This is a genomic window from Methanosarcina mangrovi (assembly GCF_052057765.1).
Classification (GTDB): domain Archaea; phylum Halobacteriota; class Methanosarcinia; order Methanosarcinales; family Methanosarcinaceae; genus Methanosarcina.
Genome location: NZ_CP195120.1, coordinates 2535076 through 2996448, shown reverse-complemented (window position 1 = coordinate 2996448; position 461373 = coordinate 2535076). Strand labels below are relative to the sequence as shown.

At 42.3% G+C, this 461373-nt stretch carries 388 protein-coding genes, 1 tRNA gene and 14 pseudogenes (2 of these 403 cut by a window edge); 207 read left to right on the top strand and 196 right to left on the bottom strand.

What is annotated here, in order from left to right:
• The 4 genes from ACSAZL_RS13295 to ACSAZL_RS13280 all read left to right on the top strand — a co-directional run.
• Positions 1–230 carry the 3' portion of a formylglycine-generating enzyme family protein gene (locus tag ACSAZL_RS13295; protein WP_440945127.1) on the top strand. 214 nt of this gene lie to the left of the window's left edge, so the window shows 230 of its 444 coding nt (coding positions 215–444); the start codon falls outside the window, past its left edge; it ends in the stop codon at positions 228–230.
• Positions 231–814: 584 nt separating this feature from the next.
• On the top strand, positions 815–2338 hold the full coding sequence (locus ACSAZL_RS13290) for a PAS domain-containing protein (protein ID WP_440945126.1): 1524 nt from the start codon (positions 815–817) through the stop codon (positions 2336–2338).
• Between the two features lie 126 nt (positions 2339–2464).
• Entirely contained in the window at positions 2465–3442 is a 978-nt protein-coding gene (locus ACSAZL_RS13285) for a hypothetical protein (RefSeq protein ID WP_440945125.1), read from the top strand.
• A 210-nt stretch (positions 3443–3652) separates the two neighbouring features.
• Positions 3653–4648 (top strand): IS701 family transposase, encoded by a 996-nt coding sequence (locus ACSAZL_RS13280; RefSeq protein WP_440945124.1) that lies wholly within the window; start codon positions 3653–3655, stop codon positions 4646–4648.
• Between the two features lie 206 nt (positions 4649–4854).
• Here ACSAZL_RS13280 and ACSAZL_RS13275 read toward each other — a convergent pair whose 3' ends face one another.
• On the bottom strand, positions 4855–6399 hold the full coding sequence (locus ACSAZL_RS13275; RefSeq protein ID WP_440945123.1) for an aminotransferase class V-fold PLP-dependent enzyme: 1545 nt from the start codon (positions 6397–6399) through the stop codon (positions 4855–4857).
• 240 nt (positions 6400–6639) lie between these two features.
• The gene (locus ACSAZL_RS13270) at positions 6640–8046 is read right to left on the bottom strand and encodes a glutamate decarboxylase (protein WP_440945122.1); all 1407 of its coding nucleotides are present in this window, start codon (positions 8044–8046) and stop codon (positions 6640–6642) included.
• Positions 8047–9249: 1203 nt separating this feature from the next.
• Between ACSAZL_RS13270 and ACSAZL_RS13265 the strand changes: the two genes are divergently transcribed.
• Both ACSAZL_RS13265 and ACSAZL_RS13260 read left to right on the top strand, forming a co-directional pair.
• Entirely contained in the window at positions 9250–9885 is a 636-nt protein-coding gene (locus ACSAZL_RS13265) for a DUF2284 domain-containing protein (protein ID WP_440945121.1), read from the top strand.
• Between the two features lie 60 nt (positions 9886–9945).
• Positions 9946–10278 (top strand): hypothetical protein, encoded by a 333-nt coding sequence (locus ACSAZL_RS13260; RefSeq protein WP_440945120.1) that lies wholly within the window; start codon positions 9946–9948, stop codon positions 10276–10278.
• A 937-nt stretch (positions 10279–11215) separates the two neighbouring features.
• Here the strand turns inward: ACSAZL_RS13260 and ACSAZL_RS13255 are convergent.
• Entirely contained in the window at positions 11216–12178 is a 963-nt protein-coding gene (locus ACSAZL_RS13255) for an MBL fold metallo-hydrolase (RefSeq protein WP_440945119.1), read from the bottom strand.
• 283 nt (positions 12179–12461) lie between these two features.
• Positions 12462–13757, bottom strand: a complete 1296-nt coding sequence (locus tag ACSAZL_RS13250) for a TIGR00341 family protein (protein WP_440945118.1) — start codon at positions 13755–13757, stop codon at positions 12462–12464.
• A 445-nt stretch (positions 13758–14202) separates the two neighbouring features.
• Here ACSAZL_RS13250 and ACSAZL_RS13245 point away from each other — a divergent pair, with 445 nt between their 5' ends.
• Both ACSAZL_RS13245 and ACSAZL_RS13240 read left to right on the top strand, forming a co-directional pair.
• Positions 14203–15537: a tetratricopeptide repeat protein gene (locus tag ACSAZL_RS13245; protein ID WP_440945117.1), complete on the top strand. Its 1335-nt coding sequence runs from the start codon at positions 14203–14205 to the stop codon at positions 15535–15537.
• Positions 15538–16050: 513 nt separating this feature from the next.
• Positions 16051–16308 (top strand): hypothetical protein, encoded by a 258-nt coding sequence (locus ACSAZL_RS13240; RefSeq protein ID WP_440945116.1) that lies wholly within the window; start codon positions 16051–16053, stop codon positions 16306–16308.
• A 273-nt stretch (positions 16309–16581) separates the two neighbouring features.
• On the opposite strand, the gene ACSAZL_RS13235 is transcribed toward ACSAZL_RS13240, so the two are convergent.
• From ACSAZL_RS13235 to ACSAZL_RS13215, 5 genes are all read right to left on the bottom strand, one after another.
• Positions 16582–17061 (bottom strand): hydrolase, encoded by a 480-nt coding sequence (locus tag ACSAZL_RS13235; RefSeq protein WP_440945115.1) that lies wholly within the window; start codon positions 17059–17061, stop codon positions 16582–16584.
• 187 nt (positions 17062–17248) lie between these two features.
• Positions 17249–17872 (bottom strand): class I SAM-dependent DNA methyltransferase, encoded by a 624-nt coding sequence (locus tag ACSAZL_RS13230; protein WP_440945114.1) that lies wholly within the window; start codon positions 17870–17872, stop codon positions 17249–17251.
• A gap of 277 nt (positions 17873–18149) precedes the next feature.
• Positions 18150–18806 (bottom strand): hypothetical protein, encoded by a 657-nt coding sequence (locus ACSAZL_RS13225; RefSeq protein ID WP_440945113.1) that lies wholly within the window; start codon positions 18804–18806, stop codon positions 18150–18152.
• Between the two features lie 110 nt (positions 18807–18916).
• Positions 18917–19567, bottom strand: a complete 651-nt coding sequence (locus tag ACSAZL_RS13220) for a hypothetical protein (RefSeq protein WP_440945112.1) — start codon at positions 19565–19567, stop codon at positions 18917–18919.
• 178 nt (positions 19568–19745) lie between these two features.
• Positions 19746–20312, bottom strand: coding sequence for a plasmid pRiA4b ORF-3 family protein (locus tag ACSAZL_RS13215; RefSeq protein WP_440945111.1), 567 nt, complete (start codon positions 20310–20312; stop codon positions 19746–19748).
• A 639-nt stretch (positions 20313–20951) separates the two neighbouring features.
• Between ACSAZL_RS13215 and ACSAZL_RS13210 the strand changes: the two genes are divergently transcribed.
• From ACSAZL_RS13210 to ACSAZL_RS13180, 7 genes are all read left to right on the top strand, one after another.
• Positions 20952–22529, top strand: coding sequence for an ABC transporter substrate-binding protein (locus ACSAZL_RS13210; protein WP_440945110.1), 1578 nt, complete (start codon positions 20952–20954; stop codon positions 22527–22529).
• A gap of 692 nt (positions 22530–23221) precedes the next feature.
• Complete coding sequence (locus tag ACSAZL_RS13205; RefSeq protein ID WP_440945109.1) at positions 23222–24883, top strand: ABC transporter substrate-binding protein; 1662 nt, start codon at positions 23222–23224, stop codon at positions 24881–24883.
• Positions 24884–25086: 203 nt separating this feature from the next.
• The gene (locus ACSAZL_RS13200; protein WP_440945108.1) at positions 25087–26697 is read left to right on the top strand and encodes an ABC transporter substrate-binding protein; all 1611 of its coding nucleotides are present in this window, start codon (positions 25087–25089) and stop codon (positions 26695–26697) included.
• Between the two features lie 213 nt (positions 26698–26910).
• Positions 26911–27903 (top strand): ABC transporter permease, encoded by a 993-nt coding sequence (locus tag ACSAZL_RS13195; protein WP_440945107.1) that lies wholly within the window; start codon positions 26911–26913, stop codon positions 27901–27903.
• Complete coding sequence (locus ACSAZL_RS13190) at positions 27900–28757, top strand: ABC transporter permease (protein WP_440945106.1); 858 nt, start codon at positions 27900–27902, stop codon at positions 28755–28757. Before ACSAZL_RS13195 ends, ACSAZL_RS13190 begins: the two co-directional genes overlap by 4 nt.
• A 109-nt stretch (positions 28758–28866) precedes the next feature.
• On the top strand, positions 28867–29844 hold the full coding sequence (locus ACSAZL_RS13185) for an oligopeptide/dipeptide ABC transporter ATP-binding protein (protein ID WP_440945105.1): 978 nt from the start codon (positions 28867–28869) through the stop codon (positions 29842–29844).
• The gene (locus ACSAZL_RS13180; protein WP_440945104.1) at positions 29834–30445 is read left to right on the top strand and encodes an ABC transporter ATP-binding protein; all 612 of its coding nucleotides are present in this window, start codon (positions 29834–29836) and stop codon (positions 30443–30445) included. Before ACSAZL_RS13185 ends, ACSAZL_RS13180 begins: the two co-directional genes overlap by 11 nt.
• 340 nt (positions 30446–30785) lie before the next feature.
• Here ACSAZL_RS13180 and ACSAZL_RS13175 read toward each other — a convergent pair whose 3' ends face one another.
• From ACSAZL_RS13175 to ACSAZL_RS13165, 3 genes are all read right to left on the bottom strand, one after another.
• Positions 30786–31331: a dTDP-4-dehydrorhamnose 3,5-epimerase family protein gene (locus ACSAZL_RS13175; RefSeq protein WP_440945103.1), complete on the bottom strand. Its 546-nt coding sequence runs from the start codon at positions 31329–31331 to the stop codon at positions 30786–30788.
• Positions 31332–31434: 103 nt separating this feature from the next.
• On the bottom strand, positions 31435–31596 hold the full coding sequence (locus ACSAZL_RS13170) for a hypothetical protein (protein WP_440945102.1): 162 nt from the start codon (positions 31594–31596) through the stop codon (positions 31435–31437).
• 1293 nt (positions 31597–32889) lie between these two features.
• Positions 32890–33510, bottom strand: a complete 621-nt coding sequence (locus tag ACSAZL_RS13165) for a DUF998 domain-containing protein (protein WP_440945101.1) — start codon at positions 33508–33510, stop codon at positions 32890–32892.
• 124 nt (positions 33511–33634) lie between these two features.
• Here ACSAZL_RS13165 and ACSAZL_RS13160 point away from each other — a divergent pair.
• Both ACSAZL_RS13160 and ACSAZL_RS13155 read left to right on the top strand, forming a co-directional pair.
• Positions 33635–33739, top strand: a pseudogene (locus ACSAZL_RS13160) (CxxC-x17-CxxC domain-containing protein); the annotation flags it as partial.
• 442 nt (positions 33740–34181) lie between these two features.
• A complete protein-coding gene (locus ACSAZL_RS13155; RefSeq protein WP_440945100.1) occupies positions 34182–34547 on the top strand; it encodes a DUF1428 domain-containing protein in 366 nt (121 codons plus the stop codon).
• Positions 34548–34562: 15 nt separating this feature from the next.
• On the opposite strand, the gene ACSAZL_RS13150 is transcribed toward ACSAZL_RS13155, so the two are convergent.
• The 3 genes from ACSAZL_RS13150 to ACSAZL_RS13140 form a co-directional block, all read right to left on the bottom strand.
• Complete coding sequence (locus ACSAZL_RS13150; RefSeq protein ID WP_440945099.1) at positions 34563–34793, bottom strand: hypothetical protein; 231 nt, start codon at positions 34791–34793, stop codon at positions 34563–34565.
• A gap of 678 nt (positions 34794–35471) precedes the next feature.
• Positions 35472–36092, bottom strand: a complete 621-nt coding sequence (locus ACSAZL_RS13145; RefSeq protein WP_440945098.1) for a class I SAM-dependent methyltransferase — start codon at positions 36090–36092, stop codon at positions 35472–35474.
• A 568-nt stretch (positions 36093–36660) separates the two neighbouring features.
• Positions 36661–37566: a DUF7847 domain-containing protein gene (locus tag ACSAZL_RS13140; protein WP_440945097.1), complete on the bottom strand. Its 906-nt coding sequence runs from the start codon at positions 37564–37566 to the stop codon at positions 36661–36663.
• Positions 37567–37780: 214 nt separating this feature from the next.
• Here ACSAZL_RS13140 and ACSAZL_RS13135 point away from each other — a divergent pair, with 214 nt between their 5' ends.
• Positions 37781–38371, top strand: a complete 591-nt coding sequence (locus tag ACSAZL_RS13135; protein WP_440945096.1) for a hypothetical protein — start codon at positions 37781–37783, stop codon at positions 38369–38371.
• Positions 38372–39307: 936 nt separating this feature from the next.
• Here the strand turns inward: ACSAZL_RS13135 and ACSAZL_RS13130 are convergent.
• Both ACSAZL_RS13130 and ACSAZL_RS13125 read right to left on the bottom strand, forming a co-directional pair.
• Complete coding sequence (locus tag ACSAZL_RS13130) at positions 39308–39985, bottom strand: molybdenum cofactor guanylyltransferase (protein WP_440945095.1); 678 nt, start codon at positions 39983–39985, stop codon at positions 39308–39310.
• A 59-nt stretch (positions 39986–40044) separates the two neighbouring features.
• The gene (locus ACSAZL_RS13125) at positions 40045–40881 is read right to left on the bottom strand and encodes a molybdopterin synthase (protein WP_440945094.1); all 837 of its coding nucleotides are present in this window, start codon (positions 40879–40881) and stop codon (positions 40045–40047) included.
• Positions 40882–41121: 240 nt separating this feature from the next.
• Between ACSAZL_RS13125 and radC the strand changes: the two genes are divergently transcribed.
• The 9 genes from radC to ACSAZL_RS13080 all read left to right on the top strand — a co-directional run bounded on the left by radC (position 41122) and on the right by ACSAZL_RS13080 (position 53025).
• Positions 41122–41811, top strand: a complete 690-nt coding sequence (gene radC, locus ACSAZL_RS13120) for a RadC family protein (protein WP_440945093.1) — start codon at positions 41122–41124, stop codon at positions 41809–41811.
• A 307-nt stretch (positions 41812–42118) separates the two neighbouring features.
• A complete protein-coding gene (locus ACSAZL_RS13115) occupies positions 42119–42697 on the top strand; it encodes a flavodoxin family protein (RefSeq protein WP_440945092.1) in 579 nt (192 codons plus the stop codon).
• A 209-nt stretch (positions 42698–42906) separates the two neighbouring features.
• Positions 42907–43950, top strand: a complete 1044-nt coding sequence (gene mmp11, locus ACSAZL_RS13110; protein WP_440945091.1) for a methanogenesis marker protein 11 — start codon at positions 42907–42909, stop codon at positions 43948–43950.
• A 95-nt stretch (positions 43951–44045) separates the two neighbouring features.
• Positions 44046–45695: a thiamine pyrophosphate-dependent enzyme gene (locus tag ACSAZL_RS13105; RefSeq protein ID WP_440945090.1), complete on the top strand. Its 1650-nt coding sequence runs from the start codon at positions 44046–44048 to the stop codon at positions 45693–45695.
• Positions 45696–45949: 254 nt separating this feature from the next.
• Positions 45950–46096 carry a hypothetical protein gene (locus ACSAZL_RS13100; RefSeq protein WP_440945089.1) on the top strand — a complete coding sequence of 49 codons (147 nt, stop codon included), beginning with the start codon at positions 45950–45952 and terminating at the stop codon, positions 46094–46096.
• Between the two features lie 775 nt (positions 46097–46871).
• Complete coding sequence (locus ACSAZL_RS13095) at positions 46872–49205, top strand: DUF3160 domain-containing protein (RefSeq protein ID WP_440945088.1); 2334 nt, start codon at positions 46872–46874, stop codon at positions 49203–49205.
• Positions 49206–49794: 589 nt separating this feature from the next.
• The gene (locus ACSAZL_RS13090) at positions 49795–52092 is read left to right on the top strand and encodes a DUF3160 domain-containing protein (protein ID WP_440945087.1); all 2298 of its coding nucleotides are present in this window, start codon (positions 49795–49797) and stop codon (positions 52090–52092) included.
• A 251-nt stretch (positions 52093–52343) separates the two neighbouring features.
• A complete protein-coding gene (locus tag ACSAZL_RS13085) occupies positions 52344–52496 on the top strand; it encodes a hypothetical protein (RefSeq protein ID WP_440945086.1) in 153 nt (50 codons plus the stop codon).
• Positions 52497–52539: 43 nt separating this feature from the next.
• Positions 52540–53025 (top strand): hypothetical protein, encoded by a 486-nt coding sequence (locus ACSAZL_RS13080; RefSeq protein ID WP_440945085.1) that lies wholly within the window; start codon positions 52540–52542, stop codon positions 53023–53025.
• A 533-nt stretch (positions 53026–53558) separates the two neighbouring features.
• Here the strand turns inward: ACSAZL_RS13080 and ACSAZL_RS13075 are convergent.
• The 8 genes from ACSAZL_RS13075 to ACSAZL_RS13040 form a co-directional block, all read right to left on the bottom strand.
• The gene (locus ACSAZL_RS13075) at positions 53559–53771 is read right to left on the bottom strand and encodes a hypothetical protein (RefSeq protein ID WP_440945084.1); all 213 of its coding nucleotides are present in this window, start codon (positions 53769–53771) and stop codon (positions 53559–53561) included.
• Between the two features lie 941 nt (positions 53772–54712).
• Positions 54713–55930, bottom strand: coding sequence for a homocitrate synthase family protein (locus ACSAZL_RS13070; RefSeq protein ID WP_440945083.1), 1218 nt, complete (start codon positions 55928–55930; stop codon positions 54713–54715).
• 402 nt (positions 55931–56332) lie between these two features.
• Positions 56333–57160, bottom strand: a complete 828-nt coding sequence (locus ACSAZL_RS13065; protein WP_440945082.1) for an NAD(+)/NADH kinase — start codon at positions 57158–57160, stop codon at positions 56333–56335.
• Position 57161: 1 nt separating this feature from the next.
• Entirely contained in the window at positions 57162–57965 is an 804-nt protein-coding gene (locus tag ACSAZL_RS13060; RefSeq protein ID WP_440945081.1) for a bifunctional fructose-bisphosphatase/inositol-phosphate phosphatase, read from the bottom strand.
• A gap of 149 nt (positions 57966–58114) precedes the next feature.
• Positions 58115–59122, bottom strand: a complete 1008-nt coding sequence (locus ACSAZL_RS13055; RefSeq protein WP_440945080.1) for a type II glyceraldehyde-3-phosphate dehydrogenase — start codon at positions 59120–59122, stop codon at positions 58115–58117.
• A gap of 558 nt (positions 59123–59680) precedes the next feature.
• Positions 59681–61702: a PAS domain S-box protein gene (locus ACSAZL_RS13050; RefSeq protein WP_440945079.1), complete on the bottom strand. Its 2022-nt coding sequence runs from the start codon at positions 61700–61702 to the stop codon at positions 59681–59683.
• Between the two features lie 438 nt (positions 61703–62140).
• Positions 62141–62329: a CooT family nickel-binding protein gene (locus ACSAZL_RS13045; RefSeq protein ID WP_440945078.1), complete on the bottom strand. Its 189-nt coding sequence runs from the start codon at positions 62327–62329 to the stop codon at positions 62141–62143.
• Between the two features lie 241 nt (positions 62330–62570).
• Positions 62571–63452 carry a damage-control phosphatase ARMT1 family protein gene (locus tag ACSAZL_RS13040; RefSeq protein ID WP_440945077.1) on the bottom strand — a complete coding sequence of 294 codons (882 nt, stop codon included), beginning with the start codon at positions 63450–63452 and terminating at the stop codon, positions 62571–62573.
• A gap of 298 nt (positions 63453–63750) precedes the next feature.
• Here ACSAZL_RS13040 and ACSAZL_RS13035 point away from each other — a divergent pair.
• From ACSAZL_RS13035 to ACSAZL_RS13025, 3 genes are all read left to right on the top strand, one after another.
• A protein-coding gene (locus ACSAZL_RS13035) for an IS630 family transposase (protein WP_440945076.1) occupies positions 63751–64762 on the top strand; the annotation gives its coding sequence in 2 pieces (ribosomal slippage) (positions 63751–64235 and positions 64234–64762; 1014 coding nt in all).
• A gap of 187 nt (positions 64763–64949) precedes the next feature.
• A complete protein-coding gene (locus ACSAZL_RS13030; protein WP_440945075.1) occupies positions 64950–66413 on the top strand; it encodes an alkaline phosphatase family protein in 1464 nt (487 codons plus the stop codon).
• A gap of 614 nt (positions 66414–67027) precedes the next feature.
• Positions 67028–68038, top strand: a complete 1011-nt coding sequence (locus ACSAZL_RS13025) for a cation diffusion facilitator family transporter (protein ID WP_440945074.1) — start codon at positions 67028–67030, stop codon at positions 68036–68038.
• A gap of 92 nt (positions 68039–68130) precedes the next feature.
• On the opposite strand, the gene ACSAZL_RS13020 is transcribed toward ACSAZL_RS13025, so the two are convergent.
• Positions 68131–68409, bottom strand: coding sequence for an acylphosphatase (locus ACSAZL_RS13020; protein WP_440945073.1), 279 nt, complete (start codon positions 68407–68409; stop codon positions 68131–68133).
• A 448-nt stretch (positions 68410–68857) separates the two neighbouring features.
• Between ACSAZL_RS13020 and ACSAZL_RS13015 the strand changes: the two genes are divergently transcribed.
• From ACSAZL_RS13015 to ACSAZL_RS13000, 4 genes are all read left to right on the top strand, one after another.
• Positions 68858–73192, top strand: a complete 4335-nt coding sequence (locus ACSAZL_RS13015) for a PAS domain S-box protein (protein ID WP_440945072.1) — start codon at positions 68858–68860, stop codon at positions 73190–73192.
• A 622-nt stretch (positions 73193–73814) separates the two neighbouring features.
• Entirely contained in the window at positions 73815–75572 is a 1758-nt protein-coding gene (locus ACSAZL_RS13010; protein WP_440945071.1) for a right-handed parallel beta-helix repeat-containing protein, read from the top strand.
• Positions 75573–75924: 352 nt separating this feature from the next.
• Entirely contained in the window at positions 75925–78921 is a 2997-nt protein-coding gene (locus ACSAZL_RS13005) for a PAS domain S-box protein (RefSeq protein WP_440945070.1), read from the top strand.
• Between the two features lie 271 nt (positions 78922–79192).
• Positions 79193–82135: a PAS domain S-box protein gene (locus tag ACSAZL_RS13000; RefSeq protein WP_440945069.1), complete on the top strand. Its 2943-nt coding sequence runs from the start codon at positions 79193–79195 to the stop codon at positions 82133–82135.
• Positions 82136–82245: 110 nt separating this feature from the next.
• Here ACSAZL_RS13000 and ACSAZL_RS12995 read toward each other — a convergent pair whose 3' ends face one another.
• The 3 genes from ACSAZL_RS12995 to ACSAZL_RS12985 form a co-directional block, all read right to left on the bottom strand.
• Complete coding sequence (locus ACSAZL_RS12995) at positions 82246–82761, bottom strand: hypothetical protein (RefSeq protein ID WP_440945068.1); 516 nt, start codon at positions 82759–82761, stop codon at positions 82246–82248.
• A gap of 226 nt (positions 82762–82987) precedes the next feature.
• Positions 82988–83608, bottom strand: coding sequence for a Fe-only nitrogenase accessory protein AnfO (anfO, locus tag ACSAZL_RS12990; RefSeq protein ID WP_440945067.1), 621 nt, complete (start codon positions 83606–83608; stop codon positions 82988–82990).
• A gap of 473 nt (positions 83609–84081) precedes the next feature.
• The gene (locus tag ACSAZL_RS12985; RefSeq protein ID WP_440945066.1) at positions 84082–84444 is read right to left on the bottom strand and encodes an MTH938/NDUFAF3 family protein; all 363 of its coding nucleotides are present in this window, start codon (positions 84442–84444) and stop codon (positions 84082–84084) included.
• A 403-nt stretch (positions 84445–84847) separates the two neighbouring features.
• Here ACSAZL_RS12985 and amrS (ACSAZL_RS12980) point away from each other — a divergent pair, with 403 nt between their 5' ends.
• The 4 genes from amrS (ACSAZL_RS12980) to ACSAZL_RS12965 all read left to right on the top strand — a co-directional run bounded on the left by amrS (ACSAZL_RS12980) (position 84848) and on the right by ACSAZL_RS12965 (position 89083).
• Complete coding sequence (gene amrS / locus ACSAZL_RS12980; protein WP_440945065.1) at positions 84848–85876, top strand: AmmeMemoRadiSam system radical SAM enzyme; 1029 nt, start codon at positions 84848–84850, stop codon at positions 85874–85876.
• Positions 85877–86819: 943 nt separating this feature from the next.
• Positions 86820–87584, top strand: a complete 765-nt coding sequence (locus ACSAZL_RS12975) for a nucleotide-binding protein (protein ID WP_440945064.1) — start codon at positions 86820–86822, stop codon at positions 87582–87584.
• A 230-nt stretch (positions 87585–87814) separates the two neighbouring features.
• Positions 87815–88594 carry an ABC transporter ATP-binding protein gene (locus ACSAZL_RS12970; RefSeq protein ID WP_440945063.1) on the top strand — a complete coding sequence of 260 codons (780 nt, stop codon included), beginning with the start codon at positions 87815–87817 and terminating at the stop codon, positions 88592–88594.
• A 303-nt stretch (positions 88595–88897) separates the two neighbouring features.
• The gene (locus ACSAZL_RS12965) at positions 88898–89083 is read left to right on the top strand and encodes a hypothetical protein (RefSeq protein WP_440945062.1); all 186 of its coding nucleotides are present in this window, start codon (positions 88898–88900) and stop codon (positions 89081–89083) included.
• Positions 89084–89719: 636 nt separating this feature from the next.
• Here ACSAZL_RS12965 and ACSAZL_RS12960 read toward each other — a convergent pair.
• The 7 genes from ACSAZL_RS12960 to ACSAZL_RS12930 form a co-directional block, all read right to left on the bottom strand.
• Entirely contained in the window at positions 89720–90478 is a 759-nt protein-coding gene (locus ACSAZL_RS12960) for a class I SAM-dependent methyltransferase (RefSeq protein WP_440945061.1), read from the bottom strand.
• A gap of 11 nt (positions 90479–90489) precedes the next feature.
• On the bottom strand, positions 90490–92106 hold the full coding sequence (locus ACSAZL_RS12955) for a nickel ABC transporter substrate-binding protein (protein WP_440945060.1): 1617 nt from the start codon (positions 92104–92106) through the stop codon (positions 90490–90492).
• Between the two features lie 26 nt (positions 92107–92132).
• Positions 92133–93098, bottom strand: a complete 966-nt coding sequence (locus ACSAZL_RS12950; protein WP_440945059.1) for an ABC transporter ATP-binding protein — start codon at positions 93096–93098, stop codon at positions 92133–92135.
• Positions 93099–93109: 11 nt separating this feature from the next.
• The gene (gene nikD, locus ACSAZL_RS12945) at positions 93110–93922 is read right to left on the bottom strand and encodes a nickel import ATP-binding protein NikD (protein WP_440945058.1); all 813 of its coding nucleotides are present in this window, start codon (positions 93920–93922) and stop codon (positions 93110–93112) included.
• The gene (gene nikC, locus ACSAZL_RS12940) at positions 93906–94775 is read right to left on the bottom strand and encodes a nickel ABC transporter permease subunit NikC (RefSeq protein ID WP_440945057.1); all 870 of its coding nucleotides are present in this window, start codon (positions 94773–94775) and stop codon (positions 93906–93908) included. Before nikC (ACSAZL_RS12940) ends, nikD begins: the two co-directional genes overlap by 17 nt.
• A 12-nt stretch (positions 94776–94787) precedes the next feature.
• Positions 94788–95717 carry a nickel ABC transporter permease gene (gene nikB / locus ACSAZL_RS12935; protein ID WP_440945056.1) on the bottom strand — a complete coding sequence of 310 codons (930 nt, stop codon included), beginning with the start codon at positions 95715–95717 and terminating at the stop codon, positions 94788–94790.
• A 266-nt stretch (positions 95718–95983) separates the two neighbouring features.
• Complete coding sequence (locus tag ACSAZL_RS12930) at positions 95984–96733, bottom strand: class I SAM-dependent methyltransferase (protein WP_440945055.1); 750 nt, start codon at positions 96731–96733, stop codon at positions 95984–95986.
• Positions 96734–98144: 1411 nt separating this feature from the next.
• Here ACSAZL_RS12930 and ACSAZL_RS12925 point away from each other — a divergent pair.
• From ACSAZL_RS12925 to ACSAZL_RS12900, 6 genes are all read left to right on the top strand, one after another.
• Positions 98145–99695 (top strand): ABC transporter substrate-binding protein, encoded by a 1551-nt coding sequence (locus ACSAZL_RS12925; RefSeq protein ID WP_440945054.1) that lies wholly within the window; start codon positions 98145–98147, stop codon positions 99693–99695.
• Positions 99696–99718: 23 nt separating this feature from the next.
• On the top strand, positions 99719–100660 hold the full coding sequence (gene nikB / locus ACSAZL_RS12920) for a nickel ABC transporter permease (protein WP_440945053.1): 942 nt from the start codon (positions 99719–99721) through the stop codon (positions 100658–100660).
• On the top strand, positions 100644–101543 hold the full coding sequence (gene nikC / locus ACSAZL_RS12915; protein WP_440945052.1) for a nickel ABC transporter permease subunit NikC: 900 nt from the start codon (positions 100644–100646) through the stop codon (positions 101541–101543). Before nikB (ACSAZL_RS12920) ends, nikC (ACSAZL_RS12915) begins: the two co-directional genes overlap by 17 nt.
• On the top strand, positions 101540–102571 hold the full coding sequence (locus ACSAZL_RS12910; RefSeq protein WP_440945051.1) for an ABC transporter ATP-binding protein: 1032 nt from the start codon (positions 101540–101542) through the stop codon (positions 102569–102571). The genes nikC (ACSAZL_RS12915) and ACSAZL_RS12910 overlap by 4 nt, the downstream gene beginning before the upstream one ends.
• Positions 102559–103260, top strand: coding sequence for an ATP-binding cassette domain-containing protein (locus tag ACSAZL_RS12905; RefSeq protein WP_440945050.1), 702 nt, complete (start codon positions 102559–102561; stop codon positions 103258–103260). The genes ACSAZL_RS12910 and ACSAZL_RS12905 overlap by 13 nt, the downstream gene beginning before the upstream one ends.
• A gap of 210 nt (positions 103261–103470) precedes the next feature.
• Positions 103471–104622 (top strand): methyltransferase, encoded by a 1152-nt coding sequence (locus ACSAZL_RS12900; RefSeq protein WP_440945049.1) that lies wholly within the window; start codon positions 103471–103473, stop codon positions 104620–104622.
• A gap of 267 nt (positions 104623–104889) precedes the next feature.
• Here the strand turns inward: ACSAZL_RS12900 and ACSAZL_RS12895 are convergent, their stop codons facing one another.
• The 13 genes from ACSAZL_RS12895 to ACSAZL_RS12835 form a co-directional block, all read right to left on the bottom strand.
• The gene (locus ACSAZL_RS12895) at positions 104890–105372 is read right to left on the bottom strand and encodes a metal-dependent transcriptional regulator (protein ID WP_440945048.1); all 483 of its coding nucleotides are present in this window, start codon (positions 105370–105372) and stop codon (positions 104890–104892) included.
• Positions 105373–107127: 1755 nt separating this feature from the next.
• A complete protein-coding gene (locus tag ACSAZL_RS12890) occupies positions 107128–107367 on the bottom strand; it encodes a hypothetical protein (RefSeq protein ID WP_440945047.1) in 240 nt (79 codons plus the stop codon).
• 30 nt (positions 107368–107397) lie between these two features.
• The gene (locus ACSAZL_RS12885) at positions 107398–111306 is read right to left on the bottom strand and encodes a sirohydrochlorin chelatase (RefSeq protein WP_440945046.1); all 3909 of its coding nucleotides are present in this window, start codon (positions 111304–111306) and stop codon (positions 107398–107400) included.
• A 1350-nt stretch (positions 111307–112656) separates the two neighbouring features.
• A complete protein-coding gene (locus ACSAZL_RS12880) occupies positions 112657–113550 on the bottom strand; it encodes a class I SAM-dependent methyltransferase (protein WP_440945045.1) in 894 nt (297 codons plus the stop codon).
• A gap of 96 nt (positions 113551–113646) precedes the next feature.
• A complete protein-coding gene (locus tag ACSAZL_RS12875; RefSeq protein WP_440945044.1) occupies positions 113647–113835 on the bottom strand; it encodes a hypothetical protein in 189 nt (62 codons plus the stop codon).
• Positions 113836–114481: 646 nt separating this feature from the next.
• The gene (locus ACSAZL_RS12870; protein WP_440945043.1) at positions 114482–116215 is read right to left on the bottom strand and encodes an ABC transporter ATP-binding protein; all 1734 of its coding nucleotides are present in this window, start codon (positions 116213–116215) and stop codon (positions 114482–114484) included.
• A 15-nt stretch (positions 116216–116230) separates the two neighbouring features.
• The gene (locus ACSAZL_RS12865; RefSeq protein WP_440945042.1) at positions 116231–118015 is read right to left on the bottom strand and encodes an ABC transporter ATP-binding protein; all 1785 of its coding nucleotides are present in this window, start codon (positions 118013–118015) and stop codon (positions 116231–116233) included.
• 458 nt (positions 118016–118473) lie between these two features.
• Positions 118474–118725: a hypothetical protein gene (locus tag ACSAZL_RS12860; protein ID WP_440945041.1), complete on the bottom strand. Its 252-nt coding sequence runs from the start codon at positions 118723–118725 to the stop codon at positions 118474–118476.
• A gap of 209 nt (positions 118726–118934) precedes the next feature.
• On the bottom strand, positions 118935–119243 hold the full coding sequence (locus ACSAZL_RS12855) for a FeoC-like transcriptional regulator (RefSeq protein ID WP_440945040.1): 309 nt from the start codon (positions 119241–119243) through the stop codon (positions 118935–118937).
• Positions 119243–119698 carry a hypothetical protein gene (locus tag ACSAZL_RS12850; RefSeq protein ID WP_440945039.1) on the bottom strand — a complete coding sequence of 152 codons (456 nt, stop codon included), beginning with the start codon at positions 119696–119698 and terminating at the stop codon, positions 119243–119245. The genes ACSAZL_RS12855 and ACSAZL_RS12850 overlap by 1 nt, the downstream gene beginning before the upstream one ends.
• A gap of 13 nt (positions 119699–119711) precedes the next feature.
• Complete coding sequence (gene feoB, locus ACSAZL_RS12845) at positions 119712–121709, bottom strand: ferrous iron transport protein B (RefSeq protein WP_440945038.1); 1998 nt, start codon at positions 121707–121709, stop codon at positions 119712–119714.
• Complete coding sequence (locus ACSAZL_RS12840; protein WP_440948848.1) at positions 121702–121944, bottom strand: FeoA family protein; 243 nt, start codon at positions 121942–121944, stop codon at positions 121702–121704. The genes feoB and ACSAZL_RS12840 overlap by 8 nt, the downstream gene beginning before the upstream one ends.
• 13 nt (positions 121945–121957) lie before the next feature.
• Complete coding sequence (locus ACSAZL_RS12835; RefSeq protein ID WP_440945037.1) at positions 121958–122206, bottom strand: FeoA family protein; 249 nt, start codon at positions 122204–122206, stop codon at positions 121958–121960.
• A 643-nt stretch (positions 122207–122849) separates the two neighbouring features.
• On the opposite strand from ACSAZL_RS12835, the gene ACSAZL_RS12830 reads away from it, so the two are divergent.
• On the top strand, positions 122850–126056 hold the full coding sequence (locus ACSAZL_RS12830; RefSeq protein WP_440945036.1) for a LytS/YhcK type 5TM receptor domain-containing protein: 3207 nt from the start codon (positions 122850–122852) through the stop codon (positions 126054–126056).
• A 115-nt stretch (positions 126057–126171) separates the two neighbouring features.
• Here ACSAZL_RS12830 and ACSAZL_RS12825 read toward each other — a convergent pair whose 3' ends face one another.
• Positions 126172–128295 (bottom strand): MASE3 domain-containing protein, encoded by a 2124-nt coding sequence (locus ACSAZL_RS12825; protein WP_440945035.1) that lies wholly within the window; start codon positions 128293–128295, stop codon positions 126172–126174.
• A 240-nt stretch (positions 128296–128535) separates the two neighbouring features.
• Between ACSAZL_RS12825 and amrS (ACSAZL_RS12820) the strand changes: the two genes are divergently transcribed.
• A complete protein-coding gene (amrS, locus tag ACSAZL_RS12820) occupies positions 128536–129582 on the top strand; it encodes an AmmeMemoRadiSam system radical SAM enzyme (RefSeq protein ID WP_440945034.1) in 1047 nt (348 codons plus the stop codon).
• 505 nt (positions 129583–130087) lie between these two features.
• Here the strand turns inward: amrS (ACSAZL_RS12820) and ACSAZL_RS12815 are convergent.
• From ACSAZL_RS12815 to tatC (ACSAZL_RS12800), 4 genes are all read right to left on the bottom strand, one after another.
• Positions 130088–130609, bottom strand: a complete 522-nt coding sequence (locus ACSAZL_RS12815) for a Nudix hydrolase (RefSeq protein WP_440945033.1) — start codon at positions 130607–130609, stop codon at positions 130088–130090.
• 128 nt (positions 130610–130737) lie between these two features.
• Positions 130738–131052 (bottom strand): twin-arginine translocase TatA/TatE family subunit, encoded by a 315-nt coding sequence (locus tag ACSAZL_RS12810; protein WP_440945032.1) that lies wholly within the window; start codon positions 131050–131052, stop codon positions 130738–130740.
• A 341-nt stretch (positions 131053–131393) separates the two neighbouring features.
• Positions 131394–131744: a Sec-independent protein translocase subunit TatA/TatB gene (locus ACSAZL_RS12805; protein WP_440945031.1), complete on the bottom strand. Its 351-nt coding sequence runs from the start codon at positions 131742–131744 to the stop codon at positions 131394–131396.
• A gap of 141 nt (positions 131745–131885) precedes the next feature.
• Positions 131886–132668 (bottom strand): twin-arginine translocase subunit TatC, encoded by a 783-nt coding sequence (gene tatC / locus ACSAZL_RS12800; protein WP_440945030.1) that lies wholly within the window; start codon positions 132666–132668, stop codon positions 131886–131888.
• Between the two features lie 355 nt (positions 132669–133023).
• Here tatC (ACSAZL_RS12800) and ACSAZL_RS12795 point away from each other — a divergent pair, with 355 nt between their 5' ends.
• The 7 genes from ACSAZL_RS12795 to ACSAZL_RS12765 all read left to right on the top strand — a co-directional run bounded on the left by ACSAZL_RS12795 (position 133024) and on the right by ACSAZL_RS12765 (position 146451).
• A complete protein-coding gene (locus ACSAZL_RS12795; protein WP_440945029.1) occupies positions 133024–133146 on the top strand; it encodes a hypothetical protein in 123 nt (40 codons plus the stop codon).
• A 47-nt stretch (positions 133147–133193) separates the two neighbouring features.
• Positions 133194–133973, top strand: coding sequence for a Sec-independent protein translocase TatC (gene tatC / locus ACSAZL_RS12790; RefSeq protein ID WP_440945028.1), 780 nt, complete (start codon positions 133194–133196; stop codon positions 133971–133973).
• A gap of 506 nt (positions 133974–134479) precedes the next feature.
• Entirely contained in the window at positions 134480–135361 is an 882-nt protein-coding gene (locus tag ACSAZL_RS12785; protein WP_440945027.1) for a DMT family transporter, read from the top strand.
• A 1298-nt stretch (positions 135362–136659) separates the two neighbouring features.
• Entirely contained in the window at positions 136660–142560 is a 5901-nt protein-coding gene (locus tag ACSAZL_RS12780; RefSeq protein ID WP_440945026.1) for a DUF3320 domain-containing protein, read from the top strand.
• A gap of 289 nt (positions 142561–142849) precedes the next feature.
• Complete coding sequence (locus tag ACSAZL_RS12775; RefSeq protein ID WP_440945025.1) at positions 142850–143824, top strand: DMT family transporter; 975 nt, start codon at positions 142850–142852, stop codon at positions 143822–143824.
• A gap of 82 nt (positions 143825–143906) precedes the next feature.
• On the top strand, positions 143907–144773 hold the full coding sequence (locus ACSAZL_RS12770) for an HNH endonuclease (protein WP_440945024.1): 867 nt from the start codon (positions 143907–143909) through the stop codon (positions 144771–144773).
• A gap of 1006 nt (positions 144774–145779) precedes the next feature.
• A complete protein-coding gene (locus ACSAZL_RS12765; protein ID WP_440945023.1) occupies positions 145780–146451 on the top strand; it encodes a tetratricopeptide repeat protein in 672 nt (223 codons plus the stop codon).
• On the opposite strand, the pseudogene ACSAZL_RS12760 reads toward ACSAZL_RS12765, so the two are convergent.
• The 3 genes and pseudogenes from ACSAZL_RS12760 to ACSAZL_RS12750 all read right to left on the bottom strand — a co-directional run.
• Positions 146436–146756 (bottom strand): annotated as a pseudogene (locus tag ACSAZL_RS12760) (transposase); the annotation flags it as partial. The gene ACSAZL_RS12765 and the pseudogene ACSAZL_RS12760 overlap by 16 nt on opposite strands.
• Positions 146757–146778: 22 nt before the next feature.
• A complete protein-coding gene (locus tag ACSAZL_RS12755) occupies positions 146779–147585 on the bottom strand; it encodes an IS5 family transposase (RefSeq protein ID WP_440945022.1) in 807 nt (268 codons plus the stop codon).
• A gap of 49 nt (positions 147586–147634) precedes the next feature.
• Positions 147635–148334 (bottom strand): annotated as a pseudogene (locus ACSAZL_RS12750) (IS630 family transposase); the annotation flags it as partial.
• A 226-nt stretch (positions 148335–148560) separates the two neighbouring features.
• Here ACSAZL_RS12750 and ACSAZL_RS12745 point away from each other — a divergent pair.
• Both ACSAZL_RS12745 and ACSAZL_RS12740 read left to right on the top strand, forming a co-directional pair.
• Positions 148561–148704 (top strand): annotated as a pseudogene (locus ACSAZL_RS12745) (tetratricopeptide repeat protein); the annotation flags it as partial.
• 12 nt (positions 148705–148716) lie between these two features.
• Positions 148717–148902: a tetratricopeptide repeat protein gene (locus ACSAZL_RS12740; protein WP_440945021.1), complete on the top strand. Its 186-nt coding sequence runs from the start codon at positions 148717–148719 to the stop codon at positions 148900–148902.
• A gap of 271 nt (positions 148903–149173) precedes the next feature.
• Here ACSAZL_RS12740 and ACSAZL_RS12735 read toward each other — a convergent pair whose 3' ends face one another.
• The 3 genes from ACSAZL_RS12735 to ACSAZL_RS12725 form a co-directional block, all read right to left on the bottom strand.
• Complete coding sequence (locus ACSAZL_RS12735) at positions 149174–149725, bottom strand: pyruvoyl-dependent arginine decarboxylase (protein ID WP_440945020.1); 552 nt, start codon at positions 149723–149725, stop codon at positions 149174–149176.
• Positions 149726–149924: 199 nt separating this feature from the next.
• Positions 149925–151976: a hydantoinase/oxoprolinase N-terminal domain-containing protein gene (locus ACSAZL_RS12730; protein WP_440945019.1), complete on the bottom strand. Its 2052-nt coding sequence runs from the start codon at positions 151974–151976 to the stop codon at positions 149925–149927.
• Between the two features lie 559 nt (positions 151977–152535).
• Positions 152536–154458 carry a hydantoinase/oxoprolinase N-terminal domain-containing protein gene (locus tag ACSAZL_RS12725; protein ID WP_440945018.1) on the bottom strand — a complete coding sequence of 641 codons (1923 nt, stop codon included), beginning with the start codon at positions 154456–154458 and terminating at the stop codon, positions 152536–152538.
• A 406-nt stretch (positions 154459–154864) separates the two neighbouring features.
• Here ACSAZL_RS12725 and ACSAZL_RS12720 point away from each other — a divergent pair, with 406 nt between their 5' ends.
• From ACSAZL_RS12720 to ACSAZL_RS12705, 4 genes are all read left to right on the top strand, one after another.
• Positions 154865–155053 carry a hypothetical protein gene (locus ACSAZL_RS12720; RefSeq protein ID WP_440945017.1) on the top strand — a complete coding sequence of 63 codons (189 nt, stop codon included), beginning with the start codon at positions 154865–154867 and terminating at the stop codon, positions 155051–155053.
• Positions 155050–155331, top strand: a complete 282-nt coding sequence (locus tag ACSAZL_RS12715) for a type II toxin-antitoxin system RelE family toxin (protein WP_440945016.1) — start codon at positions 155050–155052, stop codon at positions 155329–155331. The genes ACSAZL_RS12720 and ACSAZL_RS12715 overlap by 4 nt, the downstream gene beginning before the upstream one ends.
• Positions 155332–155821: 490 nt before the next feature.
• On the top strand, positions 155822–156067 hold the full coding sequence (locus ACSAZL_RS12710) for a hypothetical protein (RefSeq protein WP_440945015.1): 246 nt from the start codon (positions 155822–155824) through the stop codon (positions 156065–156067).
• A gap of 111 nt (positions 156068–156178) precedes the next feature.
• The gene (locus ACSAZL_RS12705; RefSeq protein WP_440945014.1) at positions 156179–156916 is read left to right on the top strand and encodes a M48 family metallopeptidase; all 738 of its coding nucleotides are present in this window, start codon (positions 156179–156181) and stop codon (positions 156914–156916) included.
• 727 nt (positions 156917–157643) lie between these two features.
• Here ACSAZL_RS12705 and ACSAZL_RS12700 read toward each other — a convergent pair.
• Together ACSAZL_RS12700 and ACSAZL_RS12695 are read right to left on the bottom strand one after the other, a co-directional pair.
• Positions 157644–158198: a hypothetical protein gene (locus ACSAZL_RS12700; protein WP_440945013.1), complete on the bottom strand. Its 555-nt coding sequence runs from the start codon at positions 158196–158198 to the stop codon at positions 157644–157646.
• Between the two features lie 562 nt (positions 158199–158760).
• Positions 158761–162102 carry a tetratricopeptide repeat protein gene (locus ACSAZL_RS12695; RefSeq protein ID WP_440945012.1) on the bottom strand — a complete coding sequence of 1114 codons (3342 nt, stop codon included), beginning with the start codon at positions 162100–162102 and terminating at the stop codon, positions 158761–158763.
• A gap of 627 nt (positions 162103–162729) precedes the next feature.
• Here ACSAZL_RS12695 and ACSAZL_RS12690 point away from each other — a divergent pair.
• Complete coding sequence (locus ACSAZL_RS12690; RefSeq protein ID WP_440945011.1) at positions 162730–163545, top strand: HD domain-containing protein; 816 nt, start codon at positions 162730–162732, stop codon at positions 163543–163545.
• A gap of 246 nt (positions 163546–163791) precedes the next feature.
• Here the strand turns inward: ACSAZL_RS12690 and ACSAZL_RS12685 are convergent, their stop codons facing one another.
• Positions 163792–164727, bottom strand: coding sequence for a Nif3-like dinuclear metal center hexameric protein (locus ACSAZL_RS12685; protein ID WP_440945010.1), 936 nt, complete (start codon positions 164725–164727; stop codon positions 163792–163794).
• Positions 164728–165279: 552 nt separating this feature from the next.
• On the opposite strand from ACSAZL_RS12685, the gene ACSAZL_RS12680 reads away from it, so the two are divergent.
• The 3 genes from ACSAZL_RS12680 (at position 165280) to engB (ending at position 168992) form a co-directional block, all read left to right on the top strand.
• Complete coding sequence (locus ACSAZL_RS12680) at positions 165280–166884, top strand: BatD family protein (RefSeq protein ID WP_440945009.1); 1605 nt, start codon at positions 165280–165282, stop codon at positions 166882–166884.
• Positions 166885–167377: 493 nt separating this feature from the next.
• Positions 167378–168376 carry a DHHA1 domain-containing protein gene (locus ACSAZL_RS12675; protein WP_440945008.1) on the top strand — a complete coding sequence of 333 codons (999 nt, stop codon included), beginning with the start codon at positions 167378–167380 and terminating at the stop codon, positions 168374–168376.
• Positions 168363–168992 carry a GTP-binding protein EngB gene (engB, locus tag ACSAZL_RS12670; RefSeq protein ID WP_440945007.1) on the top strand — a complete coding sequence of 210 codons (630 nt, stop codon included), beginning with the start codon at positions 168363–168365 and terminating at the stop codon, positions 168990–168992. Before ACSAZL_RS12675 ends, engB begins: the two co-directional genes overlap by 14 nt.
• A 38-nt stretch (positions 168993–169030) precedes the next feature.
• Here the strand turns inward: engB and ACSAZL_RS12665 are convergent, their stop codons facing one another.
• The 4 genes from ACSAZL_RS12665 to ACSAZL_RS12650 form a co-directional block, all read right to left on the bottom strand.
• On the bottom strand, positions 169031–170737 hold the full coding sequence (locus ACSAZL_RS12665) for an ATP-dependent DNA ligase (RefSeq protein ID WP_440945006.1): 1707 nt from the start codon (positions 170735–170737) through the stop codon (positions 169031–169033).
• A 68-nt stretch (positions 170738–170805) separates the two neighbouring features.
• Positions 170806–171804 carry a homoserine dehydrogenase gene (locus ACSAZL_RS12660; protein ID WP_440945005.1) on the bottom strand — a complete coding sequence of 333 codons (999 nt, stop codon included), beginning with the start codon at positions 171802–171804 and terminating at the stop codon, positions 170806–170808.
• 22 nt (positions 171805–171826) lie between these two features.
• Positions 171827–172330 (bottom strand): amino acid-binding protein, encoded by a 504-nt coding sequence (locus ACSAZL_RS12655; RefSeq protein WP_440945004.1) that lies wholly within the window; start codon positions 172328–172330, stop codon positions 171827–171829.
• A gap of 501 nt (positions 172331–172831) precedes the next feature.
• Positions 172832–173881, bottom strand: a complete 1050-nt coding sequence (locus ACSAZL_RS12650) for a helix-turn-helix transcriptional regulator (protein WP_440945003.1) — start codon at positions 173879–173881, stop codon at positions 172832–172834.
• A 263-nt stretch (positions 173882–174144) separates the two neighbouring features.
• Between ACSAZL_RS12650 and ACSAZL_RS12645 the strand changes: the two genes are divergently transcribed.
• Together ACSAZL_RS12645 and ACSAZL_RS12640 are read left to right on the top strand one after the other, a co-directional pair.
• Complete coding sequence (locus tag ACSAZL_RS12645) at positions 174145–175209, top strand: chromosome segregation ATPase (RefSeq protein ID WP_440945002.1); 1065 nt, start codon at positions 174145–174147, stop codon at positions 175207–175209.
• 131 nt (positions 175210–175340) lie between these two features.
• Entirely contained in the window at positions 175341–175589 is a 249-nt protein-coding gene (locus ACSAZL_RS12640; protein ID WP_440945001.1) for a hypothetical protein, read from the top strand.
• 86 nt (positions 175590–175675) lie between these two features.
• Here the strand turns inward: ACSAZL_RS12640 and ACSAZL_RS12635 are convergent.
• Positions 175676–175777 (bottom strand): annotated as a pseudogene (locus ACSAZL_RS12635) (hypothetical protein); the annotation flags it as partial.
• A 490-nt stretch (positions 175778–176267) separates the two neighbouring features.
• On the opposite strand from ACSAZL_RS12635, the gene ACSAZL_RS12630 reads away from it, so the two are divergent.
• Positions 176268–177413 carry a hypothetical protein gene (locus ACSAZL_RS12630; RefSeq protein WP_440945000.1) on the top strand — a complete coding sequence of 382 codons (1146 nt, stop codon included), beginning with the start codon at positions 176268–176270 and terminating at the stop codon, positions 177411–177413.
• Positions 177414–177425: 12 nt separating this feature from the next.
• Positions 177426–177683: a hypothetical protein gene (locus ACSAZL_RS12625; RefSeq protein WP_440944999.1), complete on the top strand. Its 258-nt coding sequence runs from the start codon at positions 177426–177428 to the stop codon at positions 177681–177683.
• 72 nt (positions 177684–177755) lie between these two features.
• On the opposite strand, the gene ACSAZL_RS12620 is transcribed toward ACSAZL_RS12625, so the two are convergent.
• The gene (locus ACSAZL_RS12620; protein WP_440944998.1) at positions 177756–178082 is read right to left on the bottom strand and encodes a phasin family protein; all 327 of its coding nucleotides are present in this window, start codon (positions 178080–178082) and stop codon (positions 177756–177758) included.
• 554 nt (positions 178083–178636) lie between these two features.
• The gene (locus tag ACSAZL_RS12615; protein WP_440944997.1) at positions 178637–180100 is read right to left on the bottom strand and encodes an insecticidal delta-endotoxin Cry8Ea1 family protein; all 1464 of its coding nucleotides are present in this window, start codon (positions 180098–180100) and stop codon (positions 178637–178639) included.
• A 550-nt stretch (positions 180101–180650) separates the two neighbouring features.
• On the opposite strand from ACSAZL_RS12615, the gene ACSAZL_RS12610 reads away from it, so the two are divergent.
• The 5 genes from ACSAZL_RS12610 (at position 180651) to ACSAZL_RS12590 (ending at position 185735) form a co-directional block, all read left to right on the top strand.
• Complete coding sequence (locus ACSAZL_RS12610) at positions 180651–181310, top strand: hypothetical protein (protein ID WP_440944996.1); 660 nt, start codon at positions 180651–180653, stop codon at positions 181308–181310.
• 311 nt (positions 181311–181621) lie between these two features.
• On the top strand, positions 181622–182140 hold the full coding sequence (locus ACSAZL_RS12605; RefSeq protein ID WP_440944995.1) for a YIP1 family protein: 519 nt from the start codon (positions 181622–181624) through the stop codon (positions 182138–182140).
• 760 nt (positions 182141–182900) lie between these two features.
• On the top strand, positions 182901–183731 hold the full coding sequence (locus ACSAZL_RS12600) for an AIM24 family protein (protein WP_440944994.1): 831 nt from the start codon (positions 182901–182903) through the stop codon (positions 183729–183731).
• A gap of 333 nt (positions 183732–184064) precedes the next feature.
• A complete protein-coding gene (locus tag ACSAZL_RS12595) occupies positions 184065–185351 on the top strand; it encodes a serpin family protein (RefSeq protein WP_440944993.1) in 1287 nt (428 codons plus the stop codon).
• Positions 185352–185378: 27 nt separating this feature from the next.
• A complete protein-coding gene (locus ACSAZL_RS12590) occupies positions 185379–185735 on the top strand; it encodes a hypothetical protein (RefSeq protein ID WP_440944992.1) in 357 nt (118 codons plus the stop codon).
• Between the two features lie 42 nt (positions 185736–185777).
• On the opposite strand, the gene ACSAZL_RS12585 is transcribed toward ACSAZL_RS12590, so the two are convergent.
• From ACSAZL_RS12585 to ACSAZL_RS12570, 4 genes are all read right to left on the bottom strand, one after another.
• Positions 185778–186107 carry a hypothetical protein gene (locus ACSAZL_RS12585; RefSeq protein WP_440944991.1) on the bottom strand — a complete coding sequence of 110 codons (330 nt, stop codon included), beginning with the start codon at positions 186105–186107 and terminating at the stop codon, positions 185778–185780.
• 78 nt (positions 186108–186185) lie between these two features.
• On the bottom strand, positions 186186–186524 hold the full coding sequence (locus ACSAZL_RS12580; protein WP_440944990.1) for a hypothetical protein: 339 nt from the start codon (positions 186522–186524) through the stop codon (positions 186186–186188).
• 286 nt (positions 186525–186810) lie between these two features.
• The gene (locus ACSAZL_RS12575; RefSeq protein WP_440944989.1) at positions 186811–187041 is read right to left on the bottom strand and encodes a hypothetical protein; all 231 of its coding nucleotides are present in this window, start codon (positions 187039–187041) and stop codon (positions 186811–186813) included.
• 195 nt (positions 187042–187236) lie between these two features.
• Positions 187237–187587, bottom strand: coding sequence for a hypothetical protein (locus ACSAZL_RS12570; RefSeq protein ID WP_440944988.1), 351 nt, complete (start codon positions 187585–187587; stop codon positions 187237–187239).
• Between the two features lie 144 nt (positions 187588–187731).
• On the opposite strand from ACSAZL_RS12570, the gene ACSAZL_RS12565 reads away from it, so the two are divergent.
• Positions 187732–188334 (top strand): 2'-5' RNA ligase family protein, encoded by a 603-nt coding sequence (locus ACSAZL_RS12565; protein WP_440944987.1) that lies wholly within the window; start codon positions 187732–187734, stop codon positions 188332–188334.
• Positions 188335–188546: 212 nt separating this feature from the next.
• Here ACSAZL_RS12565 and ACSAZL_RS12560 read toward each other — a convergent pair whose 3' ends face one another.
• Positions 188547–188906 (bottom strand): hypothetical protein, encoded by a 360-nt coding sequence (locus ACSAZL_RS12560; RefSeq protein WP_440944986.1) that lies wholly within the window; start codon positions 188904–188906, stop codon positions 188547–188549.
• Between the two features lie 434 nt (positions 188907–189340).
• Here ACSAZL_RS12560 and ACSAZL_RS12555 point away from each other — a divergent pair, with 434 nt between their 5' ends.
• The 10 genes from ACSAZL_RS12555 (at position 189341) to ACSAZL_RS12510 (ending at position 194968) form a co-directional block, all read left to right on the top strand.
• Positions 189341–189493, top strand: a complete 153-nt coding sequence (locus ACSAZL_RS12555) for a hypothetical protein (RefSeq protein WP_440944985.1) — start codon at positions 189341–189343, stop codon at positions 189491–189493.
• 507 nt (positions 189494–190000) lie between these two features.
• Complete coding sequence (locus ACSAZL_RS12550) at positions 190001–190246, top strand: hypothetical protein (RefSeq protein ID WP_440944984.1); 246 nt, start codon at positions 190001–190003, stop codon at positions 190244–190246.
• Between the two features lie 358 nt (positions 190247–190604).
• Positions 190605–190985 (top strand): hypothetical protein, encoded by a 381-nt coding sequence (locus ACSAZL_RS12545; RefSeq protein ID WP_440944983.1) that lies wholly within the window; start codon positions 190605–190607, stop codon positions 190983–190985.
• Positions 190986–191174: a hypothetical protein gene (locus tag ACSAZL_RS12540; protein WP_440944982.1), complete on the top strand. Its 189-nt coding sequence runs from the start codon at positions 190986–190988 to the stop codon at positions 191172–191174.
• Positions 191175–191337: 163 nt separating this feature from the next.
• Positions 191338–191829 carry a hypothetical protein gene (locus ACSAZL_RS12535; protein ID WP_440944981.1) on the top strand — a complete coding sequence of 164 codons (492 nt, stop codon included), beginning with the start codon at positions 191338–191340 and terminating at the stop codon, positions 191827–191829.
• Entirely contained in the window at positions 191826–192260 is a 435-nt protein-coding gene (locus ACSAZL_RS12530; RefSeq protein ID WP_440944980.1) for a DUF6011 domain-containing protein, read from the top strand. The genes ACSAZL_RS12535 and ACSAZL_RS12530 overlap by 4 nt, the downstream gene beginning before the upstream one ends.
• A 385-nt stretch (positions 192261–192645) precedes the next feature.
• Positions 192646–193647, top strand: coding sequence for a rolling circle replication-associated protein (locus ACSAZL_RS12525; protein ID WP_440944979.1), 1002 nt, complete (start codon positions 192646–192648; stop codon positions 193645–193647).
• Positions 193648–193651: 4 nt separating this feature from the next.
• Positions 193652–194563 carry a DNA cytosine methyltransferase gene (locus tag ACSAZL_RS12520; protein ID WP_440944978.1) on the top strand — a complete coding sequence of 304 codons (912 nt, stop codon included), beginning with the start codon at positions 193652–193654 and terminating at the stop codon, positions 194561–194563.
• Positions 194560–194769, top strand: coding sequence for a hypothetical protein (locus ACSAZL_RS12515; protein ID WP_440944977.1), 210 nt, complete (start codon positions 194560–194562; stop codon positions 194767–194769). The genes ACSAZL_RS12520 and ACSAZL_RS12515 overlap by 4 nt, the downstream gene beginning before the upstream one ends.
• A gap of 4 nt (positions 194770–194773) precedes the next feature.
• On the top strand, positions 194774–194968 hold the full coding sequence (locus ACSAZL_RS12510; RefSeq protein ID WP_440944976.1) for a hypothetical protein: 195 nt from the start codon (positions 194774–194776) through the stop codon (positions 194966–194968).
• 284 nt (positions 194969–195252) lie between these two features.
• On the opposite strand, the gene ACSAZL_RS12505 is transcribed toward ACSAZL_RS12510, so the two are convergent.
• Positions 195253–196050 (bottom strand): hypothetical protein, encoded by a 798-nt coding sequence (locus tag ACSAZL_RS12505; RefSeq protein ID WP_440944975.1) that lies wholly within the window; start codon positions 196048–196050, stop codon positions 195253–195255.
• A gap of 139 nt (positions 196051–196189) precedes the next feature.
• Between ACSAZL_RS12505 and ACSAZL_RS12500 the strand changes: the two genes are divergently transcribed.
• The 4 genes from ACSAZL_RS12500 to ACSAZL_RS12485 all read left to right on the top strand — a co-directional run bounded on the left by ACSAZL_RS12500 (position 196190) and on the right by ACSAZL_RS12485 (position 198053).
• Complete coding sequence (locus ACSAZL_RS12500; protein ID WP_440944974.1) at positions 196190–196468, top strand: hypothetical protein; 279 nt, start codon at positions 196190–196192, stop codon at positions 196466–196468.
• Positions 196469–196471: 3 nt separating this feature from the next.
• Entirely contained in the window at positions 196472–196924 is a 453-nt protein-coding gene (locus ACSAZL_RS12495) for a hypothetical protein (protein WP_440944973.1), read from the top strand.
• 154 nt (positions 196925–197078) lie between these two features.
• Complete coding sequence (locus ACSAZL_RS12490) at positions 197079–197294, top strand: hypothetical protein (RefSeq protein ID WP_440944972.1); 216 nt, start codon at positions 197079–197081, stop codon at positions 197292–197294.
• A gap of 132 nt (positions 197295–197426) precedes the next feature.
• Positions 197427–198053, top strand: coding sequence for a recombinase family protein (locus tag ACSAZL_RS12485; protein WP_440944971.1), 627 nt, complete (start codon positions 197427–197429; stop codon positions 198051–198053).
• A gap of 109 nt (positions 198054–198162) precedes the next feature.
• Here the strand turns inward: ACSAZL_RS12485 and ACSAZL_RS12480 are convergent, their stop codons facing one another.
• The gene (locus ACSAZL_RS12480; RefSeq protein WP_440944970.1) at positions 198163–198654 is read right to left on the bottom strand and encodes a hypothetical protein; all 492 of its coding nucleotides are present in this window, start codon (positions 198652–198654) and stop codon (positions 198163–198165) included.
• A gap of 418 nt (positions 198655–199072) precedes the next feature.
• Here ACSAZL_RS12480 and ACSAZL_RS12475 point away from each other — a divergent pair, with 418 nt between their 5' ends.
• The 10 genes from ACSAZL_RS12475 (at position 199073) to ACSAZL_RS12430 (ending at position 205895) form a co-directional block, all read left to right on the top strand.
• On the top strand, positions 199073–199381 hold the full coding sequence (locus ACSAZL_RS12475; RefSeq protein WP_440944969.1) for a hypothetical protein: 309 nt from the start codon (positions 199073–199075) through the stop codon (positions 199379–199381).
• Positions 199382–199392: 11 nt separating this feature from the next.
• Entirely contained in the window at positions 199393–199764 is a 372-nt protein-coding gene (locus ACSAZL_RS12470) for a hypothetical protein (RefSeq protein ID WP_440944968.1), read from the top strand.
• 16 nt (positions 199765–199780) lie between these two features.
• Positions 199781–201817 carry a hypothetical protein gene (locus ACSAZL_RS12465; RefSeq protein WP_440944967.1) on the top strand — a complete coding sequence of 679 codons (2037 nt, stop codon included), beginning with the start codon at positions 199781–199783 and terminating at the stop codon, positions 201815–201817.
• Positions 201817–202788 carry a hypothetical protein gene (locus ACSAZL_RS12460; RefSeq protein ID WP_440944966.1) on the top strand — a complete coding sequence of 324 codons (972 nt, stop codon included), beginning with the start codon at positions 201817–201819 and terminating at the stop codon, positions 202786–202788. Before ACSAZL_RS12465 ends, ACSAZL_RS12460 begins: the two co-directional genes overlap by 1 nt.
• Positions 202789–202801: 13 nt before the next feature.
• Positions 202802–203293: a hypothetical protein gene (locus ACSAZL_RS12455; RefSeq protein ID WP_440944965.1), complete on the top strand. Its 492-nt coding sequence runs from the start codon at positions 202802–202804 to the stop codon at positions 203291–203293.
• 10 nt (positions 203294–203303) lie between these two features.
• On the top strand, positions 203304–203483 hold the full coding sequence (locus ACSAZL_RS12450) for a hypothetical protein (RefSeq protein ID WP_440944964.1): 180 nt from the start codon (positions 203304–203306) through the stop codon (positions 203481–203483).
• 4 nt (positions 203484–203487) lie between these two features.
• A complete protein-coding gene (locus tag ACSAZL_RS12445; RefSeq protein WP_440944963.1) occupies positions 203488–203979 on the top strand; it encodes a hypothetical protein in 492 nt (163 codons plus the stop codon).
• A complete protein-coding gene (locus ACSAZL_RS12440; protein ID WP_440944962.1) occupies positions 203960–204379 on the top strand; it encodes a hypothetical protein in 420 nt (139 codons plus the stop codon). Before ACSAZL_RS12445 ends, ACSAZL_RS12440 begins: the two co-directional genes overlap by 20 nt.
• Positions 204380–204566: 187 nt before the next feature.
• Positions 204567–205574, top strand: a complete 1008-nt coding sequence (locus ACSAZL_RS12435; RefSeq protein ID WP_440944961.1) for a hypothetical protein — start codon at positions 204567–204569, stop codon at positions 205572–205574.
• Positions 205575–205634: 60 nt separating this feature from the next.
• A complete protein-coding gene (locus ACSAZL_RS12430) occupies positions 205635–205895 on the top strand; it encodes a hypothetical protein (protein ID WP_440944960.1) in 261 nt (86 codons plus the stop codon).
• A gap of 2 nt (positions 205896–205897) precedes the next feature.
• Here the strand turns inward: ACSAZL_RS12430 and ACSAZL_RS12425 are convergent, their stop codons facing one another.
• The gene (locus ACSAZL_RS12425; RefSeq protein ID WP_440944959.1) at positions 205898–207142 is read right to left on the bottom strand and encodes a tyrosine-type recombinase/integrase; all 1245 of its coding nucleotides are present in this window, start codon (positions 207140–207142) and stop codon (positions 205898–205900) included.
• Between the two features lie 193 nt (positions 207143–207335).
• Positions 207336–208583 (bottom strand): hypothetical protein, encoded by a 1248-nt coding sequence (locus ACSAZL_RS12420; RefSeq protein WP_440944958.1) that lies wholly within the window; start codon positions 208581–208583, stop codon positions 207336–207338.
• Positions 208584–208846: 263 nt separating this feature from the next.
• Between ACSAZL_RS12420 and ACSAZL_RS12415 the strand changes: the two genes are divergently transcribed.
• The 3 genes and pseudogenes from ACSAZL_RS12415 to ACSAZL_RS12405 all read left to right on the top strand — a co-directional run bounded on the left by ACSAZL_RS12415 (position 208847) and on the right by ACSAZL_RS12405 (position 211466).
• Positions 208847–209299 carry a serpin family protein gene (locus tag ACSAZL_RS12415; RefSeq protein ID WP_440944957.1) on the top strand — a complete coding sequence of 151 codons (453 nt, stop codon included), beginning with the start codon at positions 208847–208849 and terminating at the stop codon, positions 209297–209299.
• Positions 209296–210473: pseudogene (locus ACSAZL_RS12410) on the top strand (IS256 family transposase). Before ACSAZL_RS12415 ends, ACSAZL_RS12410 begins: the two are co-directional and overlap by 4 nt.
• A 63-nt stretch (positions 210474–210536) precedes the next feature.
• Positions 210537–211466: a serpin family protein gene (locus ACSAZL_RS12405; protein ID WP_440944956.1), complete on the top strand. Its 930-nt coding sequence runs from the start codon at positions 210537–210539 to the stop codon at positions 211464–211466.
• A gap of 99 nt (positions 211467–211565) precedes the next feature.
• Here the strand turns inward: ACSAZL_RS12405 and ACSAZL_RS12400 are convergent, their stop codons facing one another.
• A complete protein-coding gene (locus ACSAZL_RS12400) occupies positions 211566–212354 on the bottom strand; it encodes a helix-turn-helix transcriptional regulator (RefSeq protein ID WP_440944955.1) in 789 nt (262 codons plus the stop codon).
• A gap of 304 nt (positions 212355–212658) precedes the next feature.
• Between ACSAZL_RS12400 and ACSAZL_RS12395 the strand changes: the two genes are divergently transcribed.
• The 4 genes from ACSAZL_RS12395 to ACSAZL_RS12380 all read left to right on the top strand — a co-directional run bounded on the left by ACSAZL_RS12395 (position 212659) and on the right by ACSAZL_RS12380 (position 217921).
• Positions 212659–215724: a HEAT repeat domain-containing protein gene (locus tag ACSAZL_RS12395; RefSeq protein ID WP_440944954.1), complete on the top strand. Its 3066-nt coding sequence runs from the start codon at positions 212659–212661 to the stop codon at positions 215722–215724.
• A 75-nt stretch (positions 215725–215799) separates the two neighbouring features.
• Positions 215800–216117 (top strand): hypothetical protein, encoded by a 318-nt coding sequence (locus tag ACSAZL_RS12390; protein WP_440944953.1) that lies wholly within the window; start codon positions 215800–215802, stop codon positions 216115–216117.
• A gap of 178 nt (positions 216118–216295) precedes the next feature.
• The gene (locus ACSAZL_RS12385; RefSeq protein ID WP_440944952.1) at positions 216296–216481 is read left to right on the top strand and encodes a hypothetical protein; all 186 of its coding nucleotides are present in this window, start codon (positions 216296–216298) and stop codon (positions 216479–216481) included.
• 261 nt (positions 216482–216742) lie between these two features.
• Positions 216743–217921, top strand: a complete 1179-nt coding sequence (locus ACSAZL_RS12380) for an AI-2E family transporter (protein ID WP_440944951.1) — start codon at positions 216743–216745, stop codon at positions 217919–217921.
• Positions 217922–217980: 59 nt separating this feature from the next.
• Here the strand turns inward: ACSAZL_RS12380 and ACSAZL_RS12375 are convergent, their stop codons facing one another.
• Positions 217981–218118, bottom strand: coding sequence for a hypothetical protein (locus ACSAZL_RS12375; protein WP_440944950.1), 138 nt, complete (start codon positions 218116–218118; stop codon positions 217981–217983).
• 411 nt (positions 218119–218529) lie between these two features.
• On the opposite strand from ACSAZL_RS12375, the gene ACSAZL_RS12370 reads away from it, so the two are divergent.
• On the top strand, positions 218530–218925 hold the full coding sequence (locus tag ACSAZL_RS12370; protein WP_440944949.1) for a tetratricopeptide repeat protein: 396 nt from the start codon (positions 218530–218532) through the stop codon (positions 218923–218925).
• A 968-nt stretch (positions 218926–219893) separates the two neighbouring features.
• Positions 219894–220262 carry a hypothetical protein gene (locus ACSAZL_RS12365; RefSeq protein ID WP_440944948.1) on the top strand — a complete coding sequence of 123 codons (369 nt, stop codon included), beginning with the start codon at positions 219894–219896 and terminating at the stop codon, positions 220260–220262.
• A gap of 810 nt (positions 220263–221072) precedes the next feature.
• Here the strand turns inward: ACSAZL_RS12365 and ACSAZL_RS12360 are convergent.
• The 9 genes from ACSAZL_RS12360 to ACSAZL_RS12320 all read right to left on the bottom strand — a co-directional run bounded on the left by ACSAZL_RS12360 (position 221073) and on the right by ACSAZL_RS12320 (position 234359).
• A complete protein-coding gene (locus ACSAZL_RS12360; RefSeq protein ID WP_440944947.1) occupies positions 221073–223655 on the bottom strand; it encodes a VWA domain-containing protein in 2583 nt (860 codons plus the stop codon).
• Positions 223652–225538, bottom strand: a complete 1887-nt coding sequence (locus ACSAZL_RS12355) for a DUF7408 domain-containing protein (protein ID WP_440944946.1) — start codon at positions 225536–225538, stop codon at positions 223652–223654. The genes ACSAZL_RS12360 and ACSAZL_RS12355 overlap by 4 nt, the downstream gene beginning before the upstream one ends.
• Positions 225539–225546: 8 nt before the next feature.
• Positions 225547–226428, bottom strand: a complete 882-nt coding sequence (locus ACSAZL_RS12350) for a DUF58 domain-containing protein (RefSeq protein ID WP_440944945.1) — start codon at positions 226426–226428, stop codon at positions 225547–225549.
• Between the two features lie 38 nt (positions 226429–226466).
• Positions 226467–227468, bottom strand: coding sequence for an AAA family ATPase (locus tag ACSAZL_RS12345; RefSeq protein WP_440944944.1), 1002 nt, complete (start codon positions 227466–227468; stop codon positions 226467–226469).
• Between the two features lie 175 nt (positions 227469–227643).
• A complete protein-coding gene (locus tag ACSAZL_RS12340) occupies positions 227644–228399 on the bottom strand; it encodes a hypothetical protein (protein ID WP_440944943.1) in 756 nt (251 codons plus the stop codon).
• Between the two features lie 1046 nt (positions 228400–229445).
• Positions 229446–230186, bottom strand: coding sequence for an ABC transporter ATP-binding protein (locus ACSAZL_RS12335; protein WP_440944942.1), 741 nt, complete (start codon positions 230184–230186; stop codon positions 229446–229448).
• Positions 230187–230201: 15 nt separating this feature from the next.
• The gene (locus tag ACSAZL_RS12330) at positions 230202–231407 is read right to left on the bottom strand and encodes an ABC transporter permease (protein ID WP_440944941.1); all 1206 of its coding nucleotides are present in this window, start codon (positions 231405–231407) and stop codon (positions 230202–230204) included.
• A gap of 53 nt (positions 231408–231460) precedes the next feature.
• Positions 231461–232735, bottom strand: a complete 1275-nt coding sequence (locus tag ACSAZL_RS12325) for a COG1361 S-layer family protein (protein WP_440944940.1) — start codon at positions 232733–232735, stop codon at positions 231461–231463.
• A gap of 223 nt (positions 232736–232958) precedes the next feature.
• Positions 232959–234359, bottom strand: coding sequence for an alanine/glycine:cation symporter family protein (locus ACSAZL_RS12320; RefSeq protein WP_440944939.1), 1401 nt, complete (start codon positions 234357–234359; stop codon positions 232959–232961).
• Positions 234360–234623: 264 nt separating this feature from the next.
• Here ACSAZL_RS12320 and ACSAZL_RS12315 point away from each other — a divergent pair, with 264 nt between their 5' ends.
• Complete coding sequence (locus tag ACSAZL_RS12315; RefSeq protein ID WP_440944938.1) at positions 234624–235013, top strand: hypothetical protein; 390 nt, start codon at positions 234624–234626, stop codon at positions 235011–235013.
• Positions 235014–235424: 411 nt separating this feature from the next.
• Here ACSAZL_RS12315 and ACSAZL_RS12310 read toward each other — a convergent pair whose 3' ends face one another.
• A complete protein-coding gene (locus tag ACSAZL_RS12310) occupies positions 235425–235571 on the bottom strand; it encodes a hypothetical protein (protein WP_440948847.1) in 147 nt (48 codons plus the stop codon).
• A 284-nt stretch (positions 235572–235855) separates the two neighbouring features.
• Between ACSAZL_RS12310 and ACSAZL_RS12305 the strand changes: the two genes are divergently transcribed.
• Positions 235856–236074 (top strand): winged helix-turn-helix domain-containing protein, encoded by a 219-nt coding sequence (locus ACSAZL_RS12305; RefSeq protein WP_440944937.1) that lies wholly within the window; start codon positions 235856–235858, stop codon positions 236072–236074.
• A 534-nt stretch (positions 236075–236608) separates the two neighbouring features.
• A complete protein-coding gene (locus ACSAZL_RS12300; RefSeq protein ID WP_440944936.1) occupies positions 236609–237058 on the top strand; it encodes an ACT domain-containing protein in 450 nt (149 codons plus the stop codon).
• A 637-nt stretch (positions 237059–237695) separates the two neighbouring features.
• Here the strand turns inward: ACSAZL_RS12300 and ACSAZL_RS12295 are convergent.
• The 4 genes from ACSAZL_RS12295 to nikR form a co-directional block, all read right to left on the bottom strand.
• Entirely contained in the window at positions 237696–238952 is a 1257-nt protein-coding gene (locus ACSAZL_RS12295; RefSeq protein WP_440944935.1) for a calcium/sodium antiporter, read from the bottom strand.
• Between the two features lie 173 nt (positions 238953–239125).
• A complete protein-coding gene (locus tag ACSAZL_RS12290) occupies positions 239126–239638 on the bottom strand; it encodes a GNAT family N-acetyltransferase (protein ID WP_440948846.1) in 513 nt (170 codons plus the stop codon).
• Positions 239639–240252: 614 nt separating this feature from the next.
• Positions 240253–240822 (bottom strand): GNAT family N-acetyltransferase, encoded by a 570-nt coding sequence (locus tag ACSAZL_RS12285; RefSeq protein ID WP_440944934.1) that lies wholly within the window; start codon positions 240820–240822, stop codon positions 240253–240255.
• 190 nt (positions 240823–241012) lie between these two features.
• A complete protein-coding gene (gene nikR / locus ACSAZL_RS12280; RefSeq protein WP_440944933.1) occupies positions 241013–241435 on the bottom strand; it encodes a nickel-responsive transcriptional regulator NikR in 423 nt (140 codons plus the stop codon).
• Between the two features lie 759 nt (positions 241436–242194).
• On the opposite strand from nikR, the gene ACSAZL_RS12275 reads away from it, so the two are divergent.
• The 3 genes from ACSAZL_RS12275 (at position 242195) to ACSAZL_RS12265 (ending at position 243659) form a co-directional block, all read left to right on the top strand.
• Positions 242195–242992, top strand: coding sequence for an FKBP-type peptidyl-prolyl cis-trans isomerase (locus ACSAZL_RS12275; protein WP_440944932.1), 798 nt, complete (start codon positions 242195–242197; stop codon positions 242990–242992).
• A gap of 156 nt (positions 242993–243148) precedes the next feature.
• Positions 243149–243233: transfer RNA gene (locus ACSAZL_RS12270), tRNA-Ser, on the top strand.
• A 123-nt stretch (positions 243234–243356) separates the two neighbouring features.
• The gene (locus tag ACSAZL_RS12265) at positions 243357–243659 is read left to right on the top strand and encodes a hypothetical protein (RefSeq protein ID WP_440944931.1); all 303 of its coding nucleotides are present in this window, start codon (positions 243357–243359) and stop codon (positions 243657–243659) included.
• Positions 243660–243668: 9 nt separating this feature from the next.
• On the opposite strand, the gene ACSAZL_RS12260 is transcribed toward ACSAZL_RS12265, so the two are convergent.
• From ACSAZL_RS12260 to ACSAZL_RS12205, 12 genes are all read right to left on the bottom strand, one after another.
• Positions 243669–243914 (bottom strand): AN1-type zinc finger domain-containing protein, encoded by a 246-nt coding sequence (locus tag ACSAZL_RS12260; protein ID WP_440944930.1) that lies wholly within the window; start codon positions 243912–243914, stop codon positions 243669–243671.
• Between the two features lie 55 nt (positions 243915–243969).
• Entirely contained in the window at positions 243970–244911 is a 942-nt protein-coding gene (locus ACSAZL_RS12255) for a tyrosine-type recombinase/integrase (RefSeq protein WP_440944929.1), read from the bottom strand.
• Positions 244912–245386: 475 nt separating this feature from the next.
• Complete coding sequence (locus tag ACSAZL_RS12250) at positions 245387–245605, bottom strand: hypothetical protein (RefSeq protein WP_440944928.1); 219 nt, start codon at positions 245603–245605, stop codon at positions 245387–245389.
• A 164-nt stretch (positions 245606–245769) separates the two neighbouring features.
• On the bottom strand, positions 245770–246114 hold the full coding sequence (locus ACSAZL_RS12245) for a hypothetical protein (RefSeq protein WP_440944927.1): 345 nt from the start codon (positions 246112–246114) through the stop codon (positions 245770–245772).
• A gap of 46 nt (positions 246115–246160) precedes the next feature.
• The gene (locus ACSAZL_RS12240; RefSeq protein ID WP_440944926.1) at positions 246161–249418 is read right to left on the bottom strand and encodes a hypothetical protein; all 3258 of its coding nucleotides are present in this window, start codon (positions 249416–249418) and stop codon (positions 246161–246163) included.
• Positions 249419–249434: 16 nt separating this feature from the next.
• The gene (locus tag ACSAZL_RS12235; RefSeq protein WP_440944925.1) at positions 249435–249875 is read right to left on the bottom strand and encodes a hypothetical protein; all 441 of its coding nucleotides are present in this window, start codon (positions 249873–249875) and stop codon (positions 249435–249437) included.
• 101 nt (positions 249876–249976) lie between these two features.
• A complete protein-coding gene (locus tag ACSAZL_RS12230) occupies positions 249977–253219 on the bottom strand; it encodes a PKD domain-containing protein (protein ID WP_440944924.1) in 3243 nt (1080 codons plus the stop codon).
• A 95-nt stretch (positions 253220–253314) separates the two neighbouring features.
• Positions 253315–253605 carry a hypothetical protein gene (locus ACSAZL_RS12225; protein ID WP_440944923.1) on the bottom strand — a complete coding sequence of 97 codons (291 nt, stop codon included), beginning with the start codon at positions 253603–253605 and terminating at the stop codon, positions 253315–253317.
• Between the two features lie 9 nt (positions 253606–253614).
• On the bottom strand, positions 253615–254469 hold the full coding sequence (locus tag ACSAZL_RS12220; RefSeq protein ID WP_440944922.1) for a hypothetical protein: 855 nt from the start codon (positions 254467–254469) through the stop codon (positions 253615–253617).
• A 1-nt stretch (position 254470) separates the two neighbouring features.
• The gene (locus ACSAZL_RS12215) at positions 254471–254875 is read right to left on the bottom strand and encodes a hypothetical protein (RefSeq protein ID WP_440944921.1); all 405 of its coding nucleotides are present in this window, start codon (positions 254873–254875) and stop codon (positions 254471–254473) included.
• Between the two features lie 76 nt (positions 254876–254951).
• Entirely contained in the window at positions 254952–255299 is a 348-nt protein-coding gene (locus tag ACSAZL_RS12210; RefSeq protein ID WP_440944920.1) for a hypothetical protein, read from the bottom strand.
• A gap of 21 nt (positions 255300–255320) precedes the next feature.
• Positions 255321–255566 carry a hypothetical protein gene (locus ACSAZL_RS12205; RefSeq protein WP_440944919.1) on the bottom strand — a complete coding sequence of 82 codons (246 nt, stop codon included), beginning with the start codon at positions 255564–255566 and terminating at the stop codon, positions 255321–255323.
• A 349-nt stretch (positions 255567–255915) separates the two neighbouring features.
• Here ACSAZL_RS12205 and ACSAZL_RS12200 point away from each other — a divergent pair, with 349 nt between their 5' ends.
• The 4 genes from ACSAZL_RS12200 (at position 255916) to ACSAZL_RS12185 (ending at position 258256) form a co-directional block, all read left to right on the top strand.
• Positions 255916–256419 (top strand): hypothetical protein, encoded by a 504-nt coding sequence (locus ACSAZL_RS12200; RefSeq protein ID WP_440944918.1) that lies wholly within the window; start codon positions 255916–255918, stop codon positions 256417–256419.
• Positions 256420–257481 carry a hypothetical protein gene (locus ACSAZL_RS12195; protein WP_440944917.1) on the top strand — a complete coding sequence of 354 codons (1062 nt, stop codon included), beginning with the start codon at positions 256420–256422 and terminating at the stop codon, positions 257479–257481.
• A 193-nt stretch (positions 257482–257674) separates the two neighbouring features.
• Positions 257675–258112 carry a hypothetical protein gene (locus tag ACSAZL_RS12190; RefSeq protein WP_440944916.1) on the top strand — a complete coding sequence of 146 codons (438 nt, stop codon included), beginning with the start codon at positions 257675–257677 and terminating at the stop codon, positions 258110–258112.
• Between the two features lie 12 nt (positions 258113–258124).
• Positions 258125–258256 carry a hypothetical protein gene (locus ACSAZL_RS12185; RefSeq protein WP_440944915.1) on the top strand — a complete coding sequence of 44 codons (132 nt, stop codon included), beginning with the start codon at positions 258125–258127 and terminating at the stop codon, positions 258254–258256.
• Positions 258257–258592: 336 nt separating this feature from the next.
• Here the strand turns inward: ACSAZL_RS12185 and ACSAZL_RS12180 are convergent, their stop codons facing one another.
• Positions 258593–259060 carry a hypothetical protein gene (locus ACSAZL_RS12180; protein ID WP_440944914.1) on the bottom strand — a complete coding sequence of 156 codons (468 nt, stop codon included), beginning with the start codon at positions 259058–259060 and terminating at the stop codon, positions 258593–258595.
• 962 nt (positions 259061–260022) lie between these two features.
• Between ACSAZL_RS12180 and ACSAZL_RS12175 the strand changes: the two genes are divergently transcribed.
• A complete protein-coding gene (locus ACSAZL_RS12175) occupies positions 260023–260205 on the top strand; it encodes a hypothetical protein (protein ID WP_440944913.1) in 183 nt (60 codons plus the stop codon).
• Between the two features lie 38 nt (positions 260206–260243).
• Here the strand turns inward: ACSAZL_RS12175 and istB are convergent, their stop codons facing one another.
• Positions 260244–261017, bottom strand: a complete 774-nt coding sequence (istB, locus tag ACSAZL_RS12170) for an IS21-like element helper ATPase IstB (RefSeq protein ID WP_440944912.1) — start codon at positions 261015–261017, stop codon at positions 260244–260246.
• Positions 261014–262258 carry an IS21 family transposase gene (istA, locus tag ACSAZL_RS12165; RefSeq protein ID WP_440944911.1) on the bottom strand — a complete coding sequence of 415 codons (1245 nt, stop codon included), beginning with the start codon at positions 262256–262258 and terminating at the stop codon, positions 261014–261016. The genes istB and istA overlap by 4 nt, the downstream gene beginning before the upstream one ends.
• A 225-nt stretch (positions 262259–262483) precedes the next feature.
• On the opposite strand from istA, the gene ACSAZL_RS12160 reads away from it, so the two are divergent.
• From ACSAZL_RS12160 to ACSAZL_RS12110, 11 genes are all read left to right on the top strand, one after another.
• Entirely contained in the window at positions 262484–263170 is a 687-nt protein-coding gene (locus ACSAZL_RS12160; RefSeq protein WP_440944910.1) for an ABC transporter ATP-binding protein, read from the top strand.
• A gap of 48 nt (positions 263171–263218) precedes the next feature.
• A complete protein-coding gene (locus ACSAZL_RS12155) occupies positions 263219–264547 on the top strand; it encodes a COG1361 S-layer family protein (RefSeq protein WP_440944909.1) in 1329 nt (442 codons plus the stop codon).
• A 33-nt stretch (positions 264548–264580) separates the two neighbouring features.
• Positions 264581–265831, top strand: coding sequence for an ABC transporter permease (locus tag ACSAZL_RS12150; RefSeq protein WP_440944908.1), 1251 nt, complete (start codon positions 264581–264583; stop codon positions 265829–265831).
• 1166 nt (positions 265832–266997) lie between these two features.
• The gene (locus ACSAZL_RS12145; RefSeq protein ID WP_440944907.1) at positions 266998–267270 is read left to right on the top strand and encodes a winged helix-turn-helix domain-containing protein; all 273 of its coding nucleotides are present in this window, start codon (positions 266998–267000) and stop codon (positions 267268–267270) included.
• Positions 267271–267928: 658 nt separating this feature from the next.
• The gene (locus ACSAZL_RS12140) at positions 267929–268168 is read left to right on the top strand and encodes a DUF2683 family protein (protein WP_048184936.1); all 240 of its coding nucleotides are present in this window, start codon (positions 267929–267931) and stop codon (positions 268166–268168) included.
• A gap of 6 nt (positions 268169–268174) precedes the next feature.
• A complete protein-coding gene (locus ACSAZL_RS12135) occupies positions 268175–268435 on the top strand; it encodes a type II toxin-antitoxin system RelE family toxin (RefSeq protein ID WP_048184935.1) in 261 nt (86 codons plus the stop codon).
• Positions 268436–268635: 200 nt separating this feature from the next.
• Positions 268636–268839, top strand: a complete 204-nt coding sequence (locus tag ACSAZL_RS12130) for a hypothetical protein (protein ID WP_440944906.1) — start codon at positions 268636–268638, stop codon at positions 268837–268839.
• Positions 268840–269152: 313 nt separating this feature from the next.
• Positions 269153–269533, top strand: a complete 381-nt coding sequence (locus ACSAZL_RS12125) for a YnfA family protein (protein ID WP_440944905.1) — start codon at positions 269153–269155, stop codon at positions 269531–269533.
• A complete protein-coding gene (locus ACSAZL_RS12120) occupies positions 269530–269859 on the top strand; it encodes a YnfA family protein (RefSeq protein WP_440944904.1) in 330 nt (109 codons plus the stop codon). Before ACSAZL_RS12125 ends, ACSAZL_RS12120 begins: the two co-directional genes overlap by 4 nt.
• Before the next feature lie 202 nt (positions 269860–270061).
• Complete coding sequence (locus ACSAZL_RS12115; RefSeq protein WP_440944903.1) at positions 270062–270244, top strand: hypothetical protein; 183 nt, start codon at positions 270062–270064, stop codon at positions 270242–270244.
• On the top strand, positions 270189–270761 hold the full coding sequence (locus ACSAZL_RS12110) for a GNAT family N-acetyltransferase (RefSeq protein ID WP_440944902.1): 573 nt from the start codon (positions 270189–270191) through the stop codon (positions 270759–270761). Before ACSAZL_RS12115 ends, ACSAZL_RS12110 begins: the two co-directional genes overlap by 56 nt.
• Before the next feature lie 60 nt (positions 270762–270821).
• Here the strand turns inward: ACSAZL_RS12110 and ACSAZL_RS12105 are convergent, their stop codons facing one another.
• The gene (locus ACSAZL_RS12105; RefSeq protein ID WP_440944901.1) at positions 270822–271046 is read right to left on the bottom strand and encodes a hypothetical protein; all 225 of its coding nucleotides are present in this window, start codon (positions 271044–271046) and stop codon (positions 270822–270824) included.
• Between the two features lie 365 nt (positions 271047–271411).
• A complete protein-coding gene (locus ACSAZL_RS12100) occupies positions 271412–272113 on the bottom strand; it encodes a class I SAM-dependent methyltransferase (protein WP_440944900.1) in 702 nt (233 codons plus the stop codon).
• Positions 272114–274773: 2660 nt separating this feature from the next.
• On the opposite strand from ACSAZL_RS12100, the gene ACSAZL_RS12095 reads away from it, so the two are divergent.
• From ACSAZL_RS12095 to ACSAZL_RS12080, 4 genes are all read left to right on the top strand, one after another.
• A complete protein-coding gene (locus tag ACSAZL_RS12095) occupies positions 274774–275046 on the top strand; it encodes an antibiotic biosynthesis monooxygenase family protein (protein WP_440944899.1) in 273 nt (90 codons plus the stop codon).
• A 409-nt stretch (positions 275047–275455) separates the two neighbouring features.
• Positions 275456–275935, top strand: a complete 480-nt coding sequence (locus tag ACSAZL_RS12090; protein ID WP_440944898.1) for a hypothetical protein — start codon at positions 275456–275458, stop codon at positions 275933–275935.
• A 735-nt stretch (positions 275936–276670) separates the two neighbouring features.
• On the top strand, positions 276671–277300 hold the full coding sequence (locus tag ACSAZL_RS12085; RefSeq protein WP_440944897.1) for a CatA-like O-acetyltransferase: 630 nt from the start codon (positions 276671–276673) through the stop codon (positions 277298–277300).
• A 232-nt stretch (positions 277301–277532) separates the two neighbouring features.
• Positions 277533–278252 carry an alpha/beta hydrolase gene (locus ACSAZL_RS12080; RefSeq protein WP_440944896.1) on the top strand — a complete coding sequence of 240 codons (720 nt, stop codon included), beginning with the start codon at positions 277533–277535 and terminating at the stop codon, positions 278250–278252.
• A gap of 930 nt (positions 278253–279182) precedes the next feature.
• Here the strand turns inward: ACSAZL_RS12080 and ACSAZL_RS12075 are convergent.
• Positions 279183–280442, bottom strand: a complete 1260-nt coding sequence (locus ACSAZL_RS12075; RefSeq protein ID WP_440944895.1) for a sensor histidine kinase — start codon at positions 280440–280442, stop codon at positions 279183–279185.
• A 209-nt stretch (positions 280443–280651) separates the two neighbouring features.
• On the opposite strand from ACSAZL_RS12075, the gene ACSAZL_RS12070 reads away from it, so the two are divergent.
• From ACSAZL_RS12070 to ACSAZL_RS12060, 3 genes are all read left to right on the top strand, one after another.
• A complete protein-coding gene (locus ACSAZL_RS12070) occupies positions 280652–280993 on the top strand; it encodes a ribbon-helix-helix domain-containing protein (RefSeq protein ID WP_440944894.1) in 342 nt (113 codons plus the stop codon).
• Between the two features lie 218 nt (positions 280994–281211).
• On the top strand, positions 281212–281799 hold the full coding sequence (locus tag ACSAZL_RS12065) for a hypothetical protein (protein WP_440944893.1): 588 nt from the start codon (positions 281212–281214) through the stop codon (positions 281797–281799).
• 1445 nt (positions 281800–283244) lie between these two features.
• Positions 283245–283940 (top strand): 4Fe-4S binding protein, encoded by a 696-nt coding sequence (locus ACSAZL_RS12060; RefSeq protein ID WP_440944892.1) that lies wholly within the window; start codon positions 283245–283247, stop codon positions 283938–283940.
• 363 nt (positions 283941–284303) lie between these two features.
• Here the strand turns inward: ACSAZL_RS12060 and ACSAZL_RS12055 are convergent, their stop codons facing one another.
• Together ACSAZL_RS12055 and ACSAZL_RS12050 are read right to left on the bottom strand one after the other, a co-directional pair.
• On the bottom strand, positions 284304–284588 hold the full coding sequence (locus ACSAZL_RS12055; protein ID WP_440944891.1) for a ferritin family protein: 285 nt from the start codon (positions 284586–284588) through the stop codon (positions 284304–284306).
• Between the two features lie 152 nt (positions 284589–284740).
• Positions 284741–286006, bottom strand: a complete 1266-nt coding sequence (locus tag ACSAZL_RS12050; protein WP_440944890.1) for an acyltransferase family protein — start codon at positions 286004–286006, stop codon at positions 284741–284743.
• Positions 286007–286923: 917 nt separating this feature from the next.
• Here ACSAZL_RS12050 and ACSAZL_RS12045 point away from each other — a divergent pair.
• From ACSAZL_RS12045 to ACSAZL_RS12035, 3 genes are all read left to right on the top strand, one after another.
• The gene (locus tag ACSAZL_RS12045; protein WP_440948845.1) at positions 286924–288120 is read left to right on the top strand and encodes a peptidase U32 family protein; all 1197 of its coding nucleotides are present in this window, start codon (positions 286924–286926) and stop codon (positions 288118–288120) included.
• Between the two features lie 470 nt (positions 288121–288590).
• Positions 288591–289556 carry a methenyltetrahydromethanopterin cyclohydrolase gene (gene mch / locus ACSAZL_RS12040; RefSeq protein ID WP_440944889.1) on the top strand — a complete coding sequence of 322 codons (966 nt, stop codon included), beginning with the start codon at positions 288591–288593 and terminating at the stop codon, positions 289554–289556.
• 367 nt (positions 289557–289923) lie between these two features.
• Entirely contained in the window at positions 289924–290391 is a 468-nt protein-coding gene (locus ACSAZL_RS12035; RefSeq protein ID WP_440944888.1) for a DUF2124 family protein, read from the top strand.
• A gap of 122 nt (positions 290392–290513) precedes the next feature.
• Here ACSAZL_RS12035 and ACSAZL_RS12030 read toward each other — a convergent pair whose 3' ends face one another.
• Positions 290514–290822, bottom strand: coding sequence for a hypothetical protein (locus ACSAZL_RS12030; protein WP_440944887.1), 309 nt, complete (start codon positions 290820–290822; stop codon positions 290514–290516).
• 179 nt (positions 290823–291001) lie between these two features.
• Here ACSAZL_RS12030 and ACSAZL_RS12025 point away from each other — a divergent pair, with 179 nt between their 5' ends.
• Positions 291002–292159, top strand: a complete 1158-nt coding sequence (locus ACSAZL_RS12025) for an LL-diaminopimelate aminotransferase (RefSeq protein ID WP_440944886.1) — start codon at positions 291002–291004, stop codon at positions 292157–292159.
• A 240-nt stretch (positions 292160–292399) separates the two neighbouring features.
• Here ACSAZL_RS12025 and ACSAZL_RS12020 read toward each other — a convergent pair whose 3' ends face one another.
• The 4 genes from ACSAZL_RS12020 to ACSAZL_RS12005 form a co-directional block, all read right to left on the bottom strand.
• On the bottom strand, positions 292400–292684 hold the full coding sequence (locus ACSAZL_RS12020; protein ID WP_440944885.1) for a MoaD/ThiS family protein: 285 nt from the start codon (positions 292682–292684) through the stop codon (positions 292400–292402).
• Between the two features lie 68 nt (positions 292685–292752).
• Complete coding sequence (locus tag ACSAZL_RS12015; protein WP_440944884.1) at positions 292753–294576, bottom strand: aldehyde ferredoxin oxidoreductase family protein; 1824 nt, start codon at positions 294574–294576, stop codon at positions 292753–292755.
• 267 nt (positions 294577–294843) lie between these two features.
• Positions 294844–295605, bottom strand: coding sequence for a UPF0280 family protein (locus tag ACSAZL_RS12010; protein ID WP_440944883.1), 762 nt, complete (start codon positions 295603–295605; stop codon positions 294844–294846).
• Positions 295606–296034: 429 nt separating this feature from the next.
• On the bottom strand, positions 296035–296448 hold the full coding sequence (locus ACSAZL_RS12005) for a PAS domain-containing protein (protein ID WP_440944882.1): 414 nt from the start codon (positions 296446–296448) through the stop codon (positions 296035–296037).
• A gap of 333 nt (positions 296449–296781) precedes the next feature.
• Between ACSAZL_RS12005 and ACSAZL_RS12000 the strand changes: the two genes are divergently transcribed.
• Entirely contained in the window at positions 296782–297912 is a 1131-nt protein-coding gene (locus tag ACSAZL_RS12000) for a right-handed parallel beta-helix repeat-containing protein (RefSeq protein ID WP_440944881.1), read from the top strand.
• Positions 297913–298139: 227 nt separating this feature from the next.
• Here the strand turns inward: ACSAZL_RS12000 and ACSAZL_RS11995 are convergent, their stop codons facing one another.
• Positions 298140–304310: a NosD domain-containing protein gene (locus tag ACSAZL_RS11995; protein WP_440944880.1), complete on the bottom strand. Its 6171-nt coding sequence runs from the start codon at positions 304308–304310 to the stop codon at positions 298140–298142.
• A gap of 579 nt (positions 304311–304889) precedes the next feature.
• On the opposite strand from ACSAZL_RS11995, the gene ACSAZL_RS11990 reads away from it, so the two are divergent.
• Positions 304890–305207: a hypothetical protein gene (locus ACSAZL_RS11990; protein WP_440944879.1), complete on the top strand. Its 318-nt coding sequence runs from the start codon at positions 304890–304892 to the stop codon at positions 305205–305207.
• Positions 305208–305542: 335 nt separating this feature from the next.
• Here ACSAZL_RS11990 and ACSAZL_RS11985 read toward each other — a convergent pair whose 3' ends face one another.
• From ACSAZL_RS11985 to corA, 3 genes are all read right to left on the bottom strand, one after another.
• Entirely contained in the window at positions 305543–306475 is a 933-nt protein-coding gene (locus ACSAZL_RS11985; protein WP_440944878.1) for a mechanosensitive ion channel family protein, read from the bottom strand.
• On the bottom strand, positions 306463–307206 hold the full coding sequence (locus ACSAZL_RS11980; protein WP_440944877.1) for a DUF432 domain-containing protein: 744 nt from the start codon (positions 307204–307206) through the stop codon (positions 306463–306465). The genes ACSAZL_RS11985 and ACSAZL_RS11980 overlap by 13 nt, the downstream gene beginning before the upstream one ends.
• A gap of 809 nt (positions 307207–308015) precedes the next feature.
• The gene (corA, locus tag ACSAZL_RS11975) at positions 308016–309086 is read right to left on the bottom strand and encodes a magnesium/cobalt transporter CorA (protein WP_440944876.1); all 1071 of its coding nucleotides are present in this window, start codon (positions 309084–309086) and stop codon (positions 308016–308018) included.
• A gap of 291 nt (positions 309087–309377) precedes the next feature.
• Between corA and ACSAZL_RS11970 the strand changes: the two genes are divergently transcribed.
• The 3 genes from ACSAZL_RS11970 to ACSAZL_RS11960 all read left to right on the top strand — a co-directional run bounded on the left by ACSAZL_RS11970 (position 309378) and on the right by ACSAZL_RS11960 (position 314915).
• On the top strand, positions 309378–310298 hold the full coding sequence (locus tag ACSAZL_RS11970) for a mechanosensitive ion channel family protein (protein ID WP_440944875.1): 921 nt from the start codon (positions 309378–309380) through the stop codon (positions 310296–310298).
• 603 nt (positions 310299–310901) lie between these two features.
• Entirely contained in the window at positions 310902–313430 is a 2529-nt protein-coding gene (locus tag ACSAZL_RS11965) for a fasciclin domain-containing protein (protein WP_440944874.1), read from the top strand.
• A 330-nt stretch (positions 313431–313760) separates the two neighbouring features.
• A complete protein-coding gene (locus ACSAZL_RS11960) occupies positions 313761–314915 on the top strand; it encodes a mechanosensitive ion channel family protein (RefSeq protein WP_440944873.1) in 1155 nt (384 codons plus the stop codon).
• A gap of 157 nt (positions 314916–315072) precedes the next feature.
• Here the strand turns inward: ACSAZL_RS11960 and ACSAZL_RS11955 are convergent, their stop codons facing one another.
• Genes ACSAZL_RS11955 through iorA form a run of 3 tightly spaced genes read right to left on the bottom strand, consistent with a single transcriptional unit; the run spans position 315073 to position 318968 of the window.
• A complete protein-coding gene (locus ACSAZL_RS11955; RefSeq protein ID WP_440944872.1) occupies positions 315073–316380 on the bottom strand; it encodes a phenylacetate--CoA ligase family protein in 1308 nt (435 codons plus the stop codon).
• Positions 316381–316386: 6 nt separating this feature from the next.
• Positions 316387–317088, bottom strand: coding sequence for an indolepyruvate oxidoreductase subunit beta (locus ACSAZL_RS11950; RefSeq protein ID WP_440944871.1), 702 nt, complete (start codon positions 317086–317088; stop codon positions 316387–316389).
• The gene (iorA, locus tag ACSAZL_RS11945; protein ID WP_440944870.1) at positions 317085–318968 is read right to left on the bottom strand and encodes an indolepyruvate ferredoxin oxidoreductase subunit alpha; all 1884 of its coding nucleotides are present in this window, start codon (positions 318966–318968) and stop codon (positions 317085–317087) included. The genes ACSAZL_RS11950 and iorA overlap by 4 nt, the downstream gene beginning before the upstream one ends.
• A 946-nt stretch (positions 318969–319914) precedes the next feature.
• Here iorA and ACSAZL_RS11940 point away from each other — a divergent pair.
• Complete coding sequence (locus ACSAZL_RS11940; protein ID WP_440944869.1) at positions 319915–320448, top strand: YIP1 family protein; 534 nt, start codon at positions 319915–319917, stop codon at positions 320446–320448.
• Positions 320449–320553: 105 nt separating this feature from the next.
• Here ACSAZL_RS11940 and ACSAZL_RS11935 read toward each other — a convergent pair whose 3' ends face one another.
• The gene (locus tag ACSAZL_RS11935; RefSeq protein WP_440944868.1) at positions 320554–321771 is read right to left on the bottom strand and encodes a PKD domain-containing protein; all 1218 of its coding nucleotides are present in this window, start codon (positions 321769–321771) and stop codon (positions 320554–320556) included.
• Between the two features lie 530 nt (positions 321772–322301).
• On the opposite strand from ACSAZL_RS11935, the gene ACSAZL_RS11930 reads away from it, so the two are divergent.
• A complete protein-coding gene (locus ACSAZL_RS11930) occupies positions 322302–322424 on the top strand; it encodes a hypothetical protein (protein ID WP_440944867.1) in 123 nt (40 codons plus the stop codon).
• A gap of 179 nt (positions 322425–322603) precedes the next feature.
• Positions 322604–323128: a YIP1 family protein gene (locus tag ACSAZL_RS11925; protein ID WP_440944866.1), complete on the top strand. Its 525-nt coding sequence runs from the start codon at positions 322604–322606 to the stop codon at positions 323126–323128.
• A 5-nt stretch (positions 323129–323133) separates the two neighbouring features.
• On the opposite strand, the gene ACSAZL_RS11920 is transcribed toward ACSAZL_RS11925, so the two are convergent.
• The 3 genes from ACSAZL_RS11920 to ACSAZL_RS11910 form a co-directional block, all read right to left on the bottom strand.
• Positions 323134–323262: a hypothetical protein gene (locus tag ACSAZL_RS11920; protein WP_440944865.1), complete on the bottom strand. Its 129-nt coding sequence runs from the start codon at positions 323260–323262 to the stop codon at positions 323134–323136.
• Positions 323263–323836: 574 nt separating this feature from the next.
• Entirely contained in the window at positions 323837–324058 is a 222-nt protein-coding gene (locus tag ACSAZL_RS11915) for a hypothetical protein (protein WP_440944864.1), read from the bottom strand.
• 304 nt (positions 324059–324362) lie between these two features.
• On the bottom strand, positions 324363–325040 hold the full coding sequence (locus ACSAZL_RS11910) for a class I SAM-dependent methyltransferase (protein ID WP_440944863.1): 678 nt from the start codon (positions 325038–325040) through the stop codon (positions 324363–324365).
• A 245-nt stretch (positions 325041–325285) separates the two neighbouring features.
• Between ACSAZL_RS11910 and ACSAZL_RS11905 the strand changes: the two genes are divergently transcribed.
• Positions 325286–325534, top strand: coding sequence for a hypothetical protein (locus ACSAZL_RS11905; protein ID WP_440944862.1), 249 nt, complete (start codon positions 325286–325288; stop codon positions 325532–325534).
• A 347-nt stretch (positions 325535–325881) separates the two neighbouring features.
• Here ACSAZL_RS11905 and ACSAZL_RS11900 read toward each other — a convergent pair whose 3' ends face one another.
• The gene (locus ACSAZL_RS11900) at positions 325882–327153 is read right to left on the bottom strand and encodes an NAD(P)-dependent malic enzyme (RefSeq protein ID WP_440944861.1); all 1272 of its coding nucleotides are present in this window, start codon (positions 327151–327153) and stop codon (positions 325882–325884) included.
• A 403-nt stretch (positions 327154–327556) separates the two neighbouring features.
• Here ACSAZL_RS11900 and ACSAZL_RS11895 point away from each other — a divergent pair, with 403 nt between their 5' ends.
• Positions 327557–327952: a Mov34/MPN/PAD-1 family protein gene (locus ACSAZL_RS11895; RefSeq protein WP_440944860.1), complete on the top strand. Its 396-nt coding sequence runs from the start codon at positions 327557–327559 to the stop codon at positions 327950–327952.
• 561 nt (positions 327953–328513) lie between these two features.
• Positions 328514–328687 (top strand): hypothetical protein, encoded by a 174-nt coding sequence (locus ACSAZL_RS11890; protein ID WP_440944859.1) that lies wholly within the window; start codon positions 328514–328516, stop codon positions 328685–328687.
• A gap of 439 nt (positions 328688–329126) precedes the next feature.
• On the opposite strand, the gene ACSAZL_RS11885 is transcribed toward ACSAZL_RS11890, so the two are convergent.
• From ACSAZL_RS11885 to ACSAZL_RS11855, 7 genes are all read right to left on the bottom strand, one after another.
• Positions 329127–331211: a CHASE4 domain-containing protein gene (locus tag ACSAZL_RS11885; protein WP_440944858.1), complete on the bottom strand. Its 2085-nt coding sequence runs from the start codon at positions 331209–331211 to the stop codon at positions 329127–329129.
• A gap of 479 nt (positions 331212–331690) precedes the next feature.
• Entirely contained in the window at positions 331691–331936 is a 246-nt protein-coding gene (locus ACSAZL_RS11880; protein WP_440944857.1) for a KEOPS complex subunit Pcc1, read from the bottom strand.
• Positions 331937–332057: 121 nt separating this feature from the next.
• Positions 332058–332585, bottom strand: a complete 528-nt coding sequence (locus ACSAZL_RS11875; RefSeq protein ID WP_440944856.1) for an rRNA maturation protein — start codon at positions 332583–332585, stop codon at positions 332058–332060.
• Between the two features lie 1443 nt (positions 332586–334028).
• A complete protein-coding gene (locus ACSAZL_RS11870; RefSeq protein WP_440944855.1) occupies positions 334029–334928 on the bottom strand; it encodes a DUF1638 domain-containing protein in 900 nt (299 codons plus the stop codon).
• 42 nt (positions 334929–334970) lie between these two features.
• Positions 334971–335588 carry a DUF1638 domain-containing protein gene (locus ACSAZL_RS11865; protein ID WP_440944854.1) on the bottom strand — a complete coding sequence of 206 codons (618 nt, stop codon included), beginning with the start codon at positions 335586–335588 and terminating at the stop codon, positions 334971–334973.
• Between the two features lie 299 nt (positions 335589–335887).
• The gene (locus ACSAZL_RS11860; protein WP_440944853.1) at positions 335888–336466 is read right to left on the bottom strand and encodes a TetR/AcrR family transcriptional regulator; all 579 of its coding nucleotides are present in this window, start codon (positions 336464–336466) and stop codon (positions 335888–335890) included.
• Between the two features lie 103 nt (positions 336467–336569).
• Positions 336570–337586 (bottom strand): epoxyqueuosine reductase, encoded by a 1017-nt coding sequence (locus ACSAZL_RS11855; RefSeq protein ID WP_440944852.1) that lies wholly within the window; start codon positions 337584–337586, stop codon positions 336570–336572.
• Between the two features lie 347 nt (positions 337587–337933).
• Between ACSAZL_RS11855 and ACSAZL_RS11850 the strand changes: the two genes are divergently transcribed.
• From ACSAZL_RS11850 to ACSAZL_RS11835, 4 genes are all read left to right on the top strand, one after another.
• Complete coding sequence (locus ACSAZL_RS11850; protein ID WP_440944851.1) at positions 337934–338164, top strand: hypothetical protein; 231 nt, start codon at positions 337934–337936, stop codon at positions 338162–338164.
• Positions 338165–338488: 324 nt separating this feature from the next.
• Positions 338489–339187, top strand: a complete 699-nt coding sequence (locus tag ACSAZL_RS11845) for a flavodoxin family protein (RefSeq protein WP_440944850.1) — start codon at positions 338489–338491, stop codon at positions 339185–339187.
• A 506-nt stretch (positions 339188–339693) separates the two neighbouring features.
• Entirely contained in the window at positions 339694–340023 is a 330-nt protein-coding gene (locus ACSAZL_RS11840) for a nitroreductase family protein (protein WP_440944849.1), read from the top strand.
• A complete protein-coding gene (locus ACSAZL_RS11835) occupies positions 339932–340252 on the top strand; it encodes a nitroreductase family protein (RefSeq protein ID WP_440948844.1) in 321 nt (106 codons plus the stop codon). Before ACSAZL_RS11840 ends, ACSAZL_RS11835 begins: the two co-directional genes overlap by 92 nt.
• Positions 340253–340672: 420 nt before the next feature.
• Here ACSAZL_RS11835 and ACSAZL_RS11830 read toward each other — a convergent pair whose 3' ends face one another.
• The 7 genes from ACSAZL_RS11830 to psmA all read right to left on the bottom strand — a co-directional run bounded on the left by ACSAZL_RS11830 (position 340673) and on the right by psmA (position 345932).
• On the bottom strand, positions 340673–340810 hold the full coding sequence (locus ACSAZL_RS11830) for a DNA-directed RNA polymerase subunit P (RefSeq protein WP_011021777.1): 138 nt from the start codon (positions 340808–340810) through the stop codon (positions 340673–340675).
• Positions 340811–340839: 29 nt separating this feature from the next.
• Positions 340840–341124 (bottom strand): 50S ribosomal protein L37ae, encoded by a 285-nt coding sequence (locus tag ACSAZL_RS11825; protein ID WP_048140628.1) that lies wholly within the window; start codon positions 341122–341124, stop codon positions 340840–340842.
• A 149-nt stretch (positions 341125–341273) separates the two neighbouring features.
• Positions 341274–342074: an exosome complex protein Rrp42 gene (rrp42, locus tag ACSAZL_RS11820; RefSeq protein WP_440944848.1), complete on the bottom strand. Its 801-nt coding sequence runs from the start codon at positions 342072–342074 to the stop codon at positions 341274–341276.
• A complete protein-coding gene (rrp41, locus tag ACSAZL_RS11815; RefSeq protein WP_440944847.1) occupies positions 342058–343539 on the bottom strand; it encodes an exosome complex exonuclease Rrp41 in 1482 nt (493 codons plus the stop codon). Before rrp41 ends, rrp42 begins: the two co-directional genes overlap by 17 nt.
• 78 nt (positions 343540–343617) lie before the next feature.
• The gene (gene rrp4 / locus ACSAZL_RS11810) at positions 343618–344400 is read right to left on the bottom strand and encodes an exosome complex RNA-binding protein Rrp4 (protein ID WP_440944846.1); all 783 of its coding nucleotides are present in this window, start codon (positions 344398–344400) and stop codon (positions 343618–343620) included.
• An 11-nt stretch (positions 344401–344411) separates the two neighbouring features.
• On the bottom strand, positions 344412–345104 hold the full coding sequence (locus ACSAZL_RS11805; RefSeq protein ID WP_440944845.1) for a ribosome assembly factor SBDS: 693 nt from the start codon (positions 345102–345104) through the stop codon (positions 344412–344414).
• Between the two features lie 78 nt (positions 345105–345182).
• Positions 345183–345932 carry an archaeal proteasome endopeptidase complex subunit alpha gene (psmA, locus tag ACSAZL_RS11800; protein ID WP_440944844.1) on the bottom strand — a complete coding sequence of 250 codons (750 nt, stop codon included), beginning with the start codon at positions 345930–345932 and terminating at the stop codon, positions 345183–345185.
• Between the two features lie 955 nt (positions 345933–346887).
• Between psmA and ACSAZL_RS11795 the strand changes: the two genes are divergently transcribed.
• Positions 346888–347196, top strand: coding sequence for a hypothetical protein (locus ACSAZL_RS11795; RefSeq protein ID WP_440944843.1), 309 nt, complete (start codon positions 346888–346890; stop codon positions 347194–347196).
• Between the two features lie 332 nt (positions 347197–347528).
• Here ACSAZL_RS11795 and ACSAZL_RS11790 read toward each other — a convergent pair whose 3' ends face one another.
• From ACSAZL_RS11790 to ACSAZL_RS11775, 4 genes are read right to left on the bottom strand one after another with little or no spacing between them, the layout of a single operon-like run.
• Positions 347529–347921 (bottom strand): Rpp14/Pop5 family protein, encoded by a 393-nt coding sequence (locus ACSAZL_RS11790; RefSeq protein WP_440944842.1) that lies wholly within the window; start codon positions 347919–347921, stop codon positions 347529–347531.
• Entirely contained in the window at positions 347918–348637 is a 720-nt protein-coding gene (rnp3, locus tag ACSAZL_RS11785; protein ID WP_440944841.1) for a ribonuclease P protein component 3, read from the bottom strand. Before rnp3 ends, ACSAZL_RS11790 begins: the two co-directional genes overlap by 4 nt.
• Positions 348630–349055, bottom strand: coding sequence for an RNA-binding protein (locus ACSAZL_RS11780; protein ID WP_440948843.1), 426 nt, complete (start codon positions 349053–349055; stop codon positions 348630–348632). Before ACSAZL_RS11780 ends, rnp3 begins: the two co-directional genes overlap by 8 nt.
• Before the next feature lie 14 nt (positions 349056–349069).
• Positions 349070–349660, bottom strand: coding sequence for a 50S ribosomal protein L15e (locus tag ACSAZL_RS11775; RefSeq protein ID WP_440944840.1), 591 nt, complete (start codon positions 349658–349660; stop codon positions 349070–349072).
• A 409-nt stretch (positions 349661–350069) separates the two neighbouring features.
• Here ACSAZL_RS11775 and ACSAZL_RS11770 point away from each other — a divergent pair, with 409 nt between their 5' ends.
• A complete protein-coding gene (locus tag ACSAZL_RS11770) occupies positions 350070–350609 on the top strand; it encodes a hypothetical protein (protein ID WP_440944839.1) in 540 nt (179 codons plus the stop codon).
• Positions 350610–350701: 92 nt separating this feature from the next.
• Here ACSAZL_RS11770 and ACSAZL_RS11765 read toward each other — a convergent pair.
• Positions 350702–351576, bottom strand: a pseudogene (locus tag ACSAZL_RS11765) (RNA-guided endonuclease TnpB family protein); the annotation flags it as partial.
• A gap of 86 nt (positions 351577–351662) precedes the next feature.
• On the bottom strand, positions 351663–353819 hold the full coding sequence (locus ACSAZL_RS11760; RefSeq protein WP_440944838.1) for an MEDS domain-containing protein: 2157 nt from the start codon (positions 353817–353819) through the stop codon (positions 351663–351665).
• 481 nt (positions 353820–354300) lie between these two features.
• Between ACSAZL_RS11760 and ACSAZL_RS11755 the strand changes: the two genes are divergently transcribed.
• The 3 genes from ACSAZL_RS11755 (at position 354301) to ACSAZL_RS11745 (ending at position 358112) form a co-directional block, all read left to right on the top strand.
• A complete protein-coding gene (locus tag ACSAZL_RS11755) occupies positions 354301–355500 on the top strand; it encodes an acyltransferase family protein (RefSeq protein ID WP_440944837.1) in 1200 nt (399 codons plus the stop codon).
• Between the two features lie 231 nt (positions 355501–355731).
• Positions 355732–357531, top strand: coding sequence for a DUF2207 domain-containing protein (locus tag ACSAZL_RS11750; RefSeq protein ID WP_440944836.1), 1800 nt, complete (start codon positions 355732–355734; stop codon positions 357529–357531).
• Between the two features lie 62 nt (positions 357532–357593).
• Positions 357594–358112: a LemA family protein gene (locus ACSAZL_RS11745; RefSeq protein WP_440944835.1), complete on the top strand. Its 519-nt coding sequence runs from the start codon at positions 357594–357596 to the stop codon at positions 358110–358112.
• Between the two features lie 320 nt (positions 358113–358432).
• On the opposite strand, the gene ACSAZL_RS11740 is transcribed toward ACSAZL_RS11745, so the two are convergent.
• The 3 genes from ACSAZL_RS11740 to ACSAZL_RS11730 form a co-directional block, all read right to left on the bottom strand.
• Complete coding sequence (locus tag ACSAZL_RS11740) at positions 358433–359368, bottom strand: hypothetical protein (protein WP_440944834.1); 936 nt, start codon at positions 359366–359368, stop codon at positions 358433–358435.
• Positions 359369–359536: 168 nt separating this feature from the next.
• Entirely contained in the window at positions 359537–359719 is a 183-nt protein-coding gene (locus tag ACSAZL_RS11735; protein ID WP_440944833.1) for an antitoxin VapB family protein, read from the bottom strand.
• 81 nt (positions 359720–359800) lie between these two features.
• On the bottom strand, positions 359801–360976 hold the full coding sequence (locus ACSAZL_RS11730) for a multidrug effflux MFS transporter (protein WP_440944832.1): 1176 nt from the start codon (positions 360974–360976) through the stop codon (positions 359801–359803).
• A gap of 443 nt (positions 360977–361419) precedes the next feature.
• Here ACSAZL_RS11730 and ACSAZL_RS11725 point away from each other — a divergent pair, with 443 nt between their 5' ends.
• The 7 genes from ACSAZL_RS11725 to ACSAZL_RS11695 all read left to right on the top strand — a co-directional run bounded on the left by ACSAZL_RS11725 (position 361420) and on the right by ACSAZL_RS11695 (position 366511).
• Positions 361420–362199 carry an alpha/beta fold hydrolase gene (locus ACSAZL_RS11725; RefSeq protein WP_440944831.1) on the top strand — a complete coding sequence of 260 codons (780 nt, stop codon included), beginning with the start codon at positions 361420–361422 and terminating at the stop codon, positions 362197–362199.
• A gap of 376 nt (positions 362200–362575) precedes the next feature.
• On the top strand, positions 362576–363370 hold the full coding sequence (locus ACSAZL_RS11720) for an alpha/beta fold hydrolase (protein ID WP_440944830.1): 795 nt from the start codon (positions 362576–362578) through the stop codon (positions 363368–363370).
• 71 nt (positions 363371–363441) lie between these two features.
• Positions 363442–364077, top strand: coding sequence for a LysE family translocator (locus ACSAZL_RS11715; RefSeq protein ID WP_440944829.1), 636 nt, complete (start codon positions 363442–363444; stop codon positions 364075–364077).
• A 450-nt stretch (positions 364078–364527) separates the two neighbouring features.
• Complete coding sequence (locus ACSAZL_RS11710) at positions 364528–365043, top strand: PAS domain-containing protein (RefSeq protein WP_440944828.1); 516 nt, start codon at positions 364528–364530, stop codon at positions 365041–365043.
• Between the two features lie 62 nt (positions 365044–365105).
• On the top strand, positions 365106–365570 hold the full coding sequence (tnpA, locus tag ACSAZL_RS11705) for an IS200/IS605 family transposase (protein ID WP_440944827.1): 465 nt from the start codon (positions 365106–365108) through the stop codon (positions 365568–365570).
• Positions 365571–366149: 579 nt separating this feature from the next.
• Positions 366150–366332 (top strand): hypothetical protein, encoded by a 183-nt coding sequence (locus ACSAZL_RS11700; RefSeq protein ID WP_440944826.1) that lies wholly within the window; start codon positions 366150–366152, stop codon positions 366330–366332.
• The gene (locus ACSAZL_RS11695) at positions 366296–366511 is read left to right on the top strand and encodes a DUF488 family protein, N3 subclade (RefSeq protein ID WP_440944825.1); all 216 of its coding nucleotides are present in this window, start codon (positions 366296–366298) and stop codon (positions 366509–366511) included. The genes ACSAZL_RS11700 and ACSAZL_RS11695 overlap by 37 nt, the downstream gene beginning before the upstream one ends.
• A gap of 229 nt (positions 366512–366740) precedes the next feature.
• Here the strand turns inward: ACSAZL_RS11695 and ACSAZL_RS11690 are convergent, their stop codons facing one another.
• The 5 genes from ACSAZL_RS11690 to ACSAZL_RS11670 all read right to left on the bottom strand — a co-directional run bounded on the left by ACSAZL_RS11690 (position 366741) and on the right by ACSAZL_RS11670 (position 374483).
• On the bottom strand, positions 366741–369149 hold the full coding sequence (locus ACSAZL_RS11690) for a hypothetical protein (RefSeq protein ID WP_440944824.1): 2409 nt from the start codon (positions 369147–369149) through the stop codon (positions 366741–366743).
• Positions 369150–369383: 234 nt separating this feature from the next.
• A complete protein-coding gene (locus ACSAZL_RS11685; RefSeq protein ID WP_440944823.1) occupies positions 369384–369806 on the bottom strand; it encodes a hypothetical protein in 423 nt (140 codons plus the stop codon).
• Positions 369796–370257, bottom strand: a complete 462-nt coding sequence (locus ACSAZL_RS11680; protein ID WP_440944822.1) for a hypothetical protein — start codon at positions 370255–370257, stop codon at positions 369796–369798. The genes ACSAZL_RS11685 and ACSAZL_RS11680 overlap by 11 nt, the downstream gene beginning before the upstream one ends.
• A gap of 114 nt (positions 370258–370371) precedes the next feature.
• Positions 370372–371751 carry an AAA family ATPase gene (locus ACSAZL_RS11675; protein WP_440944821.1) on the bottom strand — a complete coding sequence of 460 codons (1380 nt, stop codon included), beginning with the start codon at positions 371749–371751 and terminating at the stop codon, positions 370372–370374.
• Positions 371745–374483, bottom strand: a complete 2739-nt coding sequence (locus ACSAZL_RS11670; protein WP_440944820.1) for a leucine-rich repeat domain-containing protein — start codon at positions 374481–374483, stop codon at positions 371745–371747. The genes ACSAZL_RS11675 and ACSAZL_RS11670 overlap by 7 nt, the downstream gene beginning before the upstream one ends.
• A gap of 202 nt (positions 374484–374685) precedes the next feature.
• On the opposite strand from ACSAZL_RS11670, the pseudogene ACSAZL_RS11665 reads away from it, so the two are divergent.
• A pseudogene (locus ACSAZL_RS11665) lies at positions 374686–374829 on the top strand (IS1634 family transposase); the annotation flags it as partial.
• Between the two features lie 252 nt (positions 374830–375081).
• On the opposite strand, the gene nifS reads toward ACSAZL_RS11665, so the two are convergent.
• The 3 genes and pseudogenes from nifS to ACSAZL_RS11650 all read right to left on the bottom strand — a co-directional run.
• Positions 375082–376239, bottom strand: coding sequence for a cysteine desulfurase NifS (gene nifS / locus ACSAZL_RS11660; RefSeq protein WP_440944819.1), 1158 nt, complete (start codon positions 376237–376239; stop codon positions 375082–375084).
• A gap of 298 nt (positions 376240–376537) precedes the next feature.
• Positions 376538–377314: pseudogene (gene tnpC, locus ACSAZL_RS11655) on the bottom strand (IS66 family transposase); the annotation flags it as partial.
• 42 nt (positions 377315–377356) lie between these two features.
• Positions 377357–378415: pseudogene (locus ACSAZL_RS11650) on the bottom strand (sigma factor-like helix-turn-helix DNA-binding protein); the annotation flags it as partial.
• A 139-nt stretch (positions 378416–378554) separates the two neighbouring features.
• Between ACSAZL_RS11650 and ACSAZL_RS11645 the strand changes: the two are divergent.
• A pseudogene (locus ACSAZL_RS11645) lies at positions 378555–379106 on the top strand (helix-turn-helix domain-containing protein); the annotation flags it as partial.
• Here ACSAZL_RS11645 and ACSAZL_RS11640 read toward each other — a convergent pair.
• Positions 379102–379574 (bottom strand): annotated as a pseudogene (locus ACSAZL_RS11640) (DUF6444 domain-containing protein); the annotation flags it as partial. The pseudogenes ACSAZL_RS11645 and ACSAZL_RS11640 overlap by 5 nt on opposite strands.
• A gap of 202 nt (positions 379575–379776) precedes the next feature.
• Entirely contained in the window at positions 379777–380955 is a 1179-nt protein-coding gene (locus ACSAZL_RS11635; RefSeq protein ID WP_440944818.1) for an AAA family ATPase, read from the bottom strand.
• A gap of 822 nt (positions 380956–381777) precedes the next feature.
• Here ACSAZL_RS11635 and ACSAZL_RS11630 point away from each other — a divergent pair.
• A complete protein-coding gene (locus tag ACSAZL_RS11630; RefSeq protein ID WP_440944817.1) occupies positions 381778–381987 on the top strand; it encodes a hypothetical protein in 210 nt (69 codons plus the stop codon).
• 202 nt (positions 381988–382189) lie between these two features.
• Here the strand turns inward: ACSAZL_RS11630 and ACSAZL_RS11625 are convergent, their stop codons facing one another.
• Complete coding sequence (locus ACSAZL_RS11625) at positions 382190–382513, bottom strand: DUF3303 domain-containing protein (RefSeq protein WP_440944816.1); 324 nt, start codon at positions 382511–382513, stop codon at positions 382190–382192.
• A gap of 428 nt (positions 382514–382941) precedes the next feature.
• Between ACSAZL_RS11625 and mntA the strand changes: the two genes are divergently transcribed.
• From mntA to ACSAZL_RS11565, 12 genes are all read left to right on the top strand, one after another.
• Positions 382942–383385 carry a type VII toxin-antitoxin system MntA family adenylyltransferase antitoxin gene (gene mntA, locus ACSAZL_RS11620; protein WP_440944815.1) on the top strand — a complete coding sequence of 148 codons (444 nt, stop codon included), beginning with the start codon at positions 382942–382944 and terminating at the stop codon, positions 383383–383385.
• On the top strand, positions 383382–383804 hold the full coding sequence (gene hepT, locus ACSAZL_RS11615) for a type VII toxin-antitoxin system HepT family RNase toxin (RefSeq protein WP_440944814.1): 423 nt from the start codon (positions 383382–383384) through the stop codon (positions 383802–383804). Before mntA ends, hepT begins: the two co-directional genes overlap by 4 nt.
• 895 nt (positions 383805–384699) lie before the next feature.
• Positions 384700–385314 (top strand): cohesin domain-containing protein, encoded by a 615-nt coding sequence (locus ACSAZL_RS11610; protein WP_440944813.1) that lies wholly within the window; start codon positions 384700–384702, stop codon positions 385312–385314.
• Positions 385315–385319: 5 nt separating this feature from the next.
• Positions 385320–386552: an ABC transporter substrate-binding protein gene (locus ACSAZL_RS11605; RefSeq protein ID WP_440944812.1), complete on the top strand. Its 1233-nt coding sequence runs from the start codon at positions 385320–385322 to the stop codon at positions 386550–386552.
• 6 nt (positions 386553–386558) lie between these two features.
• Positions 386559–387362: a DUF4198 domain-containing protein gene (locus tag ACSAZL_RS11600; protein ID WP_440944811.1), complete on the top strand. Its 804-nt coding sequence runs from the start codon at positions 386559–386561 to the stop codon at positions 387360–387362.
• Positions 387353–387979, top strand: a complete 627-nt coding sequence (locus ACSAZL_RS11595) for a class I SAM-dependent methyltransferase (RefSeq protein WP_440944810.1) — start codon at positions 387353–387355, stop codon at positions 387977–387979. The genes ACSAZL_RS11600 and ACSAZL_RS11595 overlap by 10 nt, the downstream gene beginning before the upstream one ends.
• A 22-nt stretch (positions 387980–388001) precedes the next feature.
• Positions 388002–388991 carry a hypothetical protein gene (locus ACSAZL_RS11590; RefSeq protein ID WP_440944809.1) on the top strand — a complete coding sequence of 330 codons (990 nt, stop codon included), beginning with the start codon at positions 388002–388004 and terminating at the stop codon, positions 388989–388991.
• A 330-nt stretch (positions 388992–389321) separates the two neighbouring features.
• On the top strand, positions 389322–390377 hold the full coding sequence (locus ACSAZL_RS11585) for a FecCD family ABC transporter permease (RefSeq protein ID WP_440944808.1): 1056 nt from the start codon (positions 389322–389324) through the stop codon (positions 390375–390377).
• Positions 390378–390508: 131 nt separating this feature from the next.
• Complete coding sequence (locus ACSAZL_RS11580) at positions 390509–390901, top strand: VOC family protein (RefSeq protein ID WP_440948842.1); 393 nt, start codon at positions 390509–390511, stop codon at positions 390899–390901.
• A 226-nt stretch (positions 390902–391127) separates the two neighbouring features.
• Positions 391128–391616 (top strand): carbohydrate kinase family protein, encoded by a 489-nt coding sequence (locus tag ACSAZL_RS11575; RefSeq protein WP_440944807.1) that lies wholly within the window; start codon positions 391128–391130, stop codon positions 391614–391616.
• A 373-nt stretch (positions 391617–391989) separates the two neighbouring features.
• Positions 391990–396651 (top strand): PAS domain-containing protein, encoded by a 4662-nt coding sequence (locus ACSAZL_RS11570; RefSeq protein WP_440944806.1) that lies wholly within the window; start codon positions 391990–391992, stop codon positions 396649–396651.
• 370 nt (positions 396652–397021) lie between these two features.
• Positions 397022–397414 carry a VOC family protein gene (locus tag ACSAZL_RS11565; RefSeq protein WP_440948841.1) on the top strand — a complete coding sequence of 131 codons (393 nt, stop codon included), beginning with the start codon at positions 397022–397024 and terminating at the stop codon, positions 397412–397414.
• A 57-nt stretch (positions 397415–397471) separates the two neighbouring features.
• Here the strand turns inward: ACSAZL_RS11565 and ACSAZL_RS11560 are convergent, their stop codons facing one another.
• On the bottom strand, positions 397472–398830 hold the full coding sequence (locus ACSAZL_RS11560; RefSeq protein ID WP_440944805.1) for an MATE family efflux transporter: 1359 nt from the start codon (positions 398828–398830) through the stop codon (positions 397472–397474).
• Positions 398831–399350: 520 nt separating this feature from the next.
• Here ACSAZL_RS11560 and ACSAZL_RS11555 point away from each other — a divergent pair.
• The 3 genes from ACSAZL_RS11555 to ACSAZL_RS11545 all read left to right on the top strand — a co-directional run bounded on the left by ACSAZL_RS11555 (position 399351) and on the right by ACSAZL_RS11545 (position 403081).
• Positions 399351–401234, top strand: coding sequence for a hypothetical protein (locus ACSAZL_RS11555; protein ID WP_440944804.1), 1884 nt, complete (start codon positions 399351–399353; stop codon positions 401232–401234).
• 53 nt (positions 401235–401287) lie between these two features.
• A complete protein-coding gene (locus tag ACSAZL_RS11550) occupies positions 401288–402235 on the top strand; it encodes a carbohydrate kinase family protein (protein WP_440944803.1) in 948 nt (315 codons plus the stop codon).
• Positions 402236–402859: 624 nt separating this feature from the next.
• Positions 402860–403081: a DUF5652 family protein gene (locus tag ACSAZL_RS11545; RefSeq protein WP_440944802.1), complete on the top strand. Its 222-nt coding sequence runs from the start codon at positions 402860–402862 to the stop codon at positions 403079–403081.
• A 165-nt stretch (positions 403082–403246) separates the two neighbouring features.
• Here the strand turns inward: ACSAZL_RS11545 and ACSAZL_RS11540 are convergent, their stop codons facing one another.
• Positions 403247–403393: a hypothetical protein gene (locus tag ACSAZL_RS11540; RefSeq protein ID WP_440944801.1), complete on the bottom strand. Its 147-nt coding sequence runs from the start codon at positions 403391–403393 to the stop codon at positions 403247–403249.
• 224 nt (positions 403394–403617) lie between these two features.
• Here ACSAZL_RS11540 and ACSAZL_RS11535 point away from each other — a divergent pair, with 224 nt between their 5' ends.
• From ACSAZL_RS11535 to ACSAZL_RS11490, 10 genes are all read left to right on the top strand, one after another.
• Positions 403618–403842 carry a PfkB family carbohydrate kinase gene (locus ACSAZL_RS11535; protein ID WP_440944800.1) on the top strand — a complete coding sequence of 75 codons (225 nt, stop codon included), beginning with the start codon at positions 403618–403620 and terminating at the stop codon, positions 403840–403842.
• 247 nt (positions 403843–404089) lie between these two features.
• On the top strand, positions 404090–406843 hold the full coding sequence (locus ACSAZL_RS11530) for a type I restriction endonuclease subunit R (RefSeq protein ID WP_440944799.1): 2754 nt from the start codon (positions 404090–404092) through the stop codon (positions 406841–406843).
• A 637-nt stretch (positions 406844–407480) separates the two neighbouring features.
• Entirely contained in the window at positions 407481–407603 is a 123-nt protein-coding gene (locus ACSAZL_RS11525) for a hypothetical protein (RefSeq protein ID WP_440944798.1), read from the top strand.
• A 915-nt stretch (positions 407604–408518) separates the two neighbouring features.
• Entirely contained in the window at positions 408519–409895 is a 1377-nt protein-coding gene (locus ACSAZL_RS11520; protein WP_440944797.1) for an ATP-binding protein, read from the top strand.
• A 122-nt stretch (positions 409896–410017) separates the two neighbouring features.
• The gene (locus tag ACSAZL_RS11515; protein WP_440944796.1) at positions 410018–411349 is read left to right on the top strand and encodes a restriction endonuclease subunit S; all 1332 of its coding nucleotides are present in this window, start codon (positions 410018–410020) and stop codon (positions 411347–411349) included.
• A 31-nt stretch (positions 411350–411380) separates the two neighbouring features.
• Positions 411381–413444, top strand: a complete 2064-nt coding sequence (locus ACSAZL_RS11510) for an McrB family protein (RefSeq protein WP_440944795.1) — start codon at positions 411381–411383, stop codon at positions 413442–413444.
• Between the two features lie 14 nt (positions 413445–413458).
• Positions 413459–414820: an McrC family protein gene (locus tag ACSAZL_RS11505; protein WP_440944794.1), complete on the top strand. Its 1362-nt coding sequence runs from the start codon at positions 413459–413461 to the stop codon at positions 414818–414820.
• Between the two features lie 15 nt (positions 414821–414835).
• Positions 414836–415198: a hypothetical protein gene (locus tag ACSAZL_RS11500; RefSeq protein WP_440944793.1), complete on the top strand. Its 363-nt coding sequence runs from the start codon at positions 414836–414838 to the stop codon at positions 415196–415198.
• Positions 415199–415243: 45 nt separating this feature from the next.
• Entirely contained in the window at positions 415244–416740 is a 1497-nt protein-coding gene (locus ACSAZL_RS11495) for an N-6 DNA methylase (RefSeq protein WP_440944792.1), read from the top strand.
• A 258-nt stretch (positions 416741–416998) separates the two neighbouring features.
• Positions 416999–417964: an ABC transporter permease gene (locus ACSAZL_RS11490; RefSeq protein WP_440948840.1), complete on the top strand. Its 966-nt coding sequence runs from the start codon at positions 416999–417001 to the stop codon at positions 417962–417964.
• A 348-nt stretch (positions 417965–418312) separates the two neighbouring features.
• On the opposite strand, the gene ACSAZL_RS11485 is transcribed toward ACSAZL_RS11490, so the two are convergent.
• The 3 genes from ACSAZL_RS11485 to htpX form a co-directional block, all read right to left on the bottom strand.
• Positions 418313–418843, bottom strand: a complete 531-nt coding sequence (locus tag ACSAZL_RS11485) for a metal-dependent hydrolase (RefSeq protein WP_440944791.1) — start codon at positions 418841–418843, stop codon at positions 418313–418315.
• Between the two features lie 148 nt (positions 418844–418991).
• The gene (gene pspAB, locus ACSAZL_RS11480) at positions 418992–419609 is read right to left on the bottom strand and encodes a PspA-associated protein PspAB (RefSeq protein ID WP_440944790.1); all 618 of its coding nucleotides are present in this window, start codon (positions 419607–419609) and stop codon (positions 418992–418994) included.
• Positions 419610–419728: 119 nt separating this feature from the next.
• Positions 419729–420613, bottom strand: coding sequence for a zinc metalloprotease HtpX (gene htpX, locus ACSAZL_RS11475; RefSeq protein WP_440944789.1), 885 nt, complete (start codon positions 420611–420613; stop codon positions 419729–419731).
• Between the two features lie 531 nt (positions 420614–421144).
• On the opposite strand from htpX, the gene ACSAZL_RS11470 reads away from it, so the two are divergent.
• From ACSAZL_RS11470 to ACSAZL_RS11460, 3 genes are all read left to right on the top strand, one after another.
• Entirely contained in the window at positions 421145–421948 is an 804-nt protein-coding gene (locus tag ACSAZL_RS11470) for an ABC transporter ATP-binding protein (protein ID WP_440944788.1), read from the top strand.
• Positions 421945–422697 carry an ABC transporter permease gene (locus ACSAZL_RS11465; protein WP_440944787.1) on the top strand — a complete coding sequence of 251 codons (753 nt, stop codon included), beginning with the start codon at positions 421945–421947 and terminating at the stop codon, positions 422695–422697. The genes ACSAZL_RS11470 and ACSAZL_RS11465 overlap by 4 nt, the downstream gene beginning before the upstream one ends.
• Positions 422698–422835: 138 nt before the next feature.
• Positions 422836–423462, top strand: coding sequence for a LysE family transporter (locus ACSAZL_RS11460; protein ID WP_440944786.1), 627 nt, complete (start codon positions 422836–422838; stop codon positions 423460–423462).
• A gap of 128 nt (positions 423463–423590) precedes the next feature.
• Here ACSAZL_RS11460 and ACSAZL_RS11455 read toward each other — a convergent pair whose 3' ends face one another.
• Positions 423591–424490 carry a hypothetical protein gene (locus ACSAZL_RS11455; RefSeq protein ID WP_440944785.1) on the bottom strand — a complete coding sequence of 300 codons (900 nt, stop codon included), beginning with the start codon at positions 424488–424490 and terminating at the stop codon, positions 423591–423593.
• A 911-nt stretch (positions 424491–425401) separates the two neighbouring features.
• Between ACSAZL_RS11455 and ACSAZL_RS11450 the strand changes: the two genes are divergently transcribed.
• The gene (locus tag ACSAZL_RS11450; RefSeq protein WP_048065302.1) at positions 425402–425593 is read left to right on the top strand and encodes a DUF7557 family protein; all 192 of its coding nucleotides are present in this window, start codon (positions 425402–425404) and stop codon (positions 425591–425593) included.
• A complete protein-coding gene (locus ACSAZL_RS11445) occupies positions 425593–425871 on the top strand; it encodes a type II toxin-antitoxin system RelE family toxin (RefSeq protein ID WP_440944784.1) in 279 nt (92 codons plus the stop codon). The genes ACSAZL_RS11450 and ACSAZL_RS11445 overlap by 1 nt, the downstream gene beginning before the upstream one ends.
• Before the next feature lie 135 nt (positions 425872–426006).
• Here ACSAZL_RS11445 and ACSAZL_RS11440 read toward each other — a convergent pair whose 3' ends face one another.
• The 3 genes from ACSAZL_RS11440 to ACSAZL_RS11430 form a co-directional block, all read right to left on the bottom strand.
• Complete coding sequence (locus tag ACSAZL_RS11440; RefSeq protein ID WP_440944783.1) at positions 426007–426231, bottom strand: hypothetical protein; 225 nt, start codon at positions 426229–426231, stop codon at positions 426007–426009.
• A 154-nt stretch (positions 426232–426385) separates the two neighbouring features.
• On the bottom strand, positions 426386–427621 hold the full coding sequence (locus ACSAZL_RS11435; protein ID WP_440944782.1) for a cation diffusion facilitator family transporter: 1236 nt from the start codon (positions 427619–427621) through the stop codon (positions 426386–426388).
• 96 nt (positions 427622–427717) lie between these two features.
• Positions 427718–428239, bottom strand: a complete 522-nt coding sequence (locus ACSAZL_RS11430; protein ID WP_440944781.1) for a cob(I)yrinic acid a,c-diamide adenosyltransferase — start codon at positions 428237–428239, stop codon at positions 427718–427720.
• Between the two features lie 353 nt (positions 428240–428592).
• Here ACSAZL_RS11430 and ACSAZL_RS11425 point away from each other — a divergent pair, with 353 nt between their 5' ends.
• Positions 428593–428745 (top strand): DUF3796 domain-containing protein, encoded by a 153-nt coding sequence (locus ACSAZL_RS11425; protein ID WP_440944780.1) that lies wholly within the window; start codon positions 428593–428595, stop codon positions 428743–428745.
• 363 nt (positions 428746–429108) lie between these two features.
• On the top strand, positions 429109–431205 hold the full coding sequence (locus ACSAZL_RS11420; RefSeq protein WP_440944779.1) for an MEDS domain-containing protein: 2097 nt from the start codon (positions 429109–429111) through the stop codon (positions 431203–431205).
• Between the two features lie 20 nt (positions 431206–431225).
• On the opposite strand, the gene ACSAZL_RS11415 is transcribed toward ACSAZL_RS11420, so the two are convergent.
• The 4 genes and pseudogenes from ACSAZL_RS11415 to ACSAZL_RS11400 all read right to left on the bottom strand — a co-directional run bounded on the left by ACSAZL_RS11415 (position 431226) and on the right by ACSAZL_RS11400 (position 434876).
• Positions 431226–431435 (bottom strand): hypothetical protein, encoded by a 210-nt coding sequence (locus ACSAZL_RS11415; RefSeq protein WP_440944778.1) that lies wholly within the window; start codon positions 431433–431435, stop codon positions 431226–431228.
• Between the two features lie 1200 nt (positions 431436–432635).
• Positions 432636–432680: pseudogene (locus tag ACSAZL_RS11410) on the bottom strand (hypothetical protein); the annotation flags it as partial.
• Positions 432681–432685: 5 nt separating this feature from the next.
• Positions 432686–433668: pseudogene (locus ACSAZL_RS11405) on the bottom strand (catalase).
• A gap of 425 nt (positions 433669–434093) precedes the next feature.
• The gene (locus ACSAZL_RS11400; RefSeq protein ID WP_440944777.1) at positions 434094–434876 is read right to left on the bottom strand and encodes an exodeoxyribonuclease III; all 783 of its coding nucleotides are present in this window, start codon (positions 434874–434876) and stop codon (positions 434094–434096) included.
• Between the two features lie 465 nt (positions 434877–435341).
• Here ACSAZL_RS11400 and ACSAZL_RS11395 point away from each other — a divergent pair, with 465 nt between their 5' ends.
• Complete coding sequence (locus tag ACSAZL_RS11395; protein ID WP_440944776.1) at positions 435342–436358, top strand: cache domain-containing protein; 1017 nt, start codon at positions 435342–435344, stop codon at positions 436356–436358.
• 120 nt (positions 436359–436478) lie between these two features.
• On the opposite strand, the gene ACSAZL_RS11390 is transcribed toward ACSAZL_RS11395, so the two are convergent.
• A complete protein-coding gene (locus tag ACSAZL_RS11390; RefSeq protein ID WP_440944775.1) occupies positions 436479–438830 on the bottom strand; it encodes a M4 family metallopeptidase in 2352 nt (783 codons plus the stop codon).
• A gap of 165 nt (positions 438831–438995) precedes the next feature.
• Positions 438996–440501 (bottom strand): C45 family peptidase, encoded by a 1506-nt coding sequence (locus ACSAZL_RS11385; RefSeq protein ID WP_440944774.1) that lies wholly within the window; start codon positions 440499–440501, stop codon positions 438996–438998.
• A gap of 473 nt (positions 440502–440974) precedes the next feature.
• Between ACSAZL_RS11385 and ACSAZL_RS11380 the strand changes: the two genes are divergently transcribed.
• Positions 440975–441439 (top strand): N-acetyltransferase family protein, encoded by a 465-nt coding sequence (locus tag ACSAZL_RS11380; RefSeq protein ID WP_440944773.1) that lies wholly within the window; start codon positions 440975–440977, stop codon positions 441437–441439.
• Positions 441440–441713: 274 nt separating this feature from the next.
• Here ACSAZL_RS11380 and ACSAZL_RS11375 read toward each other — a convergent pair whose 3' ends face one another.
• The 3 genes from ACSAZL_RS11375 to ACSAZL_RS11365 form a co-directional block, all read right to left on the bottom strand.
• On the bottom strand, positions 441714–443000 hold the full coding sequence (locus ACSAZL_RS11375) for a hypothetical protein (RefSeq protein WP_440944772.1): 1287 nt from the start codon (positions 442998–443000) through the stop codon (positions 441714–441716).
• Between the two features lie 155 nt (positions 443001–443155).
• Positions 443156–443410, bottom strand: a complete 255-nt coding sequence (locus ACSAZL_RS11370) for a hypothetical protein (protein WP_440944771.1) — start codon at positions 443408–443410, stop codon at positions 443156–443158.
• A gap of 229 nt (positions 443411–443639) precedes the next feature.
• A complete protein-coding gene (locus ACSAZL_RS11365; RefSeq protein WP_440944770.1) occupies positions 443640–443807 on the bottom strand; it encodes a hypothetical protein in 168 nt (55 codons plus the stop codon).
• A gap of 254 nt (positions 443808–444061) precedes the next feature.
• On the opposite strand from ACSAZL_RS11365, the gene ACSAZL_RS11360 reads away from it, so the two are divergent.
• Complete coding sequence (locus ACSAZL_RS11360) at positions 444062–445093, top strand: class I SAM-dependent methyltransferase (RefSeq protein ID WP_440948839.1); 1032 nt, start codon at positions 444062–444064, stop codon at positions 445091–445093.
• Positions 445094–445175: 82 nt separating this feature from the next.
• Here ACSAZL_RS11360 and ACSAZL_RS11355 read toward each other — a convergent pair whose 3' ends face one another.
• The 5 genes from ACSAZL_RS11355 to ACSAZL_RS11335 form a co-directional block, all read right to left on the bottom strand.
• Positions 445176–445778: a hypothetical protein gene (locus ACSAZL_RS11355; protein ID WP_440944769.1), complete on the bottom strand. Its 603-nt coding sequence runs from the start codon at positions 445776–445778 to the stop codon at positions 445176–445178.
• A 111-nt stretch (positions 445779–445889) separates the two neighbouring features.
• Positions 445890–446459 carry a hypothetical protein gene (locus ACSAZL_RS11350; protein WP_440944768.1) on the bottom strand — a complete coding sequence of 190 codons (570 nt, stop codon included), beginning with the start codon at positions 446457–446459 and terminating at the stop codon, positions 445890–445892.
• 700 nt (positions 446460–447159) lie between these two features.
• Positions 447160–447654: a DUF6141 family protein gene (locus ACSAZL_RS11345; RefSeq protein ID WP_440944767.1), complete on the bottom strand. Its 495-nt coding sequence runs from the start codon at positions 447652–447654 to the stop codon at positions 447160–447162.
• Between the two features lie 683 nt (positions 447655–448337).
• Entirely contained in the window at positions 448338–448892 is a 555-nt protein-coding gene (locus ACSAZL_RS11340) for a DUF6141 family protein (RefSeq protein ID WP_440944766.1), read from the bottom strand.
• Positions 448893–449309: 417 nt separating this feature from the next.
• Positions 449310–449669: a carboxymuconolactone decarboxylase family protein gene (locus ACSAZL_RS11335; RefSeq protein WP_440944765.1), complete on the bottom strand. Its 360-nt coding sequence runs from the start codon at positions 449667–449669 to the stop codon at positions 449310–449312.
• Between the two features lie 190 nt (positions 449670–449859).
• Here ACSAZL_RS11335 and ACSAZL_RS11330 point away from each other — a divergent pair, with 190 nt between their 5' ends.
• A complete protein-coding gene (locus tag ACSAZL_RS11330; protein WP_440944764.1) occupies positions 449860–450066 on the top strand; it encodes a hypothetical protein in 207 nt (68 codons plus the stop codon).
• Between the two features lie 136 nt (positions 450067–450202).
• Positions 450203–451339, top strand: a complete 1137-nt coding sequence (locus ACSAZL_RS11325) for an aldo/keto reductase (protein WP_440944763.1) — start codon at positions 450203–450205, stop codon at positions 451337–451339.
• A gap of 258 nt (positions 451340–451597) precedes the next feature.
• On the opposite strand, the gene ACSAZL_RS11320 is transcribed toward ACSAZL_RS11325, so the two are convergent.
• The 5 genes from ACSAZL_RS11320 to eno all read right to left on the bottom strand — a co-directional run bounded on the left by ACSAZL_RS11320 (position 451598) and on the right by eno (position 459319).
• The gene (locus tag ACSAZL_RS11320) at positions 451598–451957 is read right to left on the bottom strand and encodes a TrmB family transcriptional regulator (RefSeq protein ID WP_440944762.1); all 360 of its coding nucleotides are present in this window, start codon (positions 451955–451957) and stop codon (positions 451598–451600) included.
• 160 nt (positions 451958–452117) lie between these two features.
• Positions 452118–454400, bottom strand: a complete 2283-nt coding sequence (locus ACSAZL_RS11315; protein ID WP_440944761.1) for a hydrophobe/amphiphile efflux-3 (HAE3) family transporter — start codon at positions 454398–454400, stop codon at positions 452118–452120.
• 560 nt (positions 454401–454960) lie between these two features.
• Positions 454961–455449 carry a MarR family winged helix-turn-helix transcriptional regulator gene (locus ACSAZL_RS11310; RefSeq protein WP_440944760.1) on the bottom strand — a complete coding sequence of 163 codons (489 nt, stop codon included), beginning with the start codon at positions 455447–455449 and terminating at the stop codon, positions 454961–454963.
• An 837-nt stretch (positions 455450–456286) separates the two neighbouring features.
• Entirely contained in the window at positions 456287–457456 is a 1170-nt protein-coding gene (locus tag ACSAZL_RS11305) for an ABC transporter permease (RefSeq protein ID WP_440944759.1), read from the bottom strand.
• Positions 457457–458032: 576 nt separating this feature from the next.
• Entirely contained in the window at positions 458033–459319 is a 1287-nt protein-coding gene (gene eno, locus ACSAZL_RS11300; protein ID WP_440948759.1) for a phosphopyruvate hydratase, read from the bottom strand.
• 638 nt (positions 459320–459957) lie between these two features.
• Here eno and ACSAZL_RS11295 point away from each other — a divergent pair.
• Complete coding sequence (locus tag ACSAZL_RS11295) at positions 459958–460347, top strand: transcriptional regulator (protein ID WP_440948758.1); 390 nt, start codon at positions 459958–459960, stop codon at positions 460345–460347.
• A gap of 293 nt (positions 460348–460640) precedes the next feature.
• Here the strand turns inward: ACSAZL_RS11295 and ACSAZL_RS11290 are convergent, their stop codons facing one another.
• The gene (locus tag ACSAZL_RS11290; RefSeq protein WP_440948757.1) at positions 460641–461096 is read right to left on the bottom strand and encodes a PPC domain-containing DNA-binding protein; all 456 of its coding nucleotides are present in this window, start codon (positions 461094–461096) and stop codon (positions 460641–460643) included.
• A 9-nt stretch (positions 461097–461105) separates the two neighbouring features.
• Positions 461106–461373, bottom strand: the 3' end of a protein-coding gene (locus ACSAZL_RS11285) for an ABC transporter ATP-binding protein (RefSeq protein ID WP_440948756.1). It continues 416 nt past the right edge of the window; 268 of the gene's 684 nt are visible here — the last part of the coding sequence; the start codon falls outside the window, past its right edge — the gene reads right to left on this strand; its stop codon occupies positions 461106–461108.

Sequence of the window (461373 nt, the reverse complement as noted above, 5' to 3'; positions counted from 1 at the left end):
AAGTAACCATTGAAAAACCCTTTTACATGGGCAGGTATCCGGTTACGCAGGAACAGTGTAGTAAAGTTATGGGAAGCAACCCCTCATATTTCAGAGGGGAAAAGCACCCTGTTGAAACTGTTTCCTGGGAAGAGGCGCAGGTATTTATCCGAAAACTTAACATTCTTGAAAATACTGGCGAAAAGGACTCAGTTTATCGTCTCCCCACAGAAGCCGAGTGGGAATATTAATATTCCCTTCATATACCTATAAATGATTGTTCATTCTTTTGAAATAACACCAAAGATTAAAAATAACTATAACTATAACTGCTAATTAGTTAAAATCTATATTAAATCGAACTGTTTATTAGCCTAATCCTTAACATATTGCAGATATTCTCTCTGAGCACAGCCAAGAGTTTCGGCTAAGCAGAGAAATTAATGACGGAAAGATAATAGATGTTTGAACGAACTTTTTCACAATTCTGCGAAGTTCGGTCATTTTTTTCCTTTTCTCGTTATTCCTAATGAATAAAGCGTTCTGTCAAATCAATCGATACCATATCGTTCTGACTTGAATATTTTTTAATGATTTACAGAACATGTACCAACTGACCAAGTGTAGATTTATCTTAACCGAATAATAGTTCACTTGGAATAAAAAATATATAATTTTTTATTATTCAAATGTATTTAAAAAAAAGACGGCTTTATTATAAATAGTAACACGTTTATTGAATAAAGAAAGACTAGATCGGTATATGTAGCTATCTGGATGAGAAATAGATCATTTACATACTTGGCTTTATCTGATCTTATTAAGGAGAGAGTACATGGAAAAGAATTGGTATAAGGAAAATTTTGAGAAAATTGCGGAAAGATTCTTTTTCATAGCCGAGCAAACAGGGCAATTAATTTTTGACGGTGATGTAATGACAGGTAAGATTGAGTGGTCAGGAGCTATTGAAGAGTTTACCGGTTACACCCCCAAGGAATTCAATAAGTATGGTATGAAGGCGTGCAAAGAACTCATACACCCCGAAGAGCGAGAAAGAGTGTGGAGTAAATTGAAACATTCTTTAAAGACTGGGGAAAAGTTCGAGCAAAAATTCAGATTTATGAGAAAAGATGGAAGTTATATTTATGTGGAAGACACCTCGATTTTCCTGAAAGATGAGAACAATCACGTATATAGAGGCATTGGCCTGTTTAAAAACGTCACGGAAAATAAGCAAACTCAAGAAAAACTTGAGATAAGTGAAGAACAACTCAAAATAAATGAAGAAAAAATTATTAAATATTTACAGAATTTTCGCGGAATTGGATTTCAGCTGGATAACAATTTTGATTTGATGTTATTGCATGGAGCCACAGAGGAAATTACAGGCTACAGAAGCGAAGAATTTCTTTCCGGAAAGATCAGGTTGTTTCAGCTGGTGAGGCCTGAAGATAAAAGTCTTTTCCATGAAAATCGAATAAAACTGAAAGCTACGTCTACATCTCTAGTTGAACAGGAATACAGGATACAAAACAGGAATGGGAACATATTTTGGCTTTTTGAATCCATTCAGATCATAAACAATGTGAATCAGGAAAAAAAAATTTATCAGGGCTTCATTCAGGATATTACCGAGAGAAAAATTGCAATGGAGACTATTGAAAGAGCCGAAAAGATCCAAAAAAAGGAGATACACCATAGAATCAAAAATAACCTGCAGATAATTTCGAGCCTTCTGGACTTGGAATGCGATAAATTACTGTCTGATACTCCTGATCATAAAAAAATTGTTGAAGCATTCCAAGAAAGTCGTAATCGAATCATATCGATGTCTATCATCCATGAAGAGTTGTATAACTCCAAGGATGTGGAAACAATTAATTTTACCTCTTATCTTCAGAAATTAACAACTGATCTTTTCAATTCATATAAGGTGGGAAACTCCGATATAAGCTTGCGCCTGGATGCAGGTGATTTCTTTTTTGAAATGGACACTGCCATCCCGTTAGGTATTATCATCAACGAACTTGTTTCTAATTCTTTAAAATATGCATTTCCCGACGGAATGAATGGTGAAATTAGCATAAAAATTCGCCAAGAAGTTAATGAACAAAATAAAGTTTTAATCAGTAAAATTGCTGACAACGATATGCAAAATAACTTCTGCTGCAGGTATTTTTCACTAATTATTGAAGATAACGGAATTGGTTTTCCAGATTCTATTGACTTTAAGAATACTAGTTCATTGGGTTTACAGCTGGTAAATACTCTTGTTGATCAAATTGGAGGTGATATAGCACTTAAAAAAGGATCAGGAACGAAATTTGAGATCCGGTTTATGGGTCTGGATACTAGATGAAAGTGAATCTAGCTGATGTTAATTACGATACTAAGAATCAGATATCAGTCTGAGATTTGGAGACCTGTTGTCTTATTGTACATATGATGATTAGTCTACAATCTGACTATAAAAGTGGGGATAGTTATGAACATATCTGAACATAATACTTTGTGGGAAAACTACTTTTCAAGCTACATAAAGGTTGCAAGTCCTCATAGAAAGCCTAGTCTTTTTAAATGGCTATATGATAGTTACAAACGCCTGTATCTTTCCTGCGTGAGTCCATCTGATATTTACATGCTTGCTGATTTAAAGGCATGTTTAGCTCTGGTAGATACCGCTGTTGATGATACATGTGATAACGCATCTCTAATAGAGGAGAATGGAGGGGATAAATTCAGCTATGAGATGTTGAGCATGCTCTACAATGCGGATAGAGTTGCATCTGGAGATTATATGCCATTACAGCCCGCAGTTGGTAACAATATTTATGCAAAAACAACCCTCGATATTTTTTCAGATTTGCTTGAAACTCATGTAGTATCCCTTCCAAGATACAACGATTTCAGAGGGGAGTTTTTCCTGGCAATGCGTAATGTTGCCGGATCAATGGAGTTTTCATATCTAGTGAACCGGAATAAGATTGCATACCCTTACTACCTTGTTGTCCAGAACAAGGGCCCTTCTACAATGGTTGAAGTTCTTTCCATACTTGATTTGATGGCTTCTGAAAGCTTTGACGCCTCAGAACTTGGAAAAGCGATAGCCCTTTTTAAAATGGCGGACGTTGTGGCAATGCTGAATAATGCAGTAAATACGTGGAAAAAGGAGATAATTGAAAGAGATTACAGCAGTCCGGTAATTTCATTAGCTCTTGAAAGAAAACTTGTCAAATTCAGCGATTTCGAAGAGGTTAACGCAAAAAGTATGGAAGAGAATCTGTCATCTTTACCCGAAATAATAAACGACCAGATAAACAGTACCATATTAGTTATGAAAGAATTCGTAGAGAGTTATGAGATAAAGAGTTTTGATGCCTTGAAATACATCAATAACTATGAGACTTATGCGTTTGATAGTCAAAGAAAAAACAAAGAAGTATGTCAAAGACAGACAGCATAAAGTTGTTCCACGACAGTTCTTCTTCGGGTTCTCTCGTCAGGAATCCTGTTTTTCAATAACTTTTAATAATATTTTTTATTCTTCCTAGTCCCTTTGAATATAAAACTATGATAGTTAGGACTTACGCGGTTGAAGCATTTTTTGTAAATCATATTAAAATACTTCTTTCAATATAATATATGTAATATAATCAAAAAAAAAATCTTTGAGTTGAATGACATAAATCCCCCTAAATGTACTGATCTTGATTACATCAATTTTCTCATCGCTTCTTCTCGAGTCTTTAGCTGTACCGAAGCTTCTAAGTGTAGTTTTATAGACTCGAGTAGTCCAGCTCATGACTCTTTTACTCGTCTTCTTCTAAGACAGCCTCCGGACACGGAGGCTTTATGGGAAGAAGTCAAGGACCTTGTCACTCCAGAAGTTGGTTTTCTTATTATCGATGATACTGTTCTCGATAAACCTTATTCCAAACATATAGAACTTGTCTACAGGCAATGGAGTGGCAAACATCATCAGATCGTAAATGGGATCAACCTTGAAACCGTTGTCTGGACATATAATGATGCTATAATCCCTGTTGACTTTAGAATTTACGATATAGATACCGACGGAAAAACAAAAAATGATCATTTCCTTGATATGTTGAATAAGGCAGAAGAACGCGGTTTTAAACCTGATTTTGTCCTGTTTGATACGTGGTATTCCAGCATAAAGAATCTCAAAGCAATCAGGAAAAAAGGATGGCACTGGTTAACAAGGTTGAAGAAAAACCGGTTAGTTAATCCTGATAAGACTGATAACATTGCAATTGAATTGTTAGCTATTCCACCAGAAGGAATGACGGTTCATCTGAAAGAATATGGCTTTATCAAAGTGTTTCGGATAGTTTCCAAGGACGGAGACACGCAATACTGGGCTACAGATGTACTGGATATGCAGGAAGAAAAAAGAAAAGACCTGGCAAAGAAAGCATGGAAAATTGAAGAGTATCATAGAGGAAAAAAACAGTTTTGTGGAGTAGAACGCTGTCAGGCAAGAAGAAATAGTGTGCAGAGAGCACATATTATGATGGCAATAAGGGCATTTCTCAGATTTGAAATGCAAAGAATAAAAACAGGCATTACTTGGTTTGAAACGAAATGGAATATTACAAGAAATGCTGTTAATCAATTTATAAGAAAGCAAATATATGCCTTAGCCTAAAAATTAAGGAAATTAAAAAAGTTGACTGCAAAGCAGGCAAATGCGTAAGTCCTATATAATAAAGCTCCATTAAATTCATAAAATTTGGAGAAATGTATATTTTTTCTTTAATTTCTACCATAAATGGAAAAATAAGTTGGTTATTCTCACTAAAAACTAGATTGTTGTAAATTTCTTCTGGATTGAAATAATTGAGTTTTTCCTGCTTACGGTCCTCTTCTCAGGAATACTCTTTGCTTTACCTTTTCTGATTCAAGAATTTGGGCCTCGGGTTCGAGCATAAGTCCGGAGAGAAAGTGCATAAATCGATAGACGTCTGAGAAGTTTGTCACAAGGCCAAGCGATACGCGTATGCTTTCCATTTTAGTTTTTACGGTAAGGCAGGCTTCACAGTTTTTGCAATCCGAGCCATAAGGATACCTGCTGGAAGAATCCAGATTCTCAAAGCATTCAGCCATCTCATTTCTGCTAATCTCATGGCTGACCTCCCCGTCTCCAGGATTGCAGAAGCAGCCTGTTCTTAAAGAGATACCTGCCTTATTTGCCGCATCCAGTATCGTATGGCAATCAAAAGCTCTTCCATCCGCATGGTAAAGGTTAAAAGCAATTGTTGCTCCCCGTTTTTCAGGCAAGGATGGGCCGTGAATCTTCACCAGAGCCTGGTTATTGGGATATTTCAGAGCCTGCATCTTATCCAGCAGCCAGCCTGTAAGACACATCACTCTTTTGTGAATGATATCCACACCAATCCCTTCTATGTGATTCAATCCTATTTCCAGGGCAGGTATACTGAGATAATTAATTGTGCCGTCTTCAAAAGCCTCAAAGGCTTCATTTCCCTGATGCAGCCGATACCAATTTTCTTTCCGGACGGAAACCATACTGACGGTACCTCCGGAAAACCAGGGTCTCTTTAGTTTATTCAAAGCAATTTTTCGGGCAAGGAGACAGCCCAGGCCTGTAGGGTAACCAAAAATCTTGTAAAATGAGATTGAGACAAAATCAGGATTCCACTGGCCAAGGTCAAGTCGATTGGTAGGAACGAAGGCAGCAGAGTCCAGCAATACATCCCAGCCTTTTTTTCGGGCTTTTTCTATCCATTCCATGGGATGCTGCACTCCCGAAAAGTTAGATTGGGCAGGATAGGCAAAGAGGTTGTTTCCTCCGGGTATGGCCTGATCAAGATAAATATCGAGCTTTTCTTCATCCACTCTTAGCTCAGAGGGTGATGATGGAATATAGTTTACTAAAGCTCCTTTACTCCCTGCAAAAATCCTGATGCCATTGATCGAGTTATGATTATCCGTGGTCAGCAAAAACTGTCCTCCTCTTTCGAACGGATAGGCTTCTCCTATCAGTCTGAGGGCACCTGTTGCATTGGGCGCAAAGATAACTACATACTCATCAGGAGACGCATTAAAGAAGCTTAATATTTTTTCTCTGGTCTGATCCACAAGCTTTGTCATAGCCATTGATGTTGGATTTTCCGAATGAGGGTTCCCAAAAACATTGTGTTGGAGTAATTCCATATGTTTGAGGAGCTGACTGCTGGCATACAGCCCGCCACCTGTATAATCCAGATAGATTTGATCCTGCCGGTCCAGGCGTGCATACTCGAGCTCCCTCAGTCTATCTAGAATGCGCGTTGTTTCAAATTCCGGATAATTTTGCTTGAATTCCACAAAAGAGTCATTCATGCTTTCCGGATTGAAATCAAAAGTTACTTTTGAATCTTTTTCTTTTGCATGCATACATTTATCCTCCATAGAAAATCATATCATTTCACAGCTTTCGGCCTCCTTCACAGCTTTCATTGCCTGGTCGGAAATTGATTCATTCACGTATTTTTTACTGGCAAATATCAAAGCAGGGAGTTTGTGTGGAATATTGATCATACCTCGCTTCGTCTACTGTTAATCTTTTATTGGTGTGAGGGCCGATTTTTTAAAAACAAGCTGCTTGAAATAACAAGCTGCTTGAAATGCAAATTTTCAGCAAATATGAGCCATGTCCTTTTTTGACGGGCATGTTTTTTCTGTCCCGGATTCAGTTTCATTTTCAAGGAATTGGCAGGCTTTTTCGAGGTCTTCGACTATAATTGCTGCCATGTCCGGAGTGAAGTTTTCTCTTACGACGATGCGCATTATCTCGATATCCGCCGCATTTTCCGGGAGACAGTAGGCGGGAACTATCCAGCCCCTTTCCCTCAATTTGTGCGAGAGCTGCAACAGGGAATAGCCAACCTCTTTTTTTTGCCTGAAAGCAATTATAGGAAGCCTTTTTCCTTTGTTCAACATTTCGAAACGGCCCAGCCTGTCAACTTTTTCGGCGAGATCCTGGGAAACGTCAAGGATTTTTTTCATTATTCCGGTATAGCCAGCTCTTCCGAACCTTAAAATATTATAATATTGGGCCGCAACCATTGCACTTCCCCCTGAAAAGTTCAGGGTATACGAATCTTCCATTTCTCCAAGGTAGTTTACATGAAAAATCAGGTCTTCGGGGAGGTCATTTTTATCACGGAAGATCAGCCAGCCAAGGCCCGGATAAGTCAATCCGTACTTATGCCCTGAAACGTTTACGGATTTTACTCTTTCCAGTCTGAAATCCCACTCAAAATCCGGTTCGGTAAAAGGCAATATGAAGCCACCGCTTGCCCCATCTATGTGGATGGGTATGTCCCAGCCTTTTTCCTTCTTATATTCCACAAGCAAATCGTTAATTTCTTTTATAGGATCTATTTCTCCCGTAAAAGTTGTTCCCAGTACGCAGCCAACACAGATGGTGTTCTCATCAATCTTCTCTGCGACAGCTTCGGCTGTAATTGTACGCTTATCTTTGTCTATGGGAACTTTCCTGGCATCGACATCAAAGTATCTGGCAAACTTATCCCAGCAAACGTGAGCATCGTTTCCGAAAATTATGTTTGGTTTATCCGTACCCCGCCCTGATTTTTTCCAGTTCCATTTATGAGCCAGCAAACCCAGCATTATGGCTTCCGAAGAGCCAGCTGTTGACGTGCCCACGAATTCGGTGTTATGCCCATTAAAAAGGCGCCCAAGCATATTCACAATATTATCGTGAATAACTTTGTCAGTTTGAGGATATTCGAAAATATCTATGATATTTTTGTTGATGTTCTCCATGATAAGCTTATCCGCTTCCGGTTCCATCCATGTGTTGACAAAACTCGCCAGATTCAGGAAAGGATTGCCGTCGAGGCTCTGCTCATCATGTACCAGTTGATAAGCTGCTCTCGGACTCATTCCCTCTTCAGGGAACTCATATTTTGGAACTCCTTTTCCTCTCGTTTTTGGGACATATCTGGCACTGTATGCACCAATGCGATATTTTTTCGACTCATCCAAACTTTCCAGATTCACTTTCCTCGAAATCATATTTTAACCCCACTCAGATACAGTTACAAAACACTCTGTCTTCCCCAGCCTACTTTGGAAAAAATGAGAAAATGCGAAGCTGCTGGAAGGAGAGCTCAGGTTTCTAATTAATTATCTCTCCTTATTTTAATAAAAATCGTTTAATTTTTTTAATTCTGACATGTACATCTTACTCCTGAACGTTTATTTCATCAGTCCTTACGCTGTATTGACCACTCAGAAATAAATTTCAAGGAAACCAACATTTTGTTTCTTTACTCAGGACAGAAAAACAGCTTTTAATTGTTATGAAGTTCTTCGCGGATAATTTCCCCTGGATGTTATCCAATTGAGCAAGTAGCATTGTTTTTGATCTTGAGAAATAATTTATTTTCCGAGAAAAATTTCCATAATCCTTTTTTATTTCGATAATAATTTTGTAATTTTTGAACAATAACTCTATGAAGAGATTTTATAGTAATCACAGACATGATTTAGCACCTTTGACCCCTGCCCACCTTTTCTCAGGCAGGGGCAAAAAAGGAGTTCAGGTGCTTTCGACGATTTAGGAGGCGATTTAGGTTTGTGTCTGTCGGGTAGAGACACTTCTCTATACTACTAACTGATATTTAATACTTTTGTTTTCTTTTTTGTTACTCAATGCTAATTATATTATTCTTTATATTACGTATGTAGGAGCACTATTTTCCCTGAAAGTTTGCCGTTAAAGATTGGTAAGATATTAAAAGTCAATCCTGAAATCAAGAAGCACAGATATTTTTCTCTCCCTGCGCCGCGCAATAATGGGGTCGGCCTGGCAGTCAGATAAATACTTACCTTGAAGCCTGAAGCTGCTTTTCAATTCTGGTAAATATAAGCAAAGGGTTGTCAACAGCTTTTAATTTCCCTTCCTCTCTTCATTTTTCTTCTTTTTTACGGGAAGGGCCGCTCTCCTACGTCGAGCGGGACAAGAAGGACACAAGAGAGAGAATATGGTTGTGCCGGTCAGAGATATTCGTAATTTAGTCCTTTTGCATGAAGTTCATCACTAAAAAGCAATAATTCAGTTTTCCTTAGCAAGTGATTTAGAGATAACGGTCTGTTACTTGCAGCAAACGCATTTAAAAAAAGTTAAGTATTATCCGGTCCTGGGGTAAAATGGCAAAGGGATAAATGACTTCTGTGCCGCTTTTGAGTGAAAAATAGATTTGAGAAGGGAAGATTATGCCGTTTCAAGATGTAACCCCGGAAGAACTTGAGTTCCTTGTAAAAAAAGCCCTTGAGCTGGAGGCTGTTGATGCAAAGATAATCCCCACCTATCAGGTCTTTGTAGAGAAAAGGGTAGTCTTAAAATGCAGAGGGTGTATAGGGTACGGGAAAAAATTGACCTGCCCGCCACATGTTCCTACTGTTGATGAGTTTCGGGAGATACTTAAAGAGTACAAGTACGCCCTGCTGGTAAAGTTCCGGTCTCCTGCGGTTGCTGATGAAGAGATTGCAAAAGCCCCTTATAAGACCTGGCTTGACCCGGAAGCACCTGAAGAAACGAGGGAAAAGGCAGGAAAATTCTGGAACGATTATTTCGACTACAGCAAAAAAATGCTGCTTTCAATGCTTGAGCTTGAAAAGGCAGCTTTCAACGAAGGTTTTACCTTTGCGGTTGCATTTGTCAACGGTTCATGCAGGCTCTGTGAAAAGTGCAACGTAGAAAAGGGGCTCTGCGTCCACTCAAACATGGCAAGGATCCCGGAACATGCCGTTGGAATCAATATGAAAAAGACTGCAGCAGAAGCTGAAATGCCACTAACATTCCCAATCAAAGGGCAGCCCGAACCCATGTCCATTTTGCTGATTGACTGAAACCGGAAAAAGAAACAATTATAAACTTAAGTTCCTATAATAAATTAGGGTGTTATCCCGGTGACAGATCCGAAAATTCAAAATCAATACTACGGCAGTAGTTTCAAATTCCTTTCGGTAAAAAAGAAAACCATCATCAGAATTTATCTACTCATAGGCTGGGTGATGGTCGCATTTACCCTGATGACTGCAGTTGAAGTGGTATCTTATGATGACATCAAGTACTTCTTCTGGATGGTGCCGGTCTCAACAGCCGTGCTCTATCTTCTGTATGTGAACGGGAAGCCTCATCAGGTACCAAAAGATGAAGAGATAAAGTCAATCTTCGCTCTCATCTTTACTTTCTTATCTCTGCTAATGGCATTTTTTGCAGCTGTTCTGATGGAGTACTGAAAGTCGTTGAAGGTCATCTAAAAGCCTTGATGAGCCAAAAATTTTTCCTATCTGCTTTTTCTCATTCTTTTTTGGTCTTTCATTAACTGGTGACCTATTTCGGGGTCCGGGAAGGAATATGTCTTTTTTCTCCTCCTGGGCAGCAACGGGCCTGGACCAGCCGTCAACCGGATAAAAAGTGGATCAAAAACCGGCAGCGCAATTGAGAGATAAATCTCGAAGGAAATGGACTCCTCGAAGGAAATGGACTCCTCGAAGGAAATGGACTCCTCAAAGGAAATAGACTCAGGACTGAAAGAATACTTCCTTAAGCCCGGAAACGACTTTTCAATTCACAGGTAAATATAAACGCCTCCGCCAGCTTGTCTGGCGGCCCGCAAAAAACAGAAAAAAGAAGCCTGAATGAAAAAACTCGAAAAAAGAGTATTTTTCAGGCAGAATGTGATTTCTTAATTTTTTTGTTGGTGCCTTATGGTTTCTTCTAAAGCTTTTATTTACCTGTTTTCCTCCTTTTTCTTTTCAGCCTTTTTGGGAAAGCCCGCTCTCCTGCGTCGAGCGGGACAGAAACGACATAGTATGGCGAATATGGTTGTACGGATCAGAAGACCTGCAATTTTATTCCTCTTGAGCAAAACTAACTGTAAAAGCCCATCAAGTAGTCCGCTTGAGCGCAGCTCACTACCATAACCCAAAATTGGCCCTCTTGAGCAAAGCTTATTGCTCAAATCCATAACTTAGTCTGCTTGAGCGAAGCGAAACAGACTGCGTACTGCAGAGCCGCAACTCTGCCGAAACAGACAGCGTACTCTTGAGGCGAAATTCGGGCTGTGGAGCCGCAACTCTGCTGGCGCAACTCTGCCGGGAAAGGGACGGTTCGATACGGTGAATAAGGTTTTGTGGATCAGAATACCAGTTTTTTCTTCTCGGGTATCCCAACTCAGGGATTTCCGCCAAACACATAGGTTGTGCCGACCGAATTGAGTATGAATTGTTCCGGCATCCCTTCGGCAAACCGGTTTATTGCTTTCCAGCCCGTGCAGTGCATGGGCACGACATAATCAGGAGCTATTCTTTTCATTTCATCGATTGTGGGCTGGATAATAGGGTCAAAGAGCCGTCCGGTCAGGTGGAACCCCCCAAGGACTGCATGGACCTTATCTGTGCCAGTTATTTTTTTCGCATATTCTACGGTATTGATAATCCCTGCATGGGCACAACCGCTAATAACAACAAGCCCTTTATCCTTCACTTTTATCACAAGTCCCTGGTCGTCCAGGAAGGGGTCGATTACCCAGTTCCCGTTAATCTTCGCCTCAGCCCAGGGGAATCCTTTTTCGAACGGGATTTTGCGCTCAACCTCGCCGGTTGTGTGGATAAGGCCGTTTGCAATCGGAGACGCTTTTTCGGACTTTAAGAGATCCGCTCTTGCTTCTTTTAGAGCCTCCTCCTCGAGTGCAGGTACTGTGACCGGACAGCCGATTACAGGAATATTAAAGCGGCGTTCAAGAAAGGCATCGGGATGAAGAACAAGTGGGACTTCTTTATCCTGCTCTTTACTTACAAATTTCAAAAGGTCAACAAGCCCGAGAAAATGGTCCGGATGCCCATGACTAAGGGCAACAGCTTCTATTCTGCCAAGATCAGCCTTCAAAAGTTCTGCGTTATTAAACAGGTTGGCTGGAGTAACTGCTGCATCCATCAACACAACGTGCTCCTCGTTTCCTGCCCATACTTTGATCAGGCACGAAAATCCGTGTTCAGCAAAAAGCATCTGCGGGAAAAAAGGTAATTGAGGTCGTCTGCATACGTCGGTGCTTTCTATTAGAAATATATCCGTGTAATTATCCATAAGGACTGTTATTTCCAGTCGGTCTGCTTCCCGAATATTCAGTTCATTCATATATACACCCAGCAGTTTTGTCTTTCTAGCCGTTTTTAGGAGCTTGGCCCTTTTAGTCACTTTTATACAGGTTTATACTGGGTTAAAGGGCGTTGATATTTATAAGTTTTTCAAAATTATTTTTATTGGTATCGGATTATATTAAAGCGATCAGGTATTTTTCAATTTGCCAGTATAGTTCCATTCATTTGTTTTTTCGGCAGGCAGGATATTCGGTTTTTGAAGGCCGGCTGTTTATGGTGCGGGGTAAGAAAATAAATTTCTTAGGAGGGTGCACCGGAGCTTACGTTGATGTCTGCTGGGCCACGACGAAGCCGACAGTGACATCAACTTTTTTGCCGGTGGCCTCTTCCAATCGTTCGTCAGCTACTCTGGCAATATCCGGGGGAATTTCTTCCCCGGCTTGATACCCCACGAAAAAAGACACCGTTACCGGGTTACCTAACAGAAAGTCCGAGGGTGTATAGGCAACGATTATATTCTGAGCCCGTACAATCCCCGCTTCTACGTATTCGGGTTCTTCGAACATATCCCACAGCTCCTGGTCAACCTGCTGTTTAATCAAAGAGGCCTGGAAGGTTGTGTAAGTGACAAGGGCGAGGACCACGGAGAGGAAGGCGATTAAAATGACGAGGACTGTTGCGCGTGTGATCACCGCAGCACGGGCACTACCAACAGCCTTTTCCTCAGCAGGACGAAAGCCGGAAAGCCAGAACAGGATGAGGGCAGATACGTTGATGGTCAGCAGGTTCACGAGCACCAGTACAGCCGCTGTCAGCGCAACACCATAGTTTCCCCAGGCAAGCCCGAGCCCCGACGTTGCGGCCGGGGGAACAAGAGCCACGGCAATTGCCACTCCCACAAGGGTAGACCCGGAGCCCCGCATAATGCTTATGGCGCCGGCAAGTCCTGAGCCCAGTGCAAGAAAGAGGGACAGGAAGTTCGGGCTGGTACGTTCGGCAATCTGGCCTATTTCACGGATATCGAGTGCCGGCGGCAAAAGCAGCGTTCCCTTCATGATTGCACCTATCACGGCAGCAACCGCGATTGCAAGCAGGAGCCCTCCCACCTGTAGCTTTACTCCACGTGAGGCAAGTTTCCTCTCATTGATGACTGTCCCGACGCTGGCGGAGATTGCCGGCCCCATGAGTGGGGCTACGACCATCGCCCCTATGATTGTTGCAGCCGAGTCGAGCAGCAGCCCTCCCGTAGCGATAATAGTGCTCAGAACAAGGAAAGCAACAAAAGTAGAAGTCGCGGGTGCGAGCTCCTCCGCACGTGCGATAAGTTCTTCCCGGGAAATGCGAAGTCCTGAATAACGTTTCTTCAATGCTTCTAAACGTGTGGAAACAACCGTCTCGGGGGACAGGACGATCGTGTACGCATTTTCGATCCCTGCTTCCCGCAACCTGGCCATCACCGGCTCGATCCCGATAGGGGGAATGGGGAACTGTACCATGGCTTCGAATCCCCTTCGACCTGTTTCATTCCAGACTGCGTAGTCGATCTGCTCGTCGTCAAGCACGGCCAGGACCGGCTCCCGCTTCCCTACCGGAATAAGTACCTGAACCAGACGCATAATATAATTATGGGATTTTATTATATAATATATATTATCAAATTTAGAATATAATAGAATGTTATATAGTATTTCCAGTCCAACTTACCTGAATATATCATAAATTCAAAAAGAAATACGCCAACGTCCACTCTTTTTAATAGGAAAATGGATATTTGCATTTTTTACCTTTTCATAAGGTTTTTTGCCCTGTGTTTTGCCCTGTGATATCAGCTATTTTCACATTAACTATTCTGGCTTTTCCGGAACCTCGAGAAGGTTATTTCTCGCCTCTGGAGCTATAACATGTTAACAGGATCAGTTTGAAATAAGAGAACGGAGTTTGAACTAAGATTTCTCGGAGAATTTGCCGCCCGGCAGGGGAGGTTGGGTGTATGCCGAATTCTCAGGCAAAAAATCACTCTACAAAAAATCACTCTAAACCGAATTATACGGGACCGATACTATGGCAAACGATTTTAAAAAAGGTACAGGCAGGCCAGGTAAGACAGGCAGGCCAGACAGAGCAAGCAACACGGGCAGGGCAAGCGCAGGCAAGGCGGGTAGAACTCCAAAGGCAGTTGGCAGGGTCGATAAAGCCGGTGACACAGCATACGACCGCCTGAAAAAAGCGCTTGAGCCTTATGAGAAAATCCTTGAGAAAAATCCTGAGGATGCAGTCGCCTGGGCGGGCAAAGCTGCAGTGTTTCTGAGACACAGGATGTATAAGGATTCCCTGAAAGCTTATGAAAAAGCCCTTGAGATCGAACCTGAAAATCCTGGCTACCTCTACGAAAAAGGTTTCGCGCTTCTTCAGCTCAACAGGGAAGAAGATGCCCTGCAGGTGTTTGACAGGCTGCTTGAAATAAAACCTGACAGCGACAGGGCCTGGAACCTGAAAACCTCCGTCCTCTGCAGGCTCGGACAGCACGAAAAAGCCCTTGCAGCCTCTGAAAAAGCCCTTGCAGCCGATCCCAAACTGGCAGGTGCATGGCATGCAAAAGGCATCGTTCTCGCTGACCTCGGCAGGTACGAGGAGGCCATAACAGCCTACGATACTGCCCTAAAAATAAACCCCGATCTTGCTCGTGCCTGGGAAGGGAAAGCCTTCGCTCTCTACAGCCTGGACAGGTCGGTTGAAGCTACAATAGCCTACGATGCCGCCCTCAAGATAAACCCGGATAATGCAAAGACCTGGGTCGGAAAAGCTATGGTCCACCTCAAGCTCGGTAAATATAAAAAAGCGCTTGAGCCCTGCAACAAAGCTATCTCAATAAAGCCCGATTTTGCCGAGGCATGGTACTGCAAAGGGATGGTTCTCTCAGGCCTGGAAAAAGATGAAGAAGCTCTCGGAGCCCTTGAAAGAGCCCTCCGGATCAGGCCGGACTATGCCGATGCCATACATGCAAGAAATTCCATAAGCTCCAAACTCGGAATCGACCTCTATGAAGAGGAAGACGAAGAGGAAATGGAGGAAGAAAAGCCGGAAGTCAGGAGGAGCGTCTGGACAAGAAAAGAGCCAACAAGCGAGATACTGAAGAAAAGCCGGGAACAGGGAAGAGAGCAGCGAGGAGAAGGAGCTAAAAGGGGAGAATGGGCAGGGAAAAAGCCAAAAGAAGAGGGAGCTAAGAAAAGCGGTTGGGTTAAGAAGGAAACAAAAGAAGAGGGAACTAAAACGACCGGATGGGCGAAGAAAGAACAAAAAGGAGAAGGAACTGATAAAAGCAGGGGTCCGGAAAGAAAGCAAAGAAGCAAAGTGATCAGGAAAAATATTGGGAAAAGAGGAGAGAAAAAGAAATGATTTTCCTTTTTTGCCCGGACTTGTCAGGCGCTTAACCCTCTGCTTATAAATGGCTGGTTAGATGCTTAACCACTTCTTTATAAATAGCTAGTCAATCGCTTAACCACTTCTTTATATACGGCTGCTCAGGTGCTTAATCTCCCTGCTCATACTGTGATCAATCTGCTTTCCGGAGCTAAAAAGTAAGTATTCTTAAAAAGTAAATTCCCCTTTCGGGAATGAACTCTGATTTATAATGCCGGCACAGGGATTTACGTTCTTTTCTGTGCTGCGAGTTTTCTATCTTCTTAATTTTTCCCTATCCTTTCCGGCTCATGCACTTATATTCGCAGCAATTTCTCTGGATGGATTTTTATATTTTGAGGGTGCTTCGTACCAGAAAATTCGTCCAATATTATAAACCTGCAAGAATTTATCTGTGACCAGAAAGGTGATCTTACGCTTCAATATGTGACTCAAGTGTATGATGTGTACCGCTCAACGGGAAATCATTCAAGGTATTGCCGGGATGTTTTGTCGAACGTTTTCAACGAGATGGAGTTTAAGAAGCCTCTTTATTGCTTTACCCTGCCGGGTCTCCTTCTTGTTGCAGGCGGGCTGCATATGACCCTTAATTTTTTAAAGACCCCTAACCCCGGAGAAAGCCTGGGTTTAGGGCTGACTATTTTACTTCTGTTGCTGCTGACTTTCTTCGGGATTTGTATGGCTTTTACCGGAGTTCTGCTGCATTCGATAGCCGGTTTGGTTCGATATAAAAAGAGCAACTCCTGAAAGCCTGCAAATTCTGAAAATTTTTAATCAACAGGTGGAAGAGATTAAAACCAGAGTTCTTTGATCAAGCTCGAAAAAAATAAGCTACTGTAAGCAGGGAAATACGGAAAAAATGTATGAAAGGAATTACTGGCACGGAAATTTCCTTGCTTCCCGTGCTTATCGAGTTTTGATTGAGTTTTGTGCGTATGCCTTGTAGAATCAATATATAAATAGGATGGCTAACGTACTGGAAAAAATGAAAACTACCGGTATTATGACTCTATTTTTGTTTTAAACTTCTGCAAGAATCACAACATAATTCTTCCCGTATTTTTCGGCACAGGCGGGACAGGTAGTATACCACATGTACCATTTTTTGATTTCAAGTCCATGGCTTTTTGCATAACCTTCAAAGTCCGCACACCATTCCCCTGTTTTTTCAAAATCTCCTTCGTAGACTTTGCTCAAAAACTTCCCGCTCAGGGTCAGGTTTTCAGCCCCATCGACCTCTCTGTCAACAGCCAGATAAAGGTCCATGTTGCTTTCAGAAGTGTGGTCCGACAGGCAGAGCCAGTCAGGCATTTCCGCACCAGCCCTGGCAACTTTTTCGTTCATCCTCATTATTACTTCCCCGAAGTTCAGGGGCATGTAATTCTGAGTGGTAACGGAATCCCTGATGAACTTCTTATTCTTCCATTCAAAGAGTTTGCCGTCCCAGGGCGCAGGGTCAAACGGAGGACAACATTCCGGAGTTTCTAGTTCGCTGGTCATAAATTTTCACCCTGTTAGATAATTACTTTTTGGGTTATTTTAGGCTTTGGGTTTTGATTCTGGTCTTTTTACAAAAGTTACTTTTGATTATTATGATATAAAATGAAGTAAACGCAGGCAAAAAGCTTCTAAGCACTTGCAGGGGGATTTTTCCTGTTTTTATGGCAGGAATTATTAAAAAGAATGATCAAACCTTTTTTGTGAGATATCCCTTAAACATTAACCTTTCCTTTTTGTCTGGTTCTTTGTATATAAAAAATGTAATGCATTTCAACAGACTGAAGCCGTATTTATTTAATAATTCAATCACCCGGGAATCGTTATGAAAATATATTGAGAGACCTGATCCGGCATCTGTATAATGTGAAAGATCTTCTTCCGATACCATAACGGTAAAGCTGAAGATCCCATCTTTTTTCATAACTCGACCTATTTCTTTAAAGAATATATCAAGTTTCTCAAAAAAATGGAATATTCCACATGCTATTGCATTATCGAATTTTGAGTCCTCATAGGGCCAGCCCTCGGCTATCAGATCGAACAACCTGAGTTCCGTAGCGAAGCCTTTTTTCCTGCATATATCGAGCATTTTTTCCGATCTGTCAACTCCATATACCCTGAGACCAGCCTTATGAAACAGGTATGAGCTGAGTCCGGTACCAATACCGATATCAAGAACATTACTCCCCGGAGATAAATATTCATAAGCCAGCCCAAAAAGCACTTCATGCCCATGGTATTCTACCATTACGCTCATTCTATCATAAACAACAGCAGACCTGTCATGCGCTTCAACGATTGTGGGTTCCATAACTCATAAATTACATTGTGACACGAAAAACATTTTCATATACTGTCAGTTAGTCTACTTTTCAGTTACAGTTCTTGTTTTAGTGGATCTTGCTCGCGAATACAGAAACAGAAGAAGGTACACGGTTTACAAGACGCTATCTCTGAATGGGTTGGCATAAAGAAAAATCAAGGTCTGACAGAATTATGCATGATTACCTCAGGCATACACACTTATTTTTGTTGTAAATCATTTTTATAAAAATCGTTTAGACATATGATTTAAGAAAATTCCGTGTTCATCTCTCCTTAGTTACAAAAGCAGGATACTGGTCTTTAGATAATGTTCTTGTAAGTTTTTCGGGCTCGAAGTCATAATATTCAGGGATATATTCAAACCGCAATTTTCCGTTTTCCAGATAGAACCTCACTTTTGCATCAAAAGCAACAGGCCGATAGTTATCTTTTTCCGCTGGCATGTCCCGGTACAGCATTTGCTGCTCTTTCCAGCTTAATTGACTGTTTTCAAGCTGCAAATCATATACTCCGTAGACAATTCCTTCCATCGTATGCTCGCGAACAGTGGACGAGACCAGCCTCATTATACCGGTTATTTCGGAGGTACTTTTGCGCTCTGCCAGCTCATATCGAAACACACTCACACCATTAAAATCTTTTTTAATGGCACCCCTTCTTTTATCCGAATTCAGAACGTATATTCTTTCACGGGTGACGGTGGTCATATCAAATCGGAAACCGTACTCCGACAACACTAAATTCGAAAAAAACATTTCATCGGAGTAAACTCCTTCAAGCTTTCCTTCTTCAAGCTGATAAACCACTTCATCTGTGACAAGTTTTTTATCAATTACATGATCTTTTAGAAATTCGATTATTTTTTCTCTACCAGTATTACAGCTCCTACAAACCGGTTCTGTTGCTTGCGTTGTATTCATGTTTATTCACCTGGATTTCTTTGATTATATTTCCGGTTTTATAATGCCGGCTTAAAACTACATCACAGACCAATCACATTATAGACCAATCACATTACAGACCAATCACATTACAGACCAATCACATTGTTCACTATAATCAGGCTTATAGACAGGGCTATACAAAAGTTGAGTACTCCGTTAATCGACAAGCTCCTTGATTTTATAAGTTCTTTGATTGCCCCTTCCTTCAACGACACAATACCGGTGAACATGACCAGGAAAGATGCAAATAATGTTGTCAAGAGCAAAGGTTTCTCCCCTGGATTTACCATCCCTGAAACCAGCTTAACATTTGTCTGGAAATCGGCATCGCTTATCTCTATATGATACACCCCTGATACTTCGGGTGTAAACGAAAAGTAATCTTTAGCCCCTCTTTCAGTTCCACGGGACCCCCCGATTGTGGATCCGTAAAAATCTTTTACCCAGGAATGTTCTATGTTTTCTGGATCAACCACAACGATCCTTAATAGTTCGGAGCTGGAATATGGTTCCTCTGTTTTGAATACGAAGGTCACCATTTCGTTTTCAGTGAGCATGATATCATTATTGATGTCTTTTGACGGCCCGATAAAGTCATTTAAAATCTCCTCACCCAAAATATATTCTCCCGAGTAAAGAAAAAGACCTGAAAATAATAAATTAAAAACAGAAACCATCCAGATGATTTTAAAAACGGTATTAGTTAATTTATTCTGGTCTTTAATTTCAACCACCATCTGTTTAATTAAAATTTTAGAGCCTTTAAATAGCCAGGAATTGTCAGTCAGGCAAGAACCCATGATACATTTAATTCAATCCCGGCAGCGTTGTCAAAAATTATAAAATCCTGGAATGGGACAGGCATGAAAAGTCCCTGAACAACGCCTAATAACAAACCCGGAAGTGTTCACACCTTCAGAAAGAAACATCTTTCGGATCAAAGTATTCGGGGTCAAAATCTTCTCCCAACCATTCCACAGTATCTTCGTATTCCTCATGTTCCGGGTCTTTCAGGATCTCCAGCATATCTTCATAGCCCCGTGTCCCGCCGATGTCTTCAGGGACAGCGGCTCTTTTTCCTGCAGTGCAAATGGGATACTCCACACCTTCTTTTTTCGGGAAGATTTTTTCAAGCCGGACTTTTACCTGCCAGTTGTCCTCGAAGTCGTAGGTGTACAGAGCAATCTTATTTTCCGGCGTGAAATAATGAGAGATTTTAGCTTTTTTTTCCGGCACAAAAGGCTCCCTGAAAGCTTCAAAATCGTTGCCTTCCGTCCCTATCGTTTCAGGTTCTTCGGTTTCTGGGTTTAGCATTTTGAATTCGTGAAGGTGGTAATCTTCCCAGTTCATTACAGCCTGGATAGCATTGTGGAGGTCAAAAAAGGTATAATTTTCCGGCAACTGGATACGCCGCCAGATCTGGGGGGTAATGTCTTTCATGGAAAGCTTTAGCTGGTAAACTTTCTCGAAAGTCTCTTTCATAGAATATTCACCAGAAATAATTATCTGAGTCTCTCTATTTTAGTTTTGGGGTTTATTGTCCGGAAATTTATGGTAATATGCAGGTAAAAAGACTCTTTTCCGCAGACCGGGGGATTTTCTTTCCTTTCTGGCATAAAGTGGGGATAATTCCTTATGGTCCTTAAACATTTATCTATGGAAAATTGCTTTCGAATTTCTGCAAAAACAGTTTTGATAAAGTGGGTGGCAGTGGAAGCTACTTCTCGACAAAAATCAGCTACTTCTATAATTGTAAAAGTATGGGAATTTCAATTCTTTTTTACTGACTCTTTTTTGTGAGTTTATGCAGGTATCATTCCTTTTATTGCAGGTTCTCCAAAACTTTAAAAACTGGCTAAAATCATGATTTAATGTTACTTCTCAGTTTTAACGGTCGGTATTAGTAACACAAAGATTTAGGAACGTATTTATAGAAATCTGGTTTTAACTGGGAGTAATAATTTTCTTTGGAAATGTATTGCTTAAATGTTATTTTTAGAACAATAAATGTTATCCGGAGGTTTCTGGACTTGTTTACGGCTGGAAAATACTCACGAAATAACGGGCTCTTTGTAAAAAGGAGGAGGGATTCTTATTAAGAGAAATCAGCAGTACCTGGTAATGGGAATAATACTTGTAGTTTTAGCAATTGCCACTCTGGCATACAATTCAGTGTCAAGCAGTTCTGCCCGGAGCCCGGATGAATTGATCTCGGCGGCTTCGGCTCACGGAGGGGAACCGGAGGCGGGCTTTGATCCGATGTATGGCTGGGGGACTTATCATGAGCCTTTGGTTCAGAGTACTCTTTTCAAGTGGGATAGTAACATGTCCCTTGTTAATGATTTAGCTACGGGTTATTCTGTTAGTGAGGACAGTTTGGTCTGGACTGTTACTATAAGGGATGATGTCAAATTTACTGATGGGGTAGCATTGACGGCGGAAGATGTGGTTTTTTCGTTTAATACGGCGGCAGTGTCGGCGGGGTATCTGGACCTGACGTCGCTTGAGAGGGCTGAGGCGTTAAATGATACTGCTGTGCAGTTCACCCTGAAAAATCCTCGCGCAACTTTTATCAACACGCTTGGGAGGCTGGGGATTGTTCCGGAGCATGCTTATAATGAATCTTATGGGCAGAATCCGATAGGGTCCGGGCCTTATAAATTTGTTCAGTGGGATAAGGGGCAGCAGACGATATTTGAGAGAAATGAGGATTATTATGGGCAGAAACCCTATTTTAAGAAGTTTACCATTCTCTATCTGGAAAATGACGCTGCTTTTGCTGCTGCAAAGAAAGGGGACGTTGACTTTGCAAAGATTACTGCAACAACCGCAAGAGAAGAAGTCGAGGGCATGAAAGTAGTGCCTGTAGCTTCATACGACTCTATCTACATCTCACTGCCACTGACCCCGGATACTGGTAATAAAACTAAAGACGGCTATCCGATTGGAAACAATATCACATCGGATCTTGCTGTCCGAAAAGCCCTGCATGTGGGAATAGACCGGCAGTCGCTTATTGATGACGTACTGAACGGTTTTGGGGACAAGGAGCTTACAGGGGTAGATCACCTTCCCTGGGCAAATCCGGAAGCTATGGTTGAAGATGCCGACAAGGAGGGAGCTATAAGAATTTTGGAAGAAGGCGGGTGGACCGATACTGATGGAGACGGGATAGTTGAGAAAAATGGGCTGAAGGCGTCCCTGATGCTTTATTATCCTTCAAATAACCCTGACCGTCAGGCTCTCGCCCTTGCCCTTACAGATCAGGTTGCAAAATTCGGAATTGAGCTAATCCCTGAAGGGAAGAGTTCGAACGAACTAATCACTGTAAAATATGCAAACCCTTCAATCTCGGGCTATGGGACCAACGACCTGGACCCCGTATACACCTCCTACCTCAGTTCACTTGCCGGAGGCGAATACAGCAATACAGGGTATTACAATAACCCGATAGTTGATGCTTACCTGATGGCATCCCAGAACAGTTCAACTTTAGAAGAGGCGTATAACTACGTTAAATTGGCTGCATGGGACGGTAGCACCGGTTTTTCGGCAAGAGGAGATGCAGCGAAATTGTACATTATAGATCCGAACTACATTTTCCTTGTTGACGACACTCTGGACATAGGTACTCCCAAAACCCAGCCTCATGGAGGAGACCCGTATGGAAATATCTACGATTGGAAACGCATAAACTGAAATCGAATCAGGCTCGGAAGAGAATAGAAAGGAGAGAATCAGGAGAAAGTGATCGAGAAGAAGCTAATAAAGATAAAATTAGGAGGAAGTGATCGAGAAGAGACTAATAGATATATCATGACGGGGAAATCCTGAAATTTTCAGGTTAAAATGAGCTTATGGAGAGCTTTTGCCTCCATAAAGTTTTATTTTCACATTTAACTGCTTTTTATTCGCACATGAGGCTGTTCCGGTTACTGAGTACGGACAAGCACTTTTTTATTTGCTCCTTCTGTTTTAATTTCTGTTTTAATTTCTGTTTTAATTTCTGTTTTAATTTCTGTTTTCATCCCTGTTCTGATTGCTGTTTTCATCCCTGTTTTTCAGTATGTGGTGGCTACTGCTAGCTAAAAGCTTGTAGAAAAAGATAATTTTTCACATCAAGTAATACAAAATACTAGAAAACAAATATCTTAGTAATACATTTTTTTCGGAAAGTATATATACTTATAATGGATTTATTAAATTCCGTATGATAATTAGTTAAGAAAGTAATACTCTAGTGATATTTTTGTCTTTAAAAGTATTATTTGAAAAAGTCTTTCAGTTATTACAATATGGATTCGTGAATTTCCGTAAGGATAATTGTGGACTTTAATATAAGTTGAGGGAAAAGTTGAGGAGGAGTTAGGATAAGGAAAAACCAGCAATATTTGCTCATAGGCTCAGTAATCATAATTATAGCGGCTTTTGTTGTTGTCAGTTCGATGTCCGGCCCTGCTGCGGATTCGAAGTCCGTTGAGCAGGCTTCCCGGGTTGCCGGGGAAACGGTATCCGAGGGGTCCGGAGAACTGAATTCCCCTGGATCGGATGAACTGGTAGCAGCCGTAGGGACCCACGGGGGAGAGCCGGAAGCGGGTTTTGACCCGATTGCCGGATGGGGCAAAAGCAGGGAACCTCTGGTCCAGAGTACGCTTTTCAAAAGGGACAGCAAGGCAAATCTGATCAACGATCTGGCTACGAATTATACTGTTAGCAGTGACGGGCTAAAATGGACTGTCACAATAAGGGACGATGTTAAATTCCATGATGGAGAGCCTTTAACTGCTGAGGATGTCGCCTTCACATTTAATACGGGAGCAGACGGCAGCGGGAGTTTGGATTTATCCATGCTGGAAAACGCTGTAGCAGTCGACGATTATACGGTTGAATTTAACCTGAATGACCCTCAGGCTACTTTCATCAATAAACTCGCATCACTGGGGATTGTTCCCGAACATGCTTACAACGAATCTTACGGGCAGAATCCGATCGGATCGGGCCCGTACAGGTTCGTGCAATGGGATAAAGGGCAGCAGGTCATATTTGAAGCAAATCCGGATTATTATGGGCAGGAGCCTTACTTTAAAAAGATAACCATGCTCTTTATGGCATCGGATGCTGCTTTTGCCGCTGCGAAGGCAGGACAGGTCGACCTTGCTGAAATTCCGGCTTCATATGCCTATCAAAAAGTAGACGGGATGAAAATAGTGTCCCTTGATTCCATTGATGCCCGAGGGATAAGCTTCCCGGTCCTGCCGAGTACGGGTAAAAAAACCGAATACGGTTATGCAATCGGGAACAATGTGACCTCTGATATTGCAATAAGAAAAGCTCTGAACATCGGGATCGAAAGGCAGATATTAATCGATGGAGCGTTAAACGGGCAGGGTAAAGAAGAATTTACGGGTGTGGATAAATTACCCTGGGGCAATAAAGACGCTATTTTTGAAGACGGAGACCCCGAAGGTGCAAAGGAAATTTTAACTGAAGCCGGCTGGGAAGATACTGACGGAGACGGCATCCTTGAGAAAGACGGCTTAAAAGCCGAGTTTACCCTCCTCTATCCTTCAACAGCCCAGGAAAGGCAGGCATTGGCTGTTTCTATCTCCGAAGAAGCCAGGAAACTGGGTATCAAAATTAATGTTGAGGGCAAAAGCTGGGATGAAATCGATACCCTGGCCCATTCAACTCCGGTGGTTTTCGGCTATGGTTCGCTTGACCCGACTGACATATACCTGAGATATTACAGCAAGAGCTACGATCCTTCAAATTACAACAACCTGATAATGTACAACAATTCTGTTGTGGACAGTTACTTAAGAGCGGCCATAACCAGTTTTGACCAGGATACTGCCAATAAGAACTGGCAACTGGCTGCCTGGGACGGGACAACAGGCTTTTCCGAAAAAGGAGATGCTACCTGGCTGTGGATGGCGACCATCAATTATGTCTACATTATGGACGAGGACCTGGATATCGGGACTCCGAGAATACAGCCTCATGGTGCAAACATCTTCGGTAATATCCTGGAATGGAACCGCACGGAAAATTAAACCGGGAGTTAAGTTTCAACTTTACTTAAACTCCCTTTTTTTCTTTTGAATTTCTTGCTGGAGAACTTAAGAATATGATCACGAGTAATGCCGGACTAATGAATAGTACAGGGCTAATGAGTAATACCGGGTTGTGACCTGATTGTGCATAAAAAAGAGGAGGGATTTCAATTAAAAAAAACCAGCAATATTTGCTGATAGGGATGGTAGTTGTAATTCTGGCGCTTATTTTTGTTTTTATGTCAGCCGGGGAGCCTGTTAGCTCGGCTTCCGGAGCTCCCGATGAACTGGTGGTAAACGTATATTCGCACACAGGTGAACCGGAAGCAGGCTTTGATCCTCTTCTGGGATGGGGGTGCGGGCACGTAAATTTTGAGCCGCTGGTCCAGAGTACTCTTTTTAAATCAGCTGATGACGGGAGTATCATTAATGATCTTGCTACAGGTTACTCTGTAAGCTCCGATGGGAGGACCTGGACCGTAAATATAAGAGATGATGTCAAATTCACAGACGGGGAAAAATTAACAGCAAGCGACGTAGCGTTTACCTTCAATACTGCAGTTGGAAGTAATTCCGAACTGGATATGAGTAATCTTGAAAGTTCTGTGGCAATAAACGATACGACAGTCGAATTCAAATTAAAAGAGCCTCAATCCAGCTTCATATGGCGGCTCAGGTACATCGGAATCGTGCCGGAACGTGCATATGAAAAAGAGACCTACGGGCGCAATCCGGTAGGGTCAGGCCCGTATAAACTGGTCCAGTGGGACCGGGGACAGCAGGCGATATTTGAATACAACGAAGATTACTACGGACGGGAGCCATACTTCAAAAAAATAACTATGTTATTCCTGGATAAAGATACCGCATTTGCAGCTGCAAAGTCCGGGGAAGTAGACATAGCTGAAATTGAAATCAGCAACGTAAATCAAACCATCTCCGGATACAGTTTAGTCCCTCTGCCCTCCTCAAGGGCCTTCGGAGTCTCTTTCCCGATGCAGAATAATACCGGCAATAGAAGCCTTCAGGGAGATCCGATAGGCAATAACGTAACAGCCGATATAGCAGTTCGAAAAGCCTTAAACACTGGGATCGACAGAAAAGCCATACTTGAGGGAGTATTGTACGGAAAAGGAGATGTGGAATATACCGGAGTGGACCAGCGGGAATTCGGAAATCCTGAAGCCAGAGTCCCCGACTCAGATCTCGAAGAAGCCATAAAAATCCTTGAAGCCGCAGGATGGGTAGATATTGATGGTGACGGGATCCGGGAAAAAGATGGGACTGAAGCGGAGTTTGACCTATACTATTCTTCATCGGACCAGGTAAGGCAGGCTCTTTCAGTGGCTGTAAGCGAACAGGCCCGGAAAATGGGTATAAAAATAAACCTTGTAGGCACAAACTGGGATGAAATCTACGCAAACCAGTACAGTTCAGCCGTTTTATATGCTTACAGTAGCATTGATACCTTCAATTTATATCAGCAATACCACAGTAAAGAAGCCGATGATACTTACAGGAATCCGGGACTTTATAGTAATCCTGCTGTGGACGGTTATCTGGAATCGGCTCTAAGGTCGCCAGATCAGAAGCAGGCCACAAAATACTGGCAATTGGCTGCATACGATGGAAGCACCGGTTACGGGCCAGCAGGAGATGCAACCTGGTTATGGCTGGTCACAATGGATTATCTGTACGCTGTGGACGAAACCCTGGATGTCGGGACTCCACAACAGAATGCCGGGTCAGATATTTTAGGAAATATCTATGAGTGGACAAGAATAGATGAATCCGGTTCGACTTCAGGTGAGTAATATATTGCATTAAATATGGTGTATATTACTCATTTTACATTTTTTCCTTAAGCCAGGATGAGCAGGAGATAATCAAAGAATGCTTACGGAAGTTAATGCTTGCAGAAGCCTATTTTTCAATTCCTGGGTGTGAAAATTTGGTCAATTATTACTAATATATGCCTTTGATGTGAAATCTAGTTGTTATATTATATCTGTGTTTGAGGGAATAACGTGTCAGAAAATACAAAAATATCGGGCTTTATAGGGAAGAAAATTCTCCGGCTAATAAGCCTCTTGCTTGTAGTTTCTTTTGTAAGTTTCATGCTCATTCAATACTCGCCTATAGACCCTGTTCGAGCTTATCTTGGGGAGATGTCGGTGAGTGCGGAGCACAAAGCTAAACTTGAAGAATACTGGGGAGTTAACACACCTCCGCAGGAGAAATTTCTGAATTGGGCCGGAAGTCTGCTCAAAGGAGATTTTGGAGTCTCGTTGATTTACAGGATACCTGTAACGGACGTGATTAAAGAGAGATTTACAGCGTCTCTGGTTCTGATGGCATCTTCGTGGCTGATTTCGGGAGTTCTGGGCTTCGTTTTAGGAATTGCGGCCGGAATGCATAAAGGGACCCTGTTTGATAGAGCAATAAAAACCTACTGTTACATTTTAACCGCCACTCCGACATTCTGGCTGGCTCTGATTTTTTTGATGATATTTTCAGTGCAGTTAGGCTGGTTTCCTATAGGTTTAAGTGTGCCCATAGGAGTTACGGCCGAAAACGTGACATTCTTTGATCGGATACAGCATTTGATTCTCCCGGCACTGACTTTGAGTTTACTTGGAGTTGCCCAGATTGCAATGTTTACCAGAGAAAAATTAACAGAAGTTATGTCCAGCGATTATGTCTTATTTGCAAAGGCAAGAGGGGAAAAAGGCCTGGACCTGGTTTTAAGGCATGGGGTTAGAAATGTTGCCCTTCCGGCTATTACCCTGCAGTTTTTAAGCTTCAGTGAATTGTTTGGAGGTGCAGTTCTGGTCGAACAGGTATTTTCATATCCCGGGATAGGGCAGGCAACAGTAGCGGCAGGATTAAGGTCTGATGTGCCGCTGCTTCTGGGGATAGTGCTCATAAGTGCCGTGTTTGTATTTTTTGGAAACCTGATTGCTGATATTATATATGAATTCATAGACCCCAGGATAAAGCAGCAGGAGGAAACGATATGAGTACCGCTGTTGTAACAGTGAACAAAGGGGTATTCAGAGGACTGAATTTAAGGCAAAAGACTCTTTTGATAATAGGCTTCACGTCCCTTTTGCTGCTTTCAATTGTGGTTTCCAGCCTGTTTGTAGAAGGGGACTCGCTACCTACTGATTTTAGCTCCAAAAACCTTGCTCCTTCCCTGGAACATCCCTTTGGGACGGACTGGATGGGAAGGGATATGTTGACAAGAACTCTGGAGGGGCTGGGTTTAAGTATAGTGGTTGGAGCTTTTGCATCCTTTATCAGTGCTATATTGACCGTAATTTTAGGATTGCTTTCAAGTGCGGGGAAAACAGCGGACTCTTTCGTATCCTGGCTGGTAGACCTGTTTCTTTCAATCCCGCACCTCCTTTTAATAATCCTGATTTCCATAGGTCTTGGGGGAGGAGCAGCAGGGGTTATTGCGGGGGTTGCCTTAACGCACTGGACAAGCCTGACCAGGGTTGTAAGGGCAGAAATCAAGCAGCTAAAAACCCAGGAATATATCCATATCTCCAGAAATCTTGGAAAATCAAAGTGGTGGATAGCTACAAAACATATCCTGCCTCATTTGATTCCCCAGATATTGCTGGGTACGATTTTGCTGTTTCCCCATGCTATTTTGCATGAAGCTTCAGTCACATTCCTGGGTTTTGGACTTTCTCCTCACGAACCGGCAATCGGTATAATTCTTTCGGAGTCCATGAGGTACCTCTCGGCAGGATACTGGTGGCTTGCATTCTTCCCGGGCCTGTCCCTGCTAATTGTAGTCCTAGCCTTTGACCTGATAGGAGAAAATTTGGGGAAATTGATGGATCCAAAAGATGCTCATGAATAAATGCTCATGAATAAGTGCTCATGAATAAGTGCTCATGAACAAGTGCTCATGAATAAGTGCTCATGAATAAGTGCTCACGAAAATAAAATAAGATCTGAATGGTGTCAATATGGGAAACAAAACTGAAGTCTACAATGAAGGAAGGAAGGAGACCGAACCTCTATTAAAAGTAGAAGAAATTTCTCTTTCTTTCATTCAATATACTTCCGGACTCAGGCAAACTGAGTTAAAAGTAATCGCCAATTTGAGCATAGAGGCTTACAGAGGCGAGATTTTAGCCGTAGTTGGCTCAAGCGGATCCGGTAAAAGTCTTCTCGCCCATGCAATTTTAGGTATTTTGCCTTCAAATGCGAGACTCGCCGGGAAAATGGAATATAATGGCAAAAACCTCACTCAGGAGGTAAAAGAAGAAATCAGGGGAAAAGAAATAGCTCTGGTCCCTCAATCCACAACCTACCTGGACCCTTTAATGAGGATCTCAAATCAGGTAATAGGCTCTGTTGATGAGGAAAACGAAGGTTTAATGAAGAAGCTCCAGCAGGACATTTTCCGGAAATACGATTTAAAACCGGATGTAGAGAGAATGTTTCCCCATGAGCTCTCGGGAGGGATGACCAGAAGAGTTCTGGTTTCTACTGCCGTAATGAGTTCTGCCAGGCTCGTAATTGCAGACGAACCGACTCCGGGCCTGGATGAAAAAACCCTGAACGAGACCCTGAGTTACTTCAAAGACATGGCAAACAGGGGATGTGCAGTTATACTCATCACTCATGATATCGAAGCTGCATTAAAAATCTCGGATAAAATTGCAGTGTTCTATGCAGGGACGGTTCTGGAAGTAGCCAATGTTGAGGATTTTAAAAATAACGGGGAAAATTTAAGACACCCCTACACCCGGGCTCTCTGGAATGCCCTTCCCCAGAATAAATTCCAGGCAATTAAAGGGCACCAGCCAATGCAGGATGAAGTCATTGATGGATGTATTTTCTATGAAAGGTGCTCCAAAAAGAATGAGCTCTGTTCTAAAGGGGTTCCTCAATTTAAAATAGTTAACGGAGGCGGGGTGAGGTGCAATAATGTCTCTTAAATGTGAAAATCTCAGTTTCGGGTATAAAAGAGAAAATTTGATTTTAAATAATGTGAATATATCTTTAGGTCGTGGAGAGGTACTGGGGCTCATAGGGGACAGCGGAAGCGGCAAATCAACCCTGTGTAAAATCTTGGCAGGGTACGAAAATAATTATCAGGGGAAGGTAAGTCTCGACGGAAAAGAAATCCCCTCAAAAGGCTATAATCCGGTCCAGCTTGTCTTTCAGCACCCGGAGAAAGCCGTAAACCCCAAATGGAAAATGAAAGATATTTTGAATGAGGGACACATTGTTCCCCAGGATATTTTAGATTCCTTTGGGATAAAAAAGAACTGGCTGAACCGGTGGCCCAATGAACTTTCAGGAGGAGAACTTCAGCGATTTGCCCTTGCAAGGGCTTTAAGCCCCGAAACCAAATTTTTAATCGCTGATGAAATAACAACAATGGTAGACGCTATTACCCAGGCTCAAATCTGGAATATCGTTCTGGACGTGGTTGAAAAAATGAATATCGGAGTACTGGTTGTAAGTCATGAAAAAAATTTAATTAAAAGGATCTGCCACGATGTCGTTTATCTAAAAGATATAAACCATGTCTAAAACTATGTCTTAAAACCATATTTAGATAAAAATCCATATCCCTTTAATGAAACTTAAATGTCTATACTTCATTAATGAAACATAATATCTATCCCGAAGAGGATTCCCTTCAGCCTTATTTTATTTGGAATGAAAGTACTGTGATTTGAAAAGCACTTTCATTCCTTTGTGCATGTTTTTTGCAGAATTTAATGTTTGGTTTTTATCTTTCCATAAAGATATTTTTAATGGATATTGCTTATCAGACCTTGCTTATCAGTCCTCTATTCTATTTTGAATGGTTTCTTAAATATCTAAAAAAATAAAAATTTTTATCATCGTTGATGTTTTCTGATCTGCTTCATTCCATTTTGCAGTTCCAATTATAGGGAATAATATTATTGGAAATGGGATTGACCCGTCTTTCGTCAACATCTTCAGGGTCATAGAGTAGGGAAGGCATTCCTATTACTACAGATACATCATTGCCTACATTTTTTGTACCATGAAAGATCCCTGGTGGGATATAAACCGTACGTGGGTACCTATCCCCCATAAAAATTTCATTCAAAACTTTATATGTAGGGGAGTCTTCTCTGTAATCATATAAGACAACTTTTACCATTCCACTTACACAAAACAGGTGATCTTCCTGTTTAGAGTGAAGATGCCAGCCTTTTATCATTCCAGGGTAAGAATAGGAAGCAATTATCTGTTTGATATCCTGTGCTTTCATATCTTCATCGTCTAAACGTATGAGCTCGGTCAAAAAGCCTCTCTCATCGCTAAACAATTTAGTATCCTTTATAACAATACCTTCAATTAGCCTTGCTCCATAAAAACCTGGAATGTTTTGGACCCTTGGCTTTTCCAGTTTATTAAAATCCTCCATACTTTTTACTTGCATGTTTGCACCTCTTTTTTCCTATTTCTCTGATTATTAATCCTTACCACTCTCAAAATAGTTCTGTAACGCAAGAATTTGCCAAACTTGACAGTATATTACAGACTTATTCGCTTGATTCTGTGGTCATTAAAAATTTACCCTTTTCGTCTTCTCGAAAACCGGTTTTCTCTTTGCAGATAATGTTCTCTACTTCAAGGTAGACTACTTTGCCAGGAATTAATAGATGCTGGAATACCCTGAATTCTTCTTCACATATGCTATGCAATTTTGCATTCCATCAAAAAATAGTAGCCTTAATTCCTGGAGTGGGACACTTTATAATTTTTTTACTTCAGTCCTTTCAGTTTTATAAACACCACCTGTGCAGGTTATCATGATCGTTTTTTACTATTTTCTAATATTATGCTCCCAAATCTATCTATAATTTTAAGGTATTTAAATGTTATTTTTTTGAGTTTTTGTATTACCAAACTGATAATATTATATAACTAAGTATTACTAAATCAAATGTATTTATCTATATTTCAAAATTCATAACACAATTGCCAGTACTTTTCGACTTATCATAAAAACCTGAATTCTATATACTCAGAATATGCATATGGTTTAAAAGGTGGGTGGGCCACCTTTACATGGTTGATATTTTTGAAAAAAACAATGTCTAACTTAAATTCCTGGATTCTGACCCACCCGAGTTTCGCCAGCAGAGTTGCGGCTCTGCAGTACGCTGCCCTTTTCGCTTCGCTCAAGAGAGCCAATTTTGGGATAAAGTAGTAAACTGCGCTCAAGCAGACTACTTTATAGATTAGAGAAGGCGCTTCACTCAGCCGAACTAAATTAAGATTTCTTCCCCATACAATGTTACTCTCTATATCGAGTCGTTCTTGTCCCGCTCGACGCAGGAGAGCGGTCTTTCCCAAATAGACTAAAAAGAACAAAGAAGGTCTATAAAAGCTAGCGAAAATAAATTAATGGAACGTAAAAAAACTAACCGGTAAAAGTGACCTGAAGGCCCTATAATTCCTGTTTTTTGCTTTTTCTTCTTTTTTGTGAAGGGCCGCCAGACAAGCTGGCGGAGGCGCTTATATTTATCTGTGGGATTTAATAAGGCTCCCGGCGTCAGGAGAAAGTATTCTGAGGACAGGAAATACGGTGCTGAATTCAGTTTCTCCAGAAGGCGTTATAACTTACCTGTTTCTTTTAGAGTCGCAGATTTGACAGGTTCAGCCCTGTAAGAGGTAGCAGTAAAACAAAAGATCCCAGTTTCGGATATACAGATACATCAACCGGTTAATATGGGACCACCAAAAAGTAGATAAGTCCATAAATTACGGGCTATAAATGAGCTTATAACAATAAACTAGCAATCAAAAAGATACGGGAAAAAGTGAAAATGATATTGAATCTCCTCAGTTGAGCTTGATTGCGAACACAAAGAAAAAATTTAACCTCTGAGGAGACCTGGAACCTTAAAGGTGTGCGCTTTTCTATAATAAATTCTTATTTAAAGGTGTGCGCTTTTCTATAATAAATTCTTATTATAACTGCCTGCCTTATTTCATCCCTTCGAGTATCCCATCAGGTATCCTCCAAAACCCGTGACCCAGAGCAGGATCGGGTATGCAATCCAGCGCTCAAGTCCTCCGAGGCCGAAGGCTGCAAAGGGACTTGCATTTCCCATGATGTAGTAGAGAAGCAAGTCAAGAAGGGCTATCCCTCCGAGTATGACTGAGAAATAATTAAGCGGTGTTTTCTCGATTCCGGAACCTGCAATTGCGGATATGCCTCCCATAACGAAAGCCATAAGGGCAAAAATTCCGTGTATGGCTCCATAGCTCCCGTTGAAGATCCCAACTCCCAGGACTCCTATCCCGAATAAGGCCATGGGAGCAGTAACTGTTCGCTTCCGAAATGCTTGATTGATGCAGTAGGCAGAAAAGATGATTAAGATGCCGGTAACAGCCATTGAAGCACTGAATATGCTTGAAGCCGGTTGTATGATAATACTGTTGGGCGGTTCGGTTGCACCAAGGTCACTTATCATGTTCTGCGATGTGCTGTATCCGGGATAGAGGGTCTCAGCCGTGATAATCCCGAGGAAAGCCAGCACGCCTGCACTGAACAGGAGTGCTCCGGCAATGTTTTCGTACCGCATGTGAGAGTGTGATCTGTCAACCATGGCAATTATAGCCTTTGAAGGTTAAAGTTATTTATGAGTTGCGTTGAGTGGAATTCCGGTCGGCAGTATTATCTCCTCTTCAAGCAAGGTCCGGGGAGTATTCTCTGATTTGAGAGGGCTGATTGGTATTAAAGCCGAAATACCTTTCAAACCGGACTCGGAAAGACCTGTCTACTGCAGGGAGTGTCTTCCCGAGCACAGGAAGCCTGGAGAAAACTGCAGATTCTAAGTGTTTGCAGATGCTAAGTGTTATTTGTGCAACCGAGTTTGTTTCAACACTTCTTTCTTTTTTCACTTTCTTAATAAATCCTGACTCCCAATATACTCTTTCCCATCAGCTGCTTACTATATTGAAATATGTTTTCCTGCCAGAAGTGTGCTCAATTTTGCTTCCTGTTTTCGTTAACTGATGGCTGTTGATTTTTTTCAGTTTTACATGATTGGCAATTAAATGTTTCAGATTATTCTTAATCAGCATCTGTCGACAGATATTAGATACGCTAAATAGTTACGGAGGAATTAAAATAATACCTGTGGCAATAAAGAGACCGTAGCTATCAAAAGGAAAAGAGTAAATATCCAGCAAGGGGTTGCATTTAGCCTTTTGTCGGGATCAAAAATGCCCCTGATCTCTTCGTTAAGATATAGCTCAGAGGAAAAGGAGTGAGAATATGGGAAGATATGTAGACGGATTCTTGATTCCTATCGCTAAAGGCAAAGTAAGCAAATACAGAGAAATTGCTCAAAAAGCAGGTGAAATCTGGAAAGAGCTTGGTGCTTTGGAGTATTATGAATGTGTAGGGGATGACCTGGATATTGAAGAACTGGTCTCTTTCAAAAAGGCAGCTAACACCTCTGAAGAAGAAACCGTAATATTTTCATGGATTGTTTTTGAATCAAAAGAGCATAGAGACCGGGTGAATGCGGCAGTTATGGACGATCCCAGGATGAAAGAAATGATGGAGTCAGGCGAACCGGATCTATTTGATTACAGGCGTATGGCTTACGGTGGCTTCAAAACACTGGTGAATCTTTAATCTGAACCTGATATTTCACTGCAGTCGACTGAAAGCAGCGGTTGAGCAGAGGCACCTGGCGGATGGAGGAATCAAAGAAATGACGGCAGCCTTTATTCTCTGGGGGCGGCTCGATACCCCGGGACATATGCCTGCTGCCTGGAAATAAGCGATTCCGACAGGACTCTTGACGGTATGGCTGTCTTCTGCCGGAACAGGATTCCTGCGCGTCTTGCTTATCGGGCCATATGCGATTTTAGCTGGCACGCAGAGCGGGGATACGTGCAGGGCTGGATCAGGTGCAGTCTGTCGAGCTCAGTATCCTGCGGAAGGCAGGGGGCACGTGTACTCTCAATGGTGTGACCGCTCCAGATCTTAAGGATTGAATCGGTCTGGACATTGGGTTCACTCCCGCCACCAATCTGGTGCCATTATGCAGGCTCGTTCCGGATAATGTCAAGCGGCAGACATGCCTGCCTTGCGGCTTGACGTGTCAGCAGGTACCTCTGAGGTTTTGCCACAGCGTTATGAGCGATGAACAGTGACAAGGTACACTGGTACGAGGCACCTGGCCTGAACTACGCTGCAATGCTCGAGGTGACCCGGATAGGATTCATTCGCCGATATCCTGGGCTGTGGGAGGTGGAAATATGATCATTTGATAACGCTGCACTTCTAATTAAAGTGAAAACATCTTGATCAAATGTTTTTTCAGGAAAGCTGTCCGAAACTGGCCCGATAAAAACAAATTGAAAACTTTACCTTCTTGTTCGATTAAGTTGAAATATATTTTTCCTGTCAGCGGTCTGTTTTATTTCCCAAGAATGTTTATCGGGAAAAGTGAAATTGAAAAACCCTTGACCCTTTGCAGACTTGGAAGGAGCTCTTTGATAGGGCGATCAATTTCTCACTTTATAATATTTAAAAAATACTTTTCTGTCCTAATTAATTCCTGACAGCCGATAAAAGGTAAGCTTTTGTGTTTCCCGGACCGCGATGCGAATCAAAAGTCGCATCCTTTATATACATTATATTGAAAAGAGGCGTAAAAGTATTCTCTATTTCGGCTTTTGAGACCCTTCTGGGCCCATATCCGCCAGGCTCCTTATCGGAGAAACACAGCATGAAATATTTGCCGTCTTTCTTGAGTACCCTGTGTACCTGCTGCGCAAAAATTGGCCTTTCCTCATCCGTCATTGTGTGAAACAGGCCGGAATCGATGATAATATCGAATTCATCCTTCCTGAAAAGCCGGTCCATCTGCAGTATGTCCCCCACAACAAAATTTACCTTAACGCGCTTTTCCATAGCTTTTTCCTTTGCGTCGGAAATTGCACTCTTAGCTATATCTATACCTGTGACATCGCAGCCGCTCATAGCCAGCATTATAGCATTGTCTCCCCGGCCGCACCCGATATCCAGAGTCCTCCCGGGCTTGATCTCTCTGCTCTTTATAAGGCCTTCAAAAGCAGACTGGGGATGACCGACATCCCACGGCGGCGTGCCCTTATATGCTTCATCCCAGAACAGACTGGTTCCCCCGAAGCTAAAGTACTGAGTTGTCATTTGATCCCGGATCGTGCGTCTCGGTCCCAAAATCCGGTAACAAGGATAGGTGTAATAGCATTACACAAAATTATAATTCATACTTATATACTGACATTAATACATAAATGTGATTAATGATACGTCTGGACCTGATTACTTCTCCGGGCTGCCTATCATTCCGAAATTTTTTGACAGTTTTGACAAAATGCATTAAGTAACAAGCCTTATAATCGGTATTATGAGGTTCATAATTATCCTCTAAGAAGAGGAAGTTGGAGGATTTACTGCCAACTGCCCCGGTTTCTGTAGAGGGATCCAGGTCAGATGAAGAGCTTTATTGGCAGAATGCTCCCCGGAATAAATCCTTTTATTGAGCTGTGAGTTCAATTCAGTTGAAATATATCTTTTCTGCCTGCAGTCCGCTAAAAATCTCCTGTACGCAGAGAGAAAAACTGAGAGATTTCTTCCGGAACCCCGAATAGGCCAATGGCTTAATGATGGAGCACTAAAAAATAAGAAAAAAAGAAAACAAGAAAAAACAAGAAGAAAGAAAATATGAAATAGATTTTCGGATTTCAGGAGCCTTTCAGAACCCATCGGGATCGGAAAGCAGTTCATAAGGGCTATAAAGCTCCCTTCCCTCCATGGTCAGGTAGAGGCGCGTCCAAAGGACAGTGGCAAGCGGCTGAAGTATGATGATCGGGACGAAATACGTAAGACCTGAGACCAGAGCGCTTTCCGAGCCCAAAAGCTCCCCGAGCAGACCATTGATGAAAGCCAGCCCGACTACAATTATCCAGATGAAGAAAACATCGAGTTTATTCTCCTTGAAAAAACTGTAACCTTTTTTTATAGCGTCAAGAGGGTCAAGTTCGTCGATTACGAGGGCATAAGGGGTAAGGGAAAGGACGATATTCATGACCAGGGCATAGATTCCCCAGGCAAGGATTCCTAAGACAAGTGTGCCCATGCCCTGTACAGTTGCTGCAGGGTTTTCGATCAGCCCGCTCAGGTCTCCTATTGTAAGGGCTCCAGGCACTACGAATACGATGCCTGCAAGAATAATCAGGGTCACCAGCAGGTTTGCAAGGAAAAACCTGACAGTGTTTTTCGAACCGAACCTTATCATGTCGGGTATTACGGTATCCCCGGTTTCGGAAGCCTTTTTTGCCATCCCGATTGCTCCTGCCATGAAAAAGGCCTGCAGGAACATGCCAAGCAGGAAAAATCCAAGAATTACAGCCACCGAGGCCGGGATGTTGGCCATAAACCCGTCCACGAGCATGGAGTAAAGTTCCTCACTCGAAAGAGTGGCAGGGTCGACAACGTTTCCCGAACCTGAGGTAAAGATCAGGACGCCCAGTATGGCGAAGAAAAAAACATAAAGAATTAAATTGACAAAAAAATTCAGGACATATGGAATACAAATATTTAGATTTCTAACCCAGGTCTTGAACCCTCTATTCAGTATTGTTCCAAAATCTTCATGCATGTGACACGACCTTCCGAATATAAAGGCAGCGGCTCTGCATCCCCTTCAACAGCCATGTCCTGACTGACTGCAAAAGCAGGGTTCGTTTGCAGGCTCACATATACCATTTTTCGGATACATATGCAGAAGATAAATATATAATCTCTCATCTCCGTACATGTAAAAACAGCAATCCTCAAAAAGAAAAACGACAGGTGACGCAACAGGTGATCCCATGAAAAAGCTGGAAACCTACAAATCCCCCACATCCCCGGACAATTCCGCAGCTCCGGAAAATCCCAGAACCCCCGAAAACCCCGTATTTCCCAGAAAATACATGCTCCCCGAAAACTCCGAAAACCCCGAAACAGACGACTCCCCTAAAGAAATCCTCGTCCTGGGCCACTGCCTGCTCAACCCCCTTGCAAGACTCAAAGGAGCAAAACCCGCCACTCCCGTCGACCCGAAAGGCGCAAACATAATCCAGCTCCCCTGCCCCGAATCCATGTACCTGGGAATGAGGCGCCGGGAAATCACGAAAGACCAGCTCGACCACCCCGCCTACAGACGCTTCTGCCGCAAAATCTTCACCCCCCTTGCCGACATGCTCGAAGACCTCGCAGCAAACGGCATAAAGCTCAGGATTATCGGAGTCCCCAAAAGCCCCTCCTGCGGCGTATATATAACAAGCGTAGGCGGCGAACCCGGAAAGTCAAAAGAGTTCCACCACAGTCATGCCCCGGGACCGGGCGTGTTTATGGAAGAGATTATTAAGGAGCTTGAAGGGCGCGGGGTTGAGTTTGAGATAGAGGATGCGGGAAGGTAAAAGGAAAAACCACCTGGAAGCTGCAATTAATGGATTGTCGTGATGACTGTAGTTTACCAATGTAACTTTCCATGGTTTTTGTGATTGATCCAAACTAATCTCTTATTGATCAATTCAATTATTTGTTTTTGATATATTTCTGAATCGATACTAACTTCGATACAAGCTTCGACTGATATCGTTTACAATGAAGGTCTCCTGGACCTCATAACATGAGAACCTTATCAAATCTTCAACTAAATATATTCGTAACATTGTAGCTTGGTATTGTAGCTTGCTTTGTCATTTTCAGCTCTTCGTCATACAGTTGTGAAGAAGTATCAAACTACTTAACTGATGACCAATGATGTGTAATTATATATTTGTTTTAAAAAATAAATCAATATGGAAAATCACGGATATAGACAGAAGGAAAAACCATGAGAAAAGGCCCCATAAGGTGTATACGCGTCCCACTTCATGAATCATTTGATGAGGACATGAAAAGGATAAGGGAAGAAAGGGAAAAACTAATTCAAGAAATGTCAGGCAAATGTATGACCGCCAGTGACTTCACACGCGACACACAAAATCGTTAAGGATACTGATTCATTATATATCCAGGATAAGCCTCATGCTATTGAAAAAAGGTTTCTTAGTGCATAGGCTCTAAAAACCCCTGGCTCTCACCGGTCGTCGCAGGCTACCGGCTTTCTCACAAAAAATACTAGCAGAACAGTAAAAAAATGAGGATTTCAACCTTATTTTTTTAGATGATAAAGCCTTAAGCATAAATCAGTGATGAACCTTGAATATAAGCAAATACCAAAAGTGGAACTCGCAAATTGAAACTTTCTAAAAACTTGAGTTTTCAGCTCTTTTTAGATGAATGTTCTAAGATGTTAGCCGGTCATTCAAACAGGTGAAAAATATCAAACACGGTTAACCGGAATTTTATCACAATTCCGCTTTTTCCACCGCAGACCCAATCATACTCTCAAGATCTTCAACGGTATTAATATTCGCAAAAGTCCTCAACTCAGGATCAATCCCCCGAATCTCCGATACCTCAACAAAAACAACATCTTTCATCTCAAAAACCGGCGTAAGCACAGAATGTTTTCCTCTCTCAAAGGCTTTTTCAATTTCCAGCAGCATTTTTCTTGAGTAGACCGCATGCAGAGGCTCATACATTCTATCCTCCTCCCACTTTGGGAGAGCAGCATCATGCCCATTTGCCTTTTCAAACAACAGGTCAACAACTTCGGAATTTACAAAAGGCATATCCCCTGCGCAGACAAAAGAGTACTCTGACTTTGATTCGAGCAGCCCTGCCCGGATGCCTTCAAGGGGCCCGGCATCCTCTCTGGAATCAAAACAAAAACGGATTTCCCGGTCCGGGAATTTTTCGAGCACAGGGAGGAGTTTTTCTTTCTGGGGGATGTCGCGGACCGAAAGGATTACTTCGCCCACAACCCGGAAGAGGTTTTCAAGCAGACGTTCGAGGATGGTTTTTTCTTCAAATTCGAGGAGAGCTTTCTCGATCATACCCATCCGGCGGCCCCTGCCTCCTGCCAGCACGATTGCACTTCTGGTTTTTGTTCTCCCCGGCTTAAATTCTGTTTTTCCGCTCATTAATTTCCGTCCCGGTTTTTGCTGCTCTCAACTTTTGCATTCAGGCATGTTCCCCGTCTTCAGGCGTGATCCCTGTCGTGGACCCAGAACTCTTCTTTTTCCGTGAATTCCTTTTTCCAGATGGGAACTTCGGCTTTTATCCGCTCGATGGCTTCGCTGAGGGCAGGGAAGAGTTCAGCCCTGTGGGCGGAGGCGATCACGATGTAGACTATGTCTTCTCCGGCTTCGATGACGCCGGTTTTGTGGTGAAGGAGGACCTCGAGGATTCCTTCTTTTTGCTTTATCTCTTCCCGGATTTTGTCCAGCACCTTTGAGGCTTCGGGTTCGTATTTCTCAAACTCGAGCCTGGCTGTCTTTTCCTCCCCTGCAAGCTCGCGGACAATGCCGGTAAATGTGCCGATTGCTCCTGCTTTCCGAATAGCCGGGTTTTTCCGGGCTTTTTTGATAAGGGCTTCGAGGGTGTAGCGGTCAGGCTGGGCAAGGGTCATGCCTACAAGGGAAGCTGTGAGCTCTTCGTGAGGGTCGATATACTCAGGTACCCTGAAAACGACATTGGAAACTCCCTCTAGGTCTCCAATCACGATTTTAGGGAGATTGCTTTCTTTGAACCCTTCCACGACTGCAAAATCAAGCCCCCGGTCGCAGAGCATATCAAGGGCGTTTTCGAGGCTGGCGTCTCTGGCAAAGCTGACAAGTTCGGAGCCCGTGATCCCTATTACCATGTCCGCTCCCGCATCAAAATGCCTGCCTGTATCCGTTTCTCCGGGGTTGAGACGCTGTTCTCCCATGTGTTTCACAGTACCAACTGTCCCGAAGCCGGAAAGCTGCCGGACAAGAGCTGAAACAAGGGCTGTTTTGCCCGATTTTTTATACCCAACAACAGAAATGACCTTCATCAAAGAGCCTTATGGACTTCCCGGTATAAGTAAGGGCCGGCATCTTTCTTCTTTTTCATTTCTTTTTTCGTGTGGTTTGGGCAGGCCAGACTAAATTAAAACAGCAATTAAGAAAAATAGACATTTATGACAATTTTTGTAAAAGTTCAAATATTGAAACTTCGATAATCTATAGTATCTGTCCTTTCAGTGAAGTCAGAAAAATTCAAAGATATTCAGAGAAAATAATGGGAGTAGAGCATGGAAGTAAACAAGGTAAGGATTCATGACCTTCCCGAGGAAGAGCGCCCCAGAGAAAGGCTTATTCGAAATGGGCCTGAGTCCCTTTCAAATGCCGAGCTGCTGGGGATAGTCCTGAGGACGGGCTCAAGGGAAGAGAATGTTATCAGTCTGTGCAGCCGGATACTCGTGGAATATAACATCAAGCAGCTGAGCCTTGCAAACGTTTCAAGGCTTATGCAGGTCCATGGGGTCGGAAAAGCAAAGGCTGCACAGATAGCTGCTGTTTTCGAACTTGCCAGGCGGCTTGAGACTTTTGTGGAAGAACCTAAACGAAAAATCTGTTCCCCAAAAGATGTCTATGCCCTGATGTATCCCAGAATGCGGGAACAAAAAAAAGAAAAATTTATAACACTCTATCTTGATACAAAAAACCAGATTCTTAAAGAAGAAGTGGTGTCCATAGGCAGTCTGAACGCCAGCATCGTGCACCCGCGTGAGGTTTTCAAGTCGGCTCTTCTGGAATCTTCGGCCTCGGTGATCATGGTCCACAACCACCCCTCAGGGGACCCAAGCCCGAGCAGGGAAGACATAATGGTTACCGAAAAACTTGTTGAAGGAGGCAAACTCCTCGGAATCGACATCCTTGACCACATAATCATAGGAGACGGCCGGTACGTGAGCCTCAAAGATGAAGGGTTTGTAAGGTAAAAAGAATTTGATCTGGCATGATTCTCAAAAAACCAAGCTTTCAAGAACCAAACTTTCAAGAACCAAACTTGCAAAGTACCGAAAATCTCCAATATAACTCATTTTTAGCAGAAATCCATAAAAGTCACTTATTTTTCTTGAATATACAGTAATTGAAATCTTCCTCACCTTTAATAACGGAATTGGGCAAATAAGCGAATAAATTCTACATCTGTTCACATTACGGAAAAACAGAAAAAACAGAAAAAACGGAAAATACGGAAAAAAACGGAAAAAAACGGAAAAAAGAAATTCTGAGTTGAAACTTATGAAAGTTATCGGCATTAACGGAAGCCCGCGAAAAAACGGGAATACTTCAATCCTGATTCAAATTGTGTTTGACGAACTGAAGAAAGAGGGAATTGAAACCGAACTTGTCCAACTCTCAGACAAGAACATATTGGGCTGTAAGGCTTGCCGGGCCTGCCATAAAAACAAAAATAAACGATGTGTCAATAAGGATGACTTTTTTAATGAATGCCTGGCGAAAATGGTGGCTTCGGATGGGATTATTCTTGGTTCTCCCGTATATTCCGCGGGTGTGACTTCGCAGATGAAGGCCTTAATCGACCGGGCAAGTATGGTGCTGGCAGGAAACAGGGGGCTTTTGAAACATAAAGTGGGAGCCTCAGTTGTAGCTGCCCGTCGTGGAGGGGCTATCAGCGCCTTCGATACCCTGAACAACTTTCTCTATAGTAAAGAAATGTTTCTGGCAGGTTCAAGTTACTGGAACATGGTTTACGGAAATGCCATAGGAGAAGTCGAACAGGATCAGGAAGGCATTGAGAATATGAAAAACCTCGGGCAAAATATGGCCTGGCTCCTGAAAAAAATTCATTGTAATTAAAGTAAAATTCATTGTGTTTGAGGTAAAACAGTTAGATACTTGTATTGTTAGGTGCTTATACTCGCCCCCGATTTACCCGACAAACCAATACATCCGGCAAATACATCCGGCAAATACATCCGGCAAATCAAAACATCTGACAAACCAATACCTTATACACCTACTATATAACTTGCTAAACCTACGATACCTATATATAGCTATAGGAAATGGGCTTTTCGATCAAACAAATTATCCTCCCACTTTCCATCCCCCGTAAAAAGGAGGTCTTTGGCATTACAAAACATATAAACGCCTGTGCACTGGATAACAGACAGACTGAGGAAATTACTCTAAACGACCCCTATACCGTGCCTTACCGGGGCATCTATGCGGTCTGTGACGCGAAAAACGAGTACGCGGAGATTATTGAGCACTCCAACTGCTACAGCGGGGCGTCCTGGTCCCTTTACCATTATGCAAAAGCTCCTCTTATCCTTAAAGCCCGTTCAACGGGAAATATGATCCGCTATTTTATGAAAATCGGAACCTCAAAACTCGAACTCAAACCCTCGGTTGCAGCCGCAGGCATAGAATCCGTGATCGTACAGGGGGACGAAGTTGAGATCACCTATGCAGGGCTGGGAGGCGGAGGAGTCGGTGCAACCCGCTGCAGAGCGCTTGCAGACGGAGTATTGCGCTACAGGATTTCCGAGTCCGGGGGAGAGCGCTGTGCTAAGGGGACAGTTGTGGTTCCCCGCAGGGACCGCGTTCTTATAGGCATAGATGACACCGATTCAAAGGATGTCGGAGCCACCTGGACCCTGACCCACAATATTGCAAAGGAACTGGACTGCCAGGAAGCCGTCTACCTCTCTCATGCCCTTGTCCAGCTCTTTCCTGTCCCGGAAAAGACCCAGAACTGCATGTCAACAGTCCTGGAATTCGGCTGTGTGGACGAAAAAGCAAAAGAAAGGCTTGTAACCTCTTTTAAAAGAGCCCTTCAAAAATACAGCGCATCCGGAGAGACAGGGCTTGTAGTCTTATCTGATTTTTATGCAAAAGGGCTTTACTCCTACAGCAACCGCTGCCGGACAGAAAGGGTTTCAAAGGCAGAAGCCCTGCGCTGTGCCGAAGAAAACAATGTGAAAGTCCTGCTTGGCGGCAACGGGGTAATAGGTGCTCTTGCCTCCCTGCCCTGGTTCGGGAGGCCCGAAGAGTCCATAATTCCCGGAACAGAGATAAAACCAATGATCATGGAAAAAACTAATTAAATGATACCTAAAACCAATTATAATGGTATTTGAATTTATCTAAAGATACCGGAAACTGCCGAAAATCCTGTAATTCCCGAAAGGGGGGGGTCAACTTGAACGCAGAAGAAAAAGAAGCAGTAAAATGCAACGGATTTGAAGCCCTCTATCTTGCAGCCCTTGACAGTGACGTCACCCTTGTAACGGGAGTCCCCGGATATCCTGTCACCTCCCTGATGGAGCTTTTTTTGAAAACAGATAACATCTCGACTGAAACGGATAAGGTCTCAACTAAAGCAGGTAACGCCTCAACCTCCTCACACAGTTCGGCTTATGAAGCCAGATGGCTTACAAACGAGAAAGTTGCGCTCGAAATCGCACTCGGTGCGTCGGTTTCAGGCAGAAGGGCCCTTGTGATTGTAAAACATGTGGGGATGAACCTTCTCTCCGACCCCCTTATAACCTCAGTTACGCATACGACAGGTGCAGGTCTGGTAATCATCGCAGGGGACGACCCCGGCGTGAAAGGCTCTCAGAATGAGCAGGACTCCCGCTGGTACGGCAGAATAGCTGAAGTTGCAGTATTTGACCCGGTTGACCCTGACGCCGCGTACCGAACTCTCCGAAGGGCTTACGAACTTTCGGAAGAAATCCGAGCACCGGTAATTCTGAGGGTAACCGCAGGCCTGGAGAAAACTGAAGGAAAAATCCTGCGCCTTCCCCCGGCTTCAGCTCCCCACCCCAGGTTTGACCGTTCGATCTGGGAATTTCGGATGGTAGAAAAACACCGGCGTTTTCATTCAAAAGCCTACCCGGCGCTTGAAGAAGAAGCCGAAAATACCGGCCCGAATGAGATTAGAGAAGGAACGGAAGAGACAGAAGCCGACTTACAGGTTTCAGGGCATGGAGAAGGTGAACGGATCGGAATTATCTCCTCAGGTTTTGCGGCTTCAATTGTGGAAGATACATTGCAAAAAACGGGCTGCTATCCCGAAGTATCTCATCTTGTGCTCAACCTTGTAAATCCCCTCCCCATGCAGAAAATCGGGAATTTCCTTAAAAATAACCGCAGGGTACTGGTAGCTGAAGAGTCCGAACCTTTCATAGAAGAGCAGATCAGGATTGCAGGCAATGTCTGTGGCAAAAAAACAGGACACCTCCCCTACGGGCAAATAACGCCGGAAGATATAGCTTTTGCCCTTGAGTACATCGGAGAAGAAACACCCTCAATCCCTCTGGATTCTGTCCGTGCCGGAGCCGGGAAAAAAGACCGGGCTCCAATCTGTGAAGACTGTCCTTATCTTCCTCTTTACCGTTTTCTCCGCGTACCCGACGTTCAAATCGCCGGCGACATGGGCTGTTCGGTCCGGAGTGCTCCTGAACCCCTTGCTGCAGTTGATGTCAGCTTTGCCCTGGGTTCGGCAATCTCGGTTGCCTGCGGCTTTGAGAAAAAAGGCATAGCCGTAATAGGAGACTTTGCCCTCGCACATTCCGGAATCCTCGGGCTCTTGAACGCTGCAAGCGAAGGTTATGAAGTACTTGTGCTCGTACTTCAGAACGAAGTCGCAGCTATGACAGGAGGGCAGAAAGTCCCTGACCTGCGAAAAGTGGTCGAAGCAATAGTGCCTGATGTGTCGTTTTTTGATCTGGATGGAGACGAAAAAAAGCCGACCTCCGGTTCAGAACTTTCGGACCTGATTCTGGAAAAACTCGCTCTTCCGGGAATTTCGGTTATTTTTATAAAAGGCCGGTGCACAAAATATTGAGCCATCTGGCTCTTCGACATGAAAGTACTTTTAATTACTTTCATTATTTGTGCCTGTAATTCAAAGAAGTTATGTGAGTTTTTTTCGTTTCTCCTTTTTTATTTCTTCTTCCATTTTCAGGAAATACCGCTCTTCTTCGTCGAACGGAACAAGAACGACCTAAAACAGTGAATGACGTTGTATGCGTCTCAAAGAAGTCTATAAAGTCATCTTGAGCGAAGAGAAAAGTAATACTTGTCTATAAGTTAGTCCTCTTGAGCGAAGCGGAGCGTAGCGAAAAGGACAGCGTACTGCAGAGCCGCAACTCTGCTGGCGCAACTCTGCTGAAACGAAAGGCAGGCTGTTGCACTTGCAGTGCAACTCCCATGAAATCTCCTATCTCATGTGATCCCGAATCGTAATTCGGGCGAATAAAATTGTAAGGGTCGAGGTCTCGAATCAGTCCTCCTTCATTCCTCCGGAACGAAGCTCACTACTATTATATCTCAGATAATATGGTTCAACCCTCTCAAACTTCAACAAATTTTTTCTTATCTTTAGCCAATTATTTTTCCGTATCTGGCAGAAAGTAGTCAACTTCATTCTCTTGAAATACCTCAACTTTTTTTATCACTGAATCAAAAAATATTCACCCTTATTTTTTTGGGCTGGTCTTTCTGAGAGAATTCAAGAAACAAAGAGGGTCATCATTTTCATCATCATTATACTGTTTTTCTCAGGATATAACTTCAAATTGGTTTGAAGTTTAATAAAGAATTAAATGCTTTGTGGAAAAATAAATAACTAAAGAGAAACAATTAATGATAGGGAATTAGGGCATATTTCAGTGTCTTAAATGAATAATTTGAAAACTCAAGATCCCAAGATGGGAAATAAAAGGGGAGAAAATTTTTGAACAGAATACTCCGAATTCTGCTGCTAATAGGGGCTTTATTACTAATCACGGGAACACTTCTGAATTTCACCAGAGATCCACTTATCCTAAGTTCGGGAGCTGTGGCTACGTTATTTATGATCCTGCTTTTCAGAATTGATCCTCTAAGCCCTCACGAATGACAGGGAAAGAGAGGATTAATCTTTTTTACGTGCAAAATACTCTATTTACGTTCTTAAGTACAAAATAATTAATTATTTTACGTCCAACTTATTTTTTACTGGTTTTGCGAGGTATCGAGAATGGATCCGAGAATTAAATTTGCATTAGTTTACCTTATGCTTCTGTTTTTTGTTTTTTTTGCTGGCTGCTCCGGAAAGGGAACAGAACAGAACACACCCGGCTACACCGCAGATGTGCTCAAAACCGAAGCCGTAACTTTTTCAGGGATGTTGGGGCAGGGGGCTTACCTGCCGGTAAATTACAGCCTGGAAGCCCTCGATGTCGAGTTAAAAGCGCCTTCTTATGACTTGCCCCTGGAAAAGGATAAAATCTCCAACTACGCAGCCTTTTCAGGAAAAATTCCTCTGGACGAATCCGCGCTTGAAACGCTGGAAAGGAACGGTTTTGTGGTAATAAAAAACCCTTATGACTCCTCAGAAGAAGACATAACTTCAATGTATGTGACCCTCAAGGAAGAGGAAATTCCTGTTTTTATCACCACGGACTCCCTTCTGCACCTCTATCACATCCAGTTTGACGAGACTCTGCGCCAGATCGAGGAAAAGGAGTTTTACGATACTCTTTGGGAGACCGACCTTGCCCTGCTGAACAGCTCAATTGAAGAATATAACAGCGCTTCAGGAGAAGAAAAGGAAGCTGCAAGAAGAAACACAGCCTACTTCGCGGTTGCTTTAAGCCTGCTCCAGCCTAAGCCCGAACAGATACAGGCAGTAGATGAAACCTACGGCTTTGTTGACGAGGCTCTCTTCCCTGCAGGTTCGGCAGAAAAATATCAGTTTGAGGTCCCTTCATTTGTAAAAGAAGATGTTGATGCCGAACTTGCCCTGATAGAAGCCCATGAAGGCTTTGCTCTCTCTCCGATTTTCCTCTATGAAGAAGATTATTCCCAGTACGTGCCAAGAGGCCACTACACCCGCTCCGAAAAGCTGCAAAACTACTTTAAGGCCTTCATGTGGCACGGCAGGATGAGCATGCTCCTGAAGGACAGCCTGATACAGTCCGAAGACCCTGCAAAAGATGCCCGCATCCAGACCATCCAGGGAAGCCTGATTTCTTCTCAGCTAAAAAACTCGCCAGAACTCCTTGAAAACTGGGACAGGATCTACGGGGTTACGGCTTTTTATGTGGGCTTTTCCGACGACCTCGGCCCTTACGAATACATGGAAGCCATGGACCGGGTCTTTGGCAATGGAGAAAGGGAATTCAACGAAACCGCAGTAGAGGAATTAAAATCCATCCTTGCCGAAAATCAGGGTCCGCAAATCTACGGCGGCACAGGAAACTGTGTCCTGCAACCGCCCTTCACGCCGGAGCAGGCTGATGAATGCCTTGAAAACACCACAGGTTTCCGTTTTATGGGGCAGCGCTTCATCCCTGACTCTTACATGTTCTCAAACCTGGTCGGAGCCTATACAGGTGAATATACCGGTGACTACACGAAAGATGAAGCTCCGTTTACGCTGGTAATCTCAGGAGCCGGAAGACCTATCCGCGGCTTCCCGCGCGGTCTCGATGCAATGGCTCTTCTGGGCTCGGAGAGAGCTGTTTACTGGCTCGACGAGCTGAACGATTCGAGCTACGAAAATTACAGTGTCCGATACGGAGAACTTGATACGGAATTTTCGAATTTCAGCACAGCCGACTGGAACAGGAACCTCTACTGGTCCTGGCTTTATTCCCTCCAGCCTCTCCTGAAAAACTATGGAGAAGGTTACCCGACCTTCATGCAGACCGATGCCTGGCAGGATAAGGAACTGAGCACCTCTCTGGCTTCGTGGACAGAACTCAGACACGACACTATCCTGTATGCAAAGCAAAGTTATACAGTACTCGAGTCCGCAATGATCCTTCCGGAAGAAAAACCGGTAGTAGGTTATGTAGAGCCGGTCCCCGACTTTTACGCGAGACTGCTTGCCTTAACAAAAATGACAAATCAGGGCCTGGACGAAATGGATGTGCTTGACCCGAGATCAAAGGCAAGGCTTGCGAACCTTGAAAATATACTTTCCAGACTCCAGGAAATCTCGGAAAAGGAACTCGAAAATGAAGAACTGACAGAAGAAGATTACGAATTCATCAAGAATTTCGGGGATCAGCTTGAAGGCGTCATAGCCGATGTTGATGAGAAAGCCAGAAAAACTACAATCGTGGCTGATGTCCATACCGACGGGAATACTGGAGATGTACTCGAAGAAGGAGTAGGATACGTGGATATGATCGTGGTAGCATACAAGCTTCCGGACGACAGGATCCTTATCGGTGCAGGTCCGGTCTTCAGCTATTATGAGTTCAAACAACCCATGTCCGACCGCCTGACCGACGAAAAATGGAGAGAAATGCTGGAGGAAGAACCGCCGGAAAAGCCGGAGTGGACTTCCGCCTACATTTCTTAATTTTTTATGTCCTGTCTTTCTGTTGAGCTTTGCAAAGAACCACGTAGATCTGTTGAATGGAATCGTATAAAGTGATATTTAGAGGAAAAAAGAAGGTAGCAAATGTCGGAAGAACGGGATATGATAGAAAAATTAACTTTTCTTTTGATGTTTTTATTCATTTTAGTTCGATTTTTTAGTAAATTGAAGAATTAGGTTTCTCGTCAAGAGATCTATAAAAAACTCTATCTCCACCTCTTTATTTGCAATACTCATGGGAAAATGCTGGATAAAAAGGACCCTACAGGAAGAGGGTCTGGAAACTAAGCAACTCTGATATTCGACTTATTTTTCGACTTATTTTCGAAGTTTCGAGATAACTTCAAAATAATTCGCAGTCAAAGTCAAATATAAGTAAAATAGTGCTGTATCTTCTGTTACATAATTTAGTGTTTTTTTCGGAAAATAACCAAGAAAATTTTCAGTCATTTTTAGTCATTATATTAGTCATTTTTAGTCATTTGCCGGATTTTGCTGGCAACTGCTCTGCAACAGATCTTACAGGAAGAAACATCCCTGAATACCAGACCAAAGTAGGCGAGATGAAATGATGAAGTGTCTAACCAGGACTGCTATTGCTTATTTATCATTCCTAATTCTTCTTGGCTCCATTTTAACAGCGGGGTGCCTGGAGCAAAGTTCCGGGTTAAGTGGGGAGAATGGGACAGAAGAAAAAGAAGTAAACAATAATGGAAGCTCTTCGACAGGTTATTTGAAAACCGAAGCAGTAAATCTTTCCGGGCTTGAGGCCGGAAACTCTTCTCTTGCAGTAAACTACAGGCTTGACGCTCTTGATACCGAACTAAAAGCTCCCCAGTACGACTTGCCCCTGCAGGAATCGGAGATTACGAATTACGAAGAATTTTCGCAGAAATTTTTGACAGATGAGACAGCCCTGGAGAAGCTGAAAGAAAACGGGTTTGTGGTGATTTCCAACCCTTACAACCCAAAAGAAGAAGATATCACCGCTATGTATAACAGACTTGGAAGGGAAGGACAGCTGATTTTCATAAGTTCGGATACCCTTCTGCACCTTTACCATGTCCAGTTTGACGACAGCATGAGCCAGGTTGAGGAAAGTGAATTATTTGACCTTTTATGGGAACTTGATGAAGCTCTGCTTGACTCTTCGGTCGAAGAATATAAAAGCGCATCAGGAGAAGAAAAGGAAGCTGCAAGAAGAAATGCAGCCTACTTTGCGGTTGCGTTGAGCCTGCTTCAGCCAGATGGAGATCAAATTAAGTATCAGTTTGAGATTCCTGCTTTTGTAAAAGATGATGTCGAAGCCGAGCTGGCTCTTATCGAAGCCCACGAAGGTTTTGAGATATCCCCTATTTTCCTGTATAAGGAAGACTATTCCCAGTATGTACCAAGAGGCCATTATACCCATTCCGAAAAGCTGCAAAACTACTTCAGGGCTTTTATGTGGCACGGCAGAATGAGTATGCTCCTTAAGGGAAAATTGATCGAGGCCGAAGATCCTGACAAAGAAGTCCGCATCCAGACAATTCAGGCAGGCCTGATCACTTCCCGGCTCGAAGACAATCCAGATCTCCTTCAGAAATGGGATCGGATCTACGCGATTACTGCTTTTTATGTCGGTGTCTCTGACGATCTCGGGCCTTATGAATATATGGAAGCAATGGAGACGGTATTCGGAAACGAATCAAGGAATTTTAACGCAACAACGATCGGAGCGCTGAAAGTGGAGCTTGCAGGGTATCGGAGCCCGGAGATCTATGGGGGCACAGGAAGCGGAACCCATGAACTCATTCTAACGGCTGAGCAGGCTGATGAACTCCTTGAGGATACGAAAGGTTTCAGGTTTATGGGGCAACGTTTTATCCCGGACTCTTATATGTTCTCAAGGCTCACCGGCCCTTATACTAACGAATATACAGGAAATCAGGAAGATTTACCTTTTACCTATAGAGATTCCGACTACGGAAACAACCGGGGCTTTCCACGCGGGCTTGATACGATGGCTCTTCTGGGTTCGGAACGAGCTGTTTACTGGCTTGACGAACTTAACGATTCAAACTACGAAAATTACAGTCTCAGATACGGGGAACTGGACTCGGAGTTTTCGAACTTCAGCGTAGTCGACTGGAACAGGAACCTCTACTGGTCCTGGCTTTATTCCCTCCAGCCCCTCCTGAAAGACTACGGATCAGGCTACCCGACCTTCATGCAGACCGATGCCTGGCAGGATAAGGAATTGACCACCTCCCTTGCCTCGTGGACCGAGCTCAGGCATGATACGATTCTTTATGCCAAGCAAAGCTATGCAATAGAGGAATCACTTCCCATATTTGGGGACAAACCTGTGGGATACGTTGAACCTGTACCCGAATTTTATAACCGGCTGCTGGCCCTTACCCGGATGACTGGAGACGGGCTTGAAGAACTGGATGCGCTTGATGAAGAGACGGGAAGAAACTTTGCAAGCCTCGAGAGTGTCCTGGAAAGGCTTATCGAGATTTCCGAAAAAGAACTTGAAGATGAAGAACTGACAGAAGAAGATAAATATTACATCTTCAAGTTTGGAGAAATTATCAAAATGAGCGTAAGTGCCGACGAAGAAACCAGGAAAACTACCCTTGTCGCAGATGTCCATACCGAGCCAAATAATGAACTTGTGCTTGAGGAAGGAACAGGATATGTGGATATGATAATCGTAGCTTACAAGCTTCCTGACGGCAGGGTCTTCTTAGCTGCTGGGCCGGTTATGAGCCATTACGAGTTCAAGCAACCAATGTCCGAGCGCCTGACCGATGAAAAATGGAGAGAAATGCTTGAGGCAAACCCTCCGGAGAAGCCGGAGTGGGCTTCAACATACGGGGCTTAAAGCCCCAAAATTTTTTTGATTTTTTGTTCTCGAAGTCAAGAAGATCGATCAAGATCGAAGAAACTGAAAGGTTACTGGAGAGCATAAGCAGGGACGAATTTTAAGCAGGGAAGGAGTTACTCGGATTCGATTACCGCAATCAGAAATTTCCGGGGGCCATATATGGAAAGATATTAATTGTATAAGTATGAGTAATAATATGAGGGTAATATGATTACGAAAGCCCTTGACAAAACCGTGAGGTAATAAGAATGTGCAGTGTTGGAGACCCGTTTGATTTCAATATGGAAGGAAAATTGCCGGTTAAAGGGTATGTATGCAAGGAATGTGGGAATAAATTCAAAGGTATCGGGAAGAACGTGAAGTGTCCTTCCTGTCAGTCTTCAAATGTAGCAGAAACCTGATAAGCAACTGGAATTATTGGATTTTTAGACACTTATTTTTAGCATGAATAAATCGACTTCCTCCAGAGACATTTCACTGCTGGAAAGTGAAATGCTTCTCCTGCGCGGCAAAGCAGGAATAGTGGCTATTGTGAAAGCAGGTCCACATGGACAGTACTTTCTGGAAACTGAAACCGAAGAGATTGTACTCGGACTGGAACCCCACGATCTGATTGTTGCTTCTGCATTTTCAGTGGACGAGAAAACTGAAAAAGGGCTTAAATGCGTTCTCTTCATGATCCGGGAAATCAGGTCCCCATTAATAGTCCTCCCAAAGAATCATCCTGCATCGGCAAGGCTTCCAATAGTTGTATCGGCTGGGAAAAAGACTGTGCTGAACTGCAATATCACACCCGGCACGCACCCGAATCAGGAAGTGCTCTGCGGTTCAAACGAATTTGATAGTCTGGAGCTAACAGGAACGCCGGAGGGCGTACAGATTAAAAATATGCCACAGTGTGAGGTATTAAAGGTTAACTTTGATATTTGACCTGCACATCTCTTAAATTCTATTATCCCTTATTTTATTATTTCTGATTCCATTATTTCGGTCGTCCGTCTTTATATGGTTGATATTTTTGAAAAAATAACTTGGACTCAAACTTCCAGGTTCTGACCTATACAACCATATTTGCTATATTGTGTCGTTCTTGTCCCGCTCGACGCAGGAGAGCGGTCTTTCCCAAAAAGACAAAAAAGAGATAGAAGAATGAAAACAACAGGTTAGCAATTAAAAGCTGCTGAAGGCGTTTGTGAGTTTAAGAGAAGGACAAAAGGCTAAAACGATATTCAATTTCAGTCTCATTTCTCATTCATTTCTTCTTTTTCCTTTTGTGCAGGGCCGCCAGACAAGCTGGCGGAGGCGTTTATATTTAACTGTGAGTTTTATGAGGTTCCCCAGATCAAGATATAAATTCGCTTGTTAATTTTTTTGCGTCGCAGAAGAGAAAAGTTCAGCCCTGAAAAGAGTAGAATCAAAAAACAAAAGATCTTAGTTTCAGATATGGGAATAATATCAACTGATTAATACAGGACCACCATTATTTCTGATTCCATTATTTCTGATTCCATCATTCTTGATTCCATTATTTCTGATTCCATTATTTCTGATTCCATCATTCTTGATTCCATTATTTCTGATTCCATTATTTCTGATTCCATCATTCTTGATTCCATTATTTCCGATTCCATTATTTCCGATTCCATTATTTCTGATTCCATCATTCTTGATTCCATTATTTCTGAATGAAAATGACTGCATAATAACTGAGTAACTTCTTATAAGTGGCCCCTGCTAATCGCCCTGTATACTGCTATCACCTTGTATGCCCCGGCGTCCGGGATATAATTCTTTTGTTTCCATCCCCGAGCTGCAGGGGTATGAAATTGGCCATCAGGTAAGACAAAAGCAAGCTTAAACCGGTTGCAGTTAAGGGCTATGAGTTATACTTAGAAATCTACCATAGTCTGAAAATGATGCTTTTCTTTAACCCCGGGAACCATTTATTTAATTGTGGTGAATATAAGTGCCTCTATCAGTTTGTCCAGCGGCCCTTCCCAAAAACGGACATGAAATTCTTCGAATAACAAGGGCAAAGTAATGAAAATACTTTCACGCCAGGAAGAAAGAAAACTGGACTAATGAAAAAATAAGAAAATAGTTTTGCAGGTAGAATAACTTGGCTTATTGCATTTGAAAATCTCTTATTTGTTTAACTCATGTTTCTCTCAATAATTTTTCATCAGCTTTTTCTTTATTATTACGGAAAAATCGCTCGTCGGCGAGCGGGACATGAACGGTTGAAGATAGGAATGACGTTGTACGGGTGAGAGTTTAAAAGTCATAATCCCAAGTTACCGTCCTTAATTTTCCCGTTTGAAAACATTAACCACATAACAAAAAGCATTAACTTGCAGCAAAAAGTGCCAACATGTAACAAAAAATACTTTGCTGCCATTCATACCAGAATTATAACATAAAAAGCCTGTAGAAGAAATAAATTAAAAAGTTTAGAGAAATGAGGATTTGTTTATTGATGTTTTTCTCATCATGTAACATAGTTTAAAAAGTTAAAATAAGAAAGTAGAGTAAGAAATTGAAATAAGAACGTGAAATAAAGATTTGAAATAAGAAAGTTAGAATGAATCATTGGAAACATTCTCATTTCTTATTCATTTCAAATAGAAATCTTTTCTTTTTCGCTACCGGCAGGTTTCTGCTCCTGCCGGACCTGAGTAATCAGCCTTTCAAGCTGGTCCCTGGTGATGCTTTTATGCTTCTCTTCGGTGCAGACTTTGACTTTTTCGATCAGGGCGCAGAGTTCTTCCCTTTCAAGGCAGAAACCGATGCTGTTGATGATTCCTTTCAGGGCTTTTGTTCCGGTGTGCTTTCCGACTACGAGGTTGCGCTTCCCGCCGACCATCTCGGGAAGGAAGAGTTCATAAGTGCGCGGCTCTTCCAGGATTGCAGCTACATGGATTCCGGATTCGTGGGTAAAGGTGTTCTGTCCTACAACGGCTTTGTTTACCGAAGGGGTGATGTTTGAGTATTCCGAAATCATTTTGGAGAGCGCGGTCAGCTTTGTTGTATCATAACGCTCAATTCCGTACTGTACCCTTAGGGCTACCAGTACTTCTTCAAGAGAAGCGTTTCCTGCCCTTTCTCCGATCCCGTTGACTGTCGTGTGAAGCTGCTTTGCCCCGGCTTCGGCGGCTGCAAGAGTGTTGGCTGTAGCCATCCCGAGGTCGTCATGGCAGTGGATGCAGATGGAAGTGTTTACGGACTTGAAGATCTCGCTTACAAGGTAGTGGGTTGTGGTCGGGTTCAGGATACCCACTGTATCCGCAAGGCTTACATACTGCACTTTATACTCGTTTTCAACTTCCTTGAAAGCCTGTTTGAGGCGGTCAACCGGAGTGCGGCTTGCGTCCTCGGCTGCAAAACGTACATTTAAACCGTGGTCAGTTGCATATTCAATGGCTTCCTTGGCGCAGCCGAGCATATCCTCAAGAGTCCTGTGGTATTTGTATTTGAGGTGCATGTCGGACATTGCAATGAAAATGCTGACGATATCGACGTCACAATCAAGGGCAGCATCAACATCCCCCTTTACTGCTCTTGAGAGACAGCAGATCCTGGAATTAAAGCCCTGGTTTGCTATTTCCTTTACAATTTCTTTTTCGTATGCGGAAACTACCGGAAAGCCGGCTTCTATAACCTCAATACCCATGGAATCAAGTTCACTGGCTACTGCCAGCTTCTGTTCTTTCGTGAACACTACGCCAGGGGTCTGTTCCCCATCGCGCAGGGTCACGTCACAGATTTCGATATCAAGGGGGCGATATTCGATGAAGTCCATAAGTGTATTTCTGGAGTACTGCTCGCTCTCTGACATGGTTACTGTTTCCCGTGATTTTTCTCATTCTGAGGAATTTTTGATTATTTTTAATGATATTTGTATTGACTGCCCCCGAAAAGAATTCAAAGGCTGGATAAGAAATATGGTGCTGAAACGCTATTAAAAGCCAAAAAACTTATACTTAGCAAAATTAAGCATTAGCTTTACCTACATATGTATAAATGTTTTCCTTGGAGGAAACGAGTTTCCGGGAGCAATATTAGGATTTTCCGGGGAAAATACTGGCTTTCAGTGCTTTTACCTGAGAGTTACAGTTTCAAAAAAGAAATTTCCGGGGAGATCAGAATTAAATCTCGCGTCTTAAGGAAAAGGGCTCTGAAAAACCAGGTAAAAAAGAAAAATTAAAGTCATTGAAAAATCGAATTTCATAGAATTTTTTCAGGAAAGTTTCCGCTGAACCCTCTCATAAAAGCAGGTATCGGAAATCCTTACAAAACGTGCAGGATATTTTGATTTCTTCAGTTTGACAACGTCAGCTGGCCTGATCCTGTAAGACTTCTGCCCGTCAATTGCAATTACAGCTTCTTTTTTATAATCTGACAATTTTACCGTGACTTCACTGTCCGAAGGAATAACCCAGGGCCTTGACGACAGCTTGAAAGGAGCAACAGGGACTACCACGATTGCATTTACCCTGGGGTTTACGATAGGGCCCCCGGCACTCATCGCATAGGCGGTCGAGCCTGTGGGGGTCGCAAAAACCACACCATCCGCACGCATTTCATCAAGAAGGCAGTCATTGACGTGAACTTCAAACTGGATTATCTTTGCGGGTTTTGCAGACATAACAGCGATCTCGTTGGTGGCTGTCTCAAGCATCTCTCCATTCAGAAAGACATCTACCCGCATCCTCTCAAGATACGAAAAACCGTAGAGGACTTCCTCTATGGTCTCAATCGCATCCTCAGGTTCCACGTCTACAAGGAAACCGAGAGTGCCCATATTAATCCCCAGCACGGGGAGGGGATCCTTCATTTTGGCAATATTTCGCAGGACTGTCCCGTCGCCTCCTACACTTACGATGAGTTCGATTCCTTCGTCCCTCATCTTTTCGACAGGAATGCCCTCAATGTCCAGCACATCAGCTGTGGCAGTGGAGACATAGATCCGTACCCTTGACCGGAAGTGTGCGATAATATCCCTTACCATCTGAAGTACTTCAGGCCTATCGCAGCGTGATGCGATCCCTATTTTTTTAATTGCCAAATTATCCCTCTGATAGTAAGTTTAAAAGTTTTTTATGAGCGTGCCCGTTGGATGCAACCATCTCCACCCTGGCGGTAACATTATCAGGAAGTCTTAAAGTCTTCCCGTATCCGTCCGTAACAAGCCCGCCGGCTTCTTCAAGGATAAGCTGGCCTGCTGCCACATCGGTTACCCGAAGAGCTTTTCGGACATCTACAAAGGCATCAAGCCTGCCTGAAGCTACATAACACAGTTCAAGCGCAACGCTTCCGAAAAGCCTCACGCGGCGGACGCTGCTGTATATCCTTCGGGTCCTTTCCACATTCTGCCTGTAGCCGTATACGCTGACACAGAGGCTCTTCAGGTCCGAATTCAAGGAGGTTTTGATTTTGTTTCCGTTCAGATATGCTCCCTTTCCGGCTTCTGCATAATATTCTTCCCTGAGGGCAAGGTTGCTCACATACCCGAACCTGAGGTCTGAGAGGTCGTGAGAGGCAAAAGCTATTGAAACACTGTAGAATGGAATTCCTGCAGAAGCATTATACGTCCCGTCAAGGGGATCGAGCACAACAGAAAACTCAGGAGAATCCCCAATTACAAGTTCACCAAGTTCTTCGCTGAGTATCCTCATTGGCCTGCCGTCAGCCTTCAGCACCTCGACGATGGCATCTTCTGCTGCAAGGTCTATACCTGTAGTCGGCGTCCCGTCAGCTCCCATGCATACAAAGCTGCTCGCCGAATCGGTGCCCACAAGGTCAGAGGTTGCATCGTATGCAGCCCTAAAAGCCTCCCGGCACAATTTTAAAAAGTTTGAATCTGAAGTCATTAAGGATCGGATCCTTCTTTTCTCAGGTTTCCGGGTTCCACAAACCGGTTTTTGTGTACCTGGAAATGAGGGTTCTAAAAAACAGGACTCAGGCATTCCGTCAGCAACGTAATATCCCGAGTCCTGGAAATCAAGAGCCCTTGAAAAGCTCAGAGCCCAATAGCTTTGTTTGTTTTCAGGATTGATTTTGCGCCGTCACTCTCAAGCTCCATCATTGCGCGGATGGCATCCACATTTTCAGGGACCACAATGGATTCCTGGTGGATAGCCTGGAAGAAGTAAAGTTCTCCTTCATGCATGGTGACGGAATCCTGCCAGACGCAGTTCTCCCACATATCGTTTCTGGGGCGCTTTATATCCCTGGCAACTTCTATGATTTCAGCCGTGGAAGATATGCCCTGCCCTACGAAGCGGACTCTGGACTGGGAGCCAAGCACTTTCCTTACGTCTTCGGCAGTGCACTCGTTCTTGAGATCCATGTTTACGGTGTGCAGGTGCATGAGAGTCGTAGGGATTTTCATGGCGGCGGAGGTGATATTAATATGAGGAATAACGGTCTTCACATCAGGCCCGTGGTGAGAAGGCAGCTTTATAGGGTCCGGCACGATTGCATTGATCGGCCCTTTCTTTATGTCATTGGGATCTGTTGCCCTCCGGGCAAGAGTTACCCTGACTTTCTTTACCCCGAAAGCCTTGTCGATGGGATAGATGACCCTGCAGAGCCCTGTGGTATTGCAGGAAACGACCCTTACGAAGTCAAGGCCGAGAGCCCCTTCATAGTTTGAGACCGCATTAAAAGAGTAACCGGCAAGTTCATGATCCTCCCCTCCCTGCCAGATAGCCTTTACTCCGGCTTCTTCGTACAGAGCTTTATTGGATTTCCCAATCCCCCCCGGAGTGCAGTCCACTACAACATCGGCTTTTTCCACCATCTCCTCAATGCTCCCGGCAGCAGGCATTCCTGCCTTTTCAAAAGCTTCCAGGTTGGCAGCAGGGGCATAGATGTCATACCCGAGCTGGTGGGCTACTGCAGCCTCATAGTTCGGTTTAGTCTTGGAAATGCCTATGATTTCCATGTCGTCCTGAGCCTGTACGGCGTCTGCAACTCTTTTTCCAATTGTTCCGTAACCGTTTACTGCAATCTTTGCTTTAGCCATTTATTATCCTTTCCTGTTTATCCTCTTCTACCCAAAGAGTATAGTCTAAATTAAAGTAGCTTAGTCCGATTTGTAGCAAACCAGACTAAATTAGTGTAAATTATAGGTGAATCAATAGCCTGAACAGCTTAAAATTGTTTTCCTAAATTTGCGAATTTCAGGCAGTGAATTATACAAATCTAAGTATAGACATCTGAAGTATAGACATAAAATTAAAGTTTTTCATGGATTTATAATGTACGTCTGAAATTAAGAGATGCTGAAAATCGCCAGATATCCGAGCTGAAATACGGATTAAAGTGATAAATATCTTGAGTACTTCAAATTGACCCCTGAAGATTAGATCTGATCATTAGATCTGATCATTAGATCTGATCATTAGATCTGAAATAACATTGATATAATGGATCAGGATAAATAAATGTTTTTCTCGAAAAGCCATTAAAAACAAAGAAACAAGAAGAGGAATCCAGTACATTAGGAGCTTTTAGAGACTTTTTTGAAATATCGGGGCACTGACCACCTGTATAGCCCAACAGAAAGCTTTCAATAGAAACATTAAGCTTCCTCCGCAATACTTATCCTTATAGTAAATTCTGTTCCTTTCTCCCTTTTCACCTCCATCTCACCTTCCAGCTGTTCCACAAGTATGTTTACAAGCTGAAGGCCAAGAGAGTCGGAATTTTCCATATCAACGGTGTCTGAAATGCCAGTTCCGTTATCAGAGACAGTCAGAATAAACCCGGTTTCTCTACGGGCTTGAGTTCTGTTTTCCGCACAGAGGTCCACTACGTGCTTGAGATTTTTTTCCCTGCAAAGTTTGATATCTATTTCTCCATTCCCCCTTCCTGAAAATGCGTGCTTTAAGGAGTTGGAAACAAGTTCGTTGACGATCAATCCTAAGGGGACTGCAACATCCATATCAAAAAAGATGTTCTCTTCAAGCTCTTTTTTCAGGGTTATCCTGGCACTTCCAAGCCTGTAAGTCTGGAAAAGGGTATCAACGAGCCTTTCAAGGTAAGGTGAAAAGTTCAGAGTATCGGTTTCCCCATTTTCGTGCAGCCCTTCATGAATGAGGGCAATGGATATCATTCTGTCCTGACTTTCCCTGAAAGCTTCGAGGACTTCGGGAGCCTTAACAAATTCCCTGCTGCAGAACTTTTCAGCCTGAAGGTCAAGCAGGGAAGAAATTACCTGCAGGTTATTCTTTATTCTGTGGTGAATTTCCTTTTTGCGGGCAGCATCCACCTTTGCAAGAGTTTCCTCTGCCCTTTTCTTTTCGGTGATATCGTAGATTACGCCCTGATAGATTTCAGGCTTGCCCTCCCTGCCAGGGATTTTCTGGCAGGTCTCATGGACCCATTTTGTTTTCCCTTTTTTGTCCCTTATCCTGTACTCCACTTCTACGGTACGGACCTCGGGTACCTTCCGGATTTTATTCTCTTCCTCAATGATCAGAGGCAGGTATTCAGGGTCTATGATATCCTTCCACCGGATTTTAGACCCGAACTCTTCTTCGGTATAGCCGGTGATTTCTTCCAGGGCTCCGTGCAGAAAGTTAGGAATAAAGTTTTCATCGGCCTGAAAAGCAATACCTTTGAAATTTTCAATGAATGAGCGGTACCTTTCTTCGCTTTTCTGCACCCTTTCATGAGCAAGCTTTCTTTCGGTTATATCCTTGATTACTCCAAGAAGTTTGTAAGGTTTCCCGCTTTCGTCCAGCAGGCAGGTTCCTCTATCTGCGGCATAGAAGTAAGTTCCGTCTTTTTTCCTGAACCTGAATTCCTGCCTGTATTTTCCCCCTTCTCGCTGGATTTTTGTGATATTTTCGTTTACATGGTCCAGATCCTCGGGATGAAGATACCCTATCCAGACATGAGGGGGAATGCCCTGAAAATCCTTAACCGGATGCCCCGTTACTTCTTCAACCGCTCCTTCCAGGTTTCCCGTATTGCTCCGGAAGTCAAAATCATATACAATTTGTTCTGTCTGCTCCGTGATAATGCGGTATTTTTCTTCTTTCTCCTGAAGGGCTCTCTGGACTTCATCGCGTACGGTAATGTCCTGCAGTACTGTTATAAGCCCCCGGATTTCTCCTTTTTCGCTGCTGAAGGTTGATTTATTTACCAGAAAAACCCTTCTCACACCGTCTGCGCAGATCCCTTCATACTCATAAGTACGTTTTCCGCCTTTATTGAGGAGTTCGATGTCATCCCTGCTCCATTCCTTTACATGCTCCAGCAGGGGCTGTCCGTTTACAAAAGCCCTTTCAGGAAACCTCTCAACAACCTTTCGGGCTCCTTCGAGAAGCGTATACCCGATAATCTCTTCTTCCGGAAGTCCTGCGATCTGCCTGGCAAAAATTTCATTCACTCCGAGATAGACCCCGTTCCTGTCTTTATAGCAAACAGGGTTGACCATTGCATTAAGCATACTTTTTACAAAAAAATCGTTTTCATGTGATACTGATGTGACTCCCGGATTTTCGAAAACTTCCGTAGGCAGGGCCTGTAATACGCCTGAGGTTCCTTTGATGTTATCACATTTTGATTTTTTCAGACCCTTATAGGACTCGCTCATACTCATCTGCTCCTGAGCCTCTAAAATCTAGATTTCCTGAAATTATCTCTTGAGATGTAACTTTTAAGATGTTATTGCAGTACATGGTTTCCGGCATTGTGAAGTTTGCTTTTATGGAAATTGCTGAAAATATAACTTTAAAAGTCATGTTAAGAATATAACTTTCTGAAAATATGACTTTATGAGAATATAACTTTATAATAGAATAGAGTTTGCAGCTCCTTCTGCATAATTTTAAATCTAGTTTTTATAAAATCGGTCATTTGTGATAGGGGATATAAACAACTCAATCCCATATATAAAATTAATCTATTCATTCCGAATCATTTAACTTACCCTTTATCTGTATATCGGATGTATACAGATTTATCTTAATGTCTGAAAAGAAAAAGAGGTCAATAAGCAGAAAAACTCGGGAAGAAAAATAAACTAAAAAAATCAATTTGACAGAATAAGGGCTTCCCCACGCGAGAAATTGATTTCCTTGATCGAGCCTTCAACCGTCATTTTATCTCCGAGGATTCCTGTGAGCTGGATTGAGTTTCCTTCTACCTGAATCTTTGCTACAGACTCCATAACTTTCTCTCGTTCTTCTCCACGAAGCAGAATTATATTGAGTTCACACATCTTGTATCTCTCCTATACTGTTTATAAAATATATATATATATATATCCGGTTGGTTTATAAACCAATAAAATATCCCGGGGATATGATAAATCAATAAATACCCGATTGTCCTGTATTTCGAAACTGTTATAATTTTTCCAAAAAAAACCTATATGACCTTGAAGTATTTTTCCTTGACTATATTTAATTTGTAGCCATGCACAATAAAAAGTTACCGAAAAATATCCTGTGGCACGACCTTCAGGGGTAGTTCATCAGTTTTGCAACCGAAAGGCCCTGTTCAAGCCCCATGTCCTCAGCCACACACTCGCATTTTGTGAGGAGAAGATAGGCGATCGGCCCGAAGTTGTGCTCGGAGAGGGTCTCGTAGTTGGCCATGCCCTTGCTGATGATAAGGGTTGCGTCTTTCATTACCTCAAGCAATTCGGCCGGGGCTTCTTCGATAAGGATACCTACGGCGTTTGAACCTGTGGTCATCACCCTGTCGACCTTTTTGTCGATTTCAAACTCTTTTACTTCTTCCATGGTAACATCCGTAAGAATGGGACCTCCGCGGACCACGAGGGTGATATTCCCGCCGAGTTTTTTAATCACGTCGAAAACAATCATATCAAAAAAGATCTCTCCGCAGTTGTCGGCTATGTAGACAACGTCCTTAAGAAGCCCGAGCATTTTAGGGGTGTCGTCAACATCAAGTCCGTGGTCGAAAAGTTTTAGAAAAGCCGCTTCAAATTTATCTTCGCTGGCATCAAAGCCCATAATCCCGAAATCAAAATAATTTGCAATAACCGACGAAAGCACCGCCCGCCTGAAGAGTTCCCCATCATCAGGAGAGTTTTCATAAATTTTTTCTTTTGCTGCGGGCAGGACTTTTAACGCAGCCTGATTGATGAGCTTTTTCGTGACTTCATACGGATCACTGTCTTCGAGGACTTCATAGCACTTCCTGTGAATTTTAGTAGCTACGGATGCGGATACCGCATCTGGGTCATAGTGTTTGTGCATGACACAAAGGCATTCCTGAAGAGTCTTGCTGATAAGATCTTCATCATCCGTTGAAAGCTTTGATTGGAAATGTACTCTTGAAAGTAAACAGTAGGTGCATCGTGGGCTCATCTTCATGGGAACTCTTCCTTACTTTGGATTATGGGATAGGAGTTTTCAGAATGTTACTGGTATGTGCTGCAAGTGTTATACATTTACTCCTTCAGATATAATAAACCTCTAAAATAAACCTTTAAATAGGTAACCTGAAACCCGGGCCTTGATTGAAGATAAGATGAAAAATTTCAATGAAGCTCCGTATAATTTCACCCCGATACGCAAGCCAGTCAGGGATCTCAAGCCAGGGATCTCAAGCTATAGTTACCTCTACATTTAATGCAACATTATTATACTAATATCAATATATTAGTTACCTATGAGCTTGGAGATGTTTACCACTTCTGATATTTCTACTGCTATATATCGCTCCTGCAATAAAACTGAGCAGATTAGACTTCAAGCGTTATTATTGGTTAAAAATGGTTTAAGTCCCGCTAAAATTGCCGAAGAGTTTTCAGTCCATCGTTCAACAGTACATCGTTGGATAAAGAGAGCTGAAAAAGAAGGTTTGTCTAGCCTTAAATGTAAACCCGGTCGAGGAGTAAAGTCTTTTTTAACGGCAGAACAAGTATCTGAGCTAAAAAAAGCATTATCCGAGCCAATACCAACAGATGACGGTTATTATCGTGGTTGGCAAACAAAGGATGCAGTTCAATTTGTCAGAGAGAAATTCAACATATCTTATTCAAAATCAAGAATGAGACAAATCATTAAAAATTTAGGGTTTAGCAAAATAACATGTCGACCTCAATCAAAAAGGCGAAATGAGACTCTCACAAACGAATTTCTAGCCGAAGTTCAAAAAAAGATTCCTAAATCCTAACCACTTATTCGTAACTCAAGATGAGAGCAGTTTTTGTGTGGATTCAAACAGATCAAAATGTTGGGCTATCAAAGGTTCGAAGCCTATTAAGTTTACAAGTGGTTCAAAAGCCAAAGTCAATATTGGAGGGTTCTACACTGAAAACGAAGAGTTTTATGGGTATGATTTAGGAGTTACACAGAATACAGACTCTTACTTAAAGTCATTAATCGATTTTAAGAGAGAGATAGGGGTAAAGATATTTCTCATACTAGACAAAGCTACATGGCATAGATCAGCAAAGGCAAAGGAATTTTATCAAAATAATAAACAGTGGCTGCAAATTCTGTTTTTTCCTCCAGCTACTCCAGATAGGAATCCAACAGAATATTGTTGGAAAACGACAAGAGAAGAGTTAACGTCAATAAAATCATTCAAAAATATTAACGTATTAAGAAAAGAACTGGATGAATTTTGGGAGAAACACAAATTTACACACAAAATGTCGCATTATTTAAAATGGTGACTATAGATCCCACAAAATTGAGATGAAAGCGAACCTGACCAGCAAAATTTTTTCGAAAAGGCGAGTTCTTCGGGCGAAAGGCAAGCTCTTTAAGGCAAATTCTTTATAGCGGATGTGTGTAAAATAATTTACAATGATGTCCGGACCACGAAACTTCAAACCATTTTCGATTCTGGCTTTACTCACGATGCTGCTAATCTTTTATGCAGTTTTTCCAGTTCCTGCATCCGCACTTACCGAAGTCGAGGTAACCCCTGTCAACACCCCCGGCGGGGCAGTCGTGCTGATCGTAGACGGCTTGAGTGCTTCTTTCATCTATCCCGAGCTTACGCCGTGTGCACTTGACGGAACAACCCTTGAAAAAGCCAGGCTTGAGAATATTCCGGAGATAAACAAGAACAGTGCACGGATTCTGGAGTTTCGTGCTCCTCAGACCTTCACCGAAGGAGGGCACTCAGTTCTTGTTACCGGAAACCCGGGTGCAGACAGCGAATTTGTCAGTTTTAAAGATGCGAACATTTTCGATATTTTACACGGCGAGGGCTACCTTTGCATTGCGGTAATGGAAAAAGGGGATTCCTGGTCGATCTGCGCCGAACAGGATGCGATCCTCAGGGATGAAAACAATTCTATAAAAAATATGAAGATTGTGCCTGAACAGAATGAACATTCCGGGGATTATACGTTTCCTTCCGGGCTTTTGCAGCTGATGGAAGAAGAAGCTGACAGGGCTCCGGGATACGTCACCTCAAAGGAGACAAGGGAAAGGTATAATGGGTATAACAGGTGGGGCATTGAAACCGCCTGTGCTGTAGTGGAGTACATGGCAGAAAACAGGCCTGAGCAGAAATACCTTCTGACTGTCAATGTGGGGGCAGTTGATATGAGCGGACACTACAGGGACAATTACGGGTATATCGACTGCATCGAAAGCCTTGATTCCGAACTTTTGCCCCTCTACGCCCTCTGTGAGGAAAACAACCTCGCTTTCGCCCTGACCGCGGACCACGGGATGGCTTTTTCGGCAGACGATTCCAAAGGGGGTCACCAATCCGAAAAATACTCGGGCTCGGATGAAGCGCAGCTGGTCCCGCTCATCGTATATGCGCAGGACGTTGAGAGCGGGGTTATCCGGGGAGAGTATGGACAGGAAGACTTTGCATCAACCCTGCTCGGCATTCTTGATATCCCGGACAGGCCCAGGTTTGCCGAAGGAGAACAGATCCTGCTCACAGGGCATGTAAACCTTAAAGTCATACTTCCGGAAAAAGGAACCGTAGAACTCAGGAAAGACGGAAAAACTCTCGGGTCCGCAGGAAATGATGACCGGTTCATTTTCCTAGGGCTTGAGCCGGATAAATCCTATACAGTCAGGGCTGAGCTTGATTCCGGAAAGAGCCTGGAAGCAAAGGAAAAGGAGGTTTTTCTTGAAACCGACTCGGTGATCGATTTCGGCGAAGAAGGGACCGGGAAAGGGATAATCGAGTACTCATTGGCGGATTCCGAAGAAGGAATTAGCTCTGCAGGTGTTTCTGGTAAAACAGGTTCAATTTTTGGCAGGAACTCAAATTACCTTATAGGATATTTTCTTATAGGAGCAATAAACCTTGCAGGGTTTTTTATCATTATGAAAATTCTGAAAAAATACTGAAGAACCACCTGGAACTTTTAAAAAGCCTCAGGACTCTTAATGAACCTCAGGACTCTTAAAGAACCTCAAACCCTAAAAAGCTGTTCTGAAAAACTGGGATATCAGTTCCCGGGCTAAGATTTCTGGATCCCCGGCTAAAATTTCCGAATAAAAGTTATAGCTTAGCTGATGCTATCGTTTTTACAAACTATGACGTTGGAGAAATTGAAAAAATGGTCAGAATGGGTAATAAGTGTATAATATAAATTTTACAGTTTTACTATATAAGATATATTTAATATAGTTTATAGATAAATATTTATTATATCTCAATTGAGCAAAAATTATTAAGCGAATATCGTAGAGCGAATATCGTAGAGCAAATATCATTGAGCGAGTATCAATTGAGCCAGTCTGAGATTGCCTGAAACGTACTGGCTTGAGAAAGATGAAAGTCCCCAGCTTCCTGAATAGCCATAAAAGGTTGACTTCCTGAGCCAGGGTGGATAATAGACCCGGGCTGTACATTAAACCCGGTTGTGTACACCATTTATGGTTCAGATAGAAAGATTTGCAGAACCGCAGAGAAGGCGGAAGCTCGAAAAATTGATTCCTTTCAGCGGAAGTGACCAAAAATGGAATATGAAGAAAGGTTTGAAAAAGCTGTCCAGGTTACAGGTGTCGGGCTCTTTGTGAACCTCGGGCTAACTCTTTTCAAGTTATTTGCAGGAATTCTTGGGAACAGTGCGGCAATGGTCGCAGACGCTGTCCATTCTCTTTCGGATTTTCTGACTGACATCGTGGTGATCTTTGGCTTCAAGGTCGCAAAAAAGCCGGTAGATGAAAGTCACAACTACGGCCACGGGAAAATCGAAACTCTCAGTGCAAGCCTTGTCGGGCTCATGCTTCTTGTGGTTGCCGGGCAGATTTTACTTTACGGGCTCAGGAGGACTCTGCTGTTCGCACAGGGAGGGACCCTTGAACAGCCTGCTCTTATTGCTCTATATGCAGCCCTGCTTTCCGTAATTTCAAAAGAACTCATGTACCACTATACAATCCTGCAAGCCAAGAAGATCAACAGTATGGCTCTAACCGCTAATGCCTGGCACCACCGTTCGGATGCCTTTTCCTCTCTCTGCACCCTGGCAGGGATCGGGGCTGCAATCTTCATCGGAGGGAAATGGGTTGTACTTGACCCTTTGATGGCAGTTTTTCTGAGTTTTATCATCCTGAATGTCGCCCTGAAGATATTCCGCAGCAGCATAAACGAACTCATAGAAGCGTCCCTTGATGAAGAAACCGAAGCGAAGATCAGGGAGATCATCCGAAATACCGAAGGAGTGAAAGCCCTCTCAAACCTCAAGACCCGGAGGATAGGAAATAACATTGCTGTGGATGTCTGCATTAAAGTTGACAATGCCCTGGATATCGGGGAGGCAAACCGGATTTCCATCCATGTGGAACATAACCTGAAAAAAATCTTCGGGCCATATACCTATGTCCTTGTGAAAGCCGAACCCTATGAACGCGAACCCGCAGGAAACCCCGAGGAAGGGGAAGTTCCCGAACATCCGGTGCATTCTGAAAAACATGACATCTGCCTTCGAAAGCAATCGATAAAACAGGGCAAAAACAACAGATTATAAAAATTTAAAAATGTCACTTTATTCAAAAATCATTAGCTTCAAAAAATCATTAGCTTCAAAAAATCATGAACTTCAAAAAGATCATTTTTGTCTCAAGAAAGCTTGTACACGTTCCCCATAGCTTTTTCAAAAGTTACATCGACGTCTTCTACGTGAGCAAAAGTCGGCCCTTTCCGAAGCTCATTGATGAGAAGCTCAAGAGATCCCTGTCTGCCTTCCGCGATAACAAAAACCCTTCCGTTCCTGAGGTTTATGGGGTTGCAGTCCACTCCAAAACGTTCGGCAGCGTTTCTTGCAAACCTTCGAAAACCAACGCCCTGTACCCTTCCGGATACAAGGATTTTTGCCCGCACAGTTTCTTCAGTGGTCACAAATGGCTATTTTGGAGAACAATGATATATAGCTATGGTTAGTTCTGAAGACAATGTTAGGTGGAAACTTGTTTTCAGGCAGGAGAAAAGGCTGTCAAATGTAGAGAAAGGACAAAATTTTAAAATCCCCATCTATTGTGGAGATAAATTACTTTAGGCAATCTTTAACGCATCCTTTTTATAAGGAATCTTTTACGTCTCTTTTGCTGAATTATGTAATTCTTATCTGACGTTTTTAATTTTTTTTATATATATATTATAGATTAAATATGTACTATTTATTATATATAATATTTTTAGCAACCATGTTAAAAATTAATATATGATAAGTATCATAAATGTGGTTAAAGTGACTTAATGAATGCCAGGAAGGCAGAATTTAAAATCAGATAAAAGGGGCTTAATTGAAGCATCAATATGCCCTATTTAAGGTCAGGGTTGGGGACTTATGATTACTTCTAATAGCATAGCTGCCGAAGAATTGGAAATCCGGATGAAGCGACGGATTGCTGAGCTGGAAAAATCAAACCAAGAGTTGTGCGCCAGGCTTCTCAAACACACCCACTCCGAAGAAGCCATAAGCAAATCGGAAGAAAAATTCGAGTACACATCATCCCAGGGAAAAGAATACCACTTTAATGCACGAATAATACCTGAGTTTGTTGCCGGTGAAGTTGCCTCTGCTCTTGCTATTTCCCGCGATATTACAGACATAAAAGAAGAAAAAGCCAGGCTGAAAGAAACACTCAACAATTTAGAAGAACTGGTTGAAAACAGGACAGCTCAGCTTGAAAAGGCTTACAGGTCATTAAAAGAAAGTGAAAAAGGCCTTACAGAAACTCATAAAATAGCTCATCTTGGAAACTGGAACTGGAATATTGTGACCAATGAGTTGTACTGGTCTGATGAGATTTATCGAATTTTCGGGTGCAGTCCCCAGGAATTTGGGGCAACTTACGACGCGTTTTTGAGTCACGTGTATCCGGGAGATCAAGATTATGCGGACAATGCCGTAAAAGGATCTCTGGACGGAAAACCTTACAGCATTGACCACAGGATTATCCTGGCCGGTGGAGAAGAACGGATAGTCCATGAACAGGGTGAAGTTATTTTTGGGGAAGGAAAAATAAGAAATTCAGGTATTGATATTATCGGGGATATTCCCTGGGGAACACACTTCTGCCAGTTCTACCAGACAAAAGAAGATTTAATGGACGTACTGGTTCCTTACTTTAAGGCAGGGCTGGAAAATAACGAATTTTGCATGTGGGTTACATCCCGACCTCTGGATGTGGAAGAGGCAAAAGAAGCCCTTAGAAGAGCTGTTCCTGATCTTGATACTTACCTTGAGAAAGGGCAGATCGAAATTATTCCTTACACACACTGGTATGTAGAAGAGGGTGTTTTCGATTCGGAAAGAGTATTGAACGGGTGGATCGAAAAACTCAATAAAGCCCTGGCCGATGGCTACGAAGGTTTGAGGTTGACAGGGAACACTTTCTGGCTGGAAAAAAAGGACTGGAATGATTTTGTTGATTATGAAGAAGAAATAGACAGGGTTATCGGTAACTACCGGATGATAGCACTGTGTACTTATTCTCTCGATAAATGCAACTCAACCGAAATAGTAGACGTGGTTATCAACCACCAGTTTGCTTTGGTTAAAAGGGAAGGAAAATGGGAGCAGATCGAGAGCTCCAAACGCAAGAGAGCAGAAGAAACTGCTCTTCAAGCCGCGAAAGATTTGAAATATACCTTTGATGCCGTACCGGACCTGATAGCCATAATCGACACTGAATACAGGATCCTCCGGGCAAACAGGGCAATGGCGGCAAAATTGGGGGTCACACCGGAAGAGTGCGTGGGGTTAACCTGTTATCGTGCCATCCATGGGACGATCGAACCCCCTTCTTTTTGTCCACACAGGCAGCTGCTTAAAGACGGGCTCGAACACACAACAGAAGTCTGCGAGGACTGCCTTGGAGGCTATTTCCTGGTAAGTGCCTCACCTCTTCATGATTCCGAAGGAAAACTCATTGGGAGCGTTCATGTTGCCCATGATATCAGTGAACGCAAGCAGGCTGAAGAAGCACTGATGAGAAGTGAGAACGAATTCCGCACGTTGGCTGAAAACTCTCCTGACCTGATTGCTCGTTTTGACAGACAGAACCGCCACCTGTATGTTAATCCGGTGTCTGTGGAAATTTATGGCCACCCTCATGAAAAAGTAATTGGAAAAACTCACAGTGGACTGGGAAGAGATCCTGAGCAGATAATGTTCTGGGAAGAACACCATGAAAAGGTCTTTGCCACAGGAAAGCCCGAAACAATGGAATTCGAATATATGTCACCTCAAGGAAAAAAATACTATTTTAATACGCAAATAGTGCCTGAGTTTGTTGACGGGGAAGTTGCTTCCGTTCTTGCTATTTCCCGTGACATCACAGACATAAAAGAAGCAGAGATCAGGCTGAAAGAAACACTCGACAATTTAGAAGAACTGGTTGAAGACCGGACAGCTCATCTTAGAAAAGCTTACCAATCGTTGAAAGAAAATGAAAAAGGTCTTGCGGAAGCTCAAAAAATAGCTCATCTTGGAAACTGGAACTGGAATATTGTGACCAATGAATTATACTGGTCCGATGAAATCTATCGGGTTTTCGGGTGCACTCCTCAGGAATTTGTGGCAACTTACGATATATTTTTGAGTTACGTGCACCCGGACGATAGAGAGAATGTGGAAAATGCCGTAAAAGGATCTCTGGACGGAAAACCTTACAGCATTGACCACAGGATTATCCTGGCCGGTGGAGAAGAACGGATAGTCCACGAACAGGGTGAAGTTATTTTTGGGGAAGGAAATGTGCCTGTCCGGATGATGGGAATAGTTCAGGACATCACCGGGAGGAAAAAAGCTGAAAAAGCATTGGAGTCAGCTAATGCGTATAACCGCAGCCTGATTGAAGCCAGTCTTGATCCGCTGGTTACCATAGGTTCTGACGGGAAGGTAACCGATGTAAATAGAGCTACCGAGCTGGTTACAGGTTATAACAGAAGCGAATTGATTGGAACTGATTTCTCGGATTACTTTACTGAACCTGAAAAAGCCAGGGAAGGATATGAGCATATATTTAGGGAAGGACTGGTGCGGGATTACGCTCTGGAAATTCAGCACAGAGACGGGCATATTACACCTGTATTGTATAATGCATCCGTATATAGGAATGAAAACGGCGAAGTTATCGGGATTTTTGCTGCAGCTCGTGATGTCACCGAGCATAAAAGGGCTGAAAAAGCACTGAAACTGGCTAATGCGTATAACCGCAGTCTCATTGAGGCAAGCATAGACCCCCTTGTAACTATTGGACCGGACGGTAAAATAAATGATGTAAATAATTCCACGGAATCCATTACCGGTTATTCTCGTAAGGAGTTGATAGGGACTGATTTTTCAGATTATTTTACGGAGTCTGAGAAAGCCAGAGAAGGATATCAACATGTGTTCCAGAAAGGAATGGTTCGAGACTACCCATTAGAAATTCGACACAAATATGGACACATAACGCCTGTTTTGTATAATGCGTCGATTTACCGGGATGAAACCGGGGAAGTTATCGGGGTTTTTGCTGCGGCCCGTGATATTACCGAACTTAAAAAAGCAGAAGAAAAAATTCAGACACTTGCGAATGTTGTTGAATCATCAAACGATGCTATTATAACCGAATCTCTTGATGGTATCATTACCAGCTGGAATAGAGGGGCAGAGCAGGTTTATGGATATACGGCTGAAGAAGTTCTGGGAAAAAACATGTCTATACTTGAACCAGACAATCTGAAAGGGGAAATAAAGCAATTATCTGACAAGATTAAACAGGGAAAAAAGGTTAAACACCACGAAACTTTACGGATGAAAAAGGACGGCGCAATAGTAAATATCTCAGTAACTCTTTCTCCGGTTTTTGATGTATCCGGAAAGCTTGTTGCTATCAGTAATATTGCCGGGGATATTACGGAAAAGAAAATCTCAGAGAATCTGCTTAATGAAAAACAAATGGCTGAAGTTGCAAACCGTACCAAAAACGATTTTCTGGCAAATGTGAGTCACGAACTTAGAACTCCGCTTAACTCTATAATAGGTTTCTCTGACATGCTTTATGAACAGGCATACGGAGAATTGAATCAAAAACAACGAAGAGCCGTAGGAAATATTTCCAGCAGTGGAAAGCATCTTCTGAACCTGATCAATGGCATCCTGGATCTTTCTAAAATAGAAGCAAACAAAATGGAGCTTAATTATAGAGAATTTGAGCTTGCTGCCAAGCTTGATCTGATACGAAACGTTCTGTATCCCGTAGCAGATAAAAAAAATATCGACATTGAAATCGACATGGATGACAGGCTTACGAGAATCTGTGCCGATGAGGACAAGTTTACCCGGATAATGTATAATCTTGTAGACAATGCCATAAAGTTTTCTTATGAAAACAGCCTTGTAAAAATAGGAGCAAGAAAAAAGGGAGACCTGGTCGAAATAACGGTTAAGGATGCCGGAATAGGAATAAAAGCTGAAGACCAGCACAAACTTTTCAAGCCTTTCAGCCAGGTAAACCCTTTCTCTTCAAAAAAATTCCAGGGCACCGGGCTTGGTCTCTCACTGGTCAAACAGATTGTTAACCTGCACGGGGGTTATGTCTGGTTCAGGAGCGAGCAGGGAGAAGGGAGCACCTTTGCTTTCGCAATTCCGATAGCAACAAAGGTGAAATTACTCGCCCGCTGTCATTAACAAAGCAATAGATGTCTTAAAAGATTAATTAGATGTCCAATGTCATATTACTAAACGTAAGAAAGAGGAAGAAACCGTAAAAGCATATGACAAGGATCTTGAAAAGGACATTTTCTTTGACACGGGCATTGTAATTCCATCAGGGATAAATCCAGTCCAAAAATCGACTAAAAAAGCTGCTTGAATTTTAAAATGCCTGGAAACAAAAAACCGGTCTTCTTTCTCTACCTCGTTTCAATAACTAGTTGCTCAGCATTTTTTAATATCCTCTTTTTTACAACTGTAGGCTCTTTTATTCAATATTATTTATCCTGTTTTGTTACGACTATGGATCCTTTTAAGGGCTTCTCAAGTCCTTTCAAGTCCAATCCGGATTTCTTTTTTCTCACATATTTTTAAACTATACTTTGGAACCTCTTAATATTAAGAGTTAAGTGAACGATTTGAGAGTATAATTAAGTAAATATTATATGCCTTCAGGTAATTAAATGAAAAGCTTAAGCATAATAATTATTTAATATATTTATAATATTAATAGTGTTTTTATTTGATCAGGGCTGATTTATAATATTCTTTAAAGATCTTTTGGAGATCAGGTTCATATTTCAAAGCAGGGGATAAAATGAATGAAAAACATCCTGGGTCCGTACGACAAATTATGGAAAAAATAGGACTTTCCGTTTTAATTCTCATTTTTTTGATTTTACTGGGAACGTTCGTTCTTTACACCATACAGTCATACTCTTCCTTAATACCGTCAAACTATACACAATCAAATTTCACACAGTCAAACTTCACACAGTCAAACCTTACACCTTCAAACTTCACACAGTCAAACCTTACACCTTCAAATCTCACACAGTCAAACCTTACACCTTCAAATCTCACACAGTCAAACCTCACGCAGCCAAACCTCGCACAGTCAAATTTCATACCGTCAAATGAAACGGTATATGTGGATGGTTATGGAAGTGAAAACTTCACCTGTGATGGAATTGATGACCAGGTAGAGATAAATCAGGCTCTTGAGTATGTTGCAGAAAATCCTCAGATTACAACAGTTTATTTGAGAGGCCCAAATACATACGTCATCTCAGATAGCATTTTAATTGGAAGTAAAACGACCCTGACAGGAGATCCTACAGCTGTAATTGAGCTTAAAGACAAAGCGGACTGGCCAGTGGCCAAACCCCTGATAACGCAGATGGACTGGAGAGGAGTCCATGGAGTCACTATAAAAGGATTTGAAATTGACGGAAATCATGACAATAACGAGGATAAAAAGAAAGGACTCGGATACTATAATATGGTCCACTTCCTCAATTCCAGGGATATTCAGGTTCATGATATGTACATGCATGACGGGCATGGAGAAGGGTTAAAAGCAGATCGCAGTTACAACATCCAGTTTTACAATAACAGTGTGTACAAATTGGGGCATACTGGTCTTTTTGCCGTCTCCTGCCAGAACGTAGAGGCCTGGAACAACACTATAACCTGCAGGACTGACAGCGGCCTTAGAGCAACGAACTCAAACCATATAAAATTCCATGATAACTTAATCGACTCCTTTTATCACTGGAGTGCAGGCAACTCTGGGATTCTAATTGAGAAAACAGAAGGTACTGTCAATGATGTGGAGATATATAATAATACTATCCACAACACTTACGGACCCGGACTCTGGCTGATAGGCTGGTCGAAGTCCTACTCCAGGAAAGAGGCACAGAACGTCCACATTTATCACAATATTTTTTACAGTACCGGTACAAACCCGAACATTGACTGGGTGGGAGGCATAATAACAAGCGGATTTTACGATACCCTCATCGAAAACAATGTCTTTGACGGTGTGTATCATGCTGCAGTTATTCACATGTATCCTACGGGTACTCACATATATCCTACATATGATGACCATCCCGACCTTTCACCTACGGGTACAGGATATACAACAATTGTTCGCAATAATATCATAGTGAATACCCGGGAACGTAAGAAAGACCCTGAAGGAACAGGGTATGCAGTAATCAATTATCTCCCTGAAACACAGACTTTTGTGCTGGAAAATAACTGTCTCTACAATAACTCTGCAGGTAACTACCGGAACTGCACGTCAACCACTGATATCTATGCAGATCCGCTCTTCGTAAGCCAGAATGAACACGATTACTGCCTGAAACCGGACTCTCCCTGCACTGGTGCCGGATATACTTTACCAATTTCTTTAGAAATATCTGAAGAAAAAACCACCGAATCTATTGAGTCTGAAGAAAAAACCACCGAATCTATTGAGTCTGAAGAAAAAACCACCGAATCTATTGAGTCTGAAGAAAAAAACATAATATCTATTATACGTGCTTTCGTATCTCAAATATGAAGTTCCTTTCCGTTGATATGCCAGAATAAAGTCTGAATAGCACTCGGCTACCCCTAAGCCAGGTGCTGAGCCGACTCAGGAACACCTGGTCTTCACCACTTCTTTTTTGCCATATTCAAATTTTAAAAGTGGCATTTTTTGTCATATTCAAATTTTAAAAGCGGTGCTTGCGTTCTCTACGGGTACCTAATTTTCTTTATATCACCATCGTATTTTATTACCATTGTGTGCACCATTTGATATAGTTTTCAGATACGAAATAAACGAGATTATTATCCTATACTTAAGATCAATGAGCTATATCTTTAGATAAGTGACAATTTGTCTATAATACCCACGTTTATCCAAAAAAATGGTGATTAATATCTGCAATACCGAGTACAAGCAAGGGGATCATAGAATACGCAGGTACAATAGTGTTCTTGAAGGGATTAACCGGATCTTCAGCATTGTAATCCAGACAAAGACCGAAGAAGAGCTGGGAAAAGAGTGTTTATCTGTAGCCGTAGACTTGACCGGTAGCCGGATCGGTTTTATTGGTGAAGTGGGTGCTGATGGGATATTACATGGCACTGCAATAGGCGATACGGAATGGACTCAGTGCAAAATGTACGATAAGGCAGGACACCGTTGTTCTCCAGGAAACTTCATACTGCACGACCTTTATGGACGTATTGTTGACAGTGAAACAGGTTTTTTTACCAACGAACCGCTGTCTCATCCTGACAGTATCGGTCTCCCGCAAGGCAATCCACCGCTCACATCATTTCTTGGCGTGCCTCTTATTCTGGATGGAAAAACTGTGGGCATGATTTCTGTCGCAAATCGTGGAGGCGGTTATAGCTACGAGCAACAGGAGGACCTGGAAGCAATCGCACTTGCTGTAGCACAGGCTTTGTATAGAAAAAAGGAGGAACAAGAGCTAGAACGGGCTGAAGAGGCTTTGCGAGCCAGTGAAGAAAGGCTGCGCCTCCTGAGCGATAACCTGCCGGACAGCGCGCTTTATCAGTATGCCCGTGAGCCCGACGGAAGTGTCCGCTTTCTGTACTGTAGCGCAGGCATAGAGCGGCTCAACGGCGTAAGTTCCCGGGATGTACTGCGTGATCCCGACACGCTGTGCAGGCAAATCCCGCAGACGTATTCAGAACGGCTCTTCGAAGCCGAGGCGCGCAGCGCCCGCGAGCTGTCGGACTTCGATATGGAAATACTTATGTCGCGGCCCGACGGCCAGATGCGCTGGATGAGACTGCACTCTCATCCTCGCCGGCTTCCCGACGGCCGAAATATCTGGGACGGTGTGCAAACAGACATCACCGAACGCAAACGGGCCGAAGAAGCTCTTAAAAAAGTGCATGAAGATCTTGAAGAAAAAATTAAAGAACGCACAGCAGAGCTTGAAAAATCCTATAATTCGTTGAAGGAAAGTGAAAGGAGGCTCTCTGAAGCTCAAAAAATGGCTCATCTTGGAAGCTGGGATCGAGATATTGCAGCTGATGAAATATACTGGTCTGATGAAGCTTATCGTATTTATGGTCTTAGTCCTCAAGAATTCAAGATAACTTACAAAATATTTTTAAGTTGTGTGCACCCCGATGATCGGGACTATGTGGATAATACTGTTAAAAAAGCTCTGGACGGAAAACCGTACAGTATTGATTTTAGAATAATTTCAGCTGACGGGCTAGAGCGCATAGTTCATTCACAGGGCGAAGTTACTTTTGATGAGCGGAATAACCCGGTTCGAGCAAAGGGAACGGTTCAGGACATTACAGAACGTAAAAAAGCAGAAGAAAAGATTCAGAGTCTGGCAAAAATAGTGGAATCTTCAAATGATGCTATTATAACCGAATCCCTTGATGGTATTATTACAAGCTGGAACAAAGGGGCGGAGCGAATTTATGGTTATTCGGCTGAGGAAATTCTTGGGAAGCCGATTTCTGCGCTTGAACCGTCCATATTAGCTGGAGAAAAAAAAGAGTTAGTTGAACTGGTTAAACAGGGAGAAGTGATCCAGCAATATGAAACTTTACGGTTAAGAAAGGACGGCGAGATAATAAATGTTTCAATAACTATTTCTCCGGTTTTTGATATGTATGGAAAACTCACTGCTATTTCGGTTATTTACAGAGATATAACCGAAAGAAAAAGAGCAGAAGAAAAACTTCGGGAAAGTGAGGAAAAATATCGCAACATCGTAGAGACAGCAAATGAAGGCATACTCATAATCAATGATAAGGCCGTAATCACTTATGCAAATAAGAAAATAACGGATATGCTTGGGTACATTCTGGAAGAGGGTATTGGCAGACCTATATGGGACTTCATCAGTGAAGAAAGTAAAGCTCTCGCCAAACTGAACCTGGAAAGGAGGCAGCAGGGCATCAATGGGAGCTACGAATTGAAATTAATACGTAAAGATGGCTTACCCTTGTGGGTACTCATAAATGCTAAATCGCTTTTTGATATGGATGGCAGGTTTATGGGTTCTCTGAGCATGCTCACTGACATCACCAAGCGAAAAAAAGCTGAAAGAACCCTCGAAAATATCGAGATTGTCCGCCAGAAGGAAATTCATCACAGGATCAAGAATAACCTGCAGGTGATTTCTTCCCTCCTTGACCTTCAGGCTGAAAAATTCAACAATAAAAAGGATATTGGGGATTCGGAAGTCCTGAAAGCCTTCAGAGAGAGCCAGGACAGGGTGGCGTCTATTGCCCTGATCCACGAGGAACTGCACGAAGAGGGTGGAAGAACCACCGATACACTGAATTTCCCACTATACCTGCAGAGACTTGTCGAAAATCTTTTCCGGACCTACAATCTTGGAAACGTCGATATCAGTTTAAACCTGGACTTGAAAGAGAACATCTTCTTTGATATGGATACTGCGGTTCCGTTAGGGATAATTGTTAACGAAATCGTTTCAAATTCCTTAAAACATGCATTTTCAGGCAGGAACAAGGGAACAATTCAAATTAAGCTCTTTAGTGAAGAAGCCGGAAATGAGCCGAACAGGAAAGAGGAACTTGCTAAAGAGAAATTTAGTATGGAGAAGCTTGGCAAAGAAGAACTTACTAAAAAAGAACTTATTAAAGAAAATATTAAAGAAAAAATTACCAAAAAGGAGCCTACCGGGAAAAGTACTGGATACACTCTTGTCGTTTCAGATGATGGGGCTGGCATTCCCGAAGAAATCGATTTTAAGTGCCCGAAAACCCTTGGTCTGCAGCTTGTAAATATTCTGGTGGATCAATTGGACGGTAAAATAGAGCTGAAAAGAGAGCACGGAACCGAATTTATCGTAAGGTTCAGTGTGGAAGAAAAGGATGCCAAGTATAAAGGAAGTTAAGTAAAATTTTTCTTAACATTATATTTATTGGGCTGTTTCTCCCAACATATATTGGTTTCTGTTGCTTCTATCTGAGTTTTTTAGATTCTTGTTTCTGATACAAATATATACTACATATTAAAATAACCTTCAGAGTATCGTTTCAGAAATCGATTTATGATCAACTCCATAAAAATATTAGGAAAAAAGAATTAATAATTGCCGGGAAATCAGATAAAAGGAAATTTAATGGAAGTACCAATGCTCTACTTAAAAGCAGATTTAGGGGATTATGACTACTTCTGAACGCCTGAGCGCCGACGAACTGGAAATTCGAGTACAGGAACGGACTGCCGAACTGGAGAAAGTCAATCGAGCTTTACGCACCGAGATTCTCGAACGCAAGCGTGTGGAAAATGAGCTAATTAAACTTAAGGAGAAACTCGAAGTTGAAGTTAGAAACACAAAAATTCTTCACGGATTGAGCACACAGTATATCGAAGGCAGCGATTCCGATTCTCTTTTCCAGAATATCGTTGAGGCTGCGATTGCAATAACAAAAGCGGACAAAGGAAACATACAGATCCTCGATCCGTCAACAGGAAAACTGAAAATTGCAGCCCAGAGGGGTTTTGACCTTCCTTTTTTAGAATTTTTTGAGTTTGTGGACGCAGGAGATGCAGCAGCGTGCGGAATTGCAATGGAGCGATTGGAACGTGTGATCGTAGAGGATATCACTCTTAGTCCTATTTTCCTCGGGAACGATGCCTTGGGCGTGCTATTGAATGAAGACGTAAGAGCCGTCCAATCCACACCTATGGTCAGCCGATCAGGCCAGTTGCTAGGCATCGTCTCTACTCATTTCAGCCGGATTCACACACCAGCTAAACAAGAACTGATATTGATCGACATCCTGGCTCGGCAGGTTGCTGACATTATTGAACGCAGGCGAGCCGAGGAGGCGCTATGTGTAGGAGAGGAGCTGTTGAACTTTGCGCTTGAAACCAGCCATACCGGCGCGTGGGATCTTGATCTGGTGGATCACACCGCCAATCGGTCTCTCGAGCATGACCGCATCTTCGGTTACGAGCAACTACTCCCGCAGTGGACTTATGAGATGTTTCTCGAGCACGTACTGCCTGAGGATCGCGCAATGGTAGACGAGAAGTTCCACGAGGCGATGACTGCGTGCAGCGACTGGAATTTTGAGTGCCGCATACGGCGCGCGGACGGAGAGGTTAGGTGGATCTGGGCGTCCGGGCGGCACCGCATGGATGCCACCGGAAACGTGCGCAGGATGTCGGGCATCGTCCAGGATATTACCGAGCGCAAGCAGGCAGAGGAAGCGTTAAAGCATAGTGAAAAGCAGTACCGGACTCTCGGTGACACGATCCCCTACGGCGTCTGGCTGACCGATGCCGCAGGTTACTGTACCTTTGTAAGTACTTCGTTCCTTGAACTGGTGAACATGTCGATGGAGCAAGTTCAAAAGTTTGGCTGGCTTCATCTGCTTCCGCCTGAGGACGTACAGCCAACTATAGACCACTGGCTCCATTGTGTTCAAACCGGTGAAGACTTTGAGCGAGAGCACCGTTTCCGGGCAAAAGACGGCACCTACCGAAACGTATTAGCCATAGGCAGACCGATCAAGGACGAAGAAGGGCAAATAGCTGAATGGGTAGGCTTCAATCTGGACATCACAGAGCGAAAACAAATGGAAGATGCCCTTAAAAGAGCACGTGACAGCCTGGAAGCAAAGGTCAAAGAACGTACGGCAGAGCTTGAAAATGCTTATAATTCATTGAAGGAAAGTGAAAGGAGCCTTGCTGAAGCTCAAAAAATGGCACATCTTGGAAACTGGAATTGGGACATTGTAAGTGATAAAATATACTGTTCTGATGAGTTTTATCGTATTCTTGGAATTTCCCCTCTAAAGTCTTTATCTCACAATGATACTTTAAGTATTGTACATCCAGACGATAAAGACTGTTTAGCTAATGCCATTAAAGAAGCTTTAAACGGAAAGCCCTACAACATTGACTACCGGATTATTTTAGATAATGGGGAAGAACGCATAGTCCATTCACAAGCCGAAGTTATTTTTGATGAGAAGAGTATTCCTGTTCAAATAAGAGGAATAGTTCAGGACATTACTGAGCGTAAAAGAGCAGAAGAGAAAATTAAGACACTGGCGGATGCTGTGGAATCTTCAGATGATGCTATTATAACCGAATCCTTTGATGGTATTATTACAAGCTGGAATAAGGCTGCCGAGCAGATTTACGGTTATTCGGCCGAGGAAATTCTGGGAAAAAGTGTATCAATACTTGAACCGGATGATATTAAAGGAGAAATAAAACAGTTAATTGAGAAAGTTCAGCAGGGAGATAAGATTCAGCACCATGAAACCTTAAGGTTAAAAAAGGACGGCACAATTATAAATGTTTCAATAACTCTCTCTCCGATTTTCAACACGTATAGAAAGCTTGTAGCTATTTCAGCTATTGTACGGGATATTACCGATAGGAAAAAAGCAGAAAATACCCTTTTGAAAATCGAAACAGCCCGCAAAAAAGAAATCCATCACAGGATCAAAAATAACCTTCAGGTTATCTCGTCCCTTCTTGATCTCCAGGCCGGAAAGTTCAACAACAGAGAATATGTGAAAGATTCGGAAATTCTTGAAGCCTTCAGGGAAAGCCAGGATAGAGTAATATCGATCGCTCTTATCCATGAGGAGCTTCACGAGGCTGAAGGAACCGATACTCTCGATTTTTCTCCTTATCTTGAAAAACTCCTTGGAAACCTTTTCCATATTTATAGACTTGGAAATGTCGATATCAGCCTGAAAACGGACCTTGAAGAGAATATTTTCTTTGATATGGATATTGCAGTCCCGTTAGGGATGGTTGTTAATGAGCTTGTTTCCAATTCTTTAAAGTACGCGTTTCCATATAAGAAAACGGGAGAAATCCAAATCAAACTCTTTAGTGAAGAGTCTGGAAATGAGCCGGATATTAAAAAGGAGCTTCCCGGAAAAAGTACTGGATACACTCTTGTCATTTCAGATGATGGAGCCGGTATTCCCGAAGAAATCGATTTTGAGTGCCCGGAAACCCTTGGTCTGCAGCTTGTAAACATTCTGGTGGATCAATTGGACGGTAAAATAGAGCTGAGAAGAGAGCACGGAACCGAATTTATCGTAAGGTTCAGTGTGGAAGAAAAAAAGAATTAATAAGAAGGATTTCGAAGATAACAGCGCTGGAGGGAAACTTCCAGGCTGTTTCAGAAGTTTCATAGGTTATCTCAGAAGTTTCACAGGTTATCTCGATATTCCAATTTTCATCATGAAATACGTTTTCCTGAAATATACGATCTCATTTTCATTAAAATTTCCGTTCCGTGTCTGCGTAATTCTTTGACATTTTCCTGATATACAACAGCTGCTGGCACCAGCAGTAATGGGATAGTTGCTGCAGCTTTAGCTCCTTCCGAAACGGGCAAAGCGGCTAAAAAACTCGTTCCGGTAACACCATAAATCGGAACTATAGGAAACAGCATACCCAGACCGAACGCTCTTCGGAAATGAATTCCCAATTTTGCAGCCAGAAAACCATTGGACCCTATGACCAGACCAATGCCGATACTGGGCCCTATAGTCTGAAACGGATTATATGATGGTCCGATATAAAGTCCAAAATCTATGCCGGAAAAGGAAAAAAGACCATTGAATTGGTTCCTTTCCTCGTTGGAGTTACCCCCAAGACCTGATACAACTATACCTATGTCAAGCTGCAGAGGTCCTCTTCCCGTTTCCCTTCCACCCATTATAGCCATTATGTAATTACTTTCCCTGATCAATAATATAATTTACCCATTCTCATTTACCAATTCTCCGATTTTACCAGACAAGCTTCGTTACGGGAAAATCTGCTCGACAAGAACAGGTAAAGCCAGGAAACCAGGTCCAAATCTCGATTCAAGAATTGATATGCTTTTGGACTCTTCGATGGCGAGTTAAATCAAATCCGTGATCATACGATGTTCAGTACCTGCCATTCAGGACAGTTCCCGCCTTTCATGGGGTTTACTTGCATACTATCCTGACAGTCTTTCTATTCCTCGATTCGTTCACAGTTTCGTAATCGAAACCCATGGCACCCAAATCCGTGACAAACCACTTCGGCATATGACCGCAAACGACATCCAGCCTGTTGAATTCCCCGTTTTTCAGATAGGGGATCAGAATTTTCTTTGAAGTCAACTCCGGATTTTTAAACATGATATCTTCTATATTAATCGAAAAATCACCTTTGTTCTCACCGGGTTCCAGATACTCCATAATATCGAATTTGCGGGGTTCTTCCTGTCGCTTTTCAAGTGCCTCAAGCATGTCTTCTTTGATCGAATCAAGGACGTCCAGCACGTTACTGTCCACAAGGAATATATCAAAACCTGCTGCCTGAAAAGTGCCGGATGCAATCCCCGGGATTTCACTTGCAACCACTACTTTTACATCACCAAGCTGCTTTATGGTATCCCCCACAGCCATGCGCACGGCGGCCATACCTCTCGCGTTGCAAACTTTATTTTCGAAACGGTTCAGGACCTTCCATTCCCCACCGTCTTCCTCGTATACCGCAATGAATCCCGGTTCAAATATTGAACTCGTTTGCTGGTTATCGTTTTCCACAACTGCAATTTTCAAGGCGCTTCCTCCTTTAGATTTACTATTCGTAATGATTTCAGGCTGTGATCAAAACAATTGATTGCCGTCGGAAAATTGATTGCCGTCGGAAATATCTGCTCAATTTCTGTAAATGCTGTGGAATTAGTTCTGCAATTGAAGGAATATAGTGTTTACGGCAGTGAATATATCCAGTAGCTTGCTGTGAGGGTGAGCTGGCGAAAGTTTGATTTGAACTCTCAAAAATTGGGTCTGGTAATCGATTCAAAAAATTCACCCGGAATATGAAATAGGGATTTTCTTGTTTGAGCTGGTGGAGATAGGTGTTCGAAATGCAAGAAAAGCAGGCTTTTTAATATTCGAGAAGGTAAGCCTGCTCTCATAATTGCCTTCTAAGACTTTGACAGGAGAAAACATTCATATAGCCGATGCGATACGAATTGAGGAGCCATAACTCACATTTACAAAATTCGTTAAGTTCTGGGAAACATAATTTAGCAGGTCACATGGAACATTGCAATGACCCTGCCTTTGTCTTTGTTCCAGAGTTTAATTGCTTCAGGGGTTGGAAGGAGTTTAACCTTGCAGTCTTTTTTCCTGAAATATTTCTTCGCTTTTTTCGAAAGCTCTACATAGCCGGTTTGCCCGGCTCCAATAATGAGCTTCTCTGCTCCTTTTTCATAGATATATTTCGCTTCGGCAAGTGAGATTTTATGAGATGTCCCGTAGAGTTTTTTCGAGAGCTTCTTCCTGCGTTTTTCGACCTGTCCGCCCAGACGGATGAGAATGTCGTTTTCGAACATCTTTCTTTTAACCGTAATCGAACCGAAATTTGTGGAATTAATTTTTGGCTTCATGATGACCTCTCCCTTTCAGTAACCTTCATTTCAGTACCCCCAACCTTTCAGAACTCATTTTCAGTAACCTTTTTTTCAGTAACCTTTTTTTCAGCAACCTTTTTTTCAGTAACCTTTTTTAAATAACCCCTGTTAATTAACCACTCTTTCAGGTTTTTTGCATTTCAGGAGGTATTTGCTTACTCTTCCCGGTCTGTTTTCATTTTTTTATATACATTTTCCATCGCTATTTTCATTAATCATTCCACTCAATTCTTATATAGGCCGGGAGGGTTTATAATAAGAATTCAGTTTGATTCCGTTGCTTTCAATTGATTCCTTGTTTTCAGTTCGATTCTGTTACTTTCAATTTGAATATGAGTTAATAGGCAATGGGATTTCTTTACAAAATCGGGGTCAGTTAATGATTCATGAAGCCATGTTTTATGAAAAACTCGGGGACAACAGGGTTCTCTGCAACCTCTGTGCCCACCGCTGCAAAATCAATCCCGGCAAAAGGGGCATCTGCAGGGTCCGGGAAAACTGCGAGGGTTCCCTCTTTTCCCTGGTCTACGGAGCTGTTGCAAGTGAGGCAGTGGCGCATATCGAAATAAAGCCTCTTTACCACTATTATCCCGGCTCTCTTGCCTATTCCGTGGGCACCGTAGGCTGCAACTTCAGGTGCAGGCACTGCCAGAACCGGATGCTTTCCCAGACAGTCCCTGAAGATGCTTTCCTGGAAACTCTCAGCCCCGCCCAGCTGGTCCTGCAGGCTAAAATGGCGGGCTGCCAGTCGGTTTCATGGACTTATAACGAGCCCACCGTCTGGTACGAGTATAATTACGACGGGGCAAAACTTGCAAAGGAAGCAGGTCTCGGGACAAGTTATGTGACCAACGGCTACATCACTCCCGAAGCTCTTGAAAAGATTGCCCCTTGTCTGGATGCTTTCAGTGTGGATATAAAGGCATTTTCCGAAGAATTCTACCGGGATGTTTGCAGTGCAAAACTGGCTCATGTACTCGAAACCACCCTGCTTGCAAAACAACTTGGAATCCATGTGGAGGTCGTAAACCTGATAATTCATACTCGCAACGACTCTCCCGACGAACTCCGGGAACTTTCGAAGTGGGTCTACAAAAATCTGGGGAAAGATACTCCTCTTCACTTCAACCGCTTCCACCCCCATTACGAGATGAAGGACCTTCCTCCGACCCCTGTAAAGACCCTTGACTTTGCACGCTCGATTGCAATTGAGGAAGGGATGCGTTTTGTATATGTGGGCAATGTCCCCGGACACCTCCATGAAAATACTTACTGTCCGGAATGCGGGAGCCTGTTAATTGCAAGGGGGTTTTTTGAGGTCCAGGAGTACAACATAAGCCCTCAAAAGACCTGCCCGAAGTGCGGAGAAACCATTCTTATCGTAGGGGAATATGCAGGTGGCGAGTAATTGCAGGTAAGAGTAATCCTGGCATACCTGACCGTCAGAGCGTTTCGCTTCCCGGATTTTACTTCCCGGATTTTACTTCCCGGATTTTACTTCCCGGATTTTACTTCCCGGATTTTACTTCCCGGATTTTACTTCCCGGATTTTACTTCCCGGATTTTACTTCCCGGATTTTACTTCCCGGATTTTACTTCCCGGATTTTACTTCCCGGATTTTACTTCCCGGATTTTACTTCCCGAATTTTACTTCCCGAATTTCGCTTCGCTCAAGCAGACTAATTTATGGATTTTAGCAATAAGCTTCACTCAAAAGGATTAGTTTAACAATTATCAATTGTTCGACGCAGGAGGATGGTCTTTCCCGTAAAAAAGAAGAGAAAAGCCAGGAATTAAGAGCGACATATAAGAGATTAAAAGAGCTAGAAAGACCGCTACTCATTTCTTTTTTGAAGGGCCTCCAGATAGGCTGGCGGGTGAGTTCCATATTTAGTTCTATATTTACCAGTAAATTGAAAATGGGTTTCCCGGGTTAAGAGAATTATTCCTTTGAGCAGGAAATATTCTTCAGTATACCGTTTCTCTCAATTGCAGGGTTGGTTTATTGATTGTCTTTCTCTCTGACTGACCGACGTCCGTCAGACCTGTGCAGCGCAGGAGAGAAAAACTAAGAGATTTCCTCCGGGATTCCGGAAATGATCAACCGATTAATCAGAGGACACGTATTTTTGAGGAGGGGGAATATTTCGAAAGTTTTATCAATCTTGAATCTTTTTTCTTATTTGAGCATATAAATTTTAAAAATATTAATAACAAATGTTAATTAGTTTAACTTAAGTTTTAATTGGTGTTTAATTAATTGGATGTTGTAGACAAAATTAATTGGATGTGTATGCAAAATTGGAAGCTTTCTTTATTGAAACAACAATGTTCGAAGAGAGGTGAAAAAATGAAAGTTCTTGTATGCGGAAAAGGTGGAAGCGGTAAAAGTACGATTACTGCCCTGCTTGCAAAGGAAATGGCAAGAAAGGGGTATAATGTGCTTGTGGTGGACAGCGATGAGTCGAACTTCGGGCTGCACAGGCAGCTTGGGGTTGGAATGCCGGAAGATTTCATGAATTACCTGGGAGGAAAAAAGGCCTTGGGAGAAAAAATGATGAAGGCTTTTCAGAGTGGGGAAGCTGCAAGCATTTTTGACGAGAAATGGGGGATACATGAAATTCCTGAGGCGTACACGGTGTCGAATGGAAACATAAAAATGATGGCTGTGGGAAAAATCCATGATTTCGGGGAGGGCTGTGCCTGTCCCATGGGTGCGCTGGCTAAACACCTGCTGAAAAACATTGAAACCACGTCCGAAGACCTGGTGCTTGTGGATACCGAAGCGGGTATCGAACATTTCGGGAGAGGGGTTGAGGAAGGCTGCGACCTCGTATTGATGGTCCTTGACCCGTCTTATGAGTCCATACGGCTTTCCGAGAAAATAAGACAGCTTGCAGAAAAAGCTGGAAAACCCCTGTATTTTATTCTCAATCGTGCGGATAAAATCGGGACTCATTTTATGCTGGAAACCGTGGACAAAACTCATGTCCTGGCTTCAGTGCCATCGGATATGGACGTTTTCCGGGCAGGGTTTGCAGGAGAGGAGCTGAAAGTAGAACTCCCGGAAATAGAGTCCATTGCTGATTTTCTGGTTTCGGGGGAATGGGCCTGAAATCCTGATTTCTGCCGATGTCCCGGGTATAAACATCATAAGGCCCATGATTGTCCCTGCCGGTATCGCCTGTTCATTACTGAGAGCCCCTTTTTTCATGTATCCGATCCTGAAAAGGAAAAGAAGTGAATTCTGGTGATCCAGAAGACGGGAGAAGGCATGGAAAGGAACGGAAAGAAAAGAGCGGAAAGAGGGTGTGAAAAGAAGGAATGGAGAAAGGAGATGCCAAGATGGTAAAGTTGCAGGTAAAAGACGTAGTATTCGGGTATACGGGTACTCATATCCTGAAGGACATTTGCCTTGAGATTCGGGCTTCGAGTTTGGTCAGTGTTGTGGGGCCGAATGGGGCGGGGAAGTCCACACTTTTGAAATGCATTGATAGGATCCTGAATGTAAAAACCGGGAAGATCGCCGTTGACGGAAAGGATATAAAGCAGATGGACCGGCTGGAGGTTGCAAAAAATCTGGCTTATGTCCCCCAGAGTTCGAACAGGGTATTCCCGACTACCGTTTTTGAGACCGTGATGATGGGGAGACGCCCTCACCTCAGCTGGTTCGATAGCAAAAAAGATGAAGAAAAGGTCTGGGAAGTCCTGGAACTTCTGGGAATCGAAGACCTGGCACTCTCCATTTTCAATGAACTGTCGGGGGGGCAGCAGCAGAAGGCTCTGATTGCAAGAGCCCTTGTTCAGGAGACCGGAGTAATTCTCCTGGATGAGCCTACCAGTAACCTGGATATCTGGCACCAGCTGGATGTCATGGAAACGGTAAGGAAACTTGTACGGGAAAAGCGGGTAACAGCAATCATGGCAGTCCATGACCTGAACCTTGCTTCCAGATATTCGGACAGCATAATCATGATGCAGCAGGGAAAAATCATTGCTGCGGGTTCCCCTGGTTCGGTACTTACCTCAGAGAACATAGCAGAGGTCTATGGGGTTGAAGCCCGCATAAGCACACATGCCGAAGTCCCTTATGTCGTGCCTCTGAGGCAGCTTGAAATTGCCTGAGTGAGCTGGCTTGTGATGGAGCCTTTTCAGACTGGAAACTCAGGTTTGAGATTGAGAGCTTTGATGCTTGAGGCTCAGTGTCAGCTTTACACTCAGTCCTTCAATTTTATTTCCTCCCCTTCCCGTTTTTAAGCTATTCCTGGAGTATACGGTTACTGCTACATGACCGATAGCTGGTTTTGTTTCGAAATCAACTTAAGTTGATTTAATCGCAAATCTATTTTTTAAAAAGATACATATAGAAGATTCCACCAGTTAATATATAGTATAATATTAACCCAATTTTACTGGAGATGAATCGAAATGACCATCTGGGAATACGATGTTAAAGAGATTAGGTTCAGTGAGTGGTCAAAAGCAAAGGAAGATCTTAACAGCCTGGGAATTGAAGGTTGGGAGCTGATCAGGTTTTCAAACGAGATCGATGAAAACGGTATGATCACAGCGGTTTTCAAAAGACCCGTCGATTACGTTGATGCAGCTTTCTAAAACCCTTTTTTTCTGATTTATCTCTCTTGTTTTTGTTTTCTTCTTTGTAATAATTTCGGTCGTCCACTATTAGATGGCTGATATCCCTTGTTTATCCTCCCTAGTTGGCCCGCCCTGGTTTTGCTTTGGGATCCGAAGAAATTGAAAATTTCCTGGAAGGTGAACTGCAAGTGCAACAGCACAGAGTCTTTTTTTGTCCTGCTTTGTTTTGCTCAGGAGGACCAATGAACAATTCTCGGTTCTTTGCGGGGGAAAGAGGTTCTTCCAGAAGAATAAGTAACCAAAAATATAAGCTGAAAGCTAAAATTACTACATCTGTCTTCGGTTAAGTTGATGAATTGTGACAAATTGCCTCTATTTCCGCAACAGTTATCAAATATTTTTAGAAAATTGTAAAATGGAACAGGGCATCGCTTTCATGCAAACAGGCTAAAATTTAAGGCCGGCTTCTAATGCAAAGTAGATAGCTTTCAGGCAAGAAAATTCCTTAACCGATGACCAATGACGGGGCTTTTAATAACGACCTGACTCGTGGTATCTTAAGAATCTCCTGTATAAATCCTCCAAAATACTCAAAGCAGTCGGCCTTAGTCTGTATTTTCCGTAGAATCTGTATTTCCGTAATTATTAGCTCACTTACTTGTAGGCAATTACACGGAATTTTTTTCCCTGATACCCGTATCTCCAGAATTCGAGACGGAATGGACTGTTGCGGAAAGAATCTTTTGTCACCTCAACTTTTGAAAAACCTGCCTTCAGCAACAGTTCCCGATCATATTGCGGTCGCCTGTACCGAATCATCGGCAGTTGCTCGAATCCGTTGCCTGCGGAACTGTGATGTTGTTTTTTCCGGTGTTTCTCTTCCATACAGAGATTAATCAGGTCTGAGGCCAATTTCAATACGTAGTAACGCAAAGACGACTGATCCCGCCTGTAATCGCCATCATAAATGACGATTTTACCACCCGGTTTCAACAGATTTTTCCACCTGAGGAAAGCGCCCTCAGGGTCATAGAGGGTCCAGACAACATCACGCGATACTATGGCGTCAAGGCTGTCTTCCTCCTCTTCATCCAAAAGCACGGCGTCACCTTTATACACTTTTGCATTTAAAGCCTCGTTTTTGATATGGGTGCCGGCACGCTTTACCATTCCCTCAGCGCCATCAACAGCTGTCACATTATGTTTTAACCTGGCAAGCATAACTGTAAAAAATCCCGGTCCGCATCCGACATCAAGTACATGTAACGGTTTCTCACCAAGCACCTGCCGAAGTTCGTCCTGCCAATGCTTTATGTCTTTTTTATTGCGTAGCTGTTTTTGAATCCCCCGGTCATAACCCCCGGCATCGGCAGACCAGGCTGTTTCGATACGTTCAAACAAGGTTTCCTGCATGCTTTGACCTCTTACTTTGCTATAGTGAGCATCTGCCACTCTATGCCTTCATAGTTCGTCGGTGCAACTGTCACGTTTTGCAAGCGGGCATTATATGCATACTGTTTATCGGGATAGCACAGAGGAACAACAAACGCTTCGTCGCTGATCAGCTTAAATATCTGATCATACTTTGCCTGACGTGTTGTCTCATCCTGTGTTTTAATGACCTCGCCAAGATATTTATTTAGCTGCGGGTCATACCAGCACACGGAAGTGCTGCCCTCGGCCTGATAAAACATGGAACGCAAAAAGCCGTGCGGATTCCATGAATCTTCATATGTGCGGTAAATAATCATGTCAAAATCCCGGTTTTTCCAGATCGCGTCATAGTAGGCCGAAGTGTCCCGTTGTTCAAGCTGGATATCAATTCCTACCTCTCTGGCAGCTGCCTGCAGGTATTCGCACATAGATTTCCAGCTTGCATATTCCTCAGATTGGAAAACAAGCTTGAGAGACAGCGATACCCCGTCTTTTTCAACAATGCCGTCCCCATTACTGTCCGTATATCCCGATTCGGCCAGCAGTTCTCTGGCTTTTTCCGGCTTATAGGAGTAACCCTCGCTGTTTTCTTCAGTAACATACGGTACCGTCTCAGGTAAAATGCCTTTTGCGGCAACTCCGTCACCTCCAAGTATATTTTCCACGATACTGTCTTTGTCTATTGCGTAATTTAACGCAAGACGAACATTTTTATCCTGCAGAGCTTCATTTTCCTGATTTAGCATGAGGAAAAATCCCATGGTCCCTTCAGCAGTTTCAACGGCAAGATTTTTTGAGGACTCGATGATTGATTTGCTTTCTGCGGGCAAATCGGCAAGAGAAAGGTCAGCTTCTCCGGCCTGAAGTGCCATAATTCTTGATTCGCCGTCAGTAACTTTTCTGATGGTTATCTTTTTAATATCCGGTTTCGTTCCGTAGTAATACGGGTTGGGCACCATGACCACTTCTTCTTCGGGGACATAACTCTCCACCATCCACTCTCCCGTACCGATCATTTTTATAAAGTTGCCGTTTGCATCAAACGAATTCTCAGATGCGATGCGGAAAGGCCGGGGATAAGTCAGTTCGATTAATACGGGGTAGCTGTTTTCCTTAAATGTCAGCCTGACAGTGTAGTCGTCTAATTTCTCCACGTTTGTAAGCGGTGTGGAAAATCTTGTGGGGTCCCAGCGCTTTGCACTGCTTACCACACTGTCTGCGTTAAAACCGGTACCATCGGAAAATTTGACATCTTTACGCAAGTAGAAAGTATACTGTGTTCCATCATCGCTGATATTCCAGCTCTCTGCAAGCTCCGGCTCAATCACACCGCCATTTCCGTATTTGACCAGTGGTTCGTATACCATTTCATAAAGGCACATTTCCGTGCTGGATTCTAGCGGACTGGCATCTTCCGGATTCAGCTTACCGGAAACCATAATTGTAATGGAATCGGTCTGATTACTGACAGCTGTGGCAGGAGTAGCTGAAGAAACAGACGTGTCTTTCGGCGCATTGTTTGACGCTTGATTTGAGATGCATCCGCTCAGTAACAGCACCAGTGAGAGTGCTGACACGATAATTGCCCAGATATATTTTTTCTTCATTTTTCCTTCTCCTTTTTCATAATGGTTTATACGATGTGACATGCTACAAAATGACCGCTTGCGACCTCTTTTAGCAATGGCTCTTCATTTCTGCAACGTTCCGTACAGTAAGGACAGCGTGGAAAGAACCGACAACAGTGTCTTGAATCCGGTATAACTGTTGTATCGATTATGCTCTCCATCGTGCATTTTTTTCTTTCCGAAGGCACCTTTGCCGGTATACACGAAAGCAGCAGGCTGGTGTACGGGTGAAGTGCATCTTGCATCGATTTTTTCTTTAAATCGATTTGCTCCATTATCTTACCCGCATACATAATGACCATCATATCGCAGACATAAGGCACGCAGTTAAGGTCGTGGGTGATAAACAGGTAGGTTAAACCAAATTTATTTCGTAAATCATTAAGTAAAGTCAGAATTTGTTTGCGCAATGAATAATCAAGGCTGGAAACGGGTTCGTCGCAAACAACAAACTCCGGGTGAAGAACAAGTGCGCGTGCAATATTGGCACGCTGGCGCTGTCCTCCGCTCAACTCCTTTGGATTTCGCTGCGCGTATAAGGCGTCCAGCCCCACCTGTTCCAATATTGTCTCAATTTTTTCTAAGCATTCTGTTTTTGATACTCGCTCGCTGTTTTTAATGACCTCGGCAATACTTTCGCCTACGGTATAGGAAGTATCAAAAACGCTGTTGCTATTTTGAAAGATCATCTGGATATTACGTCGTAGTGGACGCATTTTTCTAAGGGAAATATTTGATATTGACCGTCCCCGGAAAAGTACATGTCCTTCCGTCGGCGTTTCCAGTCCGGCCATCATCCTACCAAGTGTGCTTTTTCCACTTCCGCTTTCCCCGATAAGGCCTACCGAACATCCCCTCTGTATTTTGAGAGACACACCGTTTACGGCAGACACCTGCTCTCGCTTTTTCATAAACAAACTTTGTTTTTCGTAGCATTTTCGTATGTTTTGGGTTTCCACCAATACTTCCATGGCCAAACCTCTTAGAGCGCCGCCGCCAGTAATTTGCGTGTATACATATTTTGCGGATTATAGAATATGTCGTCTACAGTGCCTCTTTCCACAATATGTCCGTCTTTCATGATACACACCTCGTCTGCTATTTCTGCGACGACTCCCAGGTCGTGCGTGATAAGTAGAATTGCAGTTCCGTCTCTCTTTTTCATCGAATCCAGTTGATGCAGGATTTGAGCCTGAACCGTTACATCAAGAGCGGTCGTTGGTTCATCTGCAATGAGAAGCGGTGGGTGGAAAACACTGGCGATGGCAATCATAACTCGTTGACACATCCCTCCGCTCAGCATAAAAGGGTATTTTTTCATCAATTCTTCCGGCTGCGGCAGGCTGACCGCCAGAAGTTGGTTAAGTGCAATGGCACGAGCTTGCTTTTTTGTTATTTTTTTATGTATAAGGATCGTCTCAACCAGCTGCTCTCCAATAGTTAATAACGGATTCAGTGAATCAATCGGATCCTGAAAAATAATGCCGGCATAGTTCGATATGTAAGACCGCATATCTTTTCTAGGTATAGAGAGCACATCCGTCCCTGCCAAGTAAATCTCACCACTTGAAATGACAGCATTTTTATCCTGAATACCCATTACCGCAAGTGCGACAGTGGATTTTCCACTGCCGCTTTCCCCAACGAGTGCGGTGATTTTTCCCATTCTTGCAACGAGGTTCAAGTCTACCACGGCGTGGATGTTTTGATCCGGCATAACGTAGTCTAGAGAAAGGCCCCGGATATCTAATGCCGCGTTTTCACCCTGAGCTCCCTGTTCAGTCCTGTATTGCATTTTTCAGTCCTTCCCCCAGAAAATTAAATGCCATGACTGTAAAGAGAATTGCAATCCCCGGATAAATCATCAACTGCGGCTGTGTCTGCATAAATTCTTTGCTGTCGCTGAGCATAATACCCCACTCGGGCGTAGGCGGCTGTGCACCCAGGCCAATAAAAGAAAACGACGCGATAGCCAGTATAATCGAACCGATTTCAAGTGTGGCCATCACAATAATCGGGGAGGCGATATTGCGAAGTATATGCCGAAAAATAATCTGGCTGTGAGTACAGGCGGCTGCTTTTGCTGCAAGCATAAAATCCTGCTGCTTTATCTGCATCGCCATACCACGTATTATTCTTGCATAAGGTGCCCACCACACACTGGCCATGGCGATAATCATATTTTTCACACTGGGTCCCAGCATACCGGCGATGGCTAATGCTATCAGAAAAGTCGGAAGTGATAGAAATATGTCGGTAACCCGCATAATAACCGTGTCCATGCGACCGCCTGCATACCCGGAAAGGAGCCCTATCGGAGTACTAATTGCCATCATAAGGCCCAGCACGCACAGGCTATATATCAGTGACATCCGGGCGCCCCAAATCAGACGGGATGCAATGCATCGCCCCAGATTGTCGGTGCCAAGCCAATATAACGAGCCTGGACCTTTGAAACGCATTGACATATTTACCTTAAGAGGGTCATTTGGCGCGATTACGGATGCAGCTATGGCAACGAAGATAATCAAAGCAACTATTAAAAGACCGAAAACTGCTGCTTTTTGCGTAAGTATAAGATTTTTAATGCCATCGGACGAACGAAACCATGCATTCGATCTCTTTATTGCTTGAGTCTTGACCTGCATCCTTTGTTCCTCTCATTCATATCTAAGGCGCGGATCAATGATGCCGCATACAATATCTACCGCCAGGTTAATTAGCACCATCAAAACAGCCATAAACAGCACATATCCCTGGACTACCGGGTAGTCTTTGAGTTTGACCGATTCGAGTGCCAGGTTTCCAAGTCCGTTCCATGAAAATATCGATTCAATAATGGCAGATCCGGCTAACAAAGAGCCGAATCCGATTCCAAGCTTGTTGATTACAGGTAGCGTTGCGTTTTTTAGAGCATGTTTTGTTATAATTTTATATTCGCTAACGCCTTTTGCCCTGGCTGCACGGATATATCTTTTGTTCAGTACTTCCTCCATATTTGTACGAATAAGTCGGACATAAATCCCCCCACTGCATATAGACATTGTAAGAGCAGGTATTATTGGAAATTTCATCGAACTTCCACCAAGCACCGATATTAGTCCGAGCCGGGCGCCGAAAATATACAGTAAAATTAGTCCCAACCAGAATTCGGGCATCGATACACTCCAAAAACAGTATATCATGGAAACCTTGTCGATCCACGAACCGGAAAACACCGCTGATAAAATCCCGAGAGTAAATGAAATTATAATTAAAAACAATAGTGCGAGAAGTGCCAGCTGTAATGTTTTAGGAAAATATCGAACGATCTCCTCTACTACCGGCCTGTCAGTTGAATAAGAAAAGCCCAAATCACCCCTCAACGCATCTTTAAGCCAGCTGACGTATCGGACGAGCACCGGCCTGTCAAATCCCATTTCGACTCGTACTTCCTCAATCTGCTCATATGTTGGCCTGTCATATTTCTTCTCAGCTAGCGTACGTGCAGTGTCGCCGGAAGACATGCTGCCAAGGAGAAAAGTTATTAATGAAACAACCAGCAGTACAGGAATTAGTGTGAATAACCGTTCGCTTATGTTTTTAAGCATTACTTCCCCTCCAGTGGCCTATGATGTTACTCACCGTTTGAACCATCTCTTATTTTTACAACTGTGGTTCAATAAGGATCCTGTAAAAGCCGAGCTGCTTTATTATTCGTCGAGGTGCCGACTTATACAATGCGGACATTTTTAAAAACCGCACGTTGTTGGCAAAAGCCCAACTGTTACTTTGCTTGCTACATCTTTTTTGAATCCGCGCAGGAACCTTACAGGTCGTAAATGTTTTGCCATGAAAAGCAAACTGGGGTATCCCTTTATTTTTCTCCTCCTACCAAAAATGGAGGATGCATACTGTTTCTGTCCTGCTGCTCTTCATTTAGTACCCGTTCACCTACTGAGGTATCCGCAAATACCTTTGAAAATCCGAGGTTAAGCATTATATCCAGATCCCACTGCGGTCTGGCTTTGTCACTCATAAACAGCTTCCGGCTGAGTGCATCATCTTCGGCTTGATTCTTGTGCTGGTGCATTGGGTGCCCGTATTTCATGAGAATTTCTTTTTCCTTTTTCTCATAGGCTATTTTCAGATTCTCATCAAACCGGTACAGATACCAGCAAGCGTCGAAGACAAGAATCCTCCCACCCGGTCTCAGGACTCGGTACCATTCTTTATATGCTCCGGCGGGGTCATCAAGTGTCCACGTGAGATTACGGCAAACTAACAGATCAAAACTATTATCCGGGAATTTCAAATTCTGACAATCCATAGTCCTCAAATTTGCATTAACACCTTCACGTGCAAGGTTAAAACGTGCAAATTCGATCATATTTTCGCTTAAGTCTATACCGGTAACATTATGCCCGTCCTGAGATAAGACGATTGGAAAAAATCCCGGCCCTGTACCAATATCCAGTATATCCAGACAATCTCTGGAAGGGGCATATTCCAGTACCAAATCAGACCATGCCTTTCTCTCAAATCCGTTTAGCTCATCTTCAATTGCTTCGCTGTAACCTTGTGCCTCGCCTTCCCAATAATTTTTAATGCGAGTGTTTAAATTCATTTTTCTGTCCCTCTAACGTATACCATTTGTTTGACTAACTTCATGATATTCTGGATATGATTACTATTTTCGGACAACTTGGCTAAATTCTTCAATTTTTTCATTTAACTATTATTCAATTTTTCGAACAATTTTCTCAATATTTTAACCACCATTAAATAACGAGCGGATTATTTATTAAAAATATTATATTTATTATTAATTCTTATTACTAATTACTTTTAATGTAAGCAAATATGATATAAATATTGCTATTGATATTAATTAATAGGTTATTTCAAAATGTTTTTTAGCAGATGTATTTGAAAATTGTATCCTCTTCTGATTGTACGGGTAAAAGTAAATTTCATGTATTTGCTGAAAATTTAAAAATTTAGCAAAGTATGAGAAACAACCTAAGGAGGCGTGTTCTACGATATTACTGTATGATTAAATTATTACATATTTCTCGAGTCGGAAAATTCTTCCTTGATATAACGAACCCTGGAACAGACTGAATGTAAAATCAGAATGTTGGGCTCTCATCTCAATTTTGTTTGATATTTTGCTGATTTTCAGAACTTACAAAGAAACAACTGTCTATTTTTTTACAAAAGTTGGATTTTCTTGATTCTGATTTTTTTTAGTCGAATTCATAACTTCTAAAAATTCATGGGCAGCTGGCTATGTAGCTCTATTCAATATTTATGAGAATTGAGATGAAAAAATATATAATTCTTTTTTTGGCTCACAATTATTATCCGTTCCGATAAAAAAGTAGTTGTATAACTTTTTTAGAAAATTATGGTCCTAATTTTCCTCTAATTTCTGAATAAACAATAAATTAACCGAATTTCTAAAATAGGGTATGTCCTGACACTATTTAATAAGAATATAATGCGCTGCTTATTATCAGCGCTACTTTCCAAATACAAATTTAATTTTTTCCCATGTTTCTTCGATTAAGTGAGGAATCGTGATAAGTTGCCCCAATCTTTCACAACAGTTTTTTAAATATTTTAATAAACTGTGAAATGGAACAGGACATCGATTTCATGTAAACAGGCCAAAATTTAAGGCAACTTTTAATGAAAAATCGATAGCTTCAAGCATGAGAATTTTTTACCGATGACCATTGAAGCTTGTATTAACACAATATTCCCTGGTGTAACACCTTCAGTTAACAGCGTTTACCGGTCTTGTTATATGATAAATTTTTTATCATATCAAATGTTATAATTTTTTAGAAAAATACTAATTGAAGGGTAAATGATAGGAATTAGCGGGTTGAAATAAACGATCTGCAACATTTGGCTTGAACACAGATAACCGGGGCATCTGAAGTCCTTTTAATGGCTCGAATTTCTCCGGTTTTTTGGATTTTCCCCACAAAAATTGAGGATTGTCTATGAATCGGAGTTTTAAATTTATTTTGATCATTTCTATGCTGCTTGTTGTAATCGGAGCAAGCGCCTGTATAGATGAAGAAACAGAAGGGACTGCAGAAGGTGCAGAGTCCGGAGAAGGTTCTCAGGATCTTGTGGTGGGCGTAGGTACGGATGTCAGCAGCTGGTACCTTGATATGTTCGCAGCGGGAGACGCACGTTTTGTCTGGGCTCAGGTCTATGAAACCCTTGTCCGGCTTGATTCGGATCTGAACGTTATCCCCGGGCTTTCAGAGTCCTGGGAAAGTCCAGATGGCGGCAAAACCTGGATCTTCCACCTGCGTGAAAATGTGACTTTCCATGACGGGACTCCTTTTAATGCGGATTCGGTTGTTTTCTCTTACTCCAACCAGTCCTATGTAAGGCAGGCAGTTTTAAGACCGGTCCAGAGTGTGGAAGCTCTTGACGACCATACTGTGCAATTCGTCCTGGCAAAACCCATGCCTCTGCCTTTTTATCTGACCCACATAGCCTGGCCTGTAATGGGTCCGGGCTGCCTTGATGCCGAAGGGAATTTTGTCAAACCCGTCGGGACCGGACCGTTCAAGTTTGAATCGCAGGCAGAGGACCAGGAAATAGTGCTCACAAAAAACGAAGCTTATTGGGGAGAAAAGCCGCTGCTTGATAAGGTTACTTTCAAAGTAATCCCTGAAGCAGCTACGCGGGTAATTGCCTTTGAGACCGGGGAGGTGGACATGATCATCAAGGTTCCCGAGTACGATGTAGAAAGGCTCGAAGCCGAAGAGGGAATCCGGATCCACAGGAAGCTTACGACCTTTACGGACTTCCTGCAGTTCAACTGCGACAAGTCCCCCTTCGATGATACGAGTGTGCGCCAGAGTGTTGCCTATGCAATCGATACCGAGACTCTCGTAAACGAAGTGCTCGAAGGCATCGGGGAACCGGCAGGCGGAAGGCCCTATTCCCCTGTAATGATGTACTCAGATCCTGAACTTGAGACATATTCCCCGGATCTTGATAAGGCAAAGGCTCTCCTTGAGGAAGCCGGATGGATAGATTCTGATGGAGACGGGATTGCAGAAAAGGACGGAGAACCCCTGCATGTGACCCTTATTGTAAGTAAAGGGGTCTGGGCATCCAGGCATAACCCTATGGCTCAGGTTGTGCAGGGCGCTCTTCGGGAAGTCGGAATGGATGTGGAAATCCGGGTGCTTGATGACGGAGCCATAAGCAAACTCGAAAGCGCAGGGGACTTTGATATGATACTCAGGAGCGGTTATTTCGTCTGGGGACCCTACCCGAGGCATTTCTTCGTGCACCATTCCGGAGGCCCCTATTCGCATTACAACAATGAGACCTACGACCGGCTTGTCGATGAAGCCGATATGACCCTTGATCCGCAGGAGCAGGAAGAACTCTATCATTCCCTGCAGGCCTTTGTGATAGAAGAAGTTCCGGCTTTTTACCTTGTACATGAGGAAAAGGTCGTTGCAACCGGCCCTGCGGTAAACGGGTATGTCATAAGTTCTGAAGATCCCTGGTTGAACCTTTCAGGGGTCTACCTGGAAAGAACGTAAGGTGCAAAGCCCGGAAGATGCCCATGTGGAAGTACATAGCAAAACGCCTGGCAATGGTTTCCGTCGTAATCGCGGGAGTTACGCTTGTAGCTTTTTCTGCGATGTACCTTGCCCCCGGCGACCCTGCCGAGGTTATAGCCCTTGCCAGGTACGGAGATGACCTGAGCACCAGCCAGATTGAAACCCTGAGAGAGGCAGAAGGGCTTGATGCTCCCGTGTATATGCAATACCTCGTATGGATGGGCCACCTGCTCCGGCTGGACTTAGGAAAATCGCTTGTGACTTCCGAAGATGTCCTTGCCGAAATCCTTCAGAAACTGCCCGTAACTGTGGAACTTGCAATTGCCAGCCTGCTGATCTCCCTGCTTATAGCCCTGCCTGCGGGGATCCTAAGTGCACTCCGGAAAAACACCCTGCTTGACAGCAGCTGTATGTTTGTTTCTCTGCTAGGGGTTTCTATCCCTAATTTCTGGCTCGGGCTTCTTCTGATCTGGCTTTTTGCCCTGACCCTTCACCTCTTCCCAAGTTACGGGTATGGAAGCCCAAAACAGTTAGTACTTCCTGCTCTCACCCTTGGCAGCTCAATGGCTGCGGTTACTGCAAGGCTCACCCGTGCAAGCCTTCTGGAAGTACTGGGGCAGGAATATATCGTGGCTGCCCGGGCCAGGGGCTTTGACGAGCGCACCGTCCTTTTCCGGCACGCCCTGAAAAACGCTTTACTTCCGGTTATTACATTTGCAGGAATGCAGTTTGGCTACCTCCTGGGGGGAGCCGTGATTGTGGAAAGCATCTTTTCCTGGCCCGGTATCGGACAACTTCTTGTTGACTCGATTTTTGCAAGGGACTTTTCCATGGTCCAGGGTTGTGTCCTCTTTATTGCAGTGCTCTTTTCCCTCTCCAGCCTTGTAGTCGATATTCTGTATGCGGTGCTTGACCCGAGGATAAGATATGACCGACCTGATTGAAAGAACCGTGAGAACTGAAAAGGCATACCTGGCTGAAAAAAGGTTGAGTTTCGGGGAATTCAGGAAGAACAGGCTTGCAGTCTCAGGTATCCTGCTTATCGCCGTCCTCTGTATGCTGGCACTATTTGCCCCGAAACTCGCTCCGCACGACCCCCTTACCCAGAGGCTCGATAGCAGGCTTCTTTCTCCTACTTTGGAATATCCTTTCGGAACCGATGAATTGGGGCGCTGCATTTTTTCGAGGGTTATCTACGGCACGCGCGTTTCTCTGGGCATTGGACTTCTTGTAGTTGCGGTAACATCCGTTGCAGGCACATCTATAGGGCTGCTTTCCGGGTACACGGGTGGCGTTCTGGATGAAGCCATAATGAGAGGAGTAGATATTGTGATGGCTTTTCCCAACATTATCCTTGCCCTCGTGATTGCAGGTTTGCTGGATCCTGGCTTTTCAAGTGTGGTTCTTGCCCTTGTTTTTACCCAGTGGCCTGCTTACGCCAGGCTTGTACGCGGGCAGGTGCTGTCTCTCAGAAAAAGGGCTTTTGTGGAGGCTGCAAGGGCTCTGAGGCCTTCAAGCTTCTACATAATGCGAAAACATATCCTCCCGAACTGCATGGAATCCATAATCGTGCTGGGAACCCTTGAAATTGCGCATGTTATTATCTTTGCTTCGGCCCTGAGTTTTCTCGGACTCGGAATCCAGCCTCCTGTTCCGGAATGGGGTTCCATGCTCAAAGCCGGGATACCGTACCTCCAGACAGCTCCACATCTCACGTTTTTCCCGGGCCTGATGATCATCTTCACGGTCTTTGCATTCAATTTTGCAGGAGACGGTTTGAGGGACAGCCTTGGGCAGCCTGCAGATCAGGAGGTGCTGGCGAGGTGAGTTTTCCTCTTCTTTCTATAGAGGACCTGAATGTCACTTTCAAAACCTCAAAAGGCCCTGTAATGGTTAATGAGGGCATTTCCCTTGAGATAAGGGAAGGGGAAATTCTGGGGCTTATCGGGGAAACAGGCTGTGGAAAAACCACTCTTGGAAAGGCAATTTTGAGGTTGCTCTCAGGTAACGCAAAAATAGAAGGAAAAATTGTGTACAGGGGTACGGATCTCCTTTCTCTCCCCGAGAAAGAAATGAGGCTCTTCAGGGGGAAGGAAATCGGGATCATGTTCCAGAACCCTTCGGCCTGTCTCAACCCTGTCCTTTCTACGGGAAGGCAGATTGCAGAAATCTACCGCTACCATGAAAGCATGGGAAAAAAGGAAGCTGAAAAGAAAGCCGGAGAGATGCTTGAGCTTGTGGGAATAAGCTCTTTGAGAGGGGATGATTACCCTCACCAGTTCAGCGGCGGGATGCTGCAGAGGGTCATGGTTGCAATAGGGCTTGCCCTCAGGCCAGGGCTTCTGATAGCAGATGAACCTACAAAGGGGCTTGATACGGATACCAAGTTACAGATTGCGGAGCTGATTGCCGGGCTTGTCCGCAGGGAAAATGCTTCCATGATCCTGATCACCCACGACCTGGAACTTGCCGGCAGGCTTGCGGACAGAATTGCAGTCATGTATGCCGGGGAAATCGTTGAAACCGGAATGGCGGCCGAGGTAATTTCTAACCCTAAACATCCTTATACCTTTGACCTGCTGCATTCGCTTCCCGGAAAGGGTTTCAGAACCGTTTCGGGGCAAACTCCTGGTCCCCTTTCCCCTCCCTCGGGATGCAGGTACAATCCCCGTTGCGATTTACGACTTAAGGCATGTTCACAGGTCCATCCGGCACTTCTGGGATTTTGTGATGAGCACTTTACCCGCTGCTTTCTCTACGAAAAGGGCAGGAGAAAGGAAACTGTGGCCCAGCCTACCCTTAATGTACACCCCGCTCCCGGGTATGTGGAGGAGGAGGGGGCATGGAATTGTTGAAGGTGGAGGGCCTGAGAAAGTACTATTATTCGGGGCTGTTCAAAAAAGAGGTTCACAGGGCAGTCGACGGGGTCAGTTTTGAGATCGGAAGAGGGAAAACTCTCGGGCTTGTCGGAAAAAGCGGCTGCGGAAAATCTACGCTCGGGAAAACGGTTTTAAGGCTGCTTGAACCTACTTCGGGGCGAGTCCTTTTTGAAGGACAGGATATCTCGGGCTTTAAAGGCAGTGCCCTGAAAAGTCTGGGGACCAGAATGCAGATTATTTTCCAGAACCCGGAATCCTGCCTGAACCCGCGGATGAAGATCTACGATGCCGTTGCAGAACCCCTGAGGCTTCACAGGCTTTGCGAGAAGGACGAAGAAAGGGGAAGAGTGCAGGAGCTTATCGAGACTGTTTCCCTGAGTGAGGAACTGCTTTTTCGGTATCCGGGGGAATTGAGCGGAGGCCAGCTCCAGAGGGTTGCAATAGCCAGAGCCCTTGGCATGAAACCCGAGTTTATAGTTGCGGATGAACCCACTTCCATGCTCGATCCGCTTGTCCAGGCCCAGATCCTTTCTCTTCTAAAAAAACTGCAAACCGAGTACGAAATCAGTTTTCTCTTCATTTCCCACGATTTGCGGGTAGTTGAATGGATGAGTGATGAAGTTGCTATTATGGAGGCTGGAAAAATTGTCGGTTTCATGCAGTGATCAGGTACGAGAATTTTGTAACCCTGCACCTGAGTTCCCATTTTCATTCAATTCATTTTACCCGGCTTATTTTTACTTCATTATAAACAGTAAATTTTTTCCTGTCGGATCAGAAAGATGTGTATAAAGTTGGATCAAAAAGATGTGTATAAAATATGATAGAGAAATATAAGGAGAATAGGAAAAATATCCGGAAATAGGAGAAATGGTATGGAAAATAACGAAAATGAAACTGAAACATTTTTCGACTTACTGGAAAAGCCTGATGTAGACCCAGACCGATTTTTTAAGCTTGTCGATTCTTCTATTCAGGGTCTGAGGGAGTTCAGGCTGATTGCGGCAGCGATTGAACTTGGGGTATTCGAAGCCCTTAAAGTTCCTTTACCAGCAGGGGTCCTGGCTGAAAAGCTTGGCTGTGATCCGGTGCTTATGCCTCACTTCTGCGAGTCTCTGCACAGCCTCGGGCTTCTTGACAGGTTTGAGGAAGGGGCACATGAGGACGAAAAAGCGCAGATGCAGGAAAAAGGCGAATCCGAAGCCGGCTCTAAGGCCTCGAACCCCGATTCCGGTGAAAAAAAAGAGGGGGCAGTGTACCTGGTCTCGGAATTGAGCGCAACGTATCTTCTGGGGAGTTCCCCGTTTTCCCAGCAACATTATCTTGCCGAAAGGCTCAGGAATGCTGAACTCTGGGTCCGGCTTCCGGAGATTATGAAGAAGGGGCCTGAGATTGTCGAAAAGGGGCATTTCTTCGGAGAGGTCGTCCACTGTATGGCCGAAAACGCACAATGCGGTTTGCTTCAGGATACGGTCCGGGTCGTGCTGGAAAATGTAGATTTTACAAATGTCAAAAGGCTGCTTGACCTGGGAGGAGGGCACGGGCTGTATGCAATCGTGTTTTCAAAGTTAAATGAAGGCCTTCAGGCTTTTGTTTTCGACCTTCCCCCGGTTACTCAAAAGACTAAATATTTTATAGAGAAGTACGGAGCTTCAAACGTGGATATAATTCCCGGGGACTTTTTTACCGATGAAATCGGAATTGGGTATGATCTTATCTTTTCTTCTTTTAACCCCGGAGGAAAAGTGCCTTCCCTCATCCCGAAGATTTCCGAAGCCCTTAACCCTGGAGGTGTTTTTATAACACGGCAGGTCCCTGATGAAAAAATGAAATCCAATCCAGTTCTCAGCCTTGACTGGAACCTCTGGACCTTTGAAGATGTAAAAAAAGGAGGGTCAGGATACAGTTTCGAAAACAGTGTCCCCTTTTCCGAATACATAGAGATGCTGGGCAGTTACGGGCTGGAAGTCTTCCGGGCTCTTGACATGAAAGACGGGTCAAGGATCGTATTTGCCTGGAAAGTGTAAGTTATTTTTTTCAGAGAACAGGGTAAGGGAGCAGAAAGCCTGAATATAAAAGCAGAACAGAAGCCGGAATAAATAGGCAGAATAGAATAATAGATAAGCGGAATAGAATACAGGAATAGAAAAACTCTTTAAATCATACAGGTAAGAAGCACATATAATCCACAGGAATAATCCACAGGAATGGTCCAGAGAGAGAAATGGCAGTTCCTTCTAGTAGGAACTGTCTAACTATTTTTTAAAATGAGTTGAGTTCCAGACAGAAATCACTCAGTTTCCTTTACCATGAACTGGACATTTATCCCTATTTTCAAGGGAGCAGCTTATATATTCCCCTGTCTGGACAAAATATCTGAAATGCTCGATCCAGATTCTTGATTCATCTTCTTTATCCGTAAATTCTATGAATTTTTTTAATGCCTGCGCCGTTTTTGGGTTCAGGATATGTTCAATTTTGCACGCGTCTTCTTCTGCGGTCTTTTCATCAATCCCCAGATGCATGAGAAAATCTTTTAACATACTGTATTTTTCCCTCGTTTTTCTGGCGATTTCCATACCTTTTTCGGTAAGGGTTACTCCACCATATTTTTCATAATTTATGTAACCTTCTTTATCCAGTTTTTTGAACATACCGGTCACGGTCGAAGGGCCGAGTTCCAGCTCGTTTGCTACATCTTTAACTTTAGCGTACCCTTTTTCTTCTACTATTGATGAAATAATTTTCAGATAGTCTTCATCTCTTTCCGTTGTCATAAAACTCGAACCCTTTTTTGAGTACCGAATATATTTCGATTACTACATTCAGTTATGCGGGAAAGACATATAAGGATAGCTGTATGAAAGTGATGGTTATGTGAAAGGTGGCTATGTAATTGAAATGAAAAAGGTCGGAATATGACTGAAAAAAGTAAAATTGATACTGAATAATTGAGTACGAAATAAATTAATGAAAAACGAAAGAGAAGCCTGCTAATCAGCTCTCTCTTGAAACGTAAACCCATTAAAATTATATTAAAAATTCCTCAAAATGGTGATATTCTTAAAAGCCTTAGTCCCTGCTTTTAAGAAAGAAATTTATACGATAAGAAATTATATTCAAACACTCATTTATTAAATATTTTTCAATTCTCTCCGATTTCTTTTCTGAATTCGATGTAATCTCGCTCGACTTCTTCAAGTTCGTATTCCATTTTACATCACCATTTTGGATTATTAGGATTGCAGTTCTTTCTAAAGATTTTACAGTCGGGAATTAATACGGTTGAATGGGAATCAATAGCATAGGATTCAGTGGCAGAGAATTCCTGTGATCTGCGTATTAAACGGCTATTTCTGGACACAGTTTGCTTTTCACATACAAGCGTTGCGCCTTTCACGGAAAAGGAATACAGGACAGAAATCTTTGGGAGTTTTTCAAAGTTAGGAGGAGGTGTCCCTATCCTGCTCTTCCTTTCCGTTGGTCTGAGAGAGTTCAAAAGCCCGGAATTTGTAACCTGTTGTCTTAAAGTGTTATATACCTGCATTTTTTCTTAGTTGTGATCTCGTATGGTTGTCAACTGTGGTAGATTTGCCAGCACTCAGTTTAGAGATGTTCCTTGCTTTTGAACTCAGCTTTTTGTGTGTCGAGTTTTATCATATATACCCCGAGAGTTCAAACCTCCTGGTTAACTTCTTTTAATATAAGCTATGGCAGTGTCGTGAGTTTGCTGTAAATTCCATATCATATTTTTTAAGTCTGTCCTTTTATTTTTTAATGTGTGGAACTTTTTGGCCAAACAATTTACGGTACTTGAGACTTTACATCTAAACCGGACGTTGCCAAGGATGTGTCTTTTGTGACTTTTTCAGTTAACCTTCTTTTGAAGTTCATATTCCCGTATTTTTTATTTTGGAGTATCAGTTTTTAGATTTCGTGAGAGGCAATTTATGAGTTAAGTTGCTGTTTAATAGTTCATCAATTCTTATTTCCCCAATTCTCGTTTTCACCTCCTTTTTCCTGAAAATGTTATATCTATTCAGTTTTGAACTCCACCAGGGCTTTAAATGGTGTTTTTTTTGGTTAAGCCCGGGGAGATCTCCTAACCCTATTCCAATCCCATTCCGGATTTCCCCTTTTTTTCAGCCTTTCACTATGTTGCATAATCTATTTCGGCTTACTAATCTTTTCCACATACTTGTAATGTACCGGGAACTATTTATAATTTTCGGATACCCGAAAATCGTTCTAATATATGAAATATAATTTGAAGAAAGAAAATTATTGGTAACAACTAATCTTTTTACGCACACAAAATAAAAGTTGTTTTGGCATTTCGTTGCAAACAATAGGATATGCCCGCACCCCCCCTCAAAAGTCCGTTAAAGAAAGCAATAACCCTGAACAGTTTAGTTTAAGCAGAAGTTAACAACCAGAAAATGAAATTGATAAAACATATTATCATTAACGGTTGCCGGATAAGTTTTCCATCCCTGTAACAAGCTGGCGGGGTATTCAACTGAAATAATTTTTTACTTTCTGCCAGGTATATCTGAAAAGATTCTGTTGATTCGTGACGTAGCTTTTTTATAACCCGAATATGAACGGTAAAGCCCGTTGCCGTCAAAGGTACCGGTAAAAGCTACTTCCGGGTCTGGTTTTCCCATCCTCAGGTCTGTCGGAGAAAGGCTGGAAACCAAATGGGTTTCCAGTTCCCGCAGGCGGAGAGGTCTATGTCCGCCGTCAAAACGAAGTCCCTGGCAGTATCTCACCTTGTCGAGCCGATCTGCCGTTGCGATCTGTTACGGATTTGGCTCCGTGCCGTTGCCACCCGTGCAAGCATTATCAATGCCAAACAGGCATTCGAGCATAGGCACCTTATCCGTCGTACTGAATTCGTCGTCCATCTGGAGCATGGTCGGCATCCAACTGCTGAGCGTTACGCTATCCGGTTTGTAAGTACTCAGCGTATCCTTCGTTGCGGCATAGTAGAAGTGGACGTGTGCGGGTATGGTGGTCTCATCCATACCCTCGTCAAAGTGGGGCTTGAGCATTGCAATATAGTTCAGTACGCCCGCATCGTCATCCGCCTTGAATACATAGGTTGTCTCTCCGGCCAACATTCCCAGACTGTTGTTGCTCTCCACAAAGGTGTAAGGGTGAGACTCAATGACATTGCCTTCCTGGTCACAGAAATAGATGGTCTTGTAATCAGAACTAAATTTGATCTGGTAGATCTGCGTACCGTTATTTGCCGGAGTCAATGCCATGTTTGCAAACATGGCCTTTAGAGATGCGCCGTCAGTGACATTCACGCCAAACATTCCTGCCATCATTTGTGCCATCTCGGAGGAGGCTGCGGTGTTCCACACGTCGCTCAGGGCATCGTCGTTTACATAATTGACAAGCGATTCAAAGCTACCGCTACCGCTATTTGCCCAGGCGGAAAGATCCTCAAAGCCTTCCGGCTGGTCGGCACTCTCGTACATCCGCTCGGTCGTTCCGATCTCGGCTGTACCCTGCACACCGTCGATAAGGACGTCAAATGTGCAGTTCTTGATGGTGCAATTCTCGGCGCGTCCGGCAATCGTACCCGGAGTGACCGCTCCGTTTATTTGACCCTCGGTGCTGCAATTGTTGATGGAAAAGACTGTTTCCATTCCCATGTAGTAGAGTCCCGTGCCTACCAGCCCGCCTATGTGCGTGGCGTTGGCCGTGTTCATTACAAATGTGACCGAGCAATTTTCGATGACTGCCGGATTTTCCGTGTCCCCGGTGCCCGCGTACCCGCATAAGCCGCCGACTGCGTGAGCCGAATTAGGCGCGGTAATAGTCACGTCCGCCGTACATCCCGTGATATTCTCCATGTATTCCAGGCAGCCGCCTATGCCGCCAAGGCCAACGGGCTCGTTGCCTTCGGCGATTATCTCGCCCTGGGCAGAGCAATTCTCAATGCTGCCGGTAAAAGCGCCACCTATGATCAGACCGCCGCATTCGGCCACATCGCACTGGATGATAGGTCCGCTTGAAAAGTCGTTGTTGCCCAGCACGTTAATCGTTACATCTTCAACCGTGCAGTTCTTAACGTTTCCAAATCCGTGTCCACCGAGAACACCGCCGATGCAGTTGACGCCGGAGATCTCATTTTCACCTTTAAGCGCCAGATTTTCCACCGAGGCACAGTTAAGGCCAACGATGCCTGCCGTTGACATGTAGCCGGTAACCGAGGCATTTTCCACGGTCAGGTTTTTAATCATGGCATCGGAGGATGCCACACCGAACAGGCCGACACCGACAAGATCCTGGTGAGTTGCGGTCAGATTGGAAACAGTGTGACCGTTGCCGTCAAATGTACCGGAAAACGCAATATCGCTACGGCCGACGTTGTCAAAAATATTTTCGTCAAAGGTTCCGATGGGTTCCCAGTTTTCGTAGCCGGAGAGATCAATATCTGCTGTCAGGATAAAGTCCTTGTCCAGATAGTATCGCACCCGGTCAAGCTGCTCCGCCGTTGTGATCCGATAAGGAGATTCCTCAGTTCCGTTTCCACCCCCAAAGGCACTTTCATACAACCCTACCTGAGATACATTTTCCGACACTCTGTTGATGGTCATAGTGCTGGTACAATTTTCCACGGTGGAATCGTAGGCATAGCCCGCGATGCTTCCTACTTCGTTTCCACCGCCAGTGATGCTGCCCGAAGTGTTGCAGCTGTTGACGGCATAGCGTGCAGGCACCGGCCTAGCTTCTGCAGCCAACTCATGATAGAAGCTGCCGCCTATAAGACCACCCACACGGTCAGTGCTGTTCAACACTGCAATAGTGACATTCGCCGAGCACTCTGTTATCTGGGTTGGGGGTTGCTTACCATAGGTTCCAGCATAGCCAAGAAGCCCACCGATCATGGTATTATTTTTACCGCAAGCTGTAATGGAAACATCATCGGCATGGCAGTTTATGACTTCGATTCCTTCAAATACGCCGCCGATCAACCCTCCCAGCGCAAAATAATTTTCTCCTTTCGCTGTCACAGTGCCTGTTGCAGTGCAGTCGATAACTGAACAAGCGTTCAGAGCCCCGCCTAAAACACCCGCGGAACTGGCGGCGTCGCCCAGGAGTGCGATATCCGCTGCAGCGTTGCAGTCTCTCAGCTCCGCAGAACCTCCGCCTATATCGCTGCCTCCTAAAATGCCACCCGCATAAATGTTACCCTGAACTCTGTTATCGCCAGTAAGATTTATATTCTCCAGGATACTGTCCGCATACTGAAAACCAACTACTCCGCCGACACAAAAGTTCCCGGTCACATCCGCATTTTCCAGAGTTAGATCGTATATGTGAATGGGATCTTCCTGTTCCCCGGCAACACACCCAAATAAACCAATCGCCATGCCCTCCGGCTGATTGATAGTCAGGTTGGAAATGGTATATCCGCTGCCGTTAAAAGTGCCGGTAAAGGCCAGTTCCGGATCCGGGGTCTCTTCATCTTCCGGGTCGTCGGACAAAGGCTGGAAAGTACCTATGGGCTCCCAGTTTTCATAGCCAGAGAGGTCGAGGTCCGCCGTTAAAACGAAGTCTTTATCCAGGTAATTACGCACCTGGTCAAGCTGTTCTGCCGTTGCTATCTGATAAGGAGATTCTTCAGTTCCATTTCCACCCGCAAAAACTCCCATGGCATCATAAGCACGGGCAACAATCAACAGAGAAATTTTATCATGGGGTAGTAAAGAACGCTGTCCTTCCTCTGGATATATGTAAGTTAATCCGTCCAGCACTTCAGGAATCTTGGTACTTGTGAATGTGCCTTCGGAAAGCATCACCGGCATAACAATAATGGAAACTCCGGGATTTTCCGCCTGCTGTGCTTCTACCACATCCCTGACATTCGGTTCACCTAACGCCACAAAGCCATAATCGACATCCAAAAATTGATAGTCATCTTTAAGCTGCTGCCCTAGAGATGCCAGGTTATTTTTCCAGACCGCCAGGTCTTCCGCGTCCGAGGTCCCGTGAGCGACCAGTATCACTATTTCCTGATCTGCCTGCTGGCTAACCGTTGCAATACGGTCATCTAAAATTTCCGCTACCAATGGATGGTCATCCAGGGCCGATGTTATTTCAATCTCGGCATTGTACGAAACTACTTCCAGCCCTTCCTCAATTGCGTCCTCTTCCGTAATGGAACTGGAGATTCCCAGTATGTATTTGATTTCTTCAATATGACCCGAAGCCGAAGCTACAAATATCGGCACGGTGATAATGTGTTCAACACCCTGCTCTTCCAGACTGGCAACTGCCGTCCCGATATCTTCCCCTTCAACAAACTCCAGGAAACCCAATTCTACCGGATACGGACAATCAATACCTTCTACGGCATCCCGCACCGGCTGGTTCCATTCATCTTCAGATGAACCATGCGCTACTACCAGTATCCCGGTTGTTGGGGTCGACACTCCTGTTTCTTCCTTTCCTACCTGAGGTACATTCTCTGACGCACCGTTGATAGTCATGGTGCTGGTGCAGTTTTCTATGATAGAATTGTGGGCATGGCCTGCGATGGTGCCTATGGCTTCAGAGCCGCCGGTAATGCTGCCCGAAGTGTTGCAGTTCACGAGCCTATACATAGTCGGCGTGGGGTAATACTCCTTGTATTGTTCCAGGTAAAACCCGCTTCCCACCAGTCCGCCTGCCCGGCTCGTGCTGTCTGACACGATAATGGTGACATCAGCCGAGCAGCCCATCACCCGGGTGAGATTCTCCGCGTCCGAGGCTCCCGTATGCCCTAATAACCCCCCTACCATGGCATTGTTTTTACCACAGGCTGTAATGGAAACATCATCAACATGGCAGTTGGTGACCGCCGCTCCCTCAATTACGCAGCCGGCAAGTCCGCCCACTCCATAACGATTGTCTCCTTTCGCCGTCACCGTACCTCCTGTCGCCGTGCAGTTGAGCAACGAACCGTCCTCCAGGCCGCCGCTCAAAACACCCGCGTGGTTCGCGCCATCGCCCCGGAGCACGATGTCCGCCGCAGCGTTGCAGTCTTTCATATCACTCAGGCTGCCGCCTGTAATTCCACCTACGTTGGTGTTGCCCTTAACCGTATTTTGATCGCCGGTCAAACTTAGGCCTTCCAGGTTTCCGTTCAAATACTGAACGCCGAGCACGCCCCCCACGAAAGCGTATCCGGTCACGTCTGCATTTTTCACTGTCAGGTTGGATATGGAGCTTGGATTTTTCTCATCGCCGACGGCGCACCCGAATAAACCAACCGCCATACCCTCCGGCAGATTGATGGTCAGGTTGGAAATGGTATATCCGTTGCCGTTAAAAGTACCGGTAAAGGCTAGTTCCGGATCCGGGGTCTCTTCATCTTCAGGGTCGTCGGACAAAGGCTTAAAAGTACCGATTGGTTTCCAGTTTTCGTAGCCGGAGAGATCAATATCTGCGGTCAGGATAAAGTGCTTATCCGGATAGCATCGTACCCGGTCAAGCTGCTCTGCTGTTGCAATCTGGTACGGGTCGGACTCCGTTCCGCAGCCTCCTGCGAACAAAGGCACTGCCGTTTCTTCTTTATCCGCATGGGATGCGTTTTCCGACGTACAGTTGATGGTCGCATTGCTGGTGCAGTTTTCCGCAGCAGGATCGAAGGCATATACAGTGGCTGGAAGTAACGAAAGAACAACTGTCATCGTTAATAGCATGGCGAGAATTCTTCTCAATTGCCACTGATTACTTAAGGTAATGTGTGGTTTTTCCATAATAAACCCCTCTTCATGTCATTCTTTGGAAATCATTTGTCAAAGTGTGTAAATAGCTGATATTCTGGTCGATAGCATACGCTAATCTGTTCAAATCCGCGTTTCTTTGATGATATCCGATCAATCGAACGGCATCATAATCGTACTCTGTACTTTATTCCTCTGGATTTCTGAAAATTCGTCCCTTATTATCACCTCTTCTCTATAATACTAATGATGTTTCTGGCGCGATGCGCCACCATACTAGAGTTATGCATTGCAGCAACGATGATATTGCAGCATACGCAAGGAATTCCGGTCTTAAGTGAATTGCAAATGGACTATCCTGTTATTGAAATGATTCTTAAAAGCGGGAATTACAGCCAGCCAGCCCAGCCAGCCCCACCTGTCTTTGTGATAATCGAAGTAATTCCACTCGTCGACCACTTTAATTTGCTTATTGTAGGTTTCCAATTCCTGGCTATCTTTTATCCCCCATCGAAACTTAGCATCCATCCTGCCGATGGCATCATGTTGCTTGCTCATCTTTACGATGTCCGGGCTCATAACTTCCAGAAGCATTTCTGCTCCGGGGAATCCGGAAATCAGTTTATTCAGCAGGGCTTTGACTTCCTGCACGGTAAAATACATCAGTAGCCCTTCGGCAATGATCAAAACCGGTTCGTCTGTTACACTAATTTCGTCCATCCAGGAATCATCAAAGACCGATTTGGCAATCATCCTGTAGCGGTCAGTTTCGACAAAAAAATTCTGCCTGATACGGATTACTTCCGGTAAATCCAAATCGTACCAGTGTATCTTGCCATTATCTACCTGCACAAAGCGTGTATCCAGTCCACAGCCTATGTTAACCACTACAGCATCGGGGTACTTTTGAATGAAACTCCGCACCGCTTGATCCAGAAGTCTGGTTCTCACCACAACCCCAATCTGGGATTTCCATGCATTGGTAAATTTCGTGAAATCATAATCTATTCCGTTCATTATCTCCGCTGCTTTGGTATCTTTAATTATCGGGCAGGTTTGTTCTGCTTCAACGGCCCGCGCCCATAACGGGATAAGCAAGGTCTCAGGTATACCCTGTAAATTCGGTTTTATACCCTGTAAATTCGGTTTTATACCCTGTAAATTCGGTTTTATACCCTGTAAATACGGTTTTATACCCTGTAAATACGGCTTATCAGCCCTACTCATAGAATCCCCCATCTTTCAATTATGGGTCATCGTGGTCGGATAAGTTTGAAATGTTCCTCTCTTCTTCGCCGGTTAATTATCAAGATTGACGCGTTTTCATCTCAAACCTTGATTTTTCTGATTATCGCCCACGTTGGACTCGAATTCACCCTTCTGTTTTCCGGCAAACCTCGCTTCTCCAATCTTCTTAAAGCCTCCTTCAATTGTTATTAATATGAGTTTTATTCCGTTTTTTGCACCTGAAAGGATTTTCCAGTTTTTCGGAATTTCCTCATATTTTTCCAAATTTATTTTTGGGATACGAATATTTTCCTCAAACTTGAAATGTTGTAGTAACTATTTATAATTTTCGTATATACGAAAATTATGCGAAGATATGAAATATTGTTTGCTATAAAAAACTGATTTGAAAAATAGTATCTTATTTGTGTATGCGAAAAAAACTATTTTCTCTTTCCGGGATCTCAATAAACTCCTGAGAATTATCCATAAATAATGTCCGGGCAGAGATACAAGAGTTCTTCAAGAAGGAAAATCGTATCCTTTTCAAATTGTATGGGCAAAAGTAAATTTGGCTCTTCGCTGTTTTAGACTCAGTTCCATAATCCAGTGATTTCATTATTTTCTTTTCTCTGGATATGACTTTTCCAAAAATTATTTTTATTAGTTTGTTAATTTTATCCTCTATCTCCGCCTTAAGTGTCAAATTTTTTCAAATCTTCAAAGAGATACTTCAAGATCCAAACATTTTTAATTTTTTCATAGGACTAATTCGATATGCTCCGCTATTTGGACGGCAAATTCTTACCTTAAAACCGTTCACTATATCTGGAATACCTTGTTGATGTGGAGAGCAGACTCTCCAGTGTGAACCCTCTTACATTCCTGCCGGACAGCAGGACGCAGTCCTCATCCATATCCTCAAAAAGTATTAATTACTTTGATATTGCGCCTTTAACATTGAGGAAAAAATTCCTTGTTTTTCTTTTAATTCAAAAGGTGTGCCTGTTTCTGCGATAACCCCGTCTTTAATAACAACAATCTTATCAGCCCCTGAAACTGTTCTCATACGGTGCGCAATAATCAAAACGGTTTTGTTTTTTATAAGCTCACTGAGTGCTCTTTGGATCTTGCCCTCATTTTCCGCATCAAGAGCTGCTGTAGCCTCGTCAAGCAGGATAATTGGAGCGTCTTTTAGTATTGCTCTGGCTATTGATATACGCTGTCTTTCGCCTCCCGATAATTTTTCTCCGTTTTCTCCTATTAAGGTGTCATATCCTTGCGGAAGCTTCTTTATGAACTCATCGCATTGGGCCAGTTGTGCCGCCTTCATTACTTCTTCATCCGGCGCGTCTTCCTTCCCAAGACGGATATTGTCCATAACGCTTGAATTGAAAAGCGTAACATCCTGAAAAACGATTGAAAAATTATTCAGAAGGGTTTCGGGATCAACCCGGGAGATATCTTCTCCGCCCAGGGTGATGACCCCTTTGTCGATATCCCAGAAACGGGCAGACAGCTTTGCAACCGTGCTTTTCCCGCCGCCGGAAGGTCCTACAAGCGCCGTTACTTCGCCTTGCTTTGCGGTGAAGTTTACATTCTGCAATGTTTGCACACCGTCTTGATAGGAGAAGTCCACGTTCTTAAATTCGATATCGTAGTTTTTCGGATGAAATTCGGTTCTTCCTTCCTGTCTTGGCATTCCATCCATCTCTTTCATGCGTTTTATCCGCACGTTGAGATATATAAGCGCTGCAAAGTTGTTCAAAGCGTCCGTAATCGGATTATAAATGCGCGCAGTGATGACAAGAAAAACAATGTAAGTAAAAATATTTATGGTCCCGGTTGACAAAAGATATGCTCCGACCAATATGACACTGGGAAGACCAAGCTTTAAAACAGCGTAAGAAAGGTTGATGAATGCGCCTATCAAAAGCTCTGTTTTGATCAAAAACTTTTCGTAGTTATCCAACTTTGCGTTTAACGCCTTTGAAAAAGCCTCTTCTCTGTTATAGGACTTTACTTCGTGGACTGAATCAAGTCCCTCTTGAATATTATCCGAGATATCTCTTTTTATATTATATATTCTCACCTGCGTACTATTTTGAAACTTTCTCGAAAGATAAAAAACCAGGGCGGCAACCGGAACTACCCAGAATACGGCAAGGGACAGCTCCCAGTTATAGAAAAACATCATCATCCCCATGATCAGAAGAGTCAATCCCGCTGCATAAAGCTGGGGAACCGTATGGGAAAAGAGCGTCTCTATCTGTGTTACATCCTCCATGATGGTAGAGCTTAAATCGGCAATATCTTTTTTGCCAAAAAAAGCTAATGGAAGCTTTCTTAGCGTTTCAGCCAGACTGATCCGTCTGTGGGCACTTTCTTCATAAATTTTCGTATAGGCCGAGTCGTACTGAAAAGTGGCGATGACGAACATTATCAGGAAGGACACGGCAGACAGAATAAAGTAGTAAAGAAAGTTGCTTTTCTGGCTGGTTGAAGAATTTATCAGGGAGCTTATGTGTTCATCGAGGAAGTAAAAGCTGAGGATTACCGGAGCCAGAAAGCTGATGTCCATCACTACGGTCCAGATTATCGAGTGAAGAAGGTCTTTTGCGCCTTTTTCAGACATAGCATATTTATTTTGAAAATATCTTACCATATTGACCTCCTCAGTTTACCCGGCTTTTGCGGCAATTTTCCAGGCAACAGATTTTTGGTATTCATCCCACATGGTTTTGTAGATACCACCTTTATTCAGCAGCTCTGCGTGTGTTCCTTCCTCCGCAATCCTTCCGCTTTCGATAACCAGGATTCTGTTAACCTCCCGTACACTGGTAAGACGATGTGCAATCATAAGAGTTGTTTTGCCACGGCTAAGCTCACTGAGTGCTTTTTGGATTAAATGTTCATTTTCAGGGTCTACAAAGGCAGTGGCTTCATCTAAAAGCACTATCGGAGCATTCTTGACCATGGCTCTGGCAAGCGCAATTCTCTGCTGTTCTCCTCCTGAAAGATAGGTTCCTTTTGAGCCTATTACCGTATCAAGTCCATCAGGAAGATTTTCGATAATTTCTCTTGACTGCGAAAAATCAATTGCTTTATTTAGTTCTTCTTCTCCGACGTTATCTTTTCCAAAAATTATATTTTCTCTTAGTGAACCTTTAAACAGCCTTGTGTTTTGAAAAACAAAGGAAATATTGTCCATCAGTTCTTTTTTAGGAATATCCTTGACATTTATTCCTCCTACTAATACTGCGCCTTCGTCTGCATCCCAAAAGCGAGCGGCCAGCCGGGAAATGGTCGTTTTTCCGCCTCCAGAGGCACCGACAAGTGCGATCGTTTCACCTTCGTTTAATTTAAAGCTGATTTTATTGACGGCGCGTTTGTCGGTTCCTTCATATGAAAACACTACGTCCTTAAACTCCAGGCTGTGATTTTGGATGTTTTTTGTGTTTTTGCTATAGCTCATGTTTGGATAATCTAATAGGTTATCCAGCCTGTCAATGGCTTGCTCTGCAATCAAAGTATTTTGCTGAAAATACATCGATTTCATCAAAAGCATAGTAAAAATTGGCGACATCAGAATGTAAAAAACAAAGTCCGCAAGCACAAGGGGAAGGTTTTCTCCCCTACCTATTAAAAATATAGTCATTGGAATTAAAAAGAATGCGGCTGATTGCATAATTATGGTGTAAAATGACATCGGTTTTCGCCAAAGAAGGGTATACGCATGAACCATCTCTTTATATTTGATTATGCTGTCATAGAACCGCTTAAAAGAAAATACGGTTTGACCGAATGTTTTTACAACCGGAATACCGCGGACATATTCCACGGATTCGGAGCTCATTTCCTCCAAAGAATCATAATACATTTTTTGAAATTTTTTACCTTCGGAGCTCATCATGAACCTCATTGTTATGAAGCCCAAAATAATTGGAACAAGAGAAGCAAGCCCCATTCTCCAGTCTACGATAAAAGTCAGAGCTATAAGAATAATGGGGGAGACGACGCTGCCTGCCATATCCGGGAGCTGATGTGCTAAAAATGTATGAGTTGTTCCCGCTCCGTCATTTACAATCTTTCGTATTTTCCCGCTTGAATGCTTATCAAAAAAACCAAGCGGCATAGACATTATTTTGTTCATTCCAACTTTTTGTATCCCGACCTCTACGTGAAAAGCCGCAAGATGCGAGCTCATAAGTGCGCAAAAATATACTATTATTCCTCCTATTGCACTTGCAAAGGCTAGCCACGCATAAAAACTGACATTTGAAATGTCAATCGATTGGGGAGCTGATAATATATCACGTGTTATGTGCCATATAAGCACAAAAGGCAAGATGTTAAGAACTGCGGAAATTCCTGACAATACCAATGACAATGGCAAAAGTACTTTCTTCTTGCCCATATAAGGCGTGAACCTTTTTAAAATAAATTTTTTTTTCTCTTTTGGCATTTATAGTCACGCTCGTAATTGCAGCAACAAAGAAAACACTTTGCAGTTCACCTAATGTTGCATTATTTAGCTCCTTGACTATAGCTTGACTTCCTGAATACTTGGATCCTAATCGGTTATATTCAATATTTCCATTGATTCGGGAGAGTAAAAGTCTGGTCATTTTGCAACCGGTTGGCTTAAAGTTTTAAAGAATGTTCTCAGTTCTCGTTTTTTATTTCAGTTGAATACCCCGCCAGCTTGCTGCGGGGATGAAAAACTTATCCGGCAACCGTTAATGATAAATATGTTTTATCAATTTCATTTTCGAGTTGTTAACTTCTGCTTAAACTAAATTGTTCAGGGTTATTGCTTTCTTTAACGGAATATTGAGCGGAAGCGTGAACATACCCCGTTGCTTGCAGCGGAGTGCGCCAGCGCAACTTTGGTTTTCTGTTTAAGCAACTTTGATTTTCGGTTTAATTCTCTCCCATTTCTTTTCTGAATTCTATGTAATCCCTTTCGACTTCTTCGAGTTCGTGTTCCATTATTGTACCGCCAGCTAAGAGTAATGTAATTATGACACAAAAATTGAAATTTATTCTTTCAGTTTGTAAGTACCGGGATATTTTTGTGGATAGGAAAACAGGATCTAATTTTCCGGGAATTTTTTTCCAGGTTGGGAGGCGTCTCTGTCCTGTCTTCCTTTCCGTTGAGCCGAAAAATTTCAAAAGCCCTGGCTGCCTTGTAACCTGAAGCCGTAAAGCTTTAAAGTCTGTCTTCGACTTCCGTTTTTATTGCTGGTTTTTTACTGATCCCGTATGTTTGTTCGCTTTCTGGTCTGTCTATGCAGCTTTAAGCTCAGGAAAGACTGCCCTCAGACTTTTGAAATCTTCGGTTTCCGTTCATCAAGATTTTTTACAAAGGTTTTTCAGATCCATCATGCCCGGTTATTGCAGACCCTTCGCCCTTTTTCGGTCAACCTGTAAATTGTACCGCTTAATACGGCGATTTTTCCTGAACATTCGCAACACCCGCAATTTTTACAGGAGCCGGAGCAGGAGGAGGATAAGTCAGGATTTGTTTCCGTAACTTTTTCAACATGTCCCATTCCTTCCATAATTTCGAGTAAGCCTTTAAGCTGCTGCGTACTCATTTTCAAATGTCTCGAAATCTCATTGAAAGAGATACTGCCTTTCTTTTCCGCTTCTTCCATCTGTTTCAGTACATATACGTATCCGAGTACCATTATCCTGGCTCCTTCCTTTCCTGAAGTTTGAATTTATTTTCCCAGCCCATGTATATTACAAGAGAAATCAGGCCAAGGTACAGTGCAGGCTTGAGATCAACAAGTGGTGTCCACTCCTCAAATCCCTCCGCAAACAAAACCCACGCATTAATAAGGTCGGCAATAAAGTTCAGGGAATACAGAGCTCCGAAGAGCATGGAAAGTACGATCCCCACATATGCGTAGGCTCTTCCTTCTAAGGAACCTTTTGAAAGTTCAACAGTTCCGTATAAATAAACCGCCCCTATGACTACAAGTACCAGCCCTCCGGCAAGTTCCGGAGGGAGCAGGTTTGCAGTTATGAAGTTTTCAGGCAAAAACCCGGCTCCTTTCAGGACCTGCAGGCCCCCGGTTACCAGGTAGGTTATCCCCCCGAGGAGGGTAAAATAGGTCAGAGTTTTATTCTTATTTTCCATTTATGTCTCCTCGTCATGCGAATATGATAGTCCCTATTTTTACCGTTGCAAAGGCCATTATCCACGCTACTGTTGTCGAATAAGCTGCTGCAAAAAGCATCCATTTCCAGGACCCCGACTCTTTTTTGATTACTGCAACTGCTCCTATGCAGGGTACGTAAAGCAGGGTAAACACCATGAGCCCGAGTGCAATCGCGGGTGTGAATGTAGGGTCTGCTCCAAGAGTCGAAGACAGTATTCCTTCATCTTCCCCTGTGCCGTATAGGGTACCGAGAGAACCGAGGACAACCTCTTTGGCAAGGAACCCGAAGATAAGGGAAATTGCAATTTTCCAGTCAAACCCTATCGGAGCTACGAGAGGTTCGATCAGCTTCCCGAGGCTGCCTATGTAACTTTCCGCACTTCCGTATTCGACTCCCTGCGGGAAGTATGCAAGCAGCCATATGACCACCACTCCTCCGGTGATCACGGTACCTACCCGTTTCAGGTAAAGAGAGCCCTGGTTCCACATATGTTTCAGGGAATTACCGACCGAAGGCACGTGGTAAGGAGGCAGTTCCATTATAAAGGAAGAAGGTTTGCCCTTGAAAATGACACTCCGGAATAGCTTGGCAGACAGGATTGCCACAATTATGCCTAGCACGTAAAGCCCGAAGATAACCGATCCTGCCTGTTTCCCGAAAAACGTCCCTGCAAGCAGCACGTAAACAGGCATCCTGGCCCCGCAGGACATGAAAGGCGTAACCATCATCGTAATAAGGCGGTCTTTTTCGTCCTCAAGGGTGCGGGTTGCCATAATGGCCGGGACCGAACATCCGAAGCCCATAAGCATAGGGATAAAAGATTTCCCCTGGAGTCCCATCGAATACATCAACCTGTCCATAATAAAGGCGGCTCTTGCAAGATATCCGCTGTCCTCCAGCAAAGCCAGGAGGAAAAACAGGATGAAAATATTGGGTACAAAAAGTACAACCGATCCTACTCCTGCAATTATCCCGTCTCCGAGCAGGGATGCAAGCCACGAAGAATCAATGTTTGCAGCAACCGTTTCGGCAAGCGAACCGAAAAACATGTCTATGAGTTCCATGAAGGGAGAAGCGAAGGTAAAGGTAAGTTCGAACATGCCCCACATCAGGGTAAGGAAGATAGGTATTCCAAGATACCTGTTTGTAAGTACCTTATCGACCATGTCGGACGGTGACATCTGTTCAACACAGGTCGTACATGCCTGAGACAGTATGCTGCTTATGAACTCATACCGCTTGTCGGCCATTTCAGCTTCGTATTCCTCCGGGTCGAGGCCGGAAAGGAATTTTTCAACTTCAGGCTTTACACTTGACTGAGAAAGTTTTGAGCGAGCATTTTCGTCTCCTTCGAGTAATTTTATGCTCAACCATCTGGAAGGGTACCTGTTCAGAAGGGCCATGTCTTTAACGAGAATATTTTCCAGATGACGTATCTTCTCTTCAACATCTTTCCCGTACCCTATCTCATGAGGCAAGTGTGCTTCGGAATCGGCTTTTGTGATTATTGCGTCAAGGAGGGCGTTGATACCTCTGCCTTCGTTTGCCGTTGTCTTTATCAAGGCGGTTCCGAGTAATTTTTCAAGTCTGAGGATATCTAACTCGTCTCCTCTTCTTTCCGAAAGGTCGGACATATTCAGAGCAAAGACAAGCTTCGTTCCCATTTCCAGTAGCTGGGTGCTCAGGTACAGGTTGCGTTCCAGGTTTGTCGAGTCAAGGATCTGGACTACAACATCAGGTTTTTCCTCAAGGATGTAATCCCTGGCGACGACTTCGTCTGCCGAATAGGCTGTGAGGCTGTAGGTTCCGGGGAGGTCTACAATTTCAAGAACATGCCCGGCATATTCTTTTGTACCTACTTTTTTCTCAACCGTTACTCCCGGCCAGTTTCCAACTTTTTGCCTGGCTCCGGTAATAGCATTGAAAACGGTCGTCTTGCCCACATTGGGGTTTCCTGCAAGTGCAACCCTGATTTTATTCTCAACCAAGTTCCACACCTTCACAGGGATCCGGTTCTACCATAATTTTCATCGCCATACCCCTTCCGAGGGCGTAACGTGCTCCGTTCACATTAACAAGCAGATTCCCTCTCTCGCATCCTATAAGCCGGACAGAAGACGAAGGCGTAAAACCCATTTCTGTCAGCCTTCTCTTGAGCTCCAGACCTGCCCGAACTTCTTTGATCCTGCAGCCTTTCCCTTCCGAAAGCATGGTAAGAGGCATCCGTGCGGTCAAATTAATCCTCCAGCACTTCAACAACAACTGCCTCTGCCTCAGTCTTCCTGAGGGAGAGGTTGTATCCTTTCAACTTGAAATCCACAGGGTCTCCCAATGGGGCTTTTTTGGTGACACTCAGAACTGTCCCGGGGACCATACCCATATCAAGGAGCCGTTTGCGGGAACTCCCTCTTCCTCTTACCTGGATAACACGGGCTTTTTGGCCTGTTTCCAGCATGTTAAGGGTTTTATCCATTATTCCTACCATTTTGTACACCATAATATATTCGGATATACGAATTTTTTGCTTAGATATGAAATGTAATATTATGTATATAATATTTTTGCATATGCGAATATTTTATTGTTTCATGAAATATTCCCGGTGAAAAAGTATTTTTCGGAGAAAGCTTGCTCTGCCGGTTGGGATTTTTATTCCGATCTCATCCCCCAACAGGGCATTTGCAGAACTGCTTCCTGAAAAAAGAATTTCTGCAGAGTAAAGGGAAAAAGAAGTCCGTAGATCATTTGTTGAAGGCTTAAAGACAATCTTTTTGAAATCAATTATTCGTTGTTTTTGTGAATAGGGGTGATTTATACAAAAACTATTTTGAACTTTTCTAACCGTTTTATGACATATTCCGGTTCATTTTTACGTTCGGGAATTAATATGCCCATATCAGAAGCACAACTCTTTTAAAATAATAAAACTATTCCAATCTTTAATTATATATTTATGCTTAATTATAGGTGCTATCTTGGCTGGAACAAACCTTCTCCAAGCTTTTAAAAATGCCTCAGGTTCTGCATTTTCTGTTCAATCTAATTTTCAAAGTATCTCTCAGCGTTTGGTTCCTGTTCTTTTAGATCTGCTTTTTTTCCTTGGCCCTTCTCTGATTCTTTCCGTCCACATGAGTGTTGACAGTTATCCTGACCTGCTGGCTTCCGGGGCAGCATCCAGATACAGGATGCTCTGGGTTATCGGAGTGGCTCTTGTCTATAAATATTGCCTGATTGAAGGGCTCTCCCGTTATACGCTCGCACGGGGGGAAGATATTTTCAGGGGTTTTCGGCATATACCCGGGCCTCAAAACTGGGAAGTAATCTTTATTATGTGCATTTATTCCCTTGAACTGATAGGCTTCGGAGGCATTGCCTTCTTTGCGGGTACTTTTCTTGTGCAGCTTTTCCCGGTACTTTTTTCCGTAAAGCTGGTGGCAATCCTTTCTCTGATCCTGGCAGGCCTCTTTCTTTACAAATGTCCTTTTTCTTTTTTTGAGAGGCTTGTATCCTTTTTTGCAGGCTTGATAATAACAGGGACTCTTTACACTTTACTCGGGACCGGAATTCCTTTAGTGGATGCGTCCCGGGAGCTTGCCCCTGTCCTTGAAAAAGAACAGCTTATTACGGTTATGGGGCTGCTTGGGGCAGCCGGCTCAAGCCTTTCTCTCCTGTTTTACTCTACCTGGCTAAAGGAAAAGATCGGGGCTCTGCATGGAGAAGCTTACTTTTCCACGCATTTCCGAAACGTAAGGTTCAGCCAGGGACTTGCTTTCTGGCTGACAGGGATCTTTTCTTTTGCCTTCATGACTATAGGGCTTTCTTCGGGCTCAAGCACCGATTTTTTCAACGGGATCTACATCTCACTCAATAAACTGCCTTACGGAGTCCCGGTATTTATCCTAACTTCATACATTGTTTTTGTTGCCCTCATCCTTACCGGAATTGACGGGAGGGCTCGGGCAATTGCTTCGATCCTGAGCGGAACGGGGATAATTTTTAAGGACGAAAAAACTCTTTACAGGGGAATAATCTCAGGGCTTGTAATTGTCCTTGCCTTAATAATCAGCTTCGGAGAGCCGGGAAACATCCTCACATGGGTCTCTGCCCTTGCATCAATAATGTTTGCATTCATCGGGTTTATGGTAGTCTATCTTGACTTCAAGCTCCCGGAATATGCAAGAGGTTCAAAATTGTGGCGCTTGCTAATGGTTGCAGGCAGTTTTTTATTCCTCTTTGTAGCGCTCTTAAAGGAAGAACAGTTCCTGCTTTTCGGGATTCCTTTGATGGAAAGGGTTACTGTAGTTGCTTTTGTCATATATATGTTCAGTAGCTCAAAAAATATGAGGTTAGCCCTGGAACGAGGTTTTTCAATGGCTGACCGGGCTCTGATTGTGATGGTTTTCGGCACACTTTCCATTTACGGGACTACTCAGGCTATTCTCTTTGACGAGGCACTTATCAACTTCCGGGACCTCGGACCCATGATTGCCGGATTACTGGGAGGCCCGGTACTCGGAGGCCTTGCAGGATTGATAGGAGGGCTCTATCGCTATTCCCTGGGAGGCTGGACTTCCCTGCCCTGTGCGGTTGCAACGATTCTTGCCGGTGTCCTGGCAGGCTATGCCGCAATTTGCTGGAAGGGCAAACTGGACTATCTCAGGCTTATCGGGCTTGGCGTCTTCGTGGAAGCTATTCATCTCCTGGTGATTTTTCCTCTCCTGGTCTATCCTGCACCCCTGGAAGACATCCTGGCCTTAATCCGGAGTTTCCTGCTCCCAATGACCTTTACGAATGTTTTCGGACTGGCACTTTTCCTGTATATCATAAAGGAACAGAGCTTTTTCCTTGAAAACAGGTTCGTTTCACGCTTACAGGAAACCGGGGGACTGAAAGTTTCATTGCAGGCTTTAATAGTCCTGATATCCGTGCTTGCACTTTTAATTTTAGAGGGGAGCTTCATGGCAACCGGCATCCAGCTAATTGAACACTTTGTGGTTGCGGCTTTTTTCCTCTACATTCTCTCCGGGACTGCCGTGGTAAAAAATTCGTTCAAAAGCAGCCTGAACCTGAAGGAACAGAGCTTTATAGCGCTGGATTTTGGCTTTCTCTCGATCTACGGGACTCTGCAGGCGGTCCCGGTAGGAGAGATTCTGGTAAATTTCCGGGACCTCGGGCCCATGCTCGCAGGGCTGCTCTGCGGACCCTTTACAGGAGCAGTTGCCGGGTTTATGGGAGGTTTGGTTCGCTATATGCAGGGAGGCTGGACAGCTCTTCCATGTGCAGTGGGAAGTGTAGCTGCAGGTCTTCTGGCCGGAATACTTTCAAAGCACTGGCAAAAAAAACTCAGTTATTCCAGGCTTGTTTTCCTTGGTGTCGCTGCAGAGAGCCTGCACTTGTTCGTACTGCTCCCGCTTCTTACATACCCGGCCCCTCTCCCCGATATTCTGGAAGTGATCCGCAGTTCCTACCTGCCGATGACCGTGATAAACGTACTTGGACTTTTACTTTTCCTCTATGTGAACCAGGAACTTAATTCTGTGGACAACTCTGTGGGCACCGAAAACTTAAAGCCTGCCCGTGAAAACAATACCGGAAAGCCGGAAAGTTCGGCACTTATAAAGCCGCTTGCAGTCTCCGTACTTCTATTCCTTGCTATTGCCAATGACCGCTATCTGCTCAATGTTGCTGTCCCCCTGCTTGAAAGAGTACTTGTGGTCACTTTTTCTCTCTACCTGTTCAGCCGTACGGAAACCCTCTGCGAAGCGGTTGAAGGTCAGCTTTCCGGAAACAGCAGGATCTGGCTTGTGACGGGCTTCGGCCTGCTCTCTGTCTACGGCACGATGCGGGCTGTCCCTGTAGAAGGGATCCTGGTCAATTTCCGGGATCTGGGCCCCATGCTTGCAGGCATTCTGGGCGGACCGCTTCTCGGAGGACTTACCGGGCTTATTGGCGGTGTCTATCGTTTAAGCCAGGGAGGGTGGACTGCTGTCCCCTGTGCAGTTGCTACCATTGCTGCAGGGCTTGTCGCAGGAGGCTTTTCGGTTCTCTGGAAGCGGAAACTTAGCTACTTCAAAGTTGTTTTTTTAGGGGCTCTGGTAGAATGCCTCCATCTCCTGGTCATTTTCCCGCTGCTTGTCTATCCGGCTCCGCTGGAGGATATCCTTAACGTAATCAGGAACAGTCTCCCCTCAATGCTTCTGGTAAACGGGCTTGGTCTGGTCCTTTTTTTGTATATCCTGCGGGAACGGGGACTTGATTCCGAAGGACGTAAAAAAGAGCTTCAAAGCGAGGTGTTTTCCGCCTCCCGCAGTCCGGTCAAAGATACAATTCTTTGAATTGTGAGCTTTAAAAAGATCCATTTTTTAGATTTTCGGAGCAAGGGTGTGAACATATCCGTTGCTTGTAGCGGGGTGTGCCACCACCACTTTGATTATGTCTTTGTCTTTGCTTTCAATTTCCTACCTTTCCGAACCTGATTTTGAATTCCGTTCCCGCATCCCTGTTAAGTTCGATACTCCCGTCTATCTGTTCTACAAGAATGTTTACAAGCTGGAGCCCCAAAGAATCCGTATTTCTGAAATCGATATCTTGAGGAAATCCATTTCCGTTATCAGCTACGATCAGCATAAACACCGTCTCTTTTTCACTCTTTTCAATGCCCTTTTTGCTCTCGAAACACCTTATTATTCCCTCTTCACTTTTCTCTATGCCCATTTCACCCGTTTCTATGCCTGAGGGGTCTGTTTTGATATTCCTTTCCACTTCGGGATTGCCGTTTTCACTTTCCTTTTCGTAATCTTCCGGTCTTGAAAGGCTTATGCGGATTTCTCCTCCTTTTCCCGCGGAGAAAGCGTGCTTTAAGGAATTCGAAACCAGTTCGTTTACGACGATGCCGAGAGGAACTGCGGTATCCATTCCCAGATAAATCTGCTTAAGGTCCAGTTTCAGGTTAATTTCCCTGTTTCCTACGGTATATGAACTGAGAAGGTCTCCGGTCAGCTTGCGGAGGTAAACCGCAAAATCGAGAGTTTCCATATCCTTTCCTTCGTAAAGCTCTTCGTGGATCAGAGCCATGGAAGTTACACGGTTCTGGCTTTCCCTGAAGGCTTCAAGGGTTTCTTCGTCACCGAACTTTTCTGCCTGGAGGCTGAGCAGCGAGGAGATCACCTGCAGGTTATTCTTGATTCTGTGGTGGATTTCTTTTATGCGGGCTTCCTCTGTCCTGGAAAGGGTTTCTTCAGCCATTTTACGCTGGGTGATATCCCGAATAAAGCCCTGGAATTGCCCCGACATTCCGGAATCCCCGGGAATGGGCTGCATAATTTCCCTGACCCACCTGATTTCCCCATCTTTTCTCCTGACCCTGTACTCCAGTTCATGCGGGGAGTCCGGGCTTGACTCTGCCCTTTTCATATTATCAAAGAGCAACGGTCGGTCTTCAGGTACAACTATTTCGGTCCACTTCACCTTCCCGGAAATAAAATCTTTTTTTCCGTAACCCGTAATTGCTTCCACAGCCCCTTCCATAAACGTCGGCACACCTTTCTCACCGAGCCAGAAGCCGGTAATCCCCTGTATGTTCTGAAGCAGGGAACTGTAATGTTCAGCTTTCGTTTGCAGGTCCTCGGGTGCGGGTTCACCTACAGGCATATTTTTTTCCAGTCCGAGCATCCTGTAAATTCGTCCCTGGTCGTCCTTCAGGAAAGTAGCTTCCCTCCTGAAAGCTTCCTCCCTGAATTTAAGGTCTCTGAAAAAAAGGCTGCAGGGCTCCTCAAACCCCGTTTCTACGATCGCTATATAGATCAGGTAAAAAGATAAGACATTAAAAATATGCCCGATATAGTTGAGAAATTCCTCCGTATACGTATGGTAGGCAAGAGCCAGTTCAGCCAGAATTGATAACGCTATCGCTGCCGTAAGAATTCTGAAAACATGTTTTTCGAACCTGTCTCTTTTTCGGTACAGGAGTACCAACGAACCTATGAATAAGAAAGAGATGACATACTCGCTGTATATTTTAAACGGAGTAAGCCCATAACTTTCCGTGTAACAGTCCGGAAAGTTCCCGTAATGAAAGATTGAGAGCAGGAGAGCTACCGTAATAACAGCATACACAAGAAAGACTCCTCGGGCAAAGAGGTCATTTCCATAAGGTTCTTGATTACTTTTGCCGTCCCATACAGTACGGGTTAAAAGCAAAGGGGCTACAAAAAAGGATATACCTCCCATATACCTTATGGAAATCCAGAGCTGAGCAGGGAGGTTTGCCCCGTATCCTGGAAATACGCCTATTCTTTCATAGGAAAATGAACGCAAAAAGCCAAGGCATGCTATGAAAAAAAGTGCTGTCCCGACAAATGTAAGGTACCGGTTTTCCGAAATAACTTTCGATTTCCATACTATTATGAAAACCATGTAAGCGATTATGACATTAAACTGATTTACTACAATACGAAAGAGCAGGTAGTTCTGGAGACTGATTATGTAAAGTAAACCTGCTATTATCAGGAATAACCCCAGCTTGATAAGAGAAGACTTAAGGGGTATATCAAATGTTTTTTCCCCACAATGCATTCGGAAATATATCTGTTAACCTTAGTATAAAGTAGTTTCGAAAATTATATCATTAAATTTATAAAAATCCGAATTGTGTACTTATATATTGCAAAAACAATCTAATCCGAATGTATCTTTCTTATCGGCAGCAGGGAATTTCTTAAAAAAAAGATTCTCATGCTATGTTTTCATTGAACCGAATAAATCTCCGACAGTAACGTTATTACCCAAAAAAACAATCACTCTATGGGGATTGCTGTGATTCGCAAAGCCATGTTCTATGAGAAACTCGAAGCTGACAAGGTACATTGCGGGCTCTGCGCCCACAGGTGTAAAATAGCCCCGGGAAAGAGGGGATTTTGCGGAGTCAGGGAAAACCGTGGAGGTGATCTTTATTCTCTTATTTACGGGACAGTTTCCAGCGAAGCTGTGGACCCTATCGAGAAAAAGCCACTCTACCATTTCTATCCCGGATCTTATGTCTACTCTGTGGGGACTATCGGGTGCAACTTCCGGTGCAAGCACTGCCAGAACTGGTCGATTTCCCAGGTCTGCCTTGAAGACTCTTACACAACGGATATTCTTCCGGACGAGCTGGTGGAAAGGGCGCTTTTCTCAGGCTCGAGGTCCATTGCCTGGACATACAATGAGCCCACGATCTGGCACGAGTATACGTACGAAAGTGCAAAACTGGCAAAAGAAGCCGGGCTTGCCACAGTATATGTGACCAACGGTTACATAACTCCTGAAGCCCTCAGGCATATTGCACCCTATCTGGATGCTGCCAATATCGATATCAAGGCCTTCACTGAAAAGTTTTACCATGACGTTGCCAGCGCAAAGCTGGGTCCGGTACTAGAGGCTTCTGCCCTTGCAAAAGAGCTCGGGATTCATGTGGAGATCACCAATCTCATAATCCCGAACCAGAATGACTCCCCTGATGAGCTCCGGGAACTTTCGAAGTGGGCCTACAAAAACCTCGGGCCTGACACTCCCCTCCACTTTACACGCTTCCACCCCCAGTACCAGATGCAGGACCTCTACCCAACTCCGGTAAAAACCATGGAGGAAGCCTGTAAAATCGCGACTGAAGAAGGGATGAAGTACGTCTACATGGGCAATGTTCCGGGAAGCGACCGCAATAATACCTTCTGTCCCAACTGCGGCAAAATATTGATCACCCGGGGATTTTTCGATATAGAAAAGTACGAAATCACACCTGAAAAGACATGTCCGGTTTGCGGGGAGAATATTCCTATCGTCGGAGGGTATGTGAAACGGGAGTTTAATGAACCGGAAGACTGAAGGTGGTCCCCGATTAACTGGTGGGTGTATTCCGGAATTCCGGAAATTTTTTTCATTTTTTTCTCTCCCTGCGCAGCGAGAGGCCTGGGCGGGCCGCCATCCGGGTAAAAAGTAACTTACAAGAGGCACCGCAATTAAGAGAGTTATATACTGAAGAAACACCCCTCCGGGCTGAGAGAATATTGTGCCCTTAACTTTGGAAGCTGATTTTCAATTCAGGCAAACATTAGCGCCTCCGCCGGCCTTTCTGGCGGCCCTGTAAAATTAGCAGAAAAACAAGGTTTGAAAGAGAACTTAGACCGAAATTTCATCCTATTTGAGCTGCCGAAGTAGTTCCGGCTCACAAGTACCCTCGGCAGTAGTTTTTACTTTCCTCTTTCTGTATTTCTGTTTGTGGGAAAGGCCGCTCTCCTTCGTCGAGCGTGACAAGAAAGGTTTGTATAGCGAATAAGGTTGTACGGGTCAGAAATATTGTTATCTTAGTCCTTTTTAGTTCTCTTAAATGTCAGAAAAGATATTTTTCGCACCCTTCTTCAAAGATTTTTATTATCCCTGCCCTCAGGGAAGGCGTATAGTTGCCAGGCTCGATTTTAACAGCCCTGTACAGTTCTTCGATTTCCACCCACTCAACGGAAACAGCTTCTTCGGGATCAAACCGGATAAGGCTGGCAGTTTCTTCCGAGCATCTGCCTGAAAATACCGTATGGTAAGCTCCTTTGTTTTCCAGGATGCAGGGAATTTTGAACAATTTCCTGAAGGGGACTGAGATTCCTATTTCTTCGAGCATCTCCCTCGCAATACAGGTTTCATAGGACTCGTCTGCGACAGTGCCGCTTACGGAATAGGTATAGCGGTTGGGATACCAGTATTTTCCGGGAGCCCGCTTCTGGAGAAGCATTCTGTTTTCCGGGTCAAGGAGGATTAGTTGGGAAGCCCTGTGGATGTGATTTCCCGAATAAAATTCCTCCCTCGGGCGCAGGCCGAGAAAATTATCATCTCTGTCAACTTCACTGATCAACTCTGTCACAGGAAACCTCCGGGTTAGCTCTGGATCTTTAACACGGGTATGCATTTCGGGACAACAAAAAATGAAATTCAAAAAATAAAATTAAATGAAACAATATGAAAAATGAAAATCTAGCTTTTCAGACGCTTTCAGGGCTCAGAGACTTCTTTTGGTTTCTCTGCGACTTTCTGGATCTCTTCAAGCAACTGGTCATCGGTCTTGCCTTTTATTTCAATCCCGAGTTTTACAGCGGTCTCCTGTACCTTGGTCTTTGGAGCTATGGGTTCCTTTAAGGATTTCTCAAAATCCTTCAGGTTTTGTTCGGATTCCTTCTGGGCTTTTTTGAATTCTCCTACCGAACTTCCCATGGACCGTGCAAGTTCCGGGAGTTTACTTGCCCCAAACAGGAGCATAACTATTATGAATATAAGAATCAGTTCCTGGGGACCTAACCCGCCAAACATGTCTATACCTCGAATTTTCACTTTTTCTGGTGTTTCAGGCTTATCAGCAAATTATACTACTTTTAGTAGAACAAAAATTATTCTGATAAACTACTGTTTAGTAGAGAATGAGGATTTACTTCTACTATATAAACCTTTTATTTTCTATTTATTATTTGTCCGCTTTTTATTTATTTCTCTTTATGTTGACTTATTACTTCTTACAGAGGCTTTAAGACTTTTGGAATTATAAAAACTTATACTTCTTTTACTTTTATTCAGTAACTGAAGCCTTGAATTCGTGAAGCCTTGAATTCGTGAAGCTTTGGACTCATGAATTTTTAAACTCATGTACTGTAAGCTTAGTTTCCCGGGATTTTTTCACCTGCCTCAATAGCCTCGGGATTTTCGTCCTCTGGAATGGATGATCTGGCTTCCAGTGAATTTTTAAAGCTCTGGCCTGCCGTGGGTTTAGTTTTCAGCTCTTCAGTTTCTTTTCCCTTTTCTTCCTCTCTTGCACTGGCAACAGCTCCAGACCCGTTTTTGCGGGTATAGGAATCGAAAGTCGTAAGATCCAGTTCAGCAGCTCTCTGTGCTTTCTTGAACTCTCCTACCGCACCCCCGAGAGATCGTGCAAGTTCGGGCAGCTTTTTGGGTCCGAAGAGAAAAAGCGCAACGATCAGGACTACACTTAATTCTACGGAACTTATCATTGTCGGCTATTATCAGCAATCAAATATAAAAGTTCTTGTAACAGGGAAAGGAGATAGATTTTTTCCCTGACCTGTCTCCCAGCTATTGTATAATGTCTGCTTTTTTGATTGGGGAGACGAATTTAGAGTTCTAAACTCCCTTTAAAACAGCCTTACCAGTAGCAGACTGAACTCAAAGAGGACTGCAAGCAGAAGCGCGACCAGGAGCTGAGCAATGAAAGTCGGGTCCGGGGAAAGGAACAGTGAAAGCGTTACAATTGCGCTGTAGACAAGTAACCGCTGTTTTTTGAGGGTCTGGTACTTTACAAGCCCCATTTTCACGGCAAATACCACCAGAAGGGGTGCCTGGAACACGACTCCGAAGCCTGCAAGGATTGTTGTTACTGCTGAGAGAGTATTCTGAACAGACAGCTGGGCTGAAGCCACATCCCCTGAATAGAAGATCACGTACCTGAACATCACAGGCAAAACAATGAAGTAACCCAGGGCGGCGCCCAGGATAAAGAGGAGGAATGAGGCAGGGACAACTTTCAGGAAAAAGCGTTTTTCATGCGGATAAAGCCCTTTGCCTGCAAACCTGTAGAGTTGATAGAAGAACTGCGGGATTGAGACTGCAAGGGCAAAGACCAGACAGAGCTTAAGACGGGCAAAGATCCACTCAAGCGGCGAATAGACTGCCATATCCAGTTCCGGGCTTATGAACTCTTTCCAGACAAGCAGCATCCCTTTTTCCGAGAAGGGATATGCAACCAACATAGCCAGAAAGAGCCAGACCAGAACTACGGCAAGCCGGTTCCTGAGCTCATACAGGTGAGCCATAAGGGGTTCTTCAACGTCCCCAGGAACCCCAGAAGAATAGACGTTAGTGTTTCCAATTTTGTTTCCGGTATCCTGGAACTGGTTTCCGATATTATGTGGGTTCATGGTTTTTTCTGGATTTCTGGATTTATCTGATATTCTACTGATGTTCTACTGATTTTTGATCTATTTCTCTGTCTTATACTGCATTTAAATAAATATATTAATATCGGAACTTTCAATTACATTAACATCTCAAGTTTTCAGGTCTCGACAATATCTCGAATACTCCGGATGTAAATGGTATCTCAATATTCCAGATGCTCTGGATGCTGGATGCTCTGGATATTGAGGCCGTGATGCTCTAAAACTATAGATTCATGATATATATTTACCGCCTTTAATATTTACAGTATGTATTCATATCAACAGTATCGGCTTCCGTGTTTAGGCTCTATGATTGGGATTGAAGATACAAAGTTTGAAATATGATGCTTTGATTGCAGGTTTGTATTTGTTATTATTTTGTATAACAAAAAATGTTGTTGAAAAAACAAAAAATATTGTTGAAAAAATAGAACAATCAGTTCCTGATGGTTGGTAGCCCCTGAAAGGTAACCAGTTCCTTTATTTGCCGGATAGGTACTTCATATGTCTGAAGCAATTGAAAACTTAAGTGTAATCCTGCTGACCCTGCGCAGGAAATTGGCCGTGGTTGCTGCGGTCCTTGTTGCAGGAGTTGCTCTTTCTTTTCAGTTTACGGGTCCGCTGATTGAGAGGATGAAAGAGGACCTCTTACCTGAGGGTGCAAAGCTTGTCTATGTGTCCCCTCTTGAAGTAATGATGCTGAAGCTCAAGCTCTCATTTATTATTGGTATCCTCTTAGCCCTGCCTTTGATTGCATTCTATGCCTACCGGGCTCTATCGAGGCGTTTTTCTTTCAAAAACCCAATAAAAATCGGGAAGAGCCATTTTTTGCTCCTGGGCGTTGCTGCTCTTGTAATGTTTGTTCTCGGGGCTTCTTATGCTTATTTCTTAATGCTTCCCCTCTTTCTGGAATACCTCTACCTGAGCGCAGCAGATTCCGGGGTAACTGCAACCTATTCGATTTTCAAGTTCATCTCGTTTGCAGCTGCAGGTACAGCTCTTTTTGGTTTAATCTTTGAGCTTCCGATAGTCCTTACTTTCCTGACCCGGAGTGGATTTATCCAGTACAGAACCCTTGTGACCTACCGCAAGCACATTTATGTTGTCTTTTTCTTCATAGGCGCTGTAATAACTCCCCCTGACGTGTTCAGCCAGGTCATGGTTGCAGTGCCGATGATCATCTTTTTTGAAATCAGCATGGTTGTTGTGCGGGTGCTTGGTGTGAAACATAAGGTGTCTCAGCCTGACCCTTCATCCGTGTCCAGAGCTTCCGAAAGAAGCTAAGCAGTGGACAGGAAAAACAAAAAGAAACGTGAAGATAGAAAGAAGCATCAGAAAGAAGCATCAGAAAAAACATCAGAAAAAAGCATCAGAAAAAACATCAGAAAAAAGCATCAGGAAAATAAGTAGACTGAAATAAAGTAGGCTGAAATGAAGTAGATTGGAAGAGGAGCAGACTGGGATGAAGTAGGCAAGAAAAGAAGTAAACAACGAAAGATAAACAGCAAAAGAAGTAGAAGTCTAGCCATCATAGTGTTGTGCCGGAAAGAGGTGTGGGATCGAAGAGGATAGGCGCGCCTGGGGGGTGATGTGATGATAACTGAGAAAGTAACCCAGACGCGCCTCTACAAATCTGTTTCCACACCCGCCTATCCATAATTATTTTTGTTTTGACAGTATTTAACGTTGTCGAATCTATGTTCTGGAACCAGTTGTTTGTTTTTCCTGTGAGTGAAGCACTGGAAGCACTGGAAAGCCTTATTTAAACCAACCCCTTATTTGAGGAAGTCATGGAGCCCAGGTATATAAGAGCAAATGCTCAGGTTATTGCCGCATCCGTCATCTATGGGTTTGCAGGAATCTTCTTCCTGTACATAAAAAACATGGCTGCGGGACCTGTTGTTTTTTGCCAGCTCCTCCTCGGTTTTCTGGTTCTTGCAGCCTACCTCGCAGCTGCCGGAAAACTCTCAGGGGTCCGGCTTCGAGGAAAAAGAAAAGCCATGTTGCTGCTCGGGGCCTGGCAAGCCGGAGTGATGCTTTCCTACTACACGGCTGTGAACTTTACAAACGTCTCGATGTCCGTGCTTTTGCTTTACACTGCTCCTCTTTATGTCCTGCTGATTGCTCCTGTAATTCTTAAAGAGAAAATCAGCACAAAAAACCTTGTTGCTCTCACCCTCTCTCTTATAGGGGTCGTGGTAGTCGTGGGTCCGGCAAACCTTGTTTCCGGCGCGGCAGGCTCGGACTATCTCTACGGCATACTGATGGGGCTTTTTTCAGGCTTTTTCTATGCCTGCATAATCATGACCTCCCGCTACCTCAGAGATGAATATTCAGGCCTGGAACAGCTTTTTCTCTCAACAGGCGTGACCCTTGTGATTCTCCTGCCTTTTATGCTGCAGGTGTCCTCCGCAGTCCTGCTTGATAACCTGCCTGTCCTGCTCTTCCTCGGGGTAATGATAACCTCCCTTGGCTCCATTCTCTATTTTACAGGGCTTGAGCATGTAAAAGCCCAGAACGCAAGTATAATCTCCCTGCTTGAGCCCGTTAGTGCCATCTTTTTTGCCTACCTTATCTTAAACGACCCTGTTTCCAGGGCCACCCTGTTCGGATGTGTCCTTATTCTTGCAAGCTCTCTCCTTATGGGCCTGGAAAGTGAAAGCAAAACATGAAGTAAAGTTCTCCTGAAAGGACTGCTCCCCGATTTTCACTTTCCGATTTTCGCTTCCCGTGTTTTGCTTCGGGATCACAGGAAATCGGAGATTTTCCGGGAGTTTCACTGTAAGTGCAACAGCATGAGGTCCTTTTCGCTCCGCTTCTTCGCTCAAGAGGACTACTTGATAGGTTTTAGCAGCTATCCGTGCTCGACTAATTTATGGATGAATAACGTTAATTTCCTCTTTGCTCAAACGGGCTAAAATTACAGTTCTTCTTTGTTTTTATGACCTTATTTACTGTACTGTGTAGATCCTGTCCCGGCAGAGTTGCGGCTCTGCAGTGCGCTGTCCTTTTCGCTGTGCTCAAGAGGACTAATTTAACAGTTATCAGTTGTTCGACGCAGGAAAGCGGCTTTCTCAATAAAACAAAAAAGCGTTTTTCGAGGTTGGGGAGGGATTTCTCAATCTGGAGAGAATATTTTCTCAGTCATATTTTGATTCTAAACAGCAGCAGTGGTTAGTTTGTTATTTTTTCATTAATGGCTGGCGGGTCGCTTAACCCCGTGCAGCAAGTATAACCTCCTGAAGGTTCTGTCTTTGGATTCGGGATGTATAGAACCTATTAATTGGGAACTACCAACAAATTCTAATATCAAGTAAATAATTTCAGATGTATTCCCGTATGCATACATGTATTTTTCAAAGAGGTAATATACAACCACTTACACAATCCTTTCTTAAAAAAGGTAAAGCCTGAAAGTAAATATAGAATAAACTTTGTAAATTCAGGGACAAAAGAAGTTTGCCAAACAATATCAAAAGATATGTTGGAAACTATTTCAAAAGATATTTTGAAAATTACTTGCAAACTATTTTGTAGAATCGGTTTGAAGTTTAATTAAGGAACCAAACTCGAAATAAGGTTTTTCCGGTACAACATTCAGCAAATCAACAGTAAATCAACAGTAAATCAACAGTAAATCAACAGTAAATCAACAGTAAATTAACAGTAAATCAACAGTAAATCAACAGTAAATTAACAGTAAATCGCAGTAAAATGTCAGTAAAACATCTGGTAAAACATTTTATACTCTTGCACCAATATTCTACAGTTGTCTATTTATGGAATCAAATTATTTCAGAACATCGTGGGACTTTCAGAGGAGTTCGTTCTCCTTTCAGCAGAATTCATTCCCGGTTTGGAGTTTTGTTTTTCCGGCAAGACATCAACAAAATTTATTAACAATCATCCTGTATTCTTATCTGTATCTTAAATATATTTTATCGATTATTTGAAAAGGGCCTGGTATTTTATGGTAGACATAGTAAAGGAACTGGAATCATTAAGACAAAATTTGCTTGATCTATCCCTTCGAAATAACCTTCTCAATTACCGCCCTTCCCCGAGACGGACAATCTCAATTACGGGCAGAACCCCGGAGGAGGTCTATGACCTTTTTGTTCTTCAGGAAAAATCAATGAAGTTCCGGGCATCAAAGACCAGGCCCAAAAGGGGAAGAAAAAGTGAAAACGGGGAGGAAGGGGAAGACGAAGCTGCAGAAAATGAAAGCAGGCTTCTGAAAACCATAGGAAGAATCCTTGCTTCGGAAGAGAGAACTAAACCCCAGCACTCCCGTTTCGAACCGTTCCTTGACACTTCGGATGACAGCGAGACCCTTGATAGGAAACTTTTTTACGTCTACAATCAGGCAAATTCTATTTTTGAAGAACAGGGTTATCCCGTCCTCTATCTTGCAATGGGTTTTCTCCAGTGGAGTGAGATTAAATCTTCAGTAAAGAACCCGAGGGCTCCCCTTGTCCTGGTCCCGGTAGAACTCAAGAGAATGGGAAAAGGCAGAAATTTCAGCATCCAGTGGACCGGAGACGAGATTTTTACCTCCATTACCCTGCAGGCAAAGATGAAAGAGTTCGGGATAGAGATTTCCGAGTTTGAAATGCCTGAGGACGCTTCCGGGATTCAGGAATATTTCAGGACCGTGCTCGGGGCAATCCGTGAAAAAACGGAATGGAAGATCATTCCGGAAGTCTGCCTTGATCTCTTCAACTTCAGGAAATTTGTCATGTACAAGGATCTGGACCCTGCAACCTGGCCTGAAGACATGTCCCCTGCCGAGCATCCCCTGGTCCAGAAGGTCTTCAACCCCGAAGAGCCTGAGTGCGAGGTTCAGGGCTTCCGGGAAGAAGAAGTCGACCTGAAGCTTTCGACAAAAGATACCTATCATATAATGGATGCAGACTCCTCGCAGATTGCGGTCGTTGAGGATGTAAAAGCCGGAAAAGACCTTGTTGTGGAAGGACCTCCGGGTACGGGAAAGTCCCAGACCATTGCAAACACGATTGCAGAACTGCTTGCCCAGGGCAAAAGCGTACTCTTTGTGAGTGAAAAGATGGCTGCCCTGCAGGTTGTGAAGAGCAGGCTTGATAATGCTGGGCTGGGGGAGCTCTGCCTCGAGGTGCACAGTCACCAGACCCGGAAAAAAGCCGTGCTTGAAGAACTGGAAAAAGCCCTCAATCGGCCTGCTCCACCTGCTATCAGTGCTGAGAGGGATCTTAATGAGCTTGAAAAACTTAAACAGGAACTCAACGGGTATGCAGAAACCCTCCGGGAACCTGCAGGAAAGATCTACCCGAGCCTCTATGCCCTTTATGGGGTAAGGGAAAAGAGCCGGATTTACTTTGAATCGAAAGGCATGAAAATGCCTCATTTTAAGTTTCAGGACCCTGATACCTGGGAACCCCAAACCTGGATGGAAGCCGAGTCTATTCTGGAAAAAATGGGGCAGGTGCTTCCTGCCCTGGGACCTGTCAGGAAGAACCCCTGGTACGGCTGCGAGCCAGGGCTTGTACTGCCTTCGGACCTGGGGGATATCGGGGCTGTTGCGGATGAATGTGCTTTTGCTTTTGAAAACCTTGAAAAGGCAACAAAATCTCTCAATGATCTCTCTGCAACCGCAAAGCCCCAGACACTTAAAGATATTTCTGGCATAACCGAAGCTGCAAAAATTATAGGGAAATCAAAACCCCTGCCTGAAAAAATGCTCCAGAACCCTGCCTGGGACTCCGAGACTTCAAGCTCCGAAGCCGAAGCCCTGGTCTCAAAAGTCAGGCAGTACAGGGAATTGAAAACCTTTGTAGACAAAACTTTCCACCCTGCGGTTTTTGACCTTGATACCTCGGAGTTTAAAGATGTCTCAGGTAGGCTGTTCAGCGTTTTAAACTCAAGGTACCGGAAACTGAAGAAGGAGATTTCAGCCTGCTATCTCTCGGGAACCCCTTCAAAAGACAGCAAAATTCTGCTCGATCTTGCCTGCGTTTCCGAATTAAAAGCCCATAAGCTAGAGCTTGAGGATGCTGAGTTACCCGGCAAAAAGTTCTTCGGGGACTACTGGAAGGGCTTTGAAAGCGACCCTGCCCTGCTGGAAGAACACTGCAGGTGGCTGGTCCCCTTCCGCAGGCTTATCAGGGAAGGGACCCTTACTGACAGATCCGTACGGCTTGTAGGAAACGGGATTGATGCAGTCTCCGTTGAAGCTGCCATAAACGAAGTCCTGGAAGCAAAACAGGCTTTTCTTTCCTCCCTGGAAAAATTCGGACCCCTTATAGGGGCAGATTTCGGGAAAATGTTCGGAAATGATCTGGAAGTCGTAAAGCTCAGCCAGTTGAAGTCTCGTATAACCAGATGGAAAGATGATACTTCTTCCCTCGTATTCTGGAGCCAGTACCTGGGATACCGGAAGGCCAGTCTTGAAACACTTGCTTCTCCCATGATGGATGACATTGAAGCCGGGAAAATAGAGCCAGAGGATATGATCCCGGCTTTTGAAGGCAATTATGCCGAAAGTATGTTACACCGAGCTTTCAGGGAAAGGCCGGAACTCTCTGCTTTTATTCGGGAACTCCATGAAGGCAAGATCAGCAAATTTACCGAGCTTGACAAGAAAGTCCTGCTAGAGAACAGGAAGAGGATTGTCTGTTCTGCTTATGAGGAAACCCCAAAATTGACCTCCGGAGCCTCAAGAGCTTCCGAAGCCGGAATTTTGCTCAACGAATTCAACCGCAAACGCGGACACATGCCCATACGTACCCTTATGAAAAAGGCAGGCAGCCTTGTACAGAAAATAAAGCCCTGCTTCCTGATGAGCCCGCTTTCCATTGCCCAGTACCTTGACCCGCGGAGCACAAGATTTGATGTGATTATCTTTGACGAGGCAAGTCAGGTCAGGCCCGAAGATGCTGTAGGCGCCCTCCTGCGCGGAAAGCAGGTAGTGGTAATGGGAGACTCAAAACAGCTTCCTCCAACCGACTTCTTCGATACGGTTGTCGATTCCCCCGAAAGCGAGCCTGACGACTATACCTCCGCAGGGGATATGGAAAGCATCCTGAACGTCTGTAAGCGCAGCTTCCCGGTAAAGACCCTGCGCTGGCACTACAGGAGCAGGCATGAGTCCCTGATTGCGATTTCAAACCAGGAGTTTTATGACAACCGCCTTTACGTTTATCCCTCCCCCATGCAGAAGGATGAAAGCCTGGGGCTGAAGTTCGTTCACCTCCCTGATGCGGCTTACGACAGGGGTAAGAGCGGAGTCAACAGGATAGAGGCAAGAGCTGTTGCCAGGGCAGTTTTCGAGCATTTCCAGAAGTACCCCGGAAAAAGCCTCGGGGTCGGTACTTTTAATATTAAACAGCAGGAAGCTATCCAGGAAGAGGTCGAGGTCCTCCAGAAAGCAAACCCGAGTGTTGACCTCAATTCCGGAAACGATAGAGGAGAACATTTCTTCGTCAAGAACCTCGAAACCATTCAGGGTGACGAAAGGGATGTCATTCTCCTGAGTGTTGGCTATGGCTTTGATCACAATAGGAAACTTTCCCTTAACTTCGGGCCGCTTAACCGGGAGGGAGGAGAAAGGCGTCTGAATGTGCTTATCACAAGAGCAAGGGAAAAATGCGTGGTCTTTTCCAACTTTACTTCAAGAGACCTGTCCATTGATGAAAATACCTCTTTCGGGCTTAAAGCCCTCAAAGTCTTCCTTGAGTTTGCCGAAAGCGGCACTCTTCCTACCCCTTCGTGCGGGAGGCAAGAACTTGAATCTCCTTTTGAAGAAGCAGTCGCCGAGTTCCTGACTGAAAACGGGTGTGAGGTGCACAGGCAGATCGGATGTGCCGGCTACAGGCTTGATCTTGCAGTCCCTGACCCCCTCCATCCGGGCAGGTATGTGCTCGGGATCGAATGCGATGGGGCAAGCTACCACTCTTCTCCGGTTTCAAGGGACCGCGACCGCCTGCGTCAGCAGATTCTCGAAGGGCTGGGCTGGAAAATCTACAGGGTCTGGTCTACGGACTGGTATCTCCATCCAAAAGAGTGCAGAGAAAAACTGCTTGAGACCGTGAATGCAGCTGTCAGGCAGGCAAAATTGCAGGCAAAATCCGAACCCAAGCCCGAAGTTGTGATAATAAACGAACCTTCGGCCTGGGCAAAATCCGCCAAATCCTATGAGATAGCCCTAACTGCTGAGGCAAATCCCGTTCCTGCTGCAAGCCTGCTCTCCCCTATGGAAGGCGGGACCTTTAAAGAGCCTGAATTAAAAACCTTTGAAACGGCATCCTCTGCAAGAGCTCCCCGTAAAGTGGAGTTCCTTTCGGAAAATTCCTCTGAAAAAGGTTTACTGTTCGAAAACACTCCTAAAGATAATCCTGAAAGGAAATCTTCCGCGCCGATTTTCTCTGACGCGGAATATGAAGAGAAAATAAAAAAAGTAGCTGAAGAAATAACTGACGAAGGGGAACCGGAATCCGAAAATAAACTGGGCGATGAACTGGAAGACGAACCGGAAGATGAACCGGAAGAAGAACCGGAAGATGAACCGGAAGATGAACCGGAAGATGAACCGGAAGATGAACCGGAAGATGAACCGGAGTATGAAGCCGAGGCTGAAGACTCCTTTACGGATGCTTTCTCCGCGTTGGGAGACGGTCTTTTCCCCCCTCAAAGCCCGGATTTTATTCCTGAAATGACTTCAAAAGCCCGGTCTCTGGCTACACTGGCTAACGAAAACTCCAGAAAGAGGCCTGTCAGAAGGTCAAGGAAATCAAACCTCCTCAAATTCAGTGTTGATCCGCGTTCTGATTTAGAACCGGATACGGATGAAGAAACCGATCTCATTCCCGAACCCGAGCCTGAGAAGGTAAACTTCTTCCAGGCTTATCCTGAAATCGATTTCAGCGCAGGTCCGGAAAAGAAGAGAAAAAGCAGAAAAATTAATGAGTTTGCTTACATCTATGGCTCAGGCGGCTTCTTTGAACCTGAAGACCCTGATGAAGATGGTTATCCTGACCTGGAAAGGGATTCCGAACCTGAAGTTGAGCGTGAAATCGAACGTGAATTTGAGTCGGAACCCGTTATTGAGCCTGAAGTAGAGGCTGAAGTTGAACTTGAGTTTAAATCCGAAATTAAACCTGACATCAAATCCGACATCAAATCCGAAATTAAATCTGAAACCATTTCCGTCGTTGACCCCGAAGAAAAAGCCGAATCCGATCTCAGCTCAGGGCTTGAGAATGAAGATTTCGAAAGTATCGAAGTTCCTGCTCCTGAGACTATGAAATCCGAAGCTGAAAAATTGTCCGGGAAAGGTAATTCTCTTGAGGCTCTTGTGCCTTCCTACAAAATCTGCCCCTCTTCAGGCCTTCCGGAGTCAGCAGACCTTTCCGAAATTTCCGATGAGCAGCTCGAGGAAGCCATTGTAACAATTGTGGAATTCGAAGGGCCTGTTCACGCAGAGGAAATAATCCAGAGGATAAAGTCCCATACTGGAATTCCCCGCATGTTAGGCAAAATCAAGCATAGAATCTCGGACTCCCTGGCAGCGGCCGAAAGTTCGGGAAAAATCCTGGCAAGAGGAGAATTCTACTGGCCGCTTTCGGAACCTGCAGATCTCCTGCGCAGGCGGGATGCTGACGCATATGCAAAGATCGAATGGATCTGCGATGAGGAGATAAAAGAGGCCGTCCGTTTTGTCCTTAACAACCAGTATTCAACCCCTCTGGAAGACCTGATCATCCAGACTTCAAGGGTTCTGGGCATCAAAACAACCCGTAAAAATACCTGGGACAGAATAGAGAAACTTATTCTATCAGATATAGAAAGTAACGAACTTACCCGCACTCCCAACGAAATGATTTATTTTGTAGAGTAAAGTGTGGAAAGGATTAATTTATTCAGTCTGTTATAAATATTCTTTTCTTTTTAATTTTGCTTATTTTCCTTCTCGGTTTAAGCTCATTTTTGTTCGATTTTAGTTCGTAGTTTATTTAATTAAACTCTTTTCCTGTAACTTTTGTTCCTCGCTTTGGTTATATTTTTGTTTGCGTACCCTCTTCTAATTTTCTCCAATCTCTTCTTAACTATTCAACTTTTAATAATTTGTCATAGTTAATTATTTTCAAATAGTTATATATTCTGGTTCCTATATCTCTCTTGCACTTATGCCCCTGACAGTTAAAGAAAATAACACATCATTTACCACAGTCATTACGTCCTGCATCCTCTTCGGGATGATAGGCATATTTGTAAAAGGAATAAGAGATATGGAAGCTGGTTCTATCCTCTTTTACCGGCTGTTTTTCGGATTTGCAATCATTTTTGGCTATCTTGTCGTATCCGGGGGGATCAAAAAAATTGAACTGAAGCAGAAGAAATTCTATATGCTTTTGCTTGGAGTTCTTAACACAATAACGATGTTTACGTACTTTACCTCAATCAAATATTCTGGCATTCCTGTAGCTGTGCTTCTCCTGTACACAGCCCCGATTTATGTCACCCTGCTCTCTCCTTTGCTCCTCAAAGAGCACGTAACACTTCGGGATATGCTTGCACTTATCCTGTCGATCTCGGGTATACTGCTTGCTGTCAATCCTTCAAACATTTACGGGAGCCAGGGCTCCGAAAATGGGAACTATATCACAGGAGTCTTTTTTGGGCTGCTTTCCGGGCTTTCTTACGGATGTTCGATCATGACCATGAACTACCTGAAAGGCACTTATTCGGCTGTCGAGCAGATGTACTGGTCAACAGCAGTCAGCCTCGTCCTGCTCTTGCCTTTCGGGACTACGGTATCCTTCCCGGTCCTGCTGGAAAACCTGAAGCTGTTAATACCTTTAGGGGTTATAGCTACGGCTCTTGCTTCCCTTTTATACCTGAGGGGAGTAGCACGGATGAAGGCACAGACCGCAGCTGTACTCTCCCTGCTTGAACCGGTGAGCAGCATCTTTTTCTGCTGCCTGCTCCTTGGAGAGCCCGTGCAGCCAAACACTATCGAGGGCTGCATCTTCATCCTTGCAGGTGCCGCACTAATCGGGTATACTGCCCCCATCAGGCCAGGAGCTTCAGAAAAATACTTCCGGGATATGTGGGCAAGGTTCTTTCAGCCTTACATGCCCCTGAGGCCGGGGAAGCTCTGACTGTCTTTCCCTTTGTTCTTTTTAAAACAGTTTGTGTGAGCGCGTCAGAAGCTCTTTAATCAAAAAATTTAACGTTTCTAAAGTGATTGTTTCTAAAGTGATTGTATCTTCATTTGGTTTATTTTTCAAATTTAAAGGTGAGTTACTGATGGAACAGCGATACTTGAGGTATTCTGATGGTCGATATGAAGCAGACATTGATATCACTGTGGAAGAATGGAAATCAACGCTCCAAAACCCAAATATTTTTTACAAAGAAGCTTTAGATATGATTTTGAAATGGTATAAAGAAATTGACCATCAAGCAACATCAAAAGCAATAATGGCAAAGTATTCTCCTGAGTTGAAAGGCACTCCATATAACGGAATCGTTATTGGTCTAACTAATCGAATTCTAAAATATCTAAATCGATTTGAAGTAATCGGTACTGAAGGCAATAAATCAAAATTCATTGTACCGTTTGAAGGATGGCATCAAGACTACAACCCGTCTAGACATTTTGTTTGGAAATTGAGGGATGAGTTAGTCCAGGCATTAGAAGAGCTTGGTATGGTAAATGATCAACCATTTCCATCTGAAGAAGATGAGCTTACAAGTTCCATTGTAGAAAGCACACAGGAAGGTAAAAAGATTTTATGTTATACTACTCGATATGAACGAAACGCGCAAAATAGACGTAACGCTATTACAATACATGGAACTGTATGCCAGGGATGCAGTTTTGATTTTGAAAAGACATATGGTGAAATCGGGAGAGATTATATCGAAGTTCATCACGTAAAACCACTCTGCGAAGGAGAAGGTTCTGTTCAAATAAATGCTGAAACAGATTTAATATGCGTTTGTGCGAATTGCCATCGTATGATTCACAGAAGGAAAGATTCAGTCCTTTCTCTAAAAGAATTGCAAGAATTACTGTTAGCAAACAAAAATTGGTCTTGTCCGTGAGTTATTGATAAATCTGAAAAAACCAAGCACACTACCTATGTTTGAGTAAAAACGTGGGGAGGGTCTTATGCTTGCGATTTTCAATGACTTACCCCCACGACCCAAAAATTGAATGCTTTTTTTCACTTGCAGGTTGAACATATCTCATCTGCAACGCAAAAAAGGAACAAACGAATTCATATCTTGACAGTGGGGACCTTATTAAAATTCACAAATAAATATAAGCGCCTCCGCCAGCTTGTCTGGCGGCCCTTCACAAAAAGGAAAAAGAAGCAGAAATTAAAGAGAAATAAGACCAAAATTTCTGCCTTTTGACCTACTGTTCTCTTTTTCACTCACCAGCATCTCAGAAGCTGTTACTTGCTGGCATGTTGTTTTTATTCATATTTAGTTCTCTTTTTTGTCATCTTGAGAAAGACCGCTTTCCTGCGTCGAGCGGGACAAAGACGACTCAATATAGAGAGTACGGTTGTAAGGCTCAGATAGATCCATTATTTAGTCCGCTTGAGCACAGCTCCTGATTTTTACCTGTAAATTAGCCTGCTTGAGCGAAGCTCTTAGTCTAATCATAACAGTAGTCTGCTTGAGCGGAGCGAAACAGACAGCGTACTGTTGCGATTACATCGCAACTCCCAGAAAATCTTCGATTTACTGCGATCCCGAGGCGCAATTCGGGCAGCGAAACAGACCTCGTTTTCCCAAAGCGAAATTTGGGTGGCTCAACTCTGCCAGGACAGGAACGACCCGATATGGCAGATAAAGTTGTATGGGTCAGAATCCAGGAGTTTGAGTCAGACATTGTTTTATCAAAAATATCAACCATGTAAAGTGGACGACCTGATTTTTAGGAGATAAGAAAAATATACCCATTTCAGGAGAACTTTTTCAAAATTCTTTCCGTGAGTCCGAGTTATATAATAAAATATTTATCGGCTGAAAACAGTGAATAAATAAGGAGGAAGCTGAGGCTTTTTCTCAGGGAATCGTTTTGAGGGAATTGATTTTTATGGACCTGGACATGATCAATAAACTTATTTTTGGTGTTGTGGAGTTAGTCAGGGAAAATGAGGACGAAACAGGCGCAGGAATTGAATTTGCAATCCAGTTTTCAAGAAAAAACGGAATTTCTCCTGACTTTCTCCTGAATATCGCAAAGATATGCGACTCAAAGGAGATGTTCAGGGAAGAATACGTGTTTATGAAAGCCTGTGCTCTCATGGGAGAAGGGGAACAGCAGATCGAGGCTTATTTCCTTTCAGGAGTTCTTGCTTATTTCATGGGGAGGAAGGAAACCGCTCTTCGGGAATTCGACGAAGCCCTGAAGCTTGATCCGGGACACGTCAACTCCCTCTGCAACCAGGGAATTGTCCTTGCCGAGCTTGGGAGGAAAGTTGAAGCAGAAAGCCGGTACAGGCAGGCTCTTGAACTTGAGCCGGGGCATATCAGCACTCACTGCAACTACGGAAACCTCTTTTTTGAGCTTGGGAAACTGCTGGAAGCTGAACGCGAATTCAGGGCAGTGCTTGAACTGGATCCCGAGAATGCAAACAACCGCTGCAACTATGCCAACCTCCTTGTCGAACTTGGGCGGAAAGAGGAGGCTGAAGAACATTTCAGACTGGTGCTTGAACAGGTTCCAGAGCACGTGTCAGCCAACTATAGTCACCATTTTAAATAATGCGACATTTTGTGTGTAAATTTGTGTTTCTCCCAAAATTCATCCAGTTCTTTTCTTAATACGTTAATATTTTTGAATGATTTTATTGACGTTAACTCTTCTCTTGTCGTTTTCCAACAATATTCTGTTGGATTCCTATCTGGAGTAGCTGGAGGAAAAAACAGAATTTGCAGCCACTGTTTATTATTTTGATAAAATTCCTTTGCCTTTGCTGATCTATGCCATGTAGCTTTGTCTAGTATGAGAAATATCTTTACCCCTATCTCTCTCTTAAAATCGATTAATGACTTTAAGTAAGAGCGTGTCTTAAAATTATTCTCCTTCTCTTTAATTCTTGATATTAGCGATTCTTTTAATCATTATTCTGATCATAGCCGCATATATCAATGCTTGACTTGATTCTGTTAATCCTTCGTAGTCTTTACTTAACCTTCGATATCTACCTAGCCATCCAAACGTCCGCTCTACTATCCATCTATGTGGAAGTACTTGAAATTCTTTGATATTATCTCTACGCTTAACTATTTCTAGTACCCATCCACATGTTATCTTGACCCACTCAATCAGTTTACCTGAATAACCAGCGTCAGCCCAAATAAGCTGTAATCGAGGGAATGCTCCATTAACTTGTTCCAGAACAAGTCTAGCACCATCTCGATCCTGGATATCTGCTGTATGAACCACAACCATCAACAGTAACCCTATTGTATCTACCAGAATGTGACGCTTTCTCCCTTTCACTTTCTTGCCAGCATCATACCCACGGACTCCTGGAGTTTCTGTGGTTTTAACAGATTGGCTATCTAAAATTGCAGCACTTGGCTCTGGTTCTCTACCATATGCAATTCTCAGTTCTATTCTCAGAACAGTATTGATATGTTCCCAAATTCCATAAATACGCCAAAGACGAAAGTAATGGTAAACAGTTTTCCAGGGTGGAAATTCGTGAGGTAGCATTCGCCAAGCACAACCAGAACGTAACAAATAGAAGATAGCATTCAATATTTCTCGATAAGAATGAACACGTTTTCTACCTCGATTTGTTTTGAGATCAGGAAAATAAGGATTAATTATTTTCCATTCTCTGTTGGATAAATCACTGGGATAAGGAAGCCTTATAGATCGTTTTGACATCGAAGAAAAACCAAGAGAAAAGGATTATTTAATTTTAAGACAGCCTCTAAGAGTCTGTATTCTGTGTAACTCCTAAATCATACCCATAAAACTCTTCGTTTTCAGTGTAGAACCCTCCAATATTGACTTTGGCTTTTGAACCACTTGTAAACTTAATAGGCTTCGAACCTTTGATAGCCCAACATTTTGATCTGTTTGAATCCACACAAAAACTGCTCTCATCTTGAGTTACGAATAAGTGGTTAGGATTTAGGAATCTTTTTTTGAACTTCGGCTAGAAATTCGTTTGTGAGAGTCTCATTTCGCCTTTTTGATTGAGGTCGACATGTTATTTTGCTAAACCCTAAATTTTTAATGATTTGTCTCATTCTTGATTTTGAATAAGATATGTTGAATTTCTCTCTGACAAATTGAACTGCATCCTTTGTTTGCCAACCACGATAATAACCGTCATCTGTTGGTATTGGCTCGGATAATGCTTTTTTTAGCTCAGATACTTGTTCTGCCGTTAAAAAAGACTTTACTCCTCGACCGGGTTTACATTTAAGGCTAGACAAACCTTCTTTTTCAGCTCTCTTTATCCAACGATGTACTGTTGAACGATGGACTGAAAACTCTTCGGCAATTTTAGCGGGACTTAAACCATTTTTAACCAATAATAACGCTTGAAGTCTAATCTGCTCAGTTTTATTGCAGGAGCGATATATAGCAGTAGAAATATCAGAAGTGGTAAACATCTCCAAGCTCATAGGTAACTAATATATTGATATTAGTATAATAATGTTGCATTAAATGTAGAGGTAACTATATAATTATGCCAATTTTCTTAAGGAGGAAGGAAAGGTTGAGGAAGCTGAAGTTCATTATAAAGAGGTTTTGAAAGTAAGCCATGGCCACATAAGTGCTCTTTGCAACTACGGCAACCTGCTCTCGGAATCCGGCCGGACTGAGGAAGCGGCAATGCATTAAAGGCTTATCCTCAGGCTGAAACCCGGAGATGCGGATACCAGGGCTAACTACGGGCAGCTACTTTTTGAGCTTGGGCGGTATCACGAAGCTGAAATCCAGTATAAAAAGACTCTTGAAATAGACCCGTGCCACGTCCCTACGCTCTGCAACTACGGCAATCTGTTGAAACGGCTGGGGATGTTCAGGCAGGCTGAAGCCATGTACCGTGAAGCCCTGGAACTGGATCCCGAAAACATTAACATCCGTTACAATTACAGCCTGTTCCTCTTCAAGCTCGAGCGCTTTAATGAAGCAAAGGAACAATATATTAAAGCCATGTCCTCAGATTCTTCACTGATTCTCTTTTAATCCCGGACCTTCCGTGAATTTTCTTTTTGAACTCTTTCTTTGAATTATTTTTTTTGGATTATTTTTGAATCTGATCGGCCAGTATCCATCCGTATCTGGTCACTTGAGTGTAGAAAAATCCCTGAGCCCCCGGCTGAGGAGAAGTTGACTCAATGGAAGGTTACACTTTGACTCAATAGAAGGTTATACTATTTGTGGGTAGCAAAAAAATGAGAAAAGGAAAAAAACCGCTGTGAAAGCAGGGAGTAGGTGGATAAGGGGGTTTAGCCCCTCAACATTTACTCGTAACAAAGACCATGGCAGCAACAACTGTGGTCCACTTTCCGTTCTTGTCGCCTGCTGCGGTCTGGCATATATGGAATGTGTCAAAAATGTGTCCGCTTGCCTTATACACCTGTTCGCGCTCATGCCAGGCCATTTCAGCATTGAATTCGATCCCGAGGGTTGTTGCGAGCATTGTTGCGGCCAGGTCTTCGGCATATTCCCCGGCAATTATTTCTTCTTCTCCAAAAGAGTGGTGTTCGGAAATATAGCCGTAGTTATCCTCGTTCACAGGTACAGCAGTTCCTATGGCTGACGCCATCAGGCGGTGAGGCTCGTTAGTGTCGTTTCTTGCGAGAACGCAGTGGACAATGGCGCCCGGCCTCAATTCGGAGAGGCCTTCTTCTCTAGGTACGAGTTTGCAGTTAGGAGGCAGAATGCTTGATACACTCACAAGGTTGTATTTCTCTATTTTTGCATCCCTCAGTGCAAGTTCAAAGGATGCTAATCTGTCCTTATGGACCCCGGTACCTTTTGTTAGAAATGCTTTTCTTGGGATCATGTTAACTCCTTTAATGTTTGTAATTGATACGTCTGCTGTGCTATTTTTCCATTATTTGGGCAACCAATACACACATAGATCATTTACAATAATTTAAAACTTTTCTACAGTATCGAGTGGACTTTTCGAACAAACTCTGAGCTGCTTATCAGTATTTCATGTTCCAAATGTACAGGAGAGTTATGAACTTTATCCTTTTTCACTCCCAATTTTCAGCTATGGAAGTCTCGCCTGAAGGGTTGCAGTTAAGGGGTTGCGTCTGTTCGCCGTTTTCCTCAAAACTTTTAGAAAGTTTTTTATGCCCGGAAACAGCTTTCTCGTATACGTCCGAGTTTGAGATCCCTTCGAAGATGAACCTGGTCTCAAGGGGAATATCGCCCGTATGAACCTTTATATCCTTTTTTTCCACATTGATCGTAACCTGGTCCGGAGAAAGCCCTGATTCGGACATGTAGTTAAGGATGAGCTCTCTTCCGAAAGCCTCTGCGAACTCGAGCGCTTCGCTCCGGACTATAAAGTGCCGCCTCCCTGTGGGAGTGTAAACAAAGACTCCTTTTGTCTTCAGGTCATACTTTGATTCACTGTAAATTGTGCGGACCGTGATTTCGACACGTTTTGTCCCTTTTCCCACAAGGGCTCCCACCGCATTTCCTACCTCGGAGTATTCCGGGACAAGTATTTCGGCATCGATCAGTTTTTTCAGGTCATCCACATAAGCTCTGACCGGTCCTCCCAGAAGGACTACAGGAATATCTACCTTAAAGCGGGAGAAAAAGCTGCCTTCAAGCATTTTCTCTATTTCGTTTCTGTCAACTCCTTCCATAAGGAAGGCAAGGAGGTCTTTTGCCATGTTCCGGGCAAAAAGCCGCTTTACGTTTAAACAGAATTCCTTCCTGTCGGTCCCGATGAAGTTTGCAAGCAATGTAGCCCCTATTTCCGAGGCTTCGGAATCCCACTCATTGTATTCTCCCAGGACATGCAGGGCGTCGGTTGGGGTAAAGCCGATAACCTGGACAAGCCGTCTCTGGATCAGGGAGTCCATTACTTTTTTTGAGGGAAGGACATTTCTATCCCAGTAGATATCTTTGAGGGAGAGCGGTTCATTCCCTATATGGGAAAGGAGTTCCTCTTCTTCTTTGTTCAGGTTTAAAGCCCTGTGTTTTGTCCTCACGAAGAATTTTGTTGCCTGGATGTGCTCGTTCAATTTTAACCTATCCGGAATCCAGCGTTTTTTCAGGGTGCCCATGAACGAGGGGTAGAGGACAGCAGCCCTGCAGAGCGGAACGACCCGGCGGGGTCCGATGTTTGTCCTGCTGCCCTGGACCCAGATATGGCTGTCCCCGCCCATTGCCGAGGTTTCCATCCTGAGTGCCCTTACCTTTGTCTGCCAGCCCCCTACAACAGCTCCGTTTTCACTGAGGTAAGGCAGCCCTTTGTGGATAAGCGAGACATCCGTGCTTGTCCCCCCAACATCGATAACAGTACAGGTTTCATGGCCTGAGAGGTAAGATGCCCCAAGAAGGCTTGCAGCAGGGCCTGAAAAGACCGATTCTATGGGCTTTCTCATGGCTTCTTGCATGCTCACGACCGACCCGTCACAGCGAAGCATTGCAATTCTGGATTCAAGCCCCCTCCTTTCAATTTCGTTTACAACGGTCTTCAGGAAACTCTCTGCTACCGGCAGGAGCTGGGCATTCAGGTAAGCCGTAACTCCTCTTTCATAGGCTCCCAGAGCCTGGGCAAGTTCATGCCCGCAGACAACAGGAAGCCCGGTGAGTTCCTGGATCAGGGCTTTCACGCGCAGTTCGTGTTCAGGGTTGCGGACGCTGAAATATGAAGAGACTGCAAAAGCCGAAACCTTATCCTTCAGCCTCAATACAAAGCTTTCAACTGCGGAAAGGTCGAGGGCTTCGACCTCCTCTCCACGGCTGTCGTGTCCCCCCTGAACCATCATGCAGTTTTCAATCTCCGAATCCGCAGGGATTTCATAGTCTCCTACAAGAATGAGCCCTACAGGGTATCCTGTCTTTTCCAGGATAGTGTTGGTTGCAAGGGTTGTGGAAACCGAAACCATTGTCACAAGTTTCAGATTTTCCTGGTCAAGCCCGTCAATAGAATTCGTTATTCCTTCAAGAAGATCGGGATATGTTGTGAGTGCCTTATTCGAACATACTACTTTTCCATCCGAGTTCCTGATCAAAATGGAATCGGTATATGTCCCGCCGGCATCGATGCCCAGACTGTATGCCATTTTTTTAACTCCATATACATTTTTGATTTACGGATCACCCGTAAGGTGCCATTTGGTGATTCCGTTTATGCTTTCGTCTCTAAAATCATTCGTAAGCAATTCTCTTTCGTTTTTCTTTCGTTTTTCTTTCGTTTTTCTCTCATTTTTTCTTTCTTTTCCATCCCAGAAATTCCCAAGAACTTCCTGCTAAAACCGGAGGAAGAATCGTCTTAATTCCAGCCAGTCCCATGAGATCGATTTTCCATGAGATCGATTTTCTATGAGATCGATTTTCCATGAGATCGATTTTCTATGAGATCGATTTTCCATGAGATCGATTTTCCATGAAATCAATTTTCCATGAAGTCCATTTTTTAAAATCGGAGATCTGGAACTCTGGAGCGAACGGATTGTTAAAGAACAAATTCATGGCTTAAAAGTAAACCCTGAGCTTAAGAGCAATTTCAGTTCAAAGCTTCTATCCGGCTTACTTTTAATCTTTACTTTTGAATCTCTATAATCCGAATTGCAATATCTGCATTATTGAGGGAAAATATAAATGTTCCGGAGGTTCCGGAACTCAAACTTTCGGCATCCCGATTCCGACAAAAACGAGTTTTGATTCTATGGGTACCGAACCTGCCTCACTCAGGGAAATATCTTTTCTGCTTATCTCGATCTGGACCTGCCCCCTGTCAAGGCCAGCCCCGGTCATATATTCCATCACAAGCTGCCTTCCGAGGGCTTCTGCATGTGCCAGGGCTTCAGGATAGCTTCCGAAGGTTTCCCTGCCGCGGGGAGAAAAGAGAAGGACAAGTCTTTTCCTGTCTTTTGAATAGGTGCTTTTGATAAGGATTTCAATCCTTTTTATGCCTTTTCCTACAACAGCACCTACAGCATTTCCTACTTCCGAGTATCCGGGGACTATAATGTCAGCATCAAGAATCCTTTTTAGTTCTCCGGTATAGGCAACTACGGGGCCTCCGATCAGCACGACAGGGATTTTCATTCTGAACTGCGTGAACCTGTCCGAGAGAATAATTTTTTCAATTTCGGAGGAGGGAACGTCTTTTAAGACAAAGGACATCAGGTTTACCGCCATATTCTTTGCCACATCCCTTTTTATGCGCTTGCAGAGTTCAATGTAATCTGTCTGCGTATAGCGTTCTAGAAGTTTTGCCCCGGCAACCGAGGCTTCCACATCCCAGCCCCGGTATTCTCCGAGCACGTGAAGGGCGTCAGTAGGGGTAAAGCCAATTGCCTGGATAAGGCGTTTTCTGATCAGGGCATCGAGCAGTCCGGGAGATAGGGTTTTCTGGGTTTCCCAGAAGATATCATTGAGGGATGTTGGGGTATCTCCTATCCTGTCAAAGAGTTCCTGCTCGTAACTTCCGAGTTTCGATGCCTCGACCCCTGTCCTTATGAAGAACTTTGTGGGTTGCACGTTCTCTTCAAGGTGCATGGTTCCCGGGATCCTTCCCTTTCTCAGGGCTTCAAGAAAGCCGGGGTATTTGACAGCTGCAACGCAGAGCGGAATAACCCGGCGGGGCCCTATGTTGATTTTCATGTTCCTGACCCAGACGTGGCTGTCTCCTCCCATTGCCGAAGTCTCCATGCGGATAGCCTTGACCTTGGTCTGCCAGCCCCCGACCACAGCTCCTTCAGGGCAGAGTTCGGGAAGCCCGTTTTCAAGCATGGAAACATCCGTACTTGTCCCGCCCACATCTATGACTGCACAGGTGTCGAGTCCTGAAAGGTGTGAAGCTCCTACAAGGCTTGCAGCAGGGCCTGAAAAAATCGACTCAATAGGTTTTTCAAGGGCTTCGTCGATGCCCACCACGGACCCGTCGCATTTGAGCATGAGCAGTCTTGCGTCCATTTCCCTGCGTTTGATTTCTTCCCTGATCGAAAGGATAAACTGGCTTGCGATAGGGATGAGCTGGGCATTTAAGTAGGCTGTAACCCCTCTTTCATACGCTCCCAGGTCAAGGGAAAGCTCGTGCCCGCACACGACAGGAAGGCCCGTACGTTCCTGAATTCGGGTTTTGATTGCCAGCTCATGCACAGGGTTTCGGATGCTGAAGTATGAAGAGACTGCAAAAGCCGAGACCCTGTCTTTTACCTTCCTGACAAAAGCCTCAACTGCTTCCATATCAAGGGGAACCAGTTCAGCTCCGTGATGGTCGTGCCCTCCTTTTACCACGACATAACACTCAGCATGCATTTTTTCCTGGACTTCGTAGTCCCCGACAAGAATCAAACCTACAGGATAGCCATTTTTTTCAAGAATCGTGTTTGTAGCAAGAGTTGTCGAAACTGATACCATTTTTACGTCTTTTAAGTACTTTTCATCCAGCCCGTCAATGGAGTTTTTAATTCCTGCAAGAAGGTCCGGATAGGTCGTAAGTGCCTTGTTCGAGTCCATCACCTTGCCATCGGAATCCCGGATGATGATCGAATCGGTGTACGTCCCTCCTGCGTCAATTCCCATGCTGTACTGCATTTGAAGATCTCCTGTTTCTTTTTTTCGCGAATGGGGTTCATGAAATAGTTCATTAATTGAGCTCATGAAATAGTTCATTAATTGAGCTCATGAAATAGTTCATTAATTGAGCTCATGAAGCATTTCACGAGATTTAATTTGCCGAGTATGAATAATGCCCAAAATTATATAATAGTTGGTCGAAAAATAATGGCGTTCTTGGCTTTGGAAACTAATCCCGGAACTTTAACATAATCGCTTTCCAAATTTATGTTTCAATTCGGATTTCCCTTTCTTTAATGCCCAAGATTTATATAATTGGTCTTATTTTATCTATCCTTTAAGCATCTGTTCGGAAAAACCTTAAAAGGTACTTTGAGCCTGAATAATGCCTTAGAAGCACTTATAAACGGATGAGTTGATGGGTATGACATTTGCAGAAATTTTTTATCATCTAAAGGAACTTGAAAAAAGATTCAATGAAATCAAATATCCTTCCGAAGCTACTTTTCAGCCATCCTTTTCCTCTAAAATCCGAAAAGCAGAAAGGGACTGTTCAAAGTATAATTTGCCTGAGTTTGGAATCGAAGAATTTTTTGAAAAGGTAGAACAATGACATACAGAGTAACAGTTCACCCCTCAGTCCGCAAAAACCTGAAAAAACTGTACAGCTTCGACAGGCCGGCATATGATTATGTGAAGGCACGCCTCCGCCTCCTGGCTTACAGGCCTGAAATCGGTTACCCGCTCGAAGCTGAGTTCGAGGGAAAATGGAGGATTCATATAGGCCCCTTCGTGTTGATTTACACGTTTGATAAAACTGGTAATACCCTCACCTTTCTTACTTTTGAGCATTATACGCGGGCTTATGATATGGATACTGCTTATACCTGAACCGATACCGAGTCTGGAATGATCCGTTCGTTCTCTTTCCGGTTATAAATAATGACCAGGTAATGACCAGATTCGATGGTTTGGTGCCTTTACATTATCGGAAAAAACTTCTATAGACACGAAAAGAACTTTCTAATTCCGGTAAATATTAGCGCCTTCATCAGCCTGCTGGCGGCCCCGCAAAAAAGCAGAACACGCAAAAAAGCGGAAAGTATCATTTTCCATGGTCACTTTTACATGTAGTTCCTTATAGGCGTCAGAAGCCGTTTTTACTTTAGGGCTTTTACTTTCGTTCTTCTTTACCGCATCTTGTTCGTATTTTTGAGAAGACCGCTCTCCTTCGTCGAGCGGGACAATAATGACATGAAACAGTGAATGACGTTGTAGGGGAAGAAAAACTTAATTTAGTCCGCTTGAGCGAAGCTCACTTCTTAACCCATAAATAGTCTGCTTGAGCGCAGCTCATTACTATATCCCAAAATTGGCCCTCTTGAGCGAAGCTTCCAATTTTAACCTGCAAATTAGTCTGCTTGAGCGCAGCGAAACAGACCGCGTACTCCCGAGGCGCAATTCGGGAAGGACAGCGTACTGCAGAGCCGCAATTCTGCCGAAACGGACGGCATACTGTTGCGATTACATCGCAACTACAGGAAAAATCTATGATTTTTCTGTCCCGAGGCGCAACTCGGGTTTCAGGGCCGCAACTCTGCCGGGACAGAAAAGGTCAATCACTTAAGGTAAATGATTTATTTTACCTGAAGTTGTAAAATTCTCAGGTAAAAGCAGATTTAAGGCAAAGTTGGATGTAGAATTGAACGAATTTCAGGACTCAGGCGAGGAAACCGTAATGAGAAAAAACGATAGTATCAGGGTTTGTGGCAGGACAATAGACTACGAAATCGTATACAGTAAAAGGAGGAAAAAAGCCGCAATCGTAGTCCGCCCTGACCTCAAGGTGGAGTTTCGAGCTCCTCATGGGCTTAGCCGTGGGGCTATCAGGGACATGGTACAGAAGAAGGCTGGCTGGGTCCAGGAAAAGCTTGACTGGTTTGAGGCAAACCGGCTTCCAGGGCAGGAGAAGCGGTATACTGACGGCGAAAAATATCTCTATCTGGGGAGAGAATATCCTCTGAAAATCCTGCCCGAGGCCGGAGTTAAAAAACCTCTTGCTTCCCTCAACGGGACTGAACTTACTGTCCTTATTCCTGAAGCTGTTCCTGAGGAATTGAGGCCGGTACTTGTAAAAAAGGCGGTCTGGAGTTTCTACCGGGAATGCACCGAGTATGATGTTGATAGGCTCCTGAAAGCTTATTCGGAAAAATTGAAAGTAGACCCTCCTGCTTTTAAGGTAAAGCACCAGAAGAGACGCTGGGGGAGCTGCTCTGCAGACAATGTACTCAGGATTAATTTCCAGCTTATGATGGCTCCTTCTGAACAGCTTGAATATGTGGTTGTGCATGAACTCTGCCACGTAAAGGAGAAAAACCATTCTGCCAGGTTCTGGAAGCTCGTTGGGGGACTCATGCCTGGTTATGAGGCACAAAGGAAGAGTTTGAAAAAAGATGGCTGGAAATATGTACTTTAAGTTGAATCTGAATCTTAATATGCCTAAAATTTGCAAAAAGTTCGTAAAAATCCTTTTTATAAAATACTTTTTCGAATTTAAAGATTAATATAAAAATTCTTTTTTGAGCATACCGGCAGTTTTGAATTTTGCGAACTAACATTCTAACATTAATTTTTAATTACAAAAGAGTATATTATTTATTAAAGCTAACAGCAGGAATTAGACCAAAAAAATGCTTTTGATAGGGGGTATTCTACTGGAGAGTGAACATACTTATTTATACAGTAGCAATATTGAAACCAGTGTTTCAAATGGTGATAATGAACATACAAAGAGCTCGGTCAATTGTATCTTCTCCAGATTTCTAAATCCGGAGATGGAAGAGTTACCTATTTATCTCCTGAGTATATTATTTATGATGTCAGGATTTTTACTGTTCATTTTTGGTCTTTTTGTGAGGCAACTTTTCCAGTTTGTTATGGGTTTCATTTTTCTGATTTCCGGGCTTATCCTGGACAGCGCAAGAGAGTCAGAAACGAATGAAAAGTAAAAATTGCAGGGAAGATTATCAGTGCAGTTGATTATCAGTGCAGTTGAACAAGAAGCACTCAAGTAGATCATGGATTAGAGCATACACTTGATATTTTTTTCTGTTTTTTCCAGTTTTGATTCAGGCCCTGATACAGAGGATGTATGAGCGACAGCCACGGAAAAAATGCCTCTTTTTCTGCTGTAAACTGGTTCTTCATGATCCGCAGGCGTGAACACTACGATTAATTGTTTCTTCACTTTCACTTATACACTCATGCCCGCAAAGGGTACATTTATAATATCTTCTGGTTATTCGCTTATTTCCAATCTCTTTTATATCGGGTTTCCTGAATTCCTTAACCGTGCCTATTCCACTGCATTTTTTGCATTCAATACTTCTCAGATGAATTGTGGGTAGCATTTCTCCTTTTTCCGTAAAGATATTCTCAGGCCCTTCCCTTGTATCCACATTCCCGCAATACCTGCACTTCCAGTGTCTTGTAACCGTTAGGGTATAATCCCCATGATTGCTTGTTTCCTTCAAAACAGGTTCGCCTATTTCTTCGCAGGCAAGTTTATTTCCGCACTTTCTGCAAAAAGTGTCCTGATGGTATTCCAGTACATGCTGTATGAATAAAGAGAGAATTAGCGGAACCAGAGATGCTGTTATGCCCAGGATATAAAACCAGTCTGAGTTTTCGGTTTCCAGGAAATTAATTGTCGTGCCCAGAGATATAGTTATACAGAGAAGGACGAAAATTTTGCTCATTATTTCAAGGGTTTTTTCATCAGACGCGTTTATTAAAAAAAGAGAAACACTTTTGAATCTGTGTTTCTTAAATTCAACTGTTCCGGAAAATACATGAACATTGAGGGATTGTTCGCGGCTGCTATTTTTAAGGTATTTCTTTTCTAACAGATAATTCTCGAGGTTCCCAAACTCAGATTGATGGTACAATTCAAAAGCGCCTCTACCCGTCTTTAGTGTTACTTTTTTGTACTATTTTGATGTACTATTTTTGCTATACTCCCTCAATTGTTAAAAAAATTGCGATTTTAATCGGCAACGGCTATCTGTTTTAAATAATTCACTCAGATTTTCGTTGCCAGTATTTTTCAAAAATACAAAGCCTCTTCATTCGTGATCAAAAAGAATAAAGTGTACGGAAAAGATAAAAAGAACAGTAAAGATAAAAAGAACAGTAAAGAAACATCGGGATGCAGAAGAGCTTTTATCGTTTTCATTAAAAAAATTTGCCGGTATGCCTGTCACCCTAATATGCATACCGGCACAATTCTTTCTTTTCAGCTCATTTTTATTTTAAATTATTTTATACTTCATCGGGCTCCGGAACATACCAGTTTTCAACATCAGCATTCTTCTCCTTATCGTCTTCAGGTTCAGGAATGTACCAGTACCCGGTGTTATGGGTTTCGTCAGTGTTCCCATATTCCTTCCCTGAGGAAGTATTGGTTAACTGTTGAGAAGCTTCAGTTATGTTTATGCTGGCATTTTCAGAATAGTTTTCTTCTCCTCCGTACCATCTTGCAGGCAGCGGATAGTCGAGGTCGCCTCTATATGTTTCGGGGATAAAGATGCGGGTTCCCCTATTCTGGAGGGCTGCAACAAAGCCAGGGTCGATAGCATCAAGTTTTGTCTTACACGCCGAGGCATCCTCATATTCCTTTATGCGGTAGTGGGCAAAACGCTTGTTATAAAGGACAGATGGTGCATTGGGGTTGATTGCAAGAGCACTATCATAAGAATTGATCGACTCATTAACCTCTCCCATTACATTGTATAGATACCCTTTATTGTACCATGCCGTTATGCAGTTTGGTTTTAGTTGCACCACTTTGTCGAAGCATTCAAGGGCTGCATTGTTGCTGCTTATTGCGAAATAAGCGCACCCTTTGAAATACCAGGCTGCAGCATTGTCTGGAGCATACTCGAGGGCTTTGTCATAACTGGCAATTGCTTCCTGATATCTCTCCATTTTAGCGTAAGCAAAACCCTTGTTGTTGATCGCATCAATGTTTGTCGGGTCAAGCGTAAGAATCTGGTCATAACAGGCGATTGCGGCTTCGAAATCTCCCATCGCTTCCAGAGCTTTGCCCTGCCGGTACATTATCTCTCTGTTCTCAGGCGTTATCAGGAGAATCTCTTCATAGGTTGAAGCAGCTTCTTCATACCTGCCAAGTTCTTCGAATAAAGAGGCTTTCTCGGCCAGTACCTTTAAATCGGAAGGATCAAGCTGCAGGATTCTGTCATAATCCTCCAGAGCTTCTTCCTGCCTTCCTGACCTTGCCAGGGCAAAAGCTCGACCCTCCAGAGCCTCTATGTTTTCCGGCTCAAGTTCGAGAAGAGGGTCGAAACAGGCAACTGCTTCCTCATACCTGCCAAGGTTTGCAAGGGCCTGAGATTTCCCCTGAAGGGCTTCAGGATCACTTGGGTTGGCAGCAAGTAGCTGATCATAGTAAGTAACTGCTTCTTCCGATCTTCCAAGAGTGTTTGAGGTAGAAGCCATCCCATACCATGCATTGCTCGACTGCGGGTCAAGATCGAGAGCTTTTTTGTAACATTCCAGAGCTTCCTCACTTCTTCCGAGTTTGTCAAGGGCCGAGCCTTTCTCATACCAGGCTTCGGTGCGCAAGGGGTTAATTGAAAGTGCCATGTCGTAAGAATACAGGGCATCCTCGTGCATCCCAAGTTTGCCGTATGTTGAAGCTTTACCGTACCATGCTGCATCGTAACTGAACTCCGGACTCAGGTTGTTAAAGTTCTCTGAAAGGTCCGAGCCCTTTTCAGGGTCTGTGTACTTGTAGCCCAGAAGGTAAGACCAGAAACCTCCTGAAATTGCCTTTTTCGGGCTGACATCCGGATTTTTACCTTCAGAATAATTGGAAGTCGAGTTCCCGGACAACAGTTCCATATCCTTGTTCAATCTGAAACGGGCAATAGAATATCCCGAATTTATCTGCAGGGCCTGACTGTAGCAGTCTGAAGCTTCCTGATATCTCCCAAGCTGATCAAGGAGAAGGCCCTTGTTGTACCAGATTTCGGCACTATCGGGAGCAACGGCAAGAACCTGTTCATAACATACAAGAGCCTCTTCATAGTCTCCTGTTTTTGCCAGGGCAAAAGCTTTGCCGTGCCATGCAAGTGAGTAGTTTTCATCCAGATTAATAGCTTTATCAAAACTTTTTGCGGCATCTTTGTACCGCCCAAGTTCTGAAGAATCGTAGCCTTTGCTGTACCAGACTTTCGCGTATCCGGAGTCCAGTTTAAGGGCTTTATCGTAGCATTCAGCAGCTTCTTCATACCTGTTAAGTCTGTCAAGGTCCTGGCCTTTCATATACCAGACTATTGCGTGTCCTGATTCGGTCTCAAGGACCCTGTCATAACACTCAAGTGCAGACTCGTAGTTCTCAAGTTTATCAAAAGCCAGCCCTTTATCGTACCAGATTTTAACTGTAGAAGATTTAAACTCGGGCACTTCAGAATAACTGGGAAGTGAAGAGTCGTAAGCATTCAGCTTTTCGAGAAGACTATCTCCGGCTTCCTCCACCTCAATTCCTGCATCTGGATTAAGAGCTCTATCATAGGAGGCTATTGCAGCGTCGTAATCTCCCATCGCATTAAGCACGGAACCTTTGCTGTACCAGGCATCAGCGTTATCCGGGCTGTAAATGAGGATCTCTTCATAACACTGCAGAGCCTCTTCATTTCTACCAAGCTGCTCGAGACAGAACCCTTTCTTCTGCAGGGCGCTTAGGTTTTCAGGTTCTGAAAGGAGGACAAATTCGTAGCAGTTCAGGGCATCCTGATACATCTCCATCCTCTCAAGGTTTACGCCTTTATTGTACCAGGCCACTACAAGGTCAGGATTGAGGGAGATCGCTTTGTCGTAACACTGTATTGCAACTTCATAATCCCCGGACATATCATACATTATTCCTTTCTGAGTCCAGAGTTCAAAATCGTTAGGAGTAATGTTAAGTGCCCCGTCAAAACAGCTCATTGCTTCTTCGTAGTTTTCAAGCCCGGCATAAGCTTTTCCCTGCATTTGCAGGGATTTGGACGAGTTGGAACTGAGCTCAATTGAATTTTCATAAGAGGCTAATGCCTCCCGTTCAAGGCCAAGCTTCTCAGAAGCAAGGGCTTTCTGGAACCAGATTCTGGAGAGATAGCTATCCGTAGCGAGACTTTTCTCGTAACAGTTGATAGCCTCCACATAATTTTGTGTTTGAAGGTACTCATTACCTTTTTCATACCAGATCCCGGAAGAGGCCGGGAAGCTTTCAAGAGCTCGGTCGTAGCAGTCAATAGCTTCTTCGTATCTTTCAAGCGATGTCAGAGCACAACCCTTTCCATACCATGCCATTGAAGAGTTCTGATCTATTGCAAGTGCGTCTTCAAAGCATTCTATGGAAAGCTCATATTTTTCAAGAGAATAGAGATCGTTGCCTTTATTTAACAGGCCTTCTACCGAAACCGGGCGTTGCGCAAGTACCTCTTCAAGAGAGAGGGGAGAGGCAGGCCCGTCACCTTCTACAGCATTCTTCTGGTCTTCAGCGGCTCCTGCTACAGGTAGAAAACCTGCGTTGAATGAAATGAAGGCCAGAAGAATGAAAGAACAAACAATCAAGTAAATTTTTTTAATTGAGCTCATTAAATACCCCGATTTATTCTAATGAGTTCCTGCGTAAAATTTTCATAAGCAGTCTATCAGTATCCTTTAAGGTCACTCTTGTAGTTTCCTGAATAATGTAAACGAGAACATCCAGAGATGAATGTAACTATATAAATTCTTTTTGTTTCCCCCAACAATAATTTGTTCAGTTCAAACCGGAGCTTTTCCCTAATCTTTTCCCTATAATTTCCCAGAAACACTCATCTAATTTGAGGAGTTCCTTCCATATATAATTTATGCAGTTTAAAAAGGGAAATATCAGGTTAATATGAGAATTATCAGGTTTTTGCTATTTTTTAGGGCTGCTAAACCCTATATGATTTACATTTTTTTTATGATGTTAAGTTCACAGCTAACTGTTAAATCCACAGCCAACTGTTAAATTCACAGGAAAACGTTGAATTTACAGTGTATAGTCATGGTGTTTACAGATAGTGGTTAGGTTCCGGTAAATTGCAAGGTGTATATCTTAAAGGGGGATTTTAATTCCCTCACTATTGTCCGGAGAATAAATATTATTATTATTTAATACGCAAAAACCTTTTCAGTACAAAATATTCAAGATATGCACAAAGTATATACCTAAATCTTTCTTATTGCAGAAGCATGCAGAAGGAAGATCTGGATTATTTTCGGGAATGGTTTTTCGAGTATGTTAACCGATTCTTTTCTCCCGATTCTTTCACTCAGGAAAATATTGAGCTAAAAATCAAACACACTCGCAGGGTTTGTGAAAATACCCTTGTAATTGCAAAATCTGAGAAAATAAGTGAAAAAGAATGCATGCTTGCCGAAACAATAGCCCTGTTTCATGACCTGGGTCGTTTTGAGCAGTTCGCTAAATACAAAACGTTCAGGGATTCCGAATCGGAAAATCATGCGATTCTGGGCGTGAAAATTTTGAATAAAGAAGGAGTTCTCTTCCGCCTTCCCGAAGAGGAGATAAATCTCATCCTGAAGGCTGTGGAATATCACAACCTGATGGAGATTCCGGGAAATGTGGAGCCCTCCGGTAAACTTCATTTTTTCTGCCGGTTGATAAGGGATGCGGATAAGATTGACATCCTGAAGCTTGCCAGTGAAGGTTATGCCGAAGAGGAAAAATGCCGGAACCCGGCACTTGAACTATATCTGCCGGATGCCCGGGGGTATTCGGAGCCTATAGTATCAGAGATCCTGAATAACCGAATGGCAAAAATCGGGGATATGAAAAACAGGAACGACATCAAACTTCTTCGCCTGAGCTGGATCTTTGACATAAATTTTCCTGCAACTTTTGCTCTCCTTAAAAAGTACGGATATCTGGAAACGATCATGTCCTCCCTGCCTGAATCAAAAGAAACGGAGGTTTTGAAAATACATTTTGAAAAATATCTGAATACAATGGAATCTGGAGGCAGAAAAGGCAACAGTAAGCCTTAAAGCAGAAAATTTATTTCATAGCCGTCTAAGGTTATTAAGGCTTAAACAGACAGTTTCCTTAAAAATCGGTTGAAATATGTTGCCCCGCAGATGAGAGCTCATACTCGATACCCTGTTGAAATTATTCTTGAAACATATCCATAAATCTAAAAAATCCATAAATCTAAAAAATCCATGAATTTAAACATTTCTCGGAATTGAATCATTTTCAGGACACATTGGTTGGAGCAGCACTGTTCGAGTAGCTTACTCAAGGTATCTTCTGCGATATTCATTGCCAAGGCTGCGCCGGTAATCTGAACGTATCTGGCTTCTTGACTGTTCTTCTAGCATTAACTCAAGGGAGTCTTTTCCGGGTTCTTCCTGGTTGCAGGACTCTTTTTCTTCGTTCACGTTTTCTTCTTTATTATCGAATGCAACCCTATTGTTGTCAGGTACGCAGTTAACCGCCCTGAGGCCGGAAGGCTGGTCGATGAACTCCACTTCGATTCCAGGAAGCCTGCGCAGCCTGGAACATAGGGCTTCCATGCCAGGATTTTCCGTGGCATAATGGGTTGCGTCAATCAGGCAGAGATCTGCGTATGCCCGGAGAATGTCATGCTTAAGTTCGGATGATACAAAGGCATCAACTCCGTTCTCCCTGGCGATTTCGAGGTATTCGTTTCGAAAACCGCTGCCTCCGATCACCATTACCTTACGGATTTCTTCCTTTTCTCCGGCGTACAAAACAGGGGTCTGCAGACAATCCGAAACATGGGCTGCCAGTTCAGCTGAGGAACAGGGTTCTACTTCCCCTATCCTACCAATTTCTGAGGTCCTGATATTTTTGAGCCTGAGGCGGGCTGCAAGGACATCGTTAATTCCTCCTTCAGCTCTATCGTAATTAGTGTGCATGCTGTAAAGGGATATGCCTTTTTCGAGGGCAATCCTGAGGGAGTCAGCCAGAGATTTCGAAATAATGTTTACAGGATGAAAGATGAGGGTGTGATGAGTAATCAGCATGTCTGCTTTCATTTCCGCGGCTTTTTTAAGTACGTAAGAGTTGGCATCCAGAGCAACTGCTATCTTCTTCACGTCACCCTCAAGTCCAAGGATCAAACCAATTCGACCTTTATCAAAATCATCTGCAAGCTCGGGTGGAGCTATTTCTTCAAGGATCTGCACAATTTTTTTAAGTTCCATTGAAAAACCTCCGGAAACCGGAAAAATTCGAAATCGCCGGTTTTTGCCAGTCAGAATTCAGGCTGTCAGAATCAAATTTCAGTTTGTCAGGATTCAAATTAAGTGTTTATGACATTTAATTCCAGCCCTGAATTAAAATTTCATTCATAAATTAAAGCTTTTCAACAGAACAAAGGTTCCATTCTCAAGGAGCTGGTCCCTTTCTACAAAATTTGCCAGATTATTACCAAAAATTAAAATACAATATATGAAGATATTTTATATAGATTTAAACAAGATATTTCAAAAAGATGGAGATATAAAATTCACTTTTATTAGTTATTATTGGAAAAAACATGAGTCCTATTGTAGTTAATTTAAATGGGATTTACTGGGGGCAAAGCCCATAATACATAAAAAATATAATATGGCTGTTTGGCGATTACATATTAAAAATAAATAGGTTATAATAATTAAAAATGTTGGTTAAACCGTAAATCTACACAGGCGAAAAATGTACGTTTCCGTTGTCCGGATCCGATGTAATCAGCATCAAAGTTAAGGAAGGTAACCATGGCTAAAAGGATTGCTTTGATTGTATTACTTGCCGTTTTTGTTCTCTCGACGTTCTCGATGGTTGCTCTTGCGGCAGATGAAGTGGAGTGGGTGGAGAAAAAGAATGATGCAAAACTTTATTGGGGAGATACGATAACCGTAGACGGTTATGAAATAAAAGCAGAGGATTTCAACGAAGACAAGATGGTCTTCGTTTCGATTTCAAAGGACGGGGAAAAATTAAAGACTGCTCCTTTAACGGCAGGGATGGAATTTGACTATGAGGACGAGATAAAGGTTTATGCCCAGAACGTTGACCCGAACTATGAAGTCATCAAGAAAGACGGAAAGGAATTCAAGACCGGAAACTGGGACCCTTATGCTCAACTGGATATCCTAATTAGAGGAAAACCGAGTTTCGACATAGATGTTGAAACTAAAAAAGATACGTATGATTCCAAATCTACAGGGGATAGCAGGATCGATGTATCTATAAAAGTTAAAAATGACGGGGATGCAAAGGCTGAAGACGTCGTGTTGACCGTTGATACCGCCGGGCTGGAAGTGCTCAGCGGAAAAACGAAATATACGTACTCAAAAATCCTTGAAGATGAAACAGTTGAGACCATTAATCTCACACTGAAAGCCCCCACTCCCTGGGAAGATACGGATTTCAATATAACCGCAACGACCACATGTGTTGATATTAAAGATAACAAGCATAAACATGTAGGTTTCAAAGTTATAACAATTGAAAAAAAGTGGGACCTCATTATTACAAAGAATTTTGCAAAAGAGCGTCATATGGGAGAACCTTTTTATGTTTCAGTCACTGTTCGTAACGGGGGGCTCTGTGATATAAATAATATCGTCCTTAATGATTCGATCGTTTCCAACATGCATCTCCAGCAGGATACAACGCTCGAAAAGACACTTTCTCTGAAAGCCGGAGAAATAGCCGAGGATGTTTTTAAGTATACTCTCATCCCGGAAAAACCCGGAGAATTTACCTTCCCGAAAACAGTAGCTACTTTCACCCTTTCAAACGGAGAAAGCGAAAAAGCGGAATCCGACAACTCGGAGAAGACAAAAATTTACGGGCCCTATATTGAAATTACGAAAACTGTTGATAAAGAGCAGTTAAATCCTGGAGACAAACTGACTGTAAAGGTTACTGCAAAGAACAGTGGAAACGTTGATGCAAGTGTAACAGTGACCGATACCGTGCCTGATGAAGCTAAACTCATAAGTGGAGAAACGAGTTTCCATCAGGTTCTAGGAAGTGGGGGTGGTTCAAAAACCATTACTTACATTATGCAGATGAATGAAGAAGGGGAAATCGAGATTCCTGCCTGCAAAGCAAGTTTCATCGATCTCGACAAATATTCCGGAGAGGTCTACTCAGGAACTTCCGTAGTTAATGTAGGGACAACAATTACCCTTGAAGGAAGCAGTGAACAAACAGAAGGTTCGACCGCCTCCAATCAGGAGAAAGAGGCTTCTAGTCAGGCGAGTACTGAGGACACTGAAGAAGATTACGGAGACACACCAGGATTCGGTTCCCTGCTTGCTGTAACCGGGTTTCTGGCGGGAACAGGGCTCCTGAGAAAGAGACGTGAATGAAATACTTGAAAAAGTAGAATAAGATTCCGGATGTTCCCGGATTTCCGGGCATCCGTTTTCTTCCTGGCTATCTTTTTTCTCCCTGGCTACTTCACTTCCGTGCTGCTAAATTCCAGTATTTTCCATCATTAATTTTCCTGAGCAACCCTCTGTCTACTTTCCTGTCTTATTCTCTGGATGGCTAACCGTGTATGCCCTATGAACAAATCCATAGTTTCTCTCAACCATGATGTTTGGTTTGCCGGTTATTTTTTATTGGCTGATGACCGGTCAAGGGCATGTGCGGTGCAGGGAAAGAGAACTGGAATATTTCCTTAGGGATCCGGAATAGATCAACCGGTGATCGGACTACCAGCTCATTAGAACAAAAAGATAAAATTAACAATTAGAAAGTAGAACTTCCATAAAACCATTGGATGAAATGAGAAAATCAGGTGCCTTACAAATAGATCGTGAAAATATACCTCCTAAAAGAAGTAAAAGGAATCAAAACATGAAAGAACCCCAGAACCAGCTTAAAGCGAAAACCCTGATCCTGACCCATGGTGACTCTGACGGGATATGTTCGGGAGCAATCGCAAAAAGCGCCTATCCGGAAGCATATGTCTATTTCACAAGTCCTGTCAGTCTTCTCGACAAGTTGGATCTCATTGAAGATGTTGAGAATCTTATTATCTGCGATATTGCAATCGAGGAAAGGCGCTGTTCTGAACTCTACTCTGCACTCAATAAATTCGCGGAAGAATGCAACCTGTATTATATTGATCACCATCCGCTGCCGGAAGAGTGCGGAAAAGAGGACTGGTTTTTTCACGATACGGGTGTATGTGCCTCTGAACTTACCTACAGGGTCTTTGAAGAGCTCCTTAGCAAGGAAATGCGGAGAGTGGCAATCTACGGGGCTATAGGCGACTTCTGTGACAACACACCCTGTGTAAGGAGCTGGGTAAGAGACTGGGATAAGAGGAGCCTCTTTTTTCAGGCCGGGACCCTGATTCAGGCAATACTCCATAAAGGGAAAGACTATGATTTTAAAAGAATCCTGCTTGAACCCCTCTCAAAAGATGTGATCCCTTCAAATATTCCTGATCTGCTCGAATTTGCCAGGGAAGCTGCAATTAACGAAGAGAAAATCAGGCTTTTTGTTAAAGAAAATGTGGAAGTCCTGAAAAACAGTGCGTATATTGTAAATACAAATAACTCCATCTCAAAGGCAGCGATCTATGCAGCGTCCTACGGTCAGAGAGAAGTGGGAATCGCAGCCGAATATCGGGAAAAAAAGGGTGTTTATGACCTGAGCATTCGTTCCCGGGGAAAGGTTGACATAAACCATCTCCTTCGCTCAATTGCTCCTAAGTTTGGAGGGAGCGGCGGGGGACACCCTGTTGCAGCAGGAGCGCGTATTCCTGAAAATTCCCTTGAGGCTTTCCTCAAGGCTTTTGATAAAAAGCTCGGGGAAGCAAATGAGGTAAAACAAAATGGAAACAAGTAAAACTGTAGCTGAAAGCGGGATAAATCTCGAAATTACCTTTGTAGGACGCTCAAATGTGGGGAAGTCCTCTCTCCTCAGGGAGCTCTTCGGGGCAAAAGTGAAGGTAGGAAAACGTCCGGGTGTCACATTACGCCCAACTCACGCCCGGGTCTCCGACCTTCTCATTACGGATATGCCAGGTTTCGGCTTTATGAGCGGGGTAAAGGACCGGAAGCAGGACATTGTTAAAGATAAAACCGTCCGCTATATTGAGGACAATGCCGAAAGGATCAAAATCGGGGTTCTTGTAATAGACGGGCCATCTTTCCCTGAAATAGTCGACCGCTGGGACTCAAGGGATCAGATCCCTATCGATGTCGAAATGTTTGATTTTCTGAGGGAAATCGGGATTGACACAATCGTTGCTGCAAACAAGATGGATAAAGTAAAAGCAGACGACTGTGACGATCTCCTTGACGAGGTCGCGGTTCGCCTGGGACTTGAACCTCCCTGGAAGAACTGGAAGCATATCATTGCTCCGATAAGCGCCAAAAAAGGAGATTTGAAAGCCTTGAAGGGCCTCCTCCGGGACAGGCTGCATGAAATGAAAAGGGACGACCTGTTCAAGTATATTTGATCCCTGGCTTTCGCCGCTTCCTTTCAAAAAATTACAGGTTAAAGCCTTTTCAGCTGCTGGCTGTAGACACGCCCTATCCGCTGAATAGTATCGGCTTCTTCTGGGTCTTTATCGTCCCGGATGCGGATAAAGCGGGGGAAACGCAGTGCAAAGCCCGAGTCGTAGTTGGGGCTTTTCTGGATTTCCTCAAAGGCGATTTCCAGAACAACCTTCGGTCTTATGGCAAAGACCCCTCCGGCTTCTCCGCCTTCCATCAGGCCTGAGAGCATTTCCGTGAGTTCCTTCAGCTGCTCATCGGTAAGTCCGGTTCCAACCTTGCCCACCTGCAGGAAGCGTGAGGTTTCGGGGTCATAGCAGGCAACCGAATATGAACCGATCAGGTTTGCCCTGCGCCCGTAGCCCCATTCCGCCCCCACAACCACAAGGTCAAGAGTTTCCATAAGGGGTTTTTTCTTCAGCCAGTTTTTGCCGCGTTTACCCGGGGAATATGCCGAGTTCGGGTTTTTAACCATTACACCTTCATGTCCGGCATTCAAAGCTTCTCTATAGATCTTTTCCACAAGCTCGAGGTCTCCGGTTATCACCTGCTCGTCCACAGAGATGGACTTTGAGTCTTCAACCGAGCTTTCCACACAGGACTCCAGAGCTTTTCGCCGTTCGACAAGAGGAAGATCGATCAGGGTCCTGCCGTTCAGGTACATAATGTCAAAAAGGTTAAGCTGAATAGGAATTCCGAGAGCTTTTTCTTCCACATCGTACTTGCGCCTGAAGCGCTTAAGGATCTCCTGAAAAGCCCTGGGTTTTCCGTTTTCATCCACAGCTACGGCTTCCCCGTCAAGGATTGCGGACTCGGCCTTTACATGTTTCCGGACTATTTCGACAAGGTCAGGGAGGGAGTTTGTGACGTTTTCAAGCTTTCGGGAAAAAAGAGTAACCGAATTTCCATTCTTGTGGATCTGGACCCTTGCCCCATCGAATTTCCATTCAATTGCAGCTTCCTTCATTTCCCTGATATCGGCATCTATATCAGGGCTGATCTGCGAAAGCATCATTTTTATGGGACGGTTTATTTCGATTCCCAGACTCTTAAGGGCTTCTATTCCACCTTTCTTGGCAGCTGCAGCCACTATCCCGAGATCGTTTGTGACCATAAAAGAATGTTCCACAATCTCTGCAGGGACGGAAAAAGCTTTTGCAATCGCATCTCTGACAACTCCTTCTCCTACCCCTATGCGAAGTTCCTCAAGGGCAAGCCTGGAAATGTACTTTGCTTCCCTTGGAGTTGAGGAATTAAAGAGGAACTGAAGGTTTTTGATTTTGAGTTCCTGAGAACCTTTTCCAGAGGCTTCCGAGGCTGTTTTGAACCGCTGATAAACCTCAGTTATTGAAAGTTCTGGCTGTTCCTCGAGGAAAGAAGAAAATGTCACCTGATTTTTCCTTTTCTCCTTTAAAATGAGAAGCGCGGTTTCCCCGATGTCTCCTGTGGTCCGGATAAGAGATTCTATACTTTTTACAGACATTCCGGAGGCTTTGGAGAGAGAAATATACAGCAGGCTTGTTCCGATCCCAAGCTGTTCTCCACTCCAGGCAGGAAAAACCTCACTCATGATAAAATGAGTTGCAAGAGGCAGTTCTTCGACGTCTACCTTTTTGAGAAGGTCGGCAACCTTATTTGTAGTTTCGATAGTGCTCGATATCTTTTCAATCGCCTGGCAGGTTTCTGCAAATTCCCTGAAGCTTGTCATGGTCCACGCAGCTTTTTCGTTTTATTTTTTTCGGATTCTGGTTTCTGAATGCCGATATTTTACAGTGATTACCGATCTCCGTAAATTGCAACCAGGTCGCTGAGGATTGCGCTTGCGGTTTCGATCGGGCCCGCACCTTTGCCCGTAACCGTGATTTCTCCTGCGAGTTCGGTGTCTATGGAGGCTACATTAAGGGTACCTCTTACAGCAAGGGGATGGTTGATAGGCACAAGCCTTGGAGCAACCTGTATCCTTTCCCGGTTGACCTCTCCTATAAGCTTGATCACATGCCCCCTTTCGTAAGCCATTTCCAGGGCTTCGGGTGTGATTTTTGTGATTCCTGTGACCTCAACATCTTTATATGTTGCATCAAGCCCGAAAATTGCATTGGCAAGAATTACCAGTTTGCAGGCCGTATCAATGCCTTCGACATCATATGTAGGGTCGGTTTCGGCAATTCCGAGTTCCATGGATTCGGCAAGAATATCCTTATAACTTGCCCTTTCCTCGAGCATTCTGGTGAGGATATAGTTACAGGTCCCGTTAAGAATTCCTTTGATGCTTCGAAGTCTATTCCCGGCAAGGACTTCATTTGCCAGGTTAATAACGGGCATGGAGCCGCCGACCGTAGCTTCGAACCTGAAGTTTGACCCGGCTGCTTTTGCAGCTTCCGTAAGTTCCCTGTACTTCAGGGTAAGTGGACCTTTATTGGAGGTAACAACATCTTTTCCGGTCTCGAAGGCTGCAAGCATATTCTGAAGCCCTGCGCCTCCGGTGACAATATTCGTAGGAGTGGTTTCTATTACCAGCTCATGGGGTACGGACCTTATGACCTCAACCCCTGTGAGCTTTTCTATGGCAACCGTGCCCTTTGTCCTTTTGCGGGCAAGGCAGTCGGCCAGATCCACTCCTGCAGGGTTAACAGTGGCCCCTCTAGAATCCACAACTGCAACCACAAGAACTTCCAGCCCGATACTTTTCAGATACTCTTTTTTCATAAGGAGTACCTCGGCTACACCCTGTCCAATTGCCCCAAATCCTAAAATAGAGCAGCGCACTGTTTTCATGTTTTCAATTCTCCTTGTTTTTTCAGGCCTGGATGTCTATTGGAAGCACCATAAGCAGGTCTTTTCTTGCCGAGACTGTTTTCAGGATATCGAGTGCCTTTTGCAGATCCTCTTTACCCACAGCATCAATTCTGATCAGGGCTGAAGAGAGCATGTTAATTCCCGGCATGGATAACGAGAGGTCAACTACCTCCGCAAACCCGGTCTTGTCAATCTCATCAATCGTATCCTGGATCCCTGTATGGACCACATGCCCTATGAGAACCACATTTATGCTCTCTCTGAAACGGTGTTCTCCTACTCTCACAACCCTTATCCCGTTTTCCTCGAGCTTTGCTTTTATTGCTTCTATGCTCTCAGGCTTTGTCTCAAGTACAAGCTGTACAGGTACTGTTTTTCTGGGGGTCCGCTTCTGGTGGTGGTGTAAAACAGTTATCAGGTTAGCTTTGAATTCCGAAAGAGGCTGGAGGGCTAAAAGCATCTGCCCGGGCACATCTTTTAATTCAATGTCCATGGAAACTCGCATACTGTCCCTCATGCAATTTAATCCGTTTTGAAGTCTAGGTGAGATCTGAACTTTGAAGTCTAAGTTAGATCTGAACTTTGAAGTCTAAGTAAGATCTGAACTCTAGTAATAATGTATCAATTTAATAAATGTATCAAATCAATATCCAGCAGTCTTATCCGACCAGCTTGCTGTCAAACTTATGGTGAATACATCAACATATGACTATCAGCATATGACTATCAACATATGACATCAGCATATGACTATCAACATATGACTATCAACATATGACATCAGCATATGACTATCAACATATGACTATCAACATATGACTCATATCAACATATGAAACCGGTTACAATAACGGATATCGAGAAATATCATGTGCCGGATCTTTCAAATTTTTGTTAATCTTTCCTGCTGCTTAGTAGATGAATTCAGTTAAATAGTTTGCTATTTGCGGCATTTGCGATTTACAGTTTTTCAAAAGATGTAAATAATAATCTTCTTTTTTATGACTTATTGTGAAGCGCCGTTTTCTCCTGGCTCCTTCCTGTTCTGGGTTCCAGTCTGCTTGACAGCTTCTCCATCGGGAATCCGGATAATGTTCCCTCTTCCCCTTTTGAACTTCTCAACCAACCCACGTTCTTCAAGGTCCGAAAGCATAAGACTTACCTTTGACTCCGAATATGGAGATTTCTTACGGAGTTCTCTCTGCGTGATTCTATTACCGTTAGCCCGGATCAGGTTCATAATTTCTTTCAGGTCGTCAGGGAGGTTTGTTTCAGGACTTTCGGAATCCTCGGAGCTCAGTGAATCAAATCTCTCTTCCGATGAGGAAATAGATGAGGAAGTAACAGGTGCTTTTGAGGTTTCCGGCAGCTTCGCATCTTGTTGCACAGAAAATTCCGTTTCGGATATGTTCCCGGATTGTGTTTCGGTGTTAAGAGCCGCAGGAGGCTCATAGTCTGTTTCAGAAACTTCTATATCAGCTTTATCGGATTCTGAATATCCTGCTGTCTCTGCCGGTACTGTGAACTTTTTGGATTCTGATGCATTTAGTCCTGATGCATGTAACTTTCCCGTTTTCTCAGGAAAACTTGCTGTCTTTTCAGGGGTTTTTCTCTTTTCTTTTTTCAAGAAATAACCCGCGAGTATCAGGATACAGAGTGCAAGTAGAGCAAGAGCTAAAACCGTATTCTGTGAGTTTGCTTGAGATTGGGGCTCTGCTTCCTCAAAATCCAGGTCAACATTTTCCAGGTTCCCCTGATCAAGGAGATTTTCCTGATAGGTGGGGAAAAGCAAAAGGTCATGAACGTATTCCCCATCGTCGGAAATTATAACTTCTTCTTCAGCCGTATAAACTACAGTATTCTCTTCAAAATAATTGGCAGTTATCAGATAAGTTCCCGGAGTAAGGTTAAAAGCGTATTCGGCACTCGTTGCAACAAAATACTGCTCAGGAGTAGAATTGATCTCAACAACTGTATTTTCGAGAGGTTTGAAGCTGTACCACTCGTATACGGTCCCGTGAATCGTCGCCGCAAGTGCGTTTCCCTGAACACACATTAGGAATAAGAACACACAGGCAATCTTGCAGAGCTTTCTAAAATTCACGAAGCTTTAAATGGTTTTTTAGCATAAATCTTTTACTTTTCCTGGCCATGAGTTCAGAAATGCTGAAGGCAAATTAAAGTTTTATCAAGAATATAAAGACCCTATCAAGCTTGGAAGCTCATGTCTTGTCATTAATCAGTCTTATTCCGAAAAGTATACTTATATGTGCTTATCCCATTAACACAGTATCTTAACTTGCGAAAGGAGGCAGTCAGATGAAAAAATCAAGAATTATTCGATATCTGGCTTATGTTACATTTATATTAATATTATTTTGTATATTGCCTGGAGGATCACTTGCTGCCAGAGACTCCTCTGAGCATGGAAATGGGGTCCAGTATGATGGTGAGAGTGTTACAGGTTCAGGAAATAATGAAAAAGACAGTATAGAGGAGGTTAACGGTACTGATAGTTCCTATCCTGAAAAGGTGCAGGGCCAGGATAAAGTCCAAACAGAGGTTCAGGTTCAAGCAGAGGTTCAAGACAGGATCTCTGCATATAAGCTTGAAAGAAAACAGATACAGGAAGAGCTTCAGCTGCAGAAGGACGAATACCGGGGAGCAAAAGAGGATTTTCTTGAGGTAAGAAATCAAATCCGGGCAGGAAAGCTTGACTCCGATTCTGAAGAGGCTGTAAATGCCACGAGACTCTACCTTAACTCAAGTATTAATTATATGATACTCTACCTGGAAAACGTTAAGACAAATATTCAGCACTCAAATGGCAACGGAACAGAAGAAAGAATTGCTGCCATAGACGAGAACATCAGGCTTCTTAAGGCTGAACAGGCAGAAGTTGAAAATGCTTCCAGCCAGCAAGAATTTGTAGTTACGGTCCGGTCCGTACGTGGAGTATGGAATAATTCTCAGAAGGCCAGCCTGATAGGTGCAGGGCAGACAGTTAGCGAGAGAATCGGGGAATTCCTCGACAAGTCCGGGGACCTTTCTGAAAAACTCGAAACTGACATTGAAAGCCTGAACGCGACAGGGGTTAACACAGCTGACCTTGAGACAAGGCTTACCAGTTATAAGTTATATCTGAAATCTGCTCAGGAGAAAAAAGAAGCTGCAGATGCTATTTATGATGATGAAAACGCTACCCGGGAAAACCTGGGGGTGGCAAACAACTATCTGCGCGAATCTCTCAATAATGTCAACAGGGCAAACCAGATACTCAGAGTAATTTTCGACGACCTCAAGGAGTATAATTTTGAAGAAGTTAACGAAATTGGAGTCGAAAATAGCACCGAAACCGAATTTAATAATACCATAAGTACTTAAACAATACTAATAATAATTTACCTGTAAATGGGACTCCTGTAAACGGAACAAAGAAGGAGTAGCAAACAGTAACTCAGGGAACGGAACCGAAAACTTCTCTGAGGATAGATTGGGAATTAAGGAGGCAGAAAATGGTCAAATTTGCTCACCTGCTTGTAATGTCAATTTTAATTGTCTGGATTGCAGGATCCGGTTGCGTCGGAAATGATTCCTCCGATGCGGAAGATGGAGTTACTCAAAATGTTGCCGAGGCAGGGAATGCAGATGATTCGGGACTAACTCCGGCTGATATTCAGGAACTTGACACTGATATGGCCGCACTTCAGGACCTGCTCGAAAATGCAAGCCTTGAAGAAGAAATAGAACTTGAAGAACTGTGAATCCAAAGTAAACACCGAAAGCGCGGAAGGTCTGTGCCCTCATCACTTTTACTCCGTGTTTTCCGTGGTCTAACTTTGATTTAAGATTATGGCAGAATTCCGATCCCTGCGAATTCTTCTTCCTTTATGAGTTTTGATTTTGTTAGTTTTGATTTTGTTAGTTTTGATTTTGTTAGTTTTGATTTTGTTAGTTTTGATTTTGTTAGTTTTGATTTTGTTAGTTTTGATTTTGTTAGTTTTGATTCTTATTGTGAAGACCATACTTCACTGGCTGTCTTTTTCCAAATTTTACTGTATGTTTTGTGCAAATTTGTCGAAAACTTAGCAATTTATATTACTAAGATCTTGAAGAACTCATCTAATACTAATTTCCAATTCAAGAGCAATTGACATAAATTAATTTTCCGAATGAAGGAAAAAAGATAAAAATATTTAATCTTACGTAATTTTTTCATTTATATTTGATGCAGAGTTTGGATTTTAGCATAAAAAATTTACTATTAATTACAACTATTGGTCAAATATGAAGGATTTTAAAGCCTTATATAGATAATTGAACCTTTATCAAGCTTTAAATTATGTATTTATCTATTAATTTTCTCTTTTACTAAAAGTATGCTTATATATTCCCCCTTCTTAATAACATAACAATTGAATAATTTAAATGGAGGTTTTCATATGGAAAAACTGGGAAAAGTAATACGCTATGGATCATATCTAACTGTCATACTTATTATGTTTAGTATCCTGTCTCCGGCAGCTCTTGCCAAGAGCGGGAATGGAGCAAGTAAAGGTGCTGATGAAGTGCAGTCTCTGGATACTGTTCAGACAAAGATCAAGGAAAAAGTCCAGGAAAGAAATCAAACCGAAAATGGAACTCTGGCACGTGAACAGCTGCGTGATGAAATTCAGGAAAGGACACAGTTAAAAGAACAGCTCAAGATTCAGAAAAATAATTATCAAACCTCAAAGCAAAATTTCCTACAGATCAGAGCCAAGCTAAGGTCCGGAAATTACGATGAAGAAGACCTGGATACTGCAAGGACATATCTCAACTCAAGCATTGACTATATGATAGCCAATCTTGAAAAGGTGCGGTATAACCTTGATCAGTCAAATGGCAACGGTACTGAAGCCAGAATTGCCGCTATAGATGAGAGGATACGCCAGCTTGAGGAAGAAAAAGAAGCTATTGGTAATGCAGCAGACTTTGAAGAGCTCGCAATTGCGGCAAATTCGGTACGCGGAACATGGAATAATGCAAAAAACAGCACAATTGCCGAAACTGGAAAAACTGTCAGTGAGAGGATAGACCTATTCCTTGACAAATCCGAAGATATCGCCGGAAGGCTTGAAAGTGAAATAAATGCAGCGAACGAAACCGGCGCTGAGACTGTAGAACTCGAGGCAAAACTTGCCGATTATAATGAACTTATGGACTCAGCCAGAGAAAATAAGGAAGCAGCCGAAGAAATCTTCGATAAAGAAGATGCCACTCAGGAAGAACTGGAAGAAGCAAATGAATACCTGCAAGATGCTCTCGAAGATATACGTGATGCAAACGAGATTTTGAAAGAAATTTTTAGCGAACTGGAACTTTACAGGGAACAGTACAGGCTTGAAGAACAAAACCAGGAAACTGCACAAACCAATGACGAGGAAGTAGACGATAGCTCAGATGATGAAGTAGAGGACGAAGAAGACATAGAAGGCGCAGAAGATACTGAAGAAGACACTGGAGAAGAAGATACTGAAGAAGAAGATACTGAAGAAGAAGCTCAAGATGCCATGACTACTAACTCCACCGAGGAAATTAGCAGTTAAGGGGGCAAAAAAATGGTAAAATTCAGATATTTGTTTGTCCTGTCAATTTTATTTTTCTGGCTTGCAGGGTCCGGTTGCGTCGGGAACGATACTTCAAATACTGAGGAGGCAGGTATAGTCCCGGGCATTTCCGGAACAGATGAAAATACCTCTGCGGAACAGGTTCTTACCGAAGAAGAAATGCAGGAGTTTGAAAAAAGCATTTCCGAACTCGAAGACCTGCTCTCAAATTCGAGCCTTGAGGACGAAATAGTTGTTGAAGAGTTGTAAGAGTAAGAAAAAAATGCTCTAAAAAAATGCTCTAAAAAAATGCTCTAAAAAAATGCTCTAAAAAAGATGCTCTCATTTGAAGAACATCTTTTCTTTATTTTTTATTTTCTGGATTTCGTCTTCAAGAACCTCTAGCCTTGATTCGAGTTCATGCATATCTTTTCTGGTAAAGACATCGGCCTTTGAGATGGCTTCCTGCATTTTGTCAGATATTTTCTTTTCGAGGTCAACCCTTTGTTTCCGGCTTTCCTCAAGCACATCCTGAACAACTTTTTTGCCTTCTTCCTTGCTGATATCCCCTTTGTCGACCAGGTCTTTTACGAGCTCATTTACTCTTTCTTCGGTCATTGCCCACAGGCCGGCCCCTATGAGCCCAAGTTTTCGAACGGATTCTCTCATTATAAACACTCACCCTGGATTATTAAATTGGAAATAACTAATCTTGAATGATGATACTTTACTAAAGACTGATAATATATTAAAGGTGATGATGTATTAAAAATACTATTGGTTAAAAATTACCTTTAGCTAAAACCTGTTTACGGTGCCTTTAGTAATCTCCCGGCTCGTTTGAGGGCGAATGGATTTCAGGATTGCTCGGTATCAATCTGATAACAGGATTAATCAAATAACGGGATTAATCAAATAACGGGATAATCAGATAACAGGATTATGCCTGAATTTTATAAAAATGCCACGTTCCGGATTTCAGATACGATTATGAACATCAGCCTTTAAGGCTGGTAATAAATTCGTAGCCTGCATATTCCTTATCTGGAAAAGTAAATCTTCAGGTACTGTAAAATGAGCCAATTGATTCCCTTTTCAATCATCCCGTAACTCTAATTAAGGGTCCATGTAAAAAAAATCAAACCCCCATGAAAAAAATAAAAAAGTATTTATTGGCTCGGTTAAGTGCCAATCAGATGGGGGCCTGTGATCCGAACCTGATATCAAGTTCTCCTTGCCATAATGTTTTGGCTAATATTGGTCCACCGACGTTCCCGAATTTCATCCCAGTTGTAATCCTTTATCCAGATCCGAATCTTCTCAATCGCCTCTTCTGAATTTTTAAATCCGACATAACCTGCAAGTTCTTCCGGTTTTAGTGCGGAAGGAGAGGCAATATACATTTTTTGCAGAACGGCCTGGTCCAGTAACGTTGACTCCCCGTCAAACTTGAAGCCAGAAACAGCACAATCCGCACTCCCGTAATAACTACTGACTCCCATAATTTTAATGCTTGAAAGAATCTCATCAGGATAAGTAAAAACGTGGTCACTACCCCCAGAATAGTTACCTCCAAGCTCGTTACTGACAGAACCGTCCTTAAAGGTAAACCACCAGGCGTTCAGAATATCCCCGGTTCGAGCTGTAATCTTCACTATCGGATTTTCTCCGGAGAGGTTGAAAACTCCGCCATGGGGAGGATTTGAACTCCCTCCACTCTTATCCCCCATGCGAGCTGTCTGGGTAACTCCTCCGGGACCTCCGCCGTTCGGGTAAGTAACCTGACAGGCGTCAATTCGGTCCCAAGCCCAGACTTCTACTTTTGAGATCGGCTCTCTGGGTGCTGAGGGGAGTTTAATTGCACCGCTGTTGTCAGCTGTTCCCACCGCATCCGAATAAATCTCTCTTGAGAGATATACTGCGGCAGGCGTGGGATATTTCACAGGATCGAAATACTGCCACATGTCCTTGAAATCCAGAACATCGAGAGTCATTTCCCGGACGTATCTGTTTACCGTATTAAAGGGCTCAGTGTAATGTTTATTGCTGGGAGCATTTTTCTGAGTATCCTGTAAGCCGTCGCTGTAAGTCTTTTCAGTGTATTCTATGTAAGAACCGATCGTGTCTACGATTTGCTCCCGGGTATGCTGCTGTATTTCCTCGGTCCACCCCCAGCTGGAGCCATATAAAGCCCCGTCCCGAAGAAGGGTCAGGTGCATGTTCGCAAATTGAGTAAAAAGCGGCAGCAAGAGCAGTTCGTAACCCTGGGACTGGAAGTGTGGGAGCTGCTGGAGAAAGTCCACGAGTGCAACATTGTATTTCTCAGATATGTAAGTCTGGGTCTGGGAGTTCTGTACAGCCCAAAGGTATTCGTCCAGATTATTCTTCAAGCCTTCAAGGTCTTCCTGAACTTGCTGGTACACCAGATCACTGATTTTCTCGTCTATGAGTGCTTCCACCTGATCCTTTATCTCCGACCACACATCCTCCTGCGAATCAGGCCAAAAAATCTCTACAAGAGCACTAAGTGCAAAACCCACTCCCGGAATTTCTCCGAGCGCTGTGGATACGACAACTCTTGCAGCGTTATTGTAATCGAAATCATAGTCTGCCTGGGTGGAATAAAGCGTGTATTCAGGAGCATCCTTTCTGACTAAAGTTTCTAGCACAATCTGGTTTTCAGTCACGATTATTTTCCCCTTTAATTTCTTTCACTTCAAGGTATTTTTCCAGGACTTCTTCTGGAGTCCTCTTTTTCCGGAGTCCTCTTTTTCCGGAGTCCTCTTTTTCTGGAGACCGGTCTATCGGTACTTTGAGAGTTGCAGTTTTGCGGAAACATATTTACAAATTTCATCCTGTTTTTCTACAGTGTTGCATATGTTAACAAAACAAAAAGCAATAGTTATAGCACATGCAATATTTCATACTAAGAAAATTTTAGTGTACTACATATATAACTATATAATATTTTAAACCATGTCTTTTCGATGGAAGTCTTCCGAGCCGGAACAGCACTCATTAAAAAAACTAGCCTATTTTATGAAGCGGAAAGATACTTATGTTATTTATTTCATCAATTTTGAATCCAGTTATTCATACCTTGAGATCCATGAAAAACTGTTTTCAGAGAGTAAAATATTTAAAACAATAAAACATTTTTTTAATATTAATGATCTATCTTTTCCCAGGATAATTCTTATTTATGTTTAAATATTCGGGTGGCGAGGTAAAATGTTTTTGATTGGAAAATATATCAATTCAATAATTAATATTGTTTTTCTGATTGTCATATTCAATTTTGTATTTTTGATAGCTTCTGTCCCGGTAGCAGGGTTTATTACAGGAGAAGAAGTTTTAAGTGCTTCAATGGGACTGTCTCGAGATATCGATGAAAGTGTCATGTTGACAGAAGACAAACCGGTAACTTTCATGATTTCAACATTGGAACAGGGCAAAACAGAACTTCTGGATATCACTATTGTTGACCCGCAAAACAAAGAATACTCCTGGCAAAAAGGTTTTGGAGGATATGATGAACCCGGAGAGCATATAGAATTCTCTACGGTATTTGTACCAGAATCGTCAGGAATGCATCGAATAAGAATAAGCAATGCAAATTTCAATACGGGCGTCAAGCTGGTCTCAGGAATGGCACATCCCTCCGAACAACCTCTCTATTTAAAAACAATGCTTATTTCAGCAGTACTTATGGCCATTGGAATCATGTTATTCGGATCTTCGACAAAAAGGGTGCCTCTGGTTCCCGGACTTCCCGTATACAGGACAGTGACAACCGGCAAGAACAGAATGAGAAAATTTACAGCTTCCCAAACAATTATCGCGCTTTTTGCAAGCCTGTATATTGTATATAGTGTAGGTTTTCAGGGTGCTTTGTAAGTATCGGATATAATCAAAAGCAGGCCCGGTTTGAAGGGTGAGAGGCTTAAGGCTCTTCAAGCCGGGTTGAATTTGTTGAATTGCATCCTGGAGGGGTGAGAATTGTTTTGTTCGGGCAGGTTAAAAGCCTGGATGAATAAAATAGTGAATATCTGTCATTTTTTCTCCTGGGAGGTAAAGAGATTTCTCCTGTTTGACAAGAATAAATCCATTTTTTGACCGGTAGTAAATCAGATCTCTTCTCTCTTCTTATCTGTACGGAAAGTATAAAAATTTTTATACAATGTAGTGGTTGTAGTAGAAGAACTGTTATGAATTTCTTCTCGACTGCGAACGAAATCGTAAATACCCCCTCGGAATTTTTCAAAAAAGTGCCAGGTGAAAAGGGTTATTATGATCCTGTGATTTTTGCCTGTATCTGCGCTTTGTTTCCCCAATTAATATCTGGGACAATTGTTTCACCAATTCTCGCCTTTTTAATAGCGTTTTTGTTTTCTTTCATTATACGCCTCTTCATTGACAGCGCAGTTCTACATGGATTATTTAGATTAGTTGGGGGAGTAGCTACTTATGAAAGTACTTTTCAAATTCTAGCATATTCATATACAGCACAATTTTTCACCTCTCTCCCTATAGCAGTAGCCCAGGCGGGTCTTGTTCCAGATCTCAGCCCAATACTTATTTTATATGGCATATATCTGCTGACCATAGGAGGGCAGTTTGTTCATAAACTCAGCGCAGGAAAGGCAGCTATTGTCGCAATCTTATGTTTATTCTGGTACGTGGTTACATCATTTATACTTTATTTATTGGTAGAGCCGTATATGTGAAAATGAAGGCAAAGGACGCTAATAAACCGGTGGAAAAGTCAACCTGTCCTAAAGTTGCTTTATTGGGCCTATCCCAAAACCCTTTTTTTAATCATTAGGACTACAAAGTTGCCTGCAGCATAAGTTTTCATCACTATTTTCAGGATCAGAAGTTCTGTTATTTATTAAAAGTTCAATATTGTAGGGACGTAGGCTGGGATTACAAGAAAAGAAGGCAGGGGCCATGAGACGGCAGAGGTTTTGCTTGAGAGGATAAAGGAGGAGAGACGGAAGGGTGGGAAGAAACGATAATTGAGTTGGCTGTTTTTGAATCCAATCTCTTTTTTACTATTCTGAAAAAGCCATCCACTCCGCTGCGCTCTGTGGCCGGTGAGAGCCCCGGTACCTGGAAAGCAATCCAAATAAAAACACCAATTTCTCAAATTCACCAGTTACACAACCGCCGCCAGCCCATTATCCTCCCCGGTCACCCCTGTGTGGTGTATCCTTTTCCTCTCGTATCCTCAAACTGCACTATACGTTGGAAACTTGAAGAAGAAAGCCACTAAAAAGAGCTGAAACAAAAAATTAATCTTCTTCAAGTAACCAGCACCACAAAGGCATATACCTTATCCTCTTCCCGTCAACAAGCTCCTCGTCAAAGATATCGGATGTTATGGTCCCTTCTTTCATCCACTATACAACCTACCATAATTTTATAAGTGGGATTAATATGTATATTAAATGGATTATATGATGAAATTCTTAAAGAGGTTTACTGATGGATGAAAAATTCTACTCAAACGTAAATATTCTCGATTCCATTGAAAAAGGCGGCTTCAAAGTCGAAATTCTTGAATGTAACCACCTTAAAGGAAGTAAAGACGCAGCCCTCGCAGAAGATTTATTCTATATAAAAAATGCCGGGATGTCCTTGAAGATGGTCAAGGTAACCCTTGAAAATAGCGGCCTTATTACCGAGTCAGGAGCTCTCTATTTCCACAAAGGGCATATTGAATGCGCTTCAGGTATAGGAGGGGTTGGCGGACTTGCTAAAAAACTTATCAAAAGCAAGCTCACCAACGAGTCTACCTTTAAACCCGTATACAAAGGAACAGGAGAAATCTTTCTTGAGCCTTCTTTTAGCCACTACGTTCTCATGCATCTGGAAAACGAGTCCATAGTCGTAGACAAAGGGATTTTTTACTGCTGTGAAGAGGGAATGGAAATCGGGGTAGCATCGCAGAAAAATCTGTCATCTGGATTACTGGGAGGAGAAGGCTGGTTCCAAACACAAATTAGCGGTACGGGCACCGTGGTTCTTGAAATCCCCATTCCGATGGAAGAAGTGCTTAAGTACAAACTTGATAACGAAAGAATCCAGGTTGATGGGAATTTTGCCCTTCTCCGTTCGGGCCCGGTAGCCTACAGTGTTCAAAGGTCAAGCAAACAGTTATTCGGTTCCATAACAAGTGGAGAAGGCCTGCTCCAGACATTTGAAGGCACCGGACAGGTATGGCTCGCTCCAACTCAGCCCGTCTACAACCGCCTTAAACACAATGGAATTCCCCAGCTGGCAACTGCAGGAAAGAATATAGATAACTCTATATAAAATATAAACATTTAATGAAAGTAAAGTGCTCAATTTTTAGAATTTCCTTTCATTTATTATTCTTTTTTCCATTTTATTCAATTGTTTCCATCTCCAGGATTAATCGTCCTTATCACTTCTCTCTGCCGATTCGCAGCATCTAATAACATTTTTGAATCTTTTCCGGATAGGCAGAAGGCTCTGGTGGACATTCTCAGGCTCTGTTCCGATGACGATAAAAATCTCAGGGTAAAGCAATAAATGCTCTTTGAACGGTTTTCCCGGAACTTTCTAATGTTTTCCCAATAATATATAAATAATCTTTTGTGTACAGTTCCCCAATATTCTTAATACATGGGCAAAATGAAAATCCTTCTTCTTATATTCACTCTTATTTTGCTATGCTCAGGCTGCCTTGAAGATACAGCTGTAACTCCTGTAAATACGATTAATCCGGACTCAGTTGAATATTACGACACAGCAGCTGCAAACAATGCTTTTGCCTTTGATATGTATTCAAAGCTGGTGCAGCTTGAAAGCGGAGAGAAAAATAACATTTTCTTTTCGCCGTATAGCGTATCTGCTGCCATGGCGATCTGTTATGAGGGAGCTGAGGGTACTACAAAAGAACAGATCTCAAACGTGTTTTATTTCCCTGCAAATAACACGGTTTTTAAAGTCCGTTTGAAAGAAACGAATGACAAAGTATATTCCGGAAGTGACGGTTACGAGCTTGAAACTGCAAACGCACTCTGGGTGCAGGAAGAGTATCCTGTAAAAGAAGAGTATATTTTCAATGCCAAAAACTACTACCGCAGCGAAGTAACAAATCTCGATTTTGTGGGAAAACCGGACGAATCAAGAGATACTATCAATGAATGGGTCGAAGACAAAACCGATCGCAAAATAAAAGACATTGTCCCGAAAGGTTCAATAACGGACGATACGCGGCTGATTCTTACAAATGCAATCTATTTCAATGGAAGATGGGAACATGAATTTGATAAGGAAATGACCAGCAAAAAAGCATTTTATCCGACAAAACGGGAAGAAGTCTCTGTTGACATGATGTACATATCCAGTAATTTTAATTATAGTGAAAATTCAAAGGCAAAAATTATAGAATTGCCTTACAAAGGCAATGATTTATCCATGTACATTGTGCTTCCGAAAGACAATAACATTACGGAATTTGAAAACAATTTCACGGTTAACGATTATGTCGAACTTAAAAACAATATGGACTCCGTGGGGGACGTGGAGACCTCGATTCCGAAATTTAAGTTTGAGACCAAAACCGAGCTTTCCGATTCCCTTATTGAAATGGGTGTTGCGGATGCCTTTGATCTGAAACTGGCAAATTTTTCAGGAATTAGTGATGATCCGTTACTGATCTCCAGAATGATTCATCAGGCTTTCATAGATGTGCAGGAAGAAGGTACTGAAGCTGCTGTATCAACAACAGTATTCATTGGTTTTGTCAGTTCCCCAAAATCCAAATCAAGGGAGTTCAAAGCCGACCACCCGTTCATGTTCTTCATAGAGGACAGGAGGACAAACTGCATCATTTTCATGGGAAAAGTTGAATATCCGGAGTATGAGGAAACTGGAGGGTTCTGGAGCCTACCGTGGAAAAAGTAGCTGAAAGATCATGAGACGGCGGAGGTTTTGCTTGAGAGGATAAAGGAGGAGAAGAGGCGCAAACCCGCCCTCATCCCGATTACCCCCGCGGTGTATTCTTTTCCTCTCGTATCCTCAAACTGCACTATGCTGGAAACTGAAGAAAAAGTCCACCTAAAAGGGTTGAAACAAAAAATTAACCCCCTTCAAGCAACTAATACCATAGTGGCACATGCCCTTATCCTCTTCCCGTCAACAAGCTCTGCATCAAATATCATGCCTATGTCGATGCAATATAATTTCCTGGTTTGTTCATTTGCACTTATTTTCCGATTGACGCATCTAACGTTTTTTTCCAATCCGAAAAATAGAAGAAGAAATGCTGACCATGATCTCGGTGCTTAAAACAAAAAAAGTGATTAATATTTTTCCAAACTCTGGTTTTTTTCACAAACTTTTGCATTCATCTGCAAATCTCACAATTTCCTTACCGACCGTCTGACAGCTGATGAAAAAAGGTTTTCTCGTAATTGTGAGAGTGAGATTGGACTCTCCATCCCATTCGAAACTCCCGGTAATCCCTCTGTCCGAAAGTTCTCCTTTGTTTCCCGGCGGGACGTCAATGCCGTAGCCCTGAAGCTTTTCCTTCAGGCACTCAAACATACCGGGTGTAACATCAGGAATCTTTACGTTTTCACAGCTGTTCTCTTCATTCTGTGCATGAGCAGATCCCGCAAAAAAAACTAACAGCATTAGTAGAGAAACTATCAATTTCATGTTCGTTCTTCACCCTTCATCATATGCGAATTCAGCTATCCTTCAGGAAAAAACTCTGTCACATTCCAGGTTTTTCCCTCACTTACCTTTACATTCGTCTACGAATAGTATTATCCTCCCGTCTGCGGTCTCACAGCTGACGCCAAAAGGTTTTTCCTTAATTATGATGGTAAGAACGGACTTTCCATCCCATTCGAAACTCCCGGTAACCCCTTTTCCTGAAAGTTCTCCTTCATTTCCCGGCGGGACATCAATGCCGTAGTCCTGAAGCTTTTTCTTCATGCACTCAAACGCTTCCGGCGTAACATTTACAAATTTTAGAGGTTTACAACTGTTCTCTTCATTCTGTGCTTGAGCCAATCCTAGAGAAAAAACCAGATATATTACTAGCAGAGAAACTATCAATTTCACTTTCATTCTTCAACCCCCCATCTGCGAATTTGTTCATTCTATCCGAATGAATTTGCAGAAGTAATTAAATAAAAACTAAATTAATAAAGAAGTTTAAATTAGCATATAAAATTAAATATATGTTAATTTAATATTATTCGAATAATATTACTGCCAGTTTATAAATAGTTAATCTCTATTTCCTATTTTCTAAAGAATAGTTAATACTTTCTCTAAATGAAAAAAAAATAAAAATCACACAAAATACAAAGTTTTCATGTATTGGTAGGTTGTGACTCCTATCAAATCAACTCTATTTTTTAGATTCACTAAAGTGAGCATGTATTTTACATACTTCTTCCAACATAACAGCATTTACCTCATTCATTTGACCTGATCTTATTATTATCCATTGAGGACTTCCTGACTGGTTAGAGGTAACTTGATAATCATCAACATCATAGCAAGAAATTTGTTTTCCATCTTTTAACGCTAAAAGGACTGTTAAACTCATTCCTTTTTTGTTTTGTTTCTCTGTAATCATTGGGTTTAGAATATTTTCGATTATATATATCCCCCCACTGTATATTTGAAAAAGTATTTATTAAGAGATAGTTAAAATAGATATTTAAAGTTATCTTTTTTTAAGGTGTCTCTGCATATGCATAGAAGACATTAATTTAATAATAGAAATGAATTATTAATAAAAATAATTTATGTTAATTTAAAAAAGACATTATTAGCAACAATCGGACTCCACAAAATAAAGCCTTTTCATATCAGGGCAGTACATATCAAGCTCTATCTTAATTCTTTCTATGAGGTCTCTACAGCAATCCCCTGTCACTCCATAGTTTTCTTTTAGGATTCCAGACAGAATTTCTATTTCAATTCCATCGTGGATTATATTTTCCAGGCTTTGTAGAATGTTATATACTAATTCGTCTTCTGATTGAGAATCTTGTATTTTCATTTTGGCAACCCGGTATTTATGCGACTGTGAGCCAAAGCGGCGATACTTCTGAACATGTACAAATATATCATGATATACATCTGTGCCGCAAACAGGACAACGCGCTTTTACATACATTTTTGTGACCCCCAATTTTCTATGGAAAAATAAAAAAGTCCTTAAAATATATAAGAAAGAATCAAGCTGGCTGAAAGTAATAAAGAATCGCTTTGTCTAGAAATTATGATAATAAATAAATACTTCTAATGATTCTGTTTTTACATGGTACATTATTTGATTGAATTTAGATTCCACGGCAGTGCAAAATATGAAATTAAAAAGTGGATAAACGAAATCAATCAGATATTTGGACTGAAATCTAAAAGGGCGATTCCTCATATTACATTGGCAGGTCCATTTACTACTTATGACGAAACCAGATTAATTCGCGATTTCAATTTCTTATGTTCAAACTACTCACTAATGGATTTCAAAGTAAATGGATTCGGCGCATTCGAAGATACCAAAGTAATATTCCTTGACATAACTCCAAGCCAAACTTTAGTGGAGTTTAGATGGAAGCTTGCTCAAACACTAAAACCATACTGTAAACTCAATACGTTCGACTTTGAACGAAAATTTGAATTTCATTCAACAATTGCAATGAAGTTAACTGATGACAAATTTAAGGAAATAAAAAGATATATTGTAAAAAAAGATGGACTGAAATTCAGACATAGTGTGGTCCGAGCAACTCTTATTAAAAATCAGCTGATATTGCGAGAATATGATTTTCTTTTAAGACGGCCATTAGGGAGGAAATTGGCGTTAGACAAGGACGTTTATGCCCAAACCATGAAACTACTAAATAAACACAAGTTTTGATGGTCGTTATGGTCCAGATGAATATGTAAGTGCAGGTTTTTGAGTCCCGAAAGAGGCAGAGCCGATAATATCAAAAGTTTATTCTGAAAACCAAAGGTCTTTGTTACTTCAGACTTGCACCATTATATGTATATTAATCATTAATTACCCTGAGCTAAAAACTTAGTTAAGGGTTTCCTGCCTTTTGTTCATGAATATTTTTTGAAAAATTATTATAAAGTAAATTCTTCTAATATTTCCACGTCATCTTCTTCTTTTTTAATTTTCTTAATTTTAGATTTAGCTTCTTCGACGACTGGGATTTTTGGAGAAGATCCCTTTTGTTGAAGTACTGCGTTGATCGCCTTTCTACCTATTTCTGTTTGAAGAAGCTCAATAAGAATTTCGACGGCTCCTATTTCTTCTTGTTCTAAATCATGCTTTAAAAGAAATTCAGTTAACGCAGTAGTTGTTAAATCCGATGCACTGCTGAACTCCTCAGTTTCGACTAAAGCATCTATCTTCCGTTTTAGATAAGGACTGACCGTCACATTCAGAGTTACTTTTTTCTTTTTTATTTGTGCCCCTGCCATTACATTATAATTACAACAGAGTATCATTTTATACCTTTTTGTGGTAATTACTTTTTAATTACATCATAATTACGGCATCAAACGAAAATTTTATATTTGATGTGGTAATTATGGTGTAATTACTTGACAATAAGAGGTGATTTTAATACAAAATATCAAGAAAAAAAATACACTAAATGTAACCGTCAGTCCATACCTTGCAAAAAAAGTGGATAAACTTGTTAATGAACGGATATTTAGCAGCAATTCAGATCTAGTGAGCATGGCTCTATCAGAATTCCTAGTGAAATTTCCAGATAAAGGAGAGGCGGTAATATGAAAAAAGGAATTGTTGGGTGTGAAAAATTCTTTCCGGCGCGGCCAAGCTTTGGACTGAGTTTTTCACCCTCTTTTGAAGAGGGTTTCTTTATATATCAATCTATGGGGGTTTTGCAGTGAGCGCAGAAACACTCACACTCGAAGACCTGAGACAAAACCCTCTTGTCCAGAAATTTGCCTCCCTCTCTCCGGAAACAGTCGCTTTAGCTCCGGAGGGTGAGGAGTTCCGTATTTTCTGCCTCTCGATCCTCTCGGGGGTGCATGTATGAGTAATCTACAGGCAAACAGCCCTTATTTTTCTGTGCCTCAGAGAAAAGCAAAATTAAAATGCCCCTACAAGCACGAACTTTGCGAAGAGTGCAAACAAGTATTTGTTCCCGCCACATGGCCTAAAGTATACGGGAAGCGTCTCTGTTCAAACTGCGCCACTAAAGAACTCACAAATATACGATTTAATCGCAACTATGCAGCGGAGGCGGTTTAAGTGCGTGCCCTCTCTTCTCTAACAATCGTCACAGCCTCGATGTGCTGTATAATCTTCTTAGGGGTCCTTATGCTTACCTTCTGCCTCTCGATCCTCGCGGGGGTGGGTCTGTGAATGGCATAGTGTCCGCTCGGGTTCCGGTCCACACAACCCGGAAAGTTCAGCTGAATTCTCACCTTGATGAACTAATTTTTCAGACTCGGGGAAATATCAAACCCTCATATCAAAAAACAGTACGAAGTATGTTTCAGACTCCGGACCTGAACGCCCTATATTCTCGGGAGGTGCGGGTTTGATTCCTCAAAAAATTGTTGCTTATTTTCCCAGCTTGCAGTTTGAAATGTGCTATATTGTGCTGTTCATGGATGTACTCTCGAGCGGGATACTCAAACTAATTCAGGTCGCATACAGGCCGGAACCTCGCTATATAGTCATGTTCTCGTCAACGATTCCGGGCCGCGTCTGGGTCGCAAAAGAATCAGACTATGAAACCGCACTTTCAACGTACAGCGCAGTAATTTCAGATGAATTCATTTAAGGGGGGTGAACGCTTGAACATAGTAAAATCAGTATTCTCAGCCGTAGGATTCGCTTGTTTCCTCGTTCTCGGGGCTATTTTTGCAATAGGGGCAATAATTGCGGGGGTGGAAGCGTGAGCCGGGGAGATCTGATATTTTTCACTCTTTTTTATGTGGCTCTCTTTCTTGCGGTGCTTGCCTTTGGGATCTTTTCGGAGGTGCTCTAATGGTCCGGGACTGCTGCAAAACCTGCCGGGGATATGCTCATAACTCTATAAATCATGGAGTGGGCTGCTTTGGCTGTTCAAAATCTTCTAATGGCCAGGACTGCGGGACCTGCTCCAAAAAATGTACTAAATACATTCCGGGGGGCTTTTGATGTCTGGATCATCAAACGCCCTTGCATCCTCTAACGGTTGCGAAATGGAAAACATAATTAAAGCCCTCTATCCAGGGGCTGAATTCCATTACAAAGGAATAGTAGACTTTGTAATTGACGGGGTCAAAGTCGAAAACAAATCATGCCAGGAATATATAAATGCAAGTGGAAATCATAACGGTGTACGGTCCGGTAGATTCTGCTTTGATTCCTTACAACACCAAACCTTAGTTGAAAACAACGCTGACTATTCCTTTATCGTTCAGAGAGATTCAAAGCCTATCTTTTTTGCTCGGATTCCTGCAAGAAAATTAAAACTCGGTAAATGGACCGGAGTAAAAGCCGTTTGCTGGAAAACGATTATTCGGGGGGCGGTCTGAATGGCCCGCTCCAAATCTCGCCAGCGTTCCGGGTTCCATCCTTCATTATATGCGTCCCTTTCCAAGACTGAACAGGCAGCAGTAAGGGCTGCTATGGCTGCGTACAATAAGCGTAATCCATCAACCCCTTACTATGAGGTTGAAGAATTCTATCAGCAGGTCTACAGGGCAGGGGGCTGGTTCGCATGAGTATATCTCGAATAGAACGAAACCGGCAGGGGCAATTATACCGGCAATACTCCAGATATGATAAAGCCTCTCGTCTCTGGTTCGCTCGCGGTTGCACATGTGGGCGCACACTGCGGCCAGGTACTAGACGCCACTGTCAAAATTTAACAGGGGGCCGGGTATAATGCCTCTAAATATCCCTGTTCTCGCAGTCCGGCAGGAATGGGCACACTTAATAGCTACTTCTTACAAAACTGACGAACACCGCCTATATCCTGCTCCTACTAAGTATATCGGGAAGGATATTGCAATATACGCCAGCCTGACAGCACCAAAAAAAGAAGAAATTCAGGCAATAAAAGATTTTTTTAATGTAAATTACAGTGAAGGGCGAGCTGAACGGTGGGACTTGCAGCTAAAACCACGCGGTTACATTGTCGCAGTTGCAACCCTAAAAAACAGCCGTAGAGTAAGCAGAGAGGAGTTTAATTCTAGCTATCTCACTCATGCGAACCCTCTTTCTTGGTATGTGCTCGGTAAGTCGCATCTATGGGGACTCTGCAATATAAGACCCCTTTATCACCTTGACAATCTAATAAAATTTAAGTTCTCGGGCTCTATGGTCTGGTCCTCTATTCCTGCAGAAACTCTCAGGGCTCAGGGGGTGGACCTGTGAACACTCCCCTTTATACTCGCTGCCTGCGCTGCGGGCGGGCTCTCAGGGATCACAAGAGCAAAACCCGGGGCTATGGTCCGGAGTGCTGGCAAAAGGTAAAACACGCAATACCCCCACAGGGAGCCCCATTAACCGAAACCCGGAGTATTGAAAATATTTTCAATGCTAACGCAGTTTATGACTCTCTCCGGGTCCGTGTCTCTTCTCATTCCTGCCCTTCCTGCGGTGCTCTCCTGGGCTCTGCAGGGGTCCACAGTTACGACCATGAAGACGGGCTGAACCTTCGCGGGTTCCTGCAGCCTCAATGGGTATATCTGTCCTGTCCTCGTTGCGGGGTAGACATTGCCCTGCATAAGCTCACGCGGGACAGCTGCGGAGATCTCTGTAAGCATTACCGTCAGGTTTCGATAGCTGAGGCTCTCGGGGTATAACTCCTCTTATTTTTTTTCAATTTTTTTGAGACCAAACTATACCGTATTCTACCGGGGGGAGATTATGCTAGGGCTCACTCAGAGGCAAGTATCAGATTTCTATGAAATAACTAGCGAAAGCCCTTGTAATGTGGGGCAATTAGCGGAATATCTAAAGGAAAAGTACTCTTTAACAGAACCTATTAAAAAAATTTATATGAAAGTGTATAATTTCTTTAAAACGCAAGCGGGAAAACTCCATTTCCTTATGAAAAAGGAAGATTCTATCTTATGGATCCGGGCCAATCCCCAAAAACCACTTACCTTGATCTTTGATAAGCAAATTAGTTCAGAGACCAAAATCAAAAACGGACGACCGGATACAACTTCAAAAAATTTTGATGATTTGGAGGGGCTTAAAAACGCAAGCCCGGAACGCTGGAAAGCAGCGCATAAAGTGAGCCGCTGTAACGGGTTCGGTTATACTGATCGCGAAACAGGGGATTTTATTTACACTAATAATATTTATTTTGAATGTATACAGGAATTTTCAAACTATATTACCCGGATCAGGACCGAAAATATAGAAATGGCTTATAGCATGGACGGGGATCCTGTCTTCGCTCGCTCGGTGGCTCTTCCCTACAAAACCCGGTTTACTTCTGTGGACCGTCAAAACGAAATCCGGGAAGCATACCGGGCAACCTGGACAGCAGCCAGCAAGCGCCATATGAAAGCCGTTTTCCTGACTCTTACCGCTCCCCCTCGGGCCGGGTCACTCTGGGACACTAACATTAACATGTTGAAAGCCTGGGGGAAGCTCCGCCGTTTCCTTGATTCTTTCCTTGCCCGGGGCTTGACATATATCTGCGTCCGGGAATTCCAGCAGAACGGCAGGCTCCACTTTCATATTATCATTTTCGGGACAAACTGGCTCCTGCCAATTAAAGCCCTTAAAAAAATCTGGGTAAGCTATGGGGGAGGCCCTGTAATGGATATTTGCGCCATTCGTCAGACTCCGGAGGGCTGGACCTGGGCCCGCAGATCCCCGAGGGATGCAGCCGGGAAAGCTCCTGCAGGGTACCTTTCAGATTATCTCGAAAAAAGTATGAGCCCTAAATCCGGCTTGAATTACTGGATATACAATATTCAGTTCTGGACCGCCAGCCAGGACATCAAGCAGGCTCCTGAGCGGTACGAATCGAAAGGTATCTGGGCGAAAGTCGGGGTACTCTCAAAAGAAGGAAAACGAATTTTCCAGAAAGGCAATGATAAAGCTAAAGCCTTTTTCTCGGGTTCTCTCCTGAGGACTCGCAAGAGATCAGAGCCCCAGTCTAAGGACACGAAGGAAAAAGAAAAGCGTTCTGTGAGCTTTAGGCGAGCTTCTGAGCTATTTATGCAGGGGTGATTTTTTGAAAAAAGTTCTTTTTGCTGATTTTTTTGCTGGCATAGGCGGGTTCAGGCTCGGTATTGAATTAGCGGCTGACAAATTGGGTATCCCAGTACAATGTGTATTTTCATCTGAAATAGAAAAGAACGCGAGGTATATATATGAAAAAAATTTCAAAGAAAGACCACACGGTGACATCACAAAAATACAAGCAGGTGACATTCCAGACATTGACATCCTTTGTGGTGGATTCCCTTGTCAGGACGTTTCTATTGCCGGAAAACGAGAAGGAGTTAAAGGAAAAAGAACTAAACTCTTTTTTGATATCATCAGGATCTTACAAGAAAAAAAACCTAACATTGTATTCCTTGAAAATGTTAAAGGATTGCTTAGCGCAAACAGAGGATGGGACTTCGCCAGAGTGCTCATTGAACTGGAAAACCTCGGGTACGACGTGGAATGGGATACTCTTAACTCAAAAGATTTCGGGGTTCCACAAAACAGGGAAAGAGTGTTCATTATCGGATATCTTAGAGACAAATCCGTCAGAAAAATATTTCCTCTCTCACGATTCAGTCAAAAAAATGATTATGTCAAAAAGCCATCAAAAACCCCAATTGTTAGAACTCTTACAGCAGGGGGAAACAGCGGTGGAAATCATTCCGGAATGACAATATTATTGTCAAAAACAGTTCGCAGTGGAGGGTTATCCTCTCCTTATGGGAGTAAACAAAATTGGGATACATACAATATAAACGGGAAAATACGACGTCTAACCCCGTTGGAATGTGAACGCCTTCAGGGTTTCCCAGATAATTGGACTGTAGGAATTTCAGATACTGCTCGTTATAAATGTCTCGGAAATGCCGTAACCGTAAACGTCATTCAGGTAATTGCAGAATTAATTTTGACCCGGGAGGCAAATAAACAATGAAAATACCAATAGAACTTATTCGAGATTCGGAAGAAGATAACGAACCTGAATACCCGGAACATCCGGACGCAGAGAAATACGAAAGTGCAATCCTGCAGAGCAGGGAGCGCAAAAGCTCCTATAATGACCTCTCCGGAGATGCAGAACGGGTCTTAAGGTCCGCTCCTGCTCTTTCATGGAAACAATTTTTAAAAAAATGGGGGTGAATCATTGGTTAAAAGAAGAAAATTATGTCCAAATGGTTGTTATAGTTCTTCATCAAGGTATCTCCATACTGCTTACATTCAAAAAAGAATAACAACATCTTACGGTATCCCTGGACAAATAAAAAATATTCCAGTTGGGTTCGTTTGTGACATATGCGGATATTTTGAATTTGTAAAACCAGAAAAATCTAAAAAATAAATCCAGATAAAGTCTATAGACTTCTTCTGGACTTAGATTAAAACCAGAAAAATCTAAAAAATAAATCCGGATAAAGTCTATAGACTTCTTCCGGACCTGGATTTTTTGTGTAAAAACCTACTCCTTACGGACTGCTTAAGGTTATTATATATGGGTATGTAATAACCTTTAGGATTTTTCAATAGGGTAACAATAAGAAAGGCCAGAAAAACATTTTTTAAAAGGTATAATCAACAAATAACCGGATACAGAATTCCCCATAGATGAGACTCTAACGCCTTCTTTCACGCTGTACGCTGCACTTTTAAATCTAACTTTTCATCATTCAATTTTAAAAGAACGTGAATGGAAGCAAGGAAAGTATAAAACATCCAATCATACCAAACATCTCTATTATAATCGCTTTGTTGTGTTCGATTATGATGGCGAATATCAAAGCCGTTTATTATTTTGAAAAGATCACTGTCATCTTTATTATTTAATTTTATACCAAATTTCCCTAGATATTCTAGCACATCAGCAAGTATTCTTATGGCTTCTTTCTTCTCTTCAACTGAAGAATTATACCGAGAAAATTTTGAAATTGCGTACTTTACCCTTAAATCAATATTCTTAGGGTCGATTGTTTCAATGTTTTCTTCTATAAGTGATTCGAAACCAGGTGGTGAAAGCTTTTGGATTTGTCCCTCTTCCGAAAGCTCATATCCTTCATTATAATGTCTAAGGATAATATTTATTTCGGTAATATACTCTTTCTTCTTTTTTCTTGTCTCTTCTTTCTCTACGCTTATCTTTTCGAAAGGATAAGTTGATCCAAGAATATATACGCGAATATGATCGTAAAGTAACTCTATAACTGTAAATAACTTAACCTCATCATATGATGAAATGCAATTTTCTATCGGCCAAATATTCATCATTTTAGTCAAACCATATATGTAAATATCTGGATTATGATGATTATAAAGAGTCATATGCTCTTCATATTCTTTATAAATCGCGAAAAAGTAATCTTTGAGTATGTTAAAATTAATTTTTGGATCTGTAACATTTGATCTTTCACCATAGTATTTCTTGGACATTACCATCTCTTCACCAGTTTAAGTTCTTACTTTTATTGAATAATCTATAACGATATTTATCAATATTTGTTTAATAAATTATGTGAAGCTTCCATTTATAAAGAAAATATTTTATATGTATAGAATAAATTATATTCACATGTTTAAACCAAACCCAAATTTTAAAAGTGAAATAGATGAAGAAACCCTTGAAAAAATTCTCACTAACATATTAGAAAAAGTTGTATATGAAAACGGATGTACTTTATGCAAAGGAAAAAACCTAACAGTGTATGTAAATGAGTTTACAGGTACATACGTTGATGGATATGCATATTGTCATAATTGCAATGAGAAAATATCCGCCCATGTAAATATTGATATTGAAGGCGAAATGGAGAAAATTGAGACAGAATTGAAAAAAGTTTTTGAAAGGTAAGTTATGGATAATGACCTGATCTATGGTTTTTTGGGGGGAATCGTTGGCGGAATATGTGTGAATATTTTAACTTTTCACTATACAAGGAGAATTGAAACAAAAGAAAAAGCAAAGGATTCACAGAAAGAAGGTCAAAAGAGAATTATAGATAAACTAAAAGAAATAAAATTTACATTTGAGAATTATTTATCTTCGGATCGTATTAGGTATAAAGAGATGAAAAATGAATGTTTTATATTCTCAAACCAGTTAACGAATATCTTAAGTCAAACTGTAAATGATATATCAGATGAAACCAGTGAAGATTTACAAAAATTAAGTTTAGAGTTAGATAAACTCGGAGATTATTCTGTTACAATGGATGATGATTTTTCTGAGAATTGCGAATTTATTATTATTTGTAGATCTATTATCAGAGACGCAGAGAAAATAATGATAGATGTTGATAACTATTGAAGTAACTAAACATCTCTGAATATTAAGACTTTAACCTCATCGAAAAGTTAAAAATGGAATATTAATTTTTGTACTCATTTAGAATCTCTTGCACGGATTCCATCTTTCTTTTTCTCCGGAATACCTTCAAACTTCAGAGACATAAAACATGGATTTGAGTTTAACAGTAGCAATAATAAGTCTCATAGTAACCATTATGGGTATCTTAGTAGCTATCGTTTTTGGTGTTCCTAGTTATTTCTCTGTATATTATGCTAAAAAGGATCATGACAAGAAAAACCAAGATACGGCTAGTCAGGAAAGTAAGATTCATGAACGTTTTAATCGAGCAATTGATCAATTAGGAAGTAAAAGACTTGGATCCTTTTGAATACGAGATTTAATGAAATCTATTTCTCTTATCTTCCTCTTCTTTCCTTTTTTCTTCCATAAAACGAGCGTTTATAGTTACATTAAACGTATGTGTGTAGTTTAAATAGTTTTAGTTACATTAAATACATTTATGGGAAAAATCCTCGGTTATGCCAGAACATCAACATCTAAACAAGATATTGACAATCAGATTCTAGCCTTAAAAGAAGCTGGTGTATTACCTGAAAACATTTTTTATGATAAAGGGGTTTCAGGTCTTACGCTGGCTAAGAATAGGAAAGCATTTAAAAAAGTTTATGAAATGATTCAAAATGGAGAAGTAAACAGACTTTACGTTTTTGAACTCTCAAGGATAGGGAGGTCTTCAGCTGAAACTTTACAGCTTTTCATAGATATTGAGCTTAAGGGAGTTCAAATTATCTCCTTAAGCCCTAATGAAGCATGGACACAACTTGTTGATGAAAACATGAAAGGAATCAGAAACATTTTTGTAAGTATGTTTGCCTGGTTCGCAGACATTGAAAAAAAATCATTATCAGAGAGAACTAAATTGGGTCAAGAAAGAGCTAGGAAAGAAGGGAAAAAAATAGGCAGGCCAGAAAACGAACCGGATAAAAAAGAGTACAATAAACTTAAGGGATCAGGTTTAAAGCCTGCACAGATTGCTAGGGTAATGCAGATACCTCATTCCACTCTTTATAAATGGATAGGTAAATGGGAAGAAGAAGAGAGGATAAATAGAAATCAAGAGTTATAACTATTCTTTTCTCTCTATTTTTTACTCTCTGCCTCACAGGCAGCCTTCATTTTTCTTATAATTTCAGGATTTCTTCGGATCCCTTCACTTTTAAAGGAAAAGTAAAGGATTATATTTTTCCTTTATGTGGGCCATAAAAGGCAATGAGAATTATAACAAAGTAAATAAATATAATCGTACTTGATACAAAATAATTTAAGGCAAAAAAAAGAGAGCAAGTAATTAAAAGAAGTGAACTGAAGTACCTTTTCTCTTGATATCTTACTAATAAGTATAATTTTTCATTTAATTTTGAAAGCTCTTCCTCATTTTTAAGTTGGACCATTCCCTCACGTATTTCGAACATACTGTATTCATCTTTTTTCATTAGATATATTATAATAAAAAAAAAAGCAAATGTGATACATACAATACTGAAAATAACATTCCATATAGCGAACTTATCAACATTCCATGTAGATGTTTCTACAATTTTAGATACTACTGCAATATAAAAACCAACTATTATACATATAAATTCCATTAACTTTATATATTTATTTTCGTACTTATCACATTGTTCAAACAGTTTATCATAAATTTCTGCTTGTTCATTTGTCATAGCAAATAAATAAAATACACCATTATAAATAGTCAACTTATGGTCACAGACACAAACGTTCACACTTATTTTCTAAAATGAATCCAAAACAGAATGATTTAGACTATATGAAATAGGCAGTTTCAATTTTAAGTGAAATTCTTTGCGAGAATAACTATAGTTCAACCGCATAAGTCCTAATAAAAAGAAAAATTTGCAATCATGGATAAGTTCTGAAGGTCCGGATCCGGAGGCGCTCCCAGAGCTCAATAAAGCATTTTATTTTTTACCGCTATCGATTTTTTACCGAGGGAAAAAATTTCATCTTGTATGTTAGTACATACAAATCATATTTCCAAAAATTCTAATTTTTTTAATTAAAAATTAATTTCCTTAGATTTTTGTGTGTTTTATATATGAATAAATTCTACCAAATATTATGATCACAAACAAGTCCATTAAAGAAAAAGCTCTTTCTCTTAAGAACAAATGTTCTCAGAGAAATATATCTGCTGCAATCGCAGCAACCACAGGAGGTTTAAGTCTCTCCATCCTCACTGGTGGGGCATCTGCAAGCGTTATTAACGTATCTCAGATTACTGGTATCCTCTCAGACATGGGCCTTATATTCCCATCCTTCGGGGATCTGGTTGTTGCAATCGTTCCTACAATCATGACCCTAGCAGTAGTCGGGTTCATTCTCAAATTCTTTGATAAAATACTTGCCATGATTGACAAGCTTGTATAAGGGGGGCATAAATGCGCCCCATATCATTTTTCCAGATTACAATTTCTTTTTTCTTGCTTCTCTCTTCGCTCTGCCTGCCAGCCGCAGCCTCTAACGTATCTATAAATTTCAATGACCTGAACATTGTAGAGCGTGATATTTCTGTATATCAGGTCTCAGAAACAGGCGTATCAGTAATATATTCAGGGTCCACTGAAAATGCCTCCATCTCATTAAATCCGGACTATTCATATCAGATAGTAGTTGAACCCTCTGAATTTACATGGATAGACGATCCGCGTAACGCTTTAACGTATTTTATAGACACAGCCGCAGGACAAACAATATCTTTCTTCGGTGGCGCCCTGGTATTTGTTGGAATAGTCAAGCTAATTTTCAGATAATAGGGGGGTTTGGAAATTGAAGAAGAAAATTATTATTCTCTCTCTGCTAGCTCTCTGCCTGCTAACATTCCCTGCTTCGGCCTGGGAAGAATCATTTGAAAACCACCCAAATGACGGGGGATATGACAATTATTTTAACTGCCCGACTCTTGAATTATCATCTTATGAGCATGGGTATTGTCTGGTAATGAATGAAGGGGATATTCCTCTAACCATGCAAATTAATTCTTCATTCCCTGGCCAGTTTTCATTTTCTGTGAAGGGAAAAGATGAGGGGCACATTGGTCCAGTAGCAATAGGATTCAAACTTTATAATGCAGACAATGAGGTAATTTTTTCTGATCCGAACATGAAAACAATCTCCTATAATACCGCATGGACTAGATTAGAATTCATCGAAACAGTAAGCGGTAATGGTATAGATTGTTATGCTAACGGGGTACTGTCCGATTCCACAGCATATTCAATATCTGGGGAATCAGCCGTAAGGATGGAAATAACAGTAACAACATCTCCTTATGCATGTGGATTATATTTAGACGACTTCACGACATCTTCTCATAATAGTGTAGTAAGTTGTGATGAATCAGCAGACGAATCAGACACATATCAATATTTCAGAGTCGGATGTCCATATTTAAAATCTGGGTATTCATGGTTTTATAGAGTGTATGACAGTGAATTAAATCAGGTAGTAACCGACACTCCGATAAGTAACCTGAATGAGTTATCAATCCCAGTATCATCTCTATCTGAATCTGAATATTTTTCTATAAAACTATTTTATACATATAACGGTAACACATATTTTTCAAATTCACGCACATTTGATTTAACTGCAATAACCGGGTATTCCCTCACAATCGAAAATCCGGAAGTATCTCCGGGGGAACTACTTAATATATATTGTTACAACGCATCAGGGTTTACTTTACAATGTGATGGCCCAAGCTCAGATGATTTAGAATCATATACAATATCTGACACAGAGGAATTAATATCTTATTTAGTTCCGGAAGATTCTGTATCTGGAACCGGAGTAGTAATACTTAGAAACCCATCAGGGGCAAAAGTTGCGTATGAATACTTTGAAGTTGTCGGAGGAGTCGGGGGAAATTCGGAAATAAGCTTTGATAAGTCGGCATATACAAATTCTGATAAAGTATCTATCACTTATTCAAATCTCCCTGCAGGCTGCCAGGTGCAACTAACAGGCACGAAAGCAGGCAGTAGCGCGAAAACAATTTCTGAAACGTACACTAAAACCGGTTCAGGAATCTTTTATTATCAGCTGTCAGGAGAGGATATTTCCTCTCTCTATGTTGTTGCTGCCTATGATGGGGAACTTCTCGATTCCGACAGCGCAACAGTCGCAAGCGGAGACGACTATGTAATATACGGTACTGTCTACGATGCGAACACCCTTACAGCCATAGAAGGAGCCTCGGTAGCTGTTGGCGGCTCGGTTGTATATACTGATGATGCTGGCCGTTATGATATGACCACTAGCGCAGGCACTAAAAACTTAGTGGTAGGGGCTGACGGCTATAACACACTTTCAACAACGATAGACATTCTTTCTATAAGCACTCTGAAAAATATCTATCTGGTTCCTATCACAGCCTCAGAAGGGGAAACAGGGATAATATACGGAGCCTGCGCGGATTATGACACAGGGGAAGCCATAGGAACCGCATATATTCAGATCGCAAACGGCTCAGTTTCATATTCTGCTTTAGGTAGGTCCTCTACAGGGGCATATATGTTTGAGGGCCTCCCAAACGGTTCTACATGGACCCTATCCGCCTCAAAAACAGGGTATGACAATTACCAAAAAACAATAACAGTTAATGGATCAACATTTCATCTCATCCGTTTAGTTTCTCAGACCTCCGGAGGTAGCACTCAACCAGAAGACGATGACGACAGCAGCACAGAAAGACCCGGTCGTCAGGCAGCCCGTGAAAGTATGGAAGAATTTGAGGAGGTCGTCCCTGGTCTTTTAGGCTTCGTAGTCTTTGCAGTATTCATAAAAATAATTGAGGGGCTATGATGAGAAATTACTTTCCTCTAATTTTTTTCATATTAGCTCTGGCAATGCCGGGATCGGCAGCCGATGAATTTACACAGGAACATATCCAATCATTTAGTATTGATGCTCCCGAAGGGTTAGTATTATCAGGACTAAACGCCGGGAACCTTGACCCTAACTCTAACAGTTCCTTCATTTTCAATGCATATGGAGATGTCTATAAATTAGACATCAATAGCTCTAAATCCTGGGGCTGGTGGAATTTCGACATTACTCTACAATCACCTAACGGTTCCATAGAAACGAAGCATCTGAGGACTTTACACCCCACATCAACAAATTATGACTTGCATGTCCAATATTTTTTCATGGAAACAGATACAGCTTTTGACGTTGACGTATATACCGGACTGATCCCTCTTACTGCATCCTTCACAAATCTTGCAAGCGCATCTTCTGAATGGGCTGATATCCTCCCTGATGATTATTTATATACCCGTTTACGGTTCTCCAATATAGCAGGTTCTTCTAACTGCTTTTTTGACCTTACCGTATACGCATCAACAGAAGAAGAATTCCAGCAACAAGAAGCCGAAGACATTAGTTTGCTAATTAACTACGGAATTGATGAAGTATTGTCGTGGGCTTGGGATGGAGTTTTGTCCTTCGTGGAGTTGATTCCAGGCGTGGGTCCATACCTCTCTATAACCCTCACCATGGCAGCAATGACTCTTAGCTCAATATCATTCTACTTCAATTTGTTTTTCATTGAGTATGCAGAAACTACTTTCTGTACTGTTGAGTTTTTCGTATGGAGTTACGCACTAACGGGATTTAAACGCGGGGGGATATTTGGATTTCTCAAAAAATTAGCAAATACCCATATTCAGATAATTGATTTTGGGTTCAAAATAGTATCAGGCTCGATATCAATTATATTCCGGATCTTTGAAGGCATAGCTACGATAGTGAACGCACTAAAACCAATTTGAGGAGGTCAATATATTGTTTTCCAAAATTTCAGAACAACTTACTAAATATAGAGCAGATGCGCAGCCAGAATATAACCCCCAGTTAAAACCAGCTAAAAAAAAGAAAAGCAGGTTTAGACGTGGGGATATGGTTACAGGTCTGATATTCTCCCCAGGTCAAAATGGCGGACATCTGACAACCCTTCGCAAAGAGGAAAACATTCTGAAAAATAAAAATGAGGATCAGTCATTCCTCATTGTAGAGCCCCCGGCCCTGTGGGTGCAGCACAAAGAAAAAATATATTATATTTACCTGTGTGATGCAGAAAAAGGGGTTACTGTGGACGTGAAATTCTATAAAGGGGATGAATTGGCCCAACTATTCTGTGATCCTCGTATGGTTAATAACGTCTTCGATGAGTCATTTATTAGCCGTGCCACAAATATAAAACCGGATTGGAAACAGCTTATAGGTGTCGGGCTCTTCTCGGGGCTTTTCTTCTTTGTATTCGGCTTAATGTTCTAAGGTGGTATAATTGATAAAAATTACAAGAACTGAATTCTTTTCTTTCTTTATGGGGGGTTTCTGCGGGACCGGGGCTACATTCGCCCATCTAAACCAGTATTTTACAGCAGCAGGATTTATTCTCCTCTCTCTATTAATCGAATTTTTCCTCCTCATTCCAGCAAAAAAAAATGAGAAAATAGAAACTTAATGAGGTGATCAAGCTGGCAGAAGAAACAGATAAAAGCAAGCAGCTAAGGGAATCTATCAAAGCCGAAAAAGAAGCCGAACAGAAAAAAATAATGTCCCTCCGGAAAGATCTTGATGACTCAGACACAACAAAATATAGTCCTGCAGTAATGCGCCATCAGGCCCTTTTAGCCCTTGCAAATGAACAATCTGACGCCCTTTATGACGTGGACCCTGAACAGATCCCTTACATTTCTTACCTTCGGGCCATAAATGAAAAAATACCTATTCCGGCAACAATGGCCCTTATAAATTCTCAGTTATCCCTTAGCCGGTCAATCAACAGAAAGGGGCGTATGGAATTTGCACAAACACTAATAGAAAGGCCCTTGTTTTTCCCTCAACAGCTACCAGCCGGAGCCCTGCCAGGCTTGGATTATGGAGAACGGCCAGGAGTCCTTAAACGAATGGTGTCTAAACTTAGGAGGAAAGAAGATAATGGTATACCGCAGCAATAACACAGCAGGTAAAGGGGGGATGGCCTTTATCCTTTCCCTCACTCTATCCGAGCAGGTCCGGCAACTTGAAGCCCCTCTTATAGCTAGGATAAACCACATAGCCCTTATTTTCAATGAAATTAAGGCCATTCTGGACGCAGACCAGGATAAGAAATTAAGCGAAGAAGACCGGGCTAACCTCAAAATTATTTCAGACAATATAGACGCTCTCAGAGACTCTTACGAACCTTTCATTGACGATCCAGAAGCACGACAAACCGCAGACTCAAAGCGCAAAAAATGTGAAAAGCTCTTAGATCTCACCCGGTATTACTTGCTTTTCCTTGTCGAAAAACATAAACTATGTGATATTTCCACGCTGAAACATATTAGCGGAGTATCCTGGGAGAATGAAGAATGATGGATCCAAACCTATTAACCTTCCCTGTATCCTCGGTTCCTGAGGGGTGTATAATCATATCATGGTATAATCTCAAGCTCCTTGCGGGCGGTTCTTTCGCTTTTGGTATGATAGTTAATTCCTTATTCAACTATCTTAAAAACCACAATGGTAAAAGGCTTAAACTTAACTCATCTGAGGGCTAACAATGAGAGATACAAAGGATATGCCTTACTGGCAGCGTCGTTTTTTGGGGGAAGTCCTTAAAAAGCCGGGGGTTCACTGCCTGGGTCAGGGGCACACAGGGGGAGGAAAAACAAATCTACTTCATTGGATAGTATCGGGCTTTCTCAATCTCCGTGATGAACTCCCGGCGCATGATTGGGAAACCCTTGTCTGGTTCGACAGGGGTAAAAGCTCAGAAATCCTTAAACTCTGCCGCACTGCTCAGGTCCGCTTTCTGATCCCTGAAGGATGTGATATCGAATTAGTGCTTTTTGATGATGCGACTATCTGCGACTATGAAAAAAAATATTTCAGCAACCCGGCTGAAATCTGGGATTTACTGGACAGGGACCGGATTAATATTATCTGCCTTCAACGCTTCTTAATGGACCCTGAGGCATTCCCTCCGGTAGTCGCAAAATTGTTTAAGTCCCTTATCCTGAAAAGCTTCAATTATTCGATTCACCCGGAAAACTGCGCCCCGTCTATCCTCCTTCCCCGCATTACTCTAATCATAGATGAAATCAACAATATAGCTCCCTCGAAAGGTCAGGGTACAGGTAGCAAGGATGAGGCCAACGCCGGAGCCTGGATTCAGCAGAATATTGAACAGTTGCGCAGCCAGAATATCCGGCTTATAGGTACAACTCACGGCTGGCGAAAACTGCGCCCTGGTGTCCGTTCCTCTTTCCAAACTCATATAGCCTTACCCGGCGCATACTACCCGAGCAGCGAAAAGCCCAAACTTGCCCGGTTTAACATTCTCTTTGAAAAACTTGAAACAGGTCAGTGCTGTATGATATTCGAAAAGGACATTTTCTCAGATCCGTTTAAAGTCCCCTGGTTGGGGAAAGGGTCGGACCTCGGGTACATCCTTTATCATGGGCAAATGAAAAAAGCAAAAAGGCAACCCAAACAGCAAATATCAACACAGGCCCTTTTATCAGCTCTCACTCAACTCTCTCAGCAACAGGGAGAAATTCAAAATTAAATAACTTTTTTAACTTTAGTTATATATACTCCCTAATCTCTTTTTTTCTGGTGATGTTTTTTGGAATCACTTATTACAGTTGCCCGCAACCTTGGATTAGAAAATAAGGATAGGAAAGCTAAAACTTTTCAAATAGAAAAATTTATCCTTCAAATAATGGATATGCACTCACTATCTTATTCTGATATAGTGAACGTAGCGCTTGAAAAATATCTCCGAGAAAAAGGATTTCTTACTGAGGAATCAATCAAAACGCTTTCTTCAATCTCCATTCTTGAAAAAACAATTTCTGAAGGTAATCTTTTAACTGAAATGTGTTAATTTCATTCCTTTAGTTTTTTCATAATCTCCTGAGCTTCGGGGCTCTTTGCAATCAGCTGCCGGAGTTCGTATATATCTTCATTCACTTTTTTGATTTTTCTAATTTCTTCTCTCAGCTCTCGAATCTCTGAATTTTCCACAGTTGCCCTGACTGCTTCCCTTGCGAGTATTTCATTCTCTGATTTCAATCTCTGATATTCCGGGCTTTCAGATACGTTTAGCTCCTTCTGTATCGTCAGATAAGGAATATACTTTTTATAGATCTCCTTTAATTTTTCAGGTGAGGCTCGGAAATATGCAGCCCTGGTATCATCAAGGGTGTGCCCCATACAATATTCCACAAAAAAAGAATCTGCTCCTGCATTAAGAAGAGCGGAATTAAAATATTTCCTCATGTTATGAGATCTTATTAAGTTCATGTTCCCTCCCCCTGCACACATACCAATTTTTACTGAAATAGATTGATATAAATTAAAAAAAGCATTAGTAGACAGTCGTCGCAAGGATTCATCTTTAGAAAATAAATATTCATCTGAGATTTTCTGCATTATAAATAAATATCCTTTGTCATTCGTTACCCGCTGCTTCTTCAGCTGTACATCTCTTATTTCATCTTTATGAGTTATTTCTCGCCCTCTAAACTCCAAATATGTATTAATTGCTCGGGTCGCTTCCGGGGTCAAAAAAGTTATAAAATCCGTATTGGTCTTTTCTCTCCTTAATTGTAATGTGCATATTTCAGTTTCAGGGTCATATCCTTGCTTATAGTCGCGAATTAGTAGATTCTGAATTTCATTTTTTGATAAACCGCTTGAAACACCTGTGAGGATTACTGCTTTAGTTAGTGGATCAGCAACACTTAATACTACTTGTAAATCTTCTTTAGAAGGAATTGGTTTATTTATTTCAAGTGGCTTAACCGCTCCTGCTCGAACTTTAGGTACATCAATATAAAAACAATTATAAAAACTTCTCAATGCTGCTAAATACGCAGCCCGAGATTTCGGGGCTATCTCTCTATCATGCAGATGCGCGGCATATAAATTCAGGTCGGTGAATATTGCCCGCTCATCCATAAATTTACCGTCTCTTATATCCGCTTTCGCTTCAGCAATAATTTCTGATGGGGATTTTTTTAAAAATTCAATGTACAGCTTCATTGCGACCTTATAATTATTTTGAGTTGCAGGTTTCTCTTTATACCTAGATAACCATAATTTAAGCTTAGGGTCGTCTAAAATGTCCACAGTTTAACCTCATATAATAAAGTATTCTTTAATTAAAAAATAATCTCTATCAAGTACGGGGTTTAGTCCGAAGTATGAAATTTAATCTGGTTTTCAGAATTAGCAGAAAGTTTGGAAAAATATCTTCTTATTGTACCGAATTCAGACATGTTACCAGGTATTTTTCCGGTCCTTTTCCTGAGAATTGGCAAAATCATTTTGCAACAGACCCTGAGTTAAGGATTTTCTCCATGATTTCTTCTTTTTCCGGGTCTTCAAGATAGGGCACAAGTGAAGAAAGAGCCTGTTCCCTCCGATATTCAGACTTAATTCCGGACGCAATCTCGAGGGCTTTTTCTAAAATTTCTTTTTTTCTTTCTTCCCCCAGATGCGGGATAACAAGTAAAAGGGCCTGCGGCCTCACGGCTTTATCCTTAAGGCTGGAAGCTAATTGGAGGGCTTCATCGATGATTTCCTCTTTTCTTTGCCCTTTCAGGCAGGGGACAAGCATTGATAAAGCCTGAACCTTCAGAAACTCGGATTGAATTCCGGCCGTCATTTCCAGGGCTTTTTCCAGAAGAATTGCATCCATGTTTTCGTCAAGGTGCGGGACAATCGAGGAAAGGATCTGGAATTTTGCATCATCATATTGAATATGGGGAGCGAAATCAAGGATATCTTCAATAATTTCCTCTTTTCCCGGTCCCTCCAGGTGAGAAGCAAGCGGAGCAAGGATCCTGGCTCTTTCGGCTTCGTCCTGAATATTGGAGGCAGAGTAAAGGGCTTTTTTTATGTATCCTCCCTTTTTTTGGCCTTCCAGATAAGGAATAACCAGGGAAAGAGCCTGGGATCTCAGGTCTCCGTATTGAATCTGGCAGGCGAAGTCAAGGGTTTTTTCCAGAATTTCTTCTTTCCCCTGCCTGCATTCTGACGGTTCTGAATTCCAGGTACTATCAGCACTGATGGTACTTTTAGTACTGACTCCCCCGCCATCACTTATGTTATTTACACAACTGTTTTTTGCTGTCAATTTTTCAAGAAGCTCGTTAAATTCTTTAAGCACTCTGGCTTTATCATTTGAGTTTTTTACGGAAATCCTGCCCGAACTTGCTTCAGCTGCTGGCTTCTTCATTGCCTCCTTTCCAATAAAAGATGAAATTTCTATTTCGAGATCCGGATACTTTTCAAACGATTTCAGGATCTCCTTAAAAAGAATCTGTTTTACTCCCGGATCGGAGGGTGCAATGACCATGTCTTCTGCGGCTTGTTTCAACTCAGGACTTTCTCTCGAAGACAGTTTTTCCCATAGCTTTTTCTTAACCGCCCAGACCTCAGGCCCTGCTTTTTTGCGGGCTTCTTCAGCCGCTTTTTTAGACCCGATGACCAGATAGGGAATTACAGGTTCAATAAGATCTGCTACTTCCTGTGCCAGTTGACTTTTTATTACATCCTGTTGCCGCATTGTTTCGTCCTTCTATTTAACAAAATATTATGTCCTTCTCTTTATGGTTTAGTTTCGGAATATATGGTAAAAACAAGTTTAACATCCGTACTGGAATAAATATAATGGCAGATAAATATTTTGTCGGAAGCTTCAGAGAAAACTCAATATAAGCCGTCTATTAATCAGTCTATAAATCCGTTTATAAAAAAGCAAATCGAAAAACAGGCATCTCCTGATAATATATAAATAAACTTTTGTATATAGTTCTCTGATATTAAGGCATGGGCAAAATGAAAATTCTTTTTCTTGTATTTATTCTAACATTACTATTCACAGGCTGCGTTGAAGATACAACTGCAATCGAGAAAAATACGGATGTGGTTGAGGAAAATACAGATGTGGTTGAGGAAAATACGGATGTGGTTGAGGAGGATACAACTGTAATTCCGGAAAGTACGATAAATGCAGGCTCAGTTGAAGATTATGATATTGCAGCTGCAAACAATGCTTTTGCTTTTGACATGTATTCACAACTGATGCAACTGGAAACCGGGGAATATGAAAACATCTTTTTTTCGCCGCACAGCATATCTGCCGCCATGGCGATCTGTTATGAGGGAGCTGAGGATACCACAAAAGAACAGATCTCAAAAGTATTCTATTTCCCATACAATAAAACAGTTTTGAAAGTTCGTATGGGGCAGTGTACCGAAAGTTCTGTAAAATATGATTGACTCTGTATCCTTTTTCTTCACCACAAAAAAACAGGATGCAGAGTCAATGGTAGATTTCTTCTCACTCATAAAAGATTATCTTTTCGATCAGGAAGATGGAATTCGCCAGTTAATTACCTGGTTTTTAAACCTTGTAATGGAGGAGGAAGCCCTCCTCCAGGCTGGTGCAAAACGTTATGAGAGAACTGATTCTCGCAAAGCCAGTAGAAACGGTTACAAACCCCGTACTCTCCTTACCAAGTATGGAGAGCTTGAATTATTAAAGCCTCAATTCCGTGAATTTCCCTTTGAAACAGAGGTTTTTGAGAAATATTCTCGAGTTGAACAGGCCATCTTATCCGCTGTAGCCGAATCTTACTTGCAAGGTGTTTCCACCCGAAGGGTGGATAAGGTTATGACTTCCTTAGGAATTAAGGGAATCTCAGCCTCTTCTGTTTCCAGAATTACAAAAGAGCTTGATGAAAAGGTTTCTGAATTCCTCTCAAAGCCAATAGAACAAGAAATTCCTTATCTGTTTATCGATGCAACCTATTTGAAAGTAAGAGACGGACTTCATTATGAAAATAAAGCTCTCTTTATAGTTGCTGGAATCAGGGATGACGGTTATCGTGAGATTCTTGGAACAAGATTGGCAGATAGTGAAGACTCCCTACTCTGGCAAGATCTATTCGAAGACCTGAAAGAAAGAGGTTTAAGAGGTGTCAAGTTAATTGTTTCTGATGGTCATAAAGGAATACAAAAAGCAGTTAGAGAATCCTTTATTGGATCAAGCTGGCAGATGTGCCATGTACATCTGACAAGACAAGCTCTAAAAAAGGTTCCAAAAAAAAAGCAAAAAGAAGTAGCAGAGAAGATAAAAGAAGCATTGGTAGACCGTCAGAAATACAGCGATTTGATAAGGGAACTGGATAAGATGGGATATAAAGGCGCAGCTGATACCCTTGAAAGGTTTCAGTATGATGTAATGAATTATATGCAGTTTCCAAAGAGTCATTGGAGAAGAATAAGGACAACAAATATCATGGAAAGAACTAACAAGGAGATAAAAAGAAGAAGCAAGGTGGTAGGGGCATTCCCTAACCAGGAATCAGTATTGAGACTGATTGTCTCAATACTGATCGATATTAATGAAGATTGGATCACAGGAAATAAGTATTTAATAATGGAACAGTAATCAAAAAAGAAGACTAAAAGGATATAGAGAGAATTTTACAGAAAAATTGGCACACTGCCTCGTATGGAGAGAATAAACGACAAGATAAATTCCGTAAATAGCGATTATGAGCTTCAAACTGCAAATGCACTCTGGGTGCAGGAATGGTATCCTGTAAAAGAAGCATATATCCATAATGTAAAAAAATACTATGACGGAGAAGTGACTAATCTGGACTTTGCAGGGAAACCGGATGCTTCCAGAGACACAATCAATGAATGGGTCGAAGCCAGAACCAATGATAAAATTAAGGATCTTGTTTCGGAAGATTCAATAACGGCTAATACAAGGGTAATTATTACAAATGCAGTTTACTTTAACGGAAAATGGGTGTATGAATTTGATAAGGAACTGACAGACAAAAAACCTTTCTATCCGACAAAAGGGGAAGAAGTCTCTGTTAACATGATGTACATGTGTAACAATTTTAATTATGGCGAAAACTCAAAGGCAAAAATCATAGAATTGCCTTATAAAGGCAATGATTTATCCATGTACATCGTGCTCCCGAAAAACAACAATATTGAAAAATTTGAAACAGAATTCACACTAAACGATTACACAGAACTTAAAAATGACATGGAATTCGTGGAGGAAGTAAAGACCACAATTCCTAAATTTAAGTTTGAGGCTAAAACCGAGCTTTCCGATTCCCTCATCGAAATGGGCGTCACGGACGCCTTTAACCTCGACCGGGCGAATTTTTCAGAAATTAGTGGCAGTCCATTAGCAATTTCCAGAGTGATTCATCAAACGTTTCTCGATGTAAAGGAAGAAGGTACAGAAGCTGCCGCAGCAACAATGGTGGGGATGGGGATGGGCATGAGCATCTCATGGGACGCCAAACCAAAGGAATTCACAGCCGACCATCCGTTCATGTTTTTCATAGAGGATGGAAGGACAAACTGCATCCTTTTCATGGGAAAAGTTGAATACCCTGAATATGAGGAGTGAGATTACTACACTTATATTTTTTTGATTTCCTACTTTTTAGATTTTTATTCTTTTTGATTTTCTATTTTTTAGGTTTCTGAGCCTCAAACTTCTATTCTTTCAAATTTCTTTTACTTCTCTGGACAGCTCTTCATAGTAAGCATAGAGTTCTTCTCCCCATCGGAGGGCTTCGGGATCAAAACATACGATGTCATTTATATGGTCGTAGGCACCGCTGGTGTAGAAGAAGCCAAGGGAGAGGAAGCTGTCTGTTACTGCTGATGAGAGGAGCAGTTCTTTATCGTAGACGTAGATGTGGGTGTTTTCAAGTGCAAGGAACTTTTCCACTTCAGGCCTGAATTCGGTTTTCATTCTTTCTAAAACGGGATCAGTCACAATCAGAGATATATCAATGCCCCTTGCTGCAAATTTCAGGAACATTTCCGGGTACAGAGGGTGGATAAAAGGAGAGATACCTTTTACAAATTTTGATTTTGCGATATTTTCCACAAATTCGTTGTGGGGAGAAAACATACTGCTTTCATCAAGAGGTGTGGTGAAGGTGCTGTTTTTCAGTTCACCTATCCTCTTCAAGAGGGGAAGGGGGATGCCGTCGAGCTTGTGGCTGGCCCAGAAATCGTATTTGTCCTCAAGGGTCTCCATAGTATTGACAAGATTCTGCATGTTTTCAGCTATTATGTCCCCCAGAAGGGTTAACTCGTACTTTTTCCTGTTCCCGCACAGGAGGTCCCTGTTTTTAAGTAATTTTATCTGAGGCTGAACCGAGGTCGGGCTGGCATTGAGAGAATTTTTTATTTCTTCAAGGCTTTTTGGGCCCTCTTTCAATAACAAAAGGATATTTTTTCTTTTTTCCGAAAATAAAACCAGATCGAGATAGGAGTTTTCCATATCCAGACTCCCCTTTTTCAAGATTTAACTTCTGAATTTTTTACAGCTTTTTATAGTCCTGTCTACATAATTTAAGTTCTAATATAAAGGATATTTGGAATTGAATAAGAAGCTATATGTTTTGATCCGGATATCCAGTATTTGAAGCTCCAAGTGTGATTCTTTTTTCACGGGTTGCCGAATACGCACCTGCAATACTTTTTTCTTCCGGATAAAATCAAAAATCAATACCTATAAGAAACAAACCTGCTAAACTCAAATACAGCAAATAGAAAGGGATTAGAGCAGCAGTTGGTGGAAATTCTTGAGTGATCAGCCAGGTATACATGATAAGACTTTCAGTCAGGTTTCGGACGAGAGGAAAAAGGCTGCAAGACAGCTGGGGGTTCTTTTTGAGGTTTTTCCTGAACGGAAGCAAGCATTTGAAGACCTTTTGAGGCTTTCTTCCGACAGGGATAGTGAGGTCAGGGAAGAGGCTATCAATTCCCTTGAGATGGTTTTTCCCAATGTGCCGGATAAGGAGCTTGCCTGGGAGAGGTTTGTAAACCTCACGGCTTATCCGTCAGAGAGGGTAATGAGAAGAGGGGTGCATGTCCTGATTACCGTTTTTCCACTTATGCCTGACAAAACAAGGGTGTGGAAAGACCTGGCCGGACTGGTAAACTCAAAGTCAAGCATGGAAGACGTAAGCAGGGGGATTGCCCGCCGGCTTCCTGACGTTATCCGGGAACTTCCTAATCAGGAGCAGGCCTGGAAAGACCTGCTTGAGATGACTGTTTCGGATGACTCTTATGTGCGGGAAAAGGCAGCTTCTTTTTTAAGTATGGTTTTTCCTGAAATGCCCGGGGGGAGGAAAAACGACTCATGGGATGAATTACTGAAACTGACGGACGAGTCTACGGATTCAAAAGTCCGGGAACTTGCTGCAAAATCTATTGGCGAAGTTTTTCCGTCCCTGCCTGAGGCAAAGAGAGATGAAGCCTGGGAAGAGGTACTGGAACTGGCAGGAAAAACCTCGGATCCGGCCGTGCAAAAGGAAATTCTGCTTGCTCTACCTTCGGTCTTTTCCTCGGTTCCGGATAAAAAAGTAGCATGGAGTGACCTTTTCCGGCTTACCGGAGATGAGAGCGGGCCTGTAAGAAAACAGGCAGCAGATGCCCTCGTTTCTATATTCCCTGAGATGCCCGACAGCATCAGGGTCTGGGCTGATTTCCTGAGGCTTACCAGGGCAAGGGACGGATACGTCAGGGATACTGCTGCAGATGCTCTTTCAGCTGTATTTCCGGGGCTGGAAGACAAAGACTCCGTCTGGAAAGAAATTCTCGAACTCACAGGGGATGAGGACGAATATGTCCGGAGGACCGCAGCTGATACCCTCAGTAAGGTTTTTCCATATGTATCTGACAAAAATCAGGCATACTCGGACCTTGTGCAGCTGGCTGAAAAAAAGGATAGTTATGTGCTCAGGAGAGTTATCAAGACTCTTGCTTCTGTCTGCCCTCAGTTCTTTGATGAGTATGGGATATATGAGGTGGAAGAAAGGGGAAATGAAGAAGGAGAAATTGAAGAGAAAGAGGGATGGAAGGATAAAGGGGAAAAAGGAATAAAAAGGACGGTAGAGTTAGAAAGAGAAGAAGAGAAAAGTAAACCTGCAGGTTTTTATAAGCTGGCCTCAGAAAAAGCTGCCTTTGTACGAAGGGATGCGGCCCATTCTTTAGGAGCTGTCTTTCCCGGAAAAGGGGAGGAAAAGAGAGCAAAGGATGAAAGCGGAATGAGAGAAAGGAGTGCGATCGAAAAAGAGCAGGCAAAAGAAATAGAAAATAAAAAACCTGCTTTTGATCTCCTGAAGCTGACCGGGGACAGAGACAGCTATGTACGAAAAGATGCAGCTGAGTCCTTTGCCAGAGCATACCCTTACCTGCCGGATAAAAAAGAAGTAATAGAAGAGCTGTTAAGCCTGATCCAGGACCCGGACCCGCAGATGCGCAGAGGAGCAATCGAATCTCTGCTTGCTCTTTATTCTCGGAAAGCAGGCAGGGCGCAGGATATCTGGGGCGAACTTCTTAAGATGTCAGGGGACAGAGACACAGGTGTTAGAAAGGGTGCTGCAGGGTTGCTTTCCCATGTCTTTCCGGCGGTTGAAGAAAAATCCGGAGTTTTTTTTGACCTTGTAAAACTAGCTGAAGGTCAGGACGTCCAGCTCCGGAAAAGAGCCGCAGAGCTTCTCACCGTTGCATTTGCGTATGCCGATAATAAACAGAGGGCGTGGAACGATCTGTTGAGGCTGACTTCCGTTGAAGACCGGGAAGTCCGAAAAGGGGCAGTAATTGCCCTTGCTTCCGGATTTGCAGCTGTTCCGGACAAAGGGAGAGCCTGGAGCGACCTTATAAGGCTTTCAACTCATAGCGACAGTTTTGTGCAGCGGACTGCAACGAGAGCGCTTGGATCTGCCTTTTTCTACGTGCCTGATAAAACCCAGGCATGGAGAGACCTGCAGGTTCTTATCGATAACCCCTATGTCTATGTCCGAAGGTACGCCCTCCGTTCCCTCGGAAAGGCTTCCCTCTGGAGGTCGCTCAGGGCGGAAAACGAAGCTGCTTATCTTTTCGGGTTCAAGGAAGCTGTCAAGTACTTTAAAGAAGCAGCCGAAACCCTTGTTGACACCTCCATACCTGAGTTCCATTCCCCATTTTATGAGCTCCTATTGCGGATACTTTTCAGCGAAAGTCCGGAAAGGGCTGCCAGGTTCGAAAGTGAGAGGTATTTCTCAAAGGTGACCCACGAGATCAGGGATCTGGAAGAGAATCAGAAGCTTCTGGAAATTCTGGAAGAGCTTGCAGGGCTTCTTCGAGCTGCAGGAAATCTGGCTCCCGGAGATCTGCCGGCCCAGAAGAAACTGCTTGAAAACTGTGTTGAGGCTTTTGATAGGGCTTCAGGGCTTCTGGAGGCTATGGAAGAAGATTTTATCCTTGCGCAGAAATCCGTGAAAAAAGAGTATCCCAGGATTGGAAAGGTAGTTCTGGAACAGAAGCTAAAAGAAACCCTTTCCGGAATCCGGTACCGGGCAAGGACCGCCTGCCTGCAGGCAAAGGGCACTCCTACGGAAAAAATTACATGCACGGTAAGCCAGAGGGTCCGAGAATGGAGTTTCCAGGACCTTGATAAAGACCGAAAAGAGCTGGACAGGCAGCTTGATTCTCTGCTCAATATCCTCAGGGCCCAGGTCCCAAAGCTGCCTGAGAACCAGTATTTTTTTGAAAAACTTGAAGATGTCCGGCAGGAACAGGACCTGCTCGAACGCTACAGGCGCGTAGGCAGACTAATAGGTCTGATCCCCGGAGTCAGGATGCCAAAAGCTTCAGGCAGATGAAGATCTTCTCCCTGGAAATTAAATGAAAGCTCTTTCTCCCAGGAATTTATATCCGATCCTGCCAATCCCTGTATTATGTACGAAGCAGGCATCGAAGTGACAGATGAGGACTTTGAATTTGCCAGACCTCCTCTCTCAAAAAAATTCATTCGCCTCGTATTTGAAAAGTATCAACTTGACTACATTGCCTATTTCGGGGAAAATATGTTCTATGTCTCAGGGCAAAACTCCCAGCCTCTTACTCCATTATATCCCAATGCCACATACCCTGAAGATGTCGAACTGGTTTTGGATTTTATGGCGCGTGAGAGGATCCGCAGGATAAAATACGAGGACGGGATACTTTTTCGGTCTGCAGTCCCTGGTCTCAGGGATTCGGGGAACAACAGCTGAAAATAAATTCGAAAAGTATTGATCTTAAAAAAGGTTCGATATGTCTGTTTAAGGTTCAGATATAGCTTTATTTGATACAGAAACCCGATTGTTTTTTTCCTTTTGTTCTGGTTATTTATAGTTTCATTGCAATAATTTGCATCACAAAATTTCTCTTTATCGTTAGGAGGGGTATTGAATGATACATCTATGGGAATATGATTCTCGCAGGATTCATGGTGTGCATATGCCACAAATGATGAGTGACCTTGAAAAAATCGGGAACGAGGGCTGGGAGCTGATTCTGGTTAAAGATGACATTGATGATGAAGGAACAGTAACTGCCATTTTCAAGCGGCAGAAGGCAGAGGTCATATCTCTGTAACTAAATTCCTTTTTTAACTGTTTCTTAACAATTTTTAAATACTTTCTATTTTTTGTTTTCAATTCTATTTTTACCACAAGTCTTTCATAAATTTGATCTGCTCGAATATTTCTCTCAAATGTTTCTCTCATATGTTTCTCTCAAATGTTTCTCTCAAATGTACTCCGATACTCTCAGGCAAACAAATTAAATGTTTTCATAGGGATGAGTTTATTTATATTGGTGGTAAGTTATTTATCTACTTCCTCAATATCTTATTCTATGAAAAGTTACGATCCTGTTAAGGCTGCCTATGCAGTTGTAATTACAATGGTTTCTCTATATACTTTATATATTACCTCCGCTTTTTTTTATGTTCTTATTCTCAGCGCTCTTTTTGCGTACATTATTCATCCTGTGTACTTCTTTTGCATCAGGTTCGTAAAGAGCAAGCAGATTTGTGCCCTGATCCCGCTTGGCACAATCTTTCTTATTACAGCGGCCTCCGGTGTTATGATAGTGAAGGCTTTGACGAATGAGATTTCAAGAATTTTGGAAATTCCCAATAATCTTAACGGGTTTGCAAATATGGATCTCAGACGGATATTAGGGCTTTTTGAGCCTTTTATCCAGACCCATCCAGGGAAACTGACTGAAAGCATCGGTGCATACTTAAATTCCCTGGTCACGGATTATGTGCCCCAAATCCAGAGTAATATCTTCCAGATCTCAACCGGCCTTTCTATCCTGATTATAGAGCTGATTGTAATAGTCGTCCTGACCTATTACCTGCTTGTAGAAAGCGAAACTATTGCAACCGAACTCCCGAATCTCTTTCCTGACAGGAAAGTGGGAGTCATATTCCTCGGAGAGCTCAATTACATTTACCAGAACCTCTTCATAGTTTATTTCCTGACCTGTCTCATAACCGGCATAATCGGGGGAGTCCTTTACTGGGTTCTTGGAGTGCCCTATCCTCTAATCTGGGGAATTGTAACCTTCATAATGGCTCTCCTGCCGGTTGTAGGTGCAGGCACGGTCTACGGTCTCCTTGCCCTTTACTATATCCTCATAGAGGATTTTTTCACAGCAGGAGCCCTGATTTTCCTGGGAATTATCTTCCTGAGCATTATCCCTGACTTTGTCATGAGACCGAAGCTTGCCAGAAACAGGGCTGCGATCCACCCTGCAATTACTCTCATCGCCTTTGCAGCTCCGGTCTTTGTTCTTGGCCCGATAGGGGTCATCATAGGCCCTCTTACATACGGGTTTTTGCTTGCAGCCTTCAGGACCAGGAAAATACTCGGGACTTCATCTATCAAAGCAGAGAGTCCAGATGCAAGCTCACCTGATGATTCGGTAGTCGGCAGCCCGAGAGAAAAAGCAGTTGAGTCCAAGGCCGGAAGATCCGTTGAAAGGCCGGTTCAGGTTTCAGGGGAATGTTCAAAGTCAGGCAATTAACCTCTAACAGGGTAAAGAGAAGCAAAGTGGCTTTTAATAGCAGAAATTTCAGGGAAAATTCAGGAGGTTTCCGCAGTAAAAATGGGTTCGGAGAAACGCATACTGCATTTATTTCTGACTGTAACGTCGGAACTCAGGTACCTTTCAAATCTGACCCCGAAAGACAGGTCGACTGAAGGGACTTCCTTCCTGACCACAGGCCTCCCGGAGAGAACCGCTATTAAGTGTTATCCATGTTACTGAGTAACATTAACACTTAATTCAACAATCATCACTTTCCTCATTTATTACATGTCACTTTCTAAGCAAGCTTCAGGCAGTTATTTTCAAGGTAAACTTTTAAGCCTCTCGTAATCATTTTAAGTTAAATTCTTTCGTCAAGCTGTTGTGTATATTTTCAAACTTGAACTTGCACAAAAGTGTTTTTTATCTGTCTAAAAGTTTATGTAGATGCGTGACTAATAATAATCCTGTTATATTAAAAAAATGTAAAAAACGATTTTTCACATATATTGGTTATTAATAAATATAATCGTTTACGAAAAAAAGTGATATAAATAGGGAGTACAGGTAAAACACTTATTGTTATAGGAATTATTTCCTTTATCTTGCCTTTATTCGGCTATCAGTTTATTATCGTCAGTATCTTTGGCAATTCATGGCCGCTCGCATCTCTTGGACTTATTGTCCTGGGCGGGTTTATGGTGACTCGAAATTCGACCCAGAAGAAAAGGGCGATAAATAATTTAATCGCTTTGCAGCCGAAAAGCTCTGCTGAATGGATCGATAAGGGTAATGTGCTCAATAAAATCGGAGAGAAAGATGAAACAATAAAAGCCTACGAGCAGGCGATAAAGTTAAAACCTGATTGTGCCGAGGCCTGGTATAACAAAAGTACTGCTCTCGCTTCTATTGGCAGACTCGATGATTCTATCGAAGCAAGGCAGAGGGCGATGGAACTGAATCCGGAACTGAAAAATGTTGTGGATTGCAAAAACTTCTGATGTTTTGTTGCTATCGAGTTCTGCAAACAGGTTGGTTCAAACAGGTTGGTTCAAACAGGTTGGTTTTCAGATCTCTCATCCTTCAATTTTTTGTCCCGCACAATTTGCTGTAAAATTCTAAATTCCGGGCTCTTAGAACAACCTGTCTTATTTTATAAAAATAGATTGCTTGTCACCTTTTCAACGTTTTTCCTCTTCTGCAATTTGCTCCGGATATCCATATGGAATGTAAGAATTTCTCAACAAACCCGAATACCAAAAACCTTGAGTTATCGAAAAACTGCTGAATAACCAGAAACTGCTGAATAACCAGAAACTGCTGAATAACCAGGAACTTCTGGATAGTCAAAAAAATCTTGAGTAAATAAAGGTCTGAATAATCAAAAAAGTTCCGAATTATCTATTTTGAAGAAAAGATTGCGTTCCCACCTAAATCCTGGAAGTTCCGAATGTTATAAGAGATGCTATTTATTTTGGGAAGAGGTTTGAGGTACTTTACTCATAGGCTGTGAGTTTTATATTATCTCTTTACTTGTGGGGTAGTTTTCGGAGTGGATATTGAAGTAGGTATTTTGGAATAGGTGTTTGCTAGTTTGGCGTTATGGTGAGAACGCATATTATACTATGCACTCACTGTATATAATATTTTCAACAACTAATTTTGTTTCATTCGTATATTCGTTAGTTTATTGATATATACTTATACTACTGGTGTAATATCGTGAATTTTCTCAAATCGTATTCGGGTTCCTTCTTGACCTGAAACCATCTTTAGAAATATATTTACTTAAATTTTTAAAAAACAATATATACTACTTAACCCAATTCTTAACTAAGATCTGGATTTTTTATGAATTTTTAGTTTTAATATCATTTTCGAAACCTGAGGAGGAAGAGGTATAATAAAATGTAATTTCATTCTGGCGCTGATTGTCTGGATACTGGTCACAGCAAGTTGTGCTGATGCCGTGCCAGAAGGTACTATAATAAAGGACGGCATATTGACGTATCCTGCGAAACATTACCTCACCGAAGATCCTCTTCTATTAGGCCTTGAAAATTACGGAAAAGATAACGAGACACAAACATCATGCGACTCTCCCAATACAGTCTATCTTGAAAAGGGATGCGTTTGTTTTGCTGACAGCAGCGGGAATATTATATCCCGGATTCCGGATGCTGGCAGCCTCTGGCTCTGTCCCTCCAGTATCCTTTCTATTTATTATTGCCGTAACGTGAACATACTGCAGCCCGGTTTTGCCATCCTTTGCTGTTCAACGTCTCCTTCTTTCAACCTGATAGCTTTATCTACTCCCTTAAATGCTACTTCTAACTAACCGTTGCAACTGTTGTCTGTAAACGGATAGGTCCAGGTTGCACTCAATTGCACTCAATTTTTTTCAATTTCGACAGGGGGTGCAAATGGATGAGATTAAACGAATTTCTAAAATAGCTTTCCGGATTCCTGACGAAAACAAAAGGTATGAGTATCGGATGTCGGCAAAATAAAAACTGACGCATGCATCGGATTTTATTAATACGGATTTATTGAAAAGAATTCTTTGGGTTTATTTTTAACATAAAACCCTGAGATGGAATATGAAAAGGGATATGAAAAAATCTTAAAAATCAGTTTTGTTTTTAAAATGAGTTTGCGTTCCCATCAGAAAATATCTGGAAGTTCCGAACGGTACTGAGAGATTTTTTGTTTGGGAAGAGGTTTGAGGTATTTGAGTTTTGGGTTGAGAGTTTTGTATTCGTCTCTTTATTGTGGAGTAGGTTTTGAAGTATGTGTTTGTGGGGTGTTTTGATGAGAACGCAATTTATACTACGCGGTCCTCATATATAATATTTTTAACACTTAATGTTATTCTATTGCACTATTTTTTAGCTCATCTTTTTAATTTTAGTTAATTGGTCTTGTGTTATATTATTGAACTAACTTTCTCCTTCTATTTGGCATAATATCTTACATACACAGTGTCTCTTATTGCTGTTTGTTTCATTGCAGTTTGTCTCTCATTGTAGTTTGTCTCGAACTGCGGGTTAATTACATTTCTTAATTTACTGCATTCTCTGGCCGCATTAAGGTTTGTCATAATCCGGATTTTCCGGTTCTTATGGGTCAATTTACTTCGTCGGCTACGTTATTTCATCCGTGTATTGTATGTGTGATGCAGAGTATACAGCAGGTATATCAGGAAAGCGAGGGCAAGGAAATATTTCGTATAAAAGACTTTTGTCAGGATTTTTTTCTCGGTGCTGGTTGAAGCGTCCTCCAGTATCTTTGAGTAGATGTCTCCCTTGGTGTAGATTTTCCCTCCGTTTTCAAGTATAGCTGTCCTGAAAAGAGTACTTTCGCCGATATACGTATACTCATCCGGGCGGTTTACGGCAGCAGGTCTCCAGGATGCGTTCTTAGTTCCCGAAGCTTCAGACAGCAATTCCTCGGTCAGATTTGCTTCAACAGGGGTTTCGGATATCCTGTGGAGCCCGAAGGTGTCGGTTGTAACGTACGATTCGTACATGTTGTTTCCGATGGAGGTGATTTCCATTGGCTTTTTGTCGAAATAAAGTTCAGGAGTACCTTCTTTTCCGGTTGTGATCAGGATTCTGCCTGGCTGGCTCATTTTAAGGTCAGGTACCTTGAGCTGGATCTCTTCAGACATTTCGGTATCCGCAACTGCCCAGTTCAGGGTCCTTGTAATTATCAGGCTGTCATTTCCCGAATAAAGGGACGCTGCCCAGGGAGCTCCATTTCCTTTTCCATTATCAGTTGTAATCGCAGCAACACGCCCGAGCCCAAGCCTCCATGTTGTGATTATCGGTTTTCCGAGCCGTGTTATCACCAGGCGGTTTGCTTCAGGCTTCGGGGTGACCTCATTGTACCCTAAAATGTCGTGGTCTATGTCGGAAATGTTTTGAGTAATGAAATTCTTCGGGTCGTAAACCACGATTGATCCGCTCGAGTATTCGTCATCCCGGTCTTCGGAATCTTCAGGGTCTTCGGAGAAACTTACCTCGACCCTCTCGCCGGGTTTTAGCCTGTTGTAGTTTTCGGACAGGCCTATTTTATTCATGAAAAGCTCGGCATAATACTGACCTTTAGAGGTAACCTTGAGCTCGTCAATTTTCGGAGTGTATATATGGACAAAGTGGATGTCAATACCGCTACCTTCGTGAAGGTTTTCCGCACACTGGACTGCCCGCTCAAACCTTAGGTCACCTTCAGCCATATTCCCAATCCCGCCGTCAGACACGATTATAATTTCAGCTTCGGCACTGCTGTTCTGTGCTTTAAGCAGGTTGTGTGCAGTTAATAGTCCCCTCTCAAGAGACGTTGTTTGTCCGGAAGGTTGAATTTCACGAATTTTGGCTTCAAGCCATAATCTGTTCGATTCTTTTGACATATCCACGAATCCGTCCGTGATGTCCATTCCCCTGCTTCCGAAGGTGATCACGTCTACTCTTGCATCTTTGAGGAGGTCGCTTTCAAGAAGGACGATCGTATTGGACAAAATATCATCTAAAACACGCCCACCAATACCATTTGCATCCATAGCACTTGGCGAAACATCAAGCATCAGGACAATGTTTCTGCCTCCTCTCCAGTTTGAAGGTTCTGAGGTTACGGGAAGGAGTTCCTCAAACCCGGTATTCTGGTATGTTTTCTCTGCAGGGAAATCAAAAGAAGAGTCTCCCCCAACCACCACCAGGCCCCCGCCGTTAGTGATGTAATTCCTGAGGGTTCTGGTTTCTTCCTCCGAAATCGTTGATGCAGCCTGGTTATCAATTATAACGGCGTCCGTGCCGTTAAGGGAGCCGAATGATTTTGCCACTCTTACATCGTAGATCTCTTTCATCGTGTTTGCAAGAGGCGAGTCGGGCTCATTTGAAATAAGCAGGATCTTCGGCTTGGGGGTTACGTATATACTTTTCATGTACTGGTTATTGTTCTCAAAATAATCCAGGTTTTTAACACTGATGCTTGCCGGGTGCAGGGTTGCTTTTACAGTGTGGGGTCCAAGTGTTTCAAAGGTATGGTTGAACTCTATGCTTTCTATTCTCCCTGCCTGGGTAATTTCCCGATCCAGAACCTTCCGGCTGTCGACGGTAATCCTTACCTGATAGCTCATTTTTTCTTCGGTTGCCTTTCGAATATTAACTTTATAAAAAGCCTCATTATCGATTACAGCCTCATTATCTCCTTCAATCTCCACGCTGAGGTCCTCTTTTTCGGTTTTGGGGATTAGGGCTGCTACCGGAAAATTATTTTTGTAGCAATAAGACAGGGCTTCTTCAACCGGAGTCCCTAAATTACTCTGTCCGTCCGAGACCACAAGCACATAGGTTTCCGGGGAAGCCTGCTGAATGATGGCGTCTCCAAGAGAGGTATGTATCCCTGAAACCGTTGTTACTGTTACCGGAACACTGGTCCCGAGTTTTTCTGAAATTTCCCCGGCAACCCCTTTCTGCAGCAGTTCCATGCTAGCAGTCTCATCGGAGATTATTGTTATCCTAGTCTGGTTGGTTTTTGGGGTGCCCATTTCTGTAGAGTAGGGAGCTGCAAGAGCCAAGATAAGGAGGAAGACCACAAGGAAATGGACAAACAGGTGTTTTTTATCGACCTTTTTCCAGCGCCCTATAAGCACTAAAAGGGTCAGAGGAATCAGGAGCAACAATTCGCTGCTGTGTAAAAAATTAAAATTGAAAGGGAGATCGAAGGTCATATGATCCTCCTCCTGAACATAACCGCGTTTTCAATTATGAGGAGCAGCAGTAAGGTATAAATAAGGTACTTCCGGAGTTTGTCAGGGGTCTTTGTACGGAGTTCCAGCTTTCGGATTTCTCCGTTTTCACCTGTCAGGTTCAGTCTTTTTTCCGTAAAGGTATTCGATTCCATAGAATCGTAGAGGTTAGCAGCAACGATTTTCTGGTTCAGACTGTATAGTCCGCATTCGTCATAATAAACGAAATTGCTGCTGATGGTCTCGGTCGGAGTTTTTATCAGGACATTCTGGTCAAATGCCTGGTATCTGCCCGTATTCACATTTGTTTCACCGATCTCTCCGACTCCCCACATGTACCTGAGCAGTTTTACCCAGAACACGGGGTAGGTCGGAGTAGTGGCAAAATTGTTCCATGCATCTTTTCCGGTAGTATCACTGAACCCTACGTAGGTCACGGTTCCGTTTTTTATGTTCTGCATGCTGACCAGAGGCCCTGTTTCCTTTACCTCTGCAAGAACCGAAGCCCCTTCTTTCGGGGTAGTGACCAGGAACCTGCGCAGATACACCTCGCTGAACGTAACGTCTTCAAAAATATTTTTTCCACTCCCCACGGTCTCAATGGTATGGCTGCCTTCATCTTCTACTGAAATTATGTCTACCGGCAGGATAGAATAAAGCCCTCGCATTTGTAATGAATCGTACAGGCACTCGTTTCCTATGACTATCAGGTCTTTTCCGCTCTTTGCATAATCCACGATTTTCAGGACGTCGAGGACCGGGAGTGATTTTTCTTTGGAGTTTACGATAATGGTATCATATCCCGTAACATTATCTGGCAGCTCCTGCCGGACATCGAGGTGAATGTCGGGCAGCAGGGATATCGCTGTTATCAGGGGAGACTTCCCGGCAGTTTCTTCAGGATCTGTCAAGACCAGAATTTTTTTGGGTTTAACTTCAGGGATTGAAATATAAGCAATGTTGTCGCAAGGCATTGCGTCCTCATTGAGGATTTCCACAGTTGATGTGCCCTCGGGAATATTTGAAAACTTTATCTGCTGCGCTCCGAACCCTGCAAGCCGTACCGAGCTGCTCACCTTTGTGCCGGATGAGGAGTCGGCTCCACTCCTCAGTTGAATGTCAAGATCCGCACTTTTATTGTTGAAATTTTTGACAGTACAGGTATATTCGTATGTCCCGTCGTTTCTGTCTTTCAAATAACCGTCCACAATTGCGTAATTGGTAGTTTTGTCGCCAACCTGCCTGAACTCAAGCTCCATGTTTCTAGTGTTTGCAATCCGGATGTAGGTTTCAGGTGTCCTTCCTGCCCAGTTTTCAAAATCGGATATTACTACGATTTTTCCGTTTTCGTTCTCTTTCTCGTTTATAACGGTCAAAATCGCTTTGGGGATGTCGCCCGGAGTATTTTTCATCTCAAGGCTGTCAATGACCCCCTTTGCATCATCCGCATCCAGCCCTTTTGCAAGCACCACAGGAATACTTTCCGCTGTGATAATCGTATTTTCTTCGGCAAGGCTGTCTATTGCAATTGTTTTTGCGGCATCATCCCTATCCGGGGGGGTCATGCTTGCAGACGAGTCTATAATAATTACTACCTTTTCAGAATCTGCTTTTACCTCTTCCAGGAGGGGGCCTGCGATTGCTGTCGATAGAAGAATTAGGGCCAGTAGCTGTATGAAAAAAAGGGGGTCTGTTATTTTTTTACTGATGGTGCGCCGCGAATCAAGCACATTCTGGCTTATTCTCCTAACGAACATCAGGGAAGGCAGAATTACGTTTTTTGGGCGGGGCTTGAGCAGGTATATTATCGTAAGAGGAATTATGCCTGCAAGTGCAGCCAGGCCCTGAGAAAATTCAAAGTCCATGGGCAGGATCACCCTTCACCTATTATTCTTAGAACAGTATCAAACGGCTTGTTTTCTATGCTGATGCGGAAGTAAGGGATTTTAAAATCGTAGGCAATTTTTTCCAGTTCAGCCACATGCTTTACGTATTCGGCAGCGTATTCTTTTTTGAAGTTGGGGCCCACCGTAAAACTGATTTCTTCGTTTGTCTCGCTGTCAATAAATTTCACTGCCCCGTCCACGGTTTCAGGCAGGTTCATTTCAGTCTCATCATAAACGTGCACAAGCACAAGCTCATGCCTGGACAGCCTGTTAACGGCATTTCGTACCGATTCGATGCTGTCCAGGAAGTCCGAAATTATAAGCACCATCGATTTTGTTTTTATCCTCGGGTATATGGAGTCGGCACAATCTGCAAGCTTTGTGTCTCCACTGACCGAAATCCGGGTCATAGAGTCTATTGTCCGCAGGAAATCGTCCCTTCCTTTGTGGGGCTTTGTGTATTCCACGTCATCTGCAAATGTTGCAACCGTATACACATCATTATGTTTCATTACGATGTAAGAAACTCCTGCGACTATCGTTGACGCATATTCGAACTTATTCGGCGTGTTTTCAGGAAAGAGCATGCTGCTGCTGGCGTCAAGCAGGATGACCATGTTGAGGTTTTTGTCTTCTTCAAACCTGCGGATATAGAGTTTTTCCGTGCGGGCATAGAGGTTCCAGTCGATTTTTTTTAATGAATCACCGGGATTGTATTTCCTGTGGTCTGTAAGGTCAAGCCCTGTCCCCTTCCTGGTTGACTGGTGACTGCCCGTGTGAATTGCAGAAACTCTCCTGCTGAGGGGGATCGCATACCTGTCGAGCTGGGTCAGGAAAGAGGTATCGATTGTGTGTTTTGCGCCAGTCATTATGATCATTGCCTCCAGCCTTTTTTCCGCAGGCCGGGTCATATAATTGTTTTTCTGCCTTTCAGGATTTGTTCTATGATTTTATCGCTCGTGATGTTGCTCCTTGCAGCATCAAAAGATAGAATTATCCTGTGGCGGAGGACCGGGAGGGCCATGGAGTCAATGTCTTCTTTATCAACGTACCCCCTGCCATCGAGAAACGCATTTGCCTTTGCGCAGAGGATCAGGGCAATTGAAGCCCTCGGGGATGCACCTGCTTCGATCATTTCAGGCATATTCCGGGTCTGGTTCACGATATCGATTGCATACTTCTTGAGCTTGTTTGAGATAGGGATTCTACGGGTTATCTGCTGCAGTTCGAGAAACGTATTTTTTTCTATGCATCTTTGTACCGAGGGTCTGAAAGCTTCAGCATAACGGTTTACAATCTCAAACTCTTCTTCTGAGTCCGGGTAACCCAGGCGAATCTTCATCAAAAACCTGTCAAGCTGGGCTTCGGGAAGAGTGTAGGTACCTTCCATTTCTATGGGGTTCTGGGTCGCAAGGATAAAAAAAGGCCTGTCCAGCGGATATGTCGTGTTTGCAATTGTCACCTGTTTTTCCTGCATGGCTTCGAGCAGGGCGGACTGGGTCTTTGGGGAAGCCCGGTTGATTTCGTCCGCAAGCACGATGTTTGCAAAAACAGGGCCCTGCTTGAACCTGAAACGTTTTGAGCCTCTTTCATCTTCTTCTATAATGTCGGTCCCTGTGATATCCGCAGGCATAAGGTCAGGTGTACACTGTATCCTGCTGAACTTCATACTCATGATCTGGGAAATAGTGGAGATCGTAAGAGTCTTGCCAAGCCCCGGATTGCTTTCGACGAGGACATGCCCTTCACACAGCATGGCTATTATGATCTGGCGGACCATTTCTTTCTGGCCGACGATAGCATTGCCGATTTCTCTAAAGATAACCTCGAAAATCTTGGGGGCTTTTTCATAGGTAGGCTTTAAGTTAAGTTCTGAATCATCAAGCTGGATTTCCTGTAGCTCTCTCATATTGAAACTCCGTTGTTTTTTACATAGATCTGGCATTTGCTGCAAATTCGGGCGTTTCTGCTGCTTTACGGGCTTTTTGTTGCTTTACGGGCTTTCTTTTACTTTACCTAATCTTCTGACCTCTTTAATTTCTTCATTGAAAATAATTCATTCAGGGGAAGATTTGGGGGCAGATTCAGGATGAAAGTGCTTCAAAATATTGTTTGATCAAAGGCTCATATTCTTCCGGCAGGTTTTCCGAGTAGGTTTGACTCTGCCTGAATTCATCTTCAAGGTCGTCTGCGCTCTCGTTGAAATTTTTTTCAGTATCAGCATCGATTTGGCTGGTGAACCCGAGACCCAGGCTAGGGTTGATTTTCATTTCAACCTTATCACCATTTTTTATGATGACAGCTTCTATCTTGTATCTGGAATCCGGGACAACTTCATTATTTTCCTCGTAAGCTGCTCTGGCATTCAGGTCAGACATGTTGTCTATGAGGTCATCGATTAGCTTGCTGGGGGATACATCAAAACTGAAGCCCTCATGTATACAGAAAGTGACAGCTCCAGCTGCCAGCAGAAATATTACAAAAGACCTGAAAATCTGGCTTTTCGGGACTATTTTTCTTATTTTAATCCCGCTAAGCTGGATGTGCACATCCTCAAGCAGTTTCTTTGTAACGATGTTGATATTCTGGCTGTTATCATATGCTGTTGCCAGCCTTGTCTTCAGTTCTGGAAAGCCGGTTTCAAGGAGAGTTATCAGGTTAAATTTATTTCTTCTATCAACTAACCTGCGAATTAAACCGAAAAGAAGAGTCAGCACCAGTGCCCCTGCAGCCATTAACCCGAGGTTAAACCAGTAAGTATTCAGGTATGTCTGGAACTTACTCAGTTTCTCCACTTCGGGAACATAATAAGCCAGCTCGTACAGGTTAAACAGGATCATCAATAAAAACAAAATAGAAAATTTTCCGGCTGTTTGAAAAAAACCGAGGGTACGATATGACCACATCAGATATTTTTTATATTTTTCCAGAAGGGGCACTACAAGCATATAATCTCAAACCACAGTTGTAATTTTTAGTAATTATATTGTGAATGTTACTAATAAAACTTTTCTAATATTTTTATGTATAATTGGGTGAATCTTCCCGTAATAAAGTAACCACTACCCGGCTAATACAACGGTAACTATCTCGGGTGATGCCCCGGCAAATCCCCTTTTAATTTACTACTATATCCTGTATAACCGAAAAACTATATAATTCTATGAGAAGCATATTTTTTATGCCGTCTTTTGTATTACATCTTCAGGAAATAATCTCTGATTAAGAAAATAATATCTGATTTCCGTGCTGCAATTTCCGGGAAATACTTCCTCTTATTTCTTCTCTCGCCCCTGGAAAACACTTTTAAGATAATACAATATTCCCTGACAGCCTGTCTGGTAGCCCGGCGAAATATGAAATAAGAGGTAGTAGAAAGGAAAAAGTCCTGAAAAAGGAAATTTTTAAATTTAAAAAAGAGTATTTAGGAGCTGGAATTTAACTTTCTTTGTTCGCAATACGTCGTTTTTTCGGTTTTTTACCTATTTGCTTCTTGCTGATTTTTTGTTTGTTCCTTATTCGCTTCCTCGTTAGTTTTCACTTTCTGGCTTTTTCTGGTTTTTTCTCTCCTTTTTCCTTTTCGCAGGAAAGACCGCTCTCCTGCGTCGAGCGGGACAGGAACGACATGGTATGGCGAATATGGTTATCTGAGTAGGAAAGGTTCAGAACTTAGTCCCTTTTTAGTCCTCTTGAGCGAAGTGAAAAGGACTGCGGACTATAGCTGTCACATCGCAACTCCCAGAAAATCTCCGATTTCCTGCGATCCCGAATCGCAATTCGGGTAGCTCAACTATGCTGGCTAGCCCGGGATAAGCAGTTTAAGTTCAAGAGTAGTTTAAGTTCAAGAGTAGTTTAAGTTCAAGAGTAGTTTAAGTTCAAGAGTAGTTTAAGTTCGAGCTCGCTCTTCCACGGTCCCGTCTTTTAACCTTATCACCCTGTCAGCGTACTCAGCGTGCCAGTCTTCATGCGTGACCATTACGATCGTCTGGCCCTTTTCCTTATTGAACTTCTTAAAAAGGTCGAGCACTTCTCTTGAGGTTTGAGAGTCCAGGTTGGCGCAGGGTTCGTCGGCAAAAAGGACTCTTGGGGAATGGGCAAGAGCACGGGCAATAGAGACCCTTTGCTGCTGGCCGCCGCTCATCTTTGAGGGGAGCTGGTGGAGGCGGTCGCCAAGACCAACGGCTTTGAGGATTTCAGCAGCTGCTGATTCGCATTCTTCTTTTGTTTTGCCCTGCATCATGAGGGAAATATAGACATTTTCGGAGGCATCGAGTTCCGGCAGGAGGGCATAGTCCTGAAAAACATATCCCAGGTTATGGAGGCGGAATTTGCCTTTTTCTCTATCGGACATGCGGGAAGTGTCGGTTTCGTCTATAATTACTTTTCCCGAGTTGGGGGTATCGAGGAGCCCCAGCTGATTTAAAAGAGTAGTTTTTCCGGAACCGCTGGGGCCCATTATGGCAACAAATTCTCCGCGCCGGATTTTTACATTTACTCCCCGAAGAGCCCTTACCTGTACTTCTCCCATTTTGAAGGTCCGGACTATATCTATTCCTTTAATAATTATGTCGCTATTCTTTTCGGGAGCTGTTTCCATTTCAATTTCAGTCTGCCCTTCATTTTCCATTTTTTTCACCTCCTCTCACTTCCCCCATATAAGGTCAAGAAGATCTTTCTGGGCCAGTTTATATGCAGGGATTACAGAGCCTATTATGGAAGCAAGGAAAAGGAGGACTGCCCGGTCTATAGCTTCGGCATTGTCAAGCTTGAGACTCAAATCTCCAAGGGGGACCTGGAGAGGGTGAGAAACCGTGTAAGGAACAAGTCCGAAACGCATAAAAGCATAGCCGAGTATGATTCCTGTGCCGGCGTAGAGCATTGCCTGAAGCACGAAAGAAGCAACGATCACATTCTGTTCTATCCCGATTGCTTTCTGGACACCGATCTGCCGTTTCTTATTCACTATATTAACATAAATTACCACGAAGATAATCACAAACGCTATCAAAAGGCCTATTGCGTTCATAATGTTCCTGACAAGGCCCAGGGTGTTTTCAATGAGGCGGAGAATACCTGCAAACTCATGCCAGGTGCGGATATTTTCCCTTACACCAAGGGACAGCAGAGCTGTGCGGGTCTCATATTCATCCGTGCCCGGGGTGGTCTTGACAGCTATCTCTTGAGCATAATCCTTGTTTTCCACTCCCAGCATCTCTTCCATGTCAACCCGGTTAATGTAGGCTCCGGCGTCTGCAAGAAAAAAAAGGGTGGAGTAGATTCCCTTGACCCTGAACTCCCGGGTCTTTCCACTTATGGTAAGTTCTATGGTGTCGCCAACCTCCACCCCGCCGAGAGACCTTGACTCCATCAGGGCTCCGTAACCTCCCGAGACCTCCCTGCCCAGAATAATCTCTCCCCTGTCGGGCCTGCTGAGGAACTCCCCGCTTATTACGGCCCCCTCAAGCCCGGTTACAAAGGCTTCATCCGCAGGGTCAATTCCGTAAACGGTACCTCCGATCTCTTTTTCCTTATAGCGGAAGTTTCCGGTGGTCTTCAGGCGGGCCGAAGTCCCTACCACCTGGGGGAGGCTTTCGACCTTCTTCTGCAGGGCTGATGCATCCCCTATATAATGTTCCTCTTCTTTTGGCTCGATCACCACGTTCCCTGTCTGGAAGTCCACCATCAGCTCATTGAATTTGAGCGTAACTCCTGCCAGAATACTTGAGAAAAGCACAAGCTGAACAAATATCAGGGTCAGCACGAAGACCGTAAAGATCGTGATCCCTTTGTTGCCTCGAGTAATTGAACGGCTGGCAAGAAAAAAGGAGACTTTAGCCTTTTCAAGCATAATAGGGCATCCTTTATGGTTATTTGAAATGTTCCTCTCTTCTTTTCTCCAGCTTAGATTTTGCCTTTCTTTTTCAGGTAAAAGATTGCAGCTGCAAGTACAATGACTGCTCCCAGTACAACCGGGACAATACTATTGTTCGTTCTGATTACATTGAACGTCAGGGTTTCATTGAGCTGATGGACTCCGAAATCATCCTCATACTCCACAAGCAGGGTTACTTCCTGTTCCCCTGCCTTTTCTGGAATGAAGGTAAAGACTGCAGGGGCATCATCGTCCTTGTCCAGCCTTCCGAGAAAAGCGTATGTGCTGCCGTCTCCTTCAAGTCCTTCGAGCCTGGCTTTCACAAAACGGGCTTCTCCGTCCCCCACATTTTCCAGCCTCAAGATCATGGAAACCTGCTGGCCTTTCTCAGGCATTTCGGGGTCGAATTTAAGGCTTGCAACATTTATTTTCGCCCGATTCAGGACATTAACCCCGATCTCCTGGGATTTGTCGATCTGAAGGGTTTCAGCTTCGTTTGAGGCGGTTATCCTGAGGGGAATCTTGTAAGGCTGCACGCCTGCATTGCTGCCTAAAAGGAGCTTGAAAGACAGGTTTTCGGAACTTCCGGCACTCAGGTTTTCAAGGAAACGAACGTTATCCTGCAGGGAGATCACGGGGGAAGAGCCGTTCAGGTCAAGTATGACACGGACATTCTTTGCATTTCCGTTCCCCGCATTTTTAACTGTGGTCCTGAGGTAGAATTCCTCTCCGGGGACAAGGGCTCCGGAAGAGTAATTCTCCTCATTTGCAGGAAAGATTTCGGTGCCTGTAAGTACAAGATCAGGGTTTCCCTCCACCCGAATAGGAATCCTTTTTGAAAAGCTTGTTCCGCCGTTATCTTTAATAGTGAATTCAAGCTGGTAATCTCCCGATTTTGCCTCGGAGCTGACCCTGAAATGAAAGTCCAGTTCGACCTTCGAACGCTGCCTTATCTGTTCGATTTGGAAAGTACGTTCGGTATTGGTCCCGGAACCGTACACATCTGAGGTGCTGTACTTAAAGATAAAAGGATCAAGTTCTTCAATACCTATTTTCACATTCTCTGCCGGTTCGTCACCGGTATTTTCTACGTTGACTGTTATAAGCAGGTCTTCTCCCGGTCTTGCAGGGTTAGGGGTTATTTCGGAGACCTCTACCTGAAGGTGTGTGTCTCCTGAAACGATAACTGCGGGTGCAGGAGAAGTCAGAAGGGCGGCTATTAGCAGTACCGCAGCTACAAACCTCAATCCTCTATTTCCATTTTTCATAGCCTCCGGGGCTTTTCCTGAAAAAGTAAACTTCATGGGTAACAATCCCTGTCTGGTTTGGTGAACTTTTAATTAACAATCTCTGAGCCTTACTTATAACCGTTACACTTTGTTTGCAACCTGCATCAGGTTGTATTTTTTATGTTTTTCAAACTTCTTCCCTAATTCAATTTTCAGCTCTCATTTTTCCTAAAAGCTCTTAAAGCTCTTATTCCTCTCAAAATTCTTATATTTCTTTCCTAATTCAATTTTTCAGCTCTTATTTTTCCTCAAAGCTTTTATTGCTCTCAAAGCTCTTCTTCCCTACAAAATACTTCCCTGTTTCGGTTTCAATAACCTTTCTCAGCGCAAGGAGGGCTATCAGGTTCGGAATCGCCATAAGACCATTCACGATATCTGCCAGGACCCAGATGACATCAAGGGTCAGGAAGGCGCCTGAGGCAACGATGAGGATATAGAATATTTTGTAGGGAAGGATTCCTTTAACTCCGAAGAGGAACTCCGTGCAGCGCTCCCCGTAATAGTTCCACCCAAGAATGGTTGTAAAGGCAAAGAATATGAGCCCGACCGTTACGATATAACTCCCGACTTCTGCAAGTACGGTGGAAAAGGCATAGCTTGTCATGTAAGCCCCTGCAAGGTCTCCGGTCCAGGAATCCGTCATGATGAGCACTGTTCCTGTCATCAGGCAGACGACAATGGTATCGAAAAAGGTCCCGGTCATTGAGATCAGACCTTGCTTTGCCGGCTCTCTAACCCTTGCAGCTGCAGCTGCTATGGGGGAGCTTCCAAGCCCGGCTTCGTTTGAGAAAATCCCCCTGGCAACTCCCATCCGAATTGCAAGCATAACGCCTGCTCCAAGGAATCCTCCCTTTGCTGCTGTTTCGGAAAAGGCGGACCTTAGGATCAGAGCAAACGTTTCCGGGAGCTTTTCAAGGTTCATCCCGATAATCACAAGGCAGCCCAGCACATAAGCCACTGCCATAAAAGGTACCATGAACTGGGCAACAGCCGCAATCCTCCTGATTCCTCCGAGTGTCACAAAAGCCACAAGCAGGCTCAACACGGCTGCAGTCAGGACTTCGGGGATGTCAAAAGCAATCCTTGCCGAGTCCACGATAGCGTTCACCTGAGGAAAGGTCCCTATCCCGAAGAGTGCCACATTTACCCCGAAGATGGCAAAAAGGGGGGCAAGGACCTTGCTGTACTTCTTATGAGCAAGTCCGTTTTTGATGTAATACATGGGTCCGCCGGACATCTGTCCGTTTGCGTCAACTGTTCTGTATTTGACTGCCAGCAGGGCTTCGGAATACATGGTTGCCATCCCGAAAAAGGCGGCAAGGAGCATCCAGAAAAGAGCCCCCGGACCCCCGGTCTTGACTGCCGTTGCAACCCCTATAATGTTTCCTGTTCCGATTGTTGCAGAAAGCGCGGTGCTGAGTGCCGCAAAGCTCGAAACGTCGCCCAGGACTCCTTCTTCGTATTTCTTTGAATTCATGACATATTTGAGAGCAAGGGGCAGCCTGAAAACCTGGATCAGCCCAAGGCGCAAAGTCAGGAAAATCCCGGTCCCCACAAGCAAAATCAGAAGAGGAGGTCCCCAGACAAGCTGGTCTATCCCCGTCAAAACTTCAAGTATGTCCACACCCAGCAGTTCCATTCGAGTCAACCCCGGTTAAACGATAAAGAAAAAAATTCCTCACTCAGTATTTGTTAAAGGTTGTTTTAAAGGTTGATGCCTAAAGAAACGAGATGGAGTGAGAATTTCATATTTTCGTTATTCTTGACTTGTTCCTGCGAATTATAAAGGACCGGAAACAATCCCTGAAACTGTTTTAATCCAGCTTTTAATAACTCAAAATGCTAAGGAATGATGAAAATATAACTTCTAAATTTGCGATAGCTTTTATGAATGAAGGAGAACTTGAAGGGAAAAAAAGTGCTTTCACCTTCGCTTATCCGGGAACTTTCCACCCCCCGCATTCCGATTCCCAGCGGCTATGATAAGGGAAGTTACGGCTATGGGCTTTACCTTTACGAGCACCGCGGCGTAAAGGTAGTAGGGCATTCTGGAGGATTGGAAGGGTTTGCCTGTCAGTTCTTAATGGTACCTGAGCACCGTTTTGTCGGAAAAGGCGGCCAGCTCTTCCTGAAACTGGGCGGACTTGAGGCCCCGGTAGAGAAAGTCGGAGAGCAGCGTTTTGTCACATATCACCCGCTTACTCAGCAGCCTGTGGAATTCGTGCTGGTGTCTGGGGAAGACGGAAAACCTGCCTGCCTGCATATAGAACGCCGGGCCCTTAAAAAAGTTTAAAATCCGGAAAGGGAGAGAAAACTAAAAGATTCTTTCCATGATTCCGGCACGGGTCAAACAATTAATCAGGGACCGCCCAGGTAACAAAGGAAATGAAAATAGATGAATAAAGACTCGGACCCGGGGGACCGGATCTTTTATTTCAGTTGAATACCCCGCTAGCTTGCTACGGGGATGGAAAACTTCCTCGGAAGCCGTTAATGATAATATGTGGCTTATCAATCCCATTTTTTGGTTGTTAACTTCTGCTAAAACTAAATTATTTAGGGTTATTGCTTTCTTTAACATAATTTTGAGAGGTGGCGCGAACATACCCCGTGCTTGCAACGGGGTGCGCCAGCGCAACTTTGATTCAGTTTAACCCTGTTTAACAGTCTTTTTTCACGAAGATTTTATAGTATTCCAGTATAACTATACATCAGTAACATATTGCTTAAGAATAACTGTCCTGTAACACTGAGGAATGTCTACCCATTTTGGGAAAAAATAAGGGATGTGAGCACTACTATTCAGGATTGTATTACTCAGGATTGTATTACTCAGGATTGTATTACTCAGGATTGTATTACTCAGGATTGTATTACTCAGGGTTGTTTATAACGAACAGAAGAGTTTTACTCTGGCTGGCAGGGAATCTGGCTCAGGGTTTACGGCATGTACCAAGGTTAAAGTTCCTTGAGTTTATTCTCCCAGTGTTCTCATAATCCTCATATTTCGATAACCAGTGAAAATTTCTAAAATACAGCCGGAGCTAATGTCAGAAATCACGAACTTTCCTCAAAAGCGATGGAATTTCTCCAGAGATAGCAAGGTATAATCAAAAATAAAAATAGGTGATAACCATGAAGGAGTATATGAATTTCAAGATCGGGGAAGCCGCAGGAGCGCTATATCACAGACTGGAAGAAGGAGAATGCAGCCTGAACCAGATAAAGAATTATCTAAGCTCAAACGGTTTTGACTCTCAGATAGCTCTGATGGCCGTTGGCTGGCTTGCCAGGGAAGACAAGATTGTCCTTAACAGAGGGTCTAACAGATGGTCTGTCCTGTTGAATGAATAAGTCCCGGTAATATTGAATGAATAAGTCAGGTAATTTCAAATAAAAATATCAACCGGGAAATTTTCCAAAAGGGACTCACGTCATTGTAGGGCTCCTTTTCTCCAGAAAAAACGAATCCTAAGAAAGTTCTGGCTGCAGGTTTGCCAGGCACCGGGAAGTGTTTTTACGAATTTTAAAAGGCACTAAAAGTCTTGAATAAAGGGATTTCAGGTCTGAAAATCCTGGTCTGAAAATCCTGATAAATACCGGGTCTTGGAGGTAGAAGAAATGCGTTATCTTTTTCTCTTTTCGGTTTTTATTTTTTTGTTCCTCCGTATATTAAGGGTTTCCAGGCTTTTACATAAGTTGATTTCACAGGTTCCTGTGGGGTATCTATCACTTTGAAAATAGCATTCCGTGATTGATTGTATGTGTCTTCAAAAACTTTCTAAAAATACTTTATTTTCTGAAAAATTTCTTTACATATAAATTCTTACTTAAACCGGATTACTCATACAACATCATAACGAAACAGATGGAAAATGAGGGGAAAAATTGAAACCGGCACCTGGCATGAAGCAGAATAAACTTACTTTGAGTGTCCTGAAAAGCATTTTCGGGATTTGTAGACTGGATTCTGAGTCTGAAATCCCCGCATGGGCTTATGAGGGCGGTTTCTTTTCGATTACCAGAACTCCCGAAGAGCTCTCGTTAGTCTGCCCGGAAAGCAGTATCCCTGCAAATATCCCGGAAAAAGTCCGGACTGAGAGAGGCTGGAGATGCCTGAAGGTTGAAGGACCTCTGGATTTCGGGCTCACCGGAATTCTTGCAGGAATCAGCAGGGTTCTCGCTAATAACAGTATCAGTATATTTGCTGTCTCTACATATGATACCGATTACATCCTGCTCAGGGAAATAAATTTAAAACGTGCAATAAGAGCCCTTGAAGAGGTAGGTTACGAGATTCGAAAAGACATTCAAAACGAGACTAGAAAAGAGAGTTGAAAAGATGATTAAAAATCCTTAAGCGGATTCGAAAAACTGTTTTTTGAGTATTATTTCTCGGGCGGGATGGTGGAATATTACTAAGCAGTTAATATTTTTCCTGAATATCCGAATGAAATTAATCAGTTTTTTTCTGCTGTGCCCCAAAAAAATTGTATCCAGCCCTCCAGTCAAAAGCAAATAAAAACAACCTGATGTTACTGCTATTCGAAGAAATCAAATACCAGAGAAATATCCTGCTAACAAATACTCCCTTGCTCTGAAAATCTTTTTTCTTCACAATTTTAGTTTACAATTTTATTTCACAATTTATCTATCTTCTGTTGCCTTTACTTTTGTCTTTTTTCTCCCTCTTCTTTTTTCTCTTCTTGGGAAGACCACTCTCCTGCGTCTCTTTATTTTACCATTGCTTTTAAGTTTGTCTTCTTGAACGAAGCGAAAAGGACAATGCACTGCAGAGCCACAACTCTGCCGGGACAAAAACGACCCTGTATGGCTAATAAGGTTGTAAGGCTCAGATAGATCTATACTGTTTAGTTTGCTTGAGCGAGCGATAGCGAGTGAAACGGACGGTGGACTCCCGAGTCGCAATTCGGGCGAATCGCAGTTCGGGTGAGCCAGAAATATGGGTAGGCTCTTATCCGAGGCGGAAGATGGAAAGCATGAATCCGCAGTAGAGCAGGAGAAGGATAACTCCTTCAGTCCTTTTTATCCTCCAGCCTGTGCGGATAAAAAGAAGGAGCAGGAGACTGATAAAAAGCATGAAGGGAGTTATATAATAGATACTGATTTTGGTTACTGTGAGGGGATTGACCAGCCCCGAGCAGCCCAGAATCAAAAGCGTATTCGTAATATTTGACCCTATTACGTTTCCAAGAGCTATGCTGGCATAGCCGCTGCGGGCTGCAGAAATAGTTACCATCAGTTCGGGGAGGGAGGTCCCGACTGCAACAAGGCTTATTCCAATAAGGGTTTCCGGGATTTCCAGAAGCAGGGCAAAAAATATTGACTGCTCTATGAAATACTTTGCCCCAACTATTATAGCAACTCCGCTTACAACCAGTTTGATAAGCTCTATTAAAAGGCTGCTTTCAGCAGGATTTTTTATTTCATCTTCAATTTCTTTTTCTATTTCAATCTCAGTTTCTTTTTCTATTTCAATCTCAGTTTCTTTTTCTATTTCAATCTCAGTTTCTTTTTCTATTTCAATCTCAGTTTCTTTTTCTATTTCAATCTCTGTTTCTTTTTTGTTCTCTGTTATTGTTTCCTTTTTTGTTCTATTTTTTCTTTCGGTTTCTTCATAAAGCTCTTTTGCGGTTTTTTCTGCTCTTTTTCCTTCTATTCGCCCTCGGATTCCGGTTTCAATTCTTGCTTTCAAATCAAAGATGTACTCAAACTTAAAAAAATAGTTCATAAAATCCTCGAAGTATATGTCTTCTTCGTGTTTTTTCACCTTATCAAGCAGGAACAGAAGGTAGACAAAATATAACAGAAGAAAAATTAAGGCTTCAAGTCTTGAAATTCTGAAGTCCAGAATAAAAAGTAAAAAAAGAAGGGCAGAGAATAACATTATGTAACCGTCCCTTCGAAGCATCAGCTCCTCAGTCTTCACATTGGATAGAAGGGCAGCAGTACTAACAATCAGTCCTATATTTGCAATGTTTGATCCGAGTACGTTACCTATGACTATTCCACTTGCGTGTTCGAAGGACGCCGTAAGGGAGGAGGCAAGTTCAGGTACGGATGTCCCGATCGATACGAGGGTTAGCCCGATTATAAACTCTGAGACTCCAAACCTTTCTGCAATCCAGGACGAGGACATTACAAAAAGGTCCGCCCCTTTTACAAGCAGCAGCAGTCCGCCTACAAAAATAAGAACGTCAACCAGGTACACATTAAACTGTGAACTTGAGTTTTATTTAAACATATCCTTTATCTGCCTGACCTTATAAAAGGATAATAAGTGATAAACTGTAAGAACAGAATAAAGTTCTCCTCAGTTAACGATTCCTGAAATTGGGAATTCCTGCAGGAAAATACCAGACGTAATAACATTTAAAGAGCTACTCAGGTAAGTTTTAACTCCATTAAATAGCATTTCTCTTGCTTACCACATATTTCTTCGATTTCTTTGATTATTTGAAAATTCATTTTTTCATATAGTTTTATAGCAGAAGTATTGGCCACATTTACATACAGGAGAACCGAAGAAATTCCGTTTAGCTTCATTTCCTTTATGCTTTCTTCCAGAAGCTTTCTGCCATAGCCCATTCCCCTGAATTTGCTGTCAATTGCAATCGAGTATATTACAGATTTCTTTTTTAGCCCTTTGAACGAAAGTCCCGGTTTCAGGTAGTATATGCAGTAACCTGCAATTTTATCCTGGTTTTTAATTACGTAAAAGATTTTTCTTAATTTCGTTGAGTATTTTAGAAGCTCTTCCTGGTTTTTACTATCGAAGCTCTCAGCCTGAATTCTAAAAATCTCAGGGAGCATATTTTCATCTACGAGTACAATATTTTCCTTCTCAATACTTTTCCATTCCTTTAAAATGTAGGCTCCGGCAGCGTCCCGCAGCAATTTCTTTAAAATTGTAAAATATGCAACTATTCTTGTATAAACTTGTGTAGGACACATAAAACCACCTTTGAGCGAGAAGCTGCTGATATAATTCTCCGTAAGTTTTGTCGCTGTTGCTACCAACAGAAAGTCTTTCCTTTTATGCAGATCCAAAATCATGAATTAAGGTACGCTGGACTATAAACCGCATATTTATTTAAGTATACTCTTCTAGTCCTGAATTCTCCTGAAAAGCGGCTGTAAGGAAGCAGGCCTTACAATAGTCTAAAAGTTACGGAGAATTTCGATAAACCCCTAATATTTTACCGGTTGCCTATATAAGGAATATAAGAATAATCTATTGAAATCAGTGGTTTATCGAAATTCTCATTATTATATAAATGAACTGTCGTATAAAACATTTTCACCAAAAACAATCTCATTAAGTATTGGCTGTACGAAAAATAGCTGTAAAAAACATTTTTCAGGGAAAATTCATAGAGGAGAAAATTCATAGGGAGAAGATTCGTAGAGGGTTCATAGGGAGAAGATTCGTAGATGGGAAAAATTAATAGGGAGAAGACGTAGAGGGTTCATGGGGAGAAGATTCGTAAAGAAGGTTCATAGAAATCGAATTAAAATAATTTCAGTTCCATTTTGTAGCATTTTTCATTCTCTCCACATATGTTTTCTACTTCTTTGACTATAAAGAAGCCCGTTTTCCTGTACAACTTTATGGCAGGAGTATTGTTTACGTTTACATACAGGAGAATGGACAACACTCCATTCAGCTTCATTTCCCTGATGCTTTCTTCCAGAAGCTTCCTGCCAAATCCTTTATTTCTGAATTTACTGTCAATTGCAATTGAATAAACAACAGCTTTTTTCTCAAATCCCCGGGATGAAAAAGCCGGTTTCAGGTGATATATGCAGTAGCCGATTACCTGATCCTGGTTCTTAATTACGTAAAAGACATTTCTGAATTTTTTTGAATACCTTATGATATCTCCCTGTCTTTCATTTTTAAATCCTTCTACCTGAATTCTAAGGATTTCCGGAAGCATGGTATCGTCAACAGTTTCAATATTTTCCTTTTCTGTCTGTTCCCACCCTTTTAAAAGAAAAAATCCTGCCGTATCCCACAGGGTCTTTTTAAGCCCTCTTAAATAGAGGTCTGGCTTTGCGTGGATTTTTCCAAGATACATATATATCCCTCGGGTGTTGGAACTAAAAAAATAAAGCAACTATTTTTTTTCTAAATTCCAGGCTGTTAGATCTCAGGATTTTTTTGATTCAGGGGTTACATATTATTTCAAAAAATCTCTCACAGAAAGGGTCAATAGGCGAGTTTTAAGCCATCTGCGAAATTAGATAGGTTTTTTCAGTCTTCTCTATTTATTCTGTCCTCTCTCCGGGCATGGTTGTTAATCTGGAGTGCTTGACTCCTTTTAAACTGAGAATTTTCTCAGCCAGCTCCACTATTTTTTCCCCGTCCCCTTCGAGGATTATCACTTCAAAGCAGAAATTTTCCTCCATATGGAAATGGACCGAAGAAGTTATCAGATCCAAATATTCATGCTGAATCTCTGCCAGGGCACTTGTTATGCCTTTTTTTGAGCAATCATATACCATAGAGATGGTTGCAGCCCTTGTACCTTTTATCTGCTGCATCCATTCATAGTGCTGGTTATATGTTCTTATGGCGTCCCTTATGCCTTCAGAACGTGAGGAGTATCCTCTCTTCATAAGGGCTTCATCAAATTTATCCAGAAGTTCCCCGGGAAGGGAAATTCCTATTCTCATAAGTTTTTTTTCCATGCATCCCTCCTGAAAACAGAGTCCTTTCTGTCAGATTTATCCGGTTTAAGTCGTTTGAAGGAATGAAAAATCAAACAGGCTTGACAAAACGATAAAATCCACTATACCTCCTTATCCCCATTAAATAGTATACCCAAGGTTATATTTAATATTTTATCGTATTCAGAGCTATCTACAGTATCACAGAGTAAATATAATTAATAATTTGGGTTATTTGATTCAAAGAAGGTTTATAGATGGAGTAATCGAAATCACTCCAGAGACCTTATCTTAAAAAGTCTAACGGACTTTTCTATATGGCTATATCAGCCCAGAAGTGCCTCCCCGAGACTGATGAAACAGGGCTAGGGCTAAAAAGGAACTCAACTGAAGAAAGGACGGCATGACCGGACATCTACGGACAGGCGTCTTCCTGCCGGAACCCCTCCTTACAAAGCTGAGAAGAGAGTCATTTTTGCCTCAGAGGACAGTTTCCAAGCCGAAAATGAAAGGGATTTTTTTCCTTTTTCCGGGTTGAATCTTTTCCATAAATTTCTCTAAATGGCGGCAGGTGCTGTTTCAGAAGGAATTTCTCTCAAATTCAAATTTTTACAATGACCGGCGAGCTTTCAGACAATCCTGTTTATTCCCAAAAAGCTTATTAAAGCCAGAGTTCTATAGCGTGAAACGCGTTTACTCTGAAAGATCAGAAATTTAACTGGTAAAGGATAATTTCCTTGCTTATCAAGTTCAATTATTTTAATAGAAGAGTTGAGAATTATGGCAATTCAGAAAGGCGATTTCATAAAGTTAAACTACACAGGTAGGTTTGAGGACGGCAGGATTTTCGATACAACAGACGAAGAGCTTGCAAAAAAGGAGGAGATTTTTAACCCCCGCGGCCTTTACGGCGGAGACGTCGTTATTGTCGGGGCAGGGCACACCATTGAGGGCCTTGATGAGGACCTTGAAGGAAAAGAAGCCGGTTACTCCAGCACAGTTACCATCTCTCCGGAGAAAGCATTCGGTCCGAGCAACCCCAAGCTCGTTGAGACCGTTTCCATAACCAAATTCCAGGACAGAAATGTTCACCCCGGCCTGCCTGTTGAACTGGACGGCAGAAGGGGAGTTGTCAGCAGGGTTATCGGCCGCAGGGTCACTGTAGACTTTAACAGCCCACTTGCAGGCAAGACCGTCAGCTACGAGTACACCATTGAAAAGCTCCTTGAGGACGATGTTGAAAAAATTCAGGGTCTTCTTGCCCTCTACACCGGCATGCGTGACATGGAAGTCGAGATCGCCGACGGTGTTGCAAAGATCAACATACCTACAGGCCTGACCTTCAACCAGCGCTGGCTCATGGCAAAGAACAGGGTCGCATCCGAACTCTTCAAGTACGCCGGGCTTAAAGAAGTCCAGCTCATCGAGAAACTCACAGCCGAAGCTGAAGTCCCTGTCCCTGCAGAACCTGAGGTCGAGGCGGGAGCTGAAGTCGAAGCCGAAACTGAAGCCGAAACTGAAGCCGAAGCCGAAACTGAAGCTGAAGTTAAAGAAGAGTCTTCAGAGTCACAGGAATAATTTCACTGAATTTACAGAAAAGCGAGGAGATCTTTCTCTTCGCAAATTTTATATATAATAATCAGGTTCTCTGTATACGCTTCCTGACATATCAGGGCGATTTGCCAGCCTTCATCCGAAAAGCCAGAAAAAAGTATTAAATGTATTATCCAACATGCTGAGGTAGCCCAGCGGACCACGGCGCCGGTCTTGAAAACCGGTAGCGCTACGCGCTACGGGAGTTCGAATCTCCCCCTCAGCGTAAACCTCTTTTTGGCCTCAAAAACTTGTCTAGTTTGTTCGTTTCCTTTGAACAATTTTTTTCTGAGTCGCGGCACTTTTCTAGAGAGGTAATTTCATAAATACAAAGATGTTTTGAACATATATGATTTCAGAAAGGTACAAGTTTTTACAATACTTTTTTAAAGAACTAAGAATTGAAGGATTATTGATTATAGAATCTCATAAATCAATAACAATTCAACAATTATCAATAGAATTAAGGACGTCAGTATCAACCTGCAAAGCCCTTGCGTATCAACTTCAGAATTTTGGACTCATCGTAGTCAAAGATCAAGATCCTATAGGTCAGGATCAAATGAAACCTAAAAACATATTGGAAATTACAGAAAAAGGAAAACAAATGGCAATTGCTATTAGTGATTTGTTGAATTACTATGAACCATAAGCTTTTCCGTCATTGATTATCATCTAACTTTTTTTCAATAATTTCATAACCTCTGTCGTCTACTTTTTCATAATTGGTTGCAATAAACATAGCATTTTCATAAAACTTGTTTTCATTTTTAATGTTAAGAATCATGATACCTACACAATCATGCTCTTCAGGCAAGCTGCAATTAGCACAATACCGTTCTCCGCAGTATTTACATTTAAAAGAGAGATGAGTTATAACAATGCCACAAAAGCTGCATTCGGTCATATTTAATACAATTTTCGTGTGATTTTTAAAATTTGCCACAATGAAATATGTTTCTCTAAATATTTTCTAAAATCTCTAATTGAGGAATATATTTTAAGTATGTTTCAAGGAGCTCTTCTGGAGTCCAATGATCATAAATGTCTATAGCTTCCTTCCTGGAATCTCCTCTGAGCTCCTGGATTGCAGCTCTGGGACATCCGGACCTTCTCATCCAGGTTGTGAACCAATGTCTGAAGCAGTGAGGCGTGAATTTTTCACTAAGCTGGCCTTCAGGATCATGAAAACCTAATTGCTGAGCGTGTCCGGTTGTCAGGTCGTATACTCTGTCTCTGCTGATCCTAGCATCCTGTAGACCGGTGAAAAGCGCAGGGGTTTTTGTTTTATGGTTATATCTCCATTTTATCCATTTTTCAAGATAATAGCCGCACTCATCGTCATAAAAAACAGTCCTGTTGCTCCTTTTGAAGTGATGATTTTTTAAGATTATCATATTCTTTTTTGGATAGACATCTGAGCGGTCCAGATCTATGAGCTCCTGGCGCCGTATACCAGTCTTTGCAAAGATTAGGAACATTGTTTTAGTTTGCAGGTCCTCTGCTGAATTTATTAGGTCCCGCATTTGCTCAAGGCTGATTAATTGGCGCTCCTCTGGCCTAGGTTCTTTGTAATACCTGATGTATCTTTTTCGGAAAGGTAGGATAATATTTTCCTTCACGATATTTTCCCATACAAGAAAATCATAGAATGTGGAAAGGGTGCAAAAATAATTCTCAACCGTAGAAGCAGAAAGGCCTCTTTCATCTCTTAACAATATAAGAAAATCTTTTAAATCGTTCGTAGTGATACCAACAGAATAAAATTTTAAGAAATAATTTAAGTGACTTTTATAGGCTGCAATTGTCCGGGGTGAAAAATTCCTGACAGCGCAGTCACAAAGGAATGAATCAAGGAGATCTATTTCATTTTTTGTAGTCTCAAGTACTAAAATATCCTGCATCTCAATCTAAAAAATGGATGTTTTTCCATTTACTTATATTCATTATATTTTAACCGAGTTGTATATATAAAAATAAAATTAATATATAATAAACTAAATTCTAAAGTTATTTGAAAATATATACTCATAAATACAAAATATATATACAGAAAATCCAAAAGATTAGAGAGTCTCTAAATATTGCTCTCAGGATTTGTTTTTAAAAAAAGAAATAGTAAAGTAATTATGCTGAGCTGTCTGACTTATTGAAATATTCATAAATAGGATACGAAATCCCAACAACAAATAGTACATAAATCAAACCGAATACCGGCCACATAGCTCTATCACAAAACGTCGGATCAATATATTGTACCGCAAAACCAGCAAAGAAGTATATAAAACAAGTACTCCACGAGAAAGCAGATTGGCTTAGTTTGAAGTGATTGAGTTTCATGTGTATCGTCCCTCATTTCATCATGGCATACCAATAAAATTAGCTAATTTTCACTGGTTTTGTATCACTTTGTGAAATTTCAGTTTTCACTTTTTTATTTTTCGTCCTGTAATAAACTGCCGCTCCTCCAGCGGATAGAATTGTAAGCGCAAGCCCAGCATAAACTCCTTCATTTGATCCGGCTAATAGATTCATCAGTATCAAACCCAAAAATGCGAAGGCTGTAAACAAAAGCATTGTTTTATCAATTGGTTTCATTCTTGGCATCCCCAAATGTTTCCTTAATAGCATATCTTATTGCTGCAGAAGTACTTGTAAACTGTTTGAACGGTCCAGTTACAGATTCAAGCAGTTTAATCGATTCTTTATCAAGATAGCAACTTGACATATTTCATATATGTATTAGGTGTGATATATATACTTTACATTTTCCATTGTGCAAAGTCATACAAAACTACTGCATCTATAATTATTTGCAAAGGCATATAGATATAGCTCGGAAACCCTATAGCTGCAAAGACCATACCAAAGCCTGCAAAAACAAAAACAAGAAAAGCAAGAACTATTTTTACAGCCATGTATATTACAAGATAAAACGCTGATATGTACTCTATCACTCCAGGGTGGGTAATATTATAAACTAGATCAGAAAGGTTTGTAGTCATGTCCTCTAAAAAATCCTGGGTGGAGATTCCTGCTATTGAAATCTGAAAAGGATATATCCCGGTCATTCCAACAAACGCCAGGCTAACCTGGATCACTAACATAGTCAACGCATATGACCGAACAGAAGGAAGAGGCATGGAGACCACCTTACCTTATTTTTATTTTCTTGAATCCAACTTTATTCCCTGAAACTTTTTTAGCGAATCCTTCCAGGGAGCCGAACTGATTTCTCAGATATCCTTTTTTCATTGTACCGGAAATACCAGGAGTGACAAATTTTTTTGGTTTATATTCGTCTTTCAGGCTGCCTTTTCCGAATCTGTCAGACCTGAATATAATATCTGGACCAGGCAGGGTTACATGGCTGTGAGACCTTATTGGGATTGGTACTGGTTTTATGCTGTCGGTAATATCGGTTTTCTCAATAATATCCGGGGTTGGTTGTTCCGGAACAGGGGTTATTTTTCCAGGAGTAATTACGGGTTTTGAAGGTGTTATACTCGATGAAACGTCAACTATGTTTGTTGGAATCAAAACAGGGCGTTTATTATCATCTGTTGGTTTTATTACGGGTTTTGAAGGTGTTATACTCGATGAAACGTCAATTATGTTTGTTGGAATCAAAACAGGACGTTTATTATCATCTGTTGGTTTTGTCTTTGGTTTTGAGATTATCGAATCTATTGTTATCTCTTTTGCCGGATTCGGCATATCCTGGACTGGACTGCTTATCGAAGGCCTAATTGATTTCGGGGCATCTCTAACATTTAAAATTTTATCAGAGCTTTGAACCTCCCCGAGAACGGAAATTAATATACCAGGCCGTGTTGCTTCTTGTGAGGTCCTCGGGTTTATAATTGCCTGGTGCTCTTCTCGGAGTCTCGGGAAAGCGTCGGTTTTTAATGTCAGTATGTTAACAGCTTTAATTCTCTCCAATTCACTCGTTTTTTCTTTTTGAATAGTTTTAACTTTTTCTAATTCTTTGGCTTCTGTAAGTTCTTTTGTGGTCTGTGGTGCTTCGAGTTTTTCTGATAATTTTACGTCTTCAAGTTCTTTCATTGTCCCGGTTTCTTTTAACAAATTTTTTTCTTTTAAGATTGCTGCTCTTTCTCTAAATTTTTCAGCTCTTTGTTTTTGAGCTAAAACGTCTTCTGTAATCGTTTTACCACGCTGTTCAATTTTGAGTTTTTTGTCCAGTGCGGTTTTATCCATTACACTGAGTACACTCTCCGATTTTTCAAATAAGGCTGGTTTGTTTTTTTGGCCTATAAAGTCAGCTAATCCATAATTCTGCTGATCAACCATGTATGCACCAGGTGAAGCTTTTGGTTTTTCGACTGTCTTTGCTGTTCCTGGTGAAACCTCTTTGAATTGATTTGAAAACTCAAATAACTGACTGGATTCTTTTGCTGGGTCGATTATCTTGGATAGATCAAACACAGGGACTTCTTTTTGTTCCGGTTTAGCCATTTCAGTTCTTAGTAACATTGACTGTTTACCAACCTGTGTTTCAACAACTCCGGGTTCCTTTATGGTAGCCCTGTTTATAATCTCCCTGCCTTTTGCTTGACTGGCTGTAAATTTATCTATTGGTAACGGTTTCTCTTCACGTTTTTTTACTTCCTGTAATACATTCTCTTCCGGTTTTTTGACTTCAACTGTTTTTTGTGGTTGCTTCACTTCTCTTAGCTCAAAACCACGTTCAGTTTCAACCAGTTCGAAAGCCGGTTCTCCGGATACCTTAGCTTTTTTACTCTTTTCGAGCGCGTCCCATCTATCAAGTGCTTTTTTTCCGAGACTGGACACTGCAGTTTCATCTACCATCATTCTTTCAGTGCCGGTAGCTAGGTTTTTGATACCTCTTATCTGAAGGTCTGCAGCAGTGTCTGATACCTTCATTACTGCGTTCCCGGCATCCTTTATGGTGTAGTTTGGGGCTTTGGTACCTGCGTATGCATCTATTGCAGCTATGCTCTTACTTTTCCCTGCCATTTTCGCGCCTGCTCCAAACCCTAACCCTCCAACAGCTAGGCTACCAACTTTCCCCCATCCTTCAGCATAGGATTCTGAGCTTGCTACATCCTGCACGATCTGAGCCCCGAGGACCGCATCCGCGACAGGCTGAACAGCTCTTGCACCGACTGTAAGGCCTTTAGCCCCGACTGTAAGGACCTTTCCTGCAGCATTTACCCCTACCTTTCCTGCTCCCGCTGCCAGGACATCAGATCCAGCAACCAAACCGCCCCTAACGGCTGTAGTACCAACCTTAAAAGCGGCTCCTGTAACTGCACCGATAGCTACTTCTCCACCAATTTCAGTAAGGACATTAACAGGGGCCACAGCTACCTTTTTGTTATACCAATCTCCGTAAGCGTCAGTAAGTCCTTTTAATGCTCCACTGCCGAACTTCCCAGACTCCCCATAAGCTTTTATGTTCGGGTCTACGGTCCATTTATCCGGGAGGAAATCGGAAGCAGCTTTATTAATTCCTTCATCCCAGGTCAGACCTGTTCCAAAAATAGAGGCTTCCCTTTTAGTTTTTTGAATGTTAAATTCATTCTCAAGTGCTGTTTTTTTCTCATTGAACAGGTTTAGCTGAATCTCGTTTAATCTTGCTGCATATTTATCATAATTTGCCCCCTGGGCGTTTATGGTGAAAATTCCATCCGCATAAGTTACCGGAATCCCTTCACCTTTAGCAATCCTGAGAGTGTCTGCAGATACATCTATTGTTGCATTAAGTTCCGGCTCTGGGATGTATTTTATAGGAGATTTATTATATAGATCGTAAACAGCTGCCCTTGATTGATCATAAAGGCCATAGTCCTGCAAAGTTGGTTTCAGAGTATTTTTCCCGAAATTATACCCGGCGTCATATGCTGCAGAAAATACGGTAAGAGGTCCAGAAGCAATGCCCTTATTTGTTGCAGTTGCTCCGGTTTTTTCCCACCAGTAGCTTGTTTTAGTGTCATAAATGGGATATCCGTACTCACTTTTTATCCATTTCCCGGAAACTGTCCTGGTTCCGTATACCCTACCTATTTCGATTTGTTTAGATTCAGATTTCAGGGTATACCCTTGGCTTTCCAGTATAGCTTTTTCTTCAGGTGTAACGTTTTTCCCTTTTGCGATGAGTTCATTTAAGCTAAATGATTGCGTTTTCTCTGGGTTAAGAAATTGCTCAACACCATTGACTACATAAGAAGCACCTGAGCTGATAGCCGAGCCTGCCTGCTCAAAAAAACCTGCCTCGTTTTCTTCTTCGTAATTTTCAGTATCATAATTTGTATTTTCATACTGCTGAGGCTGCGGATATCCAGGAGAATTCCAGCTTGTTTGCTGTGTAACTCTTGGAGGAGGAGCATTTGGCTGATTTTGACTTCCCACTTGTACAGTTTCGGACATCATAACCACCTTTTAATTATTTTTCAATTAGCCATGATAAGAAAGACCCTGCAAGACCCAGGCCGGCAAGGACATACAGGATAGTCGAAACACTCGCTGGAATAGTATAGATCCCAACCAGATCCGGACCCACAGCAAGACTGGAAAGCAGCATTATCGTGATACTCATAGCTCCCAGGGATTCTGTTTTAGCGTACATCAACAAGGACAGATAAAATATTATTATAATGTACAACCAGAACCCAAAAACTGGAACAAGAATCTCGTTAACCGGGACTGCTACAGCTTGTGCAGACTGTGAGCTATTTGTAAAACTAATGCGAGTAAAATTCATTATGCTTGAATAGCTTGAATAATTCGTAGCAGGTATAGTCGAATTACTGAGATTATTCAAACTCCTGAACGCTATGTTCGGGTCTATTGTCGGAGGCCATTCTCCCCAGGCTGTCATGGTCATTGTTTCCTCTGAGTCGAGTTTTTATTTTTTCGATTATCTCTTTTCGATTTTTATACATTTTATACAGTGAAAGAATTATGAAAGTTTTTATTATCACGATGTCACCCCAATACTTTTTTCTTAGCGATATACTCCCCACCTGCAACAAGGGCAGATAAGAAAATTATTACAGGTGTTTGGACTGTTTCCGGGAGATTCAAAAATCCCCAGATATAAGAAGAAACAAGAACAGCAGTTCCGAGAATCATTCCAATTTCAATGTACGCCTTTCCGAACATCATCATGCAGACAATTGCAGCGAATACCAGAATTCCGTTTATAAGTCCCTGTGGCATGTCCGGAGGGAAGATAGGATTACTTGACGGAAAACCCCGGAAGAATAGAACAGGATAAGCACCGCTATACCTGTTCCCTTCGCTGTTCATTACATCAAAACTAACCAGGTAATTATTTCCAGCAGATCCGGTATAACTGAAGGTTCCGGACTGAGTGGAAACGTTGGAACTATAGACGGGTCCTGAATCGTCATAAATAGTGCAGTTAGCATAATTTGTATTCCCCTGTGTAACCTCATAGTCTAACGTTATCGATTTTGTGTTTTCATCAGTATATAAATTGAAATTCAGCCAGTCTGAGGAATAATTAGTAATATTTTCATCCTGTACCAGGTCCCCGGATTGAGTTAGAAAAATGTCCTGCCGGAGAGTTGTTCCGTTGATAATGGTATTTGGCAGTGTTCCGGTAGTATAACCACTTTTTGAAACCGTTAACTCATAAACACCGTTGTAAACCGGCCAAAAATAATAATACCCGTCAGAGTCGCTTAAAGTGGTCGCTGTAGCGGAGGAATTGGAAAACTGACAATTTACACTAGAAATAGGTTGGCTCGTATCTGCGTCATAGATATACCCATAGATACCACCATAATTAGCCGGGTAGACCTGGATGTAATTTGTTTTTGTTTCAGTACCGATCCCTTCGGCATTTGTAGCAGTATGTGTTATGGAGTATATCCCAGCATCATTGAACGTAACAATCATGTCCTGTGTGTTGGTCTGGTATACCCCGTCAATCTCCCATGTCCATGAAGTAGCGGATTCATCCGACTGATCTGTAAACAGGACCGTTAATGGGGCAGTGCCATATGTCACATTTGCCGTGAAATCCACGCCTGCAATTGTCGGCTCGGTAACTGTAATATAATTTGTCTTGACCTTGGTTTTTGATACTGTCCCGTTTAGCGCACTTGCTGTAAATGTTACCGTATACGATCCCGCCCCCATGTAAGTATGAACCGGGTTCTGTTCGGTGCTTGTCCCACCGTCCCCAAAGTTCCAGCTCCATTCGTCCGGGGAGCCGGTTGACAGGTCCGCAAACTGCACAGTAAGAGGATACTGGCCTGTGGTTTTGTTTGCCGAGAAATCACAGCCGAGACAGCCCGGACCACCCGAAGTAATTGTGATGTAATTATATTTTGTCTTGCTATCTGCATCGGTACCGTTATAAACAGTTAATGCAACCGAAAATGTTCCTATTGTGCCGTAAGTAACTATCGGGTTTTCAGCAGTTGAATCGACAATACCGTCATTGGTAAAGTCCCATTCCCAGGAATCCGGAGAGCCTGCAGAGTCATCAAAAAACTGTATCTGGTTTCCTACTCCGGTTGATGTTACGTTGGCATGGAAATCCGCTGTTACACTGCTTCCGCCGGTTCCTGCCACATAAATGTAATTCGATTTATTTTCCCAATTGGAATCTACCGCATTTGAAACCCGCAGTTTTACCGTGTAGATTCCAGATGAAGTATAGGTATGGGAAGGGTTTTCGGACGTCGAGTTTGTCCCGTCTCCGAAATCCCAATACCAGTTAGTTACACTTCCGGTACTTAAATCGGTAAAATCAACAGATAACGGGGAATTACCGTATAAAGGATCAGCTATGAAATTCGCGTTCAACCCAGCAGCTTCGTCATAAAATGCGAAACGTACAGGCTTAGAATTCCCGAATGTGGTACTTATGAAATCATCCGGAAATGATGTTATGAGTGCCTGAGTTGACGTATTGAATGTCTGCACACCAGCGGGACTATATATAACTGCATACATTTCCCTGCCGTCGCCGCTTACATCAATCCCTCTAGTTGTGCCGGATGGATAAATATGTGCGGTCTCAAGTGCTTTTGTTTCGTCATTGAATATTCTTATGTCCGTCTGACTGTCCGAACCAAGATAGATGTATTCGTTTTGCTGGTCGGCCATCATGTATGGATAATTATATGTGGAGCCGTAACCAGTTGAAGTAAAATCCGTCAGGTTGATCGTATCGAAAACCGCACCACCAGCTGTAAGCAATGTGTTATCGTTTACCGTTACGCCGTATACTGTATTGCCTATGTTACGGTTTGCGAGTTCCGAATAATTACTTGCATCATATTTGTACACTATGTTATTGGCAAAAGCATAAATATAATCGTCAGTCCCATCATAAATCCCCCAGTTATAATTAAGGGAATCGAATGTATGCAAAACTGCCCCTGAATCCAGTAAATCAAGAACGTATACGTTGTCAGTGATTGTTTCTGTGACTAAAGCCTTCGTGCCGTCGCTGGATATACACATCGGATTCCATCCGTTATATGATCCATCCGGAATAGGGAACATGTCAGTATATTCGAACTCGTCAATGTCGAATACGCCGATATAAGGGGTATCTGATACGAAAAGAACATACGCTTTTCTTCCAACTGTGTAAACTGAGTAAGGATATCCGTCACTTGGTGCACCAGCCCAAGCGGGATTAGGAGACGGGACCACGTTAATATGGGTTCCAGTGTGCATATCATAAGTGTGGAAACAGTGACCGGCATAATCCAAAACAACGCCGTTCGGTGTAGCGTCAACCCCGGCACCCGTTGAATTAATCGTTATGTCATCCACCCACATTTCAGTATATGTTGTTGCTTCATATGCTCTTATACTGATGAAACTTGCACCGGTATAAGCACTTACATCAATTGACCTGGGCGACCAATCCGCTGAAGAGGTAGTCGGAAGAACCTCTGTATGAGCCGCGTACGTGCTGGTGCTATTTGTAATATAAACAGCAAAATCGCCGCCACTTCCGGACGTGGTGTACTTCATGCTCAAATTTATATAGTCAACCCCGGTTAAGTCAACTGTCTGGGCTATGGATGCAAAGGGGTCATCCGTAGAATACATCCTCACCACATACGTACTGGATGAATTTGGTGCACCGGATACAATAGAAACTATGTCTCCCGCACTACCTGAATTTACCAACCACCCGGTAAGGTCACCGGTTTCGAAATCGCCGTTAGCTACCATATTACCGGACAAAACCCTCCCGGCTGCATGGTCTATGCTCACAGTACTAATAAAACATACAAAAAACAATAATAATCCTATTTTTCGAAATAGATTCATCTCCTCCCCCGCCTACTTCCGTTAAACCCCCTTGACATCCGGTAGGTTGAATTATCTTCAACTCCGAAGACTTCCAGGATTCCAGAAATAACCGCAAGGATCACAAAAGTAAAAAGTACAAACTGTCTATTCCCCACTGCAAAAGCATAATTCTCTTCCGCATAACCGCCCATACCCTGAGATACAGATTCCTGATAATCAAAAGCAGGCTGGGTATAGAGGAAAATAAGCCCTATACCAAAAATTGTAGCAAGGAATTTTACTGCAGCTCCGAGTGCTCCGACCATTTGACCACCTTATCTGGGCACAAACTGCGTACCCGCTGCAGCTGCTCCGGTTGCATCCCCGCTATTCAGGTAAAGTAAAGCCAGAAGGGTCGCAGCTGATATTATAATCACGATAAAGATTAGTTTTTTCAGATCCTGATTCGCGCTTGCTTCTGCTTTGCGTTTTATGTAAATTTCATTTGCAGCGTAGGTCTCGGGGTTATGGCGGTCTATGTAGTCTTCTACGTCATGAATCCGTATGACCTTAAAACCATTGAGAACCAGGCCACCGTCTTTAATGTCTCTGTACTTTGTGAGGAATTCCCGGGTTTCCTGGTCAATCTGCTTATCCCAGAACTCATCAAAAGAAATTTTAATAAATTCATTCTCTCCAGTCTGTTCGTTTTTCTTCCAATATCCCCCATCATTGGTTACATTTTTCAATAGTTCAATAAGATAATTTGCTCGAAGAATAGCGTTTTCGAATTCTCTTTTTGTTTTCAATCCCATCTCGGTTTTCATATAGCTGATAAGTTCATTAATCTCCGGTCTTACTGCCCTTGTATTGTCTTCGTTCACCATAATCGAGGGCCTGCCAAACATAATGAAAACGTCTTTTGGGTCCGATTCGAATTCGTGCGTTACCATTGCTTTTTTTCCGATCCCATCAAAGACTTTCCAGAGATTCGACTCCATTTTTGCCGGACGGATATCAAGTACGATATCATCACGGAGCATACACACAAAATTACGCCGTTTTACTATGGTCCAGAAAATCGGAAATGCATCCGGGAACTTTACGAAGAACAGGACCATAGCAACAGGGAACAATGCAAGTAGCTCCACAATTACAATTAAAAAATCAGGTACGTTCATCACGGTCATTTTACATCATTCCCTCGTTGCTGTTTTCTTTTCTTCCGAATAGCATTTCTTTCAGACTTGTTCGGTTGTTTTGGGTTTCAGACTGCTGGATTATTCTGCTCTCGCTGGATCGGGTCATGAGGAACCCACCCTGGGACAGACTCTTTTCTCCGATGTATACCATAGCGAGGTTGTCGAAGGTCCTTTCATCGAAGTTTGAGAGCTCCTTCCGTGACAATTTTGAAAACGACTTTGCCCGGATGCTATCAAAATAGAAATCTAGATCTGCAAGGTCTCCAGGAACGAAATTTCCAAGACTTATAATTTTAGAAGTCGGTCCCCAATGCTCTTCCGAGACTTCCTTTGGAGCATTGAATTGCGAAACGAATTTTAGAATTTCAACTCCTGAGCCTCCACCATATCCCATGTAAGGGTATTGCGCAGGATTGAAAGTATTCAGGTTAATTGGAGGGGCATTCGGCTGCTGCATTTTTCACACCTGTTCAAACTTTTCCTTTTGTGATTTTTTCCCAGATTTTGGAAAAATCGACCCTGGTATTTTCCTCTGCTAAAATTGCAAGTTTTGCGAAGGCCATAAGGAAACATAATCCTGAGAGTAAACCGTAAAGTCTCGCGAATACAATAGACCGCTGTGTAACTGTATAATCGATAGCTGTACTGTTCGAAATGATAGCATATGTCCATGTAATTTCGGAACTGCTAAAAGCAAGAACTATAAAAATTGCTGAACTTAATATAAGAAAAACAAAATTAACCCCATCCTGATGCCAGCCATAAAACATCAGGAAGAATGCGATTAACGATAGAAAAATAAAAAAAGTAATATCCATGTCGGATACTCCTTTAGAAACTTATCCTAACATTGTCAAAACCGACAATACTGCCACTACACCAAGAACCTGAGGAACGATTCCTATAGATTTTGTGGTAGCAATAGCCTGGTCAGACTGATCTGCCTGGAGAGCAATCCAGTCAGCATCACCTGTTGCGTTGACAGCTTCGAAGCTGGCACTATCCACAGGGGCAATCATACTTGGGATGTACATCTCAATCATGATAATCATAACAACACCGATGATAAGAGAGATGATTCCCATAGCCGCCTTTTCGTTTTCGGAAAGTGTGCGAGGAACCAGGAAACAAACTAAAGCTATTAACAGACAGAGAATGTTATTCTTTTTCTGTGTCTCCTGTTCCCGGTTTACACCTCTATGTTTTTCATGGAAATTCTTGGAGCTTGAAGACCTTATAGTCTCACCTCATTGAAAATTTTGTTATATGTTCTATATACTAAGTATAACATATATGGTATACATGTTATAACTCCGTTTTTCTTTTCACAAAACATATATCTAAAAATAACTATATATATTTATGTAAATCTGTAGAAAAACACGTCTAAATATAAAAACTACTTTATAAAAAATGTAACATAAAAGTGGTAAAATGAGATCCAATACACCACATGAACACCAAGAACCTTTTGTTGTCAGGCCTTTTGTTGCTTTTTTGGATGCGGTAACCGATGCGGAGACTGCAAACGATGCAATAGCGATAGGGAACCTTTCCGAAATTGGGTATACGTTAGGAACCCTTGTATTGAAAAAAGAAGAAGGCGAAGCCATTCGAGTCCTGAAAAAAGAAAAAATATCTGCACAGTTGAGAGTATTCCGGCATTATGAGAATTTGTTGAGGTCCGAAAAAATAGAAAATATAGATTTTAATACAAGAAAGTTGCAGGAGCGGGACTTCGTAAAATATGAAGTTTCAAAAATAATCGAGCGTTACATTATCAGAATCTGTGCGTATGCATTTAAGCGCGGTCCTTTGAAAATGGTATCAGTTGACAAGGATTTCGAAAGCAAGCTGTTTTTTGAAAATGTAGATGCTGTTGCGGATGCAAAGGCAGAACTTGAGGACTTCATGAGATTGTACCAGGTAGGGATTTAATTGGTAGCAATTGGTGAAGCTCCAGACGACATTGAAGCTTTCGGAGAGTTCGAAAAAACCCAAATTATTGACCCGGATGAGGTTTCCAGGAAATTCAACCAATACAATATTTTTATAAATACTGCAAAAATGAAAATTTCTCCTAGAATCGACGACTCAGCTTTTCTGGCGCTGATTGGTCCTCGCCGAACCGGAAAGAGCGAACTATCACTTGCTACCGCTTTTGCAATAGATCCAGACTTTCCAATTGATAACATTTGTTTTAGTTTCGATGAGCTTAAAGCATTATTAACCGATGACACGGTAAGGAAGCAACCGGTAGTATGGGAAGAAGCTTCGGTAACGGCATACAACAGGGAATTTATGGACGAGGTTAACATCCTACTTAATAAATATTTTCAGGTTTTCGGATTCCGGAACCTGGCGATCATTGCAAACTTCCAGCATATCAATCTGCTTGACTACCAGGTCAGGATGCAACTTGATGTGCTGTTAAGATGCAAGTCCTATTATGGCACAGATCCGCAAGGAAATACCTTTACTCGAAAAACCGTGTTTCCCTTCAAGGTCCTAAACAACGGAATCAATGACCCACTGATTGTAAAATATAAAGTGCCTGGTGATATGGGATACGATGTTATAGGGGAAATCCCGGTGCCACAGATTAACACCCTCCATGAAAAGTATGGAATTAAAAACTCATTCATCCAGCAATATAAGAAACGTAAAACTGAATTCTTTAAAAACCTCGAAGGCAAGGAAAAGAAAATTGATGAGAAGGAAGTCACGATGCTAAAGAAAAAGGAAGAAGCTCTTGCGGCACTTGCAAGAAGCCTGCAGGATCAAGGACTTTCTCAAGATGACATTGGCGGATTAATGGGTATCAAGAGACAGACTGCGAGCAGCTGGAATATTTTCAAACCAAAACAGGTAGATGCGGAGGCAGTCAAACAATCAATGAAAGCTAAGATAACAAAAGCAACTAAGAAGAAATCGCCCGCGACGGCAAAAACCCCTACTCTTAATCAACCGAGGACGAGAAAGAAGCCGACAACGATTTGAGAATACCAAATTGTCTTTAATTTTGGCAATATTTACAAGATATATGAGGAAATCGATATCAAGAAAAGCGGTTTTAGGAATAACCTTAAAACGGAATCGGTTGACTCTGCATATCAATTGCAAAGTTTAACCTATTACACATAGAAAAATCAATATCAATCAACCATACAGACCAAATATACAAAAAGATTACATGGGTACAGAGATGTCAGCCGTTATCGATGAAAAAAAGCGAATTAATGCAGAAATTTCAATGAATTTGTATCAGAAAATTGAAGCTGCAGGATACAAGACAACTGAGGCGATAGTTAAGGGTTTTGAAAAACTGCTGGAGGGGGAAAAAGAACCAGACTGTGAGCAGATACAAAATGAAATGGAAAATAGAATACTAGCAGCTGAGAGCAAGACCGAAACCAAGGAAAGGCAGATCTCAGAGCTCTCAAGCTGGATTGAGGAAAAGGATAGATTAATTTCTAGCCTGGATACCAGGATCCGGAAATTAACAGCTCCAAAACAAAAGACCTGGCCTTATTATATTGCAGGCATCAGTACTTTTCAGATATGGTCTATAGGGTTCAGTTTTTTTTTAGGCATGCTGTTTATGAGTGCATATTTTTATTATTACATATGACGGGGATAGAAAATGGCAATAAACTGGAAAAAAATAAACGTCCCTGGAACTCAAGAAAACCCTTGTAATGACGAAAAAGAACGGATGAAGAAGAGTAAAGCCGGATATATTGGAGGGCATAAGAGAAGGGCAAGGAGAGGATAAAATTACGTTATAATAAGGGACCTGTCTGTTTCTAGCGACTCCAACCAGAGCGGCCGTTTTCCTTTCCTTGCCACTTCACTTCCACTTCCTTTTCGTTATCATTAGACGGTGAAAAAAATCAACTATGTGTTTCATAGTATTTTTCGCTGTTTACCATCCAGAAATAGCAAGAGAGCTAGGATTCAAGCATAGGAGTGCTTTGGCTTATTTGAAGAAGAAAGCTAGGGAAGGGGGTTGAACTTTAAGGCTAGGAATGTGAGAAGGGCAATGAAAGCTTTGAGTTTAAATAAAAAAGTGAGGGGTTTAATCATCATAGCAGTCGTAGTTTTGTTGACGCTACTCAGCTCCATTTAATCTAATTATACAGTCCCAACAACCATACATCAGATTTCCCGTTCTATTGTACTGTTCTTTGCATTCATCACATCTTCTTTTATTTTCGTCTATATCCTTTAAAAATCCTAATTTACACTTAATGCAACAATTTATATATTTTTTATTTTCAATACGATGAACTGTATAAGAATCACCACAGTATTCACATTTTTTTACGAATAATTCATTCTCATTTTTTGCAGCTGCACTTTGAACCCTTGATTTAAAATCTTGGTTTGTATTTGTTTTGTCCGCATGTGATTGTATTTTCGTTGCTGCCTCAACATCTATCTTTACACTTTTATAATTTCCATCCAATCCTTCTGCACAATTTTTGCAAATGACATAAGGCCACTTTAAATCAACTAAGTAGCTTTTATCACACACTTCACAGTTTGTATAAATAGAGGATTGTATAGTGGATGTCATAGAAACTTCAAATTGTCCTTAAACTATTTAAATTTATTTGGTAACATCTTTAACCCCCAATTTTAAGAGAATGTAACACGTCTTTCTAAAATATGTAGCGTACAAAAAATTAGACTTATTTTTCAAAGCAAACATCGTGAAAAGAGAAAAGCGGTTTTTTGTCAGGAAATTCTTCAAAAGAACAGGTTGTGCATTATCTTTGCACTAGCGTACAAAAAATTTGAGTTACCTATATCCCCGCACTAATTATCATGGATATAGGTATCTTCGAAAAATGCCACGGGATTTTGTACGAATAACGCACAACCACTCATTTTCAAAAATCGCCTTTAACTAAAAATTAATCTTCAGTTCTACAGTGCAACTTAAATAAAACAGTAAAATCTTTTCACATTTCTTTTTTCCGGTAAGCGGTCATAATTTCAGTTTTTCATAGAGCTGGTCCCAAAACTCAAAAATTACTTCTTTATATCTCGATCTTGAAATAATTAGCTAGGATACAGATTTGGAAATAGTTCTGAAACTCTTACGAATTGGGAAATAAAAATTGGTTTTGGGATAAGCTCAGTAAGTTATACAGGCTGTCTCAAAACTACATTTAATTCTACAATTGGGGTAATTTTCACAATAAGGTTAAGTTATACCTGAATTTTGGAATAACTTACTACAGGCATTTAATGTCAGCAATGTCCATTATCCAATTGTAGAAATGGGTTGAGTTTTGAGACAGCCTGATTAGAAAAGACTCTTTGCAACGGAACCATAAAAAGAAGTGAAAATACGATTTGTTTTCTTCTTTTGTGAAATTGAAGCAATAATGTGAATCTATTCCAGAGCTTAAAAGGGCTAATCATTAATCAAAAAACGAAAATGTGGATTTCTTCTCCACTTTTGGTATATATTGGTTCTACTAAATGGATGTAAACCATAATTATTGTGGTAGGTAAGATTAGAGGTTATGTATGACATTTACTGAAATCCTAGATAAATTTAAAATGAAATTTGGTTCCTTAAAAGTTATTAATTCGCTTGATAGAACTGTCAGTTTCTATAACGAATTAGATGATAATTTCGAGGAAAGTGATCTTGTCAATGCCGGTTTAATTTTCCCCATTTTGGCCGGATTACTTTTCCCCACTTTTTGATTTAAAGGTTACTCAATATTTCATAAACTTGTTAGAAATTACTGGTACATATTTCCTGATTTTATACCATGTTTCTTCCTTTCTTTCAGCCTGTAACTTTCCCCTTTGATGTTGATCGTGGTAGAATGGTGGAGTATCCTGTCAAGTAAAGCAGCTGCTATTACCTGATCCTTGAATATCTCTCCCCATTCTCCATATGATTTATTTGATGTCAAAATTGTTGAACTCTTTTCATAACGTCTTGAGATTAGCTGAAATAGACAGTGAGCTCCTTCTTCATCAAATGGTAGATATCCTATTTCATCAATTATCAGCACTTTATACTTCATCAAGTCCCTGAGTTTCTTTTCAAGTATTCCTTCTCGATTTGCTGTTTTCAATCTTTCAATAAGGTTTCCTGTATTGGTAAAGTAAACCGAAAACCCTGCTTTTACTGCTTCAATTCCAAGAGCTATTGCAAGGTGCGACTTTCCAACTCCGGGAGGACCAAGGAAAACAACATTCTCTGAGTTATGAACAAATCTCAAGGTTGCAAGGTCTTCGATTACTTTTTTATCAATGGATTTTTGAAATTCAAAATCGAATTCCTCAAGAGTCTTTTTAACGGGAAAAACTGCACTTTTCATCCTTCTCTCAATTGCAATAGCTTCTCTGTGCTTCTTTTCCTGTTCTAACAGATAATCAAGTACTTCCATTGTTGTCTTGCTATCTCTTGCAGCAATTTCAAGATAGTTGTCCAGAAGCTCTTCAATAGTATTCAGTTTCAGATACTGCAGGTTAGTGTGAAGTCTCTCATAACTGAAGTTGTTCATTCAAAACTCCCCTGGCTAAATGTTTCATAGACATCAAGAGACCTTTTTTCAACTTCAGGACCTGAGAATTTCAACGGAATCTGTGAACCTTTTTTGCATTTTGAGTTCTCTTTAAGGATCTCACTCAGGAGACCCTGAAAATGTTCCTTTTTCCTGGCAACCCTACAGTTACCTGGGAGAATTTCATGTTCACAGACTTTTTCATAGTCAATGTATACATCGAATTTTCCTTCAAAAATATGAAGTTCTGCAGTTCTTCCTGCAAACCTGTAAGGAACAGAATACTTATTTCCAAGGAAAGAAATATAACAGTCTCTGGAGACCTTTCTGGTCTCCTTATGGACAACTTTGTAAGGAGGAACATGATTCATAGGGCTAAGTTTCTCCTCCTTAAAGCGTTCAAAAGGGATTTGGTAGGTTGTTCCGTGGACAGTTGAGTTTACCCTTCCTAACCACCTGTGAACTTGGCCGTTCAGGTCTTCGAGAGAGGTAAACCTTCTTCCAAGGAAGAAATCCCTCTTGACGTAACCGACTGTATTTTCAATTTTGCCTTTTGTCTGAGGTCTGTAAGGCCTGCATAATCGGGGAATAAAACCAAAGCATTTGAAGAAATCCTCAAACTGTGAGTTCCATTCAGAATCAGATGATTTTAAGGCTCTTTTGATAACAACCTGTTTCATATTATCGTATAGAATTTCCTGTGTAAATCCTCCGAAGTACTCAAAAGCGTTCAGATGACACTGGATAAGAGTAAGTGTGTCTATACTCAGTGTAAATTCAACATATCTCATCCTGGAATATCCAAGAATCATGTTGAAGCAAAAGAGTTTCTTTACCTTTCCATCAACCTCAACTGTTCCTAATTCTCCCCAGTCTACCTGAGCCTGAACACCAGGTTTTGTTTCGTAGCGGAGTACAGCAGGGACTCCTTGCTGAGGTCGGACTTTTTGTACAAAGTCCTTGACTATGGTTTTTCCTCCATCAAAACCCATTTCTTTGATTTCCCGATAGAGGCGAGCAGCAGTATAGGGACCTTCTGTGAGTTTCTCAAGAATGTAAGGTTTGAAAGGATCAAGCTTGCTCTTTCTTCCTGAACGTTTCTGGGGTTCAGGCAAGGTTTTCAGCCGAAGATATTTACTCACAGTTTTCCTGTCAAAACCTGTTTGCTTGGCGATTTCACTGATGCAAAAGCCTTGTGAATACAAATCTCGTATCAATAGCCATTCCTCCATTTTTAACATTATTTCTAATCCTCGAGTTTTTCTCAAGGATTAGAAATTGGGGAATTTTAATCCGGCCAAAATGAGGAATTATTCACCGGCCTTGACAATCTAGGGGAAGATCTAAAAAATAATCCACACTGCAATTTAGTCGATTATTCTGATAAAAGTTCTGGTGCAGTAAAGATTTATCAAAACGGAGAAAATCCACTTATCAAATTAACCAATGTCTGGAAAATTTACCAGATGGGAGAGGTTGAATTTGCAGCTCTTAAAAGAATAAATCTGGAGATTTACGAGGGGGAATTTCTAATTGTTCTTGGACCCAGTGGAAGTGGAAAAAGTACTCTTATGAACCTGCTGGGTTGCCTGGATATACCATCAAAAGGCAGTGTCTACCTGAATTCAAAGGATATCTCAAAACTTGACGAATCTGAGCTTGCTCTCATAAGAGGGCAGATGATCGGTTTCATATTCCAGAGTTTCAACCTCATTCCCACCCTCAGTACAGAAGAAAACGTACTCTTACCCATGGAATTTCAGGAAGAGGACAGGCAAATAGCCAGACAAAAAGCAGCATACTTGCTGGATATTGTCGGACTTACGAACAAGAAGAAAAACCTTCCTTCTCAGCTCTCTGGAGGACAGAGGCAGAGAGTTGCCATAGCCCGTTCTCTGGCTGTTAACCCTCCTATAATTCTGGCAGACGAGCCCACAGGAAACCTGGACACCAAAACCGGAGACTATATTCTGGAATTTCTTGAGGGATTGCATGCAAAGGAAAATAAAACAATCATCATTGTAACCCATGACCTCGAACTTGTAAAATATGCAACAAGAGTTGTGTACATTAGAGATGGGGAGATTGAAAAAATAGAAACGAAAATGAAAAATGAATCCGACTTGAAAATTGAATCAAAAAATGAAAATTAACCGATAAATAATACGAAACTCACAAAACGTCGAATAGAGGAATTCGAAATGAGAAAGTTTTCTTTAATTATATTAGCTCTATTACTCTCTGCATTTATGTGCTTGGGGATTGGCACAGCACTTGGGTCAAATGGAAATATCCAGTCTGCATCTTTGGATGTAAATTTAACCAATCAGAATCCTGATTATGCTCGTCCTGGAGAGTCTGTTGAACTTACAGTCAGTGTACAGAATGTGGGAAACGCTGATTTGAAAGATATTTCTGTTACAGTCAACCCTGAATATCCTTTCAGCAAGATTTCCGGAGAAAATCTTGTAAAAGAGGTTTCTTATCTAAATGCAAGGCAGGATGATGATGATGCAGCTGTCCTTAAATTCAGGCTCATGACAGATGCCAATGCATCCGCAGGGACATATGATATAGACATTACAACAACTGCAAAGGAAAGTGGATCTTCATCAAATACAATTACCACTACAAAAACGATCCAGCTTGAAGTAAAAGGCAAAGAATATGCCCAGGTAGTAACTGTAAGTAAAGCAAATATTGACATTGCAAAAGAAGAACCTCTCGAGCTCATTATAACAAACACCGGGACGGCACCTATCAAGAACATGGTAATCTCCTGGAAAGATCCAAAAGGAGTAATTCTTCCTATATACTCTGATAATACGAAGTACATCAAATACCTGGATGCTGGCCAATCAGTAACAGTTTCTTACTTAGTTATGGCAGATGTAAACGCAGATCCCGGGCTATATACGCTAGATGTGGACCTCAGCTATGAAAACTATGAATCTAACGAGCAAAGTATCAATACTACAGCAGGAATTTTTGTAGGTGGAGAAACAGACTTTGACGTTTCATTTTCAGAAAGTGATGCAGGAGAAATATCCCTTTCAGTTGCAAATGTTGGAAACAACATTGCATACTCAGTAAAAGTATCAATTCCAGATCAAGACGGATACAAAGTATCAGGGAGCTCGTCCACAATTGTAGGAAATCTCGAGAAAGGAGACTATACAATTGCTTCCTTTAACATTGCAAACACAAAGAACACCGAAGGAACAGAGGCCGAAAGAGAAGGCGCTTCTACTTCTGATCCGTTAAAAGTTCAGATTGAGTATACAGATGCGAAAGGAGAGAGGATAACAGTAGATAAAGAAGTAAAAATAGATGTAAACTCTGGAAATATGACTGCTCAGGGAGAAGCCGGAGGATCAAGAAGCAGCGGAGTTAGTTCATACCTGTTATACATTGCAATAATAGCACTTGCTGGAGGGGTATTCGTGTTCCGCAAAAAAATTCATGAAAAAATACAGGTAATTAAAGCGGAAAAATCCGGTGTTCCGAAGCCTGAAGATAAGAAGGACTGAAAACAGCACAAGTGTAAAGCGGAAGGATGCAATATGAGAAATTCAACCTATCTGAAAATGGGCATGAACATGCTTGTTCACAGTAAGCTCAGAAGCTGGCTGACCATTATCGGGATAGTAATAGGAGTCGGATCCGTAATTGGCATCGTCTCTTTAGGGGATGCCATGAAGGCAAATGTCCAGAGCAATCTAGCCGATCTTGATCTTACAAAAATAACCATAAGTCTGGGGTATACCAAGGCTTCATCTAATACGATGATGGATGGAGATCCTACAAACGGTCCTGGAACAAGTGGAGCGAGCGCTTCAACAACGGATGCTGAATTGACAGACGGTGACATTGACGCTCTTCAAGGCTTAGATAGTATACAGTACATTTCTGGTGAAATTTCTGGCAGTGAAAAGGTGAAATATATAGGAAAATCTGCAACCCTTTCGATTACAGGTGTAGACCCCCAGGTCTGGAAATATATGACTACCCTGAAAACACAATCAGGAAGATTGCTCGAACCAGCTGATAAGTATGTCGCAGTCATAGGAAGCAACATTGCCAGTGAAACTTTTGACCATGATATTGGAGTTAACCAGGTAATAACTATAAACAATAAATCTGTCCGGGTTGTCGGAATCCTGAAAGAAGGAGGTATGGGGGACGACTCAAATATCTACATGCCAATAGACGGAGCAGTAAACCTGATCAAAGATGCACAAGAAGATGTTTATGATACTATCACGGTAAAAGCCAGGAGTGAAGATCAGGTGGACGGACTGATGGAAGATATCATAGATAAGCTCATGATATCAAGACACATCATTCGGGAAGATGACAGGGATTTTTCCTTAACATCTTCAAAGTCTATGGCTGATTCTATCGACGAAATGTTAAGTTCGATGACCCTTTTCCTGGGAGCCATTGCAGCCGTATCGCTGCTTGTAGGAGCAGTTGGCATTGCAAACACTATGTTTACCTCTGTTCTGGAAAAGACAAAGGAGATAGGGACTATGAAAGCTATTGGGGCGAAAAATAGAGATATCCTCATGATTTTCCTTTTTAACTCTGCAATGGTAGGTCTTGTTGGCGGTCTCCTTGGAGTTATTCTGGGATCGATTCTTTCAAGTGGTCTTCAGTCGATGATGGGAAATACAACATTAGGAGGTGGAGTAAGCTCTTACCTGATAGTTGGAGGACTTATCCTTGCAGTTTTGACAGGAGTGACCTCTGGAGTTGTCCCTGCTTACAGGGCTTCAAAATTGAAGCCTGTAGATGCTTTGAGGTACGAATAATCGGAGTATTTGCTAGTTCTAAGTTCCTTAAAGATACGGGATTAGAAAAAAATATTTAAAGTAATTTTTGAATGAACTTTGGAGAATATAGAAATAGTTTGGAGAGAAAACATGAAATTATACCAAAGTACCTGCAGCGAAATAACTTAAGTACATTTTTACACTGTACTTACATTTTCACTAGTATAGTGAAAATTCAAATATGGAACATATTATTTTGGTGGCTTTCATCAGTTGATATTGTTTTGATCTTAAATTGATAATCCACAATTAAGTTTTCATGACCTAGTGATTCAATCAATTTGCTTCCATAATTATATGCATTAATTAGGTTGTTTCGTTACAACTTCTAATTGCTGTTCATGTAGACAGCTACTACAGTTCTGTATCTTATGACATTTGTCGAATCAGTTCTTCAACTAGTACTTATCAAATATATATATATATATTAAAATTTTATGAAGTGTTGGTATGCATCCCATTCTCTTAGAACCTTTATTCTTGATTGATTCCGCATATACGTTGGTTATATTTGTAATTTCTTTTTTAATTTATTCAAAACTCAATAATTATTATGAGCTAACAGCCTATGAGGGCTTGAAATATTTTAAAAACTCATTCATAACCCTGCTATTTTCTTTCCTTACTATTTATGTCTGGAAAACAATTGAAATTTCGAATAATTTTGATTCATTCTTTAATATCCACAATATGATTAATGGTGAGTTATTATTACATAGTTTACTCACAATCTCTATTTTTTTATTCTGGTATTACTATTATATGTCCTTCTATTTTTATGATATAAATGAAAAAAACAAGATATTCTATTTTGTATTAAACAATGAAAAGTTAATTTTCTTATTTGTAATTATATTAGGGATAGTTTTTACTCCTTTAATCAGAGCTTCATTTTTATTATTCCCATGCTTTGCTTTTTATCTTGTTTATAGGAAAATGAAAAAAAGCCAAAAAAGCTTAAATTACTTTCTCATATATAATCTGCTATTACTGTTTTATACAATAGATTTAATCCAGTTAATTTATACAATACATTTAGTCGAGGAGTGCTTTCCGATCATAAAGGGAAAACTTGTTTTTATTAATATTATAATGTATATCTTTCAAATTTTTATTTATTTGAAAATCTTGAATGAGGTTAAGAATTGATTAAAAAACGAGAAAGACTGGAGATAATATATGATATATTGGTTCTAATAAACAATAATCATAATCAAATGAAATATACTCCATTACTTAGAAAATCCAATCTTTCTTCAAGCCAATTCGATAAATATATTCAAGAACTTCTTGAAAAAAAATTTATTGAGTTTTCAGTTGTGGATTCAAAAAAATATTATAGACTTACGAAGAGGGGTTTTGAATATATCAATAAATACAAAGTAATATTAAAAATAATAGAAGATTTTGATCTTTAGTTAAATACAAAAAAAGACAAGATCCTTGATTGAAATTGGTAGTGTACCGAAAGTTCTGTAAAATTTGCTCTCCATCCCAAAGTCTTCTTTTCTGATTACTGTTCCATTACTATATACTTATTTCCAGTGATCTAATCCTCATTTATATCAATGAGTATTGAGGCTGCGAGTCTCAATACTGACTCCTAATTTGAGAATGTCTCAACAAAAAACATAAAGATTTGTTACATTTATTATCAATATCAGTAAACCTACTAAAAAGATATCTCTGTTTTTTTTCTTAGCACTTTTTTGCATTTACTCTTCTACCTGCAGGCAGAAACCAGGATTATACCTATTGTAATGAACAGGTTTGTGCTCGCATACCCCCCGGATCCTTTATGCAGCCTGAGGCTGCCCTCCCAGGATCTTCAAAGCTTCCAGAACTTTCCTTGATGGTAGGGTCCCGGGTCTGCACCCGGAAAAAGACCTCCCAAGGATATCTTGGTAGGGTTGTTCATGCTTCTATTTTTTGTACGGCTTAGCCACAGCTCTCCAGCTCCCTAAAATAAAATCTTCCTGACCCGGGAGAAAATCTTTATTACTCCCTCCTTTAATCTACTCCTGGAATCAATATATATATATTGTGTAGACTCCATGTATATATGAGGTATACTCAATGGTTCAAGCAATGATCAATATTGATGAAAGAACAAACCGGGTCCTTAATATTATAAAAGCTAAGTACGGCTTGAAAGACAAAAGCGCTGCAATTATGCATATGGCAGCAGAATATGAAAAAGAAATTATGGAGCCTGAGCTCAGGCCTGAGTTTATTGAAAAGGCTCAGGAGATCATGAAACAGAAGCCTATAGATGTGGGAACGGTTGAGAATTGGAAAAAGATGCTTGACTGTTGATCTTACATATATCGGCTACAAGTAAGGCCAGAAGTTCAAAAAGTTGTTGAGAAGCTGGCAAAAAAAGACAAAAAGCAAGTTGAAATCATATTCAGCAAGGTAAATGAGATCCTTCAGGACCCTCATAGATACAAAAATTTAAGGTCTCCTCTCAATCACTGGAAAAGAGTGCATATTGATTCTCACTTTGTCTTGATTTTTTCTGTGGATGAAAAGGAAAAAATTGTTATCCTGGAATATTACGGACATCATGACGATGTATATTGATATTGTTTTTCTAAGAGGATATCCAGGACCTCTGCAGCTGCAGGCCGGACTAGGACTTTCCTGGGCGTCAGGATCCCGCAGGTCCTGGAACATTATTTCCCGGAAAATAGTCTGCTGGAATGGACTTTATTTCTCTTCCCCGGAAGTATCTGGATCCTGAGGAAAATCTTCCTGGTCCGGGGAGAAAATCTTCCTTGCAGTTGCAAGCTAGGAATTTCCGATGGAGTTTCCATTTCCGACGGCACTTAAACTGCCAGGATAAGGACTCGGACAAGGACTTTCTCGGGCGCCAGCCTATGGAATACTTGAAAAAATATTTGCTGAAAGGTCAGTACTCAACAGTTGCAGGTTCTATGTACTGGCTCAATGCGGATATTATGCATATCTCAACAAATGATAGATGAAGGAACTATAATCCATAGGTCTATATTATTTTTGACAAAAAATGTTTTTTCTGTGGTCAAAAAACTGATTTTGACACGCTTTTTATTAAAGGAAATACATTTTGGATTTGTGATAGTTGTTTCTCTGAAATTATCGAATCTCTTTCAGAAAGTCAGTGATTCATGAAAAACCTACACCTATTTTTTGCTTAGGATTCTTTAATATAAACTATGCAATCATTTATTCCATTTCTTGAACCCTTATGTCCATTTTGATCAATCTTCTTCATTAATGTGAAACCAAATATATATAACAAGATCCGTACTAATTTATATGAAGGTTAATATTGACTCCAGCTGTATATCTCGAAAAAAATGTTTTCTGTATACAATTTTATTGTTTATTCTCGCAGGGATTTTTGAGATAGGAGGAGGATATCTTATCTGGTTATGGCTTCGTGAAGGTGGAAACTTAATGTTTGCATTTTTGGGAGCAATTGTCTTATTTTTATATGGGGTTGTGCCAACCTTCCAGCCTTCTTACTTTCATAGAATCTATGCAACTTATGGAGGCATTTTTGTTGTTATGTCTTTGTTATGGGGTTGGATATTCGATAAAACACCTCCAGATTCCTATGATCTTATAGGCGCCTTGATCATTCTTATCGGTGTTTCAATCATCTATTATTGGCCAAGAAAAGAGGAATCCATATGATAGATATGGGAATTTCACTTGCTCTTTTTTTCCTTGCTGCACTTTTTGAAATTGGAGGTGGATATCTGGTTTGGTTGTGGCTAAGAGAAAACAAAGGGGCGTTGTTTGGACTCTTAGGAGCGATAACACTGGCAATTTATGGGATTATTCCAACGTTGCAGGATGCACATTTCGGAAGAGTCTATGCTGCGTATGGGGGTATTTTTATTTTCTCATCCTTGATCTGGGGGGCAATTGTTGATAAGAAAAATCCCGATAAGTATGAAATTATAGGATCATTAATTGCTCTTGTAGGTGTTTTTATTATGTTCTATGTCCAACGATAATAGTTCACATAGCCCGATTATTTAGAAACACATTGGATATTTTGAGCCTAATTGGCCTAAATCATATAAAATACACAGGTTTTACAGTAAAACCTATGTAATTTTGCCTATTTTTATTCTATTTGCTTTTGGCATGAAAGTGCTTTCAAGTAGTTAGTTATAAATAAAGCTGAATACTGAATAGTGAAATAAGGTGAAATTAATGGCAAAACCAGTTGAGTTAGGTTTAGTCCTTGAAGGAGAGGATGCAAAGCGATTCATCGAATATGATGACAACCCAAAAGCATCACCTGTAGTCTTAGCTATGATCGCCGAAGGCAGGGAATTATATGAGAAAAACGAGCGAAAAATCAGAGAACTTAAAGCACGAAAATCTCGACGATGAACTTGTTATACTGCCTCTCGATGAAACTGACGACCTTTCTTCTTTTAACTGCGAAAGTGAAGAGTTAAACGATTTTTTAAAGACTAATGCCTGGGTAGATCAGAATAATTTAGTCAATAGGACACGATTATGTTTTTGCAATGGTTCTCTGGTCGGATTCTATTCTCTGGCAGCAGACACCATTGAAACCAAAAGTGTAATCGATGGAATAGAATCTTACCAATATCGAAAATATCCAGCGATTAAAATCGCAAGACTAGCGGTCGATTCCAGGTTCAAAAAATGCGGAATAGGAACCTTTTTAATGAAAATTATTCTGGCTCAAGTGGTATCTATTTGTGATAATATAGGCTGTAGATATCTCCTGGTGGATTCTAAATTAGAGTCAATCGGCTTCTATGAAAAATTCGAATTTAAAGTTGCAGAGAAGAATAAGAAAACTGATTTTGTTCCGATGTACCTAAACATGCAACCATATGTACGAATAAGCCAAAACTCTGGTAATGACGTTTTATAATAAAACAAGGCCAGGACCAGGACTTTTCCTGGGCGCCAGGATCCTGTAGGTCTTGGAAAATTATTTCCCGGAAAATAGTCTGCCAAAAAAACTTCCTTTGCCTTCCCTGGAAGCTTCACTTCCTTTGCCTTTCCTTGTCGGCAAAACCTCGAGGTCTGGGTCTGGAGGAAGGTCTTCCTTTGCCTTCCACTTTCCTTGCAGCTGGAGGTCAAGACCAGGACTTTTCGGACAAGGACTCGGACAAGGACTTTCCCAGGCGTCAGGGTCATGCAGGTCCTGAAACATTATTTCCCGGAAAAATAGAATTGGTAAAAAAACGGATTTATTGATCACATTTTATTATAAATTCATTTCCAAGTTAAAGGGGTATCCAAAAGAGTGACTTTAATCAATTAATTTAAAAATAAAAAAATAAAAAAAGATATGTTTTTAAGTAAATTATCCTTTAATGGCAACTGCCAAGGCTGATACGTCATTCAATATGGCGTGAGCAACACCTGGAGATACAAAGCAAAGAGCTATGTAGATAAGTACTGCTATCAACAGGTATGTCATTACAGATAGTGAAAAAAGAGATAAGTTTTTAAGTCAAAATTCTAATTTGAGAGCCTCAAAAAAAGACACAAAAAAAGGGACAACTTGCAACATCATTATTTAACGCCGTAAAAACCAGCCTGCATGTATGAGTACCAAAATAATTCTACTATCTTGAATCCAGTTTCTTTCATCAGCTTTAGATGTTCATCTACAGTTATAGGAAAAATATCAGTATTAAAACGTTCCAGAAGCTTCTTTATTTCATCTTCATTCCTGCCATGACTCAACTGAAAGTTGCTCCAGTATCGCTTTCCTATGATAAAACCCTCTTCAGTTAGAGGCTTAATGTTCTCGAATGTGATGTAAATTCCACCCTCTTTTAACAGGTTATAGCAAACGCTAGTGGCTTTATTCCTGTCCTCATGACTAAGATAGTGATGGCACTGAATAGCAGTGATAACATCTGGTTTTTCCTTTAATTTCTGAGAACATTCCTGTGTAGTGCAGGCTCCCAAAAATTCCAGCCTTTCTTCAGGGTATGAAGATAATTTCTTCCTTGCTTGATCCAGCATTCCTTCCGAAGGGTCAACTAAAAGGAATTTAGTATCCGGAAATTCCTTAATAGCCTTATTTACCAGAGATGCTGTTCCACATCCACTGTCCATCCATACTTTCGGGCTGGATGGAAATGATTTGACAAGGTTGATAGTTTCCTGATGAAAAGATAAGTAAAAAGGAAGCATTTCATATATGTGGTCATCGTAATCCTCAGGGGGATGAAATGTATACCTTTTTGTAATTTTTGAAGAAGTCATTGCAAATGATCCTTTTACTTATTATTAAATGGAAGGTTATTTATTTTCTAGTAATTAAATGTTGGCCGTGATCTTTTGAATAAAGAATAGGCTCTCAAATTAGCTCTAAATATCCGTGATCTAATTTGACACTCCTTTTTTAAAAGTATCTCCCAAATGAATTCTTATTTCCAACTTTATTTTGCATTTCTGGCAGTTCTCTGTAGGAAAACTTAAGGTCAAGATTTCAGGTCAGGACCAGAATTTTCCTGGACGCTAGGGTCCTGCAGATCCTGGAACATCATTTTCCGGAAAATAGCCTTTTAAAAATTTCCTTAAAAAACACGATCAATCAGCACTCTTAAAACGTGCCTATATTTTTCTTATACTTTTTTTGCATTTACCTTTTACCTGCAGACAGAAACAAGTCCATTCTTATATGATATAGAACGATCGTGTTTTCTGACACATAGGCAAAAAACATGACTCACTTATTTTAGTACCCAATTTCTAAAGAATTAATGTTCCAAATGCTTACTAAATGTTACAAAAAAAAAGAAATTTTTAAGATTTTAGGGTATAGAAAATAACTGTAAGTAATAGAATTCCTGGTCCTGTCCTGCAGCTGCAAGGAAGAATTTCTCCCCGGGACAGGGAGATCTTCTCCTGGAGAATAAGTCCTGGTGGAAAGTGGTACAGTTGCCGTGGAAAACTCAAGAATGTCCCTATTTGGGTTCGTCGTATTGAGATATTTGTACTCAGGAAATGCTTTCAAGGCTTCCATGAAATTATTAGAGCTGCAAGAATCAAAGCCAAATAAGTACTAAAAGGATTAGTTGATTACGGAAAAATTAGTTAAAGCTGTTATAGGCTTCATACTATCGTGCTTTGTGATTCTTGTTATTTTTATACTACTACTTGGCAGGTAAAGCAAGAAAAAAGTACTTACAGTTAATGAATGTTTTGGTAGTGTGGCCTTTTTTAGCATTAAAAGAAGGAAAAAAACTTCTCAAATATGGCTCATCTCATCGATTTTTTTACCCAAGATTTTTGATCATTTCTTAGCGTACACCTACGTTAAAATCGGGACGATACCCTTATTTTACCTTTTCGTGGTGTTGGACGAAAATACCCAATGCTCAGCATATGATATTTGACCAAGTACAAACCCAAGCCAGATATATCCAGCCACACTAAAAAAGCGCCATGTTAGAATGCTCATTAAAAATAACATGGCAACCGTTAATCGTAGACCCATTATTGAAAGCTCCATATCATTTAATAGTACGCTTAATTAAACAGACTTAAATATATATCATCATCATTGAGATATAAATCTAATGAGCTGTCAGTTTTTTGGTCATTGTATACAAAATATGCAATTAAACAAAATATCGAACCATATAACGAGATTGAAGGATTGTCACGTATAAGGTAGGTAATAATTCCTAAAACTGAACCACCATTTGCAATAATTTTTTGACATTTTGTTCCGGTTTTAAGAAGTTTTTCCATAAGCGGACTGTCTTGATTTTGTCACATTCCCCTGGATCTATTTAGCGAAATCTATACCATTACCCCCTTCTTTCTGGTTCAAAATATTTGTTTTAAAAAAGGATAGGGATGGGTTGGAATTAAGAGAAAGGGATTTCCTTTCCTGGATGGCTATTCATAATGGAGGTTGTTCATCCACTAGTTCTTCCAACCCTTGCGCTTTCATCACTGTCAAATTATACATTTGACATTTAATATAAAATCATAATAAGATTTAATATTTGTGCATAAATTATTAATAAATGCTAAAAACTGAAAAAGAATTACTGCCCCGCCTGAGTCACATTCTCAAGCGGGAAGGGTTGTTCACACAATTGAGACTTACTCATATAATAATTTATGTTATTTAAATTATTGTACATTATTTTACTGTAGTTTCCGCTTCCAGACAGGTAAAGGAAAACTTCTCTTCTTTTTTTCATAGTGCTTTACGAGCCATCGAAATGTATTTACCTTTATGATACAGAAACAGGAAAGTTACAGATCAGGAGAATTGGCCTTTTTTACGTTATAAAGAAAAACCCCATGCTATTAACTGTTTTTTAATATCCCTTAATTCATCATCTGAAAAGGCGAGACCCTGATAATGACGCATAGAGGTTAAAGAATCGTGACCCTGACGCAAACATACAGTTGATTCGACAAACCCGGAAGCAATTAACCAGGATTCCAGTGTTTTTCTACTTGACTTTACCGAGAGTCCATAAGGGTTCATGCCTGCAGATAGAGCCCATCTTTGAAAGTTCTTATTCCAGGTACTTTCTAAGGGAGGTTTACGGGCCTGCCGGAAGTCTTTAAGCAAATAATTGAAAATGGAAGTCAAAGGATAAGCCGAAAGAAAAAGAAAAGCCTTCGGTGGGCCTTAGACGGGCTTGCGAGTTTATATATAACCCTTAACTGAATATATGAAACTGTGGAAAAAAATTCTCAAAATGACTTTGGTCACCTTTACGAATCAAAACAGGAGATAGAAGTTTGATATGAAAATTATGACTATTATAGAATATAAAATAAAGCAGAATCCTGCTCATTAATTTATGACGGTGTCCGACGGAGAGTTCAAGCAAGCATTTTTATAGAAATGCCCATATAACAAGAGAGGGGGAATTGTTATAGTATATCTTGTAGTGAAGCACAAGGTAGAGGACTACTCTAGATGGAAACCTATTTTTGACGAATTTGGAATTACAAGGGGGAAAGCAGGATGCAAAGGCGGGCAGCTTTTCCGTAGTTTGGATTACCCGAATGACCTGTTTATTCTTTTTGAATGGGATACAAAAGAGAACGCGAAGAAATTAATGGAATCCGAGGATCTTAAAAAGGCAATGAAACGAGGAGGGAATATTGGCGAACTGGAACTCAACTATTTAGTAGAGAAAATCGAAGATTTCCCGGCCTGATTCGCAAAATAGCCCACATGGCCGTTAAAAGAAAAATGGAAAAAGGAGGAAAGAAGAGGAAAAATCTCCTTCTCAGAATACGCAGGTTTTGTAGTAAAACACGTGCATATAGGAAATTATTATTACTATCCTTGCCTAAAAATCCTTAGAGTTCTTGAATACACAGATTCAAGAACTCTAAGCAAAAAATAGAAGTGTTTTTAAACAAGAATTTACAAATATTTTGTAAAAAGAAATCATTGATTTCCATCCTCACTATTTTTTTAATTTGATAATTTCATCAGGTAAGCTTGAAATGTTTTATGAATCCCTCAAATAGTGTAACAGAAAACATCATGGAGTAAGCAAAATTAATTTCAGAATTAAGCACTCATAAATGCAAAGGAAAACTGGAGTGTAAATAAGGACTATGAATCCAAAACCGATAATTGCGGTTGCCTTCATCATCTCAGTTATTGTAATTACAAGATTGTTCATTCCCGGATATATTGAGCAGTTCAGAGAAGGAAAATATATCCACGTTGACAACATAGTAATGGAGTTTGATGAAACAAACGCGACTGTTGATGTCGAATATCATCTCGCTCCTTTCGCCCAGGCATATGTATTCTTTTTTGGCAGCAAGAATATAGAGCCCAAAATTAAGGAGATCTTTTCCGAATTTCCGGAAACAAAGATACAGAAGATAGGACTAAACAGTGCTACACTCCAGATAACAAATATTTCTGAAATAAATGGTGAAGACTATACGCATGACTCTACAAAATTAGGACTGCGGCCGGATGTCCTTACAATTGTTTATCCCTATAACCAGGGTACCAGAAAACTGCAAAATCCAGATTCAACTATAAGCATTTTTTATCCAATCCATCCTGAGAATCAAAATTAAACCCGTTTGATAAATATCGATCTGATTCCAATTGCTACGATACAAAAGGATACAAATACATTCAGTTTGAACAAAAGATCCAACCATGGCATACTTCGGAAAGTGCTGTCTATTCGGAAAGCGCTGTCTATCTGTCCCGGGTCCTGAATGTAAAACGCAAGCAAAGAGCATAGTGTTTGGTCTGCTTCGTTCTGTGATCCGTACCCTGATCTGCTCCCCTTATATAGACTTTTGAATCTCTCTGAATTCTTCGCTCTGCTTGCTATATCAATTATTTCAGAACCGGATAACCATATTTTGTTTTTATTTTCTTTTCCTGTGGTCTTCTTTTTGTCTCCTTCATAAATTAAAATTTACAAAAATTTTGACTCACTGCCAACGTGTCTCAAAAAAACAATTACTAAAAAGATAACACCTGAGAAAGCAGACCAAAGAACGGTATAATTTGTGACCACATGACGCTGACCGCAAGGGAATTGAACATCGGAAGCATAATGGTTGGACTGTTCGACCCTCATATTGTAAGAAAAGAATTTAACATCCCATTATACATTGAGCCAGCTGCATTACTTATCTTAGGTTATTACACCACGGGCTTTTTGAGTCCTGATTGCCATAATATCCAGAAAAACCGTTTACTGAAACGGTAATGTCTGAGATCTATAGCGAAAATGGGTAGTGAAACTAAAAAGGAAATATACAGTAATGTAGATTGTATTGAAAGAAGGTGTAAATTTGGGAAACGGATACCAAATAATAGATTTTGAAACATGGAAAAGAAAAGAGTATTGTCAAATATACAGGAGTGCGGTGCAGCCTCAATATTGTGTGAGTTTTGAGCTTGATGTGACTAATTTTAAAAAGCACGTTAAAGAAAATAATTGGCCATTTACGATGGCTTTTATATTTGCTGTTACGAGATGCGCAAATGAAATCGAGGAGTTTCGGTATCGTTTTCTTGATGGTGAAGTTGTGTTATATGAATCCGTTGACACCGCATTTACATATTTGGAGAACGAAACAGAATTATTTAAGGTAGTAAACGTACCCATGCAGGATACGATTGAGAAGTTTGTACAATTGGCAATCGTGACGGCAGAAAAGCAAAAAGAACATTTTACGGGACCTGTAGAAAACGATGTATATCAATTCTCTGCCCTGCCGTGGATAACATTTACGCATATTTCCCACACGGATTTCGGAAACAGGGAAAAAGCGCAACCCATATTTGATTGGGGAAAATATCATGAAAGAGAAGGCAAATTAATGATGCCGTTTGCAGTTCAGGTTCATCATGCATTTGTTGACGGTATTCATATTGGCAAACTTGCGGATAAGCTGCAGAGATACCTGGATGAAATGTAGATTAAGTGTAATGGGTTAAGTGTAATGGGAGGACTAATAGTTCACTAATTTTTGCTTTTCTTAAAGTTATGTTTTCAGATATCTGTATAATCGACGCATCGCCAGCCGATTATATGCATGCCTGTATATGCTCAGGGCTCCGACATTCAGTCAGATCTGAGGTTCTATATTCAACTTTGAAATTATATGAACTACGTTGTGGGTTTTTTGCCCATAGGAGATAAGTGAGAAAATGGAAAAAAGGCATTTTCAGATCTCAAATAATAAAACTCGTATTCCTGCCATCCTGTGGGGAAAGCGAGGTGAAAAGCTGTTAATTGAAGTTCACGGCAACCTTTCTAATAAAGAGGACACCGTAATTTCCATGATGGCACAAAAGGCCGTTGCAAAAGGTTACCAGGCGTTAAGCTTTGACTTGCCTATGCACGGTGAGCGTGCAGATGAAGACTATGCTTGTATTCCCGAAAATTGCGTAAGTGATCTGGCTGCTGTTTACGAGTATGCACAGTCGCTTGTATCTGATATTTTTTTGTTTGCATGTAGTATGGGAGCCTATTTCAGTCTGCTTGCCTATCATGACTTTGACATAAAGCAAAGTTTGTTTCTCTCGCCCGTCGTCAATATGGAACGCATTATATGCAATATGATGGAAGGTTTCAAGGTAAGTGAAGAGAGACTAAAAGCAGAGCATGAAATCCGGTTGTCGATTGGACAGAAATTGGAATGGAACTATTATTGCTATGCGAGAGAAAATCCTGTTTGTTTTGAATGGAAAGTACCTACTGCCATTTTGTACGGTTCGGACGATAATCTATCTGAATGGGAGGAAATTTCAGCATTTGTAGCAAGGTATCAAGCAAAAGTTAGAGTTCTCGAGCATGGGGAGCATTACTTCCATACGGAAGAACAACTGCAGGTGTTTGATCAATGGGCAGGTGAAAATCTGCTGTAAAGTAGCGTAGAAATGAGCAAACCCTCCACCAGGGGCTGGCAGAAGCAGACAGGAACAGCAAAGGTCAAGAATCACTCTCTTTTTATTTATATTCGTGGTTATGGCAAAACATTCCAAAGTTCTTTTTTTACGCATGAGTTATCGAATACACATGTTCAAGAATCCTGAGTAAGTAAAAAAATGTGAGTTTCAGGCTAAAACCTGTGCATCAATGAAACAGGAATGAATGCAAAAGTGTGCGGAACAACAATTGTTAGAGACTTTGGTCAGAAAAGTTATAAGGAATTAACTAAGAGGAGTTTATGAAACTAAAATGCTTTCTCGTGTTATGACTAGGTAATAACAAAAAACGGGTAACCCGGGATCTAAATGAAAGAATGTGATTGATGCAACTAAATACAAAATTTATGTAATTTTGTAACCAGTTATATATTTTATTTTTAGGACGGAGCGAATTTACTATGAAAATTTCTAACAAAAGTATTTTGTTGATATTTCTTATTGTAATACTGATTGCTATAACTGCTGTCGTATATTACCTCACTTCAGGACCACATAGTTTTGGTGTGACTATGATTCACAATTAACACCGTTTCATCACCAGAAATTCTGCTAGAGTTTGGTAGAAGACCGAAAGTTCTGGTCAGTAAATTCTGAACGGCCTGGTTTGTATCCTTCGTCTCCAACACAAATAAAGGATTATTACTTTTTTAATGCACAGGTTTTGTCGTGAAACCAATGTCTGAAACATTGAGGCGTGAATTTTTCACTAAGCCGGACTTCAGGATTATGAAACATCTTTTTATTTCGTATCTTTATTTTGTAACACAGCTTTCTCTTATACTTACCGCATTCCATACATCTGTACATTCGAAACAGTGAGAGCATACTTTTACATTGGGCGATTGAAAATTAATGCCCCGGAAAGCTTCATTTCTCAATTCCCAGCTTACTGAAGCGGATATTGAACTTTGTCCCTTTGTCTCTTTTAAGTTCGATAGAACCTCCTATCTGTTCAACAAAAATGTTTACGAGCTGCAATCCAAGAGAATCCTTATTCTGAAGGTTCACCAATTCCGGAATTCTCCAGCCGTTGTCTTCTACGGTCAGGATGAACTGCAAATCCTTTCCATTTGAGTAGCCCGGTACAACTCCTGAGCTCCTGGAGTTTTTAAATTCTTTTTCGCAATTCTTCATCCGGGAAAGATTTACTCGAATTTCTCCCTCTTTTCCAGGTAGAAAGGCGTGCTTCAGGGCATTAGAAACCAGTTCGTTGACAATAATACCAAGAGGTACTGCGATATCTGTTTCCATATAAACCTGTTCGAGGTCGAGTCTCAGATTGATCCTTTCATTTCCTACCCGGTAGGAGCTGAAAATTCCTGCAGTGAGTTTCCGAAGATAGTCGGCAAGGTCAATTGTGCATGTTTCTCCTATGCAAAGTTCCTGATGAATCAGAGACATTGAAGCTATACGGTTCTGGCTTTCCCGAAAGGCTTCAAGGGTTTCCGGATCGGTGAATTTTTCAGCTTCGAGACTGAGCAGGGATGAGATCACCTGAAGGTTATTTTTTATCCTGTGGTTAATTTCTTTTTTGCGTGCGCTCTCAATTTTTTCCAGGGAAATTGCTGCCAGTTTGCTTCCGGTGATATCAAGAACAAATCCCTGTACTTCTCCGCGCTTTCCGTAACCTGACGGAGTTTTCTGAATAACCTGCCTGACCCATTTTATGTCACCATCCCTGTTCCGTATCCGATACTCAATTTCGGTAGAGGCAACCGGGTTAGACAAAGCTGTTTTTACATTCTTAAAAATCAGAGGCAAGTCTTCGGATACGATTATTTCCAACCATCTTGCCCTGCCGGATAGAAAATCCTCTTTGTTGTAACCGGTTACACCTTTTACATCTCCATCAATAAATACCGGTTCAAAGTTCTCATCTGTCCTGAACCCTATAAAGCCTTTAATATTCTGTACGAGTAAACGGCAGTCATTTTCATCAGTCAGCAGATTCCTTCCCGAAAGTTCATTTTCGTTTTCTTCTTTTTCGTTTTCTTCTCTCCATAAAAACACTGTTTTTTCCCAGGGTGCGAGTCTTGCTTCCGTTTTCTCTACCCCTTGATCCGTCAAAAGCAAAGGAGTTAACAGGAGGATTATACTTACCACATATCTCGCAACTGTACGAAACATTGCGTCGCAGGACTCTGCTATTACGTCTCTCTTTTTGTCCAGAATTCTCCCTTCCTTTTCACATTTTTTTCCTTTCTTATTGGTGTATTTATCATACTATATTATTAATTATTCTCATAAATAACTTTTTATTGGTTCTTTTTTCATACAATTGTTTATATTATAATCAGTGATATGATTTAGTGATGAAAGAACGGTTCACTATCTCAATGGATAATGATCTTGCATCATGGCTTGATGGATTGTGTGATGAAAAAATATTCAGCAGTAGAAGTCACGGTATTGAATTTTGCGTCAGGCAAATCAAAAAAATGGATATCGAAAAGGTTGTGCTTTTACACTGGGGTAAAGAAGAAGTAGAGCCGGTTTTTTTATCTAAAAAAAATGTTCAAGTCCTTTCCAGGATATCTGAAAAATTGAATCTCAGTCTTGAAGACACTCTCGGTGTACTTTTATATAAAGAACTGGGAAATTTGAGTAAAAATATTGCGGAATCGGGAAAAGAGAAAGGAACTAAAGAGGAGAAACTTAGAAAAGTTTTTTTTGAATAAAGTCTGATCGCTTCAATAAAATTGAGGGCCACACCTGCGAGCCCTGTTAAAGAAGCATAGTTTTTCTCTACCTGAATACCTGCAAGTTTGAGAATGATGCCCTTTTTAGTTCTCAATAACGAAACTTATCCCACGCTCAAGTTTTTGATTACTTTCAGCACGCTTGATTATTTCTTATATCTTTAGAGGTAATTTAATTCCCGGATGGGAGTTTAATAATGTTTATAAAAATACATTGTCCGGTTTGTGGTAGTGAGATGTACCATGACGTCAGGTTATCTGCCCTGGAACATCTGCATTTCGAGGGAGAGAGGCAGGCTTGCAGGTATGTGGTTGAAAATATCGAGGTACAGGATTCTCTAACTGAAGAAGAGCTTGTCAGAAGTATCCTGCAGAGCCTGCAAAAAGTTATCCATGATGGAATTGAGGTAGAAACCCTGATTCGGATTCTGGAGGAAAATTACGGAGTTACAGGGAGCTGCTGCATGGGGCTTATTGAGAAGATCCAGCTTGAGCTTGGTATGTATTGTCCGGATAGAAAAAGGCTCTATTTCGCTGATCCGGGAGAACCGGGGTGTTACACGAAAAAGAATACTTTTTATTTTTTTGACTCTTTTCCCGGTTTCTCCCAGCTCCGAATCCATAATTCATCTTATCACCATGGTTTTATTGCTGGTATATTTGACAGGCTTGACATTTCAGAATTGATTGACAGCTTTTCATCAGGATTAGTGATTGAAATTGATGGAAATAAGATCGGGAAGGTCTCGAATCCGGATAAGGAAAACATTAAAGTCCTGGACTGATGGGAAAAACATGAGAAATACTACGCATAAAAAATTGTGCGGAAAGTGACTGCAATTTTTCTTCAGAATTCCGGCAGGTCTTCTACCTCAATTATCTTTACACCAAAAATATTGTTAGTAATGATTCTTTGCACCGGGTCCTGGATTTGTTTTTCAATTTGCCATTTTTAACCAGGACCGGGCTTCGTTATAAGTTTGCCATTTTTATCCAAGCCCTCGATTCGTTTTTAGGTATGCCATTTTTCACAGGGCTAAGGATTCGTTGTAAGTTTGCCATTTTTATCCAAGCCCTCGATTCGTTTTTAGGTATGCCATTTTTCACAGGGCTACGGATTCGTTTTTAGGTATGCCATTTTTTATAATCCCCACTTTAGAGTTTAACAGTAATTGAATTTCTTTTTATAGGACTCGCGCAGTCAAGTCGAGGATGGCAACACAGAATCCTGGCTTTTGAATCCTATTTGTTTTTTAGTGCGTAAGTCCTATATGGTAAATTTTTTGGAGGTTCACCAATGGTTGGGTATAAACAAGTTTTTTGACCTTTTAGTGGTCTGGTTCTTTGCACAGAAGACTCTAAGCTTTTCCATGATCTTATTTCATCAAGGGGTAAACATACCCTTGCCGAAAAAAATCATGTTAATCTGCTTCTGGTATTTTTTTCTTTACTGTTTCTTCCACCTCCGGGATCTTCTTCTCCTATTACAGGTTTATAGGGATGTCTTTTATTTATTTAATAGGAATACGGTAACCTATTACCTACTTAAAACTATAAATAATTTTCTATTAATGAGAAAAAGCATTCTACAAAAAATTTCGATGTGGGTTATCACTTTCCTGTGTTTTGAACGAAAAACAAGTGAATATGTATCCTGAGTTTTCCATAATATTTATTAAAACTACTCGTCGGATCCGGAAAAAAGGTATCCTTTGTCCTGAACATAAAGATTTTTCATCTGATGGGAAAGGGACGCACGTTAAATGTAGAAACTTCCAAACTTTCTCATAAATTTTATATACTATGAAAGTGTAGAAGTATTTGACAAGTGTGCATAGCTTGACAACGATGAGAACATGAGGGACGGATTGAATTCGATCCAGTCCCTCCAACAATCCCAAAATTTAACATGAGAATCTTCCCTCTCAATTCCGGTTCTTTCTCTAACTTTTTTAACTTACTCCCGGAGCTGGTAACAATAAGTACCGCAAACCGGTAAATTCGGGTTATAGCTGTTTTATAACCCTCGGTTAAAAATGCCCGTTCGTGGAAAGTATTACATATTATAAAAGTTATCAGAAAACAACGGGTATCTAACCTGGAAACACAGAGTATGAAAAAGCGGAATTTCAGGTTGAGCTGCCTTAAAATTGAGATAAAAACTTTACGTTCTCAATCTCCCTTGTCCATAATCACTTTTTCTAAAGACCTGTAAAAAAGGAGATAAAAGATGGTAGAGACCAGCATTACGGAAGCTTTGAAGAATATGGCCTTTAGATCGGGCGCTGATTTTGTCGGCATAATCGATCCCTCCTGCTTTGAAAGTCCTGAGTACACAGGAAATAAGCCTCAGGATGTGATGACAAATCTCCGGTCCGTGATAATTCTGGGTGTTTCCATACCATGTGGGGCTTTTGATACGCTACCCAAAGGCAGAGCCGAGTATACAAATACGCTTATGGCAGGTACAGCCACATTGAGAGTAATTGCCTTTCAGATAGCCAAATTTGTTGAAAAGAAGGGATATAAGGCAACGATTGCTCCGAGTGAGGGGAGCGAATTCGGCTATTGGTATGCCAGCCGTGAAACCCTTAAAGCGGATTTCTCATTCAAATATGCTGCATATCATGCAGGCCTGGGAAACTTCGGCATGAACCATCTTCTCATCACAAAAGATTTCGGACCTAAAGTCCGTATGACTGCCATCCTGACAGACGCCCCATTGGATGGAGAAAAAAATACTAAACTGCCCTTTATCAATGATGCGTGCAGCACCTGCATGAAGTGCATCAAAGTGTGCCCTGCCGGTGCCCTTACCGCAGAAGGTGTTATTCACAGGGAGAAGTGCGCTGAGTACATGTTCAATGTTCTCGGTGGACTTCGGTGTGGACTCTGTATAAAAGTGTGTCCTCTGAACCGGTTTTAACCAGTTCTAAAATCCGTTTTGGTTTGGAATAAGGCGGAATAGAAAAAGAATAGAAATCAAGAGTTCAGGTTCTTTCCCAATCTCCGGATATTTTATTATCTGGAAGTCCGTTTTTCCGTTTTTCCGTTTTTCCGTTTTTCCGTTTTTCCAAGTTTTTATAAAACTTGTTATTTCTTAAATATTTTTATATTACTTAAAATTTTCTAATAAAGTGGAAACTCGAGTTTCTTTGAAAGTATTGTCCGAACAGAAAAAGGCTTCATGTTGACGTCCCTAAAGGTCGGTGTAAAAAAAGTCAGATTGATAAAATGGTGAATATTGAGTTTTCCATAAGCGTTCAGGAAAGCCCAAAACTAACTTAATTTATTTGGATAATTCTTCTTCTACTTCTTCGGCTCCGGCTTCCAGCTCCTCCTTTTGCTGAGGGTCAAACCTGAGGAGGAGTGTCTGAAACTCTCCTATGTGGGTTTTTTCTTCCTTTGCAATGTCCAGAAGAATCTTTTTTATATCCTCATTTTTGGCCAGATTTGCCATCTGTTCATAGAGATTTATGGCATCAAGCTCGGCAATAATTCCGGCCCTGAGGATTTCCTTATCTATATCTTCTTCTGTTATGTTCTTGAGGTCTATCGGTATTGTGGATAACAAATTGTTCACCTTTGTTATTATATCATACTTATACAATTATAAATGTTTTTATTACACAAGAGAAATGCTTTCTTCTTATGACTTCTGTTATCCTCTTATTCCCTGTCCTTACTCATTTCATTTTCCATCGTTTTTCATCTTATTTCTTATTTTCATTTACTAAAACCTGTAATAAATCTTGTAAAAAATCGTGTAAAAAGCGCATTTTTTTTCGGGAATTTCTTATGTGAGATATTGCTCTTTAAGTTCAGTTCCATTGTCTGGATCTGGTACGAAATGAAAAATAACAGGGGAATGGCTATAACCGTCATAATAACATCGCGTAAAATTGGGGAACCTATAAAGTTTGTTCCCGAGTTCCACAGGGTAAAAAACGGTCTGTGGAACAGGTAAACACAGTATGAAGATGTAGCGATGTAAGTAAAGACCGAGCTCAAAGAGTGTGAGAATTTATCGTTGATAAACTTCATCGCAAAAGAGTACTCAAATACACAGAATAATATTGCAAAAATATTTAGAAGCAGCGTGTCGGTGAGGAACTGTAAGAAAGGCGGTCTAGTGCTCAGTAAACCTGCCATACTGTCCAGCAAGGATCTTATCATGGAAGAGTCTATTGTGCCGCTACCGGTGTCAATGGTTACGGAAACCCTTGGGTCCAGAAACAGAGACTCCCTCAATCCTACAACGATTGTCAGGACGAAGATCACCGGGAGAACTGCCAGCAGGACCTGGGCAAGGGGGGTTTTCACGGGTAAATTTACGGTTTTTCCAAACTGGCTTTCCTTGCAGGTAAGGACTCCAAAAACGAATATAAGGAAAAACATGAAAAAACGGTGGTCAATAATATTGAAAGTTTTTGAGATTAAAAATAATCCGATATATACGATAAGTGAAGAAAACAAAAGGCGGCTGGTAGTCTTTGAGAACATAATCAGAAGCGGATAAATGGCATAGTAACTGATAATCAAACCCACAAAATATAGCGTTAGCATCGGAGAAGCATAAGTCGGAGCAAGCAGGATTTGCAGCCCAAGGGCATGTACCAATACATTAAAAAAACCAAATACATTCTCCGAATTAGGATAAACAAAGCCAGAATTTAACCGCGGGGCAAATATCGAAAATACCAGTACAAATGTGGCGAGTGCAGCCCAGTAAAGGGGATAGATTCTCAGAAGCCTTTTTTTATAAAAATCAAAAACATTTTTCAGTGAGTTTATCGAATGGTTATTGTAATACAGCAGGTATCCGCTCATAAATATAAAAAGACCCAGCCCCATATTTGCAAAATAAGGATCAAAAGCATAGAGTGCTAACTTCCCATAAATAGAAAACAAATAGCTGCTCAGGTGAGCTGGAATAATCATAATTATAGCCAAGGCTCTTAAGAAGTCAAAGGCAATTATTTTTTTATTCATTCATATCGTACCCTACATGTGTTTTTTAAACAGACCCAGAAGTTTATTAAAAACTTATTATAAAATCTAATTAAGCTCATTCCAAACTGGTTAGTGACGTTTTTTAATAGACCCAGAAGACTATTTTATGAATTAATTTAGCTAATTTTAGCCGGTTGACGGTTTCAAACTTTCTTTTAGCATAAAAACAGAACTTAAATATATAGCAATTACGAAACGTTACTTTATTTCCAAAAGTTTACGCATGTTACTATTCTTTTCTGTAATCTCTTAACTTGTAATATCTACCGTTTTAAACCTGTTAATATTTTTAATGAACTGGATCCCTTAAAAGCGATTAGATAATTTAAAAATAATTTCTTCCTTAACGTCAGAGGTTCAAAAATATGAATAAAAATATGAATAAAAAATGTGAATAAAAAAATTAAAAAATAGAACACCGTATTGATTGAATTTTGATCCGTGTTCTCACTCTTTTAATTTGCTCCTTCTTTTAATTTGCTCCTATTAGTTTTCCGTTTGTTCTTCTCCCATTTCCCTTCTGAATTCCACGTAATCTCTTTCTACTTCTTCAAGTTTTAAGTCTTTAAGTTCGATATCTTCGAGTTCGTATCCCATTTCATATACCCCCATATTTGAGACTTCAGAAGTCTCTATTTGTTTGTCTGCGAGCTGAATTCTTTCATTTGGAATTCAACTTCGTTATTATTTTGAAGAACACGGCGTTTTTACATAAACCTTTCCGTTGACCTATTCCGCTTATCGCCAAATCTGACGAGTTTACGTTTTTTTACTGAAATATGATTAATTTACTCTTTTACTGAATCTAATAAGTCCGCGTTTTTTACTATTTTTTGCGGGCCTGCTGAAAGCAGCAAGGATATTCTTAAATGAAAGTTGGAGCATTTCCCTCTCTCATGCATAAAAGTTCGGAACCGGAACTCATCCTCGGGGTCAGAAACCTTGCAGGACTTGAGGCATGTTCCAGGTATGCCGATGCCGTCTATTTTTCAACGGACAGGCTCAGCCTGAGGGCAAAGGCAAAAGAGATTTCCCTTGAAACTCTGGAGGATTTTGTCTCGGAGGTCAGGGCAAAGGGGCTGAAAGCTTATCTGGCCGTAAACTCAACCGTGAATGAGGCCAGGCTTGATGAAGTCGGAGCTGTAGTAGCTGCAGCTGTAAAAACCGGAGTAGACGCAGTTATCGCCTGGGACCCGGCTGTCATTCTCAGGGCACGTAAAGCCGGGCTCAGGGTCCATATATCCACTCAGGCAAATGTTACGAACCACGAAACAGCTGAGTTTTACAGGAGCCTTGGGGCTGAAAGGATCGTTCTTTCAAGGGAGCTTTCCCTGGAGGAAATCCGGCAAATCAGACAGCATACCGAGGTAGAAATCGAAGCTTTTGTCCACGGGGCGATGTGCATGGCAGTTTCAGGAAGGTGCCACCTTTCGGTATATGTCCTGGGAAAATCCGGAAACTGCGGGGAATGCACCCAGCCCTGCCGCTGGGAATGGGAACTTCACGGGGAGAACGGGCTTGTTACGGAAAGCAGGGGGAAATATCTCCTCAGTGCAAAAGATTTATGTATGATTGGGCATGTGCCGGAACTTATTGAAGCCGGAATAGATGCGTTTAAGATAGAGGGCAGGCTGCGCGACCCGGGGTATCTGGAAGTGGTTTCTCGCTGCTACAGGGAAGCAATTGATGCGTGCAAAGCAGGAAGCTACACTCCTGAAAAAGTAGAGGCATGGAGAGCTGAACTGGCTTCGGTGTATAACAGGGGCTTTTCTACCGGGTTTTACTTCGGAGTTCCGGGTCTCGAAGGCTTTTCTCCCGAAAAAGGTATAAACGCCTCGGAAAAGAAGCGCAGGGCTGCAGGAATTGTAGAGAATTATTATCCCAGACAGCAGGCTGCAGCAATAAGACTCCTTGAAGAAGGGCTTGCAATAGGAGATGAGATCCTGATCGAGGGCAGTACCACCTATCTGAAACAGCTGGTTCGCTCGCTTATGAAAGAAGACATGAGCCTGCAAAGTGCTAAAAAAGGGGACGAAGTCGGGCTTGCCGTCGACGGGGTGGTCAGAAAAAACGACCGAATCTTTATAATCTGATCAATTGTATTATCTGAGTAAATTAGTATTATTCAATTAAAATATTATAACAGTATCTATATATTGGATTCTTCCTTATACGGATTACAGCTTACGAAAACGACTGATAAGAGTTGGCTCAGTTACTCATATAGGGGTCAGTCTTTCAATATAGCTCAGTTGTTCAGGAACTTAGTTATTCAGTATAGCTATTTATTCAAAAACTTGGCTATTCAGTGTAACTCGTTTATTCGGTGTAGGCTCAATATCCAGTATAATGCTCATCTGGCAGGACCAACTTCCAGCCTGGCAAATTGCCTCGATTGGTAGCCCGCCATCTGATCAATAAACGGTTTCCGGCCAGGTCATTACCTGTGCCAGAGCTGGTCTGTAGACAACTTCGATAAACAACCTCGATAAACAACCTCGATAAACAACTTCGATAAACAACTTCGATAAACAATTCTCTGACCGATAAGTTAGGTGATATTTTGATAAGCGTCAACGAAATGGGATCATACGTCATCGAAGAGATGCTCGACTGGAGTGAAGACCTGAAAACGGAAGTAACCAAGCTTGACAGCGGGGCCACAATCATTGACTGCGGAGTTAAAGCCGAAGGCGGATACGAAGCCGGAATGTACCTTGCAAGACTCTGCCTTGGTGACCTTGCTGACCTTAAATACAGCACCTTTGACCTCAACGGTATCAAATGGCCTGCCATCCAGGTGGCAACCGACAACCCGGTAATTGCCTGCATGGCTTCCCAGTACGCAGGCTGGAGGATCTCTGTAGGAAATTACTTCGGAATGGGGTCCGGCCCTGCCCGTGCCCTCGGTCTGAAACCAAAAGAGCTCTACGCAGAAATCGGGTACGAGGATGATTTCGAAGTTGCGGTCCTCGTAATGGAGTCCGACAGGCTTCCTGATGAGAAAGTGGTCGAGTACATTGCAAAACACTGCAGCGTGGAGCCGGAAAACGTCATGATCGCCGTTGCCCCTACCTCTTCCATTGCAGGTTCTGTCCAGATCTCAGCCCGTGTCGTGGAAACCGGGATCCACAAGTTCGAATCCATCGGTTTTGATATCAACTGCATCAAGAGCGGGTACGGAATTGCCCCCATAGCCCCGATTGTCGGAAACGATGTCCAGTGCATGGGTTCGACCAATGATTGTGTGATCTACTGCGGCGAGACCAACTATACGGTCCGGTTCGAAGGCGAGCTGGCCGAACTTGAAGACTTTGTAAAGAAAGTCCCCTCAACCACTTCCAGCGATTTCGGAAAGCCATTCTACCAGACCTTCAAAGCCGCAAACTTTGACTTCTTTAAAGTTGACGCAGGCATGTTCGCTCCTGCCAGGGTCACCGTAAACGACCTCAAGAGCACAAAGACTATCTCAAGCGGCGGGCTCTATCCCGAAATCCTGCTTGAGTCCTTCGGAATCAGGAACGTTTAAAGGGCATTTGCTCTTTTTACTTTTCTTTTTTCTCTGCTTTTTTCTATTTCTTTCCGTTTTTTTCTCCGTTTTTTCCTCTCTTTTCTATTTTTTGCTTTTCCCTATTTTTCTTTTTTTGCTTTTCCCTATTTTTCTGCTTTTTCTGCTCTTTTCCCTATTTTTCTGCTCTTTCTCCTGTCTTTTCTCCTGTTTTTGTCCCATCTTAAGATGCTTGCGGTTCTTAACTCAACTTATTTAAAGGAATGTCCCCAATCTTATTGTAGAAATCGATAAAACCGCAAGAAAGTGCTCAAAAAGCAGGCTTTTATGAAAGATCGATAAGAAAAAGAGCCAGAAGAAAAAAGAGAAGAGTTAGGAGAAGATTTTCATGCCGATAATAAATACCTCTCAGGGAGTAGGAGGCATCCTGAATAGTTTCAAGGGTCTCATGGAAGGAGTAGAAAAGATTACATTTGTTGGAACTCCGGGGTTCTGCACCCCCTTTGCCGAACTTCTGGGTTTTGTGGTAAGAGACAAAAAACTTGCATTCATACCCAATCTGGACTTTGAAAAAGCCAGGTCAATCTCCATGACCTCCGAGGGAATGCAGCTTGGCGAACCCATAGACGCCCATGCTGAAGCTGTTGTCCTGCTCGGCGGGCTTGCGATGCCAAAGATCGGCGTCAGCCCTGAGAAAGCTAAAGACATTGCAGGAAAGGTCCTGGAAGGTTCGGCTAAAATAAAAATTATCGGAGTCTGTTTCCAGTCAATGTTTATGCAGCAGAAATGGGATGAGGTCATCAGCTTCGACTATATCATTAATGCCGACCTGGCTGTTGAAGTGCTTCAAACCTGAAACTTAAAGCTACAGGATGCAGGAAAAGCAATAATCATACTGCTTAAAGCAGGAAAGTAAACTGCTCTAAACAGTTTGTCAACAAATTCTTTTTTCATTCTTTTTTACCAAAGTTGGCCATATTAATCAAACTCTGTTCTACTTTCGTCATCAGGTGCTAAGAGATAAACTGCTCCTCCAATCAAAAGGGCAGGAGATGACATGAACCGTAAAAACATGCTTAAAAAATTTATCAACATTTTTAGATTTCCAGCGGATTCAGCCCACCCCCCGGTAGCTGGCCAAAGGGAAATCATAGCATCGGTTGTGTTTGCAAGAGAAGGGTCAAGATAATAATAAACGTTAAGCGGAACTCCAAATGTCAATTCAATTATTAAAATAAATAATTCCGATGCAATGAAACTCAAAATAGCAAGTTTAGTTCTATACACATAAAAAATATTTACATCATAAGGTATAAAAGTTTCCAGTGTTTAGGTCTTTACAAGGAAAAATAGTACTGTGAGTTCATTTTTAAGACTTCTCTTCCCATCCCATACCTTTTAATAGCCCCACTGCCGTAATTATGCAGAATTACATACTGTAAATTCATATGCAGGTGACTTTTCCAATGTATTCTGACCGCATAAACGCATTACCACCATATCTTTTTGCAGCGATTGATGAAGCGAAGGACGAAATGATTGCAAAGGGAGTGGACGTGATCGACCTTGGAGTGGGAGACCCTGACCTTCCGACCCACCCGCACATTGTGGAGGCCATGCGCGAGGCTGTTTGCGACCCCAGGACGCACCAGTATCCTTCTTATGCCGGCATGCCGGAATTTCGGAAGGCTGCGGCTGAATGGTGTAAAAAATATAAGGGACTCGAACTTGACCCTGCAACCGAAGTCCTTTCCCTGATCGGGTCAAAGGAAGCTGTTGCTCATATCCCGCTCGCCTTTGTCAACCCCGGAGATGTCGTGCTCTATACCGAGCCCGGGTATCCGGTTTACAAAATAGGTACTCTTTTTGCAGGGGGAGAACCGTATCCTCTGCCGCTGAAGGCTGAAAACAACTTCCTGCCTGACCTGGACTCGATTCCGGCAGATATCCTGAAAAGGGCGAAGCTCTTCTTTTTCAACTACCCCAACAACCCGACCTCAGCAACCGCGGACATGAAGTTCTTTGAAAAGGTTGTTGAGTTCTGCAAGAAAAACGACATCATGGCAGTGCACGACAATGCCTACTGCCAGATGGTTTACGACGGGTACGAGGCTCCTTCTTTCCTTTCCGCAAAAGGGGCAATGGACATAGGGATGGAGCTTTACTCCCACTCAAAGACCTACAACATGACCGGCTGGAGACTCGGGTTTGCCGTAGGAAACAAAGCCCTCATAAAGGGGTTAGGAAAGGTTAAGTCCAACGTGGATTCCGGCGTCTTTGATGCAATCCAGATCGCAGGCATTGCAGCCCTTTCCTCTTCCCAGGTCTGCGTTGACGATACCAACAAAATCTACGAAGAAAGGCGCAACGCCCTGATCGAGGGGCTCACAGCCATGGGTCTTGAAGTAAAACCGCCGAAAGCAACCTTCTATATCTGGGCCCCTGTCCCGAAAGGCTTTACCTCAATAGGATTTGCAAAACTCCTGCTCGAAGAAGCCGGAATTGTCGCAACCCCCGGAGTCGGCTTCGGAGATGCTGGCGAAGGCTACATCAGGTTTGCCCTCACAAAGCCGGTCGAGAGGATCAAAGAAGCTGTAGAAAGGATGAAGAAACTGCAGTTCTAAGCTATCCGGAAAATTCCTGTAACCGGATTCAAAGTAACTCAAAACAGTCAAAACAGGCGGCATGTTTGGAAAAGCCGCCAAAAATCTCTTTTTAGATCCGAATTTCTATCGGAGTTTCTGTCAGAGTTTCTGATTATACTGTTTCTTTATACTGTTTCTTTATACTGTTTCTTTATACTGTTTCTTTATACTGTTTCTTTATACTGTTTCTTATCTCTTTTTTTCTTTCCCTATCCTTTTTCATCCCCCTGCAACCGGAGGTACCAGGACCAGTACGTCCCCTGCTTTTAATTCGGTCTCGAGCCCTTCGAGAAAGTCGGCGTTCCTCCCGTTGACCAGGAACCTTACTTTCGGAATCCCGCCTGCGGTTGTGCCTGTTGTGGCTTCTTTGAACTCTGTTCCGTAGCTGGCTTGAAGGGTTTGCAGGGCAGTTCCAACGGTGTAGCCGGGACGGATTTCCAGTTCGATTTCGGATTTGTCGGTAATTTCACGGATAGTTGCAAGGAACTTTACAAGGATTTTCAAGCCTATCTCTCCGGAAAAAAGAATGAAACGATTTGAAAGGAAATAATAAAAAAGTGAGAAGGAAGGGCTCAGGCAATCCCAAGTTCCTTCAGCTTCTCTTTTGTGGGCTTTCCGTCGACCCAGCCCCGGATTGTATAATACTCATTGATCATTTCCGGGACGTGGGAGATCTGGCCTTTGGAGGGGCCTGCCGGGACCGGCTCTTCGGTGAGGCGCTTTGGAAGGATATCCTCTTTCCGGTCAAACCCGTACATGTTGTTCATCAAGCGTTCGAGGTTTGTGATCCTTTCCCCGAGTTTCAGGAGCTTGTCGGCGTCAAGGTCAAAACCCGTAATTGCTGCCAGCATCCCCGCATACTCGGGCAGGCCGAGAGCAAACGAGGTAAAGAGGCAGACAACAGAGGAGTTGATAGCTGATGTCAGGTCCTGCAGGATAATGGTCCACCCGGGCTTGTCCTCGACTGCGTAGGGGTCAAGTTTTTCGGGCAACCCCAGGATTTCGGGAGAGATCATGTAACCGTAGACGTGGTCTCCACCGCGGTTTGCAGTTGCGTAGTTCAGGCCTATTCCCTGGATGGCTCTGGGGTCGTAGGCCGGAAGCTCCATACCCTTGACGGCAATTGAGAGTTCCGGAGCTCCGTATTTTTCTGCAAGCTTTTTCGAACCCAGGGCAAGGTCAGCCCCTATCCCTGCGCGGTAGGCAGTCCTCCAGATGGCTTCAATCATTGAGCTGGGATCTCCGAAGCGCAGGTTCATGCCCTGGAGCTTCTCTTCCGGGATCCTTCCTCTCTCCACGAGTTCCATGGCGCAGGCAATTGTATCGCCCATGGAAATGGTGTCAAGCCCCAGCTCGTCGCAGAGGTGGTTTGCCTTAATAAGAGCGTCCAGCTCTGTTATGCCGCAATTGGAACCAAAGGCAAAGATAGTCTCATACTCCGGTCCCTCGGTATTCCGGATACTAAAGGGTCCGTCCGGCACATCGGACTTCCGCCCGCAGACAATAGGACAGCCCCAGCAGCCGTATCTCCCTGTAAGGTATTTTTTTACAAGGGTCTCTCCACTCTGTTCGTCAGCTTCAGGGAAATAAGCTTTCTGGAAGTTCCGAGTCGGGTAGGCCCCACTCTCATTGATGAGATTCACAAGGACCGCAGTCCCGTAGGTGTGAAGCCCTCCATCGGGAGCTGTAACCGGGTTCTCCTTTATCTTTTTCATGGCTTCCGCAACTCTCTCTTTCAGGAGTTCGGGGTTTGCAGGTTCAACCCTCTGGCTCCCGGAAACCACGATTGCTTTTAACTTCTTGCTTCCCATAACAGCCCCGAGCCCGGTCCTCCCTGCAGTCCGGTACTTGTCATTCATGATACCCGAGAAGGGAACAAGGTTTTCTCCCCCGGGCCCAATGCATGCAACCGAGGTCTTCCTGGGGTCGCCTGTCCTTTCGGTCAGCTCATCCGTGACCGCATGGACTGTCATGCCCCAGAGTTCCGGAGCCGGCACAAGCTCGGCTTTTCCGTTCACAATACTCAGGTAGACAGGCTCCTTAGAAATTCCACGCACAATGACCGCATCATATCCTGCAAACTTCAGGTAGGGGCCCCATTTTCCGCCGGAATTTCCGCTTCCGACGGTCCCTGTCTGGGGGGATTTGCTGCAGACAACATGGTAGCGCCCGCTCGTGGGGACCTTTTCCCCGGTAGCCGGCCCTGTTGCAAAAATAAGGAGGTTATCGGGGTCAAAGGGCTGCATATCCGCTCTGAACTCATCGTATACGAGTTTCAGGCCGAGCCCCTTGCCTCCGAGATACATCTTTGCCATTTCTTCGTCAAGCGGCAGGTCTTTGAGCTCGCCGCTGTCAAGATTAACATCAAGAATTTTTCCGTTATAGCCCCCAGGCATGTAATTCCTCCGGTCTGGTAAATTTAGCATAAAGATAAGCAGCCTTTCCGGCTCACTTTATCCGTCTCATTCATCCGTCCACTTGTCCGGCCTGCTTTGTCAAAAGCTTCCTGTTCGACCATGTATTTCAGCTATTCAGAAAAAATCTCGTATAGATGGCCGAAGCTTCGTTAACTATATCCTTTAAACATAGCCGGATACATTTGAATATATACCCTCTTATATATGTCGAAGTTCCTTAATAAAACTGTTCTAGCCGCCCCAACATCACGCTTTTGTGATATACTCATGCCTGACCTCGGCTCGTGTGATTTTCGGAACTTTTCCCCACATTCCTATGTACTCCCCCTGAATCACAAGTGCCCCTTTTATTCCCGGCACGGCTTTAACAACCTTGAATGAAGCCTCAACAGTTTCCTTTCCTATCCCAACCTCATTCCCCAGCGCCGTTGCCGCCGCATCTGCAAGGGATACGTCGTCCGAGAAAATTGCCGCTGCGTCCGCCATCCCGAAACTGATCGAAGGACCAACCGTCCCTGCCGAGGTACAGACTCCTGTGATCGAGTCCCGGGGCTCGAAAATTAAGCCCAGGTTTTTTATTGGAGATTGCCCCGCATAAATCCCGACTACAACCTGACGGTCATTGATGAGTGCAATATCTCCCCCGTTATCGACAATAGCATATTTTGCTCCGGCTTTCACCATCGCTTCCACGGCAAGGGCAGAAATAGTGCCTGCAACCGCACTCATGGGTCCGATCCCCATAGTGTTTCCGGCTTTTACCATCCTCCGAACCACTTCAGGGGCGTTTTTCGGACATTCGTAGGGTTCAAGGGTAAGCTGAAAATAAGGGTCTGAAAGGATGTAGGTCTCAAGAGCTGCCCTGTGGACTCTGATAGCTTCTTTTGCGGCTTCGATATGGGCAGGATCGTCAGCTGCAATCGTGACGATGGTTTCCCTTAGCTGGAAATGCTCTTTGATCGGGTTTCCGGCAGCTTCTTTAACGGGTTCTCTCGTGGGTTCTGGCATGCTGATTCACTTGGAATTTATTGCTTAAAAAAGAGATGCTTTTCCGGGCTGACTTCCGGGAATTGAAACGGAACAGAAAGAAATGGGATTCGATGAAAAACGGAATTCAATGAAAGCCAGGAGGGAGTCCTGATTTACCGGTTGAACTATCCGGGTCCTGAAGGAATTTCTCCGTTTTTCTTTCCCTGAGCCGCACCGGGTCTGAGCCGCCAACCGGCAAGATAAAAAGTTCCCACAAAAAGGCACCGCATAAAGAGAAATAAATATTGGAAAAATTCCACCTGTCCAGGAGAATCTGTACTTTGCCTCAAAAACCGTTTTTCAATTCACATGTAAATATCAGCGCCTCCGCCAGCTTGTCCGGCGGCCCTCCACAAAAAATAGAAAAAGAAAAATTCTAAATTTTTATGTGTTTTTTTATGTGCTTTTTTAGAACTTATTCTTCTTTTTTGATCCCGTAATATCACGCATGATACCTTCGCTGAAGAGGGGCTTGCCATCCTGATCCTTGATGATCGTAAAGTGGTCGGCAAACCAGCGGTATTTCCCGTCCTTATGTTTGAACCGGTATTCCAGGGTTCCGAAGCCGATATCAATCGCATGGACGAACCCTGTAGTAACGAGGGAGAGGTCATCGGGATGAACAAGATCCGAAGACTTACTGATGCTGCCCATTTCGATCATCTCTCGGGCAGAGTAACCTGCAATCTTCTCTATCGCCGGGCTCATGAAATCAACGCTATCGGTCTGAAGGTTCCGCCGGTATTCCACATCCGGGGAGTTTTCCTCTGCTTGCTTATTTTCAATTGTATGAGTTTCAGAATTCCTTAACTTTTCGTCCATTCAGTATCCCCAATCATAAATATGACTTTGAAAGGTTGTATTTGATTATGTGTTAGTATTTTTTTATCACTATATCAACATTTCCTTACAGTTTTCACGTAAATTATGAAAACAAATATATTCAATAAGTTTTCCTTGAATTGAGAGAATAAGCTAATCACATAGCACGCATATTACATAACGTGCATATCACATAACACGCAGATTTCAAAAGAAATAAGTGTATACTGGGTCCAAATTTTTGATATTCTTTGCTGTTGAGAATGGGGAAATGGAATGAGAAGTAAACATAACATACTAATTTGCATTAGTATATCCATTTTATTTTCGATTATGACTGCAGGCATTGTATCAGCTACTGATATCTATGTTTATCCGGAAGATTCAATTCAGGATGCTGTCAAAAATGCTTATTCCGGTGACACAATTATCGTGTCTCCGGGAACCTATGCAGAGAACATAGACGTTAACAAACCAGTCACTATAAAATCAAAATCCGGAAATCCCAATGACACGATTATCAGAGCTGCAAATCCGGGCAATCATATATTTCATATAACTGCAAGCAATGTTGCTATCCAGGGCTTTACCATAACAGGTGCTTTTGAAGAACCAGAGAAACGTTATTTCCCAGATGCAGGCATCGCTGTCAGTACTTTCAACGAAACAACAGGCAAAGACGAAGTTGTCTATTCATCCGAAGGGCAATGGGCCCTCATACCTAAAAACTGGGCAGGAATTTATGTTGATAATACTGATAACAACATAATCAACAACAATATTTTTTTGGGGAACAATCGAGGTATTTTGCTTAATTCATCAAGTAATAATTTACTGGAGAATAATACTGCAATTAATAATGACGGTGCAATTTCAATCTGGGATTTCAGCAATTTCAACATTGTCAGGAATAATAACATAAGTGCGGATGAAAAATATAGGATGGATAAGTACGGAATCAGTTTGAAAGAATCCGATGGCAATGAAGTTTATAATAATAATCTATTGCGGCCTGGTATAATATTGCTTCAATCGGACACTAACAAAATAGTCGATAATACAATAAATCTTGGGGGGATAGGCATTACCCTCATCGGATCCGACAAGAATGAGCTTAGCCGAAATTCCATATCCACATCCAGTACCGGCATATTTTTACGGGAGCATTCCAGTTTCAATAAATTAACTGATAATACAATATTTGACAACTTTATGGGTATTGAACTGCAAACATATAGCAATAACAACACAATTTCCAAAAACACATTAAATAATAACGAGGATATTTATTATTCGGATGACAGCAACGATAATGAAATTTCCGAAAATAATATAGACTACGGAAAATATCTTAAAAGAGCATACGATAAATATGTCATAGGGGTATACCGAGGCTACATCGTATTAATATCCATATCCGTGTTCGGCATGATTTATTTATTCTTTTTTCTTTTTCGAAAATAAAGACTTTTCGAAACCATACATAAATCAATTACAGGGGATCAGGATTTAGAGTTTTTCTATTAGTCTCTAAAAATATCAAACGTGTAGTGCGAGTTGCCGATAAAATAAACATGAAAAAATTAATTAGAAATGGGTAAAATTAATCAAACTTATAAAAAAGAACTCCAAAAAAGAAAATAGGAGGGAAATGATTTTCTCTCCTCTATTCTCCTCTATGTATTAACATTTCAGGCTTTTTGTCCTCCTTTCCTCTTTTTCAACAGGCACAGTGCGGAAAGAATTCCAGTCGCTGTAAAGACGGGCCCGAAGCCCGGGCTTTTCTTTGCTTCTTCGGATGTCGTATCCGGAACTTCGTTCCCAGTCATTTGCTTTGTATCGGTTTCAGCCCCGGTTGCTGCCGGTGTTATCGTAATGGTACCTCTTTTTTCCCCTGTAATCGAATAGCAGGAGAATCCCGGAGTTTCGGCCCTGAAGTAGAGGAATTCATCGTCTTCCCCGGTTTTTTCAGTTGAGAGCCGGGCCCAAGCATTATTATGGTAACGGTTCAGGGTGAGGCTTGCTTCATCTATATTGTTTTCTTCCACCCAGCTGCGGGGGACCCTAAAGTCGATCACGGCACTCTCAAAAGTACCTGATTCCCCGAAAGACTGGCTTCCGATGACGATGTTCATATACTGGTAGATCTCCCCTTCCGGGCTTTCCAGAACCGTTTTCGGCAGGTCTTTCAGGACCTCAACTTTCCCGGTCACGGTTCCTGCACTGGCCCCTGCAACAAAGCTGATGCCCTTAACACTGCACCCGGATTCGCTGAAGGTAAACTCTGCCTGCTGGCCTGCAATTACTTGCTGCCTGGAAACGCTTGCCGTCAGGACGTTGACAGAAGACGTTCCCGAAATCCCCCCAAAAAGGGCTGATCGGCTCCCGCTGCTTCCGCTACTTCCGCTGGACGCTTCTTCTTCCTCTTCTTCTCCGTCATCTCCTGCTTCGGGTGGATTATACAGTGGGAGGTTATCAAACTCGTTTTGGGAGTACGGAATCTCGTAAGGCACGTCACAAAAGCCGTCTCCATCGGCATCCGGCGTGGTTTCGGAAAAACCTGTCCCTTCAGGGTCTGCCCAGCAGTTGCCTCCGATATACGGGTCTCCGAGGATGTTTGGCCCTTCGGTCCTGCTGACGTTCCAGATATTTCCTTCATTCCTTCCCCTTAAAAGGACATTACTCGGGTTCCTGAAAAGGTTATTGTATATGCTGTTGTTTCCGGAATCATACAGGTATATGCCTCCTGAATTGAGGTTTACGGTATTGTTCTCAAAGCTCGAGTTTGTCGTGTTGTAAAGGAAAAGGCCGTACATGTTATGCTCAAGCACCTGGTCCCGGACTGTCATGTTTTCACAGCCTATCAGGTAAACCGTACCGGCATTTGAAGAGGCATCGAGAACCTTGTCGGATTCCCCTCTAAGGTAATAAATGGGCTTTCCGTCCACCAGGTTACCGGTATCTATATCACATGTTCCCTGTTCAATAAGGGGAGAAGCCCCGAAGTTGTACTCGTTACCTGAAAGATGATTATTTCTAAGGACAGCAGAATCGGAAGCCAGCATTAATCCAAACATGTTTTCCGAGATGCTGTTGCCTCTCAGGTTATTGTCTCCTCCGGCAATAAAATAGATTCCGTAACTGTTATTCTCCACAGTGTTGCCTGAACAGCTGCTGTTGTCAGCAATCAGGCCCAGAATCCCATACCCGTTCTCCGATACTGTGAGGTTATACAGGGTGGAATTCGAAGACTCCGCAAGGAAAACCCCGACCCCGTTCTTTTCGAGTCCCAGGTCCCTGACTGTTACGTTTTCACAACCTATCAGGTAAACCGTACCGGCATTTGAAGCCGAATCGAGGACAAGGTCCGACTCTTCCACAAGGTAATATATCGGCCTTCCATCCACCAGGTTGCTGGTATCGATATCGTTCGGAAGAAGATATCCGGACCCGATATATTCGTCCATGAAGTTGAAAGTGCTGGCCTGCATTGAATTGTTTCTCAGGACATTTGCTTCGGAACCCGAAAGCCAGATCCCCAATTCGTCACTTCCGCTTATGGTGTTGTTCTGCAGCTCGTTTTCATTACTCATGCTTAGAACAGCGATCCCGTATCCGTTGTCCTGCAGCTCGTTTCCTGAGAGTTCGTTTCCCGAGGCTCCATCAAGCCAGAGTCCGCAGGTAGAAACCGAACTAATACTATTATTGACTACAGTGCTGTTCCCGGAACTCTCAAGGTAAATCCCTAATCTTCCTCCTGTCACGGTATTTCCGGATAGGGTACAGTTTTCGGACACATTTACCCAGGCCCCGAAATAACTGTCAGAAAGGACATTCCCGCTTAAAACGCAATTGGATACCCCTTTCATGTAAATTCCTGCAACATTTCCTTCAGAAGCTCCGGAAACCGTAAACCCACTGATGTTTACGGAATCGGCATTCACGCTGAAAACGTTTTCATCAGAAATAGTTGCACGGACAATTGTGTCTTCAGGGTTTCCCGAGGAAGAAATGATGCTGACGGATTTGTTCACCTGCACGTTCTCCGTATAAGTACCAGGGCTTACAAGAAGCGTATCCCCTTCCCACGCAGCGTCTACCGCCGCCTGGATAGAGGGAAAAGTCCCGGGCACGGAACCAACTGTAAGGGTAAGCGGGACACCCGGTTCCCTGCAGACTGGCAGGTAGTCTTTACTTCCGGTGATAGAATTGATAACATAAGGAGTGTCCCCTATCCCGTTACCGTCAGCATCAGAGCCTGTATAATCGCTCCAGTAGTTCCCTGCGGTCGTGTTCCAGATGTTATGGCCCGTGTCCTTAACGTTCTTCAGGTTGTCGAACGAGTTTCCGTATATGGTATTATTTTCAGCGGCGGTAAGCCAGATCCCGAGCTCCGAGTTATTTGAAACCGTGTTGGAAAACAGGACATTATCCGCAGTCGAAATTTCCCCGGTCCAGCCCTGAAGGGTAAGACCGCGGGCATTTTCCGTAGCAATGTTTCCTGAGAGGGTGTTGTGCTGGCTTATGGTCAGGTCAAATCCGCTTTCACTGTTTGAATTTGCAGTGTTTGCTGTCAGGATATTGTAGTTCGAATTAAGCAGATAGATCCCGAGAGCGTTGCTGGAGGCAGTGTTTTCCACAAAATTGTTATTATTGGAGTAAGCCGCATGAATTCCGATATGGCCTCCGGAGGCGTTATTGCCGCTTATGTTGTTACTCCCGGACTCGGAAATATAGATGCCGTATCCGGAATTTCCTGGAAGGGTGTTGTTTGCCAGGGAATTTCCTGAAGCGGCTGTCAGGTAAATTCCGTATGAATTGCCCGAAATTTCGTTGTCCTCTACCGTACTGTTTCCGGAGTCTTCGAGATACACTCCATAGTGGTTGCCTGAGAGCGTATTGTTCTCGATTACTACTTCTTCCGTCCCGTAAAGGTAGATTCCAAATAATTCGTCCTGAAATACCAGGTCCCGGACCGTTACGTTCAGGCAGTTGAGTAAATAAACGGAACACGGACCCGACCCTGCATCGGACTCTGCGTCCAGAATATGGTCGGAGACTCCGGAAAGGATATACAGAGTTTTTCCATCAAGCAGGTTGCCTGTTTCTATCTCGGGTACATTTTGCGCAGCACAGTTTCCTTCAATTCCGAAGTTATACCTGTTCCCGTCCATCCTATTCCCGGAGAGCGATTCCCATTTCGATCCTGCAATGTAAAGCCCGTAGTAATTCGAACCTGCGGAGTTGCCTGTGAAATTCAGGGTTGAGGAATCGCTAATATAGAATCCGTATCTGTTTCCCGAAGAGCTGATGTTCTCAACATGGGAATCCATTGTATTGTAAAGGTAAAGTCCGTAGTAATTTCCGGAGAGATTAAGGTCCCGGACTGTCACATTCTGACAATCAATACAATATACTGTCCCGGCATTCGAACCGGAATCAATGACAAGGTTGCTTTCATTTACAAGATAGTAGACAGGCTTGCCTTCAACGGTATTGCTTTCATCAATGTCCTGTTCGGTCGCAGCTCCTTTAAATGCAAAATTGTAAGAGTTGTTTTCCATCCTGTTATTTCTCAGGATAGCTCCTTTCTCCCTATTCAGATATATTCCATAATCATTGGATTCTGCACTATTATTATCAAGGGTACAGTTCTCTGTATCAATTACGTAAAGCCCGATAAAATTATCCGAAAGTTTGTTTCCGCTGATATTACAGTCTTTTACACCATAGAGCCAGATCCCTGCGGTTCCGTAGGAGACAGAAGACACAAGTTCGGATCCTCCGCTTACGGAAAAACCTGAAATGTTTACTGCATCTGCCGTTACGTAGAACACTGAATCTTTCGGATTTACTGCGCTGACTTCCGTGTATTCTGGCCCGGATTCGGAAAGGATTGAAACCGCCCTGTCCACGTCCACATTTTCATTGTATGTGCCGTTGCGGACAATGATTGTAGCACCCGGGGAAGCGGCATCAACTGCAGCTTGGATAGAAGTGAAGTCCGCAGGCCCGTCATCGTCCACATAGAGCAGGGAAGAGCCGGTTACGCTGATACATTCCGTTTTTTCCAGTGTGCTGTTTCCATATCCGTTTTCTACATGGAGTGTGACATTGTACCTCCCGGCTTCAGTATATTCATGAGTCGGGAAGCGGTCGGTGGAAGTATTTCCGTCCCCGAAGTCCCAGTGCCAGGCCGTGGGAGAGAGCGTGCTTGCATCAATAAAATCGACTATAAGGGGGGCCGGACCCGAGGTAACGCTGGATGTGAAAGCAGCTTCTGCCGCTTCGATCCGGTTTGTGAAGGCTTTAATACAGACGTTCATGTTTTCCACAGCAAGAGCGGTGTCCACCCAGCTTTCTCCGTCCGGACTGAAGAAACTCTCTCCGGGATTTGCCTTGGCTTTGCTGCTGTACTCTTCCTGCGGGTATTCAACAGCCACAGGGAAGGAATACCCGGGGGTAGTAAATTTTACAACTACTGAGAAGTTCTGTCCTGATTCAAGCGGAACTTCAGAGTTCAGGGAAACAGTGTGGTAACCTGCAAAGGTGATCGTCCCGTTAGCAGAACTTTCTGCCCCTGCAGGATTTATGGGCCCTGAAACCGGATCGGTGTAGATATAGATTTCATACTCCGTACCTGTGGCAGGAGTATAGAAACTCACAGCTTCAAGGGTTTCGGCTTTTTCGGCTGTGAAAACGTTGGCCGCCCAGGCTGTGCTGCTTCCCGAGGACCCGATACTTTCAACCCAGCCCAGAGGGTCGTACTGGTACACATGGGAATAGGAACTGAGGTCTTCGGCTGTATGAACAGTGCCTCCGCTCCCGATAACAGTGTCGTAATACGAAACATAGAAGAAACCTTCCTCTCCCCAGGCGGTACCCCAGGAATTCTTGACAATAAACGCCCCGTCTCCGGGAGCTGCTGGAGTGAATTTATTTCGGTCAAAAGAATCATCCCAGCCTACGATGCCGATTATATGGTCTGCACTGTTCGAGCCCGTGTAATAATAAGTAAAGTTGACAGCATCATAAGTGTCGGAACTAATGTAAATCATAGAGTCGACAACTCCGTAATTCATCAGAGCCCATTTGACAAGGTCATTATCTTCGGGGCCGCTCCTCTCCGGGAGAGAGATTACTTCCTGTATGCGTTTTAAGGAAGGAAGGTCTGCAGGAGAGACTCCCGAGTGAGAATCATAGGGGTCATCGGTTTCACTTACCGGGCCGCTCCAGCGGGTAAAGTAAGCCGTGGTCATAAAAGCATTTCCACCGTCGTCATAAGTGCGGTCAAAACCTTCGGGATAATCCTCAGAAAGCAGGTTTTTTATGTTGTTCTCGGAAAAGTCCATACTTTTTCCCTCTGTTCCGAGAATGTAAGATTCCAGGGCTGCGCAGGCTCCAAACGTCCAGCAGCTTCCTGCATCCATCTGGTCCCGGACAGGGCTCACACGCCCGAGTGTCCTGAGGTCGTAAGAAACGGGATAACTCCCCGCACCTGTCAGACTTTCAACAGTTTTCAGGTGTGAGAGGTCAACAGGGGCCGGAGTGAGGCCCGTAGCCGGATATTCGGTCTCCCCGTCAGCAGGCTCACCCGAGGTAAGAAGCATCCGTTCCTCATTTGACTCCTCATTTTCCAGATACTCCTCAAAATCGGGATTCAAAGGAGCAAGGGAAAAAAGTCCTGAAGAACTATTTCCATCTGGAATTGAACCATTGTTTTCAGAAGAAATTAATTTATTATTTTCTGATGTTATCGATACATTTTCTATAGAAGTAAGATTCTCTGAGATTGCCGCTGCCTGCCCGAGCAGGAGGCAGATTGCAGCAAGAGTAAAAAAATACAATTGTTTTTTTAACATACTACACGTCCCTGTTTTTGCGTCTTGTTGTTATTTTCTTTTGATATTTTCATGTTAGAGAGCATCAAGCTCCATGATAGAAATAAATACAAAATAATCGGTAAATTTCTCAAATAAATATAAATTTTCAGAATCTGTAAAAGATCTAACAATATAATATTTTTAATATATATTCCGTTTTAAACGTTTTGGTACTTACATGCCTGTCCGGGGAAATTGTATCAAATAAAGGGTTTAAGGAACAGAAATAGCGCAAATAGCTTAAAGTCGAAGATAAAAGGTGAAGGCGGTTAACGGATAAAGTTCAGAGTGAAAGCTTGAAAGCACTGATTATTATAGACATGACAAACGATTCCGTGTTTGAACAATACGAGCACGAAGAAAGGACGTATGAAGGCAATTTCGTTGCCCCCTCGGGAAAAACATCATTGACCCTATGGCGGAGCTTGTGAAAATAATCCTCAGCAGGGGAAATGCTGCTGTACTCAGGCTCCCGAAAGACCACTACAATGCTTTCACAAACTCGAGACTCGAACTGGAGCTTGCGGAGCTGGGTATTGATGAGGTATTCATGACAAGTTGGTTGATGAGGTCTGTATCTACCATAATGTTCTCGTTTTTCTGGAGAGGGGTTTTCGAACAAACGTTGTAAAGGGTTGCACAGCCCCCTTTGAAGAGGAAGAAGGAAAAAAAGCCCTGGAAGAGATTAAAGCCTCCGGAGTAAAGTTGGTAGACAATGTTTCTGAGGATGTAGAGCTTATCCTGCTTATCGAAGACGAACATGACGAAAGCTCGGAAGAAATAAAGTCAGGCAGCTGGCCACCTCACAATATGAAAGGAGCGCCCGGTGCCCTTACAGTAAAGCCTGTCAGGGAGGCGCTTGAGAGCAGAAATTAAAAACCAGGATAAAATAACGGAAATTAAAAACAAAGATAAAATAACGGAAATTAAAAACAAAGATAAAATTCTTCAATAAAAGGTACAAAAAATGTAAGTTCTTTTTAAATCACAGTACTTTTCACAGTAATTTAATACCGGAGAGAAAGGAATGTAGAAGCAGGGGTAAAGGGGAATCCGAAACCTTTACCTTGAAAAGTCTGCTTTCTTTAAACATCTGTTCTCTTCAAATTCCTGCTTTCTTTAAACATCTGCCCTCTTCAAATTCCTGCTTTTTAAACGCCTGCCCTCTTCAAATTCCCGCTTTCCTTATCTTTTAGCCCTTCAATTCGGGCTCAGATTCGGTTCGATACTCGTTCTCCAAAATTCAACACACCTTCGTTTTCTTCAAGCTGGTTTTCCTTCAGATTTTCAAGCTCCGGAAGCTTTTTTCCAGAATCGGCTTTAATATGGAGCACCCGCTGCGGGAAGGGAACTTCTATGCCGTTTTCTTCGAGGGTACATTTTATGGCCCAGAGGAGTCTGGTTTTCAGCCCGAACCATTCACTCACAGGAGCCCAGATCCTGACAACTATTTTCACCGCACTGTCTCCCAGGTCGCTTACGAAAACAGAAGGTGGTGGGCTCAGGAGGGCGAAAGGCTCCTTATCTATAAGGTCCTTGATAAGCCAGATTGCGGCATTAGCGTCGTCACTGTAGCGGATCCCAATTGTGTATTCGAACCTTCTTACCGGGTGTCCTACAATGTTTGTGATGTTTGTGGTGAAGACCTGCTGGTTTGGCAGGCGGACGAGAAGCCCGTCGTAGGTGCGGATAAGGGTGGAGATTATGCGGATATCGGTGACATAGCCGGCAGTCCCGTTGATTTCCACCTGGTCCCCTATTTTTATGGGCCTTTCAACCATCAGGAAAAAGCCCGAAACCAGGTTTCCGACAATATTCTGGCTTGCAAAACCGAGGATAATACCTGTGATTCCTCCTGCAAGCAGGAGCCCTGAGGGGTCAAGTCCTATTAAGGGAAGCGCTGCAATGAAAACGATAATCAATGAGCCATAATAAAGGAGTTTGAGGATAGGTTCCCCCACATCTTTACTGACCCGGTCTTTAAGAGACCTTCGCAGGTAAATTGTGAGCACTCTGAAGAGGAGGACTGAAAAGGAAATTATGAGAACAAACTTTATCAGATCCGCCGGGGTAACCGGACCCTCTGAGGTCGAATATATTTGATTGTCAAGAAAATTAATATCAGGAAGGATCAAAAGCCCCACCCCATATAAAATTTAAGAGGTACGAAGCCAAGCTTCTGGAGCCCGTAAACACCGAAAGCCTCTTTCCTGATTTTTCGGTCCTTGACAAGAGCACCCTTCAGCTCCCCGTTAATGGGCTGCGGCTCAAAACCCGTTTCAGCCGTATTCCGGTTGAGGATATCCATCTTGGCTCTCATGAAGACGTCCCCGTCATAGTACAGCTTCATCCCGTAGGCACTGAAAACAGCTTTTGATATTGAGGCCCATTCCGAGGAGGTATTGCGCAGAGTAAGCTCCATGACTCCTTCCTCCAGGGGATTGAGTAAAGGAGAAACCGAATATAACCTGCTTTTCCAGTGCTTGCAGACAACCCCATTCGAAACCTCTCCGTAAAGGGTAAATTTCTGCCTCACCAGGGTAAAAACATCCAGAAGCTGGAGGTTCTTATTCCCATTATCCGAGATAAAAACGCCTATTTCTACCGGAAAAGTCAAAAAAATCTGTTTTTTTTCCCCTTCTGCAAGGAGCAGGGTTTTTTCAAATTCTATCAGTAGATTCGGAGTAATTTCTTTCGGAGTATTCAGAGGTTCCACCGGGTTTATGATAATGCGTTTTCTGTCTCCGAGGATAAGTTTTTCCACTTCATCTTTTCCCAGGGTCCTTCGGTATGTCCATCTGTCCCCTGTTTTTTCTACGGAGATAGAGATTCCTTCCTGTTCTACTGAAAATGGGGGGTCATAGTAGCCGTACATAGTATTCCAGCAGTTAACACATTTCAATTAATTTCTAAATTTCTTAATATTACATCCTAACCATTATAAAAAAATTACTTTAAATAAATTTTATAGGATTGTAGAAATTGATGGTCTCTGATTAGTTGATTGTTTGCCCGATTGATTAACTGGTTTACCTGTTTCGGAATCTCGGAGGAGTTCCTTCAGTTTTTCTCTTCCTTTGCCGCGTAGAGCCTTGACCAGCCTGCCAGACAGATAAATAACAACTTGAAAAACCAGTGCCACAATGAAAAAATACAATATATCGAAGAAGTGCTACCAGGGCTGAAAGAATATGTTTCTTGTGCACTGAAGCTGCATTCAATATTACAGGTAAATCTAAGCGCCTCCGCCAGTTTGTCTGGTGGCGCTTTCCAAAAATGAAAGGAATACAGATTTGAAAGAGAGATCAGACAGAAACTTATGCCGGTTTGATCTTTTTGGTTCTCTTTTTTACCTACAGGCGTCCGCAGTAGCTTTTACTTTCCACTTATACATTCTTTCGTCTCTTCTTTCTTCTTCTTTCTTGTCTTTTTGGGACAGACCGCTCTCCTGCGTCGAGCGGGACAAAAAAGACCCGGTATAGCGAATAAGGTTGTACAGGTCGCAGAATTCATAATTTAATCCTCTTGAGCGAAACTAACAGTAAAAAACCTATCAAGTAGTCCGCTTGAGCAAAACGAACCTCGTGCTGTTGCACTTGCAGTGCCCAGAAAATCTTCGATTTTCTGCGATCCCGACGCGAACCTCTGGAAGCGAAACTCAGGGAATTCGGGGGAATAAGGAGGTTAGACCCACCTTCTCTTTTTAAAATAAAAAAACATGCCTATTCCCAGTAACGCCATGCTAAGCATGACTACAGGGTAACCCAAGCGCCATCTGAGTTCCGGCATATAGTCAAAATTCATGCCGTATACTCCTGCAATGAAGGTTAAGGGGATGAAGATAGTGGCTATAATTGTCAGAACTTTCATAATGTCGTTCATTCTGTTGCTTAAGCTTGAGAGGTATACATCTACCATTGAAGAGAGGATATCCCTGAAGGCTTCTATGGAATCAATAATCTGAATGGTATGGTCATAGATATCTCTCAGGTAAATCTGTGTACTTTCTTTTATGAGTCCTGACTCGGCTCTCTGAAGACTGCTTATCAACTCCCTGAGAGGCCAGACTGATCGACGAAGGATGATCATATCTCTCTTGTGTTTCTGAATCATCCTCATAGTTCCAGGTGTGGGATCCACTATCAGTTTTTCTTCAAGGTCCTCGATCTCTTCCCCGAAGTGCTCAAGAATCAAAAAATAGTTATCAACTATAGCATCAATCAGGCTGTATGCAAGATGATCTGCCCCGTTCTTTCGGAGGCGTGAGGCAGGATTTTTTAACCTCTCCCTTAGAGGATCAAAAACGTCTCCTTCCCGTTCCTGAAAAGAGAGGATATAATTTGAGCCGAGGATGATGCTAACCTGGTCTATAATTATCTCTTCTCTTTCTTCATCGAGAAGTATCATTTTCAGCACAGTATAAATATAAGAATCGTAATCTTCCATTTTGGGGCGTTGCCCTGTGTTTAGCACATCTTCGAGAGTTAGAGGGTGGATCTTAAAATAGCTCCCGAGCTTTTCTATAACCTCAATCTGGTCAAGCCCATCGACATTTACCCATAAATTCATTCCGGGCTTGTCTTTGAAGGCCAGGCATTCCTCTACAGTCTGCAGTTCTTTTTCTATCAGTTCCTCACTGTTATAGCTCCAAACCCGAATTACGACCTTTTCTGACTTTTTTTCCCCCACATGCACGAGAGTGCCAGGGGCAAGCCCGACCTTCGATTGTTTTTTCCCTAACTTTGTAAGTCTCAAGGCTCTCCCTCACTTTCGAATAAAAATAAACACTTTAGTTAATGGAAGCTTCATCAATTTAAGCTCTATGCCTGATTTTTTGTCGAATACGAGTATTCGGCTTTTGAAGCAAATTGGATGATTTTCAGTGTAAGCCGGCTCTCAGCTTGAAAATGAGTTATTTAAGTGTTTGTAGTTAAGTATAATTATATATATTCCAATATAATACGTTAAATATGTAATTGATTTTTCCAAAATTAGGGGAAAATGGAAAGGTCATCGGTTTAAAGCTAAAATATAGGGGTGAGTAATATGGTTGGGACTGAAATTACGGATAGTCTTTACGGTATGTTTGATCAGTTCATAGCATTTATTCCTACATTAGTAGCCATAATTATTCTTATTATTGTAGGAATAATATTGGGAAAGTTTCTTGGAAAGATCGGTGCGAAAATACTGGACAAAATAGGACTTGATGATCTGGTTGACAAAACCGTGATAGGCGGAATGATAAAACGAGGACAGATGAGTACGGTCGGCTTTTTTGATGCAGTCATCCGCTGGTTCGTTTACATCATCTTCGCCTTAATCATTCTGGACATTCTGAACATCGGGGTAGTGAATAATTTCGTCGATCTCGTAATATTCTACATCCCGCTTGTGATCTCTGCTCTCGTTGTCCTGCTTATAGGTTTGCTGATTGTGGACTTCATTAGCGACCTGCTCCAGAAAGTGCTTATTTCAACCGGTATAGATGAGAAACTTGAACAGACTACTTTTGGAGCTTCAATTAAATCCGGGGGACTGACAGCTTCAGGCATCGTGGCTGGAATCGTCAGAATATTTGGGTATCTGATTTTCCTGACGGCTGCATCTGATATCCTGCAATTAACTATGATTAGCGTTCTGTTGATAGATATTACTCAATATCTGCCACGTGTCATCATAGCTATCCTGATCCTGGTGATAGGAATTCTTTCTATAGACATAGTAATGGACTACCTGAGTAGTACTGTCAGAGGAATGGAGATAGAAGGGGCAGATATCATTCTTCCTCTCCTCAGGGGCTTCCTGCTTCTTATTCTGGTTCTGGTTGCCCTGGATACAATGCTAATTGATACCAGTATCCTCTACCTGTTCTTCGGACCGCTGGCATGGGGAATTGCATTCGTGGTGGCATTCAAATACGGAGTCAAAGACGCAATCGTTGCTTACGCCAGAGAAAGGAAGTAATCTCTTCCTTTCATTTTTCATAAAGTGTCATTCCTGATTTTCTCAATAAATTTATATATAAAATAAGTTTTGAATCTATATTATACAGGCTTTTTCCAACTTTAGAAGGCTATTTCTTAGAGACAAATTAAAAATAATAATTATTCTATCCTTTTTCGGCTTTTCCTGTAATTGAGATTTTTTATTGAGAGAAGGTCTGTGTCTGTTTTTCAAAAAGAGCTGAGGAGAAGAAATAGGGGCTTTAAACCCCGATGTGGCTTAAAGAAGGTTTTTCTCCGGGGAAAAGTCAGATAAAAAACTGAATGTTCAGATAGCGGGTTGGAAGACTTTGATTATTATAAGATTTAAACGAATTTTTATAAAAACGCTGTCTTTCATTCTAATATAATATTAATAAGAAAATACAAATACTCTTTGTATGATATATCAAATTGGAAATCACACATATTCACACGAAACAAAACTTCAGCCAGACAAAAATGGGGTTCAGATATAACAGGAATAGGTTTGGACTAGAATAGGTTTGGGGTCTGCTGAAGGGAAAAATAGGGGGGAATTTGGATTAGATCGAGATTTACCAGTTTAACCTGTGCTTTAATCAGTTTGTTGTTATTGAGTGCAGCTACCTGTACCTGCTCGGCGCAGGATGACGGAACAACGACCACACTGGACCTGATAGGGAAAAATGGAAATTTTACCCTCTTATCAGGTTTCTTCAATAACAGCAGCCTCAATACCACCCTGGCCGGAGAAGAACCGTATACTGTGTTTGCTCCGACGGACGCTGCTTTTAATAATGTGTCGGAAGACGCTCTTGAGGCTCTGAAGGAAGATCCTGCTGCCCTTGAACAGGTGCTCCTATACCATGTCACAAACGAAACTCTGATGTCCGAAGACCTGGCTAACGTGAGCAATGTCACAACCCTTCAGGGTAGTGAGCTGCCTGTCAATGTCACTGAAGAAGGAATATTCGTAGGGGACGCAAAGGTCATAGTCCAGGATATCAATGCCAGCAACGGAGTAATTCATGCAATAGATGCAGTCCTTATTCCGCCTGAAAAAGAGGAACAAAATCTGACAGTACTCTACAACGATACCGTAAACCTGACTGAAGGAAACGTCATATTCAGGCCGAATACTACCCGGTATTACACAATAGACAATCTCACAGACTTCGGAGCTCTATATGCAACAGGACTCGACTTTAACGCTACCCTGGCGCAGAACATGACCGGATATGTGACTAACATGACCAATGTGTCATTTGTGCTTGAGAGCCTGGAAGGGGTCGAAAATAATAACATTACCGGAAAGAAATGGTTTATCTACATCAACGGTGAACCAGCCAAAGAAAACTTAGGAATGAACCCGATAAGTGACGGGGACAACCTCAGCTTCTGGTATACAAAAGAAGAAGACGGAAAAGCCTTAATCGAGAATGCAACCTATGCAGCCAACATTACCATTGCTGTAGAAGAAAGGATGGAACCTGAGCCGGAACAAAATCTGACAATACTCTATAATGATACTGTAAACCTGACCGAAGGAAATTTCACCTTCATGCCGGCAAACGACACCCAGAACTACACAATAGACAACCTCACGGATTTCGGAGCTTTATATGCAACAGGACTCGAATTAAACGTGTCCGTAATGCAGAACATGACTGACGGAGACATGGCTGCGAATGAAACCGAAGATATGAACGGGAACGAAACCGAAGATATGAACAGGAACGAAACCGAAGATATGAACGGGAACGAAACCGAAGATATGAACGGGAACGAAACCGAAGATATGAACGGGAACGAAACCGAAGATATGACCGACAACATGACAAATGTGTCATTTGTGCTTGAGGGTATAGAGGGAGTAGAGAACAATAATACTACCGGAGAGAAGTGGTTCCCCTACATCAACGGAGAGCCGGCTGAAGCAGACTTCGGAATGAACCCGGTAAATGACGGGGACAACCTCAGCTTCTGGTACACAACAGAAGAAGGTGGAGAAGCCTTAATCGAGAATGCGACCTATGTGGTTAACATCACGGTCAGTAAAATGATGGCAAGAGAAACCATCATCCAGGTGGCACAGAACCAGACGAGATTGACCGCTTTTGTGAACGCAACGCAGGCCGCAAACCTGACGCAGGCCCTGAACGAAACCGGACCTTTTACTGTCTGTATTCCGAGTAACGAAGCCTTCGAGCAGCTGCCGGCACAAACCCGTGATCAGCTCATGAACAATACCACCTTGCTCCGGGAAGTTCTGTCCTATCACATGATCAGGGGGAAGTATGCTCGCGAGCAGCTTGCCGGTATGAATACCGTTAATACCGTTCAGGGCAGAGCGCTTCAAATAAAGATGGAAGGTGACAATCTCACAATACAAAACGCAACGGTTACACAGATAATCATTGTAAGCAATGGAGTTATCTGTATAATCGATAAAGTGCTCATCCCTCCGGACAGTGGACTTCCTTCCGATGAAAACCAGACTGGAAATCAGATCGATGAAAATCAGACTGGAAATCAGATCGATGGAAACCAGACCGACGGAAACCAGACCGACGGAAACCAGACTGCAAACCAGACCGACGGAAACCAGACTGAAGACAAGGCAGGAGACTGGCACTTCTTCTCAATTCCTTTCGAAGCTAACAACACAAGCGTTGATTATCTGCTTTCGGATGTGAACTATACCTCACTGATTTACTACAACGCTTCAAACAAACTCTTCGAAGATGTCTCAAATATTGAGCCTCTGAAAGGATACTGGATCAATGTCCCCAACGGAACCGAATTCAATGCTTCGGAACAGTTTGCTTCGGTTGAGAAGAAGCAGGTTAATGTTCCACCGAGCCTTCAGACCTATCCTGGCTGGAACGCGCTGGGTTCACCTGTAAACGAGACCGTTTCTGCAGAAACTGCGTTTACATCCCTTAACAACTCGTATGCAAAAATTGTGGGGCCCTGGGTGCCGGGTAATAACACTACGGGTTATTACCGGTATGTCGGTTACAACGGCCTTAACGAAACATTAGGCGAGAACCAGTTTGGGACGGACGAATTTGAAGTCGAACCCTATAAGGGTTACTGGGTCTTTGTCAGAAATGAAAATCTGTATGCCTGAAGAGGTCACCTGAAAGATAACGTAAGAAAATAAGGGAACAATAAGAGACTGGAAAAATCAGGAAAAACAGTTTTTAATGAGGAAGAAAGGGGCCTTTCATATGGAGGATCTTCTTTTTTCCTCCAATCTTTTTTCCTCAAGTCTTCTTTACTCGAATCTCTTTTTCACTTTAATTTACTTCTTGTTTTAATTATTTTTCCCTTGTTCAACTGACCTGTTATCCATCCCGGCTGCTTCAGTGTCCTTTTGCAGAATTTTATTCACACTTTTTTAGTTCCTTAGTTATTAAAATCAATATTTATATAAAGCTTCTCGCTAAAGGTTGGGTGCATGGAAACCCTGGATACTCTTAATAATACTTCCAATAATACTACCCTTGGTATTATAGAAACTCCCAGTTCTTTTGCAGCAAATATATCCTATTTCGACAGAATTCTGGAGCAGGCATTCACCTGGTTCTCGAATAACTACGGTACGCTGTTATTCATTATTTTCATAGGCATGGGTACCATCCTTGTTGCAAGGACTGTAAACCACCTTATGGAAAGTTACTTCAAAAAAGCAAGCAGCAAGCTGCGGATGGACACTACGGCTTTCCGGATGTTCAGGCATGTTACGGTTGCAGCGATCTACTTTATCGGGTTGATTGTTATAATATTCAGCATTCCTGACCTGCGCAGTCTCTCCGTAGCCCTCTTTACCGGGGCAGGGCTTGCCGGTATCGTCATCGGTTTTGCAGCCCAGAGCACGCTGAGCAATATTATTGCAGGCATTTCCCTTGCCATTTTCCAACCTTTCAGGGTTGGAGACAGGCTGAATATTATGAACGAATACGGAAAGGTTACGGACCTCAACCTCAGGCATACGGTAATCATAACCTGGGATAACAGGCGTCTTATTATCCCCAACTCGATAATCAGCAATGAGGCGATTATCAACTGGACCATAGAAGACCCCGCAGTTATCTGGCCTATAGATATCGGAATAAGCTATGATTCCGATATCAACCTGGCAAGAAAAATCATGATTGAAGAGGCCCGAAAGCATCCCCTGGTAATGCCTCCGCAGACCCTCGAGTACAGCATCGTAAAGCCGAGTTTCCTGAAACCCGAGACTATTGCAACCGGGCTTATGGATCTGTCCGTGCTTCATACCGTAGATCCGGATTTCAAGGAAAGAGGAGAGGTTAAGGTACAACTCACAGAGTTTGGAGATTTTGCCGTAAATCTCCGCCTCTATGTCTGGTTTAAGGACAGGAGTGATGCCTACAGTTCAGGGTGCGAGATCAGAGAAGCAATAAAGAAACGCTTTGACAGCGAAGGCATCGAAATTCCATTCCCCTACAGAACTATCGTGTACAAGACCGATATCGAGAAAGAAAAGGCTTCGGGAAAATCCTCCGCGGAAGTGAGTAAAATGGAATATGCTAAAAGGAGCAGGTTAACTGATCTTGGTGATAAAGTAGAGGATGAAAATGGGCAATAAGACTGAACCCGATAAGACTTAACCGGTCCAATAAAACTGAAACATGGCCGGAGCTAGTTATACAGGGAAGGTTAAAAAAGGCAGCAGCAGGGGAAAAAAGCGGTCGGTTAAAAGCCGATCAAAGGTTGATTTAAGGAAATTAAGTGATGAAAGGACTTTAAAGTTCCCTTTCATCGATCACTCTTTTTGTCTTTTTCATGCTTCTTGGAAGTTCCCCGATTTTTACACCCACAATATCCACGGTTACCCCGATAAAGTCCTTGAAGGCTTTTCCCAGAGCTTTTTCGGTTTTTGCTTTCATTGCAGGGGCTTCGGCTTCTTCGATCTCTACTTTGAAGAGCATACTGTCCCTGCCGTCTTTGCGGGTAAGGAGAATCTGGTACTCACTGCTGACACCGGGGACCCTGTGGATGATGTCTTCTATCTGGCCGGGGTAGATATTTACGGCTTTGAACTTTATGCGGTCATCAGACCTTCCGAGGATCCGGTCAATTCTCGGGAAGGGGCAGCCGCATTTGCAGAGCCCGGGAATTATTCGGGTCAGGTCTCTTGTCCTGTAGCGGATCAGGGGAGCCCCTTCTTTTGTGAGGGTGGTAATTACAAGCTCTCCGAGGGTGCCGTCCGGCAGCTGCTCGCCGGTTATGGGGTCGATGATCTCAAAAAGCAGGTGGTCGGACCAGTAATGCATCCCTTCGTGATAGGAACAGTCAAGGGCAATTCCGGGCCCGTAGATTTCGGTCAGCCCGTAGATGTCAAAGGTCTCGATCCCGAGTTCGGTTTCGATCCGGTTGCGCATCTTTTCGCTCCAGCGCTCCGAGCCGATAACCCCTACCTTGAGGTGGATCCGGTCCTTCAAGCCTCTTTGTTCAATCTCTTCGGCAAGCAAAAGCGCGTATGAAGAGGTGCTCGCCAGGGCTGTGGACTTGAGGTCGACAAGCATTTCAAGCTGTTTTTCGGTATTTCCGGGGCCTGTAGGGATTGCCATTGCCCCCAGGCGTTCGGCTCCGAGCTGGAATCCTATTCCTGCGGTCCAGAGCCCGTATCCTGGGGTTATCTGGATCCTATCCTGGTTGGTAAGACCTGCCAGCATGTAGCAGCGCATCATCTGCTCGGCCCAGACATCAACATCTTTCCGGGTATAGGGGATAATGACAGGCTTTCCGGTTGTCCCTGAGGACGAATGGATTCGTACCACTGCAGACTCAGGCACTGCCTGCAACCCGAGAGGATAGGCGTCTCTTAGTTCCTCTTTATGTGTGAAAGGCAGGAGTTTCAGGTCATCAAGGGACCCGATTTTCTCGATATCCACTTTTGATTCCTTAAACTTCTTCTGGTAAAAGGGGCTGCCTTCAACCACACGTCTAAGCAGGTCTTTCAGTTTTGCAAGGGTATCTTCTTCCGAGATTTTGGGGTGGTAGAGCTGGACTTCCGGGTCGAGCTCAGACTCCAAAGATGCTTCATACATTTGATTTCACCTTCTGTTCCCTGTCCGGGTACCCGGCTTAATTTTTTCGAGCGCACCTTCAAACGCCGCTCTGTTTACAGCCCTGTGTTTTTTAGGAATTTCGGTTTCAAGTACCGAGAGAATGGTTTCTTTTGAAAAAGGCAGCATATCTGCACCTGCAGCCGCTCCCAGCATAGCAACGTTGGCAGCCCTGTATGTGCCTGCCTCTTCTGCAAGCTGGGTAAAATCCAGGCAGAGCATGTCCGGAAAGCGAACTTCCAGAAATACCAGCAAAGCTTCGGGGGCATATTCGGGACTTCCCGGAGGCTTTGATGCAGGAGCTATGGCGTGAGAGTTTACCAGGATTTTTCCGTCTTTTTTCAGGAAAGGCAGGTTTCTTACGGTTTCTGCAGGTTCGAGCCCTATGAGCAGGTCGGCCTGCCCGGCAGGGATGAGAGAACCCGAGATCTCATCTCCTATCCTTATATGGCTGCTTACCGAACCTTCCCTCTGGGACATGCCTATGGTTTCGGCAGTGCTCACCCGGAATCCGGCTTCCATTGCTGCAAGTGCGAGCATGCGGGAAGCAAGCACAACACCCTGCCCTCCGACGCCTGCAATCAGAATATCATATTTCATCCCCTGAAGTTTTGTTCCTTCAGGCTTTGATCCTTCAGGCTTTGATCCTTCAGGTTTCGCTCCTTCGGATTTCATTCCTTCTCCCTTCATTTCTTCACCCCACCTTCGCTTATGGCTCCTGAAGGACAGATCTGTGCACAAAGCCCGCAGCCGCTGCAGCTGTCCTGGATGACTGGTTTGTCTTCTCCCGGAGGGAGGAATATTGCAGGGCAGCCCAGCTGCTTTATGCATAACCCGCAGCCTGTGCAGCTTTCAGTATCAATTGTAAGTCTTATCCCGGGTTTTGTAATCCCTACACATTTTCCTTTGAACACGATTGCAGAAGGCCCTTTGAATTCCATGGCTTCTTTTGCTGCTTCAATGCAGCCTTCAAGGCTGACTGTTTCCATGGTCCTTACAAAATCAACCCCACAGCTCCGGATCACCCCGGCGATATCGATGGCTTTTGAGGGATTTCCAAGGACAGTAACCCCGATCCCCGGATGGGGCTGGTGCCCTGTCATTGCGGTTGTGCGGTTATCAAGGACGGCAAGGGTAACATCGGCTCCGTTGTAGACCGCGTTTACCACAGCCGGGATGCCTGAATGGAAGAAAGTCGAGTCCCCGATGAAAGCCACCTGCTTTACCTCAGGATTCGTGCGGGAAAGCCCTCCGGCAATGCTCATCCCTGCTCCCATGCAGAGGCAGGTCTCAACCATGTTGAGAGGAAAAGCATTTCCAAGGGTATAACAGCCAATATCCCCGGAAAAAATAGTCTCGACATGAGAGTCCTTTTTAAGCTGTTTTGCAGCCTGCTTAAAAGCGTAAAAAACAGTCCTGTGCATGCAGCCTGCACAGAGGGTCGGAGCCCGGACCGGCAGGGGCGGAAGCTCTTCCCTTAAAACGGCAGGAGAAGCATGGGAAAGTCGGGAAGGCTCTCCAAGTTCTGCAAGCACTTTGTTGACACCATCGATAACAATATCCACATTGTATTCCCCGCTCACCGGGAAAAACCCGTTCTTTTTCCCGTAAACGTCAACCGGCAGGTGAGCCTTTCCTATAAGCTGGAGAACCTGTTCTTCAAGATAGGGGTCAAGTTCTTCGACCACGATCAGTTTTTCAATCCCCTTTAAGAAAGAAAGAGCTGCCTGTTCCGGGAACGGGTGTACTGTCCCGACCCTGAAGAGGGTGAAAAGCCCTTCAAAGCCCTTTACGGCCTCTTTTACATAGAAGGCTGAGACTCCCGAAGCCATAATCCCGATTTTTCCGCTTCCGGAAACCGAATTGTACGGAAGCTCCGAAAAGCGCTCGGAAAGCTGCACCTGCACGTTTTCAAGCCAGGGGTGCCTCTCCGCAGTAAGCCTCGGGAAAATCGTCCAGCGCCTGTCCTTTACAAAGCCCTCGCAGGAAGCTCCAACCGGAGCAGGTTCTGCAGCTTCTGCAGCTCCGGGTTCTGGAACCGCGAGCTCGACATCTCCGCAGCTGTGCGAGACCCTTGTGGTAGTCCTGAGGATGACAGGAACTTCGAATTCATGCGAAAGCTCAAAAGCCAGCTTTGTAAGCTCGTAAGCTTCCTGCGGGTTTGCAGGGTCAAGGACAGGGATGTTTGCAAAATGCCCGAAAACCCTCGTGTCCTGCTCGGTCTGCGAGGAATGAGGCCCCGGATCGTCTGCAACAAGCAGGACAAGAGCCCCCTTTACCCCGATGTAGCTCAGGCTCATCAGGGGGTCGGATGCAACGTTTAACCCCACCTGCTTCATGGTCACAAGTGCCTTTGCCCCGGAATAAGCCGCTCCCACAGCCGTTTCAAGCGCAACCTTTTCGTTGCTCGACCACTCGGTATAGATCCCGCACCTGTCCGCATACCGGACAACCGTCTCCAGAGCTTCGGTCGAGGGCGTCCCCGGATACCCCGTAACCACCTGTACGCCGGCTTCTATCGCCCCAAGCGCAATGGCTTCATTACCCATTAACAGTCTTTTCTCAGTCAAATAAACTCATCTCGGATAGCGGGTAATTCATTAATGAACTGGATAAACTTTAACAAGCCTCAAAGGAAATAAAATGAGGTTGAAAATAAACCTGAGTTCCCAAATAATCTTTCAAAGTTATTGAGAATCAGAGAAAATACATCAGGATATTTCGCCGCCTTTTTACGTTATTGATATGCGACGCACATCTATGTACAATGTTGCCCGGAAGAAGAACGTAAAATTTGAATATAAAGTTTTTGTTTTTGGGGGGTGTGTGGGTATTGATTTATATGTAAAGATATCTGGTTTGTTTAGTTGGAATAAAAAACTGGATCTGCAATTACACATTCAAAAACAGAAAAATCTTCAGCAGTATATATATTTAATGAGAAGGCAAACGTGTTTGTATTTTCAGTCTACGATGACACCAGAAATCCAATCTAATCTAAAAAGAGAAATAGATACCGTTTTAAATTACTATCTGCTTTAACATTTTCATATTTTTAAATCAGATTGCTTTTTCCCTTTTTCTTTCACTCCTTTTCGCGGGTTGTTGGTGCTGGTCATTATTTTGTGATTCTCATCAAATTGAACCCATTTATCGGTTTTTGGGTTATATGCCTGTGACCGTCCTTTAACAGCTCCAACTCTTCTACCTTCACCGGTATTCTTTGCTATTTGGATTCTTCCTGTAGATTTAATTGAGTATTGATAAAGACTGTATGTAAAACATTTAATGGTTTTTAAAATCCTATAATTTACGCTTTTTTAGTCAATATTTCCTGTTCTTTCCTTCTTTATCCGAATCCGGGAAGAAAACATGCGAAAATATTCTTCGTCCTGATGGGCAACGATTGAAAAAAAGAGTATTTCGATTTTTTGCCTGAAATTTTCATTCTCTGGGTTATCTATGTTTACACTTTGGCAGATCAAATATTTATGGAACTTTGTAACATTATTTATTATGATGAACGTGGATTACATCGAAACCTGGAAAGAGGTTATGAAAAGCCCGTCTGATTTTTACAGAGAAATGCCGAAGACAGGAGGATACTTTCATCCTATTGTTTTTGCAACAGCCAGTTTAGCCATAATGCTATCCTGTGCATTGCTTATTTATCCTCTTATTTTCCCTGAAATGGGCACTACAAAATTAACTTATATGGAGATATCTCTGATAGTAATATTTCTTTTTGTGGTGTTTATTCTTGGCCTCCTTATGAACGCTGCCATACTCAATATTACTTATAAAATTCTTGGGGGAAAGGGAAGTTATGAAGGTACTGTAGGATTCGTATATTATGCAACTGCTGCACTTGTACTTGCCTGGATACCTCTTATCGGCGGGATTTTCGGGCTTTATCAGACGTATCTCTATATTGTGGGGGGTAAGTTTGTACATGGTATGAGCATGGTCAGATCTGTATTTGCCTTTATTATGTCCGGAATACTGGTTCTGGTTTTTGTAGTGCTAGCGTCCTTCAGCGGTCTTGTCTAACTATACTACTAACGTTGTTACTGACCCGGTTACTAACTATATTTTTTATAGTAGTTCCGAATCTTCAGGTTTTGAAATCCCTTCATCTTTTCCCTTTTTTTTATTTCACTCCGACACTCCAATACACCCTTTCACAGTTAGGGTATCACTCTCGGCAGCGTTTGTTACCGTCAGGCTGACTGTGTATTCCCCTGTCTTCCGGAACGTGTGGGTTGCAGTTTGAGCGTGTTTCGAGTGAATGCCGTCTCCGAAGTCCCAGTGCCAGTATGTGGGTGTACCCCCGGTACTGGTGTCGGTGAAAAGTACCGTCAATGGGGATTTACCGGAAGTAACGTTTGCAGTGAAGGAGGCTTTTGGTTTTATGGGTTTGGCTGAGAGGTCGTACATATAAATATCACTCTGATTGGTACGCATATCCTCCCACACTATCCTGTCCCCGTAAATAGAAGGATCGTATGCTGATCCGTTTGCGGAGATACGAGTTGCATTGGCAGTGGACATATCGTACATGTAGATATTACTCGTGCAATTGCTTTCACCCCTCCACACAACCCTATCCATATAGATATCAGGATCAAACTCCTCTGACGGGAACTTAGCACCACTTACTTCGTTAGTGGAGAGGTTATATACGGAAACAAAATAACCAAAAGTGTACTTATTAGATACTAATCTATCTCCATATATCGCACAGTCATACGAATAATCTGCTTCGATCTCGGTCTTATTACCTGTGGAAATGTTATACATCCAGATAGGTCCGCCATCTCCGGAAACTCCGCTATCGTTGACCCACACTATTCTATCCTCATAGATATCAGGTCTTCCATAAAGGCATCCATAGTTACTGATTTTAGTCTGGATGAGTGAAGACAGATTATACATATAGACATTGTAGGCTCTCTGATCTTGATTTTCATTGTCGACAAAATTCTGCCACACTATTATGTTACCGTAAATAGCTGGTTTACTCCCCGTCCTGTAGTTACTATCACCTGTTACATTCTCAGTAATCAGAAACTTTTCACCGGTTGATATGTTATAAATACAAAGATTGGGGTTTTCAGTGCTGTTATCAAGCCACACTACTTTGTCCCCATGGACAGCAGGATGGCTTGCTGAAGATGAGTTGAGTTCAGTGTCAGTTCTGCTGTTTATGTCAAAAAGATGAATACTGCCATTCGACGACCACACTACTCTGTCGCCATAAATATCAGGCTCATGTCCGGCTCCAAGTCGGGTTTCCTGCCCGGCTAATGCAGTTATCGAAATCAGAATCAAAGAAACAAAAGCTAAAGGTATCAAAAAGAGTCTACTTTTCACTTATTTCCCCCCGAGTTAAAGCTGAAGTATCGACTTTCTCCACGTTTCATTTTTGCGTTTATTTCATTTTCACGTTTTCATTTATAGTATCAGGGCAGCTAAAAATATAAATCAATCTGTATAATAATAGTTTTCGGGGGAAGTTCTAACCCCCTGCGACAGGTTGCAGGATATTCGACTGAAATCAAAATTAGCTGGCACGCATCATCGCAAATGAATGAGTTTTGTCCGCCAATAATTATTTGATAATCGTCAGGAAATTGATGGATCCGATTTCCCAATTTCCCTGATTGTTCGAGAGCGGTTACAGGCGAATAAAGCGCTGAACTTTTACAATTTATTCATATAATTTGCCCGGACCGCAATGTTTAAACTGTATTCTTATTTTATATATGTGAAAGCAATATTATATAGCAAGATCAGAGCTTTAACCTTATAAACCATATAAGCTTGAACTCTTAATCCAATTTTAATATCTTTAAAACAACACTAGAGAGGCCATGAACTTGTTATCGAAGAGAGAGTTAGCAGTGGAAGAAATCAAGGAAATAGATGCAATTACCACCGCGCTGGTAAAAGAACTCGATGTGCTTAAAAAGAAAGTGGAAGTGCTTAAAGAAATCTTAAAAGAAGATGAGCATATAATCAGATAAAACTACCTGTTCATCTTTCAAAATTGCAGATATCCGGAAATAATACCCTGACCTGCTGAATCCGACTTCACAGGAAAAGGGATTCTTTGATTTTTAGCCGGAAGCTTTCATTTTCTTCGCTGCGTATGTTTGCACTTTGGCAGATCAAATATAAATAGAACTTCGTAATATTATTTGTCATGAGGAGTTTTGATTACATCGGAACCTGGAAAGAGGTTATGAAAAGCCCGTCTCATTTTTACAGCGAAATGCCAAAGACCGGAGGATACAGCGACCCTATCATTTTTGCAGCAATCAACGTTGCCGTATACTCGCTTTTTTACCTGCTTTTTAGCCCCGGAGCGTACGATGTCGGGGGCTTTGGTCCTTCAATTGGATTTGCAGTTGCACTTATAGCACCTGTAGTAGGTGTTATTGCTCTTTTTCTCGATGCTACACTACTCCACATTATTCAAAAGGTACTTGGGGGAAAAGGAACTTACGAGGGTACCGTAAGGTTCGTACTCTATGCCTCTGCTGCGTCCTCCCTCCTCTGGATTCCTCTTGCAGGCGGAATTTTTGGGGTTTACCAGCTATATCTCTACGTTGTGGGTGGCAGGTTTGTACACAAGGTAAGCCTGGAAAGGTCTGCCCTGGCTATGTTTCTGTCCATTTTGCTGATTATTGTCTTTGCAGTGCTGGTTTCTTCAAGTGGCTTCATTTAACCCTGTTACTGGCCGTTTAACTCTGTTGCTGGCACTGTTACCGGCTCCGTTAGCCTTTCCGGCAGTAGCTTCAAGTCTTTCAGGTTTCGAGACCCTTTTAGCTTTGCCCTCTTTTTGATTTCATTTCGGACCATAATGCACCCCTTCATTCTTCCGGTATCATTACCGGCAGTGTTTCTTACTCTCAAGCTGGCGTATATCAAAAAACAAAAGCACCCGATCAGCATAAAAATAGATTTTGGTTAAATTTCTATTAACCAGTTTGCTGTGGATAGCGGGAAAAGCAAAGTAGACCTGATGCAGGCTTTTACAGGTAAAGGTATATTTTAACCAGCAAAAACTTTGACATAGCAGGTTTAAGTAAATAAAAAACAGAATTCTTTTTCTTCCAATTCACGATCTGTTAACCGAAACACGATCTATTAACCGAAACACGATCTGTTTAACCGGAGTATCTTCTCCGGAATTGCTAAGAAAACTGCAAAATCGGTTATATTATTAATCATCATTGTAAAATTTTGCCTGTAATCCGGCAATAAAGCTGTCGAACGCCTGCCGTTCTGAATCGAAAACAAGAATGGAATCTTGATCGGAGTAAGGACCGGGAATCGAGAGCTCGCAGAACCCGGAGATTATCCGTGCTTTTCATGATTTACAGCTCTCGGTTCCTTGCTTCTTTTTTTGACCACTTCTATTTTTCAATCACTCTTATGTTTTGATCATTTCCTGGACTTTTTTAATGTCATCTATGGATTTTTTCTTCAGTTCAATCATTTTTTCCATTTTATCTATTTTTATTTCCATCCACTGTATTTTCATATCCATTTTCATTAACGCGACTTCTTTTTTCTGTTCTTCGTTCAGGAGCTCCCAGATCTCGGACATCGGGCCGTGATGCATCTGGGCTCTTCCTTCCATTTCTTCTCCCATGTTAAATTACCCCCGTTTCTCTTGTATTGATTTCACTAACATCTGCGTTATCTTTCAAAACCGGAAACCACTAAAAAGTCTCTGGGTATCACAGAGAGATTATTATTACTGACATATAATAACTACAGAAATATAAATTAGAATCCAATAATAATTAAAAGCGGAATCTGAAAAGGAAAGTATGGCAAGGGATGTACTGAGAAACCCATATTTCGTTTGTGGCTTATTCCAAGCAGCCGGGTATTTAACATGAGTCAGGGCATGCCACGTTTTTTCCCCTGCCCTCCGTAGTAATCCTCGTCATTTATACAATTTTTCTCCCGAACATCACCGCAAACTGATAGTACTTATATATGCAGCTAACATCACAGAAACCCGTTTCTTTAAGCCAATCCAATTGCCGGTCCAGGCTTGTATCCCTGTCAAGCTTAACTCTTTCGTAACCCGCCAGAATTTCTTCTTCAGGCAAGCCGCTTGTTTCTACATACCGTCTCCAGGTCGTTTTGTTCAGATTTTCTATGAAAGGGGTTTCTCCATGTACCTGATCGGCGTTAATGAAAATCCCGTTCTCTTTAAGTATTGAGTAACTCTTTTTGTAAAGCTCCTTCTTTTCTTCATCCTCCAGGTGATGAATGGATAAGGCTGAAATTACAATGTCATATTTGTCCACGAAATCGTACTTTGAATAGTCTGCTGCAATGTATTTTACATTTGAGTTATTTCCGAACCTGCCTTTTGCCATATCCAGCATCTTTTCCGAAATATCAATAAGCGTAAACGATGCCTCCGGATATCTTTCCATCATGAATGCCGCTAGAAGGCCTGTTCCGGCACCGATGTCCAGTATAGCCGGATTTTCCGCTTCTACTGACGCCACGGATACTGTTGCTCCGTAAAAGTCATCGAAGCAGGGTATAAACTTCCTTCTCTGTTCATCGTATTTTTTTGAAATAGCATCAAACTTTTGTTGGATCTCGCTCATTTTTCCTCCAGGTTTCAGTATCGAGGACGGGCTCTTCTTACAGCGCTTTTTCTTCTTGCGCACTTTTCTTTCTCACTGCATTTTTCTTTTTTGCAGCATATTCCTTTGTTCTGCATATACTTAATTCATTATTACACGTTTCCCTTAGACGATATTTATTTCCAATCTCCTCAAAGCTAATTTTGGTGGATTCTCCATAAAGCTCAAAAAATAATCTATTTATATTTCGCGATATTGTTAGAAGCATGTATCTCAAAGATCAAAAGACAGTAAACGACGAAAATAGCCGTGAATTTGGTGTCCTTGGAGATGTTCTGCGGGAACTGCAAATGGAAGAAATGGAGGAAACTGAGAAGTGCCTGGTGGAAATCCAGGAAACCATAGTCACAGAAAACACGATAGAGATCCTGACCGAGATCAAAGCAACATTAAAAGAGATTGCAGAGACGCAAAAGAAAATATTGGAAGAGATTAAGAAGAACAGGCATGAATAAGCTTCAGTTCACGCTTTCTTTTTTCACTTTAAGGACGGCTTCTGATTTTCAATTTTTGTTTTATGAAACCTTGATGATTTAGACAAAAATAGCTTTCATGACCATAACAGGTTTCAGGGTCATAACAGGTTTACAGAGTCGTACAAAAGTAAATTTTCAAGAATTTATTTTTGGGAGTGGGGTATTTAAGAGGTTTTATTTGTTTTAGAGAGATCCTTACATACGACTGTTCCCCACTACCCAAAAAATATAATGATAAAGTTGTATTTATACTTCACTTTTGTTATCCTCACATAGTTAATATTCTATCCGTAAACCGAGCTTTTTTCAGCCGAAATTCGAGTCTTTCAGAGACTTTCTTCAAGTTTTCTCCTTGCAGCACAGCTTTCCAGTGACGCACTGGCAACGGCTTTTGCAACCGCAGGCACCACATGCTTATCAAGGGGTTCCGGGATTATGTAGTCTTCCGAGAGCTCACCGACAGACACAACATTTGCAAGGGCATGGGCTGCTGCCATTTCCATTTCAGGGGTTATCTTCCTGGCACAGGTCCCGAGAGCCCCTTTGAAGACCCCGGGGAAACTCAGGCAGTTATTGAGCTGGTTTGGAAAGTCCGACCTGCCAGTAGCAACAATTCTCGCTCCCGCCCTTTTTGCAGCATCGGGCATGATTTCAGGGGTGGGGTTTGCCATTGCCATTACAATGGCGTCATTGGCCATCGAGCTGACCATCTCCTCGGTTACGATCCCTCCGACCGAAACTCCTATAAATAGGTCAGTGCCGGGGAAGGCTTCTTTGAGCCCGCCTTTCAGCTTTCCGGGGTTCGTAAGCCTGGCGATTTCCTCTTTTATGGGGTTCATGCCCTTTTCCCGTCCCTCATAAACAATTCCCTGGCTATCGCAGGTAAGGATTTTTGCAGGGTCTGCACCTGCCCGGACCAGGAACCTGAAAATAGCAACCCCTGCAGCTCCAAGGCCTACAATAAGTATTTTCAACTCCCCAAGCTCCTTTTTGACGATTTTAAGAGCATTCAGGAGCCCGGCAAACACGACAATAGCTGCTCCGTGCTGGTCGTCATGGATTACAGGAATGTCAAGCTCTTTACGCAGGCGACTCTCGATTTCGAAACAGCGGGGGGCACTGATATCTTCGAGGTTGATGCCCCCGAAAGCCGGAGCCAGGTATTTCACTGCTTTTATCACTTCTTCGGTATCCTGAGTGTCGAGACAGATCGGAAAAGCATCTATGCCGGCAAATTCCTTGAAGATGATCGCCTTTCCCTCCATTACCGGCAGAGCTGCACACGGGCCCATGTTTCCAAGCCCGAGCACTGCTGATCCATCCGTTACGACAGCTACAGTATTTTTCTTGATGGTGTAAAGGTAGACAAGGCTGGGATTCTCCCTTATTTTCCGGCACGGCTCAGCAACTCCCGGCGTATAGGCAACGCTGAGGTCATGGATTGTGCGGAGACGGACCTTGCTTTCAACTTCAAGTACTCCCCCAAGTCTCCTGTGCATGGCAAGCGATTCCTGATATAGGGACGCGTGCGTTTCGCTATCTTTTTTAATGTCCTTCCCGGAGTCCTTTTGAGAATCTCCTTCTAAGTTTTTCTCCATGTTTTCTTCCAGCTCTCTTTCCGAATCTGAAACCAGATAAATGTCTTTTATTCCGAAAACCCCCTGTTGTGTATGGTAAACTTTGGGTCTGGAGTGGGAAAGCTCCGGTAAAACTACCTGTACGAAATATAATGATACATTATGATTTATAGAAATATAATGATTTGTAAAAATAAGAGCTAAATTTGGGGATAAAATGAATCCGGAATTAAGAACTCAGGTTCGGCTGCAGTTCTGAATTCTAAAATTCGGAGGGAATTCCAAAACTCAAAGGGAATTCTAAAATTCAGAGGGAATTCCAAAACTCAAGGGCGAATTATTTCTTTTTTCCTCTAGGTGATTCCTCTTTTTCCATATCCCACTTTCCAGAAAGACATATACCATTTCAGGAGAATTACTCTGTATGCAGATTAAAGGGATTGCCCGTGATACTCTTGATTTTATCCTCGAAGCGAGCAAATCGATGGCTCCGGAAGAGTTTGCCGGGCTTTTGCAGGAGAATGACGGAATAATTACCGAGGTGCTTATCCTTCCTGGGACCGAATCCAGTGATACAAACGCGGTCCTCAGACTTTACATGATGCCGAATGTAAAAGCCGTAGGCTCGGTCCACAGCCATCCGGGAGCAAACCGAAGACCTTCAAAAGCTGACCTGCGCCTGTTCTCAAAAACCGGAAACTTCCATATTATAGCGGGCCGCCCGTACAACAGGGAGAGCTGGACATGTTATGACAGGGAAGGAAATATCAGGGACCTGCCTGTCCTTGACGTAGAATTCGAAGAGGACGAAGAAATTTGAACAAATAGAAAATCCGAACAAATATATGCCTGATAGGGTCGTATGTCCTTGCAGGATGTATCCTGTAACTGCATACCCCGCAGGTTTGTAAAGTTCTGTAAATGCAGTTATCATGCCAGTAAAGCTTCCAGTGTTCAGGTTAATATCTCACAATCATTAAGGTCGATATCCTTGCGTATCCCTGCAAATCATCCGGCTAATATCCATGCTAATATTCCGATTACGTTTTTCGGAGTAACCTTCATTGTTTTTTCCTGATCACGTCTGAAAATTTCGGAGTAACTTTCATTGTTTTTTCCTGATCACGTCTGAAAATTTCGGAGTAACTTTCATTGTTTTTTCCTGATCACGTCTGAAAATTCAGCATTTTCCTCCTGACCTGCCAGCTGCCTGCTTATTGCCTACCAAAAACATTTTATTTACATATACACATTATTTAAAGGATACACTCTGTGCCCTTATTTAAGGGGGAGCAACTTACGCTTCAAAGATTGTGTCCCGGAAACACATCTGAAACTCAAGAACCAGATGGCCTTCACGTATCTGGAGGTAGTAATCCTAATGCCTACATGCCAAGACTGCAGATTTTATACGGCTATTGATGAGATAAAGGGCGAATGTTTCAGCCTGGGATTTGAAGTACGCGGGAAAACCGATTCCAAGAAGTGCCCGGAGCGGGCTTTCAGGCCAAATAAAGGTTCCAAATCGAAGAAAGCGGGAGCGGCAAGGTACTAAAATGAATAGTGAATCGGGGATGAAGAAAGCTCGGTTAAATGAGGTAGAAAGTGTAAAAGCATATTGATCGAGCCTCCAGCTGGACAAAATGCCGGAAAGCGCAAAAAACTTTTCTTCTGCTTGCCGGACTCAAATGAATTCTAAGTTAAGTCTCATTCCATCTTTCCTTTTTATATCTCCTTTTTTACCTTTACGTTTTTTTCTATGCTAACTTTTGCTATTTTATTCAAACATACCGGGTTATATCAGTTACAAAAAATAATGAATTAAAGGCAGACCCCACGCCTGAAAGAGCAGAACAAATGCACCTCTTTTATCAGGTATGCTCAGTAGCTTTCCTTATATCTTTATGCTGATTTCTCTGTTTTTTAATTAACCTGTCTTTCATCCCCGGAGACTATGATATATTCAGGAATGAACCTTGAGTTACTACCGTTTTTCAGCTGTTTTGCTCTTTTGTCTGGGGCACAGTATCGTTACTATCGTTTTTCCTGCCGTTTATAGGAATTGCAAATGCAAAGGTGCTTCCCTCGCCTGGGATGCTCCTGAACCAGACATATCCTCCGTGCATTTGTACTATCTGTTTAACCAAATAAAGACCAAGCCCTGTTCCTTGATGTTGTTTTGAGGCAAAGGAATCGACCTGGCTGAAAGGTTTGAAAAGTTTGTGCTGGTCCTCGGTTTTGATCCCGGCTCCGATATCTGTAACAGTTATTTCTACCTTGTCTCCTTTCATTCTTGCCCCGACCTTTACAGGACTGTTTTCACTGGCGAACTTAATAGCGTTATCAACCAGGTTGTACATTATCTGGGCGAACCTGGCTTCATCTGCATAGACGTTTGTAAGCCTGCTGTCAACGTCGATTTCAATCTGGATCTTTTTCCGGTCTGCGATTGGGGACAGGAGATTCTTTATTATGTTGAGTTTACCGGCAAGTTCAAACTCCGTATAATCAAGCTCCATTTTTCCGGCTTCTACTTTAGAAAGATCCAGAATGTCATTGATCAGATTCAGGAGATGCTTTCCACTCTTTGAAATATTGCCTGCGTACTTTAGCTGTTTTTCGTTCAACTCGCCGAAAATCTGTTCGCACAGCAGGTCTGAAAAGCCTATGATTGAGTTAAGAGGAGTTCTAAGTTCATGGCTAATATTTGCCAGAAACTCACTCTTGGTACGGTTTGCAATTTCTGCTATTTGTTTTTCCTGAAGAAGTTTTTCCACTGCTTTCTTTCCGGTAATGTCTCTGAAGGTTTCCAGCACGCCTATGATCCTGCCATCCTCATCGGTCACCGGGGTTGCCTGGATAAACCAGGAGTTTCCGTCCCCTGCAGTAAACTCCCCCGACTCCTTATTCCCTGATGCAAAGATCTCTCCAAGCGGGAGGTATTCAACCAGCGGGCCGCTCATACCCGGAGTATCTTTGAGGTGGATTCCCTTTGCTTTTTCAAGGTTCATATGCATATATTCAAGCGCAGCTTTGTTTGCCCAGACAATATTAAGCTGAGGGTTTACGAAAATAACCATCTCGTTTAAAGAATCAAGTAAAACTTTCTTTTCCCTCGCCTGTGTCTTTAATTCCTGCTCTGCCAGTTCGATTTCGTTCATCATCCCGTTAATTTCTCTTGCAAGGCGATAGAGTTCATCGTTGTCTTTCAGGTCCAACCTTCTGGAAAGATCTTTTTCCGACCTGACTCTTGTAACGAAATTGTCAATCTCGACCAGTCTTGAAACAAAGAAATTGTCAAGGGCAAATTTGACTCCGACCCCTGTTACGAGCCCGGTTAGCAAAAGGAAAAAATACATAGAATTCAGAGTTCTTTTGCTGTTCAAGTAGAGGTCTCTTGGGAAATCAGTTCGTATAATAAGGGCAGGCTGGCCTGAAACGTCCATCAGCTCAAAGTACCCTGCTATTCTCGCTTCGCTAAGGGGTTCGACAATAACTCCTTCATGGAAGTTGGAAATATTTTGAAATTTTGCTTGAAATTCGGGTGGCATATCTTCATCGGCCCTGTACATCAAAATCGAAGAGCGGGTATTTTCTCTGAAATAATCAAGAAGATCACCGTCAAAGTACCTCCCGAAAATTAGCGTGCCTTTCATGGGCCCTTCGTATCTTGTCGTAAGGATAGGGTGTCCGGAAATATACATGGGGACTTCATCGACCAGAACATAACCGCGGATAACGTCATCTTCTGATTTTGCTGAAAATGCTCCGCTTTCGACCAGTTTAAGGAGATCTGCCGGAATCGGTTTCTCCTCCCCGGTATTGATATTTATCGATTTTGAGTAGACAAGTGAGCCTGTCTCATTCACAAAAAGCATAACATTTACTTTGAGTCCGGCAAGAGTCTGGTTCTGAAGGTTTACACTTACATAATCCTGGTTTACATCCTCAATAAAATGGTAAGTATCGTCCCAGCAGGACCAATCCTTAACCATGTTATTAAGATAACTCTGTTCAGTGTAAACAACGTTCTGTACCCTTTCAACATTCTTCAATGTATCTGCCTGTTCAAGCCCCAAAAAGTTGGAAAGCTGAATATTGTAGGTAAATGCAAATGTTGCCGTAAGAACGGCAAAAATTAAAATTGTTATTATAAAAATTTTTTTACTAATATCGATACCAACACCCCATAAACCCTGGATAAAGAAAAGCTGAAAAGCAAGATAAAATTTAAATTAAAAAGGTGAAATAAGTATATAAGCCTAGTTTAACATTGTGAAAAAATTTGCTATTGAGTAACACTTATTCCCGCAAATCCACTCTGCAATTATATATAAAAAATTCTAATGAATTTAAATTTTCATTAATGAAAATTTGATTATATTGCAGGTAAAATCTCCATGAGTCCGAAATCATAGGTTTTGGATCCCGGATTTACACTTTTATTCCGAGATCCCGGGCATTAAAAGCAATAACAGGTGCACCGTACATGTGATCCCGGAAGTACGGGAATATGCCTTCTGGAGGCGCAGTTCTTAAGTTCTGCGCACTCCGGCTTTCAGGCTTTAGCTGTGACTTCAAGGACTTCCTGAGCGATCTGGATGAGCCTGAACCAGGTATTCAGGGCAGAACGCAGGGAAACCGCATCCTCGGCTTTAATCGTAAGTATAAGGCAATCAGCACCTTCAAGGGTCAGCCCTATTTTTGACCTTTCAGAGAAGTTCTCGTTAAGTTCCGGTAGGACAGCCTGGTAGATTTTTTCGGCAGTTTCGGTTTCAAATGTAAATTCTGCGGAAAGTTTCAAAGAAATCCTCCTTTTAGAATCCAGTTCTGAAAATAGTTTGAAATTCCTGAATTGCCTGAAATTCCAGAATAACCTGAAATTCCAGAACCTTCAGAAAAAAGGGTTGAAATAGGATATTCGGTCAGTACTTTTTGAAGCCTTTGACGGTCAGCTTAAAGAGGGGCTTCCCGCTTCCCGTGAAATCAAGCTCTTTTTCTCCTGCCACGAGCAGTGTGGAACTGGGAGGGAGCTGATCGACCTTTTCACTTTCGACCCTGTTAAAATGGAAAAAGGACTCAAATGCGTCCGCAATCTCTCCCTGGCCTGCAAGCACCGGTTCAACATCCGGAAACCAGTAAGAATCGATTTCCTTGGAATACCAGTCCGAAAACCTGAGGGAAAAAAGAAGCTTTCCTTCATCGTCGTAAAAACCGAGTTCTCCGGGGTTTCCGTGGTATTCTCCCACGACTATGAGAGGCCCGCCCTCCGCAAACTCCAGAAGTTCCTGCATACCCATCTTGCCGCGGGAAATGCATCTACCTGCAATGAAGCGCGATAGAAGTTTGCAAAATGTTCTGGTTTTTGCAGAAGGTTTGCGAGAAGTAGTAATTAACATAATTCCTCTGACGAGATTTGAGTATTTTTCACTTTCGCTCCACCTGGAAATCATTTTTATTTCTGCTTACAGTAGAGGTGAGTATATGGGAATACATGATTATCAAGTTAATGTAGGCCTGCCGTGAATAGAAGAGAAGATACGGACTGCAGAATATTCTGCGAAAAATAAGAATTCGATTCTGAACTTTGAAAATTAACTTTTTGCCGAGGGTTTGAAACCTCTCAGGATATTGAAATATATGACTGGAAAGAAAAGAAGAGAGAGGTCGGGAAACTAAGTTTGTATATATATTTACAAAGATGGTCTTCCTTTCATCCGAAAAGTTTTTTAGCAAGTAAATTGTATTATTAAATAGACCAGTTTCATAACTGAATACTCTCTACCTTCTCAAAATATCCTCTACCTTCTTTTTTGGTGAAGCTGGTCTTATTCTGGGGATTTCTTGATTACTCTAAGCCAGATACATCTGAAAATCATTTTTGTTTTCTGCTTGCATCGGAAATAAGCATAAAACCGTCAGTTGAATTCATTTAGCGTGACTGCCGGATAAGATGCAAGTTCCTGATCCGACCCGGTTTTCCAGAGAAGCCTTTCATTCAGTACTTTCTGGAATGTTCCTGAGAGATTCCAATTCATGAACAGCTTCCGGACAAATAGGGGGACTCATCATGAAGGTCAAAAGCACGTGCTATAGGAAGCATATAAAAAAGGAATATGTAAAGTAAATAACAATTAAATAGATATTCTGTTACTTTTTTTCAGGCATCTAAATTCAGTTTCGTACGGAGAGACATATTCCATTATTTTCTGACAAAATCCATATGATCTGTTATATATTTCGCATTCTCCACACGTTGATGGCGTCTTGTCCGTTATTTCGCCTCCTTACATTACTTTAAATCATAATTTTTTTAAATCGCTGTGAGAATCTTCAACTGGGTGTTCCAAATTGTCAAATTCTTAGAGACACATTTCACATCATTATTATTAAATTTCTTCGTTTTTTCTCCGGATATCCTGTAATAGATGATGTCTAACTGTAAATATTATTACATACAGTTAAATACTTATCGCACTTCTTTTCATGCTTCAAAAGCTTATACTTGGGATCCTGAGAGGAAGGAAAGCAAGTTTAGCCCTGATCCCAAAAATCCGAAGTCGGAGAATGAGACGTTTTTTGAAGAAGATTATCACGTGAGTATATACTTGAGTGAGGAAATGATTAAAATTTGAAGACTAGAAATAAATAATCAAAATGTATCAAAACAATGCGCAGGATCGAGTTAGACACCTTACATTTTTTTTGGGTATAAGTGATGAGAAAAAAAGCAACGCATGTATGTAAGAACTATGAGCAACCGTTAGTTTTCAAAAAGTCGCCCTGTCTAAAAACGGCTCGATTTCTATAATACCTGCATAATAAAAAATTTATATTTTTGGTATCGAATTGTATGAGTTAAGTACACTATCAAATTCATTATAGTTTTTAAAGGATTATTCTATATTTTTGCAAATATAGGTTTTAGCTTCCACGTAAGAGTTAATTGCTATCTCCATTGTTCCATTAACATTGATAATCTTCATGTTAAATATTTTTGCAAATTCAGAAGCATTTCTATGAAAATTAACATCTTTATAGTCTTGATTATTTATCTTAAAAAGAAGACTGTACATAGGAGAAGTTAGATATTTCCTGATTTTTTTATAAGATTCAGAAGATTTGTAATTAGTTTCATTCAGGTCGGAAAGCACCATTGGTGTTGCATATATAGCTCCTTTTCCATTTCCCGATAACATCGTTTTCGTGTATATCTCGTTTCCTCCAAGTGCTACGCTTATACAGTCATCAACAATGTTTCTTCCATCATCCCTCAGAAAATAGATAGGACAACCAAGTTGCTGCAATTCTGCTTGTACTTTTTCAGAACTAAAGCCACATTTTCCATAGAATAGAAGAATACCATTCGAGATTTTTGACATTTCTCTGGCGTTCAGATACACTTCGGCTTGCAAAAGATCAGTATCGGAGTGTAAATCTTTTCTAAGAAGATTCACAACAACAGTTAATCCCTGTTCCTTTTTTTTACGGAGTATAGAATCACATATTTTCTTACAGAAAGGAATATTCGAGAACTTTCTCGAAAAATTACCGGGTGAGTCTCTGGGTGAGTCTCTGAGTGAGTCTCTGAGTGAGTCTCTGAGTGAGTCGCTGGGTGGTTTTCTATTGATTTCCGATACAACCGGATACAACCTGTCAGACGGAAACATAAAAGGTTTGAGATTTTCAGACTTGAGTTTTTTTACAAGTCTGAAGCTGTTTCTGTTCTCTACTATAAACAGCCTTTTAATTTCAGGGTCTTTAGAGAGAACATAGACAAGTTCATCTTCAAGCATTTCACAAGCCACTATGCTTAAGACCGGCATAATTATCTTTTCTTAACAGTTATCACAGATTTCATCCTTTATCGAAAGGTAACATTTCTTGAATATTTCCTGATTACCGCTGATCTCAAAAGTACTGTATCCGAACAATTTAGCATATTCTTCGATCTTTGCATCGATATCCTTTACATATGCAAGGCCTGTATTGACTTTTGCAACTCTTGAATATCCTGCCAGGTCATTGATCATTTTTGCCATTTTCAACGCCTTTTCAGGATCAGAATGAAGTTTATCTATGTTCAAAAGTTCTTTCCATGAACTGGCATACATAGGTGTAAAGAAGAAAGCAGGCTCTTTACTATGGGTTTTAAGCAATTTGAGGTAGTTTGCACCACCGCCTACCGTCGCTCCGATGCAGTCATCTACAACTCTTTCGTCATCCCTTAGTATCCGCACCGTGCAACCATCTTTTTCCAGGCAGAAATCTTCTTCCACATTGCCTAGGACGTTACCACAAAGACCGTAAAAAATGAGTATCCCATTGGAGAATGGTACCATTTCCCTGATATTTTGATAGACTTCAGATTTCAATATTTTTGGTACTGCATGAAGCCCGAGTTTCATAAGGTTGACTACAACAGTGAGTTCATTCCTGTCGATATTATTAAGCACCTTTGGTAGCTTTTCGAACGGAATAATATCATAACAGATGTGCTGTTCATCTAGTTTTTCTGTAAATTCGGAGATATTTCCATTTGCTACAATTAAAATTCTCTTTATTTGCTAATCGTTTGCAATAAGCCAAATTATTTCATCTTGAAGTATTTTACAGCCTAATATACTCATAACGGGCATTACAAATCTCCTCCAAATTTATATATCCTGCTGGTTTCAATTCTTTAGAGCAAAAAATTGATTTGATAATTAGCTCTGTCTACCTATATATAGGTAGGTTAAGGGTGAGAAAAAAATCAGTCCTTCCATCCAAGATCAGATTTGATTAAGGAAATAGACCTGACAAGTGTTTTTCTACCCTGGATGCTGGATAACAGTCGGGCACCCATCAACGTTTCGACCACCAATTCCGCGCGTGCTTCAACGGGGTCTGAAAAACTGAATTCCCCTTTTTCCAGGCCGGTTTTGAGAACTTTGGAAATCCAATCTAATATACAATGCAGTAGCAGCAGATTTTGCTTTCTAACTTCCTCCGGAAGTTCTTCAAAATCAAGGATCACAGAGCCAGGAGGGCAGATACTTTTACCTTCATCAAACTCCTTCAATGCATAATCGAAATAGTATTGAAGCTGCTCACGAGCAGACCCTCCAGACTCCACAATTCGGGCAATATGCTCGACTAAGTTCTTTCTGCTCTCTTCAAGCAAGGCAGCGACCAGATCTTCTTTTTTAGGATAGTAATGATGTATTGAAGAGTTTTTTATCCCCAGTTTCCGGGAAATATCCTTATAACTGAATCCGTTATAACCCTGGCATTGCAAAAAGTGCCTTGCATAATGGCGTATTTGTTGATTTGTCTGGCTTATGTCTGTCATATAAATACACATGTTTCTTATAAGTACTTGAATAACACTCATTCATATTAAGCTTAGTTTCTGGCCCGGTTCCGGATGAAAAACATTTTGCATTTCGTGTGCATTATATACCAAGTTGCTGACAGGCCCACAGCGCAGTATTGCAAATATTCCGATCAGGATTTTCCACGGCTTCTTTGATATACCCATGATATTTCTGATCTCCGCTGTTGGCCATAGCTCTCAAAGCATTGCATTTCCATATCCACAGGCCATCCTGCCCTATATACCAGAACCTGGGCTGAATTACATTAAGGAAGGTTTCTTCATCCATGTTCCATATACTTTCAAGTGAAAGATATGGTGCTATATCCGATAGATCAATAAAGTTTTCCATTTCTTCCCATTTGTTTTTATTCCTTGGACACACATTCTGACAGATGTCACACCCGTATACCCAGGTCCCCATCTCGGCTCGCAAGCCCTCTGTCTGCGAATTTAACCCATTTGTGAGTTGAGCGATGCACTTTTCCCTGTTCATTGATAAAGGCATGTTCAGAGCCCCGGTCGGACATGAATCTATGCATTTGTTACAGCCATCCGGACAATTTAATGAACGCGTAGGCATATCATATTCCATTTCACTGTCAATTACCCACGTTTCAATGAAGACCCAGGAACCATGTTCTTTCGTGTAGAAAAAGTTGTTCTTGCCTATACGTCCTAAGCCGGCATTCACTGCTGCCAGACGAGCGGGAACTATTCCAGAAGCATATTTAATCCCCAGCTCGCCTAAATAAGCTCCAAACTCGAGTCTCCAGGAATATTCCTTTGAGTGTTTTAGTCTTCCATCAACCAGGTATACCTTTCCCATGTAACTATCGAGTTCCTCTGGAATTTTATATTTCCCATATCTTCTCACACAAACAATAATTGATTTGGCCCACTCTACATTTTTTTGAGGAAAGGCTAGAGGATACAGGTTTTCATATAATGCGCGAGACTCAGGGAAATTTCTAATCCTTTCATCAAGATGTGATGAGTATTCCTCAACCGAATTCACAGGTGTTATTCCACATAAATCGTAACCTATTTCCAGGGCTTTTTCTTTGATACGTGATGACAGGTTGATACTGCTCAATTCTTTGTCCCTCCGAATTTATACAAAATTTTTAACATTCTTGTTATTTCCCGGACAACAAATCTACCTGCACGCAAGTGTCTACCTACATGTAGGTAGGTACTTTCATATAAGTAGATAACGGTTAGAATCTCCGTCTTTGGAAACTACCCGAAATACCTTAATAAAGACGTATTCTTTCGGATGAACCGTCATTCCTTCTGGCGGATTTGTTTGGAATAAGGTTTATCGAGAGTGGTATCATCGATAATAAAAAAACCAACTTCCGGAGTGATAAGGTCCTTGACTTCTTCCCGTAAAGCCTACGTGTCAGGAGGCTGCCTTAGAAGAAGGCGAGTAAAAGAGCCATGAGCTGGACTATTGGAGTCAAAAAAACCGCATTTAGAAGCTTCAGTACATCTAAAGACTCGCGAAGAAGCAATGGGAAAGTTGACGTAAAAGCCGTTTCCACCCAGCTAATGGGCTTCACAGCTCTTTACAAACTTACAGGACCTTGTGGAGGTAATCTCTTTTTCCACCCGCAGAAACTTCTGGATAGTAAAATGATCATACAGCGACATGAGAGGGAGACTACATGATTACGGGTAAAGATTTCAGGCTAATGGAAACTGCCAGTGAGATGTATTCTATTTTTGTTCATAGAGAAAATTGATCTTGTAAAATGCAGGGAGAATGTAGGTTTTTTCTCCCTATCCAAAGTCTCTTCTACGAAGGGTATCTACCTTTTTTCTTGAAAATTTGTTCCGGAATGAAATATGTGCAAAAGGTTACTGGAATACACATCAGCAGATTAGTACATTTGAATGCCGGTTAAGTATATATTAATAACCAACAACTCTTCTATCGTGAGTCAATGTCTTTGGCTGGCACTCAACCATAAAGAATATGAAGGAGTTCTAAATATGAAAGTACTTGGAATATCGGGAAGTCCGAGGGCAGAATCACGTTCAGGTTCTATTAAAGTTGTACAGAAAATTCTGGAGAACACAGGATGTGAATATGAGCTTATTTCACTGCATGGTAAAAACATAGGTGGCTGCATCGGATGTATGGCATGCGCTGATGACAATGTATGCAAATTGAATGATGACCTAAAAACCATACGTGATAAGATTGTTGAAGCTGATGCTTATGTTTTGAGTGGTGTCAATTATTTCAACACATTAAACGCAGTAATGCATTCTTTCCTTGAAAGATGGTATCAATTCAGGCACCGTGAAGCTGATATTCTCTGGGGAAAACTTGCAGTTACTGTGAGTCTTGGAGGTTTTACCCCTTCTCCGCCTACTGAACTTCTGAACACATTCTGTTTAGTTAACTTAATTAAAGTTATAGATAATGTTCAAGGAATAGGTGCTTTTGGTTGCTGTTATTGCGGATATGGTGAAGACTGCAAGGTAGGTGGACACTATGCTAAAAATGGACCAAACTCTCCAATTAATGCGAATACGATTCCTGATGTTACAAAGGATGAAAAAGTGATGCTTGCAGCTGAGCAGGCGGGCAAAAAGCTTGGTGAGCAACTGCGCTCTGCTGACTACAGCCGTGAGAAAACAGCACAAGAAGTTATGGAAGCTAGGAGAGCTGATCACAAAAGATAATAATTTATAAGCTTCTTTAATTATTGATCATTCGCATCAGTTATATAAAACTGATGCTATTTTTAATATTAAGCAAATATCATAAAAAATGGTGCAGAGTTATAGATCGTGTCTAAACAGACAACTGTTTTGATAATTTAGTGTTCCAAAATTAGGAATCTGGACTTATATCATTCTTCAACATCCTCCCCCACATTTTAAACCATTCCCTCACACGCTTATTCATAGTGAACGGTTTATTCCCTTTCGCATTTTTCTTCATGTAATGCAATGTACCCTTAGAAAAGCCCAATCTTTTCCGGTCAACATAAGAAATATTGAGAATCTCCTGCCTTATTTCATGAGAATCAATTCTCTTAATCTCATATTCAGGCTTAACAAAATCCAGTTTTTTCCTTTTTGCTTGTAAGGTAATGGGCTAACTCCCTTACCTTCAGAAAGATAACGTTGAGCAGCAGAAAAGAGATTAATAGATTATTCGTTTATCTGTTAGTGGTGAGGTTCTGATGGATAATATCAAAGCTACTGAACAAATTTCCAACGCTGTCCTGGATAACATTTACCAGCGTCGATCCGTGCGCAATTATTCCGATAAGGAAGTTCCAGATGAAATAATCAGGGAAATTATACGGGCGGGAACATATGCACCGACCGCCGTGAATAAACAGCCATGGCGGTTTGTAGTCGTGAAAAGTAGGCAGCTTATCGATAAATATGACGAACGCGCCAGGAAGGCTTTCCTCGCTGCATACGGGGACACCGACAACCCGGATTCTCTATGGTGCACCTGTTTTCATCCTGGTATTTGCGTCTCCCGACGTTATCGACGAGCGTGACTGTGCCCTGGCAGCGGAGAACATGATGCTCGCAGCTCGCTCTTTAGGGATCGGCAGCTGCTGGATTGGTCTGGCGGCAGGTCTGGGGAATGATACGGAATTCCTGAAGGAAGTGGGAGTGCCGGGGGGACATAAGCTTATCGCACCGCTGATCTTTGGATACCCGGCGAAGGAGAATCAGAAGGCACCTGCCCGTAATACCGATGTCGTATTGAAATGGATAAATTAAGTTAATCTCAAAATTTGCTTTCGGTTTTCCGCCCAATTCCTAATCATTTTGCAAAGAGACGATACAAAGAGACAATACAAGAGACAATACAAGAGACAATACAAGAGACAATACAAGAGACAATACAAGAGACAATACAAGAGACAATACAAGAGACAAAAAAGGCAACTGCATAAGCTCATTAAAATCTATTGTTGATAGAAACAGCTTGCTGTTACGGTATGGAGTAACTAATTAACAATTTGACAAATTGACAAAATAATGGATCAGAAACTAAGGAATCAAAATAGAATTGGGTATGTACTGTCCGGACAGTAAAACTTCAGTTTTTGTCCGTCCAAGTACTTGAAATGGCTTTATCCAGACAACCATTATTTTTAACTACTTCTCACTCGCCAAGAGGAGTAACTAACATACTCCTTACTCGGCCTTGATGCGTTTGATGGTTGTAGGACGCTCTTTTACCAGGATCCTGTGTCCGCAGTACGGACACCTTATACCTGTGTACTCGTAGTCAATTTCCACTTTTTGTTTGCAGCGAGTGCACTTATATCCCATACAACCTCACATACCTGAAAAGTGTTTGTTTACTTTGCCTCAGCAATGTTCTTCATGGTGCGCAGCAGGGTCTGACCGACACTTGTGTAGGGGATATAGGTCCCGCCAGCGAAGGTGTGTCCGCACTTGCTGCATTTCCAGATCCCTGTTCCAATCCTTCCCACTGTCGGGCGGGCACATTTGGTGCATACATGCGGGGCTCGCATGCGTTCTTCCAGGTCTGCGACAAGTTTTCTGTCTTTTCTCCCGTACCTGGGACCAAACCTGCCCGCAGATCTGGAAATTCTTCCTTTCTTAGTGAATTTTTTTGCCATCGTTGTAACTCCTTAAATATGAATGTTAAGTCTGAAGGGATAGAATCCCGAGTCTGTCGGAAAGTCCCGGGTTCTCACCTCACCTTAAGACGCGCACTTAGACCGTAATACAGGCATTTAATATTTATATTTAATTAATCCTGCCTGATTTATTCAGTTTTTGTAAGCCCTTCAAGGTAGAGTCCCCTGATTTCGGCGGCCTTTTCGAGGGCCAGGTCTATTGCCTCGAACAGCTCTGCCTCGGTAAGAGGAGCAGGGCCCATTTTCTGCATACCTGCAACGGACCCGTCCGAACTTGAAACTATGGTCAGTTTCGTTTCGCAAACAGCTTCTTCGTCAAGGGAAGAGTCAACCATCAGCTTTGAGCCGATCTTTGCAAGAGTTATTCCGACAGGCATCTCTTTCATTGCAAGGGGCACATTCTCGCCCAGTCCCTGCTGTTCGTTCGGGACCATGGTGGTCATCAAGGCTGCAATTGCAGCAAGACAGGATGCATCGATGACATTTCCATCATCGTTCAGGACGTGGACGTCTATGAATACAATCCAGACGGATTCTCCAACCGTTATGCAAAGCTTCTTTATATCAATTGCGCCTGATTCCCTGATTCCTCTGTCAACGACCCTTGCCATTTCGATTGCTTCTTCTCTGGGTGGCCCTGGCTCGAATTCGGGAGAAGCTATCGGGTTAAGCTCAAGGTTGGTAATAATAACGCCTTCATCCTGAGAGTCAGGGAACGGAGTTCCGGTCTGAAGCTTTACACCTACAATGACCTGGGTGTTCCCGAGGGTAACTTTTGCAGAACCTTCGGCCTTGATGATAACGTTTGTTTCGAGCTTGATATCCCTGAAATCCTTAAACCCGCGTCCGTCCTGGCGCTTACCTTTGATCATCAGGCTGTAAATATAGTCCTTCTTAAGCGTGGCTATGATTTCACTCATCTTTTTCACCCCTGTTTTCGGCTTCAGAGGGGTCTTTTACTACCTTCCAGGGACCTTCGGATTTTTCCTCTTCAGGCTCTTCTTCCTCTACTGCTTCGGGAGCTTCCTCGACCTTTGCCTCTGTTTCAGGCTCAATAGTTTCTTCCGGAACAGGGCTCTCCTCAACTTCGGCTTCCTCTTCAAGAGCTTCCTCTTCAAATTCCTCAGTTTCGGCCTCAAGCTCCATTTCTTCTTCGGCTTCTTCGGACTCGGTTTCTTTCTCAAGCCTGGCTTCAATCTCTTCAAACTCTTTGAGTTCAGGAGTGCCCTCGAAAGAGGCTTCAAATTTAGCTTCTTCTTCAAGAGCTTCTTCTTCAAACTCCTCTTCTTCGAATTCTTCCAGGTCTTCTTCTAAATCTTCCTCCAGGTCTTCTTCGGCTTCGGCTTCAGTTTCAAATTCCTCTTCTTCAGCTTCTTCGAACTCCTCTTCTTCAGCTTCTTCGAACTCCTCTTCTTCAGCTTCTTCGAACTCCTCTTCTTCTTCAGCTTCGAACTCTTCGCCAATCTCTTCCTCTTCTTCGAAGTCAGGAATTACCTCGCTGGAAAAAAGGACATCAGGTTCGGATGTTTCTTCCAGTTCTTCTGCTTCGAGTTCCTCAGCTTCCTCAAAAGCCTCTTCAACAGCTGCTGCTTCGGGAGCGAACTCGAGGGCAGGTACGGGCTCTTTTTCGCCTTCAGCTTCGGGTTCTGCAGCTTCTGCCGCAGGCTCTTCTACAGGAGTCTCAAACTTCTTTCTAAGAACTGCCTGCTGAAGTGCGAGGATCTCTTTGCAACCCTTCTTTACAAGCTCAAGCCCTTTCTTGATTTCTTCAGGTGTAAGGTGCCCATCCATCTGGACAAGAGTAATTTCTCCGTCCTGGGTCATTGCTACAGGGAAATCAGCTTCTCCATAGTTGTCCTCTTCCTTATTCAGGTCAAGCACAATCTGCCCGTCGACCTTTCCGAAAGCACAGGAGGTAATAAGGCCTTTCATTGGGATTCCGGCATCTGCAAGGGCAATACTGGAAGCGTTAATCGCTGCTGTCCTTGTCCCTGCATCGGCCTGAAGCACTTCTACGAAAATATCAATTGCTGTCTTCGGGTACAGCTCGGCCAGGATCACAGGTTCGAAAGCTTCTCTGGAAACCTTTGAGATTTCAATGCTCCGCCTGCTGGGGCCCGGACGAGCGCGGTCCTCCACGGAGAATGATGCCATATTGTATCTGTAACGGATAACTGCCGAATCTGCACGCTGGCTGCGGCGGGGATGGGCTTCCCTGGGACCGAAAACGCCTACCAGGATCTTATTCTTGCCCCATTCAAGATAACATGAACCGTCGGCTCGTGAAAGTACGCCGATCTCAATTTTCATGGGCCTTATCTCATCCGCACGTCTCCCATCAAGGCGCAGCCCATCGTCGGTGATTAATATTAAGTTTTCAGGTTTATTACTCATACTTTAATCTCCAAACAACTCCTAAACCAAAATACTCTAGAGAAGCTTACCTAAAATTCTCTTGACTCTATCCGGAATTCAATTCTTCGGGTCCAGCAGTACATCGATCTTCCTGTATATCTCTTCGGAATGATCTTCCTTTGTTACAGTCGCATCTTTCGCCTCATTTTTAAAAAATTTAATAGGCTTGGACTCTTTCTGTCTAATCCGTTCATTTTTCAAAAAATTGTAGATCCGGTCTGTCAATCCGGAACGCTGGGCTTCAACTTCGATTTTCCGGAGAGCCTTACTCAAAAGCTCTACATCATCGTCCTTGCCATCGATCCATATTCTGCCGTTCTGGCCTACGAAAATGCTGCAGTTTGTCTCTTTCTTCAGCATCGAGATCATGGAACCGCCGTGTCCTATTACACGGGGGACTTTTACAGGCTCAACTTCAACGATCTGGCCTGTTTTGAGTTTATGAAGGCTCGGGTCCCTCAGGGCAAGCTCGACTTTCATGGAGCTGTCTACGTCTTTAACCCTGAGGATCACAGAGTCGCCTACGTCCAGAATTTCAGGCATTTCCCGGGATTCGACTCTTCTCGGATACTCGGATACATGTAGCAGACCGTCATAAGGAGCTGCAATATTCAGTATCCAGTTGGATGGAGTAACCACAATAACGATCCCTATCACCACATCATTTGCTGAGGGGATATACGCTCCCGCAAGTGGGATCACTCCAACTTTATCCTCTTTGAGGTTTTCAATACCGCAAAGCGAAGAATAGATCTTGTCGTTCTTGACATACGTCCCGTATCCGGCTTTTTTCTGGTTCTCGGATAACAGGTCACCAGGGATCACTATTTTTTTATCCATCCAACATCCTCTTATAAAAGTTTAGTCTGAGCCTCTCCCTTTGTGAGATGATTTATAAGAGCGTAAAAATCAGTCTGGACTCCCGCAGGAATCCGCACTACTGCAATCCATGAGCCGTCACGCTGCCATTCTTCCTTCGTAATGGTTCCGGCTTTGGAAATATCTCCATATGCCTTGGGGGCATATTCGGGAGGGATTTTCACAGCAATATTTATTTCTTCAAAGCGTATGGGAATAAGCGGGCGAATGGCTTTCATTGTTATGGATACCAGCTGATCCACGCTTTTTAAAGGGTCTATGTGCACTTTTGCCTCTTCCATCGCTCTTTCTATCCGTGCGGGAGGGTGCGGTGCTCTAGTTTGAGGGTTTATAGCATTTCTGGAAATGGTATAGATAACCTTTTTCTTTTTCTCTTCAAGCATTCGTTTTCTCTGCTCAGCGGTGAGTTGAAGCTCTCCGCTTTTCAGGATCATGGCAGCAATCTCAAAGGGGTCGGTTGTCTCAAAAGAGTTGAGAATATCGGACTCTGCTGCCCGGTCCCCTCTGTTTGCATCTTCGAAGATAGTTTCAACTGCCAGAATGTCTTCGAGGTTTACTTCCTCTCCTCGCTTATAGGCCAGAGCCCCTTCGGGCTCGACCAGGACTTCGAAATGTTTGCTGCCTCTTTTAAGCCGGGCAGTCACTGCCTCGTCCAGGGACACCATTTTCGAATACCTTCTCTAAAACGTGAGTTTGAGAATCAGAGACTCTCTGATTACTCATTCTTTAAATATTTATAGGTTTTATTCTTTGTTTTCAGATCCCTTGTGTTTTTCAAGGATCTGCTGAACGTAGTTCTCAACTTCCTCAGGACCCAGTTTTCTGAACTTCTTGTCCTCAAGGGATACAACGCCTACTTCAAGGGTCCCGGCGTCGAACTTGCCTTCAGCTGCTTTATAAAGTGCATCCATTCCGAGGAGGATAGCAGCATCAATATTCATATCTTCCCTGTAGTCTGCCTCAAAGACCTCAACAACTGCATTTCTGCCTGCGCCTATGGCTGTTGCTTTGTACTCGAGGAGAGCGCCGCTCGGGTCAGTCTCAAAGAGCCTTGGCTTGTTGTCGTCAACGCCTGCAATCAGGAGGGCAGTTCCGTATGGACGAACTCCTCCGTACTGGGTGTAGGTCTGCTTGTGGTCGCAGATTTTCTTGGAAATTACCTCCACGCCTATGGGTTCGTCATAAGAAACCCTGTTTACCTGGGCTTCTACACGAGCCCTGTCAACAAGGGAGCGAGCGTCGGCTACGAGCCCTGAGGTTGCGGCTCCTATGTGATCGTCAATCTGGAATATTTTTTCGATTGATTCGGCTTCAACGAGCCTGCTTGTAATTCGCTTGTCAACCAGCAGCACTACCCCGTCGGCTGCCTTGATTCCTACAGCTGTTGTTCCCCTTTTGACCGCTTCGCGGGCATATTCTACCTGGAAAAGTCTTCCGTCAGGGCTGAAAACCGTAATTGCCCTGTCATAACCCATCTGTGGTGCCATCTGCATATTCCGTATCTCCTTGCCTTAGTTTATGTTCCATATTGTTTCAATTTTTTTCCCGGCGAGAAACCGGTTATTTTTTCCTTAGGGATTTCAAATCCGCAGAATCTTCAGCTAAACTACCGCATGCCCAAAAAAGGCTTTGGTCAGTACGCATTATTAAACCGGTGCGGATACCCCGAAAGCTCAGGAGTTTAAAGTCCCCGACCCAGCGTTCAGGTAAGGAAATCGATTTTTGATTCCCTATAACGTATTTCTTCCTTATTAGAGTTTTTAGCCATTTACGCGAGACTTCCAATCCTGACAGAGTTTTTCCTGATGAAACCAGCGGAAAATATCCCGGTTACAGGGAAGTTAAAGGCACTTTTACCCTGCGAAGTACGTTTTCCTGGCCTAACCCGGACCACTGTACTTAATAATCTTTTTAACAGGGTCTGGAGGTCCATTTCAATGTTAACTATGCTCGTTAATAAAGTGTATTTACTCAGTTATAATGCTTGTGAGAGCCCGGGTTTTTCCGGCGCTTAAAGCCAGATTTGGGACCTGTAAGGAAAAATTTGCTTCCTAAAGCCCTTCTGCATCCGAAACTCAGGTAAATCTTCAATCAGACCCCCGGATAACTCATGCGTAAATTGCCAGGAGTTCCGGCAAAGCTGTTCATATGTCAATCAGCTCTGTTCATCAATATTATACTTTGTTACACTAATACTCATTCATTATAGTATATATTAGACAGCTTATTAGACAATCAGGCAGCTTATTTGATTACTTATCCGACGGTTCATAAGCAGTTACTGAAATTCGCAACGGCAGGTTTCAGCCTGAAAGTTCAAACTGATATCCAGTTTTTACTTCATATAAATAAGACCGGATATTAACGAGACCACATATAAACCCTCTGACCCATTGTATGTCTGTTGTATGTATAAAAGATAGATATGTTTAATGAGATTTGCGTTTAATGGGTGGTTCCGGATTAATCGGCTGGCATTGTTCGGAATATCCGAAGCTGGAATCTTTTGTTTTTGTTCTACTCCATGCAGGGCTGAACTTGTCTCTTTTGCCCCACAAGAAAGAGGCAACAGGCGAATTCATACTGTTACCTGGAGAGACTGAATTCAGAACTCTCTTTCCCTTAAAGAGAATACTTCCCTTGACCTCGGGAACCTCATCAAAATTCATAGATAAGTATAGTATGTATCCGCCAGCCTGTCTGGCGGCCTTTCAAAGAAAAGAAGAAAAAATAGATTTGAAAGATAAAGTATACTGAAATTTATGCCATTTTGACCTGTTTTTTTCTTTCCCATTCATAAGCATCCTTAGAAGCTTTTAATATTTTCTTTATCTCTTTCTTTTCTTCTTTTTTGCGGGAAAGGCCGCTCTCCTTCGTCGAGCGGAACAAGAACGACACAATACAGCGAATAACATTGTATGAGGAAGAAAATCTTATCTGGTCCGCTTGAGCGAAGCTCACTACCATAACCCAAAATTGGCCCTCTTGAGCAAAGCTTATTGCTAAAATCCATAAATTAGTCCGCTTGAGCGAAGCGAAACAGATAATGGGCTTTTTAGGGATCTGACCAGGGGCTTGAAGAGCTTATTTTACTTTGCATGGGGACGGTCTTGAATTCTTTTTTCCTGTGCTTCAGGCTCAAAGAGTCTGTAGTCCTGCAGAAACTTTTCTGTGGCTCTTTTTACTGTGCCTGAAGCTCCCAGCACATGCAGTGTTGCCCTTTTCCCGTTTATCCGGGTCAGAGTTGCCAGGGCGGCTCTTGTCTCCTTTACTCTGGTATGGGAGCACTGGATAATTCCTTTCCCGGCTTCGAATCCCAGCACCCTGATATCACAGTCGCTGGTTATGACATCTCCGAGCAGCGAGGAAGCCGAGGAAATAACTTCCCTTACAATATCGCTCCTGCCTACAGGCTCTTCCGAAATCAGCTCAAAGGCAAGATAGCGCTTTTTAGCACGGAGTGAAGGCAGCAGGCGTTTCAAAAGAGACCCTCTCCTTCAAACACTTCAATTCCTTCCCTTACATAGCCCGGCCCCGGTCGGTTCCTTGCAATGATTTTTTCCGGAACCGTGCTTATGGCCTCAAGAGCCTCATCCTCTTCAAGCCCGCAGACTTCCGCAAGGGCAAGCGTCTCCATCGGGGAGCGCAGGTCAAAGCAGGACATTGCATCACTGCAAAGGACAAGGGAGACGTCGTATTTCCTTGCGAGATCAAGGTTTGCCTTGAGGTCTGACAGCAGGCGGATGCGCCTTGAACCTCGGGAATGGAGCAGAGGTCTCAGGGTGATGCCTATTGCAACTTCGTTTTCAGAAGCTGCTTTTGCCAGCACCTGGTTTAATCCGCTGCTCCTGTCAAAAGCAGGGTGGTTCAGAATGTCTACCCTGGGGTTTTCGAGCGCAGCCCTGTTGACGGCTTCGGACCCTCCGTGCACGATCAGGACGTCGATTGAACTCCTGAATTTTCCTACCAAACTGTGCAGTTTCGAGGGGTTTTCTTCCACCAGCTCGATTCCTCTGAAGACTTCAAAACCCTCAACTGAAGGCGATACCGGTTTCCTTTCAGGGAGTTTATCGGAATGGTTGGCAAGGGCAATCCCGCTGTACCCGAAATGCCGGGCAAGGGAGACCAGTTCCTGGGCAGTACTGTCTCCGTCAGGGACTGCATGAACGCAAAAATCGTAAAATTTAGGTTTACCCAAACAACTCCTCCACTATAGCTCCGGCTTTCTCCCTGTTTTTCGGATAGGTCTCGATCTTGACCTTTGCAATAATGGCGTCAGAAGAGTTAGTCAGTTTTACCTGCTGCAGGTATGCAGCCTGCTTGTCAAAGCGGAGGTGAAAAACCATATCATCGTCCAGCCTTTCAGGCATCTCTTCCCTGAGCATATCCACGTCTTCTTCCGAAAAGTTTTCCCGGACAAAGTGGGCAAAGTTCAGGCATTCCGCCTTTTTTTTAAGCTGCACGCTAAGGATAGTAATCGGATTTCCATGGTGCCCTTCGGCCTGAAGTTCTTCTACGAGCTTACCGGCTTCCTTTACGCCGGCACCGGATAAAAAAAAGTCCAGAGCCTCGCGGACTCTGGATACGTCTTCGGTTGCGTGGGCGATCACACGCATTGTTATGTGATGAATCACTTGCCTCGACTCTGATGTGCACGGATGCTCGGCCTGGTCTTTTCAGTTCCCTTGCCGCGTGTGGCCATGCCTCTGCCTTTCCGACCTGCACTGGTCTTGCCCCTGGTGGCTCTGCCCCTGCTGGACGGGTCACAGATCCAGTTCAGGTTCTTGTCGCTCTTTATAACAGGGTGGTGCGGGTCTACAAGGATGACTTCAAACCACTTGTGTTTTCCATCTTCCCCTACCCAGTAGGAGTTAAGGACCTCAAGGTTCGGGTATCTGCGGTCAGCACGGGCTTCAGCGATTCTCTGGATGCTCATTCCACCTGAGACCTTGTTCTTTCCCATCTTCTGGGTTCTTCTTCCACGGTTGGGCCTTACATGACCAAGCCCTCCGCGGCGTACATTTACCCTGACGACAACAATACCCTGCTTGGCTTTGTATCCAAGGGAGCGTGCTCTGTCGATTCTAGTGGGCCTTTCAATTCTGGTCACGGAACCCTGCTTTCTCCAGACCTGAAGACGCTCCCAGCGGAGCTCGTTCACGTAAGTCTCATCAGGGTTTTTCCATGCATCACGTACGTATCCGTAAAAAGATTTTACCAATTTAAACACCAAGTTTCACTTTTGTTTCACGGTTCAGCCCTGCCTGCAGGACCACATTCCAACGGGACCTAATCCCGAAAATGAAACATGCGATACAACTGAATCATTTGATTTAAAGCTTTGCCTGAAGAGCAAATTACCTGAAATCTGGAGGACCTTCAGTGTGAAAATCTTTATATATATTAGTGATTTAAATTAAACTGTTTGTTGTAATATTTATCGGGGGTTGCAGCAAACTTCATTTCGGAAATAATTGGCACTATTACGGTTATGTAATTTTCATATGCTGTATGTGATCTTCGTATGCCGTATATGATTACTATAGACTGTATTCTATAGACTGTATTTGATTTTTCATACACTGTATGCAATTTTCACATCGGTAATTCTGGTTTCAGTGAGGATGTTTATGAAAAAAGGAATTTTACATCGGGTCATAATTTTTCTCTTTATCTCAGCCGTCCTGACCGCCCAACCCGCGATGGCTGAAACGAACGCTGGATGGGAAACAGAAGAAAACCTATCCATATCGGACATGCCGGAATCACTTGCAGATAGTATAAACTCTCTTTTCGAAGTAATAAATGTGGTTCTTGGTTCTTTTAACAATTTTTTACAGTGGGCAGTCGGATTACTGGATCTTGCGAGTTCCATGCTGGAATCTCTAGAACAGGCCCTCGGGGTTGTTGATTCAAACACGGAATTGGCAAACTCAAGCGGGAATCTGGGCTATGTATTTGATTCGATAAACCAGAGTAAAGAAGAAATAAACATGAGCAAGCAAATGATAGGTTTTGAGATTGAGGCTGTAAACTCTACTCTTGAAGTCATCAATTCCGATCAGGAACCAACGGGTTCGAATCTTGATCAGTTATTTGATTCGTTAAATAAGAGTAAAGAAGAAATAAACGTGAGCAGGGAAATGGTAGGTTTTGATATTGGGGTGTGAACTGCCACTCAGTTAAAGACTGAGTGGCTTCTTGGTTCATCCCCCCTCTATTGAGGGCAAGTCCCCAGGCTCTTCCCCACGTTCCGCAGGTGTTACAATCCAATTAGATTTTGATCTATGAGAGCGAATTTCTTGATATTGATAGCGGCATTTATGTCTCTATCATTTTTTGTTTTACAATCAGGGCAAGTCCATTCTCTGTCTTTTAACTGAAGCTTTTTATTGCGGTATCCACATACGCTACAGAGCTTAGAAGAAGGCTCAAACTGCCCTATTCTCAGGATAGTTTTTCCAAACCATTCAGCTTTGTATTCTAACTTTGTTACGAAGCTACTCCATGCAGAATCACCTATAGCCTGGGCTAAATGATGATTCTTAACCATACCTTTAACATTCAGAGTTTCCAGAGCTACAGCTTGGTTTTCGCTAACAAGTCTAAAAGAGAGTTTGTTCCGGAAGTCACTCCTCTGATTCGTTATTTTGTCATGGAGTACAGCAAGCCTTTGTTCGGCTTTTGCCCTGTTCTTAGAACCTTTTTGTTTCCTTGATACTCTTTTTTGAAGAACTTTAAGTCTTTGAAGTGAATTTTTCAGGATTTAGGATTCTCAATCTTTTCACCTGTGGAAAGGACAGCAAAATCTTTGATACCTACATCTATACCTACCGTAGTTGATTCTGAAAAAGATTGCTTTGCTGGAAGTTCTCTACCGTTTTCTACAAGGATACCGATGTAGTAATTCCCTTTACAGGACCTTGACACTGTGGCTGTTTTTAGTTCACCTTCAAACTTCCGGTGAAGAACTGCTTTAATCTCACCAGTCTTGGGAAGTTTTACAGTATTGTTTTCAAAGTTCACAAAGTAGTGCTGAGGTACGGGGAAAGACTGTATAGGATTCTTTTTTGATTTAAACTTAGGGAATCCGTTCTTTTCTCTGAAAAATCGAGTGAAGGAAGACTCAACATGTTTTTCTCTCCTGAAGTTCCCCCCGCATCAAACAACCTTATAAGTATCCGACATACATCTGGTACGGATTCAATTTAACAGAAACAATTTCATACCCCGACATCGTTAAACAATATAGTGAATTTAGTTTCCTGCCCTCTTTCAAGCTTTATACAGCCGTCTATCTGTTCAACGAGAATATTTACTAGCTGGAGTCCCAGGGAATTCGAGTTCTCTATATCTATTTCTTCCGGTATTCCTTTTCCGTTATCCGATACTTCGAGTGTGTAATGAAAACCTTTTTTTTCTATATAAGTTCTATTTTGGCAGGAAATATCCTTCCTGGCGGCAGAAGTCCCGTTTCTTTGAAGTTTCATCTGGATTTTGCTTTCCTTCCCATGAGGAAAAGCATGCTTAAAAGAGTTTGAGACCAGCTCGTTTACTATGATGCCAAGGGGTATTGCGGTATCCATGCCAAGAAAAACCTGCTCAAGATCCAGCTCTAAACTGATATCTTTATTTTCAGGTTTGTGTGATCTGAAAAGGTCTGCAGTCAGCTTCCTGAGATATGCTGCAAAATCGAGGCTGTCGATTTTATCCCCTTTATATAACTCTTCATGAATTAGGGCCATGGAAATTACGCGGCTCTGGCTTTCCATAAAAGCCTCCACAACCTCAGGGGTCTTGCAAACTTTATTTTTTGAGAAAGTTTCAGCCTGAAGGTCAAGTAAGGATGAAATCACCTGCAGGTTATTCTTAATCCTGTGATGAATTTCTTTTATGCGGATTTTTTCTATCTTTTGCAGGGCTTCTTCAGCCTTTTTTCGCTCGGTGATGTCCTGAACTATTCCCTGTATTCGAACAGGGATATTCTGCTCATCAAAAATAACCTGGGATTGCATATGGACTGTACGTTCTTCCCCATTGGCCAGCACGATCCTGTAATCTATACTGTAAGGCTCTCCGTTCATAGCTTTCTTAGCGGCATTATTGACATAATCCAGATCATCGGGATGAACATAACTCAAAAATTCTTGATAAGTTGGGGAGGATTCCTGAAAGTTACGTCCGAAAATACGATACAGTTCCTGAGACCAGTATGATTCGTCAGTTTTTATGGTCCATTGCCAGTGTCCGACATGAGCCATTTTTTGAGCTTCAGCAAGACTTCTCTCACTTTCTTTCAATGATCCGTAAGCCTTTTCAAGCTTTGCTGTTCGTTCTTTCACCAAATTTCCCAGGTTGTCAAGGGTTTCTTTTAACTTAGTTTCGGTTTCTTTGCGCTCAGTAATGTCTCTGAGAATCAACGCTAACTTACCTTTCTCAGGACTGAATACATAAATGTCAAGGTACTTGTTTGCCACGCGGCTGAAGATCTCAAAGTGAATCGGCCGGCCCGAGAGTGCAGCTTCGCTGTACTTTTCGACAGCTTTTGGGTGCACGTTGGGAAATGTTTCAAGCATGGTTTTTCCCAACATCCGTTCCTTTTTTGCGCCCAGGTAGAGCTCAAAAGCAGGATTAACCTCAAGATAACGGTAGTCATGCGGTTTATTGTCACCATTATAGATGACTTCTACAAGCCCGAACCCCTCAGTCATGTTTGTGAAAAGCATCCGGTAGCATTCCTCGTTCTCCCGGAACTCCTGCTCGGTTCGCCCTGATTCGGTAATATTTTTCCTTCCGGAGTTTTCTATCCGTTCCCATTTTCCCTCTTTCCTTGCCAGAGTGAATTGGTGGTTTGCGACAATTTCCATTATATCGGTTGCACTGCAAATATCCAGGAAACAGGTGCACAGAGCTAGTATCGGGTATTTGCCTGTGATAGAATCTTTTCTTCTCTCATAATTTATGAAATCATTCCGGCTTTCTTTTTTCAGCCGGCAAGTGTTTTCGATTATCCGCAGACCATTATAACCCCTGGTCAATGCCCTATTTACTCTTTCAATCAGGCTATTTAAAGCTCTTTCCAAATTGAAAGTCCCATCTCTTATATGCCAGTCAGTACAGGCAGTAAGCTCAATTTGCCCTCTTTCCAGATAAACATCAAAATCGGGAATGGTCCTTCTGAGAGCTTCTTCTGCCTCTTCCATGTCTAAAGGTTCTGATATGAGCCACAAGCAAAGCTCGTTATTTTCCAGCCCTGCTTTTAAGAAGGGAATAGATATATCTATCAAATCTTCTTTTGTCTGGTAAAATTGGCAGAAATGTGTTCCCCAGGGCATATCTCCAATAATATCAATTCCAGAATCTCGAATATCATTTTTCATCTATTTCTCTCCGACTTTAAAAATAAAGTCAAAAATGCGCTGGTCATAGGGAGCCGGTCTATACCAGGGTTCCTTATTATTTCAATCCGGACCTGACCTAATCTTTATTGAATGAGATGAAATTGCGGCTTCAGCCTGAATAATAGTATTTTATAAAAATCAGTCTATATCACAAGAAGCCCCAAGGGAATAATTAATCTATGTATATATTTATTCTACGTATATAATTATTTATAATGATTTGCTCATAAAAATTGTACAAATTATATTTTTCTAATACCTGGAAGTTCTTTTTTATCGTGTGATTAAAGGGAACATTAAAAAAATTATTGTAAGCTCTGAAACAATATATTTAATAGCTACTCATTTAATAGCTACTTATTTAATAGCTACTTACTTAATAGCTACTGATTCAATATTTTTATATATAATTTGGCAAAATATTATTATATTGTAAACACTGTTTACATTCCGGGTTATTATGCGACTTCACTGGATTGACGCTTTAAAAGGGATCGGGATTGTACTTGTCGTGTTTGCTCATCACAGCTTACCGATAGCACTTGATACTTACATATTTTCTTTTCACATGCCGCTCTTCTTTTTCATTTCCGGATTTCTGTTTGACTTCGGGAAATATGCAGAATCGGCTGCAGGTTTTGTGAAAGGGAGGTTCAGGTCTCTTATCGTGCCTTACTTCTGTTTTGCACTGCTTACCTTCCTGTTTTACTTTTTACTGGATACGGGCTTCCAGCCGGGAGTCACGAACATTGAGTTTCTCGAAAATAGTGCGCTTTACGGCATCTATTCCATCCTGTACGCCCTTGGTCCCCTTGTCTCTTACAATCCGCCTCTCTGGTTCCTGAGCTGCCTGTTCGTAACCGAACTTCTCTTTTACGGTTTTGCAAAGAAGTATTACGGGGAACCGGGAAAACTTGTACTATGGCTTACTGCAGCCGGGGTTGTCGGGTATCTTTATTCGGTTTATGTGCCTTTCAGGCTGCCCTGGAACGCGGATGTGGCTCTCGCAGCAGTTGTCTTTTATGGGGCCGGGAATCTGTTTCGAAAATTCGTCGAACGGGAGACCGAGCCCGGGTCCGGCTCGAGCCTCAATTCAGGTTCAGGTCTGAGTGCAGATTCGGGTCTAAATACAGGTTCAGGTCTGAATGTAAGTCTGAGTACTAATTCGGATTCCGGGTTCAGGGAAAAGGTCTTTCGGGCAGAGAAATTTTTCCTTTGGGCCTTTATCCTTCTTAACCTGCTGTATCTTGGATACCTGCTGGCATTCCCCACTACCGATAAGCTCAATATGAACGTGCTGAAATACGGAGGCTTCTTTTCCTTTTACCTCTTGGCTTTCTCAGGGATTTTTACCTATGTTTATCTTTCCAAAAATGTCGGAAGTTCAAAAATCCTGGAATACTACGGGAGAAACAGCCTGGTTGTGCTTGCGCTCCATTTTCCTCTGAAGGATGTCCTGACAAAACTGGCAATTCTGAGTTTCGGGGTCGAGCTCGAGTATTTCTATTACAACCTGGCTTTTGCACTGAGCTTAACCGTACTGAATCTTATTTGCCTGGTGCCTGTGATCTTCATCATCAATAATTATTTCCCCTTCATCTTGGGAAAAAAAAGATCTTCGAGAGCTTCAAAAAAGGACAGGTCTTCACAGGTTTCCTGAGTCAGTTCGGAAAAGAGGGAAATTTACGGCGAATTCCGTTGAATCCCGAAAGCTGCTGGATTCCGAAAGCTTTGCAGAACCTTCTCATAACGACCTTCGGAAAATATTAGTATATTTAGATTAATACAGAGTTAGGATGATAGTGGATATGAAGGGAACAGAGCTGGAGGAAACTGGCTGAGGTTTTCAGAGAGTTTTGATAAACCAGCAAGAAAAGCATGTACTAATTCTGTGCTCCTGAAAACAGCTATAATAGCTGTTATTCTGCTGGTCCTTTTCCTCCTGGTGCCTTTAGCCAGTGCTCGAGACTACACGCTGGAAGAGGCTACAACGAATATAACTATCAGCCCCAGCGGCCTGGTCCATGTTGAAGAATCGATATCCTATACATTCGAAGGCACTTACTTTGAGGTTTTCAGGGACCTCGAAGTGGATTCAGGAGAATCCATACAGAATATCCAGGGATATTGTTCGGACGAAGCCTGTACTTTCAGTGTAAGACCTACCGGCAGAGGGTATGAAGTGGTAGGCGGGCTTCCAACCCCGACTCCGGAAGAAGTGACTTTTTTTATTTCATATGACCATTATGGTGCAGTCAAGGTCCATAGCGATGTTTCCGAATTTCATTACAAGCTCTGGGGAGAGGAATGGGAAAAACCTCTAGGAAGTCTGAAAGGGAGCATCACGCTACCTGTGGAAAACGAAAGTGAAGTCCAGTACTGGATTCATCCGACCGGGTATACACAGACAGCAAGTGTGGAACAAAACGTACTCAATTTAAAAACAACCGAAATACCCGCTAATCAGTGGTATGAAGTCAGGGTTGTTTTCCCGAGAATCGAATCTCGCAATTCCAGCATTGTCCAGATAGACAACGAGGAGGGGTTGGAACAAATAAAGTCAATTGAAAACGAATATGAAATGAAAGGCCGGATCTTAAAGGGTCTCTATAATCTGGAAATTGTATTTGCTGTTTTTCTCCTTGCATTCCCCTTCATTATTTATCTCAGGTACGGAAGAGAGCCGAAAATAGATTATGAGGCAATCTACGAAAGAGAGCCGCCTACCGATTCAAAACCGGCTGTGGTCAATGCCATTATGCAGGGGCGAATTGGAACCCCTACAATGGACGGGTTTACGGCCACGGTTATGAACCTCGCTAACCTTGGTTATATCTCTCTTCATTCCATAAAAGAAGAAGAGAGCAGGGTATTCGGCCTCTTCAAAAACGAGTCTGAAGATATTTTTATTAAATTTGCAGATCCACATGAGGCAAAGGATGGAATGCTCCCGGAGCTTGCAGATTTTGAAAAAGAGGTCTTTGATTTATTAAAAAAGCACTCTACTGATGATACGATCTCCTGGGAGCAGCTCAAAAAAGAACTTGGAAAAGGGACCGAGTTCTATCATTTTGTGCTTGACTGGAATAAAAAGGTTGAACGGCATATTGTAGTTGAGAAACTTTTTCGCTCCACAGGGAACAAATATGTAGTTATTTTCAGTGTGGCAACTATAATCGCGGCAGTTGTTTTTTTATATGGAGCATTCCTAACTTTCCCTTCCGATGTATTTCCCATGGCATCGAAAGTTAGATGGCTTGCGATTTTTTTCGTAGCCTTCGGAATAATTATGCTCATATTTTCAGGTACGTTCGAAAAGGCCCTGGGCCGCTGGACTCCCGAGGGAAGAGTCTACTATAAACGCTGGAACAACTTCAAAAAATATCTAACAGACTTTTCTGCACTCAAAGAGCACCCCCCGGAATCAATAAAGATCTGGGACTCGTACCTTGTGTACGCAACCGCTCTTGGGGTAGCAGAAGAAGTCCTCAAGAACATGGCTTTAGTGGTTCCCGACGAACAGCTGAAATCCAGCCACTTCTACTATGTGCACCACAGCTACTCCCGGTTCGGCGCCGGTTTCGGGAGAGCCTATGCGGCATCTGCGCCTTCATCTAGTGGTGGTGTCGGAAGAGGGGGTATCGGAGGCGTAGGCGGAGGTTTAGGCGGAGGTGGAGGAGGCGCCCGATAAAGTATTTCAATAAACGGACGGTGGTGATTAACCTGTTATTCGAAATCGTAATAGTTGCAATAATGGTTCTGAATTTGCTCATTGTTATAATTTACAATAGCCTTATAAAGCAGAGAAATAGGGTAGAAAATGCCTGGGCTCAGATCGAAGTCCAGCTGAAAAGGCGTTATGACCTTATCCCCAACCTGATAGAAACCGTGAAAGGGTATGCGAAACACGAAAAAACCCTTTTCGAAAACATTACGAAAGCCAGGGCTGCAGTAATGTCTGCAGATAGTGTCAATGAAACGGCAGAAGCATCCAATTACCTCTCCTCTACATTGAAATCCCTTCTCGCAGTTGCAGAAAATTATCCCGACCTGAAAGCCAACCAGAACTTTATGCAGCTCCAGAAAGACCTCCTGGAGACCGAAAACAAAATTGCCTACTCAAGGCAGTTTTATAACGATACCGTCATGAAATACAACATCAGCATCCAGACAATCCCTAAAAATTTTGTTGCATCCTTGATGGGCTTCCAGAAAAAAGAGTTATTTGAAGCCGCTCAGGTAGAAAGGGAAGTCCCGAAAGTTGAGTTCTGATACGGAAAAAATTCCGAAGGTAGCCGTTGAAGTGGGAAGTCCCTTGATTGCTACGAAGTAGCAGGTAGGGACAGTTCACTTATTGAACCCCTGGCGATTCATCGATCATTTTTGCTTTCTGGCTTTTTCTCTTCTTTTCTCTTTTTTGCGGAAAAGAACCTTCTGAGGAACTGTTCTTCTTTCCGGGTTTTTCCGTATCTGGCCCATGAGAAGATTTTGCGAGAAATTATAATGAATCAGGCCTCATTTTCCAGTGCATTTCGGGCATTTTCCGGTTCATGAGAGATAATGGAAAGAAATTGCTTAAGCTTCAGGCAATTTCACCATATCCGTGAAGAGCTGTGGAAAAACTCAAAGCTGTCCACCGCTTCAGGAGAAAGCCCCATTTCTTCAAACATCCCCCTGAAAAACACCTGGTATTCCTCTTTAGGTATCGATTCCCCGCTGCTTCCTACAGGCATTACGATTTCGAGTTTGACCTTTCCTGAGGAATCAAGTTCAACTATGTACCTGTTTCCATTATCATAAGTCGCTACCTTTGCCTGTGGGATGGAGTATTTTACGGAACCTGACCGTTTCCCGTCCTTTAAAAAAACTTCAGTTGGGTATGCATTAAGACCCAGGCCGGACTCGTAGCTGGAATTGTCACTGTTTTCCATAAGATAGGCATATACGGCCGGGAAATCCGGAGATTCGTTCACCTGTATTTCAGCATTCCAGCTCTGGTTTTCTGCCGCTTTTTTCAGAGACTCAAGATGCTTTTCCGAAGCTTTTTCATCCCGGCCGAAGAGGAGCCCGAATTTATCAAGCATCCAGGAGTCATCCGGAAATTCTGACAACTCTAAGGGAGACTTGGGGTCGGAGTGGCTGAAGTTCGAGACCGCAACACAGGTTCCGGATCTGGCTTCCGATTCATCTTCACATACGAAGACCATAAGTTCGGAGTCCTCGTCATAGTTAAGCCTTATATTCTCCACAAGAGCAGCACTTCCGAATCTTTCCCGGACCTCAGGGACATCCCCCGACTCAAAGCCCGAAAAGTTTCCGGGCCAGGGCCAGGATCCTTCCACCTCATAGCCGGCTTTCTCCGCTTTCGTAAGTACGGAACTGTAATCAAGAGGCCCGATGTCAACCTCCTCGGAATAGTACCAGGAACTGTCAATAAAAGACATGAGTACGAAAGGACCGAACAAATACAGCACAAAAAGAAGAGGAAGTAGCAACAATAATATCAGTATGGCGTTTTGCTTATTCATGAAACTCTCAACTCCGGGAAAATGTCAGTAAATTAAAGATGCTGCCAGTATTACGAATTATGTGTCGAATTTTAAAAATATTGGGAAGAATATCTCTTAGTTACCCGTAACACTACCTTCAACATGCTAAAATAATAAATATTTTAGGCTTATTTTGTAAGTTCTTAATCAAAAAATCGGAAGCTCTCTTATTTTTCTGGAATCTTCTCCCAGCCTTTCCAGAACCTCCCCGTCTTTCAACGCCCCAAAATAAACAGACAGGTTTTCTTTTTCTTTCACCAGCAGGAGGTCAATAAAGTCACTAAAACTTTCTCCCTTCCGTTTTGCATTTTTCAGAGGAGTATGCCTCATCCAGGGTTGAGATTGCCTTTGTAGCCGTGTATATGTGGATGCATACACAGGGCAAACAAAGGTCCTTTGTTTGCCCTGTGTTCAGGCAGTTCCCCTGATCCCTCTCTTCTGTAAAACAATCCACGTAGCAAGCACCACAGCTCCGCAACCGAGAGCGATAGCTCCGAGCACAGGGATCTTATCCGCCCATTCCAGGGAGATAAACCACATGCCAACAGCTCCGAGAGTAAAGTAACTGAAGATCAGCAGGGAAGAAGCCGAACCGGCATCCCTGTCAACCTGTTCGAGTACAAGGTTGTTGCTCGGAGGACGGCTCAGGCCCAGGGAAAATGTGATCAGGAACATCGGGAGGGCAAAACTCCAGGGACCGTGCTGTCCGGTGAAAAGAAGGAAAACCCCGCCCAGGAAAATTCCTGCAAACCCGGCCGTCATCAGATGTTTTGACCTGATACTTCTTGTTAGCCGGAGGCAGGAGAAGGAACCGACCATCAGAGCCATGGCATTGAAGGCAAAGAAGTAACTGTATTTCTGCTCGGTCATGCCAAACCCGTTAATGTAGATGTCAGAAGAGCCTGCGATGTAACTGTACAGGGGAAAAAGGCTTGCCGACATGACAAGGACCATGACTATGTAGGAAGGGTTGAGCAGCAGCCGGCTGTAGGTATGCATTACCCGCGAAAGCGGAGTATCGGATATCTTTGGAAGTGTTTCAGGAAAGCGGAGGACTCCGATCAACCCGATTAAGCCCATAACTGCCTGAATGAAGAAGATCCAGGGCCAGGAGAAATCTGCAAGGACCCAGCCGCCAATGACCGGAGCGAGCATCGGGGCAAGCGCCATTATAACCGCGATGTAAGCCAGAATCCTTTCCCTCTCCTGCCCGGAGAAAATGTCTTTGGTCATGGCCATAGAGATGGAGGAACTGGCAGCAGCTCCTGCAGCCTGCAGTATTCGCAAACCTATCAGCATGGAGGCACTGGACGCAAAGGCACAGAGCAGGCTTGCCGCTATATACACCGCAAGCCCGAAAAGGAGGGGTCTGCGGCGGCCAAACCTATCGGAAATCGGGCCGTAAAAGAGCAGGAAAAACCCGTAGGTCACAAAGAAACAGACAAGGATCAGGTTAATCACCGACAGGGAAACGCCCCAGGTTTCGGCAAGGGAGGGGATGGCCGGTAAGATCATGTCCGTGGAAAGAGGAGGAAATGCCGTCAGAAGTGCCAGAAGCGGCACGGTTCCTTTCAGATTTCGCTTCAAATTACCTCCGGAACTATTTACCTTAGTAGTTTTAGTATCTACTTTATCATTTCTTTCTTGCTGAGAAGCCATAATAGGATCCTTTTTTCATTTTTATCATTAAGGGAATTTTAATTGGTTATTAATCTTTAAAGTGGTATCAACCTTTAAAGTGGTATCAATCTTTAAGCGGTTATTAATCTTTAAGTTGTATCAACCTTTAAGCAGTTATTAATTTTCAAGTTGTATCAATCTTTAATTGGTTATTAATATTCGAGTGATTATCAGTCTTTAAGTGGTTATCGTAGCTGTTATCAATCGGGAAGATGGTTACATGTGTAACTAACCCGGATGATTATCGAAGGAATCGAGTTGTATATAACAGTTGCGAAAGTAAAGTTCAGTATCAATAAATTTGAAAACCAATCTACTTTAAACCAAAGAAGCTTAAATCTGGTACAGGTATGGAAAATCTGAGAAAATACGGAAACCCTCCCTTTACTGTAGCCGTCATTCACGGCGGACCAGGCGCCCCAGGAGAAATGGCCCCTGTTGCGAGGGAACTCTCCTCCATTCGAGGAGTCCTTGAACCCCTCCAGACAAAAACAACTCTTGAAGGTCAGGTGAGGGAGCTCAGAGATGTTTTGGAAGAAAATGGAGCTCTGCCGGTGACCCTGATAGGTTTTTCCTGGGGGGCAATGCTCAGTTTTATCTTCACGGCCCGTTCCTCTCAGTTCGTAAAAAAACTGATTCTAATCGGAAGTGGGCCCTTCGAAGAAAAATATGCTGTAAACGTGATGAAGACCCGGATAAGCCGGTTAGGAAAAGAAGATTGGGAAAATTTCTTCTCCCTGAATGAAGCTCTGAACGATCCTTCAGCTAAAAAAAGGGATAAAGCGCTATGCAGCTTTGGAAAGTTGATGTCTAAAGTGGATGCTTATGATCCGATCCCCTATGAGGAAGAACTGCTCGAATGCAGCTATGATATCTTCAAATGCGTATGGGAAGAAGCCAGCGGATTGAGGATCAGTGGTAAACTCCTGCAAATGGGAAATAAAATAAAGTGTCCTGTAGTTGCAATTCATGGCGACTACGATCCTCACCCTTTTGAAGGAGTAAAAGAACCCCTTTCCAGAGTTTTAAAGGATTTCAGGTTTGTTTTGCTGGAAAAATGCGGACATAAACCCTGGGTGGAAAAGCAGGCAAAAGCGAGGTTTTATGACCTGCTGAAAGATGAAATTTGAAAGTAAACTAAGAAATAAACTAAGAAATAAACTAAGAAATAAACTAAGAAATAAACTAAGAAATAAACCTTTTTATTAAGTATAGCTGATCACGAGAGATAAAATTCTCCATTCAAACACGGTTAAAAGGGCAAGCAATGGCAGAGTCCCTTTCAAATTTCTTTTTAATTTTTCATTAGATTTATTTGTTTTTTGATGAGAATGATAGCAGGGTCTTTTTTAGCTTTTAATTGTTAAACGGTCGTAATAAATTGACTATCAATCGCAGGATTCGAAAGAGTTGAGCTGTGTATAATAGTTACGAAGCAAAGGTAAGAACCAATTGAATTCTAAAACCAATTGTTTTTAAGCTAAACAGGCTTAACGTGATAGACGTATGACGTATCTGAGGAAATACGGAAATTCACCGTTTACTACAGCCGTTATCCACGGCGGACCTGGTGCTCCTGGAGAAATGGCCTCTGTCGCCAGAGAACTTTCCTCCTTTACCGGAATCCTTGAACCACTCCAGACTAAAGCAAGCATTGAAGGCCAGATACAGGAACTGAAATCTATTTTGAAAGAGCATGGGGCTCTGCCGGTAAACCTTATAGGGTTTTCCTGGGGTGCAACACTCAGTTTTATCTTTTCAGCTCTTTACCCTCGATTAGTGAGAAAACTGATTCTTGTCGGAAGTAGTCCGTACGAACAGAGATATGCTATAAACGTAACGAGTACCCGGATAAGCAGGTTAGGAAGGGAAGATTGGGAAGACTACCGTTCTCTGGACGAAGTTCTTAATAATTCTACCGCTAAAAACAAGAATGAAGCTTTTTACAGCCTGGGAAAGCTGCTCTCGAAAGCTGATACCTATGACCCTCTGCCCCATGATGCAGAATTGGTCAAATATAACTATGATGTATTCAAAAGCGTATGGGGAGAAGCGCATGAATTAAGAAGCAGCGGTAAACTTCTGAAACTGGGAACAAAAGTCAGGTGTCCTGTAGTTGCAATTCACGGAGACTATGATCCCCACCCATTCGATGGGGTTAAAGAACCCTTATCAAGGATTTTAAATAATTTCAGATTTATTTTGCTGGAAAAATGCGGCCACAGACCCTGGATTGAAAGAGAAGCAAAGGAAAAGTTTTATGAACTGCTGGAGAAAGAAATCCATAAACAACGCCTTTAAAATAATATATTAATTCACATTTAAACCCATCTTCCGAATATAGTCAGAAGGGAAAATGGTTAGAAGGAAAAGTGAGAAATTTGATAGAACAGTCACAGTTAATCTATTTCATTGCAGCCTCTGCAGCTCTTACATTCCTTCCGGGCCCCGACATTTTATTCGTGCTTACCCAGAGCATTTCACAGGGCAAAATGGCAGGAATTGCAACCGCAACAGGTCTGTGTACGGGTATACTCGTCCACACCAGCGCAGCTGCCTTGGGGATTTCCGCTCTTCTGTACAAATCTGCCCTTGCCTTTGAAATCGTAAAATATGCCGGTGCAGCTTATTTGCTTTACCTTGCCTGGCAGGCTTTGAGGGAAAGCGGGGAACTGGTATCTTCTGCCCCCGTAAAAGAAACAAATGCTTTTGCCCTTTACAGGCGCGGGATTTTCATGAATGTCCTGAACCCTAAAGTTGCTCTCTTCTTCCTCGCGTTCCTTCCCCAGTTTGTAAACCTGGAATCAGGAAGTGTCCCGCTGCAGATGATATTTCTGGGAATAGTATTTCTGGTACAGGCCTGGCTGATCTTTTCCGCAATCTCGGTCTTTGCCGGGACCATCGGAGATAAGATCGTACAGAGGCCGGGCATTGGGAAGTATATTAGCTGGGGAAAAGCAGGTATTTTTACCGTAATCGGGGTAAAACTTGCGCTGTCTCATAAATGAATCCGTAAATTGATTAATAAATCAAGGTCAACAGGTCAGTCTGCAGATAAATAATAAGGCCAATAGGTCAATCCGCAGATAAATAAATGTTATGAAAAATTGACTGCAAAAAAGTCCCTGGCGAATAAGGCTTTCGGAGAACAATTCTTCCGGAAAACAAAATTGGGGGGAAGAGGGAGCACTAGCCAGCTTCCAATCAAAGTTTTATTTTTTCCCTGCCGCCTTAATTAGGTAAGATTTTCGCTGTCTTTAAGATTTAAAAAAATTATTCAAATTAACAGATAAATGACAGTATAAATATAATACAAAATATATGATATTTTGTGTATTGTTTTTTATTTTATTATATTATATATGACAAAAAGAATGAATTACTATAATTGTCTATGTAATAAGCAAGAATATCATTTCTACAGCGCAGTTGAGTCTTACAGATGTTAGGGTGTTTGAATGGAAAAAACAGAACAACTCAGTCAAAACTCTACTGAATATGAAACTTCAAGACAAAAGAACCTGTCAGAAGATATGAAGCTTTTTTACTCTATTTTCGAAAATGCACCTCTCGTAATGATGGTTGTAAACCGGGAAGGAAAGATTGAAAACATAAATCATACAACTTCTGAAGTTCTTGGTATACAAAAAAAACATTCATTGGGGCTATTAGGTGGAGAACTTTTTTCCTGTGTAAATTCCTTTGAAGATGAGGGGTGTGGAAAGAATCCTAATTGTGGGGACTGTCCTGTTAGAACTATAGTTATGCATACTTTCCGTACTTCAAAGAATGTCTACAAAAAAGAAGGCGAGCTTACTATTAGAGTAAATAATCAGCTGTCAAAAAGATTTTACTGCTATGGGAGCGCGGAGGGTCACGAATGCCCAGACTTTCAAGTCTGGGATGAAGTGAACCCTCGCAGGTTTTTGGATATACACCTTAAAAATCTAAAATCGTCACTTTTTTCAATATAATGTTTTTTGACACCATAGCCACAGGGGGGTTGCAGCCACCTATGGCTAGGATGTGATAAGCATTGGAATTGCGTAGTTTTAGCCATGGCTATGGTCAGATCACCTACCACATCGTATTGGCGCCTAAGTACAGATTCAAAATATTCTACAACAAGAAAGTTAAAAAGGATTGCGAATCAATCCTCAAAAACATTTGTACTGAGAAAGGATATAGAATACATGCCATGGAAGTAGTAGAAGATCATGTGCACTTGTTTGTGGAATTCCATCCAAGCACCTCACTATCCAAGGTAATTCAACACCTAAAAGGAGGAAGTTCTTACAGATTATTTAAGCTTCATCCTGAATTAAGGGAAAAATACTGGGGTGGAAGTTTATGGTCAAGTGGCAAGTTCTATAGATCAATTGGGAATGTAACTGCTGACACAATCAGGCATTATATTAACAAATCCCAAGGAAAACCAAAAAAAGAGATTAGATCTAATAGAATAAAGAAATCTGGACAATTGAAACTAACCGATTTCTAACTTCCCCAGAAATAGGCGGACGGCCCGAAGCATACCCTACCTTTTAAGGTAGGGTGGCCGTCCGCAATTTGATTTTTTATTATGTTATAATGTTGTCATTATGATGTAAGTTATAGTGTCCTCAATATCATAAACAAAAAATTTTCTATAATAATATTCCTCCTTAAAACCTTAAATTCTTAAATGTATGTTAATGGACGGTCGCAAATTATTGATTTGAACTCTTTAAACCCTTAAGAACGCTTAAGATTTTAGCAATTATTTAAGGTTTTATCTTAAACTTGACTTTGTCAATAAAAATCATACTTGTAATTCTAAAGTCCTGTAAAGTATAGACCATATAATTTACCTAGCTTTACTTTTCCGATTGGCTGCTTTTTTACGTGGCTTCTAACAACTTGATTGGTCCGAGACCAATCACGGCAACTTAGAAGAAATGGAGAGGTAGAAGTCTTACAACCTGTAGTCCAGGAAAAGCACCCGAAGCTGGATGGAAAGGACAGGTAATCACTTCTAACGCCGAGAAGCTAATTTTATTAATAATTCTTATCATATTACATATTTTGCTGGTGAACGATTATGCTTAAAGAAACATACAAAAGAAATATACCAAAAGTACGAGATAAATTCCCTTCCGCAAAATTCATTGATGTGGCACCACCTAGCAACTCACCATTAAGTCCAAGTCCAGAGCTAATGTCGGATTACAGAAACGATAAGATCACATGGGACGAGTATACAAAAGATTCAAAGAAGAAATGAATACACCAACAATAGAAGCGTTTCTGTTGGATATAGCCAAACAGGCAGTAAATGAAGAGGTATATCTTCTTTGTAACGATAAAGCTCAAGAACAACATTGTCATAGATTCATTCTAATGGATATAATTGAAGAACTTGCAAAGGTGAATAACATTCCGCTTAAAATAGTTAAATCTTAAACTTTTACTCTATCCTCTTTATTCGGCTTGTTTAGCACTTGCAACACTCAAGCCTTCTGTGTGCATGTAGCTACAACTTACGCTAAGCTATTTTAGCAATCGATTTATTTTCGGACTTACATACTTGTGAGGTAAAAATCAATAACATCAAACATCTTATCTGAAAATTTGGATTTAAAAAATTGTTGCTTTACTTCTGTTGATTTTGTGCAAGCGCGTCTTAAAATTATTACTTTTGTATATTTTCAACGAGATTACGCTCCATGCGGCGTTTGATACCAAGTTTGATTAATTTAAACAAAAAGGCTTGTGGGGTCAAAGGAGGTACTTCAGCCAATGCTTGATGATATATAACAGTAGAAGGAGTCAAGCTGGGAAGGCTGTTTGCTTCTATTACCATTATTTGGTCACTTTTCGTGTTGAAGAATATATCAATACGCGCATAGCCTTGGATACCCAAAGATTTGGCGGCCTTTTCGATCTTTGTCTTTATGAAAACGAGTTGCTTGTTCGTGATCATCGAATCTGGCGGTGGAGTTAGATTAATGCCAGTTCCACCTTGAAATTTATCTTCAAGTGATAATATACTTCCTAACTTTACCAGCGTAACGCTAGGCGACAAAGCGTGATAAATGCCATTGTCTTCCAAAACGCTTATGGTCAGTTCAATCCAACATGTTTTGGATTTGTGAACCAAATCAAAACCATCAACATAAATCTCATCCGTCACGATATATGGTTCAAGCATTAGATTGTCTACATACATTGGCAATTCTATCAGTGAAGACTGCTGTTCAAGCATTTCCTCATCAAGTATCTTTTGACCATGTTCTATTGCCTGCAAATAAATTTTAAGATCATTTGCCGACTTCAAACGCGCTACACCCATTGAGCATCCATCAGCTTGTGGCTTGATGAGGATATCATTGGTTTTAAGCTTCTGAGTGGCATCCTTCCAGATTTTTTCCGATTTTTCAGCTTTCTTTGCAGGGATGAGTATTTTCGGTGCCGATATCAAAAAAGGATCTTTGAGATTGGATAAAACTTTTCCTGTTTCATGCTTATCGATACATAGATGGGAAGCTTCAACATCGGAGCCGTTATAGGCTAGATTATATTGATTAAGTTTGGCTTGCACTCTACCATCTTCGCCTTCACCTCCATGAAGAGCAATAAAAACAAATGCATTCTCTTCGGCAGCTTCCTGACAGAACTGATCAAAACTTATGCGACGTGGCAGGATCAATACGTTTTTAGTTAAGGGTTCCATACCCAAGCGTTCACATAAAGGCGGCACGAGGACTTTGAGTCTTGAGACAATTTCTTCTGCTTCGGCGCAATGTGCCAGAATTTCTTCAACCGTATAATTAAGCACAAAGCTATAGGGCAACTGCCAAACTTCATTTTTCGGTGCTAGGATATAAGGTGAGGACAGAAAATCCACCGCATAAAGAGTCTTGAGCCATACATTTGTGCCCGACATAACAGATACTTGCCGTTCTGTTGACTCACCACCGAAAAGAATGCGAATTTTTTGCGCATCTGGATTTTTCATCGCCTGATCGACATCACAATTGATTCCATAACGCTTCGCTGCATGCGTTACTATATATCGTAGCATGTCACTATGGCCAAAGCCAATGCGGCTACTTTGGATGAACATGTTACTGACCTGTTCCATGCCAGAAACAGGATTAAAATCAGAGAAAATCAGCTGTCTGTCATCCAAAATACGGCCATCAAGTCGCGAAAAATCGCGCATCTCGAAATGTGAGAACAGACATTCAGCAGATTTTTGGATTTGCTTAACATACTCGTCATTAAAACGAGGGGGGCAATGATATTCTACTTGATGAGAAGGCAGATATTTATTACGGTAAGTAAATATTTCGCCTCCTAACAAATCGATCTCAGTCGGAATAAGCGCAACTGGCTTATCCTCCTGATTTTGCAAAACAATGACCGTGAATTCGTGACCCTTGCAGTAAGGCTCAATCATAGCTTGACTGCCTTGTTTATTGGTGAAAATATTGTTTGCGCACTTTACTGCTTCTTCCGGAGTCTGAGCTGTCGCTACTCCAATGCTCGATCCACCAACAGAGGGCTTTACCACAACTTTTTGGATATGTAGGTACTCGAAAAATTCTTCAACTTTTTGCAGACGAACATCGGGTGCATCACTTTCCTCTACGATACAATTTGGGAGAGTGGAAAATCCTCGTTCTGTCATATCTGCCATTTCAATATTAGCTTTTACCTTATTGAACATACGACGACATGATTTAGAGGAAGACCCTACAAAGGGAATATTATTGTTTTCTAGCAGTTCTTGCAATGCTCCATCTTCGCCAAATTCGCCATGAATAAGTGGAAAAACAATGTCCAATAAGTGGCAAGCATCAATAAACTTGCCTAACGATAAGGGTTGCGCTATATTTGCTAATTTGAAATCAAAATCTGACGGCGTGTTGGAATAAAGCTGCGCGAGTGAGACGCGATAGAAATTACGATTTAAATCGCAGTAAAAAGGAACAACATCCCATCCTAGCGACGTTAGATGATCCATTGCCGAACGAGCTGAATTCAAGGAAACGCCGCGTTCCGTTGAGGGGCCACCAAATATTAGACCAATACGCATTAGAAAACCTCCTTTAAAATAATTATAAGTAAAACATCACAATTGTGCCACCATTTCTACTATTGCACCCAATTAACTCTTCGGCTTTGTGGAATTCTCAGCAAAGTTGCCTTTTTTCATTATATCCACATGTATCCTACCCTTCGTTTGATAAGGATATCTTTCATCATGCAGAAAACAGTATTTTGCAGTCGCAATTTAGAACATCTTTTATTGTGTATTAATTATCTAATTTTAGGGACTAATATATTCGTTAATTACATCCAAAATTCTTTCATGCAATTTAGGTAATTCTTTCTTTTTTTTGTTTTTGAATAATTCACTTTTAATTTCCCAATAATGATGTTGAATAAAGTTCTGATCTGTTCGTTTAATTTCTTTTCTGATTTTTTTTTTCAATTTATTAGGAATATAGATACTTTTTGTGGAATCCAAAAAATTCTGAATCTCTTCTTTTTGTCCTCTTCTTGCAATTTCGGCTAGTTTTTCAATTGATTCGCCAATTTTCGCCTGATTTGCCATTATATATATATTTCGAGCATTGTATTTTAAAGATAAATAAGTAACAAAGATAGTAATAATACCAGTTATAAAAATAGGCATGGAAGGCACAACTATTTTAGAAACGGCATCTATTGTTTCAGTTTCATTTAACATTTTGACGACGCCTTTTGATCTCTTCCCAAAGTTCCCATGTACACTTACAAGCGATTCCGTGTTTAATTGTTATTTCTTTATTTAATGTATCTAAGTAAATACATCTTTTGTCTTCCACTGTTGAAACGATTATTTTATTATCAAGACTTTTTGCTACATCTAAGTATATTTTTTTACTTTCAAGCATCGTATTTTTAATTTCATCGAAATCGTCTTCATCAAATCCTCCTTCTTCTATTTCTTTTAAACATGCAGCCTCTGAGACAATTTTTGTAAAATATTCTAGAATTTCATCTGGAAATCTACGTATAAAATGTTGATATTCATCAGCAATATTTCGATTTCGGCAAATTACAATTTCTTTTCTTATTACAGCTTCAAGTATTTCAAATAAAGAGTGTATCTCATTACTAATAATCCAACAGGAATTAATCCCATTCTCTTCAATCACTCGCTGAAATACCACGGTAATAGAACATGGCTGTTTATCTGAACTGTATTTCTCAAATAGTGAGGCGTCAAGAACAAATTTATTTGGCATTTTATCCCTTTTACTTCTTAAGACTTATTTTATTCCAGATAGATTTTCCAGTATTTTACCTGCCATGTCTCTTGATTCTTCCAATCTAAAATTAGTTATATAATTATCTGGTAAGTTTAGATATTGACCATCTGAATTTATTTCAATTTTAGAAGCTAATGAGGCATGTTGAGTCTCCTCATATTCAATATAATAAATAATAATGTCATCTGAAGATATTTTTTTATCTGCAACACAATATCTTATTCTTTCAATTAAATAATCAGAATGAGTTTCAATAAGATATTTACCATTACCATTTTTAACCGATTGTACGAAAAAATTCCCCAAATAAGCTTGAACCCTAGGATGAAGATGTACCTCTGGCTGCTCTACAGCTATCATCGTATCTTTGTCAGCCAATAAACTTTGAACAATGATGGGTAAAATTTGTGAAATACCGAAACCCACATCTGCAAAATTTACTTCTAATTCTTTTTTGTGAGTGATCAGTTCAAAAATGAAAGTACCTGTAATAGCATTATTTGTAACTTTTATCTTGTAAGCTAATTCCAAGTTTTCTAAAATATTCAGAACCTCATTTTGTAAGGTCGAATTATTTGCGATTGTTTGAATTTCATTTTCATCTATGCAGCTTATTTCATCCGTTTGCTTGAAATCATAGGCTCGAAAGGCTGTAGGACGTATAGGCCCAATAAATTTTATATTTTCAAATTCCAATCTTACATTTTCATAAAATCTAACTGAATCCTCGTTAATTTTGGAATACAAATTTAATATTTTATTAAAATAATATCTAACTTCTTCTTGACTCAGTTTTGGAGAATTATCGTTCCTGTAATATTGATCGCAAACTTCTGAAAACAAAGACTCTTTCTCTTCATTGTCGAAGAAATTCTCAATTATATAAAAAAAGTTTTTTCTATATAGCCGTGGATTTATTCCTTCAAACAAATTATTCTCATTCACACTAGTGAATCTAAAGTCATTTGATATATATACATCATGTTCTTTTTTCGATAGTGCTTTCTTTATGCCATCTGCTATGTACTCAAATTCGCCATTGCTACTCGAAAAATATTTTATATATATCTTACCACTAAAAGGACATTTTGCGATTCTTACATCAAAATAAGTATTATCCCCAAATTCAATATTAAATCCAACTTCCCCATTTTCAAAATTTTGGTTAACAATAGAATCGAAGCTGCCAAAATCTAATGTTCCTTTAAAATTAAGAACATCAGAAGTACCACACCCAAATGTTTGCTTCATAAGTCTAATTGAGTTCAAAATACTAGTCTTACCACCACTATTTGGTCCAACTAGTATTGTTATCGGTTTCAGTTCAATTTCTGCATTTCTGAAAGCTTTGAAATTCTTAAGAATTATTTTCTTTAACATAGACGTTCACTAAATTTAAGTGTCTTTTTTGTAAATACCTTTTTTAAAATTTGTAGTATTTTTTCTTCTTCAAGTTCATTTGAGATGTTGGCTTTTCCAAATCCTAACAAACTTTTAACATAATACTCTTTTTGTGCTCCTTCGGGAACAACTCTTTGGATTCCTCTTCTTTCCAAAGAAACTAAATGATTATATTCTATAGATACTTCTGGCTCATCTGGCAGACATATTTTTTCGATGGCTTTTAAATTTTTAAAACTTCGATTAATTTCCCTTATATTAAAGAGTATACTTGAAAGATAATCACGTTTCTGAACACCATTTACATAAACATAAATTAGTTTTTCATTATGATCCACTTTAACTACAGAATAAGAATTAAAATCTTTGTTTTCCAGAACTACGCCTGTTCTCCACTGCAGATTATCTTTTATGTCTTCATGCATTTTAACAATGAAACGTGGCATCACTGAAAGCGGAAGAAAATCGTAATCAATTAAAAATTTCAAAGCCCCTTCATACTCAAATTCATAATCAGGCTCCTGAACTTCTAGCAAACTAGGAAGAAGCAAAGTATGATCATCAAGGTCATAGGAAAGTTCAAATTTCTTCATTAAACCAATAATAAAAACATATTGATCTAGTGGATAATAAAAGTTACTTCCTTTACTTTGTCTTAAAATATTAGGCAACATATCAAGTTTCAAAATACCTCTTGATTCAGCAATTTCCTTTGAGTTAACAATCTTATTTACGGCATTGGTAATCCATTCTGGCTCTAGAACATATGTATTCAAGAGATTTATGTCTCTAAAATGAAGTATTACACCTAAATCATGAAGAAAATCAACAAGAGTATTTCGCTCAGATTCTTCAGTTATCCCTTCTTCATCACATATATTTGTATAGTCTTTGTATTCAATAAAAGAGCGAACTTTAAAATTATTTTTGTTATCAGTATTCGATTGACAATTAAGATGAATACATTCAAGTCTTTTCTTTACATTGAACCAACTTTTAGGCCACTTTATCTCTGGACTGTTTAGTTTACACAGTTCTTCATTTAAAGTGCTTAAAAACTCATCAATCCCTTCACCTGATTTACAAGACAATCGATAAAAACCCCTGATGGAGGGATATTTTTTCATAAGGAATTTTCTATTTATATCAAACGCTGGATTCTCATCAATTTTATTCATTACAATTAGTACCGGAGAATTGTCACTGAAGTTTTCTATTAGCTTTAGCCAGTATTCGGAGTTTTCATTCTTTCTTCCATCAAGTACTAAGATATAAAGACTCCTCCTTGACAAAAAAAACTGATGAGTGGCGTGCATAATCTCCTGCCCACCAAAATCCCAAAAATTAGCGTTTATTTCGCTTCTACCGTTGTTTATTACCCATTTCTTGATTTTGATACCCTGGGTTTGTGGTTCATCTCCATCTATATTTTTCCCACAAATCTTTTTTACCAAAGAAGTTTTACCTGCACCACCGTCTCCAACAAGAAGAACTTTAACTTCATTTAACGGCTTTTTTTCACCTTCCAAACTCAAATAGTAAAGAATTGCTTCCCTACCTTTTTTTGCGATCTCCAGCGGAAGATTTTCAATAGGATTCCCTTCAAAGTAAATTCCACTTAGATTATTTTTTTCCCACGAAGAACTTCTTTCCCAAAAATTATTAAATTTTTCCCATTTAATTGGAAGATCAAGTTTCACAATATCAGAAGGAAGGAAATTCAGTTGATTACTGGATATATCAAGTAAAGTAAGGTTTTTCAACTCAAAGATCTCAGAGGGAAGAGAACTCAGTTGATTACCAGATATATTAAGTTGTGTAAGGTTTTTTAACTCAAAGATCTCAGGGGGAAGAGAACTCAGTTGATTACCAGATATATTAAGCTGTGTAAGATTTTTTAACTCAAAGATCTCAGGGGGAAGAGAACTCAGTTGATTTCCGGCTATGTTGAGTACAGTAAGGCTTTTCAATCCCAATATTTCGGAAGGGAGAGAATTTAGTTGATTTCCAGATATATCAAGTAGAGAAAGGTTTTTCAACTCAAAGATCTCAGGGGGAAGAGATATCAAGTGATTCCCACAGACGTTAAGCTGTGTAAGGTTTTTCAACTTAAAGATTTCAGAGGAAAGTGAACTCAATTGATTCCAACGTATGTCAAGTTGTGTAAGGTTTTTTAACTCAGAGATTTCTAAGGGAATTGAACGTAGTTGATTATTGGATATAGAAAGTTGAGTTAGATTTTTTAACTCAGAGATTTTAGACGGAATTGAACGCAGTTGATTTCCAGATATATCAAGTAGAGAAAGGTTTTTCAACTCAAAGACTTCAGTGGGGAATGAACTCAGTAGATTCTCAGCCATGTTGAGCTGTGTAAGGTTTTTTAACTCAAAGATCTCAGGGGGAAGAGAACTCAGTTGATTACCAGATATATTAAGCTGTGTAAGATTTTTTAACTCGGATATTTTAGAGGGGAGAAAACTCAATTGATTCTCAGATATATCGAGTTGAATAAGGTTTATTAACTCAGAGATTTCAGGAGGAAGAGAACGTAGTTGATTTTTAGATATATTGAGCTGTGTAATTTCTTTTAATTCCAAAACACTTGGAGGTATTGAATACAATCCTTTGAAAGATAGATCAAGTACTTGGTCAAATTGGGTTATTTTTTTTTGACCCTCTTGAATGAGATGTTCAATATCACTCTGTTCCATATGATTATACACTCATTCCTTTATTAGTAATTATAGAAGAAAATCAAAATATTTGACAAATCTATGAAGTTATTCAATAGCTCACAAAACAAAAAAGCAAGACTCCTTTATTAATTTATCCCTTTGATCCTCCACAAGCAGATGTAACCTTAATTTATCATTAATATAAAAATAAGTAATATTGTTTTTCGTAAATAGTTTGATGAAAACAAAAAAAGCATTTCCTTCTTTACCTTACAAGAATATATGTTTTTCTATCGGGTCTATATTTGCTGTTCAATACTTTTTTGAGAAACTTAATTTTCTTGATATTTTCAGCAAGCATAAAAGCCAGAGTTTAGATCTAAAGTTTTAGGATAGGCTCTATGGGAAAAACGCAATTTAAGACAGTCTCAGTATCTTCAAATTTGATCTGTAACATAAACCTATAAAGGGATTTAAAGCTTGTAAATATGGTCGAAAATTAAATGGTTGAAACACTAGTAAAGACTTTTTTAAAATCTACATTCGGTAAGATTACACAAATAAAAGTAACGTAACAGTTGACTTTTCCAAAAGATTGAAATCGTGTTAACAACGCAGATGTTACAGCGTTTATTTATATGAGAGATTTTTGTCTAAGCTTATTTACAATGCTTGGGAGGATTTCGAGTACATAGTTTATTTCTTCTTTAGTATTATACTTGGAATTAGTCAATCTGATGGCTCCGTTTGCCTCTTCGGTTGACAATCCGCATGCTCGTAGCACCTCTGAAGCTTCAGCACTCTTAGATGTGCAAGCACAACCAGTTGATACTTCGATTCCGGCTAAGTTCAAGGATGACACCAAAGATTTACCGTTGATGAAATTGAAGCTCACATTTACATTATTTGGCGCACGCAGTTTTGGGTGGCCATTAAGGCGTACATCTTCTATTTTAAGTATTCCATCTATGAGCCTATCCCTAAGATTCATCATATGATCCTTGTTTTTATCAAAATCCCTTGCTGCAATTTCAAAAGCTTTACCCATACCAACTATTCCAGGTACATTTTCTGTGCCAGCTCTTAGATTGTACTCTTGATTACCACCAAGAATTTGAGGTTGTATTCTAGTATTTTTTTTCAAATATATTGCGCCTATGCCTTTAGGTCCATGTATCTTATGGCTATCCATTGAGAGTATATCAAGATCCAATTTTTTTACATCTATAGGCATTTGCCCAATGGCTCCAACAGCATCTGTATGGAAATAAACATTATGATCTTTTGCAATATGACTAATTTCTTTTATTGGTTGTATCGTTCCTATTTCATTATTTATTGTCATTATGCTTATGAGTATTGTTTCCTCTTTGATTGCTTCTTCTATGTGTGCTGGGTTGATGATTCCATCTTGGTCAACTGGTATGTATGTTACTTCAAATCCATTTTCATCTAAAAAATTACACATCTGCCGAATAGCAGGGTGCTCAATACTAGATGTGATTATGTGATTGCCTCTTTTCTTATTGGCATAGGCGATACCATAAAGTGCAAGATTATCTGACTCAGTGCCTCCAGATGTAAAAATAATTTCATCAGATTCTGCGCCGATTAGACCGGCTATTTGATCACGTGCTTTCTGAATGGCGGCATTAGCCACTAGTCCTATTGTGTGTAAGCTAGATGGGTTCCCATAGTTTTCAGAAAAAAAAGGTAACATCTCTTCTAAAACTTCTTCATTTAATTTAGTAGTTGCACTATTATCCAGGTATATCCTATTCAAGTTTTTCACCTATTCTTGTTGAGCTCATCCCAAAACCTACTTTATTCTGGCATTAATGAAAATCTCATAACTATTATCCTGATCAGTAGACCAATTAATAATTCCAAATTTGAAATACAGAGACGCGAATTTGAGTTTTGGGATTAGCTCGTTTATTGGGTCAATCGTTATTTACAGAACTTTTTGCTTAATATTAAATAATATCTGCTAGGTTTGAACACCACGATATATTTTAATTTTTAGTTGTTGTTACTTATGGCTGCTAATTTTATACCTAAATATGTAAATCATATTGTTTTGTAACTGTTCAGAGTATAGTTAACGGCGCTCCTATGAGCGCCGCACGAATACCCTCTAAAACAGGCAAATCATTCTTTTTTCCTGTAGAAATATACGCCCTAATTCTGCAGAAAGCTTGCGCTCCCATTGCTTTTCTGAAAGTTCCCGATATTTTCTGCTGTAGTTTCATCATCCTGATATCTCTCTCTGCCTGATTATTCTCAAACGGAACTTTCAAATCTGTCAGGAATCTCAGAATCTCTTCTTTGTGTTCCATAAACCTATCCAGCAGATTCCTTGCTTTTGTTTTTGGACTTTTACCGCGTTTTCCTTGCTTTTAAGGGTTTAGAGAATGTGGATTTTCTTCGATTCCTTTCATGACTGCAGCATCAAACCTTTCTTCCAATGCTTTAATTTGCTCAAAATCCAGTTCTTTGACTTGCTCTTTACACTCATCAGTGTATTTTTTCATCTCAGTGAGCAGTTCATTCATTTCTTTCGGCCACTGCTGTTTATAATTCTCTTCAATTCCAGTAAGTTCTCTCTGTAAATGAGCGTTACAGAGAGCATGATCACAATCATAAACGTTGTAAGGTTTCCATCCATCGTGAACTGCTACTCCCTTAAACTCGGGAAGAATTTCCATAGCGTCTATTGCTTCTGCTCCTCTTTTTGGATGAGCAAAATAGCAGGTGTATTTGTCATTAGAAGCTACATGAAGCCAGTGTCTTTTTCCTTCAATCTTCATCCCAGTCTCATCAAAATTGACTACACGAGATTCTAATAACTTCTCTCTAATAACGTTTGGTGCTCCCTCATTAATTAGTTGATTTTTTGAGGGGAAACCATAATTTAACAAATCTATTAAAGTCCATTTCTTTTTAGTAATTCCAGATTCTTCTGCAGGTGTTTTCTTTCCCAATACACCATTTTCTTTTTCTTTTGTTAATCCTCTATGATCTCTGCAAAAGCTAAAATAAGTGCAGTAAAGCCTCATTTGATAATACAACCATTTAAGTTTCTTTGAAAATCCTATTGTCTTCCTTGAAACTCTGTTATTATCCTGTCTAAAAGTTAGATTCTGCCTTTCAAGTAAACTCGTTGATATGTTTCTTTGATCCATTTTTTGACCAAAGATAACTCTTTTTTCAACTTTCTTAAGCTTCTGACCTTTCTTGTTTTTGATTACCTGAGCATAGTTCAGGTTTTTGTCAGGTACAATTGCTGGTTTCCTGGGTCTTCCTCTCTTTCCCGTTTTAGGGAACCCCACCAGTTTTCCGTATTTTTTCAAAAGAGCTTCAGCATAGAATTTTAATCCATCTGTAACGAAAAAGGGTTTTGAATCTGAAAGATGTTTATCTGTAACCTCTACAAATTCATCCGCTACATACTGTTTTCTGGGTCCTAATGTAAAGTCAATTATTAACCTGGATTCAGGTGCAAAACTTACCCACAACCACGTTCCATCGTCTTCAATTTCTGTTCTTGGTGCAACTTTTTTTCAACTATTACCCATAGTTCATCCATCTCAACTTTGGAGAGATTGAGGTTTTTCATTAAATTTTCATTTATTATATCACATTGTTTCGCTGCGCGAAACAACCAGTTACTAACTGTAGCTGGTTGAACCTCCAGTACTTCTGCAATGGCTTGTATTGACATTCCTTTAATAGCCATTTTTAAGGCTAACTGGATAATGAATTCGTCTTTGCGAAGAAGAAGGTATGGTTCGATCATTGAACACTCTGCCGCACTCGCGGCAGATGTATTTTCGAACTCTCTTGTTCTTGATTTGATAGGTGCCATTACCTATGATATTTTCTTTTCCAGAAATACCATAAAATTTACAATCTTGATTAGGACAGAAAACATTAGTGAACTTTGGTTTTGCTCCTCTTTTTCCCATTACCAAATATTAGTCGGCAATAATATATAATATCAACTGGATATAAATGGAGCGCCTAACGTTTTCAAATCCCACTAAATTCTGTTTTATCCCGAAATTATTTCGCGCTAGATATGTTAGTTGTAATCCCTTATCTTTTGTGAAACTTAATGGGAAAAAGATACGTTGGATCATTGCCCAAAAGTCGAAAGGTGAATCTACCTCGACTATAGCTGAGATCCAGGGGATCTCAGCCCGTCGAGTTCAGCAGATCTATAAAGAATATGTTGAAACTGGTCAGCTTCCTCAAGTTGGTACTAATCTTGGACGGCCAAAGAAACCATTATCATCCGACGATAAGGAATTGATTGACCAAGCTTACTCCGCTTATAAGTTTGGAGCCTGTTACCTCGAGATTCTCATCGAAGGCGAACATAATCGTAAGATATCTCATAACAGAATCCATAACTACCTACTTAGCATGAACCTTGCCAAGGAAAACCGAAAAAAGAAACAGAGAAGAAAATGGTGTAGATACGAACGTGAACACAGCATGTCTGCTGCACATATCGATTGGCATGAAAACCCTCTGTTAGGGCTGCAAGTCTGTGCCATTCTTGATGATTCATCAAGAATGGTAATTGCAGGAGGAGAGTACGTTCATTGTAACACGGAGAACACCATTACAGTGATCGATGAACTCGTCAGAGAGATTCGGGAAAAATAGCTTTATTTAGCTTTCCACAACAAGGACAGGTCTTTATCTGACTTTGATGTTCTGTAACAATTAGATTTACAGGAGGAATGTCAAAGACCTGTCTTCTCTCATAAGCTTCAACTTCAACATTCTCAAGAGTATATCCACATTCTTTGCAGCAAGTCAAAGAATGTTCTATTACCTACTCAGGATGATCAACCATATCAAGAGTCGTTCCTAGATGACCGTCTTGACCTTCAGGTTTCTTCCCGCTCTTTTTACGAAGACTCTTGGGAGTAGGTTTCTTTTGAACAAAATCAGTAGAAGGAGGCCGACTGCTGTCACGACTGTTTTGGTTTAAACGAGATTCTAAGGCTACAAGTCTTTCAGTGAGTTCTTTAATTTGAGATTCTAAACTCTCAATGTAAGCTACAATACTTCAGGATTTGAAGCACACAAAACAAGAATCTCATCGCGTTTCATAAAGCCAAAAAGGAATCATTTTATATCCAATTTTTCCTCGGAACGAGGAAAAATTGTGTAGCCTTGCTAAGGCTACCTGAATAGTTACGAAATAAATTCTTTAATATTATATCATCAACTCCTTTCCCATTTATCCAGGCATTTTTCTAACATGTGCATTAAGCGCAAAAATATGCATTAAGCGTAAAAGGCTTGTCTGCTTTTACTCACTGAACGTATTAAGTATATTCCGCTTGATCCAGATTCTGAATACATTGTCCAGGATACCATACATTCCCTCTTCCGGTTTTTCAATTGTCATCGTGTTGTGAAGATCTCTCATCGACGTTGTCAGCGAGGAAGCAGGTGTTTGCATCTCGGATGAAATTTCGCTTAATCTGCGGTATTTTTCTCTTGACAGAAATTTCAGGATGGTTTTTTGCTGATCGCTGAATTTCCATTCGTACCGTGACTCAAATTCGCTATCGAACTCATTTAGCATGGAATTGAATGCACTTTCGACATCATCCTCATCAATAGTGTTTTTGTTTTTCAGAACTGAGTTCTGATAAAGGATAAATCCTATTTTCTGGAAATAGAAAGGAAAGCCTCCGGTACATACATATATTCTTTCCAGTGCCCCGTCGGTAATCCGTATATTTTGGGTCAGGAGGCGGTCTCGTATATATTTTGCAACATGTTCCTCTTCTATAGGCTCAAGTTGAATTCTTGCAGCCATGAGGTACAGCGGAGAATCCGGTTTTAGAAATACTTCATGCAGCAGGGATACCGAAGACCCCGAGAAGATGTATCTGACAGAAGGCTGGCTGTCCATCTGGCTCTTTAATATATTGAAAATATACCCGTTAAACCTTCTTAATTCCTGAAACTCGTCAAAAGCAAGAATTATCGGTTCTTTCTTTTCTCTTGAAAATCCCTTTATGAAATCAAAAGTCTCGGCAACCAGTTCCTGTTCATTAACGTCTTTTTCCCGAAACCTGAGATAAACATTCCCTATGTGTTCGATGCTGCCTCCAATCTCAGAAAGTGATTTATACGCAGCCGTGATTTTTCCTCTAAATACCTGGGAATATTTCTGCACAAGCCCTTTAAGCCTGTGTTTTTCTTCATATGCTGCAAGCAAAGCTCGCGTAACAACCCTGAAGAAATCACTCAGACCTGTCATTTCTCTGCAATTTATGGTAACGAAGAGAACCTCGTCTTCAACACTTGTTTTAAGGTTCCTGAGCAGTGAAGTCTTCCCGATTCTGCGCGGTCCTATGATAACATTGTTCTGTGCCAGGGTCTTTATGTCCATCTTCATTTTTTCAATTTCATGTTCCCTTCCTATGAAATAAGGAGGCTCGACTTCTCCTCCCACCACGAATAAAGATTCAGGCATCAATAATTTTCCTCCCGCTGCAAGACCCTTTACCAGAGGCAATATCTGTTATGGGTATAGTTGAAAGCAAATATATTTGGAAATGACTATGTATCTATTAGTTATAAATGAATATATTTGAATTTAACGATTATTTCCCCTTTACAGGTGCAGGCTTTTTATGAATGTTCTGAATCCCAAACTTTCTCTGAGTAAAAAGAACAAACTTTACATAACTCTACAGGCACCATAATTATCTAAACGAAATCGTCAGAGATGAATGTCAATAAAAGAAAGTACAAAAATAGTAGTCAAAGCAAATAAATTGAATATCCACGATTCCCAGTTAAATTAATGATTTAAGTCATTAAAAGTTAAACTGGTGAAGTTTGAAGTTATTCTTTAGCAGGTCCAGAAAAATCCGGAATATACAGGTTAAGAATAAGTTTAAAGTCCGAAATACTCCGGCTCGACAGTAGGCATTGAAATAAAAATAAGCAAGCAAGTCTCCAGCTTCTTGTTATCTATCCTGATACTAATGTTTATATTGCCTGCCAGCAGCTCCGCAAGTTCTCTGATTACGGAGAAAAAAGTAATCGTATGTAATAACACATTTGAAGGCGAAAGCGAGAACTGGAAAGCAAAATATGTGTTAAACGAAACTCATGTTTCATAACCACGGGCCGCAAAACCCATTACGACGGGAAGGACGAAAGCAAGCTTATTCTGACTTACAGAGGCAACCTTTCCCGGGAAGGAAATCCAAAAGAATTAATATATTCTTATGAAGGAGGCCCGAGGGGCGGCTCAGGAAATGTTCCTTTAGACCGTAAGGATTTTACTGTGGCCAGGTCCCGTTCTGAAACATATACGCTAAAGGATCGAAAATCCCTGTTCGGACACACTATAACTTCCATTTGCACTCCATACAAAACGGTTTATATTTGCCGTGAAGGCGGTGGAGAGACTGTGTTTGGCGAAAACGATACGGTGAAAGTTGTGTTGATGATGGACGGAAAAAGGGAGACTCTGGAATTGAAAAGGGCTAAGTAATCCCTATTTTCGGAAACTTCACAGTTAAATATAGCTATAGAGCCGAGTAAAACTGCTGAAGTTCTGATATGTTGAAGAGCCTGCTATTTGCTTATCGGAGCAGATAACAGGTAAAATACAGGTAAGGTAAGATAATAGGTAATACAGGTAAGGTAAGATAACAGGTAAAATACAGGTAAGATAACAGGTAAAATGGTGGGAATTATACGGGACTGCGTACTTTAATTTCCGGAATTAATTTGCTCATGTATTTTGAGATAAATTTTTTGAATTCTTCAGCTCCTACAACAGGGAAGACTTCGATATGGCATAAATCGGTAAACAGTATATTGTAAGCTGCATAATCTTTGATGGACTCTACATCATAGACAGTGATCATACGCCCGCCCCCGGCGTCAAACCACTGGTTAATAATTTTCACCCCTTTTGGGATACCCTTATTTTGAACCTGTTCCCATCGCTTAAATAACTTAACACTATTTTCAAGTTCAAATGTTGTTATGTCCAGCAAAAGCACGTTTTTCATCCCTTTCAAATTTGTATTAATATATTTCATATGTGTTGGGCACCCTATATATCCGTATCGATTTTGAATTACGGGAGAATTTTTTGCGGAAGATGGGATATAAATCGGGATTTTTTTTCAAGCCTCATTTTAACTTGGTTAAATCAGAAAGTCCTTTCGAAACAAAAATGAGACCATATAGTGCCTGCCCCCTTCATTGAAACCAAAAATCAATCTTGTGGACAGACGACCAAATTCAATTGAAGTCTAAAACTACCCAAAAATCTTAACAGACAAGGGAAATAGAAAGGCTGCACAAATTATAAACAGAAAGTAAAACATAAGTCATGAGCACTATATTATTATACGCGATTGGATCTATGCAATTGACTCAAAGTAATCAAATCTAAACGATCGAATCTAAGCAATTAACACTATTGTTTGATCATATGCAGGCCGACGACACACAATCAGATCTGGAACAGCTTGAAAGAAAGCTGAGCGAATTTTTCTTAAATATAGATAGTGTTACACTTGCTTACCTTTTCGGTTCGACGGTCCGGGGGGAAGCTAACTGCCTGAGTGATATAGATATTGCCATCCTTTTTGACAGCACCCTGACAAAAAAGGAAACTTTTGACCTTCAGCTGAAGCTGATAGTTGATCTTGGTGACGTTCTTAAAACAAAGAATGTGGATCTTGTCGTGCTCAACGATTCTCCTCTGCTCCTGGCATTCAATATCATACGTGACGGAGTCATTTTGAAATCTGACGAGAGGATAAGAGTACATTTTGAAACGGGGATAATGTCCAGGTACTATGATGAGCAGTATTATATCAAAAGGCATATGAAAAGAGCTATTGAAAGATTGGCTAAAGGCAGGTTGGGATGAGACAGGAAGTAATTGACAAGCTTGAACTGCTTGAAGGATATATTGCTGTCTTGAAGGATCTTCAGCAATACAGCTTTGAAGAAATTGAAAAGAATTACGTACTCAGGGGAGCTGTAGAAAGATATTTGCAAATCTCACTGGAATGTATGCTGGATATTGGTGAGATCATTATTTCAATGGAGAAAATTAAGCGTCCTCAAAGTTATAAGGAAGTATTCCGTACCCTGGGAGAAAATGGAATTCTTCCCGAATCTTTTGCCAGAAAAATTGAGCCCGCCGCCGGGTTTCGGAATATACTCGTGCACATGTATGCAAAAGTAGAAGTGGATAAGCTTTACGAAAACTTGCAAAACGGCGTTAAAGATATGGAAGTTTTCATCGAATACGTTGCCCGATTCCTAGCTGAGAAAAAGGATTGAGTTTTTTTAGTTCTTTGCCTTCGAATAGATCAAAATCTTCTTAACTAATGTGATCGAGTTTTATCGGTAACCTGTTAAGTGGGTTAAAGCCAAAAACAACAGCTATTAACACAAATAATATTCTTGAAGAATACTGGGCTTTTAAGCTCTCCTCCTGTTTCAATATTATCGACATTTTAAACCCAAAATTATCTGAGAGTATTTATAACCAACAAGACACAAACCTGTATAAAAGTTACTGAAAACTTTTTTAGAAGAAGAACAACTTGGTGCACAACCTGAGGTAAAAGTATAGCATATCAGGCATTATGATACAAAAGTTTCCAATGCTTCTTCAAAAGCTTTTAACACATTATTTTCACAAAAAACTCCCATTAATTCCTTGTCTTCCGGAGTTTTCTCTGCTTTCTTACTTTTTTATTAGCATTCATCTGATTCTCTAAATTTTTCTTCACATAAAAAGCATTGAATCTCATTTTTACATGACGCCTCCGATTCAACAAAATCCGATAATAATCTGTGAAATTAAATAACGAATTAGTATTACTTAAAGCTAATTTAGTGTAAATATGAGATTAAATCGGAAGCTTAATATCTCACATTATTAATACTTTTTTCAAAATTAGTAATATCAAAGAAATCAAAAATCTTTGCCATTTGAGAGAAAAACGGGAAAAGTGCAGTTTTCTCTGCCTGTATCCCTGCGTGCCGGGATGGAATAGAATTCATCACTTATACCGGGCGCTGTACTCTTTCTGGATACAGCGGCACGTCTGTGAATTCGCCTATCTGGCACGCAAAATAGTGACGTCTGGTATTCAGCTGCAGAGTCCTGACCGGTATTTCACTATCTGTCTGGAGATAGCTGTATTTGAAGGGTTCAAAGGGTGATCGGATGAAAAAAAACTCATGGAAGGAATTGAAGAGAAGTTTCCTGCTTGGGACCTGCTTTGCCGTGCTGGTTCTGGTATTTGCGGCAATTCCGGGCCAGGCGCAGCAGGCAACTGTCAGTTTAAGCACGCCTGAGCTGGTGAACGGAAATACGGTTTATGCAACCGTAAACGTCGAAAATGTTGAAAACCTTGATGCGGGGCAATTTGACCTCATATTCAACCCGGATGTCCTGAAAGTTGTCGGCGTCGAAAACGGGAGCATAGGAGAAACAGAAATACCTGTGCAATGGCGCTCTGTTGACAGCGAAACAGTCAGGGTGATCTTTAACCTGGAAGGGGTCAACGGAGTAAGCGATTCGGGACAGTTTGCCAGCATCAAGTTTGAGGTTATTGGCGACGGAGAAGGCGGACTCCATATTTCCGACGGCCTGCTCGGAGATACCGAAGCTAAGAGTATCGATACGGACTGGGGAGTTTCTGAAACCAGCGGTATCAATGCGGACCTGAGAGATGCCGAAGCTGAAGACACACAGACAGCCGCACCCGGGTTTGAGATAGTGCTCACTCTTGCAGGTTTGACCACGGCTATCTATCTTGTCAGGAGCGGACAGAGGTGAACAGCATGAAAACAAAAATCCCTATCGGAGTAATCATCGGTTTGCTTCTTCTGACATCAACTGCGTCCGCATCGGATATCACGCTCAGCATTTTAGGAAACGCGAACGAAGACGGAACCATAGATATGGAGGATGTGGAGTACACCGAAAGCATCATTCTGGGCTCAGGCAATCGGACACTGTTTGCGGATGCCACAGGGGATAACAGCATCGATATGCTTGATGTAACCCGAATTGAGCTTATCAACCTTGGAAAAGCGGAAGAACTAACGCTTGTTGACGGGGTTGGCAGGCAGGTAAACGTGGCACTGCCGGTAGAAAACATCATTCCCACTGATTACCGTACTACGGAAACCCTTCTTGCTCTCGGAACAGGAGATACGATTGTAGGGGTGGACAGAGCTTTTCATGAACGTATGTCAGAGTTTGGACTTTTAGATCTTCCTGAGGTTGGAATGCACGGTCAATCGGTCGATTACGAAATGGTGTTGACCCTCAAACCCGATATAGTCCTTCTGCCCTTATGGCAAGCAGAAAATGCCGACACTGTAGCTGAAAATCTTCCGAATACGGCTGTTGTTGTGATGGGTATCTCCTCTCAAAAAAACATAAATTCGGACTTGACAACCGTGGGTTATGTGTTGGGAAAGAAAAATGAGACAGACGAACTCCTCAGCTGGATGCAGGAGTATGAGGATCTCGTAAAAGAACGCACCGAAGACCTGAAATCCGACGACATGCCAACTTTCTATTATGAGTATATGTCTGAGAGAACTGAAAAATGGTGGGTGATAACTCCGGATGATCCCAGTGCAGGTCGAGCGGCTGAAAGAGCTGGAGGGCTCAATATCGCTGCAGGATTGGACGGAACCTCCGTTGAAGTAGACCCCGAATGGGTGATAGATCAAAACCCTGACTTCATGTTTGCGGACCTGATGAACGGCTATGACAGCGGGCCTGGAAAAACGGAAGAGGATATGAAAAACTTGCTGGCAAAAGTCCTATCAGACAGGCCGGGCTTCGAGAAGGTTAATGCTGTGAAAAATAATCATGTCTACCTGATTGACAGGGACGTAATCGGCGGGCCCAGGTGGGTAATAGGGCGCATCTACTTTGCCAAATGCATGCATCCTGAGCTTTTTGAAGACATCGACCCGGCAGAAATCCACAAAGAATACCTCAAAAAATTCCATAACCTCGAGGTCGTCGGAACCTGGGCTTATCCTCTTCCGGAGTGAGGAACTATGGTGCAAAAAGCTTCCCGGAAAGAAACTTTTTCTTCCCTCCTTCTTGAGGATATTCCCGATATCGTACGCGGGCATGAGATATGGGTTGAGCACGGCATGCAGCATATTTCTCCCGGAGATCCTGTGGCGTGTGACCTTTGTTTCGGCCACAATATGAAAAGCGACAAAGCGGTTCAGGTCGAAAAGGTGACTCCTGCAGTCTTCAGTGCCTGGGGAGAAAATCGTGCCGTGGAGGTCAGCGCTGCATCGGATCATTTATTGATGCAATTCATACCGGCTTTTGCAGGGTACCATACCATTGGAGTGGAATACGATGGCGGAATCCTCAATTTGTCACATCCCGGCCTGGAAGGTCCGAAGTATTACCAGCAGTATACGAAGACCATCCTTCCGGTATGTCAGGGGAATTCTCAGACAGGGGGTTGTCAGGTCGGAGACTGTCAGGTAAAAGGGATTTATCAGACAGAGTCTGATCTGATAATCGGGCACGAACTGGAGATAATTCCGCTGGGATACAGGCAGTATAAGGTCGGAGAACACATTCTGCTGAAAGTATTGTATGACGGGCATGGACTGCCTGATGCAACCGTTTATGGGATACACACCGGCAATCGGGAAAACCCTATAGAAGGGAAAACCGATCAGAAAGGCATTGTTGACATCGAACTCGAAAAAGGCGGGAAATGGATGTTCAAAGTAGGGTACAGGGACCCTGAAAAATGTGCGAAGGGACTGTATGACAAAAAGGTAATGACTGCAACTTTTACAATTATGGACGTAGGTGAGAAGACATGGAAGTAAAACCGCAAATAAGAGAGTGGTGGGACGCTGCAGAACACGATTATGATGCCATTGCAGCCCATGGAGTACATTCCGAAGAAGAAAGGGAACTCTGGACCGAGGTGATTACCCAGCTCCTGGGAACCGACCAGCAACTGAAGATTCTGGACATGGGAACCGGCACCGGATTTTTAGCGTTACTGCTGGCGGAGCTGGGATACGAGGTGACAGGAGCGGATTGGGCAGCCAGCAAACTGGAAAAGGCAAGAACGAAGATGGAAAGGACCGGAAATTTCGTAGATTTTGTGGTGGAAGACGCAGAAAATCTCTCCTTTGAATCCGAGCAGTTCGACGCGGTTGTCAGCCGACACCTGATCTGGACTCTGGCAAATCCGGGCTCGGCATTTAAAGAATGGGCCAGAGTGACAAAACCCGGAGGTAAAGTCCTGACCGATATCCCTTCCAGACATTCCCATCCCGGAGACCATCACTTCGGGAAGGAGATCGGAAAAGAATTGCCCTTTTACAACGGGGCTGACCCTGGAGAGGTTATCGGTATGTTTGAAGCGGCAGGGCTTGTGAATGTGTCGGTCAGAGTGTTCAATAAAATGATGCTGGTGGAAGGAGAGAAAGCATAACCATTCAATTGTTCTGGAAGCCATGCTAATTGTTTCGGAAGCCCTATTCGTTTCGGTAGTCCGCGCAGTTGAGCTCTGGATATCGGTCTTCCCTTTCACGGTAACCGGTGTACTGCTAGAGAGCATTGCAGTCGAGTTCGGGATCTTTGATCGGTTGTTCCCGGTGATGAAACCGGTACTGTACGGAGCACATTTCACTCCCCATTCGGGAATCGCATTTATGACCGCTTTTGGTTCGCCAATCGCAGCCGTAGCAATGATCTCGGAATTTTACAGCGAGGGGAAGATCGACCAGAAAGAAACTATGCTGGCGACCGTTGCAACCTGGTTTCCTCAGACTATCTACGAAAGCCTTGTTTATATCTCCCCGACGATCGTACCGGTCCTCGGGGCGGTGGGCATTGCCTATCTCTCTTTATTCGTATTGAACGGCACAATAGTAGCTCTTATCGTATTTCTTGCCGGGAGAACGTTTTTGACCCGAAATATCTGCGAATTTGAGGCTGAAACCGAAAGCAGGAATACCGAATACGGGAAAAACGGAGACCGGAAAACCGAAGACCGGAAACTGGCCATAAGGACCGCTCTCAAACAGAGTGTGCTCAATTCGGTGAAAATTTTAAAACGAATTGTGCTTGTTGCGTTTCCTGTGAGCATTCTTGTCTTTGTGCTTATCGATCTGGGAGCATTTGATGCCCTTCAATATCCCGGCCGGATACCGCTGCCTCCGGAAGCTCTGGCAGTTATTCCGCTGGTAGTTGCCAATCCCACTGCAGCATACGTCACGGTTGCGGATTTAATGGATACTGAGGTTCTGGATTTTAAGTTAGCTTTGTTAACCTTACTTGCAGGGAACCTGCTGGTCAGTACCCGGTATATCCTTACACACAGGCTCCCGTATTATTCCGGAATTTTCGGGCCCGTGCTGAGCCTGAAAATAATCTCGGTAAGTGCAGGGCTGCGCCTTGGACTGACCGGTTTAATGATTCTTGCTCTGGGGCTGGCTTTATGACAGACTGTTCTGCCGTCAGGCTCCTTCCTGTCACCAGGCCTCCTCCTGATTTCAGACTACTTCTTTCTGCCAGGCAGCCTCTGATATTAGACTGCTTCCTGATATTAGACTGCTTCCTGATATTAGACTGCTTCCTGATATTAGATTGCTTCCTGATATTAGACTGCTTCCTGATTTCGGACTTCTCCCTGACATCAGGCCGCTTCCAAAACCTGCTTATTAAAAATTCAATAAATTGTCTATTAAAAAATACAATAAGTTGTCCATTAAAAAAGGTAATAAATTGTCTACTGCACCGGATGTGTATCCTTGGAAACAAAACAGCATACTTTGACTAGAAAAGAAGTTAAAATACAATATAAGAAGTTCATCGGAAGAAAAATATTCTTTACTTTCTTCCTTTTAGCCTCGATAATCCTCGTAGCAGGCATATCAGCCTCTTTAGGGTCTGCAAATCTTTCCCTCTGGGAAACTTATTCCGCAGTACTGCACAGGTTCTTTCCGGCTTACTTTGCGTCCAGTTCGCTTGCAGACGTATGCATATGGAACCTCAGGCTTCCCCGCATATTCATGGGAATTGTTGCAGGTTTCGGGCTTGGGGTTGCAGGCTGTGTAACGCAGGCAATCCTCAAAAACCCGCTTGCAAGTCCCTATACGCTTGGTATATCCTCGGGAGCCGGCTTCGGGGCGTCCCTTGCAATCCTTACGGGTTCGGGCATCATCGGGGGAGATTATCTTGTTATAGGCAATGCTTTCTTATTCGCCCTGTTGTGTTCTTTTATAATCCTGGGCTTATCAAACCGAAAAGGTGCAACACCTGAAACCATGATTCTGGCAGGCATTGCGATGATGTATCTTTTTAGTGCAATGACAACTATCCTTCAATACTTCGGCGAAGCGGAAGCCGTAAAAGAAGCAATTTTCTGGGCAGTCGGAGACCTTGACAGGTCTTCCTGGGTCAAGGTTACCATTATTACTGCCACCCTTGCATGCTGCTTCTTCCTGCTTATGATAAAGTCTCTTGACCTAAATATTATGGCTGCAGGAGACGAAACCGCAGCAAGTCTGGGTGTGAATGTCAAAAGTACCCGGATCATGCTGATGGCGGTCACAACCCTGCTGGTCGCATGTATTGTGTGTTTTACGGGAACGATAGGATTCATAGGCCTGGTTGCCCCGCACCTCACGCGCATTGTCATAGGAGGCGATAACAGGTTCGTTCTTCCGGTATCCGGCCTTTTCGGTGCATTACTGCTGATCAGCGCGGACCTTGTAGCAAGAAGAGTTCTGGCTCCAATAATTCTTCCTGTCGGAGCAATAACTGCCTTCATGGGCGCTCCACTGTTCCTGTATATGATAATGAAACGAAAGAGGGAGTACTGGTAAAAGCCGAAGGTGAAAGCGAATCCAGTACAAAAGCCCGAATATCTGAAACAGAACTGGCACATGTCCAAAAAAACCAGAGCCTGGATTTATTTATAAATATCATCCGGGCCGTCTAACTTTAAGGGGGTTTTATCACGCCAAGAGTTATTCATTTCGAGATACACGCAGAAGATGTCAAAAGGGCAAGGAAATTCTACGAGGATGTTTTCGGCTGGAAGTTAGAGAAGTGGGGAGGTCCCATGGATTACTGGATTATAACAACCGGTGAGCAAGGGAAGCCCGGAATCGACGGCGGTTTAATGAAAAGGCAGGGAAAAGAACCGGGAGAAGAAACTATAATAAGTAGCTATGTTTGCACAATAGATGTTCCGGATGTAGATGAATACCTGAATAAGGTAAAACAGCACGGAGGCAAAGTGGCTATGGAAAAGAGCACCGTACCCGGCATAGGCTGGCTTGCATACTGCTTCGATACGGAAAAAAACATTTTCGGGATAATTCAGCCTGATATGAGTGCCAGATAACTTTTCCTTAACTATTTTTTTGCGTTCAGGCTTCCTGTTGGTCATCTGCTACTGCCTGGTTTATATCCCGAATTGTACTCTGGTTTCCGAGTTTCGCTTCCCGAATTGGGATGCCGTTTATGAGCTGAAGGCCGAAGGAAGTCCCTGTTTTTACGATAAATGAAGGCGATGCCTGGGACGCAATTACCCCGGATGAAAGGAAATTTGAAGCCCTTGCAGCTGAGGAATGGGATGTTTTCTATTTCGGAACCCTTGCCCGGAGGTTGGAAGAAAACAGGAAGACACCGCAAAGGCTGTTTTCGGAAATAAAGGCAGGAAATTTTTTCTAAGATGTAAACCTGAGGGCCGGGTTCTACAGAAGGAACGGATCTTCTCTTCCCTTGAGAACTGCACGATCCTCTGGCTGAATGAAGAAAAAGCTGCAGCAATTTTCAGCATGTTTTCTGGCATCGCTCACAGCTGCAGGACTCTCTGCCGTCTGCTTACGGAAAGCTACCCAAGAATTTCAGTTAACTGCATAACAAAAGGGCCCAGGGGGGCTGCTGTTTACCATGGAGGAGTTTACGAAGAAATCGAGACCACACCTGTAGAAGTTTCAGACACAGTCGGAGCCGGAGACACTTTTTCTGCAGGCTTCCTTTATACCTATCTTTCAGGGTACGGAGTTTCAAAAGCCGCTTCAATTGCCTGTGTCATTGGAAAAAATGAGGCTTAATCTCGCATAATTAGCTCGTGTTCTTTTTAGAAGAACTTAAAATTCAAAAAAGAACACTCAATTTTTAAATTAAATCACGATAAAATGAATGGAGAGTTAATGAGTCACTCTTCTGGTTTGAACGGGAATACCCCGTAATTCTATAAATATTCGACACGCATCATATACTTTTTTAAATAATGGATGCATAACGCGCAAATGTATGCATTTTTAAATGAAAGGCTTCCGGAGTATCAAACTAAAAATAAACAAATAAGCTTAACAGTGGAAATAGAGTAATCCTGTATAAACTAATTTTAGCCGGAGATTTTGAGCAAAGGGCAAAAGGGCTAATTCCATAAAGAAAGGAAACAAGAGCAGAAAAGTGAGGAAAATGGGGGACTCTAAAAGCTTCGAAGACAGCAGAAAGCTCGAAAGGGAAGGAGATGAACAATTAATTGGACAGTTTCTTTCCGATGACCCGAATCCTTTCCTGAGAGTGGAAAAAGACGGTTCAATAGTCTATGCCAATAGGGCTGCTTTTCCTTTGCTGCAATACTGGGGAGTCCGGGAAAAGGAAAAACTCCCTCAAGCTCTCAGGCACAGCGTCCTGAGAGTGCTTACTCTAAAAAGTCCGGAATACCTTGAGCTTACTGCAGGAAAAAAGATTTACTCCGCGAGATTCTCCCCCCACCCCGAAGAGGGCTGCGTAAACATTTACGGGTTTGACATAAGCAGGCAGGTGGAAGCGGAAGAAAAACTGAGGCGCGATCAAGTGAAACTTAATAAGCTCGTTGAAAAGAGAACCCGGGAATACACAAATGCAAACGGAGAACTTACCGAAGAAATTGAAGAGAGTAAAAAAATTGGCGAGGTTCTTCGAAACAATTTACAATTTCTTGAGATCCTTTTGAATACAATCCCGGCCCCGGTCTTCTACAAGGACGGTGAGGGCAGGTACATGGGATGCAATGAGGTCTTTGCCAGAAAGGTCATGGGACTGCCAAAAGAGAAAATCATAGGCAAGAGACTCTCCGATATCTGCAGGACAAATTCTTCCGAAGTCCCCCGAGAGATCCATGAGCAGGACCTGAAACTGCTCAGAAAAGGGGGAAACGATACCTGTGAAAAAGAGCTGGTTTGTGCCGACGGGATAAAAAAGGATTATCTGGTGAACAGGGCGACTTTTCTCGATGAGGAAGGAAAAACAAACAACATGGTTGCCGTAATGCTGGACATAACCGAACTGAGGAGTACTGAGAAAGAAATATTCCGGAAAAACGAGGAAAGGTATCGCATCGTTGCCGAGCAGACCGGGCAGCTTGTATATGATTATGATCTCAGCACAGGGGAAATTGACTGGGAGGGGGCAATCAAAGAGCTTACCGGATACAGCCCTGAAGAGTTCAGGCAGGTAGACCTGGAAGGCTGGAGGGACCATATCCATCCAGAAGATGTGGAAAGTGCCTGGGAAATCCATGAAAAATGCATGAGAACAGGAGAGAAATATCTCGCAGAGTACCGGTTCAGGAGAAAGGATGGGAGCTATTTCCATGTGGAAGACAGCAGCGTGTACCTTAGAAATGAAAAAGGTCAGATGAACCGGATTATTGGTGTAATAAAAGATATAAGTGAAAAGAAAACAACCCGGGAAACCCTTGAGAAAAGTGAAGAAAGGTTCCGGGCAGTTGCAGAAAGGACAGGACAGCTTGTTTATGATTATGATTTGAGGACAAACCGGAGTACCTGGGAAGGGGCTATCGAAGAACTGACGGGATACAGTTATGAGGAGTTCCAGAAATTTGTCCCTGAGGTCTGGGCCGAACACCTCCATCCGGAAGATCGCCAGAGGGCTGTTGAGACCTACAAAAAATGCCTGGCGACAGGGGAAGATTTCTGTAAAGAGTACAGGATCAGGAGAAAAGATGGCAGCTACTTCTACGCAGAGGACAACGGCTTTTACATAAAAGATAAGGATGGGAAGGTCTACAGGGCTGCCGGGATAATAAAAGATATAAGCGAAAAAAAGCTTGCCCAGGAAAAAATTGAGAAAAGCGAAGAAAGGTACAGTATCGCCACAGAACAAACAGGGCAGATGGTATACGATTACGATATCGAAACCGGTAAAAATGACTGGGCAGGAGCCATAGAGGAACTTACCGGTTACACTAAGGAAGAATTCGAGGACTTCGATTTTGAATGCTGGACCGAACACATCCATCCTGAGGACAGGAAGAGAGCGGTAGAGGCCCACTACAGAGCCCTGGAAGAAGAGAAAAAGTACCGTGAGGAGTACAGGTTCAGGAGAAAGGACGGGACTTATTTCCATGTGGAAGACAGAGGGATTCTCATCAAAGATGACCGGGACCGCATATACAGGATGCTTGGGGTCATAAAGGACATAACGGAACAGAAACATGCCCTGGAAAAACTGGTAAGAAGTGAAGAAAGGTACCGCCTTATTGCAGAACATACCGGACAGGTCCTGTACCATGATGATTACAGGAAAGGGATAATTGAATGGGCTGGAGCAATCCCCGAAATAACAGGATTCGGCTTTGAAGAATTCCAGAAAATCACCGCCAGCGGCTGGCTTGGGCTGATCCATCCCGAAGACCGGGAAAAGGTGACGGAGGCACATGAACGGTGCAGAAAAAACGGAGGGGATTTCTTTGAAGAGTACAGGCTCAAAAAGGCAGATGGAAGCTATGTTACCGTTGGGGACGAGGGAGCCTACCTGAAAGACGGGAACGGGGACATTTGTAAGGCAATCGGGGTCATCAAAGATATCGAGGAGAAGAAGCTTGCCCAGAAGAAACTATCAGAAAGCGAAGAACGCTTCAGGGTAGCTGCCGAACAGACAGGTCAGATCGTCTTTGAACACGACCACATAAATGACGTGCTTATCTGGGTAGGCGCTATCACGGAAATTACCGGTTACAGCATAGAGGAATTCCGGGAATCCGTTGGGAAGATGTGGGCAGAGCATGTCCACCCCGAAGACCGGAAAAGGATCCTTGCAGAACTCAAAAAATTCCGGGAAAAAGACAGTCACTTCCGGGTGGAATACAGGTTCAGGAGGAAAGACGGGAACTACTTCCACGTAGAAGACAGCGGAGTCTACCTGCGAAACGAAAAGGGGCAGATCCGAAAGGCTATCGGGGTAATAAAAGATATCACTCCCATAAAGCTTGCCGCAGAAAAACTTCAGGAAAGCGAAGAAAGGTTCCGCATAGCAGCAGAAAAGACAGGACAGCTCGTATACGATTACGATGTAGCTTCAGACCGCATTAAATGGGCAGGAGCCGTTGAGGACATCAGCGGTTATACAAGTGAGGAAATGCACAAGCTTACGGCAGGTGAGCTCTTGAAAGAGCATATCCACCCTGAAGACTATGAAAAAGCAGTCACGTATTTTAGAAATTTTTTCAAGATCGGAGGGAGTTACTCTCAGGAATACAGGTTCAAACGAAAGTCCGGGGACTATATTTATGTGGAAGACTGCGGAACTTATTTGAGAGACAAAGAGGGCAGAGTATACCGGATGATCGGGGTGATAAAAAACATCACCGAGAGGAAACTTGCAACGGAAGAACTGCGGAAAAGCGAAGAAAAATTCCGCATCGTTGCCGAGCAGACCGGGCAGCTGGTATACGATTATGACATCCCGGAAGATAAAATGGGCTGGAGAGGATCCATTGAAGAGCTCATGGATTACGACCAAGAAGAATTCAATAAATTAAGCAGCCTGCGGGACTGGAAAGAACTCCTGCACCCGGAAGATCGCAGAAGAGCGGTCGCTTCGTATAACAGGTGCCTAAAAAAGGGAGAAAAGTACTGTGAGGAATACAGGTTAAAAAGGAAGGACGGCACCTATCTTTATGTGGAAAACAGGGGAGTATTCCTGAAGGATGAAAACGGGCGCATATACAGGATGCTCGGGGCAAATAAAGACATTACGCAGATCAAGCATTCCCTTGAAAAAGTACGGGAGAGCGAAGAGAAATACCGCTCATTTATACAGAACTTCAAAGGAATCGCCTTCCAGGGGAATATGGACTTCACTGCTATTTTCATGCACGGGTCTCTTGAGGAAATAACAGGGTACAGGGAAGAGGACTTCTATCCGGGGGGGTTGAGGTGGGACCACATAATCGATCCCGAAGATCTGCCATCTGTTCTTGAAGACGCAGAAAAATTGAGAATGGTTCCAGGGGCCAGTACCGAGAGGGAATATAGGATAAGGAAAAAGGACGGGAACATTTGCTGGGTCCGCGAAATAGTCCAGAACATTTCCGACAAATCGGGAAAACCCGTGCTTGTGCAGGGCTCAATCTACGACATCACCGAAAGAAAGGAAGCAGAAGAAGCCCTTGCAAGGACCGAGGAGATCCGCAAGAAAGAGATCCACCACAGGATCAAGAACAACCTCCAGGTAATATCCAGCCTTCTTGAACTTCAGGCTGATAAGTTTAAAGACAGGGAAGTTATTGAGGCATTCAGGGAAAGCCAGAACCGCGTGGCGTCCATGGCCATTATCCACGAAGAGCTGTACAGGGCAGGGGATACCGAGACCCTTGATTTTTCAGCCTATCTCCGGAAGCTGACTTCGGACCTTCTCAGCTCGTATACGGTCAGGAAAGAGGACGTAAAGCTGAAACTGGAGGCAGAGGATACATTCATGGGAATGGACACGGCAATCCCTCTGGGAATCATTATCAACGAACTTGTCTCCAATGCTCTGAAACACGCCTTCCCCGCAGGAAGAAAAGGGGAAATCCGGATAAAACTCTGCCGGAAGGAGATCAGTGAAAATAAAAACATAGGCAGGATCACAAGTAATAATTATAGAGGAAGTTTAATTAGCAACAGTTACCTTTATTCACTGGTTGTTTCGGACAACGGGTCTGGTTTTCCTGAAAACATCGACTTCAAGGATACCGATTCGCTGGGCCTGCAGCTGGTAAATACCCTTGTAGAACAGCTGGAAGGTACAATCGAAATGGAGAAGAACGGTGGAACTACATTCAGGATCAGTTTCACGGAAACAGAATAACGAACCCGGTATAAGCAAGAAGAGTATACGGGTGACTGTGAAAGTCCCATGAAATGACTGTAACGGTCATCCTGCAGACCAAAAAACTTATTTAAATATCCCAAAAGATTTGAATATCCCAAAAAGATTATCATTTTACGTCGTTTTTGTCCCCGGACGTAGGCAGACCCTTTCAGAACAGTCTGAAAAATATTGCTTTTTGCAGGCTGTCTCTAAACTATCCTTAGTTCGCATTTTGGTCATAACTATCGGAATATTTATCTTTTTTCTTTCTACTCTCTCAAGTTGAGAAAATAAATGTCTGAAAAAGCAAAGCCTAAATTAATATATAAATACCATCCAGCCCATCTGATTATAACAGGGGGTATTTATAACGCCAAGAGTTATTCATTTCGAGATACGTGCAGAAGATATTGAAAGGGCAAGAAGGTTCTACGAGGATGTGTTCGGCTGGAAGATAGAGAAGTGGGAAGGTCCCATGGAATACTGGAGCATAACAACCGGTAAACAGGAAGAGCCAGGAATAAATGGCGGTTTGATGAGAAGACAGGCAGGAGAACCGGGATTGGACACTCCGATAAGCACCTATATCTGCACAATAGACGTCCCGGACATCGATACATACCTGAATCAGATACAGAAGCACGGAGGCAAAGTGACCAGGGAAAAGAGATCCATACCCGGTGTAGGCTGGCTTGCATATTGTCTCGACACGGAAAAAAATATATTCGGGATAATGCAGCCTGATATGAGTGCCAGATAACCTTTTCTTCATTTATGTATTTATTTATTAATTTATTTGTCAAAACCTCTTAGCAGATCAGGCCTCAATTTCCAGGCCCAATTTGCAGCTTTTCTCTTTCTTTTCCTTCTTCTTAAACTTTTGATATTCCCTCTCCAGCAATCCCGCAGCCAGCACGCAGGCCAGAAAATCCGAAATGGGAAACGCAGCCCAGACTCCGTCCAGTCCGTAAAATCTCGGCAGGACCAGCACCAGAGGCAGCAGGAACAGGAGCTGCCTTGCGAGAGACAGGAAAAAAGCGGGTTTTGGTTTTCCAAGGGCCTGAAACACGGTTGTGCCTACGAGCTGGAAACCTATAAAGGGCAGGATAAGCACCACAATCCGCATGGCCCGGGTTCCTGTGGCTGTTAGTTCGGGATCAGGGCTGAAGATATGGATGATTGGAGCCGGAAAGAGGAACATGACCAGAAAACCCGGAAGGAAAAAGAGAGTGCTGACTTTCAGGGCGACCTTAACCGATTCGACCACTCTTGAGAACTGTTTTGCGCCGTAGTTATAGCCCACTATGGGCTGGAGGCCGAAGGAAATCCCGAGCATCGGCAGGAAGATTAGCAGGAGCAGGCGGTGGATGATCCCGAAGGCTGCAATTGAGACGTCCCCTCCGTAAGTTGCAAGGGCGTTGTTTACAAAAATCATCATGACACTGTTTGAAGCTTCAACAATAAAGGGACCGATGCCTATTGCCACCACTTCTTTTGAGATGGCGGAGTCCGGGACCAGAAATTCAGGCTTGAAGGCAACCGAGCCTTTTCCGGCAAGGAAGTAACGCAATAAAAATACGGTGGACGCGAGCTGGGCAAGAACCGTTGCAATAGCAGCTCCCCTGACTCCCATGTCAAGCCCGAAAATGAAAACAGGGTCGAGCACCATATTCAGGCCGGCCCCCAGGAGCATTCCGAACATTGCATAGCGGGCGTTGCCCTCGGCTCTTACAAGGTCTTCGGCTGCGATCCCGAGAGTAAAAACAACCGAACCTGCCATTATTATTTCAAGGTAACTCCGTGCATAGGGCAGGATTCCGGGAGTTGCTCCGAAAAGTTTCAGCAGCGGCTCTATGAAGGAAAGCCCTATAAGGGAGTAAGCAAGCCCAAGAAGAACTCCCAGGAAAAACACGGTCCCAAGGGCTTTTTCAGCCCTATGCAGTTCTTTAGACCCGAGAGCCCTTGAAACGATCGAAGACCCTCCTACCCCGAGCCCAATTGCGATTCCCATTGCCAGCATGTGGATCGGAAAAGCTATCACAAGCCCTCCGATTCCGGAAACGCTTTCTTCCCCGAGAGCCCTGCCAACGAAGATAGTATCGACTACGTTGTAAAAAGCATAAACAAGCATCCCGATTATGGAAGGGGCTGAGAGCTTGAAAAGAAGTTTACCCACTTTTTCAGTGCCCAGAAAGCTGCTGTGTTCGCGTATCCCGGTCCTCTCCTATCTGCAGTTTTTACAGGGTGAGCTTTAACGGTGTTTTTTTCAGGGTAATTTCGGGGAAATATCGAGAGAAATTTCGAAGGAAATTTGCAGGTTCTTCCAGGTCTGAAAGGTATAAAGCAGTTTCTAATAAAAATTAAGGTAGCGTGTTTGGATGATGTATATGAGCTCTCACATATGATGCCTCACGGTTTCCCCGCAGTAAGAATGGATTTCGGAAAAAGTTTCCTGGAGGGTTGCTCTGTTTTTCCAGGGTTAAAGAAACTTTCTGCTTGTAATAACAGAGGTACTTTTTTAAAGTTTCTTGAAGAAATATAAGCTGAAAAATTATACGAACTGAAGTATACTAAACGAAGCACACGTAATGAAAGATTGTAAGGAAAAGTAAATTTTAATCAGAGCTAAATTTTTACAAACATCAATAACAGCAGTAAATCGGGATATCTGAAGTAAGGGATAATGAGGGTTGAAAATGAGGGTTTACCGGACAAAAAATTATGTACTTTTTGCATTACTTCTGTTTTTAATTCAGGGCTCAGCTTCGGTTCAGGCCGCAGGTGTAACGGACCCGATGGGAGATTTTTCCTATCCTGACATTACGGAGCTTGCCTGTGAGGTCAGAGACGGGTATCTTTATGTCGAAATTAGCTTTGCAGAAAGCCTCGAGGGAGAAGACTGTGCAGGAGCAGTCTTTATTGATACCGATAGGAATTCCGGGACAGGTTACAATAAAGGGATAGGGGCAGACTACGTTTACACCTTCAGTGTTATGAGCATAATCTATTCCGACCCTATTATCTCTGCTGCATTAAATGACGATCCTGTAAGCGAAACCACACTTTCTATTTCCGGAAACAAATTGTTTATTACGCTCCCCCTCAGTATGCTTGGCAACGACGATGGGGACATGGATCTTTTTGTTGCCAGCCATTCCGAACTCATAAAGGCCCTCTTTTTTGACCGGGCCCCTGATTATGGAGTCCTGAACACAAAAACAGGAGAACTCAGCATTCCGGGCCCAACCGGGAGTCCGGATGGAAGTTTTCAGGATCAAACGGGAGATTCGGAAGGTGCGGACATCACAGGAGTTGACATCATGGCACATGATGGAGTCCTTGACCTGCTGTTAACTTATGAGAATGATGTTGAGTCCGGAAGCGGCTTTTATGGAGAAGACATAAACGGCTGGATTTTCATCGATTCGGATCAGAATATAGCAACAGGCTTTACGAATACGGAACAGGCACCTCCCTCTTTTGGAATAGATTACCGCATTGATTATACGATCGGGCCCATGCTCGGAACGGATGCGAGCCTGAAGATTAAAAATGAAGAATCAGATCTGACCCGGACGGGATATACGGAAACAGGAGGTATTTCCCTGGGCGTACCCTACAACGACGCAATGCTCATACCCTCCGGAAACCAGGTATTTCTGAGGCTTCCGTTAGGGCTTCTAGGTTCTGATGACGGAAAAGTCAACCTCGTTGTTGACTCCTTTACGGTCGATAGCTCCCTCTCCGAAGAAATGGAACAGGTCCCTGACTTTGGGAAAGGAGCGCTGGATACCGGGACCGGGAGCTTAAGCCCCCTGCTGACATATACCGAAAATCCCGTAGAGATCAACGATCCTGCCGGGGACTCTACAGGCTTTGGCTATGACGGAGATGACCTCACCCTGGTCGAAGCCGGATACTCAGACAATATCATGCTGCTGACAATTGAATACTCCGAACTCGAACTTGACGACGGGGCGATTACTACCATATTTTTCGACACCGACCAGGGGACAACCCCCCTCCCCGAATATATGCTCGTATACTCCCTTTACAACGGAAAACTGGATGCGGATATTTTCGGGGACGTGGCCGGGACCTACGGCGTAAGGGATGCCGGACATCTGATCAGCATGAAAGGAAACCGTATGTACCTGAGCATTCCCCTTGAGTTCCTGCAAGATGAAGGCAATATGGACATCTACGTTGAAACAGCCCTTGTGCCAAGCAAAGCCGATATCCCCCTTACCGACCAGAGCAGGGAATGGCTTGCAGGAGACGAAGTAAAGACCGGAATCGGCCAGGTTCACATTGACCCCGACAAATTCGGAAGGACGATTTACGATAGGGCACCTGACACAGGCTTCATCCCAATCTCAAAGCAGGGTACGGTGCAAACCGGGCAGAACCAGCAGGCAAATCAAGACAAAGCCCAGCAATTCCCGCAGGACGGACAGGACACCGCCGGCCTGAAAGGAGAAGCCGATACCCGGAATCCTGAAAGTCCGGGCCCAGGAACTTTATTTGCTCTTCTGGCGATGCTTGCAGGATTGTTCACCTTAAAGCGAAAAAATGCCTGAAGCAAAAGAACCCGCATCCGAAAATGCAAAACAGAAAAGTGCAAAACAGAAAAGTGCAAAACAGAAATAAAGCTGTAAAACCAGTTAATGATATGAAAGCTCTCACCTTCGGAGAAGCCCTTTTTGATATCATCAAAGGCACCGCCCATCTCGGAGGTGCCCCCCTTAACCTTGCAGCCCACCTCGCAAAACTGGGAGCAAAACCGGCTGTGCTCACCGCAGTCGGAAAGGATGAGCTTGGCAAAACTCTCCTTTCCAGGGCTGAAGAGATGGGAGTTGACACTTCGTATATCCTGCTTGATGAAAAGAGACCTACAGGGACCGTAACCGTAGAATTACAAGCCGAAGGAATCCCTATTTTCACAATTAATGAAGGCGTAGCCTGGGACGCGATTACCCCGGATGAAAGAGAATTTGAAGCCCTTGCAGCTGAAGAATGGGACGTTTTCTGCTTTGGGACCCTTGCCCAGAGGTCGGAAGAAAACAGGAAGACGCTGAAAAGGCTGCTTTCGGAAATAAAAGCAAAACACTTTTTCTACGATGTAAACCTGAGAGCCGGATTCTACAGAAAGGAATGGATCTTATCTTCCCTTGAACACTGCACAATCCTTAAAATGAATGAAGAAGAGGCAGCAAAAATTTCAGGTATGCTTTTCGGCACCACGTATGCCTGTAGAACTCTCTGCCGCCTGCTTACGGACAGGTACCCGAAAATATCAGTAATCTGCATAACAAAAGGGCCTGAGGGAGCAGCTGTCTATCAGGATGGAGTCTATGAGGAGATAAAAGCCACACCCATCGAAGTTGCAGATACAGTCGGAGCAGGAGATGCTTTTTCGGCTGGATTCCTGTATACCTTTCTTTCAGGGTACGGAGTTTCAAAAGCCGCTTCAGTTGCCATCATGCTTGGGACTTATGTTGCATCAAAACCGGGGTCGGTGCCGGAGTATTCGGAAGAGCTTAGGAAAGAACTGGGAGAAATATGGTACGAAAATAGATAGTTACAGTTACACAATATTGGTAATAACAATACTAAATAAACTGATAACACGAACTCGTTCTTTTTGTTCCTGTGAGTTTGCTGCAATAGACTTGAGAGACTGGAAGATTCGGCGAGCTTCTTTCCTGCAAGCCCTATGATCTGAGAAAGAAGAATTTCGTGGGTTCAAATTCCATCCATTGCACTACATTAGAGGCGATGATCGCAGTAAAGACCATCAGCACCGCCACGCTTCCCTGTTTGAAATAGCGTTCCACCAGGTACTTATCGATGTGTGTGGATAGCGCCCACAGAACGGGCCCGGAACGCATAAATAAGCCAGTACATATCCAGATATTACCGCTTCTTTTTTGGCTCTATATATCCCTGATATCCCTGCATAAAAAATGATTTTTTTTGTACAGAACAGGGCTTTCGGATAGTCTCTTAGTAACTCTAGCATCTCTGTATTTTTATAAATATTTGAGCACTGTATGAATTGTAACAATTATGAATTGAATTGCCACACAATTTCCAAAAACTTAATGAGGATTCTTTTTGTCCTGAAATTTGAAGACAGCAGTGTAAACAATACAGATGTGCGAAGTTATTTAATTTTAAAAAAACATGTATTCCGGAGAGGAAAATGGTAGACACTTCTTTCTCATTGCTTCAAACAAGTCCACAATTTTCAGCCCTGATTTTAATTCTGGTGCTGTGGGAGCTTTTCTGGAAGGGTATAGCTCTATGGAAGGCAGCACGAGAATCTCAGAGATACTGGTTTATCGCCATACTCATTTTGAATACGGCAGGTATTTTACCCATTCTTTATATTTTCTTATTTAAGGAAGGGAAAAGGGGAATATAAATCAAGAAGATCAAATTGCACATCTAACATCGATATTCAGAAAATTAGTTAAAAAGTAGATAGTAAGGTTTTGAGTCTCTATTCTCAAGTCCCTACCTGCGGTCCAACCACTCGATTAAGAGGAAACCCTATTACCCTTAACCTAGACATCTTTATCAGTACTTTTTATTTCGTGTCAACACATTTATTTTTGTGATGACAAATTAAATAGCCTACACATACGCCTTTAACGAAACCAATTAAACCAGCGCCCATAACAACACAAAAAGCTATTTTTGCGACTTTTTTACACATTCTTTTAACCCCATTCATAGATACACCTCTATTATTTTAATTTTCGATTAAGTTTTTCTTTATTCCACGTGTTCTAATATTATAATACTAAATGCGTAAGTACATTTTGTTATGCCTGGCATGTTGTTGAGATCTGCACGCCAACAAAAAATAAGACATATTTTTTTAATTGTAAATATATTCTCAAAACTCTCATTACATCACAACAGTCCCTTCCGATCCTGGAGGTGATCCCCTTAACCTTGCAGCTCACCTCGCAGGATGGAGTTTATGAGGAAATAAAAACCACACCCGTAGAAGTTGCAGATACTGTCGGAGCAGGAGATGCTTTTTCTGCCGGATTCTTGTATGCATTTCTTTCAGGGTGCGGAGTCTCAAAAGCTGCTTCAGTTGCCAGTATGATTGGGATTTTCGTACGCGACTGTAGAACAACAGTAATCCGGTTTTTAAGATGTAAATTTGTATAAATGTTAAATTATTTTCGTCCAATACAAGATCGAAAGAGTTAATTATACATTAAGTATCTGTAAAAACAAAATTATAAATTCTATCGTAAAATATCATTAATAGATAAAATTAGATTCGAGTTTAGTAACCATGAGTGATATTATCATTAATTGTGAACCCCTACTCTAAGTTATAATGAGAGAGTGCCGAAACTGGCACCCCTATCTGGAAAAGGAGAATGGAAACAAGTTTCGGTGGTAAATACATATGAGTGACAACCAGACCCCTGAGCAGAAAGCCAGAAATGAAATTGATAAAAAACTAAATAATGCTGGCTGGATTGTGCAGAAAAAAAGCAAGATAGAGTGGAGTGCTTCAAGGGGTATTGCAGTTAAGGAATATTTGACTGATGTAGGGCCTGCTGATTATGTGCTGTTTGTTGATAAAAGGCCAGTCGGGATAATTGAGGCAAAAAGAGACGAGGAAGGCCACCGATTAACTGTCGTAGAAGAACAATCATCCGAGTATGCTTCAAGTAAGCTAAGGTACCTTAACAATGACCCCCTTCCTTTTGTATATGAAAGTACAGGGGAAATTACACGGTTCACGGATTTTCGCGACCCTAAACCGAGGTCAAGACCTGTTTTTTCTTTTTTCAGCCCGGAGACTTTTGATGAATACTTAAAAAAGAAACCCCTGCGGGAAAGGCTGCTTGACATTCCTGAACTCCTCACCGACGGGCTGCGGGACTGCCAGGTTACAGCGATCTCAAAGCTTGAAAAGTCCTTTAAGGACAACCGCCCGAGAGCTCTTGTCCAGATGGCTACAGGTTCCGGAAAGACCTATACTGCCATAACCTTCATCTACCGATTACTGAAATTTGCGGATGCAAAAAAGGTGCTCTTCCTTGTTGATACCAAAAACCTTGGTGAACAGGCAGAACAGGAATTCATGGCCTATGTACCCAATGACGATAACCGCAAATTTACCGAGCTGTATAATGTGCAGCGCCTGCGTTCCAGTTATATCTCTTCGGACAGTCAGGTGTGCATTTCCACAATCCAGCGGATTTACTCCATCCTGAAGGGCGAAGAGCTGGATGAGAAAATTGAAGAAGAAAACCCTGCCGAGAGGAGATGGCAGCCAAAGGAACCACTTCCTGTAGTATATAATGAAAAGGTTCCCGTTGAAGAATTTGATTTTATCGTTATAGACGAGTGCCACCGCTCCATCTACAACCTGTGGCAGCAGGTTCTGGACTATTTCGATGCTTTTTTGATAGGTTTAACAGCAACGCCGGATAAACGCACTTTCGCGTTTTTTAATGAGAATGTTGTTAGCGAGTACAGCCATGAAGATGCTGTTGCAGATGGCGTGAATGTGGGTTATGATGTGTATACCATTGAGACTGAAATCAGCAAAAACGGGGCAAAGATTGCTGCAAAGGAATTTGTGGACAAACGGGAGAAGCTTACCCGCAAAAAGCGCTGGGAGCAGCTTGATGAAGAGTTCAACTATGATGCACGGAAACTGGACAGGGACGTGGTCAACCCCAGCCAGATCCGGCATGTGATACGGACTTTTAAGGAAAAGCTGCCTGAGATCTTCCCCGGTAGAAATGAAGTCCCGAAAACCCTGATTTTTGCCAAGAGCGATAGCCATGCCGATGATATTATCAATGTAGTCCGGGAAGAGTTTGCGGAAGGCAATGCTTTTTGCAAGAAAGTGACCTATAAAGCCGAAGAAGACCCAAAATCAATATTATCAGCTTTCCGCAATGAATACGACCCCAGAATAGCAGTTACAGTGGATATGATCGCCACGGGCACGGATGTCAAGCCGCTGGAATGCCTGCTCTTCATGAGGGATGTCAAAAGCCGAAACTATTTCGAGCAGATGAAGGGAAGAGGCACGCGGACCCTGGGCTACGATGACCTGAAAAAAGTGACTCCTTCGGCAGTTTCGGACAAGACGCATTTTGTGGTTGTGGACGCAGTTGGCGTTACAAAAACGATGAAAACCGACAGCCGGCCTCTGGAACGCAAGAAAAGCACATCTCTGAAAGACCTGCTTGCAGCAGTAACCTTTGGCGCACAGGACGAAGACCTTTATGTTTCCCTGGCTAACAGGCTGGCAAGGCTGGACCGGCAGCTAAGCGGTGACGAAAGAGCCACTTTTGCGGAAAAATCGAACGGAAAGACCATCAACCAGACCGTCAGGGACCTGCTCTATGCGTATAACCCTGATATTATCGAGCTACATGCCTCCGAAATTAAACAGCTCCAGCCTGAAATTCAGGACGCTGAGGCAAAGAAAAGGGCACATGAGACACTGATTGACCTTGCCAGATCCACTTTTTCCGGCGAGCTGAACGAGTACGTCGAAAACGTCCGCAGAGTCCATGAGCAGATAATCGATACCGTGAACACCGACACCGTCCACAGGGCCGAGTGGGACAAAGACGCTGTGGTAAGGGCGGACGAGCTGATTAACGATTTTAAGGCATATATGGAAGCTAATAAAGAAGAGCTCACAGCCCTGAGGATTTTCTATAACCAGCCCTACCAGCGCAGGGAAGTTACATATGCGATGATAAAAGAAGTGATGGATAAACTGAAACTGGAAAAGCCCCACTTCGCCCCCTTCAGGATCTGGCAGGCTTACGAGCAGCTGGAAAAGGTGAACGGAAACTCCCCGAAAAACGAACTCACAGCCCTGGTTTCCTTAATCCGCAGGATAACTGAAATCGACCCTGTGCTGACCTCCTACGACCAGACCGTGAACCGCAACTTCCAGGACTGGGTATTCAAAAAACAGGCTGGAACCCTCAAGTTCAGTGAAGACCAGATGAACTGGCTCCGCATGATAAAAGATTATGTGGCTAACAGCTTCCATCTGGAAATAGACGATCTTGCTTACTATCCTTTTGACGTTCATGGCGGAAGCGGCAGAATGTACCAGCTCTTTGGCGATGAGATGAATATGATTATCAGTGAATTGAATGAGGCACTGGCGGCGTAAGCAAAAATCGGAAATTAGTAAATATTGTCGTGATGATCGTAATCTTCAAGTGTTATGGTCTTTGCTTCCTCGTCAACAGAAAAAACCAGAACAAAATGTTTGTCAATGTGCACTCTTTTGAGATGGTTCATCGTGGCTCTTAAATTTTTGAATCTAAGCGGATCCTGGATGATTTCTTCTGTTTTATTAAAAATATTTTAAAGTTCTTTTTGATTCTTTTGTGCAAACTTTTCGAATTTGCCATCAAGCTCCTCTCTGATTTTTAAATAATACATAAAAATTAGTAAAGCATTTGATGTAACGCACTGATCGGCAGAGCATATGACAGATGATTTACAGGTAGACTTTGAAAAAAAATGAGTTAGAAATATTACTCTTAGTAATTATACCGCCAGTGTTATATACAGGAACTTACATATTATATATTGTTCACAAGGAACAAAGCTGTAAAATGAAGCAAATTAAGGACAGAGTAAATCCTGGTCCCGCAATGAACTTCATTGATGCGTAAGCTGTAAAATGGAGCAAATTCAAGACGGCTTGAAAACCGATCTAGAAATCTACTTCATTGACGTGTAAGCTTAAAATGAGGCAAATTCAGGATAGCCTGAAAACTGATCCATTATATACTTCATTAATGCGTAGCTATAAGGTGGAGCAAATTAAGGACGGCACGAAAACCGATTCCGAAATAGACTTCATTTATGGCGTAAACTGCGAGATGAAGCAAATTAAGGACAGTCTGAAGCTGATCCCGTAATAAACTTCATTGACACGTAAGCTTAAAATGGAGCAAATTAAGGACAGCCTGAAAACTGACCCGAAATCTACTTCGTTGACGCGTAAGCTATAAGGTGGAGTAAATTAAGGCGGCTTGAAAACCTATCCACAAATTGACTTCATTGATGCTTTTACTGCGAGGTGGAGCAAATTCAGGACAGAGTAAAATCTGATCCAGTAACATACTTCATTGACGCGTAAGCATAAGTTGGAGCAAATTCAGGAAGGTTTGAAAACCTATCCCGTAATTATACTTCATTTATGGCGTAAACTGCGAGATGAAGCAAATCAAGGACAGTCTGAAAGCTGATCCAGTAATAACTTCATTGGCACGTAAACTTAAAATGAAGCAAATTAAAGACGGCTTGAAAACCGATCCCGAAATCTACTTCATTGACGTGTAAGCTTAGAATGAAGCAAATTCAGGACAGAGTAAATCTCAGTCCCGCAAAAACTTCATTGTTGCAGACCAGACCTTGTGAACCCTTTACTCACTCTTTTGATCAAAGTTAAAGCGTACATACCTCATTTCTCTTCCTTTACTACTTTTCCCCATTTCGTTTTAGATGTTTGACAAACGACATCATGAAACTGTTTTGAGGCAAAATGAACAGAATTTTTCTTCGTTTGTGACTCTAATACAGGCAGATATGCCGTTATCAGTTCAAATTTCTTATTAAATTGCTGAAAGGCACAAGTAGACAGTTATTTAATCAACTGACATCTTAAAAGTACTCCAAAATTGATAATGAAAGGTTCGGAGAAAAGTTCGGAGATATATTCGGAAAAAGTTTGAATACAAAATTAAGTGAGTCACTGGCGGCATGAGTATGAATAATTGGATAGAGGAATTCGGAAAAAGTTTGAATACAAAATTAAGTGAGTCACTGGCGGCATGAGTATGAATAATTGGATAGAGGAGATTATTGAAGCTGGAGAAGGGTATCACATCGAGTTTAAAGAATCTCTTGATAAATCGTTTATCGAGGAGGTTTGTGCTTTTGCCAATTCCAGTGGAGGTAAGGTTATCCTCGGAGTTTCCGATAAAGGAATTATAAAGGGAATAAATACCGATAATAATTTCAGATCGAGAATTCAGGATTCCCTTAGACAATTGCAGCCCAATCTTAATGTTGGCATAGAAATCAAAGATAACCTTATCATAGTTGATGTACCGGACGGAAACGACAAACCTTACGCCTGTTCCAGAGGGTTCTTTATTCGAAACGGAGCAAATTCCCAGAAACTTACCCGCAATGAGATTATCGAGTTTTTCCAGAAAGAGGGCAGGGTTCATTTCGATGAGCTGAAAAACGATAAAGCGGTTTTTGAATCCGATTTTGATGAGAAGGCATTTGAAAACTTCCTTAATCTGGCGGGAATTACCCATTCAATTGACAGAATGTCTTTGATGAGAAATCTGGATTGCATAACTGATGATGGAAAATTTACCAATGCCGGAGTTTTGTTCTTTGCCAGAGACATCGATTTTCTGTTAAATCATGCAATTGTTGTCTGTGTTTTGTATAAGGGAACGGAAAAAGTGAATATTCTTGACAAGAAGGATTTCAAGGGAAATATTGTTGAAAACATTAACAATGCAATTCTTTTCGTCAAAAGGCACACAAATGTGCAGTATAAGATTGAGAAATTGCAGCGGGAAGAGATCCCCGATATTCCGGATGTAGCCCTCAGGGAAGCCATTATTAACGCCATCTGTCACCGTGACTATTTTGACAAAAGCGGAAACGTACTTATCGAGGTTTTTGACGACAGAGTCGAGATCTCCAATCCCGGCGGACTGCCGAGCGGCCTGAAACCCTCTGATTTCGGACGCAAGAGCGTTGCCCGCAATCCGCTTATTGCATCCCTCTTAAACCGCATAAATTACATCGAAAAGGTCGGCACCGGAATAAACCGGATTAAACAGGCTGTGGCTGAAAATGAAAGGTCCTCGGTGGAGTTCTCTTTTGATAGTGGTTTTTCCGTCATTTTCCGAAGGTTGAAAGCAATTTCTGAAATTGAGTTAAGTGAAGGTTCGGAGAAAAGTTCGGAGAAAAGTTCGGAGAAAAGTTCGGAGAAAATACTCCACTTTATCTCAGAAAATAAATACATTTCTGCTCAGGAACTAGCCACACTATTAGGGATTAGTTCGCGTGCAGTTGAAAAACAGATTGCAAATCTCAAAGACAAAGGACTTTTAAAAAGGATAGGTCCAGATAAAGGTGGCTATTGGGAAGTTAATCTGGAAAACAGAGAACTTAACTCCTGAGAGTAAATTGGGTGAAAAGTTGGGTGAAAAGTTGGGTGAAAAGTTGGGTGAAAAGTTGGGTGAAAATACTCCGGCTCGTGAACGATGTTATTAACAAGTAAAAGAGGCTTTGACTGATTAAGATGAAAACGATTAAATCTTTAACTGAAGCCGAAATTTCTGAATTACCAAAGCTTCCCGAGGGATGGGTATGGATTAGACTTGATTCCGTCGGAGAGCTATTCTGTGGTCAATCCCCTTCAATTGCAGAAGTGAATCAAGAAAAGCGCGGTGTTCCCTATGTTACTGGTCCTGAGCAATGGGATGGGAGTAAAATTAAAGAAACAAAGTGGACTGAATTTCCTAAACGTTTAGTACCAGAGGGTTGCATTTTTATTACTGTCAAAGGAGCTGGCGTTGGAAAAATATTTCCAGGTGTTTCTTGTGCAATTGGCCGTGATATTTATGCCTTTTTGCCATCTTCTAAAGTTGATTTCAAATATACACTTCACGCTATAAAACATCAAATTGATGTGTTGATAATGAAAGCTCAGGGTGATATACCTGGCTTGTCAAAAAATCATATTCTTGATCATGTTATTGGATTATGTTCATTAGAGGAACAACGCGCCATAGTCTTCAAAATCGAACAACTCTTCAGCGAACTGGACAACGGCATTGCCAACCTCAAACTGGCACAGGAACAGCTCAAGGTTTACCGGCAGGCGGTGCTGAAGAAAGCATTTGAGGGAATGCTGACAAGAGATAGCATAATGATGACTCAAAAAAGAATAGGCGACTTTGCTGAATTAATAACAAAAGGAGCTTCTCCAAAATGGCAAGGGTTCAATTACGTGAATGACGAATCTCAACTTTTGTTCATTACTAGCGAAAATGTTCGAAAGGGCTTTATCGACTTAACGAAAAAGAAATTTTTACCCTTAGGATTTAATGAAAAGCAAAAAAGATCAACTCTCAAAAAAGGAGATGTTTTGTTTAATCTTGTAGGAGCTTCAATTGGGAGAGCTGCCATTTTCAATCAAGAGGTTTTATCCAATATTAACCAAGCAGTTGCAATTATTAGATTAACTGATGATTTGAATAATTCATATCTAACTTATTTCTTGAATGCAGAAATAGCAAAGCAGGATTACCTTAGTAAAGTTGTAGACGTTGCAAGGGCAAACCTGAGTTTAGCAGATGTGAATAATTTAACTATACCTTATTGTTCTCTTCCCGAACAACAAACCATCGTTCAGGAAATCGAAACCCGCCTTTCAGTCTGCGATAAGATCGAACAGGACATTGAAACGAATCTGGAAACAGCCAAAGCACTGAGGCAGAGTATTTTGAAAAAAGCGTTTGAGGGGAAGTTGCTTAATGAAAGGGAACTAGCAGAGGTTTTCGGGGCAGAAGATTGGGAGCCAGCTGAGGTTTTGCTGGAAAGAGTAAAGTCGGAAAGAGCAAGAAAATAATTCTGAGTGATCTAAACCGGAAGTAGTTCTTATGAGAGAAGATGAGATCAAAAAAGGTATCCAGTTAGTATGTGATACATCTAAAGAGATATCCAAACTTTATGAGGACAAAAATGCCTTAGTCGAAAAACTCAATAGTCTATCTAATGAGGATCTGGCTCCACTAAATTATGAGTATAGATCGAAATCAGGGCCGGTTACAGATTTACGTAAAGATGTTTTGAAATATTTGCTAGATGGAAATAAGCTGGATGAACGAACGTTTGATGAATTTATTCTTAAACGCCGCACCGGACAAGAAGATAAATTTATAGCATTTCAAAAGCCATTTTCTATATTTCATCCATTCGTCACTTCTTACGGACACAAACCGTTTAGGGGATTTGTGGAGCAATTCATAGATGAGATAATTGAAAGATTACAATTAAAAGGAAAAGTTAAACACAAGTTTGTTGACTTTCAAGGTGCTAGGTATTTAGGAACCGATAGATCGTGGTTGGCGATTTATAATAGCAAGCATAAGTCTCAAACTACAGCATTACAGCTTTTTGTCGATTTTCAAAATGGTAAGATTAAATATGGTGTTTATCGTTACCCAGAAGTGTATGTAAAAGGACCCGAAGAAAAAAATTCTTCCAATTTTGACTTTGAAGCATTAATATCTCTTTTTGAAGAAAATAAGGAATCGATCCTTAAGGATGAGCCTCAAGAAGACATATTAACTATTCCATTAGCAGGTAGCAAACTGTATAAAATGTCTCATGGGGAATTTAAGACTAATAAATATGCAAATGTTCTTGATATCTTTAAACAAAAACACTGGATTGTCCTTCACGAAAGTACTGCAAAAGGTCAGGCCGAAAAATTCAAAAATAAATTACATGTTGGTGACTACTTATATATCACTGTAGGCGGCGATGAACTCTTTGAAGTAGCAAAAGTCAGTTCAGGCTCCTGGGAATATGTTCCAGAAGATATTATTAATGAAAGCGGTTGGCTCTACAGAGAAGTGGAATACATCAGATCTGCGACAAAACCAGATCCATCTGATCTTAAAAACTATAAAGAGTACATATATCCTAGTGGAAATAGTACTCTAACTGAAATTTCCCCACAAAAATTAGATGACGCAAATAATAGAATATTTAAGCCTCATTTTAGCGTTGAATTTGTTTCAGATGAAACAGAGCCTACAAGAGAAAATGAAAATGAGGTAAATGTTCTGGACAAGTTTCCTTGCAACATCATATTATATGGACCTCCTGGAACTGGAAAGACATACTATACAATTGATTTGGCGGTTGAAATTATAACCGGAAATAATGTCAGTCATGAGGAGAACAAAGAAGTATTCGATGCTCTCAGGAAAGATGGACAGATTGAATTTATTACTTTTCATCAAAACTACAGCTATGAAGATTTTATGATTGGGATTCGTCCTGACCTTAATGAAGCTTCAACTTTGAAATTCCAGCGTAAAGAAGGCATATTCTACAGGATTTGCAAAAGGGCAGAACATAATTATCTTCAGTCGCAGAATCAAAAAGAGATTACCTTGAAAAGGTATGTTCTCATCATTGATGAAATCAACAGAGCCAATATCTCAAAAGTATTTGGAGAGCTTATAACGCTGCTGGAAGAAGATAAACGTCTTGGAGCTAAAAACGAACTCAGGCTCAGTATCCCTGGTGAAGACACTGATTTTGGAATCCCGCCCAACATTTATGTAATAGGGACAATGAATACCGCTGACAAATCGATAGCAATGATTGATATCGCATTGCGAAGGCGCTTTGAATTCCAGGGCTATTTCCCTGATTACAGTAAAGTAGACAGGTTCAGCGGGGATATTCTGAGACACATCAATAATGAGATATATAAACGAAAGAAGTCTGCAGATTACTTAATTGGTCACGGGTATTTCATGAATGGGGACGAACCTCCGGAAACCTCCAAAGTGCTTGAGAACAAGGTGATCCCCTTGCTTATGGAATATTTTTCTGGCAAGACCGAAGTTGTTGAAGAAATATTCAATGGAAGCAAATGGTCCGTTAAATACGATACTGAAAAGTATTGCTGGGAAATCAAGCAGTAAGTTAAACGGTAATCATGATTACTACATTCGAATACGGTAAACAATTTGACGTTGATAACCGTGAAGGGCTTGAATCGTATTTATGCTCCTTATGGAAAGAGTATAAAGAAATCTGGCCAGCCCAGCTTGAAGATGAAAATTCCGATTCAGGCTCCGAATCAGGTCTGGATTCAAATCCAAGTTCAAAATATCAGCCTTTTCTGAGTTTTGATGGTAAAAGGGCCAGAGCAAGGAATTACATCGGGTTCATTCACTTTGAAAACTCTAATATTGAAATATATCCTAAGGTTTTTCAAAACGAACTTAAAGAGCCTGAAACAAGCAAAATCAAAGAGCTGATGCACCGCCATTTATTTTACTGGTTCAGTTACTGTAGAAAAGTAAAGTTCCCGTTTAATCAGACATCTCTTGACCGTTTCGATTTTGAACTGCCTGAGCTGATTCTGTATTTGTTCGCAAAACAGATACATGAAGTAATTAGTATTCGACCTTATTCTGCTTATGAAGAAGTACAGGAAGCTCTGTTCACGCCCAGAGGGAGGATAAACTTTGATCGGTACGCGGCCAGAATGTCTTGCGGAAATTATCACATGATTGACTGCGACTATGAGCCTTTCGTATTTGATAATCTGTTAAATCGTACTATCAAATACTGTACCCGGTTACTTCACTCTAAAACCAGGGTCATCGAAACACAGAGAATCCTGAATGAAATCATCTTTATGCTGGACGAAGTGGACGACCAGGTTTGTTCTGTACAGCAGCTCCAGGTCATCCGGATACCTTCGCTATACAGCGATTACGAAGACGTAATTCAGATCTGCTGCATGATACTGAAAAATCAGGTGTATTCTTATCAGGAGTATGAGTTCAAAAACTGGAGCTTGCTATTTCCGATGGAATATATTTTTGAAGATTTTATCTCGGGCTACATCCGGAAACACTTCAGTAATACATTCAAAGTGGAGCCTCAGAAGTCAGACCTTTACCTGCATACCAGCCCGAATACGTTTAATCTTCAACACGACATCCTGCTCACAAATAAAAAAACAGAGGAGCAGATAATTATTGACACCAAATACAAGCCGAGGTGGAACCTGGAAAAATGCGATTCAAAGAAAGGAATAGCTCAAACTGATATGTATCAAATGATTAGCTATGCCTACAGGCGGGGAACAGATAAAGTACTGCTTATCTATCCGAATACCTCTGATAAGCCGGCAGATGATTCTGTGTTTTTGATTAATAAAGGAACTAAGGATGAAACTATCAAAATCAAAGCTGTAGATGTTCCTTTCTGGTCACTTGATGGTCACTTATCTGTTGAAAAAAAGCTAAAAGCTGAATTAAGAAGTATATTATCTGATGAGTTCTGAACTTTGATTTGTAAAATGATTACTCCTGTTGCTGGCCAGAAAACTGAGGGTGCAATTGAGGGTGCAATTGAAGGAGCAATTGAGGGAGCAGGAAACAAAAATGCAAACTACAGAGTCAAAGGATATCGCCTGTTGATTAATGATACTGTAAGTGATACCGTAAATGATACCGTAAATGATACCATAGATTACCCCCGCAAGCTACCCCTCAAGCTACCCCTCAAGCTACCCCTCAAGCTACCCCTCAAGCTACCCTGCAAGCTACCCCTCAAGCTACCCCTCAAGCTACCCCTCAAGCTACCCCCCAAGTTACCGCGCAAGTTACCGCGTAAGCTACCGCGCAAGCCGGCAATGGATATTGAAAATCAAGTTTCGTAAGGAAGCAAAAACAAAAATATTATTCCAAACCCAAGAGTCCAAACCATGTCTGAAAACACCTCATCCATCGTTTCCAAAGTCTGGAGCTTCTGCAACGTCCTGAGGGACGGGGGCGTGAGCTACGGAGATTATCTGGAACAGTTGACCTATCTCATATTCCTGAAGATGGCGGAAGAGTACAGGAAGCCGCCGTACAACAGGGATATCGGCATCCCGGATAAATATACCTGGGATAATCTGAAACAGCAGCGTGGAGCAGAACTCGATACCCGCTACAAAGAGCTGTTAGAAGAGCTCGGGCAAAAGCCGGGGATGCTCGGGCAGATCTTCCTCAAAGCCCAGAACAAGGTCAGTGACCCTGCCATGCTCTACAAGATCATTGATATGATCGACAAGGAAAGCTGGGTCATGATGGGTGTGGACACAAAAGGAGAGATCTACGAAGGGCTCCTGCAAAAGAATGCAGAAGATACAAAAAGCGGAGCCGGACAGTACTTCACCCCGAGGCCGCTCATCAAGGCAATGGTACAGTGCCTCCGGCCCGAGCCCATGAAAACAATCGGAGACCCCTGCTGTGGCACAGGCGGGTTCTTTTTGGCAGCTTATGACTTCCTTACCTCGCATTACCAGCTGGATCGGGAGCAGAGCCGCTTCCTGAAAAACAAAACTTTCGGTGGAAACGAAATAGTTGCAGGAACCAGACGGCTTGCTTTAATGAACATGTTCCTGCACAACATCGGGGAAATAGACGGGGAGCCAATGATTTCCAATTCTGATGCCCTCATAGCTGATCCGGGCTACCGTTACGATTACATCCTCACAAACCCGCCTTTCGGAAAGAAGAGCAGCATGACCTTCACAAACGAAGAAGGGGAGCAGGAAAAAGAAGACCTCACCTACAACCGCCAGGACTTCTGGACGACCACAAGCAACAAGCAGCTCAACTTTTTGCAGCATATCCATACGATCCTCAAAACCGGCGGGCAGGCAGCAGTCGTACTTCCGGACAACGTCCTCTTTGAAGGCGGAGCAGGAGAGACCATCCGCAAAAAACTTCTTGAAACTACCGACCTGCACACAATCCTGCGCCTGCCGACAGGCATTTTCTATGCAAATGGTGTAAAGGCGAACGTGCTTTTCTTTGAAGCAAAACCAGCATCAAAAGACCCCTGGACAAAAGAAGTCTGGATCTACGACTACCGCACAAATGTGCATCACACCTTGAAGAAAAACCCTATGAAATATTCCGATCTGGAAGACTTTATTAAATGTTACAACCCTGAAAACCGCTACAGCCGCAAAGAAACATGGAGCGAGGAATCTCCCGAAGGCAGGTTCCGGAAATTCAGCTACGATGAAATTGTAGCAAGGGATAAAACGAATCTGGATATCTTCTGGCTCAAGGACAAAAGCCTCGCTGACCTCGATAACCTTCCGGACCCCGATATTCTTGCAAACGAGATAATTGAGAATATGGAGGCTTCACTTGCGAGTTTCAAAGAAATAATGGCTACAATTAACGGTGAAGATGAAGAGAAGTGAAATATCAATTTCTTCTTTTTTCCCTGCCATATAATGGGCTAACCCCCCTGACCTTAAAGAGCAGGGTAGGCCCAAGAAGTCTGTTTATCTCCATAACCCACACCGTGATTCATCCTGCTAAAAAACTCGCGATCGGATCACAGGAAACAAGTATATAGTAACGGACCAGTAAACAAAAAACAAGATTAATATCTATAGAGTGGAATCTACCGAATATTATGATAAAGTCCTCTTTTAGCAGCACGGAGTTGGCTAAAAATTATCCCCAAAAATAAAAAAATCAAAATTCTATCAGTTTTACTAACAGTACTTATTATCACAGCCTTATCCCTGTTCACATATTCTCAAATTACCTCTGATTATTGTACGGACACCATACCCCCAGGCAATATCATTGCTATCTATCAAGCAGATCACACATACGGGGACCTTAATGCAGTTTATGTCAGAGGTGCCGGATTGGATATCGATCCCGATTACTATGATCGGATGATAGCCTACGAAGACATACCTGATATTGCTTCAATGGACGGGGTTGAAAATGTAATTCTTTATGACACCAGTTATTTAGATTCCATTATTTATACAGCTGCAAGCGAAGACAGATTACCGGATAAATTGAATCTCATTGCAGTGCCTGAAGCCATAGCACAGGATTACCTTAATCAGACTGTTATCCCCTACGGGACAGAATATCTGGAAGAAGGCAGACTTCCTCGGGACGGCGCCCATGAAATTACAATCTCAAATAAATTGCTGGAAAAGCACTTTGCATACACCGATGAAATGCTGACCCGGGCAATCGGCAGCAAGATCGATTATGACAATGAAACCTATACCATCGTGGGCATAAACGGCTATGATATCTGTTACATCTCCTTTGACGCAAAAAGAAATTATGGGCTATATCAGTATGATGCGGACACTTTTGATGAATTTGTAACAAGAAATCTCGACTATAAGAAAACGAATGATTATTTCCATCCGGAATATGCGAATGAAATCTTTATCTTTACAGCGGACGGCTCGGAAAAGTCGGTGTTAGATAAGCTCTTTCAAGAGTATCCTGCTGAAAATTACATTTCCGGCGAATATGTTTCCGTATGGAAAAAGACATTTAACGGAAGTGTTCTGCGAAAAATAATCGTTATCGATAGTATTGGTGTTGCCTGGCTGGGTGTTCTCCTTGTGCTCTTAAACAAAAAGGCCGTTTCAAAAGTATAAATAGAACCTCGTACAAAAGTTGTATAACAGAGTGAGACACAGGATAAATGTAATATCCTGAAGGAAGTCTGAAGAGGAGAATAAATCATACAGAGAAAAACTGAGGGAAAAGAATGGAAAAAAGAATGAAAAAAAGATATGAAAAACCAGATACATTGACAGCAGGATTTTACATAACAGGCTTCATAATATGCGGTTATTTCATCATAAAATTCATTCTGACCTTATAAACTGCTTTTTTACGATCTCATCAGAGTTTTTCTCTTCCAATATCTTCAGGATTTTCCACTCCAATATTAACAGAGTTCTTCTCTTCCGATCTCATCAGAGTTCTTCACTTTCACATCTTCAGAATTCTTCATTTCCGATTAATTTTTTCGACAGATAATAAGCCAGAACGAACCCTATTACCAGTCCCAGAATTTCCGTTATATGACTTTGCAGGAACTCAAGGTGAAAAGATGCCTCAAACATTTCCAGTATGTGTTCCACTCCAATGTAATCCCTGGAATCGCTGGGAAAACTCCACCCGAAAAGGGGCCAGAGAAATGTTTGGGGATCGGCACCCATCTGGTCTTCAAAGAGATGTAAAAAGGAGCCTGAAGCGAGAGAGAGGCCCCTGATGTCCCTGCCCCTTTCGTACATATATAGACTAATCATAAAAAGGAGAAGGGAAAACAGCAGAGTATGACCTATAATGCGTCCGCTATAAAAAGTTGAAGCAAAGATTACTTCGCCTATAGGCTTGTCTATTAAATCGGGGAGGATAGCTCCGATTGCCAGATAGCGCGGATCTATGATAGTCCTCAAACGAGGTATAAAAATTCCAAGCCCGAAAAATATCCCGAGCGTTACGCCCAGGTGTCCAAAGAGAAGCATCGGAAACCAGACTGACCTTTTTATTTAAATATTTCCTGTTTCTATATAAACTTTCATCTAATAGAAGCTAAATTTAGAGCTTTAAAAAGTAAGAGAAAATTTGAACTCAAATCCTACATGCTTGCAAATTATAAATATCTGGTCGTACTTAAAAGGGGATTCCCCAGAGGGGGTACCATTTTTCCACGCTTTTTTCGACAGGCATTTCCCTTTCCATTGCGGCCCTGAGCCTGAACTCAAACGGGCTGTCCCTCTGCCTGTTGGAAAGCGGAATAAAGGGATAGTAAGTCCCCTGTTTAAAGTTATAGATCCAGTAAACCGTTTTTCCGGCTCCTGTTTTTGTCCCGTGCCCGGCTGTCCCGGCTTCAGGCTCACTGTCAAACCTGTAAATGGCACAGAGGATCTGCTCACCAAAGCCGCGGTCTTCGAGGGTCTGGCTTACGAGGTAGATATTTGCAACCAGGTCTTCGAAATCAGGGTCCCTGAAAATAGCCCAGAGGAAATCGAACTCGTCTTTTTCCAGCCTGAACTCGGTTTGTGTTTCCTTTGAGCTGTTCTCCAGAAGCTCTTCGATCTCATTTCTGGCGGATTCATAGGATGTAGCTCCTATCGGCTTGAAACAGATCCCTGCGTACCCTGAGGGTTTTAAGCCCAGACTGCTTTCAAGAGTAATGCTGGCTGTGGAGATTGCAAAGAGCTTATCGCTTTTCGCTTTCGGAAGCCTGCTTCTTCCCATAACCGCATCCATAAAATCCCGCAAACCCATTTTAACCTATCTCCTCTGAAAAACTCTTTTAACTTATTGCTCTTTTAACTTACTAATTACCTTCTGACCTGTCAATTGTGAACATATTTTAAGTTTCACACATTCTGCTTTATGTTTATTTAACTCATTTCCTTCTGCATCTTTTCAAGCTGGGCTAACCTTTTTTCAACAGAGGGGTGAGTGGAAAAGATGTCCATGAACGAAGAGCCCGAGATTGCGGGGATAATGAAGAAGGCATTCATGCCCTCGACTTTCCTGAGGTCCTCACTCGGTACCCTTTCCATGAGCCCGCTTATCTTCATCAGGGCAGAAGCGAGATTTGAAGGCTGTCCGGTAATGATTGCAGACCCCCTGTCTGCGGCAAATTCCCTGTAGCGGGAAAGGGCACGGATCAGCAGGAAACTGACAACCCAGACTGCGATTGAAACCAGCCAGACCAGCAAAATTCCCCCGCCGTCCCGCCGCCTATCTCCTCCCATGCCTCCGAAATAGAGGCTGTAGCGGACAATGTAGAAGGCTACGGTTGAGATGAAACTTGCAATCGTAAGGACAGCCATGTCCCTGTTCTTTACGTGACTCAGTTCATGGGCAAGCACTGCCTCAAGTTCGGACGGCGTGAGTTTGTCCATAATCCCTGTTGTGACCGCAACAACGGCTTTACTCGGGCTCCTGCCCGTGGCAAAGGCATTCGGGACCCTGGTCTGGACAATTGCTATCTGCGGCTTTGGAAGGTCGGCTATTGCACACAGCCTGGTGACCATATCATGCAGCTGCGGGGCTTCGCTTTCGGAGACAATGTGTGCTCCTGTTGTCCAGAGCACCATTTTGTCCGAATAAAAGTACTGAATGCCCATGAACGCACCTACAAAAAGCAGCATAAACACAGGCGGAGTCCCGCTGTACGAGAGAAAAGCGAGGAAGAAGAGGTAAACTGCTGCCAGAAGGAACATAGTGAAGAGCATCCGTCCCTGAAGTCCCAGGTCCTGTTCCCATTTTCTTTTCATATGTAATTGCTCCTGCCTATATGATAGGCTTATAGCCAGATACAAAACAATAAGTATCTGATAAATTTCCAATAAGGTAAATAAAGCTGCAAATCAAACAAACAGCTTCGAAAAGCAAAAATCCAGATATCAGCAGTACTAAAGTGTGACCGATATCCTGTCAAAAACCTGAAAATCAACTCCTGTTATCTTCAATAACACATTTCTTCAAAGATTTAAAGCCTTTCCCTTCTGAAAAATAAAAACAAAGCAATGAACAGGTTTGAATAGAACGGATACCAGGAAACAACTCCACTTGATAATGATAGGTTGGAATTGAAATGGAATTTCCGGAATTGAAAGGGGATTTCAATAATAGAATTTATAAGTAATGTCTTCATTTCCAGTAACAGAAAATATTTTCTATATAAACTCCAGCTTAAACTGCTCAAACTTTCAGGAGCAGGATGCCTTTAATCTGAAAATATAACTCCTTTGATTTGAATGTAACTTAATCCTTTCCTTATTGAAAAAAGAATTTCAGGTTCAGTCATGCAAAACATACTCTCAGTCAAGTCCCTGACAAAAAAATTTGATGATCTTACCGCAGTGAAGGGCATCAGTTTTGATGTCGAAACAGGTTCGATCTTTGCTTTCCTCGGCCCAAACGGAGCAGGCAAGTCCACAACTATCAAGATGCTCACAACAGTCCTGAAGCCCACATCAGGAGAAATCCTGATCAACGGATATAACGCCCTTAAGGAACAGGACAAAGCCCGCTCTTCTTTTGGCATAGTCTTTCAGGACTACAGCCTGGACAGTGAGCTTACTGCTTACGAAAACATGGAATACCATTCCGTTATCTACAAAGTTCCCAAAGCCGAAAGGGAAGAGAGGATCAAAACTGCCCTTGAGATCGTCGGGCTCTGGGACCGGCGGAACGATTTAGTGAAAAAGTACTCAGGCGGGATGAAAAGGAGGCTTGAGATTGCGCGGGCGCTTGTCCACTACCCGAAGGTCCTTTTCCTGGACGAGCCCACGGTAGGGCTTGACCCCCAGACGCGGATGTCCATCTGGAACCACATAAAAAGGTTGAATGAAGAAAGGAAAATGACGATTTTCCTGACCACTCACTACATGGACGAAGCCGAAGCGATGGCAGACAAAATAGCGATCATCGACCACGGGAAAATAATCGAATCCGGGACCCTGGCAGAGATAATGGAAAGGACGGAAACCGAATCCTTAGAAGAATCCTTCCTGAAACTGACCGGAAGGGACATCCGGGACGAAAACGGAAACGGAGGGGATAAAATGCGGTTTATGCGGGGCATTGGCAGGAGGCACGGGCATTGATCGAGGTAATCTACATCCTGTGGCTACGTCAGCTCAAGCACTACTGGCGCTCAAAAGCCCGGCTGCTAGGCTCCCTCGGACAGCCCCTCCTCTTCATGATCGCCTTCGGGTTCGGCTTCGGACCCATGTACACTAGAGCTAGCGGAGGTGGAAACTACATGGACTTCCTGGCTCCGGGAATAATTTCCATGTCGATTCTTTTTACAGCCGTCTTTTCCGGACTTGAGGTAATCTGGGACAGGCAGTTCGGCTTCCTGAAGGAAACCTTCGTAGCCCCGATCTCCCGGACGGAAATAATGGTTGGAAAAACTCTAGGAGGCGCAACGATAGCCATGATCCAGGGCTTGATCGTACTCAGCCTGACTTATGTGCTGGGTTTCAGGATTTCCAGCTTTGCAAGCCTTGGGCTGGGGCTGATTTTCATGTCCCTGATAGCCATCTTTTTTACGGGCCTTGGCCTTACCATCGCCTCAACGATGGAAGATATGCAAGGTTTTCAGCTGATCATGAACTTCCTTATCATGCCTATCTTCTTCCTTTCAGGCGCCCTCTTCCCCCTCGAAAATCTCCCCCCGGCAATCTACTTCATAAGCAGAATCGACCCCCTGACTTACGGAGTGGACGGGCTCCGGGGAGTCCTTTCGGGGATTAGCACATTTGGAATATACAGCGACCTTGCAACAATAGGCACACTCTCGATCCTTGTCTGCATGATCGGAGCTCTCCTGTTTTCGAAGGTTGAGGCTTAAGCGCCTCCTTCCTTCCGGAAAATACGGTCTAAGGTCCGGAACCCCAACTAAAATTGAGGGATTATATATAGCATTAACGTATATTCTACGTCATTGTTGTATGGTTATATGCCCTTATGAAAAGATGAGGCAGTACAGATGCTGGATCTTATTGAGTTTTTAGCTATGGGATCATTTCTCGGTCTTGCTGCAGGAGTGTCTCCGGGACCGCTGCTGGCTGTAACTATTTCTGAAACCCTGCAGCACGGCAAGCGGGAAGGGATAAAGGTCGCAGTATCTCCCTTAATTACAGACCTGCCAATAATTTTAGCTGTACTGTTTGTCCTGTCACATCTGACAGGTTCCGATTTTGTTATCGGAATTATTGCGTTTTTCGGGGCCTCCTATCTGATATATTCGGGAATGGAATCCCTGAAAATCAAAAAGGACAGCTTTGAATTAAATGCAGGAAAAAAAGATGCCCTTAAAAAAGGAGTTATTGTCAACTTCGGAAACCCTCACCCATACGTCTTCTGGCTCTCTATAGGCGGGCCAATAATTTATAAGAGCTTTAGCACCCACGTCTGGGCTACAATCTTATTTATAGCCGGGTTCTATATGCTGCTTGTAGGGTCAAAAGTGGGAGTCGCACTGATTGTAGAGAAGTCAAAATCTTTTATCAACAGCAAGTATTACTTTTCCGTCATCCGGACTCTTGGAATTGCACAGATCGTCTTCGGATTGACTTTTATTAAAGTGGGCCTGGATTCGTTGAACGTAATTTGAAGTCTTCCCTTTTGAAGCCTTTACCTTTGAATTTTTCACCTTTGCTCGTTTCTAATTTAAGCTTGGAAAGAAGGGAGAGAAATAGAAAAAAGGGAAATGAACAGTAAAAAGAAGAAAGGAGAAAGGTTTCACCACACACTTGACGTATATCTAAACTCGAACTCATCAACCTTTTCTTCAGGAAGTCCCAGTTTTTCAAACATCTCCTTAAACACTGCCTGATATTCATCTTCAGGAATTTTTCTTCCGGCGCTGGCTCTATGCATTAGAATGTCTGCACATACAAATCCGGAACTGCTCACATGAAGTGTATATTTGTTAAATTTGTGGCTGGTGCTGACAGTAATTTCAGGGATTACGTAAGCTATGTATCCTATTTGCGTTCCGTCCCTGTAGAATTCTTCATCATTCCACATACCGGATTCGACAACAGTGCTCGTACTGCTTTGATTCAGGTAGGCATAGACTGCCGGAAAATCTACACTTTCGTTTGTACTCACTTCTGCACCCCACTCTCGCTTTGAGCCTTCAAGCTTCAGTCTCTCAAGTAACTCCTGCGAGCCGGTTTCGTTCAGCCCTAAACTCAGCCCCAGCATTTCAAGCATCCACGAATCATCCGGAAAGTCGGATACATCAGGATGATCGGAGTTCCAGAGTGTAATTATCACTTCCGAACCTTCATATTTACAAAATTCAAGGTAAGTGTCATCGAACGTATTTTCGTTGTAGTAAAACACAACCCTGTACACCATGTAATCGTTCTCAAACCTCTCTTCAAGGGCTTCGACATTCCCGGGTTCTATTAAAGTTGATTCGTTGAGCCTGGCATCACCGCTAATATCATATCCCGATTCCTCTGCCCTTGCAAGCACCGAATCAAAATCAATAGGTCCTACGTAAATTTCATTTCCGTCATAAGAAGCCTGGTCCATACCGATAAGGAGTGCAGCAAACCCCCCATAAAAAAGTACGATTAAGCCCACAGGGATCAGTACTATATATAGTAAAATTTTCAAGGTTTTATCCATATTCCCAACCTCACGGTTACAAACCTCTGATTTCCCAGACCCTAATTTCGTCCCGGACAGCAAGGATGTCCCTTATTAAAAACCCGACATATCAGGAGGGAGCTTCAAGACTCCTGATTCAAAGATGGTTAAATTTCATCTGCATTTGGGAGATGAATCTCTTCTAACTTTTATTAGTAGTTCTTCTGTTCTTTTATATTTTTTGATTATTCGATTGGCTTGTGTTTTTTGTATTTTCGGAAACAATGCAAAAATAATCCAAACATCTGAATACAGAGCAGCAAAGGTCAGGATAAATTCCAAACCGTTGTGTATTTTTGCTTAAAGAAGAGAGATGGAACGTTGTGGCAGGACGAATGTTATTCTTGAAGTTGACATGTAAAAAATTGAATCGCGAACTCTAACCCGTACAACCTTAGCAGGTTTACCGAACTGTTCTTGTTCCGCTCGACGAGGGAGAGCGGCTTTTCCCATGAAAAGACAAAAGAGAAGAAAATCAGCAAAATAACAACCCTGTATAAGAAGAAAATTGACAAATAACAGCAATTTTGCTTTTACCTCTCTTTGCTGCTTTTTTAATCTTCTTTTATCCTGTTTTTCACCTTTTTACTTCTTCTTCCTTCAACTTCTTTCTTCTTATGGGGAAGGGCCGCCAGACAAGCTGGCGGGAATTTCCGATACCATGTGAATTTAAAAGCCCTTTTCGAGGATAAGAGAATACTTTTTCGGACATGTGAAGCCGTATTATAATACAAAATAGTTTCTGCCACGTTCGATAAAGGAAAGCGATCTTTTCCAAAAGACAGGAGAGATAGGAATAAATTTTTATTAGATTTTTCAGGAACTGCTAATTAAAAGTAATTAATAGTAACTTATAAGTTCCTATAACTCTAATAATTTAACAGAGCATTATGAGTGAAGCTACCACAATTCCGGTCACAAAAGACGTAAGAGACAGGCTAAAGAAGTATGGCATGAAAGGGGAAACCTACAACGAAATTCTCAAGCGCCTGATGGATGAAGTTGATTATGAGGCATTCATGGAGCGCCAGTACAAAAAACTTGAAGAAAAAGATAAGTTTGTGAGCCTGGATGAAGTCTGATGAGTTTCAGAGTAAGGCTGCATCCTGACGCAGTGAAGTTTCTGCTCGATTTGAAAACGGAGATGAGAGAAAGGCTTAAAGCAGGAATAAAACACCTGGAAACAGATCCTTTCAAGAGTCGACCCCATGCCGACATAAAAAAGCTGAAAGGAACGAAAAAAAGAGAAGATCTCTATCGTTTACGAGTAGGTGATTATAGAGTTATTTATGCAGTGGAAGACGATACAATTTTTGTTCTTGAAATCATTCCGCGAGAAAAGGGATATGACTGGTTTTGAGTGAGTGTTTCCGTGCCCTCAGCATTATGAAGGTACAACATTTAAAAGTAAACTGCTTAAATTTGTTGCTGAAAATCATATCCAGGCTACATATTTATTTTTTTGAACTGGAAACCTGTAACTGAGGAAGTATTTTCACCCTACCCGAAACAGCGAAGAGCCGTCTTCTTCATTTATATCGCCGGTATACTCGCGGTATACTACGTATTTTCCGTTTGCTTTCTTTATGCATCTGGCCCCAAGCCCGCTCTTTTTTATCATGGCTTTTCTTTTCTCGGCATCGGATTTCTCAAGCCCGAAATAACTCAGTTCGTCGAGCATGTAGGTTTTGCCGTTAAATTCTCGGAAGGTTTTGTGCATAACATCAAAGGTCTACGTGGTTTTTAAAATATCATTTTTATTCCTCAATTCCCTGACCGGTAAATCTACTAACCGTCTGGACACACATGTAATTTGGAACTTAAGTATTAGAATGAAGTGTCTCTTTCAGAAATATGCCGATCTCAGGACCAGTTTATTCCGTAGGGGCTGTAAGCGTATTCAATTCCGAAATCTTCTCCACAACTTTTTCAACATCTTCTACCTCTTCCGGCATCTGGAGCAGCTTCACAAAATTATCGCGGAGAGTGTGGAACGGGGCTTCTCCGATTCCACCCGCGATCAAAACATTGACACCCTGATCCTTCAGAAGTTCTGCCGCTTTAAGGCCTTTTTTCTTTTCCAGGCCTGCGGCAGGGTTTTCGCTGATATCCCAGCTTATTATATCATTATTTTCAAGCTCGATAAAAATAAAATACGGAGCTTTGCTAAAATGCCGGGAGACCTTTGAATGCAACCCTTCCCGCATCAGGACAGGAACTGCAAGCTTCATTACCGATACCTTTTCGGGCTTTACATTGATAACCAGATGTTCCAGGTTCTTTACTTCGTTTTTCACAGTCTTTTCGATTTCCCCGGAAAGCATTTCCACTCTTTTAAGACTGGCATCGCCCTCTATTTCGATCTCGATCTCCCCGAATACTACAAGACCGGACTTTCGAAGTCTGATATCATCAACAGTTTTCACGCCCCGAATACTGCTCACATTCTGCCTGATTCTTTCAATCGAATCTTTATCCAGCCATGCGTCCATCAGTGTCAGTATGGAGTCCTTTGCCATACCGATTCCAAGCTTGAATATCATTAAAGAGATGACCAGCACTCCGGCACTATCGAGCCATAACACGCCTGAGAGTGAACCGATAATCGTAATAGCAACTATCAGGGAACTGAAAACGTCTGTATAGGAGTGCATGGCATCGGCAATCAAAGCCTGAGAATCTATCTGTTTACCGACTTTGAATTTGTATTGAGATAATGCATACATTGCCATTACAGAAAATACAGCTGTGCCAAGTGCGATTCCCTGCAGTTTGATCTCTACGGGATTTGTGATGTTCAGCAGCGCCTCACGTACAAGTTCGACTCCGGAAAAGAGGATTATAATAGAAACAAAGAGTGAAACAAGGTTGTCTGCTTTGTAGTAGCCATAGGGGAATTTTTCTTCACTGCCCCTCATGCTGAGCTTGAGCCCTATCCAGACGGCAAGTGATGTGAAAATATCCAGAGACGTATGGATAGCATCTGCGATCAGAGCTGCGCTTCCGGAATAAAAGCCGACGATGCCTTTTAATATTGAAAGAAAAACCAGAGTAAGAGTAGCATTTTTTGAAGCCTTAGCTCCTAACGATAAGTTCTCCTGTACAGCCATCTTCTCACATCATTTTTGAATATATACAGAAAATATACACAAACGGAAAACATATAGGCAATGAATTTTAAATTTTTTTAGAAATTAATCTGGAAATTAATATTCAATCCCTTCTCTTGCAGGGAAGTTTTTTTCAAAGGGATGCTTCACGAACTTCATTTCGGTAACAAGGTCCGCCCTTTCGATCAGTTCTCCGGGAGCCCTTCTCCCTGTCAGGACGACTGTTGTCTCTTCCGGGATGTCATCCAGCAATTTCAGTATATCTTCGGTCTTCACAATTCCGAAATGGGCTGCAAGATTTATCTCGTCCAGTATCAAAAGCCTTGGTTTCCTCTTGAGGGCATTTTTTGCAAATTCGAGCCCCCTTGCTGCCAGTTCGTAATCCAGAGGCGTGGGATTCTTGAAGTCTATAAATTCTTCCCTTCCGAACTGATGGATCTCATATTCCGGTGCCAGCCTATCCTTTACCCTGTACTCTCCGATGTATTTTCTACCTTTCATAAACTGGATAATTATGACCCTGTACCCGTGACCTATAGCTCTGAGAGCTAACCCAAGGGCATTCGTGGTCTTTCCTTCCCCTTCCCCAGTATACATATATACCATGCCTCCAGTCATTTTACACCTCAGAAGATATTCTACTGTTGAAGAGGAGTAGTTTGCGAAACCATACATTATTTTGTTTTCATATTATATCTAACAATATTTTGTTTCATCTTTTCTCAAACAACTTTTTGTGCTCTCTTAATTACACAGGCAAAAAATAAAAATAAAAACGGAGGTTTTGTGGTGAAGATCTTTATACGGCGAGATCTTGAAAATAATGCGGTGAGATCTTGAAAATAATACGGTGAGATCTGGAAAATAAAGATGTTTTTGAAGCGAACAAAGAGAAAGAATATTCGTATATTAACGAATCACATATTTTCATTTTCAGGAAATTTCAAATATTAATTAATATTATTTTCATTATGCAAAACAAAAGGAATTTAGGTTATCTCGGATTTTTAGGGTTCTTAGGATTTCAAGGAGTAACGGGTATAGCAACCGAAAACTACGGAATGGCAGGATACGTAGCCTTTTTTTGCTTCTTTATCTTTTTTAAGTATTTTAAAGAAAAATAATTTTAGACTTCAGCTTTATCTTCCAGCGAATAATATTCAATGCCGGTTCCGGTAAACGAACAGGCTGAGGAATGAAGTTCCTGCTTCATTCATTAATGCTTCGTTCCTTGAACCACCTTTCAGAACAGCAGCATAGGTAAAACATAGATGTGGATAAAGTGATTCTTTTAGTTTTTTTCTGTTAAAACAGGGATCAAAGATAGCTGAAATCCTTTTACAACTACTTAACTTGATTTTCAGGGTTGCTTTCATATTACAATTAGATCAGACCCAGCTATTATATAGTTAATTTTATATCTACTATATAGATTAAAAACGAACTTAAGGTTTCAAAATTGCTTTTGTCAGGTGGAGAAGGGAAAAATGGAAGAAAAACTGAGAAATTCTGGTATTGAGATAATTGGAAATGTGCCCTGGGGGACGCACTTTTGCCAATTCTACCAGACAAAAGAAGACATGATGGATATACTTGTCCCTTATTTCAAAGCCGGGCTGGAAAATAATGAATTTTGCATCTGGATTACGTCACAACCTCTGGAAGTAGAGGAGGCAAAAGAAGCTCTTAGGAGAGCTGTTCCTGATTTTGAGCTTTATCTGGAGAGGGGGCAGATAGAAATTTTTCCTTACACTCACGGTTACATAAACGAGGGTGTTTTCGATTCGGAAATCGTTATAAGTGGGTGGAATGAAAAACTAAACCTGGCTCTGGAAAGCGGTTATGAAGGGCTCAGGGCAACGGGGGATACCTGCTGGCTGGAAAAAGAAGGCTGGACCGATTTCGTTAATTATGAGAATAAGATAGATTCTGTCATTGAAAAACATCAAATGATATCTCTGTGCCCGTATCATCTTGAGATGTGCAATGCAACCGAAATTCTCGACATCGCCTTTAATCACCAGTTCTCTTTGATCAAAAGAGAAGGAAAATGGGATCGGATAGAAAATTTCGGGAGAAAAAGGGCAGAAAAAGCAGTTTTTCAGGCTACAAAAGACTGGGAACAAACATTTGATGCCGTACCAGACCTTATAGCCATAATTGACAATGAATGCAGGATTGTTCGTGCGAACAAAGCCATGGCAGCAAGGCTGGGAGTGACACAAGAAGAATATGCAGGATTGACGTGTTATCATGTTATGCATGGGACGGATGAACCTCCTTCTTTTTGTCCGCATAAACAACTACTTAAAGATGGACTTGAGCGCATAACAGAAGTTCACGAAGAACTTCTGGGTGGTGATTTCGTATTAAGTGTTTCGCCATTATATGATCCGGATGGAAAAATTACGGGATGCGTTCATGTCGCTCGTGACATCACGGAACGTAAAAGAGCGGAGGAAGCTCTAAAAAAAGCACATGAATGTTTGGAAGAAAAAGTCAAAGCACGTACCGTTGAGCTTGAAGAGGCTTATAAAGCATTAAAAGAAAATGAAAGAAGGCTCTCCGAAGCTCAAAAAATGGCTCATATAGGGAATTGGGATTGGGATCTTGTAACCGGTAGGTCGTACTGGTCTGATGAAATGTATCGTATTTTTGGACTTGAACCTCAAGAATTCGGCTTAACTTATGATAAAATTTTTAATTATATTCATCCCGACGATCGGGATTACTTTGAAAATTCCGTTAAGAGAGCCTTAAATGGAGGGTCTTATGACAGTGATTATCGGATTATTTCAGATGATGGTGAAGAGCGAGTAGTTCATGCACAGGGCGAAGTAGTATTCGATGAGGAAAATAACCCTGTTCTAATGAAAGGAACAGTTCAGGATATTACTGAGCGTAAGAAGGCTGAAGAAGCCCTGGAAAAAATGGAGAGAATCCGAATAAAAGAAATTCATCACAGGATAAAAAATAACCTTCAGGTAATCTCTTCCCTGCTGGACCTTCAGGCTGAAAAGTTCAGGGATAAAGAAGTACTTGAAGCTTTCGGGGAAAGTCAGAACCGTGTAATCTCGATGTCCCTTATTCACGAAGAACTCTATAAAGGGGAAGGAACTGATGCACTGGACTTTTCGGCATACCTTCGAAAGCTATCTGAAAAACTTTACCAGACTTATAGCCTGAGTGGTAAAAATATCCGCCTGTACATGAATCTGGAAGACAGTACGTCATTTGACATGGATATTGCAGTCCCGCTGGGTATAATCGTTAACGAGCTTGTTTCCAATGCTTTCAAACATGCATTTCCCGAAAAAGAAGGGGAAATTCGAATCCAGCTTCGAAAAGAAAAAAAGTACAATGAAGTAAACAGATCCCTTTTCAGCCTGATAATTTCAGATAACGGAATAGGAATTCCTGAAGACGTGAAATTAGCAAGTTTCGAATCTCTCGGTATGAAATTAGTAAACACTCTTGTCGACCAGCTGGATGGAAAAATCGAGATTATACGAGCACACGGAACGGAATTCAGAATTACCTTCAATGTAACGGAAAGATCGCACATCCCGGCGGGTATCAAGTAGAAAATCCACACCATAGAGGGTCAAATTATGGATAGCAGATTAGGGATGGTATTGAAATTTTGACTTTGAATTTGCAGCAGATTTGCGAGGCTACCTCTTTTTGGCTTGGGAATATCCTGAACAGACAACTGTTTCCAATCGACTCGAAGCAGTGAAAAGCCGTCTTCTTCATTAATACTGCCGGAATATTCACGGGATACTACATATTTGCCATTTGCTTTTTCATGCATCTGGTTCCGAGCCTGCTCTTCTTTACCGTGGCTTTTCTTTTCTCGGCATCGGATTTATCAAGTCCGAAATAGCTTAACTCATCAAGCATGTAAGTTTTGCCATTAAATTCCCCGAAGGTTTTGGCATCTTACCAGGCCGCATGATTTCTGATTGTTTAAGTTGCATCCTTAGTCGGCAATTTTTCGGATCTCTATAGTTTCTACCGGTAACTCTGGGATAATAACTATCGTTTTCTTAACATAGTACAAAGTTCAAAATCAAAGGCCTAAAACTAGCGCTCAAAAAAGGTAAAAAACAAGCCGAAAATAAGTGATTACATGAAACTCCTAATATGCGAGATCCCCCACCCGAAAGATTTCATATCTCATTTTCATGAAGAGGCTTGGGATCTGGATGTGCTTGAGCAGAGGAAGTAAAACACGACATTTGCGCTTGCAGGATAACCAAGTAAAATCAATCGCCTTAAAAGTTGTTAGAGAAGAGTTTCTGAAGTTTAGTTTAGAAGTAGATGGTAGGGTTCGAGTCCCTATTCTCGAGGTCCCTACCTGCGATCCAACCCATAGATTAAGAGGAAACCCTATTACCCTTAATCTGTACATTTATAATGGTCTGGTTATATATATCATGATTGATACGAAAAATTAGCCCTCACTACAAGTTTCAATATTATGCAAATATTATATTATATTGAAAGTTTTAATGGCATTGAAAGTAAGAAAAATTGTCATAAGAGAGGAACGATAAGAGGCTTGAAATATTTTACATCAAATTAATTTTTGCTTGAAAACAATTTTTTGCATAATTAATTTAAAGTAATTTACGTTACCAGTATATTCTGGAGTTGGGAAGTGAGAGGAATAAAATCTATCACATAAAAAGTAAGATAGAATGAAATCTACCACATAAGGAATCACCTGAAGAGTCGCTGATCCTTTTTCGGATCAATCTGCTTGGGGGAGCAGGAGATTCGAAGAGACTGTATCGGGGGATACAGTACGGATGCAGCGACTCCGGGTTTCTTCTCACGTTACTGATTTTTCCTAAAACTTTTTCCTGCAACCATTTTATTTTTCAGTTGCCTTTGCACGTTCTTCTCTGGTCATGCCGGCAAGACGCTCAACTTCCTTCACTTCAAGCCCGAGGCCTTTTGCCACCCGGGTACCATAGTCGGGGTCGGCTTTGAAAAAGAGAGCTGTCTGTCTGAGCTGGATGCGTTTCTGGGCAGCCGAGAGATGGGATACAATGTTGCCTACCAGGTGTTCTCTGTCTTTTCGGTCATGACATCCCGGTAGAGGTTTCCGGGTTGTACAAAGTCATCGTTGGGGTAGTTGTAAGGCGTACGGGCTGACAGTCCCGAGACCTCTAAAGGCGGCTCCAGGAAAGCAGGGTTCGGGGCAGGCCCGCCAAAACTGTTAGGCCAGTAATTCGGTCCGTGGCCTCCATTTCCGTCAACGCGCATGACCCCGTCCCGCTGGTAGCTGGTCCCAGGAGAGTATTTTGGCGCATTCACCGGGATCAGGTGGTAGTTGGGCCCAAGTCGGTGGACGTGGGTATCATGATCGGAAAAGACCCTGGCCTGCAGCATCTTGTCCGGGGAAATGCCAATGCCTGGCACCAGGTTTGCAGGACTGAAGGCTGCCTACTCAACTTCGGCAAAGTAATTTGTCGGGTTCCCGTTCAATACAAGTTTTCCTATCTTCATGGTCGGGAAATCGCCGTGGGGCCAGACCTTGGTGATGTCCCTGATATCAAACCTGTAATCTTCAGCCTGTTCCGGGGTCATTATCTGCATTTCAAGGGTCCTGGAAGGATAGTCGCCTCTCTTGATAGCCTCATACAGGTCCCTTGTTGCATGGTCCGGGTCCGTCCCGCTCAATTTCTCTGTTCTTCCCGGGTAAGGTTTTTTATACCCTGGTCGGTCTTGAAACGGTACTGTACCCAGAAATATTCACACTTTTCATTGTACCACTTATAGGTATGGCTTGAGTAGCCATTCATGTTCCTGAAGGTAGCAGGAGTACCCCTATCAGAGAAAAGGATAGTGACCTGGTGAATCGATTCAGGGGTCAGGGAAAGAAAATCCCAGAACATGTCCGGGTCTTTGCAATTTGTAGCCGGATGACGCTTCTGCGTGTGGATAAAATCAGGAAACTTCAGAGGGTCGCGGATGAAAAACACGGGAGTGTTGTTTCCGGTCAGGTCATAATTACCTTCCTCGGTATAGAACTTCACGGCAAAACCGCGTGGATCACGAACGGCATCGTGAAGCCCTAATGAAGCTGCCAGTTGCAGTTTTTGCACTGGGCCCTTTCCATGATTAGGAAGAGGAATGGAAAGAAGTACGTGCCCAGCTCGATAAAGAGCTTGAGAAGTTTCCCTGGCTTACACTTATCGCTACTGAAATATTTGGCGGCAAGTTCGACCCGGAAAAGCTCCGCTTCCCTGATAACATAATTGCAAGGCTGCCGGGAACCCCTTACACGATATGCCAGCAACCGATATTCGGGATCGGGAGGCAATCCGCGACTGGGCGGACAAACTGGCCGCACAGTTTCAGCCTGCTCTGGCACACTAAAAAATTAGAAAGAAGATTCGATAAAAGAATTTGAAAAAGAATCAGAAAAAAGAAGATTGAATAAAGTGTTCGACTGAAAAAGTCAAGCCTGAAATTCGAGTTTAAGCCCCACAGGACAGTGATCCGAACCTGTGATTTCGGGGTAAATCGGGGCATCTTTTACATTTTCCCGAAGGTTTTCGCTAACGAAGAAATAATCCAGGCGCCAGCCTACGTTTCTTTCACGAGCCCGGGTTCTTAATGACCACCAGGAATAGTTTCCGCCTTCGCTGTTGAACATGCGGAAGGTATCAAGGTATCCGGCAGCAAGGAATTTATCCATCCATTCACGTTCTTCGGGGAGGAAACCGGAGGTTGTTTCGTTTTCCTTTGGTCTTGCGAGGTCGATTTCTCTGTGGGCGGTATTCACATCCCCGCAGATGACAAGCTTTTTGCCCTCGGCTTCAAGGGTGTTTGCATAATCCAAAAAGGCATCGTAAAAAGCCATTTTGTATTCCAGGCGTTCCTGGGAGGCTTTGCCGTTTGGGAAATAGATGTTCATCAGGGTGAAATTATCGTAATCGACCCGGAGAAAACGGCCTTCCCTGTCAAATTCCTCGATTCCCATCCCTGTTTCGACTTTGAAGGGCTTTTGCTTTGAAAATGTCCCCACCCCGCTGTACCCGCTTCTTTCCGCAGAGACGAAATAGTTGTGGTAGCCGGGAATGTTCTTTACTTCCCTCGGGAGCTTCTCCGGGGAGGCTTTTGTTTCCTGGATGCAGATGACATCGAATTTCTGCTCCAGCAGCAAATTCAGAAAGCCTTTTTTCATTGCAGCCCGGAGGCCGTTTACATTCCAGGAAATAAGGTTGTATTGTTCCGGCATTTTTTACCTCTGTTATTCTTTTTCGGGTCTTTTATTCATCCTTTATTTGGATTTTTATTTGACTCTTCTATTCAGCTCTTCTTTCGGCTCTTTATCAGCTCTTTTTTGGCTTTTATCAGCTCTTTTTCCGGCTTTTTTTCGGCTATCTGGAAGCCTGAATTTTCGGGTAATATCGATATAAAGTTATTCAGGATTGAACATAGGGTCATAGGGCCATAAAGAAGTCATAGATTCATAAGTCGCATAGGATATGATCATCTGTCACATTGTATAGAATCATCTGATTTACTATGAAATTATCCGGAGTTTCAGTAAATAAATGCTTCTTTAAACAGTTTATGGCGTAAACAGAGTGAAAAAAATAAAATAATACTTCCGATAATTATTAGATATATACATATTTAAGAAAATTCTGAAGACAGCTTCAGTAGAGCCGAATATTAAGTTAAAAAATAGGGAAATCACATGGATTTAATAAAAATTATATGCGGAATGCTTGCAGTTGCTCTTTTTCTGGGTGTTCTTACCTGTGGTAGTCATGACGACCGGGCAGCAGTTGCAGAAGAATTCAAAAATGAAACTTTAGGCGAACCCGCCTCAGAGGTGACCGGGGAATCCCTGGCTGCAGGAGAAAACACAACCGTAGAACAGGCTAGCCAGGGACCTGCCCCACCAAACTCTCTTATTCTTGCAAAAGGGGAGAGTAAAATGGCAACCGAGAGGAGAAACATCGAATACAAAGTCAGGGCTACAGCCAGACTTGTTGAGGCACAGGGAGAAAAGCTCTTCCCCTCATTCCGGGAGGCAAAGTCCCCCTGGTACAACGGTGACTTCTATATTTTTGTCTGGGCGATGAACGGAACTCAGGTAGTCTGCCCTCCGGACAGGGAACGCGAAGGAGAAAACATGAGCGGGCTCCTGGACGCGGAAGGAAAGCCCATAGGGAAGCTCTTCATAGAGGCAGCCCGGAATGGAAATGGCGAAGGCTGGATCGATTACAGCTGGAAGGAATCCGAAAGTTCCGAGCCTGCCCACAGGTTTACCTTCGTGAAAAAGGCTACCTTTGAAGGGCGGGCTTACATAGTCGGTTCAAGCTTTTATGCGGATGATTATATCCTCTGCAAGAACCTGACCGAATGCACCTATCTCGAAGAGCCCGGAAATATCCATGTTGCGGAACTGCTGAACCCCGGAAACGTTGATAGAAACCTTGACCTGAACTACAGCGTAGCTCATTCGTTTATCGAACCCGGAGAAAATATAGCTCCCCACATGATGAAAAATCCGGAAGTTCACTATATCCTTGAAGGAGAAGGCATCCTCTATATTGACGGAATTCCGGTAGAACTGCAGCCGGACCAGCTCATATACATCCCCGCAGGAGCTATTCAAACCACATACAATACCGGAAATACTACCCTCAAATTCCTGGCCATAAACCAGCCCGGCTGGTCAGAGAAAAATACTAAAGTCTTTGAATAATAATTAAAGTAATCGAATAAAAACTAAAAATTTTGAGTAGTAGCTAAAAATTTTGAGTAGAAACTAAAATGTCTAAGTAAAAAATGAAATATTTAAACAAAGTATCCATCGGAACAGCCCTTAAAGAAACTCCAGGTCACTTTCGTATGTAACGCACAGCCCCCAGCTGTCAAGGCTGCCTTCATTTCCTGCTGCCTGGTCCGAAACCTTCAGGGTCCAGACCCCCTTCATCTCTTTGTTTACGGCAGGCAGCAGGACCTCATCGGATTCGGTACCGAACGTTTTTTTGAGATCCCTTCGTCCATATCCGATCCTGTTATGCAATATCAGTTCTTCCCCCGACGGCATGACCAGTATGGCTTTCAGATCCCCTATCGAAGGGTGAGTAATTTCCAGGGACACGCTGAGGCTTACAATTTTTCCCCTTCTTTCTATCTCAATAAGGCTCTCGATGCCTTCCGGGTCATTATCAGGCACGTTGAGGAAAGGAAAAATCTCCCTCTTAAGTTCTTCCTTTTCGACCTTCTGTATCAGAAATTTAATTCCCCAGCTGTGGAAAGAGCCTGTATGTTCCTTTGCAAGATCCTCAACCCTTAAAGCCCAGTTTCCCCAGACCCTCTCACCTATGCAAGCCTTCAAGGCCGGAACCGAGCCCGAATTATACGTCCTTACAAGGCTCATGTCCCTTCGGGCGAGCCGGTCATGCAGAATTATGCTTTTTTCGACAGGCGTAAACAGTGTGAGCCTCAGGTCCCTGAGATATGGGTGCTCAATGTTTACTCTGACCCTGATATCTTTTACAAGCCCTTCCTCCGGAACATAAATGGAACTCAGGATTCCATCGGGGCTCACATCCGGGATAGGGACTCCGGGAAAAACCTCTTTTTCGACCTGAAACCGGTCACCAAGGTCTTTCGGCTTTCCGAGGCCGACAGCAGCCCAGGCATTTTTTATAGCTGCATATTCGGACCCTTTCTCCCCGTATAGCTGGCGGCAGGCGTTCAACAGGGCATGCCTTGCTTCCCGAAACGTCCACCTGCTCAGGGTTGCACTGCACAGGTACGCGGTAAGGGCAAGATAATAGATCTTTTCGGCTTTTGCTCTTGAAATCCCTTTTACCTTTATCCCGTGGTGGGTTCCGCCTTCAATGGTAAGGTAAGCAGCTTTATTGAGGATTCCACTGTTCAGGTGAATATATCCTGCCTGGTTCTTATGCAGGTCAGGTACCTCGCCGGGAGCAAGCCGCACGTAATTGTCAAGGTGGTCAGGCTGTCCGAACCTTGGGGGATCGGAAAGGTCTCGCAGGGCGTCTCCGGGATGAAAAGGGGTATAGACTCCTTCCCCTATTTCCCAGTTTTTTATCTTTTCTTCATTTGAGATAAAAATTGCAAAAACGTCTGCAAAGGACTCATCAAGAGCTCCTGCCTCTCCGCTGTATACAAATCGGGCTGTCTGGGCGGCAACGGCATGTGTCAGCTCGTGAGCCACAATATCGAGTGCAAACGCCATAGGTCTCCAGCGAAAACCATCCCCGTCTCCGAAAACAAGCTGTTTGTGGTAGTCGCTCCAGAAAGAATTGTTGTAGTTCAGTAGAAAGTGAACCGAAGAAACGAGAGGAGAACCCTTATTATCATAACTGTCCCTTCCGAAAGTGTTTTTGTAGTAATCGTACACTATGCCCATATTTTCATGAGCTGCCCTGGCGACCTCATCCGTAGCCAACCGATCTTCAGACAGCAGTTCTCCAGGCAGGATGGACTCATTCTTCGCAGTGTAGGTCTTTCGAAAAAGGGCAGATCGGATCTGGGAAAGTGCGTAAAGCTGCTCTCCGGTATGGGCGTCAATGAAATGGAACTTCCCTGCAAACCCTTCGGCAAAGATGGACTCAACCTGCCAGACCAGATGAAGCTTCTTCAGACGAGGTTTTTTCAGATGAAGCTTATTCAACTGGAAATCGTTTGTGGGAAACCGTGTTTCACCATCCCGAAAAAGCATCAACCTTGAACGGGGAACCGCTACAGCTTGTCCCGAGCCGATATCCTGACGGACAATTTCAATGGCTTCTTCTCTCTTGATTTTCGGCTCAAGGGCGATCGGCACCTCTGCCAGGCGAAAGTCCTTGTATGCGATAACCTCGCCGGCAGGGTTTATGTGGACCTGGGCCGACCCCTCAAAAACCGGGATGCTTTTTATGTACTGGAGGAAAATAACATGGTGAAACCCGGAAAAATCAGTCTCGGCGGTGAAAAGTTCCAGGCTCTCATCAAGCCCGGGCTGCATGTCCGTAAGCGCCCTGTGCTCTTCCAGAAACTTCCTTGCTATTGTTTCAGGATTTTCGGCTGAAGGCTTTGAAAGGGTGCCTTTGATGAATTTAGGAACCTTCATCCGGGAGTCCCAGAAAATTTCGGATTCAGGATCTATTTTCTTAAGTTTCTCGGCATCTTTTGCCTGTTTTTTGCTCAGTCCTCTCATATTTGCCCCAGATCTTAATTTTCCTTCTCAGTAGATTCCATATTCATCCTGAAGTTATTTATAAGATGATTATGAAAGTTTCGAAAAAATTGTTTAAAAAATTGTTTATACGATATACGAAAAACAAACCGAAGTTATACAAAAATTGAAAAAAGTGAGAGAAATTTAGACTGAACTGCGTTCTAATAATTCCTTCAAATTGAACTGTTCATATCCTCCGTACTGTGCCGGAAAATCATTGATTGCGAGCCAGAAATCTCCGGTTTCCGGATATGCCACCAGACTCCACATATTTGCTATATGTGCTTTAAACTGCCCCACCGGTTCTTTTGCTTTATAGGCAAAGTCAGGATACAATGCACAAATAGTACAGAGGATATTATTTGTCCAGGAAGGGAAAAATACGTCGCGGGTCTGGCGGGTATAAGGGTCATAGCAGTCGCTCAAGATTTTTATTGCATTTTCAACCGTAATATTGCTATAATACTCGTGAATTAACTGCTGGTAGCGTTCAAAACGGCTGGGGGCCTGGACATAAAAATTATAAGGCTCTTTCAGGCTGTTCTGCCAGTTTTCGATCGTTGAGATATCTTTTAGCTGGTTTACCGGAACCTGATCAGTTACCATGTTGTACCCGGAATAACCCATCCAGCCCGGATAACAGTTGGAATGGTTCGTCTGCCACAGGGCTTCAACACCCGGCATAGGATAACGGCAGCAGACTTTTCTGGAAGACGTTTCGACCACGACTGCCTTTTTAGCCCTGGCATCAGCTACATGATAGGCAATCCCGGCACAGCGAGGGTACTCCTGGAAAATCCTGATCGCATCCTCGACCGTCTGCGCATGAGTCAGGAGCAAACGAGTAAATATGGCTATCCCGCAGCCTTTCATACTTTCATGCTGCATGGAATTTAACTGGGTCATCATCGCAAGCCCATCCGCATTTATACCCCCGTCCAGCCCGATCATTCCCGGATAGGTTAAAAAAGCATGTCCAATCCCATCATCAGGACTTGCTACAACCAGCATTCGGTTTGATAACTGTTCCGGCATATTGAAATTGTCTTCATTTTTCCCGAATATCAGTTTTCCATCGCCTCCAGCCCATTCTCCCCAGGCAGAAAAACTGCTGCAACCCCCACCAGCAGGTTTACTTATATTCTGCTGGGAAGCTCCATTATTCCCGTTTTTCCCGACAACAGGGTTCTCACCCTGATTATCGTCCTGATTATCGCCCTGATTTTTATCCTTATTATCTTCCTGCTCATCGCCTTTCCAGTAATCAGGATGGCAGTAAATACACCACTGATCATAATTGGTGTTCCAGAGCAGGATCTGTTCGAGGCTTACGTTTATTCCGGCATCTTTGACCCCATCGGCAATTCCGATCATTTCTTCTTTGAATTCCTGCGGTAAAAAAGGTTCAGCCGCCCTTTGCCCCATCCATAAGAGTTCCTCTGCCGTATCAATATTCGAGCCTGTCTGTGCGGCAACATAAGCAGCGGTGGCTAAAAGGGTCCTGTTAACCATCAAGTCTATTTTATCTGCCAGCAAATACCCATGCTGATAACCCATTTCGTACGCTTTACCTTCAAGGTGAAGGACTTTGACCCCTCTTATTTCCTCAAAACAAGCCTTATTAAGAATTTCATCTTTCTTCATGGTCATAGATAATATTTTAACTTATTTAAGACTGTTTGGCTTTTTTGTGCAGGTATGCATAAACAATTTATCAGTCAAGACGCAGGTCTCTTCGTACCAGGCTCAGTCTGAAAAACGAGCATAGTGTAAACTATCCAACCACTTATTGCAGTCTTCTTCTGTCAATCAAAAGAAAGGTTTCAGCCTGAAAAAAGAAAATTTGTTTTCCCGACTCTGCCTAAGCTCAGGCGGAGTGGGCGGCCCACCAATAGCCGTAGGAGAACCTGGACCGAAACTCAAGGGCTCCGGCAAAACTGAGTAAAAAAGAGTAGCCGGGAGGTAGATTAGAGGAATGAATATACAGGAAAAAGGCGAGATAAAACTGTAAAAAAGCAAAAAAACTATCTCCAGGGGAGAAAAGTGAAAATATAGGAGGATTTTATAGGTTTGAGCCCTTCACTTCATATATTTTATAAATATTCGGCACATAGAGATTGCGAATGGAATTGAGGAACTGTAGCAAAGGTGATTTTGATCAGATAATCACAAACATCAGGGAGTTCTGGGGTAGTGACAGAACCTTACACCTGCATCATCCCATTCTGGTCAATGAATTCGGGAACGCGGCTTTTGTTTTCAAAGAGAGGGGCACTGTATGCGCTTATATGTTCGTTTTTCACTCCCAGACCGAGCCCGTAGCTTATGTGCATTTGATTGCCGTCAGGAATAATTGCAGAAGGCTTGGCCTCGGCCGAAAACTCTATGAGCATTTTATTAAGTGTGCCAGGAAAAAGCATTGTTTAAAGGTAAAAGCCATAACGAAACCAACAAACCTTGAATCAATAGCTTTTCATAGGAAAATAGGGATGGAACTGACCGGAAACGGTGTTGTTGGCGGACTGCCTGTTGTTTTCGATTACAGTGGACCAGGAGAGCACAGGGTTGTTTTTATAAAGAATATTTGATGCTGATGAGGCATTTTAAAGAAATTATAATATATTTTAAAAGTTTTAGCATGAAAAAGTAGTTTTACTTTTTGTCAAGTTTTTCTCATCATCTTCAGCCAGATACTCCAGTTGCCGAAGGGATGGAATTTAAACAAAATAGGTGCTTGCGGAAGTTACATAAACCTTTTCTGAGGTTTATCCAAAGTAATTTCAATGCCTTAAAAAAGTAAGATAAAACTTGAGAATAGTAAAAAATGCCGTTCACGGAAAAAAGACTTTGAAATATAATTTTTTACGTAACCAGATTTTTTACTTTTCTATATTTTTGCTCTATTTTAAGAATAAGTCGAAACAATAAAGATTTGCTTTTGAGTTCTTTTGTTATCTTTTCTTCTATTTCGTCCTCAATAAGGTTCCGATTTTTGTCTCCTAACTCTACGGGAGTATCATCTAACCAGGGAACATACTCCCATTTCCAGAGATTATGATTTGAATCGTATTCAGCCATCGCATGATTGGAAGTATTTATAAAAAGCACTGGATGTTTTTCTGTGTTAAAATAGTACTTTATATTATGTTCAGGGACCGGATATCCTGAGTCTCCATGAATCGAATCGTATTTCAGGTCATATTTTTCGCTGTATATATTATGAAATATGAATTTATTGCCTTTAACGTCGTCTTCTAACTTGATCCTGAAGGTTTCTATGTCAAGAATCCGACCGTAACGATGGTATCGGAATGCTTGATAGACATTATTTAAAAAAGAGTGTTTGCGAAGTTGTTCATTATTGAAAATTATTGAAACCTCAATTTCAAGATATCCTTCAACAGTTTTGCAATGTGCACAGTTCACTACCCTGACGAAATTTTTCAGGCTATCTACAGCGGGTTGATAAATGACAGGAATATATTTTAAGGAACATTCTTTCTCTTTCTTAGATGTCGTGTCCTTTACATCTTTTACATCAAATATACTGTCACTTTTTTTTGAAGGATTGGAAATCTCTTTAAATATTAACTCGTAGAGTTTATATACGTTGGAGCACTCGAGCGTTTCTCCTTCTTTTACCCATTCCCAGATCCAGCAGTTGTCATTAAACTGAAAAACAAATCTCTCCTTTGGGCCCTCCTCACAAATTTTTCCTTCCTCGCCGCTCTCTCTGAAAGTATAAACATCCTTCCATGGTCTATAAATTTTCTCAAGGTCGAAACCAATCATCAATCTAATTTCGACTACTTTCTCCATAAAAGTACTGAATTGCCTCTTTTTCCTTCGAATAATAATCTTTAACTTGTCATCTAAAGCTCTTGCCAGACTGATATTGCATGCGCGATAGTCCCATATCTCAACTTCTCCGGTCCAAAAAAACCTGGATTTCTTATACCCCCAACCTTCATAGCTATCTTTTACTTTCCATCTCCTTTCTCTGTAGGAAAAAAAGAGTTCTGGGTCGGATTCGGAGTCATTTTTATTTGATAATGTATCTTGGATGGAAGTCGGATTCGATGGTTCAAAAAACTCTGTCAATATACTCCAACCTAATCGGATTTTGATTGTAGAAGCCTTGGTTACCATGAAGCAGGAAAAAGGCTGGTGTTGGGCGTAAATTCCAAGCAGACTGTGGGAAAAATTACTGAAAAAGCCAATGGTTCTTAACTCCTGCCATTCTGCCTGAAAGATGCACTCCAGGTGATGTAACTGACACTCAGAGAGTTACAATAATGCCAGATTTACAAGCCTTCATCAGGCAGTTCGAATTCCGCAATCACCGGTGAATGGTCCGATTCCGGAAATTTGATGTCTGTAGCAAATGCGATAGATTCGTCATGCAGCAGCTCATTGTGCACCTCGGAACCCTTATAGTACGCCAGCATATCCCTACATACCAGCAAATGGTCCAGCATATTCCCTTTACCCTGATGGTAAAGCGAAAAACGGGCAGATTCCGGAATGCTCATCCAGAAGATGTTCCAGATTATCAGCACAGGGTTCCATAGAAATTCAGCTTTTACTTTTGTCCCGCATCAGAAACCCCTACATTCTTATTTACTAGCTGAGCTTCCAGAATTTTTTCCAGAACTTCCCGGTAAGCCCTTATCAGGATTTCAGAATCCAAGTGTTTACCTCTCGACTTGAGCCGATCCACCTCAAGCAGAAACTTCGCTACATTTTTAGGAGGCAGATTTTTTTCCGCAAACTTTGCCGCCAGAATTTTCAGCTCTTTTCGGGAAAAACACTTGTTTGGTTTTTTTCATCAAAGAAGTTGAATATAACTCCACAATTCCCGTGCCCTATGATCCTTGTTGAGGGATTCGCAGAAATTTTTATATAATCTTTAAATGTTACCCTCCCTACCAGTTCACCACATTCGCATATGATCATTTGATCAAACCCCCCTGGTGAATAGAAAAAGAAAAAAAAATAAAGAAATTCAACCTGAAATCGAGAGTTCCCACTGACTGTGGGAGCTATCATCGCCCCATCACTCACTCCCAAATATTTCCTCAGCTAGAAGTTTTCTGGAAACCCATGAATATATAGTTACACAAATATATATGCGTTTTTATACAATCAATTTAAAGAATAATATGCTAACAAAAAACATTAATCAGATGCCTGATATCCTATTCATTCCTATGTACATAGCCATCCGTGTTCCGGCCGAAAAAGGGGAAGAAGCCCGCCTGAATGTTTTAGCTTCAGGGCTTCTTGACCAAACCCGAAAAATTCGTAAAGTCCGGACAGAAAAAGGAACTTTCCTGGAGATCCCGGTAACGAAAGCCGCAGGCAACCGGATTGGAGACTTCCCCGTCATCAATCAGGAAAAACCCGAATTTCTGGAAAAAACCTGTTCCCTGAAAGAATACCTTTCAGACACCTTAACCGAAGCAGAACTGGAACATGTCCCTTCAAGCTGGCACATTTTAGGAGACATCATCATTGTCAGCATCCCCGAAACCCTCGATGAAAAAAAGCTCTTGATAGCTAAAGCTCTGCTTTCCATGTACCCGAAATGTCGGAGCGTGGTCAGGGACTTCGGGATCGAAGGTCAGTTCCGCCAGCCAAAAAGAGAACTGCTTCTCGGCAGTGGGACCGAAACCGTCCACAAAGAACACGGCTGCTTTTTCAAACAGGACGTAACAAAGGTGATGTATTCCAAAGGGAACCTTGAAGAAAGGAAAAAGATGAGCAAACTTGGGCAGGGAGAAATTGTTGTGGACATGTTTGCAGGGATAGGGTATTTTTCAATTCCCATGGCTTTCCACGCGCGTCCGGAAAAAATAATTTCGATAGAGATAAACCCTGAATCCTTTGCCTACCTGAAAGAAAATATTAAGCTGAACCATGTGGAGGACATTATCACCCCGATTCTTGGAGACTGCTCACAGGCTGCTCCCGAGGGGAAAGCTGACAGGGTTATTATGGGTTATGTGGGAACAACCCACCACTATCTGGAACCGGGTATAAACGCCCTGAAAAAAAGTGGAGGAATCCTGCATTATCATGAAACCGTGCCTGAAAATCTCGCCTTGACAAGGCCTGAAGAAAGGATAAAAAAAGCTGCCGGATGCCTGGGGAAAAAAGTTGAGGTCCTGGCAACCCGAAGGATAAAAAAGTATTCTCCGGGTGTTTTGCATGTGGTTGTGGATGCGCGGATCTTTGAATGAAGGATTTTAGCCTGATAACTAAAGAAATCGATTCTCACCCAGATTCTCATCCAGACACTCATCCGGATTCTCATCCGGATTCTCATCCTTCCTTATACGGGGAGCCTTGTGAGACAGTTACATCCATTGCAAGAATCTTCCCGTAAATATTTCTTTTTTGTACGATAGGCCACCACCCATAGAGGAAAACGTAAATGGGTTCCCACATGGCAACCCAGCCGATGATTGTCAAGCCTTCGGAAAACATGGATATAAGAAGTCCTCCTTCCAGGGTTGAAAGCAGCCTTATCAGAAGCAGGCAGAGAAAAAGGAAGATGACTGCAATGGTCATGTTTCTCCTCCCTCGCTGAAGGAGTCGTCTCAGGTCGATTTCAGTCAGAACTTTTTTGTAGAGGAAATGATTCCTGATTGCTTCCTTAAGGGTACGCTCCGTTTCCTGATTAAATTCGGAAGGAGGAACATATATCATAATTTCAAGGGGCTTTTTTAGAGGGAATTCCCCAACTATGTTATAAATATACACTTCTGCGTCTTCATCAAGCTCTTTTTCGTGAAACGGAGCTGGATCAAATGAATTAAATATCTGCATCATGCTGTGAAGCTCAAGCTCGATTAAGAGCTTTCCCTCACGCTTTCTGTAAAGGGCTTCTGTCCCCTTATGAGAAAAATCCACCCTTCCGACCATTTTATTTATCTACCTTATATAAAACATTTTTTTCGATTCACATGAACATCCTTTAAACTGTTGTTATGTTCTATATAAAGCTTTACTCTTCCGGTTTGGATATTAAGCCGTTCAGGGAGCTTGTTTTGGCGTAAAACGATATCTTTGGGATCTTTCCCCTGCCAGAGACCTTTTCCCTACATAGACATCCATATGTACAATTTTTTCGTAAATGTTCCGCTTGTGGATAATCGGCCACCAGCCGTAAAGGAAAATATGCACCGGCTCCCACATCGCAACCCAGCCGATAATAAGGAGCCCTTCAGAGAAAAGAGTATTCACAAGGCTTTCTTCAAAAGCCGAAAGCAGCCGAATCACGAGCAGGCAGAGAAAAAGGAAGGTAAGGGCTATTATAAAGTTTTTTCTCCCCTGATAAAGCAACCTTTTCAGTTCGATTTCCGCAAGGAGTCTTTTGTAAGAGAAATGATTCTTTATAGCTTCCTTAAGGTCTGTTTCCAGTTCCGCGCTGACCTCGGCAGACGGTAGATATATCATGATTTCAAGGGGCTTTTGCAGGGGAAACTCGTCTACAGCGTTATAGAGATATTCTTCTGCATCCTGATTAAGCTCTTTTTCATGAAACGGGGCAGGATCAAAAGAATCAAAGAGTTGAAGAAAGCTTTTGAGTTCGAGTTCGATCACAGGTATTCCTGCATGCTCCCTGTAAAGAGCCTCCGTCCCTTCACCTGAAAACCTTTTCTCCCTATCTGTGCCGGTGCCATTTCTAATATATCTTCCCCCTTACCGGTTTAATGAGGCATGTATCTGCAATGAAAAATATCGTAACCTCTTCCCTGTCATGCCTCCTGTCCTGGAATCTATCCGAAATCCCTGATTAATATTGGCTGGCAAGATATAAAACCTGAGATCGTCCACAAACCAGGAAATATTCCAGAAAACTGTTTTAATCGAGCTTTTTCAGAATCCGGAAAGTAACAAGCTGTGTATAAATTCTGAACCATTGTAGAATTTCTGAGAATTTCTGAGAATTTCTGAGAATTTCTGAAATGTCTGAAAAAAAGAAATACAGATTTGAAAGAGAAAATAAGATCCAATTTAAGTCTCTTTGCCCTGTTGAGATTACATTACAACTTCCAGGAAATGTCCGATTTTCCTTCGATCCCGAGGCGCAGTTCGGGTGGTTCAAGTCGGGATTTTGAGCTGTCGATGTTTTTATTATGCTCAAAATATCAATTGAAAAAACAACGAGAAAGGCAGTGTGACAGGGAAAACGTCCGGTTTGGCGACCAGTATGCGGACTTCTCCAAGTCACATCGCTAAAAAAGGCCTTTCTCCTTCTGGAAACGAGCTCATTCCGATCCCGCAACTCTTTGGGCTTTGATCAAAAACTGGCCACGACAGACATGATCGCCTGATGGAGCTCTTTTGGATTCTTAGAGCTGATCATTACTCTTTTCCCGGTGATGAGCTTCAGGGTTACAACGAAATTTGCTCTCTTGGAAAGGGGAGCATCTTTGTAGTCCTTTCCGGTAAATGGGTCATATGCCTGAATCCTGCAATCTTCGACCACATAAATTGGGATTTTCTTAAATGAGGGATTCAGAGGTATTAAACGGATATAGATTCCGTCCTTTCTGACCTCCGTGATATGTTTTGTACAGTAGAACAGAAGAGGAAAGAATACGCCGAAAACAAGCCAGAGCGCAAATAGGTAGATGTCAGGAATATTCTGAACTCCGGCAGGTTTTCCGAAGACTAGGCTGTAGACCTCGACGTACCAGAGCAGAAGGGCAGGATAGAGAACAGAAACCATAAAAACGTTATTGTGCAGATCCTGTACTTCTCGAAAAATTAAGCCTGTTTCCGAATGCTCCATAACAACCCCTCCCATAGCCATGACCTGACCAGACACATGCCCTGAGCAGCATATTCCTTACATTATTTACCATACGGATACCCTTATTATACGAAACAGGCAACTTACACGTCCTTAGCAACTTCCAGGCAAACACATGTATTACCCCAGTTAAAGCCGTGCCTTCTAAGGAAACTGGTTTAATAAGTAAGTACCCGCAATTGGAAACGTTTTGACTGGAAAGGTCTTTAATTGATAATCTTTCTATTTTTCTCTATCAAAGCGGGGTAAATAAATCTTCCGAAAAAAAATAGGAATTCTATATTATTTTTTATTTAAAAATCCAGGAAATGATTAAAAATTAACTGCAGTAATAAATTACTTAATGAAATTATATGTACAGATTACAAAGTCAATCACAGTGTAGAAAAATTTATAAACTATAAACTCAACCGGATTTTTTCAGGACTCATAGGATTTTTAAAATTCAAACAATTCGATAAAATGGAGTGTTTAATATAGGAAGTTTTGAATTAAAAAACTCGAATTAAAAAACTTGAATTAAAAAACTTGAATTAAAAAACTTGAATTAAAAAACTTGAATTAAAAAACTTGAATTAAAAAACTTGAATTAAAAAACTTGAATTAAAGAAAGTATTGGAAATAAAAGACAAACACATGAAAACTTAAATAAGCTTGAAGAATTATCCTGATGCCTGTCTTTTCATTGCTTTGCTGACTGCTTCGGAAAGTTTTTCCGGAATCTGGGAGCCAATCATCAGTTTTTTTACTTTGCTTCCTTCCCCAAATTCGAAAAATACGCCCCTGTTGCCTTTTGCATTGTATGCAGTCCCTTTTAGCCCGTAGCGTATGCCCCAACCTCCGTAATCCCTGATCGGTCTGTAGGTCACGACTTTGTAACTCTGGATAGTCGCTAAAGGAAAAAATCTGAAGGAAAAATGCAGCGGAAAAAAGCGGACATAGAGACCATCTTTCCTGACCTCGGTAATCATTTTGAGGGAATAGAAAAAAAGAGGGAAAAGAACCCCGAAGACCAGCAGTAAGCCAAGCATCATCCAGTCAGGAGCAGGATTGTTCCCGAAAGGTTTCCCAAGAAATAGTTGTTGATAAGCCCCATACCAGGACAAAATTACCGGAATCCCAACAACAAGCCTGACCCACACCTGATCCATCTTCTGGACTTCTCTAAAGAGAACTGGATTACATATCCTGCTCATTCCTTCGGTTGCACAGTACATATTGCCGTCTCCGAATATTTATTTAATATTTTATTATCATTTTATATAAATTGAGGGGATTTTTCCGAAAACATTATAATAAAACATAGAAGTTTATGTAAAAGTTTTTGGGAATATATTGGTATAAATCCAGTAGGATCCAGATCATCCAGTAGGAATTTAGTAAGAGTTAGATCATCAGTGAGAATTCAGTAAGAGTTAGATCATCAGTGAGAATTCAGTAAGAGTTAGACTATCCGGTAAGAGCTAGACTGTCCAGTAGAGTTATACTATCAATTAAGGGCTAGACTATCCATTAAGAGTTAGACTGCCCGGTAAGATCCAGATCGTCCAGTAAGAGTGAACCGGAATAAGCGAATAACATGGGACTAAAAACGAAATTTTAAAAAAAGATTAAAAAATAGAGAGATATGGTGTTTAGAACCCGAGTCTCTCCATTTCCTTCAGCACAGCTACACTGAAATCCGTGAAATTCTGAATTCCACCGGTCCAGGCAGCAATCATCATAGCGTCTGAAATTTCGGCTCTTGTGGCTTCGAATTTCTTAAGCCTTTCAAGGATTTTGACTGCGCTTTCTATGTTGTTATTGGAACAGGCGATAGCAAAGACCATAAGGTGCTTCTGCTTCATGGAAAGCCCGTCTTCCCTCTCAGCCCAGATAGCCTGATAAAAGCCGGCAAGCCCTTCGCCAAAATCCTCGCTTATCTTCTCAGCGTAAACAACAGACCTGGGCATAAAGCCCTTTACTTCCTTGATTTCCTGGATATTCTTCCCCATAATAATCGATATGTGATAGGCAAGGATCAGATATAACAGTATCTCTTAGCAGCATTTCAATCAGCCCTCCTGCGAAAAGTAAAAGCAATGGTAATCGTCCACAAATTAGTCCTCTTGGAGCAGTTCACTTCTTGACCCGTAAATAGTCTGCTTGAGCGTAGCTCATTACTATATCCCAAAATTGGCCCTCTTGAGCGAAGCGAAAAGGGCAGCGTACTGCAGAGCCGCAACTCTGCCGAAACAGACCGCGTACTCCCGAGGCGCAATTCAGGAAGGACAGCGTACTGCAGAGCCGCAACTCTGCCGAAACAGACCGCGTACTCCCGAGGCGCAATTCGGGAAGGACAGCGTACTGCAGAGCCGCAACTCTGCTGAAACAAACCGCGTACTGCTGTGATTACATCGCAATTTCCAGAAAATCTCTGATTTTATGTGATCCCGAGATGCAATTCGGGTGAGGCGCAATTCGGGCAGCAAAGGTTTAGACCCATTACTCCCATATTGCCGGGTAGACACGATTACTGAGGTAAAAAATGCTGTACCGCAAATTAGGAAAAACGGGTGAAAAGGTTTCTATTCTCGGCTACGGCTGCATGAGGCTTCCGGTTCTCGACGGGGCGCCCGAAAAAATAGACGAAAAGAAGGCGACTGAACTCCTCCGCTGCGCCATTGACCATGGGGTCAACTACGTTGATGCTGCCTATTCCTATCATGGCGGAATAGGGGAAGCGTTCCTGGGAAAAGCTCTTGCCGACGGGTATCGGGAAAAAGTCCTCCTTGCAACCAAGCTCTCCTGCAAGCGCGTAAACTGCAAGGAGGATATGGACCGCTTCTTAAACGAGCAGCTTGAAAAACTCCAGACGGACTGCATAGACTTCTACCTCCTGCACGCCGTGAAGAAAAGCTACTGGGAAAAAATGAAGAGATTTGGGGTTATGGAGTTCCTGGAAAGGGCCCGCGCAGCTGGCAAAATCAAATACACCGGCTTTTCCTTCCACGACGAGCTGGAGGTTTTTAAGGAAGTGGCGGACGCCTACCCCTGGGACCTCTGCCAGATCCAGTTCAATTACCTGGACGAAGACTTCCAGGCCGGGATCGAGGGTCTGAAATACGCGGCTGAAAAGGGCCTTGCTGTTGTCATCATGGAACCCCTGCGTGGCGGAAACCTTGCATCAAACGTTCCGGGAGAGGCAAAAAAGGTCTGGGATCGTGCCAGAATCAAAAGAACCCCGGCAGAATGGGCTTTCCGCTACCTCTGGGACTATCCCGAAATCAGTGTTGTCCTGAGCGGGATGTCGGAACCGGAGCACCTGACAGAAAACCTGAGAATTGCGAAAGAAGGGTATCCAAACTCTCTTTTAACCGAAGAAAAAAGCCTGATCAGAGAAGTTAGGGAGATCTACAGATCCCGGATAAAGGTCAGCTGTACAGGCTGCAAGTACTGCATGCCCTGCCCCTCGGGAGTGAATATTCCGCGGAACCTCAGTTATTTGAATGACGTTTTTGTGCTTGATGATGTGGAAAATGCCAGATTCCAGTATGGAGTTCTCCTGTCCCCGGAGGAAAAGGCAGGGAACTGCGTTGAATGCGGGGAGTGTGAGGATGTCTGCCCGCAGAATATTAAGATAAGAGAGATGTTAAAGGAAGTTAAGGAATTTATGGAGAAGTGAAGGGGAATTGGAGTTTTTTTAACTACTTCCTTTTTTTATTTGAATTTCCAAAACCCGGGCTGTCACGAGTTGTTTTCATAGTACATGAAAAGCCGCTCCCCATTTTAGAGTTCAAGACTCGAAAGAACAGAACTCCCTGTTCGTCAATATCCGTCTGTTCCACACAGCACTATTGAAAAGAGGTTTTCGGTAAGCAGGACATCTACAGGCATTTTACTTCCTGGACACTGAACAAAGTTGATAGTACATCCGTTTCCTTCATGCGAAACCTATTACCTCAATAGATTCACAGGAAGTTGCCACTTTACTATCAGGGCTTAGGGCACTAAGCCCACAGGAGGTCTCTTTCAGGGAATGCAAGAAATCAGCCCTGATTTTTGCGATCATTTCCTCGGGCCGGGTGCAGCAAAACAGAATCGGATCACCTCCAAGTATCTGAACGTAACCTTTCTTCTCCATTCTCCTGAGGATACCGTAAACCTTGGTTCTCGGAACCCCGGCCGCTCTGGAAATTTCGCCTGCCCTTGCCCTGCCCGGGCAGACAAGCACGGCATAAATCTTTGCTTCATTTTCGGTAAAACCTAGCTTCTGGAGATTTTTAATTAATTTCGAACTCATATTTATTTCTCCTGAAGGGATCAAATGCCGAGAATTCACGATTCTCGGCATTTATCCATGATTTTTCAGTTCTCCGGTTCAAAATTTCACAGCATTTCAATCCACTTCCTGCAGCCTGCAGTTGCTGGTTGCCAAAGTGATCATGCTTCAGTTTTTTTACTCAAACTGCTGCTGCAACTGCTGCTGCCAAACTTGCCGCTCTTCTCTTCTCCCGGCGAGTATCCATCATCACGATGAGGGGTGGGAAGACCACGAAGGTAACGAAGATTGCCAGACAAACGTCAATGACCGTCACAAGTCCAAAATTGCTCAGAATGGGGAAGGGAGAAAATATAAGAGCCGAAAACCCGAAGACCGTTGTAGCTCCCGAAGCTATAAGAGCTGAGCCCGTGGTGGTCACTGCCTGGTTAATTGCGCTCACAGGGTCCAGGCCGTTATCTTTTTCCTCAAAGTAACGTTCCATCATCAGGATGGAATATTCGGATCCCACACCAAGGATCAAAGCCCCGAGCACCGCAGTCATGGGGGTATAGGCGATGTTCAGCCCTGCCATGACAAGTCCCGACCAGCCGATAACTATAAACATTGGGATTATCGGGGAGAGAGCTTTCGTGAAGTCCCTGTAAACCACAACCAAACCTATCAGCACAAGCCCAACGCCGAGCATAGTCATAAGGACTCTCCCGCTCGTAAGGGCGTTGATTATGTCGATCATCGCTACCTGTTGACCGGTAATAATGACATTGGTTTCAGGAAGTGGCTGCATCCACTGTATGTCTTTCTGGACAATGTCCCTAAGTTCTTTAATGCCTGTAATTTCAATGTTATCCATGGCCTGCCCGATATCGAGGTCAATTGTGAGCAGCTGGCTCCCCAGTATGTATTCCTGTTTCTGGCTGGCGGGGATTTCATCGTATATTGCCTGTATTTCTTCCGAACTTTCAGGAATCGTCCCACCGTTTTTCTCCTTTACAAGGTCCACAATACTCGTAGCCGCGTATATGTGGCCCCGGTTTGTAACTTCATGCTGACCAAACTCATCAATCCATTTCAGCACTTCCGGGTCACTGTTATCCTTAACCCTGAGTATAATGTTGAGATGGTCTCCACTCCCCGGAAGCAGGTCCATCATTTGCTTATAATTTATAAGGGAAGGCATATCTTGAGGGATGAAGGAATTTGTATCGGTCTGGATAGGCACTGACTGATCTGCATAAAGCCCCGCAAAACATGTAAGCAGTGCAATTACAAGGATGATCTTTGAATGCCCTATGGTAAAGTCAGCGACTTTTATCAGGGCGTTTTCAAGAGCCTTGGCTTTCTGAACTTTTACAGATTGAGTCTTTGAAGAAAAAGCTTCGATTTCGACATCTCCTTTTCTATTATTAAATAACTTTAATGGATTCTTTCTGGATATCCAGTCGAAACTGTACAGGATTACCAGTCCGAAAAAGAGTGCAGAGAGGTAACACATGACAACCCCTATGAGGAGCAATTTTCCAAAATCCCGGATCATGGGTACTGTGGAGGTAAAAAGGGGAATAAAACCAAGAGCAGTCATTGTCAGGGCGATCAGAACGGCAGGGCCTGTGTGCTTTACGGTGAGGACGAGGGCTTTTCCGGAACTGTTTCCCCCCCGAATCTCTTCTTCCATCCTGTTGTGGAACTGGATAGCATAGTCAATCCCAAGCCCGATCAGGATGGGAAAAGCTGCCATGGAGACCATTGTCATGGGTACTCCGACATATCCCATGAACCCGAATGTAAAAAGAACTCCCAGCAGAACAATCGGCAGGGGCAAAAGTCCCCACCTCACATGCCTGAAGACCAGGAGAAGCACGACGACCATCAGAAGGGAAGAAATTCCAAGCAGCAGACCTAAACTCTGGGTCATCTCTTTATTGATATCCACCCTCAGGGCGGGAGAACCGGTAACAATGAGGCTGTACCCTGGAGGAAAAGTAGCTTCTGTAAGTGAGGTGTCCAGAGCATTAAGGATATCTTCTTTCTGCTGGTCAGTTGCGCTGCCTGCGACCTTTATTACTATCATCATATGGGTCTCGTCAGGCATGAGGGACTCGAACAGCGTCGACTGGCTGTTAAGCAGATCCTTAACTTCCAGGTCCGAATCCGGGATGATTCCCCTTCCGGAAATTTTGTAATTGAGTTGCTTTACCAGGGTAGCAGGGCTTGTGACAGACTGAACTCCCGGGACAATCAGCATCTGCTGCTCCAGCCTGTCCGCAGCTTTCATTACAGCTTCAGATGCAACCTCGTTTCCCTGAACCATCACTACAATGCTGTCGGTCTCGAAGTTTTTCTTGAAAAGGTGGTCATAGTCTTTGTACAGTTGCGTACCTTTAGAAACAAAAGTTTCCGTTCCGGAAGCCATCTCGATCAACTGGGCTCCCTGAATGGAAATAATAATAAAAAGCAACATCATGGCAATTATAGTTGGGCGATTACTCTCAATAAAAACCCCTAATTTTTCGAATGTGTTTTTTATGGCGGTACCCCCTTAATGACTGCATTTACTCTTTTTTGGAACGTTCTTCATTTTTCAGGAAAAAATCCATAGCCACGGCTGTTCAAAACAAATTTCTCCATGAAAATTATTCGAATAATTTTCCAGTACCTTGCTTTGTACTCAGGATATTAGGTCTGGATTTGCTTTATGTGCTCTAAAAATCAGGTCAGATTATTTTTCACAGGACCCCTAAAAGTGCCTGCAGGCCATGGCTCAAAGGAGAGAAGGCACCAGAGTTTTAGGGGTGTATAGATTCAGCCGGGACCGAGTTCTGGATCAACTTTCTTCCGGCTCTTTCGGGTTTGCAGTACTGTTTTAATGTATTCTCAATGTTATCCTTAATGCTTTTTGATGCCCGGGTTCTTAATACCCCACTGCTCCTGCAGGCACTTCTTCTACATTTCTGCGGGTTCTCTGTTCTGTAGACCCTCTGTCAAACATCCCTCCTATTTTTTTCAGGCATTTTTCCCCGGGGATCATTCCTCTCCACCCAGTTTGGAATCGATTTTCTTCATGATCCGTACCTCCGTTTTCAGGCAGGCTTCATACTCGCTGAGATCCTGTTCGTCAAGATAAACCATGATAGAAGCATGAACTTCTTCCATTATTCCGAGAAGAACTTCATAGTACCTTTCCCCTTTTTTAGTTAGGGACACCAGGACTTTTCTTCGGTCTTCCGGGTCCGTTCTTCTCTTAACGATTCCCTTTTTTTCCAGGGAGTCTATCATTCTTGAAAGGCTACTCCTATCCAGGTTCATGCACAGGCCGAGGTATGAAGGAATGATTTCCTCCATCGTGCCGATTATCAGAATGACCGTAGGCTGTTGTTTGCCGAGTTTTTCGAGTTCATCGAATCTGGCTCTGGATATTTTTTGAGAGACTTCTCTTTCAAACAATTTGTTGAAAAGTATTGTCCTTTCCAGCATCAGTAGCCGGAGTTCTCTTATTTTGTTGTTATCTAACATGCTTCCTCCAGGACGCTGCGCATGTAACTGCGGGTATAGATTGAGGGATGACAGAGCCAGATTACATTGTTGGTCTGTAAGCGCCTGAGGATTTACTTTAGTTTCATACGATGAAAACTTACTGTTTGACAAATCAGATTGGTGCAATTATCAATAATTAACATTTACAACAAATTAACAGTATCATATTTAAGTTTATCGAATTTTTATAAAAATAATAAAAAACAGTCATCTACACCCTGCTTAATCGGAAGATATGCAGTATCATCCAAACCTGGAAGCTTTTTGTTACTTCTTTTACCCCTTGCAAGGCTGGAAGCTGTCTCGCCTGCCGCACAAGAATGAATAACAGGCGGATTCATGATTTTGTTAAAAAATCGAGTGCCATAAAAAAATGCCCCCTGGTTTGAAAAACAATATTTCCTGCCCCCGACTTCATAAAAATCCAAAGGTTAATATAAACGCCCTGCCAGCTTGTCTGGCGGCCGGTCAAAAAAAAAGAAAGAAAAAAGATTTGGAAGAGATAAAAACCGAAATTTCTTTCAAGTAGAATTTTATTCATTAGTTTTCTGTCTGTTTCGTGGCTCATTGACAGTTTTTACTTTCTGTTTTTTTCTCTCTTTTTTTGGGGCAAACCGCTTTCCTGCGTCTCTTTACTTTACCACTGTTTTTAAGTTAGTCCGCTTGAGCTAAGCTTATTGCTAAAATCCATAAAGTTAGTCTGCTTGAGCGCAGTTCACTACTTTATCCCAAAATTGGCCCTCTTGAGCGAAGCGAAAAGGGCAGCGTACTGCAGAGCCGCAACTCTGCCGATTAAACATAAGAATCCAGCCCCATTCAGGTGCTTTCAATAGCTTTTACGGGGTCGAGTTTTGCAGCTTTCCTTGCAGGGTAGATACCTGAGATAGCATTGACTATGAAAGCAAAGAAAGCAGCATATACAAAGTTAAGGGGCTTTACCTCAAGAGGAAGGGTCTGAAGCCCGAAATACATTTCCTGAGGGACTTCGATTTCATAATTCTGCAGGGCAATGGTCACAATATAACCGAGAACGGTGCCAAGCACCAGACCTATGGCTCCGAGGACCAGGGACTGGAAAAGAAAGACAACCATTATGCTTTTTTGAGAAGCTCCCATTGCTTTCAGAATGCCGATTTCCTTTGTCCTCTGGGCAACGATAGTGATAAGGGTATTTGCAATCCCGAAACCCGCAATCCCGTAGATCAGGAGATAGAAGATATTTACAAAGATCATCTGGGTATCAAGGAGGCCGAGGATTTCAGCATTTGCTTCGCTCCAGCTTACGGCATCAAGCCCGGTTTCTTCTTCAATCGAAGCCGCAATGGCCTCGGCCTGATAGGGGTCTGCAACCCTGACTCCGATGGTGCTCACAACGCCGGGCTCGTTAAAGAAGTCCTGAACCGAATCGAGCCTTGCATAGGCTGTTACCTCGTCTGCAGAAGTACCGGTATGGATCAGCCCTATGACCTTAAAAGAAGTTGTTTTTGAACCCGGAAAAACAGCGTCCACCCTGTCTCCCACGTTGACTTCAAGGTTTTCAGCAAGCTGATCCCCGAGCAGAATCCCGTACCTTGTATGGACAAGGGCCATAAGATCCCCTTCAACAACATCCTCACTAACTTTCATCACATTCTCTTCAGCCACAGGGTCAACTCCCTGAAGGGAAACCCCCTCAGCATTGTCCCTGTATTCCAGCGCCACCTGACCCAGGTATTTGGGGGATACGGCTATAACTCCATCTTTTTCGGCAATCCGGGCAGATGTATGCCTGTAGAGATGTATGAACTCCTCTTTTTCGTCCTGGGGACTGATGACTATATGGGGATTATTTTCTATGCTTGAAGTTACAAGCTCATCCTGAAAACCCGATAGCATTGCCATCATTACCGTTATCACAGCAACTGCCAGAGCAACGGCAAGTATGGCAAAAAGGGTCTGCTTTTTTCTGGATAATACCTGCCTTAAAGCAATTTTCAGTTCATACATCTGGATAAACTCCTGGACCCGCCCAGACTTTAAAAATTTTCAGGCAGCCTAAAACCTTAAAATTTTCAGGGAAATTCTATCTGCATAGCATTTCAAATCTTTGAGAATTTCAAATTTTCAAGTGTGTTCAAACTTTCAAGACTTTTAAGTTCATCCGAACCATCCTGACAGTTTAGATTTTCAGACTCTTATTCATTCTTGGAGGGCTGATTATAAAGCTGTTTCTGATACAGGAAGAAAGATAAACGGAAAAAAATATGTAAAGTTCCGGATGAGCCGCCCTAATTGCGACTCGGCACCCGGGTTTCACGCGGGACAGACAGGGCAGTTAATACCATCCGGTAGCCCCGGAGCAGTAACAACTGGCTTCCTACTACCTGGCCGAATTCAGAAAACATAAACAGGCTCGAAAGTCAGGGGGCAATGAAAATGAGGTCAACGAGAAGTGAAACTAAAAGACCAGGACTAAGAAATAAGGAGTAAGAAAACAAAGAACAGAGGCTTAAAAAGGAAATGAAAGAGTTAAAAAGTAAACCAAAAAAGGAAATGAAAGAGTTAAAAAGTAAATCAAAAAGGTTAGAGCTGCACATAATGTGCAACTTCACCGAGATCTTCTTCAATTCTGAGGAGCTGGTTATATTTTGCAGTCCTCTCGCCACGGGCCGGAGCTCCGGTCTTGATCATTTCTGCACCGATGGCAACTGAGAGATCTGAGATGGTGGTGTCTTCGGTTTCGGCGGAACGGTGGCTTACGATTACGGTGTAGCCGTTTCTGGAAGCCATGCTGGCGGCATCGAAGGCTTCGGAGATTGAGCCGATCTGGTTGACTTTGAGGAGAAGGGCGTTTGCAGCTCCCATGTCCACACCTTTTGAGAGTCTTTCGATGTTTGTGACAAAGAGATCGTCCCCTACAATGATCGTGTCCCAGAGTTCATTGGTGAGGGCTTCAAAGTCCTCGAAGGCTTCCTCGTAGAAGGGATCCTCGATAGAAAGGATGGGGTAGGAGTTTACAAGCTCCACATAGTAGTCAAGCAGTTCCGGAGCAGACAGTTTCTTTCCGTCAATGTTATAGAATTCTTCTTCATAGAACTCGGTTGCTGCGGCGTCAAGCCCTATTGTAACCTCGGATTCGGTGTATCCTGCTTCTTCAATTGCCTGTACGAGGGCGTCAAGAGCTTCTGCGGACTCACTCATTTTGGGAGCATAGCCGCCTTCGTAGCCTACATTTGTAGAAGAACGCCCGTATTTTTTCTCCAGATACTTCCCGAGGACATGGTAGATCTCAGCCCCGATCTGAAGGGCTTCGTAGAAAGTTTCAGCACCTTTGGGCTGAATCATGAACTCCTGGATTGCAAGCTCATTTCCTGCATGCTTGCCTCCGTTCAGGACATTCATTGTGGGTACCGGAAGTGTAAAAGCGTTAGATCCGCCGAAGTAGCGGTAAAGGGGCATGTTAAGGGAATCAGATGCGGCTTTTGCAACAGCCATGGAAACGCCAAGGATTGAATTGGCTCCAAGGTTTGATTTATTTTCGGTTTCGTCAAGCTCAATCATCAGCTCATCGATTTCCCGCTGGTTTCGCACATCAAGTCCAAGCAATTCCTTCTGGATGATGGTATTTACGTTCTTGACTGCGGTCAGAACCCCTTTTCCCCCGTATCTGTTGGGGTCTGCATCGCGCAGTTCAAGGGCTTCATTTGTACCCGTGGAAGCTCCTGAAGGGACACTTGCTCTGCCAAATCCCTTTGGCGTAAACACATCAACTTCAATTGTGGGATTTCCCCTTGAGTCCAGGATCTCCCGAGCATGTATCTTTTGGATCTTATATTCTCCAGAATCCTGCTGTAAACCGATATACGACATCATTTCACCCTTTCTAATCTCTGATCTATGTATACATATATTCTGTTATTTGAACTTGACTTTTCCTTAACCTAACCGTTACATGTCCGAATCGTATTTAATTCTTTATCCGGTTCGAACGAATAAATTTGCCTAAGTTATATCTGTGTTTCTGATAAAAGAGATTCCTCTATTTCACATTTCCAGCACCCTTTCAATCTCAGGGCAGCGGTATTTAAGAAGTCCCGAGTTTGAGTATTTTCCAATCTTCCTTAGAGCAAATCCTTCCCATTTAAAGAATTGGAGATATTAGTGCGCTTAAAACTGGTTATTCCATTTCTCAGGAATGCTTATTTCAAACCATCGGGAATAACCATATTCTATATGGCAAAACCTATCTCCCTGTTTCTGGAAAGCCTTTTTTCTACTTAAGAGATGTTTAATTCCTGCAAACGCCTATTTTAAAGGTTTTGGTTAGAACACTACAAAGGCTATTTTTTTCTGGAGATCGATCCCCTTACTCTTTTATACATAAACTCATCAAAGAAAGTCTTACTAGGGTTAGATGCCTTTTTTACCTAGTAACAATGCTCAATTTATTTAAAAAAATAATTTTATCTACATAAAATATATAAACCTGAAAGTATTATTCATTCACAATGACCGACGATTCTCCAGTTAATTTAACCGAAAAAGAGTATTCAATTATTGATATGCTCCAGAGCCTGGGACTCCCGAGGACAGAGGCTACCGCAATCGTTTGCTTAAAGGACTGCAGGGAACTCAGATCCCTTCATATCGAACTTGTTTCCGGGCTCAGACAACCGGAAGTGAGTGTAGCTATGCGCCCTCTTAAGGATAGGGGCTGGGTGGATGAAAGGTCCGAAAAGAAGAACAAAGGAAAAGGCAGACCAGTGAAATACTACCAATTAACAGTACCGTTCCCGCAGATAGTCCAGATCCTTGAAGAAGAGTTCTTAAAAGATAATAACGAGAAAATAATCGCTCTTAAAAGGTTGAGGGAACTGGAAATTATAATGCAAAATTAAGTTTACCGCAAAATTAAGTTTACTGCAAAATTAAGTTTACCGCAAAATTAAGTTTACTGCAAAATTAAGTTTACTGCAAAATTAAGTTTACTGCAAAATTAAGTTTACTGCAAAATTAAGTTTACTGCAAAATTAAGTTTACTGCAATTCAGTTTAAAGGAAGTTCGCGATAAAACGTATCTCAAAAATAAATGTAAGGAAATCTGCCAGATCTGATTCTTCCATAAATCTTTATCAGTTTTGATTACTACAAATTTCCTGACCGTTTTGTAATTCTTGGTCCTTCCGAAATATTATTCTTCATCCGGGGCATGCATAAAGTTCACAGGAGAAAAGCCCTGCTCCGGATCCATTACCCTTCTGGCAGAAATTCCTTCAAGCTCGAAAATAAATACCTCAACAACCATAAAGACTTCACTTTCCCCTCTCAGGCATCCCAGTTTAACGCTTTTTTCCCTGGCTGTTCCGGCATGAAGGTGAATTTTGGGTTTCCCGTTTTCCTGGAAAATATTGCCTATTCCGAGAATCTCATGGGCGTCATTGAAGCCAGCCCAGACGGGTTCAGGAGGCCTTCTATTTTCTTTAGGACCTGTAACAAGCTTTCCTTCCCTCAGTGCGCCGAGCAGCATAAACACAGCCGAATCAATCTTTTCCAGTTCTGCAAGTTTAATAAGTTCCAGAATAAGGTCATCCCCGTGGTCAACCCTGACGGTGAAGACCCTGCCGATCCTTCCTTTTGCGTATTCCATTTTTTCCCTCTACTGATCCGTTATTTTTCCGTCCACAATTCTGACAATCCTATCGGCTTTTCCGGCCAGATCCTCGTTGTGGGTTACCACAATAAAGGTCTGGTTATATTCTTTATTCAGCCTGCGGAGCAGTTCATAGATCAAATCTCCGGATTTGGTATCCAGGTTGCCTGTAGGCTCATCCCCAAGTACAATTGCCGGCGAACAGCTAAGAGCCCGGGCGACCGCAACCCTCTGGTTCTGCCCTCCAGAGAGTTCGCCCGGTCTGTGATCCATT

What these genes read in the sequence shown, in the direction of transcription:
- ACSAZL_RS13290 (WP_440945126.1), top strand. Translation starts at nt 815, where the DNA reads ATGGAAAAGAATTGGTATAAGGAAAATTTTGAGAAAATTGCGGAAAGA.
- ACSAZL_RS13285 (WP_440945125.1), top strand. Translation starts at nt 2,465, where the DNA reads ATGAACATATCTGAACATAATACTTTGTGGGAAAACTACTTTTCAAGC.
- ACSAZL_RS13275 (WP_440945123.1), bottom strand. Translation starts at nt 6,399, where the DNA reads ATGCATGCAAAAGAAAAAGATTCAAAAGTAACTTTTGATTTCAATCCG.
- ACSAZL_RS13270 (WP_440945122.1), bottom strand. Translation starts at nt 8,046, where the DNA reads ATGATTTCGAGGAAAGTGAATCTGGAAAGTTTGGATGAGTCGAAAAAA.
- ACSAZL_RS13265 (WP_440945121.1), top strand. Translation starts at nt 9,250, where the DNA reads ATGCCGTTTCAAGATGTAACCCCGGAAGAACTTGAGTTCCTTGTAAAA.
- ACSAZL_RS13255 (WP_440945119.1), bottom strand. Translation starts at nt 12,178, where the DNA reads ATGAATGAACTGAATATTCGGGAAGCAGACCGACTGGAAATAACAGTC.
- ACSAZL_RS13250 (WP_440945118.1), bottom strand. Translation starts at nt 13,757, where the DNA reads ATGCGTCTGGTTCAGGTACTTATTCCGGTAGGGAAGCGGGAGCCGGTC.
- ACSAZL_RS13245 (WP_440945117.1), top strand. Translation starts at nt 14,203, where the DNA reads ATGGCAAACGATTTTAAAAAAGGTACAGGCAGGCCAGGTAAGACAGGC.
- ACSAZL_RS13235 (WP_440945115.1), bottom strand. Translation starts at nt 17,061, where the DNA reads ATGACCAGCGAACTAGAAACTCCGGAATGTTGTCCTCCGTTTGACCCT.
- ACSAZL_RS13230 (WP_440945114.1), bottom strand. Translation starts at nt 17,872, where the DNA reads ATGGAACCCACAATCGTTGAAGCGCATGACAGGTCTGCTGTTGTTTAT.
- ACSAZL_RS13225 (WP_440945113.1), bottom strand. Translation starts at nt 18,806, where the DNA reads ATGAATACAACGCAAGCAACAGAACCGGTTTGTAGGAGCTGTAATACT.
- ACSAZL_RS13220 (WP_440945112.1), bottom strand. Translation starts at nt 19,567, where the DNA reads ATGGTGGTTGAAATTAAAGACCAGAATAAATTAACTAATACCGTTTTT.
- ACSAZL_RS13215 (WP_440945111.1), bottom strand. Translation starts at nt 20,312, where the DNA reads ATGAAAGAGACTTTCGAGAAAGTTTACCAGCTAAAGCTTTCCATGAAA.
- ACSAZL_RS13210 (WP_440945110.1), top strand. Translation starts at nt 20,952, where the DNA reads ATGGGAATAATACTTGTAGTTTTAGCAATTGCCACTCTGGCATACAAT.
- ACSAZL_RS13200 (WP_440945108.1), top strand. Translation starts at nt 25,087, where the DNA reads ATGGTAGTTGTAATTCTGGCGCTTATTTTTGTTTTTATGTCAGCCGGG.
- ACSAZL_RS13190 (WP_440945106.1), top strand. Translation starts at nt 27,900, where the DNA reads ATGAGTACCGCTGTTGTAACAGTGAACAAAGGGGTATTCAGAGGACTG.
- ACSAZL_RS13185 (WP_440945105.1), top strand. Translation starts at nt 28,867, where the DNA reads ATGGGAAACAAAACTGAAGTCTACAATGAAGGAAGGAAGGAGACCGAA.
- ACSAZL_RS13180 (WP_440945104.1), top strand. Translation starts at nt 29,834, where the DNA reads ATGTCTCTTAAATGTGAAAATCTCAGTTTCGGGTATAAAAGAGAAAAT.
- ACSAZL_RS13175 (WP_440945103.1), bottom strand. Translation starts at nt 31,331, where the DNA reads ATGCAAGTAAAAAGTATGGAGGATTTTAATAAACTGGAAAAGCCAAGG.
- ACSAZL_RS13165 (WP_440945101.1), bottom strand. Translation starts at nt 33,510, where the DNA reads ATGGTTGACAGATCACACTCTCACATGCGGTACGAAAACATTGCCGGA.
- ACSAZL_RS13155 (WP_440945100.1), top strand. Translation starts at nt 34,182, where the DNA reads ATGGGAAGATATGTAGACGGATTCTTGATTCCTATCGCTAAAGGCAAA.
- ACSAZL_RS13145 (WP_440945098.1), bottom strand. Translation starts at nt 36,092, where the DNA reads ATGACAACTCAGTACTTTAGCTTCGGGGGAACCAGTCTGTTCTGGGAT.
- ACSAZL_RS13140 (WP_440945097.1), bottom strand. Translation starts at nt 37,566, where the DNA reads ATGCATGAAGATTTTGGAACAATACTGAATAGAGGGTTCAAGACCTGG.
- ACSAZL_RS13135 (WP_440945096.1), top strand. Translation starts at nt 37,781, where the DNA reads ATGAAAAAGCTGGAAACCTACAAATCCCCCACATCCCCGGACAATTCC.
- ACSAZL_RS13130 (WP_440945095.1), bottom strand. Translation starts at nt 39,985, where the DNA reads ATGAGCGGAAAAACAGAATTTAAGCCGGGGAGAACAAAAACCAGAAGT.
- ACSAZL_RS13125 (WP_440945094.1), bottom strand. Translation starts at nt 40,881, where the DNA reads ATGAAGGTCATTTCTGTTGTTGGGTATAAAAAATCGGGCAAAACAGCC.
- radC (WP_440945093.1), top strand. Translation starts at nt 41,122, where the DNA reads ATGGAAGTAAACAAGGTAAGGATTCATGACCTTCCCGAGGAAGAGCGC.
- ACSAZL_RS13115 (WP_440945092.1), top strand. Translation starts at nt 42,119, where the DNA reads ATGAAAGTTATCGGCATTAACGGAAGCCCGCGAAAAAACGGGAATACT.
- mmp11 (WP_440945091.1), top strand. Translation starts at nt 42,907, where the DNA reads ATGGGCTTTTCGATCAAACAAATTATCCTCCCACTTTCCATCCCCCGT.
- ACSAZL_RS13095 (WP_440945088.1), top strand. Translation starts at nt 46,872, where the DNA reads ATGGATCCGAGAATTAAATTTGCATTAGTTTACCTTATGCTTCTGTTT.
- ACSAZL_RS13090 (WP_440945087.1), top strand. Translation starts at nt 49,795, where the DNA reads ATGAAGTGTCTAACCAGGACTGCTATTGCTTATTTATCATTCCTAATT.
- ACSAZL_RS13085 (WP_440945086.1), top strand. Translation starts at nt 52,344, where the DNA reads ATGTGCAGTGTTGGAGACCCGTTTGATTTCAATATGGAAGGAAAATTG.
- ACSAZL_RS13080 (WP_440945085.1), top strand. Translation starts at nt 52,540, where the DNA reads ATGAATAAATCGACTTCCTCCAGAGACATTTCACTGCTGGAAAGTGAA.
- ACSAZL_RS13075 (WP_440945084.1), bottom strand. Translation starts at nt 53,771, where the DNA reads ATGGAATCAAGAATGATGGAATCAGAAATAATGGAATCGGAAATAATG.
- ACSAZL_RS13070 (WP_440945083.1), bottom strand. Translation starts at nt 55,930, where the DNA reads ATGTCAGAGAGCGAGCAGTACTCCAGAAATACACTTATGGACTTCATC.
- ACSAZL_RS13060 (WP_440945081.1), bottom strand. Translation starts at nt 57,965, where the DNA reads ATGACTTCAGATTCAAACTTTTTAAAATTGTGCCGGGAGGCTTTTAGG.
- ACSAZL_RS13055 (WP_440945080.1), bottom strand. Translation starts at nt 59,122, where the DNA reads ATGGCTAAAGCAAAGATTGCAGTAAACGGTTACGGAACAATTGGAAAA.
- ACSAZL_RS13050 (WP_440945079.1), bottom strand. Translation starts at nt 61,702, where the DNA reads ATGAGCGAGTCCTATAAGGGTCTGAAAAAATCAAAATGTGATAACATC.
- ACSAZL_RS13045 (WP_440945078.1), bottom strand. Translation starts at nt 62,329, where the DNA reads ATGTGTGAACTCAATATAATTCTGCTTCGTGGAGAAGAACGAGAGAAA.
- ACSAZL_RS13040 (WP_440945077.1), bottom strand. Translation starts at nt 63,452, where the DNA reads ATGAAGATGAGCCCACGATGCACCTACTGTTTACTTTCAAGAGTACAT.
- ACSAZL_RS13030 (WP_440945075.1), top strand. Translation starts at nt 64,950, where the DNA reads ATGCTGCTAATCTTTTATGCAGTTTTTCCAGTTCCTGCATCCGCACTT.
- ACSAZL_RS13025 (WP_440945074.1), top strand. Translation starts at nt 67,028, where the DNA reads ATGGAATATGAAGAAAGGTTTGAAAAAGCTGTCCAGGTTACAGGTGTC.
- ACSAZL_RS13015 (WP_440945072.1), top strand. Translation starts at nt 68,858, where the DNA reads ATGATTACTTCTAATAGCATAGCTGCCGAAGAATTGGAAATCCGGATG.
- ACSAZL_RS13010 (WP_440945071.1), top strand. Translation starts at nt 73,815, where the DNA reads ATGAATGAAAAACATCCTGGGTCCGTACGACAAATTATGGAAAAAATA.
- ACSAZL_RS13005 (WP_440945070.1), top strand. Translation starts at nt 75,925, where the DNA reads ATGGTGATTAATATCTGCAATACCGAGTACAAGCAAGGGGATCATAGA.
- ACSAZL_RS13000 (WP_440945069.1), top strand. Translation starts at nt 79,193, where the DNA reads ATGACTACTTCTGAACGCCTGAGCGCCGACGAACTGGAAATTCGAGTA.
- ACSAZL_RS12985 (WP_440945066.1), bottom strand. Translation starts at nt 84,444, where the DNA reads ATGAAGCCAAAAATTAATTCCACAAATTTCGGTTCGATTACGGTTAAA.
- amrS (WP_440945065.1), top strand. Translation starts at nt 84,848, where the DNA reads ATGATTCATGAAGCCATGTTTTATGAAAAACTCGGGGACAACAGGGTT.
- ACSAZL_RS12975 (WP_440945064.1), top strand. Translation starts at nt 86,820, where the DNA reads ATGAAAGTTCTTGTATGCGGAAAAGGTGGAAGCGGTAAAAGTACGATT.
- ACSAZL_RS12970 (WP_440945063.1), top strand. Translation starts at nt 87,815, where the DNA reads ATGGTAAAGTTGCAGGTAAAAGACGTAGTATTCGGGTATACGGGTACT.
- ACSAZL_RS12965 (WP_440945062.1), top strand. Translation starts at nt 88,898, where the DNA reads ATGACCATCTGGGAATACGATGTTAAAGAGATTAGGTTCAGTGAGTGG.
- ACSAZL_RS12960 (WP_440945061.1), bottom strand. Translation starts at nt 90,478, where the DNA reads ATGCAGGAAACCTTGTTTGAACGTATCGAAACAGCCTGGTCTGCCGAT.
- ACSAZL_RS12955 (WP_440945060.1), bottom strand. Translation starts at nt 92,106, where the DNA reads ATGAAGAAAAAATATATCTGGGCAATTATCGTGTCAGCACTCTCACTG.
- ACSAZL_RS12950 (WP_440945059.1), bottom strand. Translation starts at nt 93,098, where the DNA reads ATGGAAGTATTGGTGGAAACCCAAAACATACGAAAATGCTACGAAAAA.
- nikD (WP_440945058.1), bottom strand. Translation starts at nt 93,922, where the DNA reads ATGCAATACAGGACTGAACAGGGAGCTCAGGGTGAAAACGCGGCATTA.
- nikC (WP_440945057.1), bottom strand. Translation starts at nt 94,775, where the DNA reads ATGCAGGTCAAGACTCAAGCAATAAAGAGATCGAATGCATGGTTTCGT.
- nikB (WP_440945056.1), bottom strand. Translation starts at nt 95,717, where the DNA reads ATGCTTAAAAACATAAGCGAACGGTTATTCACACTAATTCCTGTACTG.
- ACSAZL_RS12930 (WP_440945055.1), bottom strand. Translation starts at nt 96,733, where the DNA reads ATGAATTTAAACACTCGCATTAAAAATTATTGGGAAGGCGAGGCACAA.
- nikB (WP_440945053.1), top strand. Translation starts at nt 99,719, where the DNA reads ATGTGGAAGTACATAGCAAAACGCCTGGCAATGGTTTCCGTCGTAATC.
- nikC (WP_440945052.1), top strand. Translation starts at nt 100,644, where the DNA reads ATGACCGACCTGATTGAAAGAACCGTGAGAACTGAAAAGGCATACCTG.
- ACSAZL_RS12905 (WP_440945050.1), top strand. Translation starts at nt 102,559, where the DNA reads ATGGAATTGTTGAAGGTGGAGGGCCTGAGAAAGTACTATTATTCGGGG.
- ACSAZL_RS12900 (WP_440945049.1), top strand. Translation starts at nt 103,471, where the DNA reads ATGGAAAATAACGAAAATGAAACTGAAACATTTTTCGACTTACTGGAA.
- ACSAZL_RS12895 (WP_440945048.1), bottom strand. Translation starts at nt 105,372, where the DNA reads ATGACAACGGAAAGAGATGAAGACTATCTGAAAATTATTTCATCAATA.
- ACSAZL_RS12880 (WP_440945045.1), bottom strand. Translation starts at nt 113,550, where the DNA reads ATGAGTAGGGCTGATAAGCCGTATTTACAGGGTATAAAACCGTATTTA.
- ACSAZL_RS12870 (WP_440945043.1), bottom strand. Translation starts at nt 116,215, where the DNA reads ATGGTAAGATATTTTCAAAATAAATATGCTATGTCTGAAAAAGGCGCA.
- ACSAZL_RS12865 (WP_440945042.1), bottom strand. Translation starts at nt 118,015, where the DNA reads ATGCCAAAAGAGAAAAAAAAATTTATTTTAAAAAGGTTCACGCCTTAT.
- ACSAZL_RS12855 (WP_440945040.1), bottom strand. Translation starts at nt 119,243, where the DNA reads ATGGTACTCGGATACGTATATGTACTGAAACAGATGGAAGAAGCGGAA.
- ACSAZL_RS12850 (WP_440945039.1), bottom strand. Translation starts at nt 119,698, where the DNA reads ATGGAAAATAAGAATAAAACTCTGACCTATTTTACCCTCCTCGGGGGG.
- ACSAZL_RS12840 (WP_440948848.1), bottom strand. Translation starts at nt 121,944, where the DNA reads ATGCCTCTTACCATGCTTTCGGAAGGGAAAGGCTGCAGGATCAAAGAA.
- ACSAZL_RS12835 (WP_440945037.1), bottom strand. Translation starts at nt 122,206, where the DNA reads ATGGTAGGAATAATGGATAAAACCCTTAACATGCTGGAAACAGGCCAA.
- ACSAZL_RS12830 (WP_440945036.1), top strand. Translation starts at nt 122,850, where the DNA reads ATGAGTGTTGACAGTTATCCTGACCTGCTGGCTTCCGGGGCAGCATCC.
- ACSAZL_RS12825 (WP_440945035.1), bottom strand. Translation starts at nt 128,295, where the DNA reads ATGCATTGTGGGGAAAAAACATTTGATATACCCCTTAAGTCTTCTCTT.
- ACSAZL_RS12810 (WP_440945032.1), bottom strand. Translation starts at nt 131,052, where the DNA reads ATGTTTGGCGGGTTAGGTCCCCAGGAACTGATTCTTATATTCATAATA.
- ACSAZL_RS12805 (WP_440945031.1), bottom strand. Translation starts at nt 131,744, where the DNA reads ATGATAAGTTCCGTAGAATTAAGTGTAGTCCTGATCGTTGCGCTTTTT.
- tatC (WP_440945030.1), bottom strand. Translation starts at nt 132,668, where the DNA reads ATGAACCCACATAATATCGGAAACCAGTTCCAGGATACCGGAAACAAA.
- tatC (WP_440945028.1), top strand. Translation starts at nt 133,194, where the DNA reads ATGTCTGAAGCAATTGAAAACTTAAGTGTAATCCTGCTGACCCTGCGC.
- ACSAZL_RS12785 (WP_440945027.1), top strand. Translation starts at nt 134,480, where the DNA reads ATGGAGCCCAGGTATATAAGAGCAAATGCTCAGGTTATTGCCGCATCC.
- ACSAZL_RS12780 (WP_440945026.1), top strand. Translation starts at nt 136,660, where the DNA reads ATGGTAGACATAGTAAAGGAACTGGAATCATTAAGACAAAATTTGCTT.
- ACSAZL_RS12775 (WP_440945025.1), top strand. Translation starts at nt 142,850, where the DNA reads ATGCCCCTGACAGTTAAAGAAAATAACACATCATTTACCACAGTCATT.
- ACSAZL_RS12765 (WP_440945023.1), top strand. Translation starts at nt 145,780, where the DNA reads ATGGACCTGGACATGATCAATAAACTTATTTTTGGTGTTGTGGAGTTA.
- ACSAZL_RS12755 (WP_440945022.1), bottom strand. Translation starts at nt 147,585, where the DNA reads ATGTCAAAACGATCTATAAGGCTTCCTTATCCCAGTGATTTATCCAAC.
- ACSAZL_RS12735 (WP_440945020.1), bottom strand. Translation starts at nt 149,725, where the DNA reads ATGATCCCAAGAAAAGCATTTCTAACAAAAGGTACCGGGGTCCATAAG.
- ACSAZL_RS12730 (WP_440945019.1), bottom strand. Translation starts at nt 151,976, where the DNA reads ATGGCATACAGTCTGGGCATCGATGCCGGCGGGACATATACCGATTCC.
- ACSAZL_RS12725 (WP_440945018.1), bottom strand. Translation starts at nt 154,458, where the DNA reads ATGCAGTACAGCATGGGAATTGACGCAGGAGGGACGTACACCGATTCG.
- ACSAZL_RS12720 (WP_440945017.1), top strand. Translation starts at nt 154,865, where the DNA reads ATGACATTTGCAGAAATTTTTTATCATCTAAAGGAACTTGAAAAAAGA.
- ACSAZL_RS12715 (WP_440945016.1), top strand. Translation starts at nt 155,050, where the DNA reads ATGACATACAGAGTAACAGTTCACCCCTCAGTCCGCAAAAACCTGAAA.
- ACSAZL_RS12705 (WP_440945014.1), top strand. Translation starts at nt 156,179, where the DNA reads ATGAGAAAAAACGATAGTATCAGGGTTTGTGGCAGGACAATAGACTAC.
- ACSAZL_RS12700 (WP_440945013.1), bottom strand. Translation starts at nt 158,198, where the DNA reads ATGAGCAAAATTTTCGTCCTTCTCTGTATAACTATATCTCTGGGCACG.
- ACSAZL_RS12695 (WP_440945012.1), bottom strand. Translation starts at nt 162,102, where the DNA reads ATGAGCTCAATTAAAAAAATTTACTTGATTGTTTGTTCTTTCATTCTT.
- ACSAZL_RS12690 (WP_440945011.1), top strand. Translation starts at nt 162,730, where the DNA reads ATGCAGAAGGAAGATCTGGATTATTTTCGGGAATGGTTTTTCGAGTAT.
- ACSAZL_RS12685 (WP_440945010.1), bottom strand. Translation starts at nt 164,727, where the DNA reads ATGGAACTTAAAAAAATTGTGCAGATCCTTGAAGAAATAGCTCCACCC.
- ACSAZL_RS12680 (WP_440945009.1), top strand. Translation starts at nt 165,280, where the DNA reads ATGGCTAAAAGGATTGCTTTGATTGTATTACTTGCCGTTTTTGTTCTC.
- ACSAZL_RS12675 (WP_440945008.1), top strand. Translation starts at nt 167,378, where the DNA reads ATGAAAGAACCCCAGAACCAGCTTAAAGCGAAAACCCTGATCCTGACC.
- engB (WP_440945007.1), top strand. Translation starts at nt 168,363, where the DNA reads ATGGAAACAAGTAAAACTGTAGCTGAAAGCGGGATAAATCTCGAAATT.
- ACSAZL_RS12665 (WP_440945006.1), bottom strand. Translation starts at nt 170,737, where the DNA reads ATGACAAGCTTCAGGGAATTTGCAGAAACCTGCCAGGCGATTGAAAAG.
- ACSAZL_RS12660 (WP_440945005.1), bottom strand. Translation starts at nt 171,804, where the DNA reads ATGAAAACAGTGCGCTGCTCTATTTTAGGATTTGGGGCAATTGGACAG.
- ACSAZL_RS12655 (WP_440945004.1), bottom strand. Translation starts at nt 172,330, where the DNA reads ATGCGAGTTTCCATGGACATTGAATTAAAAGATGTGCCCGGGCAGATG.
- ACSAZL_RS12650 (WP_440945003.1), bottom strand. Translation starts at nt 173,881, where the DNA reads ATGTGTGTTCAGGGAAACGCACTTGCGGCGACGATTCACGGGACCGTA.
- ACSAZL_RS12645 (WP_440945002.1), top strand. Translation starts at nt 174,145, where the DNA reads ATGAAAAAATCAAGAATTATTCGATATCTGGCTTATGTTACATTTATA.
- ACSAZL_RS12640 (WP_440945001.1), top strand. Translation starts at nt 175,341, where the DNA reads ATGGTCAAATTTGCTCACCTGCTTGTAATGTCAATTTTAATTGTCTGG.
- ACSAZL_RS12630 (WP_440945000.1), top strand. Translation starts at nt 176,268, where the DNA reads ATGGAAAAACTGGGAAAAGTAATACGCTATGGATCATATCTAACTGTC.
- ACSAZL_RS12625 (WP_440944999.1), top strand. Translation starts at nt 177,426, where the DNA reads ATGGTAAAATTCAGATATTTGTTTGTCCTGTCAATTTTATTTTTCTGG.
- ACSAZL_RS12620 (WP_440944998.1), bottom strand. Translation starts at nt 178,082, where the DNA reads ATGAGAGAATCCGTTCGAAAACTTGGGCTCATAGGGGCCGGCCTGTGG.
- ACSAZL_RS12605 (WP_440944995.1), top strand. Translation starts at nt 181,622, where the DNA reads ATGAATTTCTTCTCGACTGCGAACGAAATCGTAAATACCCCCTCGGAA.
- ACSAZL_RS12600 (WP_440944994.1), top strand. Translation starts at nt 182,901, where the DNA reads ATGGATGAAAAATTCTACTCAAACGTAAATATTCTCGATTCCATTGAA.
- ACSAZL_RS12595 (WP_440944993.1), top strand. Translation starts at nt 184,065, where the DNA reads ATGGGCAAAATGAAAATCCTTCTTCTTATATTCACTCTTATTTTGCTA.
- ACSAZL_RS12585 (WP_440944991.1), bottom strand. Translation starts at nt 186,107, where the DNA reads ATGAAATTGATAGTTTCTCTACTAATGCTGTTAGTTTTTTTTGCGGGA.
- ACSAZL_RS12580 (WP_440944990.1), bottom strand. Translation starts at nt 186,524, where the DNA reads ATGAAAGTGAAATTGATAGTTTCTCTGCTAGTAATATATCTGGTTTTT.
- ACSAZL_RS12575 (WP_440944989.1), bottom strand. Translation starts at nt 187,041, where the DNA reads ATGATTACAGAGAAACAAAACAAAAAAGGAATGAGTTTAACAGTCCTT.
- ACSAZL_RS12570 (WP_440944988.1), bottom strand. Translation starts at nt 187,587, where the DNA reads ATGTATGTAAAAGCGCGTTGTCCTGTTTGCGGCACAGATGTATATCAT.
- ACSAZL_RS12565 (WP_440944987.1), top strand. Translation starts at nt 187,732, where the DNA reads ATGGTACATTATTTGATTGAATTTAGATTCCACGGCAGTGCAAAATAT.
- ACSAZL_RS12560 (WP_440944986.1), bottom strand. Translation starts at nt 188,906, where the DNA reads ATGGCAGGGGCACAAATAAAAAAGAAAAAAGTAACTCTGAATGTGACG.
- ACSAZL_RS12545 (WP_440944983.1), top strand. Translation starts at nt 190,605, where the DNA reads ATGTCTGGATCATCAAACGCCCTTGCATCCTCTAACGGTTGCGAAATG.
- ACSAZL_RS12540 (WP_440944982.1), top strand. Translation starts at nt 190,986, where the DNA reads ATGGCCCGCTCCAAATCTCGCCAGCGTTCCGGGTTCCATCCTTCATTA.
- ACSAZL_RS12535 (WP_440944981.1), top strand. Translation starts at nt 191,338, where the DNA reads ATGCCTCTAAATATCCCTGTTCTCGCAGTCCGGCAGGAATGGGCACAC.
- ACSAZL_RS12515 (WP_440944977.1), top strand. Translation starts at nt 194,560, where the DNA reads ATGAAAATACCAATAGAACTTATTCGAGATTCGGAAGAAGATAACGAA.
- ACSAZL_RS12505 (WP_440944975.1), bottom strand. Translation starts at nt 196,050, where the DNA reads ATGTCCAAGAAATACTATGGTGAAAGATCAAATGTTACAGATCCAAAA.
- ACSAZL_RS12500 (WP_440944974.1), top strand. Translation starts at nt 196,190, where the DNA reads ATGTTTAAACCAAACCCAAATTTTAAAAGTGAAATAGATGAAGAAACC.
- ACSAZL_RS12495 (WP_440944973.1), top strand. Translation starts at nt 196,472, where the DNA reads ATGGATAATGACCTGATCTATGGTTTTTTGGGGGGAATCGTTGGCGGA.
- ACSAZL_RS12485 (WP_440944971.1), top strand. Translation starts at nt 197,427, where the DNA reads ATGGGAAAAATCCTCGGTTATGCCAGAACATCAACATCTAAACAAGAT.
- ACSAZL_RS12480 (WP_440944970.1), bottom strand. Translation starts at nt 198,654, where the DNA reads ATGACAAATGAACAAGCAGAAATTTATGATAAACTGTTTGAACAATGT.
- ACSAZL_RS12475 (WP_440944969.1), top strand. Translation starts at nt 199,073, where the DNA reads ATGATCACAAACAAGTCCATTAAAGAAAAAGCTCTTTCTCTTAAGAAC.
- ACSAZL_RS12470 (WP_440944968.1), top strand. Translation starts at nt 199,393, where the DNA reads ATGCGCCCCATATCATTTTTCCAGATTACAATTTCTTTTTTCTTGCTT.
- ACSAZL_RS12460 (WP_440944966.1), top strand. Translation starts at nt 201,817, where the DNA reads ATGAGAAATTACTTTCCTCTAATTTTTTTCATATTAGCTCTGGCAATG.
- ACSAZL_RS12440 (WP_440944962.1), top strand. Translation starts at nt 203,960, where the DNA reads ATGGTATACCGCAGCAATAACACAGCAGGTAAAGGGGGGATGGCCTTT.
- ACSAZL_RS12435 (WP_440944961.1), top strand. Translation starts at nt 204,567, where the DNA reads ATGAGAGATACAAAGGATATGCCTTACTGGCAGCGTCGTTTTTTGGGG.
- ACSAZL_RS12420 (WP_440944958.1), bottom strand. Translation starts at nt 208,583, where the DNA reads ATGCGGCAACAGGATGTAATAAAAAGTCAACTGGCACAGGAAGTAGCA.
- ACSAZL_RS12415 (WP_440944957.1), top strand. Translation starts at nt 208,847, where the DNA reads ATGGGCAAAATGAAAATTCTTTTTCTTGTATTTATTCTAACATTACTA.
- ACSAZL_RS12405 (WP_440944956.1), top strand. Translation starts at nt 210,537, where the DNA reads ATGGAGAGAATAAACGACAAGATAAATTCCGTAAATAGCGATTATGAG.
- ACSAZL_RS12400 (WP_440944955.1), bottom strand. Translation starts at nt 212,354, where the DNA reads ATGGAAAACTCCTATCTCGATCTGGTTTTATTTTCGGAAAAAAGAAAA.
- ACSAZL_RS12390 (WP_440944953.1), top strand. Translation starts at nt 215,800, where the DNA reads ATGTACGAAGCAGGCATCGAAGTGACAGATGAGGACTTTGAATTTGCC.
- ACSAZL_RS12385 (WP_440944952.1), top strand. Translation starts at nt 216,296, where the DNA reads ATGATACATCTATGGGAATATGATTCTCGCAGGATTCATGGTGTGCAT.
- ACSAZL_RS12380 (WP_440944951.1), top strand. Translation starts at nt 216,743, where the DNA reads ATGAAAAGTTACGATCCTGTTAAGGCTGCCTATGCAGTTGTAATTACA.
- ACSAZL_RS12360 (WP_440944947.1), bottom strand. Translation starts at nt 223,655, where the DNA reads ATGACCTTCGATCTCCCTTTCAATTTTAATTTTTTACACAGCAGCGAA.
- ACSAZL_RS12355 (WP_440944946.1), bottom strand. Translation starts at nt 225,538, where the DNA reads ATGGACTTTGAATTTTCTCAGGGCCTGGCTGCACTTGCAGGCATAATT.
- ACSAZL_RS12350 (WP_440944945.1), bottom strand. Translation starts at nt 226,428, where the DNA reads ATGACTGGCGCAAAACACACAATCGATACCTCTTTCCTGACCCAGCTC.
- ACSAZL_RS12345 (WP_440944944.1), bottom strand. Translation starts at nt 227,468, where the DNA reads ATGAGAGAGCTACAGGAAATCCAGCTTGATGATTCAGAACTTAACTTA.
- ACSAZL_RS12340 (WP_440944943.1), bottom strand. Translation starts at nt 228,399, where the DNA reads ATGATCCTGTTTAACCTGTACGAGCTGGCTTATTATGTTCCCGAAGTG.
- ACSAZL_RS12335 (WP_440944942.1), bottom strand. Translation starts at nt 230,186, where the DNA reads ATGGAAAATGAAGGGCAGACTGAAATTGAAATGGAAACAGCTCCCGAA.
- ACSAZL_RS12330 (WP_440944941.1), bottom strand. Translation starts at nt 231,407, where the DNA reads ATGCTTGAAAAGGCTAAAGTCTCCTTTTTTCTTGCCAGCCGTTCAATT.
- ACSAZL_RS12325 (WP_440944940.1), bottom strand. Translation starts at nt 232,735, where the DNA reads ATGAAGTTTACTTTTTCAGGAAAAGCCCCGGAGGCTATGAAAAATGGA.
- ACSAZL_RS12320 (WP_440944939.1), bottom strand. Translation starts at nt 234,359, where the DNA reads ATGGAACTGCTGGGTGTGGACATACTTGAAGTTTTGACGGGGATAGAC.
- ACSAZL_RS12305 (WP_440944937.1), top strand. Translation starts at nt 235,856, where the DNA reads ATGAAGGAGTATATGAATTTCAAGATCGGGGAAGCCGCAGGAGCGCTA.
- ACSAZL_RS12285 (WP_440944934.1), bottom strand. Translation starts at nt 240,822, where the DNA reads ATGTATCTTGGAAAAATCCACGCAAAGCCAGACCTCTATTTAAGAGGG.
- nikR (WP_440944933.1), bottom strand. Translation starts at nt 241,435, where the DNA reads ATGGAAAAAAAACTTATGAGAATAGGAATTTCCCTTCCCGGGGAACTT.
- ACSAZL_RS12275 (WP_440944932.1), top strand. Translation starts at nt 242,195, where the DNA reads ATGGCAATTCAGAAAGGCGATTTCATAAAGTTAAACTACACAGGTAGG.
- ACSAZL_RS12265 (WP_440944931.1), top strand. Translation starts at nt 243,357, where the DNA reads ATGATTTCAGAAAGGTACAAGTTTTTACAATACTTTTTTAAAGAACTA.
- ACSAZL_RS12260 (WP_440944930.1), bottom strand. Translation starts at nt 243,914, where the DNA reads ATGACCGAATGCAGCTTTTGTGGCATTGTTATAACTCATCTCTCTTTT.
- ACSAZL_RS12255 (WP_440944929.1), bottom strand. Translation starts at nt 244,911, where the DNA reads ATGCAGGATATTTTAGTACTTGAGACTACAAAAAATGAAATAGATCTC.
- ACSAZL_RS12250 (WP_440944928.1), bottom strand. Translation starts at nt 245,605, where the DNA reads ATGAAACCAATTGATAAAACAATGCTTTTGTTTACAGCCTTCGCATTT.
- ACSAZL_RS12245 (WP_440944927.1), bottom strand. Translation starts at nt 246,114, where the DNA reads ATGTTAGTGATCCAGGTTAGCCTGGCGTTTGTTGGAATGACCGGGATA.
- ACSAZL_RS12240 (WP_440944926.1), bottom strand. Translation starts at nt 249,418, where the DNA reads ATGTCCGAAACTGTACAAGTGGGAAGTCAAAATCAGCCAAATGCTCCT.
- ACSAZL_RS12235 (WP_440944925.1), bottom strand. Translation starts at nt 249,875, where the DNA reads ATGACCATGACAGCCTGGGGAGAATGGCCTCCGACAATAGACCCGAAC.
- ACSAZL_RS12230 (WP_440944924.1), bottom strand. Translation starts at nt 253,219, where the DNA reads ATGGTAGCTAACGGCGATTTCGAAACCGGTGACCTTACCGGGTGGTTG.
- ACSAZL_RS12225 (WP_440944923.1), bottom strand. Translation starts at nt 253,605, where the DNA reads ATGGTCGGAGCACTCGGAGCTGCAGTAAAATTCCTTGCTACAATTTTT.
- ACSAZL_RS12220 (WP_440944922.1), bottom strand. Translation starts at nt 254,469, where the DNA reads ATGACCGTGATGAACGTACCTGATTTTTTAATTGTAATTGTGGAGCTA.
- ACSAZL_RS12215 (WP_440944921.1), bottom strand. Translation starts at nt 254,875, where the DNA reads ATGGGATATGGTGGAGGCTCAGGAGTTGAAATTCTAAAATTCGTTTCG.
- ACSAZL_RS12210 (WP_440944920.1), bottom strand. Translation starts at nt 255,299, where the DNA reads ATGGATATTACTTTTTTTATTTTTCTATCGTTAATCGCATTCTTCCTG.
- ACSAZL_RS12205 (WP_440944919.1), bottom strand. Translation starts at nt 255,566, where the DNA reads ATGGGAATCATCTCTCTTATCATCGGTGTTGTTATGATTATCATGATT.
- ACSAZL_RS12200 (WP_440944918.1), top strand. Translation starts at nt 255,916, where the DNA reads ATGAGATCCAATACACCACATGAACACCAAGAACCTTTTGTTGTCAGG.
- ACSAZL_RS12190 (WP_440944916.1), top strand. Translation starts at nt 257,675, where the DNA reads ATGGGTACAGAGATGTCAGCCGTTATCGATGAAAAAAAGCGAATTAAT.
- ACSAZL_RS12185 (WP_440944915.1), top strand. Translation starts at nt 258,125, where the DNA reads ATGGCAATAAACTGGAAAAAAATAAACGTCCCTGGAACTCAAGAAAAC.
- ACSAZL_RS12180 (WP_440944914.1), bottom strand. Translation starts at nt 259,060, where the DNA reads ATGACATCCACTATACAATCCTCTATTTATACAAACTGTGAAGTGTGT.
- ACSAZL_RS12175 (WP_440944913.1), top strand. Translation starts at nt 260,023, where the DNA reads ATGACATTTACTGAAATCCTAGATAAATTTAAAATGAAATTTGGTTCC.
- istB (WP_440944912.1), bottom strand. Translation starts at nt 261,017, where the DNA reads ATGAACAACTTCAGTTATGAGAGACTTCACACTAACCTGCAGTATCTG.
- istA (WP_440944911.1), bottom strand. Translation starts at nt 262,258, where the DNA reads ATGTTAAAAATGGAGGAATGGCTATTGATACGAGATTTGTATTCACAA.
- ACSAZL_RS12160 (WP_440944910.1), top strand. Translation starts at nt 262,484, where the DNA reads ATGGGAGAGGTTGAATTTGCAGCTCTTAAAAGAATAAATCTGGAGATT.
- ACSAZL_RS12155 (WP_440944909.1), top strand. Translation starts at nt 263,219, where the DNA reads ATGAGAAAGTTTTCTTTAATTATATTAGCTCTATTACTCTCTGCATTT.
- ACSAZL_RS12150 (WP_440944908.1), top strand. Translation starts at nt 264,581, where the DNA reads ATGAGAAATTCAACCTATCTGAAAATGGGCATGAACATGCTTGTTCAC.
- ACSAZL_RS12140 (WP_048184936.1), top strand. Translation starts at nt 267,929, where the DNA reads ATGGTTCAAGCAATGATCAATATTGATGAAAGAACAAACCGGGTCCTT.
- ACSAZL_RS12125 (WP_440944905.1), top strand. Translation starts at nt 269,153, where the DNA reads ATGAAGGTTAATATTGACTCCAGCTGTATATCTCGAAAAAAATGTTTT.
- ACSAZL_RS12120 (WP_440944904.1), top strand. Translation starts at nt 269,530, where the DNA reads ATGATAGATATGGGAATTTCACTTGCTCTTTTTTTCCTTGCTGCACTT.
- ACSAZL_RS12115 (WP_440944903.1), top strand. Translation starts at nt 270,062, where the DNA reads ATGGCAAAACCAGTTGAGTTAGGTTTAGTCCTTGAAGGAGAGGATGCA.
- ACSAZL_RS12110 (WP_440944902.1), top strand. Translation starts at nt 270,189, where the DNA reads ATGAGAAAAACGAGCGAAAAATCAGAGAACTTAAAGCACGAAAATCTC.
- ACSAZL_RS12105 (WP_440944901.1), bottom strand. Translation starts at nt 271,046, where the DNA reads ATGTTTCAGGACCTGCATGACCCTGACGCCTGGGAAAGTCCTTGTCCG.
- ACSAZL_RS12100 (WP_440944900.1), bottom strand. Translation starts at nt 272,113, where the DNA reads ATGACTTCTTCAAAAATTACAAAAAGGTATACATTTCATCCCCCTGAG.
- ACSAZL_RS12090 (WP_440944898.1), top strand. Translation starts at nt 275,456, where the DNA reads ATGAATCCAAAACCGATAATTGCGGTTGCCTTCATCATCTCAGTTATT.
- ACSAZL_RS12080 (WP_440944896.1), top strand. Translation starts at nt 277,533, where the DNA reads ATGGAAAAAAGGCATTTTCAGATCTCAAATAATAAAACTCGTATTCCT.
- ACSAZL_RS12075 (WP_440944895.1), bottom strand. Translation starts at nt 280,442, where the DNA reads ATGTTTCGTACAGTTGCGAGATATGTGGTAAGTATAATCCTCCTGTTA.
- ACSAZL_RS12070 (WP_440944894.1), top strand. Translation starts at nt 280,652, where the DNA reads ATGGATAATGATCTTGCATCATGGCTTGATGGATTGTGTGATGAAAAA.
- ACSAZL_RS12065 (WP_440944893.1), top strand. Translation starts at nt 281,212, where the DNA reads ATGTTTATAAAAATACATTGTCCGGTTTGTGGTAGTGAGATGTACCAT.
- ACSAZL_RS12060 (WP_440944892.1), top strand. Translation starts at nt 283,245, where the DNA reads ATGGTAGAGACCAGCATTACGGAAGCTTTGAAGAATATGGCCTTTAGA.
- ACSAZL_RS12050 (WP_440944890.1), bottom strand. Translation starts at nt 286,006, where the DNA reads ATGAATAAAAAAATAATTGCCTTTGACTTCTTAAGAGCCTTGGCTATA.
- ACSAZL_RS12045 (WP_440948845.1), top strand. Translation starts at nt 286,924, where the DNA reads ATGCATAAAAGTTCGGAACCGGAACTCATCCTCGGGGTCAGAAACCTT.
- ACSAZL_RS12035 (WP_440944888.1), top strand. Translation starts at nt 289,924, where the DNA reads ATGCCGATAATAAATACCTCTCAGGGAGTAGGAGGCATCCTGAATAGT.
- ACSAZL_RS12025 (WP_440944886.1), top strand. Translation starts at nt 291,002, where the DNA reads ATGTATTCTGACCGCATAAACGCATTACCACCATATCTTTTTGCAGCG.
- ACSAZL_RS12015 (WP_440944884.1), bottom strand. Translation starts at nt 294,576, where the DNA reads ATGCCTGGGGGCTATAACGGAAAAATTCTTGATGTTAATCTTGACAGC.
- ACSAZL_RS12010 (WP_440944883.1), bottom strand. Translation starts at nt 295,605, where the DNA reads ATGCCAGAACCCACGAGAGAACCCGTTAAAGAAGCTGCCGGAAACCCG.
- ACSAZL_RS12005 (WP_440944882.1), bottom strand. Translation starts at nt 296,448, where the DNA reads ATGGACGAAAAGTTAAGGAATTCTGAAACTCATACAATTGAAAATAAG.
- ACSAZL_RS12000 (WP_440944881.1), top strand. Translation starts at nt 296,782, where the DNA reads ATGACTGCAGGCATTGTATCAGCTACTGATATCTATGTTTATCCGGAA.
- ACSAZL_RS11995 (WP_440944880.1), bottom strand. Translation starts at nt 304,310, where the DNA reads ATGTTAAAAAAACAATTGTATTTTTTTACTCTTGCTGCAATCTGCCTC.
- ACSAZL_RS11980 (WP_440944877.1), bottom strand. Translation starts at nt 307,206, where the DNA reads ATGTACGGCTACTATGACCCCCCATTTTCAGTAGAACAGGAAGGAATC.
- ACSAZL_RS11970 (WP_440944875.1), top strand. Translation starts at nt 309,378, where the DNA reads ATGGTTGGGACTGAAATTACGGATAGTCTTTACGGTATGTTTGATCAG.
- ACSAZL_RS11960 (WP_440944873.1), top strand. Translation starts at nt 313,761, where the DNA reads ATGGAAACCCTGGATACTCTTAATAATACTTCCAATAATACTACCCTT.
- ACSAZL_RS11955 (WP_440944872.1), bottom strand. Translation starts at nt 316,380, where the DNA reads ATGTATGAAGCATCTTTGGAGTCTGAGCTCGACCCGGAAGTCCAGCTC.
- ACSAZL_RS11950 (WP_440944871.1), bottom strand. Translation starts at nt 317,088, where the DNA reads ATGAAGGGAGAAGGAATGAAATCCGAAGGAGCGAAACCTGAAGGATCA.
- ACSAZL_RS11940 (WP_440944869.1), top strand. Translation starts at nt 319,915, where the DNA reads ATGATGAACGTGGATTACATCGAAACCTGGAAAGAGGTTATGAAAAGC.
- ACSAZL_RS11925 (WP_440944866.1), top strand. Translation starts at nt 322,604, where the DNA reads ATGAGGAGTTTTGATTACATCGGAACCTGGAAAGAGGTTATGAAAAGC.
- ACSAZL_RS11920 (WP_440944865.1), bottom strand. Translation starts at nt 323,262, where the DNA reads ATGGTCCGAAATGAAATCAAAAAGAGGGCAAAGCTAAAAGGGTCTCGA.
- ACSAZL_RS11915 (WP_440944864.1), bottom strand. Translation starts at nt 324,058, where the DNA reads ATGGGAGAAGAAATGGAAGGAAGAGCCCAGATGCATCACGGCCCGATG.
- ACSAZL_RS11910 (WP_440944863.1), bottom strand. Translation starts at nt 325,040, where the DNA reads ATGAGCGAGATCCAACAAAAGTTTGATGCTATTTCAAAAAAATACGAT.
- ACSAZL_RS11905 (WP_440944862.1), top strand. Translation starts at nt 325,286, where the DNA reads ATGTATCTCAAAGATCAAAAGACAGTAAACGACGAAAATAGCCGTGAA.
- ACSAZL_RS11900 (WP_440944861.1), bottom strand. Translation starts at nt 327,153, where the DNA reads ATGGAGAAAAACTTAGAAGGAGATTCTCAAAAGGACTCCGGGAAGGAC.
- ACSAZL_RS11895 (WP_440944860.1), top strand. Translation starts at nt 327,557, where the DNA reads ATGCAGATTAAAGGGATTGCCCGTGATACTCTTGATTTTATCCTCGAA.
- ACSAZL_RS11890 (WP_440944859.1), top strand. Translation starts at nt 328,514, where the DNA reads ATGCCTACATGCCAAGACTGCAGATTTTATACGGCTATTGATGAGATA.
- ACSAZL_RS11875 (WP_440944856.1), bottom strand. Translation starts at nt 332,585, where the DNA reads ATGATTTCCAGGTGGAGCGAAAGTGAAAAATACTCAAATCTCGTCAGA.
- ACSAZL_RS11870 (WP_440944855.1), bottom strand. Translation starts at nt 334,928, where the DNA reads ATGCTTGAAGATGAACTTGTCTATGTTCTCTCTAAAGACCCTGAAATT.
- ACSAZL_RS11860 (WP_440944853.1), bottom strand. Translation starts at nt 336,466, where the DNA reads ATGACAGACATAAGCCAGACAAATCAACAAATACGCCATTATGCAAGG.
- ACSAZL_RS11850 (WP_440944851.1), top strand. Translation starts at nt 337,934, where the DNA reads ATGAGCTGGACTATTGGAGTCAAAAAAACCGCATTTAGAAGCTTCAGT.
- ACSAZL_RS11845 (WP_440944850.1), top strand. Translation starts at nt 338,489, where the DNA reads ATGAAAGTACTTGGAATATCGGGAAGTCCGAGGGCAGAATCACGTTCA.
- ACSAZL_RS11840 (WP_440944849.1), top strand. Translation starts at nt 339,694, where the DNA reads ATGGATAATATCAAAGCTACTGAACAAATTTCCAACGCTGTCCTGGAT.
- ACSAZL_RS11830 (WP_011021777.1), bottom strand. Translation starts at nt 340,810, where the DNA reads ATGGGATATAAGTGCACTCGCTGCAAACAAAAAGTGGAAATTGACTAC.
- ACSAZL_RS11825 (WP_048140628.1), bottom strand. Translation starts at nt 341,124, where the DNA reads ATGGCAAAAAAATTCACTAAGAAAGGAAGAATTTCCAGATCTGCGGGC.
- rrp41 (WP_440944847.1), bottom strand. Translation starts at nt 343,539, where the DNA reads ATGAGTAATAAACCTGAAAACTTAATATTAATCACCGACGATGGGCTG.
- rrp4 (WP_440944846.1), bottom strand. Translation starts at nt 344,400, where the DNA reads ATGGATAAAAAAATAGTGATCCCTGGTGACCTGTTATCCGAGAACCAG.
- ACSAZL_RS11805 (WP_440944845.1), bottom strand. Translation starts at nt 345,104, where the DNA reads ATGGTGTCCCTGGACGAGGCAGTGACTGCCCGGCTTAAAAGAGGCAGC.
- psmA (WP_440944844.1), bottom strand. Translation starts at nt 345,932, where the DNA reads ATGCAGATGGCACCACAGATGGGTTATGACAGGGCAATTACGGTTTTC.
- ACSAZL_RS11795 (WP_440944843.1), top strand. Translation starts at nt 346,888, where the DNA reads ATGGGTGGTTCCGGATTAATCGGCTGGCATTGTTCGGAATATCCGAAG.
- ACSAZL_RS11780 (WP_440948843.1), bottom strand. Translation starts at nt 349,055, where the DNA reads ATGCGTGTGATCGCCCACGCAACCGAAGACGTATCCAGAGTCCGCGAG.
- ACSAZL_RS11770 (WP_440944839.1), top strand. Translation starts at nt 350,070, where the DNA reads ATGAAAAAAGGAATTTTACATCGGGTCATAATTTTTCTCTTTATCTCA.
- ACSAZL_RS11760 (WP_440944838.1), bottom strand. Translation starts at nt 353,819, where the DNA reads ATGAAAAATGATATTCGAGATTCTGGAATTGATATTATTGGAGATATG.
- ACSAZL_RS11755 (WP_440944837.1), top strand. Translation starts at nt 354,301, where the DNA reads ATGCGACTTCACTGGATTGACGCTTTAAAAGGGATCGGGATTGTACTT.
- ACSAZL_RS11745 (WP_440944835.1), top strand. Translation starts at nt 357,594, where the DNA reads ATGGTTCTGAATTTGCTCATTGTTATAATTTACAATAGCCTTATAAAG.
- ACSAZL_RS11740 (WP_440944834.1), bottom strand. Translation starts at nt 359,368, where the DNA reads ATGAATAAGCAAAACGCCATACTGATATTATTGTTGCTACTTCCTCTT.
- ACSAZL_RS11735 (WP_440944833.1), bottom strand. Translation starts at nt 359,719, where the DNA reads ATGAGGCATACTCCTCTGAAAAATGCAAAACGGAAGGGAGAAAGTTTT.
- ACSAZL_RS11725 (WP_440944831.1), top strand. Translation starts at nt 361,420, where the DNA reads ATGGAAAATCTGAGAAAATACGGAAACCCTCCCTTTACTGTAGCCGTC.
- ACSAZL_RS11720 (WP_440944830.1), top strand. Translation starts at nt 362,576, where the DNA reads ATGACGTATCTGAGGAAATACGGAAATTCACCGTTTACTACAGCCGTT.
- ACSAZL_RS11710 (WP_440944828.1), top strand. Translation starts at nt 364,528, where the DNA reads ATGGAAAAAACAGAACAACTCAGTCAAAACTCTACTGAATATGAAACT.
- ACSAZL_RS11700 (WP_440944826.1), top strand. Translation starts at nt 366,150, where the DNA reads ATGCTTAAAGAAACATACAAAAGAAATATACCAAAAGTACGAGATAAA.
- ACSAZL_RS11695 (WP_440944825.1), top strand. Translation starts at nt 366,296, where the DNA reads ATGGGACGAGTATACAAAAGATTCAAAGAAGAAATGAATACACCAACA.
- ACSAZL_RS11690 (WP_440944824.1), bottom strand. Translation starts at nt 369,149, where the DNA reads ATGCGTATTGGTCTAATATTTGGTGGCCCCTCAACGGAACGCGGCGTT.
- ACSAZL_RS11685 (WP_440944823.1), bottom strand. Translation starts at nt 369,806, where the DNA reads ATGTTAAATGAAACTGAAACAATAGATGCCGTTTCTAAAATAGTTGTG.
- ACSAZL_RS11675 (WP_440944821.1), bottom strand. Translation starts at nt 371,751, where the DNA reads ATGTTAAAGAAAATAATTCTTAAGAATTTCAAAGCTTTCAGAAATGCA.
- ACSAZL_RS11670 (WP_440944820.1), bottom strand. Translation starts at nt 374,483, where the DNA reads ATGGAACAGAGTGATATTGAACATCTCATTCAAGAGGGTCAAAAAAAA.
- ACSAZL_RS11635 (WP_440944818.1), bottom strand. Translation starts at nt 380,955, where the DNA reads ATGCCTGAATCTTTATTCGTGGTGGGAGGAGAAGTCGAGCCTCCTTAT.
- ACSAZL_RS11625 (WP_440944816.1), bottom strand. Translation starts at nt 382,513, where the DNA reads ATGAAAAACGTGCTTTTGCTGGACATAACAACATTTGAACTTGAAAAT.
- mntA (WP_440944815.1), top strand. Translation starts at nt 382,942, where the DNA reads ATGCAGGCCGACGACACACAATCAGATCTGGAACAGCTTGAAAGAAAG.
- hepT (WP_440944814.1), top strand. Translation starts at nt 383,382, where the DNA reads ATGAGACAGGAAGTAATTGACAAGCTTGAACTGCTTGAAGGATATATT.
- ACSAZL_RS11610 (WP_440944813.1), top strand. Translation starts at nt 384,700, where the DNA reads ATGAAAAAAAACTCATGGAAGGAATTGAAGAGAAGTTTCCTGCTTGGG.
- ACSAZL_RS11605 (WP_440944812.1), top strand. Translation starts at nt 385,320, where the DNA reads ATGAAAACAAAAATCCCTATCGGAGTAATCATCGGTTTGCTTCTTCTG.
- ACSAZL_RS11600 (WP_440944811.1), top strand. Translation starts at nt 386,559, where the DNA reads ATGGTGCAAAAAGCTTCCCGGAAAGAAACTTTTTCTTCCCTCCTTCTT.
- ACSAZL_RS11595 (WP_440944810.1), top strand. Translation starts at nt 387,353, where the DNA reads ATGGAAGTAAAACCGCAAATAAGAGAGTGGTGGGACGCTGCAGAACAC.
- ACSAZL_RS11590 (WP_440944809.1), top strand. Translation starts at nt 388,002, where the DNA reads ATGCTAATTGTTTCGGAAGCCCTATTCGTTTCGGTAGTCCGCGCAGTT.
- ACSAZL_RS11575 (WP_440944807.1), top strand. Translation starts at nt 391,128, where the DNA reads ATGGGATGTTTTCTATTTCGGAACCCTTGCCCGGAGGTTGGAAGAAAA.
- ACSAZL_RS11570 (WP_440944806.1), top strand. Translation starts at nt 391,990, where the DNA reads ATGGGGGACTCTAAAAGCTTCGAAGACAGCAGAAAGCTCGAAAGGGAA.
- ACSAZL_RS11555 (WP_440944804.1), top strand. Translation starts at nt 399,351, where the DNA reads ATGAGGGTTTACCGGACAAAAAATTATGTACTTTTTGCATTACTTCTG.
- ACSAZL_RS11545 (WP_440944802.1), top strand. Translation starts at nt 402,860, where the DNA reads ATGGTAGACACTTCTTTCTCATTGCTTCAAACAAGTCCACAATTTTCA.
- ACSAZL_RS11540 (WP_440944801.1), bottom strand. Translation starts at nt 403,393, where the DNA reads ATGAATGGGGTTAAAAGAATGTGTAAAAAAGTCGCAAAAATAGCTTTT.
- ACSAZL_RS11530 (WP_440944799.1), top strand. Translation starts at nt 404,090, where the DNA reads ATGAGTGACAACCAGACCCCTGAGCAGAAAGCCAGAAATGAAATTGAT.
- ACSAZL_RS11525 (WP_440944798.1), top strand. Translation starts at nt 407,481, where the DNA reads ATGCGTAGCTATAAGGTGGAGCAAATTAAGGACGGCACGAAAACCGAT.
- ACSAZL_RS11520 (WP_440944797.1), top strand. Translation starts at nt 408,519, where the DNA reads ATGAGTATGAATAATTGGATAGAGGAGATTATTGAAGCTGGAGAAGGG.
- ACSAZL_RS11515 (WP_440944796.1), top strand. Translation starts at nt 410,018, where the DNA reads ATGAAAACGATTAAATCTTTAACTGAAGCCGAAATTTCTGAATTACCA.
- ACSAZL_RS11510 (WP_440944795.1), top strand. Translation starts at nt 411,381, where the DNA reads ATGAGAGAAGATGAGATCAAAAAAGGTATCCAGTTAGTATGTGATACA.
- ACSAZL_RS11505 (WP_440944794.1), top strand. Translation starts at nt 413,459, where the DNA reads ATGATTACTACATTCGAATACGGTAAACAATTTGACGTTGATAACCGT.
- ACSAZL_RS11500 (WP_440944793.1), top strand. Translation starts at nt 414,836, where the DNA reads ATGATTACTCCTGTTGCTGGCCAGAAAACTGAGGGTGCAATTGAGGGT.
- ACSAZL_RS11495 (WP_440944792.1), top strand. Translation starts at nt 415,244, where the DNA reads ATGTCTGAAAACACCTCATCCATCGTTTCCAAAGTCTGGAGCTTCTGC.
- ACSAZL_RS11485 (WP_440944791.1), bottom strand. Translation starts at nt 418,843, where the DNA reads ATGCTTCTCTTTGGACACCTGGGCGTAACGCTCGGGATATTTTTCGGG.
- pspAB (WP_440944790.1), bottom strand. Translation starts at nt 419,609, where the DNA reads ATGGGTTTGCGGGATTTTATGGATGCGGTTATGGGAAGAAGCAGGCTT.
- htpX (WP_440944789.1), bottom strand. Translation starts at nt 420,613, where the DNA reads ATGAAAAGAAAATGGGAACAGGACCTGGGACTTCAGGGACGGATGCTC.
- ACSAZL_RS11470 (WP_440944788.1), top strand. Translation starts at nt 421,145, where the DNA reads ATGCAAAACATACTCTCAGTCAAGTCCCTGACAAAAAAATTTGATGAT.
- ACSAZL_RS11460 (WP_440944786.1), top strand. Translation starts at nt 422,836, where the DNA reads ATGCTGGATCTTATTGAGTTTTTAGCTATGGGATCATTTCTCGGTCTT.
- ACSAZL_RS11455 (WP_440944785.1), bottom strand. Translation starts at nt 424,490, where the DNA reads ATGGATAAAACCTTGAAAATTTTACTATATATAGTACTGATCCCTGTG.
- ACSAZL_RS11450 (WP_048065302.1), top strand. Translation starts at nt 425,402, where the DNA reads ATGAGTGAAGCTACCACAATTCCGGTCACAAAAGACGTAAGAGACAGG.
- ACSAZL_RS11445 (WP_440944784.1), top strand. Translation starts at nt 425,593, where the DNA reads ATGAGTTTCAGAGTAAGGCTGCATCCTGACGCAGTGAAGTTTCTGCTC.
- ACSAZL_RS11440 (WP_440944783.1), bottom strand. Translation starts at nt 426,231, where the DNA reads ATGCACAAAACCTTCCGAGAATTTAACGGCAAAACCTACATGCTCGAC.
- ACSAZL_RS11435 (WP_440944782.1), bottom strand. Translation starts at nt 427,621, where the DNA reads ATGGCTGTACAGGAGAACTTATCGTTAGGAGCTAAGGCTTCAAAAAAT.
- ACSAZL_RS11430 (WP_440944781.1), bottom strand. Translation starts at nt 428,239, where the DNA reads ATGACTGGAGGCATGGTATATATGTATACTGGGGAAGGGGAAGGAAAG.
- ACSAZL_RS11425 (WP_440944780.1), top strand. Translation starts at nt 428,593, where the DNA reads ATGCAAAACAAAAGGAATTTAGGTTATCTCGGATTTTTAGGGTTCTTA.
- ACSAZL_RS11420 (WP_440944779.1), top strand. Translation starts at nt 429,109, where the DNA reads ATGGAAGAAAAACTGAGAAATTCTGGTATTGAGATAATTGGAAATGTG.
- ACSAZL_RS11415 (WP_440944778.1), bottom strand. Translation starts at nt 431,435, where the DNA reads ATGCATGAAAAAGCAAATGGCAAATATGTAGTATCCCGTGAATATTCC.
- ACSAZL_RS11400 (WP_440944777.1), bottom strand. Translation starts at nt 434,876, where the DNA reads ATGCCGGAACAATACAACCTTATTTCCTGGAATGTAAACGGCCTCCGG.
- ACSAZL_RS11395 (WP_440944776.1), top strand. Translation starts at nt 435,342, where the DNA reads ATGGATTTAATAAAAATTATATGCGGAATGCTTGCAGTTGCTCTTTTT.
- ACSAZL_RS11390 (WP_440944775.1), bottom strand. Translation starts at nt 438,830, where the DNA reads ATGAGAGGACTGAGCAAAAAACAGGCAAAAGATGCCGAGAAACTTAAG.
- ACSAZL_RS11385 (WP_440944774.1), bottom strand. Translation starts at nt 440,501, where the DNA reads ATGACCATGAAGAAAGATGAAATTCTTAATAAGGCTTGTTTTGAGGAA.
- ACSAZL_RS11380 (WP_440944773.1), top strand. Translation starts at nt 440,975, where the DNA reads ATGGAATTGAGGAACTGTAGCAAAGGTGATTTTGATCAGATAATCACA.
- ACSAZL_RS11375 (WP_440944772.1), bottom strand. Translation starts at nt 443,000, where the DNA reads ATGGTAACCAAGGCTTCTACAATCAAAATCCGATTAGGTTGGAGTATA.
- ACSAZL_RS11365 (WP_440944770.1), bottom strand. Translation starts at nt 443,807, where the DNA reads ATGATCATATGCGAATGTGGTGAACTGGTAGGGAGGGTAACATTTAAA.
- ACSAZL_RS11360 (WP_440948839.1), top strand. Translation starts at nt 444,062, where the DNA reads ATGTACATAGCCATCCGTGTTCCGGCCGAAAAAGGGGAAGAAGCCCGC.
- ACSAZL_RS11355 (WP_440944769.1), bottom strand. Translation starts at nt 445,778, where the DNA reads ATGGTCGGAAGGGTGGATTTTTCTCATAAGGGGACAGAAGCCCTTTAC.
- ACSAZL_RS11345 (WP_440944767.1), bottom strand. Translation starts at nt 447,654, where the DNA reads ATGGAGCATTCGGAAACAGGCTTAATTTTTCGAGAAGTACAGGATCTG.
- ACSAZL_RS11340 (WP_440944766.1), bottom strand. Translation starts at nt 448,892, where the DNA reads ATGTACTGTGCAACCGAAGGAATGAGCAGGATATGTAATCCAGTTCTC.
- ACSAZL_RS11335 (WP_440944765.1), bottom strand. Translation starts at nt 449,669, where the DNA reads ATGGGGAAGAATATCCAGGAAATCAAGGAAGTAAAGGGCTTTATGCCC.
- ACSAZL_RS11325 (WP_440944763.1), top strand. Translation starts at nt 450,203, where the DNA reads ATGCTGTACCGCAAATTAGGAAAAACGGGTGAAAAGGTTTCTATTCTC.
- ACSAZL_RS11320 (WP_440944762.1), bottom strand. Translation starts at nt 451,957, where the DNA reads ATGAGTTCGAAATTAATTAAAAATCTCCAGAAGCTAGGTTTTACCGAA.
- ACSAZL_RS11315 (WP_440944761.1), bottom strand. Translation starts at nt 454,400, where the DNA reads ATGATGTTGCTTTTTATTATTATTTCCATTCAGGGAGCCCAGTTGATC.
- ACSAZL_RS11310 (WP_440944760.1), bottom strand. Translation starts at nt 455,449, where the DNA reads ATGTTAGATAACAACAAAATAAGAGAACTCCGGCTACTGATGCTGGAA.
- ACSAZL_RS11305 (WP_440944759.1), bottom strand. Translation starts at nt 457,456, where the DNA reads ATGTATGAACTGAAAATTGCTTTAAGGCAGGTATTATCCAGAAAAAAG.
- eno (WP_440948759.1), bottom strand. Translation starts at nt 459,319, where the DNA reads ATGTCGTATATCGGTTTACAGCAGGATTCTGGAGAATATAAGATCCAA.
- ACSAZL_RS11295 (WP_440948758.1), top strand. Translation starts at nt 459,958, where the DNA reads ATGACCGACGATTCTCCAGTTAATTTAACCGAAAAAGAGTATTCAATT.
- ACSAZL_RS11290 (WP_440948757.1), bottom strand. Translation starts at nt 461,096, where the DNA reads ATGGAATACGCAAAAGGAAGGATCGGCAGGGTCTTCACCGTCAGGGTT.